Raw genomic sequence first — 460433 nt, forward strand, 5'->3', positions numbered from 1 at the left:
TCGTGCCCGTGCTCCTCGATCAGCGCGTGGGTCTTCGCCGCGGAGCGGTTGTGGACGGCGACCGTGTAGCCGTTGCGGGCGAAGTTGCGCGCGAGGTTGCTCCCCATGACCGCGAGGCCGGTGACGCCGATCTGGGCTGAAGTGCTCATACGGTTGGCTCCTATGGATCCTGATATCGGTGGTGCCGTTCCTGCACGCCAGTATTGTCCTTCCGGCCATCCTGACGTGCACCGGCCCCGTCCGCACTGCGCGGTCTGCCGGGCTTGAGTACGCAGGAAGGGCCCTACCTGCCTCAATGGGGCGCGCAACCCGGTGGTTTGCGCGCCGTCCCTGCTCACTCGTGCGCCGGACGAGGGCACTTACGCGCCGGAGCAGGTCGCTTACCCGCCACACGCGGGACCAGAGCGGCTGAATTTTCGTCTTGTCCTGGCCGGTTCGTCACGCTTACTTTTGCGGCTCATGGCATATGCGAGGGGGGCTTCTCCATGGCCGCAAGCGGTCGGCACCGCCGGTACCAGCCGAACAGAATCAACCGCGCCTCACTCACCGTCACGGCGGGCGGCGCGGGGATGGCGCTCCCGCTGATCGGCACCGGGGTCGCGGAAGCGGCCGATGTCGAGACCTGGGACAAGGTGGCGGCCTGCGAGTCCACCAACGACTGGAACATCAACAGCGGGAACGGGTACTACGGCGGACTCCAGTTCAGCCAGTCCACCTGGGAGGCCTTCGGGGGCACGGCCTACGCCGCCCGCGCGGACCTGGCCACCAAGGAACAGCAGATCGCGATCGCCGAGAAGGTCCTCGACGGGCAGGGCCCGGACGCCTGGCCGGTGTGCTCGGGCCGCGCCGGCCTCACGATCGGCGACGTGAAACCCCAGACCACGCCCCAGTCGCAGGCGGGCAGGGTCGAGAGATACACGGTCGTCCGGGGCGACACCCTCTCCCAGATCGCCGACACCCAGGACGTGCGCGGCGGCTGGCGCAAGCTCTACGAGGCCAACCGCAGGACCATCGGCTCCGACCCGGACGTGATCATCCCCGGCCAGCGCCTGAGCCTGAACACGGCCGGCCGGCAGAAGGAACAGCGCAAAGAGCAGCAGAAGGATCAGCACAAGGAGCAGAAGAAAGAACAGAAGAAGGCCCACAAGGAGCAGAAGGCCGACAAGCAGCAGACGTCCGAGAATCGGCAGCAGTCCGGTTCCGTCGTCGCGCCGGTCAGCGCCTCCCTCGGTACGCCCTACCGCGCCTCGGGTTCCTCCTGGTCGAAGGGGTACCACACGGGCGTCGACTTCCCCGTCGCGACCGGCAGCTCGGTGAAGTCCGTGGCCGCCGGGCAGGTCGTCACCTCGGGCTGGGGCGGGTCCTTCGGCTACCAGGTGGTCATCCGGCACGCCGACGGCCGCTACACGCAGTACGCCCACCTGTCGGCGATCTCCGTGAAATCCGGCCAGAGCGTGAGCGCCGGCCAGCGCATCGGCCGCTCCGGCTCCACCGGCAACAGCTCGGGCCCGCATCTGCACTTCGAGGTGCGCACGGGACCCGGCTTCGGCAGCGACATCGATCCCCTCGCGTACCTGCGGGCGCGAGGGGTCCGGATCTAGACGCGGCGCGGGCAAGGTCCGACATGGCGCGGGAGGCCCGGTCCGGGCCTCCCGCTCAGGTTCTCACGCGGTCGCGATGCCGGTCGAGGAGCGCTCGGGGCACGTACAGCTCGCCGTGGAACGGCTGCAGCAGCAGCCCGGGCGGCGTGTCGTTCTCGTCGGCCGCACTCCTGCCGAGGAACGGGGCGGGTACGACCACGCGCTTGTCCAGCCCGATCGCGTAGTCGGCGTCCGGGACCTCCGCGGTCCGCCGCGGCAGCCCCGCGAGCAGCTCCTCCAGGGCCAGGGACTCCCGGTCGGCGGTCGTGACCGTGACCTCCTCGTCCGTGCGCTCCGCCCCGGCCTCTTCGGCGAGGCGCTCGGTGGTCAGCAGGATCAGACCGCCCGCCGCGACCACACCGCAGCCCAGTGCGAGCAGAGTGCCCGTGGTGCCGTAGCGGAACGTCTCGCCGAACATCGTGATGCCGACCGCGGCCGCCACCACCGGGTTCACCACCGTGAGCGTGGCGAGCGGGGCCGCGAGGCCGCCGCCCCGGTAGGCGGCCTGGGAGAGCAGCAGACCGGCCGTCGCGAAGACGCCTATGACCGCGAGGGTCGGCAGGTCCGAGAGCGCGACGCCGTCCGTCCAGTCGACGGCGACCGTCTTGGTGAAGACCGAGGACATACCGAACGCGACACCGGAGGCGACCGCCAGCAGGATGCTGCGCACCGCCGGGTGCCGGTGTGCGGCGTGGCCCGCCACCATCAGCGCCGCCACCGCGCCACCGCTGACCACGGCCACCAGCACCCGCTGGGCCGTGTCGAGCGACTGCGCGTCGGCCGCGCCGACCAGGGAGAGCAGGCCCGCGAGACCCACCGTCGCCATGATCGCGCCACGCCAGGCCGTCGCTCCGGCCCTGCGTCCCACGAACAGCGCCGCCATGGGCAGGGCGAAGACGATGGTCAGCGCGCCCAGCGGCTGTACCAGGCTCAGCGGGCCGTAGGCCAGGGCCACCACGTGCAGCAGCCCGCCGAGGCCGTTCAGCCCGACGGCCGCCCACCAGACGGGCCGGCGCAGCGGTGCGTAGGACCGGCCGGGGGAGGACACCGCGACACGTTCCTGCACGATCGCCCCGCCCGCGTACGCCACGGCGGAGACGAACGACAACAGCACGGACAACGCGAGGGCATTCATGAGGTGCTCCTCGACGCGGCGCGGGGGCTCCGGGCCCGGCGCGGTGAACGCTCGGCTTTCATGGTGACCACGATGCCTCGTGAAACCGTTCACGTCGTCGTACCAGAGCACTCAATGCGTCCTACTGCCGATGGAGTACGACGGGCGCCACCTCATCCCCAGGAGGGGCGACACGCGGTGCAAGCCCCCAGGTGGGCGCCTCGGCGATGCCTGGTACTACTCGTCCTCGTGGACCACGACCCCGGCCTCAACGCCCTCTCGGCCCTCGGCGGCTTCTTCGTACTACACACGGGCCGACCGCCGCGCGGGCCGCTGCCCACGCTCGCGCGGGCCTACGCGGCACGGGATGCCGATGTGAAAAGGGAGGTTTACGAGAATCCGGTAATTTTCCGTGTCCGCAAGGTCGCGCGAAGTGTGCGGGCCCCCGAACCGCGCGTGGCCGCCTCCCTCGCCCACCTCGGCCTCGCCGCCCGACTGTGGTCGGTGGCCCTCGGCGCGGCCGCCGTGTACGGCACGCTTCCCGACCTCGACCCGCGCCTCCTGCACTGGGACGCGGACGCGAGCGCCCCGGACGAGCTGTGGCTGACCGAGGTGCGCGCTCTTCCCGCCGAGCGGATCGGCGAGGTCGTACGGGACGGTCACCTCGTGCCGCTGGCGGCGGCCCTGGGGGCTCAACTTCCCATATCTGAACGCCTGTTGTGGGGAAACGCGGCCTCCGCGCTCATGGGGGCGGTGCGCCAGATCGACCATTGGGCCGCCGCCAACGGCCGCAGGGAAGTGGCGGACCGGGCCCGTGCCCTCGCCGCCGGGCTGTTCGCCCACCCCACCCTGGCGGGCACCCTCGACGCGGTGACGTCCCGCCGCCGCAGCTGCTGTCTCTACTACCGCCTGCCCGGCGGCGGCCTGTGCGGCGACTGCTGCTTCGACCGGCCCCCCGGCCCCCGCCCCCTCGGCGGTCCCCGCCGCACCTGAACCCCGCGAACGCGGCCGCGCGACAATCGTGGTCTTCCCCAACTCACCCTTCTGGGTGACCATGTGGGAACCAGCCGCAGAGACAGGGGGTTCCGGGTGCGAGTCGGCCTGCTGACCCGGGAGTATCCGCCCGACGTCTACGGGGGCGCGGGAGTCCACGTCGAGTTCCTCGCCCACGAGTTGCGGTCCCTCGTCGACCTGGACGTGCACTGCTGGGGCGAGGGGGCGGGCGGCGGTGTCGTACGCCACCGGCCCTGGTCCGCGCTCGACGGGGCCAACGACGCGCTGCGCACCTTCTCCGTGGACCTCTCCATCGCCGCGGGCCTCGAAGGCCGCGAACTGGTCCACTCGCACACGTGGTACGCCAACCTCGCCGGCCACTTCGGCAAGCTGCTGCACGGCATCCCGCACGTGATGACCGCCCACTCGCTGGAGCCGCTGCGCCCCTGGAAAGCCGAGCAGCTGGGCGGCGGCTACGCCCTGTCCGGCTGGGCCGAACGCACCGCCGTGGAGTCCGCCGACGCGGTGATCGCCGTCTCCGGCGCCATGCGCGACGACATCCTCGGCTGCTATCCCGCCCTGGACCCGGCGAGGCTGCACGTCGTGCACAACGGCATCGACACCTCCCTCTACACCCCGGACCACGGCACGGACGTCCTCGACCGGATCGGCATCGACCCGGGCCGCCCCTACGTCCTGTTCGTCGGTCGCATCACGCGGCAGAAGGGCGTGCCCCACCTGCTGCGGGCCGTCCGGGACATCGACCCGGCCGCGCAGGTCGTGCTCTGCGCGGGCGCGCCCGACACCCCGGAGATCGACCAGGAGTTCCGCGACCTCTTCGAGGAGCTCGGCCGAGTGCGCGAGGGCCTGTTCTGGATCCCGCAGATGCTGCCGCGCCCGGATGTGATCCAGCTCCTCACGCACGCCGCCGTCTTCGTCTGCCCGTCGGTGTACGAGCCCCTCGGCATCGTCAACCTGGAGGCCATGGCCTGTGGAACGGCCGTCGTCGCCTCACGGGTCGGCGGCATACCGGAGGTCGTCGAGAACGGCGTCACGGGTCTCCTCGTGCCGAACGACGACGACTTCGAGGGGCGGCTGGCCCGCGCCCTCGACGAGGTGCTCGCCGACCCCGCGACGGCCGCCCGGATGGGTGAGGCCGGCAGGGAACGCGCGGTGCGGGAGTTCGGCTGGGACGCGGTCGCGCGGCGTACGGTGCAGCTTTACGAGGAAGTCCTCAAGCAGGCGTAGTTCAGGGAACAGGGTTCGGCACAACCGGGTGGGTGTAGAGGGGCGGCGGGATGCGGCGCGGTGGACCTTCGGTGCTGGGGATCGTACTGGCGGGCGGAGAGGGCAAGAGGCTGATGCCCTTGACGGCCGACCGTGCGAAACCGGCGGTGACTTTCGGCGGCACGTACCGCCTGGTGGATTTCGTCCTTTCCAATCTCGTCAACGCGGACATCCTGCGCATCTGCGTGCTGACGCAGTACAAATCGCATTCGCTGGACCGGCACATCACCACGACCTGGCGGATGTCGAGCCTGCTGGGCAACTACGTCACCCCGGTCCCGGCGCAGCAGCGGCTGGGCCCGCGCTGGTACCTGGGCAGCGCGGACGCACTGCTGCAGTCCCTGAACCTGGTCCACGACGAGCAGCCCGAGTACGTGGCGGTGTTCGGCGCCGACCACGTCTACCGCATGGACCCGCGCCAGATGCTGGCACAGCACATCGAGGGCGGCGCCGGTGTGACGGTGGCCGGCATCCGCGTGCCGCGCACGGAGTCGTCGTCCTTCGGTGTGATCACGCCCGGCTCCGACGGCCGGATCGTCGAACGCTTCCTGGAGAAGCCGTCCGACCCGCCGGGCCTGGCCGACGACCCCGAATGCGTGTTCGCCTCGATGGGCAACTACATCTTCACCACCAAGGCCCTGGTGGAGGCGCTCCAGCGGGACGCCGAGGACGAGGACTCCATCCACGACATGGGTGGCTCGATCCTGCCCCAGCTCACCGACCGGGGCGAGGCGCAGCTGTACGACTTCAGCGCCAACCACGTGCCCGGCGAGACCACCCGCGACCAGGGCTACTGGCGGGACGTCGGCACGCTCGACGCCTACTACGACGCCCATATGGACCTGATCGCCGAGCGGCCCGCCTTCAATCTCTTCAACCGCAGCTGGCCCATCTACACCAGCTCCGGCCAGCTCTCCCCGGCCCGGTTCAACGCGGGCGGGATGGCCAGCGAGTCGATCATCAGCGCGGGCTGCCTGATCCGCGGTCAGGTCACCAGATCGGTCCTCTCTCCGGGGGTCGTGGTGGACCCGGGCGCGGTCGTCCAGGGCTCGGTCCTGCACGACAACGTCCACATCGGGCGGGGCGCGGTCGTCCGGGGTGCCGTGCTCGACAAGAACGTCCAGGTGCCCCCGGGTGCGACCATCGGCGTCAACCCCGAGCGGGACGCCGAGCTGTACACGGTCTCCCGGGGCGGAGTGATCGCGCTGGGGAAGGGTCAGCAGGTCCCTTAGCCCGCGCCTCCGGCCCGGCCTCGGCTCCCGGCGCTCGTCCGGGTCCTTGGTCCGTCAGGGTGATCCCGGTGAACACAGATGTCCCATGCGTCCCACCTTCGCCAGGAGGTGGGACGTAATCTGTTGTTAACTGTGCGTAGCTTGATCGTACTTGACCGTAATCGGCCAACAGCGATTGACTGCCTACTCACCCGTCGTCGACGCGAGGCAAGCCATTGACTTCCGACCTGCTCGCCCCACTCGACCTGGCGTTCTGGAACATCGAGTCCGCCGAACACCCCATGCACCTGGCCGCCCTCGGCGTCTTCACGGCCGACTCGCCCACCGCGGGAGCCCACGCCGCCGAACTGCTCGCCACGCGGGCCGCCGCCGTGCCGGGACTGCGGATGCGGATCCGGGACGTGTGGGTCCCGGACGTCCGGCTGCCGCTGGCGTTCGGCGGCGCGACCCGGGAGCCCGTCACCGACTTCGAGCCCTTCGACCACGTACGGCTGCACGAGCCGACCCCCGACTTCCACGAGGTGGCCGGGCGGCTGATGGAGCGTCCGCTGGAGCGCGGCCGGCCGCCCTGGGAGGCTCATGTGCTGCCGGGGGCGGACGGCACCTCCTTCGCCGTGCTGTTCAAGTTCCACCACGCCCTGGCCGACGGACTGCGGGCGCTGACGCTCGCCGCCGCCGTCATGGACCCCATCGAGATGCCCGCGCCCCGGCCGCGCCCCGCGGAGCCGCCGCGCGGCCTCCTCGACGAGGTGCGCAAGCTGCCCGACCTGGTCCGGGGCACCTTCTCCGACCTCGGGCGCGCCCTGGACATCGGTGCGTCCGTCGCCCGCACCACGCTCGACGCGACCCTCGGCGCCCGCTCCTCCGCCGCGCTGACCTCCGACGCCAGCGGCACCCGCCGTACCGCCGGGGTGCTCGTGGACCTCGACGACGTGCACCGGATCCGCAAGACCGTCGGCGGCACCGTCAACGACGTCCTCATCGCCGTGGTGGCGGGGGCGCTGCGGCGGTGGCTGGACGAGCGCGGGGACGGCAGCGACGGGGTCGCGCCCCGGGCCCTGATCCCCGTCTCCAGGCGCCGTCCCCGCACGGCGCACCCGCAGGGCAACCGGCTCTCCGGGTATCTGATGAAACTGCCCGTGGACGACCCGGACCCGCTCGGGCGGCTGCGTACGGTGCGCACGGCGATGGACCGCAACAAGGACGCGGGGCCCAACCGGGGCGCCGGCGCGGTGGCGCTCCTCGCGGATCACGTGCTGCCGCTCGGCCACCGGCTCGGCGGGCCGCTGGTCAGCCAGGCGGCCCGCCTGTGGTTCGACATCCTCGTCACCAGCGTGCCGCTGCCCAGCCTCGGGCTCCGCCTCGGCGGCTGCCCCCTCGCCGAGATCTATCCCCTGGCCCCGCTCGCCCACGGCCAGTCCCTGGCCGTCGCCGTCTCGACGTATCGAGGGAGCGTCCACTACGGCCTCGTCGCCGACGCGGAGGCCGTCCCGGACCTGGAGCGGCTCTCCCGGGCGGTCACCCGGGAGGTGGAGGACCTCCTGGCGGCGTGTGAACCGTGACACCTGCGTGTCCGGTGGGGCTTTTCGCGCAGTTCCCCGCGCCCCTGAAAAGGGGCGCGGGGAACTGCGCGAACGGGGTCCGGGGCGGAGCCCCGAGTCTCGAACGGGGGTCGAAGGGGCACAGCCCCTGGCGACGGGACGGGAAGGGGCGGCGGGGGCGAGGGACCGGTTTTTGGTGAGCGGGGGCCGCGCTACGTAGAATTCCGCGTTCGGTGGCGGACGCGGTGGGCGAGCCGCGGGTGATCAGGGAAGCGGCAGCGCGATGACGGTGACAGAGGACGGCCCGGCGACCACGGACGAGGTCGCGTACGGCCCGGGCATCGACCCGGAGCGGCTCGCCGTGTGCCTCGGGGTGCTGGAGGAGCTGGACAAGCTGGAGGTCGACCACCCCGACGCGATCGCGGTGCGCCGGGCCACGGCCGGTGTCTACCGCATGGTCAAGCAGCGCCGCCGCCAGGAGCGCCGCGCCGCCAAGACCGCCCACGACAAGGCGGTCACCGAGTCCACGGCCACCGGCTCCGCCCAGCGGATCGACGACGAGACCGAGGGCATCCTGCCGTCGTCCGTGACCGAGGAGGGGAAGATCGCGGGGATACTCCAGCGCCCCCGCTCCTGCTACACCTGCAAGACCCGCTACGTCGAGGTCGACTACTTCTACCACCAGCTCTGCGCCGACTGCGCCCGCCTCAACCGCGGCAAGCGCGACGCCCGCGCCGACCTCACCGGCAAGCGCGCCCTGCTCACCGGCGGCCGCGCCAAGATCGGCATGTACATCGCCCTGCGGCTGCTGCGCGACGGCGCGCACACGACGATCACCACGCGCTTCCCCAAGGACGCCATCCGCCGCTTCACCGCCATGGACGACTCGGCGGACTGGATGCACCGCCTGGAGGTCGTCGGCATCGACCTGCGCGACCCGGCCCAGGCCGTGGCCCTCGCCGACCAGGTCGCCGCGGCGGGCCCGCTGGACATCCTCATCAACAACGCGACCCAGACCGTACGCCGGCTGCCCTCCGCCTACGCGGCCCTGGTCGAGGGGGAGAGCGCCCCGCTGCCCGCCGGTGAACTCCCCCCGCACCACGTCATCGGCGCCTTCAACTCCGGCGCCGTGGACGGCCTGACCGGGATGACCGCACTCCCCGCGGGCGTCAGCGGCCTCGACGCGCAGCAGGTCGCCGACCTCGCCCTGGTCGCCGGCAACGCCAGCGTCGCCCGGCACCTCGACGGCACCGCCATCGACGCGGGCGGCCTCGTCCCGGACGTGGTCGACAGCAACACCTGGGTGCAGACCATCGAGCAGATCTCCCCGGTGGAACTGCTGGAGACCCAGCTGTGCAACTACACGGCGCCCTTCATCCTGATCAGCAAGCTCCGCCCGGCCATGGCCGAGGCCGCGAGGAAGGCGGCCAGCGGACGGGCGTACGTCGTGAACGTCTCCGCGATGGAGGGTGTCTTCGGCCGCGGCTACAAGGGCGCGGGCCACCCGAACACGAACGCCGCCAAGGCCGCGATGAACATGGTCACGCGGACCAGCGCCCAGGAGATGTTCCAGACCGACGGCATCCTGATGACCTCGGTCGACACCGGCTGGATCACCGACGAACGCCCGCACTTCGACAAGCTGCGCCTCGCCGACGAGGGCTTCCACGCCCCCCTCGACCTCGTCGACGGCGCGGCCCGCGTCTACGACCCCGTCGTGCTCGGCGAGCAGGGCGAGGACGTGTACGGCGTCTTCCTGAAGGACTACGCGCCCGGCAAGTGGTGAGACGAGGCCCCGACCCGGCCGGCCCGCTCCGTCCGGGCCGCCCGGCCGGCCACCAGTTCCAGCACGGTGCGCCAGTCCTCCAGCACCCCGGCGTCCACCCCGGCCGACCGCCCCGCCTCACCCGCCTGGCGTAGCGTCAGCACGTCCTCGACGAGACCCGCGTCCACCCAGCCGCCCGCATGCAGTCGTACGAGGTGATCGGGGCCGAGGACGTGCAGGCGTACGAGCTGGGCGACCCGGTCGCCGAGCAGCGGCCGGACCGTGCCGGCGGCCAGGTCCGCGTGGCCGGTGTCGTCACCCGGTCGGAGCAACTGCCCCAGGGTGTGCACCAGGCCGGCCACCTGGAGTTCCTTGTCGGCGGGCCGGCCGCGGCGCAGCAGCGCGGCGGTCCGCAGCGCGTGTGCGTGCGGGTCCGCGGGGCTGCCCGGAGGGCGGTCCGGTCCGTCCCGGCGGTGGTCCGGTGCCCGGCCGCCGTCCCGGCGGGCGTGCAGCAGATCCATCAGCTCGTCCACGCCGCGCAGTTCCATCCGCCGGTCCTCCCGAGTCCGCCCGTGAGAAAAGCCGTTGCCGCACATGAGCAGATCATGGTCGGCTTGCGATGCGGCCAACAGGACCTGAACTACGCGCCGAGGCCGGTGATCCGATGGGTCGTCGGGCCGGTGCGGGGTGCGAGTGCTGAGCCGAACGGGTGATGAGAAAACCCACCAAATGGGTCAAATTGCCCTAGGGTAGGGCGTGCTGGGCGCTGAACGACTCAAGACAGTTACCTCTTGTTTTCAGCCCCATAGAGCGGCCGCCCGCTCATTTGGTTACTCTGTACCGGACGGACAGCCTGATTTGGGTCCCACCCACACCCACGGTCCGTCCCGGGACAAGCCGGTCACCACGGCCTGCTCTCACACCCAGACGATCCGGCGCCACCGCGTCCGAACTGACATCGACTCAGACCCGAGCGGACGCCAGACGCGCAGCGGCAAGCTGGGCCGACGTCCCGAGGGTGACCCGACACATAAGGAGTGCGCGGTGACACCAGAGAAGACGAATGGCGATCAACGCCCCAAGGAACGCACCGAGGGCGGCCGGTCGAAGAAGGAACTCGGCAGCCTGGACGTGTGGGCCAGGTCCGCCCCGATCCGACTGGCGGGCTACGAGGACGACCTCGCCGAGCCCCACATCCTGCCCAGCGTGGACTGACCGGCAGGATCGTGTGATCGCCGTCTGCATGGGCGTGCCAGACTCGCGCCCATGCAGATCAGAGAAGCCACCGCCGACGACTGGCCCGGCATCTGGCCGTTCTGGCACCGCGTCGTCGCCGCCGGGGACACCTACACCTGGGACCCGGACACCTCCGAGGAGGCCGCCCGCGCTCTGTGGATGGCCCCCGCCAAGCGCGTGTACGTCGTCCAGGACGAGACCGGGGCGCTGATCGGCTCCGCCTTCCTCACCCCCAACTACGGCGGTCCCGCCGCCCGCGTCGCCAACGCGGGCTTCATGGTCGACCCCGACCACGGGGGCCGCGGCATCGGCCGTGCCCTCGCCGTACACGTCCTCGCCGAGGCCGGAGCCCAGGGTTTCCGGGGCATGGTGTTCAACGCCGTGGTCGAGACCAACCCCGCCGTACGGCTCTGGACCTCGCTCGGCTTCACCGTCCTCGGCACCGTGCCGGACGCGTTCGAGCACCCGAAGGACGGCCGGGTGGGGCTGCACATCATGTACAAGGCGCTCTGACGCGAGGCGCCGCGCCGCAGACCGCCGCGCCGCGAGCCGCCGTGACAGGGCCACCGCGACACGGTCAGTCGAGCGGCGCCGTCCGCCGCCACGGGTTCAGCTCCTCCAACCGGCCCGCCACCGCCAGGAGTTCGGGCTCCGAGCCCGGTCGGCCCACCAGCTGCACCGCGCAGGGCGCGCCCGACGGCAGCGTGCCGAACGGCACGGACATCGCCGGCCAGCCCGTGAGGTTCCACGGCGGTGTCAGGGGCGAGTAGTTCGTGTTCACCAGCAGATTGCGCAGCCATCCCCGCTCGTGCCAGTTCGCGGCGGCGGGCCCGCGCCGGGCGAGCGCCGGGGTGAGCAGCACGTCGTGCTCGGCGAAGAACGGCTCCAGCCGCCGACGCAGCAGCTCCCGGCGGTCGCCCGCGCGCACCCCCTTCACGAAGCGGCGTCCCACGGCCGCGTGCACCCGCGTGCGCCGGGTGAGCAGCTTCGGATCCAGCCCCTCGGCATCCACCGCCGTGCCCGCCGTCCAGTGCGCCAGGGAGGTCGTGCCCAGCCAGAGGGGATACGGCGGATCGGACGGCCGGACCGTCAGCCCGGACCCGGCCAGCAGTTCGGCCGCCCGGCGCGCGGCGTCGGCGTACGGGCGGGTGACGCCCACGCCGACCAGGGGGCTGCGCACGGACAGGGCGATGCTCGGCACGGGCACGGGCGCGGCGGTGGCGGAGATCGGGCCGGTGTCGGTCCCCGCGAGTATCCGGAACATCAGCCGGATGTCCTCGACGGTCGTCGCCAGCGGGCCGTTCTCCGACATGCCGAACCAGTCGCCGTGCCCGATGTCCGCCGGGACGACGCCGAAGCCCGGCTTGAGGCCGAGCAGACCGCAGTTGGCCGCCGGTATCCGCAGCGAGCCCATCCCGTCGTTGCCGAGGGCCAGCGGTACCAGCCCGGCGGCGACGGCCGCCGCGCTGCCCCCCGACGAGCCGCCCGCCGTGCGCGAGATGTCCCAGGGGTTGCGGGCGGTGCCGTGCACGCCGTCCGTGGTCCCGAAGACACACAGCTCGGGCACGTTGGTGAGCCCCACGACCACCGCGCCCGCCGCCCGCAGCCGGGCCACGGTCACATGGTCGTCCGCGGCCGGCGTCCGCGGGGTCGCGTCGGACCCGTTCCGGGTGGACTCGCCCCGCACGGCGAGGTTGTCCTTGATCGCCACTGGCACGCCCGCCAGCGGCAGTTCGGCAAGATCGGCCCGGCCGGCCACCTCGTCCGCCTCGGCCGGCGCCGCCTCCGCCCGGACCGTGCGGAACGCCCCGACCCGTCCGTCCAGCGCCTCGATCCGCGCCAGGTGATCCGCCACCACCTGGCGCGGCGTGACGCGCTTGTCCCGTACGGCGGCGGCTATCTCGGCGGCGGTCCGGCCGGCCCAGCTGGTCACGGGCGCTCCCTGCGGTGTCGGGTGCGTCGGTGTCGTACGCGACGCAGATGCGTACCCGTGAGTAGGGGCCGGGTACGGGAGCACTGTGCCCTGCGGCGCGGCCCCGCGTCGAGGGTCCGCCGCGAAGAAGTCCGTGCGTGGCCCGCTACGGCGTCCGCGCGGGCGGTCCGGCCAGCCGCGTCGGCGGCATGAACTCCCGCACGTACGTCCGCTCCCAGCACGCGCCGGTCTCCCGCAGTTCCCGCCAGGTCGTGTAGCGGTAGCGGAAGAGGCGGGCACGGACGAACCGGGGCGGGGCGTCGGCGGGGAACGGGGAGCGGCGCAGCAGCCGCAGGGTGTCGCGGTCGTTCTCCAGGAGCCGCTCCATCAGCGCGCCGAACCAGGAGCCGGCGTACGCGGGGGAGAGCGCGGCGAACCACATCAGCCAGTCGAGCCGCAGATGGTAGGGGGCGAACTGGCGCGGCCAGCGTCGCGGATCGCCCGGCTTGCCCCGGAACTCGTACTCCCGCCACTCGGAGTCCTCGCGCGGCACGTCGTCCGCCGTGCCCTCGACCACCACCTCGTACCGCACCCGGCTGACGCTTCCGAACGCCCCGTAGGTGTTGACCAGGTGCAACGGGTCGAAGGAGCGGTTCATGACCTGACGGCGGGAGATCATGTTGCGGACGGGGTGGTAGCTGAGCCCGAGGAGCAGGGCGGCGACGGCGAGCACGAGGACCGTGTACCAGTGGGGCGTGCCGGGGGTGTCCGGCGCGGGGCTGCCGAAGTCGACCGCGGACAGGGCCAGCACGATCGTGATCCAGTTCAGCCAGGAGAAGTTGCCCGACAGCACCAGCCACAGCTGGGTCAGGATCATCAACGAGGCCGCGGCCGTCGCGATCGGCTGCGGGGTGAACAGCAGGAACGGCACCACGAGCTGGGTGACGTGGTTGGCGGCCACCTCGACCCGGTGGAACGGCTTCGGCAGGTGGTGGAAGAACCAGCTGAGCGGGCCGGGCATCGGCTGGGTCTCGTGGTGGTGGTCGAGGCAGGTCAGCTTGCGCCAGCACGCGTCGCCGCGCATCTTGATCAGTCCGGCGCCGAACTCGACCCGGAACAGCACCCAGCGCAGCAGGAACAGCACCACCACCGGGGGCGCCACCTCGTCGTTGCCGAGGAGGACGGCCAGGAAGCCGGTCTCCAGGAGCAGGGACTCCCAGCCGAACGCGTACCAGGTCTGGCCGACGTTCACGATCGACAGGTACATCGCCCACGGCACGGACCACAGCAGCATGGCCGCCCAGAGGGGCAGCAGCGCGTCCAGCCCCGCCACGAGCGCCGCCGAGACCACGCAGCCCGCCCAGGCCCACACCGCGAAGAAGCGGTCCGAATAGTGGCGGTGGAACACGCTCGGCGCCCGCCGGAACGGCACCCGCTCGACGAAGCGGGGCACCGGCAGCATCCCGCGCTCCCCGATCAGCGCGCGGAACTGCAGGGCCGCACCCAGGAACGCGACCAGATAGACGGCGGCCAGCGAACGCTGGAAGAGCAGTCTGCTCAGCCAGAGGTCGGGCGCGGTGAACCAGTCCACACCACTGACGATAGTGAGCGCGTCGACGATGCTCTCTCCACTCGAATAATCGGGAAAATACTGTCAAAGTGGCCCCATGGTTGATCGGGGAGCGAGCGCTTCTGACGTCCCGGACGACTGGCTCGCCCACCCGGACCCGGTCCTGGCGCTCAACCTCATGGGCACCTTCGACTGGGACCTCGACGCCGGTGCGTTCCACATGGACGCCACCGCCCACGAGATCTTCGACGTGCGCCCGGACGAATACGACGGCAACCCCGAGACCCTGTCGCTGCGGGTGCCCCCGATGGAGGGCCGCAGACTCGACACCCTCGTCTCCCAGGCGCTCAAGGACGGCAGCGAGAACTACGGCGCCTACTTCCGCCTCAGGCTGCGTGACGGCACCATGCGCTGGACCCACACCCAGGGCTACATCCGGCGCGACGCGACGGGCCGGCCGTACCGGGTCATCGGCATCGTCCGCGACGCCACCCGGGAACTGCGCGAGATCCGCTCCCGTACCGAGCGGGCCGCGCACGACGAGGCCCGCCGCAGACAGCCCAACGTCGTCCAGATCATCACCGCCGCCCTGGCCCACGCCCGGACCGTCCAGGACGTGATCGACGTCCTGGAGGACACCGACGGCCTCACCCACCTGGGCGCGACCAGCCTGGTCATGGGCCTGGTGGAGGCCGGACGGATCCGGATGGTCGCGGCCGGCCCCCAGGACAGCTACGTGCCCGGCACCCGCGTCACCCGCCTGGACGTGAAGTACCCGATGAACGAGGTCGTACGGCAGCTCGTACCGCACTTCATCGAGTCACCGGAGGAGTTCGCCGAATCCTACCCGTTGCTGTGGCCGCACATCACGGACCTCAAGATCACCTCGGCCGCCTATCTGCCGCTGATCGTGCAGGCCCGCCCCATCGGCGCGATGGGGCTGCTCTACAACGACCGGCGGGGCTTCAGCTCCGAGGAGCGCGACGTCCTCATCGCGCTCGGCAGCAGCATCGCCCAGAGCCTGCAGCGGGCCATGTTCTACGAGCAGGAGAAGGATCTCGCCGAGGGCCTCCAGCAGGCCATGCTGCCCCGGTCCATCCCCAGCTTCCCGGGCGCCGACATCGCCGTCCGCTACCGGGCCGCTTCCTTCGGCGGCTCCCTCGGCCGGGACATCGGCGGCGACTGGTACGACCTCATCCCGCTGCCCGGCGGGCGGGTCGGCGCGGTCATCGGCGACGTCCAGGGCCACGACACGCACGCGGCGGCCGTCATGGGCCAGCTGCGCATCGTCCTGAAGGCCTACGCCACCGAGGGCCACACCCCGGCCACCGTGATGGCCCGCGCCTCCGCCTTCCTCCACGAACTCGACACCGACCGCTTCGCCACCTGCCTGTACGCGGAGACCGATCTGGCCACCGGAGTGGTCCAGGTGGTCCGGGCCGGGCACATCGACCCCCTGATCCGGCACACCGACGGCAGCTGTCACCGGGTGACCGTGGACGGAGGGCTGCCGCTCGGGCTGTCCGCCGAGTTCGGGAGTCTGGAGTATCCGGTGACCGCCGTCGAGCTGGACCCCGGACAGACGCTCCTGCTGTGCACCGACGGCCTCATCGAGGAACCGGGCGCCGACCTCGACGACGGCATGCGGACGCTACGGGCGCTGATCGCCACCGGGCCCGAGGACGTCGACGATCTCGCCGACCGGCTCATCGACGTGGCGGAGGAGCGGGGCGGTGACGACGACGTGGCCCTGCTCCTGCTGCGCCGCCGCAGCCGCAGCGCCGAGCAGCCCGGCGGGCGGCTGCAGCAGCACGTGGGACCCGGCGATCCGGAGGCGCTCACGGAGGCGCGGCACATGATCGGCGCGGCCGTCCGTACGTGGGGGGCGCGGGAGCGGGCCGACGAGATCGAGCTCGTCGCCGACGAGCTGATCACCAACGCGCTCATGCACACGGAGGGGGCCGCGATCGTGACGCTGCGGGCGCTGGCGGGGTCGGACCGGCGGTTGCGGGTGGAGGTGGAGGACTCCTCCAGCGCGTTGCCGCGGCGACGGGAGGCGGGGGAGGCGGGGGTGTCGGGGCGGGGGTTGCTGCTCGTGGACCGGCTGACGGATGTGTGGGGGGTGGAGGCGCGGGGTGGGGGGAAGTGCGTGTGGTGCGAGTTTCTGCTGCCGGGTGGGGGTGGGGGTGCCTAGGGGGGTGCGGTGCGTCGGCGGGTGCGGGTCCGGTGGGGGCTGGTCGCGCAGTTCCCCGCGCCCCTGAGAAGCAGGGGCTGCGCCCCGTGCTTTTCCCCTCGCGTCCCCGTCGCCTTCAGGGCCGGCGGGGCTGTGGCTTCCCAGGCCCGGCGGGGCCTGGCTTTTCGGGGGCGCGGGGAACGGCGCGGGAAGCCCCACCGGACCCGCACCCGAAAACGCGCCCCCACGCACCCCGAAGCACCCCGTGGCACCCTTGACGTATGCCTGAACTGCCCGAAGTCGAAGCGCTCCGGGACTTCCTGGTGGGGAGCCTCGTCGGTCATCAGGTACGGCGCGTGCTCCCCGTGGCGATCAGCGTGCTGAAGACGTACGACCCCCCGGTCACCGCGTTCGAGGGGCGCGAGGTCACCGGCGTACGGCGCTACGGGAAGTTCCTCGGCGTCGAGGCGGACGGGGGAGAGCTGCACCTCGTGACCCATCTGGCGCGCGCGGGGTGGCTGCGGTGGAAGGACCGGCTGCCGGACGCCCCGCCGCGGCCGGGCGGCAAGAGCCCGCTGGCGCTGCGGGTCGCCCTGGAGACCGGCGAGGGTTTCGACCTCACCGAGGCCGGCACCCAGAAGCGGCTGGCGGTGTACGTCGTACGGGACCCGGCGCAGGTCCCGGGTGTCGCCCGGCTCGGTCCGGATCCCCTCGCCGACGAGTTCGACGTGACCCGGTTCGCCGGGCTGCTCGCGGGCGAGCGGCGGCAGATCAAGGGCGCGCTGCGCGACCAGAGCCTGATCGCGGGGATCGGGAACGCGTACAGCGACGAGATCCTGCACGCCGCGAGAATGTCGCCCTTCAAGCTGGCCTCGTCCCTGAGGCCGGAGGAGACCCGGCATCTCTACGAGGCGCTGCGCACCACGCTCACCGAGGCCGTGGAGCGCTCCCGGGGGCTGGCGGCCGGGCGGCTGAAGGCGGAGAAGAAGAGCGGGCTGCGCGTGCACGGCCGGGCCGGTGAGCCCTGCCCGGTGTGCGGTGACACCGTCCGGGAGGTCTCCTTCAGCGACTCCTCGCTGCAGTACTGCCCGACGTGTCAGACGGGCGGCAAACCGCTCGCCGACCGACGGCTGTCACGGTTGCTCAAGTAGGGCGCCGACGCGGCCCGGATGTCACCGGAAGTCCTCCGGATCCGAGGCCGACCATGATCCGCAACCATTGAAGGTACGGACCAATTCCGCGCAGGTTCGCAGGCGGTTCGACGGGCCGGTCAGCGCCAGGCGGGGGCCTTGAGGGTCACCAGAAGTTCACCCTCCTGGCTGCGCACCTCGAAGTGGCTGATGTCCTCGCGCCGCATGGCGGTGCCCCCCATCATCTCGGAGGCCTTGTCGGCGCCCTCGGGGGACTTCCAGTTGGCGGCCGTCTCCTCGGAGCCGTCCTTGCCGATCACGACGAGCCGGCAGGCGTGGGCGCCGTCGGCCTCCTTGACCTTCAGCTCGATGTCGCTGCCCCAGAGCCGCTCCTCGGCCTTGACCTCGGCCCATACGCCCGTCTTGGTGTCGGTGGCGGCGACGGTGTCCGGAGCATCGCCCGGACCTGCGAGAACGGCCACGGCAGGGCCGCCCACGGCGATGACCACGGAGGCCGCCAGCGCGAACAGCCAGCGCCTGCGCCTGGCCCGGTGCCGGGTGGCCACCTCGTCGAGCAGCCGTCCGAGCATCCGGGGGCCGGGGGCCGCGAAGGGGTGCACGGAGCGCGGTGTGGCGTTGCGGTAGAGCATCAGCTGCCGGGCAGCCGGACGGAACTCGGTGACCTGTAGCGCGCACTGGGGGCAGCCGCGGACATGGTCCTCGAAGTGGAACGAATCCACCTCGTCCAGCACGCCCAGCGCGTACGCGCCGACGTCGTGATGACGATCCTGGGACCACATGGCGATTCCTCGGGCCGGTGTGCGGTGGGGGTTGCTTCCTGCCCCCACCGGTACGGACCAGACCGGCGAATCATTCAAGCCTCGGCCAATGCCAACCAAAAGATTCGGAGCCCTCCGCCGCACGGATTGGTCCGAGAACGAAAAACTTGGTCCGCCCGGGCCGCGACATCCGGATGGCCGCCGTCCGAACGCGGGGTGCCGGCGCCGGAAGAGGTCCTAGAAGAGGTGGATCGCCAGGTGCCCCAGCGGCAGACCGAGCCGCCAGGCCGGCGTCCAGACCTTCGGACCGTCGTCCTCGCCGAGGACCGCGCCGCCCCCCGGCACCGCGTCCAGGTCGGGTGCGAGCAGCTCCGTCTCCTCCAGCCAGCGCCACGCGGCGGCGGCCAGCTCCAGGTCCGGTGACGGGCCGCCCGACTCCAGTGCCTCGGCGGTGAAGTCGGCCATGCGTTCGCACACCCAGTCCTGCCACGGCTGGTCGTACGCCGTCAGCGACAGCCAGGTCTCCAGCTGGGTGACGACCCGGATGCCGGACAGCTCGCCGCCCGCGTCCGAGAGGAAGATGGTCAGCGCCAGGGCGTCCCGCCCCGCTCGGAACTCGAAGGACGTCGGCGGCATCAGGTCGCCCGTCCGCAGCAGCTCCTCCGCGATGTACTCGGCGTAGAACCACGCCATCGGGACGGCCAGTTCGCCTCCGCCGGCGCCGTCCGTGCTCTCCTGCCCTTGGTGCAGCATCCCTTCCCTGCCTTCCTCCGGTGCGTGCGCGTCGCCCGACCCCGGGCCCGGAGAACGGGCCCGAGCCTCCATCCGGAACACGGATAGAAGACAGCTGATTGCTCAACCGGGGTATTCAGCAAGGCGCTTTACGGAGGTTTGACTCGGCCATGGGTTTCACCGCAGGTCGGCCGCGTATCCGGGAAGCACCCGGCGCAGGGCGCGCAGCGCGTAGTACGCGCGAGACTTCACCGTACCGGGCGGGATTCCGAGGGCCTCGGCGGCTTCCGCCACACTCGCACCCTGGAAGTACACCTGCACCAGTACTTCGCGGTGCTCGGGAGTGAGTGTCTTCACAGCTTCCCGTACATCGAGGGTCGCCACCGACCGTTCGGCGTGATCCGCCATCACACGCGCGTTCTCCAGCACCGCGTCCCCCACCTCGGCGGGGCGCGCCTGCCGGGCCCGCCGCGCGTCTATGGCGAGCCGCCGCCCGACGGTGAGCAGCCAGGGGCGTACGGAGTCGAAGTCGTCGGCGCGCAGCGCCTCGGGGTGTTGCCAGGCGCGCACGAAGGTCTCCTGGACCAGGTCCTCCGCGCGATGGCGGTCTCCGTCGGAGAGCCGCAGCAGCAGGGCGAAGAGGGGGCGGCCGTGTTCGCGCTGGAGCTCGGCCAGCTCGTGTTCGGCGGTCGTCCCGTAGGTGATCGTGGTTCCGGCCGTCATGGCCGTATGGGAACGCGGGGCGCCGCGGGAGGACAGGGGCCGGTCACGGGTGTGCGGCGGGCGGTCGAACCTGTCGGCGAACGGTGCGACGAACGGTATGCCGCCGAACGGGTCCTGCGTGCGCGGGTGCACCGATGTGCCTACTTGACGGGTGTGTGCCGTTGTATATGGATTCGTGACGACTGGTCAGTGGATGGGACAGGACTGAGGTGCTTGCCCATGTCCGCACACCGGGGTCCCGTCGGCGTCTCGCCCACCGTCCTCCTCCTCGCCGCGACCGCCGCCTGCCAGTGCCCGGGCTCGTCCCGGGGTGCGGCGCAGGACGGGCCGGTCACGGGGAGCCAGGGGAACACCCGGCCGCTCCCCGAGTCCTCGGCCCCGCCGTACCCAGGGCCCCGCCGTACCTACGGCACCACCGTCACCGGCCAGCGGCCCGCCTTCACCAGGCGCAGGGCCACCGAGCCGACGATGCGGTGGCCGGCCTGCTGGGAGGCGCCCACCACGACCGCGTCCGCCTTGAGCTGCTCCGCCGCCGTCACCAGGCCGTTGTACGGGTCGCCGCGGAAGGTGTGGAACTCCCAGCGCACCTCGAAGATGCCCTTCACCTGCTCGGCCGCCTCCCGGATCTCGGCGACGAGGTGCGCGGCGATCTCGTCCGTCGTCCCGGCCACCGGCACCCCGAGCGCCGCCCCGGCCGCCAGGAGGGGCTGGACGTACACGATCGCGAGCAGCGCGTGCTGGCGGCGGGCGAGGCCGGCGGCGTACGCCACGGCCCGCAGCGAGGTGTCGGAGCCGTCCAGTCCGACGAGGACGACCTTGGGCCCGTCGGTACCCCGTTCGAACCGGTGTGCTTGCTGATCGGTCACGGTCGCGAGGCTATCGGAGCACCCGGGCCCCGGCGTGCGCCGGGCGTGCGGCGAGGGCGCGGACGATTACTCCCATCGGGTGCTTCCATGCCACCGCACCGGTGTCGCGGTGGTGCGGCGTCCCCGCCTTGGTCGACTGATGAGTCATGACGAAGGATCAGATGTTCACGCGTCGCCACCTGTTGACGAGCGGAGCCGCCCTGCTGGGTTCGTCCGCCACGGCGGGCATCGCCGCTCTGCTCATCGACGACGGGGCCTCCGGCCCGGCACCGGCCGGCGCCTCCGCCCCGGCGGCGGGCCCGGGGGGCCGTACGGCGCTCAAGCCCTCCTCCTACCGTCTCGGACCCATCGCGGGATACGGGCCGCCACCCCGGCGCCGCACCCTCGTCCGGCCCTCCGTCCGGCACGAGCCGTTCCTGCGGGTGGACGGCCGCGGCCGCAGCATGGTGCTCACCTTCGACGACGGCCCCGACCCCCGCTACACCCCGGACATCCTGCGCATCCTGCGCGACCACGACGTCCGGGCGATGTTCTTCGTGTGCGGCGAGATGGCGGTCCGGCATACGGACCTGCTGCGGGAGATGGCCGACGACGGTCACGCGGTCGGCAACCACACCTGGTCCCATCCGCTGCTGACCACCCTCTCCCGGTCCCGGATCCACGCGGAGATGGCCCGCACCAGCGAGATCATCGAGAAGGCCTACGGCGAACCGCCGCTGTGGTTCCGCGCCCCCTACGGTGCCTGGAACCGGGCCGCGTTCCGGTTCGGCGCCGAACTCGGCATGGAGCCGCTGGCCTGGACCGTGGACACCCTCGACTGGCGGACCCCCGGTGCGCACACCATCGCCCGGCGGGTGGAGGACGGGGCCGCTCCCGGTGTCGTCGTCCTCTCCCACGACGCGGGCGGCGACCGCTCGCAGAGCGTCAGGGCCCTGCGCGACTATCTGCCCGAACTGCTGGATTCCGGCTATCGCATCACCGTGCCCCAGCGGAAATACGTCTAGCGCATTCCGGTGGATTCCCGCCCGCCCGGCCGGGGCACGGTCAGCGCACCTCGACCAGGCGGGCGAACACGACGACGTTCCCGTCGTAGCCGTTCTGCTTGGAGAAACCACCGCCGCAGGTGATCACCCGCAATTCGGGAATTCCGCTGTTCCCGTAGACCCGGTCGCCCGGAAAATCGTTCTTCGCGAACACCTCGATGCCGTAGATCTCGAACACGGCGGTCTTCCTGTCCGCGCGCAGGATCTCGATCCTGGCGCCCTTCTTCAGCGCCCCGAGGCCGTAGAACACGGCGGGGCCCTGGTTGTTGTCGACATGGCCGACGACGACGGACGTGCCCTTCTCGCCGGGGGAGACCGCGCCGGTGAACCATCCCGCGAGGTTCGGATCGCGGGCCGGAGGCGCGTCCACCCAGCCCTGCGCGTCCAGCCCCACGGGCATGGCCGGCGCGTCGACCCGGATCGAGGGGATCCGCACCCGGTCGACCATCGCGTACGGCAGCGGGTCGGGGACGTTGGTGAAGGTGCCGTGCGGGGTGCGGCGACTGTCCGCGGCCGCCGCCGACGCGGGCTGCGGCGGGCCCACGTCGAACTCGCCCGAGCCGTTGCGGATCAGGGCGAGACCGGTCAGCAGGACAAGCGCTATCACGCCCCAGGGAGCACGCTTCTTCCGCGGCTCCTCCCATTCGGCCTCGGCCGCTCCGGACGAATGCATGTCCCATCCCCTCTCGACCCGGCCGTCGCCGTGTCCCTCGCGCATACGGAAAAGCTAAGCCTGCCGCACGGCGAAGGCGACGGGGCAGGTGCGAACGGGTGGCGGGGCGGGGAGTTCTGCGCCATCCGGGTCCGTCACCCGGAGGAATTTTCTGACGGTCCGTGACCTGCGGCGATATCGAATCGCGCGGAGATATCCCGGCGTGTCCTCCTCCCGCTACTCACCGGGACGGACCAGTGCCGAAATGCGGGCCCGGGCACGGCATCTGAGGGTCTTTCTGGGAGACGTTTTCTCGCCGATCGACCGGGGACGGGACCCGGGGCGTCTTCCGCGGAGGATCACATGCGTACTACTCGTGTCCTGGCGGCCTCGGCCGCCGCGGTCGCCCTGGTCGGCCTCGCCGCGCCGACGGCCACCGCCTGGGACCAGCCGAGCGCGGTCACGGCCACCCCCAACGTCATCGCCCGCGGCGGGCAGCTCGTCCTCACCGTCAGCGGCGGCGACGCGTGCGCGATCGCCGGCAGCACCATCGGCTCCAACGCCCTCCCCACCACCAACCTCAGGTCCATGGGCGGCCCGACCGCCACGGCGACGGTGCGGGTCAACGCCGACGCCAGTCCCGGCTCGTACAGCGTCACCACCAACTGCGAGGGCAAGCGGAAGACGTTCACCGGCGTCTTCACCGTCATCGGCGGGGTCCGCGGCGGCCTCGGCGGCAGCAGCTCGACCGGTGCCACGTCGACCGACATCGCCATCGGCGGCGGGCTCGTGACCGCCGCGGTCGTCGGCGGCGGGGTGTTCTGGATGCGCCGGCGGGCGGAGAACAAGGCCTGAGTCCGGGAACGGATCCGAACCCCGGAACAGGATCCGCGTCCGCACCCGGGATCCGGCCCACCCCTTCGGAGCACGGATCGCACGCCGTTCAGCCCTTCGCCCCGGAAGCCCACGAGGGTCTCCGGGGCGAAGGGCTGAACGGCCGTGCCGCGCGGGGCACCGGTCAGGAGTGGCCGCCGCCGTCCTCGGGGCGACGGCGCGCCCGGTGCCAGGCCACGCCCAGCGCCCCGGCGACGAGCGCCGCGCCGAGGCCGATCTCGTGCGGGTCGAAGCCGGCCACGGTGCCGCCGGCCCCGGCGTGGGAGCCGCGGGTGGGGTAGTGGGTCGGGTGATGCGTCGGGTGGCCGGAGAGGATGGTGAGGTCCGTCCGGCCGCTCTCGTCGCCGCACTGGAACGACACCTCGTACACCGTGCCCGGTCTGGCGTCCCGGTCGACGGTCGCCGTGGCCGAGGACTGGCCCCGGGGGATGACGACGGAGTCGAAGACGCCCGAGGACACGGTCGTCCTGCGATGGCAGCCGTCGACACGCAGGAGCACCTGCCCGCCGGGGGCGACCGTCGAGGGCACGACACCGAAACCGAACGACGTGATGTCGCCGGCCCGTGCCGCGTGCGCGGCGGGAGCGGTGAGGGAGAGGGCGGCCACGCCCAGCAGAGCGGCCGAAGCGACGCGTATCGCGCGCATGATGAGCCTCCGGGTCCCCGAGGAGCCTGCCGCGGACCGTTTCCGCCTGCGTCTGAAATGCACCTCGATGACCGAAACGCTAGGAAGACACGCCCGGTGGCGCGATCGCAGTAGCGCGAATGGGGCACGCGTGTGCTCCGCACAGGGGACCGGCACGCCCGCGACCGGGGGGAGTGCGCTGCGCGGCGCACGCCCCCCGGTCGCGGGACCGGGCTCGACGTGCCGTCACCCGCCCGCGTTCGGGAACAGGCTCAGGAACGGATCGGCCGTGGCCGACAGACCTCGGCTGTAGGGCGCGTCGAAGTCCCAGACGAGGAACAGCAGGAACGCGATGAGGGCGGAGAACAGTCCGGCCAGGATGAGTTCGCGCGGCGTACGCCGGATCTGCAGGGCGAAGACCATGCCGACCGTCACCACGGCGCCGATGATCAGGCCGAACCACACCACGCCGGGCATGGTCTCGCCGGTGGAGTCGGCGCGGCTGCCGCGCGCGGCGTCGGCCGTCGCCACCTGGTCGAGCAGCGGCTGATAGGCCTGCGCCTCGAAGTCGCTGCGCGGCTCGTAGTCGGTGACGTCGTGCCGGACGGTCTCGAACAGCTCGGCGCCGCGGTCGGTCACCTCGCCCTTCTCCGCCATGACCTTCCACTCGGTGGACACGACATGGCCGACGTACGCGTCGATGTCGCCGCGGATGCGGTCGCGCACGTCCTGCGGATACACCCGCACCCGCTCACTGATCTCGTGCAGGGCCTGCGCCTCCGCCTGGACCTGGTCCTGGGCGGCGCTGCGGGCCTCCCACACACCGGCGATGGCCAGGCCCAGCACGATGGCGTACACCACGCCGATCATCATGGTGATGTACTCGATGACGTCCGGGGTCTCGGACGGGTCCTCGTCCGCCGGTGCGGCGTGATGCCGTACTACGGCCACGATGAGGACGACCAGACAGGCCGCCCCCATCGCGAGGGTGAGAACAAGCCATTCCGACAAGAGGTTCCTCCAGGGATCAGCGCGGACGCAGTGCGGCGGCGGCGAACACCGCGGGCACGGTGACGAGCAGGGCGAGCGAGACGAGGGACGGACCGGAGCGCTTGGCAGCGGAGTGGGCCGGGGCCCGGTACGGCGGATAGCTCACCGGGGTCGGCGAGACCTCGGGGCGGACGCTGGGCGCGGGGTCGGGCCGCGCCTTCGTCCTCGGCACGGGAGTCGGGGTGGGGGCGGGCCGGGGCGCCTCGGTGACGGGCGGCGGGGGAGGCGGTGGCGCGGGCCTCGGGGGCGGGGTGGGCTTCGGCTTCGGGGCGGGCGGGGGGTCCGGAGCGGGGTCCGGGGTGGGCGTCGGCGACGGCGGTCTCGGCCGCGGCGGAGGTGTCGGGGTGGGGGTCGGCTCCGGCGGGCACGACGGGGTCGGCGGCGGAGGGGGCGTGGGCGTGGGCGACGGGGGCGGCTCGCAGGAGTCGGTGCCCCCGATCGCCACGGCGACCGCGCCGGAGCTGTCCGGGCCGACGGTCGCGTACGCGCAGGCGTCGGCGACCGCCGTGCCGCTCGGTGCTCCGCCGAGGAGCCAGGTCAGTGCGAGCAGGGCCGACAGCCGTAGGGCGAGAGCGGATCGGGTCCGCTGGGGTCCTTGCACGTCGCAGATCATCCGGGCTCGCGCGCCCGCGTACGCGGGAGCACGGGCGGATTGCTCCGGATGGGGGAAGAACGGGCCCCGAAGGTTTGAGTGCGGATGCCCGACGCTGACCCTTCGTTCGAGGTCCTCGCGGGCTGACGGACGGCACCGCGCCACAGACTCCGGAAAGAAAATCCGGCCGCATTGAACACTTCGGCCACTCCCGCCCGTACCTAGGACCAGCAAGCGGCGCAACAGGGCGCTGCAACACCCACCGGATACACGGGGAGTTGGAATGAAGACCTCCTGGCGGAGCGCCTCACTCGTAGCGACAGCTGCGGCTGTACTGGTGCTGACGACGGCGTGCGGTCAGGAACAGGGGTCGACGTCCTCGCAGAACGTGGGCGCCGCTTCCTCCCCGACGCTCGGTGCCGGCACCATAGCGGGCACCGGTACCGGTACGGCCGGTGTCGGCGCGGCCGGTTCCGGTACCTCGGACCAGGCCCAGTCCACCACGGCGGCCTCCGCGGGCCAGCTGACGGTGTGGAACAGCGACGAGTACGGCAAGGTCCTCACCGACAGCGCCGGACGCACCCTGTACCGCTTCGACAAGGACTCGTTCGAGCCGCCGAAGACGACCTGTGAGGGCGAGTGCGCCACCACCTGGCCGCCGGTTCCCGCCTCGGGCGCCACCGCCGCCGAGGGCGTCGACAAGGCCCTGCTCGGTGAGGTCAGCCGTCCCGACGGCACCAAGCAGCTGACGGTCGGCGGCTGGCCGATGTACTACTTCGCCAAGGACACCAAGGCCGGCGACATCAAGGGCCAGGGCGTCAAGGGCTCCTGGTTCGCCTCGGCGCCCAACGGCAAGAAGGCCTCCACCAAGGCCGGCGGCACCGGCGGCGGCACGGGCGGCACCGGTGGCGGCGGGGGCGAGGCGGTCGAGCAGGCCGGCCTGACCACCCGCAACGACGCCAAGCTGGGCGAGATCGTCGTCGACAAGAACGGCATGACGGTCTACCGGTTTATGAAGGACACCCAGTGGCCGATGTCCACCAAGTGCACCGGCGCCTGCCTCGACAAGTGGCCCGTCGTCGCCCCGGTCGACAAGAACGACACCAAGGGCATCCTGCTGAAGGGCTACACGGTCTTCGACCGTCCTGACGGCTTCAAGCAGCAGACCATCAACTGCATCCCGCTCTACACCTTCGCCAACGACAAGTCGCCCGGCGACACCAACGGCCAGGGTGTCGGCGGTACCTGGTTCGCCATCAACGGCGACGGAGAGCCGATCGGCGCGCAGAAGTAAGGACACCTTCCCCAGGGTGGACCGCCTCGCCATTCACATCACCGCACGCGGAAGGGAGTGGACGAGAAGAGAGTGCCGGACGCACCACATCAGCGCGGCCGATCAGGTCCGCCCCCTCCGCACCGCACGGAGGGGGCGGACCGCTTCGTATGCCCGGACCCGCCCGAACCGGGCCGTCCGGGCCCGCTGTTCTCCGGCAGGGTTCTCCGGCAGGCGCAACCGCCACGGGCGAACGGGCATGGCAGGGGCGGTGGTTGGGCAGGTGGCATCGGCGGCGACGTTGAACGGACGGTCAATTTCCGTTTTTACTCGCCCCTTCGGCGGGCGATCAGTAGCCTCAGCTCGAACACCGGATCGCCCACACCACCCCCGAAGCGCTGGAGTACACAGATGGAGCGTCCCGCCTGGGCGCCGCGGAGCATCGACATCTCGATGCCGTCCGTGGCACGCATCTACGACTACTACCTGGGTGGTTCGCACAATTTCGAGGTCGACCGGGAAGCGGCCCGCAGGGCCATGGAGCACGTGCCGGGCCTGCCCAAGATCATGCAGGCGAACCGGGCGTTCATGCGCCGCGCCGTGCGGTACGCGGCCGACGCGGGCATCACCCAGTTCCTGGACATCGGATCCGGGATCCCCACCTTCGGAAACGTGCACGAGGTCGCCCAGGAGGCCAGCCCCGGCGCACGGGTCGTCTATGTCGACCACGACCCCGTCGCCGTAGCACACAGCCAGGAGGTTCTGAAGGGGAACGACGACGTGGACGTGGTCGCGGCCGACCTCCGCAAGCCCCGGCAAATCCTCGAAAGCCCCCATGTCCGCCGACTGATCGACCTGAACCGGCCGGTGGCGCTGCTCCTGGTTGCCATACTTCACTTCGTGGAGGACACGGACGACCCGTACGGAGCGGTGGCGGAGCTGCGCGACGCCCTCGCGCCCGGCAGCCTGATGATCGTCTCGCACGCCTGCCGTGAGGGAATCCCGTTGCCCGCGGAGCGGGCGGCGGGCGTGGTGGACGTGTACCGGAACATTCGCAATCCGCTGACCATGCGCACGTCCGACGAGGTCGCGCGGTTCTTCGAGGGGTACGACATGGTGGAACCCGGAGTGGTGCCGATGGCCGAGTGGCGGCCCGACACGGCTTCCGAGGACGAGGATCCGTACGCCTACGCGCAGTTCGCCGGCGTGGGGACCAAGGCGTGAGGGCGGAGCCGGACGGGCCGGAGGACAGACTCCGCCGGTTCGCGACCATCTGGAGCCGCGCGGTCTTCCCCGCCACCTCCACGTCGCTGACCCGGCCCGAGTTCGAGGAACGACTGCTGCCGCTCGCCCGCAGGCTGAGCGAGGCACTGCGGGCGAGGACGTACGACGCCGAGGCGGGCAGGGCCGTCGGCGCCGCCCTCGTCGAGGCGCACTGCACCGAACCCGAGGCGCTCAGCCAGACCCTGGACTGCGTCGGCGCCTATCTGGTGCTCTACTGCGGTGGAGACGGCCCCCAGGAGGACCTGCGGGCCCGTGCCGGGCGGCTGCAGTCCTCGATGGCCGCCGGATTCGCCGAGGCGCTCAGGCAGCGGACGCTGGCGGAGCAGGAGGCCATCGCCCGCGCCGCGCTGGAGGCCCAGGGCGCGGTCGCCCTCGCGCTGCACGCCACCGAGGCCCGGTTCCGCGCGGTGTTCGAGGGCGCCGCCATAGGCATCGGCATCGCCGACCTCGACGGCAACATCCTCCAGGTCAACGGGGCGCTGCTGCGCATGTTCGGGCTCACCGAGCAGGCGATGCGCGGGCGCCGGGTCCCCGAGTGGAAACACGCCGAGGACGCGCCCCAGGTGTGGCGGCTGTACGACGAACTGGTCGGCGGCGAACGCGAGCACTACCACACCGAAAAGGCGTTCCACCGGCCGGACGGGACGGTCCTGTGGACCAACCTGACGGTGTCCCTGCTGCGGGACGCGGACGGCCGGCCCCAGTACCAGCTGGCCCTCATGGAGGACACCACCGAGCGCCGGCTGCTCAACCTCCGCCTCCGCTACGAGGCCACGCACGACGCGCTCACCGGGCTGCCCAACCGCACCCTGTTCTTCGAGCGCCTGGAGAAGGCCCTCGCGGCGGGCGACGGTCAGCGCTTCGGCCTGTGCTACCTCGACCTCGACGGCTTCAAGACCATCAACGACAGCCTCGGACACGCGGCCGGCGACCGGCTGCTCGTCGAGGTCGCCGACCGGCTCCAGTCCTGCGCGACCGCGCCCGGTGAGATGGTCGCCCGGCTCGGCGGCGACGAGTTCGTGGCGCTGACCACCGGCACCGACACCGAGCACGAGGTCGACGAACTCGCCGACCGCATCATGAACGCGCTGGTCACCCCCGTGCGCATCGAGGGCCGGGAACTGCTGGTCCGCGGCAGCATCGGCATCGTCGAGGGTCCGGCGGGGGAGCGGGGCCCGGCGGAGGTGCTGCGCAGCGCCGACATCACGATGTACCGGGCCAAGTCGGCGGGCGGCAACCGCTACGAGGTCGCCGACGCGGAGGCCGACGCCCGCGCCATCACCCGGCACGGGCTCACGACGGCGCTGCCCGCGGCCCTGGACCGGGGCGAGTTCTTCATCGAGTACCAGCCCCTGGTCCACCTCGGCGACGGCACCGTGCGCGGCGCCGAGGCCCTGGTCCGCTGGCTGCATCCGCAGCACGGCGTCCTCGGCCCCGACCGCTTCATCCCGCTCGCCGAGCGCACCGGCCTGATCGTGCCGCTCGGCCGCTGGGTCCTGGAGCAGTCGGTCCGTCAGGCCCGCGCATGGCAGGAACGCAACGGCGGGAGCGGGGCGACCGAACCGCTGCGCGTCAACGTCAACCTCTCCCCGTGCCAGCTGACCCACCCCGGGCTGGTCCAGGACACCGTGGACATCCTGGAGCGCGCCGGACTCGAACCGGACGCCCTCTGCCTGGAGGTCACCGAGTCCGCCCTGATCGGCGCCGACGACGACCTGCTCAAACCGCTGCGCAGGCTCTCCGAGATGGGCGTCGACATCGCCCTCGACGACTTCGGCACCGGCTACTCCAACCTCGCCAACCTCCGCCGGCTGCCGGTCCGTGTCCTGAAGCTGGACCGGTCCTTCACCCAGAGCATGCAGCGTTTCCCGGCCGACCCCGTCGACCTGAAGATCGTCGAGGGGATCGTCTCCCTGGCCCACAGCCTCGATCTGGCGGTCACGGTCGAGGGTGTGGAGACGGGCGCCCAGGCCGAACAGCTGCGGATCCTCGGCTGCGACACGGCCCAGGGCTGGTACTACGCCCGCCCTGGGCCGCCGGAGCGGCTCCACGAACTGGCACTGGTGGACGCGACGGGGTAGGAGGTTCCTTCCCAGCCGCCGACGCGTGCAGCGCGCCCCTCCAGGGGCGCGGGGAACTGCGCGATCGACCACGACGAGCCCGCGGACCGCAACGACGCTCCCCACCGACGGCGCGACCGGGAACACCGGCGAACCCTCACCGCTCGACCAACATCCGCTGCAACTCCCGCGCGGCCCGAGGCGGAGCCACATCGCTGCGGTGAGCCAGCGCGATGGTCCGGTGCAGACCGGGGCGGGCCAAGGGGGTGACCCGTAGGCCACGCCCCGAGCGCGTCGCGACCATCCGCGGGACCACGGCCACACCCAGCCCCGCCCGGACGAACCCCAGGACCGCGTCCATCTCACCCCCCTCCACCGCGAAATCCGGCTCGAACCCCGCGGAGCGACACGCGGCGACGGTGAGTTCCCGCAGGTCGTAGCCGTGGCGGAACATGACCAGACGCTCGCCCTCCAGGTCGGACACACGGACGGTACGGCGACCGTCGCCGGGCCTCGGCGCGTCCGGCGAGGAGACCACGACCAGGTCCTCCCGCAGCAGCTCCACCGTGGTCAGGGCCGGGGAGGGCGTGGGGAGCGGCAGGACCACCAGAGCCAGGTCCAGGGCGCCGCGCGCGAGCTGGCGGACCAGGTCGTGGGAGCCGCCCTCCTCGATCAGCAGCCGGATGCCGGGGTAGCGGTCGTGGAAGGCGCGCAGCACGTCGGGCAGCAGCCCCGTGCACAGGCTCGGGGTCGCGCCGAGCCGGACCCGCCCCCGGCGCAGCTGGACCAGCTCCTGCACCTCGTGCCGGGCGGTGTCGGTGTCGGCGAGGATCCGCCGGGCCAGCGGCAACAGCGCCTCACCGGCGTCCGTCAGTGTGATGTTGCCTCGCGCCCGCCGGAAGAGCTCCGCCCCCAACTCCCTCTCCAGCGTCTTGATCTGTTGCGAGAGCGAGGGCTGCGCCACATGGACCAGCTCGGCGGCCCGGGTGAAATGCCGGGTCTCGGCCACCGCGACGAAGTACTGGAGCTGCTGGAACTGCATCCCTCCACGATACGGGACGATAGTCTCCGGCTATCGAATCGAGCTGTTCCATGTCTTGGACCGATGGGGTGTTGCCGCTCTAGCGTCGTGGGCATGGCTCTGGCAACGCGGACGGAACGGGCGAAAGGTCCGGGACCGGCGGAACGTTCGAAACGGACGGGACGGCCGGGACGGCCGGGACGGAAACCATCCCGGGTGCGCTCGGTGTGGGACAGCTCCCTCGGCAAGAAGACGGTGATGGCCGTCAGCGGACTGATCATGCTGGCGTACCTGGTCGTCCACATGCTCGGCAACCTCAAGATCTTCTTCGGCTCGGACGAGTTCAACGGCTACGCCCACTGGCTGCGCACCCTCGGTGAGCCCTTCCTGCACCACGAGTGGGCCCTGTGGATCGTCCGCGTGGTCCTCGTCACCGCGGTCGTCGCCCACGCCACCGCCGCCTACCAGCTCAGCCGCCGGGACCTCCGGGCCCGGCCGGACACGTACGTCCACAAGAAGCGCCGGGCGAGCTACGCGACCCGCACCATGCGCTGGGGCGGCGTCATCCTCGGCCTGTTCATCGTCTGGCACATCCTCGACCTGACGACCGGCACCGTCCACCCGGGCGGTTTCGAGGCCGGACACCCGTACCAGAACGTGATCGACACCTTCTCCACCTGGTACGGCAACGTCGTCTACATCGCCGCGGTGCTCGCACTCGGCCTGCACGTGCGGCACGGCTTCTGGAGCGCCGCCCAGACCCTCGGCGCCGGCAGCCGCACCCGCGACCGCGCCCTGAGGGCCACCGCGAACGTGCTCGCCCTGGTACTGACCCTGGGCTTCGTCTCCGTACCCCTCGCCGTCATGACCGGAGTGGTGAGCTGACCATGACCACGTCCTCCGCATTCACGGACTACACCGCCGGTGACCCGGTCGTCGACGGCAAGGCCCCCGGCGGCCCGATCGCCGAGCGCTGGGACAAGCGCCGTTTCGAGGCCAGGCTGGTCAACCCCGCCAACCGCCGCAAGCACACGGTGATCGTCGTCGGTACGGGGCTCGCGGGCGGCTCGGCGGGCGCCACGCTCGCCGAACAGGGCTACCACGTGGTCCAGTTCTGCTACCAGGACTCCCCCCGTCGTGCCCACTCGATCGCCGCCCAGGGCGGTATCAACGCCGCGAAGAACTACCGCAACGACGGTGACTCGGTCCACCGGCTGTTCTACGACACTGTCAAGGGCGGCGACTTCCGGGCGCGGGAGTCGAACGTCCACCGGCTCGCGCAGATCTCCGTCGAGATCATCGACCAGTGTGTGGCCCAGGGCGTGCCCTTCGCCCGCGAGTACGGCGGGCTGCTCGACACCCGCTCCTTCGGCGGTGTCCAGGTGTCGCGGACGTTCTACGCCCGGGGCCAGACGGGTCAGCAGCTGCTCCTGGGTGCCTATCAGGCGCTGAGCAGGCAGATCGCGGCCGGGAACGTGGAGATGCACCCGCGCACCGAGATGCTCGACCTGATCGTGGTCGACGGGCGGGCGCGCGGCATCGTGGCCCGGGACCTGATCACGGGGAAGATCGACACGTACTTCGCGGACGCCGTGGTGCTGGCGAGCGGCGGGTACGGCAACGTCTTCTACCTGTCGACCAACGCCATGAACTCCAACGCGACCGCCGTGTGGCGGGCGCACCGGCGGGGGGCGCTGTTCGCGAACCCGTGCTTCACCCAGATCCACCCGACGTGCATCCCCCGCACCGGCGATCACCAGTCCAAGCTGACGCTGATGAGCGAGTCGCTGCGCAACGACGGCCGCATCTGGGTGCCGAAGGCGCGCGGCGACCAACGGCCGGCGAACCGGATCCCCGAGGACGAGCGCGACTACTACCTGGAGCGGATCTACCCCTCCTTCGGCAACCTCGTCCCCCGGGACATCGCCTCCCGCGCCGCGAAGAACGTCTGCGACGAGGGGCGGGGCGTCGGGCCCGGCGGGCAGGGCGTCTACCTCGACTTCGCCGACGCCATCGCGCGGATGGGGCGCAAGGCCGTCGAGGCCAGGTACGGCAACCTCTTCGACATGTACCAGCGGATCACCGACGAGGATCCGTACGAGGTGCCGATGCGCATCTACCCGGCCGTGCACTACACGATGGGCGGGCTGTGGGTGGACTACGACCTGCAGACCACCGTCCCCGGGCTGTTCGCGATCGGCGAGGCCAACTTCTCCGACCACGGGGCCAACCGGCTCGGCGCGTCCGCGCTGATGCAGGGGCTCGCCGACGGGTACTTCGTGCTGCCGGCCACCATCAACGACTACCTCGCCCGGCACCCGGAGCAGGACGGCATCGGTCCCGAACACCCCGTCGTCCAGGAGGTACTGGCCGAGACCGAGGACCGGCTGAACCTGCTGCTCGCCGTCGACGGCGACCGTACGCCCGACTCCTTCCACCGCGAACTCGGCGAGCTGATGTGGGAGTTCTGCGGCATGGCCCGCACCGACAGCGGGCTGCGGAAGGCGCTGGAACGGATTCCGCAGATCCGGGAGGAGTTCTGGCGGCGGATCAAGGTGCCGGGGACGGGCGAGGAGTTCAACCAGTCCCTGGAGAAGGCCAACCGGATCGTCGACCACCTCGAACTCGCCGAGCTGATGTGCCTCGACGCGCTGCACCGCGCCGAGTCCTGCGGCGGTCACTTCCGCGAGGAGTCCCAGACGGCCGACGGCGAGGCGGAGCGCCGGGACGGGGAGTTCTCGTACGCCGCCGCCTGGGAGTTCACGGGGACCGGCACGGCTCCCGTCCTGCACAAGGAACACCTCGTCTTCGAGTACGTCCACCCCACCCAGCGGAGCTACGCATGAAGCTCACCCTGCGCGTATGGCGGCAGCGGGCCGCCGACGCCGACGGCGCCATGTCCACGTACGAGGTGGACGGCATCTCGCCCGACATGTCCTTCCTGGAGATGCTCGACACGCTCAACGAGGACCTCATCCTGCGCGGTGACGACCCGGTGGCCTTCGACCACGACTGCCGTGAGGGCATCTGCGGGGCGTGCTCGCTGGTCATCAACGGGGACGCGCACGGACCGGAGCGGACCACGACCTGCCAGCTGCACATGCGGTCCTTCGCGGACGGCGACACGATCGACGTGGAGCCCTGGCGGGCGTCGGCCTTCCCGGTGATCAAGGACCTGGTGGTGGACCGGACGGCGTTCGACCGGATCATCCAGGCCGGCGGATACATCACCGCGCCGACCGGCGCCGCGCCGGAGGCACACGCCACGGCCGTCCCGAAACCGGACGCCGACCTCGCGTTCGAACACGCGGAGTGCATCGGCTGCGGGGCCTGCGTGGCCGCGTGTCCGAACGGGGCGGCGATGCTGTTCACCTCCGCCAAGATCAACCATCTGAACGTCCTGCCGCAGGGGGCGCCCGAGCGGGAGACGCGGGTGCTGGACATGGTGGAGCGGATGGACGAGGAGGGATTCGGGGGGTGCACGCTGGCGGGCGAGTGCGCGACCGCCTGCCCCAAGGGGATCCCGCTGATGTCCATCACCAGCATGAACAAGGAATGGCTGCGGGCCACGCGGAAGGGCGGGAGGCGGTAGCAGCCCCGTGCGGGGCCGGTCGAACGGGGTACGGGCCGGAGCGGGCCCGGCCGCTCGGCTCCCCGCGCCCCTGTCGGGGCACAGGACGTTCGCCGAGAGGTGCGGACGGGCGGGGCCGGGTGTGGTGCTCGATCCCGGCCCCGCCAAGATCTCTCCGGTCGGCGCCGCGCCGATCACGGCGTCGGCCCGCTTCCCGGACGACCTACCGACCGCCGGTCGCCCGGACGACACCCCGCTCCCGGCCTCGGCCCGCTTCCCCGACACGCCGCCGGCGGCACGTGACACCGCACGGCGGGCGGACGTACCACGGCAAGCGCGGAACGGGACTCGTTCGGGAGCGTCGCCGGTCGTCGCCGTGCGCCGGTCACCGTCGCGACACCCGCCGGTCGACGGAGTCCGACACACCGGCCACCTGGTCCGAGCCGTTCAACCTCCCCACATCCGGGCTCTCGCGACCGGTCACGCCAGTGTCAGCCGGCGTCGGCAGAACTGGGGCGGCGGGCCGCACGTCCCCAGGTCCGCTCTGACGCCGCCGAGTCGGCCCGTGACCAGGAGATGCCATGACCGCCTCCACCCTCGACAGCCCGCCCCAGTCGACGGCCCCCACCCGTTACACCGTCACCCTGGCCCGCAGTGAGGAGGACGTCCGTGCCGCCCAGCGGCTGCGGCACGACGTGTTCGCCGGGGAGATGGGTGCCCTGCTGGCCGGCCCGTGGCCGGGGCTGGACGCCGACCCCTTCGACGCCTACTGCGACCACCTGCTCGTCCGGGACACACTCACCGGTGAGGTCGTCGGCACCTACCGGCTGCTGCCGCCCGAGCGGGCCGCGGTCGCCGGGCGGCTGTACTCGGAGAGCGAGTTCGACCTCGGCGCGCTCGACGCGCTCCGCCCCTCGCTGGTCGAGGTCGGCCGGTCCTGCGTGCACCCCGACCACCGCGACGGCACGGTGATCGCCCTGATCTGGGCCGGGATCGCCCGCTACATGGTCCAGGGCGGCCACGAGTGGCTGGCCGGCTGCTGCTCCATCCCGCTGGCCGACGGCGGCGCCCTCGCCACGGGCACCTGGGACCGGGTCCGGGGCAGGAACCTGGCGCCGGAGGAGTTCCGGGTACGTCCGCTGCTGCCCTGGGTGCCGAAGGAGGAGGCGGCGCGGGGCCGTACCGAGCTGCCGCCGCTGCTGCGCGGCTATCTGCGGCTCGGCGCCTGGGTGTGCGGCGAGCCCGCGCACGACCCGGACTTCGGGGTCGCGGACCTGTACGTGCTGCTGTCGATGCGCCGGGTCGACGCCCGGTACCTGCGCCACTTCCTCTCCCTCGTCCCGGCGGCCTGAACCGATGAGCGCGTGGCTGCCCAGCGCGCCCTGCAGCCCCCAGGCGTGCGTGGCGGCGGCCGGGCCGGCCGTCACCGTCCCCCGGGCCGCGGCCCGGTTCTCGGCGGTCGTGGCCCTGGTCGCGGTCGGGGTCCTGGTGAGTGTCGTCGGCCTGCGACTGCCCGCGGGCGTCGTGCGGCGCTGGTGCCGGTGGGTCGTACGGGCCTCGGGGGTCCGGGTACGGCTCGCCGGCACCGCCCCGCCCACCGGCGGACTGCTGCTCGTCGCCAACCACGTCTCCTGGCTGGACATACCGCTGCTCGGAGCGGTGCGTCCGGCGCGGATGCTGGCCAAGGCGGACATCCGGACGTGGCCGGTGGCGGGCGCGCTCGTCGCGCGGAGCGGCGTGCTGTTCATCGAACGGGACCGGATCCGCGCCCTGCCGGCGACGGTCGCCCGTATCGCCGGCGCCCTGCGGGGCGGTGCGGCCGTCGTGGCCTTCCCGGAGGGGAGCACCTGGTGCGGCCGGGCGCAGGGCCGCTTCCGGCGGGCCGTGTTCCAGGCCGCGCTCGACGCCGGCGTCCCCGTGCAGCCGGTGCGGGTCCGCTACCGCTGCGCCGGGGGCGGGGCGAGCACCGCGCCCGCGTACGTCGGGGACGATTCGCTGCTCGCGTCGGTGTGGCGGGTGGTGTCGGCGCGTGAAGTCGTCGCCGAGGTGGACGTGCGGCCCGTCATCGCCCCGGCCGGCCCCCTCGGCCGGCGGGCCCTGGCGCAGGCCGCGCAGACGGCGGTGATCGACGTGGCCGCCATGGTCGGGCACACGCCGCAGGAGCGCGGCGGCTGCCGGGGACTCGGGCCGGGACCCGCGACCGGGGACCCGCGGAAGCTGCTGCGCAGGGGTGGGGTCAGCCTTCGGTCGGGCGACCGCTGAGGCCCGCGATCCGGGACAGACGGCGGTACGAGTCGAACAGGGCCTCGCGGTCGTACGTGCTCGTCGTGACCAGGACCTCCTGAGCGCCCGTCTCCTTGATCACCGACTCCAGTTCGTGCGCGACCTGCTCCTCGGTGCCGTACACCTGGCCCATCAGCCCGGACTCGTACAGGCCCCGCTCCCTGGCCGTCATCGTCCGCCGCTCGACCTCCTCCGCCGGGGACAGCGGCGGGAACGTGCCGTGGGTGCGGGAGTACGCCATGGCCCAGGCCTCCGGGAGGAGGACGCGGTGCGCGTTCCGCGGGGTGTCACCGACGGCGATCGTGCCGGAGACGACGACGTACGGCTCCTCGGCCCACGCGGACGGGCGGAACCCGGCGCGGTAACGGTCGATGCCGCGCCGCATCCTGTCGCGGTCGCGGAGGTCGCCGATCACCATCGGCAGGCCCGCTCGCGCGGCGATCTCGGCGCCCTCGCCCATCGCGAGCACGAACGGGGGCACGGCCAGGCCCTCCGGAGGGCGCGCGTGCACCCCGGTCGGGGAGGTGCCCGCGAACCAGCCGAACAGTTCGTCGAGCTGCTCGGCGAAGTCCGCGGTGTCGGCGGCGTCCTTGTCCCGGCCCAGTGCCCTGCGTACGCCGTCCGTGAAGCCGACGGAACGGCCGAGCCCCATGTCGATCCGCCCCGGGAACAGCGACTCCAGCACGCCGAACTGCTCGGCCACGACCAGCGGGCGGTGGTTGGGCAGCATCACCCCGCCGGTGCCCACCCGGATGGTGTGCGTGGCCGCGGCGACGGCCGCGGCCAGGACGGTGGGGGCCGAACCGGCCACCCCGGGCACGCCGTGGTGCTCCGACACCCAGAAGCGGTGGAAACCGAGGTGCTCCGCGTGCCGGGCCAGGCGGACCGTGTCCCGCAGGGCTTCGGGGGCACTGTGGCCCTCGCGGGTGCGGGAGCGGTCGAGGACGGAGAAGCGGGTGGCGGAGAGTACGGGGTTCGCGGAGGTCACGGGGGTCTCGGAGGTCACATGGGGTTCAACGTTCTGGAGGTGGGGGGATTCCCTGGCGCCGCGGGCCGGGGGTTCGTCGTGGTCGCTCGCGCAGTTCCCCGCGCCCCCGAACACCACGGGGCTGCGCCCCTCGGTCTTCACCCTCCCCACCACCCGCGAATGCGCCGAACCGCGCCCGGATGCGTCCGGGCGCGGCTCGGTCCTGCTGGGGTGCTGCGGTGGTGTTACTTGCGGCCGATGGTGATGCCCTTCGTCGCGGCCGTCTTGTTCTCGTAGACGACCGTGCCGCCGGACTTCTTCCAGATCTTGATCTTGAAGGTGTCCGGGCCGTCGCCGGCCGTGACGCGGAAGAGGTAACCGCCCTTGCCGTTGACGGTGCCGTAGCCCTGGAGGACCGCCTCGGAGCCGCTGACCACGAGCCATTCGATGCTGGTGGAGCGGAACTTCAGCTTGGCCCCGGCGAAGTCGAACGCGACCTTCCCCGACGGCTTGGTGTCGCTCTTGCCGTACGCGGCGGTGAAGGAGAAGTCCGCCTTGCCGGTCAGCTTCGGGCCTGCCGGGTACGCCCCGGCGGGGGAGGTGAAGCCGCCGTCACCGGTCGCGGAACCGGCCTTGCGGTCGAAGACGACCAGCTCGTCGATCGTGCTGCTCGCCGTGGCGCCGTCGTCGTCGGTGACGGTGATCACCGGGGCGAAGACGCCGGCCGTGCGGTAGGTGTGCTCGGCCTTGCAGCTGCCTGCCGTGACCTTGCCGGCCGCCGGCCTGCCGCCGTCCTTCCAGTCGATGCTGCAGGTGTGCGTGTCCCGGGTGCCCGCGTCGGTGAACCTGGCCCGGACCCTGGTGACCTTGCCCGTCTCCGAGGTCTTCTTGCTGGTCACCGAGGTGATCTCCGGGGCCGCGTTGGTGACGGTGACGGTGGCCGTGTCCGAGCTGCGGCCGCCGGTGAGGGTGACCTCGAAGGTGCCGTTGTCGGCACAGGTGATCGTGGTCTTCGCGGAGCCCGCGTCGGCGAAGACGCAGGGCGCGCCCTTCTCTGCCGTCCACGTGGCGGTGCCCGCGCCGGAGACCGTGCCGTTCAGCTGGATCTGGGCGCCTTCCTTGCCGGAGACGTCCGCGCCGGCCCGGGCGATGGTGACCGGGTCGATGCTCTCCAGGGTGGGGACGACCTTCTTGATCAAGCCGTCGGCGTCGAACTCCAGCTTGTCGATGGTGGTTTCGCGGTGGGTGCCGTCTCCGCCGGGGATGGCGAAGCGGTGGTAGGCGATGTACCAGTCGTCGGTGCCGGGCACGTGGACCACGGAGTGGTGGCCGGGGCCCTTGATGCCGAGCGAGAGGTCCTTCTCCAGGATGACGCCCCGCTTGGTCCAGGGACCGGTGGGCGAGGAGCCGGTGGCGTAGGCGACCCGGTAGTTCTCGTCACGTGTGTCGTTCTCCGACCACATGAAGTAGTAGGTGCCCTTGCGCTTGCTGACGAAGGTGCCCTCGTTGTAGCCGCTGGGGGTGATGTCCGTGACCTTGGCCGCGTCGAACGACACCATGTCGTCCTTCAGCGGGACCACGTAGGCACGGCCGTTGCCCCAGTAGAGGTACGAGGTGCCGTCGTCGTCGGTGAAGACCGCCGGGTCGATCATCTGGCCCGGAAGGGTACCGGCCTTCAGCAGCGGCTTGCCGAGCGCGTCCTTGAACGGGCCGGTGGGCGAGTCGGAGACCGCGACACCGATGTTCGCGTCGGCGCAGAAGTAGAAGTAGTACTTGCCGTTCCGCTCCTCCATCGCCGGCGCCCAGGCCCTGCTGTCCGCCCAGGAGACGTCCGGACCGAGGTCCAGGATGACGCCGTGGTCCTTCCAGTGGACCAGGTCCTTGGAGGAGTACGCCTTGAACTGCGTACCGCTCCAGCCCTCGAAGCCGTCGGTGGTCGGGTAGATGTAGAAGGTGTCACCGAAGCGGACGATGTTCGGGTCCGCGTTCAGGCCGGGCAGCACGGGGCTCTTGAGCTCGCGTGCCGACACCGTCCAGGTGCGCTTCTTGCCGTCGGAACCGGTGACCTCGTACTTCACCGGCTTGCTGAAGTTCTGCACGCTGCCGGAGGCGGGGCTGATCGTCGCGCCGTGGGCGAGGGTGAACTGCGGTGCCAGCTTGGTGAGATCGGTGCCCGGCTTCATCGGCAGCGTCACACGGCTGTCGGCGTCGTCGATGACGGCGTCCGTCTTCTGCGCCGGGTGGGTCACCTTGGCGATGCCCGTGGTGTTGCCGCTGATCTCCAGGACCTCGGCGGGCGTCAGGGCCCGGTCGTAGATCCGGAAGTCGTCGACCTCACCGCCGAAGTACGGGTCGGGGGCGTACATGGACCGGCCGATGTAGCCGCTGTAGTCCTTGTTCGCGTCGTACAGGTCGGACGGCTTGACGGTGACGTCGGTGGCGCGGGAGACCTCGACGCCGTCCGCGTAGAGGATGGCCGTCTTGGCGCCGCCGTCGACGGTGACGGTGACGTGCTGCCACTTGCCGGGGGTGAGCCGGGCGCCGGACAGCTTCTTCTCCGCGCCCCAACTCGCCGCCGTGATGGCCGAGTAGAGGGACGAGGAGCCGTTGGAGGGGCTGGCGAACAGGTACTTGTTGCTGTCCGGGCCGAGGCCGAACAGCCACTGCCAGTTGTCGCCGCCCTTCCACTTCGCGTACGTGGAGACGGTGACGCTGTCGGCGCCCTTCAGCACGCCGTTCGGGATCTTGACGTACGGCGAGCTGGAGCCGCTGTCGCCGCCGGACATCTTGAACGAGCCGCCCTCGACGCCGGTGGCGAAGTCGGGGGTGCGGACGTAGGTGCCGTGGTAGCCGTGGCCGCTGGAGTCACGGGCGATGTTGCCGCCGCTCTCGTCGAAGCCGTAGTGCACGAGCAGGTCGGCCGGGACGTCCGGGCCCTCGGCGGAGACCGTGACCTCGGCGGTGACCTGGATCGCCGAGTCGCCGGGCAGGTCGCCCTTCACCGTGAAGGTGCCGGCCTGCGCGTACTTCGAGGCGTCCACGTCCTCCCAGGTGACGGCTACGGGCCGCTTGGCGCCGTCGGCGAACTCCGCGATGACGGTGGCCGGAAGGACCGGGGCGTCACCGATGCGCGTCTTGACCTTGACGTCCTCGACGCTCGTGACGATCCCGTCGGGCTGGTAGGTCTTCAGCAGCCGGTCGTACTCGGCCTGGGTGACAGGGAGCACGGTGCCGTGCCGGGGCTTGGACGGCAGGTCGTAGCCGGTGGACGGGGTCCAGACACCGGAGTCCAGGTCCTTCGTCTCGAAGGGGATGTAGCCGCGGCCGCCGAACTCGTCGAGGAACGCGTACCACTTCTCCTCGGTGTTCGACTTGAACACCAGCGGGCCCTCGGCGGCGTTCATCGCGCCCTTGCCGATGCCCTCGGCGACGGAGGTCCAGGAGAGGTTGCGGAGCGTGTCGCTCTTCTCCTCGAAGATGAACTTGCTGTTGGGGGTGGAGGAGCTGTTGTTCCGCTCGTCCTTGGAGAGGCGGTAGTACTCGCCGTCGTGCTGGATGACGGTGGAGTCGATGACGGAGTAGCCGCGGTCGACCCAGACCTTGGGCTCGCTGAACGTGTAGAAGTCACGGGTCGTCGCGTACATCATGCGGTTGTACGTGTCGCCGGAGTGGGCCTCGTTGTCGTACAGCTTCGACGCCCAGAACACGACGTACTCGCCGAGCTGGTCGTCGTAGTACGCCTCCGGCGCCCAGGTGTTGCCGGCCGAGTCGGGGGAGACCTTGACCAGGCGCTGGTTGGTCCAGTGCACCAGGTCGGTGGACTCCCAGACCATGATGGACTTGCTGCCGGTGCGCTGGGAGGCGTCCCAGTCGCCGTTGCCGTAGATCCTGAGGTCCGTGGCGATCTGGTAGAACTTGTCGCCCTCGGGGGAGCGGATGATGAACGGGTCGCGCAGGCCCTTCTCGCCGAGCGTGGAGGTCAGGACGGGCTTGCCGTCGTTCAGCTCCCGCCACTTCAGCGGGTCGTTGCCCTTGCTGAGCGCCGCGTACAGCTGCTCGCCGTCCGAGGTGCCCTCGCCGGTGAAGTAGCTGAACATGTAGCCCTTGAGGGCTTCCTTCTTAGGCAGTTCCGGCACCTTCGCGGTGAAGGCGCGGGTGGTCTTCGCGTCGCCCTTGGTGACCGTCGCGGTCAGCGCGACGGTCGTGGTGCCGTCGCCGTGCGCGGGACGGTGGACCTCGCCCTCGGCGGAGACGACGGCGGTGTTCGCCGACGCCCAGGTGACCTTGGTGCCGAAGTCGCCGCTGCCCGGGAGCGTCAGGTTGCCGCGGACGTCGTCGAGGTTGTGCACCGTCAGCGCCTCGGCGGCCTGCTTGACGGCGGTGGTGTCGTCGAAGGTCGGCAGGACCGTGACCTCGAAGGACTTGGTGGCGCTCGCGGGACCCTTCTTGAGGGTCGCCGTCAGCGTGGCGTGGCCGTTCGGCTGACCGGCGGCGGGACGGGTCACCGCGCCGGAGTTCGAGACCACGTCGGTGTTGTCGCTCTTCCAGGTGATGGAGGAGCCCCCGGCCGCACCGGTCTTCGGCAGGTCCAGGTCGGTGGTGACCGCGCTGGTGTCGCCCAGGGTGAGGGCGGCCTTGTCGGCGGCGAGGCCCTGCTCGGCGATGGGGAGCGAGAGCTGCTCGACCTCGGAGCCGGCGAGGGCGCGGTCGTAGACCCGGAAGTCACGGATCTTGCCCTTGAAGAGCTTGTCGCTCGTGTAGACCGACTTGCCTATGTAGTTGGCGGTCGTGGTGCCCGAACCGATGGAACCCGGAGTGGTGGTGACCGAGGTGTTGCGGCCGACCTCCACACCGTCCTCGTACAGCACGCCCGTGGTGCCGGTCTGGGTGTAGGTGAGCTGCTTCCACACCGAACGGCTGAGGTTGTGCGAGTCGCCGGGCCGGGTGTTCTGCTCGGTCGACCAGTTGCCCGAAGCGATGGCCGTGCGCAGCGAGTTGCCGGTGGCGAAGAGATAGCCGTTGCCCGTGCCGCTGCTGGTGTTGCCGAAGCCGTAGATGAAGTACGGGCCGACCTGCGACTCGTCCATCAGCACGTCCATGGAGACGCTGATGGAGTTCATGCCCTTCATGATGTCGTTCGGCACCTTGATGTAGGTGTCCGAACCGTTGAAGGAGAGGCCCTGGCCGTCACCCGTCCAGCCGGCCGTGCCGTTCACCGTGCCGTTGCGGCCGTGGCCGGAGGCGTCGACGGCCGTGGTGCCGGAGGTGGCGTCGAGCTTGTACCAGAGGGCCAGCCCGTCGGTGAGATCGGCGTCGTCCGCGGCGGCCGGGGCGACGGGCCCGGCCAGGCCCAGGAGGAGTGACGCGGCGGTCAGTCCGGCGAGCGGACCCGCCCAGCGTCTCGCGCGGCCGCGCAGACGTTCGATGTACGTCATATCGAGTTATCCCTGCTGAGAGCACGGCTGATGAAGGGGTGGCGAAGGCAAGGGGAAAGCAAGGGGAACGGGGTCGGGAAGGGGCGGGAGCCCTCGCCCCGGGCTTCCCGCTGTTTCGACCATGTGACGTCGTGTTGCGAGAGTGTCAATCGGAGTGTGGTGGGGCGTCAAGAGGTTTCGAACAACGTCCGACAGGTCGAACAGAAAGCCCCCGCTCTCCGGGGAGAACGGGGGCTGCGAGTACCGCGCCTACCTGACGGGGCGTATCAGTTCCCAGGTGTCGACCGCGAAGTCCAGCTTCATGCCGTGCCTTTCGTAGAGGGCGAGGGCACCGGTGCTGTTGTCGGTGTCGACGCCCAGGCCGATACGGTCGCGGCCCAGCGCCGCGAAGTGACCGAAGGCGTGGCCGAGCAGCAGACTGCCGAGCCCGCGGCCCCGGGCCTCCCGCAGGACGCCGAGACTGGTGATCCAGGCCATGGCGGAACGGTCGTTGCGGCACCGCACGGCCGCCATGTCACCGAGACCGTCGACGTGCGCGATCCAGACCAGGGACCAGTCGACGTGCTCGGCGTCGATGTCGTCCAGCCACTGTTCGTACGTACGCGGCTGGAAGTCGAAGTGGTCGGCGAAGGACGCCTGCAGCAGCTCGTGGGCCTTCCTGCGGTCCGGCTCGGTGGCACAGGCGCGCAGGGTGACGCCGGGCGGGGGTGTCGCCGGCGGCTCGGCGGGGGACAGCGGGCGGGCCATGACGTTGTAGCGGCGGACCGCGCGCCAGCCGCGCTCGCGCAGGGCGTCCAGGTCCATGGTGGGTGCGATGTTGAGGTGCATGTGCACGACGGCCCGGTCCGCGCCGTTGGCCGCCGCACGCTCCGCCGCGCGGGCCTCCATGAGGTCGAACAGGTGCAGCGCGCCGAGCGGTTGGTCCGGCAGTGTGTAGTGATCCATGTCGATGCGCTCGCCGCCGGACTCGTCCCACTGCAGCCCGTACGCCAGCAGTCGGTCGCCGTCGAACAGCAGCCAGGAGTCACGTGTCAGGTCCGCCTCGGGATGCTTCAGGTCGGCCCGTACCTCGCCGAGTTCGGTCTCGGCGCGGCCGATCTCCAGCACGTCGATCTCGTTGAGCAGCGCGCACACCGCCTCCGCGTCGTCGAGCGTCGCCGGGCGCACGGTCAGGCCGGGCGGCAGGGGGGTGGGGTGCGTCGTCGTCATGAGGTCACTGTCGGGGGGAGGGGGCATGGGCCGCAACGGGATTTCGGGGCGGCGGGGTGGGGTGGTGCGGCGGCGTGCGTTCGTCGGGTGCGGGTCCGGTGGGGCTTCTCGCGCAGTTCCCCGCGCCCCTGAAGAGCAGGGGCCCCCCGTGCTTTTCAGGCCCGCAAAACCGTCGCTTTGCAGGGCCGCTGGGCCTGATGCCCCTAGGGGCGCGGGGAACTGCGCGACCAGCCCCCACTCACCCGCACCCGACGAACGCACGCCGGGCGCGGCGGAGCGATCACCCGCGGTACGGGCGCCCCGGTACGGTCCGTCACGCCGCCACAGGCAACCCCGGCGTGCGAAAGACCCGTTGCTCGGCGTCGACCGCGAACACCTCGCACCCCTTCCGCGACGCGGCCCACTCGATGCCCTCCTTGCCCATCGCGAAGGCAGCCGTCGCGGTCGCGTCGGCCTCGGTGAGGGACGGGGCCACGACCGTGAGGCTCAGCAGGCCCGTCGCGGGGCGGCCGGTGCGGCCGTCGAGGATGTGGTCGCCGCGCTCGTAGCGGGCGGAGGTGGCGACCGCGCCGTCGGTGACGGACAGCACCGCGCAGAGGCGGTCGGCCCGCTCGGGGTGGCGTACGCCGACCCTCCACGGACCTCCGGTCGCCGCCACGTCACCACCGGCGTTGAGGCAGAGCCGCCGCGCGCCCAGGCCGGTCAGCAGCTCCGCCGCCCGCTGCACGGCCCACCCCTTCACCATCGCGCAGGGGTCGAGCCCGCGCCCCGGCAGCCGTACGTCGAACGCGCCGCCGGTCGCCACCCGGTACTCCTCGCAGAGGGCCAGCACCTCGGCCAGGTCCCGGCTGACCTCGTCCGGCGCCAGTTCGCCCCGGTCCAGCCGAGAGACCTCGCTGTCCTCGCGGAACGGGCTGAACCGGGCGTCGACCTCGCGCAGCCAGGCGAACGCCGGCTCCACGGACTCGGCGGTCATCGGCGCCTCGCGGCCGACGTTCCCGCCCGTGTCCGCTCCGCCGTTCCCGGCCCCGTGCTCGCCGTCCTCGACGAGCAGCGAGATCGGGAACCCCATGATGTGTTCGACGCGGCGCACCGGATCAGGCCTTCGCGTCGAGGGCGGCCTGGAGGGACTCCCGGTAGCCGTCACTGGTGATGGTGGCGCCGGAGACGGTGTCGATGTCGGCGTTCTGTGCCTCCAGCGTCTCCTTGATCAGTACCGGGACGGCCGCCTCGGTCTGCGGGTGGTTCGGCTGCTTCAGCATCTCCACCGAGGCGATCGCGTCGCCCTCGAAGGTCACCTGGACCTGGACGTCACCCTTGGAGGTCCCGACGGTCGGTCCGGCGACGGTCCGGCTCGTGCTCTCCCCGGACGCCTCCGAGTCCTCCGGAGCGGACCCCGCCGCGGAATCGGAGCCGGAGCCGGAGCCGGAGTCGGCCGAGGACGCCGACTTCCCGTTCTCGTCGATCGTCGCCTGGAGCGATTCCCGGTAGGCGTCGCTGGTGATGGTGGCGCCGGAGACGGTGTCGATGTCGGCGCTCTGTGCCTCCAGCGTCTCCTCGATCAGCACCGGGACCGCCGCTTCCGTCTGCGGGTGGTTCGGCTGCTGGAGCATGCTCACGGCCGTGATCTTCTCGCCCCGGAAGGTCGCCTGGACCTGCACGGGACCCTTCTCCGTGTCGACGGTCGGGCCCTTGACCACGGTGGAGCCCGCCGCGGCGGACGCGGACGGAGCGGGCTCGGCGGTCACCGTCGTGGTCGTCGCGGTCGAGGGGGAGTAACGCCAGACGGGCACCAGCGCGGCGGCGCTCAGGACTAGGGCGGGTATGACTCGTTTCACAGTGGGTTCCCGTCCCTCAGCCGGCCAGGCTGAAGCGTTCGAAGTGGATCTGCGGCTTGGGTACGTCCAGTTCGCGCAGGCTGCCCAGGACCGCGTTCATCATCGGCGGGGGCCCGCACAGGAACACGTCCCGGTCGGTGATGTCCGGCACCAGGCGCCGCAGCTCGCCCGGCGCCAGCAGGTCGGGGCTGACCGGCCCGGAGAGCAGGTGCAGTTCGGCGCCCTTGTCGAACGCGAGCTGCTGGAGCTCGCCGTAGAGGACCGCGTCCTGTTTCGCGCCCACCCGGTAGATGACCACGGCGTGGCCCTCGATCTCCTCCAGCAGGGCCCGGATGGGGGTGACACCGACGCCGCCGGCGATGAGGACGGACTCCGGCCGGGTGCGGTGCATCGCGGTGAAGGCGCCGTACGGGCCCTCGGCGAAGACACGGGTGCCGACCTTCACATGGCGCAGGGCGGCGGAGCCCTCGCCGGCCGCCTTCGCGGTCAGCCGCAGCTGCTTGCCGTCGGGCGCGGCCGACAGAGAGAAGGGGTTGGCCTGCCACCAGCGGTCCCGGGTCAGGAAGCGCCACAGGAAGAACTGGCCGGCCCGCGCGGGCATCCGGTCCAGGTCACGGCCGCTCATGTAGATCGACACGACGTTGTCCGCCTCCGGGACGACGGCGGTGACCCGGAGCTGGTGACGCCAGTTGCGCCACAGGGGCAGCACCAGCCGGCCCAGGAACACCGAGGCCAGGGCCACGCCCCACAGCACGTACCAGTAGGCCGTCGCGGTCTTCGACGAGGCGAAGGACGTACCCGCCGTGACCTGGTGCGTGAAGGCCAGCACCACCGCGACGTAGGTGTAGAGGTGGATGAAGTGCCAGGTCTCGTAGGCCAGCCTGCGGCGGGCGAAGCGGGCCGAGACGACACCGATCACCATGATGATGCCGAGCGCGACGATCGCGCGCAGTACGCCCTCGACGGTCTCGGCGAGGTCGACCAGCTGGCTGACCGGGTCCATGTCCGAGGACTGGGCGTACCCGAAGCTGATGAACGTGCCGTGCGCGACCAGCAGCCAGAGCACCGAGAACCCGGTCCAGCGGTGCCAGGAGGTCAGCCGGTCCATGCCGATGCGCCGGTCGAACCACGGCAGCCGAGCCACCAGCAGCAGCTGGAAGGCCATCAGCAGCGCGCCGTACAGCCCGGTGAGACGGCCCAGCACGATGAGGGCGTTCGAGGCGAAGCCCCCCTGGACGAAGAAGAAGGACACCAGGGCCACGTTCGCCGCCAGCACCGAGTACAGACCGGTGCGGGCGACCACTTTGGGGCGTGCTCCCGAGCGGCCTACCGCCGCGGGGGGTTGCTGGACAGTGGTCACGGGGACAGCTCCTTGATCAGGTGGGGATACGAGCTTCGCCGGTCCGCGCTGTCGTTTTCCTGTCGGACAACTTTCAAGTTTTTATCGATCGGCTTCCAAACCGTGAGCGGCTATGGCGGGAAGCGATCGGTGCCGCAGTATGAGGGCGTGGAAAAAGTGCGACTTCTCGTGGTGGACGACGACCCGCCGATCGCTGACCTGGTGGCGACCGTCGCCCGCTACGAGGGCTGGGACGCGGTCACGGCACACTCCGGTGAGGAGGCGCTCCGGCAGGCGGCCGCGTTCCGTCCCGACATCGTGGTCCTGGACCTGATGCTGCCGGGCGTGGACGGTTTCGGCGTGCTCGACCGGCTGCGCCAGTCCGGCACGATGGTGCCCGTGGTGTTCCTGACCGCCCGCGACGGCGTCGCCGACCGCGTCGCCGGCCTCACCCGGGGCGGCGACGACTACCTGGTCAAGCCCTTCGCCGTCGAGGAACTCATGGCCCGGCTGCGCACCGTGCTGCGCCGCAGCGCCGGGCCCGCATTCCAGCGGTCCGTGCTCCACGTCGCGGACCTGTCGATGGACGAGGACACCCGCGAGGTCCGGCGCGGCGACAGGCTGCTCACGCTCACCCCCACCGAGTACGAGGTCCTGCGCTACCTCATGCGCAAGTCCCCGACCGTCCTCACCAAGGCTCAGATCCTCGACCACGTCTGGGAGTACGGCTTCGGCGGCCGCTCCAACGTGGTGGAGCTGGTCGTCAGCCGGCTGCGCCGCAAGCTCGACGACACCGGGGAACCTCTCATCCACACCGTCCGGGGCTTCGGCTACGTACTGCGGCAGGCCACGGAGTGATCGCCCGGCTCCGGCAGAGCTACCGCTCCACGCGCCTCGGCACCCGGCTGGCTCTCGGCCTCGGTGCCCTGGCGCTCGTCGTGTTCGCCGTCGTCGGCAACGCGCTGACCATGTACATGCGCGACTACCTCTCCGCCCAGCTCACCGAACAGCTGAGGATCGCGCAGGTCGCCCAGGCCAAGAGCATCGCGGCCGACGGCACGCTCAAGGGCAAGAAGTACTGGGGCTGGTACTACGCGGTGTACGACACCTCCGGTGGCACCCCGGTGCTCCGCACGCCCGAGGACCCCGCCGACGTGCCCGAGGACATCGAGGAGTTCACCCTCGTGGCCAAGGCGCTGACCGCCGAGGGTACGGAGGTCACCCGCACCGAGTACCTCAAGGGCGCGGGCCAGTACCGGCTGCGGGGCTGCGAGGTCGAGCCCGGCCTGGTTCTGGTCAGCGCCGCGCCGATGGAGGACATCGACGACACCGTGACCCGGTTGATCACGGTCCAGGTCGTCACGTTCGCCCTCGCCCTGCTGGCGCTGGTGGTGTTCGGCCGGGCGATGCTGCGGCGCGGGCTGAAACCGCTGAGCGACATGGCGCACACCGCCCGCGGCATCACCTCGCACGACCTGACGGACTCCGCGCGGCTGCCGGTCCGCCACGACAACCGCGACGGCGGCTTCGAGGTGGAGGAGCTGCGCACCGCCTTCAACACCATGCTGGAACACATCGACGACGCGCTCGCGGTGCGCACCGAGGCCGAACAGCGCCTGCGCCGCTTCGTCGCCGACGCCTCCCACGAACTGCGCACCCCTCTGATGTCGGTACGCGGCTACGCCGACCTCTTCCAGTACGCCGCCGCCCACAGCCCCGAGGAACGCGACAAGCACCTGGCCCGGCTGCGCGCCGAGGCCGCCCGCATGGGGTATCTGCTGGACGACCTGCTGATGCTCGCCCGCCTCGACGCCGCCGACGTGGAGACCCCGCTGCGGCTGGAGGAGGCCGACCTGGTGCAGCTGGCGCTCCAGGCGGCGGACGCCTTCCGCGCGGGCCACCCCGGCCACCCGCTGACCGTGTCGACCGGCTCCGGACCCGTACGCCTGCGCCTGGACCCCCTGCGTCTGCGCCAGGTCCTCGACAACCTGCTCACCAACGCCGCCGTGCACACCCCGGGCGGCACGGAGGTCCGCCTGGAGGTGCGCGTCGGGTCCGGTACGGCAGAGGTGCGGGTCACCGACTTCGGGCCCGGTATCCCGGCCGACGACCAGGAGCGCGTCTTCGACCGCTTCTACCGCGTCGACAAGGCCCGCAGCCGGGACCGGGGCGGCAGCGGCCTCGGCCTCGCCGTGGCCCGCTCCCTGGTCCGCGCCCACGGCGGCACCATCACCCTGACCGGAGAACCGGGCACGACGACGTTCACGGTGAGCCTGCCCACGGCAGACGCAGACGCAGACGCAGACGCGGGCACGGCAGGCACGGGCGCAGCCGCAGCCGCAGTCGACAGCAGCGAGAGCGAGAGCGCGGGCGCGGGCAAGGGCAAGGGCAAGGGCAAGGCATAGGGGGCGACGACCGAGGAGAGCGGTCGGCTCGGGCCGCGCCTGCCCCGCCCCACCCCGTCGCCTACGCTGACCGGCATGGGCAAGACGGTGCGGCAGGCCGCGCGGGCCACGGTCCACCTGGTCGTCGCCGCCGCGATGGCCTTCGGCCTGTACCTCTTCGTCACGGTGCTGCTGATCACCGCGGTCGCCACGCTGGCCGTGGTGGGCGCCTGGATGCTGCCCGAGACCGTGACGCTGATCCGCCGGATCGCCGGCGCGAAACGCCATCAGACCGCCGCCCGGACCGGCCGGCCCGTCCCCGAGGCCTACCAGCCCATCGAGGGCACCCTCCGCGAACGCCTGCGCATCTCCGTCCGCGACCCCGGCACCCGCACCGACGCCCGCTGGATGCTCGCGTACTACGTCTACGGAGCCCTCCTCCTGCTCGCCGTACCCCTGTGGCCGGTGGGGCTGGTCGTCGACGGCGTGGGGTGCGGGCTGTTCCGCCGTGCTCCTCTCGTGCTGCCGTTGATCAGCCGTCTCGCCGACCTGGACGCCCACTGGTCCGAGGCGCTCCTCAGGCCTTCACTCAAGGCCCGCCTGGCGGAGAGGGTGGAGGAGCTGGCGGCGACCCGCGCCGACGCGATCGCCGCCCACGCTGCCGAACTCCGCCGGATCGAACGCGACCTGCACGACGGCGCCCAGGCTCGTCTCGTCTCGCTGTCCCTGCGGATCGGGCTGGCCCAGCGGGCGTACGACCGCGACCCGGAAGCCGCGCGTCGGCTCCTGCTCGACGCGCAGGAACAGGCCGAGACCGCGCTGACCGAGCTCCGGCACGTCGTGCGCGGCATCCACCCGCCGATCCTCACCGACCGGGGACTCGCCGGCGCCGTGCGCGCCCTGGCGGCGAGCAGCGTGCTCGACGTCACCGTGGACGTGCGCGGGCTGGAGGACGCCGACGGGCCGCGCCCGCCCGCCGCCGTGGAGGCCGCCGCCTACTTCGTCGTCGCCGAGGCCCTCACCAACGCGGCCAGGCACAGCGGCGGCGACCACGCCGAGGTCCGCCTCGCCCGCACGGCCCGGGGCGTCCGGGTCCTGGTGCGCGACGACGGCCGGGGCGGCGCCGAGACGGCTTCCCCTCCGGATCGCTCACAGGCGCCGTCCGAGGGGGTGCGGGCGGTGGGCGGATCCGGACTGCTCGGGATGCGGCGGCGGGTCGCCGCCCTCGACGGGCACACGTCCGTGACCAGCCCTGTCGGCGGTCCCACCGTGATCGAGGTCGAGCTGCCCTGCGTATGGTGAGCGAAACGGAATGATCGGCCTGCCCGACGACAGCGGTGGGGCGGCGGCCGGGGACAGAGGTGCAGACGCCGTGCGCGTGGTGATCGCCGAGGACAACGCCCTGCTGAGAGAGGGCCTGGTTCTACTCCTGACCTCGGCCGGGCACGAGGTGGCGGCCGTCGCGGGCAGCGGACCCGAGGTCCTGCCCGCACTGCTGGAACACCGCCCGGACGTCGCCGTCCTGGACGTCCGGATGCCGCCCGGCTTCCGTGACGAGGGACTGCGCGCCGCCCTGGAGGCCCGCCGGGCGCTCCCCGGTCTGCCGGTGCTGGTCCTCTCGCAGTACGTGGAGGAGTCGTACGCCGCCGAACTGCTCGGCGGGGGCGCGGGCGGGGTCGGCTATCTGCTCAAGGACCGGGTCGGCCGGGTGGACGAGTTCCTCGACGCCCTCGACCGGGTCGCGGCAGGCGGCACCGCGCTCGACCCCGAGGTGGTGACCGAACTGCTGACCCGCCGCCGGGACTCGCCTCTCGACTCGCTCACCCCGCGCGAGCGGGAGGTGCTGACGCTGATGGCCGAGGGGCACGACAACGCCACCATCGCCAGGACCCTGGTCGTCACCGAACGCGCCGTCAGCAAGCACATCGGCAACGTCTTCCTGAAGCTCGGCCTCCCGACCGGCGACACCGGTCATCGCAGGGTGCTGGCCGTGCTGGCGTACCTGAACCACAGGTAGCGGGCCCCCGAAGCGGGCGGGGGAGAGGGGGCGCCGGCCGGGCCCGGCCCCGGAGGGCCCCGGGAACGGCGACCCGGCCGGCGTCGGCCGACGGTCCCGGCCGGGGGACGGCTCGTCAGACGGCGGCCCAGGCGTCGTCCACCGGCAGCACCGCGCCGTTGACGAAGGCGGCCGCGTCGGAGGCCAGGAAGAGGATCGCGTCGGCCTGCTCCTCGGCCGTGCCGAGCCGGCCGATGTTCGCGCCGATCAGCCCGCCGATGACGGAGGGGCCGTGGGCCTGCTGGTCGGCGTCCACCTGGATGTTGGTCATCGTGGGGCCGGGGGCTATCGCGTTGGCCCGGATGCCCTGCTTGCGGTACATCACCGACAGGCTCTTCACCAGGCCGACGATCCCGTGCTTGGACGCGGTGTAGGCGGCACCGGCCGCGCCGCCGCGCAGTCCGGCCTCGGAGGCGGTGAAGACGATCGCTCCGCGCCCCGCCTCCAGCATGTGCGGCAGGGCGGCCCGGGTGAGCAGGAACGGCGCGGTCAGGTTGACCCGCACGACCCGCTCCCACTCGGCGTCGGTGACGTCCGCGAGGGCCGACATCCGGTCCATGATCCCGGCGTTGTTCACCAGGACGTCCAGCCCGCCGAAGGCCTCGACGGCCCGCGTGACGACCGCGTCCACGACCGCCTGCTCGCTGAGATCGCCGATCACCGGGAGGGCGGTGCCGCCGGCCGTCCCGATCGTCGCGACGGTCTCCTCGGCGGCCGCCTCGTCGAGGTCGGCGACCAGCACCTTCGCGCCCGCCGCGGCGAACTTCAGGGCCGCGGCCCGGCCGATGCCGGAACCGGCGCCCGTGACGACGACACTGCGGCCGTCCAGCCCGTTGTCACTCATGAACTGTTCCTCTTCCGTCGGGTGGGCCGCTTGCCGGGCGGGGGATGTCCGCCCCGCGAACGGCCCACGATCAGTGGTCCGATGGCGCCTCCGCGTCCCCCGAGCGCGTGCGGGACGCGGAGGCGCGAGCGAGCGTCCCCGGACCCGGCGCCGTTCGGAGGGTGGTGATCGGCGACCGGGCCCGGGGACGGCGCCGGGCCCCGTCCCCACGGGTGCGGCGCGCCGGGGCCTATCCCGCTCGAACGGGCCCGGCCCCAGGTCGCCCACGGCCGGGAAGCCTCGGGCGACGTCTTGCGCACGACGCCCGTCTTGGCGTCGTCTTGCTTGAGTTAGGCAAGCATATGTGGCTTACTTGAGTCAATCAATCGAGCCTGATGGGATTGCTTGAGTTAGGCAACGAGAGGGGTAGGGTGAGGTCCATGCCCTCATCACCGCCGACGGCCCGTTCCGCCTCCCCGGAAGTGATCGAGATCGAACGGGCTCTGACGCGGATCACCTATCTGAGCACCAGGGCCCGCCGGCACGAGCGACTGATGGCCCTCGCCGGAGTGCCGCTGGACCGGGCCGCCGTCGCCCTGCTGCGGCAGGTGGCCGACTCCGAACCGCTGCGCCCGGGGGAGCTGGCGGACCGGCTCGACGTCGAGGCCTCCCATGTCACCCGCCAGGTACAGCGGTTGGAAAGATCCGGCCACCTGACCCGTGTGGCCGATCCCGGCGACCGTCGCGCCCTGCGCGTCCGCCTGACCCCGGCCGGCCGGCAGGCCGTCGACCGCATTCGCGAGGCCGGCGCGATCGGCATGTGTCCGGCACTCGCCGACTGGCCCCCGGACCAGATCCGTCAACTCGCCGCACTCGTCAACCGCCTGATCGACGCGTTCCTGGCCCACCCCGTCGACGCGGGCCAGGGCCCCGGCGTGGGAGCACCGGCCCCCGCCACCGGTGATCCCCGGGCCGTGTCACGGTGACATGCCTCGCCCTCCGTGCCCCCAAGTGGCTGTGGGGGGCGCGCGAACGGCCGCGACGAACAGCCACGACGGACAACGCTCCGCCCGAACGATCACGACGAACAACGCGCCGCCCGCACAGCGACACCCTGACGACGAAGAGGCGAGCAGGCGGACGTCGAGCAGGCGGACGTCGAGCAGGCGGTCGCTCCCTTCCGAAGCGCCCTCTCCCGAAGCGCCCTCTCCCGAAACACCCCCTCCCCACGAAAGAGCCCGACACGGATGGTCTTGACCATGCACGGCAGTCCCGGTGGCAAACCGTCGCTCCCCCGAGGAGCCGGCCAGCACGTCCTCGTCGTCGCGCACGACCCGGACGCGGCCGAACTCCTCTCCACGACGCTGGAGTTGGCGGGCTACCGGATCCACACGGCGGACACCGGCACCGATGCCGTGCACCGGCTCAACGGCGGGCACTTCGACCTCGTCGTGCTCGACCTGGCGCTCCCGGACCTGGAGGGCCTCGGCAGGGAACGACGCCCCGTCGCCCACCGCCCGCCCGTGCTGTTCCTGACGCAGTACGACTCCCTCGGCAGACTTCTCCCCGAAGTCGGACTGGGGGAACAGGACTACGTCACCAAACCCTTCCGTATCGCCGAGGTGCTGGCCCGTGCCCAAGTCCTGTTGCGTGGCCGCGAACCCGTGCGCCGGGACGGCGAACTGTCGTACGGCAACCTGGTCCTGGACGATCCCGCCTGTCAGGCCCTGCGCGCGGGGCGGGCGTTGAACCTCACCCCGGCGGAGTACCGTCTGCTGCGCCACCTCCTGGTGAACGCCCACACCGTGCTGTCGAAGGAGCAGATCGGCCGCTATGTGTGGGGCGACTTCCACGGCGACAACGCCATCGAGCAGCTCGTCTCCCGCCTCCGCCGCAAGGTCGACGGGGCGGGCCCGCCCCTGATCCACACCCGCCGGGGCTTCGGTTACTGGCTGGGGGGCGCGCATGGCCAGGAGCGCTGAACGAAGCGTTCATGGTCATCCCAAGAAGCAAACGCACCCTCATCACGTCGGAAGATCCGACACTCCACCCATCGCCACAAGGGCGGCGCCGGACCTCTCCGGCGTCGCCCTTCCGTGTTCCCGGCGGGCGTGCCCAGCTCTCTGCGTGTACGTCAACTCGGCTATGAGACAAGCTGTTTGGGGCCAAGCCCTGGATCCGCACGGTCCGTCGGCGCGGCGCCGCGATGTGATCCGGGTCACGTCAGCTTCCTGTCAGGCAACTGGCGGCTAGCCGTCAGCCCACTCTGTTTGCATGTGCTCATCGAGGCCTCGAAGCATCCCCCGGCGCTCCGCCCCACCGGAGCCCCCACCACCGAGGAGAGACCATGGCCGACACACTGACCGACGCCGCGTCCGGCCCGCACGAGCGGCTCCCCGACCACCCGATGCCCAGGGCGTCGGCCTGCCCCCTCGCGCCGCCCCCGGCAGCGGCCGGGCTGCGCGGCGACCGGCCGATCACCCGGGTGCGGATCTGGAACGGCAGCACGCCGTGGCTGATCACCCGCCACGCCGACCAGCGGACCCTGCTCACGGACCCGCGTGTCAGCAACGACGATCACGAGCCCAGCTTCCCCCACGTCAACGCCCACCGGGCGGCGATCGCCCCGCACACCCCGAAGCTGATCACCAACACGGACGCGCCGGAACACACCCGACTGCGCCGCTCGGTCAACGCGCCCTTCCTGGTCAAGCGGATCGAGGCGATGCGCCCGGCCGTGCAGAAGATCGTCGACGACCGGATCGACGCCATGCTGGCCGGCCCCAACCCGGCCGACCTGCTCACCGCCCTGGCCCTGCCGGTGCCCTCACTGGTCATCGCCGAACTGCTCGGCGTGCCGTACGAGGACCACCACTTCTTCCAGGAGAACAGCAACCGCGTCCTCGACAACTCCCTCACCGCCGAGGAGGCTCAGGAGTCCAGCCGTGCCCTCGGCGGCTATCTGGACGCCCTGTTCCGCACCAAGCTCGAACAGCCGGGCGACGACGTGCTGTCCGAGATGGGCGCCCGCGTCACGGCGGGGGAGATGACCCATCAGGAGGCCGTCAGCATGGGCGTGGCCATGCTGATCGCCGGGCACGAGACCACGGCCACGATGATCAGCCTCGGCACGCTCGCCCTGTTCGAGCACCCGGACCAGCTGGCCGTGCTGCGGGACACCGAGGACCCGAAGGTCGTCGCGGGCGCCGTCGACGAACTGCTGCGCTATCTGTCCATCGTCCACTCGGGCCTGCGCCGGGTCGCCAAGGACGACATCGAGATCGGTGGCCAGGTCATCCGCAAGGGCGACGGCCTCCTCTTCGACCTCCAGACCGCCAACTGGGACCCGGCCGCCTTCCCCGAGGCCGACCGACTCGACCTCGCCCGCCCCGCCCGGCAGCACAACGCCTTCGGCTACGGCCCCCACCAGTGCCTCGGCCAGAACCTGGCCCGCCTCGAACTCCAGGTCGTCTACGGCACGCTCTACCGCCGGGTCCCCACCCTCCGCCCGGCCGCCCCGATCGAGCGGCTGGCCTTCCACCACACCGGCACCACGTACGGCGTGACGTGTCTGCCGGTCGCCTGGTGACACCCCCCATGCCCGCACCAGCACCGGAAACAGAGGAGCGACCCATGCGTGTGGAACTCGACGAGCCCAAGTGCGTGGCCTCCGGCCAGTGCGTGATGGCCTCCCCCGAGGTGTTCGACCAGCGGGACGACGACGGTGTCGCGATCCTGCTGGTGGAGCACCCCGCCGACGACCTCATGGACGGCGTGCGGGAGGCCGTCGCCCTCTGCCCCGCCGCCGCCCTCCGCCTGGTGGACCGGTGAGGCGGACGGTGGTCGTCGGCGCCTCGGCCGCCGGACTCGCGGCGGCCGAGACGCTGCGCCGCGAGGGCTACGACGGCACCCTCACCCTCGTCGGCGACGAACCCCATGCCCCCTACGACCGGCCCCCGTTGTCCAAACAGCTCCTCGCGGCGGAGTGGGACACCGACCGGCTGGCCCTGCGCACCCCGGCCCAGCTCGACGGGCTCGACCTGGACCTGCGCCTCGGGACCGCCGCGACGGGCCTGGACCTGGAGCGGCGCCGGGTACGGCTCGCCGACGGCGACGCGGTGCCGTACGACGGTCTGGTCATCGCCACCGGCGTACGGCCGCGGCGGCTGCCCGGTGCGGCCGCGCACGTGCTGCGCACCCTGGACGACGCGCTGACCCTGCGGGAGCGGCTGACACCGGGGACACGGCTGGTCGTGGTCGGCGCCGGGTTCCTCGGCGCGGAGGCCGCCGCCGTCGCCGGGCGGCTCGGCGCGAAGGTCACCCTGCTGGAACCGGCGCCGGTGCCGCTGGTGCACGCGGTCGGCGGGGAGGTCGGCGCGGTACTGTCCCGGGCCCACCTCGACCACGGCGTGGACCTGCGCACCGGGGTCACCGTCACCGAGGTGACCGAGGACGGGGTGCGGCTCGCGGACGGCGCGACGGTCGAGGCCGACGAGGTGCTGGTCGCGATCGGCTCGCTGCCGAACACCGAGTGGCTCGCGGACAGCGGCCTGGCCGTCGGCGACGGCGTGCTGTGCGACCGGTACTGCGAGGCCGCGCCGGACGTGTACGCGGCCGGTGACGTGGCCCGCTGGCACAACCCGCTGTTCGGCACCTCGATGCGCGTCGAACACCGTACGAACGCCGCCGAGCAGGGCATGGCGGTCGCCCGCAACCTGCTCCGGCCCGAGGAGCGCCGGCCGTTCGCGCCGGTGCCGTACTTCTGGTCCGACCAGTACGACATGAAGGTCCAGGCCTACGGCCGTCCGCGCGGCCACGACGAGGTCGCGGTCGTGGAAGGGGATCTGGCCGAACGGCGGTTCGTGGTCGTCTACCGCACCGGCGACCGGGTCACCGGCGCCCTCGCGGTCGGCATGCCGCCCAAGGCGATCCGGCGGTGGCGCCAGGCCGTCGCCTCCGGCGCGCCCTGGCACACGGCGCTGCCCGACGAGCGTCCGGCCGCGGCGGCTCCACCGAAGGCGTGACGTCGTCACCGGAGGCCGGCGGCCCCGGCCGTACCGGCGGAGACGGCCGGTGCCGCGGCATTGCCCGCCGGCCCCGAAGCGCGTTACCTCAACGGCACGGACCTTCTCGTCGACGGCGGACAGGCCGCCCGGCCCCGGCACCCCCGGCCGGCCCGACACCGCCGCCCGCCCGCCCCACCGCAGCGACGCGCACCGACACCAGACGTACCAGGACCGCAGAGAGGACACCGATGTCCACCCCCCACACCCCGTCCGACACCCTCTCCCTCGACCCGCGGGAGCTGGGCTTCGACCCCGAAGCCCTCCGCGCCCGCTACCGGGCCGAGCGCGAACGCCGCATCCGGCCCGACGGCGGCGCGCAGTACCAGCGGATCGCGGGCGAGTTCGTCTCCTACGACGACGACCCGTACGCCGACCAGGAGTTCACCCGTGAGCCGCTGCACGACCGGGTCGAGGCGGTCATCGTCGGCGGCGGCTTCGGCGGGCTGCTCGCCGGGGCCCGGCTGCGGCAGGCGGGCGTCGAGTCGATCCGGATCATCGAGAAGGGCGGCGACTTCGGCGGCACCTGGTACTGGAACCGCTACCCCGGCATCCACTGCGACATCGAGTCGTACATCTATCTGCCACTGCTCGAGGAGCTGGGTTACGTCCCGCGGTGGAAGTACGCGCCGGGCGAGGAGATCCGGCAGCACACCCGCGCCATCGGCCGCCGCTTCGACCTCTACCGCGACGCCTGCTTCCAGACGGTCGCCACCGAACTGCGCTGGGACGACACCGAGTTGGAGTGGATCGTCGCCACCGACCGCGGCGACCGCGTCCGGGCCCGCTATGTCGTCGTCTCCAGCGGCACGCTCAGCCAGCCGAAGCTGCCCGGCATCCCCGGCATCGAGACCTTCCAGGGCCACACCTTCCACACCAGCCGCTGGGACTACGACTACACCGGCGGTGACGCGAACGGCGGCCTGACCGGGCTCGCCGACAAGCGGGTGGCCGTCATCGGCACCGGCGCCACCGCCATCCAGGTCGTCCCCCACCTCGGGGCCGACGCGGCGCACGTGTACGTCTTCCAGCGCACCCCCTCCACCGTCGACGTACGCGGCAACGGTCCCACGGACCCGGAGTGGGCGAAGACGCTCACCCCCGGCTGGCAGGGGCGGCGCAGGGACAACTTCCTCAGGACCGTCACCGGCGTCCGGGCCGGGACGGACCTGGTGAACGACGGCTGGACCAGCAGCGCCCGCCTCCAGGAGAAGCTCATCCCGACCGACGCGTACGCGGACGTACCGGCGGACGAGCGTGAACGGGCGTACGAGATCGCCGACTTCCAGAAGATGAACGAGCTGCGCGACCGCGTGGCGGAGATCGTCGAGGACCCGGAGACCGCCGAGAGGCTGAAGCCCTGGTACCGCTACATGTGCAAGCGGCCCACCTTCAGCGACCAGTACCTGCAGACCTTCAACCGGCCCCACGTCACCCTCGTCGACACGGCCGACACCCACGGGGTCGAGCGGATCACCGAACGGGCCGTGGTGGTCGGCGGGGTCGAGTACGAGGTGGACTGCGTCATCTTCGCCACCGGTTTCGAGGTCGGTGTCTCGGGCCTGCTGTCCGGCCGGCTCCCGGCCTACGGCCGAGGAGGCGTCGGTCTGCTGGAGACCTGGGCGACGGCCGGGCCCAGGACCCTCCACGGCTTCTACAGCCACGGCTTCCCCAACCTCTTCCAGCTCGGCCCCCTGCAGAACGCCAGTGCCGTCAACTACGTCCACATCCTCGACCAGCAGGCGATCCACGTCGGCGAGGTCGTCGCCGAGGCCCGCAGGCGCGGAGCCCGGTACGTCGAACCGACCGCCGAGGCCGAGACCGCCTGGGTCGCCACCCTCCGCGAGAAGGCCGCCGACCTGTACCGGTTCCAGGCGGAGTGCACCCCCGGCTACTACAACAACGAGGGCCGGCCCCGGCAGCGCAGCGAGTCCTACGGCGACGGACCGGTCGCCTTCCACGAACTGCTCCGCCGCTGGCGCGCCGACGGCGGCATGGACGACGTGCTCGTGGGTGCCGAGTGACATGGGCGCCCGAGGACACGACGGCCCCGGGAACGGAACCGGGCGCGGGGCCCAACCGGTACGACGAGAGCGGCGCGCTGCGTACCACCGGCCCCCGGTGGCGGGCGCGGCGGCTCAACCCGCCCAACCCGCTGTGGGGTTCCAACGGCGTCGCCTTCGGTCCCGACGGGCGACTGTACGTCGCCCAGTTCCTCGCCGGACAGATCAGCGCCGTCGACCCGGCCACGGGGGACGTGGACGTCGTCGTCCCGATGGACGGTCCGGTGCAGTCGCCGGACGATCTCGCCTTCGGCGCCGACGGCTCGATGTACATAGCCGACCTGGTGCCGGGCCGGGTGTGGCGCCGAAGCCCGGCGGGGGAGTACCACCTCGTCTCCGACGACGTCACGAACCCCAACGGCATCACCTGCGTCGGCGACCGTCTCTTCGTCAACGAGATGAAGCCGGGCGGCCGGCTGGTGGAGCTGTTCCCGGACGGCGGCGACCCGGTCGTCCTCACGGACGGTCTGGCCCTGGGCAACGCGATGCAGCTCGGCCCGGACGGACACCTGTACTACCCGCACATGCTCACCGGTCAGGTCTGGCGGATCCCGCCGGACGGCGGGACGCCCGAGGTGGTAGCCGAGGACGTGCACGAGCCGGTCGCCGTCCGCTTCGACCGGGGCGGTGTCCTGCACGTCCTCTCCCGGGGCGTCGAGGGCATCGTCACCCGCGTCGACCTGCACGGCGGCGGCAGTCGCACGCGCGTCACCAGCGGGCTGAGGGGCCTCGACAACGCGGCCTTCGACGCCGAGAACCGCATGTTCGTCTCCAGCTACGCCAGCGGCGGCATCACGGAGCTGCACCCCGACGGCCGCACCCGGGAGATCGTGCGCCGCGGCTTCGACGGCCCCTACGGCGTGACGGTCGACCTCGGCGGTACGGTCCACGCCGCCGACCACTACCGCCTGGCGAGCCCGGCGACCACCGACGAGGGCGAGCCGCTCGGCCCGTCCCCGCAGGCGGGTCCCGGCGGAGTGCGGACCCACCTCCTGCTCCCCTTCGCCCACGGCATCACCGCCGACGGTGAACTGCTGCACCACACTTCGCAGTTCGGCACGGTGCGGACCTACGACACCACCACGGGGGAGGTCCGGGAACGGGCACGGGGGCTGAGTCGTCCCCTCGGCATCGCGGTCCGGCCCGACGGTGCGCTCGTGGTCGCGGAGACGGGCGCGGGCCGGGTCCTCGCCCTCGGGGACGAGGACGGCTCCGGCTCCGACTCGGTGACTGTCCTCGCGGAGGGTCTCGACCAGCCCACGGACGTGGTCTTCGACGCGGAGGGCCGGCTCTACGTCAGCGAGGAACGGCTCGGCGCGGTGCTCCGGATCGGGGTGGACGGGGGGACGGCCGTCGTGGTGGACGGGCTCGGCGCCCCGCAGGGCCTGACGGTTCTCGGCGCGGAACTGTTCGTGGTGGAGACCGGGCACCGCAGGCTGCGGTCGGTCCGTCTCACCACGGGGGAGTCGCGGATCGAGCTGGAGGAACTGCCCGTCGGACCGCCGCCGGGCGTCGTCCCCCGCACGGAACCGGCCCTGTTCGCGGACGTCATGCCCGGCATGGCCCGCCGCTTCGCGGGCCTCGCGACCGCCCCGGACGGCACCCTCCTGCTGTCGGCCGACGGCGAGGGCACGGTGTTGCGGTTGACATCGAGGCAGGAGGACCGGCCCGAGGGGTAGGCACCGCCGTCCCCACGCGCTCCCACCGCCCGCTGTCAGGGGAGCAATCAGGGGGATCAGGGGAAAATCAGGGGAAGAACGCCCGCCGCACCTGTTCCGCGATCAGTGGATACACCTCGCGGGCCCTGGCCTCGTCGCCGGTGTCGTAGCCGTGGTCGGCGCCGGTCACGTCGTGATGGCCCACCAGGGACCCGGCCGTGCGCAGCCGGTCCGCGTAGGCCACGCCCTCGCCCTTGAGGAGGTCGTACTCGGCGGTGACGACGAAGGCCGGCGCGATGCCCCGGAGGTCGGCGGTGTCCGAGGGGTGCGCGGGCGAGACCAGACGGTCGGCGCGCATCGTGGGGTCCGGGACGTACGAGCTGTCGAAGACGTCCGCCATCCACGGGCGAAGCAGGGGCCTGGCGATGGCGGCCCGCTTGTCGCGGGCGGCGGTCGCGAGGTCGAGCGGCGGATAGTGCAGGACCTGGAGGGCGATCGAGGGGCCGCCCTCCTCCAGCGCCTGGCGGGCCACCGCCGCCGCGAGGCCGCCGCCCGCGCTCTGGCCGCCCACGGAGAGCCGGCCGCCGTCCCAGCCGTGCTCGCCCCCGTGCCCGGCGGCCCACCGGACCACCTCGAACGCCTGCCGTGGCGGCGCCGGGAACGGGTGCTGGGGAGCGACCACGTAGTCCACGTTGAGCACGGCCACACCCGCCTCGGCGGCCAGACACCGGCACAGCGCGTCGTCCAGCTCGATCTGCGGCATGACGTAGCCGCCGCCGTGGAAGTTGACGTGGACCGGCGGGGGAGGGGCGCCCTCGGCGCCGGCGGGTACGTACAGCACGGCGCGGGCCGGGCCGTACGCGGTCGGTATCGTCACCTCGCGGGTGGCGCAGGTGTACTCGGGCAGTCGGGCGAGCCAGGCGGCCCGGGACCCGGGCCCGCCGGCCCGGCGGGCGGCCACGCCCGAGAGACGTTGCATCGCCTTGGCCGCGAGGGCGGCCACCGCCGGACGGGCGAGAAGGGACATGGGGACTCCGTTCGGAACACGGGGACTACCCGGGCGATGAACTTACTTGAGTTAGGCAACAAGATGGTAAAGTAGGGCTCATGTCCCCCTCACCGCCACCCTCCGACCCCGCTTCCCCCGAAGTGATCGAGATCGAGCGAGCCCTCACGCGCATCACCTACCTCAGCACCCGGGCCCGGGCGCACGAGCGTCTGATGAGCCTGGCCGGGGTGCCGCTCGACCGCGCCGCGGTGGCCCTGCTGCGGCAGATCGCCGATTCCGAGCCGTTGCGGCCGGGGGAGCTGGCCAACCGCCTCGGGGTCGAGGCCTCGCACGTCACCCGCCAGGTCCAGCAGTTGCTGAAGGCCGGTTACGTCACCCGCGTACCCGACCCGGACGACAGACGCGCCCAGCGCATCGAGCTGACGGCGGTCGGCAGGCAGGCGATCGGCCGAATCCGCGAGGCGGGTGTGCGCGGTATGCAGATGGCGTTGTCCGAGTGGTCGCCCGAGGAGCTTCGGCAGTTGGCGGGACTCTTCCACCGGATGGTGGACGACTTCCTCACCCACGCCAACGACCTGGTTCAGGGGGACTGACGGGGCGTTCGGGCGCGGGTCCGGGGGCTTCCGGTTCTCCGCGCCCGCACCCGGCACTCAGCCGGCGTAACCGAGCTGTTTCCTGATGTACGGCGTCATCAGCGTCTTCGCCTTCGCCAGCGTGGACGTACGGCCCCCGAGCACCGCCGTCTCACCCCCCGGCACCGGCAGGAGCGTGATTCCGTCGGCCGGCCCGAACGGCACGATCAGCGGAGTCCGCCGGATCGGCCGGTACAGCCGTGGCTCCTTGCGGTGCCGGCCCGAACTCTCCAGATACGCACGGATGTTGTGCGCGGCGATGTCCGCCTGGGCGAACGCGACGGGGGACACCTTCAGCTCGCTGACGTCGTTCACGTCACCGACCGCGAACACGTCCAGGCGCCCCTCGACGCGGAGCGTCCGGTCCACCTTGACCTGCCCCGCCGGGTTGAGCCAGTCCCCGTGCCCGGCCAGCCGCAGCCAGAGCGTGTTCGGCGTGGTTCCGTTGGCCCAGAACGACAGGTCGGCCTCGATGAGGTTGCCCCGCCCGTCCCGGTAGGTGCCGAAGTCGGGCCCGGGTGAGACGAACGAGTCGAGACGCACCTCCACGTCGCGCGCCTCCAGCCACGCCAGGGCCCGCCGTCCGGCCCACTTGCTGCCGGTGGAGCTGAGCAGCTCGGATCCGGCGTGCGCGAGGGTGACCCGCGCGTCCGGCCGGGCCAGCCGGATCTCGGCGGCGAGTTCCACGCCGCCCGGCCCGCCGCCGACGATCAGGACGTGCTCGGCGGCGGCCACGCTCTCCTGGTGCGCGGTGAACGTCTTGCCCGCCTCCTCGGTGGTGGTGCCCAGGAAGCGGGCCGGTTCCGGGTAGTCCGCGCCGGTCGCGATCACCACCACGTCGTACGGCAGCCGCTCACCCGTCGCGAGGGTCACCTGCCGCTCGCCGGTGTCGATGCCGACCGCCTTGCCCGTCACGACACGGCCGTTGCGCAGCAGTCTGTCGTACGGGATGAAGGGCGTCGTCGTCCATGCCTCGTGCACGCCCGCGCGCAGTGCGGCGATGCGGTGGAAGAAGACCTCCTTGCGGTCCACGAGGGTGACCCGTGCGACCTCGTCCAGCTGTTTGGCGAGGCGGATGCCCCCGTATCCGCCGCCGATCACGATGATTTCGCCGTCAGGCACGCCGATTCTCCTGTGCTGTGTGGGGGGAGAGGCGACGAGCGTAACGTTTGAAACCTCAAGTTACTGGCGGAGTTCGTGTTTGTTGTGTGAAGCGACAACGGACGACACGAGTCATCTGCTGCCTAGGCTGGGGCCGTGACCGACAACCACCGGCCCCTCGCCGTTTTCGACCTGGACAACACCCTCGCCGACACCGCGCACCGGCAGCGGTTCCTGGAGCGGAAGCCGCGCGACTGGGACGCGTTCTTCGCCGCGGCCCCGCAGGATCCGCCACTGGCCGAAGGGGTCGCGCTGGCCCGGGAGAGCGCACGGGAGTGCGAGGTGCTGTACCTGACGGGGCGGCCCGAGCGCTGCCGCCGCGACACCGTCGACTGGCTCGCCGCGCACGGCCTGCCCGAGGGGCGGATCCGGATGCGCCGCGACAACGACCGCAGGCCCGCCCGCCGCACCAAGCTGGAGATCCTCCGTGAGCTCGCCCGGACCCGCGAGATCCGCGTCCTCGTGGACGACGACGAACTCGTCTGCGAGGACGCGGAACGGGCGGGTTTCACGGTCGTACGGGCGCGCTGGGCCGCCGCCTCCGCCGCGCTGAAGGCGGCGCAGGAGCGGGAGGGGCGGACCTGAGCGCCCGCCCCGGCCCTCGCGTCGGCCGGTCGGTCAGCCGGTCTCGTCGTCCAGCCGGAAGCCGACCTTCAGGCCCACCTGGTAGTGCGCGATCTGGCCGTCCTCGATGTGCCCCCGGACCTGTGTCACCTCGAACCAGTCCAGGTTGCGCAGCGTCTGGGCGGCGCGGGCGACGCCGTTGCGGATGGCGTGGTCGACGCTCTCGTCCGAACTGCCGACGATCTCGGTGACCCGGTACACATGGTCGGTCATGCGGGTTCTCCTTGTCGCGAGCTCCATCGTGGCCGATGCGCCACACGTCCTTCCACGGTGCCTCAGGCTCCGCCGGTTCGCGAGGGGGCCGGGGTGGGCGTGGAGTGGGTTGTCGGGTGCGGGTGACTGGGAACTGCGCGAGAAGCCCCACTCACCCGCACCCGACGACGCGCCCCCCGGAACCGCTGCGCGCTACCCCACCCCGCTCAACGACAACGCGAACCGGCCCTGCTCATCCGTCCACCAGTGTGTCAACTCCAGCCCGGAAGCAGCCAGTTCGGTCCGCACCCCCTCCTTCCTGAACTTCGCGGACACCTCCGTCCGCACCTCCTCCCCGGCCGCGAAGTCCACCGCCAGATCGAGCGCGGGAACCTTCACGGTCTGAGCCGTACGGGACCGCAGCCGCATCTCGATCCACTCGCACTCGGCGTTCCAGAGGGCGACATGGTCGAAGGCGTCGGGGTCGAAGTCCGCCCCCAACTCCCGGTCCACCACGTTCAGCACGTTCTTGTTGAACTCGGCGGTCACCCCGGACGCGTCGTCGTACGCGGCGACCAGCACCGCCTCGTCCTTGACCAGGTCCGTGCCCAGCAGCAGCGCGTCACCGGGGGCCAGCAGCGCGCGGACGGCGGCCAGGAACGCCGCACGCTCCCCGGGCACCAGATTGCCGATCGTGCCGCCCAGGAACGCCACCAGACGAGGACCCGGGGTCTCGGGCGGCTCCAGCCCGGCGGTGAAGTCGGCGATCAGGGCGTGCACGTTCAGCCCCGGCCGCTCGGCGGCCAGCGCCTCGCCCGCCTGCCGCAGCGCGCTCTCGCTGACGTCGACCGGCACGTACGTGTGCAGGCCCGGCATCGCGTCCAGCAGGTGCCTGGTCTTGTCGGACGAGCCGGACCCCAGCTCGACCAGGGTGCGGGCGCCGCTCGCCGCGGCGATCTCGCCCGCCCGGTCCACCAGGATCTCGCGCTCGGCACGGGTCGGGTAGTACTCGGGCAACTCGGTGATCCGCTCGAACAGTTCGCTGCCGCGCGCGTCGTAGAACCACTTGGGCGGCAGCGTCTTCGGCATGCGGGTCAGACCGTCCAGGACGTCGGCGCGCAGCGCGGCGTCCGTGGCGTCCTCCGGCAGGGTGCGGGTGAGAAGGAACGGGCTCACGCGGGGGGCTCCTTCGACAGTGCGGGTGACGGGTCGTCGTCGTGCGGACGGGAGGCTTCGTCCGGCTCCTTGAGCGGGGTGAGCAGGACGTCCGTACGGCTCGCCGCGAGCAGGGTGCGGTCCGGGACCTCCACCCAGTGCGGGTCGTCGTCGTACGGCTCGGACGCCACGACCGTGCCGCGGCCGGGCTCGGTGAGATACCAGAGCGTGTCGCCCCAGGCCGTCGCGGCGATCGTCTCGCCGTCGGTGAGGAGCAGGTTGAGCCGCGACCCGGGGGCCGCCCGGGCGACCTCCAGGACCGTGTCGGCCAGCGCCTGGCCCTCCGTGTCGCCGGCCCGCAGCCGGTTCAGGACCAGGGCCCACACGAGCGCCGAGTCGTTGCGCGCCTCCATCGACAGCACCTCGACGGCGGGCAGTTCGGCGGCGAGCGGCGCCAGGGAGCCGGGCCATCCGGCGACCGCCCCGTTGTGGCTGAACAGCCAGGGGCCGGCCGAGAACGGCGCGGCCGCGGCCTCGTCGTCCGCGCCCGCCACCGTCGCGTCCCGTACGGCGGCCAGCAGCGCCCCGGTGCGGACCACCCGGGCGAGGTCCGCGAAGGACTGGTCGCCCCAGATCGGCCCGGCCCGCCGGTACCGCCCCGGCACCGGGTCGCCCTCGGCGTACCAACCGACCCCGAAACCATCGGCGTTGACCGTCCCGTACCGCTGCCGTCGGGGTGCCCACGACTGCCGGAACAGACTGTGCGGCGGGTCCACCAGGACCCTGCCCAGCGGCACATCGGTGCCGAGACAGGCGAGGTGACGACACATCAGACGACCTCCGGGGAGGCGTCGCGGGCCGTACGGAACCCGCTGAAGATCTGCCGCCGGATCGGATAGTCCCAGTTGCGGAACGTCCCCCGGCACGCCACCTGGTCCACGGCGAACGAACCGCCGCGCAGCACCTTGTGCTCGGGGCCGAAGAACACCTCCGAGTACTCCTTGTACGGGAACGCCGAGAACCCCGGATAGGGCAGGAAGTCGCTCGACGTCCACTCCCACACATCACCGATCAACTGCCGTACGCCCAGCGGGGATCGACCCTCCGGATAGCTACCGGCCGGTGCCGGGCGCAGATGCCGCTGCCCGAGGTTGGCGTGTTCGGGCGCCGGATCGGCGTCGCCCCACGGGTAGCGGGTCGAGCGGCCGGTGACCGGGTCGTGCCGGGCGGCCTTCTCCCACTCGGCCTCGGTGGGCAGCCGGCGCCCCGCCCAGCGGGCGTACGCGTCCGCCTCGTACCAGCACACGTGCAGCACCGGCTCCTCGGCCGGCACGACCTCGGTGACGCCGAAGCGCCGCCGCAGCCACTGCCGGCCGTCGCGTCGCCAGAACAGCGGCGCGTGGATGCCGTGCGCGCGGATGTGGTCCCATCCCTCGGCCGTCCACCAGCGCGCGTCGTCGTAGCCGCCGTCCGCGATGAACGCCTGGTACGCGCCGTTCGTCACCGGCGTGGTGTCGATGTGGAACGGCGGGACGGTCCGCCGGTGCGCGGGCCGCTCGTTGTCCAGCGCCCAGGGCTCGGTCGAGGTGCCCATCGTGAACTCACCGCCGGGCACCAGGACTTCGGAGGGGCCCGTGAACAGCGGGACGGGCTCGGGATCGGGCGCCGACAGCACGGCGGGGCCCTGCCGCAGCTGATGGGTGATCAGCATCGTCTCGTCGTGCTGCTGTTCGTGCTGGGCGATCATGCCGAAGGCGAAGCCCGCGTCGGTGAGCCGGGTGCCGTGGAAGTCGGCGCTCTCCAGCACGTCCAGGGCCCGGCCGCGCACCTCGCGCAGATACCGCCGGGCCTCCTCCGGCGCGAGCAGCGGCAGCGAGGGCCGCGCGGCACGCGGATGCTCGAAGGCGTCGTACAGGCCGTCGATCTCGGGCCGCATCGCCTCCCGCCCGGCGACGTTGCGCAGCAGCCACTGCTCCTCCTGGTTGCCGATGTGGGCGAGGTCCCAGACCAGCGGGGACATCAGCGGCGAGTGCTGCGCGGTGAGATCGGGTTCGTCGACGGCGGTCGTCAGGAGCGCGGTGCGGGCCCGGGCCGTGGTCAGCGCCGCCAGCGCGCGCTCCCGGAGTATGTCGGGGTCGGCGTCGGCCGTCGGGGCCGGCGTCCGGGGTGCGGTCATGCGGGGTTGTCCTTCCCGTGGAACACGTCGAGCAGATCGTCGGCGGGGCAGCGCCCCCGGGCCACATAGCGGTCGGTGTACGCCGCGACCGCGTCGAGCACCTCGGTGCTCGCGCCGAGCCGGGGCAGGGCCTCGGCCGCAGCGGCGAAGCAGACGGCAGCCGCCTCCCGCAGTTCGGGATCGGTCAGACCGTCGCGCACGGCCGTCTCCCACAGCGGATTGCGCGGTGGCGGTCGCGAACCCGCCCGCTCCGCGAGCGGCTTGACGGTCCGGTACGCGGTCTCCGCGGCCTCCGGGTCGTCGAACAGCGCCGTCGTCACGGCGAGCGGGACGATCCACCCGTCCTCGCCGGGCTGGGCGTCGATCATGCGCAGTTCCAGATGGCCGCGCGGACGCGCCGGCGGGAACAGGGTCGTCAGGTGGTAGTCGAGGTCGGCGCGGCTCGGCGGGGTGTCGGATCGCGTCCACTCCCGGAACGTCATCGCTCCGGGCACACCCCAGGGGCCCTCGTCGGCCCGGACGCACATCACCGGCGCGTCCAGCACCAGCCGCGCCCACTCCTCGCGCGGGTCGCCGTCGAGGGCCGGCGCGTTCGTCCGGCCCGGGTCCATCGCCGCCCACAGCGCCTGACGGGTCGAACGCAGGCCGGTCGCCCGGCCCCGCGCCAGCGGGGAGTGCGCGAACGAGGCCACCAGCACGGCACCGAGCTGGTGCGCCAGCCACCAGCGCCGCCGGTGACCGAGGGGGCCCGGCTCCTCGTACCCGGCGTCCAGGCACACCTGCACCGAGGCGGTGGAGCACATCATGTCCCGCCCCTCGGGTCCGAAGCGGTCGAGATAGACCTCCATGGCGTCGTACCGGGGCTCGTGGAGGTAGCGGGTCGGGGGGTTCCAGGGTTCGTGGCCGTAGCCGCTGATGCCGAGATCCGCCTCGCGCAGGGTGGCGCGTACGGCGGCGAGGTCGGCCGAGACGGACCCGACGCACTCCATCAGGGAGGCGGCCGGCGCCGAGCTGAGCTCCAGCTGGCCGCCGGGCTCGACGGTCAGCGGTGAGTCCAGGGTCAGGGTCCGCAGTGCGGCGTAGGCCGCTTCGAGTCGTGCGGGTGTTGCGGGGAGCCGCGGATCACGCAGCTCGTGGACGTGCCATTCCAGTTCGACACCTAGGGTCCGGGGTGGACCGGTCTTGAAGCAGATGCCCCGTACCAGGGCTTCCACCTCCGCCTCGGTGACCGGGGAGCGTCGCTCCGTACAGTCACTCAGCGAATCTGACATGTCGGGATCCTCCTGATATGCCAATCTCGTCGGCCGAGCCTTTGATCCGTACCCGATGGGGTGGGACCGGTGGCGCTCGTCCCACCCAAAACCCTCGTGCCGCTTTCGCACAAGGGGGCACATCGTGGCAATGCGGATCGGCGATCCCCGTTTCCGGGATCTTCAGGCACCCCTTCCCTTTCCGGTACCAGGCCATTCACACGAGGAAATTCCGTTGCGGCCCTTCCCCAGCATCGCCCAGGATGCGCCCATGAGCACGACGGGGGAGAAGTGGGCGTCCGCGCCGCACGCGGGGGTGGCGGCATGAGCGCGCGCCTGCGAGGAATCGCACGTGAGACCGAGGACATCGTCGCGGCCGGGCACTATCGCGCGCCCTCCGGCCGCCAGGTGTCCATCGCGGACGAGGTGGCGGCCGCACGGGCCGCGACCCGCCTGTACGGCCCCGACCCGGTGAGCACACCGCAGGCCGGCCCGGTGCGCGCGGCCGGCGAGGCCACCGTCGAGGTCACGGGCGAGAGCAGCCTGGAAGCCGCCCACCGGCTGACGAGGGCCGACCCCGCCCCGGTGGCCGTCCTCAACTTCTCCTCCGCCCGCAACCCCGGCGGCGGCTATCTGAACGGCGCCCAGGCCCAGGAGGAGGCCCTCTGCCGGGCCTCCGCGCTCTACGCCTGCGTCCGCGAGGCTCCCGCCTTCTACGCCCACCACCGCGCCCACCGCGACCCGTTCTACACGGACCGCGTCATCCACTCACCCGCCGTACCCGTCTTCCGGGACGACCGCGGCACCCTCCTCGACGCCCCGTACACCACCGGCTTCCTGACCTCCGCGGCCCCGAACGCCTCCGTCGTGCTGCGTACGGCCCCGGAGCGCGCCGCCGAGCTGCCCCGGGCCCTTGCCACCCGCGCGGAACGCGTCCTGGAGACGGCGGCGGCCCACGGCTACCGCCGACTGGTCCTGGGCGCCTGGGGCTGCGGGGTGTTCGGCAACGACCCGGCCCAGGTGGCGGGGGCGTTCCGGGCCCTGCTCATGGACGGCGGCAGGTTCGAGGGCACCTTCGCACACGTGGTGTTCGGGGTGCTGGACCGCACGAAGGGCGCGGTGGTCCGCGGCGCCTTCGAGCGGGAGTTCGCCACCGGCTCCTGAAGGGCCGCCTACCGCCACCCGTACCGCTCGCGCAGCCGGTGCACGACGGAGTTGAACCGCATCCGGTCCAGCGCGCAGGCCTCCCGCCGCATCCCCGTCTCGTGCAACCGCAGCACCCGGTCCACATCCACCCAGGAGTCCCGCCCCGACCGGTCCCACGGCCCGCTCCCGATCGGGACCCACTCCCGGTCCCCGTCGTGCCGCTTGCTGGACAACTGCACGGCGAGCAGCGTCCCCCGGGCCTCCCGGGCCACCACGAGCACGGGCCGGTCCTTCCCGCGCCCGTCGTTCTCCTCGAACGGGACCCACGTCCAGACGATCTCGCCGGGATCGGGATCCCCGTCGTGGGCGGGCGAGTACTCGGTCCGCACGCGCCCGACGTCACGGGGATCGGCCTCGGTGGTGGCGGTGGGCCCGTAGCGCCCGGGCACTTCTTGATCAGCGAAGGAAGTCACGGGGGTCACGCTAGCCCGCGCCCGTTTCCCGCCCCTCGAAAGGGGCGCGGGAAACGGGCGCGGGCGACCACGAACACACGACAGCCCCGGGGTTACGGTTCCCTGTCGACCCGCACCTTCTCCACGGCCGGCTTCTCCACGGGCACCCCGTTCACCCCGGCCCCGCCGCCGGCGGGCGCCCCGTTCTGGTTCATCGAGGACAGCAACTGCCGGGCCAGCCCCAGTCCGGTCCCGCCCATCGTGAGCGCCTTGGCGAACATGTCCGCCATGCCGTCGGCCCCGTTGAGCAGCACCATGTTGTCGACGTTGCCGAACGCGGAGGCGCCCGCCTGCACGATCTCCGGCCACTGCTCGGCCAGTTGCTGCGCGATCACCGCCTCCTGGTTCTCGGCCAGTGCGGCGGCCCGCGCCTTGATGCCCTCGGCCTCCGCGAGCCCCTTCGCGCGCGTGGCCTCGGCGGCGGCGATCCCCTTGGCCTGCCGGGCGGCGGCCTCGGCCTCACCGGTCAGCTGGGTCGCGGTCGCCTCGGCGGCGGCCGCCAGCTCGGTCTCCTTGGCCTTGGCCTGCGCGGCGGAGATACGGGCGTCGCGCTCGGCCTCGGCGAGCGTCCGTTTCTCGTAGGCCTTGGCGTCGGCCGGCTTGCGGACGTCGGCCTGGAGCTGCTGCTCGCGCCGGGCCGCCGCCAGCTCCGCGACGCGGGTCTCCTGGACGACGACCTCCTGCAGGGCGGCGGCCTCCGCGAGGGGGCCGGCCTGCTTGGCCTTCGCCGAGGCGTTGTCCCGCTCGGCCTGGTAGCCGGCCTGGAGGATCTCGCTGTCCCGGGTGGCCTCCGCCATGCGCGCCGCGGCCTGCTGCTCGGCCTCGGTGGCGAGCCGGTTGGCCTCGGCCTGCGCGATACGGGCGTCCCGCTGGACGGCCGCCGCGTGCGGCATGGCCATGTTCTTGATGTAGCCGGTCGGGTCCTCGATCTCGTGGATCTGCAGCGAGTCGACGATCAGACCCAGTTTCTCCATCTCCGTCCCGCACGCGGCCCGGGTCTGGCCGGTCAGTTTCTCGCGGTCCCGGATCATGTCCTCGACCGTCAACCCGCCCACGATGGACCGGAGATGACCGGCGAACACGTTGTGCACCCGCTCCGAGACCCGCTTCTGCTGGCCGAGGAAGCGGCGGGCCGCGTTGGCGATGGACACGAAGTCGTCGCCCACCTTGAAGATGACGACACCCCGGATCTTCAGCGGGATGCCCTGGAAGGTCACGCACTCCACGGCCAGCTCGGTCTGGTTCAGATCGAGCGAGAGCTTGCGCACCGCCTGCATACCGGGCAGCACGAGGGTGCCGCGCCCGGTGACGATACGGAAGTTCATGCCCTCCGTCAGGCCCTCCATCTTGTGCTTGGAGCCGGAGATGATCAGCGCCTCGTTCGGCTCGGCGACACGCCACATGAGCTTGAAGACACTGATCAGTACGACAACGACGGCTACGGCCGCCCCCGCGATGAGGCCGACGAACATCGGCCCACCCCCTTTGGCCAGGTGCCCTATCGGCACCGAACGTCGGGAGTGTCCCGCGTGGCCCGGCGGTGGTACAGGGAGGGAGGCACCGTTGTTGCAGTCCTGATGCGAACCGGTTCCCGAAGACCGACACACAGCCGTCGCGGGACCCGACGGGCCGTCAACTGTCGTACGCCGCCGACACGTACACCGTGCGCGGCGGCAGGTACTCCATCACCATCACGAGCGTCCCCGGCGCGATCCGGTCCTTCGCGGAGGCGGGGTACGCGAGAAAGTGCTCGGCGCCGCCCCGCACCCGGACGATCACCTCGCCGACGAGCCCGGGACCGACCGCACCGGTCACCCGTCCCATCAGCCCGACCATCGACGCTTCGTCCATGGTCACAGCGTACGGGTCGGAGCGCGGGCGCCGAACCCGCCCGCCCGAGCCCAACCCGCCTACACCACCGGGGAGTCCGCGGTGCTCCGCCGCGGCGGCCACTGCTCGTGCCAGCGCTGGTCCGCCTCCAACTGCGCGGCCAGCGACAGCAGAAGGGGCTCGCTGTTCGCCGGGCCGAGCAACTGCGCGCCCACCGGCAGCCCGTCGTCCACGAACCCCGCCGGTACGTTCACGCCGGGCCAGCCCAGCACGTTCCACGGCCAGGCGTACGGGCAGGCCGCGATCATCGCGCGGTCGGTGCCGAGCCCGCCGAGGTTCAGCATGGAGCCGATGCGCGGCGGCGGAGCGGCGGTCGTCGGCGCCAGCAGCACGTCGTACGACTGGAACAGCACGCCGATCCGCCGGTGCAGCGGGACCTCGGCGCGGCGTGCCAGCCGCAGGGGCGCACCGCCCAGCAGCCGGCCGAGGCGGGCGGCGTCGAGGGTGCGCCGGTCGAGGAGGCCCTGCTCGGCGACGGCGCCGACCCGTTCGGCGATGCCCGCGGTGGCGCGCGGGATGAAGGTCAGCCCGATCTGCCCGTACCGGGGTTCCGCCTCCTCCACCACGTGCCCGAGCGCGGCGAGCCGCTCCGCCACCGCCCGCACCCGTTCCCGCACCCGGGGGTCGAGGCGCGCGGGCAGCGCGGTGAACGGCGGCTTCAGGGACAGGGCGATCCGGAGCCGCCCCGGATCCCGGCCGACGGCCTCGGAGGCGTTGACGGCGGGCGGCCGGTGCAGGTCGCCCTCGTGGTTGCCGCTCGCCGCGTCCAGCAGGAGGGCGGCGTCGGCGACCGTGCGGGCGAGGGTGCCGTTGACGGTGATGCCCTGGAAGGACTCCGCGTGCGGCCAGGTCGAGATACGGCCGCGCTGGGGCTTGATGCCGATGAGATGCGTCCAGGAGGCGGGGATGCGCACCGATCCGGCGCCGTCCGAGCCCAGCGCGGCCGGGACGATCCCCGCGGCCACGGCCGCCGCGGAACCGCCGGAGGAGCCGCCCGGGGTGTGGTCCGGATGCCAGGGGTTGCGGGTGGCCCCGAACGCGGGCCCCTCCGTGAACGGCCACTGCCCCAGCTCGCACGTGTTGGTCTTGCCGACGACGATCGCCCCGGCCGCGCGCAGCCGGCGTACGGCCTCGCCGTCCTCCGGCAGCGAGGGGAACTCGCCCCGGCAGCCGAACGCGGTGGGTTCGCCCGCCACGTCCATGTCGTCCTTCACGGCCACCGGCACGCCGAGCAGCGGTCGCCGTCCGCCTTCCGCCAACTCCTTGTCCGCCGCGTCGGCCTCCATGAGCGCCGCCTCGGCCCGCACCCGCCGGAACGCGTTCACGGTCGTCTGGCTCGCCTCGATCCGGGCGAGCGTCCGCTCCACGAGCGCCCGCGACGTCACCTCCCCGGCGGCCAGCGCGCGAGCACATTCCACGAGACCCGGCGCACGGTCGACACCCATACGGAACACCTCCGGAAGCAGGATTTCTACCGAACGGTAACGTCCGCGCGGGCGCGACGGTACAGCGTGGACGACTTGCCTGACGAGGGCGGCGATTCGTGCACGCCTCCGCCCGCTCAGGCGCCGCCGCGGGCCAGGTGCCGCAGGGTGAGGGCCAGATGCAGCCGTAGCCGGCCCCGGGGTGTGCGGACGGGCCAGCCGAGGAGGGCCTCCGCGTGGGTCAGGCGGTCCTGGAGGGTGGAGTGGTGGACGTTGACGCCGATGGCCGCCGACCGCAGGCTCGCCGTCGTGGCGACCGCGTGGAGCGTGGCGAGCATCCAGGGCGAGTCGGCCGCGGCCCGCTCCAGATCCCGTACGTCCGGCGGAGGTTCCGCCCCCGGCGCGATCAGCTGGGCGAGGAGGGCGAGCGCGCCGAGGTCGTCGGCGTGGAACCACACGCTCACCGGGGTCCTGCGCGGTGCCCTCGGCGGTGAACCGCAACGCGGTCCGCGCGCCGGCCCAGGACTCGGGCAGCTCCGGCACGGACACCGCGGGCCCGACACCGACCCGTCCGGCGGGCAGGCCCTCCTCGCCGACCCGGGCCGCGCGCACGCGCAGGATGCGGGGCCGGCCGGTCAGCGGGGCGAGGGCCCGCGCCAGGGTGGTGGGATCGTCGGGGTCGAGGCCGAGGCGCCGGTCGGCCCGCAGACGGGCGCGCTCGGTTGCGGTGGGGTCGAGGACCGTCTCCACGAGTGCCGGGTCGTCGGCGGGGGAGAGGGGCGCCCGGCCCCGGGTCCGGTCCATCACCACCCGGAGCGCACCGGCGGCCCGCTCCTGGATGACGGCGTCCACCACGCTCGGCTCACCGCCCCCGGCCCGCTCCAGCCACAGCGCCGGCACACCGTCCGGCACGAGCGCGGCGGAGGGCCAGGCCGGGTCCGGCGGATCCTCGCTGTCGTGGCGCCGCCCGTCGGGCTCCACCCAGCGGCGCGTCCACACCGCCCCGGTTGTTGCCGACGATCATGCCGCCGCCGTGGACGTGGCAGATCACCGGCAGCGGACCCGGTGTCGCGGGCGCGGCCGGGCGGCAGACGAGCAGCGAGATCTCCGGCTCCCCTCGGGCCCCGGCACCAGCCGGTCCTCGACCTCGAAGCCGTCCACGGTGAGGTCCAGCTGGGCCATCAGCGCGATGCCGGGCCCCTGGCGCATCGCCGGGATGTCGTCCATGGTCAGCCCGCGCGGCACCAGGTCCTTGATCGCCTCCAGGGCCGCCGCGAGCTCCGGATCGAACGGGGGCGGGGTCATGGTCATGGCTTCTCCTCGTGCGGGTTCCGCATCCACGGTGCGCACCGCGACGCGTGGCCGACGGGGCGTACCGCGATGATGAGCGCCGCGGCAAGGGCGAGGACGCCGTCGTACGGCGGCGGTTGCCCGCCATCCGGCGGGTGGTCCGCGGGTCGCCCGGAGCGGCACGGCCGGCGGGCGCGGCGCCCGCGTACGCGCCCGCGTCCAGCACACAGTTCACGCCATAGCTTTCGCGTGTCGGCACCCCGTGCCGCGTCCTTCGCGGGCGGTCGCCGTACCGGCGGCGGGGAGCTGCGCGGGTTCCCCCGTGCCAGCCGGTCGCACGGCCTGGCCAGGCACGCGACCCCTCACCCGCCGTCGGCCCCGACCAGCGGATCGGCCCCCCGTCGTCGGCGGAACCCCGATGTGCCGTCTCGTCACGAGGCCGCCGGGGGCTCGACGTGGGCCGGTCGCCCGCACACCGGCCCGGTGCGGAAAGCAGGCCACACGTGCGTGCGGAGCCCTCGCGTACGTACTCATGTGGAGGTGGCGTGAAATAGCCGCCCGATGGAACAGATTTCGAACACATTCGCCAAACTGCCCAGCCACAAAGATCGGTGGCCCGACCCCGAGCCCCCGCACGGCCGACGGTCCCCCGGCCGGAACGACCTTCACCACTTCTGCAAGGATGCCCTCCTCATGGTGCAGATACCGAAAGAGCCCGCCCCGCCCTCGCCCCTGCAGCGATCCGTGCCCACGAGCGCCGACGTGGCACGTCTCGCGGGTGTCTCACGTGCGACGGTCAGCTACGTCCTGAACAACACCAGCGCCGTCCGCATCAGCGAGCCGACCCGCCGCCGGGTCCACGAGGCCGCCAAGGAACTCGGCTACGTACCGCACGCGGCGGCCCGCAGCCTGCGCGCCGGCCACAGCCGCCTGGTGCTGATGCCCACCCCGAACGTTCCGATCGGGCCGCTGTACAGCCAGTTCATCAACGAGATCCAGTGGGCCCTCAGCCGGCTCGACTACACCGTCGTGCAGCACGGCGGCCTGGGGCTGCGCGGCGACGACGCCGCCCGCGCCTGGGCCGAACTGCGCCCGGTCGCGGTCATCATGCCCGGCGTCGGTCTGGGCCCGCAGGGTGTGGCCGTGCTCAAGCGCTCCGGCGCCAAGGCCGTGGTCACCCTCACCCCCGAACCCGTCGAGGGCGCCCACGCGTTGATCCTGGACCACGCGGGCGTCGGCCACAGCGCCGGCCGGCACCTCGTCGAGAGCGGCCGCCGCCGCATCGGTGTCGTCGTGCCCGAGGAGCCCGGCTTCGGGGTCTTCTCCCAGCCCCGCCTGGCCGGCGTACGACGCGCGGTGCAGGGCACCGAGGCCACGGTCACCGAGCTGCCGCTCGCCTACGACGAGGCCGCCGCCGCCCGGCTCGCCCGCGACTGGCGCTCGCTCGGGCTGGACGCGGTGTTCGCGTACAACGACGAGTACGCGATGTTGGTGATGCGGGCCCTCCAGGACGAGGGCATCGGCGTCCCCGGGGAGACGGCCGTGGTCGGGGCCGACGACCTGATGCTCGGCCGGCTGTTGCGGCCCCGCCTGAGCACCGTCCACCTGGAGCTGCCCTCCGGACGTCACCTCGCGGAACTGGTCGACCGCGTGGTGCGCGACCCCGCCTCGGTCCCCACCACCCACGACGTCCTGGGCGCGAGGATCGTGCACCGCGAATCGAGCTGAACGCACAAGGCCGAACGCACACGGCCGAGCGGACACGGCGGTGGTGTCGTCGAAGGTCGGCAGGACCGTGACCGGCCGAACCGGCACGGTTGAACGAACACGGCCGAACCGGCACGGCTGGACGGGCGGGGCCGAACGGGCGAGGCTGGGCGGACAGGGCGGGACGGACCGCCCGCCTCGGGAGGCGCGTCATGCGCACGAAGGTCGGCATCATCGGAGCGGGTCCCGCCGGGCTCCTCCTCGCCCGGCTGCTGCACCGGGCGGACATCGACTGCGTGGTCCTGGAGAGCCGGACCCGCGCGCACGTGGAGCGTCGGCCGGGGATGCCGTCGGCCGGAGGCGTGCTGGAGCAGGGCACCGTCGACGCGCTGCGCGCGTGCGGGGCCGCCGCACGCCTGGAGACCGAGGGCGTGGTCCAGCACGGCATCGAACTGCGCTTCGACCGCGAACGGCACCGCCTCGACCTCCCGGCCCTCACCGGCGGCCGTACCGTCACGATCTATCCCCGGGCGGAGATCGTCAACGACCTCGTCGCCCTCCAACTCGCGGACGGGCCACCGCTGTTGTTCCAGGCGGAGGCGATCGGCGTCGAGAGCCCGCTCGGCGAGCGCCCGGTGGTGCACTTCGTCCACGACGGGTACCAGGAGGAACTGTCCTGCGAGTGGGTGGTCGGCTGCGACGGCTTCCACGGCATCTCCCGCCATGTGTTCCCGGCCGCCGCCCGCCGGGTGTACGAGCACGAGCACCCGTACTCCTGGCTCGGCGTCCTCGCCGAAGTCCCGCCGCCCCGCGAGGAGTCGATCTACGCACGCGGTGACCACGGCTTCGCCCTGCACGGCATGCGCTCAGCGTCGGTGTCCCGGTTCTGCCTCCAGGTCCCCAGCGGCACCGACCCCGCCGACTGGCCCGACGAACGTGTATGGGACGAACTGGCCGCGCGCTTCGCCATCGACGCCGACTGGACCCTGGAACGCGGACCGGTCACCGCCAAGTCCGTGACCCCGATGCGCAGTCACGTCCACGAGCCGATGCGGCACGGCCGACTGCTGCTCGCCGGGGGAGCCGCCCACACCGTGGCGCCGACCGGCACCGAGGGCCTCAACCTCGGGGTGTACGAGGTGTGCGTCCTCGCCCGCGCCCTCGTCGAGCTGTACACCCACGGAACGGCACAACTCCTGGACCGTTACTCGCAGGTGTGCCTCGACCGGGTCTGGCGGACGGCCCGCTTCTCGTACGACATGACCAGGATGCTGCACGCGCTGCCGGAGGGCGGCGCCTTCGACCACCGCCTCCAGCTCGCCGGGCTGCGCCGGATCACCGCCTCCCGCCAGGCGGCCGCCGAACTGGCAGCCCACTACACGGGGCTGCCGCCTGCCCGGTGAGACGGCCGGCTACCGGCCGTTCTCCTCCACCTGCGCCTGCTGCTCGGCGACGGCCTTGCGGACCTCGTCCATGTCCAGCTTCCGGGCCTGCCCGATGACGTCGGTCAGCGCGGCCTCGGGCAGCGCGCCCGGCTGCGCGAACACGGCCACCTGGTCACGGACGATCATCAGCGTCGGGATGGACTGGATGCCGAAGGCCTGCGCCAGCTCCGGCTGGGCCTCGGTGTCCACCTTGCCGAACACCAGGTCCGGGTTGTCGTCGGCGGCCTTCTCGTAGACCGGGGCGAACTGCCGGCAAGGCCCGCACCAGGACGCCCAGAAGTCGATCAGAACGAACTCGTTCTCGGTGACCGTCCGGTCGAAGTTCTCCTTGGTCAGCTCCACGGTGCTGCTCATGGCGTGCATCCCTCTTCCTGGTTTCGGTGCTCGGGGCGAGCCGCACTCGACAACGCCACCCCGTGGTGGCGTATTCCGCGCGCGTACCCGTTTGGCCACCGCGCACACCAGCAACCAGACTGACCCCATGACGGATACGGAAAACACCGAAGGCCCGGCGGGCGACGCGACACCGGACGAGTACGACGTCGTGGTGCTCGGTGCCGGACCCGTGGGGGAGAACGTCGCCGACCGCACCCGCGCGGCCGGCCTGTCCACCGCGATCGTGGAGAGCGAACTGGTCGGCGGCGAGTGCTCGTACTGGGCGTGCATGCCGAGCAAGGCCCTCCTGCGCCCCGCGATCGCCCGCGCCGACGCCCGCCGCGTACCGGGGCTGCGCCACCTGGTCGAGGGCCCGCTGGACACCGCCGAGGTGCTCGCCCACCGCGACTACGAGACCGCGCACTGGAAGGACGACGGCCAGGTCGGCTGGCTGGAGAGCGTCGGGGCGGCCCTGTACCGGGGCCACGCGCGCCTGGCCGGACCCCGCCGGGTCGTCGTGGACGCCCCCGACGGCGGGCGTCAGGTCCTCACCGCCCGGCACGCGGTGGTCCTCTCCACCGGCAGCCGCGCCCTCCTGCCCGACCTGCCGGGACTCGCGCAGGTCAAGCCCTGGACCAGTCGCGAGGCCACCAGCGCGCAGACGGTCCCCGGCCGGCTGATCGTCGTCGGCGGCGGTGTCGTGGCCGTCGAGATGGCCACCGCCTGGCGGTCCCTCGGCTCCGAGGTCACCGTCCTCGTGCGCGGCAAGGGCCTGCTGCCCCGCATGGAGCCCTTCGCCGGTGAACTGATCGCCGAGGCGCTCGCCGAGTCGGGCGTCGACGTGCGGACGGGTACGTCGGTGACGGCGGTGATCCGCGAGGACGGGACCGTGGTGGCCCGCACGGACACCGGCGACCGGCTGGAGGCCGACGAGATCCTCTTCGCCACCGGCCGCGCCCCGCGCACCGACGACCTCGGCCTCGACACCGTGGGTCTGGAGTCCGGATCGTGGCTGGAGGTGGACGACAGCCTCCGGGTGACGGGCAGCGACTGGCTGTACGCGGTCGGGGACGTCAACCACCGGGCGCTCCTCACCCACCAGGGCAAGTACCAGGCCCGGATCGCCGGGGCCGCCATCGCCGCCCGCGCGGCCGGGGTCCCGCTCCTGGAGAGCGACCGCTGGGGAGCCCACGCGGCCACCGCCGACCACGCCGCCGTCCCCCAGGTCGTCTTCACCGACCCCGAGGCCGCCGCCGTCGGCCTCTCCCTCGCCGAGGCCGAAAGGGCCGGGCACCGCGTCCGCGCGGTCGACGTCGAGTTCTCCTCCGTCGCGGGGGCGGGCCTGTACGCCGACGGCTACCGGGGCCGCGCCCGCATGGTCGTCGACCTGGACCGCGAGATCCTGCGCGGCGTCACCTTCGTCGGCCCCGCCGTCGGTGAGCTGATCCACTCCGCCACCGTCGCCGTCGTCGGGGAGGTCCCGGTCGACCGGCTCTGGCACGCGGTGCCCTCGTACCCGACGATCAGCGAGGTGTGGCTGCGGCTGCTGGAGGCGTACCGGGGCTGAACCGGCCGGTCCGGGCGCTCAGTCGGGCAGCAGGAAGCCCAGCGCCCGGGCGGCCCGGACCGGGGTCGGGTCGTTCCAGCGGTCGGCCATCGCCTGGCTGGAGGAGAGGGACCTCAGCTCGGCGTGGTCGAGGTAGAGCGTGCCGTTCAGATGGTCCGTCTCGTGCTGGACGATCCGGGCCGGCCACCCCGAGAACTCCTCGTCCACCGTCCGCCCCCGCTCGTCGAGCGCCCGGAGCCGCACCTTGGCGTGCCGCGCCACCACGGCCTGCCAGCCCGGCACGCTCAGACAGCCCTCGAAGAACGCGTCCCGGTACGGCCCCACGGCCTCGTACGCGGGATTGACCAGGACCCGGAACGGCTGCGGCACCCGGCCCCGGGCCAGCCGTACCTCCTCCGGGACCGGCGCGGGGTCCTCGATCACCGCGATCCGCAGGGACACCCCGACCTGGGGCGCGGCGAGACCGACGCCGGGCGCCGCGTGCATGGTGGCGCGCAGGGCGGCGACGAAGCGGGCGAGGAGACCCGGGTCGAGCTGGCCGTCGAAGGGCTCGGCGGTGCGGCGCAGCACCGGGTCGCCCGCGGCGACGATCGGCAGCGGCCCCTCATGGGCGAGGAGTTCCTCGACCCGGTCGCTCAGGAGACGGGAGTCGACGCGGTCACGTTCAGAAGCCATCGGGCCAGGATGCCAACCGGCGTCGCGCGACGCGAGGCGGCTCACGCGTAGGCCCGCCGGCTCACGCGAGGGCCGGCCGGCCCTCGCGCGTCCACGCGACAGCATCACCGCGTGTGACCCACATCACACAAAGTGCCGGGAACTCGAAGCCTCCACGATCCGACTACTGGACCGCCACGACGTCCCCGCATCCCGGAGCATCCGCCGATGACCATCGCCCCCTCGACCGAGACGGACGAGTCCCAGAAACCCGTCGCCAAGCCCGACGGCGCCACGAGGGGCTGGGCTTCGCTCCGGCCGCTCGTGCTGCGGCTGCACTTCTACGCGGGCGTCCTCGTCGCCCCGTTCCTGCTGGTCGCCGCCCTGACCGGCGGACTGTACGCCGCCTCGTTCTCGATCGAGAAGATCGTCTACGCGGACCGGACGACCGTCGCCGAGGTGGGTGACGCCAAGCTGCCGATCTCCGAGCAGGTGGCCGCCGCCCGCAAGGAGCACCCCGAGGGCACCCTCTCCGCCGTACGCCCCTCGCCGGAGGACGACGCGACGACCCGGGTGATGCTGACGGGCGTCGAGGGCATCGACGAGGGCAACACGCTCGCGGTGTTCGTCGACCCGTACACGGCGGAGGTGCGCGGCGCCCTGGAGCAGTACGGCTCGACCGGCGCACTGCCGGTGCGGACCTGGATCGACAAGTTCCACGCCAATCTCCAGCTCGGCGAGCCCGGCCGCCTGTACAGCGAACTCGCCGCCAGCTGGCTGTGGGTCATCTCCGGCGGCGGCCTCGTGCTCTGGTTCGCCCGCCGCCGCGCCCAGCGCAAGGTGCGCGGCACCAGCGGCCGCCGCCGCACGCTGGGCCTGCACGGCACGGTCGGTGTCTGGGCCGCCGCCGGGTTCTTCTTCCTCTCGGCGACCGGCCTGACCTGGTCGACCTACGCGGGCGCCAACATCGAGGTCCTGCGCACCGAACTCCACCAGGCCACCCCGGCGATCTCCGCCGCCGCGGGCGACCACGGGGATCACGGCGACGGCTCGGCGGAGGAAGGGGCCGCCCCCGAGGGCGACCTGGACAAGATCCTCGCCGCCGCGCGGGCCAAGGGCCTCGGCGACCCGGTGGAGATCGTGCCGCCCGCCGACGCGTCCTCCACGTACGTGGTCAAGCAGGTCCAGCGCAGCTGGCCCACCAAGCAGGACGCGGTGGCCGTGGACCCGGCGACCGCCGAGGTCACCGACACGCTCCGGTTCGCCGACTTCCCCGTCCTCGCCAAGCTCTCCCGCTGGGGCATCGACGGTCACACCGGCGTGCTGTTCGGGCTGGCGAACCAGCTCCTCCTCATGGCCCTGGCCGCCTCCCTGGTCGTGCTGATCCTCTGGGGCTACCGCATGTGGTGGCTGCGCGGCCGCGCCTCGTCGTTCGGCCGCCCGATCCCGCGCGGCGCCTGGCAGCACGTGCCGCCGCAGATCCTGGTCCCGGCCCTCGCCCTCATCGCCGTCCTCGGCTACTTCGTGCCCCTGCTCGGCATCCCGCTCGCCGTGTTCATCGCGGTGGACGTCGTCCTGGGCGAGATCGCTCACCGGCGCGGCAAGCGGTCGTACGGCGGCCGGGCGGAGGCGAAGTAGGACGGCCGGGCGGCAGTGACGCGGGCCTCCCGGGGGAGGCCGAGCGATGAGGGGGCGCGTCCGACCGGACGCGCCCCCTCACGGCGCTCGTACGACCCCTACGCCTCTGCTCCCCGACGCCCCTACGCCTCCTGCAGCCGCTCGAAGTCGCCCGCGAGCGCCGCGGCGATCCGCAGGTGGGACTCCGCCTCCTGGTGCCGGGCCTGCCGCTCCAGCGTGCGGCCCAGCATCAGCCGGGCGTACTGCTCCACCGGGTCCCGCTCGACGAGGACGCGCAACTCGGCCTCGGCGCGGCGCAGTTGGGCCGAGTGGTAGTAGGCGCGGGCCAGCAGCAGCCGGGGGCCGGTCTGCTCCGGGACCTCCTCGACCAGCGGGCCGAGGACACGTGCGGCGGCGGTGTAGTCCTTGGCGTCGAAGAACATCCGGGCGCGCTCCCAGCGCTCGGCGGCTGTTCCGTGGTCGTAGTACGTGGTGTCCACTGGTGCCTCCTTCGAGGCGCACAACCCCCGCTCCCCGGTGGCTATTCCACCGCCTCTCCTACGGCTTCCGCACCCGGCGTCGCGGCGGCGAGTTCCGCGTTGGCGCGCTCGGTGACGAGGGTCAGGACGCGACCGGCGGTCAGCAGGTCCTCGGTGGGGATGCCGGCGTAGATCCGGGCGGAGACGGGCGCGGTCTCGGCGGCCGACCTGGCGAACGCCTCCCGTCCGGCGTCGGTGACCCGGAGGTGCGACGGCCGCTGCGGGTCCGTCTCCACCAGACCGGCGGAGAGCAACTCCTCGACGACGGCCCGTATGCCGACCGGCTCGACCTTGAGAAAGCCGACGACCTGGTGCACGACTTCGTCCCGTTCCACGGGGCCGTCGGCGACCGCGAGGACCCGGAGGGCCACCGACTGCTGGAACGTCAGGCCGTGTCCGGCCAGCACGCGCTCCAGGACCGCGCGGCTCGCGTAGTGGGCGAGGGCGACGACCCGGCCGTCGACGGTGGCTGCGGTGGAGGTCATGACTGCTCCTTGTCGTGTGCGTGCTCGGTGGAAGGGGTGAGCGGTACGTCGAGCAGGGTGGTCAGTTCACGGGTGAACTGGTGGGTGCGGGCGGAGTCCGGGCCGCCGAGCGGTTCCAGCAGCTGTCGCAGCAGCCCCTGGACCACCTCGATCGCGCGCCGGGTCACCTCGCGCCCCTGCTCGGTGAGCGCCAACCGCACGGCACGGGGGTCGCGAGGGTCCCGGGCGCGTTCCAGCAGCCCGGCGGTCTCCAGGGCGCGGGCCAGTTTGGAGACGTACAGGGCCTCCAGGCCGGTGTGGTCAGCGAGTTCCCGCTGGCTGGGCCGCTGTCCGGTCCGGTGCATGCCGTACAACGACGCGACCAGCGCGTACTGGGCGTGCGTCAGCCCGAGCGGAGCGACCGCGCGGTCCACCGCGACCCGCCACTTCACCGACAGTCGCCAGACGAGGAAACCGGGCGTCGCGCCCTCGAAATCCGAACCCATGCGAATACTGTACATGGCTACTATAGCCATGGCTACTATTTGCCGGACTGCGCCGCGGTGCGTGCGCCGTGCTAGCCCCCTGCGATGCACCGTGCCAGCGCCGGTCGAGTCCCGGGACGGGCGGCGGGCGGCCGACGGGGTCTGGCGGACGGGGATGGCCGACGGGGTCTGGCGGACCGGGATGGCCGACGGGGGACGGCTGACGGCGGGAGCCGGAGAGGTCTAGGTTGTGCAGCATGAGCAATCTTGATCGCGAGGCGGTGCCCGCGGTGTGCGGTGGCCGGGGCTTCGTGGTGGCCGAGCCGGTACGTGAACTACTCAGCCCCCGCCGGGTGAAGCTCGGTGAGTCCACCGAGGTGCGGCGGCTGCTGCCCAATCTGGGCCGCCGCATGGTGGGCGCCTGGGCCTTCGTCGATCACTACGGCCCGGACGACATCGCCGACGAGCCCGGTATGCAGGTGCCGCCGCACCCGCACATGGGCCTGCAGACGGTCAGTTGGCTGCATCAGGGCGAAGTGCTGCACCGCGACTCCACGGGCAGCCTGCAGACGATCCGTCCGCGCGAACTGGGACTGATGACCTCAGGGCGGGCCATCAGCCACTCGGAGGAGAGCCCGAAGTCGCACGCCCGCTTCCTGCACGGTGCCCAGCTCTGGGTGGCTCTGCCGGACAGCCACCGCCACACCGATCCGCGCTTCGAGCACCACGCCGAACTGCCGGTCGTCACGGCCGCCGGCCTGAGCGCCACCCTCATCCTCGGCTCTCTGGACGGCGCGACCTCGCCCGGCACGACCTTCACGCCGATCGTCGGCGCGGACCTCACACTCGCCCCCGGCGCGGACGTCCGCCTCCCGCTCGAACCAGACTTCGAGTACGCCGTCCTCGCCATGGCCGGCGAGGCCCACGTCGACGGCGTCCCCGTCCTCCCCGGTTCGATGCTCTACCTCGGCTGCGGCCGCACCGAACTCCCCCTGCGCGCCGACTCGGACGCCTCCCTCATGCTCCTCGGCGGCGAACCCTTCGAGGAGGAGCTGATCATGTTCTGGAACTGGATCGGACGGTCGCAGGAAGAGATCGTACAGGCGCGTAGGGACTGGATGGAAGGGTCGAGATTCGGGGAGGTGAAGGGGTACGACGGGGATCCGCTGCCCGCGCCCGAGCTGCCGCCGACGCCTTTGAAGCCGCGGGGGAGGGCCCGCTGACCTGCGGAAACAACTGATCATTCGGTGCTGGGTGGGTGACGTGCTGTCGGTGCTGTCTCCCGCTCGGAGGCCGCTCGCGGGGTGGTCAGTCCCGAGACCTGTTCGGCGAACGTCACCGCCGTGCAGGCAGGGTTCTCGCAGCGGAAGCGGCGCACGCATAACTCGATCACGACACCGAGCCCGCCCACGGCGACATCACGCAGCCTGCGTACGTACTGGCCGTGCACTCGGGTCGAGCTCTGACCGCACCGACAGGAGCCAGTCGTCGCCCGCACCCGCGCGTTCTCAGCACCACCTGGTCCGGTCGCCGATCGACCCCCTCGATCAGCAACGCGGACAGGTACGGAAACAGCTCGAGGAGCACATCACGAGAGCACGCGATGCATGATCGTGAACAGGCGGAGCAACGTGCTCAGCCGTCCGGATCACAAGATCGTCGACAGAACCCGGATCTTCACGTGGATGGCATCGATGAAGACCACCGGATAGACGGCGTCGAGGGGACGACTCTGCCATTCGGCCATGCCCTCCAGCACCTTGTCGGTGATGGTGGAGATGGTCTGCCGGGAGACCTCGGCGCCATAGACCTCGGCCCGGTGCGCCTGCACCTCGCCGGTGGTCAGCCCCTTCGCGGCCGGCGAGATGACCATCTCGTCGACGCCGGTCAGGCGCTCGACAAGCCTCATCATCCCGGTTCAGGAGGCACTTTCGAGTTTCCGATCAAGGTCCGGACGTCACCGCAAGTGAAACGCGGAGGCTGGGTCGGTTGGACAGTGTCTCTACTCCGGCGGTGAACACCGCACCTTCTGGAAGCTGGGGAGACCGAGGCGGCACATGCTTCGCGGGAACGCTTCATCCCCACGCTTTCTGCGGAAAGTCCTCGCATATCACCTCCCGGGCCGCTCACCCAGCCGCCCAGGATGCGCGAAGCCCATCTGGCCGACTCCAGCACGGGAGTACGCTGCCGGGTCCGACGCTCTCACCCGACCGCCACTCAGTCGCGGATGACTTCGTGGGCCTCCGGCCACGTGCCCGGGCTGTCCGTCTTCGAGTACTCCCGCTGGACGGCGCTCGGGCCGAGCTCACCGCTGCGGCGCGCCTGGCCCGAGTCCGTACGGTTGTGCTGTCCGTCAGTTCGCCAGGCTGACCGAATGCGCCGAGGTGGCACCGATCTCTTGGGCGATCTCGGCAAGGACGTCAGCCGGGACGTGGCTGTCGACGTTCAGGACCACCAGAGCCTCGCCGCCAGGAGCAGCCCGGGAGACCTGCATTCCGGCGATGTTCAGGTCCGCCTCGCCGAGTACGTGACCGATGGTGCCGATGACACCGGGGAGGTCGGTGTAGCGCACGAGAACCAGGTGGTCGGACATCGTCAGGTCGGTGTCGTGATGACCCACCGACACGATTTTCTGCACGTGCTTGGGGCCGACTAGGGTGCCGGAGACCGAGACCTCCTCACCATCTGCGAGTGTTCCGCGGACGGTCATCATGTCGCGGTGGTCCGTGGACTTGGAGCTGGTGGTCACGCGGAGTCCGACGCCGCGCTCCTGCGCGAAGAGTGGGGCGTTCACGTAGGAGACCGTCTCGTCGACGACGTCCTGGAAGACACCCTTGAGCGCGGAGAGTTCGAGGACCTTGACGTCGTGCCGGATGATCTCGCCGTACACTTCGACGTCGAGTCGGATGGCAACCTCCCCCGCCAGGGCGGTGAAGATCCGGCCGAGTTTCTCAGCGAGTGGCAGCCAGGGCCGTACGTCTTCCGCGATGACGCCGCTCTGTACGTTGACCGCGTCGGGGACCGGCTCGCCCGCGAGCGCGAGCCGGACAGAACTGGCGACGGCGATGCCCGCCTTCTCCTGTGCCTCGTCCGTGGAGGCGCCGAGGTGCGGGGTGCACACGACCTGGTCGAACCGGAAGAGCGGCGAGTCCGTGCAGGGCTCGTGCGCGTACACGTCCAGGCCCGCGCCCGCGACCCGGCCCTCCTTCAGCGCGTTGAACAACGCCTGCTCGTCCACAATGCCGCCGCGCGCGGCGTTGACGATCCGGACGTGCGGCTGGACCTTGTGCAGCGCCTCCTCGCCGATCAGGCCCAGCGTCTCGGGGGTCTTGGGCAGGTGCACGGTGATGAAGTCCGAGACCCCGAGCAGCTCGTCCAGTGAGAGCAGCTTGACGCCCATGTGTGCCGCCGACGCCGGCCGTACGTACGGGTCGTAGGCGACGATCTTCATGCCGAAGGCGGACATGCGCTGGGCCACCAGGGCACCGATGCGGCCGAGCCCGACGACGCCGAGAGTCTTCTCGCTCAGCTCCACGCCCGTGTACGTGCCGCGCTTCCACTCGCCGTTCTTCAGGGCCGTGTTCGCCTGCGGGATGTTGCGGGCCGTGGCGATCAGAAGCCCGCAAGCGAGCTCGGCGGCCGTGACGATGTTGGACGTGGGGGCGTTGACCACCATCACGCCGGCCTTGGTCGCGGCGGAGACGTCCACGTTGTCCAGGCCGACACCGGCGCGGGCGACGACCTTCAGTTTCCTGGCCGCGGCGATGGCCGCGGCGTCCACCTTGGTCGCGCTGCGCACGAGGATCGCGTCGGCGTCGGCGATCGCCGGGATGAGTTCGGCTCGGTCAGCGCCGTTGCAGTGCCGGATCTCGAAGTCCGGACCGAGTGCGTCAACGGTGGCGGGCGACAGCTCTTCAGCGATCACTACGGTGGGTTTCGGGCTCACTTGGTCTTCAGTCCTTACCTATTGCTTCGCGGACGGCCGTCTCCGTGGCCGAAGGCGGTGGTGACGTGCGAGGTGGTTCTGCGGGTTCTGGAGGAGTGCGGCCGACAAGGAGATGCGATGCGTGCGTGCCTTGCGCACTGGCCGACTTTCGCGTGATGGCGCGGGTGCGTCCTGACGGCAGGTGAAGTGCGGGCCGGACGGTCGTGGCACGGGCGAGTGTCCGGCCGGTGCCGGTGTCCCCGTGGGCGCACACGCCCAGCCATCGACGTGGGCGTGACCGACCGGAGGGGACGGAAGTCGACTCGTCCGCCCCCTCCGGCACAGGGCGTCGTGTTACGCGTTCGCGGGCTCCGGCTGCGCCTCGCGCACTGGTGGTGCCAGCCGGCCCGTGCGGTGGAGCCCGTAGAGGGCGGCCGCGCACGTCAGGCCGAGTGCCGACAGCGCCACCCACGGCAGCGCGGACATCCCGGCGGCCCGGGCGGCGTCGAGCGCCGCACCTGTCAGCAGGTTTCCGAAGGTGATGCCGATGCCACAGATGGTGTTGTAAAGGCCGTAGTGGGTGGCGACGAGGCGGTTGCCGGAGAGGCGGACGATGGTGTCCATCTCGAAGGGGTACGCGATCATCGTGCCGATCGCGAGGAGCAGCGCGGAGAGTGCCGGCGGCACTGCCGCGAGCAGCCACAGCCCCACCCCGCCGTCCGGTACCGGGACCGCGGTGGCCACCAGCAGCGGAACAAACCCCAGCCCCATGGTCAGCAGCCCCCAGGTCAGTGCGCGGCCCGGTTCCATGCGGGCCTTGCACCAGGCGGTCACCTTGGTCTGGAAGAGGATGGTGCTCAGGCCCGAGACGGCGAACAGCACGGCCACCGCCCCCGTGCCGAAGGTCCCGTCGCCGCCCAGGCGGCGCACCTCAAGCGGCAGTGCGAGATAGACCTGGAACTGCATGACGTAGAAGCCGATCATGGCGACCGAGAACAGCAGGAACGGCCGGTTGGCCACGATGCCCCGCCACTGGGACAGCACGCCCTCCTGGTCCTGGCCGTGCTCGGCGTCGTCGCCCCGGCGGGCGGGCAGGGCCCTGATCTGGACGATGCTCAGCAGAGCGAAGATTCCCGCCGCGACCAGGCACGTGACGCGGAAGCTCACGCCGGTCAGCAGCATGCCCACCAGCGGGCCGAGCAGGATCCCGGCCTGGTAGAAGACGTTGAACAGCGCGAAGGCCTCGACCCGGCGTTCGCCCGCGTCCGCCGCGACATAGGCGCGTACGGCGGGATTGAACAGTGCTCCGGCCAGGCCCGTAGCCGCCGAAGCGGCCAGCAGGGCGGGCACGGACTCCACCAGCCCGAGAGTCGCGAAGCCGATGATGCGCAGCATCAGCCCGGCTATGATCATGGGCTTGTATCCGAGCCGGTCGGCCAGCGTTCCGCCGAGCAGGAACATGCCCTGCTGGCTGAAGTTGCGTACGCCGAGGATCAGCCCGACCAGCCAGCCGGCCAGCCCCACGGGACCTGCCAGATGCGCGGCCAGGTACGGCATCAGCATGTAGAACCCGAGGTTGATGGTGAACTGATTCACCATCAGCAGCTGGACGCTGCGTTCGTAGGAACGAACCTGGGCGATGGTCGTCCTCACCGGTTCCCCTCCGCGAGCACATCGCTGCCGTCAAGCCGTTCGGCGGCGTCGCTGTCCACGGACACGTCGGCTTGCGCGTCGTATGCGTCGAGTGGACCGGCCGTGCCGGACCGCGGTTCCGAGCCCGCCGGCGCGAGCGGGTCGACGACGTTCTCGCACCGCGTCCAGCGGGTGACCTCCTTCTCGTCCAGGCGGCCGATCACCTCCGGTTCGAGTGCGGGAGGGGCGTCGAGCAGTCCGTGAGCCGTGCAGTAGTCGTCGTCGTAGACCGTGCCGAGGTAGCGTTGCGGGCCGTCGGGGAAGATCGCCGCGATCCGGGTGTCCGCGGGCAGCGTGCGGGCCAGCCAGCCGGCGACCATCGCCACCGCGCCGACGCTCCAGCCGCCTGTGGCGTAGTGCGAGGCAGCCAGCTGACGGCAGTTCCACACTGCCTCCGCCGGGGCGACCCAGTGCACCTCGCTGAAGTTGTCGTAGGCGACATTGCGCGGGTAGATGCTGGAGCCCAGGCCCCGCATCAGGCGGGGACGGGCGGGCTGGCCGAAGATCGTCGACCCGATGGTGTCGACGCCGACCAGCTTGAGGTCCGGGTAGAGCTGTTGGAGTACGCGTGAGACTCCGGCGGAGTGTCCGCCTGTTCCCACGCTGCACACCAGCACGTCTATGGGGCCGAGCTCGGTGGCCAGTTCGAGGGCGAGCGGGGTGTAGGCGGTGGTGTTGTCGGGGTTGTTGTACTGGTCCGGGCACCACGAGCCGGGGTGCTGCTGCATCAGCTGGGTGACCCGGTCACGGCGGGCCTGCTGCCAGCCCCCGGTGGGGTGCGGTTCGGAGACGAGATTGACCTGAGCCCCGTACGCGGTCAGCAGCCGGGTCATGGACATCTCCAGACCCGGGTCGGTGACCAGCGTGACGGGGTGCCCGTAGACCATCCCGGCCAGGGCGAGCCCGAGGCCGAGGGTGCCGCTGGTGGACTCGATGATCCTTCCACCCGGCTGGAGCTCGCCGCGGGCGCGGGCGCGCTCGACCATGTGCAGGCCCGGACGGTCCTTGATGCCGCCGGGGTTGAAGCCTTCCAGCTTCGCCCAGAAGCCGCGGTCCGGCTCGGTGAAGGGCTGGGAGACATGGAGGAGCGGGGTGTTGCCGACAAGCCCCCGTAGGGCGGAGCCGGAGCCGGTGGGAGTGAGGTCACTCTTGGTCATGGAGTGCATGTTCTCTTCGCTCTCGAATCGGTAGGGATGCGTGCGGATGCTCATCTCGCGCGACGGGTTGAGCCGCGCGGCGGGGCGACGAAAGGCGGCCCGTGGGTGGCTCCTATATGCGCCACCTGCAGATGGCCGTGAGAGCGGTCCGACCGCCGCTCGGCAGCGGTCTTCGGACGGCGCCAGGGAGTGGGCGCACGGAAGCCGCTGTGTCGTCCGTCAGCGACAGCACGGCGAGTGCGCGCGGTGGGACCCGAGGAGACGACTGCGGGTGGAAGGCCTTCCCGTGGCAGGGGTCGAGGCATCGATCGGGGGGCTCGGACGGGTCAAGGGTCTCGCCGTCGGAGCTCTCCGCAGGCAGCGGGGCCTCAGTCGACGCAGCGGCTGAACGAGCGTACGACTCCAGTGCATCGCGGTGATCGCCTGGGCACGTCAGCAGTACGAACGGCAGTACGAACAGCAGAGCGTACAGCGTGCTCCGGGCGAGTCGGCTCCTCCGGAGTGGACGTACGCATGGGACATCGGCATGTAAAAGGGCAGGGGTGGGCGGCACAGTTCCTCCGCGCGGCGGTCACTGCCCGTGCGGGATTTATCCCGGTCTGGGCAGCAATCGGTGAGGGGTGGGGAAGAGAGCCGTCGACCGTCTCCGCGCCACGCTGTGGGGCGGTGCGCGCAGGAGGTCAGACGCCATGGACCGGTCGCCGGGCGGAGGCGTGACACGGCCTTGGGCCGAGTCCAGAAGTCCCGGGAAGGGGCGACCGGTTCGGAACGCGCTGACCTAGATGCGAAGAACCGCGGAGTCCGCCGCCTGCGTTCTTGGAGCCGCGGAATCGCGTGCCGCGGTGGCGAGCCGGGCGGGCGCGGAGCCGGGCGCCTCGTCGCCGCTCTCAGAACTCAGCGGAGACAGGCAGGGCACAGCCACAGCGGGGCCTTGGGAGGGCTGCCCGACCGCACAGGTTTCACCTGCGTGTGGCTGTCCGTGGCTGTCGTTATGGCCTTCCGGCCCCCCTGCCGACTGTCGCGACGTGGCACTCGCAACGATTTCGTGTTCGGCAGTTGGCTCGAAATGCTCGCCCGAGGCCACGACGCCCTTCTCGGAGGCGAGGTGACTCACCGTCGTGTCAGGGCTGACGGCATGCGTATACAGCAGGCCGAAGAGGAACAGACCCAGCCCCAGCACGCGCACCAGAGCCGCTGATGAGCGGCTCCTCCGCATGAGGGAAGGAGACCAGGTCGTAATCATGTCGTGATCCTAACCTGATCGCCGAGCCCCGGCGCGCCACCTCGGAAGAACAACGCGTGAACCCAGCCACATGACAGCATCGGAGGCACCAACTACTCCGAAAGGCCGAGGACTTCAGCGTTCGCGAACGCCTTGGTCCGCTCTGCACGACCGCCTCGAAGAACGGGGAACGGTGCGGCCGGGCTGCAGTCCTCACCGCCCGGCCGCACCACTTCGGTTGCCGGTCAGCTCTTGCCGAGCATCTCGTTCATCTGCTCGATCTCCGCCGTCTGGGCCGTGATGACGTCGTCCGCGAGCTTGGTCGCGGGGCCGTACTTGCCGTCGGCCTTCTCGGTCTTGGCCATCTCCTCCGGCTACCACGCACCGCGCCCACGCCTGCCGACGAACTACCAGTTGGCGCCCCCACGGCCCCCGACCCTGGCGGTGCGTCGGCGCACTGATGGACACAGCGGCCGGGCTGGGACCTCCACCGCGCAGAGCGCCCTCCAGCGCTTCGTGATGGTCCTGGGCTGCGTCCATGCTTAACGACTCGGACCTCCGCCGTCTGCTGTTCACGGACCTGACGACGAAGCCCTGTACACGATCAGCTTCTACGAACACGAGCCCCGGCTAGTGCGGCTCAATGCTCCCGGCGGTACCGAGCCGCAGGTTCCAGCGGCCGGACCGGCCGGAGAGCTGCAGGGCGGACAGCGGCGGAACGTCGACGCGCCAGAACGACTGCTCAGGCGCACCCATCGCCTGCAGCACTGCTGCACGCACCACTGCCTGTTCGACCACGGCCGATACCCGGCCCGAATCCGGGGGCAGCTCTTCCAGCCAGGCGGCGATCCGGCGGCACAGTTGCGCCACGGACTCGCCACCGTGCGGGGCCGCCTCCGGATCCGACATCCATACGGCGAGCCCGGCCCCATCACTGCACGCGACCTCGTCCAGGGTCCGGCCCTGCCAACTGCCCATGTCCATGTCCCGCAGGACCGGCTCCGCAGCGACGGCGTCCCATCCCAGAGCCTGCACCGTCTGACGGCACCGCTGCGAAGGCGCCATGAGACAGACGGTGGCCGCCGGAAGCGATCTGGCGACCCTTCGTGCCTCCCCAAGTGCCCGCTCGTCCAACGGCGTGTCCCCGCCGAAACGCACGTCACGCTCCGCAGGTGCTGCTGCGCACAGCAGCGTAAGCCGGATGGTCATGACGGGCCCTCTCCTCAAGGTCGGTTCATCGTAGGTGGCGTACGCCATGTTGGCCGAAGGCCCTCTTGCCCCTACCATCTGGGGCGACAAGGACGACGGCGAGAAGGAAGTCCGGTGCAAGCCCGGCACGGTCGCGCCACTGTGTGCCACCCCGCCAGCCAGGCGAGGGTGGTGAGTCAGACCCAACGCTGTCGTCGAGTGCTCCACACGATGCGGGACGCGTAGTTCCCGAGGAGGTCTCGCCATGGCGCAGTCCACTGCCGCCCCCACCCCCACCACCCAGACCCTCACGCCGCTTCCGCTGCGGGCGATCGCCCCCTGGGCCGTCTTCTTCGGCGTTCTGATGCTGGTCCTGCTGTACTTCGTCGGCGCCGAGCAGGGCGCTACGGCCGTGGTCTCCGGTGAGGGAGTGCACGAGTGGGTGCACGACGCCCGCCACCTCCTCGGCTTCCCCTGCCACTGACGGAGTCCTCCATCATGAACTCCGTCACCGTACGCACCTTGTTGGTGCGCGGCATGCTCGCCGGCCTCGCCGCCGGCGTGCTCGCCTTCGTCTTCGCCTTCCTGATCGGGGAAGGCCCGGTGGACGCGGCCATCGCGTTCGAACAGGCCAACTCCCATGAACACGGCGGCGAGGAACTCGTCAGCCGCACCCTGCAGTCAACCGCCGGTCTCGCCACCGGCGTCCTCGTCTTCGGCGTCGCCATCGGCGGCATCGCGGCACTCGCGTTCTGCTTCGCACTGGGCCGCATCGGCCGGTTCGGCGCCCGGGCGACGGCGGCACTCACCGCACTCGCCGGGTTCCTGCTCGTCTACCTGGTACCGATCCTGAAGTACCCGGCCAATCCGCCCGCCGTCGGCAACCCGGACACCATCGGCAAGCGCACCCTCCTGTTCGTGCTGATGATCGCGCTGAGTGTGCTGCTGGGCATAGCGGCGGTCCTCCTGGGCCGCAGGCTCGCCCCGGCGTGGGGCAACTGGAACGCCTCCATCACGGCCGGCGTCGCCTTCGTCGCGGTCATGGCGGTCGCGATGGCCGTCCTGCCGCACGGGGACAACACCCCGAAGGGCTTCCCGGCGACCGACCTGTGGGAGTTCCGTCTGGCCTCGATCGGCATCCAGGCCGTGCTGTGGGCCGGCTTCGGGCTGCTGTTCGGCTTCCTGGCCGAACGCGTCCTCGAGCCGCAGCCGGTCCGCGGCAAGCTCTCCGCGTCGGCCGCCTGACCAGGAAACCCTACGGCGGGGCCATCGGGGGCGCGCCCGGTGGCAACCGCCGTAGCTGTGTGCGTGCGGGTGCGAGTAGTTGCGGTACAGAAAGTGCCGCTGAGGTTGATCTTGCTGGAGCGTGCCCGGGTCGGGGGTGAGCTGGAAAGGCCCGCAGGTTCTTCAGGTCGTGTGCCAGGGCGCATCCGACCTGGTGGCCCGGGCGTTTAGGGCGAGGCGGAGGGCGTACGCCGGTCGTTCGCCGGGGACGGGGCCGAGGTAGTGGTGTCCGGTCATGTGGCACCAGGCGGACAGGTCGAGTGGGGCGGCCGGGTCGGTGGCGATGACGTGGACGAGCGTGCCGGCCTCGGCGCCCTGGACGGCTGCGCGGAGGTGGAGCAGGGCGACGCACAGCAGGCCGGTGCCGTCCACCGTGATGGCCGGATCGGGTATGGGGGCGGTCTTCATCGCGGCAGGGTCTGCGTGACGCGCCAGAGGCGGCGGGGCAGTTCCCCTTCTTCGAAGGCATGGACCTCGTCGAGGGTCCAGCCGTCGGCGAGGGTGTCGACCAGGTGTCGGGGGAAGAAGTGCACGGCGAAGCCGCCGTGTTCGTACGAGCGCCGACTACTCCTACATGGAACCCTGGACACGGCTCATCAGGCGTGTCACGGGTGAAGGGAAAACCGTCCGACGCGTCCGCGTCGTCACAGAGCCGCACACCCCCTACATCCAGTGGGAGCACACCACCACCGCCCTGGACGAGGAGGCCGGCGAGGAGATCCGCTGGCTGCCCCGGCACCGCCTGCCGGAGAGCATCACCTTCCCCGTGGGAGGCAACGACTGGTGGCTGTACGACGACCGCCTGCTCGCCGTGGGCCACTTCGGCCCCGACGGCAGGGTGCTCGGGTCGGAACTGATCGAGGACCCGGACACCGTGGCCGAGTGCGTACGCCTACGGGACCTGCTGTGGTCCGCCGCCATCCCGCACCCCGAGTACAAGCCCTGACCGACCCAAGAGCACCCAAGTAGAAGAGGCACTGCAAGCGCTCGGTGCCCGGCTGCGCGGCTTCCGCAAGGACGCCGGATTCGCCAGCGGCCGGGCATTCGCGCGCGCCACCTCGTGGCAGGAGTCGAAGGTCTCCCGCATCGAGAACGGCAAGCAGCGCCCCAGCGAGGACGACATCCGCGTCTGGTGCGAGACGACCGGCCAGGGCGATCAACTGGGCGACCTGGTCGCGATCGTCCGCCATGTCGACGAACTGTGGCTCGAATGGCGTCGGCAACTCCAGACCGGCGTCGAGAAACGACAGCGCCAAGCCATCCCGGTGTATGCCAAGACCAAGGTCTTCCGCATCTGGCACCCCACACTCATCTGGGGAACCCTCCAGACCGCGGACTACGCAGCCGAGGTCTTCCAACAGGGCGTCAGCTACTACGAGATACCCAACGACATCGATGCGGCCGTGGCGAAGCGCCTCGAACGCCAGCAGTACCTGTACCAGGGTGAACGCATCTTCAACGTCCTCCTCGGCGAACAGGCCCTCTACACCAACTTCGGCGGCCCAGAAGTGATGAAGGGACAGCTCGACCGCCTCCTGGCGGTGATGCGGCTTCCCCGCCTCAGCCTGGGCATCGTCCCCAAGTCCGCCCCGACCCTCATCTGGCCGGGCAACGCGTTCTCGATGTTCGACAGCCGACTCGTCCTCGTCGAGACCTACTCGGCGGAGTTCTCCGTCTCCCAGCCCCGAGAAATCGAGCTGTACACCAAGGCGTTCGCCCTCCTGAAGCAGTCAGCGGTCTACGGCACCGCCGTCCGAGAACTCATCTCCACGGCGATCCAGCACTACGACCAGATCCCGAACGACTAGGAGAGCGCACCGTGCAGCCGATGACCCCGAACTGGCGAACCAGCTCCTACACAGAAACGCAGAACTGCGTCGAAGTAGCAGACAACGACCCGACCACAGTGATGATCCGGGACACCAAGACACGCGGCCGGGGAATGATCGAAGTGCAACGGGCCACGTGGACGGCTTTCGTGGAGCACACCACCCGGGCGCACGCCGCTTCAGCGAGACGCTTCACGGATTGCCGCCTCGACGGAGATCGCCACGGGCCTCGAACCGGAACGCGGAGCTGATTCGCCCACGGCAGACGAGAATGAGCCCCAAGAGACTGGAACCTGCTCCGGGATCATGTCAACTTACAACATCCCGCAAAACACCAGTCAGTGGAGGGACGGGCTCTCGTCAGCAGGGAGGCCGACCGTGACGGCAGCCAGCCAGTGTCTCACTGGACCGGGATCTTGGACGTGGTCCGGCTGGGGCCCGCCGACCACGCGACCGCGGTCACCGCCGCCCAGCTGAGGGCCGTGGCGGAACGGTTCGTCGCGGTCGGCCAGTGGCAGCCCGGGGCGCCGGACATCACGATCGTCATGGACGCCGGCTACGACGTCACCCGCCTGGCCTGGATGCTGCGGAATCTTCCCGTCGAGTCGGTCGGCCGGATCCGCGGAGACCGGGTGATGCGTCTGCCGAAGCCGCCCCGCGTCTACGACCCCAAAGGCGGGCGCCCACCCAAGCACGGGCCGGAGTTCCGCTTCACCAAGCCCGAGACGTGGCGCGCCCCCTCCGTGACCACGGCTACCGGCACCACCAACTACGGCAAGGCCGAAGCCCAGGCGAGGGACCGGGTCCACCCAAGGCTGACCCGCCGCTCGGCCTGGCTGGAGCACGACGGTGAACTCCCCATCGTCGAGGGCACCTTGGTCGGCCTCACAGTCAGATCCTCGGCTTCGTGCCGTACGAGTCGATCGACCCGGTCCGGATCGGCGTCGGCTACTTCCTGGAGGCCGACGGCAAGGTCGCCGAGAAGCCGTACGTCCTACTGCGCCGGGCACTGGAGCGCAGCGGCAAGGCGGGCGTGGCCAAGTTCGCCTGGCACGGCCGGGAGCGGCTGGGGCTGCTGCGTACGGGCGGAGACCACTTGTTCCTTACGCGCGGTATTCCCTGTGTCCAAGGGTGACGAGAGGATCGGGTGGTTGCCTCATGGGGTGTGTTGTTGGTTGTCGTGTAGCAGGTGGTTGAGTGTTTCCGGGTTGAGCAGGAGTCCGCCGAGGACGAATGCGGCTCCTGCCGAGGCGAGTTCGTCGGGGTCGTCGCCGGTGTGTCCGGCGGCGTAGTCGATGTGGGAGAGGGTGACTCCGGCAACCATGGCCTGGCCGAGAGCGGGGCTGATGGGGCGGAACTCTCCGTTGCGGATTCCTTGTTCGATGATGCTGCGCAGGGCGGTGTAGAGGGCTTCGAGCTTGGCGTTCCAGGGGGCCAGGTCAGGGTCCTGGAGTACGTCGTGGGCGTAGATCCCGGACAGCGCGAAGGGCAGCCGGTGCAGGGTGGTGAGGTCCCAGAGGACGTAGTCGTACAGCCTCCGCGCCACCGGGCCCGGCGCGCTCGCCGCGTGCTGGGCCCGGGCGAGGGAGTCGTCGAGGCTGATCGCCAGCAGCTCTTCCAGGATGGCCTGCTTGTTCGGGAAGTGGTGGAACAGGGAGGGCTGCTTGACGCCCACCGCCTCGGCGATCTGGCGGGTGGAGGTGCCGCGGTAGCCGTGGCGGCGGAACAACGACGCGGCCTCCGCGAGGATGCGTCGGCGCGTGCTGTTGGTGATCTTGTCGGTGCGCGGCATCCAGTCAGCGTAGCCCGGTGTCCTGGACCGACCACCGGAGCAGGTCGGGCCGGTCGTAGTGGCCGGTGACATCGAGGTCGTGCTTGTAGGCGACGGTGTCGCTGAGGTCGATGTCCGCCACGATCATGGCCGGGCCGAGCACCGGCTCGGTGCGCCATTCACCGTCCGGACCCACCACTCCTGAGCCGCCGGGGAAGAACGCCTCGCTGTCGGCGTCCGCGCCGACCCCGCGGGCGTACGCTTCCCTGATCTCTTCCGGTACGTCGGTCACCGGCAGCCAGGTCGCGGCACTGACCACGAAACAGCGGCCCTCGAAGGCGTACGAGCGGGATGCCAGCCGGTGGGCCTCGGGCATGTCGGGCCACAGGGCCACATGGATCTGCTCGTCACTGTGATGCAGCGCGTGGCGGGCGATGGGGTGCCAGTGTTCCCAGCAGACCAGACTGCCGACCCGGCCGGCCGAGGTGTCGTACGCGCGTAGGCCGTGGGCGTCGCCCGGGGTCCATACCAGGCGTTCGGTGTGAGTGGGGAGCAGTTTGCGGTGCACGCCCAGGAGTTCGCCGTCGGCACCGATGGTGGCGGCGCTGTTGTACAGGGTGGCCGAGTGAGGTCTGGCGCGTTCGTTGAAGCCGATGACCACGTTGATGCCGTGGGTGGCCGCGGCCTGGCGCAGGGCACGCATGTGGTCGCCGTCGGCGGTGGCACTGGCCGTGACCAGCCGCTGGAACCAGTGGCGGGCCTCGGCGTCGTTCCAGCCCGCGAGCCCGAACACCCAGGCCGGGTAGCCGCCGAGCCAGGTTTCCGGGAAGACGGCCAGGTCCGCGTCGAGTGCCGCTGCTTCGGCGATGTGCCGTACGGCTGCCTCGGTGCCGGCGTCGAGGTCCAGAAGGTGCGGGGGCTGCTGGACGACACAGATACGAGTCATGGGAAGTGGCTCCTTACCAGCCGGCGATGGCGCGCACCGCTACCCAGGTCCAGGCGGCGGCGAAAGCGGTGAGACAACTGAGGTCGAGGTGGGAGACCCAGCGGTTGCGCTGGGGGAAGTCCGGCCACCAGGCGAGCGCGCCGGTGGAGAGCGCGGTGTAGTAGCCGGACACCAACAGCGCGGTGGAGGTGACGGGGCCGGCGGTGATCAGCGCGTCGGCGGCTATGAGCACGGCGCCGATGATCAGGGCGTCGACATGGCCCTGCCGCAGTCGCGGCCACTCCTTGATGCGGGCCCAGCCCTTGGGCTTGCCGAGCGAGACATACAGGAGGAGCCCCGACCAACCGCCGATGACGAGCAGGATCAGGCCGCCTGCGCCGAGGATGCCGATGTCTTTCACGACGTCTTTCCCGTCCCCGCGCCGAGGTGCGGGCGGGCGATCACCAGGTAGAGGCCGGCAAGGCCGGCGAGAGCCGCGAAGACCCAGACGACCGCCCAGACCTGCCAGACCGGTGCGCCGGGCGGGGCAAGGATGGTGCGGGGCCAGGCGATGTTGACGGTCTCGAACGCGAGCCAACAGAAGGCCAGCACGTTGACGACCATGCCCTTGCGGCCGAGCCGCAGGGTTCCGCCTGGCTGCCAGCGCCCGGTGAGCCGGGCGAACAGGGCCGCGGCGACCACGAGGAGGAAGGTGATGTACAGCCCGCCCGTGCCGAATGTGATCATGGTGCCGATCGCGCCGTCGTTCAGGCCGAGCGGAAGCCCGGCCGCGGCGGCCGCGCTGGTGACCGCCATCGCGACCAGCGGCACCCGGCCACGGCCGGTGACCGCGGCGAGTTTCTTCGACGCGGGCAACATGCCGTCCCGGGCCAGACCGAAGGTGACGCGGCCCAGATATGCCTGCATGGACACCAGGCAGGCGAGGAACGTCACCACGACGACGGCCAGGAACGGCTTCTGCGACCAGGAGCCGAACGAGCCGATGACCGTCGGTGTGACGGGGTCGACCACCTCACCGTGTACGACGGCCGCCAGATCCTTGGTGGCGAGCGTGACCGCGACGGCGACCAGCACGACCGCGCCGCCGACGACCGCGGTGGCCCTGACGATGGCGCGCGGTACGTTGGCGCTGGCGCCCTTGGTCTCCTCGGCGACCGAGGCACTGGAGTCGAAGCCGACGAACGCCCATCCGCAGACGGCGAGCGTGGCCAGCAGCGCCCCGCCGGTGGAATTCCCCGAGGACGCCGGGGCCCCGAGCGTCTCGAACAGCACGGAGAAGTCGTGCACCCGGAAGAAGAGCAGCAGGGCAAGCCCGACGACGATGGAACCGACGATCTCCGCCCCGAGGCCCGCGATCACGACGACACGCATGATCTTCACGCCTGACCCGTTGAGGGCCAGAGCGAGGACCAGCAGGCCGGCCGAGATGAGGCAGCGGGTCATTCCGTGCGGCTCGCTACCGGTGAAGAGCAGGCCCAGCCAGGGCGCCGCGAGATACGCCACCGTGGTGAGCGCGGCGGTCACCGCCGAGATGTAGACGATGCCGGTGAACCAGGCCGCACGCGGCCCGACCAGTCGCCGCACCCACTGGTACGGCCCGCCGGCCACCGGAAACTCCGAGGCCAGTTCCGCGTACACGACGGCCACGAGCAACTGTGCGACGAGGCTGGCGAGCAGCATCCACAGCCATGCGGGACCGCTCAGCACAGAGCCGAGCGAAAAGATCGCGTAGAGCCCGACGACGGGCGCGACGGTCGTCACGCCCACGGAGAAGGTGGACCAGATACCCAGTCCCCGACGCAACTGCTGCCGGTAACCGAGCTCCTCCAGTCGGGTGTCGTTCTGACCGTCTTGTCCTGTCATTGGCTAATCTCCCTATCGATCGATAGGGAGACTATGGGGGCGACAGGTCACCTTGTCAACGGCCCTGCTCCGCGCTCCCCGACGGCGCCGCCGGAGCCCCGGCCAGAAACGGGGAAACAGAGCACCGACAGGCACTGTCACGTCGGCTGACCGGTGGGATGATCTCCTGGTTGATCAGGCTGGGAGGGGCGTCCTTGGGGAGCGCGTCGCTGTCGTACGAGGGTCACCGGTACCCGGTCGAGGTCATCTCCCACTGCGTGTGGCTGTACCACCGCTTCCCGCTGTCCTTCCGCGAGGTCGAGGAACCCATGCTCGAGCGCGGCGTGACCGTCTCCTACGAGACACGGTGCGCCGCTGGTGCGCCAAGTATTGGATCGGGCGGTCCCAGGAGGAGATCGAACAAGCGCGCCGGGACTGGATGGAAGGGTCGCGGTTCGGGGAGGTGAAGGGGTACGACGGTGCTCCACTGCCCGCCCCGCAGCTGCCGGCGGTGCCCTTGAATCCGCGGGGAAGGGCCCGTTGACCTGCGAAATTGCTGACACGTCGGTGACGGGCGAGCGACCCGGCTCGGGGTGCCGCGGACAGCGTTTCGTCCGGTCTCGGGAGGGCGGCTCGGAGGTCCTGACAGAGGCGTTGGACGTGGCGGTGGGTGATCAGGCAGGCGGCGAGGCCGAGGAGCGCTTCGTGGATGTCGTCGCGTCGTTCCCAGCGGATGCGCAGTCGGCGGAAGCCGTGCAGCCAGTCGATCGTCCGCTCGACCACGTCACGGAAGATGCCCAGGCCAAAGCCGTGTGGCTGGCCTCGTTCGGCGATGACCGGGCGGATGCCGCGGGCCCGGAGCAGTCGGCGGTATGTGTCGTGGTCGTAGCCGCGGTCGGCCAGGAGCGCGTCGGGTCTGCGCCGGCGGCGGCCGACCAGACCGGACATGGCGGGGACTGTGTCGAGCAGGGGCAGGAGCTGGGTGATGCCGTTGCGGTTTCCGCCGGTCAGGGACACCGCGAGCGGGATGCCCTGTCCGTAGGTGAGGACGTGGTGCTTGCTGCCCGGCCGTGCGCGGTCGACCGGGCTGGGTCCGCTTTCGGGCCGCGCCGGGCCGCCCTGACGTAGGAGGAGTCGATCACTGCGCGTGACCGCCCCGCCTGACGGAGGGGGAGGCCCGGTGAACCTGGCACTCGCAACGCCCCGACACGGGGCAGGGGAAGACACGGTCACCCCTGGGCTCATGGGTGCCGTCCAGCCGGAGTTCCTGCGGCAGGCCCAAGAGCATGCGATCCGCCGTTGTGTGAAGACCGCGTGATGCGGCAGCCGCGCATCGCATACTTTGACCGCACTCTCGCCTTACAGCCAAAGCATTTTCCACTTCTGCCGACGCTGACGCGTCACTTCACGGGCACTTGCATTCCGAACAGTTTTTCCGCATTTCGGAACGCAATTTTTTCCTTGGCTTCGCGTGGCAGATCGACTCCCCGGAACCAGTCGGTTTGAGTTTTCATATTTGCAAACGGGTAGTCGGTTGCAAACATCACTCGATCCACGCTTATGTACTTCAGCAGGAGATCGAGCAGTTCAGTCTGAGGGAATGCGCTTGTTGTGAACCAGAAATTGTCATGGAAATACTGCTCGAACGGCTTGTCCAGACTCTTCTCGGTCACTTCGCTCATCTTCTCCACGATGCGTTTGTAGAAGAACGGAAGCCCCTCTCCCATATGACCGATGATAATCTGGAGCTTGGGATGCCTGTCGAATACTCCTGAGGTGATCATTCGGAGGCACTGAGTAACGACTTCCTGGTGCCATCCATATGCAGAGATGCTGAGAACCTGGTCCTGGAACTCCTTCTGATATTCCGGCCGCATATTGCTGTAGTAGATTCCGAAAACCTCGTCAGGCGGCAGGCCCGGATGGATGTATATCGGCACATCAAGGGTTTCGGCGCGCGCCAGCAGGGGCTCAAAGTCAGGATGGTCGAGGAATTTCTTCCCGATGATTCCATTGGTCAAACACCCCAGGAAGCCATCTTCTCGAACTGTGCGTTCCAGTTCGTCTGCCGAGGCCTCCGGATTCTGCAGAGGCAAGGTTGCAAATGCCTTGAACCGCCCCGGATAGGTGGCCATCGGTCCATCGACGAGCATCTTGTTGAGACGATACGCAAAATCGATGCCCTTCTGACCTTTGACATTCTGCACACCTGGCGTATGTGCGGAGAGGATCTGAACGTTGATCCCCGCCTCATCCATTGCACCGATGCGGCGCGGGCCGAGCTCGGCAAGACCAGTATTCTCGAGGAACAGCCTGTCGTTCAGCACCATCAACTCATGGGTGGAAAAGGTCTCTTCCGTGCCGATGAAGGGCAGGTCCTGGTCCCGCAGTGAAATGTCCGAAGTCTTGTCCGAAGTCTCGTTCTCGTTCGCTGCCGAGACAATGGCATGCGTGGACAAGCCGGCGCCAATGCCAAGTGCCGTGGCGGCGGTCAGGAATCCGCGGCGTCCCATGGGCTTCATGTCAGTCTCTCTTCAGGTGTCGGTGTGGTGCGGTATCCGTGCGGCATCCGTCTGCGAGATGCTTCAGATCGCCCCTTCGTGGTTACCGGACGCGCCCAGGTGTCCGCCCACGCCGCGTCCCCTGCTTCGACCTCGACCGCCGGTCACGCCGGTCCGCCGAAACACTGCCAGCCGAGACCAGGGGTCTTCGCGTCCTGCTCGCGCACCGCGGTAGTGCCGCCCGGCGGGCACCGCGTACGCGTCGGCGTGGTGCGCGATGGCGGCGTTCTCCGGTGCGAATTGGGTCCCGGTCAGGAACGCCGTCTTGGTCAGGCCCGGATCGATCATCTGGCACCGGTGCCCGTCCGAGCCGCCGCCCTCCGGCGGCGTGGGCGGGTGGGCTTCGGCTTTCCTCAGGTCGAGGAACCGCTCGCCGGCGCGCAGCGGCCGTGGTGGAGCTGACGACCCGCCCGCGTGCGCGCTGTGCGGGCCGGCTGTGGCGGGCCCCGCACTGTTGTCGGCGTGCGACCCGCGGGCGGCGACAGGGAACGCCGTCGCCAGCGCCCTGGTGGCCGCCCCGAGCCTCAACCGCCCGGACGGCGCATTCCCTGACGGCGCTGCGTCGACTGCCATCACTCGCCTCCTGCATGCGGGTTGCATCGCTTATCTGGATGCCTACTTCCTACCGAGCGAACCTGAGACGAACGTTAGAACCCGTCCTTGAACCGTCGCGGTGCAGAGGCCGGACGGATGCTCGACGGCCGACGCTGTCGCATATGGCTCTCGTCGCCCCGTGGATCCATGCTGTGTACCGGTGCGGGAATCCCTGAATGCGCTCGACCGATGCCACGATGCCGGTCACTATCTGGCCAGCGGACAGCGGACAGCGGACAGCGAACCGCCTCCCGTTATCCAACATTTGGCGCAGTTCTACCGTCATGACATGGAGGAGTGAGCTGCCCCGAGTTTGGTAGCGGCCGATCTTGTGTTTTTCAGGCGGCTTTGGGTGTGTCAACTCAACGGCTGATCCGGGTTGTTGAGGTTCGGTTGTTGGCCGGGGTGAGCCCGGCCTTCGAAGGCGATCTGGAAGGCGATCAGGGGGGCCTTCCAGAGTCACGGGTTTCGCTCGTGCCGGCTCCGTCGTCGTCGCGGCGGCCACCATCATGGTCTCCGTCTTCGCGGAATTCATCTTCAACGCGGAGCCCATGATCAAGCAGCCCGGCTTCGCGCTGGCCGCGGGCGTCCTCGTCGACCCCTTCGTCATCCGCATGACGCTCATCCCGGGCCATCGTGGCACTCGCGCAGGAGAAGGCCTGGTGGATCCCCGCCTGGCTGGACCGCCTGCTTCCCGACCTCGATGTCGAGGGCGACAAGCTCGCGCAGAAGATCCCGTTGCCCCACCCGGCGACCGCCCGGTCGCACGTCATGGCGCAGAAGGGCGGAATCCGTCAACTGACCGTAGTCGCGGTCTCTTCTCGCACCTCCTTGAGGTCACCTGCGCGGGAAGAGGCCGTGACGGGCGGGTCCGCCTGTCGACCTCCGGCCGGAACGGGCACACGCGTCGGTGTTCGGCCGGTGCGGCGCGGTCGGTCCGCACGCGGCGCCGTGGACGGTGCTCGGACCGGCTGTGCGGCATGGAGGCCCGTACTTCGACCGCGCGGCCGTGACCGGGGAGTGCCCGTCGGCGGCCCTGGGCATGGGCGAGGCGTGCACGGTACGTGCCGCTCGACCTGGCTGCCCGGCCGCCGAACTCGGCCCGCTGCGCCGCGAGTTGCGGCAACCGGATCAACTCTCCGGCAAGCACGTCGCCTTTCCGGTGCCCGGCTTGCCGAGGAAGCTCCATGCGCCGGCAGTCCAAGGATGCGGCCCCGCGCGGCATATGTCTGGTGGGGCGTGCGACGGCCTGTCGAACAGTCGCCCTCGCCCCCACCGGCCGGTGGGCCGCTCCGGGGCCGGTGAGGGGAGCCGCGCCGTATCTCGGAACCATCACGGGTCTTGTCACCTGTGCCGACGTCGTGCCAATCTCCGCCATGGTTACGTAAACATGGCCGGTTCGAATGGGTCCGAGTATCCGTACCGGACCCAGGTTCATCAGGTTCATCAGTGCCTCGGCTCAGGTGACGAACCCGCACTCCGCCCTCCGCGCTTTCCTGTCACTGGAGACGACATGACCAAGACCCCGACGAGGTCCAGAAGGCCGGCCACCATGCTCATGGCCGGCCTAGGTGCGACGCTCATGTTCCTGAGCGCTGCCCCTCCCGCCCTCGCCCGGTCGGCCGCCGACACGTCAGCCGCCTCGCACGTGTCGGAGAAGCCCAAGCCGAAGGGCGGTACCAGTGACTTCCGCGGAGTGAACTGGGCCGACCCGCGCGACAACTACGCCAGTGACGCCGTGGTGCCGAGCGGGCTGAAGGTGACCGACAACTACCGCACCGTGTACCGCACCACGGACAAGATGGTGCGCGGCTTCAAGAAGAACCTGGGCGCCAACACGTTGCGTCTGCCGATCAACCCGGCGACGGTGAACACCACCTGGTGGAAGTCGTACCGCGCGACGATCGACGCGGCCACGGCCTACGGTGACAAGGTCATCGTCAGCTACTGGGAGGCCGACACCAGCAAGGACGGGCTGGTCGACGACACGGCCGCCTGGAAGAAGATGTGGAAGACCGTGGTGCGGGAGTACAAGCACAACCCGCGGGTCTACTTCGAGCCGATGAACGAGCCGCACGGATACACCCTGAAGCAGTGGGTGTCCGTCACCAGCGGCTGGCTGGACCGGTACAAGGACGTTCCGCGCGGCCGCGTGGTGATCAGCGGCACCGGCTACAACGACAACGTCACCGGCGTCGGCGCGGCCCGCGAACTGCGCGGCACGCTGCTGTCCCTGCACTTCTACGGCTTCTGGAACAGCTACACCAAGCAGTCCGAATGGACCGCCGACCTCAAGACCCGGATCGGCAAGTACGCCGGCCGGACCATCATCGACGAGGCCGGCGCCCCGATGACCATCGGCCTGAACTACGGCGCGTGGAACGGCAACATCTACACGTCGTACCTCGCGGCCGTGGCCGACACCGCCCGCAGCAAGGGGATGGGACTGGTCTACTGGCCGGGGCTGCGGTTCGACGACGCCTACTCGATCCAGTCTCTGGATGCCAAGGGCAACCTCGTGAACAACAGCGAGACCGGAGTCGCGCTGCTGCGCTGGGGCTACGGCTTCGGCAAGACCCCGCCGGTCAACAACCTGCCGCCCGCGCCTCCCGGTGAGGTCCTGCGGGGCGTGGGCTCGGGCCGCTGCGTCGACGTGCCCGGCTTCAGCACGAAGAGCGGAACCCAGCTCGACCTCTGGGACTGCAACTCCGGAGGCAACCAGATCTGGAACTGGAACGCGGACAAACAGCTCACCGTCTACGGCAACAAGTGCATGACGGTGGGAGGTACCGGAGCCACTGCGGGCGACCCCGTGGTCATCGCCGACTGCACCGGCGCTGCGGCACAGCAGTGGAGCGTGAACGCGGACCTCTCCGTGACCAGCGTCGCGAACCCGGCGCTCTGCCTGGACGCGGCCGGAGCGGGCACCGGCAACGGCACCTCGGTCGACGTCTGGCTCTGCAACGGCAGCAGCAACCAGCAGTGGACCAGGAGCTGACGCCGACACCCTTCTGCCTCGGCCGCCGACTCGGAGCACCGAGTCGACGCCGACCGGAGCCGCCGGCGCCGCAGCGCTTCGCCCCAGGGAGAAGCGCGGCGGCGCCGGCGGTGTTCGCGGACCGAACGCGTCGTGCTCAGCCGAGTGCGAAGGCCACGAACTGGGTCACCTGGCGGGCGGCGAAGTTGTCGTCGGAGACCAGGACGACGGCGCGACGGCCGTCGGGGAGGCGTGGGCCGAGGGTGATGCCCTCGACGTTGTCCACCCGGGAGAGGCCGGGTACGTCGGACAGGTCGGTGACCAGCGTCTTGCGGACCGGCTTGACGGGTCGCACGGACGCGTCGGTGAGGGAGTCGCGGCCGAGGACGTCCGTCGCGCCGTGCAGGTCGACCAGATAGATCCGGGCCTTCCAGTTGTTGTCGGTGAAGATCGAGGCGCGCTCCAGGACGAGGAAGCGGTCGTGGCCGAGCGCCACGAGGTCGCTGACCCCGTTGGTGTCGGTGCTGCCCGCGGGGGTCGCGGCGAACAGTGGCTCCAGCGGGTAGGCGTACTGGGACAGCGGCTGTCCGGTGCGGGCGTCGTGGACGGTGATGCGGGTGAGCGCGCCGTGCTCGGGGGTGGGGTCGTCGCCGTCCTGGTGGAGAGGGTCCTCCATGGCGGTGACGATCCGCCGTCCGTCCGGGGTGAAGGTGACTCCTTCCAGGGTCTGGTTCTTGCGGGGGCCGAACTCCTGGGAGTTCATGTGCAGTTGAGGGGGCAGCGGGAGCTGTCCGGCGTAGGTACCGGTCGTGGTGGCGCGGCGGATCCAGGGGTCGCCGAGGAGGGCCGGGCCGTCGGACGGGACGATGCGTTCGCCCTCGCTCGTCCAGGCGAGACTGCCGTCGCGCGGGTCCACGGCGATGCCCTCCGGGTCGGGCGCGACGGTGGCGGTCGAGGTGGGCGGGAAAGCGCTGCCGTCCGGGCGGAGCCAGGGGTGGGTGCCGGTGAGCTCGACGCTCTTGAGGGCGTCGCCGGTGAGGTCCAGGCGGGCGGTGTAGAAGCGGGCGGGGCCGGTCTGCGACCGGTCGTCGCTGATCACGTAATACGTGCCGGACTTCACGTCGTAGGTGATGGCGGACAGCCCGCCGACGGTGGTGCCCTGGAAGGTCATCGCGTTCGGCAGCTCCCGCTCGCCGAGGAAGTCCAGCCGTACGCCGCTGCTGTGGGCGGCGGCCGGGGTGCCGGAGAGGGCGGGAAGCGCGGCGAGGACGACGGCGCCGGCGATGATCCGGGCGCGGGCGGCGCGGATGCTCATGGGGTCTCCGTGAGTTGTGGGGTGGGCAGGCCGGGCGGGGACGCGGGCGCGGTACGGGACGCGCGACGGCGTCGCCAGGCGAAGAAGGCGAGCGCGAGCAGGGTGAAGGCGTACGGGATCGCGGAGACCAGCTGCGACGGGATGTCCAGGTTGCCGAGCTGGACGGCGAGGGCCTCGGCGGTGCCGAAACCGAGGGCGGCGAGGAAGACGCCCCAGGGGCGCAGGGCGCCGAGGAAGACGGCGGCCAGGGCGATGTAGCCGCGGCCCGCGGTCATGCCGGTGACGAAGAAGGACACCGCGCCCATGCTCAGGAACACCCCGGCCACCCCGGCCAGCGCGCCGCTGAGCGCGAGGGCGCGGAACTGGACCCCGTGCACGTGGATGCCCACCGAGCGGGCCGCCTCGGGATGCTCGCCCACCGCGCGCAGATGGAAGCCGAACCGGGCCCGGTACAGCAGCCAGGCCACCGCCGGGGCGGCGGCGAGGGCGGCCCAGGTCAGCACGTTCTGCCCGCTGAGCACCGCGCCGAGACCGGGGACGTCCTCGATCAGGGGCAGCCGGACCGAGGGCAGCGCGCCGCTGTGCAGCCTGCTGGTCCCGCCCTTGTCGCCGAGGAGCGCGTACACGGTGTACGCGGTCGCGCCCGCAGCGAGCAGGTTGAGGCCGATGCCCGCGATGATGGCGTCCGCGCCGAGGTACAGGTGCAGCACGCCGAGCAGCAGCGCGAGCAGCGCGCCCCCGGCGATCCCGCAGACGGCGCCCGCCCACACCGAGCCGCTGTACCCGGCGACCAGCGCACCCGTACAGGCGGCGGTCAGCATCGAGCCCTCCAGCGCGATGTCGGGCACACCGGCCCGCTCGGCCAGCAGACCGCCGAGGGCGGCGAGGACGTACGGCGTGGACACCCCGAGGATCGCCGCGAGGAATCCGGTGCTGAGCACGACGTCGAGGACGGGGCCCATCAGCGGGCCTCCCTTCGGGCGAGGTACCGCTTGACGAGTTCGGGCAGCGCCCGGGCGGTCACGAGCAGCACGATGACCGCCTGGATGATGGTCACGGCCTCGGAGCCGACGTCGGTCTGCTGCTCCATCACATCGCCGCCGACGCGCAGATACGAGTAGAGGAGCGCGGCGGCGACCACACCGACCGGGTTGTTGCGGCCCAGCAGGGCGACGACGATGCCCTCGAAGGCCAGGCCGCCGGCCATGTCGGGCTGGAGCCCGCCGTAGACGCCGAGGGCGAGATGGGCCCCCGCGAGACCGGCGAGGGCGCCGCCGATGACGAAGCTCCACTCGATGGTGCGCGGTACGTCGAGGCCGCCGTACCGGGCGAAGTCCGGGTTGGAGCCGGTGATCCGGATGCGGTAGCCGAGCGGTGTCCTGGCCAGCAGGAACCACACGGCCGCGGCGACCGCGAGCATCCCGAACAGGCCGACGTTCGCCCGGTCCAGGGGACGCCGAAGAAGTCCGAGAGGAGGGGCAGCGCAGAGTCGGGCCGCACCGGCGCGGACTGCACCGCGCTGCTGTCGGGCGCCTTGATGTGGTCGGTGAGCAGATAGTCGAAGACGCGTACGACGACGGCGTTCAGCATCAGGGTGGCGACGATCTCGTTGGCGCCGAGACGGGCCTTCATCACCCCCGGGACCGCGCCCAGCGCACCCCCGGCGAGGGCGGCGACGGCGAGCGGCACCAGGACGGCGGCGACCGGCGGCAGGTGGAGATGGATCGCCACCAGGGCGCTGGCCAGGGCGCCGACGTACACCTGGCCCTCCGCGCCGAGGCTGATCTGCCGGGCCCGGAAGGGGATCGACACGGACAGGCCGAGCAGCGCCAGGGTGGTGGCGTCGGCGAGCCAGCGGCCGATCCGGGGCGTGCGCTCCAGCGGGCCGGTGAGCAGGGCGTTCAGCGCGCCGGTGGCGTCCTTGCCGGAGGCCAGGACGACCAGGAAGGCGATGAGGACGGCGACGGCGACGGTCAGCACGGTCATCGTCAGCTCGACGACGGCCGTACGGCGCCGCGTGGCCAGGAAATCCCGGCGTCCCCGCGCCTCGGGCCGCCCCTGCGCTTCCGCTGTTGTTCCGGGTTCCAGGGTCGAGGTCATCGGACACCTGCCGTGATCCGCTCGTCGGGATGCCGCTCCACGCCGAGCATGTACAGGCCGGTGGCCTCCTCGGTGAGCCCGGTCGGGTCGTCGAAGCGGGCGACCAGGCGGCCGTCCTTGATGACGAGCAACCGGTCGGAGAGCGCGAGCAGTTCACCGAGGTCGGCGGAGACAAGGAGCACGGCCGCGCCCGCGTCCCGGGCCTCGACGAGCCGCTCGTACATGAAGTGCATGGCGCCGATGTCGACGCCCCGGGTCAGTTGGGCGGCGAGCAACAGGCGTGGCCGGGCGGACAGTTCACGGGCGACGACGACCTTCTGCAGGTTGCCGCCGGACAGGGAACCGGCCGTCGCGTCGGGATGCGGTGCGCGGATCGCGTACCGGCCGATCAGGTCCTCTGCCAGTTCGCGGATGCGGCGGGTGCGCAGGATGCCGTGCCGGGCGACGGGGGGCCGGTCGTGGCGGTCGACGATCAGGTTGTCGGCGAGGGAGCGGTCCAGCGCCGCCCCGTTGGACAGCCGGTCCTCGGGCACGTGGGCGACACCGGCCCGGCGGTGGCCCGCCGCGTCGAGGTGGGTGACGTCGGTGCCGTCCACGGTGACCGATCCGGCGGTGGGGCGGCGCAGTCCGGCGAGGAGTTCGACGAGTTCGGTCTGGCCGTTGCCCTCGACGCCCGCGAGGCCGACGATCTCCCCGGCCGCGATGTCGAGGGACATGTCGTGCACCGAGGGGCCGGAGAGCCCCCGTACCCGCAGCACTCCCGCTCCGGGCCGGGCCGGAGGCTTCATCACGTCGAGGGACATCTCCCGGCCGACCATCATGGACGCCAGTTGCGCCGGGGTCGCCTCCTCGGTGCGCACGGTCGCGACCATCGACCCGGCGCGCATGACGGTCACGCGGTCGCTGATCTCCCGTACCTCCTTGAGCTTGTGCGAGATGAACAGCACGGTCATGCCGGCGTCGCGCAGCCTGCGGACCGCGCCGAACAGGTCGGTGGTCTCCTGGGGGGTGAGCACGGCGGTGGGCTCGTCGAGGATCAGGATGCGGGCGCCGCGGTGCAGGGCCTTGAGGATCTCGGCGCGCTGACGCATCCCCACCGACACCGCGTCGACCCTGGCCTCCGGGTCGACGGTGAGCCCCGCCTCCTCGGCCAGCGCGGCAGTGCGTTCGGCGGCGGCCGAGCGGTCGACGCGGCCGGCCCGGCCCGGTTCGACGCCGAGGACGACGTTCTCGGCGATGGTGAACGACGGCACCAGCATGAGGTTCTGGTGGACCATCCCCACTCCGAGGGCGATGGCGTCCTGCGGCCGGGAGAACCTGACCGGCCGGCCGTGCACGCTGAGTTGCCCGGCCGACGGCTGCTCCAGCCCGTACAGCAGCTTCATCAGCGTGGACTTGCCGGCGCCGTTCTGGCCGACGATCGCCCTGATCTCGCCGACGGGCACCGACAGGTCGACGTCGATCACGGCGCGGGTGCCGTTGGGGTAGGTCTTGCCCAGACCCGTGGCCGCCAGGGCGGGCGGGGCGGACGTGGCCTCTTCCGCGGGCCGGGGCACGGTCGCGTCGGTTTCCTCGATGGGTTCCACCAGTGTTCCTCGGAGGTCAGAAGGCCGAAGGGACCTTGACGGCACCGGACTTGACCTTCGCGGCCTGCGCCCCCAGTTCGGCGCGTACGGCGGCGGGGACGAGCTTGTCGAAGTTGGCGTTCTCGACGTAGCCCACGCCGTCCTCGGCGAGGCCCACGGCGGCGGGCTTGCCGTAGGCGAGGGTGCCGGCCTTGTTCGCCTTGGCAGCCAGGTAGAGGGCGTTGCCGGCGTTCTTGAGGATGGAGGTGACGACCGTCTGGCGCTGGTCGGCGTCGGTGAGGGTCTTGTACTGGTCGGAGTCGACGCCGAAGGCGTACCGCTTGGCGGCCACGGCCGACTCGAACACACCGAGCCCCGAGGATCCGGCGACGGGCCACACCAGTTCGGCGCCCTGCCCGTACATCGCCGAGGCGATCTGCTTGCCCTTGGCGGGGTCGCCGAACGGGTTGTCGCCGCCGACGTACTGCACGAGAACACCGGAGGACGAATTTCCGCCCGCCGCCTCGAAGCCCGCTTTGAAGCCGACGACGAAGTCCTCGATGACGGGAATCTTCACCCCACCGATCACGCCCACCTTCCCGTTTCCGGAGCTTCCGGGAAGGGACTTGCCGGCGACGAGTCTGTCGGCGAGGAATCCGGCGAGATAGGCGGCCTCGTTCTGCTTGAAGGTGACCGAGTAGACATTCGCGCACTTGTTGGAACAGCCGCTCTTGCCCGTGTAGTCGACGGAACCGTCGAAGAGCCAGAACTTCTTGTCGGGGTATTCCGGGGCCAGTTTGGAGACGAGGTCGACCGTGTCCACGGTGCCCGCCGCGAGCACGTCGTAGTCGTCGCCGGCTGCGGCGTCCTCGAAGCCGGAGGCCCACTTCGTGCGGTCGCTGCCCAGCTCGACGACCTTCAGGCTGTAACCGAGGTCCTTCTCCGTCTTCTTCAGGCCCGCGTACGCGGAGTCGAAGAAGGAACGGTCGCCGAGGTTTCCGTTGATGACGAACTTGATTCTCGGCTTACCGGAATTTCCGGACCCGGCGGAGTCGGTGTCCGTCGAGGCACCGCATGCGGCGAGGGTGAGGGAGAGCGCCGCGACGCCTCCCAGAATTCTGATCTTGTTCATCTTCCGGGATTGCCTTTCTCTACGAGGTTTGTTCCTGTCCATTGGCCGAAAGCTATGCAATGCAAAACGTTTTGGCTATGGGTCTTCGTGTTCTCTCGCGTGAGGAGATTGTTTCCGGGAGCAGCGCGGTGGCCGCGATGGTGACGGCCCTGTCGAAGTCGGTCTCCCGCTCGGCCGGGGTGAGCGCCTGCGCATGGCGCACGTGGTCGCTGACGGTCAGGACGGCGAGCGCCTGGCCGCCCTCGGCGGCGGCGGTCGCGTACAGGCCCGCGGCCTCCATCTCGACGGCCAGGGTCCCGTGTGCTTCCAGCCGCTCGAACAGCGCCGGACGCTGCAGATAGAAGTGGTCGGTGGTGAACACCGGCCCGACGTGAGTGCGCGGTCCGTCTCCGTCCTCGTCCCCGGCGGCCTGTGCAGCCGCCGCGGCCAGGTCGAAGGAGGCGGCGTGGCTGAGGTGCACTCCGTCGATACGGCTGCTGCCCATCGCCGAGTCGGTGTGGGCCGCCGTGGCCACGACGACGTCCCGCAGCCCCACCGAGGCGGGGAGGGCGCCCGCGGTGCCCACGCGCACGATGCGGCGCACGCCGTAGAAGCGGAACAGTTCGGTCGCGTAGATCGTGACGGACGGCATGCCCATGCCCGAGGCCAGCACGGACAGGGGAGCCCCTCGGTACGTTCCGGTGAAGCCTTCGATGCCGCGCACGTCGGTGACCAGCCGCGCGTCCTGAAGGATCGTTTCCGCGATACGGCGTGCCCGGCGCGGGTCGCCGGGCATCAGCACGTCCGGCGCGAAGTCACCGGGGGCGGCCGAGATGTGGGCGGTGACCATCAGGCCTCCTCCTCTGCCTCTGCCTCTGCCTCTGCCTCTGCCGGGGTGGCGGCCAGCCAGAGGACCAGCCGGTCCCACAGCCCGGGATAGCCCTCCCACTCCAGGAAGGCGGGCGGGGCCCAGTGCGGTGCCAGGTCGGACGTGAACGCCGCCGACCTGCCCGCGCCGTATTCGCCCACCGCCAGCAGCGGATGCCCCGCGCACTCGACGAGCAGGTCCGCGCTGTCCCGTACCGCCACCTCGTTGAGGCCGAGCAGGTCCGGCCACGTCGCGTCCAGGCCGTCGACCACCGGGTGCCGGGCGAGGACGCGTGGTGCCGCCCCGGCGGGCAGTTCCACCCGGTCGTCCCGGTCGTGCAGGGTGACCGGCAGTGCGGCGGCCAGCGGGGTGCGGCCCCAGCGGGCCTTGGCGTCGATGCCGGTGAAGGTGAGGTAGCCCCCGACCATCAGCAGGCCGCCCCCGCGTTCGACGTACGCCCGCAGCAGTTCCGTGCGGTCCGGGGCGGGGAGGGAGTGGGCGAAGGTCTGCGGGGTGAGCTGGAAGCTGTTGGCCCCGACGTCGCTGATCACGACGACGTCGTAGGCGTCCAGGCCCTCGGCGGTGGCGGGCACTCTGCTCGCTATCTCGTGCGCCGGGACGTAGGTCACCGTGTGGCCGCGGTCGCGCAGCGCGTCGAGGAAGACCTGGGCGCCCTCGACGTACTCGGAGGTGAAGAAGGAGTCGAACCCCTTCTGGTGGACGGAGTGGGTGAACCAGGACTCACCCACGACGAGGACATGGGGCATCGCTGCACGGCCTTTCACAAGAGGTGTGGGGTGTTGAGGTGGTGGTGGGGCGGCGGTGCCCCGGATCAGCGGGTCGGGCGCACGGGCGCCGTACTGGCGCGGACCTTCAGCCGGACCGGCAGGATGTGCCGGGAGGCGGGGGGCACCTCGTCACGGTGGACGTAGCTGAGGAGTTGGGCGCCGGCGGTGCGGCCGACGTCGTAGGCGGGCTGGTGGACGGTGGTGAGGCGGGGGTGGACCCGGGAGGCGAGCATGATGTCGTCGAAGCCCGCCACCGAGACGTCGTCAGGGACGCTCAGGCCCGCGTCCTCCAGGGCGGCGACCGCGCCGAGCGCCATCAGGTCGTTGGCGGCGAACACCGCGGTGAAGCGACGCGGGCCGCCGCCGTCCAGGGCCGCGGCGACCACGTCGTAACCGGACCGCTCGACGAACGCGCCCTCGACCTCGGTGACGCCCGCGTCGCCGAACGCCTCCCGGAAACCGGCGATCCGCTCCAGGCTGCTGACCAGGTCCACCGGCCCGCTGATCGCCAGCACCCGGCGGTGGCCCAGCTCCCGCAGGTGCTCTCCGATCAGCCGGCCGCCGGCGCGGTGGTCGGCGGTGACCAGGATGGTCTGCTCCAGCAGCCCGGGGACGACCTCGTCGGCCAGGGCGATGGGGAACCGCCCGAGCAGCGACGCCAGCCGGCCCCGGGAGGGCGGTGAGCCGGAGGCGTACACCATGCCGTCGATGAACCGGCCCCGGAGCATCTCCAGATAGCGGTCCTCGCGGTCGGGGTCGAACTCGGTGTTGCAGAGGATGACCCCGTAGCCCAGGTCGTGGGCGGCGTCGTCGACGCCCTTGGCGAGTTCGGCGAAGAACTGGTTGGTGATGTCGGGCACCAGCAGCCCTATGACGTTGGTCGAACCGGCCTGGAGGTTGCGCGCCGTGGAGGCCGGGACGTAGCCCAGCCTGCTGACGACCGAGCGGACCCGCTCGGCGGTCTCCTCCGCGACCGGCCGGTTGCCGCTGAGCACATGGGACACCGTGGTCGGACTGACCCGGGCGGCGGCCGCCACGTCCTTGATCGACGCGGGCCGCCGCAACCGGCGGCGGGCCGGGTCCTCGTCCCGTTCAGGGGTCATAGTGCTGCACCGCCCTGCCGTGCGAGGTGTCGAGGAGCGCGGGCACGCGCGCCTCGATCTCGGCCAGCAGCGCCGGCAGGTCCACCGTCAGCAGCCGGCCGTCCCGCACCACGACCCGCCCGTCCACCACGACCGTGCGCACATCGCTCGCCCGGGCGCTGTAGACCAGGGCCGCCACCGGGTCGTGCACCGGTCGGCAGTGCGCTCCGCCCAGGTCGACCAGCACGATGTCCGCGGCCCGGCCCGGTTCCAGCGAGCCGATCCGGTCCCCGAGCCCGAGCGCCCGGGCCCCGCCGCGCGTGGCCAGCAGGACCGTGTCGGACACCGTCATCCAGGTGGCGTCCCGTTCGGCCTGCTTCTGGGTGAGCGCGATCAGCCGCATCGCCTCCCACACGTCCAGCGTGTTGTGCCCGGCGGCCCCGTCCGTCCCGGCCCCGACGGCGACACCGGCGTCCAGCAGACTCCGTACCGGGGTGAGCGGATGCAGCGCGTGCTTCAGATACACCTTCGGACAGCAGGCCACGCCCGTACGGTCCCGGTGCGCCGCCAGCGTCGGCAGGTCCTCGGGGACGATCCCGCAGCCGTGCGCGATCAGCGCGCCCGCGTCCAGCACGCCGGTCCGCTCCAGCACCCCGATGGGGGTGATGCCGCGCCGGGCGAGACTCGACTCGGTCTGCTCCAGGTGCTCGGCGGCGTGGATGTGGATGCGCAGGCCCGCCGCCTTGGCCAACTCCGCGAGACGGACCAGGTCGGCGTCGTCGACGGTGTACGGCGCGTGCGGGCCCAGCGACGCCGTGACCCGTCCGCCGCCCGTGCCGTGCAGGGCTACGGCGGTCTCGGCGCTCTCCTCCAGTGCCGCGCGTCCCCGGCTGCTGAAGAAGGTCGGCGCGAGGTCGGCCCGGATCCCGGTCCGTACGACGGCGTCGGCGATCCGCTCGGCGTGGAAGTAGTGGTCGGCGAAGGTGGTCACGCCGCTGAGCAGCATCTCCGCGCAGGCCAGCTCCGCACCGAGGCCGATGTCGGCGGGGGTGAGATTGACCTCCATGGGCCACACCCGCTCGTTGAACCAGTCCTCCACGCTCACGTCCTCGGCGGCGCCGCGCATCAGCGTCATCGGGCCGTGCGTGTGGGCGTTCACCAGCCCGGGTACGGCGAGCAGTCCCGTGCCGTCGACGGTCTCAGCCCCCGCCGCCTCCGGTCCGGACCCCGCCGGACCCAGCCAGGCGATCACTCCGTCCTCGACCAGGATGTCCTGGTCCGTCTCCACTCGGCAGGGGCCCTGCTCAGGCACGACGAGCACCGAGCAGGACGTCACGATCAGTCGGTGCGTCATGTGGATCCTTCCGTTCGAACCGGACGTTAAGGATCCAAAACGTTTTGCACAAGCCCCTGCCAAGGGGCTGCCGTGGAGCTGTGACCCCGCGCTTCAGTCCGCGTCCGCGACCACGGAACCGACGCGGTCGGCGAGGGTCGGGTCGCGGCGGACCAGGAGGGCCGCGTAGCCGACGGCGGCGAACAGGGCGGCCAGTGCCGCGTAGGGGAACCAGTTGTACGGGGCGGGCTGGCCCGGCTTGGCGAGGTAGTAGAGCGGGACCAGGATGGCCAGGGTGCCGAGCGCGGGCAGGACGAGGTGCCGGACCACCCGGAACTCCTGCGGCCGGTATCTGCGGTAGTACAGCGGCAGGGCGATGTTGGAGGCGAGGTAGACCAGCAGGATCAGGATGGTGCCGAGCGTCGAGGACTCGGTGAAGAAGACCACCGGGTTCATCGGTCCGCCGCCGGATCCCACCAGATGGCCGAGGCCCCAGCCGCCGATGATCAGCAGGGCCGTGGCGGCGAAGGTGACGATCGCGTTGTTCGGTGTACGGCGGGTGGGGTGCACGTAGCCGAAGAAGGACGGGAGCAGCCCCTCGCGTCCGGCGTTGAACACCAGGCGGGCCTGGGAGTTGATGCCGGCGATCAGCACGCCGAGCGTGGAGGTCAGACCGCCCAGGTAGGTGAGGAACGCCAGTGCGCCGAGGGTGTGCTGGGCCACCTCGACGAAGGGGATCGGGGAGGCCCCGAGCCGGTCCACGTCGTATCCGAAGCCGGTGACGGTGGCGTAGGCGAAGACGACGTAGCTCACCGTCATGATGGCGACGGAGGAGAACACCGCGCGGCCGACGTTGCGTCGCGGGTTCTCCGTCTCCTCGGCGAGAGCGGCCGAGTTCTCCCAGCCGACGAACAGGTACACCGCCAGGGGGAAACCGGCCGCCAGGCCTCTGAAACCGTTGCTGATGTGGCTGGGCAGGAACGGATCGAGGGAAAGAGAGCCGCGGTGTTCCACGAGCGCCGCGATCGAGACCACGGCCAGGACCAGCATCTCCACGCCGAAGAAGTAGCCGGCCCACTTGGTGGAGACCACGATCCCGCGCAGCATCAGCCCCACGGCCAGTCCGGTGAGCAGCAGGGTCCAGAGGATCCACGGCAGGTCCACGCCGGTGTAGTGGTGCAGGGTGATCTGCACGAACCCGCCGGAGATGGCGATCACGGAGGCCATCGCGATGATGTAGCCCACTCCCGCCAGCAGCGCCGTGGTCACCGCGCTCACCGGACCGAAGGTCTTGCCCACGAAGGTGGTGAAACTGCCCGCCGACGGGTGCGCCCGGGAGAACTCGGCCAGCGTGTTGCCGAGCAGGGCGACCGCGATGCCCGCGGCGACGATGGTCAGGGGTGAGGCCACGCCCGCGGTGGTGGCCAGGAAGGCGAAACCGAAGAAGAAGCTCATCGCCGGGCCGACGTTGGCCATCGTGGCGGCGGCGATGTCCGCCATGCCGAGGACGCCGCCACGCAGCCGCTGCGGCGCGTCGCCGACGGGACCCGGCGGGAACGGCTTGCCTGCTCCGGGGTCGGGCATGACGGCAACTCCTTGTGCGGTGGTGGCCTGATGGGTGCCGCTCCGACTACCGGCGCGGGTTCTCGACGGTCGGACCGGCACGACCCGGCGTCAGCCGTGCCGGGAACGCTGGTGTCCTTTCACCGCCTGTACGGCCGGATCGGTCGCGCCCCGGCCCAGTTCGGTGAGCAGTTCGGCGTGGCACCGGTTCTGCGCCCGTACCACCGCGGGGTGCGGCAGGGGCAGCAGCAGGCAGAGCCGGCCGAGCAGATCGGCGGCGAACTCGCGCATTCCGGCACCGCCGAGCGTCTCCGCGAGGTCCAGGTGGAAACGCGTCTCCAACTCGGCCAGGTATGCCGGATCGTCGGTCACTTCCGTCTCCTCGACCAACGCCCGCAGCCCCTCCAGCCGTTCGCCCGGCACCTCTCCCGAACCGTGCGCCACGAGGCCGCATTCGAGCAGCAGATGGAAGGCGTCGAGTGCGGCCGCCTCCTCGGCGTCGTGCATCACGGCGACGACGGTGTCCCAGTCCTGCGCGACGAAGGTGCCGCCCGCACGTCCGCGTCGGCGGTCGAGCAGCCCGTCCTGGCACATGCCCTCCAGCGCGCGTCGGACGGTGATCTCACTGATCCCCAGTTCCTCGGCCAGGACCCCGGTGTCGGGGAGCCGGTCCCCGGGCCGTACGGAGCGCAGGCGGACTCGCAGGGCGATGCGCGACCGGACGAGATCGGATCCGTTCTGGCCCCCGCCGGGCAACGCGCGGGCGTGCCCCACGCCGGTGACCGACGTCGTCCGAGCCGGGCCCGGCTGGTTGTACGGCCCGAACTTGCCCGCTGCATTCACCACGACGCCACCCTAACGGCCTGCTGAACGCGGCCCCGGCCCGTGCGGCACGCGGCCCGGCGCGCCGGGCCGTGTCGGGGGCGGAGGTGGGGGCGGATGCGGGCGCGGTCGTACGGCGACCGGTGCGCGAGCGACTGGTGTCCGGGCGGCCGGTGTCCGGCCCGCAGGTGTCGCGGGTCGGCTTCTCGGCGTTCGCCCCACCGGGAAGCGGGCTCGCGCGGGTGTGGTGCACAGGACTCCCAGGGTGCGGGGAACGCCGGAGGGAACTCCCCCGAAGCGGTCCGCAACGGCCCGGGGACAGCCGGGCCACGGCGTGGCCCGGCTGTCGCGCCGGTACGGAGGAGCCGCGATGGAGGAAAAATTAGAGCAAGGTGAACAGTTAAACAAGACCTTCCCGCGCCCGGTTCGTGGGCGGGGGAGGGGGTGGGTCGGTGGCCGGGGCGTCACGCCCCTGAGCAGGGGATTCGTGCCTCGTCGCGCGGTCCGTGGGGTGAGGTGACGGCGGCGTCCGCGAGGCCTTGGTGCCCCGGAGCGCGGCGCGTGGGAGCCGTCGCCCGGGCGGCTGGACCCCTTGTCTTTTTTGATCGCCGTGAACTATTTTCCTGAGCGTCATCGGGCGGCCGACACGGCGGACGCCGACCGGCGGTCGTGATCCACCATGCCTTCCCCGCGACCGTGATCGCCCCCCGCGACCCCGCCGCTGACCCGGCACCCCGCATGTCGCGCCCGGCGCGTCCGGCGGGTCCAGACGGCCGACTCCGTCGGACGTCGCCGGAATCATCCACATTCCCCGCCAGTCCCCTGGATGTAGAAATGACAACACGTCCCCCTGCCCCCGCTCCCGATACGGTGACCACCACCGAAAGCACCCCAGCAGGATCCGGCCTGCAGGCCGGGCTGAAGAACCGGCACCTGTCGATGATCGCCATCGGCGGCGTGATCGGCGCGGGCCTGTTCGTCGGTTCCGGCTCGGGCATCGCCGCCGCGGGGCCCGGCATCCTCGTGTCGTACGCACTCGTGGGCGCCCTGGTCGTGCTCGTGATGCGCATGCTGGGTGAGATGGCCGCCGCGAACCCGACCTCCGGCTCCTTCTCCGCCTACGCCGACCGCGCGCTCGGCCGCTGGGCCGGGTTCTCCATCGGCTGGCTGTACTGGTTCTTCTGGGTCGTGGTGCTCGCCGTGGAGGCGACCGCCGGCGCGAAGATCCTGGAGAGCTGGATCCCGGGCGTGCCGCAGTGGGCCTGGGCCCTGATCGTCATGATCGTGCTGACCGTCTCCAACCTCGCCTCGGTCGCCTCCTACGGCGAGTTCGAGTTCTGGTTCGCCGGGATCAAGGTCGTCGCGATCGTCGCGTTCATCGGGGTCGGCCTCCTGGCCGTCTTCGGGATCCTGCCGGGCACGCACAGCGACACCGCGGGACTGTCCAACCTCACCGCGCACGGCGGCTTCCTGCCCAACGGACCCGGCAAGATCCTCACCGGCGTGCTGATGGTCGTCTTCTCCTTCATGGGCAGCGAGATCGTCACCCTGGCGGCCGGGGAGTCCGAGGACCCCCAGCGCGCGGTCACCAAGGCCACCAACAGCGTCATCTGGCGGATCGGCGTCTTCTACCTCGGCTCGATCTTCGTCGTGCTGACCCTGCTGCCCTGGAACTCCCCGGCCATCACCAAGGACGGCTCGTACGTCGCCGCCCTGGACTCGCTGGGTATCGCGCACGCCGGTCAGGTCATGAACTTCATCGTCCTCACCTCCGTGCTGTCCTGCCTCAACTCCGGCCTCTACACCGCCTCCCGCATGGCCTTCTCCCTCGGCCGCCGCGGCGACGCACCCGCCGCCTTCGGCCGGACCAAGCGCCGGGGTGTGCCGCAGACCGCGATTCTCGCCTCTGTCGTCTTCGGCTTCGTCGCGGTGTTCTTCAACTACGCCTGGCCCGACACCGTCTTCCTGTTCCTGCTCAACTCCTCCGGCGCCATCGCCCTGTTCGTCTGGCTGGTCATCTGCTTCTCGCAGCTGCGGATGCGCCGGATCATCCAGGCCGAGTCGCCCGAGAAGCTCGTCGTCCGCATGTGGCTGTTCCCGTACCTGACCTGGGCCACCATCGCCCTGATCGTGTTCGTGCTCGGCTACATGCTCACCGACACCGCCTCCGGTGGAGGCCGGGACCAGGTCGTCCTGTCCACCCTGGTGGCCGGGGGTGTGGTGGCCTTCGCGCTGATCCGCAAGCGGCTGTCACCGACTGCCCGGCAGAAGGAGGGCACCCCCTCGTAGCGGACCGGGCCCGCACGGGGCCGCCCCTGCCGCCGGTGACGCGACCCTCCCCCTCGCGTCACCGGCTGCACGGCTGCACGGCCGCACCCGTCACCGGGCGGGCGCTGGACCCGGCGGTTACGGTCCTGCCGCTGCCGCCCAGGGCGGACCGTCCGCCGTGGCCGTCGGCCGTCAGCTCTCGGACGGCTCTTCCCAGGTGACGGACAGTTCGTTGCGCTGGCCGAAGCGTTCGAGGTGGCTGCCCACGACCTCGCGGACGGAGGTGAGCGCGGACGCGTCGGGTGCGCTCACGCGGATCAGGAGGTGGTCCTCGGCGGGCTGGAGGAGGACATCGGTCTGCTCGAAGGTGAGGCGGTGGCCGCCTTCGGGAGTCTGCTCGGTGGGGATCTTCCGCCCGAAGTGCGAGGCGAGTTGCTTGGCGTAGCGGGGGGCGGCGTCGGTGGAGGCGCGACCGAGGGAGGTGGGCATGGGGAGACTCCAAGGGACGGGGGATCGAGGCGCTGCGACCGTTGCTTCAAATTTGAAGTGACTGTCGCGTCGACCATAGTCCCGCATGATTCAAATTTGAATCAAGGGTGATGTCGCGTGGATCACATTCCTGCGTACCGGGCGGCGAACGGCAGACTGCCCGTATGACCCTCCACTGCGCAGTGCTGGACGACTACCAGGGCGCCGCCCTCGCCCTGGCCGACTGGAGCACCCTCGCCGACCGGGTGGAGGTGCGCACGCTCCGCGAGCACATCACCGACCGGGACGGGCTCGTGGCCGAACTCGCCGACTGCGAGATCGTCGTGGCCATGCGGGAACGCACCCCCATCTCCGCCGACCTGCTGCGCCGACTGCCCCGGCTGCGCCTGCTGGTGACCACCGGTATGCGCAATGCCTCCATCGACCTCGCCGCGGCCCGGGCCCAGGGCGTGGTCGTGTGCGGGACGGCGAGCAGCCCCACCCCGCCCGTCGAACTGACCTGGGCGCTCCTCCTCGGCCTGGCCCGCCACCTCACCGTGGAGAGCCGGGTGCTGCGCGAGGGCGGCCCCTGGCAGTCCACCGTCGGGCAGGACCTGCACGGCCGCACCCTCGGTCTGCTCGGACTGGGCAGGATCGGCACCCGGGTGGCCCGCGTCGCCACCGCCTTCGGCATGGAGGTCCTCGCCTGGAGCCAGAACCTCACCGCCGAACGGGCGGCCGCGGCGGGAGCCGAACTCGCCGCCGGCAAGGCGGATCTGCTCGGCCGAAGCGACTTCGTGTCCGTCCACCTCGTCCTGTCCGACCGCACCCGCGGCCTGCTCGGCGAGCCGGAACTGCGTGCCATGCGCCCGCACGCCCACCTCGTCAACACCTCCCGCGCCGCCATCGTCGACCGGGCCGCCCTCGAACGTGCCCTGCGCGAGGGCTGGATCGCCGGCGCCGGTCTCGACGTCTTCGAGACCGAACCGCTCCCCGCCGACGACCCCCTGCGCTCCCTCCCGAACGTGCTCGCCACCCCGCACCTGGGCTATGTCACCGAGCGGAACTACCGCACCTTCTACACGGAGGCGGTGGAGGACATCACCGCCTTCCTCGCCGGCACCCCGGTCCGCACGCTGACACCCGGCTGAGCGGGTACGGACGCCCGCCGGCGAGGCCGCGTGCTCAGCGGTAGCAGGTGGCGACCCCCGGGCGCCACGGGCAGGCCAGGGCGGCGAAGCCACCGTTGGCGGTGACGTCGACGGTGAGCGGGTCGCCGCCGCGCAGGACCCGGCGGTCCTGGACGAGGCCGTCGGCGCCGTCCCGGACCGTCTCGACCAGCCAGCGGCCGGAGCCCAGGGACAGCGGCACCTCGGCGGTGCGGGCCGCGCCGGCGTACACCCCGCCGACGAACCAGCGGTCGCCGCTGCGGCGGGCGAGCACCGCCTCCTGACCGGGCTGTCCGGCCAGGAGCCGGGTGTCGTCCCAGGCGGCGGGGACCTGGTCGAAGTAGGCGCGGGCGAGCGGGCGGGCGTCGTACGACTCGGGAGTGCCCGCGAACATCTGCAGGCCCGACTCGTAGGCGACGGAGAGCCCCACCTCGGCCGCGTCGGAGTTGGGGCGCAGTCCGACGCGCTGGAAGGCGCCGGGGGTGAAGTCCATGGAGCCGATGACGTTACGGGTGAAGGGCAGGGTGGTGAGGTGGGCGGCGGTGTTGGTGCGCTTCTCCTCGCCCGCGACGCCTTCCAGGGTCATGACGTGCGGCCAGGTGCGCTGGATGCCCTTGGGGATCGTGGAGCCGTGGAAGTTGACCAGGAGGTGGTGGGCGGCGGTCTCCGGGAGGATCGCGTCGTACCAGCGGAGCGTGGCCTGCGCCTCGGAGTCCATGAAGTCGATCTTGACGCCCTTGACGCCCCAGCGTTCCAGGGTGGGCAGCCACCGGGCGCGTTCCTCGGCCGTGTCGAGGTCGCGCTGGTGGATCCAGACGATGATGCCGACCCCCTTGGCGCGCGCGTACTCGACGAGTTCGGGCATCCAGCTGGTGGTCTGCCAGTCCGGGTCGGTGGTGTCCCAGGCGTCGGACCTGAAGTACCAGCCCGCGTCGACGGCCTCGTAGGGCCAGCCGCGTTCGGCGGCGTAGTCGACGTACGCCTTCTGCGCCGCGAGGCTCTGGCCGGCAGGTCGGCCGCCGGCGAGCCAGGTCCACAGGGCGGTGCCGGGCCGGATCCAGGAGGGGTCGCGGATCTCGGAGGCGGGGGCCAGGTCATCGGTGAAGGTGGAGCGGGTCACGGTGGCGAGGTCGCCGGTGACCATGGCCCGCCAGGGGGTGGTGAGGGGGCCGTCGGTGACGACCCGGTCGTCGGCGAGCCTGATCCGGTAGGTGCCCGTGCCCTGCTCGTGGCTGAGCCGGGCGCCGGAGTAGGCGCCGGTGAGGTCGGACTCGGCGAGCAGGGTGTAGCCGCCGTCGGTCGCGAACAGCGCCTGGTCCGCGTACGCGCCGGTGGGCGCGCTCGCGGCGGTGTACTGGACGAACTGCCCCTCGTTGTCGGCCCGGTAGGTGCCGAGCCACGCCTTGGCGTCCGCCGGAAGGCTGAACGCGGAGGTCTCGCCGAGCACGTCGCCGTACCCGGCGGGCAGGACGTACCGGTAGGCGACGCCGTCGGCGGAGGCGCGGACGACGAGGTCGAGCCGGGCACCGGCGGTGGTCGCGAACGACAGCCGGCTCTCGTTCATCCGCACCCGGCGTTCCAGCCGCTTGCCGGCGCTCGTCCGGTACCGCTCGTCGATCACCCTGTCCTTGCGGTGTACGAAGCGCAGCCCCTGGGACAGGTCGGCCCGTTCGGTGACGATGCCGACGGGCGACGGCTCGATCACCGTACGGCCGCCGCGGGACACCGTCAGGCTCAGGGCGCCGGTGGTGGAGTCCAGGGACACCCGCGCGCGGGGTGCGTGCGCCGTCGCGGACACGGTCCAGGCGCGGTCGTGCGGTTCGGCCCGCGCGGGCACGGTCGTGAGCAGCGTGGCCACCAGCCCGGCGCAGAGCCCGGCGACCGCGGTCCTGATCGGAACCGCCATGAGAATCCTCCCTGTTGCTGTGTACGTGGCCCTCGGACGGTGGCTGCTACGGCAGTCCCCAGGCGGCACCCGGCTCGCTGACGGCGACCGGTTCGATGACGAGGTCGGGCCGGGAGCCGGAGTGGACGAGCACCTCGCGGCCCTGGGGCAGGTCGATGGCGAGGGTGCCGTCGCCCAGGTCGTCGGTGCGGGCCGGGGTGCCGTCGTCGAGGAGGACGGTGAGGCGGCCGGCGAGCCCGTGCCGCAGCTTCAGCGGTTCACCGGCCAGGCTCCTGATCCGGATGAACCGGGTCGTCCCCGCCCTGCGGACGGCGCTGACCAGGAAGGCCCCCTGGGTGCGGAAGTCGTGCAAGGTCACGTCCGCCCAGGCGGAGGGGACGGCGGGGAAGACACGGATCACGCCGCCCCAGCTCTGGCAGAACATGTCGTGCAGCGACTGCGAGGCGGACAGCGGTGTCTCGATCACCGGACCGGCCTCGGTGTAGTGGGTGTTGGGCCGGCAGGGGTAGCGGGTGGTGGGGTCGAAGAACTTCCGCAGGTAGGTGATCGCGGTGTCGCCGTCGCCGGCCATCGCGTACATCGACGCGGCCCCCGTGTAGCTGTAGCCCCGGTGGGCGCCGGGCAGCGCGTGCCAGCGGACGACCGACCTGGTGATCAGGTCACGGTTCTCGGGCTGCTCCCAGTTGACGAGGTACAGCGGATACACCATCAGCAGATGCGAGTAGTGCCGGTGGGACTGCGCGTACGGGGTGTCGGCTCCGATCATGAAGCCGTTGTCGTCGACCGGGTACGGGGTGAGCCGGGCCAGCACCTCCTGCCAGCGCGGGATCAACTCGTCGTCCACGCCGAGGAGTTCGGCGGAATCGATGAGCGTGCGGCAGCCCCAGCGGATGAGGGCCAGGTCGTAGTTGGTGTCCTGCGGCGGCACGACCGGATACTCGGGGGACAGCGTGCTCGGCAGATGCAGCCTGCCGTCGCTGCCCGGGGTGAGGAAGTGCAGGTAGTAGTTGATCGCCCGGCGCAGCACCGGGAAGACCGTGTCGCGCAGCAGGGCCTCGTCCATGGAGTGCCGGTAGGTCAGCCACACGTTGTGCAGCGCCCAGGTGAGGTCGCCCACCTCGGCGCCGGTGCCCGGTCGGCCCACGTTCCGGGTGGCGAACATGTCGGAGCTGCGGCCGACGCCGGAGCTGTCCGCGCGGTAGGCGGCCGGCACGTTGGCGATGAGCTGTTCCTGGTTCTGGCGCACGGTGGTGGCGAGCGAGTCGAGTTCCAGGTGGTTGGAGCCGTGCACGAGCCAGTACTCCAGCTGGACGTTGAGGTTCCACCACACCGCCGGCCACGGGGTCGGTTCCAGCCAGGGGCCGCAGGTGGCCATGACGGGGCCGCCCGCGCGGCTGGCGGAGGCGACCTTGTAGAGCTGGATCCAGTGGAAGCTCTGCAGCCGTTCGTCGGGGAACGAGACGAAGCTCTTGGGGTAGAAGGCGTGCCACCAGTCGCGATGCCGCCGGCGAAGGGTGTTGTACGACTTGGCGCGCCGGAGGTGCCGTAGCGAGTCGGCCTCGGCGGCGGTCGTGGAGGGGGCGCTGTGGCCGACGGCGAGCAGCAGTTCGTCGCCGTCGCGGCGGTAGGCGGTGGCCGTCTGGCCGCCGATGAGCGGCTGGAGCACCTGCTCGGTGCCCTCGGCGGTGGTCCGGGTCGTCCAGGGCGGGTGGGCGGTGTAGCCGGCGGGCGGGGCCTCGCTGATCCTCCGGGGGCTGACGGCCTCCTCGGGGTGGAAGGTCCAGACGACGCGTTCGCCGCCGGCCGCCGTCACGCGGGTGGCCAGTACCTCGTCGTGGACGAGGGCGGAGAGGGTGAGGGTGCCGGCGGTGGTGGTGACGGTGCCGGTCAGCTCGGCGTTCCACAGGCTCAGCCGCCAGTCGACGGCGGTGATGGTGCCGACCGGGTCGAGCGTGAGGTGGCCGACCGGCAGCCGGCAGGTGCCCCAGCCGCTGCCGAACTCGGGCCGGTGGTCCTGGACGCGGCCGTGCTGGACGGTGAACCGGATCCGGTTGGCGTCCGGTTCCTGGTAGATCATGCTGCCGAGCAGCCCGTCGCCGAGGAACGGGCCCTCGTACCAGCGGGTGGGCGGTCTGCTCCAGCGCAGGTCCTGCTCACGCAGGAACCGGTCCCAGGAGCGGTCGGTGGTCATCGTGTCGCGGAGTTGCCAGGGGCGTCCGCTCCCCGGGGCGGCCGGCGCATCGGTGCCGATGGCCGGTGCCGCCGTCGGTAAGGGGGGTCCGGCATGGGCCGTTCCGGGCAGGGCCGCCGCTGCCGCGCCGCCCAGCGCGGTGCCGATCACGGCACGGCGGGGCAGGGGGGAGTGCTTCCCCGACTGCGAGGTCATCATCGTCCTCCATACCTGACGGATCATCGATACATCGGGTGTATCGGCGAACCTAGGCAGGGTCGAGGGGCCTGTCAATGGGGCGGCCGGTGGCGAGATTCCGTGCAACATGGGCCTGAATTAGCCTGTCTCGCCGAGGAATTGGCCTCCATGCTCACTCTGGCACCTGGTCCAGACGTTTGCACTCCTCCGATGTTTCCTGCCGCGGAAGGACAAGGCTGATGAAGAGACGAACCGTCCTGCGGGCGGGAGCGGGTCTGCTGGCCGGCGGCACGGTCGCCGCTGCCCCCGCCGCCGACCCGACCGCCGTCCCGACCACGCCCCCCACTGCCGTCCGGGCCGCCGACCCGACCGACGGCTGGACCCGGACCGCGTTCACGTACAGCTGGCACAAGCCCTGGAACCTCGACCTGAGCGACCGCCACAGCCACACCGGGGGCGTCCACCGCGTGTGGGTGTACGCCACCGACGAGCCCTTCGAGCAGGGCAGCTCCACCGGCCCGCGCACGGAGATGCGCTGGAAGAACGACTACACCACCGGCGATCGCATGTGGGACGCCGACGTCTACCTCCCGGCCGGCACCGACCGCGCGTCCTTCGTCCAGATCCTGCGGACCCGACGCCCCTCGGGCACCCCGGCCACGGACATCATGCTCAACGTCCACGACACCGACGGCGGCACCGTGCGCCGCTACGACGGCACGGTCCTCAAAACCGGCGCCTACGACACCTGGTTCAACGTGAAGATCGCCCACGAGGCGAGCAGCGGAACCGGCACCGTCAAGGTCTATCTCGACAACTCCCTCGTGCTCACGGTCGCCGACCGCGGCCCCGCCACCCGCTACTTCAAGAACGGCGTCTACCACCACGGCTCCGGCCGCGCCGAGGCCCGCTTCCGCGACATCACCCACTGGACCCGCTGACCGGGCCCGGCGCGGGAGCGCGGCGGCCGCCTCCCGCGCACCCGGGCACGGGTGCGCAGGTCACCGCCCAGTAGAGTGCGCCTCTGTCGTTACCGAGAACCGCCCCCGATCCGCCCGAGGTACCGCGCAGTGACCCCCGCACGACCAGGACCGCCGTACGCCGTCACCGTCGTCGGGCTCGGCGCCGACGGCTGGCGCGGCCTCCCCGCCGCCTCCCGGGCGGCCCTGCGCGAGGCCGGGGTCCTGATCGGTGCCCCCCGGCAGCTCGACCTGCTGCCGCCGGAGTGCGCGGGCGAGCGGATCACCTGGCCCTCGCCCCTGCGGCCCGCGGTCCCCGCCCTGCTCGCCGCGCACTCCGACCGCCGGATCGCCGTACTGGCCAGCGGCGACCCCATGTTCTACGGCATCGGCCGCGCCCTCGCCGAGGAGGCCGGCGACCGGCTGCGCGTCCTGCCGCACCCCTCCTCCGTCTCCTACGCCGCCGCCCGCCTCGGCTGGCCGCTGGAGGACGTCGAGGTCGTCACGCTCGTCGGCCGGCCCGCCGCCCGCCTGGCCGCCGCCCTGCACGACGGCCGACGGCTCCTCGTGCTCAGCGCGGACGCCGGCACACCCGCCGAGGTCGCGGTCCTGCTGCGGGACCGGGGCTTCGGACCGAGCCGGATGCGGGTCCTGGAACAGCTCGGCGGCGAGAGGGAACGCACGGGCGAGGAGACCACCGCCGACGACTGGGAGCCCGCGCACCCGCCCGGCGACCCCCTCAACATCGTCGCCGTCGAGTGCCGACGGGCCCCGGACGCTCTCCGCCTCGGTGCCGGGCCCGGCCTCCCCGACGAGGCGTACGAGCACGACGGGCAGCTCACCAAGCGGTACGTGCGCGCCGCCACGCTGGCCGCGCTGGCCCCGGCACCCGGCGAACTCCTCTGGGACATCGGCGGCGGCTCGGGCTCGATCGCGATCGAGTGGATGCGCACGCACCCCTCGTGCCGGGCGCTGACCGTCGAACGCGACCCGGTCCGCGCCGCACGCATCACCCGCAACGCCGACCGGCTCGGCGTGCCCGGCCTGCGGGTCGTCACCGGGGCCGCGCCCGCCGCCCTGGCCGAACTGCCGCCGCCCGACGCCGTGTTCATCGGCGGCGGGCTCACCGCGCCCGGCCTCCTCGACGCCTGCCGGCAGGCCCTGCCGGTGGGCGGGCGGCTGGTCGCCAACACCGTGACGCTGGAGTCCGAGGCCGTCCTCGCCGCCGCCCACCGCCGCCACGGCGGGGAGCTGGTGCGGCTCTCCGTGGCGCACGCCGTGCCCGTGGGCGGCTTCACCGGGTGGCGGCAGGCGATGCCGGTGACCCAGTGGGCCGTACGCAGGACCAGCCTCGACACCGCCGACACCCCTTCGGGAGCAGACAGATGACCGTGTACTTCATCGGCGCCGGCCCCGGTGCCGCCGACCTGATCACGGTCCGGGGCGCCCGCAGGCTCGCCGCCTGCGGGGTCTGCCTGTACGCGGGCAGCCTCGTCCCGCGTGACCTGCTGGCCGAATGCCCGCCGGACGCGCGGCTGGTGGACACCGCCCAGCTGGACCTGGACCAGATCACCGCCGAGCTGGTGCGCGCGCACGAGGAGGGTCACGACGTGGCCCGGCTGCACTCGGGGGACCCGTCCGTGTTCAGCGCGGTCGCCGAGCAGATGCGGCGGCTGGACGCGGCGGGAGTGCCGTACGAGGTGGTGCCGGGGGTGCCCGCGTTCGCCGCGGCGGCGGCGGCGCTGAAGCGGGAGCTGACCGTGCCCACGGTCGGGCAGACCGTCATCCTCACGCGGATCGCGCAGCGGGCCACGGCCATGCCGGCGGGTGAGGATCTGGCCACGCTCGGCCGGAGCGGGGCGCTGATCGTGCTGCACCTGGCCGCGCGGTACGTGGACCGGGTCGTGGAGGAGCTTGTGCCGCACTACGGGGCGGACTGTCCTGCCGCGGTCGTCGCGTATGCCTCGCGGCCCGACGAGCTGATCCTCCGGGGGACGTTGGAGGAGATCGCCGGGCAGGTGAAGGCGGCGGGTGTGCTGCGTACGGCTGTGATCATGGTCGGGCGGACGCTGGGGGCGGAGCAGTTCCGGGACAGCCACCTGTACTCGCCGGAGCGGGACCGGCACGAGTGTTGAGGGGCGGGGTGGGTGCGTTGTCGGGTGCGGGTGAGTGGGGGCTTCTCGCGCAGTTCCCCGCGCCCCTAGAAGCCCAGGCCCCGCGGGCCTGAAAGACACATCCCTGCGGGCCTGAAGGACACGGCCCTGCGGGTCTGGGAGCGGCGGCCCTTCGGGCTCGAAAAGCATGGGGCGCAGCCCCTGCTTTTCAGGGGCGCGGGGAACTGCGCGAGAAGCCCCACCGGACCCGCACCCGACGACGCACCCAAGCCGGCCCCCGCACTCAGCGGACCTCGCTGCGGCCCACGATCGTCCCCGCGCGGTCGATGCAGATGACGTCGACCGCGACGGGCGCGCCCCGCAGCACGGACAGTGCCTCGTCGCGGGCCGCCACCGCGACCAGGTCGCCGAGCGGCACCCCGGCCGCCGCGCACAGCTGGAGCGCGGCGAGCCCGGTGTTGGCCCCGGCCACCTCGACGGCCAGCGCCTCGTCCGCGCCACCGCGCCGGGCGAGGTCCGCGAGGAAGCCCTTGTCGACCTGGGAGCGGGCGGAGTGCAGGTCGAGATGGCCGGCGGCGAGCTTGGAGAGCTTGGCGAAACCACCGCAGATCGTCAGCCGCTCCACGGGGTGGCGGCGCACGTACTTGAGGACCGCGCCCGCGAAGTCACCCATGTCCAGCAGGGCGTCCTCGGGCAGCGCGTACGCGGCGACGACCGTCTTCTCCGACGTCGACCCCGTGCACCCGGCGAGATGCGTACGTCCGGCCGCCCGCGCCACGTCGACGCCCCGCCGGATGGAGTCGATCCACGCCGAGCAGGAGTACGGGACGACGATCCCGGTCGTCCCCAGGATGGACAGCCCGCCGAGGATGCCCAGGCGCGGGTTCCAGGTGGAGCGGGCGATCTCCTCGCCGTGGTCGACGCCGACGGTGATCTCGACGTCGCCCGTGCCGCCGTGCCGGGCCGCGACCTCGGCGACGTGGTCCCGCATCATCTGCCGCGGGACCGGGTTCACGGCCGGTTCCCCGACGGGCAGGGGCAGACCCGGACGGGTGACCGTCCCGACCCCGGGACCGGCCCGGAAGACCACCCCCGCCCCGGCGGGCAGCCGCCGTACGGTGACCCGGACCAGCGCGCCGTGCGTGACGTCCGGGTCGTCGCCCGCGTCCTTCACGATCCCCGCCGTCGCGCTGTCGCCGGTCAGCTCCTCGACGGCCAGCGCGAACGACGGCGTCTGCCCCCTCGGCAGGGTGATGGTCACCGGGTCGGGGAACTCGCCGGTCAGCAGCGCGGTGTACGCGGCCGTCGTGGCGGCCGTCGCACAGGCGCCGGTGGTCCAGCCGGGCCGCAGACCGGTGTGCTTGAGTTGGGCCGCGCGACCGCCCTTCGCCGCACCCCCGCCCCCGTCGGCACCCTGCTTCTCGTCACTGCTCATGATCGGACCCGGACTTCCATGCACGTACTGATACTCGGCGGAACCACGGAGGCCCGCCGCCTGGCCGAACTGCTGCACGGCACCCCGGGCCTGCGGCTGACCAGCTCCCTCGCCGGACGGGTGGCGAACCCCCGGCTGCCCCCGGGCGAGGTCCGCGTCGGCGGCTTCGGCGGGGCCGAGGGGCTGGCCGCCTGGCTGCGCGAGCACCGGGTGGACGCGCTCATCGACGCCACCCATCCTTTCGCCGGGACCATGAGTTTCCACGCGGCACGGGCGGCCGCCACCACCCATGTTCCCCTGCTCGCGCTGCGCCGGCCCGGCTGGGTCCCGGCCACCGGCGACGACTGGCACGACGTCGGCTCACTGGCGGAGGCGGCGCGGCTGCTGCCCACGCTCGGGCGCCGCGTGTTCCTCACCACCGGGCGCATGGGCCTGGCCGTGTTCGCCGCCCTGGACGACCTGTGGTTCCTCGTCCGGTCCGTGGACCCGCCCGAGGCCCCGTACCCGGCCCGGACGGAGGTACTGCTCGACCGGGGCCCCTTCACCCTGGACGGGGAGCGGGACCTCCTGCGCCGCCACCGCGTCGACGTCGTCGTGACGAAGGACAGCGGAGGCGCCGCGACCGCACCGAAGCTGACCGCCGCCCGGGAGGCCGCGGTGCCCGTGGTCGTGGTGCGCAGGCCCCCCGCGCCCGAGGGCGTCACCGTGGTGCCGGACCCGCAGGCCGCGGCCCGCTGGGTGGGCGAGCGCCTCCACGCCCGCTGACCCCCGACCGCCGCACGGGCCTCCGCCCCGCTCACGCCCGCGCTTCCCCTCCGCTCACGCCTCCGGGTACCGGCGGGGTGTCCACACGATCTGCTCACCGTCCCCGCGCCGGACCACCCGCGTCTGCGAGGAGCCGACGAGCAGGATCGTCCGCATGTCGACCTCGGCCGGGTCCAGGTCGGCCAGCCGTACGATCCGTACGCGCTCACCGGAGCCGCCCACGTCCCGGGCGACCACCACCGGGGTGTCCGGAGCCCGGTGCTCCAGCAGCAGCTCACGCGCCTTGCCCACCTGCCAGGTACGGCTGCGCGAGCCCGGGTTGTACAGGGCCAGCACCAGGTCCGCCGAGGCCGCCGCCCGCAGCCGCTCGGCGATGACCTCCCAGGGCTTGAGCCGGTCGGAGAGGGAGAGCGTGGCGTAGTCGTGGCCGAGCGGGGCGCCCGCGCGGGCGGCGGCCGCGTTGGCGGCGGTCACCCCCGGCAGCACCCGCACCGGCACGTCCGCGTACTCCTCCTGCGCGGCGGCCTCCAGCACGGCCGTCGCCATGGCGAAGACCCCCGGGTCGCCCCCGGAGACGACCGCGACCCGACGCCCGCGCCGGGCCAGATCGAGGGCGAACTCGGCGCGCTCCGACTCGACCCGGTTGTCCGAGCCGTGCCGGACCTGACCCGCGCGCCGGGGCACCCGGTCCAGGTAGGTGGTGTAACCGACCAGGTCGTCGGCGGCGGCGAGCGCGCCCCGCGTCTCCGGCGTCAGCCACAGCGGCCCGGCGGGCCCGGTGCCGACCACGACGACCTCGCCCCGCTCCCGGGCCTCGGGCCGCTCGGTGTCGACCTGGCTGGGCAGCACGGCCACCGAGAAGTACGGCACCGACTCCGGGTCCACGTCCGCCAGTGCGCCGATGCGCTCCCCGGGCATGGTGGCCCGCTCGACATAGCGGGCCTCGCCGAGCCGGCCCGAACTCTCCAGCGCGCCGCGGACCTTGGTGAACGTCCGCCCCAGCTTCATCACCACGGCCACGTCGGTCGCGGCGAGCCGTGCGGTCAGCTCCTCCTCGGGCAGGGTGCCCGGCAGGATCGTCAGCACCTCCTCGCCCTCGACGAGCGGTGTGCCCAGCCGGGCTGCCGCGGCGGACACGGAGGTGACTCCGGGGACGACCTCGGTGTCGTAGCGGTCCACGAGCCGCTTGTGCATGTGCATGTAGGAGCCGTAGAAGAGCGGGTCGCCCTCCGCGAGGACCGCGACCGTGCGGCCCGCGTCGAGATGCGCGGCCAGTCGGGCCGACGCCTGCGCGTAGAACTCCTCCATCGCGCCCTTGTAGCCGCCCGGGTGGTCGGTGGTCTCCGTCGTCAGCGGGTAGACCAGCCGCTCCTCGATGTGGTCGGCGCGCAGGTGCTTCGCGGCGATCGAGCGCGCGATGGAACGGCCGTGCCGGGCGCTGTGATACGCGATCACATCCGCCGCGGAGATCACCTCCACGGCCCGGACGGTCATCAGGGACGGGTCACCGGGGCCGAGCCCGACCCCGTACAGCTTGCCGCTCACTCTTCCTCACTCGCGATCGCGTTCAGCGCGGCGGCGGCGATGGCGCTTCCGCCCCGCCGGCCGCGTACGACGATGTGCTCCAGGCCCGAGGGGTGCGCGGCGAGCGCGTCCTTGGACTCGGCGGCGCCCACGAACCCGACCGGCACGCCGATGACGGCGGCGGGCCGGGGCGCGCCCTCCTCGATCATCTCCAGCAGCCGGAACAGCGCGGTGGGCGCGTTCCCGACGGCCACGACCGCCCCCTCCAGCCGGTCCCGCCACAGCTCCAGCGCGGCGGCGCTGCGCGTGGTGCCGAGCCTCGCCGCCAGCTCGGGCACGCCCGGGGCGGAGAGCGTGCACAGCACGTCGTTGTCGGCGGGCAGCCGCTTGCGGGTGACCCCGCTGGCCACCATCTTGACGTCGGTGAAGATCGGTGCCCCGGCACGCAGGGCCTCGCGGGCGCGGGCCACCACGTCGGGGGTGTACGCCAGGTCCCGTACGAGGTCGACCATTCCGCAGGCGTGGATCATCCGTACCGCGACCTGGCTGACGTCGACGGGCAGGGCCGCGAGGTCCGCCTCCGCGCGGATGGTGGCGAAGGACTGCCGGTAGATCGCCGGGCCGTCCTTCTCGTAGTCGTACGTGGTCACGGTGGTCTTCTCGCTGCTCTCGGTCGTCGTACGGGTGTCGTCGGTGCGGGTCGTGCTCGTCTGCGGCCTACGAGGTGATCTCCTCCAGGGCGGTGGCGAGTCGGGAGGCGTCCTCCAGGGGCGCGGTCCGGGGGTCGTGTCCGGGGACCGCGCGGGAGAGCCGGTAGCCGCCGTCCGGCACGGCCACCACGTCGACGCGTTCGCCCCGGGGATGTCCGCAGCGGCGCTCGCAGCCGGACCAGTACAGGGGGAGGCCGCCGCCGTGCCGGGCCGCGTCGAGGTGCGCGGTCGCGTCCGCCCGTACGTCCGCCAGGGACTTGGCGCAGCCGGGCCGCCCGATGCAGGCGCCGACGCGGAGCCAGGGGGAGGCGGGATCGGTGACGAGTCCGGCCCCGGACAGCCGGGCGAGCGCGTCGGCCGCCCGCTCCTCGCCCAGGCCCGGAACCGGGACCACGACTCCGCGCCAGGGCGTCAGCCGCAGTTCACGGCGGGCGGTCGTGGACGCGAGAGCGGTCAACTCCCGCCACTGCGGGGCGGTGAGGCGGCCGAGGGGGGCGTGTACGGACAGGGCCTCGCCCACGGCTCCGGGGGGCGGACCCTCGGCCGGGGCCGGCCCCCTCGCCGTACGCGGCCGGCTCACCGCCTCGATCCCGGTGGCGGCCAGACGGTCACGGACCAGGGGGAACAGCCCGTCCGGGAGCGGGAGTTCGGTCACGCGCCAGACGCGGGACCCGCTCTCCCGCGCCGCCGCCAGGAAGGTCTCGGCGGCCGTCAGCGCGGCCCGGGGCGCGTCCTCGCCGGAGACCGACAGGGCCTCGGCGGCCGTGCCGAGGCTCAAGCGCGCGCCGCCGTCCGCCTCCGCCCGCAGGGTCACGTCGGCGTCGAGCCCGGCCACGTCCCCCCGCCCGTCGTCGAGCGCGAACAGGAACCGGCCGGACAACTCCCGCGCCGCCTCGCTCGCACACAGTGCCGCGTCGAGGCCCGACAGCCAGGGCCGTACGTCCCGCAGGCCCCGCCCGTCGAGGCCGGACAGCGGGGAGGCGACGATGTTGCGCACCCGTTCGTGTGCGGGGGAGGGGAGCAGCCCGGCCGCGTCCAGCGCCTCGGCCAGCGCGCCCCCGCAGCCGTCGGCGAGCCCCCGCAGTTGCACGTTGCCGCGTGAGGTGAGGTGAAGATCACCGTCGCCGAGCCGCCGGGCCGCCTCCGCGAGCGCCTCGGCCTGGCGGACGGTCAGTACCCCACCGGGCACCCGGACCCGCGCCAGCGCCCCGTCGTCCGCCGCGTGCAGCCGCAGCGTCCCCGGGCAGGCGTCACCACGGTCCCGTGTGACCGCCGTGGCCTGGGACGATGATCGGACGGGAGGCGTGGACATGGCCGCGAGCATACCCACCGGCATCGGGGACGTACTCTCCGCCCTTTTGAGGCGACCCTTACTATGCTGCTTGGCGGATCATCCGGTCCGCCGACGCCACCACGGCGCTAGGGTCTGTCGTCATATTCCCTAGGGGAGGAAGCCCGGTGTGAGTCCGGCGCGGTCCCGCCACTGTGAGTCCGTCCCAGGAGGGGCGGGCAAGTCAGGAACTCCCTTCCCCGTACCCCTCGGCCCGTCCGAGCAGGGGAGACTCCGATCCGACACCGCCCGGGGCGCGGACCCCGAGGAAGGCCAGCAGCCGCATGCAGCCATCGTCCGGGGAGCGCTCGACGCAGCCCCGCATCCTGCTCCTGTCGACCTCCGACACCGACCTGCTCAGCGCCCGCGCGGCCGCCGGCCCGGTCCCGTACCGCTTCGCCAACCCCTCCCGGCTCGCGCTGGAGGACCTCCCGGACCTCCTCGACGGCGCCGGTCTGGTCGTCGTCCGCCTCCTCGGCGGCATCCGCGCCTGGCAGGACGGCCTCGACCTGCTGCTCGCCGACGGCCGCCCGGTCGTCGTCCTCACCGGTGAACAGGCCCCCGACGCCCAGCTGATGGCCGCCTCCACGGTCCCGGTCGGCATCGCCGCCGAGGCCCACGCCTATCTCGCCCACGGCGGCCCCGCCAACCTGGAGCAGCTGGCCCGCTTCCTCTCCGACACCGTCCTGCTCACCGGCCACGGCTTCGACGCGCCCGCCCCCGCCCCGTCCTGGGGCCCGCTGCCCCGGGAGGCCGCGGACACCGACGGTCCGACCGTAGCCGTGCTCTACTACCGGGCCCACCACATGAGCGGCAACACCGCCTTCGTGGGCGCCCTGTGCGAGGCGATCGAGGACGCGGGCGCCCGCGCGCTCCCGCTGTACGTGGCGTCCCTGCGTGCCCCCGAGCCCGAGCTGATCGAGGAACTCCGCGCCGCCGACGCCATCGTGACCACGGTGCTCGCCGCGGGCGGCACCAAGCCCGCCGAGGCGTCGGCCGGCGGCGACGACGAGTCCTGGGACGCCGGCGCCCTCACCGGCCTCGACGTGCCGATCCTCCAGGCCCTGTGCCTGACCGGCTCGCGCTCCGCCTGGGAGGAGAGCGACGAGGGCGTCTCCCCGCTCGACGCGGCCAGCCAGATCGCCGTCCCCGAGTTCGACGGCCGCCTGATCACCGTCCCGTTCTCCTTCAAGGAGATCGACGAGGACGGCCTCCCGGCCTACGTCGCCGACCCCGAGCGCGCCGCCCGCGTCGCCGGGATCGCCGTACGCCACGCGCGACTTCGCCACATCGCCAACGCCGACAAGCGCCTCGCGCTCGTCCTGTCCGCCTACCCGACGAAGCACTCCCGCATCGGCAACGCGGTCGGCCTGGACACCCCCGCCAGCGCGGTCGCCCTGCTGCGCCGCCTGCGCGAGGAGGGCTACGACTTCGGGGGCGCCGACGTCCCCGGACTGGCCTCCGGCGACGGCGACGAGCTGATCCGCGCCCTCATCGAGGCCGGCGGCCACGACCAGGACTGGCTCACCGAGGAGCAGCTGGCCCGCAACCCGGTCCGTATCCCGGCGGCCGACTACCGCCGCTGGTACGCCACGCTCCCCGAGCAGCTGCGCACGGCCGTCGAGGAGCACTGGGGCCCGGCGCCCGGCGAGATGTTCGTCGACCGCAGCGCCAACCCGGAGGGCGACATCGTCCTCGCGGCCCTGCGCTTCGGCAACCTGCTGATCCTCATCCAGCCGCCGCGCGGCTTCGGCGAGAACCCGATCGCGATCTACCACGACCCCGATCTCCCGCCCTCGCACCACTACCTGGCCGCCTACCGCTGGATCGCGGCCCGCGCCGACGACGGCGGCTTCGGCGCCGACGCGATGATCCACCTGGGCAAGCACGGCAACCTGGAGTGGCTGCCCGGCAAGAACGCGGGCCTGTCCGCCGCCTGCGGCCCCGACGCCGCCCTCGGTGACCTGCCCCTGATCTACCCCTTCCTGGTCAACGACCCCGGCGAGGGCACCCAGGCCAAGCGCCGCGTCCACGCCACCCTCGTCGACCACCTGGTCCCGCCGATGGCCCGCGCGGACTCCTACGGCGACATCGCGCGCCTGGAGCAACTCCTCGACGAGTACGCCCAGATCTCCTCCATGGACCCGGCGAAGCTCCCCGCGATCCGCGCCCAGATCTGGACCCTCATCCAGGCCGCCCGCCTCGACCACGACCTCGGCCTCGACGACCGCCCGGAGGACGACGGCTTCGACGACTTCCTCCTGCACGTCGACGGCTGGCTCTGCGAGGTCAAGGACGCCCAGATCCGCGACGGTCTGCACGTCCTCGGCACGCCGCCGGCCGACGCCGACCGCGTCAACCTGGTCCTCGCCATCCTGCGCGCCCGCCAGATCTGGGGCGGCACCACCGCCCTGCCCGGACTGCGCGAGGCGCTCGGCCTCGACGAGTCCGCCGCCACCCGCACGACCGCCGACGAGGCGGAGGCCAAGGCCCGCGCCCTGGTCGAGCGGATGGAGGAGCTGGGCTGGGACCCGGACTCCGTGCCCGACGAGCACGGCGAACAGGTCACCGCCATCCTGGAGTTCGCCGCCCGCGAGGTCGTCCCGCGACTGAAGGCCACCACCGCCGAACTCCACCACGTCGTCCACGCCCTGAACGGCGGCTTCGTCCCGGCGGGCCCCTCGGGCTCCCCGCTGCGGGGCCTGGTCAACGTCCTGCCGACGGGCCGCAACTTCTACTCCGTCGACCCCAAGGCCGTCCCCTCCCGCCTCGCCTGGGAGACCGGCCAGGCGCTCGCGGACTCCCTGCTGGAGCGCTACCGCGCCGACAACGGCGAATGGCCCACCTCCGTGGGCCTGTCCCTGTGGGGAACCAGCGCCATGCGCACGTCCGGCGACGACGTGGCCGAGGCGCTCGCCCTGCTCGGCGTCCGCCCGGTCTGGGACGACGCCTCACGCCGCGTGACCGGCCTGGAGGCCATCCCCGCCGAGGAACTGGGCCGTCCGCGCGTCGACGTCACCCTGCGCATCTCGGGCTTCTTCCGCGACGCGTTCCCGCACACCATCGGGCTGCTCGACGACGCCGTACGCCTCGCCGCGTCCCTGGACGAGCCGGCCGAGGCCAACCACGTCCGCGCCCACGTCCAGGCCGACCTCGCCTCCCACGGCGACGAACGCCGGGCCACCACCCGTATCTTCGGCTCCCGGCCCGGCACGTACGGCGCCGGACTGCTCCAGCTCATCGACTCCCGCGACTGGCGCACCGACGCCGACCTCGCCGAGGTCTACACGGTGTGGGGCGGCTACGCCTACGGCCGGGAACTGGACGGCCGCCCGGCCCGCGAGGAGATGGAGACCGCGTACAAGCGGATCGAGGTGGCCGCGAAGAACACCGACACCCGCGAGCACGACATCGCCGACTCCGACGACTACTTCCAGTACCACGGCGGCATGGTGGCCACCGTCCGCGCCCTGCGCGGCACGGCACCCGAGGCGTACATCGGCGACTCCACCCGCCCCGAGACGGTCCGCACCCGCACCCTGGTCGAGGAGACGTCCCGGGTGTTCCGCGCCCGGGTGGTCAACCCCAAGTGGATCGAGGCGATGCGCCGCCACGGCTACAAGGGCGCCTTCGAACTCGCCGCCACCGTCGACTACCTGTTCGGCTACGACGCCACCACGGGCGTGATCGCCGACTGGATGTACGACAAGCTCACCGAGACCTACGTCCTCGACGAGACCAACCGCGAGTTCCTCCAGCAGGCCAACCCCTGGGCCCTGCACGGCATCGCCGAGCGGTTGCTGGAGGCGGAGTCGCGCGGCATGTGGGAGAAGCCCGACCCGGCGGTGCTGGAGGGGCTGCGTCAGGTCTACCTGGAGGCCGAGGGCGACCTGGAGGGCGGCGAGGACTGACGCCGGGCGTCGGCGGCCCGGACGAGGGCGTCGAAGAGGGCCTGCTGCACGGGGTCCTCTTCGGCGGTGTCCTCGGGGTGCCACTGCACGGCGGTGAACCAGCCGGTGGCGCCGGGGAGTTCGAGTCCTTCCGTCGTGCCGTCGGCGGCGCGGGCGGTGACCTCCAGCCCCTCGCCGAGCCGGTCCACCCGCTGGTGGTGGTAGCAGGACGCCTCCACCTTCTGTGCTCCGGTGGCCTGTTCCAGCAGGGTGCCGCGCCGGAGCGCCACCGGGTGCACGAGGTGACGGTGTTCGCGCCCGGGGCCGCCCATGTCCTGCTCCAGGGTGCCGCCGAGGGCGACGTTGACGACCTGGAGGCCCCGGCAGACCGCCAGCAGCGGGATGCCCGACTCCAGGGCGGCGTGGGCGACCCGGAGGTCGAAGGTGTCCTGGACGTCGTCCACGTCGTACACGCTGGCGTGGGTGTCCGTCGCGCCGTAGCGGTACGGGGCGAGGTCGCCGCCGCCGGGCAGGAGGACGCCGTCGAAGCGGGCCAGGCGGGCGGTCGTGTCGCCCTCGGCCGGGTGGATGCTCGCGGGTTCGCCGCCCGCCCGCCAGACGGCCTCGATCAGGGCGCGCGCGTTGACCTCGGCGGCGTACCGCAGCGCGGAGGTCGTGGCGGAGAAACGGGCGGGCAGGGCTATCAGGGGCCGGGTCACAGCTGGATCCAGGTGGTCTTCAGCTCGGTGTACTTCTCGATGGCGTGGACGGACTTGTCGCGGCCGTTGCCCGACTGCTTCATGCCGCCGAAGGGGACGGTCAGGTCCCCCTCCTCGTAGCAGTTGACCCAGACCGTGCCGGCCCGCAGCGCGCGCGAGACCTTGTGGGCGGTGGACAGGTCGGAGGTCCACAGGCCGGCGGCGAGGCCGTACTCGGTGTCGTTGGCGAGCGTCACGGCCTCGTCGAGGTCGTCGAAGGTGAGGACGGACAGGACGGGGCCGAAGATCTCCTCGCGGGCCAGCCGCATACCGGGGTCGACCCGGTCGAAGACGGTGGGCCGCAGATAGCTGCCGCCGGTGTCGGTCAGCGTGCGTGCGCCGCCGGCCCGCAGGCGGGCGCCGTCGTCGACACCCGCGCCGATGTGGCCGAGGACCCGTTCGAGGTGGGCCTCGCGGACCAGGGCGCCCATCTCGGTTGCCGGGTCCAGCGGGTCGCCGACGCGCAGCTCCCGGGCACGGGCCACGATCGCCTCGGTGACGCGTTCGGCGACGGAGGAGTGCACCAGGAGCCGGGAGGGGGCGGTGCACATCTCGCCCTGGTTGAAGAAGATGCCCCAGGCCGCAGTGGCGGCGGCCTTCTCCAGGTCGGGGGCGTCGGGAAGGATGATGTTCGGCGACTTGCCGCCCAGCTCCAGCCAGACCCGCTTGAGGTTGGAGTCGGCGGCGTAGTGCAGGAAGTGCCGGCCGACCGCGGTGGAGCCGGTGAAGGCCAGGACGTCCACGCCGGGGTGGAGCCCGAGGGCCCGGCCGGCGGTCGGCCCGTCACCGGTGACGACGTTGAGGACGCCCGGCGGCAGTCCGGCCTCGGTGGCGATCCGGCCCAGCAGCAGGGCGGACAGCGGGGAGTTCTCCGAGGGCTTCAGGACGACCGTACAGCCGGCCGCCAGCGCCGGGGCGACCTTCCAGCTCGCGAGGGTCAGGGGGAAGTTCCACGGCACCACGGCGCCCACGACGCCCGCGGGTTCACGGGTGACCAGGGCCAGGGCGTCGGGAGAGGTGTGGGGCGACTCGTCGGTGAGCTTGTCGGCCAGCTGCCCGTACCAGCGGAAGGTGGTGATCGCGGCGCGCAGTTCGATGTCGTGCGCCTCCGTGAACGGCTTGCCCATCTCCAGGGTGATGGTCAGGGCCAGCTTCTCCCGCTGTTCCTCCAGGAGTTCGGCGACGCGCAGCAGCATCCGGCCGCGGTCGGCGGGGGCCAGGCGGGGCCAGGGGCCGGAGTCGAAGGCGCGGCGGGCGGCGGCCACGGCCAGGTCGACCTCGGCGCTGTGCGCGTCGGCCACCTCGACGAGGGTCCGGCCGTCGCGGGGTGACACGACGGCGAAGGAGGCGCCCCCGCCCGGCTCGTCCACCCCGTCGATGTGGTGCCGGCTGGGGAGGTCCAGCTCCATGGCGCGACGGAGCAGGTCGTCGTGGGCGAGGGCGGCGGGCATCGGCTCTCCTCTTCCTGTTCTGTGTGCGGGTTCGAATCGGTGGAGTCGGGCGGAGGTCAGTCCGTGGCCGGCTGCCGGTTCCGGGTCACCCAGGCCGCGCCCAGACCCAGCGCCAGCACCGCGGGCACGGTCAGCTGCAGCCACACGGCGGTGGTCCGGTCGCCGCCGATGAGCGTGGTGAAGTTCTCGATGATCAGCCAGATCGCCCAGGCGATGCCGAGCGCGCCCAGGACGGGTGCGATGAGCGTGTTCCAGGGCCGGGTGTCGGCGCGGGAGCGGCGGAAGAAGACGACCACGGACACGGACGTCAGGAAGTACAGGAGCATCATCGCGAGGACGGCCACCCCGCTGAACCAGGAGAACAGCGTCAGCACCGGGTCCTTGCCCAGCAGCGCGAACGGGACGACGAGGGCCGCCGCGATCACGGTCTGGACGAGGCCGGCCGCCCAGGGGGAGTGACGCCGGTTGAGCGAGGTCAGCCCACGCGGCAGCAGCCCTTCGCGGCCCAGGGAGAACAGGTAGCGGTTGGCGGAGTTGTGGAACGCCAGGATGCCGGCGAACAGCGAGGTGGCCAGCAGGACGGGCAGCACGTCGCCGGTCCACGCGCCGAACTCCGCCGCGATGGGGGCGAAGACCCAGCCCGCCGCGTCGCCGCTCTCCAGGGCCTTGCCCGCCTCCGCCGTCGCCCGGGAGGCACCGTGCGCGGAGACCAGCATCCAGGAGGTGAAGGCGAAGAAGCCGGTGACGACCGCGACCGACAGGTAGGTGGCGCGCGGGACCGTCTTCCTCGGCTCCTTGGCCTCCTCGCCGTAGATGGCGGTCGCCTCGAAGCCGAACATCGACGCCACGGCGAACATCAGCGCCACCCCGGGAGCGCCCTGGAGCGCCGCGTCCGGCGAGAAGCTGTCGGCGAGGCCGAGCCCCTCGGGGCCGCCGCCCTTGAAGAAGGTCACGAGGGCGAAGGCGATCAGGATGCTGAACTCCGCCAGGACGAACACCGCCAGCAGCTTGGCGCCCATCTCGATCCCGGCGGCGCCGAGGACCTGGACCACCACCATGGTGACCAGCGCCCACACCCACCAGGCGATCCGTACGTCGGCGTACGTCTCCACGAGGCCGCTGACCGTGGCGCCGTAGAGGCCGTACATCGCGGCCTGGATGGCGCAGTAGGCGAAGAGCGCGACGCCGGCGCTGCCGGAGCCGGTCGAGCGGCCCAGGCCCTTGCCGATGTACGTGTAGAAGGCGCCGGCGTCCACGACGTGGCGGCCCATGGTGACGAAGCCGATGGAGAACAGCAGGATCACGACGCCGGCCGCGATGTACGCGGCGGGGACGCCGGCCCCGTTGCCGATGACGACGGCGATGGGCACGGCCCCGGCGATGCCGGTCAGCGGGGCCTGGGCGGAAAGGACGAAGAAGAGGATGCCCAGGACGCCGAGGGAATCGGGCTTGAGCCTGCCTGCCGGGGAGGGTTCGTGCGAGGTGTGCGGGGCGACCGCCGTCTGACTGTCCACTCGGATCACCTGTCGGGGACGGGGAGGGATGGGGTTCGTTTAGACCCAAACGAATTGCCTCATCGTGGGCTTGAACTATCCGTTTGGCAAGGGGTCTCGTGAAGATTTTCCGCAGGCTTCTCACGGCCCGTGCGGGCATGGCGAAAAGCCCCGGACGCGGCACGTCCGGGGCCATGACCGCTGAGGTCAGCGGCTATGCGCGGGCTTCGCCGGCGTCGTACGCGTCCTGGTCGTCGGAGGTGGCGGAGGCGTCGGAGGCCGCGCCGTCGTCGGAGGCGTCGCCGTCGGCGCGGAGCAGCCGCAGGAGGGTGCGCAGCTCCTCCACGGCCCGTTCCGTGACCTCCGGCTCGTCGAAGACGAGCTGGTGCAGGACGAGACCGTCGAGCGCGGCGAAGACCAGCCGGGCGAGCGCCTGGTCGGCGCCGGCCGGCAGTATCCGGCCCAGCTCGCGCCGGGCGGCGTCGAAGTACTCGTCGTACAGCTCGCGGATCTGGGGCAGCAGCTCCGGACGCCGCCGGGACTCCAGCAGCAGCTCGTACTGGAACGCCTGGGTGTCCGGGTCGGCCGTGACCATCTCCGACAGCCCGACGGAGAAGTCGGCGACCTTGCCGGTGCCCGGTTCCAGGGAGCTGGTGTCGAGCGAGGAGCGGATGGTGTGGGCGAGGGCCTCCTCGATCAGGGCGTCGCGCGAGCCGAAGTGGTGCACGACGAGCCCGTGGGTGACCCCCGCCTCCTCCGCGACGGCCCGGTAGGTGAGCCGGCGCAGCCCGCCCCGCGCCACCACGCGCACGGCGGCGTTCAGCAGGGCGTCCCGCCCCTCGCCGTAGTGGAGGCGCTTGCGTGGCCGTCGGCTCTCGGGGACGTAGGCGGAGTCGGTCATGCGCGTGACCCTACCCGCCCGCCCCCGGCCCGCCGCCTGCCCCTCTCACCGCCGGGATCACCGCCGGGGCGGGCGGACTCCACGGAACTCCCAGTCGCCGCCGAGCGCCGTGGACAGCACTTCCTCGGACTCGGTGGGCTGTGCGCCGACGTCGGCGCGGACCGCGGTGGGGCCGGTGACGACGTGGTTGGTGAGCCGGCCGAGGCCCTCCACCTCCACCTCGACGACGTCGCCGGGCCGGACGGGCCGGGAGTTGGCCGGGGTGCCGGAGAGCAGGACGTCACCCGGGTACAGCGTGATCGTGCGGGCGATGTCGGCGACGAGGTAGTGCATGTCCCACTTCATCTCGTCCGTCGTGCTGTCCTGGACGACCTCGCCGTTGACGTACGTCCGCAGCCGCTTGCCGTGGAAGTCCCAGTCGGTGACGAGCCCGGGGCCGAGCGGGCACAGGGTGTCGGAACCCTTCACCCGCAGCATCGAACCGGCGTCGGTGTCACGGAAGTCGTGCAGGCCGTAGTCGTTGGCGATCGTGTAGCCGGCGATGTACGCGCCCGCGTCCTCGGGCGCGATGTTCCGGGCGGTCCTGCCGATGACGATGGCGACCTCGCCCTCGTAGTTGAGCCACTTGCAGCCGTCGGGGCGGACGATCGCGCCCCGGTGGCTGTTGAGGGAGGAGGTCGGCTTGTGGAAGTAGGTGGGCGTCTCCGGCAGATCGATCCGGAACTCGTCCACGCGGCTGCGGTGGTTGAGGTGGACGGCGATCACCTTCGACGGCACGACCGGCGGGAGGTGGTGGGCCTCCTCGATCTTGACGCGGCGGCCGTCCCCGGCGACCAGTTCGTCGCCGTCGACGGTGACCTCGACGGTGGCCCCGTCGAGGAGGATGCGGCGGTACTCGGGCATGAGGGCTCCAGGGGTGGGGCTAGTCGCGGGTGTGAGGGTCGTGCGGGCCGGCGGCCGTGGACGTGCCGCCGCTGTCGTCGCCGGTCCAGCCGTGGGCCGGGCGGTCGAACCACAGGTGCACCTGTCCGGTGCCGATGGAGTTCTCGTACTCCCCGTACTGCCGGGCCCTGGCGACACAGGCCTGCTCGCCGAGCGCGCCCGCCATCATCAGGTAGTGGAAGAACCTGGCCTCGGGCTTGTACTTCCAGAACTCGTCCATGGTGTCGAGGACCTTGTCGTGCCGGCCCTCCTTGAACCAGGCGATCCGTTCGAGGTCCGCCGCACGGGCCTCGGGCGTACGGATGTGCACCGGATCGCTGGACTCGTGGTCGCGCAGCTCGCGCAGCGGCCAGAAGGTGTGGGAGAGGGCGCCGGAGGCGATGATCAGGACCCGTCGCCCGGGGGTGGCGGCGATGCCGTCGGCGAGCGCCCGTCCCAGCCGGAGATGGTCCTCCATGTCGCCGGTCTGGCAGACGCCGATGGTCACCCAGCGCTTGTCGGGCAGACCCTCGCCGAGGAACTTCCACAGGTTGATCGTGGCGTAGTAGATCGGCAGGTACTCGTCCTCGATCGCGGTGATCCAGGTGCCGTGCTCGTCCGCGAACCGCTCGATGTTCCGGGCCAGTTCGGGGTCGCCGGGGAAGTCGTACGGCATCCGGCACATCCCGCGCGGCAGCTCCTCGGAGGTGAAGAGGCCGGCCCGGCGCGTCTGCGCGGTGACCACGAACTCGACGGTCGTCGCCCAGTGCGAGTCGAGGACCACGACGGTGTCGTAGTCGTCGCGCGAGAAGACGTCCTCGCGCAGCTGCCGCAGACCGGTGACGAGGGTGATCTCCCTGCCCTCGTTCAGCTCCAGCCGGTCGGCCTCCGGCAGGACGATGGTGGGGACATGGGCGAGGAGCCCCGCCCCGACGATCTCACCCATGGTTGTTCCATCCGTTCGGCGCGGTGACGGTGTTCTTCACGTCGCAGTAGAAGTCGAAGCTCCAGGTGCCGCCCTCGCGGCCGACCCCGGAGTGCCGGGAGCCGCCGAAGGGGGCCCGGAGGTCGCGGACGAAGAAGCAGTTCACCCACACCGTGCCCGCCACCAGCCGCTCGGTCACCCGGGTGGCGCGCTCGGTGTCACCGGTGGCGAGGGTGGCGGCCAGTCCGAAGCGGGTGTCGTTGGCGAGCCGGACCGCCTCGTCCTCGTCGGTGAAGGTCTGCAGGGTCAGGACCGGCCCGAAGACCTCCTCCTGCACGATCTCCGAGTCCTGGGCGACGTCGGTGAGCAGGGTGGGCGCGTAGTACTGCCCCTCGCCGGGGTGCCCGCCGATGACCACCCGGGCCCCGTCGGCCACGGCCCGCCGCACGAAGCCGTCGATCTTCTCCAGCTGCCGGGGGTGGATGTTGGGCCCGACGTCGGTGGCCTCGTCGCGGGGGTCGCCCTGCTTCAGCGCCGACGCCTTCGCCACGAACCGCCGGGTGAACTCCTCGGCGACCGACTCCTCGACCAGGAACCGCGTGGCCGCGAGGCAGACCTGCCCGGCGTTGTCGTACTGCTCCACCGCGAGGTCCACGGCCAGGTCCAGATCGGCGTCCGCGAAGACCAGCAGCGGTGACTTGCCGCCCAGTTCGAGACTGAGCGGAGTGAGGTTCGGCGCCGCCGAGGCGGCGATCCGCTTGGCCGTGGGCACGGACCCGGTGAAGCTGATCCGCCGCACGTCCGGGTGCGAGGTGAGCGCGTCACCGATCTCCGAGCCGTACCCCTGCACGACGTTGAGCACTCCGGCGGGCAGTCCCGCCTCGGCGGCGATGTCCGCCAGCAGCGAGGCGGTCAGCGGGGTCCACTCGGCGGGCTTGAGGATCACCGTGTTGCCGGCGGCGAGGGCCGGGGCGACCTTCCAGGTGGCCAGCATCAGCGGCGCGTTCCACGGCGTGATCAGCACGGACGGGCCCGCCGGGTCCCAGCTCACCTTGTTGGTGTGCCCGCGCGTCTCGAAGTCCTCGTGCGCCAGCGTGAGCAGCCGGTCGGCGAAGAACCGGAAGTTGTGCGCCACGCGCGGCATCACACCCCGCCGGTGCGAGCGCAGCAGCGCCCCGTTGTCGTTGGTCTCGACGATCGCCAGCTCCTCGATCCGCTTCTCGACCCCGTCGGCGACGGCGTGCAGGACGCGGGCGCGTTCGGCGGGGGAGGTGGCGGCCCAGCCGGGGAACGCCGCACGGGCGGCGGCGACGGCGGCCTCGACCTCGGCGGTCCCGGCGCGGGCGATCTCGCCGAGGACCCGGCCGTCGATGGGAGAGACGTCGGTGAAGGTCTCGGCGGAGGCGACCCGCCGCCCGCCGATCCAGTGCCGGGTGTCGACGGAGACGCCGGCGACGGTGATTTTGTCAGACATGAAAGGACATTCCTTCTCGGGATAGGTGCGGACCCGCTTGGCTGGGGGCGCGGGGCTGTCGCGACGGGCGGTGGGCCGCGTGGGCGCGACCGGCCACGGACGGCCCGCGCCGACGGCGGCGGTACGCGACCCGCGCGCCGACCGGCGGCTCTACTCGGCGAGCGCGCCCGACAGCCCGGACTCCAGCAGCCGCCCGCCGTCCCAGACGACCCCGACCTGCCGGTAGTACGCGGCGATCGGCTCCTCGACCGACAGCCGGGCCAACTCCTCGGTCGGCGCCTCGAAAAGCTCCAGCTCGGCCTCGCCGACCCACGGCCGGCCGCCCTCGAAGGAGGCGGCGCCGGTCTCGATCAGCTCGTCCAGCGCCAGGCCCTTGCCCTTCTCGATCGACGGCAGCCAGCGGTGGTGCGCCATGGGGTGGGCGTTCACGAACCCGTTCGTCTCCGACGGTTCCCGCAGCGTCACCACGGTCTGCGCGAGCCGTCGGTCGGCGGCCGCGAGCGTCGCCCCGAAGCGCGCCCCCGCCTCGATGCGCGGGGCCGGTCCGAAGGGGTGCGGCCGCGTCTGGTGGATGGACCCCAGCTTCTTCGGATACCCCTGGTGCAGCCCGCGCGCGATCGCGAAGTCCTTGTCGACCCAGATGTAGACGCACCGCGAGTAGGTCCGCCCCTTGTACCGGCAGCGGACGACCGCGAAGGCCTCCTTGTACTGGGAGAGCACCGGGTCGAGCAGTTCCGTGGCCGAAGCCGAGCAGGACTGCCAGTCGGCCCAGATCAGCGCGACCGCGCCGGGGTCCTCCTCGGCCAGTTCCAGCGGCTCCGGCAGCAGTTCACGCACCCGCGCGGGATCCGTGCGGTACTCGACGGTGAGCAGGTCGCCCGAGTAGCGCCACGGCGGCGACGGGATCAGCGACGAGGCACCGCTCGCGGTCTTGGGGTGGAAGTATCCACGGACACTGGTCATGGTCAGGGGGATCCTTACGCGGTGAGGGCGGGCTGCTTGAGCAGTTCGGCGCGGTGGCGAGCGGCGGCGGACACGATGCCGGGGCCGCCGAGCGCGACGACCCCGACCAGCCGGCCGCCGTGGTGGTAGCCGGCCAGGACGTCCCCGGCGGGGTCGCCCTCCAGGACCCGTACGTCGTCCCGGCCGAGGACCGGTGCGCCGAAGGACTGCAGGCGGAAGTCGTGCTGGTCGCTCCAGAACGTCGGCAGCGGTGCGAAGGGGGGCGGCTCGGCGCCGGTGAGGACCTTCGCCGCGTGTTTGGCGGTGTCCGTGGGGATGGACCAGTGCTCGACGCGGCGGGGCACGCCGTCGTAGCGGGCGTTGGGGAAGCGGGCCACATCGCCGACGGCGACCACCTCGGGGCGTCCGCCGACCCTCAGCTGCTCGCAGGTGAGCACGCCGTCGGACAGGTCGAGGCCGTTGCCCTCCAGCCACTCGACGTTGGCGAGAGAGCCGACCGACTCCACCACCACGTCGGCGGGCAGGACGGTCCCGTCCCCGAGCACCACACCCGTGACCCGGTCCTCGCCCTCGAAACCGGCGACGCCCGTGCCGAGCGCGAACCGCACCCCGCGCTCCTCGTGCCGCCGCAGCAGCGCACGTCCGAGCAGGTCACCGAGCGGAGCGACCATGGGCAGCGGCAGCGGATCGACCACGGTCACCTCGGCGACCCCGAGACCCACGGCCGTGGCGGCGACCTCGCAGCCGATGAACCCGGCGCCGATCACGACCACCCGGGCACCGGGCCGGGTCAGCTCCTCGCGCAGGCCCTGCGCGTCGGCCAGCGTACGGACCGTGTGGCGCCCGGGGAGCGGGCCGGGGCAGGTAAGCCGGCGGGGCCGCATGCCGGTGGCGACGACCAGGGCGTCGTAGGACAGCGACGAGCCGTCGTCGAGTTCCACGCTCCGCTCGTCGAGGCGCGCGGCGACGACCTTGGTGCCGAGCCGCCACTCCACGTCTGCCACGCTCGCGCGGGGACGGAAGGCGAGCGACTCGAAGGGCGCCTTCCCGGCCAGCACCTCCTTGGAGAGCGGGGGCCGGTTGTAGGGCATGTGCGGCTCGTCGCCGACGACGGTGACCGGCCCCGTCCATCCCGCGGCCCGCAGCTGTTCGGCGGCGCGCAGACCGGCCATGGAGGCACCCGCGACGACCACGCGTCCTGTCATGGCGCTCAGCCCTCGATCCGGATGGCCTGGAGCGGACAGACGTCGGCGGCTTCCTCGACCTCGTCGAGGAGCGCGTCGTCGGGGTCGCTGACGTAGGCCAGGCGCCCGTTCTCGTCGAGCTGGAAGACGTCGGGGGCGGCGAAGACGCACTGTCCGTGGTCCTGGCACTTGTTCATGTCGACGACGACCTTCATGGCCGGGTCCTCCTGGGATTCAGGGCGTCGGGCGGGGTGGGGAAGCCGATGACGAAGTATCTCGTTTGGCTTCAAACAACATAGGAAGCCGCCACCCCCTGGTCAATACCTGTCCAGGTGGATAATTTTTTGTGGCCGACCCCTTGCGGGCCGAGGGAGACGTTCTTATCGTTTGGCATCAAACAATCGGCCCCAGTCGTCTAGGAGACAACGGTGAGCGCATCTGAAACGCCGGCCGTCGGGCATCACCAGGAGCGGCTGGCCGCAGAGGGCATCGACGTGGTCCGGGTGATCTACCCCGACCTCATCGGCACCGACCGGGCCCGCGACGTACTGCTCGACCAGCTGCCGACGGCGTGCGAGCACGGGCTCGCCTTCTGTCGGGCTGTCTACCACACCTCCCCCCAGGGCGATGTCGTCCCCGTCGCCGGGGGCCTGGACGCCGGCCTGCCCGACATCCATGTGCGTCCCGACCTCGACACCCTGATCGCCCTGCCGTGGGAGCCGGGCGTCGCCACCTGTCTCGGCGAGACCATCGACCCGGCCACCGGGGCACCCGCTCCCGAGTCCCCGCGCGACCTGCTGCGCTCGGTGCTGGCCCGCTCGGCCGAGCAGGGCCTGCGCCCGGTCGTCGGCCCCGAACTGGAGTACTTCCTCTGCGACGAGGACCCCGCGTCCCCGAGCGGCTTCAAGCGGTACTCGGGTGCCACCGGAGCCGTCTACACCGCCGGTCTGCGCGCCGACCCCGACAACCACCTGCTGCGCACCCTGCGGCACCTGCGCGACCTGCGTATCGGCGTCACCAACGGCAACCACGAGTTCGACGGCGGCCAGTTCGAGATCAACCTGACGCATTCGGAGGCCCTCTCGGCCGCCGACCGCTCCTTCCGCTTCAAGGCCGCCGTCAAGGAACTCGCGCGCAAGGAGGGCCGCCTCGCCACCTTCATGGCCAAGCCCTTCAACGACGCGGGCGGCTCCGGCTTCCACCTCCACCTGTCCTGCGACGACGACCGGGGCCACAATGTCTTCGACGACCCCGCGGGCCGGTACGGGCTCTCCGACACCGCCCGCCACGCCGTCGCCGGAGTCCTCGCCCACGCCCCGGCCCTCGCCGCCCTCGCCAACCCCACGATCAACTCCTACAAGCGGTTCGGCCCCGACACCCTCGCGCCCTGGCTGATCGACTGGGGCCTGGACAACCGCAGCGCCATGGTCCGCATCCCGCCCGAGCGCGGCTCCGGCGCCCGTCTCGAACTGCGGCTCGGCGACGCCGGCGCCAACCCGTACCTGCTCATCGCCGGCACGATCGCCGCCGCGCTGCTCGGCGTCCGCGCGGGCGAGGAACCCCCCGCCCCGCTGGAGGGCTACGGCTACGACACCGCCCGCTCGGCCGTGCTGCCGACCAGCCTGCCCGCCGCCCTGGACGCGCTGGAGGCGGACACCGCCCTCACCGAGATCCTCGGCAAGGACTTCACCACCTCGTATCTCACCTACAAGCGCGATGAGGTCGAACGCTTCCAACGGCACGTCACCGACTGGGAGTTCACCGAGTACGCCTACCACCTGTGAAGCCCGGGAGAACCACTGCCATGACCACATCCGCCCACCTTCCCTCCGCCCTCGTACGCGAGGCCGTCCAGGAACCCATGCCGCTGGACGACGTGGACCTCGCCGACCTCGACAAGTTCACCGACGGCGTCACCCCGTGGCGCATGTTCCACACCCTGCGCCACGAGGACCCGGTCCACTGGCAGCCGGAGGAGGCCCCCAACTCCGGTTTCTGGGCGGTGACCCGGCACGCCGACATCGCCCGCGTCGACCGGGACGCCGAGACCTTCACCTCCACCCGGTTCGTCAACCTGGAGGAGGTCGACGACGACCAGATCAAGATCCGCGCCTCCATCCTGGAGCTGGACGGCGTCCGCCACCGCGCGCTGCGCAGTGTGATCCAGCGGCAGTTCGGCGCGAACGTCATCAACAGCTACACCGACTTCCTGCGCGGCCTGACCGCCCGCACCCTCGACGCGGCCCTCGCCAAGGGCACCTTCGACTTCGTCGCCGACGTCTCCGCCGACTTCCCCATCAACGTCCTCGCCCGGCTCCTGGACGTGCCCCCGGAGGACAACCAGCGCCTCATCGACTGGGGCAACCGCATCATCGGCAACACCGACCCCGACTACGCGGACGTCCTGCTGCACAGCGCGGAGAGCGAGCGCTACCGCGACCTGCCCTTCCGATCGCCCGCCTCCCTCGAAGTCTTCGAGTACGGCCGTGAACTGGCCCGGCAGCGGCGCGGCGGCGACGGCACCGACCTGGTGTCCAAGCTGGTCAACACCACCCCGCGCGACGGGGTCCCGCTCTCCGCCCAGGACTTCGACAACTACTTCCTGCTCCTCGTCGTGGCCGGCAACGAGACCACCCGCCACACCATCACCCACTCCATGCTGGCCCTGCTCCAGCACCCGGAGCAACTGGCCCGCCTCCAGGAGGACCCGTCGCTGATCCCGGCGGCCACCGAGGAGTTCCTGCGCTGGGCGTCCCCCGTCTACCACTTCCGCCGCACCGCGACCCGTGACGTGGAACTCGGTGGCAAGCAGGTCAAGGAGGGCGACAAGGTCGTCATGTGGTACGCCTCCGGCAACCGTGACGAGGCGGTCTTCGGCAACCCGTACGACTTCGACGTCGCCCGCGCCGACAACGACCACGTGACCTTCGGCAAGGGCAGCCCGCACCTGTGCCTGGGCAATCTGCTGGCCCGCACGGAGATCCGCATCATGTTCGAGGAGCTGATCCCGCGCCTCGCCGACATCCGCCTCGTCGGTGAGGTGCCGCGCGTGCGCTCCAACTTCGTCAACGGCATCAAGAAGCTGCCGGTCGAGGTCACCCTCGCCTGACACACCCTCGGGTACCGGTGGGGGAGATGCCCGCCGGTGCCCGAGTCGCGCGCCCCTCGAAGAGGGCGGGGAGCCGGGAGGGACACGTGCCCTACAGCCCGCCCTCCCGCGCCCACGGCCGCAGCTTCTCGGGGTTGCGGACCGCCCAGATCCGCGTGACGTGTCCGTCGGAGACGTCGAACGCGGCCACGGTCGTCACGGCGCCGGCCCGCCGGGCCACCAGGCCCGGCACACCGTTGACCGACCGCTCCAGGAGTTCGAGTCCAGGGGCCATGTCGGCGATGGCGACCAGGTACCGGGCGATGCGCGCGCCGCCCTCGACCGGGCGCAGGACGGCGCCGACCGTGCCGCCTCCGTCGGCGGTCAGCACGGCCGACGGGTCGAGGAGGGCGACGAGGGTCGCGATGTCCTTCGCCTCCCACGCCTCCTTGACCCGCCGCACCACCTCCGCCCGGCCGGACGCCGTCACCGGGGCCGCCGGAGCGGACGCGGCCCCCACCCGCCGACGGGCGGAGGCGGCCAGTTGCTTGCACGCCGCGGGGGTCCGGCCGAGCACGTCGGCGATCTCGGCGAAGGGGTACCGGAAGACGTCGTGCAGGACGAACGCCACCCGCTCGGCGGGCGTCATCGACTCCAGGACGACGAGGAGGGCCATGTCCACCGACTCGTCCAGGACGATCAGGTCGGCGGGATCGGCGGGGTCCGCCGCACCGCCGGGGCCGGTGCCGCCCGCGCGGTCCCGGCCGGCGCGGCCGGGCAGCGGCTCGGGCAGCCACACGCCGACATAGCGCTCGCGGCGAACCCGCGCCGAGCCGAGCACGTCCAGGCAGACACGGCCGGTCACCGTGGTCAGCCAGGCGCCGGGGGAGCGGATCTCCTCCTGGCGGCTCCGTGACAGCCCGTACCAGCGTGCGTAGGCGTCCTGTACGGCGTCCTCGGCCTCGGTCACCGAACCGAGCAACCGGTAGGCGACGTTGACCAGTCGGCCTCGCTCGCCCTCCGCCGCGTCCGTGCCGGTCCCGACAGCCGCCATGCTTCCCGCCGCCCCCTCGCCTTACCTTTCACGGGCCCACGTCGTCGAACCGGTGAGACCTTATCGATCCACTGCCCACGGGCGGAAACGGGGACGACGACATGGCCACCCAGATGACGGCGAAGGCGACGGCGACGGTGAACGGACGGCGCGGCTCCTCGTTCCTGCGGATCGCGATCGCCCTGCAGACCCTGACCATCTTCCTCCAGGCGGTCTCCGCCGGACTGCTGCTGACCTCGTCCTACGGGGAGAGCCTGCACGGCGTCGGCGCCCGGGTGATGTACGGGGCGTCCATGCTGTACATGCTCGCGGCGGTGCTGGCGTGGAAGCCGGGCGGCGGCCCCGTGCGGCCGGTCCTGCACGCCTCCGGCTTCCTCGCACTCGCCTCGGTCCAGGTCGTGCTCGGCATCGCGCACGTCCCGTCGGTCCATCTCCCCCTGGGCGTGCTGATGTTCGGCCTGAGCCTGCTGGCCCTGGCCAGGCGCTGAGCCGTGAGCCGTCCCGCGGCTCCCGCCCACCGCCGCGCCCGACCGGAGCGGGCACAGGATGTCGGGTGCGGCAGGGTGGCTCCTTCCTAGCGTGGTGGGTGAAAGGAAGGAGGCCGGGGTGCTGGAACGGCTCAACCAGGCCATGGAGCACATCGAGGACCGTCTCGATCAGCCGATCGAGGTCGCCGACCTGGCACGGATCGCGGTGACGTCGGAGTACCACCTGCGGCGGATGTTCTCCGCGCTCGCGGGCATGCCGCTGTCGGAGTACGTCCGGCGCCGGCGGCTCACCGTCGCCGGCGCCGAGGTGCTGGCCGGCGAGCGGACCCTGCTGGAGATCGCGGTGCGCTACGGCTACGGCTCGGGGGAGGCGTTCGCGCGGGCGTTCCGCGCCCTGCACGGCGTCGGCCCCAGGGAGGCCCGGCGGACCGGGGCGGCTCTGCGGTCCCAGCCCCGGATGTCCTTCCGCCTCGTCGTCGAAGGGAGCGGAAGCATGCGATACCGAGTCGTGGAGAGGGAGGAGTTCCGGGTGGTCGGCAGGGGGACGAGGGTCCCGCTGGTGCACGAGGGGGTGAACCCGGCGATCGCCGACTTCATCCGGGGCATCGGCCAGGAGACACTGCGGCGCATCGAGAGCCTGTCGGACCAGGAACCGCGGGGCATCGTCTCCGTCAGCGACAACCTCGACGACAGCCGGGCCGAGGGCACCGAACTCGACTACTTCCACGGGGCGGTGACCCGCGTCGCCGCGCCCGAGGGCCTGGACGAGCTGACCGTCCCGGCCGGGACCTGGGCCGTGTTCGAGAACTCCGGACCGTTCCCGCAGGCGCTGCAGTATCTGTGGCGGGACGTCTTCACCCAGTGGTTCCCGTCCAATCCGTACCGCAGCCGGCCGGGCCCCGAGATCCTGCGGACCCGGCTGTCCGAGGACGCGGCGCGGGCGGACGCGGAGCTGTGGATCCCGGTGGAGCGGACCCCGCTCTGAGCGCCGGCGCGCGGCGACTTCCCGTCGTCGCGCGCCTGCCTCCCGTCCTCGCCCGCCGGTAGCGTGGGACGACGTCGACCTGAGGTGGGGGCATGCGGGCGATCGTCGTGGGTGCGGGCATCGGGGGACTGGCCGCGGCGCTGAGTCTGCGGCGCGCCGGGTGCGAGGTGACGCTCGTCGAGCAGGCGTCGCGGTTCACCGAGATCGGCGCGGGCATCCAGCTCGCGCCCAACGCCACCCGCGTCCTGCGCCGGCTCGGTCTGCTCGACGCGGTCGCCGCCCGCTCCCATCGGCCGTCCCGGCTGAGTTTTCGCACCTGGTCCGACGGCGGCGAGATCTGCGGCTACCCGCTGGGACGCGAGGTGGAGGACGCGTTCGGGGCGCCGTACCTGCAGACCCACCGGGCCGATCTGCACCGGACCCTGGCCGACGCCGTGCCGCCGGGGTCGGTGCGTCTGGGCACCGTGGCCGTCGGTGTCGAGCAGGACGACAGGTCCGTGTGGCTGACGACGGCCGACGGCGAACGCCTGTCCGCCGACCTGGTCGTCGCCGCGGACGGTGTACGTTCACGGGCCCGCCGGTGGCTGTTCGGCGCCGACGAGGCCCTGTACTCGGGGATGGCTGCCTACCGGGCGCTGCTGCCGGCCGCCGAGGTGGCCGGACTGGACCTCCCGGAGTACGCGCTCTGGCTCGGGCCCGGACGGCACTTCGTGCACTACTGGGTGCGGCGCGGTGAACTGCTCAACGTCGTCGGCGTCGTCGGGACCGGGGCTGCGCGGGAGTCGTGGACCGCCCGTGCCGAGCCGGGCGAGTACCTGCGCGCGTTCGACGGATGGGACCCCCGGGTGCGCGACGTCCTCGGACGAGCTGGGGAGGTGCTCCGGTACGGCATCCACACCCGCGCCCCGCTCGCCCGCTGGAACGTCGGGCGCGTCGCCCTGCTCGGGGACAGCGCCCACGCGATGGTGCCGTTCCACGCGCAGGGCGCGGCCCAGGCCCTGGTCGACGCGGCGGTGCTCGGCGACTGCCTCGCGGGCGCGGCACCGGCCGACGTTCCCGACGCGCTGGACCGGTACGTGCGCCGACGGCTCGCCACCGCCACCCGGGTGCAGGCCGGATCCGCGCGGGCCGGCGAGGACTACCACCTGCCCGACGGACCGGAGGCCCGTGCCCGCGACGCCCGACTGGCCGCGCAGGCGGGGCCGAACGGGTTCGGCCCCCACGCGGGTGCCTGGGCGCTCGACACCTTCGACGGGCCCATGGCGTAGGAGTCACGGGCCACGACGAGGGGTCAGTCGGCCGGTTTCCAGCCCGGGAGTGTCGGCAGGACCTTCTCGGCGATCCGGAACAGGGCCTGGTCGTCGGGCCGTTGGGAGTCCTGGCGCCAGATGACGATTTCGTAGGTGCTGCCGCTGTCCTTCGGGTCGGTCGCGACCAGCAGCCGGCGGGCGACGCCGCCGGGGCCGGACTCGGCGTCGCTGCCGTCGAGCCTGAAGGAGATGGCGATGGTCTGTCCCGAGTACAGGACCGCCCGGTGTCCCAGGACGGTCCTGCTCGTGGCGTCGGCGCCCAGGTAGCCGACCGACTCGGCGACCGGGAGGTCCTCGTAGGACGCCGAGACCTCCACGGCGTAGGTGTCCAGCTCGACCTTCGCCTCGGGGGTGACCGTTGTGGTGCCGTCGGCCCACTTCGACTCGCTCTCGCTGCCCGACGCGCTCACCGCCTGCTCGGTCGGGGTGCCGAGGAGCGCGGGCAGGTCGGCGCGGTTCAGGGCGGTGCACAGCCGTGCCCCGGAGACCTTGCCCCGCGGAGCGGGCGAGGCGTCGTCGGAGGACGAACACGCGGCCGGTCCCAGGGTCCGGGGCGTCTGGTCGAGGAAGTCTCCCAGTGCCCACAGGCCCCCCAGGAGCACTCCGACGGTCGCCACCGCCGATATCACCTGGGCCGCCGTGCTCATCTCCTTGCCGGAGCCCGCTCTCGCGCCCGCTCCCGCCCTCGGAACCGCTCCGACCTCCGGCCCCGGAACCGCTCCCACCCCCGGCCCCGGATCCGCTCCGCGACCCGCTCCCGCACCCGTTCCGGAATCCTCGACGTCGTCGGTCATGCCCCCGTGCCCCCAGCTTGATGTGCACACGCCCCCCGTGTGCCGGGGGAGCCTAACCTGTGAGCGGAGTGCGGCAAAACACGATTCCCCGTAGGGGTCCGTCCGGACACGAGAGGCAGGAACGTCATGTCCCCGCAGGACTCACCCGGTTCTCGGCAGGACTCACCCGGCGCGCGGTCCGCGTCGCTCGGCGTGGCCGTCATCGGCACCGGCCGGATGGGCGCCGACCATGTGCGCCGGCTCACCGAGGTGATCAGCGGCGCCCATGTGGCCGCCGTGGTCGACCTCGACGCCGAGCGCGCCGAGGCGGTCGCCGCCGGCGTCGAGGGCTGCGTCGCCTACGCCGACACCGAGCAGGCGCTGGCCGCACCGGGCGTCGACGCCGTCCTCGTCGCCTCCCCGGGCCCCGCCCACGAGGCGGCCCTGCTCACCGCGTTCGAGTACGACCTGCCCGTCCTGTGCGAGAAGCCCCTCACCCCGGACCCCGCCTCCGCACTGCGCCTGCTGGAGGCCGAGCGGCGGCTGGGGCACCGCCGGGTGCAGGTCGGGTTCATGCGCCGCTACGACCGCGAGTACGTCAGGCTCAAGTCCCTGCTGGACGGCGGCGAGCTGGGCCGGCCGCTGCTGCTGCACCACCGGCACCGCAACGCCGAGGCGCCGCCCGGGTTCACCGACGCGATGGCGATCAACGACTCCGTCGCCCACGAGATGGACGTCACCCGCTGGCTGCTCGGCCAGGAGATCACCGCCGTCACCGTGCTGCGGCCCCGGCCGTCGGCCCACGCCCCGCAGGGTCTGAGCGACCCGCAGTTCGTGGTGTTCGAGACCGACGGCGGCGTCGTCGCCGACGTCGAGATCTTCCTCACCGCCCGCTACGGCTACCAGGTCCAGGCCGAGGCGGTCTGCGAGAACGGCACGGCCCGCATCGGCGACGGACACGACATGCTCGTCACCACGGCCGGACGCTGGGGCGGCACGGTCACGCCGGGCTACCTCGAACGCTTCGAGGGCGCCTACGACCGTCAGGTGCAGGCCTGGGTGGACGCCACCCGCCGGGGCGAGGTCACCGGACCCGGCATCTGGGACGGATACGCCGTCGCCGCGATCTCCGAGGCGGGCGTCCGTGCCCAGCGGGAGGGCGTCCGCGTCGAGGTCGATCTCGTCGCGCGCCCCGCTCTCCCTCACTGACCTACGACGATGCCTAGGCACCGTAGGAGACACATACATGTGATGTCTCCATCGGCCCATGTGGCCGTACGTCCGGACAAAGGGGTTAATCACTCTTCACTCCAGCCGCATTCATCCCTGTACAGTCGTTGACAAGGGTGGCCCGCATGCCTGACGTTCGTACGTATGTCGCAATCGATCAGCAGGCGCGGGCTTCTGATGGGCGCCACAGCCGTCGTGGCGGCCACCGCCACCGACGTGTTCGCGGCCGGTGGTGCGTCGGCCGCCACGCCGAGAACCTACGAACCGACCTGGGAATCCGTGAACAGACACCCCGCCGCCCCCGAGTGGTTCCGGGACGCCAAGTTCGGCATCTACTTCCACTGGGGTGCCTTCAGCGTCCCGGCGTACGACAGCGAGTGGTATCCCCGCAACATGTACCTGCCTGGCCAGAAGGCCAACAGGCACCACATCGACACGTACGGCGACCCGGCCGACTGGCCGTACCACCGGTTCATCGACGGGGCCGACGATCTCGCGGGCCACCACACGCAGTTCGCGCCGAAGCTCAAGTCGGCCGGCGGGAGGTTCGACCCCGAGGAATGGGCCCAGCTGTTCGTCGACGCGGGGGCACGGTTCGCCGGGCCGGTCGCCGAGCACCACGACGGCTACTCGATGTGGGACAGCCGGGTCAACGAGTGGAACTCCGTCGACAAGGGCCCGGGGCTGGACCTGCTGGAGCTGTTCACCGACGCCATCCGGGCCAGGGACCTGAAGCTCCTGGTGGCGATGCACCACGCGTACAACTACACCGGCTTCTTCGAGGGCGTGCCCGCCCAGTCGGACCCCAGCCTCAAGAAGCTGTACGGGCAATTGAGTCCAGAGGCCGAGAACCAGCTCTGGTACGACAAACTCAAGGAGGTCGTCGACCGCTCCCGGCCCGACATTCTCTGGCAGGACTGGCGGCTCGACCACGTCGACGAGAAGCAGCGGCTGAACTTCCTGTCGTACTACTTCAACCAGGCCGGCACGTGGGGCAAGGAGGTCGTCGCCACCTACAAGGACGGTTTCGACAGCCACAGTTCGGTCTTCGACTACGAGCGCGGCGGCCCCGCCGATCTCACCGCGCCCTACTGGCTCACCGACGACAGCATCTCCAACACCAGTTGGTGCTACACCGAGGGCATCGGCTACTACTCCCTCGCGCAGATGCTGCACTCGTTCGTCGACCGGATCAGCAAGAACGGCAGCGTGCTGCTCAACATCGCGCCGAAGGCCGACGGCACCATTCCGCAGGGCCAGAAGGACATCCTGCTCGGCATCGGCGACTACCTGAAGCGCTTCGGCGAGTCGGTCTACGGCACCCGCGCCTGGACCGTGTACGGCGAAGGGCCGACGAAGATGGGCGGCGGATCCTTCACCCGGCCCACCGCCGGCACCGCCCGGGACATCCGGTTCACCCGCGACAAGGAGGGCACCGTCCTCTACGCGACCGTCCTCGGCTGGCCCGGCGACTCGCTGACCCTGAAGACGCTCGACTCCGCCCGGATCGACCTGGCCTCGCTCACCGCAGTGGAACTCCTCGGTTCCGAAGCCGGCACCTACCACGACCTCGGCACCCCGGAACAGAGCGCGACCGGGCTGAAGGTGACGCTCCCGGCGACGAAGCCGTTCGACGCTCCCGCGTACGTCCTCAGGTTCCGCTTCTCCGGCCGTATCCCCGTGCTCCGGCCCCACGCCGGGGCGCTGGCCTTCGCGGACCCGCGCTTCAGAGGCGACGGCACCGTACTCGCCCTCGGCGACCACGACGCCGAACAGCTCACCCTGGCCGGTCTGGAGCCGCGCAGGCTCTCCTCGCTGAAGCTCGCCCCGGCCCACCGGCTGATCGGCTTCTCCGGGGACGACCTCACCGGCACCGAGTGGACCTACACCGCCGACACTCCCCGGGTCCGGGACAGGATCGCCTCGCTGCGGGTCGTGTTCGATCCCACCGCGCGCTTCCGGATCACCAACGTCACCAACGGGCTCGCCCTGGACAACGGCGGAGACGTGCCGAGCGGCTCCCCCGTCAAGCAGTGGACGTGGGACGGCTCCACCCACCTGCAGTGGTACGCCGTCGCCCTCGGCAACGGCTACTACAGACTGGAGAGCCGGGCGAGCGGCCTGGTCGCCGACGGGTGGGGCGCCACCGGCGACGGCTCCGCCCTGCGGCAGGCGGCCTGGAACAACGGGACCGACCAGCACTGGCTGATCACCCACCGCGGCGACGGCCGCCACTCCCTCGCCAACCGCACCACGGGACTCGTCCTCGACGGCGGCGGCGACGTCCCCTCCGGCTCGCCCGCCAAACAGTGGACCTGGGGCAACAGCGCCAACCTGCTGTGGACCCTCACCGAGGTCTGACGCCCCTCACGCCTCCCCGGACAGCTCCAGCAGCACCTTGGAGGCGACCGTGCGGTCCTGAGCGGTGTCGAACGCGGCGACGGACCGCTCCAACGGGAAGGTGTGCGTGACGACCGCGTCGACCGGGAGGCCCTGGGCCAACAGGGACAGGGCCTCGTCGAACTCGGTGTCGAAGCGGAAGGACCCGCGCAGTTCCAGCTCACGGGTGACCGCGACATTGCCGAGCAGCCCGATCTCCCCGGGCGGCAGCAGCCCGAGCATGACCACGACGCCACCGCGCCGTACCCGCTCCACACAGCTGCGCAGCCCGGCCGGTGCCCCGGACGCCTCCACGGCGAGGTCGAAGACCCCGGCCCAGGCGGGATCGGCGGGCCGGTCCGCCCGCACGACGGCGGTGGCGCCGACCTCGCCGGCGATCCGCAGCGGCTCCTCGTGGAGGTCGCTGACGACGACCTCGGCGGCGCCCGCGTGCCGCAGCGCGGCCACGACCAGCAGACCGATCGGACCGGCCCCGGTGACCAGCACCCGCCTGCCGCCGACCGCACCCGCCCGGTGCACCGCGTGCAGCGCCACCGCCAGCGGCTCGGCGAGCACGGCACGCCGCAGACCGAGCCCCGGCGGCAGCTCCCGCACCTGGCCGGCCGGCACGGTGATCCGCTGCGCGAACCCGCCCTGCACATGCGGGGTGTGGGCCGCGCTGCCCAGATAGCGGGTGTGGGCGCAGACGTTGCGGGTGCCGCGCGCGCACTCGGGGCAGACCCCGCAGGGTGTGGCGGGGTGGATCGCGACGGCCGCGCCCACCGCCGGAGCGTCCGGTCCCTCGACGCCGGCCCCGAGCGCGGCGACCCGGCCCACCACCTCGTGGCCCAGCACCATGGGCTCGCTCACGGCGAAGTCGCCGACCCGGCCTCGGTGGTAGTAGTGCAGATCGGAACCGCAGATCCCGCCGAGGGCGACGGCGACCGCGATCTCACCGGGCGCGGGGCCGTCGTACGGCCGCTCCTCGACGCGGAGATCGCCGGCTCCGTGGACTACACACGCGTGCATGGGTGCTCCTTGAGGCGTCGGCCGGTTCACAGGACAGACAGCATGCCGCCGTCGACGTACAGCAGCTGCCCGTTCACGAAGTCCGAGGCGGGGGGGCGAGGGAGAGCAGGGTGGCACCGTCTTCGCCGCCCTCTCCACCGCCGCGCCCGCCTTCCGTCGCAGCATGGACGATCTCGTCGCCCTGGTCCCGCTGCTGGGGTCGGCGGCGGACGAGCTGGGGGTCCGGCTGCCGTCCCGTTGACCCGTGCTCCCGTTCGCGGTGAACTGCCCCGCAGTGAAGGCGAGTTCACGGCGGAGAGGGCTGACGACATGGACGACCCGGACGGGAAGCGCGCGAAACCGCTCGACGGGAAGACCGCACTGGTCACCGGGGCGGGCAGCGGAATCGGCCGGGAGACGGCCCTGATGCTCGCCGAGGCGGGCGCGACGGTGGTCCTCGTCGGACGACGGCGGCAGGTCCTCGACGAGGTCGCCGCCGCCGTCACGGACGCCGGAGGCGCGGCGTTCACCCACCCCGCGCACGTGGAGCACGCCGACGAGGTGCGGGAGCTGGCCGACCGGACCCGGGAGTTCGTCGGTCCCGTGGACATCCTCGTCCACAACGCGGGCGGCGCCGGCCCGGTCGGTGACGTCCGCGGGCTCGGCGAGGACGAGTGGAACGCCGTCCTGGGGGTCAACCTCACCGGGGTCTACCTCCTCACCCAGGCGCTCCTCCCGGACATGCTGGAGCGCGGCGGCGGCTCGGTCATCACGATCTCCTCGCTCGCCGCACTGCGCCCCACCCCGCTCGGCGGCGCCCCGTACGGCGCGGCGAAGGCGGGCGTGCGCAACTTCATGGCCTATCTGCGCAACTCGTTCCGCGACGAACACATCCGGGCGACCTGCATCCTGCCCGGCGCGGTCGACACCCCCGCCCACGACAGCCGCCCCGTCCCGCCGAGCGCGGAGCGGCGGGCCGCCATGGTGCGCCCCGAGGACGTGGCACGGGCCGTCCTGCTGTGCGCCACGCTCCCCGCGCGCACGGTCGTCGAGGAACTGGTCATCGCGCCCACCGTGAGTGCCCCGCCCCGGCCGGGTGGTCCGTGACCCCGGAGGCGACCGGGGCCACGGCACGACGAACGTCCGGGCCGGCCCCTCGCGAGGGGCCGGCCCGGACGCCGTGATGGGGAGGATCAGACCAGGTCGAAGCGGTCCAGGTCGGCGACCTTGGCCCACGCCGCGACGAAGTCCTTCACGAACTTCTCCTTGGCGTCGTCGCTCGCGTAGACCTCGGCGAGGGCGCGCAGCTCGGAGTTCGAGCCGAACACGAGGTCGGCACGGGTGCCGGTCCACTTGACCTCGCCGGTGTCCGCGTCACGGCCCTCGAAGAGGGTCTGGTCGGCGGAGGTGGACTTCCACGTCGTGCCCAGGTCGAGCAGGTTGACGAAGAAGTCGTTGGTGAGCACGCCCGGGGTGCCGGTGAAGACACCGTGCGTGGACCCGGCGTGGTTGGCGCCCAGGACCCGCAGACCACCGACGAGGACCGTCAGCTCGGGAGCGCTCAGCGAGAGCAGGTTCGCCCGGTCGATCAGCAGGTACTCGGCGGGGAGGCGGTTGCCCTTGCCCTGGTAGTTGCGGAAGCCGTCGGCCGCCGGCTCCAGCGCCGCGAACGACTCGGCGTCCGTGTGCTCCTCGGTCGCGTCCACGCGGCCCGGGGTGAAGGGCACCTCGACGTCGACGCCGGCGTCCTTGGCGGCCTTCTCGACCGCGGCGGCTCCGCCGAGGACGATCAGGTCGGCCAGGGAGACCTTCTTGGCACCGGCGTTGAAGTCCGCCTGCACGCCCTCCAGGACGCTCAGGACGTGACGCAGGTCGTCCGGGTTGTTGACCTCCCAGCCGCGCTGGGGCTCCAGGCGGATACGGGCGCCGTTGGCGCCGCCGCGCTTGTCGCTGGACCGGAAGGTGGAGGCCGACGCCCACGCGGTGGACACCAGCTGCGAGACGGTCAGACCCGAGGCGAGGAGCTTGGTCTTGAGCGCCGCGATGTCGGCGGCGTCGATGACCGGGCCCTCGGCCTGCGGCAGCGGGTCCTGCCACAGCAGGGTCTCCGCCGGGACCTCCGGGCCGAGGTACAGCGACTTCGGGCCCATGTCACGGTGGGTCAGCTTGAACCAGGCGCGGGCGAAGGCGTCCGCGAACTGGTCGGGGTGCTCGTAGAAGCGACGCGAGATCTCCGCGTAGATCGGGTCGAAGCGGAGCGACAGGTCGGTGGTGAGCATCGTCGGGAGGTGCTTCTTCGACGCGTCGTGGGCGTCCGGGATGATCGCCTCGGCGTCCTTGGCGACCCACTGCTTGGCACCGGCCGGGGACTCCGACAGCTCGTACTCGAACTCGAACAGGTTCTTGAAGAACCCGTTGCTCCACTGGGTCGGCGTGGCGGTCCAGGTGACCTCCAGGCCGGAGGTGATGGCGTCGCCGCCCTTGCCGGTGCCGTGGGTGGACTTCCAGCCCAGGCCCTGCTCCTCCATGGAGGCGGCCTCGGGGTCGTCGCCCACGTTGTCCGCGGGGCCGGCGCCGTGGGTCTTGCCGAAGGTGTGACCACCGGCGATGAGGGCGACGGTCTCCTCGTCGTCCATCGCCATGCGGCGGAAGGTCTCACGGATGTCGCGGGCCGCGGCGAGCGGGTCCGGGTTGCCGTTGGGGCCCTCGGGGTTGACGTAGATCAGACCCATCTGGACGGCGCCGAGCGGGTTCTCCAGCTCGCGGTCGCCGGTGTAGCGCTGGTCGTCCAGCCAGGTGGTCTCGGGACCCCAGTACACGTCCTCGTCGGCCTCCCAGACGTCGGCGCGGCCGCCGGCGAAGCCGAAGGTCTCGAAGCCCATCTGCTCCAGGGCGACGTTACCGGTGAGGATCATGAGGTCGGCCCAGGAGATCGACTGGCCGTACTTCTTCTTGACCGGCCACAGCAGACGGCGGGCCTTGTCCAGGTTGCCGTTGTCCGGCCAGCTGTTCAGCGGCGCGAAGCGCTGCTGACCGCGGCCGCCACCGCCGCGGCCGTCGCTGATGCGGTACGTACCGGCGCTGTGCCAGGCCATACGGATCATCAGCGGGCCGTAGTTGCCGAAGTCGGCCGGCCACCAGTCCTGCGAGGTGGTCAGCACCTCGGCGATGTCCTGCTTCACGGCGGCGAGGTCGAGGTTGTTGAACGCCTCGGCGTAGTCGAACTCCCCGCCGAGGGGGTTCGCCACCACGGGGTCCTTGGCGAGGATCTTCAGGTTGAGCCGCTCCGGCCACCACTGACGGTTCCCGCCGCCCTGGGTCGGGTGCGCGGCACGCCCGTGGGCGACCGGGCAGCCGCCCGTCTCCTCGGGCTTCGCGTCCGTGACGATCGCGTCGTGGTTCTCAGTCATGGGAGTCCTTCCGGAACTGGTGGATCACGGTGCTGAAGTACTGGCTGCGGAACAGGGGGGACACAGGCCCCAGTAGATGACCTCGGCCTCGTCGATCGCGAAGCCGCGGTCGTCGGAGGCGGTCAGGCACGGGGCGTGCCCGACCGCGCAGTCGACGTCGACCACGGCACCGCAACTGCGGCACACGAGGTGGTGGTGGTTGTCCCCGACACGGCCCTCGTACAGGGCGGGGCTGCCGGGTGGTTCGAGGCGGCGCACGAGCCCCGCGCCGGCCAGTGCGTTGAGCGCTTCGTACACGGCCTGGAGCGATATGTGGCCCACACGGTCGCGCACCCCTGCGGCGATCGCTTCGACGCCGAGGTGGTCGCCGTCCCGGACGGTCTCCAGCAGCGCCACGCGCGCGGCCGTCACCCGCAGGCCGGCACCGCGCAGTTCCACGGCGGTGTTCGGAGGCTGGGATGCGGTCATGGGGACCAACCTACCCTCATAAACACGAAGAGTTCAAGAAAACGAATGACCCAAGTTTATGATGCCGTTTCGGCCACCGTGCGTGACGGCCGGGGCCCGTCGGCCAAGGGTGAGCAGGACGACGGCCACGGCCGCGCCGACGAGGCCGATCGCCTGCCGCGAGGTCACCCGTTCGTGGAGCGGGGTCAGGCCGAGGACCGTGGGGAGGGCCGGGTACAGGGAGGCGAGGACGACCGCCGCCGCCCGCCCCGCGACCACCGGCCACACCCCCGCTCACCGCACCGGCCTGCGCCAGCCCGAGACCCTGCACCGCCACACCGAGGCCGGCCAGCATGTGCCATAGGTGCTGTGGGCGCCGTGTTCCCGTGCCCTCGTCGCGGTGCCGCGCCCTTCAGGGCTTGCGGGCCACGCCGCCGAAACAGTCCACCTCCGACGGCTCGTCCGAGCCGCCCGGCCCGGACCGCCACCGGGCCACGGAGACCAGCCCGGGTGCCAGCGGCTCCAGCCCGTCGAAGAAACGGGTGAGCTGCTCGGGGGAGCGGTTGACCCGCGGGTTGTCGCTCGCCGCGTTCCAGTGCGCGACCATCGCGCGCATCGCCTCCGGCCGGTGGACCTCCGTGCTGTCGGCGAGCACGAGGTGGCTGCCGGAGGGCAGGGCGTCCAGGAGCCGGGCGACGATGCCGTACACGCTCTCGTCGGGCACATGGGCGGTGATCCCGAGCAGCACCAGGCCCACCGGGCGGGTGAGGTCCAGGGTGTCGGCCGCGCGCTCCAGGATGGTGTCCGGGTCGCGCAGGTCGGCGGCGACGAAGGCGGTGGCGCCCTCGGGGGTGCTCGTGAGCAGGGCGTGGGCATGGACGAGGACGGTGGGGTCGTGGTCGGCGTAGACGATCCGCGCGTCCGGTGCCGAGCGCTGGGCCACCTCGTGGGTGTTGTCCGCGGTGGGCAGCCCGGTGCCGATGTCGAGGAACTGGCGTAAGCCGGCCTCCTCGGTCAGGTGGGTGACCGCGCGGCGCAGGAACGCCCGCTGGGCGCGGGCGATGTCGACGATCTGCGGGTTGACCGCGCGTATCTCGTCACCGACCTGCCGGTCGATCTCGTAGCAGTCCTTGCCGCCGAGCCAGTAGTTCCAGATCCGCGCCGAGTGCGGAACGCCGCTGTTGATCACCGGACGGTCAAGTGGCATGGATGCTCCCCGTGTTGGCGCCTGTAGCCGCCGACAACCTAGCAAGATCGCCATGTACGTGACCGGTGGACAGCCATCGGAACGACCGCCCACCGTCGAGATCCGGCCGAACACTCCCTCGGACCCTCGGAAGGGCTCGGGTCGTCCTACTCCTCGCTCCCGGTCACCAGCACCACCTCCAGCGTGCGAGGACCGTGCACGCCCTCCACCCGGTCCAGCTCGATGTCACTGGTGGCGGACGGGCCGGAGATCCAGGTCAACGGGCGGGCCGGGTCGAGGCGTTCGAGGGCCTGCGGCACCGACGACACGACCTGTTCCGGTACGCGGACGACGCAGATGTGGTGGTCGGGCACCAGGGTGATCCGGCGGCGGCCCTGGTCGGGAGAGCCGTCCAGGACGATCGTGCCGGTCTCGGCGATGGCCAGAGCGCAGGCGGTGACGACGCTGTCGACCCGGTCCAGCTCGTCCGCGGTGCTCTCGCCGCGGTCGGGCACCCGCGTCACCCCGGTCGCCGCCAGCCAGGGAGCGGGCAGCCCCGGGGGGGTCAGCACCGATGTCGAGCCGTGCTCGCGCAGCAGCCGGGCGAGGACTCCGGGAAGGCCGTCCGCGTCCGTCCGGTGCACGAGCGCCCGGTAGTCCGCCAGGTTCTCCGCCAGCAGCTCCACCGTCCGCCCGACGTCCAGCCCGCCGTGCTCCCGCAGATACCCCCGCTCGACCGCGCGCTCGTACGGCGTGTCGTCCCGGGGCACGTCGGCCAGCGCCCGTCGCACCCGGCCCAGGATCAGATCCCTGCTGCTCACTTGCCCGCGTCCTTTCCGCCGTTCGTACGCTGCCACCAGTCCCGGAAGGGCTCCGGCGGCAGCGCGGGAAGATCGCGACTGGCGCTCCACGCCCTGCCGGGGCCCGGCAGGGTCCGGGGATGGAAGCGGCGGGTGCGCGACGCCAGCCGCTGCCCCGTGCGCAGCGCGCCGGGGTGGCTGAACGCCCAGCGGGCCGCGCGCATCGCCGCCCGCTCGGCGGCGTGCCCCTTCGCGGGCTTGAGCACGACCTTGTTCCCCCGTTCCGTCACGATGGCGCCCTGCGCGACGCGCTCCCGCAGATGCACCAGCACCTCCGGGATGTCGATGGCGACCGGGCACACCTCGTAGCAGGCACCGCACAGCGAGGAGGCGTACGGCAGGGAGGCGTCGATCTCGCTGCGTGTGCCCCGGAGCTGGGGGCTGAGGATGGCGCCGATGGGGCCCGGGTAGACCGAGCCGTACGCGTGGCCGCCGGCCCGCTCGTAGACGGGACAGACGTTGAGGCAGGCCGAGCAGCGGATGCAGCGCAGGGCCTGGCGGCCGACCTCGTCGGCGAGCGTGTCGGTGCGGCCGTTGTCGACGAGGACCAGATGGAAGGTCCGCGGTCCGTCCTCGTCCGTCGTGCCGGTCCACGTGGAGGTGTACGGGTTCATGCGTTCGGCCGTCGAGGAGCGGGGGAGGGTCTGCAGGAACACCTCCAGGTCCTGCCAGGTCGGGACGATCTTCTCGATGCCGACGACGGAGATCAGCGTCTCGGGCAGGGTGAGGCACATCCGGCCGTTGCCCTCGGACTCCACGACCACCAGCGTGCCGGTCTCGGCGACCATGAAGTTGGCGCCGGAGACACCGACCTCGGCGCGCAGGAACTTCTCCCGCAGATGCAGCCGCGCGGCCTCCGCCAGCTCGGCCGGCGTGTCGGTGAGACCCTCCGGGGCCGGGCGGCCCCACTCGCTCATCTCGCGCGCGAAGATGTCCCGGATCTCGCCCCGGTTGCGGTGGATCGCCGGGACGAGGATGTGCGAGGGCCGGTCCTTGCCCAGCTGCACGATGAGTTCGGCGAGATCGGTCTCGTAGGCGTGGATCCCCTCGGCTTCGAGGGCCTCGTTCAGCCCGATCTCCTGCGTGGCCATCGACTTGACCTTGACGACCTCGCTCCGGCCGGTCGCCTTGACGAGATACGTGACGATCCGGTTGGCCTCGTCCGCGTCGGCGGCCCAGTGGACCGTGCCGCCGGCCGCCGTGACCGACTCCTCCAGCTGTACCAGGTACCGGTCCAGATGACGGAGCGTGTGGTCCTTGATCTGCTTGCCGGCCTCGCGCAGCGCGGCCCAGTCGGACACCTCCGCGACCGCGGCGGCGCGTTTGGCGCGGATGGTGTGCGTGGCGTGGCGCAGATTGCCGCGCAGCGTCGTGTTGTGGACGGCTTCGTGCGCGGCCTTCGGGAAGGCCGGCATACCGACGAACGTCCCACTCATGCGAGAGGCTCCTCTTCCGTGCTCGCCAAAATCTCCGCGATGTGCACGGGCCGGACGGCCGTGCGCAGCCGGGTCATCGTGCCGCCGAGGTGCATGAGACAGGAGTTGTCGGCCGCGCACAGCACCTCGGCGCCCGTCGACTCGGCGTTGCGCACCTTGTCCGCGCCCATGGCCGCCGAGACGTCGGAGTTCTTCATGGCGAAGGTGCCGCCGAAGCCGCAGCACTCGTCCGCGCCGGGCAGCTCCGCCAGCTCCAGCCCCTTCACGGCCTGGAGCAGCCGCCGGGGCCGCTCACCGAGACCGAGGCTGCGCAGCCCGTGGCAGGTGGGGTGGTACGTCACCTTGTGCGGGTAGTACGCGCCGACGTCGGTCACCCCCAGCACGTCCACCAGGAACTTGGTCAGCTCGTACGTCTTCGGCACCACGGGAGCCAGGGTCCGCGCCAGGGTGTCCCCGCGCCCCTCCGCCCGCGCCCGCTCGCCCATCCGCGGATACAGCTCGCGCACCATCGCCCCGCAGGAGCCGGACGGTGTCACGATCGCCTCGTAGTCCCTGAATACATCGGAGAACTTCTGGGCCAGCGGCTCGGCCTCGTGGCGGTACCCGGTGTTGTAGTGGGCCTGTCCGCAGCAGGTCTGCCCGCTCGGGAAGTCGACGTCGACGCCCAGCCTGGTCAGCAGTTTCACCACGGCGCGGCCGGTGTCCGGATAGAGCGTGTCGTTGACACAGGTCAGGAACAGGGCGACACGCATCGCGGCTCCTTGGGGGTCGGTCATCGGATGAGTGCAGAGTACGGCGTCAATACGCGCAGGGCGAGAGGCCCCCCGCACCGATCGGCGGACACGGGCGGATCCGTGGGCCGACCGGTGCCGGGAACGAACATGTGGGGCCGTCCGGCTCACCGTGCGGTGAGCCGGGCCTCCGCCGCGCGCCAGGCCGCCGGGTCGCCCTGCGGCTCGTAGCGCACCAGCGGCTGGGTGCGGGCGAGGAGGTGCCGCATCGAGGCCCGGTCGCCCACCAGACCGTGGGTGCGGGCCTGCACGAGGACGTTGCCCAGGGCCGCCGCCTCCGCCGGTCCCGCCACCACCGGCAGCCCGCAGGCGTCGGCGGTGAGCTGGCAGAGCAGGGCGTTGCGGGTGCCGCCGCCGACGATGTGGACGACGTCCACGGGGTGGTCGGCGAGCGCCTGCGCCTCGGTCACGGCCCGCCGGTGGGCGAGGGCCAGCGAGTCGAGGATGCAGCGGGTGATCTCGGCGGGCGTCCGCGGGACGGGCTGCCCCGACTCCCGGCACGCCTCGGCGATCCGCTCGGGCATCCGGCCGGGCGCGAGGAACGCCGCGTCACCGGCGTCCACGACCGACCGCAGCGCGGGCACGGTCGCGGCGGCCCGCAGCAGTTCGCCGAGGTCGGGGTCCCCCCACTCCCGTACGCACTCCTGGAGCAGCCACAGCCCCATGATGTTCCGCAGGTAGCGGACCGTGCCGTCGAGCCCCAGCTCATTGGTGAAGTTGGCCGCCCGGCTCGCCTCGGTCAGCACCGGGGCCCGAAGCTCCAGGCCGGCCAGCGACCAGGTGCCGGTGCAGATGTACGCGAACCGCTCCCCGGTCGCCGGGACGGCGGCCACCGCCGAGGCGGTGTCGTGCGACCCGACCGTCGTCACCGGGACCGGCCCGGTCAGCCCGGTCTCCTCCAGCACCCGCGCCCGCAGCAGCCCCGCCGGGTCCCCGGGCCGCCGCAGCGGCGCGAACAGCTTCAGGTCGACCCCGAGCCGCTCGGCCACGTCGTGGGACCAGTCGCGCGTCCGGGGGTCGATCAGCTGGGTCGTCGAGGCATTGGTCAGCTCGGTGCCCAGCTCACCCGTCAGCCAGTACGTCAGCAGATCCGGGATGAGCAACAACCGCTCGGCGTAGGCCAGTTGGGCGGAGGACCGGGCGGCGACCAGCTGGTAGAGGGTGTTGAAGGGGGCGTACTGCAGGCCGGTCGCCGCGTACAGCTCGGCGGCGGGCACGGTGGCCCACACCTTCTCCGCGACCCCCTCCGTACGGGCGTCCCGGTAGTGCACCGGGTTGCCCAGCAGCGCGCCGTCGGCGTCCAGCAGCCCGTAGTCGACGGCCCAGCTGTCGATGCCGACGGAGTCGACCTGCCCGGCCGCCCTCAGCCCGTCCAGGACCCCCGTGTAGAGCGCGAGGACGTCCCAGCGCAGGCCCTCGGGCGTACGCACCGGACGGTTGGGGAAGCGGTGGGCCTCGACCAGCTCCAGCGAGTCCCGCCCCGCGCGGCCGACCATCACCCGCCCGCTGGACGCGCCGAGGTCGACCGCCGCGTACGACTTCATGGACCCGCTCCCGTGCGCACTCATCGCAGGAAGGCGGCGGCCACGCCGGCGTCGACCGGGACGTGCAGACCGGTGGTGTGCGTCAGCTCCCCGCCCGTCAGCGCGAACACCGCGTTCGCCACATGCTCGGGGAGCACCTCGCGCTTGAGGATGGTCCGCTGCGCGTAGAACTCGCCCAGCTTCTCCTCCTCGATCCCGTAGGTTGCCGCGCGCTGGGCGCCCCAGCCGGCCGCGAAGATCCCGGAGCCGCGCACCACACCGTCGGGGTTGACCCCGTTGACGCGGATGCCGTGCTCGCCCAGCTCGGCGGCCAGCAGCCGCACCTGGTGGGCCTGGTCGGCCTTGGTGGCGGAGTAGGCGATGTTGTTGGGCCCGGCGAAGACGGCGTTCTTCGAGGCGATGTAGACGATGTCGCCGCCCAGCCCCTGCGCGATCATCACGCGGGCCGCCTCCCGCGACACCAGGAAGGACCCGCGCGCCATGATGTCGTGCTGGAGGTCCCAGTCCCTCGCGGAGGTCTCCAGGAGCGGCTTGGAGATCGAGATGCCCGCGTTGTTGACGACGAGGTCGACCCCGCCGAAGGCCAGCGCGGCGGCCTCGAAGGCCGCACCGATCTGCTCCTCGTCCGTCACGTCGACGGTCACGGCGACGGCCTTGTCGGCCCCGCCCAGCTCCTCGGCCACGGCGGCGGCGTTCTCGCCGTTCAGATCGGCGACGACGACACAGGCACCCTCCGCGACCAGCCGGTGCGCGATCGCCTTGCCGATCCCGCTGCCCGCACCCGTCACGAGCGCCACCCGCGTCGCGAGGGGCTTCGGCCTCGGCATCCGCTGGAGCTTGGCCTCCTCCAGCGCCCAGTACTCGATGCGGAACTTCTCCGACTCCTCGATCGGCGCGTACGTCGACACCGCCTCGGCGCCCCGCATCACGTTGATCGCGTTGACGTAGAACTCGCCGGCCACGCGCGCGGTCTGCTTGTCCTTGCCGAAGCTGAACATGCCCACGCCCGGGATCAGCACGATCGCCGGGTCGGCGCCGCGCATCGCGGGGGAGTCGGGCTCGGCGTGCCGCCGGTAGTAGGTGGCGTACTCGTCCCGGTACCCGGCGTGCAGTTCCTTCAGCCGGGCGATCGCTGAGTCGAGATCGGCGGTCGGCGGGAGGTCCAGCACGAGCGGGCGGACCTTCGTGCGCAGGAAGTGGTCCGGGCACGAGGTGCCCAGGGCGGCGAGCCGCGGGTGTTCGGCGCTCGCCAGGAAGTCGAGGACGACGTCCGCGTCGGTGAAGTGCCCGACCTGCGGCCTGTCCTGCGAGGCGATGGCCCGGATGTGCGGTGCCAGGGCGGCGGCGCGCTCCCGGCGCTCCGCGGCGGCGAGCGCCGTGTAGCCCTCCAGGACGGGCCCGAACGGCTCGGCCTTGCCCCGCTCGGCGAGGAACCGCTCGGCGGTACGGATGATGTGCAGCGAGTTCTTCTCGCACTCCCCGGCGGTGTCGCCCCAGGCCGTGATCCCGTGCCCGCCCAGCACGCACCCGATCGCCCCCGGGTTCTCCCGCTTGACCGCCGCGATGTCCAGCCCGAGCTGGAAGCCCGGCCGGCGCCACGGCACCCACACCACACTGTCCCCGAAACACTCGGCCGTCAGCTTCTCCCCGTCGGCCGCGCAGGCGAGCGCGATCCCGGAGTCGGGGTGCAGATGGTCGACGTGGGCGGCGTCCACCAGCCCGTGCATGGCGGTGTCGATGGACGGCGCCGCCCCGCCCTTGCCGTGCAGGCAGTAGTCGAACGCGGCGACCATCTCGTCCTCGCGCTCCACCCCCGGGTACACGTCGACGAGGGCGCGCATCCGGTCCAGCCGCAGCACGGCCAGCCCCGCCTCGGTGAGCGTCCCGAGGTCACCGCCGGACCCCTTCACCCACATCAGCTCCACCTCGCCCCCGGTGACGGGATCGGTGTCGCTCCCCTTGGCGGACGTGTTGCCGCCGGCGTAGTTGGTGTTCCGGGGATCGGCACCGAGCCGACGGGACCGGGCGAGCAGGGCTGCGGCTTCGGGATGGGTTGCCATGCGAGATCAATCCTTACGGTGAGACGGGTACGGGGTTCAGCTCGGGGGTCGGGGGTGCGTCGCCGGACGCGGGCCCGGTGGGGGTTCTCGCGCAGTTCCCCGCGCCTCTGAAAAGCAGGGCTGCGCCCCGTGCCTTTCAGGCCGCGGCCCCGTAGCCATTTCGGCCCGGGGGGCCGTTGCCATTCAGGCCCGGGGGGCCGTGGTCTTTCAGGCCCGCAGGGGCCTGGTCTTTCAGGGGCGCGGGGAACCGCGCGACCAGCCACGAACCGGCCCGCGGCCCGCAACGAACAAGAACAGGCAGACGGAACCCGGAGATCAGGCGCCCCACCCCGCCTGCTCTCCTCCCACCCGCTCCTCGACGATCTTCGAGGCCCAGCCGGAGCGGCGGTACGCCTGCAGCGGCTCGGGGTCCAGCCCCATCTCCTCCCGCACCTCGCGCAGCAACGGCCGCACGTCCGTGTTGTAGGCGTCCATCACGACCGCGTTCGCTTCGAGCACGTCCCCGTCCCGCTGCGCGGCGGCAAGGGCTTCCCGGTCCACCAGCAGTGCCTTCGCCGTGGCCTCCTGCACGTTCATCACCGACCGGATGATCGCCGGGATCTTCGCCTCGATGTTGTGGCACTGGTCGAGCATGAACGCGACCTCGGGGGTGAACCCGCCGCCGCGCACGACCTCGTACATGATCCGGAACAGCTGGAAGGGGTCCGCGGAGCCCACCATCAGGTCGTCGTCCGCGTAGAACCGGGAGTTGAAGTCGAACGCGCCGAGCTTCCCCTCGCGCAGCAGCGTCGCCACGATGAACTCGATGTTGGTGCCCGGCGCGTGGTGCCCGGTGTCGACCACGACCTGCGCCTTCGGGCCGAGCTTCAGACAGTGGGCGTAGGCGGTGCCCCAGTCCGGCACGTCGGTCGCGTAGAAGGCCGGCTCGAAGAACTTGTACTCCAGCAGCATCCGCTGGTCGTCGCCGAGCCGCCCGTAGACCTCGGCGAGGGCCTGCGCCAGCCGGTCCTGACGCTCACGGATGTCGTCCTGGCCGGGATAGTTCGTCCCGTCGGCGAACCACAGCTTCAGGTCCCGCGACCCGGTCGCGTCCATGATGTCGACGCACTCCAGCAGGTGATCGACGGCCTTGCGCCGCACCGACGCGTCCGGGTGGCAGACGCTGCCCAGCTTGTAGTCGTCGTCCTGGAAGGTGTTGGAGTTGATGGCGCCCAGCTTCACGCCACGCTCCTCGGCGTGCTTGGCGAGTGCCGCGTAGTCCTCGACCTTGTCCCAGGGGATGTGCAGGGCGACCGTCGGCGCCACGCCGGTGAACTCGTGGACCTTGCCGGCGTCGTCCAGCTTCTCCCAGGGATCGCGCGGGACACCCTGTTGGGCGAACACCTTGAAGCGCGTTCCGGAGTTTCCGTACGCCCACGACGGCGTCTCGACGGCCTGGGTCTTGAGGGCGGCCTTCACCGCGGCGAGCTCGGTCACGTCAGGGCTCCTACCGGCTTTGATGTCTGAAACGATTCAGCACCGGAAACTATGAGTGGCCCGCCGGGCTGTCAACCCCTCTGCTCCATACCGTTCTCCGTGACCCGGTTGTGACCACTTCTATCGAAAGAATTTCGACCGGAACCCATTGACGCGACATGCGACTGGTGCCTAACGTCCCGGCAATCCAGTTGAAACCTTTCACGACGCAGTGAGGCAGCTTCTCCGCTAGCCACCGGCCGTCGTCGAGGAGCCCCCATGACCCACCCGTCCGACACGGGTCCGGCCCCCGTTCTCGCGTTGAAGGGCGTCTCCAAGTCCTTCGGCGCCGTACGCGCCCTGCGGGACGTGTCCCTCGAACTGTTCCCGGGCGAGGTGCACGCACTCGCCGGGGAGAACGGTGCGGGCAAGTCGACCCTGATCAAGAGCCTCGCCGGGGTGCACCGACCGGACTCCGGTCAGGTGCTCCTCGACGGCGAGCCCACGGTCTTCCACGGCCCGGCCGACGCCCGGGACGCGGGCATCGCCGTCATCTACCAGGAGCCCACTCTCTTCCCCGATCTTTCGATCGCCGAGAACATCTTCATGGGCCGCCAGCCGCGGCGTGCCCTCGGCCGTATCGATCACAAGGCCACCCACGCGGCCACCCTCGCCCTGATGCGGCGGCTCGGAGTCGAACTCGACCCCGACCGCCCGGCGCGCGGCCTGTCCATCGCCGACCAGCAGATCGTGGAGATCGCCAAGGCGCTGTCCTTCGACGCCCGCGTCCTGATCATGGACGAGCCGACGGCGGCCCTCACCGGCAGCGAGGTGGCCCGCCTCTTCGGCGTCGTCCGCACCCTGCGCGACCAGGGCTCCGCCGTCCTGTTCATCTCCCACCGCCTGGAGGAGATCTTCCAGATCTGCCGGCGGGTCACCACCCTGCGCGACGGCGCCTGGATCTCCAGCGAGCCGGTCGAGGGCATGACCGAGGACGACCTGGTCCGCCGCATGGTCGGCCGCGACCTGGAGGAGCTGTACCCCAAGCAGGAGGTCGAGCCGGGCGAGGTCGCGCTGAGCGTGCGCCGGCTGACCCGCGAGGGCGTCTTCACCGACGTCTCCTTCGATGTCCGCCGCGGCGAGATCGTGGGCCTCGCCGGCCTCGTCGGCGCCGGGCGCACGGAGGTGGCGCGGGCCGTCTTCGGCATCGACCGCTGGGACGCGGGCGAGGTCGACCTCGACGGCCGCGCGCTCACCAACGGCGCCCCCTCCACCGCGATGGCCGCCGGGCTCGCCCTGGTCCCCGAGGACCGCCGCGCCCAGGGCCTGGTGATGGACATGTCCATCGAGCGGAACATCGGCCTCACCGGACTCCGCAGGACCGTGAGGGCCGGCCTCGTCGACCGCGGTGCCGAACGCGACCGCGCCCTCGACTGGGCCGTCAGGCTCCAGGTCAAGTACGCCCGGATCGCGGACACCGTGAACACGCTGTCCGGCGGCAACCAGCAGAAGGTCGTCCTCGCCAAGTGGCTGGCCACCGGGCCGAAGGTACTGATCGTCGACGAGCCCACCCGAGGCATCGACGTCGGTACGAAGGCCGAGGTGCACCGCCTCCTCAGTCAGCTCGCCGCCGACGGCGTGGCCGTACTGATGATCTCCTCCGACCTGCCCGAGATCCTCGGCATGGCCGACCGCGTGCTCGTGATGCACGAGGGCCGGCTCACCGCCGAGATCCCTCGCTCCGAAGCCACCGAGGAATCCGTGATGGCCGCAGCCACCGGGAGGGCCGCCGCATGACGGTGACCGCCCCCGAGAACACCCCCGTCGCCGAGGTGCCGAAGTCCAGCGGCACCCGGCTCGTGGACCGCGTCTTCAAGATGCGCGAACTCGCCATCCTGGCCGTCTTCCTGGTGATGATCGTCGTCACCCAGCTGGGCAACAGCGAGTTCCTCACCGAGCAGGGCATCAAGGACCTCCTGCTCAACGCGACCATCCTGGTGCTGGTCGCCGTCGGCCAGTCGCTGGTCGTCATCACCCGCAACGTCGACCTGTCGGTCGGCTCCATCCTCGGCATCAGCGCCTTCGCCGCCGGCACGTATCTCCAGGGCGGCGGCAACGCGGTCGTGGCCGTGGCGCTGGCGGTCCTGATGGGCATCGGCTTCGGCCTGCTGAACGGTCTGCTCGTCAGCCTCGGCCAGGTGCCCGCCCTCGTCGTCACCCTCGGCACGCTCTACATCATCCGGGGCATCGACTCGATCTGGGTCGGCTCCCGCCAGATCACCGCGTCCGCGCTGCCCGACGGGTTCGTCGACTTCGGCTCCGGCGGCATCTCCGCGGTGCCGTACCTGGCCCTGATCGCGGTCGCGGTCCTGGTCGTGACGGCGTACTACATGAAGCACTTCGGCAGCGGCCGTGAGCTGTACGCCCTCGGCTCCAACCCGGAGGCCGCCCGCCTCGCCGGTATCCCGGTCCGCAAGCGGATCCTGATCGCCTACACCTTCTGCGGCGCCCTCGCCGGCCTCGCCGGAGCCCTGTACCTGGCCCGCTTCGGCAACGTCGACTCCAGCACCGGCAACGGCTACGAACTCACCGTCGTCAGCGCGGTCGTGGTCGGCGGCGTGGTCTTCACCGGCGGCTCCGGCAGCGTCTACGGCGCGGCGCTCGGCGCCCTGCTGCTGACCTCCATCAACAGCGTGCTGCCCGCCCTCGGCGTCAGCTCGGTGTGGGTGCTGGCCATCAACGGCATCCTGCTCATCCTCGCCATCGCGGTCGACCGTGTGGTCGCGCTGCGGGTGGCGGCCGCCCTGAAGAAGAGGAACGCCCGCCATGGCTGACCCGTCCCTGTCGCGTGCGAGCGGCTGGTCCTCCTTGAAGCGGTGGGACTCGGCGGTCGGTGCCACGTTCGTCGTGGTGCTCCTGCTGTCCTTCTCCACCGTCGACGGCTTCGGCAACGCGCTCAACCTGTCCTTCCTCATCGGCAACACCCTGCCGATCGCGCTGGTCGCCCTGCCGATGACCCTCCTGGTGGTCTCCGGCGAGATCGACCTGTCGGTGGCCTCCACCGCCGGACTGTCCGGGGCGGTGATGGGCGCCCTGTGGAACCAGGGCCTGACCATCGAGGCGATCATCCCGATCTGCCTGCTCCTCGGTGTCGTCTGCGGACTGATCAACGGCCTGCTCGTGACCCGGCTCGGTCTGTCCTCCCTCGCCGTCACCATCGGTACGCTCGCCGCCTACCGGGGCATCGCGCAGATCGTGCTCGGCTCCGACGCGGTGACCGACTTCCCCACGCAGTACCTGGACTTCGCGGCCGGCCGGATCGGCGACAGCTTCGTCCCCCAGGCCTTCATCCCCTTCCTGGTGCTGCTCGTCATCGCCGTGATCGCCCTGCACGCCACCCCGTTCGGGCGCTCCCTGTTCGCGATCGGCGCCAGTGAGGAGGCCGCGCGCTTCACCGGCATCCGCGTCAAGCGCCAGAAGCTGATCCTCTTCACGGTGACCGGCCTCATGGCCTCCCTCACCGGCGTCTTCTGGGCGCTGCACTACGCCAGCGCCCGCTACGACAACGCCACCGGGCTCGAACTGTCCGTCATCGCCGCCGTGTTGCTCGGCGGCATCGACTTCGACGGAGGCAAGGGCACACTCGGCGGCGCGATCGCCGGTGTGTTCCTGCTCGGCACCCTGCAGAACGTGATGAGCCTGCAGGACGTCTCGGCACAGTCGCAGATCGTCGTCACCGGCGTCCTGCTCGTGCTGTCCGTGCTCGGCCCCCGGGTGGCGAGGCAGGTCGCTCTCGCCCGGGCCGGCCGACGATCCGCCGGCGGTTCCGCCGGCGAGGCCGTTCGCAAGACGGCCGTCTGACAGCTGCCGGCCGTGCGTGGCCGGTCGCGCACACGCGGCGGCAGCCGCACAGCGAAGACCTCACCGTGCCCTCTTCGGGGCGCGACACCATCCCTCGTCGTAAAGGATTCCACCGTCATGCGCAGAGCCACCCTCCGCCGTTCCTGTGCGGCCCTCGCCGCCGTCACCTCCTTCGCGCTCGCCGTCACCGCCTGCGGCGGCACCACCAAGAGCGACGTCAAGGACGACACCGCCTCCGCGGCGGCCACCGGCAAGGCCGACCCGAACGCCGCGCTGAAGAAGGGCCTGACCGTCGGCTTCCTGCCCAAGCAGGTCAACAACCCCTACTTCACCTCCGCCGACAAGGGCGGCGAGGCGGCCCTGAAGGAGCTGGGCTCCAGCTACAAGGAGGTCGGCCCGTCCAGCGCGACGGACACCTCCGGCCAGGTCAACTACGTCAACACGCTCACCCAGCAGCAGGTCGACGCCATGGCCGTCTCCGCCCAGGACCCGGGCGCCCTGTGCACCGCGCTCAAGCAGGCCATGAGCAACGACATCAAGGTCGTCACCTACGACTCCGACACCAAGCCGGAGTGCCGCAACGCCTTCGTCTCGCAGGCCAGCGCCGAGGACCTGGGCCGCACCGAGGTCCAGCTGCTCGCCGAACAGATCGGCTACAAGGGCGAGATCGCCGTCCTGTCGGCCGCGCAGACCGCGACGAACCAGAACGTCTGGATCGACTTCATGAAGAAGGAGCTGGAGGACCCCAAGTACAAGGACATCAAGCTGGTCAAGGTCGCCTACGGTGACGACGACGCCCAGAAGTCCTTCCAGCAGACCCAGGGCCTGCTCCAGGAGTACCCGAACCTGAAGGGGATCATCTCCCCGACCACGGTCGGCATCAAGGCCGCCGCCCAGTACCTGTCGGGCTCCAAGTACAAGGGCAAGGTCAAGCTGACCGGCCTCGGCACCCCCAACGACATGCGCAAGTACGTCAAGGACGGCACGGTCGAGGGCTTCGAGCTGTGGGACCCGGCGAAGCTCGGCGAGCTGGCCGCCCGTACCGCGGTGGCGCTGGTCTCCGGCCAGATCACCGGCAAGGAGGGCGAGACCTTCACCGCCGGTGACATGGGCGAGTACACCATCGGCAAGGACGGCGTGATCAGCCTCGGCAAGCCGACCGTCTTCACCAAGGACAACATCGACAAGTTCAACTTCTGATCCGCGAACCGGCGTCACCACCCCCCTCACCCCAGGAGCGGTTCTCATGCAGCGCGTCTGCTTCCTCCTCAAGGTCCGTGCGGACCGGATCGACGAGTACCGCGAGCGGCACGCCGCCGTGTGGCCGGAGATGCTTCAGGCTCTCTCGGCCACCGGCTGGCACAACTACTCCCTCTTCCTGCGCGACGACGGCCTGCTCGTCGGCTACCTGGAGACCGAGGACTTCCCGGCGGCACTCGCCGGCATGGAGGCCGCCGAGGTCAACGCCCGCTGGCAGAAGGAGATGGCGCCGTTCTTCGAGTCCCTCGACGGCGCCCGGCCCGACGAGGCCATGAAGCCCCTCACCGAGGTCTTCCACCTCGCCTGACCCCCCACGTCGCAGCACCCTCCCCCTCCCCATTTCGCTCGACAACGGAGTCCCCGAGATGAAGAGACGTACGCTGCTCGGCGCCGCACTCGCCGGTGCCGTGATGACCCCCGCCCTCGGCGCCGCCACCGCCCGCGCCGCCGACCCCGGCCCGTCCGTCAGCCAGACCGGCAACACCCTGCTGGACAGCCAGGCCATCTTCTTCGTGTCCTACGACGGCCTGGTCAACAACAACGCCTTCCAGAAGAACGCCCTGCTGACCTACAAGGGCTACCAGTACGCCGTCTGGTACACCGCCGACCGCAACGCCGTCGTCGGCCGCCGCGTCCTCGGGTCCGGCACCTGGTCCACCGTCAAGGTCGGCCACACCCTGCGCTACAACGACTCCCACAACGTCATCTCCATGGGCGTCTCCAAGGTCGACGGCCGCCTCCACCTCAACATGGACTCGCACAGCGACGGCTTCACCTACGTCAAGTCGGTCGCCGGGCTCATGGACAACCCCGCCGGCCTGAGCTGGACCGCGAGCCGCTTCGGCGCACCCCAGTCCACCCTCGACGGACTCGCGCTCACCTCGCAGTTCACCTACCCGCAGTTCGTCTCCCTGCCCGACGGAAAGCTCCAGCTGAGCTACCGCGCCGGCATCTCCGGCAACGGCCGCAACGCCCTCGCCGAGTACGACGGCACCTCCTGGACCCACCTCGGCGAGTGGACCAGCTCCACCGGCACGTACACCAGCGAGCACGGCTCCTCGACGGCCCGCAACATGTACCTGCACGGCATCGACTACGACCGCAACGGGCGCCTGCACGCGCTGTTCACCTGGCGCGAGCAGAACGGCGCCGTGATGTGCAACGGCGGCGGCATCACCAACCACGACACCGGCTACGTCTACTCCGACGACCGCGGTCGCACCTGGCGCAACAACGCGGGCACCGTCGTCGGGACCACCGGCGGCTCCGACAGGGTCTCCGTCACCGACGCGGGCCTGGTCGTGGACGCGCTGAACCCGGACCACTCCCTGATGAACCAGGAGAGCCAGTGGACCGACTCCGCCGGCCGCCCGCACGCCATCATCAGCTACGTCCCCGGCCGCTTCGGCCAGTGCACGACCAACTACGTCGCCGACCGCACCGCCAACGGCCGCGCCTTCCTCGTCCGCAAGAGCGCCTCCGGCGCCTGGGCGAAGACCGAGATACCGGTGCCGCTCAACTCCAGCCAGCGCACCAAGCTGGTCATGGACAAGTACAACAACGCCTACGCGATCTTCCCGTTCGGCCGGATCGCCGGTGCCTCGGCGGCCTCCGGTCACACCGACTGGAGGATCCTGTACGACGGCTCGGGCCTCAACGCATTCGGCGAGGTCGTGTTCGACGAGAGCCGGATCGCCCAGGACAATGTGCTGTCCGTGATGTACCAGGTGAAGTCGAGCGGGACGACCCCGTCGGCGCTGCGTGTCGTCGACTTCGCCCTGCCCGCCTGATCCCCCTGCCCGGGCGACGTTTCCGCGCCTGACCGGGCCGTTCCCGGGGCGGCTCCGACGGTAATGTGAACGTATGCCCGCCGCTCCGTATCTTCCTGGAGGTCCCCGTCCGATGTCGCAGCCGGTGGGTATCAAGGACGTCGCCGCAGCCGCCGGAGTCTCCGTCGGCACGGTCTCCAACGTCATCAACCGGCCGGACTCGGTGGCCTCCGGAACCCGGGCCCGCGTGCTGGCCGCGATCGACCGTCTCGGCTACGTCCGCAGCGAGTCGGCGCGCCAGCTGCGGGCGGGGCGGAGCCGGATCATGGGGCTGCTCGTGCTCGACATGGGCAACCCCTTCTTCGTCGACGTCGCGCGCGGTGCCGAGCGGGCCGCGCGCGACGCCGGACTCGGCGTGATGGTCTGCAACAGCGCGCAGAGCGCGAGCGAGGAGTCCGAGTACCTCTCGCTGTTCGCCGAACAACGGGTGCGCGGCGTGCTGCTCACCCCCGCCGACGCGACGGGCCGCAACATCGCCGCGTTCCGCCGTCACGGCATCCCCTTCGTCCTCGTCGACCGGGTCGCCGAGGGCACCACCGAGTGCTCGGTCTCCGTCGACGACGTCGCGGGCGGTGCCCTCGCCGTCCGGCATCTGATCGACGCGGGTCACCGCTCCCTCGCCTACGTCAGCGGACCGGCGGGTTTCAACCAGGTCCGCGACCGCCGCACGGGTGCCCTCAACGCCCTGCGCGAGGCGGGCCTCGGCGCCGACGCCCTGCGCGAGCTGCCCACCGAGCGCCTCGACGTGGCCGCCGGCCGGGACGCGGGCGCCCGTCTCCTCGGCCTGGTCGACCGTCCCACCGCCGTCTTCTGCGCCAACGACCTGCTCGCCCTCGGCGTGCTCCAGGCCATGTACGCGGCCGGAGTGAGCGTCCCGGACGACCTCGCCATCGTCGGTTACGACGACATCGAGTTCGCCGCCGCGGCGGCCGTCCCCCTCACCTCCGTACGGCAGCCCGCCGTCACCATGGGCGCCCTCGCCGCCGAACTCCTGCTGGAGGAGACCGAGGCCGAGACCGCGCCCGTGCGGCACGAGCACCGGCGGGTCGTCCTCCAGCCGGAACTGGTGGTGCGGCGCTCCAGCCTCTCGGCGCGCTGAGCGCCCGTTCAGCAGCCCCTGCCGAAGGCCGCCCCCGTACTGACCCATGGGTCAGCGAGAACTTCTTGATCCACGGGGTCGGCCGGGCGGAGAATCTGTGCTGGACTGGACCACGGCCTGGAATCCGTCCGCTCAGGGAGCCCCGTTGTCCGTCAGCTACCGGCAGCCCGGTGTCGTCCTCACCGACCGCCGCTTCACCGTCCCCCTCGACCACGACCGCCCGGCGGGGGAGCGGATCGAGCTCTACGCGCGCGAGGTCGTCGCGAGCGACAAGACGGCGGCCCAACTGCCCTGGCTGGTCTACCTGCAGGGCGGCCCCGGCTTCGGGGCGAACCGCTTCGTCGGCCGTGAGGCCTGGCTCGGCCGGGCCCTGGAGGAGTACCGGGTCCTGCTCCTGGACCAGCGCGGCACGGGCGCCTCCACCCCCGCCAACCGCCAGACCCTCCCGCTGCGCGGCGGCCCCGTCGAACAGGCCGACTACCTCGCCCACTTCCGCTCCGACTCCATCGTCCGCGACTGCGAGGCCATCCGCCCCGAGGTCACCGGCGGCGCCCCCTGGGCCGTCCTCGGCCAGAGCTTCGGCGGCTTCTGCGCGCTCACCTATCTCTCCGAGGCGCCCGAGGGACTGAGCACGGTCCTCGTCACCGGCGGGCTGCCCTCCCTCGACGGCACCGCCGACGACGTCTACGAGGCCGCCTTCCCGCGCATCGAGCGCAAGGTCGCCGCGCACTACGCCCGTTACCCGCAGGACGTCGAGCGGGCCCGGCGGATCGCCGAGCACCTGCTCCGGCACGACATCGTCCTCCCCGGCGGCTACCGGTTCACCGTCGAGGCGTTCCAGTCCCTCGGCATCCTCCTCGGCCGCGGCGACGGCAGCCACCGCCTGCACTTCCTGCTGGAGGACGCCTTCGTCACCACCCCCCGGGGCCCCGAACTCTCCGACGCCTTCCAGGAGGAGGTCCAGGGCCTGCTGTCCTACGCGGGCCACCCGCTGTACGCGCTCCTCCACGAGGCGATCTACGGCCAGGACGCGGGCCCCACCGACTGGGCGGCCGAACGGGTGCGCCGGCGCCTGCCGCAGTTCGACGCCGCCAAGGCGCTGACGGGCGACGGCCCGGTGCTCTTCACGGGCGAGTCCGTGCACCCCTGGATGTTCGACAACGACCCCGCCCTGCGCCCGCTGCGCGAGACCGCGCGGAGTCTGGCCGAGGACCGGGGCTGGCTGCCGCTCTACGATCCGGAGCGCCTCGCCCGCAACGAGGTCCCGGTCGCCGCCGCGGTCTACCACGACGACATGTACGTCGACACGGCCCACTCCCTGCGGACCGCCCGTGCCGTCCGGGGTCTGCGCACCTGGGTCACGGACGAGTTCGAACACGACGGCGTACGCGCCGGGGGACCGCGCGTGCTGGACCGGTTGCTGGCGCTGGCGCGGGACGAGGCGTGACCGACGCGGTTACGGTGCCTCCATGACCGACCCCGAGAAACATCAGCCGGAACAGCTCACTCCCATGCCCGACGACTGGCGGCGCGCCCTCGCCGTCGTGGCCCACCCGGACGACCTGGAGTACGGCTGCTCGGCGGCGATCGCCGCGTGGACCGACGAGGGCCGCGAGGTCGCCTATGTGCTCGCGACGCGCGGCGAGGCCGGCATCGACACCCTGGAGCCCGCCCGGTGCGGCCCGCTGCGGGAGAGGGAACAGCGCGCGAGCGCGGCCGTCGTGGGCGTGACGGAGGTCGAGTTCCTGGACCACGAGGACGGCGTCGTCCAGTACGGGCCCGCCCTGCGCCGGGACATCGCGGCGGCCATCCGGCGGCACCGCCCCGAACTGGTCATCACCCTCAACCACCGCGACACCTGGGGCGGGGTCGCCTGGAACACCCCCGACCACGTGGCGGTGGGCCGGGCCACCCTGGACGCCGCCGGGGACGCGGGGAACCGCTGGATCTTCCCCGAACTCGTCGCACAGGGGCTCCAGCCCTGGGACGGCGTCCGCTGGGTCGCCGTCGCCGGTTCGGCCACCCCCACCCACGCGGTGGACGCCGGCCCCGGCTCGACCGGGCCGTCGCCTCCCTGCTGGAACACCGCACCTACCTCGAGGTGCTCACGAAGGAGGACCCCGAGACGTACGTCCGCGACTTCCTCACGGGACATGCCCGGACCACGGGGGAGAGGTTCGGCGGCAGACCGGCCGTGGCCTTCGAGGTGTTCCCCCGCTGAGGGGTCGCCCGGTCCTGTCGGACCCTCGTTAGGGTGAACCGTATGGAACAAGGATCCGGCGAGGCCCTCGACCAGCACGATCAGCACGACCGGGGGGCCCTGCGCGCGCTGCGCGCGGACTGCGGCAGCTGCTTCGGCCTGTGCTGCGTCGCCCTGCCCTTCTCCGCCTCGGCCGACTTCGCCGTCGACAAGGCCGCGGGCACGGCGTGCGGCAACCTCGGGGACGACTTCCGGTGCGGGATCCACACCCGGCTGCGCACCGAGGGCTTCAACGGCTGCACGGTCTACGACTGCTTCGGCGCCGGACAGCGGGTCTCGCAGGTCACCTTCGGGGGCGAGAGCTGGCGTACGGGCGGCCCCGGGCACGCCCGGCGGATGTTCGACGTCTTCCCGGTGGTACGCCAACTCCACGAGCTGCTCTGGTACGTGACCGAGGCGCTGACCCTCCCCGCCGCCCGCCCGGTGCACGCCGCCCTCCGCCGGGTCCGCGCGGAGACCGAGCGGCTGGCCGGCGGAACGCCCGAGGAGCTGGGCGAGCTGGACGTCGCCGCGCACCGGCAGCGCGTCAACGTGCTGCTGCTGCGGGTCAGCGAACTCATGCGCGCGGGCGCCGGGGGACGCAAGCGGAACCGGCGCGGCGCCGACCTGATGGGCGCCCGCCTCAAGGGCGCCGACCTGCGCAAGGCCGACCTGCGCGGCGCCTATCTGATAGCGGCCGACCTCACCGGGGCCGACCTGCGGGGCGCGGATCTGATCGGCGCCGACCTTCGCGACGCCGACCTCACCGACGCGGACCTGACCGGCGCCTTCTTCCTGACCCAGCCCCAGCTCCAGGCGGCACGCGGCAGCACCGGGACCCGGCTGCCGGCGTCAGTCACCCGCCCCGGCCACTGGACAGCCTGACGGCGACGAGGGCGACGGGGGTGACGACGGCTCCTGCGGGGCGCCCGGCACCGCGCCCACCCGCCGCCGTACACGCAGCCGCAGCCCGTCCGGCATCAGCGTCAGCCGCTCCACCACCCGCAGCCGGTACGCGGGCTCCGCCACCAACTCGTACCGGCGCAGCAGCAGCCCCAGCACCAGGGTGGCCTCGTGCAGCGCGAACTGGCGGCCGATGCAGGCCCGCGCACCCGTCCCGAAGGGCTTGAACGTGTGCGGGGCCCGGCCGCGTACGGCAGCCGCGTCGAAGCGGTCCGGGTCGAACCGCTCGGCGTCCGCGCCCCAGACCTCCGGGTCCCGGTGCAGCATCGACGTCAGCACCAGTGCCCAGGCGCCCCGCCGCATGGGGTGGACCCCGCCCAGCACGGTGTCCTCGCGGGCCTCCCGCGAGAACGCGGGCGCCGTCGGCCACAGCCGCAGCGCCTCGTCGAGCACCCGGCGCACGTACCGCAGCTTGGCCACCTGCGCGTAGCCGGGCCGCGCTGCGTCGCCCCACACCCGGTCCACCTCGGCGCGGGCGCGGGCGGCCAGGTCCGGGTACCGGGCGAGGTAGTGCAGGGCGAAGGACAGGGCGCCCGAGGTGGTCTCGTGCCCGGCGACCAGGAAGGTGATGACCTGCCGCCGGACGTTCTCGGCGGACAGCCGCTCGCCGCTCTCCGGGTGCGAGGTCTCCAGCATCCGGTCGAGCAGGTCGCCGTGACCGCCACCCCGCCCGCCGCCGGAGGACCGCCGCGCCCGCACCACCGCGTCGACCGTCTCGTCGAGGTACGCCATGTCCGCCCCGTTCTGCCGGGCTGCACCGCGCAGCAGCAGCGGGACCAGCCGGTCGGGCACGACATTGCGGCGCTGGGCGTAGGTCAGGGTGCCGACCATGGCGGCGACGAAGGGGTGCGGGCGGGTGCGCTCGAAGGAGCCGAAGTCGTGGCCGAAGCCGGTGCGGGCGATCGTCTCCAGCGTCAGCTTGGTCATGTCGCCGGGCACGTCCACGGTGGAGCCCGCCGCCTCCGCCCGGTCCCAGTGCTCCGTCAGCTGCTCGGCGACGTCGAGCATCATCGGGTGGTAGCCGGCCATCGCCTCCCGGCCGAAGCCCGGGGCGAGGACGTCGTGCGCCAGCTGCCAGTTCGGCTCGTGGTTGTACGCGGTGAAGAGACCGTCCCCGGCCACCGGCCGCAGATTGGCGACTCCGACGCCCACGTGCTTGGCGAACCGGGACTCGTCCGCCATCTCGGCCGCGAGCCCCGCGCCCCCGACGAACACGATCTCCTTGCCGAACGCCTTGCGCCGGAAGATCGGCCCGAGCCGCTGCCCGAGCCGCACCGATTCCTGGACCGGCGTGCGCACGTTCGTGCCGAGCACGTCACCGACGAGAGGGATGCGGTACGGCGGGTGCGGTATCCGGTGCAGTTCGGGCCAGCCCAGCTCCGCGCTGCGGAAGCCCCTGACAGCCGTGGCCCCTGTCGTCGCCGTCATGACCACATCTCCCTCGCCCGCACGCCGTGGCGGGGCCCGGCGCGCCTGTTGTACTCGGGTTCAATAGCGCGTCCAGTCTCGTCCCGTTGTTGAACTCACGTCAAGTAAGGTGACCGGCATGGCAGCCAGGCAGCAGGAGCGCCCGCGGCGTCGGCTCAGCACCGGGGAACGGCGGGAGCAGCTCCTCGCGGTCGGCGCCCGGCTCTTCTCGGAGAGCCCGTACGACGACGTGTGGATCGAGCAGGTGGCCGAGATCGCCGGTGTCTCCCGCGGGCTGCTCTACCACTACTTCCCGAACAAGCGGGACTTCTTCGCGGCCGTCGTGGAGCGCGAGAGCGAGCGCATGCTGCGGATCATGACGCCCGCCCCGGGCGCGTCGGCGCGCGAGCGGCTCGGCAACGGACTCGACGTCTTCCTCGCCCATGTCGAGGAGCACGCCCACGGCTTCCGGGCCTTCCACCGTGCCGACGCCACCGGCGACCAGGCCGTGCGCAGGGTCTACCAGCGGGCGCTGGCCGTGCAGGAGGCGCAGATCCTGGCGGCGCTGGCGTCGGACGCCGAGTTCGCGGCGGCCCTGGAGGGGCGGCCGGAGATGCGGCTCGCCGTGCGCGGCTGGCTGTCGTTCACGACGGCCGTCTGTCTGGAATGGCTGCGGGGCGCGGAGCTGTCCCGCGAACAGGTGCGTGACCTGTGCGCGCGGGCCCTGTTCGGCGTGCTCACACCCTGAGCCGCACCTTCCTGCCGACCGCCTCCGGTACGCGGGGGCGGGGGGAAATTCCGTGGACCGGCCGCCGGTGGTTGGCGTGCGCCCCGATCTTCGATAAGTTAGGCAAGGCTTACCTAATGGAGGTTTGGGATGGGTGACCGTCACACCTGGACGGCCGCGCCCGCCGCGGCCGAGCGCGCCCGCTCGGTGCTCGCCGCGGCGTGGTCCTGCGCGGTGACCGCCGACGGCGGCCGCGAGGAGTTCGTCGGCGCGCACACCGTCACGGAGGACGGCCGGGTGATCCTGCGCGTCCCCGAGGACAGTACGCTCGTCGCCGCCGCGATCTGCGCGCCGCGGGGCGAGCCGTCCGCCGTGCTGGAGTTCGCCGACGTCGCGCCCGTCCCGGTGCGAGGCCGCATCCGGGCCCGGCTGTGGATCGCCGGCTGGTTCACGCCCGAGGACGGCGACCTGGAGTTCCGGCCCACCCGCATCGTGCTGCGCGAGCCGTCCGGCGCGGTCGTGGTCGACCTCGACGACTTCGCCGCAGCCGAGCCCGATCCGCTGGTCACCGCCGAGCCCCGGCTGCTGACCCACCTCGCCGACGCCCACCCCGACGCCGTCGAGCGTCTCACCCGGCTCGTCCCGCACGACAGCCTGCACGGCGCCGTACGCGTCCAGCCCCTCGCCGTCGACCGGCACGGCCTGACCCTGCGCATCGAGCGGGCCCGCGGCGACGGCGACGTACGCCTGACGTTCCACAAGCCGGCCGACGACATGGCGCAGCTCACCGAGCGCATGCACATGCTGCTCTCCCGGGCGAGCGCCGCGTCCTGCCCCCGGGCCCTACAGCGGCAGCGCACAGACGGCGACGGGTGACGCGAACGGACCGCTCGCGCGGCGCAGTTCGCCGTCGCTCCCGACCCGGAAGACGCTGACCGCGCTCGACCGCTGCAGCGCGGCGAACAGCAGACCCCCGTCCGGCGACAGCGCGATCTGGCGCGGGAAGTCCCCGCCGACCGGCACGGTGTCGAGCAGCCGCAGCCGTGCGCCGTCCGCCTCCACGGCGTAGCGGGTGAGGCTGTCGTGCCCCCGGTTGGCGAGATAGGCGTACGCGCCGTCCGGCGTCACGACCAGCTGCGCGGGATAGTTCGTGCCCGAGCCCGTGCCCGTGGGCTGCGGGTCACCCGGTGCGAGCCGCCCGCTGCCGGGATCGTAGGCGCAGACCACGACCGTGTTGTCGACCTCGTTCGCCAGATAGGCGTACCGGCCCCCGGGATGGAAGGTGAGGTGCCGGGGCCCGGCGCCCGGCCGGGTGCGCGCCCGGGAGACCTCGGTGAGCGTGCCCCGGGACTGGTCCAGACGGTAGGTGTAGACCGTGTCGGTGCCCAGGTCGACGGCGAGCACATGACCGCCGTCCGGGCTCGTGAGGACCTGGTGCGCGTGCGGCCCGTCCTGCCCGGGACCCGGCGCCGGACTGCTGTGCACCACCAGATCCGTGCGCTCGCCCAGCGCTCCCGAGTCCTCGACGGGGTGCACGGCGACACTGCCCGAGCCGTAGTTGGCGCTCAGCAGCCACCGCCCGCCCGGGTGCACCGACAGATGGCAGGGCGCCTCGCCGCCGCTGCTCCGGGTGCCGAGCACCCGGCGGTCGGACAGCCGTACGGCGGTCACCCCACCCCGCGTGCGCTCGTTCACGGCGTACAGCGTCCGGCCGTCCGGGTGCACGGCGAGATACGACGGGTCGGCGACACCGGTGATCGTCCCCCCGCCCGTGACCCGGCCGCTCGGGACGTCGTACGTCGCCACCCCGATGCCGGTGCCACCGCCCTCGGCCGAGGTGTACGTGCCGATGTAGAGCGGCCGGGGGCCGGTGCGGGTCGGGGAGGGCGAGGCGGTCGCGGAACCGGTGGCCGCCCCGGCCTCCGCCTCCCGCGAGGGAGCCGTCGGAGTGTCCCGCGCGGGGGAGGAGGACGTGGGTCCGGCCGTCCCGTCGGAGCCCGCGCACCCGGCCAGGGCGGCCGGTACGGCCGCTCCCGCCAGCAGCCCCAGGACATGGCGCCTGTTCCAGCCGTCCTGGTCCCCTGCCGCCCCACTCGTCATGCGTGCACCTCGGGTGTCGCTCGTCCGGTCCGTCACCACCTTGACGGGTACGAGCGCCTGCGCGCAAAAGCGACGGCCGCCGGCGCGTGGTGCGCGCCGCCCGCCGTCGCCCTCGCGTCGGCCGTCGGACCGGCTACCAGTCGCCGTCCTGGACCGGCTTGCCCGGTGCGTCACCGAGCGGGTGGACCTGGCCCGGGGCGGGCGCCTGCCACGGGTCGAGGTCGTCGCCGAGCCAGTCGCCGACGGGCTTCACCGTGCCGAGGGCGTCGGCCGCGTCGAGATCGTGCGCGTCCTCGTCGTAGTAGTCGAACCAGGGAAGCCCGGCCCGCGTGTACGCGGCCCGGTCCACGGGCGACGGCGGCGGGGCCTCCCCGGTGATCCGGCGCCACTCGGGCGGCGTGACCAGATGGACGAAGACCCGCCCGGCCGCCGTCTCGGCCCAGCTGCCGCGCGGCCAGGTGTCCCGGTAGACCTCCTGGCGCATCGAGCCGCCGACACCGAGCCCCATCGCCGCCTGCGCCCGGGGCGCTGCGGCGGGCGCGCCGCCCATGGGCGCCGCGGCGGGAGCGGGCGCCCCGTAGGGCGCGGGGGGAGGCAGCGGCGCGCCACCCGGCGCGGGCGCCGTGAACCCGGTGGACTGGGGCGGCAGCGGAGGCGCACCCGGGGGCGGCATCGGGACCGGGCCCGTGCCGGCGAAGAGGCCTCCGCCGCCCACCAGACCGATGGCCGTCTCGCGCTCGGCGCGACGCCGCTCCTCCTTCCGCCACAGGGCGAGCTGCTCGTCGTTCAGCGGGAACGACTGGAGCTGGACCCCGCCGAACACCTCCTCGCCGGTGACCTGGCCCTCGACCGTGGCCCCGAGCCCGAGCGGGACGGCCACGAACTGCCTGACCGTGCCCTTGCCGGAGTTGATGCCGTCGAGCCACGGCTGGCGCGGCAGCACCACGTAGTTCTGCGGGTCCCGCGCGAGCGTGCCGCTCCAGGGCTTCCCCGACACCGCGCACACCTTGCCCACGCCCACCTGGAGCGCGGCCGGTTCCGTGGAACCGCCGAAGTGCGTCCACATCGCCTCACGCAGATACACGGGAAGCATCACCCCGCCCCGCGCCCGCATCTCCTGCGAGGCGGTGTGCGGATAGTCCTCGACCCGCCGGATCGGGAAGTCGCCCAGACCGGGCGGGAGCTGGTGGGTGCCCGACTCCGGCAGCCGCAGGGTGCGCTGGAAGCGCACCCGCACACCCCCCGGCAGACACAGTGTGCTCCCGTCGATCCGTACGGTGCCTTCGGCCATTCCGTACGCTCCCCTCGATCTCGCCCGGTGCCTCGTCGCTCGGTACGACGTCACCCGGTACGTCCGGTAGTACGTCCGGCGAGGCCGGACCGGTTCCGCCGGAGGGGGCGCGGGATGCGCACGCGGTCGCGCAGGCGCGTGAGCCGGGGGGAGCGCTCGCGCTGTTCACGGGTGCAGCGGTCGAGTTCCTCCAGGAGCCTCTTGGAGCGGTGCTCGGTGTCCAGCTCGTCCAGGATGCGGTTGACCTCCGTCAGCACGGCACCGTGCAGCTGCCACTGGGCGGCGTCCCGCTGGACCTCTTCGAGAAGGAGCTGGGCCAGCTTGTCGCGGGTCGCGGCGGCCGCCGACAACTCGGCGGTGAGCCGGTCCTCCGCGGACTCGGCGCTGCGGCTGACATCGGTCGTCACCAGCACCGCGAAGCTGACCACGGCGTCGCCGATCTCGGCCAGCAGCCGCTCGACGGCCGCCCCCACCTGGGGGACGAACAGCGGATCGGGCTCCCGCTCCTTGGCGAGGTCGGTCAGGGTGCGGGCCAGCACCCGCAGGACCACCGTGCAGATCTCCAGCGTGTCCAGACCCGTGCGCAGCACGACCCGGTGCAGCAGGCCCTCCCGTACGCGCGGATTGAGCTTCAGGCTGTCCTCGGCCTGCTGGAGCGCCGCGTCGACCTCGACGATGTCGAAGTCGAGTTCCCGTGCCTCGTGGAGCCGGGCCGCCGCGGCCTCCGCCGGGGTGCGGCCCGCGGCCTCCTCGCCGACGCGGATCATCAGCTGCCGCATCCGCCGGGCCAGGTCCTCGATGGACTCTCCGGCCGCCTCCACCCACACCGGGGGAGCGAGCAGGAGGTTGAAGGCGAGTCCGACGACCGCGCCGATCAGCGTCTCCATGACCCGCGCCCACGCCGTGTCGCCGACCCTGGTCACCCCGAGCACCAGCATCGCGCTGATCGCCACCTCGGGGACGAACTCGCTGACCCGCACCAGATGCCCCACCGCGAGCGAGGCCAGGATGATCAGGGCGAGGCTCCACCAGGTGAGGCCCACCAGGATGCTGAAGCCGATGGCGATGACGACGCCGGCGACCACCGAGTTCACCCGCCGGATGCCCGTGGTGAGGGTGGAGTAGAGGGTCACCTGCACGACGAGGAGTGCGGTGAGCGGAGCCGTCAGGGGCGCCGGCTCCGAGGTGAGCTGCAAGGCCACCACATAGGCCACCGAGGCGGCCGCCGCCGACCGCACCGACTGCACGACCACCGGGTCCTGCCGCCATTTGGCGACCCTCGTGCCGATCAGGTCCCACACATCACGTACGTCTCGCATCCTTGCGCTGTTCCCACTCCGTCGCTCCACCGAACTCCTGACCGAGGACAGTAGTCACCTGGGTGATCGGCGGAAGGGCCGGGAGGCGGACGGCCAAGGAGGCGGACGGCCGGGAGACGGCTGTGGTGCGGGGCGCCTGTGGCCCGCCTCAGTCGTACAGCCTGTCCAGGAACGCCGACAGATTGCCCACCGTCCGGGCGATCTGCTCCTCCACGGTGAGGCTCTCCTCGAAGCGGCTCCCCGTGTCGAGCGCCTTCCTGCCCCGCACGTACAGCGAGCACGCCAGGTCGGCGCACATGTACAGCCCCACGGAGTTCCCCTCGCGCCCGGCCGCGCCGGCCTTCCGCGCCGTCATCAGCGAGACCCCGCCGCCCCGATGGGTCGTCAGACACAACGCACACATGCTCCGATGCAGGAAGCCGCGCTGCGCCGCCGGGAAACGCAGCGTGACACCCGTCGGCCGCCCCGCCCGCTCGGTCACGAGATAGCTCCGATCGGGCGCGCCCGGGTCCCGCCAGCCGAGGAAGTCCAGATCGTCCCAGGGCCTCCGCTCCAGATCGCGGGGGAGGGAGATCCGCTTCGCCTCGCCCTTGGAACAGTTCACGAACGAGCCGCGGATGTCCTGCTCGGTGAGGGGCTTCATGAGGGTTCCTCCAGGGGAGTGATCGCCGGTCCAACCTAGGGACACTAGGTTTTCGCCTAAGCTACTCGGCCCATGGGCGGGAGACCAATGGATTTTCGCGTACCCCTCCCGCCGGAGGGCTCGTCGTGGGCTTCAGTCGCGCGGACCCGCCTGACAGAGTGATCCCGCAGGGCTGTGCGCGGACGCGACGAGGCGGACGGCCGACCGGAGACAGGGGGACCGGAGTGGACGACGGGGAGCGGGCGCGGCTCGCCCTGGCGGCGGCGGGGCTGGCGCCCGGGGCTCTCGCCGAGCGGCTGCCGCTCGGCGGCGGCACGTACAACACGGTCGAGGAACTGCGCCTCACCGACGGCACCCGGCTGATCCTCAAGATCCCCCCGCCGTCCACCACCCCCGGCCTGACCTACGAGAGTGAACTCCTCGGCGCCGAGGCCGAGTTCTGCCGGGCCGCCGAGACCGTCGGCGTCCCCGCCCCACGGGTCGTCGCGGCCGCCCTCGACGCATCCGCCCCCACCGGCCGCCACCTCCTGCTCACCCACTGCCCGGGGGGTGGCTGGGAGGATCTGGAGCCCGCCGAAGAGGGGCCGGTGCGCCGGGAGTTGGGCGGTCTGGTCGCCCGCCTCCACCGGGTGACCGGCCCCGGCTTCGGCTACCCGTCCGGCGGGTTCGGACCCCTCACCGCCGACTGGCGCACCGCCTTCGCTGCTCTCTACGACGGCATCCTCGCCGACGCCCGCCGCTACGGGGCCTGGCTGCCCCTCCCCGTGGACGAGGTGGCCCGCACGGCGCGGGCCGCCTACGACGCCCTCGACGACGTGACCGTGCCGCGACTGGTCCACTTCGACCTGTGGCCGGGCAACATCCTGGTCGAGCGCGGGGGAACGCCGCGCGTCGGCGCTCTGATCGACGGTGAGCGCATGTTCTGGGGCGACCCGGTCGCGGACTTCGTCTCGCTCGCGCTGCTCGGCGACATCCGCCGGGACTCCGACTTCCTGACGGGCTATCAGGAGGCGGGCGGCGAGATCGAGTTCACGCCGTCGGCCCGCCGCCGTTACGCCCTGTACCGCAGCTACCTCTACCTGATCATGCTGGTCGAGGCGGTGCCGCGCGCCCTGGACGACGGGCACCTCGCATGGCGACGGGAGGCGGTGGCGCCGCAGCTGACGGGGGCCCTGGAGGAGCTGCGCGCCCTTTCCTGACGGCACGGCCATCGGAACTCCTGGTTTGTGCCGATCACATCGTGGTACCCGCGTGCGGCGCACCCCGGGGACAGGGAGGCGCACCACTCGGACAGGAAGGAGCACGCCGTGACCGATCACCGGCTGGAGGGTCCCGGCGAGCACCCGGACCCCGTACCGAGGGACATGCCCGATCAGCAGGCGAACGAGGGCGAGGACCCGTGGGAGGTGGCGCCGGCGCGCGCCACCGGCGACGCGCGGGACGAGGACGCGTCGCAGGACGACGCCGACGTGCCCGACACGGACGAGGCGGGTACCGGCCGCCAGGGCGCGGCCCGGTCGGGCGCCGTCGACCCCGAGCAGCCCGTGCCCGACGAGCCGTCCGGCTGACCGGCTCCCCGACGTCGCCGGCGACCCGGCAGGACTCGGCGCCTCCCCGGTGGGACCCGGGGAGGCGCCGTCATGCGCGGGAGTCCGGGACGTGGCCGGCGTGCTCAGCCGGCCTTGCGCCCCCGCAGCGGTTCGGTGTCCGCTCCGGCGCCCTGCCGCAGCCCCTCCAGGAACTCCTCCAGCACCTCCACCGCCGTGTGCTCCGGATGCCAGCGCAGCTCGTCACGGGCCTTGGAGCAGTCCATCAGCGGCAGCCGCAGCACGGCGTCGAAGAGATGCGGTGAGGCGGGCAGCAGCCGCAGGTTCCACGCGGCCGCGACCGCCGAGCGGACCGCCGCCCGGGGCAGCTTCACCGGACGGGACCCCAGCATCTCGCTGAGCAGCTCGGCGTCCACGGGGGACTCCGCCGCGAGGTTGAAGGCCCCGCGGGCGTCGCTGTGCAGCGCCAGCCGGTAGGCCCGGGCGGCGTCGTCGGTGTGCAGCGTCTGCACCTTCAGCCCGGGAATGTCGGGCAGGAACGGCAGCAGTTCCGGCCGGGCCAGCGACCCCGGCAGGAAACGACCGCCGAAGATACGGCGCTGCTCGCTCGCCGACTCCCGCTTGAAGAGGAACGCGGGCCTCATCCGCACCACCCGGACCCCGGGATGTTCGTGCTCGAAGGAGTCCAGGGCGCGCTCCAGATACGCCTTCTCCCGGCAGTACGCGGCGTCCGGCCAGCCGTGCGTGGGCCACGACTCGTCGACCGCGCGGCCCTTCGGCCCGGGCGAGTAGGCGCCCACGGACGAGGCGTGCACCAGAGTGGGGACCTCGGCCGCCGCCACCGCCTCGAAGACCCGCATACTGCCCAGCACATTGGTCCGCCAGGTCGAGGCCGGGTCGTGGGTCGGCTGGAACGCCCAGGCGAGATGGACGACCGCGTCCGCCCCCTCGAACTCCTTGACCAGATCGGCCTGCTCGGACCCCACGTCCACGGCCGACCAGTGCGTCTTCGCGGGTGTCCATGCGGGCACCCGACGGGCCAGCCCCCTTACCTCGTCGACCCGCTCGTCCTCCGCGAGCAGACGCACCAGACTCGTCCCCACATTGCCGGTGGCGCCAGTGACCACGATCCTGCCGCCGGATTCTCCGTTCACCGCTGACTCCTCTCGCGCGTTTCGTCACTCCGAGCCGCCCACGAGTACCCGGGCCCCACTCATGCACGCGGTCATAACCGGACACACCGCCCGCCACGGCTTCCGTCCGCTTTCCTGGCCGAATCCGGCGGCAGCCGCCCCGCCCCACGGGGTGACCGGGTCCATGACCGAGATCATCCTGATGTCCGACCCGAGGGTGGCGGCCGTACCCGTCCACGACCGCGACGAGCCGCTCGTCGACGTGCGCGGGACCGGCATCCTGCTGGTCGACGAGCGCAGGGCCGACGCCACGGGGCGCCTACGCCCTGCTGCGCGCGGGCGTGCTGGACCGGCCGGCCGAGGCACGGTCACTGGCTGGACGGGCTGCGCCTGCTGCTCGTCGAGGGATACCGGCTGCCGGCCCTGCAGCGGAAGTACTACGAGGAGTACGCGGCCGAGCAGCGTGCCCCCGCACCCCGACCGGCCCGCCGACACCGACGGCCGTGGACTCGACCTGAGACGCTCGGCGCCGTCCTCTCCGTGGCCGGCCCGAGGGAACCCGGCGCCTGAACGGGCCGGAGAAGAGGGAAGCCCCGACCGGGACGGGGGAATCGCGGTCGGGGCGGTCTGTGTGTGGGTGCGGATGGCGGTCGCCTCTCGGCGAAAGGCTCCACAGGGCTTCAGCCGAACGATCGTCCCTGTGGGCAAAAGGTGAGGCCCGGGGACACTGTCCCATCCACACCCACGGTTGGTTCAACGGGAAAGTACCAGGGGGTGTTCCTTACGTATCCGGACATTGCCGGTGATCTGCGTCACGTCCCCCACGGCCGCCCGCAGCGGTCGTCACCAGGTCATTCCTCCCGCCCGAGCGGACTCTCCTCCAGCGCGGCCAGCAGATGGGCGGGATCGCGGAACACCGCCTCCGCGCCGGCCGCCTCCAGCTCGACCCTCGGGATGCCGCCGCTGAGCACCGCCACACAGCGCACTCCCGCCCGGGCGCCCGCCCGCATGTCCCAGACGGTGTCCCCGACGAACACCGACCGCTCGGCCCGCGCGCCCGCCAGCTCCAGGGCCTGCTCGACCGGATCCGGCGCGGGCTTCCCCTCGGCCACGTCATCGGCGCTCGTGGTCGCGGTGATGGCGTCGCCGGCCCCGATCGCCCGCCGCAGCGCCGCCAGCTCCGTCCCGCCCGCCGAGGTCGCCAGCACCACGCTCCAGCCCGCCCCGTCGAGCCGCCGCAGCAGCCGCCCCGCGTCCGGCAGCGCGGGCAGGCGCTCGAAGTACGTCCCGTACAACGCCTTGTGCGCGGCGCTCAGCGTGTCCTTCTCCTGCGGATCGCGTTCCTCACCCAGCAGATGCGTGATCAGATCCCCGGACGGCAGCCCCACCGCCCGGTGCACGTCGTGCATGGACACCTGGTGCCCAGCCTGCCGAAACGCCTCCCACCAGGCGACGACATGCAGATGATTGGTGTCGACAAGAGTCCCGTCGACATCGAAAACAGCAGCCCTGCTCATCGGCTCACCTTCCTCGACAACTCCCGTGTCCGCGCCCGGACAGGCGCGGGGAACCGCGCTCCCGGCCGCGAGGGCCCCGTACCCGCCCGGCCGCCGAATTTCCGGCGTTCAGGCACCCGCCACCCCCACCCGGCCGGGAATCTCCCGGTCCCGGGCCCATCCCAGAACCTCTTCCACCCCCCAGGTGGTCACCACCCGTTCCGCGGGTACCCCGCACTCTTCCGCCCGAGCACATCCGTGCACCTGCCACGTCAACTGCCCGGGCGCGTGCGCGTCCGTGTCGACGGAGAACAGGGCCCCCGCCTCCACGGCGGTCCGCAGCAGGCGCCGGGGCGGATCCAGCCGCTCGGGCCGTGAGTTGATCTCCACCGCCGTCCCCGTCTCCGCGCACGCCGCGAACACCGCCTCCGCGTCGAACTCCGACTCGGGCCGCCCCCGCCCGGTGACCAGCCGCCCCGTGCAGTGCCCCAGCACGTCGGAGTGCGGGTCGCGGACGGCCGCCATCATTCGCCGGGTCATCGCGCGCGCGTCCATCCGCAGCTTGGAGTGCACGGACACCACCACCACGTCGAGCCGCTCCAGCAGCTCGGGCTCCTGGTCCAGCGAACCGTCGTCGAGGATGTCGCACTCGATACCGGTGAGCAGCCGGAACGGCGCCCAGGTCTCGTTCAGCGCGGCCACCACGTCGAGCTGCTCCCGCAGCCGCTCCGGGGACAGGCCCCGGGCGACGGTCAGCCGGGGGGAGTGGTCCGTGAGCACCGTCCACTCGTGGCCGAGGCGCGCGGCGGTCCGGCCCATCTCCTCGATCGGGCTGCCGCCGTCCGACCAGTCCGAGTGCACATGGCAGTCCCCCCGGATCAGCTCTCTCAGCTCCGCGCCCGCGCCACCCTCCGTGAGCGGGGCCTCGGCCCCCTGTTCCAGCTTGCGCAGGTAGGCGGGCACCTCCCCGGCCAGCGCCTCGCGCGCCACCTGCGCGGTCTTGGGCCCGACCCCCTTCAAGGACTCCAGCGAGCCCGCCGCCGCCCGTTCGGCCAGCTCGTCGGCCGACAGCGCCCCGAGCACGGCCGAGGCCGTACGGAACGCGCGTACGCGATAGGTGGGAGCCCGGTCCCGCTCCAGCAGGAAAGCGATCCGATCCAGGGCCTCGACGGGATCCATGCCACCTCCAGCCTTCCGCTTCCAGCGTCACCCCGTCCCCGGGTACCCGCACGGCGGCCGGCCCCGTCCCCGGCCACCCGCACGGCGGCCGGAACCGCTCTACGCTCTAGACATGACCGAAAGCGCGAGCCCCTACATTTCCCACCCCCGGGTCATGGTGCTCGGGGTACAGCCCGGTACACCGCCGTTCCGGATCGTGGAGATCGACGGCCAGGTGGTCGGCGAGGCGAAGACGTTGACGGACGTCCTCCAGGCCGCGGCGGCGTTCGGGGTCGTCGTCCACGATCTCGACGACCCCGACCAGGTCCGCTGGGTCGGCGGCGACAAACTCACTTGGAGGCCGCGCTAGCACTCCCGCGGCGGCGGCTCACCCGCAGGCGCTGTGCCCAGGCGGCGCCGCGCGGTGTCCTCCGCGCGGGTGTCTTGCGTGCGGGAGCCCTGCGCGGGGCCGGTGCGGTCCTCGGCTCGCGCGGGGCGCGGGCGTGCACGGCCCGGCCGAGCCGCCGGCCCAGCAGCAGATAGCCCAGCAGCGCACCCGTCGTGTTGAGGATGACGTCGTCGATGTCGAACGCGCGTCCGGTGACGAGGGCGCCCTGCACCAGCTCGACCAGCAGCATCACCACCGCCGTCAGCGCGGGTACGCGCAGCAGGCCGCGCGCCCCGGGCGCCAGCACCGGGAGCAGGAAGCCGAACGGCACGCCCAGCAGGATGTTCCCGCCGACCTGTTTCAGCGCGTCGCGCGGGTCGGGGTGATGCCAGTAGAGCTCCAGCGAGCTGCCCGGAGTGAGGTTGCTGTGGGTGAGCGCCTCCGACGCCGGGGAGGGCTGGAGGGTGAGCCCGGCCAGGACCGCGCCGAACGCCACCATGGCCAGGAAGGCCAGTGCCATCGCCAGCAGCCGCAGAGGCAGCGGGAGTGGCCGTCGATCGTGCGGGGACGCCGGGGGACGGCGGCCGGACGTCGTGGAACCGGAACGTGACGTGGTGCCGGCCATGCGACCCTCCCGATGTCAACTGCCCTCTGTCCCCAAGCTGTTACCCCTGAAGCGGTCCACGATTCCCACCCGGACGACCTGGGCGGGAAAGTCGTCCGCTGAACCTCGCAGGTTTCCCCTCGCCGGCCCTGGGCACTCCGGGACGGGTGTGACAGGGGCCCGCTCCCGTTCGAGGGGTGCTGGGGAGGCACCCGGGAGTGGGAGGGCGTGGGAGGGCGCGTTCGTGCGCGGGCGGTGGTCGAGCCGGCGTACGGCGCGCCCTCCCCGAACCAGGGGAGGGCGCGGACCCGCGGCGGCGGACGTCAGGACCCGTAGGTCACCTTCACCTCCTTGAAGCCGAGGGACGTCAGGAGCCCTTCGAGCATGTCGGTGGTGTTGGCCTCGGCGCGGTCCGTGAGCTTGCTGTCCTTCGCGGCGTCGCCGATGTGCTTGACGGCCAGGCGCTGTACGGCCTGTTCGCCGTTGGGGTTGTCGGAGAACATGTCGCCGAGCCGGTCGAGCAGTCCGCGCTGCTTGGAGACCGCGTAGGAGTGCTCGGTGTCGAGGGCGGGCTTGCCCAGTCGCGCGTGCGGGAGGTTGATGGTGGCCGACGTGCGGTCCTCGTCGACCTTCACGTCGTCGTCGCCGACCTTGCCGAGGTCGACGTAGGCGTCGACGGTGCCCGCGCCGACGTACAGCGTGCGGGTGCCGCGGATCGCGTCCGGCAGGTACTTGGCGTCCTTCTCCAGGTCGACGACCACCTGGAAGTTGCCCGAGGCGGCGTCGTAACGGCTCATGTCCTGGATGGACTTCAGGAGTGTGGGCCCCGAGCGGTCGTGCTCCTCGGTGCCGAACACGTCCTTCAGTCCCCCGAAGACCAGCATCCGCAGCGCGGCCAGCAGCACCACGATGAGGATGACCACGCCGATGAGCAGCTTGGCCCAGCCGGGCAGCCGCGTGCGCTTGATGGACGTCGTCATGTCGACGGTCCTCCTTCCTGCTTCAACGATTGCCCGCAAACACCCTGGGGGAACGCCGAGCCGCTGATTGTCCGCAATCGGCCGTAGGGGGTGGGGTGGGCCGCGTCCGGGCGGCCGCAATCGATCGGCGTACGCGGGGCGGCCAGTAGCATGAGCCGCGCCACCCGTAATGATCATGTTCATACGAGGAGCCGACCGTGCGTGACATCGCCGTCTTCACCGGCAGCGCCCACCCCGAGCTGGCGGACGAGGTGTGCGCGCACCTGGGGGTGCCGCTGAGCCCGTCCCGGGTGAGCCGTTTCGCCAACGACTGCCTGGAGGTGCAGCTCCAGGCCAACTGCCGGGAGAAGGACGTGTTCCTGGTGCAGCCGCTCGTCGCGCCCGTCCAGGAGCACCTGGTCGAGCTGCTGCTGATGTGCGACGCGGCACGCGGTGCCTCGGCCGGCCGCATCACCGTGGTCATGCCGCACTACTCCTACGCCCGCTCCGACAAGAAGGACGCGCCGCGGATCTCGCTCGGCGGCCGACTGGTGGCCGACCTGATGGTGTCGGCGGGCGCCGGCCGCGTCCTCGCCATGACCCTGCACTCACCGCAGGTGCACGGCTTCTTCTCGGTGCCGGTCGACCATCTGCACGCGTTGCGCGAACTGGCGGCGCACTTCCGGCAGTACGACCTGTCGCGTACGACGGTCGTCTCGCCGGACCTGGGCAACGCCAAGGAGGCGGCGGCGTTCGCGCGGATGATCGGGGCGCAGGTCGCGGCGGGTGCCAAGCAGCGGTTCGCGGACGACCGGGTGAGCATCAACTCGGTGATCGGCGAGGTCGCCGGGCGGGATGTGATCGTTCTCGACGACGAGATCGCCAAGGGCAGTACGGTTCTCGAACTACTGGAGCGGCTGCGGGAGTTGGGGCCGCGATCGATCCGGGTGGCGTGCACGCACGGGCTGTTCGCGGCGGGTGCCCTCAAGAGGCTGAGCGCGCAGCCCGACATCCTGGAGATCGTCTGCACCAACACCGTGCCCGTGCCGGTCGAGGAGCGTACCGAGAAGCTCAGGATCCTCTCCATCGCGCCGGCGCTCGCGGAGGCCGTGCGCCGCATCCACAACGGCGAGTCCGTCAGTGCTTTGTTCGACGCGCCGTCGAGGGAGTAGCGGGGGCAGCGAAGGGGGCGGGGGGAGGGGTGGGGTGGGGCTTGGAGGGGGCTTGGGGGAGGGGGCGACAAGGGCTGGGCGGCGGGGTCATAACGTGCCGGTCGCGGCCTCGGACTGTTCCAGGGCCGCCTCCAGCGAGGGGGCGGGCGGCAGCAGCCGGGCCAGTCCGGTGACCTTGAGGACGCGCAGGGTGAGCGGGTGGGTGCAGACCAGCCGCAGTTCGCCGTCGCGGTCGAGCACCCGCTGCCGGGCCCGGTAGAGCAGCCGCAGACCCGAGCAGTCGAAGAACTCGACATGCCGCAGGTCGATCACGATCCGGGCGCCGGGGCCGCTCGTCACCGCGTCGAGGTGCGGGATGATCTCCACGGCCGCCGCGATGTCGATCTCGCCGTGGAGTTCGAGCACGGTACGGCCGCGGTCCGTGCGGACGCGCAGGTACCCGGTCGTGGGCGGTGTGGGGTCGCTCGACACGACGGCATCGCCTCCAACCGGACTGAGTGAGGACGGGCATGAGGGCAGACAGGAGAGCAACACCCGTCCCTGCACTGCAAGTTACCCCCGTCAGGGTGAATTTCAGCATGTTCGATTGACATATGTCTTTGATTTCTCCGGCAATCCGTCCGGAGTTTTGCGCAGAGTGCCCTACGACAGGGCGTGCCAGGCCCTGGACAGTGCCTGCCGGAACTGGTCGGCCTGGTGTGGGGTGAGGCCGCTGAGCATGCGTTCCTCCAGGTCACGCATGGGTTCGGCGTAGCGCGCGAGCAGCTCGCGCCCCTCGTCGGTCAGCAGGATCAGCAGCTCGCGCCGGTTGCGCGGATTGCGCTCCCGGCGCACGAGTCCCCGGTTCTCCAGACTGCGCACGACGTCGGCGATGGACTGGGCCGTGACGAAGGAGTCGCGGGCGAGCTGGGCGGCCGAGAGCCCGTCGTGCCGCTCCAGCACGGTCAGGGACGTGTACTGCAGGGCCGTGATCCCGGCCGGCCTGACCAGCTCGTCCAGGTGCGAGCGGACAACCAGCTCGACCTGCTTGACCATGTAGAGGAGGGAGGGGGGTGCCTTGGTGCCGACCATGGGGTCAGCGTAGGGCATTGACAGGAAACCTGTGTGTAATGAGACTGCGAACCAACAGGATTCCTGTTGGTTGAAGATTTGGCGATCAATGCCGAAGCGAGCTTGATCAAGGCTGAGGAGTGGGCAATGACGACCACCTTCGAGAGCGGGCCCGGGCGGCTGTTCATCGGTGGACAGTGGCTCGACGCGACCGACGGAGCACGTGCCGACGTGATCGACCCGTCCACGGGCCAGGTGGTCACGACGGTCGCGGAGGCGGGCGCCGCCGATGTGGACGCCGCCGTGCGCGCCGCGCGCGAGGCGTTCGACAGCGGTACGTGGTCCGGGCTGAGCGGCCGTGAGCGCGGCCGGATCCTGCACCGCGTGGCCGAGTTGATCCGGGAGAACGCCGATGAGATCGCGGCCCTGGAGAGCCGTGACGTGGGCAAGCCCATCACCCTGGCCCACGCCGTCGACGTGACGAACGCGGCCAACGACTACGAGTACTACGCCTCCCTGGCCTGGTCCCTGGACGGCTCCGCCCGTGACGTCCCGAACAACCGCCTCGCGTACACCAGGCGCGGGCCGATCGGTGTGGTCGGCGCGATCACCCCGTTCAACTTCCCGCTGATCCTGGCCGGCAGCAAGATCGCCCCCGCCCTGGCGGCCGGCAACACGGTCGTGCACAAGCCCGCCGAGGAGACCCCGCTCAGCGCCCTCTACATGGCGGGCCTCCTGCAGAAGGCCGGCGTCCCGGACGGTGTCTACAACGTGGTCACCGGCACGGGCCCGGTCGCGGGCGAGGCGCTGCTGCGCAACCCCGGCGTCGACAAGATCGCCTTCACCGGCTCCACCGCCACCGGCCGGCACGCGGCGAGCGTCGCCGGGGAGGGCCTGAAGCAGGTCACCATGGAACTGGGCGGCAACGCCGCCCACCTCGTCTTCGAGGACGCCGACATCGAGAAGGCCATCGGCGCCATCATCAAGGGCTTCGTCTTCAACACCGGCCAGTTCTGCATGGGCGGCCCCCGCCTGCTGGTCGCCCGCTCGGTCCACGACACCGTCCTCGGCATCCTCGCCGAGGCCGTGCCCGGCGTGCCCATCGGCGACCCCCGCCGGCCCGAGACGGTCATCGGCCCGATGGCGGGCGAGCGGCACCTGAAGAAGGTCGAGGACTACGTCGAGCTGGCCCGCAAGGAGGGCGGCCGCATCGTCTGCGGCGGCGAGCGCCTCGACCTGGACGGCGGCTACTACTACAAGCCCACCGTCATCGCCGACCTCGCCAACGACTCCCGCGTCGTGCAGGAGGAGGTCTTCGGTCCGGTCCTCACCGTGCAGCCCTTCGACTCCGAGGACGAGGCCGTCGAGCTGGCCAACTCCACGCCGTACGGCCTCGCCTCCGGCATCCAGACCACGGACCTCACCCGTGCCCACCGCGTCGCCGACCGCCTCCAGGCCGGCATCGTCTGGGTCAACGACTGGCCGATGCTCGACCCCGCCGTGCCCTTCGGCGGCGTGAAGGCCTCCGGCTTCGGCCGCGAGTACGGTCCCGAGGCCCTGGAGTCCTACACCAAGGTCAAGTCCGTCGTCGTCTCGCTCGACTGAGCGCCTCCCCGGAATCCAAGGAGTTCATGAGCATGTCCACCACCACACGCGCCGCCGTGGTCGAGTCCGGGGGCGCGCCCTTCACCCTCTCCGAGGTCGTCCTCGACCAGCCGGCCCCGGGCGAGGTCCTGGTCCGCATGGTCGCCGCCGGGCTCTGCCACACCGACCTGGGGGTCGCGAGCGGCGGGCTGCCCTTCCCGCTGCCCGGCGTGCTGGGCCACGAGGGCGCCGGTGTCGTCGAGGCCGTCGGCCCGGGCGTCACCTCCGTCGTGCCCGGCGACCACGTCGTGCTGTCCTTCACCTCCTGCGGCACCTGCCCGAACTGCCGGGACGGGCACCCGGCGTACTGCGCCACCTGGCTGCCGCTGAACCTGCTCGGCGGACGCCGGGCCGACGGCACCAGCACCATCAGCCGCGACGGCCAGGACCTCGGCGGGCACTTCTTCGGCCAGTCCTCCTTCGCCGAGCGCGCCCTGGTCGACGAGCGCGGTCTCGTCAAGGTCGACCCGGACGTACCGCTGGACTCCATCGCCCCGCTCGGCTGCGGCGTCCAGACCGGTGTCGGCGCCGTCTGGAACGTGCTGGAGCCCCGCGCGGGCAGCACCCTCGTCGTCCTCGGCGCCGGAGCCGTCGGTCTGTCCGCCGTGATGGCGGCGGCCCTCACCCCCGCGACGACGGTCATCGCCGTCGACAAGGTCGGTGAGCGGCTGGACCTGGCCAAGGAGCTGGGCGCCACCCACACGGTGAACGCCGGCGAGGCCGCCGACATCACCGAGGCGGTCATGGAGATCACCGGCGGCCGGGGCGCCGACGGCGTCGTCGAGACCACCGGCAGCGTCTTCGTGCTCCGCAAGGGCGTCGACGCCCTCGCCGCGCGGGGCACGCTCGTCATCGTGGGCGCCCCGCCGTTCGGCACCGAGGTCTCCCTCGACGTCAACGGCATGCTCGGCGGGAAGCGCGTCGTCGGCCTCACCCTCGGCGACAACGAGATCCAGACCGCCATCCCGGTCCTGGTCCAGCTGGTGAAGGAGGGCAAGCTCCCGCTCGACCGGCTGATCAGCCGCTACAAGTTCGAGGACATCGGCCAGGCGGTCGCCGACATGAGCGGCGGCAGGAGCATCAAGCCCGTGCTGACGTTCTGACGGGTTCCGACGTCCCGAGGAGCCATCTCCCGCCGGGGCACGTACTCCCCGCGTGACCCCGGCCCTGGGGGTGACCCGTACACCGGGTCATCCACAGGGCCGTCGCACGTCCTGACCCGGGGCGGGGTGCGGTTCACCGGCTGCGGTGCAGGGCGACCAGCAGTTGCCAGGCCTGGTCGGCCATCTCCTGGGGGGTGCCGTCGAGGAGGCCGTGCAGCCAGTCGGCGAGGACTCCGGCGAAGGTGGCGGCCACGGCGGAGGCCACCAGCGGGGCGTCCGCGGCCCCCGCCAGCTCGCGTTCGCGGAGGCTGTAGGCGCGCAGGTCGCGGTGCAGGACCCGGCCGAGCGGCCCGCCGCCGCCGGGTGCCAGCAGCGCGCGGTACAGGGCCGCGTGCGGGGCGAGTCCGGCGAAGAACTCCGGCAGCGCCGCCGGGGCCCGCACCGGGTCGGGGCGGCCCCGCCAGGCGTGCAGCGCCTCCACGGCCTCCCGTACGACATCGGCGCAGGCGTCGACGGCCAGCGCCTCCAGGTCCGGGTAGTGCACGTAGAAGGTGGCCCGGCCCACCCCCGCCCGGCGGACCAGCGCGGCCACGCTGACCTCGTGCAGGGGCTGGGTGGCGCACTCGTCGAGGAGGGCCTGACGCAGCCTTGCCCGGGTGCGGGCGGCCCGGGGGTCCTCCGTGGCCCGGGGTTCCTCCGGGGTCATCCCGCGACGAGGACGGCGGCCAGGGCGAGCGCGCCGGGGAGCGCCTGGGCGACGAGGATGCGGCGGTTGGCGGTGGCGGCGCCGTACACACCGGCGACGATCACGCAGGCCAGGAAGAAGATCTGGACCCGGTATCCGGTCGGGTCACCGGCGATCAGGCCCCACACCAGGCCGGCGGCGAGGAAGCCGTTGTAGAGCCCCTGGTTGGCGGCCATCGCCGCCGTCCGCTTCGCCATCTCCGCGTCCAGGCCATGGAAGTTCATCCCCGGCTTCTTCTGCCACAGGAACATCTCCATCACCAGGATGTACGCGTGCAGCAAGGCCACCAGCGCGACCAGCACGTTCGCCAGGATCTCCATGGTCAACAGTCTCCGTCGTTCACTTCGAGCTTCCGGACTTCTTGGACAGGTGTCCACTATAGCTGGACGACTGTCCATGAAGTCCAGCGGAGGTCCCTGTGACCACGACCACGGCGCTGTCGGACCCTGCCGCTAGGTTCCGGTGCCGCTACGGCTCCGACGCGTCCTCTCTCGGGCTCGTTGTCCGGCCCCTGCGCCATGCGGCCCGTCACCTCGGCCGGCCTCATGGCGCTCTACGTCCGGCCCGAGCACCGGCGTGGGCGGGTCGGGGCGCGGATGGTCGGTGACTTTCTCGCGTGGGCGTGGGCGCGGGAGCGGGGCGCCGCGTACGTGGAGGTGACCGCCTCGGCGGGGAACGTGGACGGGATCCGGTTCTACGAACGGGAGTTGTTCCGGTGCCAGGCGCTCACGCTGCGGCTGAATCTGTGGCCGGCGGGTACCCGGGGAGCGTATGGGCGGCGGCGGACCGTCCCCCGCGCCCGGGATCCCGTACGGAGGAGACATGGCACTGGTACAGGCGGGCCTCGTGGTGCTGGACTGCGCCGAGCCGGAGAAACTCGCGGTGTTCTACAAGGAGCTGCTGGACGGGGAGGAGACCGACGCGACGGCCAACCGTGTCGAGATCAAGGGCGCCTGCGGCGTCCGGCTGGCCTTCCGCAGGGACGTCAACGCCACGCCGCCGAGCTGGCCCCGCCCCGAGAACTCCCTCCAGGCCCATCTGGACTTCTACGTCGACGACCTGGACGAGGCCGAGCGGCGCATCGTCTCGCTCGGCGGCCGCCCGGTGGACACCAAGGACGCGGCCGGGCCGTTCGAGGAGCGCGGCTACTCCGACCCGGCCGGTCACTCCTTCACCCTGCGCCGCGAAACGTCCACGGCCCCGAAACAGGGCTGACAGCGACAGGGCTGACGACAGGGCCGACGCCGAGAGGGCCGACGCGGCCGGGGCCGGTCCGGTGACCCGCGCCGCGGGTCACCGGACCGGCCCCGGACGTCAGTCCCGGCCGCCCTTCTCGGTGGCCGGCCACACCCCGGTGGACCGCTCGATGGCCTTCGCGCCCGCGCGGTCCACCGCGCTGCGCACGACCGCGAAGATCGCGCCCTGCACGGCCGCGGCGAACAGCACCTCGCCCCAGCCGCGGTCCCGGTCCAGCGCGTCGGGCGCGTCGTCCTCGTGCCGGATCAGCTTCCAGGTCTTCTGGAACGCCAGCGAGGCCAGCGCACCGCCTCCCCAGCCGAGGGCGAAGCCCAACGGCTGGTAGGCGAGCGGGAGCTTCTTCTTCTTGGACATGTGGTCCTCCTCCTACGTGTAGCGATGTCGACGGTCAGGGGCGACCCTGCGGGGCCACGGCCTCGGCGGCGGGCACCGGCCCCGGCGCCGTCCCGTCCCCGAACGGGCTGCCGCCCAGGTCCTCGCGGCCGTGCGGCGTGAGCCAGCCCGCCAGATCGGGCCCCAGCGGCACCACGGCGGTCGGGTTGATGCCCGTGTGCACCTGGTAGTAGTGCCGCTTGATGTGGTCGAAGTCGACGGTGTCGCCGAATCCGGGGGTCTGGAAGAGATCACGGGCGTAGGCCCACAGCACCCGGTCCTCCGTCAGCTTCCAGCGGTTGCACTTGAAGTGACCGTGGTAGACGGGGTCGAAACGCACCAAGGTCGTGAAGAGGCGGATGTCCGCCTCCGTGATCGTCTCCCCGACGAGGTAGCGCTGCCGTGCCAGCCGCTCCGACAGCGCCTCCAGTCGCCGGAACACACCGGCACAGGCCTCCTCGTACTCCTCCTGCCCGGTGGCGAAGCCCGCCCGGTACACCCCGTTGTTGACGTCCTCGTACACCTCGGCCATGACGGTGTCGATCTCGTCGCGCAGGGCCCGCGGGTACAGGTCGGGCGCGCCCTCGCGGTGCAGGGCCGTCCACTCGGTGGCGAGGTCGAGGGTGAGTCGCTGGTAGTCGTTGGTGACCAGCTCCCCGCTCGGCACGTCCACGAGCGCGGGGACGCTGACCCCGCCGGGGTAGTCGCTCTCCCGCGCGTCGTACGCCTCCTTCAGGAACCGGATGCCGAGGACCGGGTCGCGGCCGTCGGGGTCCAGCGTGAAGCGCCAGCTGCGGTCGTCCTGCACGGGGTCGGCGACGGCCATCGACAGGGCGTTCTCCAGGCCCAGCAGCCGCCGGGAGACCACCGCCCGGCTCGCCCAGGGGCAGGCCCGGCTGACCACCAGCCGGTAGCGGCCCGCCTCCACGGGCCAGCCGTCCCGGCCGTCGGCGGTGACCCGGTCCGCGAAGTGGCTGCCGGACCGCTTGAACGGCTTCCTCCCGTACGCCTCGTTGCCCTCGCCGACACTCATGCCGTCCGACCTCCCGGTCCGTCCGGATACGTATGCCCTGATGAGAGTTCCCCGATTTCGGCGACACCCACGGTGTGAGCGCGACGGGTCGGGGCAAGCGGCGAACGTGACGCGGACACCAGCAGACACGGAGACGACGGACGACCGGGGCGGGGCGGTGCTCGAAGGGCCGGGGACCCACGACGAGAGCAAGGCGCGGGAGGACCACAGGACGCGGATCACCGTCCTGGTCGCCCTCGGCGCCAACCTCGTGATCGCCGTGGCCAAGACCGTCGGCGGGCTCCTCGCCGGATCGCCGGCCCTGATGTCGGAGGCCGCGCACTCGGTCGCCGACAGCCTGAACGAGGTCTTCCTCCTCGCCGCGCTGCGCCGCAGCCGCCGCCCCGCCGACAGCCGGCACCCCTTCGGCTACGGCAAGGAGCGCTTCTTCTGGTCCCTGCTGGCCGCCGTCGGCATCTTCGTGATGGGCGGCTGCTTCTCCTTCTACCAGGCGTTCCACGCCCTGACGGCCGAGAGCGCCGAGTCCTACGACGGCTATGTGGCCGGCATCGCCGTCCTCGGTGTGGCCCTCCTCTCCGAGGGCGCCTCACTGCTCCGCGCCCTGCACCAGGTGCGGAGCCAGGGCGGTGTCGAGGGGCTCCGGGACCCGGCGCTGCGCACGGTCGTCGCCGAGGACGGCACGGCGGTCCTCGGCGTGACCCTCGCGATCGCCGGGATGGTCCTGCACATGATCACCGGCCAGGTCGTCTGGGAGGCCTCCGCCTCGTTCGCGATCGGGGCGCTGCTCGTGTACGTCGCCTACTGGCTCGGCCGGGACGCCCGCGAACAGCTCATCGGGGTCGCCGCCGACGCCGAACCCAGCCGGAAGATCCGCTCCCTGCTGGCGGCGCAGCCGGAGATCGACAGCGTCGAGGCTCTGCTGACCATGCAACTGGGCCTGGACTCCACCCTCGTGGCCGCCCGTGTCGACCTCGTCCCCGGCCTCGACAGCGAGGAGGTCGAGCAGGTCGCCGTCCGTATCAAGGGCTCCATCGCCCACATCGTCCCCGAGGCCGACCAGATCTTCCTCGACGTGACGGAGAAGACGGGTGCGGGGAAGCGGGCAGGGGAAAGCCCCGCCGCGACGGGGGAACGCGGCGGGGCCTGAGTCTCGGGTGCCCGGTGCGCGAGGGGTCATGCGGGGGTGTCGAAGGAATGTCCTCCGCGCTCCCCGGCACTCTCCCTCGCACCCCTTCTCACCGGCGGCAGGCCGGCGGGCGGGTCCTCATTCCGCCGCCGGCTCCAGCACGAAGACGGGAATCTCCCGGTCGGTCTTGGTCTGGTAGTCCGCGTACGGCGGGTACGCGGCGACCGCGCGCTCCCACCACTCGGCCTTCTCGTCCCCGGTGACCTCCCGCGCGGTCAGTTCCTGCCGCGTGGGTCCGTCCTGGAGTTCCACCAGCGGGTCGGACTTGAGGTTGTGGTACCAGACCGGGTGCTTGGGCGCGCCGCCCTGCGAGGCCACGACCGCGTACCGTCCGTCGTGCTCCACCCGCATCAGCGGTGTCTTGCGGAGCTTCCCGCTCTTCGCGCCGCGCGTGGTGAGCACGATGACCGGCAGCCCCGTGTCCCGCAACGTCGTCCCGCGCGTGCCGCCCGAGCTCTCGTACAACTCGACCTGCTCGCGCACCCACTGCGCCGGGCTGGGCTCGTACTCGCCCTCAAGTGGCATGGCAACCGTCCCTGGTAGTCGTGTTCGGCCGTTCCTCGCATTCAACACGCGCCCCTCCCCGTTTCATCCTCGCCCCGGCGATCGGGCACGGGACCTGCCCGCCTTTCGCACGTGCGTCACCCACCGTGCGACGGCACCAGCATCAGCACCGCCAGTACCGCGATCACGGCACTGGACAGCAGGCCCGTCACCAGGCGCCCCCGGTGTCCGGTCAGGGCCCGGCCGAGCAGTGCGCCGCCGCCCGCGAGCAGCAGTTGCCAGCTCGCGGAGGCGAGGAACGCGGCGAGGACGAACACCCCCTGCTCCAGCGGGCTGACGGCCTCGGTGGCGCGGCTGCCGAGCACCAGCGCGGCGAAGTAGACGACGGTGGTGGGGTTGAGGAGGGTGATGCCGAGGAGGGCGACGTAGGCGCGGGCCGGGCTCACCGGGTCCCGCTGCGCGCGGGTGGTGAGCCGTCCGGCGCGGTACTGGCGCAGGGCCGTGACCGCGCCGCGCACCGCCAGGGCGAGGAGCACCAGGGCGGAGACCCAGCGCAGGGGCGTGAGCACCGGCTGGAGGGCGGCCGCGAGGGCCGTACCGCAGAGTGCGGCGAGCAGCGCGTACAGTCCGTCGGCCGTCGCCACGCCGAGCGCGGCGCAGGCTCCGGTCCGCAGCGACGTACGGGCGGTGAGGGAGACGAGGTAGGTCGCGACCGCTCCGACCGGGATGGCGATGCCATAGCCGGCGAGGAGTCCCGCGACGAGCGCGGCCGTCATGACCGGGGCGGTGTCGGTCCCCACGGTCGGCCGGACTGCTGCTGCCCCCGCACCGGCGTGGCGGTGGCGGAGGTCAGGGGCAGGGAGGCGTCGATGATGAGCATGGGCAGATCCTGGGGTCGCGGGCCTCGTCCCCGCAATCGAATTACCGGGGACTCTTGACCGGGGTTCCCTGTCTGCCTAATTTGTTTGTATCCAAACGATTCAGGCGATGCGAGGGGGTGGCCGAGTGGACGCACGCGCGCGTCCGCCGCGCGGGCCTCAGGCCTTCGGACGGCGACCGCTGCGACGGGGCGCGGGCTCGGCGCCGTTCAGCAGCGTGCGGCGGCGCTCCTCGCCGTGCTCCTCGACCTGCAGCACGACACTGCGCAGTCCCTCCGCGAGGCTCCGGCACTCCGTGTCGCTGAGCTGCCCGGTGACGAAGGCCTCCTCCTCGTTGAAGGCCGGGAACACCCGGCGCATCAGCTCCTCGCCCTGGTCGGTGAGGGCCAGCAGCACCAGCCGCCCGTCCGTCGGGTGGGCCGTCCGCCGCACCAGCCCCCGGGACTCCAGCGTGCGGGCCACCCCCGTCAGTGTGCCCTTGGAGATGCCCGCCTCCTCGGCCACGTGCCGGGTCTCGGACTCGCCCCACACCCACACGACCCACAGCACCACGAAGGCCGTCCACGTCAGGTCGGAGCCGCGCAGCACGGAGTTCTCCAGGTGCTGCCGCACCGCGGAAGCGGCCCGGTAGATGTTCGCCACCGCCGCCATCTGGTCCCGGCGGATGGGGAAGTCCCCCAGTTTCGCCGCGGCGAGCTTCTCGGCTTCGGTGATGGATCGCTGGCCGGGCACGGGGGCTCCTCGAATCGGTGGTGCGGACGGGTCGATGGTTCGGTCATTCGGCATCAAATTGTACGGAGGAGAGGGAAACCGTCATGAGCACCACCCCCCGCATGCTGCTGGTCCTCAGCGAGAACTGGACCCTGACCGGCGGCCGGGCCGACCTGCCCGCCGCCGTACGGTGGGCCCGTGAGGCCGAGGACGCCGGGTTCGACTCCGTCATGGTCAGCGAACACATCGTGCTCGGACCCGACGCCGCCGCCGACGGGATCATGGGCAACCCCCGCGACTACGCCCTCCCCGGCAACCAGGACCCCTACACCCCCTGGCCCCACTCCCTTCTCCTCCTCGCCTCCATCGCCTCCGTCACCGAGCGCCTGCGCCTGGCCGCCGCGGCCGTCCTCGCCCCGCTGCGCCACCCCCTGCTGATGGCCCGGGAGCTGGGCACCCTCGATCTGCTCAGCGAGGGACGGCTGCTGGTGCAGCCCACGGTCAGCTGGAGCAAGGACGAGTACGACGCCCTCGGCGTGCCCTTCGGCAGGCGCGGCCGGCTGCTCGACGAGCACCTGGAGGTCTGGGCGAAGGCCTGGGGGCCGTCCCCGATCTCCCACGACAGCGAGCACTACCCCTTCCGGGACGTCTACTTCGAGCCCAAGGCGTACCGCCCCGAGGGCCCGAGGCTGTGGTTCGGCGGGCAGCGCCTGCACGGCCCCGTACTGCGCCGGCTCGTCCGGTACGGCCACGGCTTCCACCCCCTCGGACGGCCCACCCCGGACGACCTCACGGCGCTCGACGAGGCGATGACCGCCGCCGGACGGAACACCGCCGACCTGGAGATGATCGGCGGCACCCAGGCGGTCTTCCCCGACGACCACGCCCCGGCGGACCTCGGCGCGGCCCTCGCCTCGCTGCCGGAACAGCTGGAACAGGGCTTCACGACCTTCTGCGTCAAGCCGAACCAGTTCATCGACGACCCCGACGGCGTGGGCGCCTTCTGCAAGGAGGTCATGCGCCGGGTGGAGGCGCTGACGGGATGAGCACACGGCGCGGGGCCGGTGCCGCGCTCGCGACACCGGCCCCGGGCCCGCACCCCGCCGCTCAGCGCTCGAAGACGACCCCGCCGTCGAACACCGTCATGTCCACGCCGACCTCGGTGATCTCGTGCGGGTCGAGGTCCAGCAGCGGCCGGTCCAGGACGCACAGGTCGGCCACCTTGCCCACCTCCACGGACCCCTTCCACTCCTCGGCGAAGTCCTGCCGCGCCGGGTTGATGGTGTACGCCCGCAACGCCTCGGCGAGTTCCACGCGCTGCTCGGGACCGCTGACCCGGCCGCTGGCCTTCGACTCGCGCAGCAGCATCCCGGCGACGCCCTGGCGCCAGTCGGGCTCGGTGATCGGCGCGTCCGAGCTGGCGCACACCGCGAGGCCCGCGTCGAAGGCCGAACGCGCGGGCCACTGGTACGCCGAGCGCTCCGTGCCCACGACCTCCGCCATCAGGTCGGAGATCGTCCACTTGATGGCCGGGTTCATGTTCACCCCGTAACCGTGCGCGGCGAGCCGGGCGAGGCTGTCGGCGCCGATGAAGTCGCCGTGGATGACGTAGTGCCGGGCGTCGGCGCGCGGCACGGCCTCCTGGGCCGCCACGAACGCGTCCACCACCAGGTCGATGGCCCGGTCGCCGGTGACATGCACGCCCAGCTGGTAGCCGGCCTCGTGGGCGACCCGGATCATGTCGAACAGTTCGTCCACCTGCAGCTCGGGCGTGCGTCCGTGCACACACAGAGAGCCGTGGCCGCCGTCCGCGTAGGGCTCGTTCATCCAGGCCGTACGGTTCGGGGGCACCCCGTCGGCGAAGATCTTCACGCCGATGGCGTTCAGCAGCCGGGGGTCCGCGGACTCGGGGCGGTGGAGTTCGGCGAGGCCCTTGCGGACGTCGTCGGCGGAGCCGCCGATCGGCGCGGGCAGCAGCAGGACGCTGACCCGGGCGTGCAGACCGCCGCTCGCGGCCAGGTCGGCGTAGGCGGTCCAGTTGTCGGTGCTCAGCCCGCCGAACAGGGTCTCGGAGCCGCCGGGGCCGAGGCCCGGCTCGGTGTAGCTGGTGATGCCGCGCGCGTGGAGTTCGGCGACGACGTTCCTGATGGCCCGGCGGCGCTGGGCGACGGTGGGGGAGGGCAGAGCGGCCTGCAGCAGGACACCGGCCGCCTCGCGCAGGATGCCGGTGGGCGAGCCGTCGGCGTCCCGGTCGACGATCCCGCCGTCGGGTGCCCGCGTCTCGGCGTCGATGCCGCAGCGGCGCAGGGCCGCGCTGTTGGCCCACACCATGTGCTGCGAGAAGTCGGTCAGGCAGACGGGGTGGTCGGGCGCCACCGCGTCCAGGTCGGCCCGGTGCGGGAGACGGCCCGGATCGGCGAGGCACTCGGCGAGATAGCCGGGGTCCCAGCCCAGGCCGACGATCCACTCACCGGGCGCGGCGGCGCGCACCGCCGCGCCCACCGTCGCGGCGATGTCGGCGATCGAGCCGACCGCCGGGTGGCCGACGTCGAGGGCGAACGGCGGCTTGGACAGCCCGTACGCGGCGCCGTGCAGATGCGAGTCGTTGATGCCCGGCAGCACGGTCCGCCCGGCCAGTTCGACGATCCGCGTCGCCGGTCCGGCCAGGGCACGCATCGCGGTGTCCGTGCCGACCGCGACGATCTCCCGCCCGCGCACGGCCACACCCTCGGCGACCGTGAATCCGGCGTCGACGGTGATGACCTGACCGCCGGTCAGGACGAGGGTGGGGGACGTGTCGCTCACGAGGACCTCTCGGGGGTGTCTGGGTGTGCTTGCGGGTGTGGGGGAGAACCGGACGGCCGAGGGGCGCCGGGCGCGCCGGTCACCGGGTCGTCCGTGGGCCGAAGCAGGCGAGCGCGGCGCCCGCCACCAAAGCAACGCCCTGGGCCATCTGCTGCCAGAACGTCGGCACGCTCAGCAGTGTCAGCCCGTTCTGCAGGCAGCCCAGGAACAGCACGCCGAGCAGCACCCCGAGAACCGAACCGGACCCGCCGCTCAGCGCGACCCCGCCCAGCAGCACCGCCGTGAGCACGGTCAGTTCGAAGCCCGTGCCCGAGGTGCCGGCGACCACGCTGTCCAGCACGGACGCCTTGATCGCCCCGGCCAGCGCGGCGGCCGTACCCGTGACCACGAACAGCGCGAACGGCGTACGGCGGACGTCGATGCCGGAGAGGTACGCGGCCTCCCGGTTCACACCGATCGCGAACACATGGCGGCCGGTCGGTGTGTACGCCAGGAACAGGGCCCCGGCGACCAGGACGGCGGCGGCGACGACCACGGGCGCCGCGATCCCGGCGATCCGCGCCCCGCCCAGCCAGGCGAAACCGTCGCCGAAGCCGCTCAGCGGCAGCGGGAAGAGCTGTTGGGCGAGGCCTCGTACGGCCGCCAGCATGCCCAGCGTCACGATGAACGGCGACAGTCCGAGGTAGCAGCAGAGCACCCCGTTCACGGCGCCGACCGCCGCGCCGACGGCCAGTGCCCCGAGGACGGCGACCACGGGCGACTGGGCCCGCTCACCCGCGAGCCAGCCCGCCGTGAGGGCGCCGAGCGCCAGCGTCGAGCCGACCGACAGATCCAGGTAGCCGCTGATGACCAGCAGGGCCAGGGGCACGGCGACGATCGCGAGGGCGGCCGCGTCGGTGGCGATCCCGCGCAGGTTGCCGGGGTCGAGGAAGCTACCGGTGGACACCTGGAACCCCAGCACCAGCAGGGTCAGGACGACGATCAGGGGATGGCGCCGCAGGCTCGCGAGGCCCTGCGCGGCCAGCGCGCGCGGGCCGGGGGCGACGCGCTCGGCGGCGGTCACGGTGGTCATGCTGCTCCTTCGTGGGACGGTGCGGGGGGCGCGGACGGATCGCCGTCCGGCGGGTGGGACGGCCGCCGTGCCGCCGGTCCCGCGTCATGGACGGCGGCCAGCAGGGCCTCCTCGGTGAGGCCGGTTCCGGAGAGTTCGGCGACGATCCGGCCCCGGTCGACCACCAGACAGCGGTGGGCGAGAACGGCCGCCTCCTCCGGGTCGCTGGACGCGAACAGCACGGCCGTGCCGCGCTGTCCGGCGAGCGAGGACACGACGTCGTAGATCTCCTGCCGGGCGCCGACGTCGACGCCCTGGGTCGGTTCGTCGAGGAGCAGGACGTCGACGGCCCGTGCCTCGTTGATCCAGCGGCCGAGCAGCAGTTTCTGCTGGTTGCCGCCGGAGAACGCCGAGGCCGGCAGCCCCGGGCGCGCGGGCCGCAGCCCGACCGACTCGGCGAGCGAACCGAACACCCGCCGCTCGGCCCCGAGGGCCCGCACCCCGCGCCGGGCGAGCGTGCGCACACTCGGCAGCAGCACGTTGTCCTGCGCGCTCAGCCCCGCGAACAGCCCCTGCGCCCGCCGGTCGGCCGGTACGAGCGCGATTCCGGCGGCCAGCGCGTCGGCGGGTCGGGTCGCGGAGACGGCCCGCTCACCGACCTGGACCGACCCGCCGGACGCGCGGCGCCTGCCGAACAGGGTCTCCAGCACCCGCGTACGCCCGGACCCGATGAGCCCGTACAGCCCGACGATCTCGCCCTCGGCGACGGTCAGATCGACGGGCCCGAAGCCGGGGCCGCGCAGACCGCGCAGGGTGAGGCGGGCGGGGGACGTGGCGGGCGAGGGGCCCCCGGAACCGCTGTCGGGGACCTTCGCCGGTCCCCCCGCGTCCACAGCCGCACCGGCGCCCGCACGGGGCACCGGCCCGTCGTACGGTCCGCGGGCCGCGGCCGGCCCCTGTCCGCCGGCGCCCGCCCGCCCGGCCCCCCGCCCTCCCGTGATCGCCTCCACCAGGTCCCGGCGGTGGTGGCTCCCCGTCGCCGCGTGGTGGGCGACCCGGCCGTCGCGGAGCACGGTCACCGCGTCGGCCAGGCGTTCGACCTCCGCCAGGAGGTGGGTGACGTAGACGATCGCGAGGCCCTGGGTGCGCAGGTCCTCCACCCGGGTGGCGAGGGCGTCGCTCTCGGTGCCGGAGAGGGCGGCCGTGGGCTCGTCCAGGACCAGGACCGAGGCGCTGCGGCTGAGGGCCTTGGCGATCTCGACCACCTGCCTCTGGCCCATGGGCAGTTCACCCACCCGGTCGCGCGGCGAGCAGCTCGCGGCGACCCGGTCCAGGAGTTCGGCGGCCACCTTCTCCTGGGCCCGGCGGTCGATCCGGCCGTACCGGGTCCATTCCTGGCCGAGGAAGATGTTCTCGGCGACGGTCAGTGAGTCCACGACGCTGAGCGTCTGGAAGATGATCGCCACCCCGGCCGCGATCGACTCGCGCGGACTGAGCCGGGCGTGGGGCACACCGCCCACCTCGATCGTCCCGGCGTCCGGGGGGAACGCCCCGCCGAGACACTTGATCAGGGTGGACTTGCCGGCGCCGTTGTGCCCGAGCAGGGCGTGGACCTGCCCGGCGGGCACGGTCAGGTCCACCTCGTCCAGCGCCCGCACACCGCCGAAGGACTTGCTCAGGGAGGTGATCCGCAGATTCGGCGGGTTCGCCGCTCCGGTCACCCCGCGCGTGTCGTTCATGTCGGCCATCGCGCGGCCCTACCCGTTCTGGGCGAGCAGCGCGTCGATCTCCGCCGTGTCGCCGCGCTGGATCAGCTTGACCGGCACGTCGACGCTCGGGTCCGCCTTCCCGGCGGCGACCGCGAGGGGCACGTCGACGATGGCGTTGGCGATGTCCAGCGGGGCGAGGGCGGCGGAGGCCCGGTAGAACGTGCCCTGCTTGATGGCGAGGAGGGAGGGGGCCGAGCCGTCCTGGCCGCCGACGAACGTCCTCTTGTCGCCGTTCTTCCGCCCGGTCTGCTGCAGCGCCTTGAACCCGCCGTACGCCGCCGCGTCCGTGATGCCGAGGATGATGTTCAGATCGCGGTGCTTGGCGAGCAGGGCGGTGGACTTCGACAGACCCGTGTCGGGGTCGATGGCCTGCTCCTGCGCCACCACGTCGACACCGGGCGCGAGCTTGGTGAACGCGTCGATCATGCCCTTGGTGCGCTCCCGGCCCAGGTCGATCGTGTTGTCGACCAGGAAGGCGATCTTGCCCTTCCCGTTCAGCTCCTCGTTGGCCCACTTCGCGGCCGACTCGCCGAGCAGCGTGCCGCTCTCGCGGAAGCTGAACCGGATGTCGGCGCTCTGGCTCTCCAGCGTGCCGCCGTACGTCACCCAGATCAGGCCGGCGTCGAGCGCGGCCTTGGCGATCGCCTCGGTGGCCTCGAAGACCATCGGGAACGACACGATGGCCTGCGTCTTCTGCGTGACCCAGGCGTTGAGGTTGCTGGCCTGGGTGTCGGGGTTGCTCGCGTCGCTCGTCGTCAGCAGCTTGACGTCGTGCTTCTTCGCGGCGGCCGTCGAGAGCTTGACCAGGGTGCTGTAGAGCGGGATCTGGGTGAAGGGGTAGTCGAGGCCGATCTGCGTGAGCTTCCTGGCGGCGGGGGAGGCGTCCGCCGCCTTCGCCGCACCGGAGCCGCTCTCCGGTGCGCTGCAGCCCGTGGCGGCCAGTCCGGTCGCGGTGAGCGCTCCGGCGGACCACGCGAGGAACTGCCTGCGCGAGGCCGGGGTGACGGAAAGGGGGCGTCTGGTCATGGCGGGGATCTCCAAGGGGGCGGGGGCGCCGAGGGCGGGCGACGTGTTTGCCGAGGGCGAGTACGGTGCCGAAGCGGGTGCGGTGCCGAGGGCGAGTGCGGTGCCGAGGGCGAGTGCTGTGCCGAACAGGAAAGACCCCCGGCGCCCCGCCCCACCATCCGTACAAATACCGACTGCGAGCGGCGGGGGCTCACGGGCGCCCCGGCCCGGTGCGTGCCTTGTCCACCTAACTGCCGCCCCTTATCGTTAGGGCCCAAAAGACCTGACCCGGTCTCGGGGCGTCCCCGGGAGGCGCGCATGCTCACCCATCACCAGATCGCCGCCGCCGCCCGCATCGGCATGCTCACCCGCGAACGCGACACCGCCTCCGCCTGCGCCGAGGCCCTCCATCAGCTCGGCCGCGCCCTGCCCCTCGACGCCGCCACCCTCCTGGAGATCGACCCGGTCACCGGCACCCACGTCCAGGTCGCCGGCGTCGGCTACGACGCCGACGTCTCCGCGGCCCTCGCCGCCGAGTTCGTCTCGACCCCCTGGTACGCCAACGTCCTGCGCAGCGAGATCCCGCCCTCCATCTGCGAGGACGTCGAGGACCCGGGCCAGCGCTACCGCGACGGCTGGTTCTACGCCGAACGCATGCGCCCGGCGGGCGTCCGCGACGCGGTCACGGGCGCCCTGCGCCACCACGGCCGCCTCGTCGGTCTGATCACCCTGTCCACCGCGACCCCCGACGCCTACGACACCGGCACCCGCCGGCTGCTGGCCTCGCTGCTGCCCGCCCTCGGCGTCCTCGCCGACCCCACCGCGCACGCGGGCGCCCTCCCCGACCTCCCCGCGGAGGGCCGCGCGAACCTGGTCGTCGCCGACGACATCCTCGAACTCCCCGGCCGGGACCCCGCCCTGGTCCTGCGGGACACCGAGTTCCGCCGCCTGCTGCGTGCCTTCGCCGACTCGCACGGCACCCGGCTGCGCCTGCTCTGGCCGCTCGGGGCCGAGTGGTACCGGGTCACCGTCCGCCGCCACACGCTCGGTTCGGCCGTCGTACGCCCGGCGGTCCTCGTGCACGAGACGCCCGCCCCGCTGCCGTACGGGCTCAGTCCGCGGGAGCTGGAGGTGCTCACCCGCGCGGCCACCGGCCAGACGAACCAGGCCATCGCCCAGGCGCTGTTCCTGTCCCCGCGTACCGTGCACACCCACGTCGAGCATCTGCTGCGCAAGACCGGCGCCGCCTCCCGCGCCGAGGCCACGGCCCTCGCCGTCCGTGACGGAGTTCTCCGGCCGACCGCCGAGGACGTCGAACGCTTCGTCGAGAGACCGCCCGGCGGGTGAGCCGGGTTGAGTAGGGTCGACGGGTGACTGCCACCGCGAACACGGCCGAGGCCCGGTCCGGACAGGGCGGAAAACCCTTCCTCTACGTCGTCGTCTGCGCCGCCGGCATCGCGGTGGAGGTCAACAAGCTGATCACCGTCGCGCAGGAGCGCGACTGGGAGGTCGGGGTCATCGCGACACCCCTCGCCCTGGACGGTTTCTTCGACGCGGCGGCGGTCGAGGCGCGGACCGGCCGCCCGATCCGCTCCGCCTGGCGCCGGCCGGGCGATCCGCGCCCCTTCCCGCCGCCGGACGCCGTCGTCGTCGCGCCGGCCACCTTCAACACCGTCAACAAATGGGCCGCCGGTCTGGCCGACACCCTCGCGGTCGGCACCCTGTGCGAGGCGTCCGGCCTCGGGGTCCCGATCGCCGTCCTGCCCTGCGTGGCCGACGCGCTCGCGGCCCACCCGGCGTACCGCGCGAGCCTGGACCGGCTGCGCGGCATGGGCGTCCGGTTCGGCGATCCGTACGCGGGCGGGGCCGAGGAGGACGGCGGGCGCGGGGAGTTCCACTGGGAACGCGCACTGGACCTGCTGGAGGAGGACGGCGGGGGCGCGTCCCTCACACGCTGATGTCCGTCGCCGTCCCCGGCGGCAGCCAGCGGAAGGCGTCGCGCACCTCGGCCGGGGCCCCGGCCAGAGTCCGCTCGGCCGCCGCCCGGGGCTCGCGGAAGTGACTCCACCCTTCGTAGTGCACGGGCGCGACGGTACGGGGACGGAGCAGCCGGCAGACCTCGACGGCCCCGGCGGCGGTCATCGTGTAGCGGAGCGGCCCCGTGACGGGGAAGCCGACGCCGCCGAGGTGGAGCAGCGCGGTGCCCACGGTCAGGCGGCGGCCGACCTCCCGTACGCCCTCGAAGACGACCGTGTCGCCGGAGATCCACAGCACCCCGTGCCGCTGGCCCGGCCAGCCGAGGGCGAAGCCGGTGACCTCGCCGACGATCGGACGGGACAGTGGCGGGCCGTGCCGGGCGGGGGTGGCGGTCACCTCGACGGCCGTGCCGTCGGGGGCGGACAGCTGCCAGGTGTCCCAGGGGGCGAGCCCGCGTGCGTTGCCGCCGAGCCGCCGGGCCCCGGACGGGGTGGTGAGCACGGTCCCGGCGCCCGGCAGCAGGGCCCGGCCCGCGTCGTCGAGGTTGTCGCCGTGATGGTCGTGGGTGAGCAGCACCGCGTGCACCGGGGGCAGTTCGGCGGCCGGCAGCGCGGGCCCGGCGGTCTTGCGGGACGACGTGCCCCAGCCGAAGGCGTAGCGGCGGCCCGGCGGGTCGAACGTCGGGTCGGTGAGCAGGCGCAGCCCGCCGATCTCGATCAGGGTGGTCGGGCCGCCTATGTGCGTGACGCGGACGCCGGTCATCCGGAGTTCCCTTCCAGCGACTGGAACGAGGTGAACAGGGCCTGAGCGATGGTGAGTTGAGACCTCCGCTGGGGACGAGGAGCGGAGTCCCGCGCGGGGGACGCGGGGGAGCCGCCTCATTCAACCAGTGGGCCGCCCGTCGTACGAGGACATCGGGTCGGGGCGGTACGAGGGGATCGGCGTGGGGCGCGGGGACCGGGTGCGCGTCCTGCCCCGTGACCTGTTCAACCGAACGGTTGAACAGGGTCTCGGCTTCCGGGGGACGCGCGGCGGACGCCGTCGATCACAGACTTACGGTGCCGCCGCAGCGGCACCGCCGTCGAGTCACGCCCTGAAAGGACCTTCCCCCATGGCCAGCAGTTTCAGCAGGCGACGCATTCTCACCACCGGAGCGGGCGCCGCGCTCGGCGGCCTCGCCGCGACCGGCGCCGCCCAGGCCGCCACCGCGTCGGCGGCCGGCTCCCGTACGGCGGCGCCGGGCCCGGAGGAGACCCGCTCCCTCGACGAGCTGTACCGCGACGCCGTCGCCGAGGGCGGCAAGCTCGTGATCTACGCGGGCGGCGACACCGCCACCCAGCAGGACTTCACGGCCCAGGCGTTCCGCACGCGCTTCCCGGACATCGACCTGACGATGGTCGTGGACTACAGCAAGTACCACGACGTCCGGGTCGACAACCAGCTCGCGACCGACAGCCTGGTCCCGGACCTCGTCCAGCTCCAGACACTGCAGGACTTCACCCGCTGGAAGAGCCAGGGCAAGCTGCTGCCGTACAAGCCCGCCGGTTTCTCCCAGCTGTACAAGGACTTCCGCGACCCGCAGGGCGCGTGGACGGCCGTCGCCGTCATCGCCTTCAGCTACATGTACGGCGTCGACGCCGTCGCCGGGAACGCCCCCAAGTCGCCGCAGGAGCTGGTCGACCCGCGCTGGAAGGACGCCATCGCCTCCTCCTACCCGCACGACGACGACGCGGTGCTCTACCTCTACTCCCTCTACCAGGAGGCCTACGGCTGGGACTGGATCGCGAAGTTCGCCGCCCAGCAGCCGCAGTTCAACCGCGGTTCGCACACCCCGGGTGTCGCGGTCAACGGCAGGAAGAAGGCCATCGGCGTCGGCGGGTCCGGTTCGCTGACCGCCCCCTCCACCGCCGCGACCCGCTTCGCCGTGGCCGACGGACACCCCTTCATGGCCTGGGGCCAGCGCGCCGCGATCCTCAGTAAGGCCGCCCACCCCACCGCCGCCAAGCTGTACCTCAACTGGGCACTGTCCGCCGAACGTCAGCAGGGCGCCTTCAACGGCTGGTCCGTCCGCACCGACATCACGCCCGCCGGCGGTCTGAAGCCCGTCTGGACCTACCCGAACGCGCACCTCGACGGCTTCCCCCGGTTCATGGAGGACCGCGCCCAGGTCGAGCGGTGGAAGCAGACCTTCGCGCTCTACTTCGGCGAGGTCAAGGGCGATCCGACCCCGGGAGTCCTGGGTCTGCACCCCGGGCGGTGACCACCCCGCCGGACACGGCGGGTACGGCGCTTTCCTTTACTCCGGACACACGTGTCACTGTCTACACTCGGCTGGCCCCGCCAGCCCCGTGCCCGTCAGCCCCGTGCCCGTCCGGACCGTCGTAGAGGGAATCGCCGCCGCCGTGCCCGCCATCGCCGCCCCCGCCGTCCCGCACCGAGGTCCACTGCCGGTGCGCCGGCTGCCGGACCTGCTGTTCCTGACCGTCGTCGTCGGCGGAGTCGTCCGCCTCGTCGACCTGAACTCCGCGCTGTGCTGGGAACTGGTCCCGCTCATCGCGCTGTTGGCGGTCGGGTACGTGGCCGGGCTCGCCCTCCGGGACCGGCTCGGCCGGTGGGGCAGGCCTGTGTGGTTCGGCGCGCTGCTGGCGCTGTGGTGCCGGGTCTCCTGGGAGATGCCGACCCCGGCCGCCACCGCCTACACCTGGCTGGCGCTCCCGCTCGCGATCCTCGCCCTGCGCATGTTCACGGGCCGTACGGCACTCGCCGTCGTCGGCGTGATCACCGTGCCGCTCGTCCTGCTGATCGCCCGGACCACCGGGACCGTCCATCCCGAACAGCTCCTCCCGCCGACCGCCGCGCTGTGGGCCACGGTCGCCCTCTACCGGGCCCAGCAGCGACTCCTCGGCGAACTGCGGCGCACCCGCGCCGAGTTGGCACGGGGCCAGCGCGAGGCCGGCCGGCTCGCCGAGCGCGCCCGGATCGCCCGCGACCTGCACGACACCCTCGCCCAGGAACTCGCCGGCAGCCGTATGCTCCTCCAGGCCGCCGACCGCGACTGGGACCGCCGCCCCGACCTCGCCAGGGCCCAGGTCCGCACGGTCGTCGACGCACTGGACACCAACCTCGCCGAGACCCGCACCATCATCAGCGACCTCACCCCGCCCGCCCTGGAGCACGACGACCTCTCCACCGCGCTGCGCACCCTCTGCACCCGCACCACGGCCACGTCGTCACGGGTGGTGTTCCGCACCGAGGGCGAGCCGGGCGACCTGCCGCACGACCGGGCCGCCGCCCTGCTCCGCGTCGCCCAGGGCCTGCTCGCCAACGCCTGTGAGCACGCCCGCGCCCGGCACGTCTGGGTCACCCTCGACCACCGCGACGACACGACCGTCACCGTCGAGGTCCGGGACGACGGCGTGGGCTTCGACACGAGGGCGACGACGGCGACGCGGTGCGACCGGGGCCTCGGTCTGACCGGCGGCCGGGAGCGCCTGGGCGCCCTCGGCGGCTCGCTCACCGTCCGCAGCGCACCCGGCCGCGGCACCCTGGCCCGTGCCAGTCTCCCCGTGGGCTCCCTCGCCCTGGCCGGCCCGGCGGGCGACCGGTGACCGCCCCGGACGCCACCCCGCTGCGCGTGCTCATCGTGGACGACCACAGGGTCGTACGGGCTGGCCTGCGCGCCCTTCTCGGCGGTGAGCCCGGCTTCGACGTCGTCGGCGAGACCGGCGACGGCGAGGAGGGCGTACGGCTGGCCGTACGGCTCGGCCCCGACGTGGTGCTGATGGACCTCCGCCTGACCGGCGACACGGCCTCCGGCCGACGGCTCGACGGGCTGGACGCGACCCGGCGCATCATCGCCGAGGCTCCCGGCAGCAGGGTCGTCGTCCTCACCGGCTCCGGCACCCAGGGCGATGTCGTACGGGCCATGGAGGCCGGCGCCCGCGGCTACGTCCTCAAGGCGGGCCCGCCCGAGGAGCTGTTCCGGGCCGTGCGCGCCGCGGCGGCCGGCGGCATGGGACTCGCCCCCGAGGCCGCCGGACACCTCGCCGGGCACCTGGCCGATCCGGGCGCCGCCCTGAGCGACCGGGAGATCGAGGTCGTACGGCTGCTGGCGCTGGGCCGCAGCAACCGGGCCATCGCCGCCGCCCTCCACCTCACCGAGGCCACGATCAAGACCCATCTGGTCCGCGTCTACCGCAAGCTCGGCACCGAGAACCGGGCGAGCACGGTGTCCGAGGCGGTCCGGCGGGGGCTGCTCGAACTGGGCTGAGACGGGGCCCGGTTCAGTGGGCGCCCATCGGAGCGAACTCCGTGCCGCACGGGCCCGCTCCCTCGCTCTCCGCCAGCGGCACCGGGGCGCCGGTCATCGTCAGCACGTCGTAGTAGCGGCCGATGCGTTCGGTGGAACGGCCCACGTAGTGGCCGATGAAGGAGCGCCGGAAGCGGTCGGTGGTGCGGTTGGGCTGGGAGCCGTGGACGAGGCTTCCGTTGAAGAAGAGGACGTCGCCCGGGGCCATGTCGACCGGCACGGCGGACAGACCGGGCGGCGGCGGGACGTACTCGCGGACGAACGAGACCTCCGCGTCCGCCACTTCGGGGCAGAACAGATCCATGCGGTGCGTCCCCGGCACGACCTCCAGACCGCCGTTGGCGCGGTCGATCACATCGCAGGCGATCCAGGCCGCCACACAGGTCCCCGGCTCGACCCGCAGATAGAAGTTGTCCTGGTGCAGCGCCTGCCCCCGGGCCCCCGGCGGCTTGAAGTAGAACATGCTCTGCGCCGCCAGGACCTCTTCCCCCAGCAGCCCTTCGAGGACGACCCGCAGCCGTGCGTCCAGGAGCACCCGCAGCGACAGCTCGTCGATGCGGTGCGGTTGCATCACCCGGGGATGAGTGTCCAGCGGATCGGCCGGACCGTCCGCCGCGGGCGTCCTCGGCCGGAAGTGCCCCGGGATCGGCCCGCCCTCCCGCAGGGCCGTGAACCGGTCGCACAGTTTCGCGATCTCGGCGGACGTGAACAGCCCCCGCGCCACCAGAAAGCCGTTCTCCTCGAACTCCGCCCTGCCCGTGGCTGCCATCGGCGTGCCCCTTTCCCTGTCGTCGACCGTGCCCCACGCTAGGTCCGAGCGCCTTTCGGGAGGATGCCTGTGCGTGCTGAGGACCTGCCTGGAACTGCTGCGCCCGCCGACCCGTCACCTCCGCCGGGCCAGATGATCGTCGGCCGCTTCGACCAGCGGCCGCCGTACGCGGTGCACCGGCCGCGCGGCGCGGACAGCTGGCTGTTCACCTGGACCACGGGGGGCGCGGGACTGCTGCGGCAGGGCACCGCACGGACGCGCGCGACGCCGGGCGACCTGGTGGTCCTCGGCCCGGGAGTGCCCCAGCACTACGCGGTCGGGCCCGGTGCCGGACACTGGGCGTTCTGGTGGGTGCACTGCCAGCCGCGAGCGTCCTGGACGGCCTGGCTGCGGCCGTACGAGTCCGGCGACCGGCTGTACGCCGTGCCGTCGGCCCCCGGCGGCATCCGTGAACGCGTGGAGGCGGCCTTCCGCCGGATGCTCGCCGACGCCCGCTGGACCGGCGACGGCGCACCGCCCGCACCCGCACCACCGGGCGACGAGCACACCGATGTCGCGGTGGCACACGGCACGGCGGCCCGCGAACTGGCCCTGTGCTCCCTGGAGGAGGTGGTCCTGCTCACCGCCGCCCGGTCCGAGTCCCGCCCGTCGGGGGCGGACCCGCGGATCCGCCGGGCGGAGGACCTGATCGCCGCCGACCCCGGAGCCCCGCACACCGTCCGTTCCCTCGCCGAGAGCGTCGCCCTCTCCCCGTCCCGGTTCGCGCACCTGTTCACCGAGCAGCTGGGGCACTCCCCGATGCGCGCCCTGGGCCACGCCCGTCTGCGCCACGCCGCCCGTCTCCTGGAGGCCACCGAACTGACCGTCGAGCGCGTGGCCGCCGCCTCCGGGTTCGGCAGCCCGTTCCACTTCAGCAGGGTGTTCCGCCGGCGCTACGGGGTGCCGCCGGGGGAGTACCGGCAGCAGCTGCGCGACGGCCACTGACGACCACGCGCTTCGACGGCGTGCGCGCTCAGCCCCCGAAGGCGAGCAGCGACAGCCACAGCGCCACCACCGAGGAGAGCAGCGCCGCCGGGACGGTGAGCAGGCCGAGGCGGGTGAACTCGCCGAGGTCCACGTCGTGCTCGTGCTGGTGGACGATGCGACGCCACAGCAGGGTCGCCAGGGAACCGGCGTAGGTCAGGTTCGGGCCGATGTTGACGCCGAGAAGCACGGCGAGGACGGCGCCCGTGCCGAGCGGGGCGGCGAGGGGGACCAGGACCAGGACCGCCGGCAGGTTGTTGATGACGTTGGAGAGCAGGGCGGCGAGGGCGGCGACGCCGAGGAGGGCGAGCAGACCGCCGCCGGACGGCATCACGCGGCCGAGCGCGTCGGCGAGGCCGTTGTCGACCACCGCGCGCACCACGATGCCGAGCGCCAGCACGAACGCGAGGAAGGGCAGCGAGACGGACCGCAGCAGCGCGACGGGGCCGGTGGTGCGGCGCACGAGCGCGCGGACCGACAGCACCACGGCCCCGGCCAGCGCCGCCCACACGGGCTCGATCCCGAGCACGGACGTCAGCACGAACCCGGCGAGCGTGCACAGGACGGTGACCAGCGCGAACATCGGCAGCTCGGGCGCCTCGACCGGCTTCTCGGGCGCGGGCGCCACGACGTCCAGGTCGGCCGCGAAGAACCTGCGGAAGATCACGTACTCGGCGGCCACGGCCACCGCCCACGGCGCCGCCATCAGCAGCGCGAACCGGGTGAAGGTCAGCCCGCTCGCCGTGAACGCCAGCAGGTTGGTGAGGTTGGAGACGGGCAGCAGCAGCGAGGCCGTGTTCGACAGATGCGCGGTGGCGTACACATGGGGCTTGGGGCGGGCGCCGAGCCGGGCGACCGTCGCGAACACCACCGGGGTGAGCAGCACGACCGTGGCGTCCAGGCTGAGCACCGCCGTGATGCCGGAGGCCAGCACGAACGTCGAGCCCAGCAGCCGCCGGGGCCGGCCCGCCGAGGCGCGCGCCATCCACGCCCCGCACGCCTGGAAGAGTCCCTCGTCGTCGCAGAGCTTGGCGAGCACGAGCACGGCGGCCAGGAAGCCGAGCACCGGGCCCAGCAGTTCGGCCTCGGCGCGGGCGTGGTCGAGGGAGACGGCCCCCACGGCGACGACGAGACCGGCGGCCGGGACCGCGACCACGGCCTCCGGCAGCCCGAACGGGCGGGCGACCGCGCTGCCGAGGACGACGACGAGCAGGACGACGGACAGGACCTCGGCGAGGGCGGTGTTCACGGCAGGGCTTTCGGGCGGTAAGTGGCGCGGAGACCTGAGCACCCTACAGCCGCCCGGTCGGGCGGGGGCCCGTGCGCCCTTGTGATGAGGCCCTTCTCACGCGGCCCGGGGCACCTGTCTCACTCCTCGGACAGGGTCAGCTCCGCCCAGATCGTCTTGCCGTCCTCGGTGTGCCGGCTGCCCCAGCGCTGGGTCAGCTGGGCCACCAGCAGCAGCCCGCGCCCGCCCTCGTCGAAGGTCTTGGCGCGGCGCAGGTGCGGCGCGGTGCCGCTGCCGTCCGACACCTCGCAGATCAGGGTGGTGTCGTTGTGGATCAGGCGCAGCTGGATGGGCGGGGCGCCGTGCCGGATGGCGTTGGTGACCAGCTCGCTCACCACCAGTTCCGCCGTGAACGCCGACTCGCTGATGCCCCACAGCGCCATCTGTGTCAGCACGTACTGGCGGGTGCGGGCGACGAACGCGGGGTCGGCCGGTATCGACCAGGTCGCGACCTGTGCCGCCTGCAGTCCGCGCGTACGGGCCAGCAGCAGGGCCACGTCGTCGGGGGCGCCGTTCGCGGGCAGCAGGGAGTGCACGACACCCTGGCAGATGTCGTCCAGCGAGCCCGTGCGGCCGGAGAGTGCCTCGGCCAGCAGCTCCTGACCGGCGTCGATGTCCCGGTCGCGGGTCTCGATCAGCCCGTCGGTGTAGAGGGCGATGACGGTTCCCTCGGGCAGTTCGAGTTCGGCGGACTCGAAGGGCAGTCCGCCGAGGCCCAGGGGCTGTCCCGACGGCACTTCCACCTCCATCGGGCGGCCGTCCGGGTCCAGCACGACCGGCGGCGGGTGTCCGGCGCGGGCGAAGGTGCAGCGGCGGGTCACCGGGTCGTAGACGGCGTACAGGCAGGTGGCCCCCACCTCGCCGGTCACCCCCTCGCTGCCGGCCTCCGCGGAGAGCCGTACGACGAGGTCGTCGAGGTGGGTGAGGAGTTCGTCGGGGGCGAGGTCGACGTCGGCGAGGGTGCGGACGGCCGTTCGCAGGCGGCCCATGGTGGCGGAGGCCTGCACGCCGTGGCCGACGACGTCACCGACGACCATGGCGACCCGCATCCCGGACAGCGGGATGACGTCGAACCAGTCGCCGCCGACCCCGGCCTGGGCCGCCGGGAGGTAGCGGGAGGCCGCCTCCAGGGCGGGCATGCGGGGGAGCGTCTGGGGGAGGAGGCTGCGCTGGAGGGCGAGGGCGGTCTCGCGTTCGCGGGAGTAGCGGCGGGCGTTGTCGATGCAGACGGCGGCCCGGGCCGTCACCTCCTCGGCGAGCAGCTCGTCGTCGGCGGTGTAGGGGTCGAGTCGCTTGAAGCGGGTCAGGACGGCGACGCCGAGGGTCGTGCCGCGGGCCCGGATCGGCACCGACATGGTGGTCCGGACGCCCAGCTCCTTGACCCGCGCGCTGCGCAGGGGGTCCCAGGCGAGCCAGTCCGCCAGGGTGTTCGCCGCGTCGGCCGCCACGACGGTGTGGCCGACGGACAGGGAGGCCGCCTGCGGTGAGGTGGCCGGGTAGACGTCGGTGCGGCCCACTTCGACCACCGCCTCGGGGCAGCCCGGGGTGACCGACTGGTGGGCGGCGCGGCGCAGCGTGAAGGGTGCGGAGAGCGGGCCCTCGTGCGGTTCGTCGCCGTGGTCGAGGGACTGCATGAGGTCGACGCTCACGAAGTCGGCGAGGACCGGGACGCACACGTCGGCCAGCTCCTGGGCGGTGCGCGTCACGTCGAGGGTGGTGCCGATGCGGATGCTCGCCTCGTTCACCAGCTGCAGCCGCTGTCGTGCCAGGTACTGCTCGGTGATGTCGTGCCCGGTGACACAGACCCCGATGGGTGCGCCGGCGTCGTCCAGGAGCGGGGCGATGGCGGCCGACCAGGCGTGGGCGCGGTTCTCGTCGGCGGCCCGCAGGAAGGTCTGCACGTCCTTGCGCCGGCCGCCGGCGAGCACCTCGCGCAGGTGGCCCTCCAGTTTCTCGCCCTGGCGCCCGCCGATGATCTCGGACATGTGCAGGCCCCGGAGGTTGTCCTCGGGCATCCCCACCGCGTCCGCCATCACCTCGTTGATGCCGCGCAGCCTCAGCCGGTCGTCGAAGACGGCCATGGCGCACGGTGACTGGAACATGACGGCCGCCGCGAGCGGATCGTCCCGCCCCAGCGGGCCGGGATCGTCCAGCGGACACAGAACCAGCCAGTTGCCGTCGCCGTCGCCGTTCTTCGCGCGCTGTTGGTGGGCGAGCAGCCACGCGGTCACCGCACGGCCGTCACGGTGACGCAACGTGAGCGTTCCGCTCCAGCTGCGGCTGCCCGGCGGGGGTGGCAGGAGAGGGTCGCCCGGGGCCAGCAGCTCCTCGGCGGGGCGTCCCACGACCTCCGCCGCGGGCCAGCCCAACAGGCGTCTCGCGCCTTCGTTCCACTCGACGATCGTGCCATCGCCGTCCATGGCCGCCCGCGCCGTGGCGGCACCGTCCAGGGCATACGCAGGGGTGTCACCGTGCGCTACCTTGCGGCTCCTCATCGTCGCGAGTTCCATTTCGCCGGACCGAACGGGCTTACGGGTGAAATCCAGCCTATGCGCTCCGCCGGGAAAGCGGACCGGAAACCGCATGCCCGTGCGTCCTGCCGTACCGGTGTTCGCCGAGAGGAGGTACGGGACTTCTGTCGTCCCCGGAGGTGCCGCCGTCCGATTCCGTGATTCCGTGGGGTCACGCCCGCTGGTGACCGCGAAGGGGGCGCTGTGCAGGGGCGCTGCGCCGCGCGGCTCCGCACATCCTCCCCCCGTGCGACAAGGGCCCACCACGGACCGCCCGCCACCCGCAGGTCCTCGCTCGTCGCAGGCGCCTCCGCCGGCGGCGGGCACCCGGGCCGACGGCACGGCCGCGGTGCCCCGGGTGGACCTCCGCCGACGGGCCGGACCGGACCGGACGTCCCACTCCGCGAAGACCGGCGCCTCGCCCTCGCCGATCCGGGGCCCCGACCCGACCGGCGAGTACGCCGACGCCCGCGAGCCCCGGCTGCGACGACTCGGCCCGGCGCCGGGCCGCCGTCCCCCATGACCGGAGCCCCGCCGCACGGTAGCCGCATCCACCTCACGCTGACGAGTCGTCATCCGGGCGAGCCGCGCGGCTCGCTGCGATGCGGCGCGATGCGGCGCGATGCGGCGCGGATCGGCCGACCGAACGCTCCGGGCGGCCGGACGGTCCGACTGTCCGACCCCCTCGGGCGGCGACGCTCCGTCGGTACGGGAGGGCCGGAGGGAAACCAGTCCCGTCCTGACCGTTGACGGGCTGTCATGTCTCTAACAGCATGGCCAAGGTCCGCATCTGGGAGCGCTCCCACGCCCAAGTCGTCTCCTGCACCACCGTTCGCCCGTCACCGCTGTGCGCCCCCACCTCCCCCGAGGAGCCCAGACGTGAAACGACGCAGAACCAGCCTGCTCGCCCTGACGGCCCTCGTAGCGGCCGCGCTCACCGCGCTGCCCGCCGGGCCGGCCCAGGCCGAGGAGGTCGAACAGGTCAAGAACGGCACCTTCGACACCACCACCGCCCCCTGGTGGACGACCGGCAACGTCACCGCCGGTCTCACCGACGGCCGTCTGTGCGCCGACATCCCCGGCGGCACCACCAACCGCTGGGACGCCGCCGTCGGCCAGAACGACATCACCCTCGTCAAGGGCGAGTCGTACCGGTTCGCCTTCTCCGCGTCCGGCACACCCCAGGGCAACATCGCGCGGGCGATCGTCGGCCTGTCGGTGGCCCCGTACGACACGTACTTCGAGGTGAGCCCGCAGCTGAACGTCTCGGGCGACTCCTACACCTACACCTTCACCTCGCCCGTCGACACCACCCAGGCCCAGGTCGGCTTCCAGGTGGGCGGCAACGCGAACCCGTTCACCTTCTGCATGGACGACGTGTCGCTGCTCGGCGGAGTACCGCCGGAGGTGTACGAGCCCGACACCGGACCCCGGGTGCGCGTCAACCAGGTCGCCTATCTGCCGGCCGGGCCGAAGAACGCCACCCTGGTCACCGACGCCCCGGCGAAGCTGCCCTGGAAGCTGAAAAACGCCTCGGGCACCGTCGTCGCCCACGGGCGGACCACCCCGCGCGGGCTCGACGCCTCCTCCGGGCAGAACGTCCACTCGATCGACTTCGGCGCGTACAGGAAGCGCGGTACCGGCTTCACGCTGGTCGTCGACGGCGAGACCAGCCGCCCCTTCGACATCGACCCGCGCGCCTACGAACGCCTCCGCCTCGACTCGCTGAAGTACTACTACACCCAGCGCAGCGGCACCCCGATCAGCGACGCACTGCGCCCCGGCTACGGCCGCGCGGCCGGCCATGTCGACGTCGCGCCCAACCAGGGCGACGGGAACGTGCCCTGCCAGCCGGGTGTCTGCGACTACCGGCTCGACGTCACCGGCGGCTGGTACGACGCCGGCGACCACGGCAAGTACGTGGTCAACGGCGGCATCTCCACCTGGGAGGTGCTGAGCACCTACGAACGCGCGCTGCACGCCCGTACCGGCAAGGCGGGGAAGCTCGGCGACGGCTCGCTGGACATCCCGGAGAGCGGCAACAAGGTGCCCGACCTGCTGGACGAGGTCCGCTGGGAGCTGGACTTCATGCTCAGGATGCAGGTGCCGAAGGGGCAGCCGCTCGCCGGCATGGCCCACCACAAGATCCACGACGAGCAGTGGACCGGCCTGCCCCTGATGCCCGCCGCCGATCCGCAGAAGCGCGAACTGCACCCGCCGAGCACCGCCGCGACCCTGAACCTGGCCGCCACCGCAGCCCAGGCGGCCCGTCTCTACCGCCCCTACGACCGCGCCTTCGCCACCAAGGCGCTCGCGGCGGCCCGCACGGCCTGGGCGGCGGCCGTCGAGCACCCCGCGATGTACGCCTCCGAGAGCGACGGCATCGGCGGTGGCACCTACGCCGACAACAACGTCACCGACGAGTTCTACTGGGCGGCCGCACAGCTGTACCTGACCACCGGTGAGAAGGCGTTCCAGGACTACGTCCTCGCCTCGCCGGTGCACACCGCCGACATCTTCGGCCCCATCGGCTTCGACTGGGCCCGTACGGCCGCCGCAGGACGGCTCGACCTCGCGACCGTGCCGAGCAAGCTGCCCGGCCGCGACAAGGTCCGCAAGTCCGTGATCGAGGGCGCCGACCGCTATCTGGCCGCGCTGAAGTCCCAGCCGTACGGCATGCCGTACGCGCCGGCCGGAAACGTCTACGACTGGGGCTCCAACCACCAGATCCTCAACAACGCGGTCGTCGTGGCCACCGCCTACGACATCGGCGGAGCGTCCAAGTACCGCGAGGGCGCGCTGCAGAGCATGGACTACCTCTTCGGCCGCAACGCCCTCAACATCTCCTACGTCACCGGCTACGGCGAGGTCGACGCCCGCAACCAGCACAGCCGCTGGTACGCCCACCAGCTCGACCCGGACCAGCCCAACCCGCCGGCCGGCACCCTCGCGGGCGGCCCGAACTCGGGCATCCAGGACCCCTACGCACAGAGCAAACTCCAGGGCTGCGTCGGTCAGTTCTGCTACATCGACGACATCCAGTCCTGGTCGACCAACGAACACACGATCAACTGGAACGCGGCGCTGGCCCGTATGGCGTCGTTCGTGGCGGACCAGACCTGAGCACGCTGTTGACGGAGGCGGCCGGTGCCCCGTCGGGGCACCGGCCGCCTCCGTCGGTACCGCTGGTCATACCAGGTGACCTGCGACTATTTACGGGTAAGTACCCGCGCGGTACCGTGGGCGCATGCCAGCTCTGAATGTGGAGTTCAGCGACCGCGAGCTAGAGGACCTGCGGCAGATCGCCAAGGAACGCGGTACGTCGATGAAGGCGCTCGTGCGTGAGGCGGCCGCGGCCGACATAGTGCGACACCGGGCGCTCAAGGAGGGCGCGGAGGCCTTCCGCCGGTTCTTCACCGCGCACGCCGACGAATTCGCGGCCGCCTTCCCGGACGACGAGCCCGCCGCGCGGTTGCGAGGACGGGCCGTCTGACCGATGGCCTCCGTCATCCACATCGACGTGCCCTGGCTGCTCCAGCGGCACGAAGAGGTCATGCCCGAGCAGCCCAGCATCAACGACTTCTCCGCACTCGTCGCCGCCGTGGCCCGGCACCGCGTCGATCCCCCGCGGCTCGGTGTCGACTCCGACCCCGCCTGGCGGGCCGCCGCCCTGCTGCACACCCTCGCGGTGCTCAAGCCCCTGCCGGCCGCCAACGCCCGGTTCGCCTGCGCGACGGCCGTGTCGTACATGTTCGTCAGCGGTGTCGGCATCGACCCGCCGTACGGATCCCTCGTGGATCTGGCGCGCGATCTGCTCTCCGGGGCGACGGACGTCTACGGGGCGGCGGACCGGCTGCGGTCCTGGCAGATCTGAGCGCGAGACGGAGACGCCCCCCGGGGCCGCCGGCCGAGGGCGGGAGGATCAAGGCCGGCGGCCGTTTCGCGCGGGAGAGCCGCCGTTCCGCGCGGGGCCTTCCGAGGTGGCCGCCTCGATTGAACAACCAACCACCGGCTCGGGGGAACGTGCGCGTGCCGTCGGGGTGTGCGCACGGTTCACACGGGGTGCTCGCGTCCTTGAGTTCTCAAGAACCGGAAGGCTTCATTCTGCGAAGCGGAAGCTTTCGTACCGGTCATCTGACCTGCTTTTAGTGATGCAGATGTTGCTCTAGCGCCTTGTTAGCCATGAGTAACTTGTGCAAGGGTGAACTTCCTGCGCATGGGCAAGGGCCCGGCTGGAAAGGCTATTTGGCCTTTCCGGTCGTCGAAGGGCCCAAAAGGCTCTGAGGAGAAGGCCGTTGTGCGGCCCGGTCCCCGGCCGCTTTCCCGGCGCCCGCCAAAAAGGTACGCACCAATCCAGGGCCCTTTTCGGCGGCCACAACTCCGTGTGCCATCTTGTGCCTTGGAAGGAAACCCGCTCTGTGCACACCCCCCACCCTCCCCGCCCCACCTATGCGCCCGCTCCCGGCCCGGTGCCCGGAGAGTCCGACGAGACTCTCGCGGCCCGGCTGAGAGGCTGGCCGGAGGGCGGCACCGGCGACCCCGTCGCCCTGCTGATGGCACGGCACTGGCAGTCCACGTACGACTATGCGGCGATCTGTCTCGCCACGCAGTCCGGTGTCGCCTCGATGGTGACCGCCACCGCGTTCCACCGGGTGCTCGACGGGCTGATGCGGGGCGAGTCGGGCGTCGCGCTGCGGCCCCGGCTGCTGGTGGCCGCACGCGACACCGTCAAGGAGTGGTCCGCGGACGAGGGTGTCTCCCAGGTGCACTCGGACCTGCGGAAGCCCGCCGGCGGGCGCGGTATGCGGGCGGCGAAGTCCATGACGCCCGAAAACCGCAAGCTCATCGAGCGCTCTTTCCAGGCTCTTCCGGCGGTCTCCCAGTGCCTGTTGTGGCACACCGAAGTAGAAGCCGAAACGATAACCATACCCACTGGTCTGCTGGGGCTGGACGCCGACAGCGCGGTGGCCACGCTGGAACAGGCGCGCGACAAATTCAGGGAGGGCTGCGTCCGCGCCCACCGGGAACTCGCGCCGTCCAAGGACTGCCGCTTCTACAACCGGCTGCTGGACGTGCCCATTCGCCGCGGCGGAGCCCTGCTGCCGGATGTCCAGCAGCATCTGCTGGAGTGCCGTTACTGCCGTTACGCCGCCGAGCAACTCAGCCATTTCGAGGGCGGACTGGGCGGTGTCATCGCCGAGGCCGTACTCGGCTGGGGGGCCCGGCGCTATCTCGACTCCCGGCCCGGCCGCATGCCGCAGAAGGGTGCCTCCAGACGTCCGGGGAGCGGCGGCCGGCACCGCCTGCTCTCCCAGATCCCCGCGCAGCGCCGCAAGCTCACCTCCGGCGCGCGCAACCCCCGGGCCCTGATCACCGTCGGGGTCTCCTCCGGCGCGCTGCTCGCGGCCGTCCTCGGCGCAGCGTTCCTCTCGGACGACGGCGGCGCGGCCGATCCCGCCGCCTCCACCAGCGCCACCGGAGGCGTCGCCACGGCGCCGGACACCGGCAACGAGACCACCAACGACACGGCCTCGCCGACCCCTCCCGCCTCGGCCGGACGGCCCACGGGACCCCAGCAGACACGGCTGCGCAACCAGGCAGCCGACCTGTGCCTCGACATCAAGGGCGGCAAGGCCGTCAAGGGCGCCTCCACCGCACTCGCGGCGTGCGACTCCGACTGGACCCAGAAGTGGTCCTACGAGGAGGACGGTCTGCTGCGCAGTGTCGCCAACCCCGAACTGTGCCTGGACTCCCAGGTCGACGCCGGAGTCGTCGTCCTCGGCAAGTGCGCCGACGAGGACTCCGAGCGCGGTGACGACGTGCGCTACGACTTCACCGTGCAGGGCGAGTTGCTGCCCCGCTGGGGCGAGGGGCTCGCCGTCGCCCCCATCGGCAGCGACCCCAGGGCCGACATCGTCATCAAGGTGCGGGACAACTCCGGCCGTCAGCGCTGGCTCACCGACGGCGTGGCCGCCAGCCCCGACTCGCTGTCCGTCTCCGGCTCCGAGGCCCCCACGCCCGAGACCGAGCCGGTCACCCGCGAGCCCGAGACGGACGCCTCCCCGGCGCCGGGACCGGAGAGGTCCGGCTCCCCGGAGCCGGGCGCGCCCCCCGAGGCGGAGACCGAACAGGGCGGTTCGGTCCGGTCGGTGGCCGACGCCACGACGACGGAGACCGAGCCCGGCACCGGCTTCGGCTCGGGCACCGGTTTCGGCACCGGTTTCGGCACAGGCTTCGGCCCAGTGCCGGTACGTCCCCTGACGTCCCTCCACATTCCGCAACCCCTCACAGGGTTCAGCTGGTGAGGCGGAGCGGTTCTCGCGCGCGGGGGCGCGAGAACCGGCAGCGGAGTCAGGCGTCCGCGCCCACGAGGCTGTCGGGGCCGACCGAGGCCGGCGTACGGTGCCCGGACAACGCGAGCGTGAGGTCGAACTCGGCGAGCAGACACCGGATGACGTGTTCCACACCGGGCTGCCCGTCGAGGGCGAGGCCGTAGACGTAGGGGCGCCCGAGAAGCACGGCCCGCGCGCCCAGGGCCAGCGCCTTGAAGACGTCGTCACCGCCGCGGATCCCGCTGTCGAACAGCACGCTCACGCGGTCGCCGACCGCCCGGGCCACGCCCGGCAGCGCGTCGGCCGCCCCGACCCCGCCCGCCACCTGCCGGCCCCCGTGGTTGGACACCACCACCCCGTCCATCCCGGCGTCCGCGGCGAGCCCGGCGTCGTCGGGGTGCAGAACGCCCTTCAACACGATCGGCCCGTCCCAGTGTTCGCGCAGGAACGTCAGGTCGGGCCATGTCTTGGCGGGATCCCCGAACATGCCCGCGAAGTGCAGCACGGCCGCGTTCGGGTCCTCGTGGACCGGCTTGGCGAGGCCCGCCCGGAACGCCGGGTCGGAGAAGTAGTTGGCGGTGCCCACGCCGTGCAGGAACGGCAGGTACGCCCGCTCCAGGTCGCGGGGCCGCCAGCCGAGCAGCGGGGTGTCCAGGGTGACGACGAGCACGGAGTACCCCGAGGCCTTCGCCCGGTCCAGGAAGCTCCGGGTGACCTCACGGTCCTTCGCCCAGTACAGCTGGAACCAGCGCTCCGCGTCGCCCAGCACCTCCGCGACCTGCTCCATGGGCGTGCTGGAAGCCGAGGACAGGATGTAGGGCACGCCCTGCGCGGCGGCGGCCCGCGCGGCCGCCACCTCCGCCTCCGGGTGCACGATCGACAGCACGCCCACCGGGGCCAGGGCCAGGGGCGCGGGCAGCACACGGCCCAGCACCTCGACGGACAGATCGCGGTCGCTCACGTCCCGCAGCAGCCGTGGCACGATCCGCCGCCGGTCCAGCGCCGCCCGGTTGGCGCGGGCCGTGCCGCCGTCGCCCGCGCTGCCCGCCACGTATCCGACGGGACCCGCGCCGAGCCGGTGCTCGGCCAGCTCCTCCAGCCGGCGCAGATCGGTGGGCAGCCGCGGCACGGACCCGCCCATCCCGCCCAGGTAGATCTCGTACTGGAAGTCCGCCCAGTGCTTGGCCATCCGTCCGCCCTGCCCTTCGCCGTCGAGAACGCCCCGCGTCGCCGACGATCCTGACGAGCGGGGCGGGTGCCGTCCAGCGTCGCGCACGGGGGAGGGCGCTTCGTCTCTTCCGCGGCGCCGAAATGGATGAATCGTCCACCGTTCCCGGCCGTGCGGGAGCCGTGCGGGAGTCCGTGCGGTGGCAGTGCGGGGGCCGTTCGGGCGGTTGTCGCGAGCGGAAGCGGAATGTTTCAGGCCTATTGCACAGCCGTGCGGATCCGGCCATTCATGATCATGGGGCGATCGGGAGCCGCTCAGAATCGGGGTTCACATGGTCGGATTCCGTGACTTCGAGCCACTGATTCAATACTCAAAGTTACTGAAACGCATGGGGTCGATGTGTGTTCCGGTCCCGGACCCGGCAGACTCGCGCTCGCCGATCCGGCACCGGCCGGGCCGGCTTCGTACACACGACCGATGTGGCGAGGCCGCCCGGGAACTCCTGCAGAGCGGAAGGATGCACATCATGCGGAAGACCGCGCGTTGGGCAGCGACTCTCACCCTGACGGCCACCGCCGTCTGCGGTCCCCTCACGGGCTCCGCGCTCGCCGCCCCCGAGCCCGCCGCGGCCGGGCTCTACGCCCCCTCGGCCCTGGTGCTGACCACGGGTCACGGCGAGACCGCGGCGGCCGTCACCCCCGAGCGTGCGGTCACCCTGACCTGCGCGCCGAAAGCCTCCGGCACGCACCCGGCCCCCGTCGACGCCTGCGCCGAGATCCGCCGCAGCGGCGGCGACTTCGACGCCCTGGCGGGCCGCGCCCACGCGATGTGCAACAAGCAGTACGACCCGGTGGTCGTCACCGTGGACGGTGTCTGGCAGGGCAAGCGCGTCGCATACGAGCGCGTCTTCGCCAACCCGTGTCTGAAGGACGCCGCCGCGAGCGTCCTGTACGCCTTCTGAGCGTCCCCGACGACCAGGCCGCCCCGCGCGGCCGACAGACCGGGGTCGTGTGGTTCCGCGAGTGATGAGCGAGGGCCCGTGGCTGGGGAGCGCGAGCCCTGTCGCGGTGTGCCACGTGATCCCGCCCGGGGGCCGGCCGAAGCGGAGTGGGGCCGCGGCCGGCCCCCGGCATCATGTCTGCCGGGGAGTCTGCGGCCGGTCACTCGGGAGCGATGCTCCAGCGTCCGACCTCCTGGTGCCCGGAGTCGTACAGGGGCTGGCCGTCACCGGGTTTGATCTCGCAGTGCCGGAGGTTGCCGCCCCAGTAGCGCAGGATGCGCTCCAGTTCCCGCACGGTGGTGCCCTCGTCCCAGTCCGTGCCGTCCAGGTCGACTTCGAGAAGAAACTTCACTGCGCGTGTCCCCACTTCCGTGTCACTTCTGTGTCGCTCGGATTCCGTGCCGGCGTACGCCGGCACGGCGGGTGTGCCTGCCGCGGCCCTTCAATCGTTTCATTGAACTGCTACTTGAGACTTGGCCGCTCCGGCGGGGGCGGCGCGGGGGGAACGGGAGGCAGCTCCGCGAGCGGCGGGAAGCGGCCGAGCAGCCGGGCGGCGCGCAACAGCCGGTGCATCAGGGGCTGGTCGCAGACGAGCCGGAGCCGTCCGCCGCGTGCCGTGGCCGTGGCCTCGGCCCGGCACAGCACGCGCAGGCCCGAGCAGTCGAAGAAGGCGACCTCGCGCAGGTCGACGAGCACGTCCGGTTCGCCGGGACCCGTGGCGGCGGCCGACAGATGCGCGGCCACGAGATCCGCCGACGCCACGTCGATCTCGCCCGCGACCACGATCACGGTGTAGGGGCCGATCCGGCGGGTGCTCGCGTACGGGTTCGCGGGCGGGGCGGCAGGCAGGGAGCCGGCGGATTCCGCGGCCGGACCGGTTCCGGGCCCGGCGGCCGCGTTCTCGGGCCGAGGGACGGCGCGGTCGTGGGCATCCGGAGTCATGGCGGCTCCACCTTGTCAGGGGTAGGGCGCGGTAGATCCCGTTAGCTACCCCGGCGCGGAGCCGGTCATCCCTTCCGAGCCGCGCGCAAGACCTGCGGCACTCGAAAAGGTGAATTCCCCTTTTATGTATTGACGGTGGCAAAGTCAGCTGATCCGGAGAGCCTCCTCCCGGAGGCTGTCGTCCCGTCGGTGGCGGGGGCGTCAGTCGTGGTGGGACTCCTCCTGCGCCTGCTCGTCGGGCGTGATCGCGTCACCCGCCTCGCCCCGGCGTCGGCGCCGCTTCTCGGGGTCGGTGACGCGGGTCTGCGCCTCCTCCGCCTCGTGCAGGACCTCGTCCCAGGGCGGTGTCGGGCGTTTCGTCGGCGTTCCGCTCGTCGTGGTGGGTCGTCGTGTGTGCCTTTCGGTGGGGGAGGGGGTCAGCGGGCCGGCGCGGCGATGCGCAGGGGCACCGCGCCCGCTCTGCTCGACACGGTCGAACCGGTGTCCTCGACGTCCCGCGTCACCTCCGACCACCACGCCGGGCCGTCCTCGATGTGCCGCAGCAGTACGCCCTCACGGATCGCCCACGGGCAGATCGTCACGGACTTCAGGCCCGCGAGCTTCATCGTCGTGTGCCCGACCAGCGCCCCGGCGAGGCTCTGCTTCGCCCGGGGAGCCGAGATGCCCGGGAGCACCGACCGCTCGGCCGAGGGGAGGCGGGCGAGCCGCGCGATGGCGACCTCCAGGTCCGCGCACCGCAACTCCCTTTCCACGAAGGGCCCGTGGCGGCCCGGCGCCGACCCGCACAGCCGGGAGAGCTGCTGGAAGGTGCGCGAGGTGGCCACGGCGGTGCGCGGACCCTCCCAGCGGATGCGCGCGGAGACGTCCCGCAGCTGATGACGGACCTTGCGCCGCAGTGCCTTGACGCTCTCCGGCGACGGAGGGTCCTGATCGAGGAAGAACTCGTGGGTCAGCCGGTTCGCGCCCAGCGGCAGCGAGGCCACGAAGTCCGGCAGTCGGCCGCGTCCGAAGGCCACCTCCAGCGAGCCGCCGCCGATGTCCAGCAGGGCGAGCGGCCCCGACCGCCAGCCCATCCAGCGTCGCGCCCCGAGGAAGGTCAGTTCGGCCTCCACCTCGCCGGGCAGGGTGCAGATCGGTACCCCGGTCGCCGCACGCACGGCCCGCAGCACGTCCTGGCAGTTCGGCGCGGAGCGCACCACGGCGGTCGCGAAGGCGAGCGTCGTCGACGCCCCCCATCTCTCCGCCGTCTGTGCCGCGGCCGCGACCGCGACACACAACTGCCGTACGGCCTCGTCGGGCACCTCGCCCCCGGGGGGCACCTGTTCGGACAGCCGCAGGCGCCACTTCGCGGTGTGCACCGGCAACGGGACACCGCCCTCTGCGTCCGCCACGACCAGCCGTACGGTGTTCGACCCGACATCCACCACGCTCATCCGCATGACCGACGAAGTACCCGTAAGTCGTCCGCGCACGCGTCCCCCGTTCGGCGGGCGGTGGCACACGGTCGCATACCGGCCGCCCGAGCGCCGTCGCACACGCCCGGCGGAGGGCCGATCGAGCGGCGCCCGGGCCGCCCGGCCCGTCACGCCGGCCGGAGGGTGGACGTTCGCACTCCTGATCGGAATGATCAGCATTACTGCATATGATGCGCAGGTGCATAACTACGACATCAGAGTGGCGGGACCGGACGACCTCGACAGCGCCCGAACGGTGATGCTCGACACCGTCTACCGCGACTTCGGCACCGGCTACGTGCCGCGCTGGCACGGGGACATCATCGATCCGCTCGGCGCGTACGTCGCTCCCGACCGGCATGTGCTGCTGGTGGCGGTCGACGAGCGGGACGGCGCGGTCGTCGCCACCGGGGCGCTGGACTCCCGGGGGCCCGCCCATCCGCCCAACCCCCGCTGGCTGGCCGAGCGTTACCCGTCCGGCGAGACCGCCCAGCTGAGGCGTGTGTACGTGCGCGCCGAGCACCGGCGGCGCGGCCTGGCCCGGCGCCTGGTCGCCGCGCTGCTGGACTTCGCGGCGGCCGACGGCGGTTACCGCTCGGTCTATCTGCACACCGACCCCGGGGTGCCCGGCGCCGAGGCCTTCTGGCGGTCGCAGGGCGTGGCCGTGTGCGACGAGCGCGAGGTGACGGGCGAGCGGGTCGTGCACTTCGAGATCCCGGTGCCCGAGACGGCCTGCCCCCTCATGGCGGGATGAAAATCATTCTCATGTAGGCTGCCTCGCGCACCACCGCCACCCCCGCTGTCCTCACAGAGAACCAAGGACCATGCGTACTCCCCGTCGCCGTCGCGTCGTCGCCGGCCTGCTCCTCACCCCCGTGCTGACCGGCTGCTTCGCCTCGGGCGGCGACACCGCCGACGACGCCTCCGCCGACGGCTCCCGGCTGCGGGTGGCCCTGGCCTTCCCGCCCGCCGAGAACTTCTCCCCGTACGGCGCCGACGCCACCCTCCTCAGCCGGCTCGGGGTCACCGAGGGCCTCACCAAGCTCGACGCCAACGGCGCCCCCGCCCCCGCGCTCGCCGAGTCCTGGACCCGTGAGAACGACCGGAACTGGCTTTTCACCCTGCGGGAGGCCACCTTCCAGGACGGCACCGAGGTCACCCCGGCCGGCGTCGCCGCCGCCCTCGTCCACGCCACCGAGGCCGAGCCGGTCACCGCCGCGCTCTCCGGCGTCACCCTCACCGCCGAGGCCGACGGCGACCGGCAGGTGCGTGTCACCACCGCGGACCCGGACCCCGCCCTGCCGCTCAGGCTCACCAGCCCCGGCCTCGCGATCCTGTCCGCCGAGGCCTACGGCGCGAAGCGCGTGAACCCGGTCGGCACGGCCACCGGCCCCTTCGAGCTGACCAAGGTCACCGGCACCACCGCCGCCACCCTGGACCGCTACGACGCCTACTGGGGCGGCCGTGCCCAGGCGATCGGCATCGACGCCCGCTTCATAGCCGACGGCTCCGCCCGCACCAACGCCCTGCGCACCGGGCAGGTCGACGTGGCCGAGTCCGTCCCCGTGTCCCAGGCATCCACCCTGGACAAGGGCACCCGGCGCGAGACGGCCACCACCCGCACCACCAGCCTCCTCCTCAACACCGAGTCCGGCGCTTTCAAGGACCCGAAGCTCCGGGCCGCCGCCCGCGAGGCCGTCGACGGCTCCGTCCTCGCCAAGGACGTCTACGAGGGCTACGCCGACGCCGGCGTCGGCATCTTCGGACCCGCCGTGACCTGGGCCGCCGGCAAGCGCGTCGCACCGGCCGGCCGCGCGAAGGCCGCCTCCCCGGACGGCACGTCCGTGACCATCGCCACCTACGACAACCGGCCCGAACTGCCCGAGGTCGCCCAGGTGCTGCAACAGCAGCTCCAGAAGGCCGGGTTCAAGGTGAAGCTGGAGGTCCGCGAGTACTCCCGGCTGGAGAGCGACGCCCTCGCGGGCAAGTTCGACGCCCTCGTCGGCGCCCGCAACTCCCTGCTCGACACCGGCGATCCCGTCTCCATCCTCGCCAGCGACTTCACCTGCGACGGCAGCTACAACCTCGCCCTGCTCTGCGACAAGAAGGTCGACCGGGCCGTCGCCGCCGCAGGGAAGGAGTCCGACACCGCGAAGCGGCAGCAGGCGGCGATGAACGCCGAGGCCGCGATCCTCGCGACGGACGCCACCGTCCCGCTCGTCCACCAGAAGATCATCACCGGCGTCGGCACCTCGGTCCGGGGCGTGGTCCTCGACCCGTACGAGCGCACCCTGGTCGGAACGGGGACCCGGCGCTGAGACGGGCACTCTGGCGGGCCCTGCTCGCCGTCACGCTGCTGTGCGGCATCGGTCTGCTGCCGTGGCTGTCGCGCACGGACCCGGCGCTCACGGTCCTCAAGGCGCGCTCGGCCGAACGCGACCCGACGCCGGAGGTCCTGGCGGCCGTACGCGACGAGATCGGCCTCGACGCGGGCCCGTTGAAGCTGCTGGGGGAGTGGTTCGGCGGGCTGGCGCGCGGTGACGCGGGCCGCTCGTGGATCTCCGGCGCGGAGGTCACCCCCGCCGTCGTCCAGGCCCTCGGCGCCTCCCTGCTGCTGATGGCCGCCGCGCTCCTCGTCGCGGCGGCCACGGCCGCGGCGGTCTGCGCCCGCACCCTCCGGCTCGGCGCGCACCGCCGCCTCGACGACCGACGCGGCGGCGGCAGCGCGGCCGCGATGCTCGCCGCGCTGCCCGAGTTCCTCACCGGCTCCGTGCTCGCCGTCGCCGTCGGGGTGCACCTCGGCTGGCTGCCCGCGCTCGGCTGGTACGGGCCGCGGTGGACGGTGCTGCCCGCCCTCGCCCTCGGCCTGCCCGCCGGCGCGCTGCTCGGCCGGATGCTCGACGACCTGCTCCCCGGCGCCTTCGCCGAACCCTGGGCGCTGGCCGCCGCCGCCCGCGGCATACCCGGGCGGGCCACCGCCCGCCAGGCCGTACGCCGCTGCATACCCGGACTCCTGCCCAACATCGGCCTGTTCGTGGTCGGGCTCACCGGCGGTGCCGTCACCGTCGAGCAGATCTTCGACATACCCGGCCTCGGCCGCACCACCCTCCAGGCCGCCATCGCCCAGGACCTCCCCGTCCTCCAGGCCGGCACCCTCGCCCTCGTCCTGCTGGCCGCCCTCGCCGGAGCCCTCGCCCGCCTCGCCGCCCGCCTCCTCATCGGCCCGGCCCTCCGCGACGGCGCGCTGCACTCCCTGCACCGCCCGAGCCCGCCGGCGCCACGCCGCTCCCCCCTCGTCCACGGCACCGTCCTGCTCACGGTCGTCGGGCTCGGCCTGACCCGCGACCCGCTCGCCCTCGACACCGGCGCCCGGCTCCGACCGCCGTCCTGGGCACACCCGTTGGGTACCGACGCACTCGGCCGGGACCTGCTCGCCCGTATCGGCCACGGGGCGTTCACCACCCTCGCTCTGGCGGTCACGATCAGCGCGGCCGCACTGCTGACGGGCCTTCTGCTCGGGCTGCTGCCCCGGCTCTCCGGGCCCCTCGTCGACACCGTCAACGCGATACCGGCGGTCCTCGCGGGGCTGCTCGTCGCCGGTGTCGCCGGCAGCGGAGCGACGACGCCCGCGCTGGCCGTCGCCGCCGTCGCCTGGGTACCGCTGGCCGCGCACACCACGGCCCTGCTCGAACAGGAACGGGCCACGACGCACATCACGGCCACGAAGGGGCTCGGCGCGGGGGCCGGCTATCTGCTCCGCCGCGAACTGCTGCCCGCCGTCCTGCCGCCCGTCGCCCGCCACGCCCTCCTCCGGCTGCCCGGCGTGGCCCTCGCCCTGACCTCTCTCGGCTTCCTCGGCCTCGGCGCACAGCCGCCCGACCCGGAATGGGGCCTCCTCCTCGCCGAGAACCAGCCCTACGCCGAACGCGCCCCCTGGGCCGTGCTCGCCCCCGCCACCGCCCTCGCCCTCCTCGGCGCGCTCGCGGTCACGGCGGCGGGCGGGGTGCGCCTGCCGCGCCGTCCGCTCGCCCGGGCGGCGCGGCAACCGCGTCCGGCCGCCGCCACGACCGCCACGACCGCCGGCGAGACCGGATGACCGGGCCCGAGGAGCAGCGAACGGTGACCGAAGTCCCCACCTCCCGGACGACCGGCGAGACGTCCTTGGACACGGCCAAGCCCTCCCGGCGCGGCACCTGGGCGAAGCTCGACCCCCTGCTGAGGCTGCTGATCCTCACCCAGCTCGCCTTCAACGTCGGTTTCTACGCCGTGCTGCCGTTCCTCGCCGAGCACCTCGGCACGGCGATCGGCATGGCCGGCTGGATGGTCGGCTTCGTGCTCGGGCTGCGGACCTTCAGTCAGCAGGGGCTGTTCGTGGTGGGCGGTGCGCTGACCGACCGGTACGGGGTACGGCCCGTGGTGCTGGCCGGATGTCTGCTGCGGATCGCCGGGTTCGCGTGGCTCGGCTACGCGGACGAGACCTGGTCGGTCGTCGGCGCGGTCCTGCTCATCGGGTTCGCCGCCGCGTTGTTCTCCCCGGCCGTGGAGTCCGAGGTCGCCCGGCAGGCGGTGGTCTGGGAGAAGTCGGGCGGCGGTCCCCGGACGAGCGTGCTCGCGCTGTTCACGGTGGCGGGGCAGGCGGGGGCGTTCGTCGGGCCGCTCATCGGCGCGTTGCTGCTGGCGGTGGACTACCGGGTGGTGTGCCTCGCGGGCGCCGGGGTCTTCGTGCTCGTCCTCGCCGGGCACGTCCGGCTGCTGCCGCAGCACATTCCGGGGCGGGAACGGGTCGCGGTGAAGGGCGGGCTCGGGGGGCTGCTGCGCAACCGGCGGTTCCTGGCGTTGTGCTGCGCGTACGGGGCGTATCTGCTGGCCTACAACCAGCTGTACCTGCTGCTGCCCGAGGAGGTGGAGCGGGCCACCGGGTCGCAGGCGGCGTTGGCCTGGCTGTTCGGGCTGTCCTCGTTGCTCGTCGTGACCGCGCAGCTGCCGGTCACGCGGTGGGTGGCGGAGCGGCTGGATCTGCGGCGGTCGATGACGGTGGGGTTGTTGCTGATCGCCGTCGGGTTCGGGGTGGTGGGCGGGGCGCTGCCCGCGGGGTGGACGGGGGGTGCGGGGTTGCTGCCGGCCGCCGGGTTCGTGGTGTTGCTGACGGTGGGGCAGATGCTGGTGGCGCCTGCCGCGCGGGCGTGGGTGCCGGATCTTGCGGCGGAGGGGCGGTTGGGGCTCTACACGGGGGCGATGTCGTCCGTGTCGGGGTTGATCGTGTTGGTGGGGAGTGCGGGGGTCGGGGCGTTGATGGACGCGGGGGTGTCGGGGGTGGTGCCGTGGGTGGTGCTGGCGGTGGTCCCGGTGGCCTCGGTGCTGCTGCTGCCGCGCGGGGTTCGTTGTCGGGTGCGGGTCCGGTGGGGCTTCTCGCGCAGTTCCCCGCGCCCCTGAGAAGCAGGGGCTGCGCCCACTGCTTCTCAGGCCCACGGGCCCCCGGTCTCAGGCCCGCAGACCCTCGGGCTTGCAGGATCGTCGGCCCGCGGTCTTGCAGGCCCGCGGGGCATGGTCCTCAAGGCCCGCGGGGCCTGGGTTTTCAGGGGCGCGGGGAACTGCGCGATCAGCCCCCACCGGACCCGCACCCGACAACGAACCGCCAGGGCCGAGGGGGACCTAGGCCAGTTGTCGGCGGACCAGTTCGTGCAGGTGGCCCATGGGGTTGGCCAGGAGTTCCGCCGGGGCGCCCACCTCCGCCACCTTTCCCTCCTCCATCACGACGACCCGGTCCGCGTCCATGACCGTGGACAGCCGATGCGCGATCACGACCCGCGTCGCGTTCAACGCCCGCGTGCTCTCGATGACCGTTCGCTGCGTCTCGTTGTCGAGCGCGCTCGTCGCCTCGTCGAAGAAGAGGATGCGCGGTCGGCGGATCAACGCCTGGGCGATCATCAGGCGTTGGCGCTGGCCCCCGGAGATCGCGCCGTTGCCCTGGACGATGGTGTGCAGCCCCATCGGCATCAGCTGGATGTCCTCCGCCAGCCCCGCCATCGCGGCAGCCGCCATCGCCTCCTCCGGAGTGAACGGCTCGGTGCCGCAGATGACGTCCAGGATGGAGCCCGTGAACGGCTGCGCGTGCTGGAGGACGACACCGCACTGCCGTCGTACGGCGGAGGGGTCGAGGGCGCCCAGGTCCTGGCCGTCGTACAGGACGCTCCCCGACACCGGCTTGTCGAAGCCGATGAGCAGGCGCAGCAGGGTCGACTTCCCGCAGCCGCTCGGACCGACGATCGCCACGAACTCCCCGGGAGCGACGGCGAGGGACACGTCGTCCAGCACCAGGGGGCCGTCGTCGGCGTAGCGGAAGGAGAGCCGCCGGGCCTCCAGCGCGCCCGACAGCACCCCTGGCCGGGTGCTCGCCGTACGGACCTCCGGGGCCGCCTCCAGCACGGGCTTCAGCTCCTCGAACAGCGGCAACACGGCCACCGCCGACACGAACGCCCCCGTCAGCTGGGTGACCGACGTCAGCAGCATCGTCACCGAGGTGTTGAAGGTGAGGAACTCCGCCGCCGACATCGAACCCCGGGCCGGGCCCGCCAGCAGCATGAACATCAGCAGGGTGCACAGCGGCAGATACACCGCGCCCAGCACGGTGTTGAGGTTCTTGATCCCGCCGACCTTCTGCTGCAGCTCCCGGCTGCGCGCGAACTCGCCCGCCCAGGCCGCGTACGCGTAGTTCTCGGCGGCGGCCACCCGCAGCTTCGGCAGGCCCCGCAGGGTCTGGTACGCCTGGTTGTTCAGCTTGTTGCCCAGCACCACCAGATGGCGCTGCCAGCGGACCTGCCACAGGCCGAGGCCCAGGAACACGGCGGCCACGATCACCAGCATGCCGATCGCCGCCAGGGCCATCGGCACGCTGAACCAGAGCAGCAGACCGAGGTTCACGGCACCGATCGTCACCGACTGCGCGACCACCGGGCCGACCCCGGCCAGGGTGCGGCGGATCGCGCTGATGCCCATGGCCGCGCCGGCCAGCTCACCGGTCGAACGCGAGGCGAAGAACGTCGTGGGGAGCCGCAACAGGCGGTCCCAGACGGCGGGTTGGAGCGTCGCCTCGATCCGGCCCTCCATCCGGAGGATCGTCAGGTTCTGGAGCAGCAGGAACGCGGCCGACACCACACTCGCGAGCATGATCGCCAGACAGACCCGCACGATCAGGTCCTCCTGCGCCTTCGGCACGTACTCGCCCAGGATCGTGCCGGTCGCGACCGGCACGAGCGAGCCGAGCACGACCGTCACCAGGCCGCTCAGCAGCAGGCCCGTCAGATCGCCACCGGTGCCGTGGAGGCTGAACCGCATCAGCCGCAGCGGGGTCAGCGCCCGTTCGGGCAGAGGCCGGTAGAACATCACGGCACGCGGCTCGAACTCCGCCGCGTTCGCCTTCTCGACCGGCGTCTCCCGGCCGGACGACGGCTGCACGGCCACATAGCCCCCGCGCCGCCACAGCAGCGCCACCGGCGCGCCGGACAGGGCGCGATGCCCGACCAGCGGGCCCACGTTCTCCCGCCACCAGTTCCCGGCGAGACGGACGGCACGGACCCGGACCCGGGAAGCGAGCGCGATACGTTCCACCGGGTCGAGCCGGTCGCTCTCGGTGCCGCTCTGCGCCGGCTCCGAGAGCGTGATGCCGGCCGTCCGCGCGACGAGCACACAGGCCGCGTACGTGGCGTCGGCGTCGGCGGCCGTGGCGGGCCGCTTCGCGGAGGACCTGCCGATGGAGGCGAGCAGCGTGCGGTCGGCCTGGGCGCGCACCGCCTCACCGGCCTTGATCCCGGCGGCCGTACGGTCCTCGTGGGTGCGCTCCAGCTGCTCGATCCAGCGGTCCAGCGTGGCCAGCAGCCGGAACTGCTGGTCGACCATGCTCTGCCAGACCCCCGGGTCCATCAGCAGGTCGGCCGCCGCCTGCGCGCCGTACAACGATCCGTACTGGACGCTGCCGGGCGGCACCCGCATCCAGAACACGTCGTCGTCGGTGGGCGCCGCGGCCTGCTCGGTGGCCATCGGCGCCTGGAAGAGGATGGACAGGCCCCGGCCGACGCCCAGGGCGAGGGCGTGTTCGAGGGGGCTCGTCCGGGGAGGCACGAGCTGCGGATTGCCCCACGCGTCGTACGACCAGGTCTCGGTGCCCCCTTGGGGGTACAGCTCACGCAGGCCGATGCGCCGTACCACGCAGTCGCGCGACGGCCGGGCCACCAGGGTGTGCTGGGGCCCGGCGACCGGACCGAGCAGCAGCGCGCCCGCTTCGAGACGGCCCAGGTGGTGCCAGTGGCCCTGCCGGCCGGCGTCGACCGCGAACAGGTCCAGCGCGCCGGACGCCACCAGCCACAGGGTCTGCGGGCCTTCGAGGTCGAGCCGGGTGTGGCCGGCGCAGTCGAGGGGCGTGCCCAGCGCGCCGAGCGCGCCGAGGACGAGGTCGCCCTCCTGGGGTACGGCGGTCATCTCATCGCTCCCTGACCAGTTGGGCGTACGCGCCGCCGCGTGCCAGCAGTTCCTCGTGCCGGCCCCGCTCCACGATCGTGCCGTGCCGCAGGACGACGATCTCGTCGCTGTCGCGGACCGTGCTGAGCCGGTGGGCGATCACCACACAGGCGCAGCCGCGCTTGCGCAGACTGTCCATGACGGTCAGCTCGGTCTCCGCGTCCAGCGCGCTGGTCACCTCGTCGAGGATGAGGATGCTGGGTCTGCGGACCAACGCCCGCGCGATCTCCAGCCGTTGGCGCTGACCGCCGGAGAAGTTCCGTCCGTCCTGCTCGACCCTGCTGTGGATGCCGCCCGGACGGCGGGTCACCACGTCGTACAGGGCCGCGTCCCGCAGCGCCTCCACGACGGCCTCGTCCGGGATCGAGGGGTCCCACAGGGCCACGTTGTCGCGGACCGTGCCCTCGAAGAGGAAGACCTCCTGGTCGACGAAGGAGACCGAGGCGGCCAGTGCTCCCCTCGGGATGTCCTCCAGACGCCGGCCGTCGATCCGGATCACCCCCTCCCAGGGGGTGTACAGGCCGGAGAGCAGCCGGGACACCGTCGACTTGCCGCTGCCCGAGCCGCCGACCAGCGCCACCTGCTGACCGGGGCCGACGGTGAGGTCGAAGCCGGTGAGCAGGGGCTTGTCGAGGGGGCTGTAGCCGAAGGAGATGTTCTCCAGCTCCACATGCCCCTGCAGCCTGCGGGTGGACCCGGCGGCGTCCGGGCGGGCGTACAGCGGGTCGGCCCGGAAGTTCTCGACGTCCTTGAGGCGGGCCACGTCCGCCGCGAAGTCCTGGATGCGGCCCGCGACGCCGTTGAGACGGGTGATCGGCGCGGTGAACCGGGTGACCAGGGCCTGGAAGGCCACCAGCAGGCCCACGGAGATATGGCCCTCGACCGCCCGCATGCCGCCGATCCAGAGGATGAGCGCGCTGTTGAGCGTGGCGAGGGTCGGGGCGACGACCCCCAGCCAGGCGCTCGGCACACCGAGCCGCTGCTGTTCCTCCAGCGTGGTGGCGTGCTGCCCGGCCCACTTGCGGAAGTAGCCCTCCTCGCCGCCGGTCGCCTTCATCGTCTCGATCAGCTGCAGACCGGTGTACGCCGTGTTGGTCAGCCGGGCGTTGTCGGCGCGCAGCTTCGCCGTACGGGTCGCGCGCAGCCGGATCACCACCCGCATCGCCACCACGTTCAGCAGCGCCACCGCGATGCCGACGAAGGTGAGCTGCGGGTCGTAGGTATAGAGGAGTACGGCGTAGAGGACGACGACGACCGCGTCCACGCCGGCGGCGGCGAGGTCGCGGGCCAGGGTCTCGGCGACCGCGTCGTTGGACTGCAGCCGCTGGACGAGGTCGGCGGGGCTGCGCTGGGAGAAGAAGGTGACGGGCAGTCGCAGCAGGTGACGCAGGAAGCGGGCGCTGGACAGGGTGGAGGAGATCAGACGGCCGCGCAGCAGGTTGGCCTGTTGCAGCCAGGTCAGCAGGACCGTCAGCAGCACGCACGCGCCCATCGACCCGAACAGCACACCCAGCAGGGAGGTCTGGCCGCCGATCAGGAACATGTCGATGTAGGTGCGGCTCAGCGCGGGCACCGCGGCGCCGACCGCCACCAGCAGCAGGCTGGCGAGGACGGCGGCGGGCAGGGTGCCGGCCGTGCCGCGCATCCGGGCGGGCATGGCGCCGAGGACACCGGGTCTGCGGCCGCCCTCGGCGAAGTCGTCGCCGGGCTCCATCACCAGGACGACCCCGGTGAAGGAGGCGTCGAACTCCTCCATGGGCACGAACCGGCGCCCCTTGCCGGGGTCGTTGATGTGCACACCGCGTCGGCCGAGGCGGCGCCCCATGCCGTCGTAGACGACGTAGTGGTTGAACTCCCAGAAGAGGATCGCCGGCGCCCGCACCTCGGCGAGGGCGGCCACGTCCATCTGCATGCCCTTGGCCGTCAGCCCGTGACTGCGGGCCGCCTTCAGGACGTTGCTGGCACGGGAGCCGTCCCGGGAGACACCGCAGGCGATGCGCAGTTCCTCCAGCGGTACGTGCCGTCCGTAATGGCCGAGGACCATGGCGAGGGAGGCGGCGCCGCACTCCACGGCCTCCATCTGCAGGACGGTCGGGGTGCGCACGGCCCGCTGCCCGCCCCTGGGTGTCGGGGGCTTGCGCGGGGCGGCCTTGCGTCTGCCGCGCGTCGGCGGCCGGGCGGTGTCCTCGGTCGCGGTCACGGGAGCAGCCAATCGATCGGACGCTCGTCGGCCAGCCGGATCGAACCCGTGGCCATGGTCATGGAGGCCAGCTCGAACGGCGGCCCGTCCTGCGAGGACCACCTGTAGCCCGACTCCGTCGAGGCCTTCCGGTCCAGCCGTACGGTGACGGCCACCGGCCGGCCCTTCGCGGTGAACTGCTCGCCCAGCCGGCTGTCCCCGAGGAACGCGCCGATCGACTGCGGGGTCTGCGCGGCGCGGTCCACCTTCGTCACATGGCCGCGCAGCACGCCGTACCGGCGGGTGGGCGCCGACTGCACGGTCAGGTCCACGGGGGCGTCCTCGGGGATCGAGGCGGCGTTCTCGGCGGGGACGTACACCGTCGCCCAGAGCGGGTCGTCGGCGTGGGCGACCTTCTCGATCGCCGCGACGTCGTCGCCGGTGCGGATGATCCGGCCGATCGTCGCGGCGAGCGCGGAGACCCGGCCGGCCGCGACGGACCGTACGACGGTCTCGCCGCCGGCGGTGGCGACCTTGACGACGGGGGCCCTGGCGGGCAGCCGCTCGCCCTGTCGCGCGAGCACGGCGGTGACCTGGCCGGCCACCGGGCTCTGCAGGATGTAGCTGCCCTGCCCGTGGGTGAGGACGGCGGGAGCGCCGACCGTGGAGGCGACGGAACCCGTGACGGCCCACACGGACGCGGCGGCCATGGCGACCACCGTCACGGACAGCACCAGCCAGCCCTGCGGGCGGGCGAAACGCACCGGCAGGTCGAGTTCCTCCGGTGACTGGAGCTTGGCGAGGGCCTGTTGGCGGAACTGCACGGGACTTCCCTCACCTGCGCGACTCGGGAGGAGGACGTTCGAGCACCGGAGAGTCCCGGAACCTGTCAGGTGGTTCCGGGACTCAGCGGCACAGGGGCTCGATCAGAGACCGGCGACCAGGCTCGTGACCGGGGCGGTGTTCAGACCGGTGACACCCTCGACGGTGCCGACGGCCGTGTTCACCAGGCCGGAGACCGGAGCGACGCCGTCCACCAGGCCGGTGACGGTGCCGACGGCGTTGACGGACAGGCCACCGGAAACGGCGTCGAGGGCGGCGTCCGAGATCTCGGCGGTCTCGACCTGGGGGGTGGAGTTCATGGGGGAACTTCCCTTCGTATAGCTCTTCATAGGGGGGAGCGGCCCCCTTCTGGGGACAGAACGACGGCCGCGCACGGGGATGCCCGCTCTCGTCTCCGAGAGTCCGGCGGCCCCCGCGGTGCGATGGACTAAAGCAGATCGCCGCCGCGCATCTCCAATCAACATGGCCCCCCACCAGCGCACTTGGTGACCATGGCGGTTTATCCGTGCAGGGCCGCGCACGTGTTGGGGCCAGCTTCTTCACACCGATCCCGGCATCGTCATAGGTCGTTCATGGCCCGCCGGAAAGCGAAAGGGACAGTCCCGCCCCAAAGGCACGGCACCCGCGCCGGCCCTGTGCAGAACCGTCGTCGACCGTGACCCCGCCGAGTATTCGGTGTGGAGATTCGCCGAAGCCGGTTTCCGGTCCGACATCGACGACGGAGGGCCACCGGCCGGTCGCCGAATGTGCGGGGCCGGGCAGTCGGCCGCCCCGCCCGCGACGGATCGCGAAAGTGCGTCCGAGGAGGGCCGGAGGGGTCCGGAGGAGGGCTGCAGCCGTCGCCGCGGAGGGGCTCCGCGGCCTCGACGGGCCCGTGCGTGCGGGAAGTCGTGACATGGCGGGCGAACTGGGGGCGTAGCGCGCTTTGCGAAATGGAAGACCGGAATCTTTTTGCGGAGCGTTGAACACCCCACCGGAACCATCCGTACCAACTGGCAACCAGGCGCCCCCAGTTCACCCGCACGACGGCGGTACGGACCCCGTCCCCAGGAGGTCAAGAGTTGAGTCACAAACGAGCCACCAAGCGTAAGGCGTTCATAGCCGCAGGCGGCGTGGCGGCGCTCGGCGCGGCAGCCCTCATCCTGCCCAACGCGATGGCGTCCCAGACGGAGTCGAAGGACGCCGCCCCGAAGACGCTCGCCGCGAGTGACGCCTCGGACCTCGCCTCCCAGCTCCGGGAGGCACTCGGTGACGCGTTCGCAGGCGCGTACTACGACTCGGCCGAGAAGCAGCTCATCATCAACGTCATCGACGGCCTCCAGATCGACGGCGACGACAACGACGTGATCGTCCAGGCCCAGTCGGCCGGTGCGGAGGTCCGTGAGGTCGAGAACAGCTGGTCCGAGCTGCAGAAGGGCGCGGCGACGCTGAAGGCGAAGGCCAGCGTCCCCGGCACCGCCTGGGCGATCGACCCCCGCACCAACAAGATCCAGGTCACCGCCGACTCCACGGTCACGGGCGAGAACTGGGACACCATCGAGTCGGCCACCAAGTCGCTCGGCACGGGCATGGCGACCATCAAGAAGTCCGCCGGCACCTTCAAGACGTTCCTGGAGGGCGGCGACGCCATCTTCGGCGGCGGCGCGCGCTGCTCGGCCGGCTTCAACGTCGTCAACGCCGAAGGCGCCCCGGCCTTCCTGACCGCCGGTCACTGCGGAGTCGTCGAGGCCGAGTGGTCCGAGGAGGAGGGCGGCGCCCCGATCGCCACGGTGGACGCCGCGACCGCCACCTTCCCCGGCGCCGGTGACTTCGCCCTGGTCAACTACGACGACCCGGCGACCCAGGCGGCCAGCACGGTCGACCTCGGCAACGGCCAGACGGTCGACATCAAGGCGGCCGGCGAGGCCGAGGTCGGCCTCCAGGTCTTCCGCATGGGCAGCACCACCGGTCTCGCCGACGGCCAGGTGACCGGTCTCGAAGCCACGGTGAACTACCCCGAGGGCACGGTCACCGGTCTCATCCAGACCGACGTCTGCGCCGAGCCCGGCGACAGCGGCGGCTCGCTGTTCACCGAGGACGGCCAGGCCATCGGCCTGACCTCCGGCGGCAGCGGCGACTGCACGGTCGGCGGCGAGACCTTCTTCCAGCCGGTCACCACCGCCCTCGCGGCGGTCGGCGCGACCCTCGGCGACGCGGGCGCGGGCGCCGGTGAGGAGGCCGCCGGCGGTGCCGGTGACGCCGCGGGTGCCGGCGAGCAGGCCGACGGCGGTGCCGCCGCCGGTGCCGGTCAGGAAGAGGGCGCGGCCGCCGCGGGCGCAGGCGAGGAAGAGGGCGCGGCCGCGGCCGGTGCGGGCGAGGAGCAGGGCGTCGTGGGCGGTGCCGGTGACGCCGGCGCCGCGGCCGGTGCCGGTGACGACGCCGGAGCGGACCAGCAGCACGACCAGGGTGTCGGCGACCAGGGCGCCGAGCAGCAGGGTGCCGAGCAGCAGGGCGTCCGGCAGTAGGCGGACACCCCCCGCACGTGGACGACGGCCCGGGCTCAGCGGCCACTGACCCCCGGCCCGTCACCCCACGACCCGCCTGCCGGCCCCACCCCAGCGGTGCGGCCGGCAGGTGGAACGGTCCGGCCCTCCGGCGGGAGGGCCGGACCGCTTTCGTCCGTCCGCCGCGCTTTCGTCCGTACGGCGAAGACCCCCGACCCGCGGCACGCGGGCGGTCACCCGGCGGCGCCCGTGGCCCGCAGCAACAGCAGGGCCACGTCGTCCGCTCGCTCCTCCGCCGCCTCCGTCTCCCGTACGAGACGGTCGGCGAGCCATTCCAGGGGCCGCTCCCCGGCCGTCGACAGCCGCTCCCCGAGAGCAGCCAGCGCGTCCTCGATGTCCACCCCGGGCGACTCGATCAGCCCGTCGGTGTACAGGACCAGCACCGACCCCGGTGTCAGCGCCACCTCGGTCGTCGGATACGTCGCCGACGCGTCGATGCCGAGCAGCGGACCACCGGCGAGGTCCAGCACCCGCACCTTCCCGTCCGGCCGGCGCAGCAACGGCGGCGGATGCCCCGCCCGCGCCATGACGGCCGTCCCGTGCGCCGGGTCGAGCCGCAGATACAGACAGCTCGCGAACAGCTCCGAACCCAGGTCGATCAGCAGCCGGTTGGTGCTGCTCATCACCTCCCCCGGTGAGTGCCCGACGGTCGTGTACGCGCGGACCGCCGTACGGATCTGCCCCATCAGGCCCGCCGCCGTCACGTTGTGCCCCTGCACGTCCCCGATCACGGCGGAGGCCCGCCCGTGCGAGAGGACCAGGTCGAAGAAGTCGCCGCCGATGTCCATGCCCCGGGTGGCGGGCAGATAGCGGGAGGCGGCCTCGATTCCCGGGATCGACGGCAGCGAGTGCGGCAGCAGGGCCTGCTGCAGACCGTGCGCGAGCTGGTGCTTGGCGTCGTACAGCAGCGCCCGCTCCAGGGCCTGGGCGATCAGCCCGCTGAGGCTGGTCAGCACCGCGCGCTCGTCGGCGGGGAAGGGATGCGGCTCCGCGTACCCGAGCACCCAGGTACCCACCGGCCGCCCCGAGGCGATCAGCGGGATGTACGCCCAGGCGCTGAGCCCGTCCGGGGTGTCCTGCCGCACCGGGTACAGGTGCTCCAGCTGCTGCCGGGACTCGAAGAAGGCCGGCACCCCGGTGGTCAGGGCGTGCGCCCCGGGCATCGGCGCGGTGAGCGGGGTGCCGTCGAAGCGTTCCACGAGGTGCGGGTCGGCGTAGCCGCGATGGCCGAGCACATGCAGCCGCCCGGCACGCGAGCCGTACATCACGAGGGCCTGCCCGCCGATGGCCGGGACGATCTCGTCGGCGACCAGTTCCACCACGTCCTGCACGCCCACCGCCTCGGTGAGCGCGCTCGCCAGCGCCAGTACGTGGTGGATGGTCACCAGGCGGCCCGGCCCGTCGCCCTCCACCCGCGCGGCGTGCTCGGCCTCGGCGACCGCGCGGGCCCGCGAGATCCGTACGCTCAGCCCGTTCGACCCCGGGTACAGCCGGAACGACAGCCAGTCGCTCGGTGGCCGGAGCGCCACGAACGACGTCACGTGCTGACTCATCAGCGCCGCCCGGTACCGGTCCTCGTACGCCGGATCGTTGAGCCACGGCACCGACACCCACAGCTGGGTGCCCAGCAGACCGCTCACCGGGATGCCGAGCAGTTCGGCCGTGGACGCGTTGGCGAAGGTGATCCGCCCGTGCAGGTCGAGCGCGCACATGCCGTACGGCAGCCGCGCCACCATCCGCGCCGCCTCCACCGTGCCGAGCGTCCCCGCGACCATGGTCGCCGACGGCGCCGACAGGTCCGGCTCCGGCAGCACCGGGCGGCCCTCCTCCTCCGCGCGCCGCAGCCGCTTGGCGAGCCGGTCGCAGGCCGAGGTCAGCTGGTCCCGCTCGCGTTCGCTCAGCTCCGGCGGGTGGGAGCCGGGCCAGGTGAGGAAGACGGCGCCGTAGGTGGTGTCGCGGGTCGCCACCGGCAGCGCGGCCAGGGCGAACGGATAGGGCAGGACCACGGCGATCCGGGGATAGCGGCGGGCCATCTGCTCCTCGCCGCTGACCCACACCAGACGCTGTCCCCGCACCGCCTCGGAGACGGGGACGGGGGCGCTCAGCCCCACCCGCTCCCACGGCGCGGCGAACGACCTCGGCAGTCCCGCCATGACCGCCATCTCCAGGACCGGCTCGTCCGGCGCCAGCAGATACACCGCCCCGGAGTGGGCCCCGACGTCGTCCATCATCGAGGCCAGCGCCAGGGAGAGCAGCGGATGGCCGACACGGCCCGTCTCCACGGTCGTCCGCCCCGCGGACGCATGGACGTCGGACATGCCCACCACCTCCTCGCACGGCCGCGCGACGGTTCCAGGGTCCAGGCTCCTCCTAGGGGGCCGCCCACGCACGGCGAGCGCCCGCCCGGACGAACCGCCGTACCCCCTCCCGCCCGGCCCATGCCCCCTCGCCTGATGCGCGCGCTCGCGCACGGGCGCCGCGAGTGCGCCCCCGCGCCCCCCAATGGCTGGTTCTCCGTGCCCTGGCGTGTGGTCGGGGACGCCGACAATGGGCACGCGCTTGGGGCGGAGGACATCGGTGGGCCGGGAGGCGGAGGGCGAACGTGATCGGGGTACTGCTCGTGCACGACGAATGTCTGGTCAGGTCGGTCCTCGCGGAGTGGCTGCGCCAGGAACCCGACCTGATGGTGCACGACGCGTCCTGGCGCGCGGCGCCGGGCCGTGTCCGGTCCCTGCGGCCGGACGTCTGCGCGGCGGACCTGGACTGCGCCGACGCGGTCGGCATCCCGCCCCTCGGCGACCTGCGCGGCGCGGGCGGCCCCGCCCCCGGGCTGCTGGTCCTGGCCCACGCGGGCAGACCCGGCCTGCTGAAGCGCGCGGCGGAGGCCGGGGCCCTCGGGTACGTGGACAAGAAGGGCTCGCCCCGGCGGCTGGTGTCGGCGATACGCGAGGTCGCCCGGGGGCAACGCTTCGTCGACGACTCCCTCGGCTTCGGATTCCTCAAGGCCGCCGAGATGCCGTTCACGCGCCGCGAGCTGAGCGTGTTATCCCTGGCCGCCGAGGGTGCCTCGGTGGCCGAGATCGCCGGCAGCCTGCACCTTTCCCACGGGACCGTGCGCAACTACATGGCCGCCATCACCCGTAAGACGGGGGCGCGCAACAGGATCGACGCCATCCGGATCTCGCAGGGGGAGGGCTGGCTCTGAACAGCGCCCGCCGCGCGGGTGCGGCGGGGCCGGTACGGGGGACCAGGCGCCGACCAGGTCCCGGTAGAGCGCCGAGCGGGCCAGCAGCTCACCGTGCTCCCCGTGGGCGACGGACCGCCCGTCCATGACCAGCACCCGGTCGGCGCGGCGGGCCGAGCTGACGCGATGGGCGACCACCACGAGGGTCGTGCCCGGCCGCCGGGCGAAGGCCCGTTCCGCGCGCTCCTCCGCCTCCGGGTCCAGGTGACAGGTCGCCTCGTCGAGGATCACGACCGGCGCCGGCGACAGGTACGCCCGACCGAGCGCGATGAGCTGCCGCTCCCCGGCGGACAGCGCGCGCGGGTCGACCTCGGCGGCCGGACCGCCCAGCCGGACCATCACCTGGGTGAGCCCCACGGCCTCCGCGGCGCCCCACAGCTCCTCCTCGGGCACGGGTTTCGGCCGCAGTTCGGCGAGATTTTCGGCGAGGGATCCCCCGAAGACGTACGCCTCCTGCGGAATGAGCACCCGGTGTGCACGCGCTGTGGCGCCGGGTACCGGCTCCCCGCACAAGCGGACGGTGCCGCGCCGGGGGAGCAGCAGACCCGCGGCGAGCCCCGTGAGGGTGGACTTGCCGATGCCGCTGGGGCCGACGACGGCCAGGTGCGTGCCCTGGGCGATATGGAGGCTGAGGTCGTCGATGACGGGGGTGGCGGAGGAGCCGTAGGCGAAGGTGACCGAGGAGAGGGAGAGGGCGGGAGCGCCGGCGGGAGCGGACGGGGCGCACGGGGTGGGGAGGGGCGAGGTGTGCGGCGGGCCGGGAGGGTGGGGCGGGTGGCCCGGCGGAAGCAGGCGGCGCAGTACCACCGCGAGCCGGGAGCCGCTGGTGCCGAGGCCGTGGACCAGGTTCTGGAGGGCGGGCAGGAGCGACTGGGTGACGTAGGCGAGGGCGCCGATCAGGGCGCCCGCGGTGACGCCCCGGGCCAGGAGCCAGGGTGTGGCGGCCAGCAGCAGGACGACGGGCAGGTGGCCGCCGATCGCGAGGGCGGCGACGCGTACGACGCCCCAGCGGGCCAGCGCGCGGGCGGCCCGGTGCTCGGCGTCGACGCGACGGCCGGTGTCGGCGGCGACGATGTCCTCCGCGCCGGCCGCCGTGATGTCGCGCAGCCCGGGGCAGACGTCGCCGAGCCGGTCGGCGAGCGCCTCGTCGGCGACGAGGAAGGTCTCCTGCCGGCGGGCCAGCGGCCTGAGCGTCGCCAGGAAGAGGGCCACGCCGGCGATCAGCGGGGGCGCCACCACGAGCAGCAGCGGCGGCGCCAGTGAGAAGAGTCCGACGAGCGCCCCGGCGGCGGTGAACAGGAACGAGCGCGAGACCATCACCAGCCCGGCGAAGGTGTCCCGGGCGATCTCCACCTGCTGGGTGAGCCCGGACAGGGCACCGCCGTCCGCCTCCCGCACCCCCCGCCCGACCACCCCGCGCACCAGCCGGTCCCGCAACGGCTCCACCAGCCCCGCCACACACCCGTACACCCGCCCGGTGCCGAACGCCCCGACGACCACCGCCCCCGCCCCGACCCCGAGCCACCCCAGCCCGACGCCCGCCCGCCCGGCCAGGAACCCCTCGTCGAGGGCCCGCGCCAGCGCGTACCCCGTCAGAAACGTCTGCACCGCCTCCAGCACGGACCACAGCACCAGCGTGACGACGACCCGCGCCCGGCGCCGGAGAAAGCGGAGGCCGCGACGGGGGAGGCCGGGTGGGGGGAAGGACTGTCCCGGCAGGCCGGCTCCGGTGGCCGGCCGGTCGGTCCTACGACGTTCGTCCCGGTCGCCCATCACGAACCGCCGTACGGAGGCGTGTCGTCCTCGGCGGCCTTCGCCCCGCCCGCGCCGGGCGAGGCGGAGACGCCCTCCTCGCCCCCCTCTCCGAACAGCTCCCGGTACGCCGCCGTCCGCCACAACTCGGCGTGGGGCCCCACCGCCCGGACCCTCCCCCCGTCCAGCCAGGCCACCGCGTCCGCGCGGGCGGCCGTGGCGGCGCGGTGGGCGACGATCAGGCGGCTGCCGCCGGTGGGGCGCAGCAGCGCGGCGGTGATGTGGCGTTCGGTGACGGTGTCGAGGCTGGAGAGCGCGTCGTCGAGCACGAGGAGACGGCTGTCGCGGGCGAACGCCCGGGCGAGACCGAGGCGTTGGACCTCCCCGCCCGACAGGGGGGCGTCGGCGCACGGGGTGGCGTAGCCGTCGGGGAGGCGCCGGAGGAAGGCGTCGGCGTGCGCGGCGCGGGCGGCTTCCCGGACGCGGGCGGGGGAGGGCCGGGGGACACCGAAGGCGATGGTGTCCTCCACGGACTCGCCCAGCAGGGCCGGGCGTTCGAAGGCGTGGGTGACCGCCCGGCGCAGCTCCCGGCGGTCCAGTTCGGGCAGGGGCACCCCGTCGAGCCGTACCTCTCCCTCGTCCGGGTCCGTGAGCCGCCCCGCGACGGCCGCGAGCAGCGACTTGCCCGCCCCGGACCGGCCCACGACGGCCAGGGTGGTCCCGCCCGGTACGACGAGATCGACCCCGTCCAGCACGGCGCGCCCCCCGCGCCGGACGGTCACGGAGCGCAGTTCCAGCCGCCCCTCGGGGGCGCCCTGCCCCGGCGGCGGGAGCAGCCGTTCGCCGTACGCGGTCGGAGCCTCGGCCAGGATCTCGGCGAGCCGGTCCGACCCCGCCCGGCCGCGGACGAGGCCCGAGACAAGGCCGACCAGGACGCCGATGCCCGCGGCCAGCACCGCGTAGCGGGACGCGGCGAGCAACTCGCCCACGGACAGACGGTCCCGGGTCACCAGGACGCCCGCCGTGGCGACGACGGAGAGCTGCAGCAGGGGTGCCACGGCGGCCGCCCGCGCGGCGGCCCGGCCCTGGACCCGCCACATCCGGTGCCCCTCACGGGAGAGTTCGGGCAGGGGGCCGAGGACGCGGGCGACGGTCCGGTCGGCGATGCCCGCGGCGGCGATCGTGCGGTGTCCGGCGACGGCCTCGGCCAGACCGCCCGCGATACGCCCCTGGGCCCGCTGATAACGCGCGACGCAGTCGGAGGAGTCCCGGGCGAGCGCGCGCAGCAGCAGCGCGAGCAGCGGCGCTCCGACCAGGAACACCACCGCGAGGAACGGGTCGATCAGGCCCAGGGCCACCACAGCGCCCAACGGCCCCGCGAGCGCCGCGAGAAGCGCGGCGACGGTGGCGGGCGCCGTTCCCGCCTGGGCCGCGTTCCCGACGAGCCGGGCCACCAGGTCCCCCGGCCCGAACCGGCCGACGGCCCGCGGCCCCACCGCCAGGACGTGTCCGACCGTGCGGTGGCGCAGCCAGGCGGTGGACCGGGCGCTCGTGGTCCCGGCGAGGACGGTCTCGACCGCGTCCAGGGCGGCGACGGCGAGAACCAGCCCGGCGCACCACACCACCCGGCGCGAGGCGCCCGGGTCGCCGGCCAGCAGCAGATCCAGGGCCCGCCCGAGGGCGAGCGGCAGCGACAGGTTCGCCCCCGTCGCGGCCATGGCCACGAGTGCCAGGACCGCACAACGGGGGCCGGAGTGCCGGAGGGTGGAGCGCGGCAGGGAGAGGGACGCGGCGGCCGGGCCGGGGGCGCCGGCTTCGGAGAGGGTCGTCATACCCGTCCTGACGTGGGATGACCGGGTGACCGGGTGACCGGGATGACCGGACGAAGGGGCGGAGGCGGAGGCGTGGACGGAGGTCGCGCGACCGCCGTGTGGCAGTGGCGCGGAGGTGAGTGAGCCCCGGACGGCCCCTCCCCAGGCAGGGGAGAGGAACCGTCCGGAGCCGTCGGCGCGGCTCAGCCGCCGTGCCGGTCCGACGGACGCCCGGGATCACCCGGACGCCCCGGCCGGGTCAGAGGCAGAGCGTGATGCTGGCCGCGCTCACACAGGACAGAACGCTCAGGGAGCTGGGCCCGCCGGTGCCGGTCGTCTCGTCGGCTTCCATCGTCTGCAGGTCGAGGAGTGCCATGTCGATTCCTTTCGGTCGTGGCCCGTTCAGGGGCCTTGGGGACGGGGGTGTTGCGTCACGACTCCGCCGGGTGGCGGAACCGCGTCATTGGGGCCGCCGTCGGAGCGGCGGCAGGAACGGAAGGTGTGCCGTGGCGTCGTCGGCGTCAGCGTGTGCCGCGCCGAGCGCCAGCAGGCAACCCGCCGTCCCGGTACCGAGGTCCATGGAGAGCCGCATCAAGTGGTTGCCGGGGAAGGCCAGTTGCCCCTCGTACGGCATCGAGTGCCAGCCGAGCGCCGCGATCTGTTCCGTCAGCGTCTCGCGGGGGGCGCCCGTCCGGGCGAGGTGCAGGATCATCCCGGCGCGGCCCTCGAACAGCCCCGGCTGCGCGTAGAAGCGGTAGGTCGCGGCGGTCAGGACGCCCGCACGGATCCGGGCGAAGCCCTCCGCGAAGCTCTCCACACCGAGGGTTCCCTCGGCCGTGGTGTCCTCCGCTCCGGAGACGGCCGCCGCGGAGGCGCCCGCCCGGGGGTCGGCAGTCCACGAGCCGTCGGTCCTGGAGCCGTCCGTCGCGGTGGCGGCCGCGGCCGTGTAGTCGTCGAGCACCATGCCGACGCCCACGCTCCCGTCGCCGAGATACGGCATCGTCCGCCATCCCTCGTCGACGGCCAGACCGCCGTTCGTCTGCTCGACCAGGCACTCCAGGTCCTGCCGCAGCGCCTCACCGGCCGAGGCGAGCAGCGCGGGATCGCCCGTCGCCTCGTACCGGCGCAGCAGGAACAGGGCGGGCCCGCTCGCGCCGCGCAGCAGGCCGGCGCGGCGGCGGGGCGGAGCCGGGCGGGGCTCGGCGAGACGGTCGACGAGGAGGCGCGCGGCCTCGGCCGCCCGCTCGCGCAGCCCCGACTCACCGGTGGTCCGCGCCAGCTCGTCGAGCACCAGGCCGAGCCCTGCCAGACCCCCGCGCAGGTCGGACGACAGCCGGTGCCACTTCTCGGCGAGGATCCGCTCGACCAGGTCCAGGGCCCGCTGCCGGTGGCCCAGCCGGTCCAGGGTCAGGGCCACGCCCGCGAGCCCGTCGTACAGGCCGAGCGGGGTCCCGATCGGCACCGGGGCGGTGTGGTCGAGCAGCCAGCGCTCGCCCTCCTCGTAACGCTCCGCGCCGACCTCCGCGAGCGTGTACAGGACGCCCGCCGCTCCGTGCGCGAGGCCGAGTCCGCCGCCGTCGGAGAACTGGGCGACGTCCCCGGGGAAGAGCCGGTCGTCGCGCTCCGGCGTGGCCGAGGCCAGGATCGCCTTGACCATCGAGTCACGGCTGTACGGCCAGTCCCCGGGCCCGGCGAGGGGCCAGTCGCCCGCCGGGGCGCGTGTCCCGGCCAGCCGGGGGCCGGCGTCGCCGCCCGCGCGGGTGATCTCCGCGACCGCCTCGTCGAGGAACGCGCTCGGCACCTCCGGGAACTGCTCGGCGATCACCGTGGCCAGATGGGCGGCCTTCTCCCGCTCCACCACGAACAGGGACGTGACCGGCAGGAACAGCGCGAGGCGCAGACACGCCAGGGCGTAGCGGTCGACGTCCGGGCCGGTGCGGTCCGGGGGCGCGAGGAAGCCGGGGTGGGCGACGGTCTGGCGGCCGTCGTCCTCGGCGGGCGCCGCCGCCTCGAAGTCGAGGAGGGAGACCGACCGATCGTCGGGCGCGACCATGATGTTGAAGACGTGCAGGTCGTTGAAGACGATCCCGCGCGAGTGCACCGCCGCCACCGCCTCCTCCACGGCCCGGTGCACGTGCAGCGCCCAGGCCGTGTACGCGGTGACCGCGTCCGGTTGCGGGTCCGGGGCCAGCAGGGGGTGCCGTTCGGCGACGCAGGAGTTCAGCGGGCGGCCCTCGACGAAGTCCATGACGAGGAAGCGGTGGTCGCCGAGCGTGAACCAGTCGCGCACCTCGGGCACCACACCCAGCCCGGCCAGCCGCTCCAGCGCGTCCTTCTCCCGCTCCAGCCGGGTCACCGCGTCGGCCCCGTCGGCGGCCAGCCCGGCGTGCGGGCGTCCCTCCTTGAGGACGACCCGGCGGCCGTCACGGGTGTCCGTGCCGACGTACACCCCGCCGCCGTTGGAGAAGTGCAGGGCCTTGTCGATGCGGTACGGCAGATCGCCGACGGTGGTCGTGTTGCGCGCCGCCAGCTGTGGCTCCAGGAACGCGGGCAGGGTCACCCACTCGGGCACATGGAAGGTCGGCTTCCGCTGGTCCGGCACCAGGGTGCCCGCGCCGTCGCGGACGGCCGGGACGAGCGTGCCGCGCTCGTCGACGACGAAGGAGCGGGCGAAGGCGCCGTAGCGGACGTACAGCGGTCCCTCGTTCCAGCGCAGGTCCGTGAGGATGTACGGCCCGTCGTGGCCCTTGAGGAGGTCGCCCAGCTCGCGCAGGACGAGGTGCAGCTGCTCCTCGTCGCCCGGGTAGACCGTGACGAACTTGCCGCTGCTGTCGCGGGCCGCGTACTTGGCGTTGCGCAGATGCAGCAGATGCGGGCCCGGCACGAACTTGAACGGGATGCCGCGGGGCACGCAGTAGTCCCACACGATCGCCGCGATCCGGTCCGCGTTCCCCCGAGTGGCGGAGGCGTGCACCTTCCATCCCTGGGTGGGTCCGGGACGGGGCCGCCCGCCGTCGTCGACCGGTGTCAGCGTCAGCCAGTCCCCGATCCGGGCGGCCCGCCAGCCCTCGGGAACCGCGCGCCCGGCGGTCGCGTAACCGGGAGCCGCCGCGCCGGCGCGGTCGCCGGCCGAGAGCCGGTCCGGTGTCTCGTAGAAGTGTCTGTCGGCGAGCGCGTACGCCTCGTACCGCTTGTCCATGCCGGTTCCCCCGGGTCGTGTGCCGTCGCTCCCTGGGCCAAGTGACGACGAGCCTTCCAGCCCGCCGGGGCGCCCGACAGTCACGGCTGTCACCAGAAACCCGTCACGGCTGTCACGCGCTCACCGTGCGGAACGCACGCGTAAAGATGTGTTCGACGTTCTTCGAAACGGGCAGCCCGCGGCGGGCCCCCGGCCCGGCGGAACGGTCCCAGGGGCTGCGCGACCGTGCCGGAAGCGCTGTAATTGCGGACGTGGTCAGTGCAGGCGCTGCGGAACGCGGAACGAGGACGCTGCGTGCCGAACTCGCGCTCAAGTCGCTCGGCGGCCATCTCGATCCGCACGAGCGGCTGCACGCCATCCTCGAACAGGTGCTCGTGTTCACGAGTGCGAGCGTCGCCGCCGTGTACCTCCCGGACGGCGAGGGCCAGGCGCTGCTGCTGGCCGGCTCCGCCGGCGTCCCGAGGAACCTGTACGGGCTCCGAGACAGCTATCCGGCGGCGGGGACCACCCCGGTCGCCGAGGTGTGCCGTTCGGGCCGGCGGCGCTGGCTCCCCTCCGCCGACCTCCAGCACGACGCCGACGTCCGCCGGGCCCACGCCGAGGAATTCTCACTGGGCGTGCTGCCGCTGCGTGAACGTGGCTGCCTCGTCGCCGTCGGCGACGGCGCGGACGCCTTCGGGCCCGAGGACCGGCAGTGCCTCGACCTGCTCGCCGAGGCGGTCACCAGCTCCGCACCCGCGCCGCCCGCCGGACCCGGCGCCTCGTTCGACCTGGCCATGGACAGCGGGCGGGTGGAGGTCGACGAGGGGCTGCTGGAGCTGTTCGGCATGGGTCCGGACGACTTCGACGGCCGGGTGGAGACCCTGATCGCGCTCACCGTGCCCGAGGACCTGCCCGCGCTGATGTCCGTCGTGGAGGCGGACCACATGTCGATCGGCGACCGGGAGCTGGAGTTCCGCATCCTGCAGCCCTCCGGGGAGCAGAAGTGGCTCCGGCTGCGCGGCCGGATCCTGCCCGGCGGCGAGGACCGGCCCGCCCGTCTCGTCGGCACCGTCGCCGACGCCTCCACCCTGCGCACCGGCCGCGGCGACGTGGCCCGCATCCAGCGCCTCGCCGCCTCCCTGGCCACCGCCGGCACGGTCCGTGACGTCAGCCAGGCCGTGGTGACCGCCCTGCGCAAGCCGCTGCGGGCCGACCGGATCGCCCTCGCCGAGCTGGAGGGCGACCGCCTGGTCGTCACCGTCCTCGATCCGCCGCAGCCGGAGGTCTGGCCCGAGGTGTGGCGCTCCGAATGGCGCTCCGAGTGGCCCGACGCGCCCGTGCGCACCATGCCGACCCTCGCCACCGCGCTGCGCGAGGGACGGGCCGGGATCTGGCCCGCCGGCGCCGATCTGGAGCCCGCCCTCGCCGAGGTCGGCCCCGGCGGCCTGGCCGTCCTCCCCCTGCCCGCCGGGGGCCGGATGGCCGGGGCCTGTCTGATCGGCTGGGACAACCCCCACGACTTCGGCCCCGAGGAGCGCGCCCTGCTCACCGCCGCCTCGGGCCTCGCCGGGCAGGCCCTGATGCGGGCCCACGCCTTCGACGCCGAACACGAACTCGTCGGCATGCTCCAGCGCACCCTCCTGCCGCGCCGGCTGCCCCAGCTGCCGGGCGCGGTCGCCGTCGCCCGCTATCTGCCCACCACCGCCGGTCTGGAGGTCGGCGGCGACTGGTACGACGTCATCCCGCTCCCGGACAACCACGTCGCCCTCGTCATCGGCGACGTCCAGGGCCACAACGCGGGCGCCGCCACCCTCATGGGCCAGATGCGCACCGCCCTGCGCGCCTACGCCGTCGAGGGGCACCCCCCGGACGTCGTGGTCTCGCACGCCAACCGGCTCCTCATGGACATGGAGACCGACCTCTTCGCCACCTGCTGCTACGTCGACATCGACATGGAGGAGGGGTCCGCCTGGTACGTGCGCGCCGGACACATCCCGCCGGTGGTGCGTCACCCGGACGGCTCCACCGAGATCAGCGAGTCGGAGGGCGGACCGCCGCTCGGCGTCGTCATGCGCGCCGACTTCCCGATGAGCCCCCTGCGGCTGGCCCCCGGCTCACTGCTGGCCCTCACCACGGACGGCCTCGTGGAGTCCGCCGACGTCGACGTGGAGGACGGCCTCGACCATCTCGCCGCCGAACTGGCCGCCGCCGACCCCGCCCACCTCGGCGTGGTCGCCGACACCCTGCTCGGCGGCGCCAACCGCGACGACGACGTGGCCCTGCTCCTCGTGCGCTACGACGGCATGGCCCTGCGCCCCCAGCGCGAGAACTGGAGCGTCTGGCGAGTCCCCCAGGCGGTCGGCCAGGCCCGCCGCTACACCCGGCGCGTCCTGCGCCGCTGGGGCGTGGAGTCCACGGCCGACACCGTGCTCCTCGTCGTCTCCGAACTCGTCACCAACGCCCTCGTCCACACCGACGGCCGTGTACGCCTCGACCTCACCCTTCTGGCCGACCGTCTGCGCGTCGCGGTCGCCGACTCCTCCCCGCGTACGCCGGCGAAGCCCACGGTCATCGGCTGGGAGGCCACCGGCGGTCGCGGCATTCTCCTCGTCGAGGCCGTGTCCGCGGCCTGGGGCACCGTCCCCGTCAGCGGCGGGAAGCAGGTGTGGGCGGAGATCCCCCTCGACTGAGGCGGGTACCGCCCGGACCGGCCGGCGGGTCGGTGTGCGGGCCGATACGCGGCCGGGGCCGGGTGCCGGTGCCGGTGCGGGTGCCGTCGCGTGACGCGCGCTCGGCCGGTAGCTCCGGCGCCGCCGACGGCGTACCGCCCACGCCGGATGCGACCCTGTCTCCGTGCGCCTCCTGCTGACGACCGACACCCACCTGCCCCAGCGCGCCAAGGCGCTGCCCGAGCGGCTTCTCGCCGAGATCGCGGAGGCCGACGTGGTCGTCCACGCCGGCGACTGGGTCGACGAGGACACCCTCGACCTCCTGGAGACCCGCGCACGCCGGCTGATCGCCGTGTACGGCAACAACGACGGCCCCGCCCTGCGCGCCCGCCTCCCCGAGGTCGCCCACGCCGAACTGGCCGGTCTGCGCCTCGCCGTCGTCCACGAGACGGGCCCCGCCCAGGGCCGCGAGCCGCGCTGCGCCGCCCGCTTCCCCGGGACCGACGTCCTCGTCTTCGGCCACAGTCACATCCCCTGGGACACGACCACGGCCACCGGTCTGCGCCTGCTCAACCCCGGCTCCCCGACCGACCGCCGCCGCCAGCCCCACTGCACCTACATGACGGCGACGGCGCAGGACGGCGGACTGACGGACGTCCGGCTGCACCGACTGCCGCCCCGGACCCGACCGAGCAGCTGACCGAGGCGCTCGCTCCCGGGCTCACCGGGACGGGTCCGGCGGGGGATGGATCACCCCGGTCGTCGCCGTCAGGGGCACCCCGCTGCCGCCCCACCTCAGCGCGACGATCTCCGCCGCCACGGACACGGCCACCTCCTCCGGCGTACGGGCGCCGAGGTCCAGGCCGACCGGGGAGCGCAGCCGGGACAACTCGGCCGCGCCGAGCCCCGCCTCCCGCAGCCGCCGTGCCCGGTCGTCGTGCGTACGGCGGCTGCCCATCGCCCCGACGTACGCGGCCGGCCGGCGCAACGCCTCCTGCAGAAGCGGCCCGTCGAACTTGGGGTCATGGGTGAGGACGCAGATCACCGTGCGGTCGTCGGTCGCGGTGCCCCGCAGATAGCGGTGGGGCCAGTCGACGACCACCTCGACGGCGGCGGGGAAGCGCTTCGGGGTGGCGAACACCGGGCGGGCGTCGCACACCGTGACGCGGTAGCCCAGGAAGTCGCCGATACGGGCGACGGCCGCCGCGTAGTCGATCGCGCCGAACACCAGCATGCGGGGCTGTGGCGCGAAGGAGTGCAGGAAGACGGTGACCGAGTCCTCGCGCCGCTCGCCGTGCGGCCCGTAGTGCCGCTGACCGGTGACACCCTGGGCCAGCTCACCCCGCGCGTCGGCGGCGACGGCCACGTCCAGCCCCGCCGAACCGAGGGTGCCGACGGTGCCGTGCGCGGGGGACCCGTCGGGCGCGGCGTCCGGCCACACGGCGAGGGTGGCGCCGCGCGGGGCCGGACCGTCGACCACGGTGGCCACGGTCACCGGGTGCCCGGTGCCCACGGACTCCGCGACCCGCCCGAACGCCGGGTCCTCGGCCACCGTCACCCGCCGCACCAGCAGCGTGATCTCCCCACCACACGTCAGCCCCACCGCGAACGCGTCCTCGTCGCTGTAACCGAAGGTCTCCAGCCGCGCCTCCCCGGACGCCACGACCTCCCGGGCCAGCTCGAACACCGCGCCCTCCACACATCCTCCGGAGACACCGCCCACGACCTCGTCACCGGGCCCGACCGCCATGGCGGCCCCCGGCCCGCGCGGCGTGCTCCGGCTGACCGCGACCACCGTGGCCAGTCCGAAGGGGGAACCCGCCGCGTACCAGGCGCCGAGCGCCGGAAGAACCTCACGCACGGACCCGCTCCTCTCGCCGCCGCCCCGTGCCTCCAGCGTCCGCCGACTCGGCCCGCACCGCCCGCCGGACCAACGCCCCGGGGCCGAGGAAACCGTTTGCGACCGCGCAAACCGCTCTGCTTCACTGCGAAGGAACCCCCAGCGATCAAGGAGAGCCCCCGATGCGCGCAGCGTCCATGTCCCACCAGGAAGGAATGCACCCCATTTCGAAGGACATGACGCTTGTCACGCACGCTCAACCTCGGCATCCTCGCGCACGTCGACGCAGGTAAGACCAGCCTGACCGAACGCCTGCTGCACACCGTCGGAGTCATCGACGAGATCGGCAGCGTCGACGAGGGCAGCACCCGCACGGACACCCTCGCCCTGGAACGGCGACGCGGCATCACCATCAAGTCCGCCGTCGTCTCGTTCGCGATCGACGATCTCACCGTCAACCTCATCGACACCCCCGGCCACCCCGACTTCATCGCCGAGGTGGAACGCGTGCTCGACGTCCTCGACGGCGCGGTCCTCGTCGTCTCGGCCGTCGAAGGGGTCCAGGCGCAGACCCGGGTCCTGATGCGCACCCTGCGACGCCTGCGCATCCCCACGCTGATCTTCGTCAACAAGATCGACCGCCGGGGCGCGCGCCACCAGGACCTGCTGGAGAGCATCGCGGCACGCCTCACCCCGGGGATCGTCCCCATGGGCGAGGTCGCCGGACTCGGCACACCCGAGGCCCACTTCCTTCCCTACGACCCCCTCCCGCCCCGGCTCCTCGAACTCCTCGCCGAGTACGACGACGACCTGCTCGCCGCCTACGTCGACGACGGGACGGCCGTCCCCGAGACCCGGCTGCGCGCGGCCCTCGCCGCCCGGACCGGCGGGTCCCTGGTCCACCCGGTGTTCCACGGCTCGGCGATCACAGGATCGGGGATCGCCGAACTCGTCGACGGCATCCGGGAGTTGCTGCCCTCGACCGACGCGGACCACGGGGGCGACACGGCGGGCGGCGGAGACGGAGAAGCGGCCGCCCCACCCTCCGGCACCGTCTTCAAGGTCGAGCGCGGCCCGGCGGGCGAGAAGATCGCCTATGTGCGGATGTTCGACGGAACCGTACGCGTCCGCGACCGACTGGCCTTCCGTGACGGCGCCCGCGAAGGCAAGGTCACCGCGATCAGCGTCTTCGAAGGCGGCGCGGACGTGCGCGCGACAGCCGTGTCGGCGGGCCGGATCGCACGGCTGTGGGGCCTCGCCGACATCCGGATCGGCGACACCGTCGGCGTGCCCCGGGAGCGGGCGGCGGCGGCCCACGGGCACCACTTCGCCCCGCCCACCCTCGAAACGGTCGTCCTCCCCGCCCGCGCCGAGGACGGCGCCGCCCTGCACCTCGCCCTCACCCAACTCGCCGAGCAGGACCCGCTGATCGGTCTGCGCCACGACGAACTCCGGCGGGAGATCTCGGTGTCGCTGTACGGGGAGGTGCAGAAGGAGGTGGTGCAGGCGACGCTCGCCGACGAGTACGGCCTCGACGTCACCTTCCGCGAGACGACGACCATCTGCGTCGAGCGTCTCGCCGGGGTCGGCGCGGCCGTCGAGTTCAACAAGAAGGACGGCAACCCGTTCCTCGCGACGGTCGGGCTGCGGGTGGAACCGGCGCCGGCCGGCTCCGGGGTCGCCTTCCGGCTTGAGGTGGAGCTGGGGTCCATGCCGTACGCCTTCTTCAAGGCCGTCGAGGACACCGTCCGGGAGACGCTGGAGCAGGGGCTGCACGGCTGGCGGGTCCCCGACTGCACGGTCACGATGACGCACTCCGGCTACTCGCCCCGGCAGAGCCACGCCCACCAGGGCTTCGACAAGAGCATGTCGAGCACGGGCGCGGACTTCCGCGGGCTGACCCCGCTGGTGCTGACGGACGCCCTGCGGCGGGCCGGCACCCGTGTCCACGAGCCGATGCACCGCTTCCGGATCGACGCCCCGGCGGACACCCTGGGCGCGGTGCTGCCGGTGCTCGCCGCGCTGCGTGCCGTACCCCGGGAGACCCGGACGAGCGGGGCGGCCGTACGGCTGGAGGGGCTGGTGCCCGCTGCCGGGGTGCACGCGCTGGAGCAGCGGCTGCCCGGACCGACCAACGGGGAGGGTGAGCTGGAGACGGCGTTCGACCACTACGCGCCCGTCGGCCGCGCGGCCGTCCCCTCCCGGCCGCGTACCGACCTCAATCCCCTCGACCGCAAGGAGTACCTGCTGCACCTGACCCGCCGGACGGGTGTCTGAGCGGCGGCGCGGGAGGGGCGTGGGGGAGTCCCGGGACAGGAGCGGCTAGGGGTCTCTATCGGGTCCCCGCGCGGGCGCACAAGGGCCCTCCGGGTCGTACAGGGCAAAGAATCGGTCGGGGAAGGTGAACTGTCCTGCGAAAACGGGTACTTACTCGTGCGTCAGTTGCTATTGACGGCCCGCCTGACCATTGGGACGGTAGTGCACATGTCGAATGTGGCGGACATGTCAAGATTGCGCACTCGTCTGCTCGGTGTCCTGGTACTCGTCACCGGCTTCCTGACCACGGCAGGCCCCACCCAGCCCGCCTCCGCTCTCACTGATGATCTCTGGTTCGACTCGCAGGCCGCGGCCACCCTCACCGTCGAGGGCGGCCGCTTCAAGGACGGACTCGGCCGCGAGGTCGTCCTGCGCGGCTACAACGTCTCGGGTGAGACGAAACTCAAGGAGAACAACGGGCTGCCCTTCGCCTCCGTCGCCGACGCGAGGAAGTCGGCGACCGCGCTCCGGGCACTGGGTGGCGGCAACTCCGTCCGCTTCCTGCTCTCCTGGGCGTACGCGGAGCCGGTGCGCGGGCAGGTGAGCACCTCCTACCTCGCGGCGGCCACCGCGCAGATGGGCGCGTTCCTGGACGCGGGGATCAGGGTCTATCCCGACTTCCACCAGGACCTGTACTCCCGCTGGCTGTTCGACTCCGACAGCTGGTACACCGGCGACGGCGCCCCCAAATGGGCCGTGGACCTCGGCAACTACCCCGACGAGTACTGCGGGATCTGCCCGTTCTGGGGCCAGAACATCACCTCCAACGCGGCGGTGACGAAGTCGACGTACGACTTCTGGCACAACACCTACGGTGTCCAGGACTCCTTCCTGGACACCGCGCAGAAGACGATGGCGTACGTGAAGTCCAACCTCACGTCCGCCCAGTTCCAGGGCGTCGTCGGCTTCGACCCGTGGAACGAGCCGCATCCCGGCGTCCTCGACTCGGGGCAGACCAGCAGGACGTGGGAGAAGGACGTCCTGTGGCCGTTCTACGTCAAGTTCCGCTCCCGGATGGACGCGGCGGGCTGGCAGGCCAAGCCGGCCTTCGTCGAGCCGAACCTCTTCTGGAACGCCAACATCGACTTCCAGAAGCAGGAGGGCGGACTGCTCGACGCGGGCACCATCGGACCGCGCTACGTCTTCAACACCCACTTCTACGACCAGAAGGCGATCTCCGGCGTCTTCATGTGGGGCAAGGCGGAGAACGGCCAGTACGTGAACGACTTCGGGACCGTGCGCGACCGGGCCGCCGCCGGGGGCACCACGGCCGTCGTCAGCGAGTTCGGACACCCGCTCAGCGGCTCGGTCTCCGACAAGGCGCCCACGGTCTACAAGGCCATGTACCAGGCGCTGGACTCCCGGGTGAAGGGCGTCGACTGGTGGACGAAGCCGGCCTCCTCCGGCCCGGTCCTCTCCGGCTCCCAGTGGCAGTGGGACATCTACTGGGGCCGCCACCACGAGCTGATGAACGACAACCCCGACAAGGTGCAGGCCGAGGCCGACGGCTGGAACGGTGAGGACCTCTCCGCCGTACGTGTCGACGACTCCGGTACGGCCGTGCTCCGCCAGGACGCCCGGATGCTGGACCGGATCTACCCGAGCGCCACGGCGGGCAGCACGGTCGCCTTCACCTACGAGGACCGCTCGCGGGACGGTTCCACGACCCTGACGTGGAACCCGGTGCCCAGCTCGCTGCCGAACGTCTCCTCGCTCGTCGGCTCCGGCCAGTACTCCCTGCTGGTCTGGCGCTCGGACGGCAGTACGGAGCCGACCGAGCTGCACCTGCCGGCGTCCTTCCCCACCGCGTCCACCACGGTGGTGTCCGACCTCGGGGTGACGGCGGCGCCGCCGGCGTACACCACGTCCACACCGATCGCCGCCGCGAAGGAGCCGGGCGGCACCGGCAGCCGCCGTCTGCTGCTGACCGCCGCCGACACGGGCAAGCTCCACTACGCCCTGGTCACCAACGGCGCGACAGCCCCGTCCGCCGCGCAACTGGGCGCGGCACGGACGGAGCTGTCGAACTGGCTGACCGCCAGGTTCAGTTAGCCGAGGGTCCGGTCCAGTCGGCGGGCACCTGTGCCACGCGCACCCGCTGGGGGTGGTCGCCGACTGCGACGGACACGGTCTTCTTCCCGGTGGCGAAGTCGATCGCCGTGACCTGGTCGGCGCCGCTCTCGGAGACCACACAGGACTTGCCGTCACCGCTGACGGTCGACCAGTACGGCTTGGAGACGGGGACGAGCGGGCCCTCCTGGAAGGTCGCGCGGTCCACGACGACCGCGTAGTCGTCCATCGTGCCGGCGATGCACAGCTTCGTGCCGTCCGGCTTCATGGTGAGGCCGTGGTGGCGCGAGTCGTTGACGAAGGTGGTGCGGTCGTCGCTGACGCCCGGGGACTTCGGCAGGGTCTTGGTGCGGGTGATCTTGTCGGTGGCGATGTCGTACTCGAAGAAGCCGTTGAAGAACGACACCTGGAAGTACAGCTTCGTCTCGTCGGGCGAGAAGGCGGCGGGACGGACGGCGTCCGAGTAGTCGCTCAGCCCGATGGCGTCGAGCCGCGCGCGCATGTCGATCACCTTGACCTGCTGGAAGGTGTTCGCGTCGGCGACCGTGATCTTGCGGTCGCCCTTCGTCCAGTCCAGCCAGGGCGCGTCGCTCTGGGTGTTGACGTCCCCGATCGCCATGTTCCAGATGTACTTGCCGTCCTTGGTGAAGATGTTCTCGTGCGGCTTGTCGCCGGTCTTGAACGACCCGAGCTGCTTGCCGGTGACGATGTCCAGCACGTGCACGGTGTTGCCGGTCGACGCCGACACCGCCACGCGCTTGCCGTCGGGGGAGACCGCCATGTGGTCGGAGCGGTAACCCGACACCGGGAAGCGCCAGTTGATGGCGCCGGTCCTGACGTTGATGGAGACCACGTCGGCGAAGCTCGGGCGGGAGACGACCATGGAGGAGCCGTCGGGCGTGGAGTACATGTCGTCGACGTACTGGTCGTGGCCCTCGCCCACGCTGTTGCGGATCGTCATGTAGGCGATCCACCGGATCGGGTCGGCGTTGATCTCCGCCATCCGGGCGGCTTGTCGGGGATGACGTTGATCCGGCCGATCTTGGCGAAGTCGCCGGAGGCCTTGATGACGTCCGCGGTGCCCTCCCAGTTGTTGCCCACGAACATCACCTCCCGCAGGTCGGCCGCGGCACTCGCGGGTCCGGCGGTCGCCACGGCTGTGGCGGTCAGCGCGAGCGCGGCTACGGCGGCACCGACATGCCGGGTCCTACGGCGGCGGGGGGTGGGGGAGACGGACATATCGGTTCCTCCTGCTTGCTCAGGGCATGACAAGGCGACTCGGGGACCGTGAAGGTCGGAAGCGGCTACGGGAAGTCTGAATACGGCAGCGTTCAAATGGACTTACTGGAAAGTAAGGAACGGTCCCGCTTCACCACAAGACCAGAGACACGACAAAATCAGGCGACGGCCGAACCCGGCCGTCGCAGCGAGTGGCGTTCTGTCGGGAGGAGCAGCGTGGCGGGCAGGCTCAAACAGCCCACCGGCCGGTACGGGGGCAGGTCCGCGGCGGAGCGCCGGGCCGAGCGCCGGGACCGGTTCCTCGACGCGGGTCTGCAGATGTTCGGCGACACCCCCGGCTTCCGTGCGACCACGATCGCGGGTCTGAGCGAGGCCGCCGGTCTGTCGACCCGCCAGTTCTACGAGGAGTTCCACACCCTGGAGGATGTGCTGGCCGCCCTCCACCTCCGGGTCAACGACTGGGCCGAGGAGGCCGCGCTCACTGGTCTCGCGGCGGCGCAGGGCGAGTCGATCGCCGAGCGCGCCACCGCCGCGTTCCGCGCCTACGCCGCGAACGTCACCGGTGACCCGCGCCGGCTGAGGATCACCTTCACCGAGATCATCGGCGTCAGCCCCCGCCTGGAGCGCCAGCGCCTCGAACGCCGCTCCCGCTGGGTCGACTTCATCTGCGCCGAGGCCACCGCGGCCGCCGAACGCGGCGAGGCCGCACCCCGCGACTACCGCATCGCCGCCACGGCCTTCATCGGCAGCGTCAACGGCCTCCTCCACGACTGGCAGGCCGGCTTCGTCGACGCCCCGCTCGACGAGGTGGTCGACGAACTGGTCGGCCTGCTGCTCGGCATCCTGCGTCCGACGGGATGGAGCCCGGAGACGGACTGAACCGGAGCCGGGGCGGAGGCTGCGGCCGGGCGCGGGGGAGGAGCCGCACCGCACGGGCGGCGCCCGAGGGCGTGGTGAGCCGGGGCGGTCGGCCCGAGACTTGCCGACTGCCAACCCGAGTGCGGGACCGGCGAGGGCGCACCGGACGCCGGTGGGCGGGAGGCCCGAGCGGAGAACCGGGGATGGCTGGTCCGGGGGCCGGGGCCGGGGCCGGGGCCGGTGGGCGGGGTCGGCGAGGAAGGAATGCGCCGGCCGGGAGGGTGGAGCCGGCCCGACGGGGCGCTGAGGGCCGTTGACCGAGGGAGGAGCCGGCCCGACGGGTGGTGACTGCGAACCCGCGCACAACCGGGGGACGGCTTAAGCGGAGGCCGGCGAATGGGGGGAGGCTGAGCCCGGAGTGGCCCGGAAGACCCGGCCGAGCGATCGGGGAGCCGAAACCGTGGCGGCCGGGCGAGGCTGGGCCGGAGGTCGACGACCGGGAGCTGAATCAGTCGGAGGTCGGCGATCGGGGAGGTGAACCAGCCGGAGGTCGGCGACCAGGAGGTGGCCGACGGCCGAGCCCGAGGCCCGCGTGCGGGAGAGGGGCAGGCGAAGGCCGGCGTCAGGAGAGGCGGTCCAGGGCCGTCAGGACCGGTTGCACCCCGTCCTCCCCGCGCAGTTCCCCGGCCAGTGTCCGGGCGCGGTGGCCGTACGACGGGTCGGTGGTCGCGCGGCGCAGGGCGGACGCCAGTGCGGCGGGGGTGAAACCGCGCAGGGGTACGGCCGTGGGGGACACGCCGAGGGCGACGAGGCGGGCGGCCCAGAAGGCCTCGTCGAACTGGACGGGCACCGGCACCGCCGGGACCCCGGCGCGCAGGCCCGCCGCCGTGGTGCCCGCGCCCGCGTGGTGGACGACGGCGGCCATCCTCGGGAAGAGCAGGGAGTGCGGCACCTCGCCCACCGTGAACATGTCCTCGCCCTCGCCCCGCAGCTCACCCCAGCCCCGCTGGATCACCCCGCGCAGCCCGGCCGCCCGCAGGGCCCGTACGACCTCGCCGCTCATCCGCTCCGGATCCGGCACGGTCGCGCTGCCCAGGCCCACGAAGACCGGGGGCGGCCCGGCGTCGAGGAAGTCCAGCAACGGCGCCGGCAGTCGGTTCTCGCGGTCGTACGGCCACCAGTAGCCGGTGACGTCGTGCCCGGCCCGCCAGTCGCCAGGGCGGGGCACCACCCGGGGGCTGAAGCCGTGGAAGACCGGTCGGCCCAGCCGTTCCCGGGCCCGGCGCGAGGCCACCGTACCGGTGCGCGGGAGCCCGTACTCGGTACGCAGCCGCCGCACCTCCTCCGTGAAGATCCACTCGACGGCCGCGTTCACCGCGTGCCCGGCCACCCGGTTGCCGACCGGGCCCCAGGACCGGACCCCGGTCATCGGCGGGGCGAACTCCCGTGTCGGCGCGAGGGGTTGCAGATTGACGCCCAGGCTCGGGACCGACAGTCCCCGGGCGATGGCGTGGCCGAGCGGCGCGACCGTGCCGGCCAGCAGCAGGACGTCACTGGCGCGGGCGGCGGTCTCCAGGTCACCGGCCATCCGCCCCACCAGCCTCCGGGCCATCTCCGCCGCCCGGTACAGCTTCCCGGCCCCGGTGGAACTCCGGTGCAGTCCCCGTCCGCGCTCCGACTCCAGCTCCGCCCGGGGATCCACGGGAAGGGCGTGGAAGGCGACCCCCGAGCCCGCCACCAGCGGCTCGAACCGGGCGTGCGTCACCAGCGTGACCTCGTGCCCGGCCCGGACCAGCCCGTGCCCCAGCCCGGTGTACGGGGCCACGTCACCCCGGGAACCCGCCGTCATGATCGCAACACGCACGCCCGACAGTATGGCGTCGCCGCCGGACGGCGGCAGCGGGACCGCACCGCGATGACCCGAAAAGGCCGCTGTCCGAAACGAAGCCGCTGTCCGAAACAGCCCGCACGGCCCGGGCTACTCGTCCCAGGCCTGAAGCAGGGTGTGGTCGATGATCTTGCCGTCGCGCAGGGAGATCATCGAACTGGCCCAGACCCGCACCCCGTCGGGGTACTCGCAGGACTCGGTGACGGCGACCTGATCACCCTGGACGAGGCACTGCTCGATCTTGTGCGTCATCTCCCGGCTGCAGACGTCGTCGTACATCGCGGCGATCTCGTCCCGGCCGTGCAGCACCTTGGGATGGCTCGGCTGGGTGTTGCGGTCCACGACGCGCATCTCGGCGTCGTCCGCGTAGAGCGACGTCAGCGTCGCCGCGTCCGCTTCCTCCGTGCCCCGGCGCAGCGCTTCGGCATCGAAGGCGGGGCTCGTCGAGGTGCCCATGGCTGACCTCCTTAGAAGGCCGGGCCCGGCAGGGGGCAGCGGGCCGCTCAAGGCCTCTCCTGTCAGGCTCCTCCGCCGGGCGGCGCCCGGCAAGTGCGGAGGCGGACGTGCGCCTCACGGGTGAGCGGCCGTGACCGACCGGGGCCGGAGCGCGTTGCTGAGGGCATGATCTCAACTCGACGCATCGTCGCCGCCGTGGGTCTCGCCGTGGGTGTCACGGGCCTGGCCGCACCGATGGCGAACGCGGACGCGACGGCGGACGCGACCCGCTTCAGCCCGATCTCCACGCTGGACTCGCTCGCCGTCAGCGACCTCCCCGAGGAGCAGAAGCGGAGCCTTCCGCGTCCCTCGCAGCAGCTCGCCGGCCTGAACCAGGTCCACGAGCTGAACCGGCTGAACGAGCTGCACCAGGTCACCGACCTCGCCGCGCCCGCCCTCGGCCTGCTGGGCGCCGTCCAGTAGCGCAGCCGTTCGAACACAGCGAGAGCCCCGCCGCGGTCAGCGTGGTGGGGCTCTTGACATTCCCCGGGAACCGGGCAGAGCATCACGGAACAGTAACGTAATTGAATTTCGCACTACGATCGTTCGCGAGCGATCATGCTCGATCACGTACCGTCGTCGATACGTACCCCGAGGAAGCCGCATCATGGCCTTGACCCGTGACCTTCTGATCGGCGGCAAGGACGTGCCCGCCACGTCCGGCCGCACCGCCGAAGACCTCGACCCGTACACGGGGGAGGTGTACGCGACGGTCGCGGCGGCCGGGCCGGAGGACGTGACCCGGGCCGTGGACGCCGCCGACGCCGCGTTCGAGGAGTGGGCCGCGCTCGCTCCCTTCGCCCGGCGGGCGATCTTCCTCAAGGCCGCCGACCTGCTGGAGGGCCGGGGCGACCAGGTCGCCGACGTCATGGCGCGCGAGGCCGGCGGCACCCGCCCCTGGGCCTACTTCAACGTGGCGCTCGCGGCGAACATCCTGCGCGAGGCGGCGGCCGCGATCACCGCTCCGCGCGGCGAGGTGCTCGCCACCCAGAAGGAGGGCGCGCTGAGTCTCGCGGTGCGCGAACCCCTGGGCGTGGTGGCCGCGTTCGCGCCGTGGAACGCGCCGGTCATCCTCGGCGTACGGGCCGTGGCGGCACCGCTGGCCGCAGGCAACACCGTCGTCGTCAAGCCCAGCGAGGACGCGCCCATCGCCTGCGGGCTGCTGGTCGCGGACGTGCTCCGGGAGGCCGGGCTGCCCGACGGCGTGCTCAACGTCGTCACCAACGCGCCCGAGGACGCCGCGGAGATCGCCGAGGCGCTGATCTCCGACGAGCGGGTGCGCGCGGTGAACTTCACCGGCTCCACCGGCGTCGGCCGCATCATCGGCACCCACGCGGCGAAGCACCTCAAGCCCGCCGTACTGGAGCTGGGCGGCAAGAACGCCGTCATCGTCCTGGACGACGCGGACGTCGACTACGCCGTCGACGCCGTCACCTTCAGCGTCTTCATGAACGCCGGACAGATCTGCATGTCCGGCGACCGCATCCTCGTCCACGAGTCGCTGGCCGAGGAGTTCGCGCGGAAGTTCACCGCCAAGGTCGCCACCCTCCAGGCCGGAGACCCGAACCACCCGCACACCGTGGTCGGCCCGCTCGTCAGCGCCGACGCCGCCCGGCGGATCGCCGCCCTGGTCGAGGACGCCGTCGCCAAGGGCGCCACGGTGCTCACCGGAGGCGGGCAGCCGGAGGGCGCGGTGCACCCGGCGACCGTGCTCACCGACGTCCCCCAGGACGCCGACCTCTACTACCAGGAGTCCTTCGGCCCGGTCTGCGTGCTGCAGACGTTCGCCGCCGACGCGGAGGCCGTGGCCATCGCCAACGACACGGACAACGGCCTGAGCTGCGGCGTCATCACCGAGAGCGCCACGCACGGCCTGACCGTCGCCCGCCGGATCCGCACCGGCATCGTCCACGTCAACGACCAGTCGGTGGCCGACGAGCCGATGGTTCCCTTCGGGGGTGTGAAGGCCTCCGGCTACGGGCGCTTCGGCGGCCGCTGGGGCATCGAGGCCTTCTCCAACACCCGCTGGGTGACCATCGCCACCCAGCAGGCGCACTTCCCCTTCTGACCGGCCCCCGGTCGTTCAGCCGGCCGTCGCGAGGAACTGCGTGGCCGCCAGCTCCGCGTACAGCGGGTCGGCGGCCACCAGTTCGCGATGGGTGCCGACCGCGCGGACCCGGCCCGCGTCCATCACCACGATGCGGTCGGCCATCGTCACCGTCGACAGCCGGTGGGCCACGACCAGCACCGTCGTCGTACGGGCCACGTCGGCGACCGTGTCCCGCAGCGCCGCCTCGTTCACCGCGTCCAGCTGGCTCGTCGCCTCGTCGAGCAGCAGCAGACGGGGGTGGCGCAGCAGGGCGCGGGCGATGGCGACCCGCTGGCGTTCACCGCCGGACAGCTTGGTGCCCCGGTGGCCGACCAGGGTCTCCAGGCCCTGCGGCAGCTTGGCCACCAGACCGTCCAGCCGGGTCGTCTTCAGCACGCGCGTGAGGTCGCTCTCGTCGGCGCGGGGGTTGCCCAGGAGCAGGTTGTCGCGCAGGCTCCCGGACAGCACGGGCGCGTCCTGCTCGACGTAACCGATCGCGGACCGCAGCCGGGACAGCTCCCACTCGGCGACGTCGCGGCCGTCGACGGTGATCAGCCCGGCCTCGGGGTCGTAGAACCGCTCGATGAGCGAGAAGACCGTCGTCTTGCCCGCGCCCGAGGGCCCCACGAACGCCGTCATGCCCCGCGCCGGGACCTCGAAGGTCACCCCGTGGTGGACGTACGGCAGATCGTCGGCGTACCGGAAGCGGACCTCGTCGAAGGCGAGGGCGGCCGGTGCGGCGTCGGGGGAGGGCAGGGGAGCGGGCTCGGAGGCCGGTTCGGCGGGCAGCCGCAGCGCCTCCTGGATGCGGGAGAGTGCGGCGGCACCGGTCTGGTACTGGGTGATCGCGCCCACGACCTGCTGTATCGGCGACATCAGATAGAAGACGTACAGCAGGAACGCCACCAGCGTGCCCACGTCGATCGCGCCGGTCGCGACCCGGGCGCCGCCCACCGCCAGCACCGTGATGAAGGCGATCTGCATGGCGAGCCCGGCCGTGTTCCCGGCGGCGGCCGACCACTTGGCGGCCCGCACGCTCTGGCGCCACGACTCCTCGGCCGCCGCGTGGATCGTCTCCTCCTCGCGGTGCTCGGCGCCGGACGCCTTCACCGTGCGCAGCGCGCCGAGGATCCGCTCCAGGGAGGCGCCCATCGCGCCGACCGCGTCCTGCGCCGCCCGGCTCGCCCGGTTGATACGGGGCACGATCACCCCGAACACCACACCCGCGCCCACGATCACGCCCAGGGTGACGCCCAGCAGCACCGGGTCCACCAGCCCCATCAGCACCACCGTCGCCACCAGCGTCAGCCCGCCGGTGCCGAGGCCCACCAGGGTGTCGGTGGTGACCTCGCGCAGCAGCGTGGTGTCGGAGGTGATCCGCGCCATCAGGTCGCCCGGCTCGCTGCGGTCCACCGCCGTGATCCGCAGCCGCAGCAGATACGAGGACAGGGCGCGCCGCGCGCCGAGCACCACCGACTCGGCGGTGCGCCGCAGCACGTACGAACCCACCGCGCCCACCGCCGCGTTGGTGACGACCAGCGCGGACATCAGGACCAGCGCCCAGGTGATGGTCCGGTCGTGCGAGAGGTCGTCGATCAGTTCCCGGGCCACCAGCGGCAGCGCGAGGCCGGTGGCGCCGGTGACGAGGGACAGCAGCGCGCCCAGCAGCAGTGCCCAGCGGTGGGGCCGTACATAACCGAGCAACAGCCGCCAGGTGGGCGGCTGTCGCTCGATCGTGGTCTCAGGGATGCTCACGAGGCTCCTCGGCAGGTCGGTCGGGGAGTGGGGACCGGGGCGCGGAGCTTCAGCCTACGTCGGGGGCGCGGGCCGGCGGACCGCACGCCCCGGACGGGAGCGCTGCCGAACCGACCGGAGCCCTCCGCCCGACGAGTACGAGCGCACCGGCGGTGACGAGCATGACGACGCTCCCCGGCCCCGGGTGGCGCGCACCGGTCCGGCGCGACGCACGACGCACCCCTCCGGAGGCCGTACCGGCTGGTCACTCCGTAGGGTGACCATGGGCGGGCGACCGCCCGATCTGGGATCGACGGAAGGGTTCACCATGGCGCAGGAAGTACGCGGCGTGATCGCACCGGGCAGGAACGAGCCGGTGCGGATCGAGACGATCGTCGTGCCCGACCCGGGGCCGGGGGAGGCCGTGGTGAAGGTGCAGGCGTGCGGCGTGTGCCACACCGACCTGCACTACAAGCAGGGCGGCATCAACGACGACTTCCCCTTCCTGCTCGGCCATGAGGCCGCCGGTGTGGTGGAGTCGGTCGGCGCGGGCGTCACGGACGTCGCCCCCGGCGACTTCGTGATCCTCAACTGGCGTGCCGTGTGCGGCCATTGCCGGGCCTGTCGACGCGGGCGCCCCTGGTACTGCTTCAGCACCCACAACGCCACGCAGAAGATGACCCTCGCCTCGACCGGCCAGGAGCTGTCCCCGGCGCTCGGTATCGGTGCCTTCGCGGACAAGACCCTCGTCGCCGCCGGCCAGTGCACCAAGGTCGACCCGGCCGCCGCCCCGGCCGTCGCCGGACTGCTGGGCTGCGGCGTCATGGCGGGCATCGGCGCCGCCATCAACACCGGCAACGTCGGCCGGGGCGACAGCGTCGCCGTCATCGGCTGCGGCGGTGTCGGGGACGCGGCCATCGTCGGGTCCCGGCTGGCCGGCGCCGAGAAGATCATCGCCGTCGACATCGACGACCGGAAGCTGACCACCGCCAAGAGCATCGGCGCCACCCACACGGTCAACTCCAAGGACACCGACGCCGTCGAGGCGATCCGCGAGCTGACCGGCGGCTTCGGCGCCGACGTCGTCATCGAGGCGGTCGGCCGCCCGGAGACGTACAAGCAGGCGTTCTACGCCCGCGACCTGGCCGGTACGGTCGTCCTGGTCGGCGTCCCCACCCCGGAGATGAAGCTCGAACTCCCCCTCCTCGACGTCTTCGGCCGCGGTGGTGCCCTGAAGTCCTCCTGGTACGGCGACTGCCTGCCCGACCGTGACTTCCCCATGCTGATCAACCTGTATCTGCAGGGCCGCCTGGACCTGGAGGCGTTCGTCACCGAGACCATCGGGCTCGACGACGTGGAGAAGGCCTTCGAGCGGATGCACGGCGGCGACGTCCTGCGCTCGGTGGTGACGCTCTGATGGCCGCCCGCATCGAACACCTCGTCACCTCGGGGACGTTCAGCCTCGACGGCGGCACGTGGGACGTCGACAACAACGTCTGGCTCGTCGGCGACGACCACGAGGTCGTCGTCATCGACGCCGCCCACGACGCCGACGCCATCGCCGAGGCCGTGGGCGAGCGCCGGCTGGCGGCCATCATCTGCACCCACGCCCACAACGACCACATCGACGCGGCCCCCGCCCTCGCCGAGCGCACCGGCGCGCCGATCTGGCTCCATCCGGACGACCTGCCGCTGTGGAAGCAGACCCACCCCGACCGGCTGCCCGACCACTGGCTGGCCGACGGGCAGGTCATCGAGGCCGCCGGCGCCGACCTGACCGTCCTGCACACCCCCGGCCACGCGCCCGGCGCCGTCTGCCTGTACGACCCGGGCCTCGGCACGGTCTTCAGCGGCGACACCCTCTTCTCCGGCGGCCCCGGCGCCACCGGCCGCTCGTACTCCCACTTCCCGACGATCATCGACTCCATCCGCGACCGTCTGCTCGCCCTTCCGCCCGAGACGGTCGTCCGTACGGGCCACGGCGACAGCACGACGATCGGGGCCGAGGCCCCGCAGTTGCAGGAATGGATCGACCGGGGTCACTGATTCAGAAGAGTCCCGCATCCCGCGCCCCGAAAGGGGCGCGGGGAACTGCGCGACAAGCCACAGCGAACCCGCGGCCGCCGATCACCCCATCGACCGAGTCATTGGGCGCCTGACAGAAAACCCGACAGAAGATGTCCGGCTTCCACGACACCCTCGTGTCGAGGACGCCGGAACACCCCCGACGTCCGCCAAGGTGACACCCGTACACCCAGGAGGCCGGACATGTCGAAGCCGCTGAACAACAAGATCGCCCTCGTCGCCGGAGCCACCCGCGGAGCGGGCCGCGGCATCGCCGTGGAACTGGGCGCGGCCGGCGCGACGGTCTACGTCACCGGCCGCTCCACCCGGGAGCGGCGATCCGAGTACGACCGCCCCGAAACCCTGGAGGACACCGCCGACCTGGTCACCGAGGCGGGCGGCCACGGCATCGCCGTACCCACCGACCATCTCGAACCGGCACAGGTCCGGACCCTCGTCGACCGGATCACCGAGGAGCAGGGCCGACTGGACGTCCTCGTCAACGACGTCTGGGGCGGCGAGAAGCTCTTCGCATGGGAGAGCCCGGTCTGGGAGCACGATCTCGACAACGGGCTGCGGCTGCTGCGCCTCGCCGTCGAGACCCACGCCATCACCAGCCACTTCGCCCTGCCGCTGCTGCTGCGCAACCCCGGCGGCCTGGTCGTGGAGATGACCGACGGCACGGCCGAGTACAACGGCGCCAACTACCGCGCCTCCTTCTTCTACGACCTCGCCAAGTCCTCCGTCCTACGCATGGCGTTCGCCCTCGGTCACGAACTGGGGCCGCGCGGTGCCACCGCCGTGGCCCTCACCCCCGGCTGGCTGCGCTCGGAGATGATGCTCGACGTGTACGGGGTCACCGAGGAGAACTGGCGGGACGCCCTCGAACGCGTCCCCCACTTCGCCATCTCCGAGACGCCCCGCTTCGTCGGCCGGGCCGTCGCCGCGCTCGCCGCCGACCCGGAGGTCGCCCGCTTCAACGGGCAGTCCCACTCCAGCGGTTCCCTCGCCCGGACCTACGGCTTCACCGACCTCGACGGCAGCCGGCCGGACGCCTGGCGCTACATCGTCGAGGTCCAGGACGCGGGCAAGCCGGCGGACACCACCGGCTACCGCTGAACCGTGCTCAGGTGCGCGGTGCCGGCGCCGACGGTGGGGCGGACGGACGCGTGGTCCCGGTGAGCCCCGCCGTCGACGCGGGCCGCAGTTGCCACCGCGCGGAGTGGCCGGGCGGCAGCGCCAAGTCCTCGCGTACGGCGGCGTAGTAGGCGTCCCGCCCGGCGCGCTGCCTCTCCAGCAGCGTCTGCCAGGCACCCGGGTCCCGCGTCCCGGCGCGCAGGAACTCCTCCATTCCCATCACCGTGACGACCCAGGCGCGGGCCCTCTCCACCACCTCCGGGCTGCCGAGGAGCAGCAGCGCCTCACCGGCGGGGTCCCGGGCGGTCGTCGCCTGCGCCATGAGGGGCGCGGCCTCCTCCGGCGACAGGGGGTGGGGGTGCGGGTCGTTGCCGAGATGCGCGGCGACCCGGTAGGTGAGCGTCACCGACTGCTTCACGGCCTGTGCCCAGTCGGCGTACACCGCGAGCCGCCGCTCCTCCCAGCGGGTCTCCCGCTCCCGCCGGAACCGCACCTGCTCGCCCCGCATCACCACCAGATACGAGCCGAACGCGCCTATCACGACACCGAGCAGGGCGGGGAGTTGCTGCACGAAGGTCGACATGGGCAGACGGTATCCGGATCCGGGACGGAGATCGCGTCGCGCCTGTCCCGGTGATCGGCGGCGCAGTACGTTCGCCGCATGCATACGACGGAACGCTTCGAGGGGTACGGGGTTCTGATCACGGGCGCGGCACGGGGGATCGGCGCGGCGACGGCCCGGCGGCTGGCCGAGGAAGGGGCCCGGGTGCTGGTCACCGACGTGGACCTGCCGGCGGCCGAGCGGAGCGTGACGGAGCTGCGGGGGCAGGGGTTGGCCGTCGAGGCGTACCGGTGCGACGTGGGGGACCGGGAGTCCGTCGAGGCGGCGGTCGCGCACGCGGTGTCGGTCCTCGGTTCCCTCGACGTCCTGGTCAACAACGCCTTCGGTTGCACCCCGGACGAGCCGCTCTTCGAGAACACCCCGGACGAGACCTGGGCCCGCGACCTCGACCTCACCCTGACCAGCGCGTTCCGCTGCTCGCGCGCGGCACTGCCGCACCTGGTGGCGTCCGGCCGCGGGGCGATCGTCAACATCGGCTCCGTCAACGGGCTCCAGGACTTCGGCAACCACGCCTACAGCGCCGGCAAGGCGGGCCTGGTCTCGCTCACCCGCACCCTCGCCGGGGACGCCGCGCCGCGCGGGGTCCGCGTCAACCTGGTGGCCCCCGGCACGATCCGCACCCCCGGCTGGGCGGGCCGGGAGTCCCATCTCGACGACCTCGCCGGGATCTATCCCCTGGGCCGGGTCGGGGAGCCGTCGGACATCGCGGCGGCCGTGGCCTTTCTCGCCTCGCGGGACGCGGCCTGGATCACCGGTACGACCCTGCGCGTGGACGGGGGCCTGCTGGCCGTCAACACGTCGTTCGAGCGCGTGGCCCGGGCATGGCGGGAGGCGGAGAACGAGGCATAGGGGCGGCGCCGTCCGAAAACCCCCGGCCGCGTTCGTGCCGTCCGAAGATGCCCGGCCGTGCTCGACTGTTCCGAGAGTCCCCGGCCGCGTTCGTGCCGTCCGAATGTCCCCGACCGTGCTCGGCGGCCTCACCCCATCGCCGCGACGATCCCGTCCCAGAACCGTGCGCGTGCCTCCAGCGCCGCCGTCGCCGTCTCCACCGCCTCCTCCCAACGCCGGTCCTCCCCTGCGCACAGCTCCGCCACCATGGCCATCGCCATCGGCGTGTGCTCCTCCCCGTCCACCTCGATGTGCCGCGCGAGATAGTCGCGGAACAGCGGGAACCGCTCGGTGCCCTCCTTCTTGATCACCTGGTCGAACATGTCCGGGATCAGGTCCTCGCGGGAGAACGCGAAGGCGGCGGCCCGGCAGTGCAGCGGCCCTTCCCGGATGATCTCGAAGGTCGTGCGGACGAACTCGGCCGCGGGGCCGGGCACGCGGGCGACCCGCAGTGCCGCGGGCACGTCGTGGCCCTCGCCGACGAGCCCGAGGAACGTGTCGAGGCGGGAGGTGTCCGCGCCCGCCTCGCCCATGCCCGCCCGGTACAGCTCGAAGTGGCTGGTGAACCCGCCGTTCAGCTCGTCGCTCTCCTCCACCAGCACGATGTCGTTGACGAGCCGTCGGCCGACCGCGGACCCGCGCGGCACCCAGGGGACGTCCACACAGGTCAGGTCCCGCTGGAGGGATTTCAGCAGGGACATGAAGTCCCAGACCGCGAAGACATGGTGCTCCATGAACACCGCCATATCGGCGCGGGTGTCGATGCGCCGATAGACCGGATGTGCGGTGACTTCTTTCCGTACGGGTTCGATCGCGGTGCGCGCCCGGTCGATTCCGTCGTGGTTCATATCCCAGTCGTACCTGGACATCGGCTCTCCTTCGTCTCCAGCAATTCCCCCCGAGCCTGTGGGTGATGGTGCTCCTTTTCCGGCCGGTCGGGCAACCGCTTCCTGGATTTGCCGGAAGTTACCCAGGCGTACTTCTCGACAGAAGACGTCAAGGCGTCTGAAACGCCGTCATAAACGCACGTTCCGGACACCTTGAAAATGTTCGTTGAAGATTTGAACGGGGTCTTGGTTCCTCTCGTATTCGACGTCGTGAGCAGGAATCCCGTTACCGTCACCGTCGCGTACCAGGTGGTGCCGGGGCGCGAGGCCGACTTCCACTCCTGGGGGTGGGCCGCGCTGCGTACGAGTGCGCAGCAGCCGGGTTTTCTGGGGGGTGGCGTACTCGTCGACGGAGAGGCGGATTGGCATGTGGTCTACCGCTTCGACAGCGAGGATACGGCCCGGACCTGGGAGAACTCCGTGGTCTGGGCTCAGTGGTCGGCCCGTGTCGACGCGCTGGCGCAGGAGACCGGGCGCCGGAGCATCGCAGGGTCCAGGGCCTGGTTCGACTCCCAGACCTCCCGGGCCCCGGCGTCTGCCGGCCCCCCCGGGCCGCCCCCGAAATGGAAACTGTGGCTAGTGAACATGAGTGCGGTCTTCCCGCCCGTGCTCTTATTCAACCTGCTGATACTTCCCTATCTCAACGACCTGAATCCGCTTTTTCGTACACTTCTGCTGTGTCTGGCCGTGACCGCCATTGTCACCTGGATTCTCATGCCGAGACTCCAGCGTTTCCTGAAGAAATGGCTGTATCCGCCGCTGCAGGCGCTGCGCGGCCGGCACAAACGACGGACCGCCTAGGTCCGCGAACGATCAGAGGGGGGTGGGCGGGTGAAGACCCTGCTCATCGACAATTATGATTCGTACACGTACAACCTGTTCCAGCTGATCGCCGAGGTCAACGGCGAGGAACCGGTGGTCGTGCTGAACGACGCCGCGGTCGAAGACATCCCGGAGCTGCGGGAATTCGACAACGTGGTGGTGTCGCCGGGGCCCGGGCACCCCTCGGAACCGCGCGACTTCGGCATCGCCGCCCGGGTGATCGCCGAGGCCGGGATCCCGGTGCTGGGCGTGTGCCTGGGCCATCAGGGCATCGCGGTGGGCGAGCGGGCCGATGTGGAGCCCGCCCCGTGGCCCCGCCACGGGCACCTGTCCACGGTCCGGCACGACGGACGCGATCTGTTCCGGGGGCTGCCCCAGAACTTCACGGTCGTCCGCTACCACTCGCTGTCCGTGCGCGAGCCGCTGCCGCCGACCCTGGAGGCCACCGCCTGGTCGGAGGACGGCGTCCTGATGGGGCTGCGTCACCGCGAACGACCGCTGTGGGGCGTGCAGTTCCACCCCGAGTCGATCCTGACCGACCACGGCCACCGTCTGCTCGTCAACTTCCGTGACCTCACGGAGGAACGGGCCGGCAGCCCGCGTACGAACACCACCGCGGTCATCTCCCTCAGCGGAGCGATCCCCCGCCCCCGGCGGGCCCAGGGACCCGCCTACCGGCTGCACACCCGCCGTATCGCGGGCGCGATCGACGCCGAGGCCGCCTTCACCCGCATGCACGCCGACGCGCCGCACGCGTTCTGGCTGGACAGCTCCCGCGTGGAGCAGGGCCTGTCGCGGTTCTCGTTCTTCGGCGACGGCAGCGGCCCGCTCGCCGAGGTCGTCCGCTACGACGTCGACAGCGGCCTGTGCGAGATCGAGCGGGAGGGGCGCCCGACCCGCAGGGTCAAGGCGAGCGTCTTCGACTACCTGAAGCGCCAGCTGGCGAGCCGCAAGGTCGACGCGACGGGCCTGCCCTTCGACTTCACCGGCGGATACGTCGGCTACTTCGGTTACGAACTCAAGGCCGACACCGGCTCCCCGAACCGGCACCGGGCCCGGACCCCGGACGCCTCCTGGCTGTTCGCGGACCGGCTGATCGCGGTGGACCACCAGGAGGGCCACACCTACGCGGTCTGCCTGGCCGAGGACACCCCGGCGGCGTCCCGCGAGGCCGGCGACTGGCTCGATTCCGCGCTGGCCCAGCTGACCTTCATCGGCTCGGACACCACGGTCCCCCTGCGGTCGGCCACACCGCCCTACCCGCGCGCCGCCGAACCCTGGCTCGTCCGTGACCGCGCCACCTACCTCGCCGACATCGACGCCTGCAAGGCCGAGCTGAACGCGGGCACGAGCTACGAGATCTGTCTGACCAACGCGGCCCGGTTACCCGCCCCGTACGACCCGTACGACTTCTACCGGGTGCTGCGCCGCATCAACCCGGCCCCGTACGCCGCCTTCCTCAGGTTCGGTGACCTCGACATCGCGGGCTCGTCGCCCGAGCGCTTCCTGCGGATCACCCGTGACGGCATCGCCGAGGCCAAGCCCATCAAGGGCACCGCACCCCGGGGCGCCACCCCGGCGGAGGACGAGCGGCTGCGCGAGGAACTGGCGGCGGACGCCAAGACCCGCGCCGAGAACCTGATGATCGTCGACCTGCTCCGCAACGACCTGGGCCGGGTCTCCCGGACCGGCTCCGTGAAGGTGACACGTCTCATGGCCACCGAGACGTACGCGACCGTGCACCAGCTGGTCTCCACCGTCGAGGGCAGACTGCGCGAGGGCACCGACGCCGTCGACTGCGTCCGCGCCTGCTTCCCCGGCGGCTCGATGACCGGGGCCCCCAAGCTCCGCACGCTGGAGATCATCGACGCGCTGGAGACCGAGGCGCGGGGCGTGTACTCCGGAGCCCTCGGCTACCTCGGGTGCAGCGGCGGCGCCGACCTCAACATCGTCATCCGTACCGCCGTGTTCCAGGGCGGCCGTATGCATCTGGGAGCGGGCGGCGCGATCGTCCTCGACTCCGATCCGGCCGCCGAGTACGACGAGATGCTGCTGAAGACCGCGGCGCTGATGCGCGCCCACCGGGAGCACGCCTCCGCCCCCGCCGTCACCCGGGAGCACGCCTCCGCCCCCGCCGTCACCGAGGAGCCGACGCGATGACGATCACGACCACAGCGAAGCCCACCCGGCTCCCCGCCGACGCGGGCGCCCCCGGCAACCTCGCGGCGCACCTCGCGGCCCTCGCCGACCGCCGCGGCTGGAGAGCCCGCCCCGCCTTCCACCAGGGCCACCGGGCCTACTCCCACGGCGAGGTGCACGACCGCGCGGCCCGCACCGCCACGGTCCTCACCGAGCACGGCGTCCGCCCCGGCGACCGTGTCCTGCTCGCCCTCCCCGACTCCGTCACCTGGGTCACCACGTTCCTCGCCCTGGCCCGCCTGGGCGCGGTCGCGGTCCTGGTCAACCCCGAACTCACCCCGCCGGAACTGCAGTTCATGGCGGAGGACACACAGGCGGTGCTCTGGGTGACGGGACCGGCGCTGGACACCTACATCCCGGCGCCCCGGACGGGGCGCGACCGGCCCCACCCGGCCCGCGGGGCCACCACCTCGCCGCCCCGCCTCGGGTCCGACCAGCTGACCGCCCTGAGCGCCACGGCCGCCCCCGCCCGGCACGCCCACCCCGTCGACGCCCACACCCCCCTGTACATCCAGTACACCTCCGGTACCACCGGCCGCCCCAAGGGCGTCGTCCACGTCCACGGCGACCCCAGGACCTACCACGACCTCATCGGCCGCCGGCTTCTGCGCATCACCCCGGACGACGTCACCCTGTCCGTCTCCCGGCTGTACTTCGCCTACGGCTTCGGCAACGCCCTCGTCTTCCCTCTTTTCTCCGGCTCCTCCGCCGTCCTCGCCGACCGCCGTCCCACCCCCGCGGCGGTCGACGAACTCGTGGCCCGGCACCGCGTGACCCTCCTGTACTCGGTGCCCTCGGCGTACGCCGCCCTGGTCGCCGACCGCGCGGACGGCCACGAGGAATGCTTCGCCTCGGTGCGCGCGGCGGTGTCGGCCGGCGAAGGCATGCCCGCCGGACTCGGCAAGCAGGTCACCGAACTGCTCGGCGCCCCCGTCCTCGAACAGATCGGCTCCACCGAGGCCGGACACGCCTTCTGCGCCAACGGCTTCGACCACAACCACCCCGGCACGGTCGGCCGGCCCGTCCCCGGCTTCGAGGTCGAACTCCGCGACCGGGCGGGCGCCCAGGTCGCGGACGGCGAGGCCGGCGAACTGTGGGTCCGGGGCCCGACGGTGACCCCCGGCTACCTCAACCGGCCCGAGGAGACCGAACGCACCCTCGTCGGCGGCTGGCTCAACACCCGGGACCGGGCCGTGCGTGAACCCGACGGCACCTACCGGCACCTGGGCCGGGCCGACGACATGGAGATGGTCGGCGGCATCACCGTCTCCCCGCTGGAGGTGGAGGCCCTGCTGCGCACCCACCCCGGGGTCCGGGACATCGCCGTGGCCGCGGTCACCGACGAGCGCGGCGCCAGCAGGCTGCGGGCCTTCGTCGTCCCCGTCCCGCCCATCGGGGTGGGCCTGGAGGCCGAGCTGATCTGCATGGCCCGCGACAGGCTCGCCGCCTTCAAGGTCCCCCGCAGCGTCAGCTTCGTGCCCACGCTGCCCCGCACCGCGACCGGCAAGCTCCGCCGCCACCTCGTCCGCCAAGGGGCGTGGTGACGCCATGGCCGACACCCGCACCCCCGCAGAAAGGCCCGGTCCCATGCGCGACCAGCTCCAGGCCGACCGGCAGCCCGCACTCGCCCTCACCGGCCGCGGCTTCTACCTGGGCTCCATGTTCCGCGAGGCCGCCGACCGCCACGGCCCTGTCTTCGTCACCCTGGACCGGCCCCTCGACGTCCGCCCCGACCTCGGGACCGACCTCGCCTACACGACGCTGGCCGACGTGGTCGACGAACTGTCCGGCCGTCTCTGGGAAGCGGGCGTGCGCCCCTCCGAGGAGGTGGTCGTCCACAAGACGGACAACGTCGACATCGTGCTGCTGACCTGTGCGGTCTCCCGTATCGGTGCCGTCCCCGTCCTGTTGTCGCCCGGCCTCGCGGGCCCCGTGGTCGGACAGCTCCTCGAACGCCTCCACCGGCCCTGGCTGATCACGGACAGGGCCAAGCTCGAAGGCCCCCTGGCGGACGTCGGTCTCACCGGCCTGGTGCGGCGCGCGCTGTCCGTCGACGACGCCCCCGGCGCCGAGTCCCTCCAGAAGTACGCGGGCGCCCCGACCCCGGCCGCCGTCCGCCTCCACCCCCGCGACCCCTCCCTCATCACCCACAGCTCGGGCACCACCGGTCTGCCCAAGCTGGCCGTGCACTGCCCGAACACCATGTGGAACCGGCTCGTCCCGCAGAAGGCCATGGGCTGGCCCACGCGCGGCGAGACCGCCGCCCTGCACATGTCGTTCGTGCACTCGCGCTTCTACCACCTGCTCGGCGTCCTGCTGCACTTCGGCAGCCCGCTGGTCCTGATCATCGACCCGGAACCCTCGAACGTCGGGCCGCTGCTCGCCCGCCACCGCCCCGGCATCGTCGAGACCCACCCCAACACCTTCGTCCTGTGGGAGGAGCTGGCCGACGCGCCCGGGGCACCCCTGTCCCGCGTCCGCTCCTACGGCTCCACCTTCGACGCCATCCACCCGCGCACCGTGCAGCGGCTGTTGGACGCCTCCCGGCGGCGCTCGCCGTGGCTGATCCAGCTGTACGGGCAGAGCGAGACGGGTCCGGTCGCCTTCCAGTGGTTCACCCGCCGCAGCGCCGCCCGCGCCGACGGCCGCCGGGTCGGCATCGGCATCCCGGGCTTCACCCGGGTCCGGGTCGCCGACGACGCCGGCCGACGGGTCGCCCCCGGCACCGCCGGCCGGATCGAGGCCCGCACCCGGGGCCGCATCCTCACCTACCTCGGCGCCCGGGAGCGCTACCTCCGCCAACTCGACAGCGGCTGGTGGCAGATGGGCGACATGGGCTACCAGAGCCGCTGGGGCGGCCTCTACCTCATCGACCGCGAGATCGACCAGATCGACTCCGTGCACAGCAACCTGGAGGTCGAGGACACCCTGATGTCCCGCCTGGAGGAGCTGCGCGAGGTCGTCATCGTCCCCGGCGTCGACCGTGAACCCGTCCCCGTGGTGTGCGTGCGCGGCGAACGCCCGCTGGACCTGCGGCGCTGGCACGAGGCCACGGCCGACCTGCCCACCATGGCCGAGCCCCGGCAGTGGCGGTTCGAGGAACTGCCGATGACGTCCACCTGGAAGGTCAAGCGGGTCGAGATCACCCGCATGCTCACCGAGAGCGCCCGCGCATGACGCCCCCCGTCCCCGTCCTCGTCGTGGGCGCAGGCCCCGTGGGCCTCTCCGCCGCCCTCGCCCTGCGCGCCCACGACCTCCCCGTCACGCTCCTGGAAGCCGACCCCGAGGGCCGCGAACGCCCCGGCAGCCGCGCCCTGTTCGTGCACCGCGAGACCCTGGAGCTCCTGGAGGGCATCCACCCCGGACTCGCGGGCAAGATCGCCTCGTACGGCCGGACCTGGCACACCAGACGCACCCTGTACCGGGGCCGCGAGGTCTACGCCCGCACCTTCCCGCCGCCCACCGGCACCCCGCCCTTCACCAGCCTCCGCCAGGTCGACACCGAGCGCTTCCTGCTCGCCGCCTGCCGGGACGCGGGCGTGGAGTTCGTGTGGGACGCGCGGATCACCACCGTGACGACCGATCCGGGCGGGGTGACCCTCACCGGCGAGGACGGCCGCACCTGGACCGGCGTCCACGCGGTGGCCGCCGACGGCGCCCGCTCGGCCGTCCGGCGTGAACTGGGCATCCCGATGGAGGGCACCCACGGCGAGGGTTTCCACGTCGTCGCGGACATCGCCGACATTCCCGGCGCCGAACTGGCCCTGGAGCGGGTCTTCCACTACGAGCACCCGGCGCTCGGCGGCCGCAGCGTGATGCGGGTGCCGTTCACCGGCGGCTTCCAGCTCGACCTGCAGTGCCGCGACGACGACACGACACAGGAGTTCGGCACCGAGGAGGCCGTACGGCGCTGGCTGCCGGAGGTCGTCGGCGACGGGTACGACGAGCGAGTCCTGTGGGTGTCCACCTACCGCTTCCTGCGCAAGGTCGCCGCCGACTTCACCGACCCGCACCGCCGGGTGCTGCTGGCCGGCGAGGCCGCCCATCTCTTCCCGCCGTTCGGCGCGCGCGGGATGAACAGCGGCATCGCGGACGCGGTCGCCGCCGCCCGCGCCATCGCCGACGGCACACCCGCGGCGGTCGACTCCTTCGCCGAGGTCCGGCGCTCGGCGGGGCTGTTCAACAGCGCCGCCGCCGGCACGGCCCTGGACCACCTACGGCCCCGGCGCCGTATCGTCCGCGTCAAACAGCGGGCGGCGGCCGCGCTCGCCCCCGTGGTGCCCCGCTGCGGCGCCTGGCTGGAGCACGCCCCCTACGGACCCCGGCACGGCTCCCCGGCCGTCGCGGGCCGCAAGTACTGACCCGGAAGACCGACAGGAGCACCGAGTGACACAACCCGCCATCGCGGAAGGTCTGCTGACCTGGTCTCCCGAACACGGCCTCGTCCCCGGCCAGGCACACGGCGGCCGCCTCCTCGTGGCGGACTCGTGGCTGCTGCGCGACGGACGGGTGCGGGGCTTCGACCGGCACCGCGAACGGTTCCTGCGATCCTGCGGCGAGTGCGGCGCACCGGCCCCGGCCCGGGTCGTCGACTTCTGGCGGGACATGACCCGGGCCCTGCCGCGCACGGGGGAGTGGTTCCCCCGGGTCGAACTCGCCGCCGGATCACTGGAGTTGCGGCTCCTGCTGCGCCCCGCGCCGGCCCTCACGGCCGAGGTGCGGGTATGGGCGGCCGGTCAGCCCGACCCGCGGACCGTGCCCCGCCGCAAGGGGCCGGACCTGGACGCCCTGGCCCGTGTGCGCGGACGGGCGGCGGGCGCCGACGCCGACGACGCCGTGCTCATCGCGCCCTCCGGCCTGGTGCTGGAGGCGGCCAGTTCCAGTGTCCTGTGGTGGGAGGACGACACCCTCTGCCTGCCGCCGCCCCGCCTGCCCCTGCTCCCCGGTGTCACCCAGGCCCTCGTCCAGGAACGGGCCGCCCGCACCGGTGTCCGGGTCGCCCACCGCGAACGCTTCCTGCCCGAGCTGGACGGCCGCGAGGTGTGGCTCGTCAACGCCCTCCACGGCATCCGGCCGGTGGCCGCCTGGACCGGGCGCCCGATGACCGCGGGCCCGGCCGTCCACGCCCCGCAGTGGCGGACCTGGCTGGACAGCCTCATGGAGCCGTTGCCGGATCACTGAATCGACAGCGACACAGGGGCGCCGAAAGCGCCGGGCCGAAAGGAATTCGGCCCGGCGCTGAAAGTCGTTCAGAAATGGTTGCGGAAAGGCCTCGGCGCTTCGGGGTTATTTCTGGACGGGCTGATAGGCCCCGGGAGCCATACGCGTGGCAATCGCGATCCGGTTGTACGCGTTGATCACGGTGGCTGCCCAGATCAGTGCCGCGACCTGCTCCTCGTCGAACACCTCGGCGGCGGCCGCGTAGACGTCGTCGGGCACCTGGCCGTCGGCGACGAGGGTCACGGCCTCGGTCAACGCCAGGGCGGCGCGCTCGCGTTGGGTGAAGAAGGGGGTCTCGCGCCAGGCGCTGAGCGCGTAGATCCGCTGCTCGGTCTCGCCCTGGGCGCGGGCGTCCTTGGTGTGCATGTCCAGGCAGAACGCACAGCCGTTGATCTGCGACGCGCGAATTCTGATCAGTTCGAGTATCTCGGGCTCGACCTTCGCGTCCTGGGCCGCGGAAACGGCGGCACCGTGCAAGGAGCCCATCGCCTTGGACACGTCGGGAGTTATTTTCTTGAGGGCCACACGAGAAGGGGAATGACTGTCGCTCATGGGGGAACTCTATATCCGAATTCCAGGCTGTGTAACTGTTTCGTCTCGACGTGGGCCGAACCACAACCGCGGGCGTCGACCGCGTGTCTAGGCAGGCAGAAGCAGCGAAAACGCACGAAGGGGGAGGGCCCGGCATGGGGGACATAGGCAGAAGAGGCGCAGTCGCGCTCACGATCACCGGCCTGCTGACACCGCTCACGCTCGCGATGGGCACCGCGCCCGCGCAGGCGGCGAGTTGTACGGCGACGAAGGGTCCGTACCAGAAGCAGGTGGAGAAGTTCCTCGGCCGGCCGGTCGACGGCAAGCAGTCCACCGCCGACTGCGAGGCCATCAGGGCCTTCCAGACCAAGCACGGCATCTCGCCGAACCTCGGCTACGCGGGCTCCGTCACCTGGGGTGTGATGGACCTGATGAACAAGCAGAAGGCCGTGGGCAAGAACCCCAACGCGGCGGGCAAGTGCCCGACGAACAAGGGCCGTATCGCCTGTGTGAACCTGACCCTCCAGCTGAGCTGGATCCAGGACGGCGGCAAGCTCGTCTACGGGCCCGTCCCGGTCCGCACGGGCCGCGACGGCTACGAGACCCGCACCGGTCTGAAGAAGATCTACTGGCGGAACATCGACCACGTCTCGTCCATCTACCACGTGCCCATGCCCTACGCCCAGTTCTTCGACGGCGGTCAGGCCTTCCACTCCGTCGGCGTCAGCATGTGGAACCCGCCGGGCTCCCACGGCTGCACCAACATGACCAAGACGGACGCCAAGAAGTACTGGTCGCTGCTGAAGAAGGGCGACGACGTCTACGTGTACGGCCGCAAGCCGGGCACCTGACAAGGAAGCAGGAGCCCGGCCCGTCGGCCGGGGTGGGACGTCACGCCCCGGGGGCGTCCCCGAAGTCCGGGATCTCCAGCCTGACCCCGCCCTGCCGCGCGGACTCGTGCGCGACGATGCCCGGCAGGGTGTAGCGGGCCGCCACCCAGGCGTTGACCGACGGCAGGGTCCGGGTGTTGACGGCGGTCACGAAGTCGTCCACCAGGAAGTGGTGGCTGCCCTCGTGCCCGTTGTGCAGCTCGTCGAACTCCCGCGGCAGCCGCGACCGGTCGTGCACCGGCGCCGAGCCGGAGGTGAAGGCGGCCCGCAGGTCCGGCGCGATGTGCTGGAGGGAGGGATCGTCGGGAGACAGTGTCTGCTTGGGCTCCAGCAGCTCGCTGATGTCCGTCACCCCCTTCTTGTCCTGCCAGAACGCCACCGTGGCGAGCTGCTCCATGCTGGCCTCCGTGCCGAAGAACCGGAACCGCGACTCCCGGATCTGCGAGGGGTAACCGACCCGCCGGAACTCGTTGGTCCGGAACGAACCTCCGCCCGCCACCTCGAACAGGGCGGTCGCGTTGGAGAAGTCGTTGCCGAACTGGCTGACCTCCTTGTCGAACACCCCGTCCCCGCGCCCGTCCACGACCCCGATCGCCGACACGCTCACCGCGTGCGTCTGCCAGGCGCCCAGCACGCCGCCCACCGAGTGCGTCGGGTAGAGCAGCGGGGGATAGCTGGCGGTCCGCTTCCAGTCCTCGCCGCCGCTGTACCGGTAGGCCTCGTAGAACCCCAGGTCCATGTCGTGGACGTAGTCGCCCTCGGCGTAGAAGATCCGCCCGAACGCCCCTTCCGCGATCTGGTTGCGGGCGTGCACGGTCGCCGGGTTGTACTGGCTCGTCTCGCCCATCATGTACGTCAGCCCGGTCTCCCGGACCGCGTCGATGATCGCCGCGATCTCGTCGGTGGTGATCGCCATGGGGACGGCCGAGTAGACGTGCTTGCCCGCCGCCAGCCCCTGGAGGACCAGCGGCCCGTGCGTCCAGCGCTGGGTGAAGACGGCGACCGCGTCGACCGCGGGCGACTCCAGCATCGCCTCGTACGAGGGGAAGGTGCCGGCCAGGCCCTGCGCGGCAACGAGTTCCTCGGCCCGTTCGGGCAGCAGGTCCGTGACGTAGACGTCGCCGACGCCGGGGTGGGCCTGGAACAGCGTGGCGAACTGGCCGGAGAACTGGCCGGCGCCGACGATGCCGAGGGAGAACGTCATGGGAGGAATGTCCTTCTCTGCTGGAGAGTCACTGCCTACTTACTTTCGCCACGAAAGAATTGTGGCGTCAAGAGGGAGGTAGGCACCTTTTGGTGAGGGTCTGGGTGGGCTGCTTCGGATAGATTGCTTCCGCGACGGAAGAAACCTGATGTGGGAGTCTGACCCTCATGACCGCACTCGCCGCCAGTTGGCTGCCGCTCAGTCCCGGGGAACGCGCGGTGGCGATCGAGGTGCTCGTACACGGTCCGCTCTCGCGCACGGAACTGGCCCGACGGCTCGGCCTCTCCGCCGGAAGCCTCACCCGGCTGACCAAGCCGCTGATCGAATCGGGCCTGTTGGTGGAGTGCGCCGAGGGTGCCGCGCTCCCCGAGGTCCGTCAGGGACGCCCCTCGCGGCCGCTGGACATCGTCGCCGAGTCCAGCGCCTTCCTGGGCTTCAAGATCACCGACGACATGGTGTACGGCGTGGTCACCACGCTCCGCAGCGAGATCGTCACCCGTCTCGACCGCCCCCTCACCACCCATGACCCGGAGCGGGTCGCCGATCTCCTCGCCGGCATGGCCGCCGAACTCGCCCGTACCCATCCCGCGCTCGCCGGCATCGGCATCGGGGTCGGCGGCTTCGTCCGGCGCCGCGCGGTGGTCGGGGAGTCGCCCTTTCTGTCGTGGCGTGACGTCCCGCTGGCCGAACTCGTCGAGGAGCGCACCGGGTTGCCGGTCGTCGTCGAGAACGACGTCGCCGCCCTCGTCGAGGCCGAGACCTGGTTCGGCGCGGGGCGCGGCCTCGACCGTTTCGTCGTCCTCACCATCGGCGCGGGCATCGGCTACGGCCTCGTCCTGGGCGGCAGACGGGTGGCGCACGCCGAGGAGGACCGGGGATTCGGCCGCCACTGGATCGTCGACCCCGCGGGACCCCTCACCCCCGACGGCAGGCGCGGCAGCGCCGTCTCCCTGCTGGGCATCCCCAGCATCCGCTACCAGGTGCGGGCGGCCACGGGGCGCGAGGTGACGTACGAGGACATCCTGGCCGGCGCGGCCGACGGTGAGCCGATGTGTGCGCGGGTCGTCGGGGAGGCGGGGCGGGCGCTGGGCACGCTGCTGGCCCAGATCGCCAACTTCGTGATGCCGCAGAAGATCCTGCTCGCGGGGGAGGGGGTGGGGCTGATGGAGGTGGCGGGAGAGGCGGTGGACGAGGCCGTCCGCGCGCACCGGCATCCGCTGGCCGCGCCCGTCCCGCTGGAGACGAAGGTGTCCGACTTCCACGACTGGGCCCGGGGGGCCGCCGTGCTGGCCATTCAGGTCCTCGTACTCGGGACGGTGGAGCCGTAAACGCAGAGTGATCAGCTTCACGGTCCGTAATGTCTGAAGTGGGACCTTTACTCACATCGGCTTCACGTTCGAGGACATATGGTTTACACCATGTCCACTACCCCTGATGTCGTCCTGGAAAGAGCGGAAGTACCGGCGCGAACGGCCGCCGAGGTCAACGAGGAGATCCGGGCGCTCTGGTTCCGGAGCGGCGGGACGTTGAACAGGGAGCAGCGGAGCGAGTACGAGCGTCTTGTCCTCGAATGGGCCGCCGCTTCGTAGTCCGTCGGCCGCGCCCCTCGCGGGGGCGCGGATCACCGGGGGGCGTCGGCTTCTGGGCCCTACCTCCAACTCCCCGAGTACTGGCGGCGGTACGCCTGCCGGTCCTGTTCCGTGCGGATGAAGCGGGTGGCCGCCAGGGCGACCATGCTGCCGGCGACGACCAGCAGGCCGGGCCCGACGTTGCGCGGGTCGACGAGGCGGTCCAGGAGGTCGGAGGCCGCGCCGATGGAGTCGACGGGCTCCACGGACCCCGGCTCGGCCCCACCGGGAGCGGCGGCACCCTGAGGGTCGTCGCCGGAGGAGCCGTCGGCCGCCGCGGTCGGCTGGGCGGCGGACTGGGGCAGACCGGTCAGCCGCACGCCGAGGTCGTCGAGCGCGTCGGACAGCGGCTGGAAGAACGTCGTACCGCCCTCCTTGCAGTCGCCGTTGCCGCCCGAGGTCACCCCCAGGGCCACCCCCTCCGAGAACAGCGGGCCACCGCTGTCGCCCGGCTCGGCGCAGACCGTGGTCTCGATGAGACCGCTGACGGTGCCCTCGGGGTAGTTGACCGTGGCGTCGAGGCCGGTCACCTCGCCGTTGCGGAAGCCGCTGGTGCTGCCGCTGCGGAAGACCCGCTGGCCGACCGCCGCCTCACCGACGGAGGTGATGCGCACCCCGCGCCCGTCACCGACCGAGACGATGTTGGTCTTGTTGCTCGGCGCGTCCTGGAGGTACTGGACGAGGGAGTAGTCGGACCCGGGGAAGTTGGTCTCGGTCGTCCGGCCGATCTCCTGCCGGCCCTCGTTGTCCGAGAACCAGACCGAACCGGCCGGACCGCAGTGCCCGGCGGTGAGCATGAAGTCCCTGTCGCCGTCGGTCACGTTGAAGCCGATCGAGCAGCGCCCGCCCGTGCCGAAGATGGGCTGGGCACCGTTCAGGCGCATCGTGTACGTGCCCTCGACGCGCTCCATCCGCACGGACCCGCCGATGGTCTCGGCGAGATCGGTCAGGCTCGACCAGTCCTTCTTGGACACGGTGCTGTCGGCGCGCACCACGACCTCGTTGGAGGCGGGGTCGACGGCCCAGGAGGTGCCCGCCACCCGGGGCGCGGAGCGCAGCGTCCTCGCGGCGGACCGCAGGTCCTCGCCGCTGAACTCGACCATCTTGGGACGGGCGCCCGCCCGCTCGACCTCGGCGGCGGCCTTGTCGTCGGTGACCGCGACGACCGGCTTGCCGTCGTCGGCGATCCAGGTGCCGGCCGTGCGCTCGGAGCCCAGCTCGCGCACCAGGCCGTTCCCGGTGCCAGAGGCGGCCAGCACCGCACTTCGGGTCGCTGGCGGGGAGGTGGTGGGTTCGGTCGCCATCGCCGCCTGCGTGACCATCAGGGCTCCGCAGATCAGTCCACCGGCGGCCGTCAGCCGCGCCACCCGCTTCACGACTCGTCGTCGTGCGTGCCTCATCGCCTGGCTCTCCCGAACCCCGTCCGACACGGTGTCAACACCGCCAGGGCGTCCGGTCCTTGAGCGCCCTCCTCTTCTACGTGCGGGGGTCGGCACATGTTCACCGGTCCGCGTCGACGTATCCCAGCGTCCGGTTCATGGCGATCGCGCGCGCGTTGGCCGGGTGGTGCACCGTACGGACGGTGCTCACACCGCAGATCCCGGCGAAGCCGATGCCGAAGGTCTTCATGGCCACGGAGATGCCCCGGCCCCGGTGGGGGGCGCGCACCCCGGTCATCTCGTTGAACACGAACCCGGACCGTCGTCGGTCCGAGGTGGCCGCCATGCCGATCCACCGGTCGCCGTCGAGGGAGTCGAGGGCGAGGACGACCCCGCGCGGATCGTAGGCGGGCACCTCGAAGCGGAGCCGGTGGTACTCGTCGTACGCGAAGAAGGGGCCGCGCCCCGGGATGTCCGCCGAGCACTCCTTGTTGAGTTCATACAGCGCCCGGCGGTGCCGTGGAGTGTCGCCGAGTTCGGAGAGGGTCGTCAGCCGGATGCCGGAGGTGCGGCACCTGTCGACGTACGGCTGGAAACGTGCCAGGTCGAAGCCGGTGACGTCCAGTTGGAGCCGGACCATGTCCGTCCCCGTCACGGCTTGCCTCCCACGCCGCAGTACATGGGCACGACCGCGGGTTCCCCACAACCGGGATCGCCGGGGGCCTCCGGTCGCCAGCGTGTGCACGAGACGATGCCGGGCTCCAGCAGGTCGAGTCCGTCGAAGAACCGGGCGATCTTCTCCGGGGTGCGCTGGGTCAGCGGCGGGATGCCGTGCTCGTTCCACCAGGCGGCCGCGATGTCCACGTCGGGCCACTCCGGGCTGGTGATGGTGTGGGAGAGCACCAGGTGACTGCCGGAAGGCAGGGCCTGCAGCAGGTGACGCACGATGCCGTACGGGTCCTCGTCGTCGCGGATGAAGGCCAGCACGTCGAGCAGCAGCAGCGCGACCGGCCGGGTCAGGTCCAGGGTGCGGGCCGCGTGGGCGAGGACCGAGTCGACGTTGCGCAGGTCCTCGTCGACGTGGTCCGTGCGGCCTTCGGGAGCGCTCGTCAGCAGGGCGCGCGCGTGCACCAGGACCAGCGGGTCGTTGTCGACGTAGACGATCCGGGAGTCCGGCGCGATGTGCTGGGCGACCTCGTGGGTGTTCTCCGCGGTCGGCAGCCCGGCGCCGATGTCCAGGAACTGCCGGATGCCCACCTCGGCGGCCAGATGACGGACCGCCCGCCCCAGGAACTGCCGGTCCGCGCGGGCGTAGTCGCCGATGCTCGGATACAGCCGGCGTATCTCGTCCCCGGCCTTGCGGTCGACCTCGTAGTAGTCGCCGCCGCCGAGCCAGTAGTTCCAGATCCGTGCCGCGGCGGGCCGCGTGGTGACGATGCGGCGGTTCAGCGAGGAAGAGGGGAAGTCCGGGGCTGCCGGGTTGTCCGTCACGGAGTCGACTCCTGGATCTTCTGTGAAGGTGCTTCTCCAACCGGCAATGTAGACCTGTCGGTTGGCCTTTGCCGAGACTTCGGCGATCTTCTCGGCGGCCGGACCGGACGGGTTCCGCCCGGCGCCGCCCGGCCTCGCGCGAGGGCCGCGGAACAAGGGTCGTCGCGACCCCTCTACTTATCAGTAACTCTTAGGTAGTCTCCCGGCCACCAATGGGCATGACCATGACCAGCGCGGCGGGGGTTTTCATCGACCTCGCCGCTCTGACATGAGAAAAAGGGGACGAAGATGACAGGAAGCGGTGTGGGACGCCGCATCACCACGGTCGCCGCGGTGGCCGTACTGGGTCTGGGCGGTTCGGTGGCGGCGGCGGTGCCGGCGGTCGCGGCGCAGAGCGGGACCGAGGCCGGCGCGGCGACGGCCGCCGAGGTGCCCTACGCGACCTGGCAGACGGACGTGAAGGCCGTCGTCGACACGGCCACGCCCTACGTACAGCAGCGCACCGCCAACTCCTCGGGGCAGAAGCTCGCCATCGTCTTCGACATCGACAACACGACGCTGGAGACGCACTACACGCCCTGGTACCAGCTGCCGACCCCGGCGCTGAAGCCCTCCCTGGCACTGGCCACGTACGCCAAGTCCCGCGGGGTCGCCGTCTTCTTCGTCACCGCCCGGCCCGGCATCATCGAGAGCGTCACCAAGTGGAACCTGAAGAACGTCGGTTACCCGGTCGACGGTCTCTACGTCCGTGACCTGCCCGATCTGTTCGCCGAGGTCTCCGCGTACAAGACCGCCTCGCGCGCGGACATCGAGTCCGACGGCTACACGATCATCGCCAACGTCGGCAACAACACCACCGACCTCGTCGGCGGCCACGCGGAGCGGACGTACAAGCTGCCCGACTACGACGGGCTGCTCGACTGACCCCGCCCCGCCGTTCGTTCCTGGGCACGGCCGCCGCCGGTTCCCGCCGGCGGCCGTACGCCTGTGCCCCTCAGGAGGGCTCTAGACTCGCGCCATGGCCGACGACACCTCGCTCGACGCGCTAGGCGCGGGCAAGTACCTGCTGCTCACCACCTACCGCAAGAACGGCACCACCGTCCCCACACCGGTGTGGGTGGTGCGGGACGGGGACGCGCTCGGTGTCTGGACGGTCGCGGACTCCTGGAAGGTCAAGCGCGTCCGCAACCGCGCCGACGTCCTGGTCGGCCCCTGCGACGTGCGCGGCAACCCCACCGGCGGCACCGTGCCCGCGCGCGCCGAGATCCTGGACGCGGCCGGCTCCGCCGCCTACCGCGGGCTCATCGCCCGCAAGTACGGCGTACTCGGCCGCCTCACCCTGCTGGGCAGCCGGCTCCGCCGGGGTGCCGAGGGCACGGTCGGCATCCGCGTCACCCTCACCACGTAGGTCTCCTGGGCCGCTGCGAACTCATCGAGGGCCCGGGCGGACGTCACCCACGGTCGCCCGCGTGCCCCGTCCGCCACGCCCACGCCGCGATCTCCACCCGGTTCCGGGCGGCGAGCTTCAGCTGGATGCTGCCGAGGTGGGTCTTGACCGTGGAGAGGGAGACGAACATCGAGGCGGCGATCTCGGCGTTGGTGTGCCCCAGCGCGACCAGGCGCACGACGTCCAGCTCCCGGTCGGTCAACGGCTCCCGCGCGGGCGGGGTCCCGGGGCCGGGCGCGGCGCCCTGCTCCGCTGTCGCCGTCCTCTCCGTCGTGACGTGCTCGAGCAGCCGGACCGTCACTGACGGCGACACCAGCGCGTCACCCACCGCCGCCGCCCGGACGGCCTCGGCCAGCAGGGTCGGCCCGGAGTCCTTCAGCAGGAAGCCGCAGGCGCCGCCGCGCAACGCCCCGTAGACGTACTCGTCGAGGTCGAACGTCGTCACCACGACCACCCGCAGCGGATCGGCGACACCCGGACCGGCCAGCAGCCGGGTCGCCTCCAGCCCGTCCAGCCTCGGCATACGGATGTCCAGCAGACACACGTCGGGCCGCAGCTCACGGGCCAGCCGCACGGCCGTCTCCCCGTCGGCGGCCTCGGCGACCACGGTGATGTCCGGCTGCGCGTCGAGGAAGAAGCGGAAGCCGGTGCGGACCATGTCCTGGTCGTCGGCGATCAGGACCCGGATCGGGCTGCGGTCGTTCATGGGCGCATCATGCCTGAGCGGTGAAGGAGACCTGGCGGGGGGAGCGGGGAGCGGGACGGCCCGATGGGGTGACGCGGGGTGTCAGTCGGGGTCCTGGGCCCGTTCCGCCGTGACCTTCCGCAGCAGCGGCCTGCTCCCGGCGAGTGCCGCGAACATGGTGAGCGTGCCGAGGGCGACACAGAGGGCGAGACGCACGGCTCCCGACGCGTCCGGCTCCATGTGGAACATCTCGTCGACCTTCAGTCCGGCGTAGATCCCGGTCGCCGTCGTACCACCGGCGAGGACCACCAGGGGCAGCGCGGTCTCGCGCGTCCGGGCCCGGTCCAGGACCTTCAGCGGCGCACCGGCCAGCCGCAGCAGGCCGTAGACCCGGCGCCGGTCGAGCACCGTGGCCGCCGCGGTGAGTCCGGCGGAGGCGGCGGCCACCAGGAACCCCAGGGCCAGGACCGCGAGCCCCACCCGGCCGATGAGCCGGGTCGCCGTGTCCCCCTCGGCGTTGACGTAGTCCTGGGTGAACGGAAGGTTCCCGGGGGAGAGGGCGGACAGCGCGGTCGAGGCGGTGTCCCGTTGCTCCTGACCGCCGCGCACGTGGACCACGACGCCCTTGTCGCCTCCCAGCAGCCCGTCCCACGTGTCCGGGGCCGGCGTCTCCACCCGCGCCCGCACCTTGGCGTCCGCGAGCAACTCCCGTGCCCGTACGGCGAGTTCGCGCGGGTTCCCGTGCTCCGCGCGGACGGCCACCTGCCCCGGAAAGTCGTACCCCACGAGACCGACCTGACCGACGGTGAAGAACCCGGCGACGAGACCCGCCAGGACCAGACCGCTGACCGTGCGCCAGGCACCGCGGGGATCGTCACTGAGCCGGCGCGCGGCCAGCAGCGTGGCCGGGCGGCGCGCGAAGCGGCTCATCAGCCGCCCCAGCATGTCGACGACCCAGGGGCCGAGGGTCCAGAAGGCCCCGTACACCAGGACCACCAGCGCCAGCGTCCGGCCGGTGCTCAGCCCGCCGCCGTGGGCGCTCACCGCCACGTACAGCCCGACGGCGACGAACAGCACCAGCCGGATCAGCTTCGTCCGGCGCGGATCGGCCTGCTGGGCGACGCCCAGCGGGGAGCGGGCCACCCCGCGCAGCGTCGTCATGGCGCTGACGGCCGTGAGCACGGCCACGAGCCCCACCACCGCGAGCAGCAGGGGCAGGCCGACCCACAGCTGTCCGGTGTACCAGGTGCCGATGCCGTACGGCACCCGCGCGAGGACCGGCAGCAGCAGGGTGTACGCGAGAGCGCCGAGGACACCGCCGGCCAGGCCCACCGCCGCCGACTCGGCGCCGGTCATCGCCAGGATCTGCCGAGGCGTCGCGCCGGCCAGGCGCAGCGCCGCGAGCCGCTGCTCCCGGCGGGCGGCGCCGAGACGTCCGGCGGCCGAGGCCAGCACGATCACGGGGACGACGAGAAGGGCGCCGCCGAGCACGGAGGCCTGCTGGTCGAAGGCGGTGAACAGGCTGGGCCGGGTGCCGTCGAAGCCGTCCACGCGGGCGCGGGAGGAGAGGGTGTCGAAGTCGCCGCCCTCCGCTGCCCGGGTGATCGCGGGGTCGGTGGGAGCGCGGCCCACGACCACGACGAGTTCCTCGGGGGAGGCGAGTCCGGCCTCGCCGATGGTGCCGTGGCCCGCCCCTGTGGGGAAGCGGTCCGCGAGTTGCCCGGCGGGCAGCTCGCGCATCAGCTTCGCCAGGGCGGGGGACAGGTAGGTGCGGCCGACGGCGGGGAACCGGTCCAGGCCGGGCGGTGCGGGGGTCCGGGGCCGGTGCGGGAGCTGGGCCAGGGAGACGAAAGTGACGGGCTGGTGGCCGACGTAGGTCGTGCCCAGTGTCTGGACGGCGGTGGCCTGGCGCGCCGGTACGGCGTCCGGGGTGCGCCAGGCCGTGCGGTCGGCCCGGGCGCCGGCGCCCAGGTAGGCGGCGAGGAGGGTCAGCAGGACGAGCGCTCCGGTCGCCGCCGCGGCGGCGGAGAGGAGGTGGCTCTGCAGACCGCGCCTGCCGGAGGAGCGGGTCAGGTGCCAGGTGAGGGGCAGGACGGGGGAGCGCATGTTCTGTTCTCCGGTGAGTGGTGTGCCCGCGAGCTGGGCGGGATCGATCGGAGGGTGGACGTGGCGCGTGCGCGGCCGGTCGCGCGGTTTTCCGCGTCCCCGTGTGTTCCGGTGGCGCTCACGCCACCGTGTACTGGCTGTAGCCGCACACCCGGCCGTCCCGCACCTGCAGGACACGGTCGCAGTGGGCGGCCACCTCCGCGTCGTGGGTGACCATGACCAGACAGGCGCCCTGTTCGCGGGTGACCGAGGTGAGGAGGCGGATGACCTCCTCGCCGGTGGACTGGTCGAGGGCGCCGGTGGGCTCGTCGGCGAAGACCACGTCGGGTTCCGCGGCGAGGGCGCGGGCGATGGCGACCCGCTGGGCCTGACCGCCGGAGAGCTGGCCGGGGCGGCGGTGCTCCAGGCCCGCGAGGCCCAGCGGGGCGAACCACCTGCGGGCCTGCCGCACGGCCTGGCGGCGGGGTACGCCCTCCAGCATCAGGGGCAGGGCGACGTTCTCCTCGGCGGGCAGTTCGGGCAGCAACTGGCCGAACTGGAAGACGAATCCGAACCGCTTGCGGCGCAGCGCGCTGAGCTTGTTCTCCCCCCAGTGGTCGATGCGTTCACCGCGCAGCAGCACCTGGCCGTCGTCGGGACGGACGATCCCGGCGAGAGTGTGCAGGAGGGTCGACTTGCCGGAGCCGGACGGGCCCATGATGGCGAGGGACTGGCGCTCGGCGACCGCCACGTCCACCCCGGCCAGGGCGGTGGTGGGGCCGTACTTCTTGATGAGGCCGTTGCCGGCCAGGACGGTGTTCATGAGGTGCGGTACGGCCCTTCTCTGCTTGCGCTTGTCTACTTGCGCTCGAACTTCCAGGTGACGCTGGAGGCGTCGGCCTTGACGACGGTGACCGGGATGGCGAGGTCCTTGCCGTCGCCGTCCTTCGCGGTGCAGGTCACCCGGGTGCCGGCCACCGCCTTCAGGTCGGGGCACTCCAGGCCGGAGGTCTCGCCCCCGATCCAGGGCAGCGGGCTGTACTTGGACTCGGTGCGCCCGGCGACGATGTCTCCCTTGAGCGCCTTGTGCCCGTCCACGGTCACACTGGTGAACCGGTCGAGTCCGGTGGTGGACTGCGTACCGCTCATCGCGTAGGTGAGGGCTCCGCCGCCGACGGCCACCGCCGCCACGGCGGCGCCGGTGACGGCGAGGGGATTGCGTGTCATGAGGTGCTCCCGGTGGGAAGGGGTGGGGTTGCGGCACCCAACCTCTCCCGGCGGCGGTGGTGTCCGCCTCGGCCGAACGGCCAGGCTTCCCGGCCCGCCGACCAACGCCCGCTCAGCCGTTCGGCCGATCCGGCTGCCGCCCGGGCTGCCTACTGTGATGGGCGTGAACCTCCTCCTCGACACCAAGGAAGCCATGGGCGACGGCACCGGACGCCCGGCCCGGCCCGGCCGGCCGGGCTGTGTCACCGTCGGCGGCGTCGTGGCCCTGCTCCTGGCCTGTGTCTCGGACTTCCTCATCCTGTCGCTGGAGGACACCGACTGTCTGTGGCCGCACCTGTCCGCCGTGGCCGTGGGCCTCGCCGCGCTGCTGTGGCCCGCGCGCCGCCGGCCCGCCTGGCTGACCCCGCAGGTGCGCACCGGCGTACCCGCCCTCGCCGCCGCGGCGAACGTGGTGACCCTCCTCGTGGCGCAACGCACCGGCGCCTTCGGCCCGGGACAGGCCGCCGTGCTGCTGTGTCTGATGGTGATCGCCATCCGCACCTGCCCGCCCGGCTGGGCGCTCGCCTGCGGACTCCTCGACGGTCTCGTCCTGCTCGTGCTTCCGCTGCCGTACTACGTCGTCGAGCCGGACGCCGGCCTCATCGGCGTCGCCATGGTCCTGTTGCTCATCGGCGGGAGCGCGGCCGCCGTGGCCGCCTACCTGCGCACCCTGGACAACCGCCGGGCCCGTGTCGTCACCGAGACCCGCCGGGCGGAGCGCCTCGCCATGGCCACCGACCTGCACGACTTCGTCGCCCACCACGTCACCGGGATCCTGGTGCAGACACAGGTCGCGCGGATGATGGCCGACACCGAACCCGAGCGCCTGGACCCCGTCCTCGCCGGTATCGAGCGGGCCGCGACCGAGGCGCTGGCCTCGATGCGCCGCACGGTCGGCGTCCTGCGCGACCACGAGGAGGAGAGAGGCACCGCCGACCGGCGCCCGGTCGGGGATCTGGCCGGTATCGACGAGCTGGTGCGCGGCTTCGACGGCGTCGGCGGGGCCGACGGACGCGCGGCCCTGCGTCACGACCCCGCCGTCCCCGCCGACCTGCCGCACGAGGTGCAGGCCGCCGCCTTCCGCGTGGTGCAGGAGGCCCTGACGAACGTCCGCCGTCATGCCGCCGACGCCACCGAGGTCACCGTCGACCTCCGTTACGCCCACGGTGACCTGGAGGTCGCGGTGCGCGACGACGGGCGCGGCGGTGCCCGGCTGCCGGAGGCGGCCCGGGGCGGCGGCTTCGGTCTCGTCGGTCTCACCGAACGGGTGACCGCGCTCGGCGGCCGGATCACGGCCCGGCCGCGCGAGGACGGGCCCGGCTGGGAGACCGTCGCCGTGCTCCCGGCCGCCCCGGTGACGGCCGGGTGAGCTGAACCTCCCGGCCCGGCTTCCCGTATCTCCTCTCGGGGATGGCGGGAGACCGCGTGCACGGAAGGAGAACAGCGTGTCGAAACCGCCCGAACCGGGCCGGACGACGAAGCGTCCCACGATCGAGCCGACCTATGTCATGCGCCGACGCCGGACCGAGGCCCTGGCCGAGTTGCTGCGGGAGTTCGAGCAGTACAAGGGGGCGGCCCCCGCGCCCGACGAGTACGAGACCGTCGCCGTACCGCCGGCCCCCGAGCCGACGCCCGCTCCGGCGCCACCGCCCGAGCCCGCACCGCGGGCGCGGCCCGCCGCCGAGCGGATCCTGCCCCGGGTGGAGTACGAGACCGAGGAACTGCCCCCCGTCATGGTCGGCGAGGACTTCGGCTCCGGCACGGTCCCGCCGCGCGCCGAGCGGCGGCAGCGGCGGCGCGCGGCAGCGGCCGGCGGATCGGGTCTGAAGCGCGCGGCGGTGGTCGTCGGCGTCGGCGCGGCGGCCCTCCTCGGCTTCGGCGCCGCGCTCCTGCTGCCCGGCGGCGACACCGGGAAGGAGGCGCGCACCGTCACCCCGAAACCGACCCCCACGGCCCCCGCCGCCCCGGCACCCGCGACCTCGGCACCCGCCCCGGACGGCGACGTCGACCCGGACGGCGCCGGCACCCTCCGCGAGGGCGACAGCGGCCCCCAGGTCTCCGAACTCCAGCAGCGGCTGCTCCGTATCCCCGACGTGTACGCCAACGGCTCCACCTCGGGCCGGTACGACGACGCACTGACCGAGGCGGTGGCGCGCTTCCAGCTCTGGTACGGCATCCGGGGCGACGAAACGGGCGTCTACGGCAACGACACCCGCCGGGACCTGGAGTCCCGTACCGCTCTCTAGCCCCGTGCGACCCCGTGGCGGGGCCGCACACCCGGTACGTCGCGGGCGGATCCGGGTTGTTGCCCCGCCTCGGACGGACCATCCTGGCCATATGGTGACGAAGGGGTCCGGCGCGTCGCGGGCTGCCACGGCCGGTGAGGCGATGGCGGTGGTCGACGCGCACGGCCTCGTCGTGGGCTGGAGCGAAGGGGCCCGGCGGCTCACGGGGTACACCGCCGGGGACGTGACCGGGAAGCCGGCGGCGGACCTCGTCGACGGGGACGCGGCGGCGGTCCGGCGGACGCTGCTGGCACACCGCGACGCGGTGGTGGACCTGCGCTACCGGGACGGGCGGCTGCAGAAGGTGGCGCTGCGGATCTGCCCCCTGTGGGGCGGGGAGGGCGAGCAGCGGCGGTTCGTCATCCAGGCCGCGCCCGAGCGGACCGAGCGCGGACTCGGCGAGCTGGCCTTCGCCCAGGCCTCGATGTCCATGTCCGTCTTCGACACCGGGCAGCGCTATCTGCGGATGAACGACTGGGCGTGCCAGGTCATGGGCCAGCCGGAGGAGGAGTTCCGGCACCAGTACTTCCCCGACACCGTGGAGGACGCCGAGCACAGCCAGGGCTTCCTGCGCCACCTGGAGATCGTGGTGGAGACCGGGCGGCCGGTCCGCTACGAGAGCTGGACCCGTTCGCCCTCCGGCCGGCGCATGCACGCCTGGACCTCCGAGATGTGGCCGGTCCGGGACGACTCCGGCCGGCTGATCGGCACCGCGCTCGCCGCGTTCGACAGCAGCGAGCAGTTCGCGGCCCGCCAGCGCCTCGCCCTGCTCAACGAGGCCGCCGGGTCCATCGGCACCAGGCTCGACGTCGTCCAGACCGCCCGCGAACTCGCCGAGCTGGTCGTGCCCCGGCTCGCCGACTTCGCCAGCGTCGACCTCCTGGAGTCCGTGCTGCGGGGCGAGGAACCCGAGATGAACCCCCTGGACGGCGATGTCCGACTGAGCCGGGCCGCGCACCAATCACCCACGCCCGGTGTCCCGGAGGCGGCGATCCCCCTGGGCTCGGCCGACGTCTATCCCCCCTCCTCGCCGCCCGCCCGCGCCCTGCTCACCGGTGAGCCCGTGCTCACCGGCACCGGTGACGGCTCGCTCGACGAGTGGTTCGCCCGGCACGGCGCCCGCTCCAGCAAGCTCCGGGAGGCCGAGGACAACGTCCTGTCGCTGATGGCCGTGCCGCTGGTCGCGCGGGGCACCACGCTCGGGGTGGCCGTCTTCGTGCGGCTCCTGACCCCCGAACACCCCGACGCCTTCGACATGGAGGACGTTTCGCTCGCACAGGAGCTGTGCAGCCGGGCGGCGGTCTGCGTCGACAACGCCCGCCGCTACACCAAGGAGCGGACGACCGCGCTGGCGCTGCAGCGCAGCCTGCTGCCGAAGACGGTCGCCGGACAGGCGGCCGTGGAGTTCGCCTCCCGTTATCTGCCCGCGCTGTCGCAGGCCGGGGTGGGCGGCGACTGGTTCGACGTGATCCCGCTGTCCGGGACGCGGGTGGCGCTGGTCGTCGGGGACGTCGTCGGGCACGGCATCCACGCCTCCGTCACCATGGGCCGGCTGCGTACCGCCGTGTGGGCGCTCGCCGACGTCGACCTGCCGCCCGACGAACTGCTCACCCACCTCGACGACCTCGTGGAGCACCTGGCCGCCGGTGACGGCACGGGCGAGGGGGAGATCGGCGCGACCTGTCTGTACGCGGTGTACGACCCGGTGGACCGCAGCTGCACGATCGCCTCGGCCGGGCATGTGCCGCCCGTGGTGGTGCGGCCCGACGGCGGCGTGGAGGTCGTGGAGGTGGTGGCGGGACCGATGCTCGGCGTCGGCGGACTCCCGTTCGAGGCGACGGAAATGGCGCTGCCCGAGGGGTCCGTCCTCGCCCTCTACACCGACGGACTGGTCGAGGCCCGCGACCGCGACGTCGACACGGGCACCGCCGCCCTGTGCGCCGCGCTGCAGGGGCCGGTGGGCAGTCTGGAGAGCGCCTGCGACACCGTACTGAAGGCGCTGCTGCCCGAGACCCCGGGCGACGACGTGGCCCTGCTGCTCGCCCGCACCCGCGCACTCGACGCGGAACAGGTGGCCGTGTGGAACCTGACCGACGATCCGGCGCTGGTCGCCAACGCGCGCAAGCTGGCCACCGACCAGCTCACCCGCTGGGGGCTGGAGGAGGCCGTCTTCGTCACCGAACTCGTGGTCAGCGAACTGGTCACCAACGCCATCCGCTACGGCGGCGCCCCCATCCAGCTGCGCCTCATCCGCGACCGCGCCCTCATCTGCGAGGTCTCCGACGCCAGCAGCACCTCGCCCCATCTGCGCCGGGCCCGCAGCTTCGACGAGGGGGGCCGCGGCCTGCTCCTCGTCGCCCAGCTCACCGACCGCTGGGGCAGCCGCCCGAGCGGCGCGGGCAAGACCATCTGGGCCGAGCAGGCCCTGCCGCCGAGCCCGTGAACGGCTGTCGGGGGCGGCTCGCGCCACCCCCGACAGCCGTTCACGGTGGGGTTACTTCTTCCGCAGGTGGACCGACACGCCGTGCGCCGTGAAGACCTGCTCGGCCGTCCAGCCCTCGACGGCCACGGAGACCTCGGCGAACCGGCCCTGCACGGACCGCGCCCCGATGACCGCCACCGTGTCGCCGGAACGCGGCGCCTGCGCGGCGTCGAAGCGGACCACCAGCCTGCTGCCCCGCTCCAGGACCGCGCGCCGGTCCACGTCGAGGGCCGGGCCGGTGCCCCGGTCCAGCGTCACGTCGAGGACACCGGCCTGCGTGTAGTCGCCGCGAACGCGCACCGAGTGCCCGCCGGTGGCCAGCGTGCCGCCCTTCACCCGGACATCACCGCGGCCGAGGGCCTCCTCGGAGCCGGCCGCGAGCACACCGGCCTCCACGACGGTGTCACCCTTGTACCGGTTGGTGCCGGTCAGCGTCAGCGTGCCGCTGCCCCGCTTGACGAGACCGCCCTTGCCGTCGATGTCGTTGCGCCAGGCGTCGGCCGCGGCGAAACCGCCGAGCGCGGCGTCCAGCGTGACGGTGACGTCCGTGTCGAAGGCGCCGTAGCCGTCCGCCGCCGCGAACAGGTTGAGCCGGCCCCACTGCTCCCAGCCGTCCAGCAGGACGTACCCGGAGGGCAGCGCGGTCGTGCGCAGCACCTCGCGCCGCTGCGCCGCGTCGAGGTACGGCAGACGCGTCTCCAGCAGGACCTCGGCGCCCTTCGGCACGGTCATGCCGACGGAGTCACCGCGCCGGCGCAGCACGTACGTCAGCTTCGGCTCGACCAGAGACGCGTTGGCCCCGCGGTCGGCGTACCGGTCGCCCGCGTCGGAGTGCGCGTAGGCGAACAGCGTGTCGGCGGTGGTGCCGGTCCTCGCCTGGAAGTACTCGGCGGCCTGCTTGCGCGCGGCGGCCTTGAGCGCGGTGTTCTCCGGCTTGTGCAGCACGGCGGCGGCCAGCGCGGTGGCCATGATCCGGCCGCCCATGACGTCGACCGTGGAGTGCATGCCGGACATGATCCGGGTGTGGCTCAGCTCGAAGGCACGGGTGATGATCTCCTGGAAGCGCTCCGGGACCGCGTAGGCGTACGCCAGGGCCGCCAGGTGGAAGGCGTTGGTGTGGCCGCTGGGGAAACCGCCGTCCTCGGCCGGGACCTCACTGCGCTGCCGCAGCAGCTGCGTCACGACGACGACGTCGGAGTCGTAGACCGGGAACCCGAGGGCGTCCTTCTCGCCGGTGTCGACGACCTCGCTGTCCTCGTTCATCCGCCACGGCCGCGGGTACTGGAAGGTGAACTTGGCCGGGTTGCTGGAGGTGAAGTCGCCGCGCACGGTGTCGACGAGCTTGGCCACCAGGCCGAGGTCCGAGTCGTACGAGCCGGCGCCCAGCGCGGAGCCGGCGGGCGCGCCGGCGGGGATCGCGTCGTTGATCTTGGTCGCGGGGATGCCGTCGGGGGCGGCGGTGATCGAGGTGACCGCCTTGGCGCCGGTGCGGTACAGGTCGGCCAGCGGGCCGAGTCCGCCGATCATGGCGTAGCTCTGGTGCTGCCGGTCGTAGACGAACGCCTCGCGGGCCTGGGCCTCGGTGCGGCGGCCGGTCAGACGCGCGCAGTAGCGCATGTTGTCGCGCAGGATCTCCGGCAGCAGCGGGGTGCCCGTGTTCCAGGCGCCGCCCGTCTTCCATATCTCGGCGAAGCCGCCGAGCGCGCGGACCACGGCGTTGGTCTCGGCGCTCTGGTTCGCCGTGGTGTTGGTGGAGTAGTCGTCGACGAACGCGGCGAACGCGGTGGCGGCCTTGGCCTCGGGGGCCTGCCACAGGCTCGTGAGGGTCGGAGCGGCGATCAGGCCGGCCGACACGCCGAGGGAGTTCCTGAGGAAGACACGGCGGTCGAGCGAGTGGTGCCCGGCGGATGACGGCATGGAGCGCCGCTCCTTTCGCGAGGTGGTGATCGGGTGCGGGCTGAGCGTGAGGTTGACGCATGACCGGTCGGTGTCCGGTCGGCGACCGGACGGTGATCAGCGCATGACCGGTCGGAGGAAAGTGCGTGAGAGTGTCAACGCCCCTACGACCGGCGGCACTTGGAGCACGTGCGGTCGCGCGGACGGTACAACGTCGAGCAGTGCTTCGGCGAATGCGGAGTACAGGGCGGGCCTGGCGAGGATCGTCCCGCCGGCCACCACCACGTCGTCCACGGCGACCCCTCGGGCGTCGAGCCGTGCCACGAGCGAGGCGAGTGCGCGGCCCCCGTCGGCGATCACCCGGCGGGCGAGGAGAGAGCCCTCCTCGGCGGCCTCGAACACCACGGGCGCGTGCCGGCCCCAGTCGGCGGACACGTCCGTGGCCGCTTCCAGTGCCCCGCCGAGAGCCGGGACCTCGCTGACCGCGAAGGCGGCCACGAGCCGCTCGGCGAGCGCGTCGGGCGCCTCGCCCCGGTCGTGCGCCGCCCAGACGGCACGGGCGGCCTCCCGGACGAGACCGGCGGCGCCGCCCTCGTCGCCGAGGACGGCCCCCCAGCCGCCGACCTGCACGGGCCTGCCGTCGGCGGCCCGGCCGACGGCCACCGACCCGGTGCCCGCGACCAGCCCCACCCCGCGCTCGAAACCGGCGGCGGGGGCCAGCAGCTCGGCGTCGCCCACCACCAGGCACGGCACCTGAAGCCGTTCCTGGAGGGCGAGACGTATCCCTTCGCACTGCCGGGGCGTCTCGCAGGCGTGCGCGCCGACGGCCACGGCGGACGGGAGGGTGCGCGCGGGCAGCGCCTCCTCGACCAGCGTGGCCAGCCAAGCGGTCGCGGCCGCCGGGTCGTGCGGCCGCCAGCCGCGGCTCGTACGGACGTGGTCGGCGACGGTGTCCGTCCCCGTGACAGCACGGAGATGGGTCTTGGTGCCGCCCACGTCGATACCGACCGCGACCGGCCCGGAGTCCTGCACGGAGGCTCCTCCTTCGTCGTTGCGTTGCGATGGCGCAGCGACGGCTGGGCGAAACCGTGCCTGGACACACAGGGGCTGTGGGGTGCTGTGGGGTGCTAGGGAAGCCCCGGGACGGGCCTCTGGCGGCGCGGCAGGCGAGTACCGCTTGACTTCGTTAGGAAATTAACTAACGAATAAGGGTGCGTCAAGGGTTCGGACCCGGATACCGCACGACCGTGCGGCCGGAAGATCGCGGCACGACTGGCACGACTGGGGAGAGCATGCAACTGAGCGAGAGCGCCCGCGCTGTCTTCGCCGTACTGGCCGCGTCGAGCGCCGCCACCCGCCCCCAACTGGCGACCGGGGCGCGGCTTTCCAAGCCGACCGTCTCCACCGCCGTCGCGGAGCTGGAGGCCGCCGGTCTCGTCGCCCGGTCTGGCACGCTCTCCGGCGGAACCGGCAGGTCGGCGGCCGTCTACGATCTCGGCGCGGCCGCCGGCGCCGTACTGGCCGTCGACCTCGGCCCGAGCCTCACCCGGGCACGGGTCTGCGCCCTGGACGGCACCCTGCTCGCCGAGGGCACCGGCTCCCGCGAGCAGGCCGCCGACGCGGTGCGCGAAGCGCTGTGCGCGCTCCCCGCCGGAGCTCCGCTGCGCACCATCGTCGTGGCCGTCGGTGATGTCACCGCGCGGGCCGAGGAGGGCACCGAGCGTCCGGCGACCGCCAAGGCGGGGCCCGCCTTCGACGCGGTGGCGGTGGCACTGCCGCCCGGGGTGCCCGTCCATCTGGAGAACAACGTCAACTGCGCCGCGCTGGCCGAACTCCACGAGGGGGCGGCGCGCGGCCGGAACACCTTCGGCTATCTGCGGATCGGTGTCGGTGTCGGTCTGGGCATCGTGGTGGGAGGCCAGGTGCTGGCCGGGGCGAACGGGGCGGCCGGAGAGCTCGCCCGGCTGCCCTACCCCTGGAACGACGACCTGGAGCCCCGCCACGAGGCCCTGGAGGAGTACATCGGCGCCCGCTCGCTGCTGCGCCGGGCCGCCGAGGCCTGGCCGGAAACCGGCGATTCATGCCCTCGTACCGTAGATCGGCTTTTTTCGCTGGCCGGACAGGGCTGCGCCCCGGCCCGCGCGATCGTCGACCGGCACGCGGTGGACGTGGGCCGGCTGGCCGCCGCGGTGACCGCCGTACTGGACCCGGGGCTGCTCGTCCTCGGCGGCAGTACCGGCGCGTTTCCGCAGCTCCTGCCCGGTGTGCGGGCCGAGCTGGAGCGGCTGAGCTGGCCCACCGAAGTGGTCAGCAGCCAGGTCGGCGAGCTCGGTACCGTGGTGGGCGCGGCGAGGCTCGCGGTCGCCAGAGGAGTCCAAACCGTGACCGAGGTGGCGCGGACGAAGGATTGACGGTTTCGGACTCGGTCTGCCAATGTCCGGACAAGCGCTTTCTAAGTCGGCCGGGACGCCGACTTGGGGTGAGCATCCCGCCTGTACGCGACGTACGGCGATCGCACGAGGGCGTGCCCGTGCGGTGACGGCCAGAACGGCCGGGGATCCCGCCCCGCGTGGACGACGCGGCCGGGCGAGGCTGCGCCCGGAAAGCGACGTTTCCTGCAAACTGCACCCGTGCCGCCTCGGTCGGCCCCGTGCTCTGTCCCCTATCGACGAAAAAAGGGATCGAAGATGACCACTGTGGGTGTGCGGCGCTCCCGCCGACTCGGCCGCGGCGGTATGCGCCGCCTGGTTCCCCTCACCGCCGTTGCCGCGGCAGGGACCCTGCTGCTCTCCGCCTGCGGAGGGGAATCCGACTCGGGCGGTACCTCCAAGTCGCTGACGTTCTGGATCTCCACGGTTCCGGGGCAGGACGCGGGCTGGAAGAAGATGGTGGCGCAGTACGAGAAGGAAACCGGCGTCAAGGTCAAGCTCGTCAACATCCCCTACGACGGCTACACGACGAAGCTGCACAACGCCGCGCAGGCGAACTCCCTGCCCGACGTGGCCGCCGTGCCGGCGCTGGACCCGATCTGGTCGAACAAGCTGATCGACCTCAAGTCCATCGCCGACAAGAAGAGCAACAACATCAACCAGAACTTCCTGGCGAAGGACTCGTCCGGGAAGGTGCTGTCCATCCCCTCGGACGTCACCGCGTCCGGCATGTTCATCAACAAGTCGCTCTTCGAGAAGGCCGGCGTCGACTTCCCGACCTCGCCCGACAAGACCTGGACCTGGACCGACTTCATCAAGGCGGCGGACAAGGTCCGCGAGAAGACCAAGGCCAAGTACTCGCTGACCTTCGACCAGTCGCCGTCCCGGCTGCGCGCCATGGTCTACGAGATGGGCGGCAAGTACGTCCACGCGGACGACGCCGGCAAGTTCTCGGTGGACGACGCGACCAAGAAGGCCGTGAACACCTTCGTCGGGTGGAACGACGACAAGACCATGCCGAAGTCGGTGTGGACCAGCGGCGCCGACCCGTCCGCGATGTTCCAGAGCGGTGACGTCGTCGCCTACTGGTCCGGTGTGTGGCAGGTCCCCGCCTTCGCGGAGAGCATCAAGAAGTTCGAGTGGGCGAGCGTCCCGACCCCCGCCCAGCCGGTGCAGGCCAGTGACGTCAACAGCGGCGGCATGACGGTGGGCTTCAACAACAACGCCGACGCGGCCGCCGCCGCGAAGAAGTTCCTGTCCTGGCTGTACGAGCCCGACCACTACCGGACGCTGTGCGAGACCTCCGGCTTCCTGCCGGTCGAGAGCGGTCTGGACCCGAAGTACCCGTTCAAGTCCGAGGCGGCGCAGGCGGCGTACAAGCTCTACAACGAGTCGATCCCGCTGTACGACCCGATCTCCGGCTACTTCAACAGCGCGCAGACCAACTGGGTGCTGAAGGGCAAGAGCCTCACCGAGGACCCGACCAAGACGGAACTCGGCAAGGCGATCAACGGCCAGCAGTCGGCCGACAAGGCCCTGGAGAACATCGTGGCCGGCTACAACCAGCAGGTCGGCGGCTGAGCGTAGGCCCAGGGGCCGGGCGGCGGGGTCCAGACACCGCCGCCCGGCCCGGGCGCCCACGCAGTGCCGGGCTCATGGTGTGAGCCCACGGGGCTCACGCCGGTGAGCCCGCAGCAATCCATTCCACCAGCACGGAGTCAGGAAGATGACAAAACACGCCTCGGCCGTGTCCGCGAGCCCACCCAGGAGACGGAGCAAGTACACCCTTGCGCCGCTGGTCCTCATCGCGGCCAATGTCGTGCTCTTCTCGCTGTTCTTCGTCTGGCCGGCGGTGATCGGGCTCATCTACAGCTTCACGAACTACACGGGAGTGGGGGCGTTCCAGTACATCGGGCTGGACAACTACCACAACCTGTTCGGGGACTCCACCTTCTACGCCGCGCTGACCCGGACCCTGCTGTACGCCGTGCTCTTCGTACCGCTGAACTTCGCGGTCTCGCTGCTCACCGCCAACCTGCTGGTGAGCAAGCACGCCAAGGGAGCCTCGGTCGCCCGCGTCATCTTCTTCATCCCCTGGCTCCTGTCGCCCATCGTCGTCGGTGTCCTGTGGCGCTGGCTGTTCGGTGAGAACTTCGGACTGGTCAACTACATCATCGAGCAGTTCGGCGGCAGCGCCGTTCCGTGGCAGTCCAACGCGGACCTGTCGCTGATCGTGGTGGTGATGGCCGCGTCCTGGGCCTGGACCGGTTTCTCGATGCTGCTGTTCATCGCGGCGATCAAGAACGTGCCGGTGTCCTACTACGAGGCCGCCTCGCTCGACGGCGCCGGCCCCTGGCGCCAGTTCTTCAGCATCACGCTGCCGAGCATCGCCCCCACCTCGTTCATCGTCATCCTGCTCAACACGATCAACGCGATGAAGGAATACCCGGTGTTCGTCGCCCTCAACAACGGCGGACCCGGCACGTCGAACAACCTGCTCGTGCAGTACATCTACGAGACCGGCTTCAAACGGGGCCAGATCGGCTACGCGAGCGCCGCGTCGTTCGTGCTCATGCTCATCCTGATGGCCGTCGCGATCGTCCAGCTGATCGTCAACCGGCGGGTGGAGAACCGATGACAACCACAGACATCCCCCGCCCGGTCGACGCCGGGTCCGCACGACCCGTCTCCAAGAAGCGGCCCCGCCGTGCCGCCACCGGCGGCCTCCGGCAGGCCGTGTCCGCGACGACACTGCTGTGGATCCTGGCGTGCCTGTACGGGCTGCCGGTGCTGTGGTTCATCCTCAGCTCCTTCAAGCCGGCCAGCGACCTGTTCTCGTATCCGCTGACGCTGGTTCCGCACAATCCCACCCTGTCGGGCTTCGAGGCGGCGTGGGACAGCGCCAACTTCTCCCAGTACTTCATCAACACGGCCATCGTGTGCGTGATCACGACGATCCTCACGGTGGGCGTCAGTTGCTGCACCGGGTACGCGCTGGCCAAGTACGACAACAGATGGCTCAAGGGCTTCTTCATCTGCATCCTGGCCACCACGATGCTGCCGGGCGAGGTCATGCTCGCCCCCTCGTTCCTCGTGGTCCGCGACCTCGGCCTCTACAACTCGTTCGGCGGCATCATCCTGCCGGCCGTGCTGACCGCGACCGGATGCTTCATGTTCCGCCAGTTCTTCCTGACGGTTCCCGACGAACTCGTGGAAGCCGCGCGCATCGACGGCGCGCGTGAGCTGTCGATCTTCATGCGGATCATGGTGCCGATCTCCCGGCCCATCATGCTGACCCTCGCCATCCTCTCCTTCCAGTGGCGGTGGAACGACTACATCTGGCCGCTGCTGATGCTCAACGACCCCAACAAGTTCACCGTGCAGATCGGCATCCAGAGCATCGTCGGCGCGCAGAACATCAACTGGTCGGTCCTGCTCGGCGCGTCGGTCATCTCCATGATCCCGCTGATCCTGGTCTTCCTGGTCTTCCAGCGCTACGTCATGGGCGCCGACATCAACGCCGGACTGAAGGACTGATCTTGCCCACCCCGCTCGACCACGAGTTCGTCCGGTCGGTGGCCCGCGCCGCCGACCGGCAGGCCGCCCCGCTCGCGGCCCGCCCCGACGAGGAACCCGCCGGTGTGCCCCACCGCGGTCTGGCGCGGCGGGTGAAGACCCTGGTCGCGGCATACCGGTCCCCCGACTCCGCCCTGCACGGCAGCGGGCGGGCGGTCGCCGCCGCGATGACACACCTGCGGGCCCTGCGGGCCACGCAGACCACCACCGGCCTCTTCGCCGGCGGCGACAACGTGCAGTCCCCGCCGGACTCCGCGTTCACCGTCAACGACGTGTGCGACGCGCACCTCCTCGCCGCCGGCGCGGGGCCCGAGCTGAGCGAGGTCACGGCGGCCCTCGCCGAGATCGCCGGCGCCGCCTCCGACAGCCTACGGACGGGCGGGGTGCACACCCCGAACCACCGCTGGGAGCTGTGCGCGGCGCTGGCCCGGCTGCACCGGTCGTTCCCCGACGGCCGGCTGCTCGACCGCGTCGAGGAGTGGCTCGGCGAGGGCGTCGACATCGACGCGGACGGCCTGTACTCGGAACGGAGCGCCAACTACGCGGCCCACGTGTCCAACCCGTCCCTGCTGCTCCTGGCCGAGGTGCTCGGCCGCGCCGACCTGCTGGACGCCGTCGAACGCAATCTCGCCACCACCCTGGACCTCATCCGACCGGACGGCACGGTGGAGACCGTCCACTCGCGGCGGCAGGACCAGTACGCCCCCTTCCCGCTGGCGCCCTACCTGCCGCACTACCGGCTGCTGGCGATCCGCACCGGCCGGGGCGACCTCGCCCGGGCGGCACGGCTGGCGGCCGCCGACGGTGTCGAGGACCCCGACCTGCTCGCCCAGACCCTCCTCACCCCGGACCTGTGCCGCGCCCTGCCCGCCCCGGCCGCGGAGACGCTTCCGCGCGAGCGGTACCTCACCACCGCACGCCTCGCCGCCCGCGCCTCGGCCGCCGCGCACACGGTGGTCTACGGCGGCTCCGACGTGCCCGAGCAGCGGCGCATCCGCTCGGGTCTCGCCTGCAACCCCACCTTCCTGCGCCTGTTCGCCGGCGAGGCCGTGCTCGACGCGGTCCGTCTCTCGCGGGGGTTCTTCGACCTGGGCCCGTTCCGCGCCGCCGACATGGAACAGCTCGCCGAGAACCGGTACCGGCTCACCGAGACCCTCACCGCCGCCTACTACCAGCCGCTCCCGAAGGACCGGAGGCGGGACGACGGCGGCTACCGGCTGGGGGACGAGGGCCGCTTCTCGGCCGCGATGGCCTTCCCGGACCGGCCCCGCGACGAGGTCTCCCACACGACCCGCGTCGAGGTCGACCTGCGGGAGGACGGCGCCGACCTGCGGATCGACCTCAGCGGGCCCCGGGTGCCCTGGGCCCTGGAACTGACCTTCCGGCCGGGCGGCGTGCCGCAGGGCGCCGTACCGCTGGGCGACGGTCGCTGGTGCCTGACGGACGGGCCGATGACCTACCGGGCCGGTGACGACGAGATCCGCGTCGAGGTCGCCGTCGAGGCGGGCGAACCGCTCGCCGGGCCGGACCGGAGCGAGGTACTGCGCTACGACCCGGGTCAGGACCACACCGTCGTGGGCGGCACCGACGCCACGACCGGAAACCGTGTCCACCTCGGTGGAATGGGCCCGCACACCCTCACCGTCGCCCTGCGCGCCCGCCGGTCCGCCCCCGTCGCGTGACCGGGACGCACCACACACCCGCATGGGCGGTGCCGTACCTCGCCGACGACGGTGACACGTCATCGGCGACCCGGCGGGCGACGACCGGGGGGAACCGACCCTGACGCTCCACGCCTGATCACAGGCCCCGATACCAGCAGCCCGGCGTTCCTGACGACGCCGGGCTGCTGCCCGCCCGCAGCCGGCACCCCACCCGGCCCCGCCCCCTACGCCCCCACCACCGGCCTCGCCGACGCCGGCACCACCAGGTCGGCGTGACGCCTGCTCGCCGCCACCGACTCCGCGTTGCGCCGATCCGTACCGTCGACCCAGGCGACCGCCTCCGCGTGCCCCTTGCCGAACTCCTCGTGCCGGGCGACGAGCCGGCGTACCCGCTCGGTCTCGTCGAGGTCGCAGAACCAGACCTCGTCGAGCCGGGACCGGACCCGCGCCCAGGGCCCCTCGTCCATCAGGAGGTAGTTCCCCTCGGTGACGATCAGACGGGCCGACGGCGGCACCGGGATCGCACCCGCGACGGGCTGCTCCAGGGTGCGCTCGAAGCCCGGCGCGTACACGACGTCGTCCTCGTCCCGGCGCAGCCTCTCCAGCAGGGCGGCGTACCCCACCGCGTCGAAGGTGTCCGGCGCGCCCTTGCGGTCCCGGCGGCCGAGGCGGTCGAGTTCCACGTCGGCGAGGTGGAAGCCGTCCATGGGGACATGGGCGACCCAGGGCTCCCCGTCGCCGTTGAGCGCCCGGGTCAGCCGCTCGGCCAGGGTCGTCTTCCCCGCGCCGGGGCAGCCGGCGATACCGAGCAGCGCGCGGCGGCCGGGGCGGGACAGAGCGGCGGCCCGGTGCAGCAGGTCGTCGAAGGTCACAGGCATGCCGTCGACGGTAGACCCGATCCGGCGTACGCGGACAGGGAGCGGGCAGACGAGCACTGCTGCTGCCGAACGAGAACAGCGGAAGGTGCGGGATGCGAGCGAGTCCCTGGTCGGAGCCCGACGGCGAGGACGAGGAGGTCCGGGAGGAACTGGCGCGGCTGCGCGCCGAGGTGCGGCAGCTGCGCACCCGGATGGAAGGCCGTCCCCTGATCGCCGAGGCCCAGGGCATGCTCCGGGAGCGCTATGCCCTGCCGGACGCCGAGTCCGCCTTCGCGCTGCTCCAGCGGGCCTCGCAGCAGTACAACGTCAAGCTGCGCACCCTGGCCGAGGCGGCGCTGGGCGCGCCCCGTCCGGAGGGTCGCGGCACCCCCTGGTTCCCCGGCCGGATCCGGCGCGCGGAGCCGGCCCTCGGCTTCGAAGCGGCGCGTGACCGCCGCGGCAACCGCGGCGGGGTCCTGGCCGCCGTACTCAGCCAGACCCTCGCCGTCGTCGGCACCGACATGGGCAACGTCCAGATCGCCGACCGCGCGGAGGGCGGACTGCGCATCGAGCGGCACACGGGACTCACGGCGGACTTCGTCGACTTCTTCGCCCACGTCGGCGACGACGGCACCGCCTGCGCCAAGGCCGCGCGGGACGTGTCCCAGGTCACCGTCCATGACGTGGCGACGGACCCGGTGTTCACCGAGGACGCCCGCGAGGCGATCCTGCGCGCGGGCAGCCGCGCCTGCCACAGCGTGCCGCTGACCACCTCGTCCGGGCTGGTGGTCGGCATGGTCTCCGCCCATCTCGACCGTCCGCTGCGCGGCCTGACCCGCGCCCAGACCAAGGAGTTGTCCGTCGTGGGCGCCGAGGCCGGCGAGTGGCTCGCCTGGTACGACCGGACCGTCGTCCTCGACGCCCTGGAACACCTCCACGCCCTCGGCCGCGCCCACGGCGGCGGCAGCCTCAGCCGCCGATGACCGTTTTCTCACCCGCCCCGGCCACTGACCCCCGCCGCGGGGGGAACCCCCCTTCCATGACACAGACGACCCGACCGACCGAACTGGGCCTGCCGAAGAGGATCCGCGCCTGCCTCTTCGACCTCGACGGGGTCATCACCAGGACCGCCGTCGTGCACGCCGCGGCGTGGCGGCGTGCGTTCGACGAGTTCCTGCGCCGGCGTGACGGCGACGCCTTCCGGCCCTTCGACCCGTCCGCCGACTACGACCGGTACGTGGACGGCCGCCCCCGCGCCGACGGCGTGCGCACCTTCCTCGCCTCCCGGGACATCCACCTCCCCGAGGGCACCCCCGACGACCCGCCCGACGCCCCCACCGTGCACGGCCTCGGCAACCGCAAGAACGAGATCCTGCTGGACCTCATCCGCACCGACGGCGTCGAGGCCTACGACGGCACCCTGCGCTACGTCGAGCGGGTCCGCGACCACGGGCTGCGCACCGCCGTCGTCTCCTCCAGCGCCAACTGCCGGGACGTGCTGCGCTCGATCGGCGCCGAGCACCTCTTCGACGTACGCGTCGACGGAGTGGTGGCCGCCGAGCGGGGGCTGCCGGGCAAACCGCGTCCGGACACCTTCCTCGCCGCCGCCCACGACCTCGGAGTCGAACCCGCCGACGCCGCCGTCTTCGAGGACGCCCTCGCCGGCATGGATGCCGGACGCGCGGGCCGCTTCGGCCAGGTCGTCGGACTCGACCGCGTCGGCCAGGCCGACGCCCTGCGCGCCCACGGCGCCGACATCGTCGTGGCGGACCTGACGGAACTGGGGGACTGGGCGTGATCACCCACCGGTCGTACGCCGTCGAACCCTGGTCCCTGCGCGAACAGGGCCTCCATCTCGACGTCCTGCCCCAGAGCGAATCCGTGTTCGCGCTGTCCAACGGGCACATCGGCTGGCGCGGAAACCTCGACGAGGGCGAGCCGCACGGCCTGCCCGGCAGCTACCTCAACGGCGTCCACGAACTCCACCCGCTGCCGTACGCGGAGGCCGGCTACGGCTACCCCGAATCCGGGGAGACGGTCATCGACGTCACCAACGGCAAGATCCTGCGACTGCTCGTCGACGACGAACCCTTCGACCTGCGCTACGGCCGGCTGCGCTCCCACGAACGCGTCCTCGACCTGCGCGCCGGCTTCCTGCGCCGCAGCTGCGAGTGGACCTCCCCGGCAGGCACGACCGTCCGGATCCGCACCACCCGTCTGGTGTCGTTCACCCAGCGGGCCATCGCCGCCGTCGCCTACGAGGTCGAGGCCGTCGACGGCGAGGCACGTGTCGTCGTGCAGTCGGAGCTGGTGGCCAACGAACAACTGCCCGAACGGAAGGGCGACCCACGGGCCGCCGTCGCCCTGAGGACACCGCTGGAGGCGGAGGAACACTTCGCGGACGGGACACGGCTGCGGCTCGTGCACCGCACCCGGCGCAGCGGCCTGCGCGTCGCCGCCGCCGCCGACCATGTCGTCACCGGCCCCGGTGACATCACCACCGGCGCGGAGAGCAGGGACGACGTCGCCCGCCTCACCGCCACCACCGTCCTGCGCCCCGGCGAGCGGCTGCGGGTGGAGAAGACCGTCGCCCACGGCTGGTCCGGCACCCGGTCGCTGCCCGCCGTCGGCGACCAGGTCGACGCCGCCCTCTCCGCCGCCGCGTACGGCGGCTGGCAGGGTCTCGTCGACGAACAACGGTCCTACCTCGACGACTTCTGGGCCCGCGCCGACGTCGAGGTGGACGGCGACGAGGAGATCCAGCAGGCCGTACGGTTCGCCCTGTTCCACGTCCTGCAGGCGGGCGCCCGCGCCGAACAGCGCGCCATCCCCGCCAAGGGCCTCACCGGTTCCGGCTACGACGGCCACGCCTTCTGGGACACCGAGACCTTCGTCCTGCCGCTGCTCACCCACACCGCGCCCGGCGCGGTCGCCGAAGCCCTGCGCTGGCGCCAGAACACCCTGCCCGCCGCCCGCGACCGCGCGGCCCAACTCGGCCTCAATGGCGCCGCGTTCCCCTGGCGCACCATCAACGGTCGGGAACGGTCCGCCTACTGGCCCGCCGGCACGGCCGCCTTCCACGTGAACGCCGCCGTCGCCGACGCCGTGGTCCGGCACACCGCCGCCACCGGCGACACCGCCTTCGAACGCGACACCGGCGTCGAACTCCTGGTGGAGACCGCCCGGCTCTGGCGGTCCCTCGGCCACCACGACCACCACGGCGCCTTCCACATCGACGGCGTCACCGGCCCCGACGAGTACAGCGCCGTCGTCGACGACAACACGTACACCAACCTCATGGCCCGCGGGAACCTCCTGGCCGCCGCCGACGCCGTCGAACGCCACCCCGACCGCGCCGCGCGCCTCGGCGTCGACGACGAGGAGAGCGCCGCGTGGCGCGACGCCGCCCACGCCATGCACGTCCCCTACGACCACGAGCGAGGGGTGCACGAACAGCACGCCGGGTTCACCCGCCACCAGCGCTGGGACTTCGAGAACACCGGGCCCGACCGGTACCCGCTGATGCTGCACTTCCCCTACTTCGACCTGTACCGCAAACAGGTCGTCAAACAGGCGGACCTGGTCCTCGCGATGTACAAGTGCGGCGACCGTTTCGACGACGACCAGGTGGCCCGCAACTTCGCCTACTACGAGCCGCTCACCGTCCGAGACTCCTCCCTCTCCGCCTGCTGCCAGGCCGTCGTCGCCGCCCAGGTCGGCCACCTCGATCTCGCCTACGACTATCTGACCGAGTCGGCGATGATGGATCTGGCGGATCTGGAGGACAACACCCGCGACGGCCTCCACCTCGCCTCCCTCGCCGGCACCTGGACCGCGCTCGTCGCCGGCTTCGGCGGAATGCGGCAGCACGGCACGACCGTGAGCTTCGCGCCCCGCCTCCCCGAGCGCCTGAGCGGGCTCGCCTTCCACGTCGGCCTGCTCGACACCTGTCTGCGGGTACGGATCGAACCCCGGCACGCCACCTACGAGCTGCTCTCCGGCGACACCCTGACGATCCGCCACCACGGCGAGCCGGTCACCCTCGACGGCGACAAACCCCGGCGCATGGACATCCCGGCACCGAAACCCTCCGGTCCGGTGCCGCGGCAGCCCCCGCACCGGCGTCCCGGCCGCCGCCGGAGGCGGGCGGACTGAGACGCCGGTGGCCCCGACCGACCCTCAGCCGCAGAACGTGGACTCCAGCGTGCTGTTCACCGTCGCGTACACCGGGCCGTTGTTGGACGTGTTGGCGAACGAGGTCACACTGCGCTTGCCGCTCTTGGAGGTGAACGCCCAGGTGTAGTAGCCCTGCACGGTTCCCGTGTGCCCGTACACCGAGACCCCGCACGACAGATCACGCCGACGCAGCCCCAGCCCGTACGCCTGGGTGCTGTTGACCGGTGTCCACTTCAGCATCTGCTTCAGCTGCGCGGCCGAGGTGAGCTTGCCCTGCACCAGCGCGGACATGAACTTGTTCAGGTCCTTGGCACTGGACACCAGGGCGCCCGCGCTCTGCGCCCAGGACGTGGTCTGCTGGGTCGAGTCGATCTTCCGGCCGGTGGAGTCGGCGGTCATGTAGCCGCGGGAGTACTTGCCGGGGATCGTGTTCTTCGGGTGGACGTAGAAGGTGTCGGCCAGCTTCAGCGGCTTGATGATCCGGTCCTGGTAGGCCGTCGCCACCGGCTTCTTGGTGATCTTCTCGACGAGCATGCCCGCGACCACGAAGTTGGCGTTCGAGTACGCGTAGGCCGCGCCGGGCTTGTTGGTACGCGGCTCGGCGAGCGACATGTCCATCAGCTGGCGGTAGGTGAACACCTTGTTGCGGACCTTCTCGAAGCCCGCCACGCTGGGGGAGAAGAGGGTGTTGGCGTAGTCGTACAGCCCGCTGCGGTGGCTGAGCACATGGCGCACGGTGATCTTCTTGTCGGGCAGCAGCCCCGGCAGGTAGGTGTCGACCGAGGAGTCGAGCTTGACCTTTCCCTCGTCGACCAGCTGCAGCAGGACCACCGCCGTGAACGTCTTGGTGACGCTGCCCACGCGGATGCGGTCCCCGGTTCCGAGGGCCCGCTTGGTGCTCCGGTCCGCGACACCTTCCGCCAGGTGGTGCACCGTGCCGTTGTCGTCGATCCTCGCGAACGCGCCCGGCGCCCCCTGCGACAGCGCCGTGCGCAGCAGTTTTCGCAGCCCCGCCGTGTCGGGCCCGGCCTGGGGGGCCGCGTGGGCGGGGACCGCCACGAGGGACAGGACGATCGCGCCGAGCGTCGCCACACCCGTGCCCACCGTTCTCGAAACCATCTGATTCGTCTCCTGTTGCTCTCCGTCATCGACAGGGTGCATTGGAGTCCAGCGATCACGGAGAGTCAAGTAGCCGGAGGCGGGGGTGAGTTGAGCGACTCGAAAGAGGGACAGCCGCGGCGGGTCGGTTTCAGCCGCCGAAGAGCTGGGTCCAGTACGTGCCGGCCGCGCCGCCGCCGACGAATCCGACACCGATATGGGTGAAGCCGGGTTTGAGGATGTTCGCGCGGTGCCCGGGGCTGTTCATCCAGCCGGTCACGACCTCGGCGGCGGAGCGCTGGCCGCACGCGATGTTCTCCCCGACGGACCGGTGGGTGGATCCGGCCGCCGCCGCGCGGTGCCACGGCTCGCCCCCGTCCGGCGAGGTGTGCGCGTAGAACGCCCGCGCCACCATGTCGGCGCTGTGGGCCTGGGCGGCGTGCGTGAGGAGGGGGTCGGGGGAGAGCGGGGGGAGACCGGCGCCGGCCCGTTCGGCGTTGGTGAGGGTGATGACGTCCGCGGCCGTCCGGCGCAGGCCCGCGGGGGAGAAGGGCTCGGCCCACAGCGCCGTCCAGTACACCGTCCCCGACCGGGGGTCGGTGGCCCGGCCGAGGCCGGTCTCGGTGCAGGCGCGTTCGCGGAGGATCTGCCCGGCTCGCCGGTCGGAGCGGCAGTGGTCCACGAACTCGGCGGGGGTACGGGGACCGGAGACCAGGTGTTCGCCGATGGCCAGATAGGTGTATCCGGTGGCGGTGAGGCGTTGGTGGAGAAAGACACCGTCCTCGCCCTCGGAGGTCAGTCGGCCCTGTGCGGCCATCGAGGTGGCGTGCGCCCGGGCCGCGGCCGTGAGCCGGGAGTCCAGCACCACGGGTGGGGAACCCGCGGCGGTCCGGACGGAGTTGACCAGGTCGAGGAAGCCGTCCGTGTGGGGGTCCGGCGGAGCCGTTCGCGCGGTGCGCGGGGACGGGGGTCCGGACGGCGCGGCGGGTGCCTCCTCGACCACGTCCACCCCGAAGTCCCTCGCGACCCCCGCCAGTCCGTCGGCGTAGCCCTGGCCCAGGGCCCGCAGCTTCCAGTCCGCACCCCTGCGGTACAGCTCCGCCAGGAGGAGTACGGTCTCGTGCCGGGGCCGGGGCGGGGTGAAGCGGGCGATCGCGCGGCCGGCGGCCCCGGTGACGAGCAGGGTCGGGGCGGGCAGGTGGCCCAACGGCGTGTCGGGGGCGGCCGGGCTGATCGCGACGGTGAGGCGGGTCGCGCCGGGACGCAGGGCGCCCGGGTCCACCGTCAGCGTCTGGCCGGTCAGCCGGGCGCCCGGTGCCGCCGGCTGGTTGTAGAAGACGAGGTCGGCGTCGCCGCGGACCTTGCCGGTGTCGTCGGTGACGAGGGCGGACACGTCGAAGGGGCCCGGCACCCTGATCGTCAGGGTGCCGCTCGGCAGGGGGAGATTGCCCCCGGGGACCAGCTCGCTCATCGGTGCCGTCCGTCGCAGTGACCGTCAGCCCGACAACGTCTCACCCCCGCAGGGCGGTTCCCGTGCCCTCCTGTCCTTCGCCGGCCGGCGCGTCCTGGCGGCCGGAGCGCATCGTCCGCAGGGCGAGCAGGAGGACGCCGATGTCGTCCAGGTACACCGGGTCCGGTACGAGGTCGGTCGGCAGGACGAGATAGAGGACGGCGCCCCAGAAGACCCACTTGGGGCCGGTGGGGAGCCCGGCCCGGTTCAGTTCGCGCCGGGTGCGCACCAGCCTCAGCAGCAGCCAGACGGCCACGCCGAGGACGGCGGCCGCGACCAGGGCGATCGCGGCGATCACACCCCATGTCCAGGAATCCATCGGTCCGCCCCTCAGTCGGGCCGGGCGGTGCGCCCGGCCTGTGCCTGCCCATCGTCTTCCCCCGCAGGGCGCCCGGTATCGCGGCGCGCGGGGAGCGGGGCGGGGTCAGTTCGAGGCGCGGGCGAGGTTGTGGTCCACGAGGGCCTGGCTGACGGCCCGGATGGAGCGGGCCATGTGGTTCAGCTGCATGACCTCGGCGGCGTACATCTTGATGGTGTGCTCGATGACCGACTCGGACATGCCGAGGCTGGGCAGCTCGGAGCGGGCGGTCTGCAGGGCGGTACGGGCCACCCGGATCTCGTGCTGGACCTGGATCTGGGCGTGGCGTGCGAGCAGTACGGGGTGCCGCATCATCGCCGGGTAGCTGCCGTACCGGGCCGGCACCAGCTCGCGCAGCCACTTGGCCGCGGACCTCTCCCAGTCGTAACTGCCGGGTGTCTTGACCTGACACGGCCAGTCCGTGCGGAGGGGCGAGGTGGTCAGGGCCATGTTCAACACTCCGGTCTTGCATCGACGCCATGGGGTTGCAGCGGGTGGTGGAGTCTGGGCGGCCCCGGCATAGGGGATGGCCGGGGCCGCCTCACCCGGGGCGCCGTGGCGGGTAGGAGCGGACGGACCCGGGTGGACGACGTGACCCGGCGTCCCACCGGGTCACGATCCGGGGAGCAGTATTTATATATACCCCCGAGTATGCAAGGGCATGGAAAAATTCATGCAGGGGGTGGGGTGAAGAATCCCCTGCGCCCCGGCCCGGTGCGGCCCGGCCCGGCGGGCGGGGCGGGATCAGTCCCGGAGGAAGAAGTGGTGCTGCTCCGAGACCTGCTCGTACGCCTCCAGCCGGGCCTGGGTGCGCTCGGGGTCGGCGTCCGTCATGGCCTGGAGCAGGGCGGAGGACATCATCACGGGGGCGGCGTAGGAGTCGAAGACCAGGCGTGAGCCGGTGCCGATGGCGAAGACGGCGTCGGCCTCGTCCGCGAGCGGGCCGAGCGCCAGGTCGGTGACCAGGGCCACCCTCAGACCGGCGCCGTGGGCGACGCGCAGCGCGGTCAGCGTCTCCTGCGCGTGCCGGGGCATGGAGAACGCCAGCACCCAGGTGCCGCCCGCCTCCCGGGACTGCAGCAGGGCGTCGTAGGCGACCGTGCCGCCCTTCGTCACCAGCCGGACGTCGGGGTGGATACGGCGGGCGGCGTACGCGAAGTACTCGGCGAGCGCACCGGAGATCCTGAGCCCGAGGACGGTCAGCGGAGCCGAGCGGGACAGGGCGCGGCCGACCTGGATCACCTGGTCGGGGTCGGCGAAGTCGCGCCGCAGGTTCTCCAGGTTCTCGATCTCGGCGTCCACGGCGGCCTGCAGCTCGTTGCTGCGGTCCGCGGCGACGACGCCCGGGGCGCTGCCGAGAGTGGCGAGCGCGATGGCCTGGAGGCGCTCGCGCAGCGCGGGGTAGCCGCTGAATCCGACGGCAGCGGCGAACCGGGTCACCGAGGGCTGGCTCACGCCTACCCGTTCCGCCAGATCCGTGATCGACAGGAACGCGGCCTCGGTGATGTGCTCGATCAGGTACTGGGCGATCCGCCGCTGTCCTGGGGAGAGCCGGGGGCCGTCGAACAGTTCCCTGAGCCGGGACGTGGGCGACTGCTCGGTCTCCGGGGCGGTCCGCCCGGACGTGATCGCTGATGCCTGCGCACGTGCCTGCTGCGGCGATGGCACGCGCGCGCCTCCTTCGTCTGCCACGAGCACTCAACATAGCCCACGGCCCGCCAGCCCCCGGCGCCTCGCGCGCGACCTGCGAGAACCTCGTTTGGGGCACACCATGGGGGTACTCGGGGTACCCGCATCCTGTCGCCCACACGAGGGAGAAGGCTCGTGACCCTGCCCAGCCTGCCGGTGTCCCAGGTCGAGGTCGTGCTCTGCGACTGCTCGGCCGACGACGCCGAACGCGTCTTCGCCTGTCTGCGCACCCATTTCGAGACGGACCGGCGCGCCGACGATCCGCCGCACGAGACCGGCACCGGCCGGCCGACGATGTGGACCGGCATGTACGACACCGCCGCCGCGGTCGCCTCCGGTGCGGGCGCACCCCCCGAGCCGCCGTCCGCACCCGTCACGGTCGAGGTGCAGGGCAGTCCGCCCGCCGTACGGCTGCTGCGCGAGGCGCTGGAGGAGGCGTACAGCGTCCGCCAGGTCGGTGTGGACGCCGGGGACCAGGAAGTGCAACTGCAACTGCGGGTCGAGGGGCGGGAGGGGCGCGGCTGATGACCACTCTGGGGGTGGGGCGCGGGCGTGCCGCGCGAGGTTCGGTGACGGAGGGCGCGGCGCGTGCGGGGCTGACCGCACGCGGCGTCATCTATCTGCTCGTCGGGGCACTGGCCCTGCAGATCGCCTTCGGCGGAAGCTCGGAACAGGCCGACAGACAGGGCGCGTTGGAGGAGATCGCCGAGAAACCACTGGGTTCCGTGCTGCTGTGGGCCCTGGGCATCGGCCTGGTGGGCATGGCGCTGTGGCGGCTGTCGGAGGCCGTGTTCGGCGCGGCGGGGCCGGACGGCCGCAAGGTGACCAAGCGGCTGGCGTCCGCCGCGCGCTTCGTCTTCTACGCCTTCGTCGCCTACTCGGTGCTGACCTTCGCCGCCGGTGAGGGCAGCGGGGGCGGTTCCAGCGACCAGCAGTCCCGCGACGTGACGGCGCGGGCCCTCGAACTGCCCGGCGGCCAGTGGCTGGTGGGCGCGGCGGGGGTCGGGGTGATCGCCGCCGGTGTGTGGATCGGCGTCCGGGCCGTGATGCGTTCGTACCACAAGCATCTGCGGCTCGGGGAGATGTCCCGGCGGATCCGTCGGCTCGTCGACGTGACCGGCGTGGGCGGCGGGGTGGCGCGCGGCCTGGTGTTCGCCACGGCGGGTGGCTTCGCGGTGCGCGCCGCGATCCAGTACGAACCGGACGAGGCCAAGGGCCTCGACGACACCATCCGCTCCTTCGCCGAGACCCCCGCCGGCCCGGTGCTCCTCGCCTGTGTCGCGGCCGGGCTCGTGCTGTTCGGGATCTTCTCCTTCGCCATGGCGCGCTGGCGCAAGGTGTGAGCGAGCCGGGCCCGGACAGGAGGGCTCACGAGTCGCTGCGACCGGGGCGGTCTGCGTCGGCCGGATTCGCTCGTGCGACTGAAACGGCGAGGCAGGTGCTTGGTGGTCGAGGAACGGCGCCATGCAGGAAAGGGAACATCGACATGAACAGGGAGGGTGCGTGACCGAGGTGAGAGGCGAGCGGGGCCGAGGGCGTGACGAGACCGAGGACGAGCGGGCCGACCGCCGCTGGAGCGAACTCATCCAGGAGGTGAGGGTCGCCCAGACCGGTGTGCAGATCCTGTTCGGCTTCCTGCTCACCGTCGTGTTCACTCCGCGCTACGACGAGCTGGCGCAGACCGAGAAGACGATCTACATCGTGACCGTCGTCCTCGGCGCCGCCGCCACCGGCGCCCTCATCGGGCCCGTCTCCTTCCACCGGATCGTCGCCGGACGCCGTATCAAGCCCGCCGCCGTGCGGTGGGCCGCACGGCTGACCGTCGTCGGCCTGGTCCTGCTGCTCGCCACGATGACGGCCGCGCTGCTGCTGATCCTGCGCGTGGCCACGCACGACGAGTTCGTGCCCTGGCTGGTGGGCTGCGTGCTCCTCTGGTACCTGCTGTGCTGGTTCGTGCTGCCGACCTGGATACGCCGCCGCCACGCCGACGACTGACCACCGCGCCGTTGCGCCGCCGCCCGATCCCGGCATCGCCGCCGCCGCCGTCGCCGCCGACCGGGCCCGGGTCGTCGTGGCGCCGACGACCGGCCTCGGGCGCCGTCGTTCCGGTGACGACCGGGCCCGGGCGCCGTCGTGCCGACGTGTGCCACCGGCCGCCGTCACACCCGCGGGTGACATCCCCGATGGCGTGAATGGCGGTGTTGCCGGTGGGCCGTGAGGTGCGCGAGCGTGCGGTGTCATGGACCGTGACCAGAGTCACCGCACCCCGCCCCTGACCCGCCGCCGACTCCTCGCCGCCACCGGGGCCACCGGGGCGGCCGTGGTCCTCGGCACCACCGGCGCGGCGGCGTCCGGGACCGCCCGGCCGGGCACCTCCGGCCTCGCCCTCACCTTCACCCGGGCCACCAACGGCTCGGCGACCCTCGCCCCCACCGGTGACACCCTGATCGCCGAGATCCAGAGCGGCCTGTGGTCCCTGCCGCGCGGCGGCGGCAGAGCGGTCCCCCTCACCCCGGCCGGTCTCGAACCCAACCGGCCCGCCTACTCCCCGGACGGCGACCTCGTCGCGTTCTGCGCCTACCAGGGCGGCGGCTTCCACCTCTGGACCATGCGCCCCGACGGCTCCGAGCTCCGGCGGCGCACCGACGGCCCCTGGGACGACCGGGCCCCGGCCTGGTCACCCGACGGCACCCGCATCGCCTTCTGCTCCGAACGCGGCGGCGACCCCGACGCGCCCGCCGGCGGATGCCCCTACCGCGTCCACGTCCTGGACCTCGGCACCGGCGACATCACCCGCGTCACCGGCCTCCCCGGCCAGGACGGCCCCCTCCAGGACGGCGGCTGGGAGGACTTCGACCCCACCTGGTCACCGGACGGCACCCGGCTGCTGTTCGTACGCGGCAAGGTCGTCACCACCGGCACGACCCCGGCCGTCGAGTCCCGCACCGTCGCCGCCGTGGCCGCCGACGGCACCGGTCCCGTGACCGTCGAGCACACCGAAACCGCGGCCGCGCAGGTCATGACCCCCGCCCTCGCCCCGGACGGCCGCCTCGCGTACCTGCGCACCACCGCCTCCCCCCACGGCTCCTGCACCCTCGTCGTCGGCGGGGAACCCGTCCCGGTCGACGGCGACCTCGCGCCCGTGCCGCCCTGCTGGACGGCCGACGGCGAACTGCTGCTCACGGTGGACGGCCGGTTCACCCTCCTACGGCCCGAAGCGCCCGCACGACCGCGGGAGATCCCCTTCGAGGGGACCCTCCCCGTGGACCGGCCGCGCCGCCGCGTCAAGGAGTACGACCTCGGAGAGGCACGCGTGCGGCCCGCACGAGGCATCCACCTGCCCGCACTCTCCCCGGACGGGCGGAGCGTCGCGTTCGCCGCCCTCAACGCGCTCTGGCTGGCGGGCACGTCGGGCGGTCGCCCGCCGAAGCGGCTGCGGCAGTCCCCGCCCACCCGCTGGCTCCTCGCACCCTCCTGGGCCCCCGACGGGCGGTCCCTCGTCCACGCCGACGACCGCGACGGCCTCCTCGGCGTGTACCGGCATGATCTGGCCACCGGCGAGGAGACCGCCCTCGCCACCGGCGGCCGGGTGATGCCCGCCCTCGCGCCCGACGGGCAGCGGCTCGCGTGCCTCGACATGGCCGGACGCCTCGTCGTGCGGGACCTGGCGAGCGGCGAGGAACGCGTCCTCGTCGCCCCGCTCGGCGGAGGCGGCATCCCCGGCAGGCCGAGCTGGTCGCCCGACGGCCGGTACCTCGCGCTGTGCGACCGCAACCGGCTCGGCGCCCGCTTCCGCGAGGGCTACAACCTGATCCGGGTCGTGGACGCCACGACCGGCGCCGACCGGCTGCACACGGTCGCACCGCACACCTCGATCGCCGACCGGTACGACTCCGGGCCCGTCTGGTCGCCCGACGGCCGCTGGATGGCCGTGATCGTCGAGTCCGCGCTCTGCCTGCTGCCCGTGACCCCCGACGGCACCCCGCGCGGCAGGCTCCGCACCCTCACCACCGAACCCGCCGACCACCCCAGCTGGTCCGGCGACTCCACCACGCTCCTGTACCAGTCGGGCATCCGCCTGCGCCTCGTCGACGTCTCCGGCGACCGCCCGCGCACCGTCCGCGTACCGCTCGACCGCACCCGGCCCGCCCCCGCCGACACCGTCGTCCACGCGGGCCGCCTGTGGGACGGCACCGGCGAGACGGTCCGCGACGACGTCGACATCGTCGTACGCGACGGCCGGATCACCGCCGTCGAACACCACCGGCGCAGTCGCACGGCCGCCCTCCGCCGCGTCGACGCCTCCGCGCACACCGTGCTCCCCGGCCTGTGGGACACCCACACCCACCCCTGGCAGAGCACCTACGGCAGCCGCCAGGCCGCCGGTCAGCTCACCTACGGCGTCACCACCGCCGTCTCCCTCGGCGGCTTCGCCCATGAACAGGCCCGCATCCGCGAGGAGGTGCACGCCGGCCGGCTCGCCGGGCCCCGGCTGCTCACCACCGGGGAACTCCTCGACGGCGGACGGGTCGCGTACAGCATGGGACGCGCCCACCGGACGAGGGCGGGCCTGCGCCGCTCACTGGAACGGGCCGCCGCGCTCGACTGGGACTTCGTCAAGACGTACGTGCGGGCGCCCGGTTGGGTGATGGGCGAGGCGGCCCGCTTCGCCCACGAACGCCTCGGTGTCCGCACGGGCGGTCATCTGCTCTCCCCGGGCGTCCAGCTCGGCCAGGATCTGACGACCCATCTGCAGGCCACCCAGCGGGCCGAGTTCGGCCACGCCACGACCGCCGCCGGGCGGTCCTACCAGGACGTCGTGGAGATCTACACCCGACAGGGCGTGGACTTCTCCCTGATCGCCACCCCCTTCACGGCCGCGCCCCTCATGGGAGCGGACCCGTCCCTGGCCGACGACCCCCGGGTCACGGTCGTGATGCCACCGTGGGACGCCGCCCTCGTCCGGCAGGGGGCGGGGATTCCGCCGACACCCGACCAACTCGCCGCGCTGCGCACCGAGACCGACATCTACCGGCGGATCCTCGCGGCCGGCGGGGCAGTCGCCCTCGGCACCGACCAGCCGCTGGTCGCCGTCGGTCTCTCCCTCCACCTCGCCCTGCGTGCCCTGCACGCCGGTGGACTCACCCCGGCCGAGACCCTGCGCACCGCGACCGCGCTCCCGGCCCGGCTGTTCGGCCTGGACGACCACCTCGGGACGGTCGCCACGGGCAGGCTCGCCGACCTGACCGTCGTCGACGGCGACCCGTTCACGGACTTCGCCGACCTCGTCCGCACGGTGTCGGTCCTGCGGGGCGGACACCTCCACACCACCGAGGAGTTGGTGGCCGCGTACCGCCCCACGGCCCGGCGCGCGAAGGCCGCGGGGACCGAGGAGGACTGGCTGGAGGTGGGCCGGCTGATGCGCCAGGACGGCTGCTGCCACGACGACCGCTGAGGGCGTCCGTTCCGTGCCTGGTGGTCGGTGCCTGGTGATCGGTGTCCTTGCCGATGAACAGCTCCGCGAAGCCCGGCGGGTCCGGCACCGGCGACGACCACGGGGACGTGCTCGGTGGGAGAGGTCATCCGAGCATGATGCCGGTCCCGGACGGCCCGTCACCGCAGTCCGAACCGCTCTGCCCAGTCCGTGATGTCGGCCGTGGTCGCGTTGCCGCCGCAGACCACGAGGCCCAGCCGAGCGCCGTCGCCGACCCGCTCCAGCACCTGCCGGGCCGCGGGCAGCAGACATCCGGCGGCGGGTTCCGTCCACACCTTGGCGTGCTCGGCGAACTCCAGGACGCCCCGCACCGCCTCCGCGTCGGGGACCACGAGGACGTCCTCGACGAGGGCGGTCGCATGGTCGTAGGTCAGCCGGGAGACGGAGGGTGCGCTGAGCGTGGTGACGACGGAGGAGAGGGGGACCGTGACGGGGCCGCCGGCCGCGAGGGCCTCGGTCATGGCCGTCGCACCGACGGTCTCCACGCCCCAGACGCGGACGCCGGGGCGCAGGGCCTCGAAGGCCGCCGCGACACCGGCGATCAGGCCGCCGCCGCCGATGCTCACGAGTACGTCGGTGAGCGCGCCGGGGCCGTCCGTCCCCTCGGTGTCCGCGGCGAACTCCAGGCCGACGGTGCCCTGGCCGGCGATCACCAGCGGGTCGTCGAAGGGGTGGACGAGGGTGAGGCCCTCCGAGCGCAGCCGCTCGGTCAGCGCGAACGCCTCCGCCATGCCGTCCGTGAGCCGCAGCGAGGCGCCGGCCGCCTCGACGCGGTCGACGGCGCGCCGGGGTGCGGACCGGGACATCACGACCGTGGCCTTGGTGTGCAGCGCGGCGGCCATGTGCGCCAGCGCGATGCCGTGGTTGCCGCCGCTGACCGCGACGACGCCGGCCGCCCGCTCGGCGGGCGTCAGCGCCAGCAGCTTCGCCGTGGCGCCGCGCGCCTTGAACGAGCCGGTCCGCTGCAGCAGTTCCAGCTTCGTGGTCACGGGGACACCGAGCAGCTCGGACAGCCCCGGGCTCGGGACGGTCGGCGTCCGCACGACATGGCCGGCGATGGTGGCGGCGGCTTCCCTGATCTCGTCGATCCCGATCAACACGGTGGCACTCCGTTCGGTGGTGCGGTCATCTGCGGCCCGGTGGGGGCTGCTCGCGCAGTTCCCCGCGCCCCGGAAAGCAGGCCCCGCGGGCCTGAAAGGCCACGGTCCTGCGGGCCTGGAGCTGCGGTCCTGCGGCCTGAAAAGCGCGGGGTGCAGCCCCGGTTCTTCAGGGGCGCGGGGAACTGCGCGAGAAGCCCCACCGGGTCCGCACCCGCCGGACAGCCTCAGCCACCTCCCACCCCCCGCGTCACGTCACCGCAGCCGATCCGTCCAGTCGTCCGGCACCCGCCCGGCAGGGCCCGGCACCGGCTGTTCCACAGGGTGGCTGAGCGGCGGGGCGAGGTCGGGTCCCGACTCGTACATCTCGGAGGTCTCGTAGTTCCAGAACCAGGACTCCCCGGGCTCGAAGCTCCGCACGAAGGGATGCCCGGCGCCACTCGCGTGCGCCGTCGCGTGCTGCGAGGGCGAGGAGTCGCAGCAGCCGACGTGCCCGCACTGCGCGCAGCGCCGAAGGTGGAACCACCAGCCCCCGGCCGCCTCGCACTCCACGCAGCCCTCGCCGCTCGGCGGCACGGCGGGGTCGATTCCGGCGGGCGGCGTCATCGGGTCTCCTCGGAAAGGTCGGGGTCGTGGGGCGGGTCGTCGGCGGGGTCGTCGGCGAGCGTGAGGTCCAGGTCCGCCGCCGGCGCCGTCAGTGGCAGGAACACCTGGAAGCGGGTCTCGCCCGGCCGGGACCGGACCTCGATGTGGCCGTGGTGCTTGTTGACCACGATGCGCCAGGAGATGTCGAGGCCGAGCCCGGTCCCCTGCCCGACCGGCTTGGTGGTGAAGAACGGGTCGAAGATACGGCCCTTGATCTCCGCCGGGATACCGGGGCCGGTGTCACGGAACTCGACCAGCACCTGGTCCCGGTGGTCGAGCGCCGTGCGTACCGTCAGCGTGCCCGCGCCGCCCGTCTCGTTGATCGCGGAGACCGCGTTGTCGATCAGGTTCGTCCACACCTGGTTCAACTCGCCCGGATAGGCCGGGATGCGCGGCAGCGAGCGGTCGTACTCCTTCACCACCTCGATCCGCTCGCCGATCTTCCCGGACAGCATCAGCAGGGTGCTGTCGAGGAGTTCGTGGACGTCGGCGTTCTGGTAGGGCGCCCGGTCGAGCTGCGAGTACTGCTTCGCCGCGTCGACGAGCTGGGTGATACGGGTCGTGGAGTCCTCGATCTCGTTCATCAACAGCTCGGTCTCGACCGTGTAGTTGAGCCAGCGGACCGCGCCTTCGAGGGTGTGCTCGTCGACGGCGGCCGCGACCCGGTCCAGCCAGGCGGTGTCGAGTCCGGCCTGGACGAAGTTCGGAGCGAGCTGCCAGCCGCCCGCGATGCCGTGGTCGTCGAACCAGTCCGACAGCTCGTCCTCCCGGTCGGAGGCCTCCAGCGGACTGAGCGGGGTCGCCTTGGCGACCTGCTCGGCCGTCCGCTCCTGGAGATCGACCAGCGACTCCAGCATGGCCCTCTTGTACGGCCCGGCGGCGATGACCCCGAGCTTGTGCCGCATCCCGGCCACCCGCTCCCGCAGCGCGGAGGTGGCCCGCACCGCCGCGGCGGCAGGGTTGTTCAGCTCATGGGTGAGCCCGGCAGACAGCGAGCCGAGCGCCAGCAGGCGTTCGCGCTGGTTGATGGTCCGCTGGGTGTTCTGCTGACCGAAGAACAGGCCCTCCAGCAGGTGGACGGCCATCGGGAACCAGTCGCGCATGATCCGGGCGAACGAGTCCGCGGGCAGGACGAAGAACCGGGAGGGCACTGTCACCCGCATCGAGCCCTTGTAGCGGGCCTGGTCCGCCTGGTCGCCGAGATACGCCTGGAAGGCGCCCGCGTACACGCCGACCTGGGAGCTGCGGCTGATCTCCACGTCGTCCTCGCCGACCTGCCGGGACATCACCACCGTGCCCTCCAGGAGCACGAAGAAGCAGGTGGCCGGCTCGCCCTCCCGGTAGACGGGGCCGGGCTCGAACCGCTCCACCCGGCCCTCGCCGCACAGCCGGTCCAACTGCCCGTCGTCCAGCTTCTCGAAGAGGAACAGCCTGCCCAGCTCGGCCCGGTCGCACGGCGACGGCTGCCCGCTCACGACGACGTCCGTCCGGCTGTCATGACTGCTCCAGATACCTGTGCACCAGCATCACGGCCATCGCTCCCTCTCCCACGGCGGACGCGACCCGCTTCGCGGACTCCGACCGCGCGTCCCCGGCGACGAACACGCCGGGCACATTGGTCTCCAGGTGGTACGGCGGCCGGTCCAGCTCCCAGCCCGGCGGCGGGCCCCCGTCGGCGGTCATGTCGGGCCCGGCCACGATGAACCCGCGCTCGTCGCGGAGTACGGTTCCCTCCAGCCAGTCGGTGTGCGGCTCGGCGCCGATGAACACGAACAGCCACTGCGCGTCGACGAGTTCCTCACGCCCGCTCGCCAGGTCCCTGAGCGTCAGCTGCTCCAGCTGGTTGGTACCGTGCGCGGCCTCGACGACCGTGCCGGGGCGCACGAAGACGTTCGGCGCCTCCCCGAGCTGCTGGATCAGATAGTGCGACATGGACGCGGTGAGCGACTCGCCGCGTACGAGCAGGGTGACGGACTTGGCGCCGCGCGCCAGGTACATCGCGGCCTGCCCGGCCGAGTTGGCGCCGCCCACGATGTACACGTCGTGCCCCTGGCAGCCGGCCGCCTCGGTGAGCGCGGACCCGTAGAACACTCCGCAGCCGGTGAGGTCCGCACAGCCCGGCGCGGCGAGCTGGCGGTACGACACGCCGGTCGCCAGGATCACGCTGTGCGCGGCGACCGTCGAACCGTCGGAGAACCGGACGGTCCGGGCCGCCCCGTTCACCTCCAGGCCGCTCACCTCGCGGGCGGTGAGGATCTCCGCCCCGAACTTGGTGGCCTGGCGCCGGGCGCGGCCGGTGAGCTGCCCGCCGGACACCCCGTCGGGGAAGCCCAGGTAGTTCTCGATGCGTGAACTCTGCCCGGCCTGCCCGCCCGTGGCCGATCGCTCGACGAGCAGGGTCCGCAGCCCCTCCGAGGCCCCGTACACGGCCGCGCCGAGCCCTGCGGGCCCGCCGCCGATGACGACCAGGTCGTAGAACTCCTGGGCCGGTGTGGTGGCCAGCCCCACCTTCTCCGCCAGCTCCGGGTCCTCCGGCGCCACCAGCGGTGTGCCGTCCGGGGTGACGACCAGCGGCAGCCGCGCGCCGTCCGCGCCGGCCGCCGCGAGCAGGCGCCGCCCCTCCGGCTCGTCCGAGGAGTACCAGCGGTACGGCACCTGGTTGCGCGCCAGGAACTCGCGTACGCCGGACGACCGCGCCGACCACCGGTGCCCGACGACCTTCGTGGTGCCCACACAGGTGCGGTCGGCGGCCCGCCAGGCCTGCAGCAGGTCGTCCAGGACGGGGTAGAGCTTCTCCTCCGGCGGGTCCCACGGCTTCAGCAGATAGTGGTCGAGGTCGATGACGTTGATCGCGTCGATCGCCGCGCCGGTGTCGGCGTAGGCGGTCAGCAGGACGCGCCGGGCGCCCGGATAGACGTCCAGCGCCTGTTCCAGGAACTCGATGCCGTTCATCTCCGGCATCCGGTAGTCGGCCAGGACCACCGCCACCTGGTCCCCGCGCAGCTTCAGCTCCCGCAGGGCCTCCAGCGCCGACTGCCCGGACTCCGCCCGCACGATCCGGTACGACTCGCCGTACCTGCGCCGCAGGTCCCGTGCCACCGCACGGGACACCCCGGGATCGTCATCCACCGTGAGGATCACGTTCCGCGCCGGACCGACCGCCTGAGTCATACGCCTCCACCCCGAGCCAATGCGCCCATCGTATGTTCGACCGTCCGGGTTCGCTCGGTTTCCGCTCGGCCGCAGGCCGGAGCCGTTCGCCGGGGATTCAGCTCCCGCGCGGGGCCAGTACGCAGAACTCGTTGCCCTCCGGGTCCGCGAGTACCACCCACGCCTCGTCACCGCTCTGCCCGACGTCCGCGTGCCGGGCCCCGAGGGCGAGGAGGCGGGCGACCTCCGCCGCCTGGTCGTCGGGGCGGAAGTCGAGGTGCAACCGGTTCTTGCCGGTCTTGCTCCCTCGGTCGAGCCCGAACAGGAGGCCGGGAAGGCGGTCCGGGGCCGGACGGATCTCGTACTCCTCGGGGGACTCGTCGACGACGACCCAGCCGAGCGCCTGCGCCCACCAGCGTCCGAGGGCCGCCGGATCGGCCGCGTCCACCACCAACTGCTCCCACTCCAAGGCCATACGGCGAGCGTAGTGAAGACTGGGCCCGTCAGCGATGTGAGGACAGAGAGGTGGCCGATGACGACGCGCCCGATCACCGCCGCAGTGGACGGCACGCCCGAGAGCCTGGCCGCACTGGCCTGGGCCGGCCGGGAGGCCGTACGCCGGGGCCTGGCGCTGCGGGTGGTGCACGCGTGGCAGTGGGAGCCGCACGAGGCGGTCGCCGTGGACCGGGACGGGCAGGCACAGTGGGCCGGGGAGGCGCTCACGCAGGCGGCGCGAAGCGTCTCCGAGCGGCACCCGGAGCTGGCGGTGACGACGGACCTGCTGGAGGGCCCGCCGGTCGAGACCCTGGTCGGTGCCGCCGGGCAGGCCGAGACGCTGGTGCTCGGCTCGCGCGGGCACGGCGCGGTGATCGGTTTCCTGCTGGGCTCCGTCGGGCAGCAGGTGATCGTCGAGTCGCCGCGTCCCGTGGTGCTCGTCCGCGCCGCGGACAGCCCGGCGGGCGAGGCCGCCGGGCGTGAGGTCGTGGTGGGCCAGCAGGGCACGGCCGAGGACAGCGCCGACGTGCTGCGGTTCGCCTTCGAGACGGCGGCGGCCCGCGGGGCGTCCCTGCGCGCGGTCCGGGCGTGGGCGCTGCCGCCGCTGTACGCGTACAGCCCCAGCTCGCTGAGGCTCCTCGACGAGGCCGGCGGTCTGGAGCCGTACGAGAAGAAGGCGCTGGCCGCCGCGCTGGAGCCGTGGCGGGAGAGGTTCCCCGAGGTGCCCGTCACCGAGCACGTCGAGATCGGCAGCGCCGGGCAGGTGCTGCTGTCCGTGGCGCAGCGGGCCCAGCTGATGGTGGTCGGGCGCCGCGCCCGCCGTACGGCCGTCGGCGCCCGGATCGGTTCGGTCACGCACGGTGTCCTGCACCACGCGCACTGCCCGGTGGCCGTGGTCCCGCACCGGTGAGGGCGGCCGGCGGCCCGGGCCACCCGGCGGTTCACATGGGGGAGACGTCCTCCGCCGGTGGCGGCAGCAGCGCAAGGGTCCTCGGCAGGACGTTGTCGATGTAGTCCTTCACCGCCGTGTCCAGGCCGATGTCGTGCTGGGCCCGCTCGGACAGGTACCAGCGGTGTTCGAGGAGCTGGTGGTAGATCTCCGCCGCGTCCATCGAGCCGCGCAGTTCGAGCGGGACGGCCCGCACGGTCGGGCGGAACACCTCCCGCACCCAGCGGTGGGCCAACACCTCCGGGCGGGCGCCGAGGGGGTCGCCCGGGGCGTAGTCGTCCTGGGTGGCCATCCAGCTCTCCAGGTCGTTCAGGAGCCGCCGGGCCTGGTTCTCCTCGGTGTCGAGGCCCGTGAGCCGCAGGAGCTGACGCTGGTGGTGGCCCGCGTCGACGACCTTGGGCACGAAGGTCACCGTGTCCCCGTTGTCGGCGTGCTCGATCTGCATCTCGGCGACGTCGAAACCGAGTTCGTTGAGACGGCGGATCCGGCGCTCGATGTAGTGGTACTTCCCGGCCGGGTACACCGAGCGGCGCGTCAGCTCCTCCCACAGCCCGTGGTAGCGGGAGCAGATCTCGTTGCCGAACTCGATGGGGTCCACCGAGGGGTGCAGCGCCCCGGACGCCTCCAGGTCCAGCAGTTCGCCGCTGATGTTCACCCGGGCGAGATCGAGGTCGTACTCGCGCTGCCCGGAGCTGAGCCGCGTGTGCAGGTCGCCCGTCTCGGCGTCCACCAGATAGGCGGCGTACGCGCCCGCGTCCCGCCGGAACAGCGTGTTGGACAGCGAGCAGTCGCCCCACGCGAACCCGGCGAGGTGCAGTCGCACCAGCAGGACCGCGAGGGCGTCCATCAGACGGTGCATGGTGGCCGGACGCATGGTCGTCTCGAACATCGAGCGGTACGGCATCGAGCCGCCCAGGTGCCGGGTGATCAGCACGGACTCCAGGGGATCGCCCGCGTCGTCGAGCCGGCCGGTGACCACGCCGAGGGCGTCCACGGCCGGGATGCCGAGCCGGTCCAGGTCACGCAGCAGCTCGTACTCGCGCAGGGCGGGCCGCTCGGCGAGTTCCTTCACGGCGACGACCTCGTCGCCGGCCCGGGCGTAGCGCACGACGTGCCGGGAGATACCGCGGGGGAGCGGCACGAGATGGTGCTCGGGCCACTCCTCCAGCGGCACGTGCCACGGCAGTTCGAGCAGCAGCGCGGGGTGTTCCGGATTGGTGGCGCTGATCTGCAGTGCCATGGGTCCTGGTCCTCAGCCTTCGTCTCACGGTGGTGCGGAGTGCTCGCGGGGAAGCGGTTTCCCGCTGTCGCCCGGAGCATCTCCGCATCCCGAGGACCGTTTCGTCAACAGCCGCCCGAACCGTGGTCGGGCGGTCTTGAGGTCAGGCGGTCAGGCGGGAGCCGGAGCCACCGGCTCCTCCCTCGGCCGCCTGAGCGCGGACCGGACGTTCCAGCCGCCCACGGCCAGGCACGCCAGCCCGGTGGCGCCCGGATACAGCCAGACGCCGTTGTCCCGCTCGACGGCCGTGGTCGAGGACGCGTCGTCCACGTAGACCGGCACCGGGCCGGTGGGCCTGGTGGCGAACGTGGTGTCCACCTCGACCTCGGGGATGCGGAACGCGTCGTCGTCGGCCCGGAAGGAGCCCCTGCACTGCCACTCGTCGTCGCCGCGCGACTCGGACACCTCGCACCCGGAGACCACGAACTGCCCCGCGACACCGTTCAGTTGCGTCTCCAGCCGGAGCACCGCCGCGCCGAACAGAAACGCCCCTCCGCCCAGCGCCACCACCGTGGTCAGCAGCTTTCTCGGACCCATACGCGCCATCGATGATCCCCCTGTGTGTTCTGTACGGCTTCTCGGCCGTTCTTGTCGCGCGTCCCGCGCGGTCGTGTCGCTTCGTCAGTGCCGCATGCGGCGGAAGACGTCGTCGGAGTCCGAGTCGTCCCAGCCCCCGGTCTCCTCCGGCACGCTGCGGCGGACGGCTCGCGCCGAGGTCGCGTACATCGCCTCGATCTCCGCCTCGTACCGCCGCACGATGGCGTCCCGGCGCAGCTTCATCGACGGGGTGAGCAGGCCGTTGGCGAGGTCGAAGGGCTCGGGCAGGATGCGGTACACACGGATCGACTCCGCGCGCGAGACCGTGCTGTTGGCCGCCGCGATCGCCCGCAGGACCTCCTGGCGCAGCGCGTTCTCCTCCCGCGCCTCCCGGCCCAGCAGTTCACCGGGCGCGGACAGCGAGCCCCGCCAGTGCGCGAGGAACTCCGGGTCCAGCGTGAGCAGGGCGCCCACGCAGGGCCGGTCGTCGCCCACGACCACCGCCTGGTGGATCAACGGATGCGTCCGCAGCTGCTCCTCCAGCGGCGCCGGGGCCACGCCCTTGCCCCCGCTGGTGATGATGATCTCCTTCTTGCGGCCCGTGATCGACAGGTACCCCTCGTTGTCCAGCCGCCCGATGTCCCCCGTGGCCAGCCAGCCGTCCTGCAGCGCGGCCCGCGTGCCCGCCTCGTCGTTGACGTAACCCTGGAACACGGAAGGGCCGTTGACCAGGATCTCCCCGTCCCGGGCCACCCGGATCTCCGTGCCCGGCAGCGGACGGCCCACGGTGCCGAACTTCTCCCGGCCCACCGGCTGGGCCGTGATGCCGCCGGCGGTCTCGGTGAGGCCGTACCCGTCGTGGACGAGGATGCCGATACCGGCGTAGAACAGCGTGAGGTCGCGGTTGAGGGGGGAGCCGCCGGAACAGCCGCCGCGCACCCGGCCGCCGAGGGCCCCGCGCAGCTTGCGGTACACCGTCTTCTCGTAGAACGCGTGTTGCAGCTTCAGGTCCATGGCGGGACCGGCGCCCGTGCCCAGCCGCTGCCGCTCCGCGGCGAGGGCGTAGTCCTGGGCCGTGCGCACCGCGCGCTCGAACAGGGGCCCCCGGCCGGCCTGTTGGGCCTTGCGCAGGAAGTTCTTGTAGATCTTCTCGAAGAGATAGGGCACACCGAAGAGGAACGTGGGCCGGAAGGACCGCAGCGCGTCGGACAGCGCCTCCTCGGTCGGCTCCGGTTCGTGCGCGAGGAGCAGCCCGCCGCGCAGACACATCCCCTGGATCATCAGGCCGTAGACGTGCGAGAACGGCAGGAACGCCAGGATCGCCGGCTGTTCGCCCGGCAGGGCGGCCGTCTGCCGCCAGCCGGCGAGCAGTGTGTCGCAGGGGCTGGCCAGGCTGCGGTGGGAGAGCGCGCAGCCCCGGGGGCGGCCGGTCGTGCCGGACGTGTACGCGATCACCGCCGTGGAGTCCGGCATGACGATGCGGCGCAACGAGTCCACCGTCGCGTCCGGTACGTCCCGGCCGGCCTCGACGAGCCGCGGCAGACAGTCGGTGTCCAACTGCCAGACGTAGCGCAGCAGAGGGAGCTTGGCACACACCGAGCCGACCGTCATCACGCCCAGCTCGTCCTCGACGACCACGCCCACACAGGTCGCGTCCCGCAGGATCCACTCGATCTGGTCGCGCGACGACGTCGGACAGACCGGCACGATCTCGGCGCCCACGGCCCACAGCGCGACGGCGAGCAGCGTCCACTCGTAGCGGGTGCGGGCCATCACGGCGATCCGGTTGCCCGGCCGGATCCCGGACGCGATCAACCCCTTGGCCAGGTCGGCCACTTCGTCCCGGGTCTCGGCCGCGCTGACCCGGGTCCAGGTGCCCGGGAAGGCGGGATCGCGGCGCGCGATCTGCGGCAGAGCGGGATCACGGTACGCCGTCTCGAACAGCGGATCGGCCAGCCCTCCGGTCATGACCGGTCCCGTCGGTGGAGCAAAACCGAAGGTGCCCATGCGACGCTCAGAACCTTCCCTGCACGCGACCTCGCCGAGCGGTGCGCCAACCGGCGGTGATCGAACGTAGCGTACGGCGTCGGCCTCGCGCGCGGGGAATCGGCAACTCGGCGTCCGTCCATCCGCACGGTGGACCGTGGACGTGATGTGCGGCACGTACGGAACCTGCCTGTCGGCGCCCTCCCGGCAATCGTCGCTGCACACGGCTTGATCACCTCTGACCGGCGGTGATGCCCCGCGACGGGACGCCGGACGGGTGTGGCACTGTGGTGCGCGCGAACGCGGGAGATGTCCCGCCGATGTGGAGAGGTGGACGGTGCGCGAGCCCAATGTGATCGGGGACTGGCAGGAGTACGAGGGCGACCTGGCCGGCCTGCGCGTGCGCGTCCACCAGGCGGAGTGCGCCGAACCCCCACGGGGGCGCGACGACGCCGCCGAGGGCCTGGCGTACTTCCGCTTCCGGGTCACGGTGGAGAACCGGGGCGCCGAACACGTCGGCCTCCACCTGGAGGACGGCCAGCTCGACATCCGCACCGGCCCCGACGGCGAGAGCGCCTTCCTCGACTGGCGCAACTCCCGGTTCATCGAGGGCTTCGACCTCTACCCGCTGCGCCGCGCCACCTCCGTGCTGTACGCGGCGGCTCCCGAGGGCCACCTCACCCAGTTCGACATCCAGGTCCAGCTGCGGGTCGACGAGGAGTGGACCGAGCGGTACCTGTGGTCCGGCGGTATCGGCGTCGACGAGGACCTCCTCGACCCGGCCGCCGGTGCGGGCCGGGAGGGCATCGCCGGGCAGATCAGCGCGTTCCTGCACGAGGAGGCGGAACGGGGCGCTGCGGGCTGAGCCCCGCCCCGGGTCAGCCGGTCCGGAGGTCACCCGGTCCCGGCGGGCGTGCGGTCCCGCTCCCGGTCCCGGACGACGGTGAACAGCCGCTTCAGCAGCGGCCAGGCCAGCAGTACCGCGATGATCGCGTACACCGTGACCGAGAACGGCGTGTTCACCAGGCCGGTGACGCTGCCGTCGCTGATCTGCAGGGCCCGCCGCAGCTGCTGCTCGGCGCCCGGGCCGAGGATGACACCGATGACGGCGGGCAGCACCGGCAGGCCGTAGCGGCGCATGCCGAAGCCGATCAGGCCGATGACCAGCAGGATCACCAGGTCGATCACCTCACCCCCGACCGCGTACGCGCCGACCGCCGCGAAGAACAGGATGCCCGCGTAGAGATACGGGCGCGGGATGCGCAGCAGCTTCGCCCACAGCGGGGCGAGCGGCAGGTTGAGCGCGAGCAGCAGCACCATGCCGACGAACAGCGAGGCGATCAGACCCCACACGAGGTCCGGCTCGCGTTCGAAGAGCAGGGGGCCGGCTGGATGCCGTACTGCTGGAAGGCGGCCAGCATGACCGCCGCGACCGCCGTGGTGGGCAGGCCCAGGGTCAGCATGGACACGAGGGTGCCCGCCGCCGAGGCCGAGGCGGCCGACTCCGGCCCCGCCACCCCCTCGATGGCGCCCTTGCCCCACTCGTCCGGGTGTTTCGAGAGCCGCTTCTCGGTGACGTACGACAGGAAGGTGGGTATCTCCGCGCCGCCCGCCGGGATCGCGCCGAACGGGAAGCCGATGAACGGACCCCGCAGCCACGACCTCCAGGTCCGCCGCACATCGGAGCGGCCGAGCCACGGGCGGCCCACCGGGATCGGCTCGGGCGGCCTGCGCCGCAGGTGGGCGGCGACCCACAGCGCCTCTCCGATGGCGAACAGACCGACCGCGACGATCACCACGTCGATGCCGTCGGCGAGCTGGAGGAAGCCGAAGGTCAGCCGCTGCCGGCCCGTCATCTGGTCCAGCCCCACCAGGCCGATCGTCAGGCCGATCAGCAGGGAGGCGAGTCCTCGGACGCGGGAGGAGCCGAGGACGGACGTCACGGCGATGAACGCCAGCACCATGATCGCGAAGTAGTCCGGGGCGCCGATGTCCACGGCCAGCTCCGCGACCGTCGGCGCGAGGGCCACCAGCAGGACCGTACCGACCATGCCGCCGGTGAAGTGCCCGATGGCGGCGGCCGCCAGCGCCTGCGCGCCGCGCCCCGCCCGGGCCATCGGGTTGCCCTCCATGGCCGCGACCACGGCCGCGCTCTCCCCGGGGGTGTTGAGGAGGATCGAGGTCGTCGAGCCGCCGAACATCGCGCCGTAGTAGATGCCCGCGAACATGATGAACGCGCCCACCGGGTTCAGCCCGTAGGTCACCGGCAGCAGCAGCGCGACCGCCATGGCGGGCCCGATCCCGGGCAGCACCCCGATCGCCGTGCCCAGCAGCACACCGATCGCGGCCCACAGGATGTTGACCGGCGTCAGGGCCGTGCCGAAGCCGTCGAGGAGGGAGGTGAGGGCGTCCATGTCAGAGAACTCCCATCAGCGGGCCGCCCGGCAGCGGCACCCCGAGCAGCTTGTCGAACACGGCGTACGTGACCAGGGAGACGACAGCCGCGATCAGCGGGTCGCGGTCCGGGTGACGGCTGCCGAGCGCGTAGGCCGCGCCCCAGAAGAGCAGGGCGCCCGCCACGGGGAAACCCAGCGGTTCCATGAGGACGGCCGCGCCGAGGAACACTCCGGCGAGCAGCAGCACCGTGCGCCAGTCGGCGGGCTCGGACAGGTCGACGTCCTCGCCGCCCTCCGCCCGGCCCCGGCCGCCGCGCAGCACGTCCACGGCGAGCAGCGCGGCGATCAGCAGCAGCCCGGCGCCGACCACGATCGGCACGGTCCTCGGGCCCACGGGGCCGCGCTGCGTGAGGTCGACGTCCATGGTCAGCGCGTCGGTCAGGACCAGGAGGCCGAGGGCCAGCAGCAGGACGCAGACGCCCAGCTCGGAGTGGTCACGCAGCCAGGCACGGCGCTCGGCGGCGGGGGGCCGGGGAGTGCCGGTGGTGTCCGTGTCCGTGGTCACAGCCCCAACTCCTTCAGCACCGACACCACGCGCTTGTCCTGGGTCTCCAGGAACGCGCCGAACGCGTCGCCGGTCAGGAACGCGTCGTCCCAGCCGTGTCGCTTCAGCGACTTTCGCCACTGCGGTGAGTCGTGCAGCTCCTCGATCAGCCGGGTGAGTTTGTCGCGCTGGGCCTCGGTGAGGCCGGGCGGGGCGACGATGCCGCGCCAGTTGGTGAAGTTCACGTCGTAGCCCGCCTCCTGGAGGGTCGGGGCGTCCAGCCCGGCCACCCGCTTCGGCCCCGTCACCGCGAGCAGCCGCAGCTCGCCCGCCTTGATCTGGTCCAGGTACTCGCCGACGCCGGACACGCCGAAGGCGACCTTGCTGCCGAGGATCGAGGCGAGCAGTTCGCCGCCGCCGTCGAAGGGGATGTAGTTGACGTCCTTCGGGGCGATCCCGGCGGCCCGCGCCATCAGCATCGGCGCCAGATGGTCCGGCCCGCCCGGCGCCGACCCGCCGCCCACCGGCAGCTTCCCGGGGTCCTCCTTCCACGCCCCGATCAGCTCGTCGATCGTCTTGTACGGCGAGTCCTTCGCGACCACCACGACGTCCTGCTCCTCGGTGAGGCGGGCGATCGGCGTGGTGTCGGCGAGGGTCCTGGGAGCGTCGTTGGAGCGGACGGCGCCCACGACGCCGAGGCCCATCGACATCGCCAGCCTGCCGTTGCCGTGCTCGCCGACCAGTCGGCTCAGACCGACCGTGCCGCCGGCTCCGGGCAGGTTGAACACCTCGATGTTGTGGGTGAGCCCGGCGTCCTCGGCGTTCTTCGCGGCGGTGCGGGCCGTGATGTCGTAGCCGCCGCCGGGTGTGTTCGGGACCATGAAGCGCAGGCCGGGGATCTGGGTGCCTGTCTCGCCGCCGCTGCCGGTCGTCAGCAGCGGTGGTCCCACGAGCACGAGAGCGGCCGCCCCGAGCAGGGCGAGGGGGGTGCGCAGCCGCACGAGAGCCACCACCTGTCGGTCGGGTCGAGGGGGGAAGGTGATCCGGGCCACATCGTGCCCGCGTGGGGCGGTGCCGACTCCGTTGCGCACACAACGGAGGTTGTGGTCGTAGTGGTCACGGCCCCTGTCACCGTATGAGCACGTCCCGCACACCTCTCTTTCCCGGATCGGGACCGGGCGCCATGATTGTGCGACCCACCGCACAGCCGGCGCCAGAGCCGCCTGACATCGTGTCGGCACGAGAGAAGAGTCCGTCGTGGTGTTCCGCCGCCATAGCCTCGCAGGCGAGATGCTGGTCCTCCAGCTCGCCATCGTCGTGGTGGTGCTGCTGGCGGTCGCCGGGGTCTCGCTCACGCAGTCGGCGGCCACCTTCAACCGGGTCGAGGGCCGTCGTGTCACCGCGCTCGCGGAGCAGCTCGCCGCCAACCCCCTGGTCCGCGACCGGCTCGCCCGGCCCGTCGCGCACGAGGCGCTGGCGCCCCTGGTGAGCTCCGTCCAGACCCAGTCGGGGGTCACCTCCGTCACCGTCGCGGACGCCGACGGCAGGATCGTCAGCTCCACCGACCCGACCGTGATCGGCCGGGCGATGCCCGTCGGCGAGGGCGCTGTCGCCGGCCGCGGCTGGTCCGGCCCGCTGACCTTCGACGGCAGCCGCGAACTGGTCGCCCAGGTCCCCGTGCTCGGCGCGACGGTCGACGACGACCTGGGCCGGCTGCTGGGCACGGTGATGATCGGCGAGGCCGCCCCGACCGTGTGGCAGCGCCTCGGCGGCGCCTCCTCCTACCTCCTCGCCTACCTCGGCATCGCCAGCGGCCTCGGTCTCGCCGGCTCCTGGCTGCTGGCCCGGCGCGTCAAACGGCAGACCCTCGGCCTGGAGCCCCAGGAGATCGCCGGCCTCGCCGAACACCGCGAGGCCATGCTCTACGGCATCGCCGAGGGAGTGATCGCCCTCGACCCCCAGCACCGGCTCACCCTCGCCAACGACATGGGCCGGCGCCTGCTCGACCTGCCCGAGGACTGCGTGGGCAAGAGCCTGGCCGACCTGGGTGTGGAGGGCCGCCTGCGGGACGTCCTCGTGGGAGCGCAGGAGGCGGGGGCCGGCGTCCGCGAGGGAGGGACGAGCGCCGGTGGTAGCGAGCCCGGGGCTCGTGAGGGGGGTGCGGCGGGCCGTGGCGATGGTGACGCCCCGGCCGACCGGCGTGACGAGGTCGTCGTGCGCCGGGGCCGGGTGCTCGTGATGAACCGGATGACCGTCACCAAGGACGGGCGCCACCTCGGCTCCGTCACCACACTGCGGGACCGCACCGAGCTGGCCCGGCTCGAACGCGAGATCGGGTCCTTCCGCAGCTCCGCCGAACTGCTGCGGGCCCAGGCCCATGAGTTCGCCAACCAGCTGCACACCATCTCCGGACTCATCCAGATCGGCGAGCAGGACGAGGTCGTCCACTACATCCGCGCGCTGAGCCGCCACCGCCACTCCCTCGACGTCACTCTCAGCCGCCGCGTCCGTGACACCGCCGTGGCCGCGCTGCTCATGGCGAAGACCTCCCTCGCCGCCGAACGCCGGGTGATCCTGCGCGTCTCGGAGAGCACCGCGCTCGACCGGCTCGCCCCCGAGGACGCCGCCGACGTGGCGACCGTCGTCGGCAACCTCGTCGACAACGCCGTGGACGCGGCCGCCACCACCACCGTGCCCGACGGCCACGAGGCCTGGGTCGAGGTGGAACTGCGCCAGGACGCCTCCAGCGTGGAGATCGTCGTCCGCGACTCGGGCCCCGGAGTGGCCCCCGAACTCGCCCGTGAGGTCTTCTCCCACGGCTTCACCACCAAGGCCGCGCGGGAGGGCGAACGCGGCATCGGCCTGGCCCTCACCCGCCTGGTCTGCGAACGCCACGGCGGGGAGATCTCGGTGACCAACACCCCCGACGGGGCCATGTTCACCGCCCGCATGACCGTCAGCCACCTCGCCGACGCGGTGGCGGAAGGAGCGACACCATGAACGGCACGAGCAGCCCGCCCGGCCCGATCGACGTGCTCGTCGTCGACGACGACTTCATGGTGGCCCGGGTCCACCGCACCTTCGTCGAGCGCGTCGAGCCGTTCCGCGTCGTCGGCGTCGCCAGCACCGGCGAACAGGCCGTCCTGGCCGTCGACGAACTCCGCCCCGACCTGGTCCTGCTCGACCTCTACCTCCCCGACGGCTTCGGCCTCGACGTCATACCCCGGCTGCGCACCGCGGGCCACGACTGCGACGTGATGGTCATCAGCGCCGCCCGGGAGGCCGACAGCGTACGCGGCGCGGTCCGCCACGGCGTCGTCGACTACCTCCTCAAACCCTTCGAGTTCGAGGAACTGCGCTCCCGGCTCCAGCGGTACGCCGCCCAGCGCGGCCGCCTCCTCACCACCGTCGTCCGCGGCCAGGCCGACGTCGACCGTGTCCTCGCCGGAGCCGCCACGCCCGCCTCGGCGGCCGGCGCCCTGCCCAAGGGCATGAGCGTCGAGACCGCCGAACTCATCGAAGGCACCCTGCGCGGCACCGACGGCAGCCTCTCCGCCACCGAGTGCGCGACCCTCACCGGCATCTCCCGCGTCAGCGCCCGCCGCTACCTGGAGTACTTCCACGGCACCGGCAGCGCGGACGTGTCCCTGCGCTACGGGGTGGCCGGACGGCCGGAGCGCCGGTACAGCTGGCGGGTGTGACGGACACGCGCCGCCGGACACCCGCCGGCCGGCGCTCCGGCCGCACACCACCGGCCCGCGCCGCCGTCCCCGTACTACAGCCCCAGGTGCCGTCGCACGACGTCGAAGACCTCCCCCGGCCGGTCGTCGAGGTAGAAGTGGCCGCCGGGGAACACGCACACCTCCGTCGGCCCGTCGGTGTGGTCCGCCCAGGCACGCGCGTCCGCCACCGGGGTCACGGGATCGGCGTCGCCGGTGAGGACGGTGACCGGGCAGCCCAGCCGGTCGCCGGGGCGCGGCTCGTACGTCTCCAGGGCCCGGTAGTCACCGCGCAGGGCCGGCAGGACCAGCTGGAGCAGCTCCTCGTCCTCGAAGACCTGGCCGTCGGTGCCGTTCAGCGCGCGTACGGCCGCGAGAAGTTCGGCATCGCTCGCCGTGTGCAGGTTCCTGCGGTCCCGGATCGTGGAGGGAGCGCGTCGCCCCGACACGAACAGCCGGACCGGGGCCCGGCCGGCCGCCTCCAGCCGCAGCGCCGCCTCGTGGGCGACCACCGCCCCCATGCTGTGGCCGAAGAGGGCGAGCGGACGGCCGTCGTCCCCGCCGACGGCCTCGACGACCCGCTCGGCCAGCTCCCGGATGCTCCGCGACGGCGGTTCGGCATAGCGGTCCTGACGCCCGGGATACTGCGCGGCCAGCACATCGGCCGCCGGGGCGAGGGCGCGCGCCATGGGGAGGCAGGAACTCGCCGAACCGCCCGCGTGCGGGAGGCACAGCAGCCGGACCGCCGCCTCGGGGGCGGGACGGAACCGGCGGATCCACGCGCCGCTGTCGACCGCCGAGGTCATGAACCCACCCGCTTTCCGATCACCTGTCGCGCCTCCACCGTCGGTACGCGTTCCAGGACGCCGCCCGCGAAGACGTCGTACAGGGGCAGTGTCTCCAGATGGACGTAGCCGATGTGGCAGTCGCAGACGGACAGCGGGCACGGGCGGGGCGCGAGGGCCGCGCGGAAGGAACCGTCGTAGAGGTTGCCGAGTTCCGCCTTGACGAAGTGGCAGCGCCGCACCGTGCCCTCGCCGTCCACCGACACGACCGTGGAGCCCGTACGGCAGGCCCGGCCCGCCGAGCGGTGCGGATGACGGCTGAAGGGGAAGAGAGGGTCCAGCCCGCTCCACACCGCCGCCTCCTCGTCGGTGTAGGTGTGCCCCTCGGCGGCGTTCACCCACAGGTACACCTCCTGCGGCAGCTCCCCGCGCAGCCGGCGCGCGTGCTCCAGATGCTCGGGCAGCCCGACGATCCCCACGCTGAACCGGATGCCCATCCCGGCCAGCCGCCGCGTCTTGTCGAGGAACCGCTCGTACGGTGTCTGCCCCGGGTGGTACGTGCACCACAGGGCCACCGTGTCCCGGTCGGCCCGCGCCAGCCACTCCGTACGGCAGCTGAGGTTCGTCTGGATCGCCACCCGGTCGATGTGCGGCTCGTGGGAGAGGCCCACCAGCGCCTCGCGGTACCAGGAGCGCACCAGCCCCTCGCCCCACGGCGTGAACAGGACCGAGAGCCGGTCACCGGTCTGCTCCCGGGCCCAGGTGGTGAAGCGGTCGAGGGCCGCGCGGTCGGCCCGCAGCCGGTCCGTGGAGTCACGGCGCTTGGCGAACGGGCAGTACGGGCAGTCGTAGTCGCAGGAGGCGAGGGGGCCCCGGTACAGGATCGTCAGGTCCATGGGCTCCGTCACCGCAGCTCGTACTCGGTCATCGCGGCCCGGACGGCGGGCGAGAAGAAGCCCGGCCCGATCGCGTCGGAGTGGGCCAGTCCCTCGGCGGACAGGCGCAGCGTCCCCTCGCCCGCCTCCGCCAGCCAGCCGCGCCCGGCCAGCAGCTCCAGCTCCGCGGGGAAGTCCGCGTACGGGTCCGATCCGAACCGCCGCCGGTAGTCCGCCACCGGCAGCCCCCGGGCCTGGAGCAGCGACTGCAGCAGATGACGACGCCGTGCCTCGTCCTCGTCGACCGCGCGGCCGTGCACGGCGCGGCCGAAGTCCTCGGTGGCCGTGTACTCGTCGATGATCGTGCGGATCCGGCTCATGCCGACCGCGTAGTCGAAGGAGTAGTGCAGCCTCGACGTGTACGACCGGGCGCCGCAGCCCAGGCCGATCATGCCGTCGGTCTGGCAGGCGTAGTCGTCCGGGCCCTGCGGCGGCGCGTCCGTGCGGCGGAACATGCGCATGGAGACCTGCTCGTAGCCGTGCGCGAGCAGATGGTCGCGGCCCTCGCGGTAGCGCCGCAGCCGGGTCTCGTCCCAGTCGCGGTCCGCGACCGCCGGGTCCGCGTGGCGGCCGAGTCCGGTCAGCGGCCGGACGTACAGCGGATAAAGGTAGATCTCCTCCGGCCGCCAGGCGAGGGCGGCGTCCAGGGACAGCCGCCAACTGGCCGCCGTCTGCCCGTCGATGCCGTAGATCAGGTCGATGTTGAGGACCGGCAGGGCGGCGTCGCGGATCCGGGCCAGCGCCGCCTCCACGTCGGACCGCCGCTGTGGGCGTACGGCCGCGCGGGCCTCCTCCGCCACGAAGCTCTGCACACCGAGGCTCAGCCGTGTCGTGCCTCGCTCGGCCAGTACCGCCAGCCGGTCGGCCGTCGCCGTGGCGGGGGAGGCCTCCACCGACAGCGGGATAGCCCGCAGGTCCGCGCCCAGATGCCGCTCGGCGATGTCGCACAGCCGCTCCAGCTCGGCGGCCTCCAGATAGGTCGGCGTGCCACCGCCGAACGCGGCGTTCGCGAACCGCACCGGCTCCGCGTCCCCGAGGGCCTCCCGCACCGCGATCGCCTGCCGTTCGAGGGCGTCGAGATAGCGGCCGGTCAGCCCGTCCGGCGCGCCGATGCGTGTGAAGAGGTTGCAGAAGCCGCAGCGCACCTCGCAGAACGGGATGTGCGCGTACAGCGACAGCGCCTGCCGGGACTCCCCGGCCCACAGCTCCGCGAGCCGCGGCCGGCCGGGCAGCTCCCGGTACGCCGTCTTGTGCGGGTAGGCGTACACGTAGTGCTGGTAGGGACGCCCCGATGTGTCGGTGTCGGTGGCGGTCGCGGTGGCGGTCATGCGGACGGCTCCAGGAAGAAGTGGCTGTAGGGGACGGTCCACACGGCCTCGTGGCCGAGCCGGTGTCCGGTGTAGCCGTCCTCGCCGTAGGTGGTCCCGTGGTCGGAGCAGACGACGGCGAAGCAGCGGCGCCGCGAACTCATCGCCGCGAAGAGGCGTCCGATGTGCCGGTCGATGTACTCCAGGGCCGCCGCGTGCGTGACCCGGCTGTCGCCCGCCTCGCGGGTGGCGCCCGGCAGATGGAACCAGTTCGGCTGGTGCAGCGCCGAGGCGTTGAGGAACAGGAACAGCCGCTGCCCGGCGGGCAGTTCGGCCACGATCCGCTCGGCGCGGGCCACCTGGGACTCGAAGGACGTCGGGGACGCCACGGAGAACTCCGGCTCCCAGTGGCTCTCCTGGAACAGGCCCGGCAGGACGCTGCCGAGGGCCCCCTGCTTGTTGAAGAAGCCGACACCGCCGACGCACACCGTGCGATAGCCGCGCTCGGCGAGCGCCGACACCAGGTCGGGGCTGTCGAAGACGAAGGTGCCCCCCGCGGTCGTCTCGCTGCCGGCGAACCGGCCGGCGAAGAGACGCGGATGCGGCCCCGGTGCGGCCGGGGTCGGCAGGAAACCCGCGAACATCGCCTGGTGCGAGGCGTAGGTGAAGCTGCCGGGCGCGTGCCGCCTCTCCCAGGTGCCGCCCGGCAGATGCCCGGCCAGGTTCGGCAGCCGGCCCGCCGCGGCCAGCTCCACCGCCACGTCGTACCGCAGGGTGTCGAGGGTGAGCAGCAGCAGGTCGTCGCGGCCCACGACCTCGTTCATGTCGGGTGCCGGAGCCGCCTCGGACGGCCGGTGGGCTGTCCTTGCCGGACCCCCGGTGTCGGCCGGGTCAGAAGGGTGCATGATCTTTCCTTGCGTGGGGGAGGTGCGAGGGGGCCGGGGACAGGGCGTCGCGCACCGCCGCGAGCTGTGCCGCGTAGGTGTCCAGGCCCTCCGCCGGACCGCCCGGCAGCCCCGTCAGCCGGGGCAGCAGATCGCCGAAGGCGTTGACCTCGCCCACGGCGAACCGGCGCCAGCCGATCGCCGGCAGGAGGTCCACGCCGACGCTCAGCGTGCCGGGGAAGCAGGCGGCGGCCCGCTCACAGATGTCGAGCGCCTGCCGCCAGCGGTCTCCCGCCGCGTCCACGACCGACGCGAGATCGCCCCGGGCCCCGCCCAGATGGAGATTGGTCATCGGGAAGCGGCTGGTGCGCACGACGGCGTGCGTGGCCCGGCCCGCCACGACCAGCACCCGCAGATCGGCGGACCTCCCGTGCGCGGACGCCTTCGGCAGCCACCGCTCGATGTGCAGACCGTCGGCCGCGAGGGCGTCGACGATGCCGGCGATCTCCCGCTCGTCCGCGTAGCGCCGCACCCGCAGGGAGTTGTGCAGCCGGAGCGGGGCGCGCAGTCGGCCGTCGGCGGCGACCTCCACCGAGGTGGTGGCCCTGATCCGCCCGCTCGCCGACGACTCCACGGCCAGCACCCCGGACGCGGAGGACCCGTGGGCCGGCTTCACGAAGACACGCGGCATGCCGTGCTCCCGCATCGCCGCCCGTACGTCGTCCCAGCCGCGCACCGGCCGTGCGCCGCCCGAGGTGGGCGACGGGGGCACCGGGACGCCCGCCGCGTCGAGCCGGGCGTGGCACAGCCGCTTGTCGAACAGCACCGGCAGATCCGCCGGATCGTCCAGCCGCAGCCCGCCCCTCAACGACTCCACCGCGGTCAGGAAACGGCCGTACCAGGTGGCCGAGCCCTCCACCCGCGTGGGATCGTCGACGCCCCGCAGCAGCCGGTCCACCTCGGCGTTCTCGCCGGGTGAGTCCAGCCGTACGACCTCGTCGTCGGCGAACGCGTGGCCGCCGTCGCGCAGCACGTCCCGCCACTGCACCACCCGCGGCGTGCCGACGCCGGCCGCCTCGGCCGCCGCGACGAACAGCCCGACCCGCCGGTTCTCCCCGTTCCCGACCACCACCCACCGGTACGGGCCGGGACCCGCCCCCGCCGCACTGCTCCATCCGGACATGTGCCGCCCCCCTCTCGCCCGCGAACGCCTACGCGCTCACTCGCCCACCGCGACGAACCGCCAGACCGTGCCGTCCTCCTCCTCGTCCGACTCGGCGTCGTCGGCGTCGACGTCGACCTGGACCCCCTCGGCCTCCAGGGAGTCCCGCAGGCGGTCGCGCAGCGCCGGGCTCAGGTAGTTGTGGTGCAGGTCCATCGTGGTGAGGTGGGTCAGCGGCTGGCCCGTGAGAAGCGCGGTCGCGCCGTCGTCGGTGAGGACGCCCATGGACACGTCGAGGACGTCGAGGCGGGCCACCACGGGGGCCGAGGCCAGAGCGGCGCAGACGTCGTCCTGCATCTCGCTGTTGCGCAGGGCCAGGTGCTTGAGGGCCGGCAGGCGGGTGCCCGCGAGGATCGGCGCCAGGTCGGCCACCTCGCAGTCGCCCCCGTACTCGGGCGTCCCCAGCCACAGGTCCAGCTCGACGAGAGCGGGCAGGTCGCTGCCCGCGACACCCCGCACGACGTCGACGGGCAGGCCGCCCGTCTCGATCGTCAGGGTCCGCAGCCGCTCGTGCCGCAGCGCCGGGAAGCCGAGCCCCTGGCCGCCGCGCACCCCGAACTCCTCCAGCTCCGGGAAGGCGTCCAGCAGCGGGCTCACGTCCCCCTGGTTGATCCAGGAGATCTCGCACTCCTCCCCCACGATGTCGCCGAGGAACAGGGCGCGCAGCGACGGCAGCCGGTCCTTCGCCGCGACCAGGGCCGCGACGATCTCCTCGGGACCGTGGTCGTAGGCGTCGCTCCAGGCGCCCACGACCAGCGCCCGCACCTTCTCGGTGCCGACCGAGGCCAGGAACCGGGCGAACGCCTCCTCCCACGACTCGTCGCTGTCGTAGGACTCCACGGCGATGCTCCAGGCCACCGACTCGGGAGCGGGCAGGTGCCCGGCGCCCTGCGGGCTCTTCACCGACTTCGGGAAGCGGTGGACCGGCAGGCCGTGGAACTCCTCCAGATGGCTCCCGATGGTCATGTGCGCCCCGCCCCTTCGTTCCATGTCCGTGGGCGGCGCCGAATCCCTGCCCGGTCCGCCCGTCGCGCACCCGGAGCGCGCTGCGCCACCGGGTAGGGGAGTTCTACCAAGTCCGACTGACAACGTGTGCGGCGGACCCCTGTCCTGTGGACAGACAGCGAGCCCCTGTCCTGTGGACAACAGGTGGCGCGCACCGGCGGACAGCCGTGCGCGGACGGATTGTCAGTGGCTGCCCCTACGGTCCTGTCGTGGCACAGCGAGTGCCCGACGGGAGGGAGACCCATGTACCGGCAAGGAGACGTCCTCATCGCGCCGTTGACCGAGAGCGCCGTCCCCGGCGGGGCGCTCGACGCCGCCTCGGAGCCGCGCGACGGCCGTGGGCGGCTCGTCCTCGCCCTCGGCGAGGTCACCGGCCACGCCCACGCCGTGGTCGGCCCCGGCCGTCTCGTCCGCGAGGCGGGCGCGTTCGGGCCGATGCTGCTGCACGTGCCGCAGGGCGCCCGCGTCGTCCACGAGGAGCACGCGGCCATCTCCCTGCCCAAGGGCTGGTACCGCGTCGTGCGGCAGCGCGAGTACGTACCGGGGTCGGTGCGGATCGTCGCCGACTGAACCGGTGGCAGGAGGGCGGCCGTGGCCCACGGCGGCCCGCGGGGGACGGACTTGAGAATCCAGGAGGAACGGCGTGACGGAACGGACGAGTTGGCGGGCGGTGGCGGCGGCCACGGGGGCGGGCGACCGGGCACGGGCGGAGGCGGGCGTGCGCCTGGCCTACCGACGGGCGGGGCTGCGGGAGCCCGAACGGATCGTGTGGGCCCGCTCGCCCCTGGAGGCGGTACGCCTGCTGTCGGAGGCACCGGGCGGTGAGGTACCGCCGGCGACCGGGGCGAGCGTCCGTGACGCGGTCCGCAACAGGACGGTCGCCGCCGAGCGGGCCCGGCTGCACACCCGGCTGGGCCCCACCGGCTGGAGCGAGCACTGGCGGGCGACGGGCGCCGACCTGTGGGAGACCACCCGGCCGCTGATCGACCGCGTCCGCACCGGAGTCGTCGAGGCGCTGGCACCCGCCGACCGCAAGGAGGAGACCGGCATCCGGCTGCTCCTCCTGGACGCCGTCCTCGGCCAGCACGACGCGGCCTGGCTGTCCGCGTTCGACGCGGCCCCCGGCCTCGACGGACTGGCCGAGGTGGCCCGCACGGCCGGCTGGTGGTGGCCGTACGAGAACCTCGCGGTCGTCGCCGAGCGGCCCGTGGAGCTGCACCGCGACGAGGCGGGCCGGCTGGACCGGGGCGACGGGCCCGCGCTCGCCTACGCCGACGGATTCGCCCTGCACGCCTGGCGCGGGCTGCCCGTCCCCGGCGCGTTCCTCGACCGGCTGGGCTCGTTGACCCCGGCGGAGATCCGGGCGGAGGAGAACGCGGAGCTGCGCCGCGTGATGCTGGAGTTCTACGGCTACGACCGCTACCTGGAGGAGTCCGGGGCGAAGCCGGTGCACCGCGACGAGACGGGTGTGCTGTGGCGCATAGCCCTGCCCGGCGACGAGGACGTGGTGATGGTGGAGGTCGTCAACTCCACGCCGGAGCCGGACGGCACGAGCCGTACCTACTGGCTGCGGGTGCCGCCCGCGACCACCACGGCCCGCGCAGGGGTGGCCTGGACGTTCGGGCTGAGCGCCGAGGCCTACGAGCCGCTGCGGCAGACCTGATCCCGGCCGCCGCTCGTGGGATCACTCGAACCGTGACGTGTCGCCCGCGCCCTTGCGGATGATCTCCGCCTCGCCGCTGGAGAAGTCGATGACGGTCGTCGGCTCCGTGCCGCAGTCACCCGAGTCCACCACCGCGTCGACCAGGTAGTCCAGGCGCTCCTTGATCTCCCAGCCCTGGGTCAGCGGCTCCTCCTCGTCGGGCAGCAGCAGGGTGCTGGAGACGAGCGGTTCGCCCAGCTCGGCGAGCAGGGCCTGGACCACGCGGTGGTCGGGGATGCGCACCCCGACGGTCTTCTTCTTCGGGTGGAGGAGTTTGCGGGGCACCTCCCGCGTCGCGGGGAGGATGAAGGTGTAACTGCCGGGCGTCGACGCCTTCACGGCGCGGAACACGTCGTTGTCGACGTGGACGAACTGACCCAGCTGCGCGAAGTTCTCGCACACCAGGGTGAAGTGGTGCCGGTCGTCGAGCTGCCGGATCGTGCGGATCCGCTCGATGCCGTCACGACTGCCCAGCTGGCACCCCAGCGCGAAGCAGGAGTCCGTCGGATAGGCGATCAGCCCGCCCTGACGAATGCTGTCGGCGACCTGGGAGATGGCACGCGGCTGGGGGTTGTCGGGATGCACGTCGTAGTACTTGGCCATTGGACGAGCTTATGCCCCTGGGGCCGCAGGCCCCTGAAAGGGGCGCGGGGAACCGCGCGGCCGGCCACGGACGACCCGCGGCTCGACCACGGTCCGCAGTTCCCCTGCCCGTCGTCGGAGCGCCTACGCGCCACTCTCCCGCAGCATGTCCTCACGCTCGACGATCTTCACGCGCTCCCGGCCCTGCGGCTCGCCCAGCGCCTTCTCGGCGGCGTCGAGCCTGTACCAGCCCTCCCACGTCGTGAAGCGCACCTCACGCTCCGCGAGGAAGGCGTCCACGGCCTCCGGGGCGGGCGCGGACGGCTCGTGCAGCCGCCCGTTCGCGAAGTCGTCCAGCAGGTTGGCGACCGTCTCGTTGGCGTCGCCCTTGGTGTGCCCGATCAGGCCCACCGGACCGCGCCGGATCCAGCCGGTGACGTACGTCGACTGCAGGTGCGCGCCGGTCTCCTCGATGACCCGGCCGCCCGCGTCCGGGACGGTGCCCGACTCGACGTCCCAGGGCAGCTTGGGCAGCTTGTCCGAGAGGTAGCCGACCGCGCGGTACACGCCGGTGACGTCCCAGTCCTTGAACTCGCCTGTGCCCTTGACGTTGCCGGTGCCGTCCAGGGCGGTGCGTTCGGTGCGCAGGCCGACGACCTTGCCGTCCTCGCCGAGGATCTCGGTGGGCGACTCGAAGAAGTGCAGGAACAGCTTGTGCGGGCGGTCGCCGGTGTCGCGGATCGCCCAGTTCTCCAGGGTCTTGGCGACCATGTCGGCCTGCTTGTTGCCGCGCCGGGTCGCGATGGAACCCTCGTCGTAGTCGATGTCCTCGGGGTCGACGATGACCTCGATGTTGGGGGAGTGGTCCAGCTCCCGCAGCTCCATCGGGGAGAACTTCGCCTGCGCCGGGCCCCGGCGGCCGAAGACGTGGACCTCCAGCGCCTTGTTGGCCTTCAGGCCCTCGTACACGTTGGCCGGGATCTCGGTCGGCAGCAGCTCGTCGGCGGTCTTGGCGAGGACTCGTGCCACGTCCAGCGCGACGTTGCCGACACCGAGGACGGCGACCTTCTCGGCCTCCAGGGGCCAGGTGCGCGGGACGTCCGGGTGGCCGTCGTACCAGGAGACGAAGTCGGCCGCGCCGTAGGAGCCGTCGAGGTCGATGCCGGGGATGTCGAGCGCGCGGTCGGCCGTCGCGCCCGTGGAGAAGATCACGGCGTCGTAGAACGCGCGCAGATCGTCCAGGTTGATGTCCCCCGGGTAGTCGACGTTGCCGAAAAGACGGATCTGCGGCTTGTCGAGCACCTGGTGCAGGGCGGTGATGATGCCCTTGATGCGGGGGTGGTCGGGGGCCACGCCGTAACGGATCAGTCCGAACGGGGCGGGCATCCGCTCGTAGAGGTCGATGGACACACCGGGCTCGGTGGCCACGTCGGACTTCAGCAGCGCGTCGGCGGCGTAGATCCCGGCGGGTCCGGCTCCGACGATGGCCACCCGCAGAGGGCGGGGCATGTTCAGGTTCCCTTCGAGCGGAGAAAAGCGACTCGACGGCAACCCTAAACTAAGGCAACCCTTACCAGGTACGCGGGTCGGGTCTATGACCTCATAAAGCGATCTTATGTCATGCGGGGGAATGGACGGACGGCGGGAGGGGCCCGGAGACCCTCGGCGGACACCGTCGTCGACAGCGTGTTTGCCGCGGCGTTGAACGGCAACGCGGTCTCCATGAATCAGCCGAACAAGGAACCGAACGAGAACGCCGCGTCCGCCGGGACGACCGCCGCCAAGGCCCGCCGGACCGCCACCAAGGCGACGGCTCCGGCCACCGAGTCCGCGAAGACGGCCGCGGACAAGACCGAGGGCGCAGCCTCGTCCGTCAAGGCCGGTGCCGGGCACGCGGCCGAGGTGACCAAGCGCGCCGCCGACAGCACGAGCGCGGCCGTGCACAGCGCGGCCAAGGGCGTCGAGGCCGGCCGCCAGGCGGTCGTCCAGGCATCCGGCCAGGTGGCGGCCACCGCGAAGACGGCCGTGACCGTCATCGCCCAGCGCAAGCTGGTCGCCGCCGGTGTGGGCGCGGGCCTGACGGCCCTGACCGCCGCCTCCTACGCCGTCGGACGCCGCTCCGGACGCCAGGTGCAGGGCCCGCTCACCCGGCTCACGGGCGGCCGCATCTGACGCGCCGGCCGCGAGGCGTGAGCCCACGTGCGGGAAGCGGCCGACCGGCCGCCTCCCGCACGGCGCCGTCTCGCGCCCCGCGCGCTACCAGCGGCCCTCGACCTGCTCCTTGACACGCCGGTCGTACAGGTCCCGGATCGCCGCGAGCGTCTGCCCGGACAGCTCCGGCAGTGCGGCCGCCGCCGCGTTGGCGCGGGCCTGGTCCGGCGTGCGGGCGCCCGGGATCACCGTCGTGACGCCCGGCAGCTGGATGATCCAGCGCAGCGCCAGCTGGGCGGGCGTGTAACCGTCGGGGGTCAGCCCGGCGAACTCGACCGCCGCCTCGACGCCCGTGGCGTAGTCGACGCCGGAGAAGGTCTCGCCCTGGTCGAAGGCCTCGCCGTGCCGGTTGTACGTACGGTGGTCGTTCTCCGCGAAGACCGTGTCCTTCGTGTACTTGCCGGACAGCAGCCCCGAGGCCAGCGGCACCCGCGCGATGATCGCGACCCCCGCCTTCTCGGCCGCCGGGAGGACGTCGAGGAGCGGCTTCATCCGGAACGGGTTGAGGATGATCTGCACGCTCGCCACGTTCGGGCGGGCGATCGCCGTCAGCGCCTCCGCGCAGGTCTCCACGCTGACGCCGTACGCGGCGACGCGCTCCTCCGCGACCAGGGTGTCCAGTGCGTCGAACACCTCGTCCGAGGAGTAGACGGGTGTGGGCGGGCAGTGCAGCTGGACCAGGTCGACGCGGTCCACGCCGAGGTTGCGGCGGGAGCGGTCGTTCCAGGCCCGGAAGTTGTCGAGGACGTAGTTCTCGGGGATCTGGTCCACGCGACGGCCCATCTTCGTCGCGACGAACACATGGAGGTCGGGCCTGCTGCGCAGGAACGTGGCGATGGTCTGTTCGCTGCGGCCGTCGCCGTAGACGTCGGCCGTGTCGAAGAAGGTCACCCCCGACTCGGCGGCCGCCTCCAGCACCGCCAGGGCCTCCGTGTCGTCGACGTCTCCCCAGTCGGCGCCCAGCTGCCATGTGCCGAGACCGACGACGGACGCGTGCTGACCCGACCTACCGAATGCGCGTTCTTCCATGCCGTCAGTCTGTCATCCGTCCCGTGCTCCGCTCCGCAGGGCCGGTGACGGGGCGCGTGGCGGGATCAGTGCGGGAAGGCGCGTGGCTGGCGCTGCCGGGGCAGCCCGTCCCGGAACTCCTCGACGACCGAGCTGATCTGCCGGGTGAGTTCGGTCTTCTCCAGCCGGTCGAGGTAGAGGTTGCGGCGGGCGAGTCCCACCGCGTCCACGCAGAAGTACAGCGCCATCAACGGGTTGATGAACAGTTCGCTGTTCCGGGTGCGGTCGGTGAAGCGGACGTCGCCGAACTCGCCCCGTACGGCGGCCGCGACCGAGCCGTTGACGATGCTCGGGTGGGTCGGCGTGCACCGCTGGGCGTGGGCCACCGCGTCCAGGTACAGGGCGCCTTCCCGGCTGTCGCGCGGCAGCGAGAACGCGCCCAGGTAGGCGCCCTCGCGCTCCAGCGCGGCCAGGTTCTCCAGCACCAGCGAGTGGTTGACCCCGTGGTAGGCGTCCACGCCGAAGCCCAGGCAGGCCACCAGGCGCTGGGGGATCTCGTCGAGTCCGGCGACGGCGCCCAGGCTCGCCATGTCCTCCTCCGGTGTGCCGAGCCCGTGCTCGTCGCCGCGCATCAGGATGTCGGTGCCGCCGTCGACGAGGACGACGGCGTCCACCCCGCCCAGATGGTCGACGAGCGCGCGGTAGGCGGCCCGCAGGGGCGCCACACCCGTACGGGACAGCGCGTACACGGTGCTGGGCAGCCGGTGCAGGGACAGCCACTGGGCGAGGGCGCGCTCGGGGAAGTAGTCGCCCCGGAAGTCGGTCTCCGGGCCGATCGCCGCGACATCGGGCTCCAGCCACACGTCGGTGCTCAGGCCGTAGAGATCGGCGAACGACAGGTTCGCGAGATGGACCTCCTTGCCCTCGGCGCGCAGGGCGAGGGCCAACGGCAGCCCCGCGTACACGTCGAACCCACCGCCGGCACCGGCGACGAGCACGCGCCGCGCGTCGCGCAGCCGGGTGAAGAACGGAGGTTGCCGGAGGGAGAACACCGGGGGAAGTTAACAGGGCGGCGCGGCGGGCGCGCGTGATTTCCCGCCCGTGGTGCTGTGGGGTGGGGCATCGGGGCGGGCGTCCGCCCGGTGGCGCGCGGGCCGGCCGGGAGCGGCGGCCTCGGGTCGTCGTCCGTCGTACCGTCGTCCCCGCCACCAGCCCGGTCGTCCGTGCCGCCGCGCAGATTCCTCGGCCGGCGGCGGTGACGTGGGGCCGGGGAGGCCGCTACCGTACCGGTCAGTAACCGGACCGCACCGCAGGAGGCCCCCATGCCGCAGCTCGAAGTCGACGGCGCCGTGCTGACGTACGACGACGAGGGTCCCCGGAACGGCGACGGCGTGCCCCTGGTGTTCGTGCACGGATGGACCGCGAACCGGCACCGCTGGGACCACCAGGTCGCGCACTTCTCCGGGAAGCGGCGCGTGATCCGGCTGGACCTGCGCGGGCACGGCGAGAGTCGTGGCCCGGGGGTGCGCACGATCGAGGAACTGGCCGGGGACGTGCTCGCCCTCCTCGATCACCTGGAGGTCGAGCGGTTCGTCCTCGTCGGCCACTCCATGGGCGGCATGATCTCCCAGACCATCACCCTCGCCCACCCCGAGCGGGTCGAGCGCCTGGTCCTGGTCAACTCCATCGGCCGGATGGCCTACAGCCGCGGCCGCGGCCTGCTGATGGCGGTCTCCACCCGCGTCCCGTTCAAGCTGTTCGTCGCCGCCAACATCCAGCGGGCCTTCGCCCCCGGCTACCCCCGCGAGGAGATCCGCTCGTACATCCGCGCCTCGTCGGCCACCCCGCGCGAGGTCGTCATGACCCTGTACGGCGCCATGCGGGCCTTCGACGTCCTCGACCGTCTCGGGGAGATCAGCACGCCCACCCTCCTCGTCCACGGCTATCACGACATCCAGCTCCCGGTCTCCCAGATGCTGAGGATGGCCAAGGCCTGCCAGGACGCCGAGGTGCGCATCCTGGACGCCGGCCACGAACTCCCCGTCGAGAAGCCGGCGGAACTCACCGCCACCCTCGACCGCTTCCTCACCGGCGCCCGTCCCTGAACCCCGCCCCCCGAGCGGGGAGCGGTCACACGGCCGGGCGCGAGCGGGTCCGCCCCCGGCCGAGGAGGCCGCCGAGCGAGCGGAGCCGGCCGAGGACTGCGCCCACGACCGCGCGGGTGCGGGTCAGCCGGTCGATGTCCGCGGCCAGGGACAGGGCCGCGCCCGTCCAGGCGAAGCCGAAGGACCAGACGGAGAGCCATTCGCACAGGTACAGGGGCGTGATCAGCCAGTCGTCGCCCACCTCCGTGGCCGCCGCGGCGGCGGCTAGCGCCATGAAGACGAGGATCAGCACACCGGCCACGAGGTAGGGACGGCGCACGTAGGAGCGTTCCTTGATGCCCGGGGCCCCGTACATGAAGAGGCAGAAGGCCGCCATCGCCGTCAACAGGGCGACGGCGAAGACCTGGTGGAACACGGAGGCCGTCTGCTGCCCCGCGTCGCCCCCCGACCCCGGCGCGGTGGGGAAGAGGGCGACGCCGAGGGCGCAGAGTCCGGCGACGGTGCCCAGGACGTCGTGGAACCGGTTGAAGCGGTAGACGACCAGGAAGATCCCGAGGGCACAGAGCCCGCCGACGAAGAGGTCCCGGGTGCCGGTGTAGTACGAGCCGCTCATGGAACCGGGCCAGGCGTCCGCCCCGGTCCCGCCGTCCAGCCGCGCCGCGATCCAGTTGCCGGCCGGCAGCGCCAGGGGCAGCAGGACCCCGATGACCCCCACCCCCAGGCGCAGCCGCATCACCGTCCGCGCGTCCTGGTCCTTCTTCCCGGCCGCCAGCCCGCGTCGCAGGTTCTGGGCGGCGCTCCCGTCCGTAGCGCTCACGGGTACCTCCTCACGCTCACGAAACGCGCGAGGCGAAGGCGTGCCCGCCATCGGACGATGTCCGATATAAAGCAGACATAAACTCGAACGCGGGCTCGGGAGTCCCGCGTGTCAGCCGGTCAACCGTTCTTCCGCGGCGACGAGCAGCTCCGTCACGCGCAGCGCGAAGGCCGCGTCGCACGGATGCGGGCGTCCACTACGGGCGGCCGCCAGCAGCGCGTCCCCCGCCCGTACGAGAGCCGGTACGGCACCTTCGTCGGACTCGGGCAGGACGGCCGTCCCGGTCCGGCCGCGCAGCTCGACCGTGGCGCCGGAGGCCGCGGGCGGGGCCGTGAGGCTGAGGGTGAGCGTGCTGGACGCCCCGCCGGTGTGCAGAAGGATCAGATGCACCGTGTCCCCGGGGCCGCGCACGGCGGCGGCGACCTGCTCCACGTCCCCGAGGACCGGCAGCAGCACGGACAGGGCGTGCGGGCCCACGTCCCACAGGCCGCCCTTCTCGCGCCGCCACGGCGAACGCGCGAAGGGGCTGTCGCTCTCCTCGTCGAACAGCGACCCGAACCACTCCGCGCGGGCGGTGAACCAGCCCCCGTCGGCGGCCCGTTCGGTGATCCACGCGTCGATCGCGGTCTGGAAACGGGCGGTGAAGAAGACGACCGAGGCCACCCCGGCCTCCTCGACCGCCTCGACGACGGTCCGCCCCTGCTCCACATCCGTCGCCAGGGGCTTGTCGAGCAGCAGATGGCAGCCGACCCGGGCGGCCCGCGCCGCGAGCGGTGCCTGGACGGAGGGCGGCAGGGCCACGGCGACCGCGTCCACGTCGGCGAACAGGGCGTCGACGTCCTCGTACACCGGCACCCCACCGTGCCGTGCGGCCAGCTCCTTGGCCGCCTCCGGGCGCCTGCCCCACACTCCCGCGAAGTCCAGCTCCTGGTGCGCGCTCAGCGCGGGGGCGTAGGCCATCTCGGCCCACGGGCCGGTTCCGAGCAGTCCGATACGCATGCTCCGGTCTCTCCTTGCGCTTGGGGGCCCCGCCCCTGCGGGCAGGGCCTGTCGAGGACCGTCAGGGCAGCGCCTGTTCGGTCCAGATGGTCTTGCCCGTGGGGGAGTAGCGGGTGCCCCAGCGCTGGGTGAGCTGGGCGATGAGGTACAGCCCTCGGCCGCCCTCGTCGGTCGTGGCGGCGTACCGCAGATGGGGCGAGGTGTGGCTGCTGTCGCTGACCTCGCAGATCAGCTGACGGTCGTGGATGAGACGGACCCGGATGGGTCCGCCGCCGTACCGGATGGCGTTGGTGACCAGCTCGCTGAGGATCAGCTCGGTGGTGAACTCCAGCTCCTCCAGGCCCCATGCGGCCAGCTGCCGGGTGGCGTCGGAGCGGGCCCGGCGGACGGCCGCCGGGTCGTCGGGCACCTCCCACTCCACGACGCGGCTGCCGTCCAGCGCGCGGGTGCGGGCGACGATCAGCGCGATGTCGTCGCTCGCCCGGCTCGGCGGCAGCGCGTCGAGCACGGCCTCACAGGTGCCCTGCGGGGACGTGTCGGCCCCGGTCAGCGCGGTGCGCAGCAGTTCGAGGCCGTCGTCGATGTCCCGCTCCCGGTGCTCGACGAGGCCGTCGGTGTAGAGCACCAGCCGACTGCCCTCCTCCAGCTCCAGCCCGGCCGTCTCGAAGGGCAGCCCGCCCAGGCCGAGCGGCGGACCGGCGGGCACGTCGGGGAACTCGACGGTGCCGTCGGGGCGGGCCACCGCGAGCGGCGGATGGCCGGCCCGGGCGACGTCGCAGCGCCGCGAGACCGGGTCGTAGATCGCGTACAGACAGGTCGCCCCGGTGATCGGGGCGGTGCCGTCCAGGACCGCCTCGTCCTGGTCGATCCGGCTGACCATCTCGTCCAGCAGCCCGAGGATCTCGTCCGGCGGCAGGTCCAGCGCGGTGAAGTTGTGCACGGCGGTGCGCAGCCGCCCCATCGTGGCCGCGGCGTGCAGGCCGTGACCCACGACATCGCCCACGACGACCGCGACCCGGGTGCCGGACAGCGGGAGGACGTCGAACCAGTCCCCGCCCACCCCGGCCTGCGCCGGCAGATAGCGGTAGGCGACGTCCAGGGCGCTCTGTTCGGGGAGGTTGCGCGGCAGCAGGCTGCGCTGCAGGGTCTCGGCCATCGTGTGCTCGCGTGTGTACCGGCGCGCGTTGTCGATGGAGACCGCCGCCCGCGCGACGAGTTCCTCGGCGAGCGCCAGTTCCTCCTGGTCGAACGGCTCGGGCTTCTCCGAGCGCCAGAAGGTCGCGACGCCCATCACCAGCTGGCCCACCCGCAACGGCACGGTGATCAGGGAGTGGATGCCGTACTCGACGACCTGCGCGGACCGTTCGAGATCCTGCGCCTGCCAGCCGGTGGCCCGGCTGAGGTCGGTCACCAGGGTCGACGTGCCGCTGTCGATGCTGCGGGCCTGCGGCGAGGAGGCGACGAGGTCGATCCGCTCGCCCACCTTGTACAGGGGTGCGTCCTTGCGGATGCCGCTGCACGCCGTACGGCGCAGGGTGGTGACCGTGTCGGGCTCGTCGCCGTTGAGCGCCGCCGGGGCGAGGTCCACGGTGACGAAGTCCGCGAACCGGGGGACGGCCACCTCCGCCAGTTCCTCGGCGGTGCGGGTCACGTCCAGACCGGTGCCGACGCCCACTCCGGCGTCGTAGAGCAGCCGCAGACGCTCCCGGGCCGCCTCCGCGCGGCCGGACAGGGCACGCAGCTCGGTGGAGTCGCGGAGGGTGGCGACGCTGCCGGAGGGTTCGCCCTGCAGATCGGTGGCCCGCTGGTTGACGGCGAGCAGCCGGTCGCCGACCAGGTGCACCTCGTCGTTGGCGACGCGGCCCGAGGCCAGCAGGTCGGCCATGGGGGATTCCAGGCCCAGGGCGTGGACGTCCTGTCCCTCGGCGTCCGCGGGGAGGTCGAGCAGACGGTGCGCCTCGTCGTTGGCGAGCAGCAGTCTGCCTCCGCCGCCGACGATGATCACGCCCTCCCGCACGGCGTGCAGCACCGCGTCGTGGTGCTCGTACATGCGAGTCATCTCGGACGGGCCGAGGCCGTGGGTCTGGCGCAGGAGCCGCTTGCTGACGAGCGCCGTGCCCGCCGTGGCCAGCGCGAGGGCCGCGGCGGCGGCGATCAGCACCAGGGGCAGCTGCTGTTCCGCGACCCCGCCCACGTTCTCGGTGGTGATCCCGGCCGAGACCAGGCCCACGACCTTGCCGTCGGGGTCCTTGACCGGCACCACGGCCTGGACGAGGGGGCCGAGGGTGCCGTTGACCTCCTCGGTGAAGGACTCGCCCTCCAGCGCCGGCCCGAGGGTGCCGACGAACTGCTTGCCGATGCGGTCCGGCTTGGGGTGGGTGTAGCGGATCCCGTCGGTGTTCATCACGACGATGAAGTCGACCTTGGACTGCATCCGGGCGGCCTCGGCCCTCGGCTGGAGGATCGCCGTCGGATCGTCGGCGGCCAGCGCCTCCCGGGTTCCCGGCGCGTTGGCGAAGGTCTCCGCCACGGCGAGCGAACGGTTGTGCGCTTCCTCGCTGCTGTCGTGCCGCACCTGAAGGACCAGCGCCACCACGGCCGACACGACCAGGACCAGCACGATCACGACCTGGAGCAGGAAGACCTGCCCGGCGACGCTGCGCCCGCCCACCGCCGACCGCAGCCTCGCGAGCGGGCCCCCGCGGTGTTCCGGATCCCGGTCCGCGCCGCCGTCGGATCCGTGCCGTACCCGCCGGGCGCGGTCGTCCGGGCCCTGCGCGGGCCGACCCTGGGGGCGGCGGGTCGACTGAGAGCGAGATCGACCCAGGAGACGCACCATGTGCCCATGTCTACACTGCCCCGCGCCCGGAGGCGAGAGGGGGTCACGCGCGGTCACGGCCGGTGCCGTCGGCGAAACGGCGGGGAGAGCGCTTGCTGCCGCTTTGACCACGTGTGACTTACCGCTACCTGTCATCTTCCTGTGAATTCGCGAGGCGTTTGAACACTTCGGCGTCCGGCTCCGTATTGGGCTGGGGTTTTTCATGCCCGGACCCGATCCGACGTTGTAGGAGCTATCCGTGGGACGCACCACCAGGCGCAGACGCCCATCAGGAGCACGGCGCGCGACCTCAGCCGCGATCGCGCTGATCTTGGGCGGAGGCGGCCTCGTGGCCGTCAATGTCTACGCGTCGGCCACCGAGGAGGACGCGGCCGACGACTCCGTCCAGCAGGTCAACTCCGCCGCCGGCACGATCGACTGCCCGGACGTCGGCGACGCGTTGACGGAGGTGCCCGACGGGGCACGGGCCGAGGTCGACAAGGAACTCGCCGCCCTGGACCAGCAGATAGCCGAGGCCTACCAGCGGCTGCAGAACTCCGCCCAGGCCCAGCAGCAGGACGGCGGCTTCGCCGACAACGCGATCATGAACCCGCTCAAGGAGAAGCGGGCGGCGACGATCGAGCGGATCGCGATCGCCATCGACCGTGTCGGCGACCGCCCCGACGGCCTCGACTCCCTGGCCGCCTGCGAACTGCGCCCCGCCGAGAACCAGAACGGCGGCGACGGCGGAGACCAGAACGGTGACGACCAGAACGGTGACGACCAGAACGGCGGCGGCGAGAACGGCGGCGGCGAGAACGGCGGCGGTGACGGCCAGGACCAGGGCGATCAGGGCCAGGGCAACGGCGGTCAGGCCGGCAACGGTCCGGTGGCCGCGGACTACGTCGACATCGCGACCGTCCAGCCGAACGCGGGCGACGGGGGCCGCCGACAGGACGGCTCCACCGGCTCCTTCAGCACCGACTGCGGCGTGAACGCGGGCGGACTGTTCAACTCGGACAACGTCATCGTCGCCCCCGGCGTCTCCAACGGCGCCCACCACTTCCACGACTACGTCGGCAACCAGGGCAACAGCGCGTTCGCCAGCGACGAGGACCTCGCGGCCGCCGACACGAGTTGCGAGAACCAGGGCGACCGGTCCTCGTACTTCTGGCCGGTGATCCGACTGCAGAACGGCGCCGCCGAGCAGGACGCCAACTCTCCCGGCGGCGGCATCGAGGGCAACGTCGGTGAGATCGTGACGCCCAAGCAGGTCACCATGACGTTCGAGGGCAGCCCGCGCGGCGACGTCACGGAGATGCCGCGCCTGCTGCGCATCATCACCGGCGACGCCAAGGCCTTCGTCAACGGCACGGCCAACGCCAACGCGTCCTGGAGCTGCACCGGCTTCGAGGACCGGCAGGTGAAGGACAAGTACCCGCTCTGCCCCGCCGGCAGCGACGTGGTGCGTACGTTCAAGTTCCAGAGCTGCTGGGACGGTCGCAACATCGACAGCGCCAACCACCGCACCCACGTGGCCTTCGCCGCGGCGGACGGCAGCTGCGGCGCCGGCTTCAAGGCCATCCCGCAGCTCGTCCAGCGCATCGTCTACGACGTCGACGCCCCGAGTCTTCAGGACGGCGGGCGTACGGCACCGCTGTTCGCGGTGGACGCCTTCCCCGAGCAGCTCCACAAGCCCGTCACCGACCACGGCGACTTCATCAACGTCTTCGACGAGGACCTGATGCGGGAGATGGTGGACTGCATCAACGACGGTCGCGAGTGCGACGCGGCCGACATCGGCGGTGACCAGGGCGACGGCGGCGACCAGGGTGGCAACGGTGGCGGCCAGGGCGGCGATGGCGGCGACCAGGGTGGCAACGGTGGCGGCCAGGGCGGCGATGGCGGCGACCAGGGTGGCAACGGTGGCGACCAAGGTGGCGATGGCGGCGACCAGGGCGACGACGGTGGCCAGGACAACGGTGGAGACAACGGCCAGGGCGGTGACGACGGCCAGGGTGAAGACCAGGGTCAGGACCAGCCGGGCGACGGCCAGGACCAGAACGACGGCCAGGACCAGAACCAGAACGACAACCCGGCCGAACCCACCGAGACCGCCCAGGCCCCCGGCAACGGGGACGACAAGGCGAACCAGGGCGACGACAAGGAGCCCCAGGTCCTCGGTTCGGTGAAGGCGACCCAGCGCGGCAACCCCGGCGGGGGCAAGGACGTCGACAAGGGCGCAGACGGCGCCGACGACGGCGGCGCGGTCGTGGCTCCCCAGCAGACGACGCCCGCCGCCAACATCCCTTCGCCCGCCGGTCAGTCCGGATCGCAGGGGTCGCAGTCGGCGGCCGGCGACCTCGCCGAGACCGGGGCACAGTTGTGGCCGGCGATGATCGGCGGCGTGGCGGTGCTCGCCGGCATCGTCCTGCTGCGCCGGGTCAGGCGCGGGACCTACTGATCCGGGAGGACCCGCCGGACGGGATCCCATGCTCCGCCAACCTTGTTGATTTGGACGGGAATCGATCCTGTACCGAACGACTCGGGGCGGAGCACGGCGGAGGTCAGGGCCCGGTGGCTGCCACCGCCGGGTGGTGTCGCGTCGGCCGCCGTCGTGCTCGTGGCGATGGTGGCCGACGGGCTGGGCGCCGGAAGCGACACCGACGCCTGTCCGGCCGTGACGGTCGCGCTCGGCGCGGTCATCGCCGGCAGCCCGGCCGTTCAGGCGCCGTGCCCCGCTGGCCGGGTTCGTGGTCGGCCACCGCCTACGCCGGCCGCCCCCCGTACGATCCGGCCGTCCCTCTCGGGATCCTGCTCGCGGCCGGCGTCCTGACCACGGGCACGGCGGCGGCCGTCGTCCTTGCGCAGGCGTCCCCCGCCCGCCGCACTCCGGATCGTGCGCCGGAGGAGGGGAAAAACCCCGCTCCCCGAGCGAACCGGCCGGTGACCTCCGTGCGTCAACAGGCTGTGGGGTCCACGCCTCCGCCCCTCGCCGGGCGCGGCGCACGACCCTTCCGGATCATCGCGCACGCGGTGGTCACGAATGGAAATCGATCTTTGCCGGTGCCCGGGAAACGCCTGTCGCGGCATCGACTTTCGGCCGTACACTGACAATTCGTAACCATGCGGGTGGAGTTGACGGGGGGATCCGAGATGTCCGGGGATCAGTACGGGGTAAGAGACCAGGACGGCTGGAGCCACAGCTACGTCGTGCCGCCCGTGCCGCCCATGCCGCCGGGTCCGCCGCCCGGGCCGGCGGACGCCTGGCGGGCCGTCGGCGTGGGCCTGCTGAACCTCAGCGGTCTCGGACTCGGCTACGCCCTGATCCGCCGCCCCCTCCTGACGCTGGTGTGCTGGGTGGCCACCGGCCTGCTGGTCTTCACGGTGCTGCCGGCCGACCCCGACGGCGTCTCGGGCACCACCCTCACCGTCTATGGCCTGTTCCTCCTCCTCACCGCCGTCCACGGCGCCTTCCTGGGCCTGCGCACCCGCCTGGTGTGGCCCGCGCGGTCGCCGCTCGCCATCGTGCTCGGGGTCCTCCTCCTCGCCGTACCGGTCGCGGGCGGTCTGCTCTACGAGACCGCGCGGAAGGAAGCCGTCGAGGAGATGCTCCTGGACCGGCTGGAGAAGGCCGACGACCTCGTGGACAAGGCCTCCGGCGAGTCCTTCTCCACGACCCAGTCCGAGTTCCGCAGGGCGCTGACCGCCTACGACGACCTCAGCACCGACCACCCCGACTCCCGGGCGGCCGAGAAGGTCCCGGACCGGCTGAAGACCTTCTACACGACGGTCGGCGCCCCGTACGAGAAGCAGGAGTACTGCGACGCCGTCGCTCCCCTCGAATACCTGCGCACGGTCCCGCAGACCGTGAGCAAGCGTGACCTCGGCTCGCTGGCCGACTGGCCCGACGACCGGCTCGCCACCTCGCTGTACGAGTGCGCCTCCGCCGGCCTGGAGGGCGACACCGCGGGCTGGCAGGACCAGTTCAGCGACCTCCTCACCACGTTCCCCGACTCCGACCAGGCGGCGAAGGTCGAGCCCGACGTGAAGGCGGCCGTCGACAAGGCGGTCAAGGCCGTGGGCGGCGACGACCCGTGCACCGCCGTGGACCAGCTGGAGACGCTCGGCTCCCAGGTCAAGGCGCTGCCGGGGGACAAGGCCGGGGTGGCCGACGCCCTCGCCGCCGACGCCGGACGGGCCGAGGACTCCGCGTCCACGGGTGTCTACACCTGCGGCGTCGACCAGTACCGCGACGGCGACTTCGCCGAGGCGGTGACCTCGATGAACGACTTCGTCGGCGCGCACAAGAAGCACAAGAACGCGCCGCGGGCGAAGAAGATCGCGATCGCCGCCGAGATCGCGCAGGAGGTCCCGGCGGCGGGCAAGAAGCTGCCTACGACGCGCTCCGGCGGCAGCATCTCCGTCACCGTCAAGAACGACAGCCCCGACGAGATCCAGGTCATGTACACCGGCCCGGTGACCGGCACCTTCACGCTCAAGGGCTGCGGCACCTGCTCCAGCTACAGCTGGAGCAGCACCCTCGTCAGCGGCTTCAAGCCGTGCAGCGGCAACGACAAGTACCCGCAGCGCACGATCAGCCTGCCCGTCGGCACCACGTACTTCCTGCACAAGCCGAAGGGCGGCAGCGCCTCCAGCGCCGCCTCCGACACCGCCAAGCTGGAGCCGGGCTACATCTACACGGAATGCGCCTACGTGACCTCCGGCTACGGTCTGGACTCCTGACGCGCGCCCGGTCACGGTGACCGTGCGGGGCCGCGGGAGCGATCAGCTCCTGCGGCCCTCGACCCACCGGGCGACGTCGTCGAGATCCCTCGCGATCGCCCTGCGCACGGCGCGAGCACCGACGGCACCCATGACCTTGGCGAGCAGACCCGCGACGCCTCCGGTCGGCTCGGCCGAGAACGTCATCAGGATCGTCGTCGACTCCGGCCCGTCGGCGCGCAGCCGCCACGCGGAGACATAGCGGGAGCCGTGCGACGCGGCCTCCACCACATAGCGTTCCGGCGGCTCGCTGACGGTCACCCACATCTCCTCGGTGGCGTCCTTGCCGAACATGCGCCGGGTCTCCCGCCAGCGCGTGCCCACCCCGAAGACCCCGTCCGTGAGGACCTCGATCCTGGTGACGCCGCCGAGCATCCGGTCCATCCGGCCGAGGTCCGTCAGGGCCTCCCACACCCGCCCCTGAGAAGCGGTGACCCGTCGCTCGACCACGACACCTCTGCTGGTCATGGGATCCATGAAAGCACCGGGCGGCGACCCCCGCCCCACGACGGGTCCGTTCCGGCCGGCCCGCCGGGTTGCGTAGACGGGGTGCGTAGTTTCACGGACGACCGCACGGGAGGCGTTCTGCGAGGCTTGGATCTTCAGGTGCGGCCGAGGCTCCGGGGGCCGCATGGAAGGGATCGGGCCGCGGGTATTTCTCCTCCACACGTTCGCGCACGGCACCCCGCCGGGCGGGCTCCACAGCCGCACCCCATCCACCACGACACCAGGAGAAGCCGATGACCGACCGCCCCGAGGGTGCGCCGGCACAGCCCCAGCCGCAGGATCAGCCGTCCGCGTCCCCGGCCTGGCCGCCCCCGGGGCAGCCCGACCCGCGGGCCCAGCCGCCGGGGCCGGCTCAGGCCCCGACACCGACCCAGGCGGAGATACCGGTCCCGGCGCAGACGCCCGGCCAGGCGGCGGCCCCGAGCGCCTACTCGTACCCGAACCCCCAGTCAGCGCCCGGCTACGGCCCGCCGGTGCCGGCCCAGGCCTCCGCGTACGGCTATCCGCCGGGCGGCTACCCGCCCCTCGGGGCGCCGCCCGCGACCGGCGCCGGCGGGCGCGCCGTGCTGTGGGTGCTGGTGGGCGCGGTCGTGACGTCGGCGGCATGGGCCGGCGGTGTCTTCCTGCTGGGCGTCGGCAAGGGCGACACGGAGGCGGACCTGCGCGGGTACAAGGCCGAGTCCAACCTCTGCTCCTCGGTGGACTACTCGTCGTTCAAGAACGAGTACCCGCAGGAGGACACCGAGCCGGTGCACAACTCCCTGGAGCACGAGGCCCTCGACGAGAGCTACTGCAGCATCTCCCTCAAGGAGTCCTCGACCTCCTCCCTCTCCGACGCCTACTTCTCGGTCCAGGTGGACCTCCACAAGAAGACCGACCCCGGCCCCGAGTTCACCGCCCAGTGGTCCGAGTACGACCAGCGGTACGAGGACTACGACGTGGACAAGGTCTCCGGCTTCGGCGACGAGGCGTATCTCGTCACCGAGGACACCACGTCCGGGGACGACAACAGCGGCAGCCGGGCGGCGACCCTCGCGGTGCGCGACGGCTGGATGACGTACGAGATGCGGTGGAGCGCCTACGGCTCCACCTACGACGACGGCGCGACCATGCCGGAGGTGAGCGACGTGGTGGAGTGGCTCAAGAGCGACACCAACGCGACGCTGGACAACCTGCGGGAAGCCGACGGGGTGTAGGTCCCTCGGGTGCTGGCCCCCGGCAGCACACCGACGGAGGCGGGGCGCTCGCGCCACCGCCTCCGTCCCCTTCCGCACCCGGGTCGGCTCAGTCGTCCTTCGCCTTCGCGTAGTCCTGGGCCATCTGACCGGCGAAGTCGTACACCAGGCACTGCTCGTCGCCCACGACCCACGCGTCGTGCCCCGGCGCGCACACGAAGGCGTCGCCCGGTCCGACCTCGCCCTCACCGCCGTCGTCCATACGAATGTGCATACGGCCACGGACCACGAAGCCGTTGTGGTGGACCTGGCAGCTGTCCGTGCCCGCGATGGGGCCGACGGACTCCGACCAGCGCCAGCCCGGCTCGAAGGTGGCCACGGCGAAGTCGAGCCCGGTCAGGTGCACCGCTTCGAGGTGACCCCGGGGGAAATCGCGCCGCTCGTCCGGCTTCTCGACCGTCTTGATCTCCAGCATGACGGCTCCCTTCCGCTAGGCCGTCCCCACCCCCCATCGTCCGCCTGTCAAGCCGGGGCCGCCAACCGGGGGACCGGCGCCCGCCGGAGGTGCCAGGGCCCCGACGGCGTCGTGTAATGGCATGCGGGAGATCGCTCCCGAGGGAGAGACGATGCGCTCAAGGCGTTCCGGTGAGGGTGAGGGCAAGCGGACGGGCGGGACCGACGCCGCGCCGGGCAGGCTGCGGCGGCTCGGCGAGTGGTGCGCCCGGCACTTCGTGGTCGTCATCGTCGCCTGGCTGGTCGCCCTCGCGGCCGTGCAGGTGCTGAACCGGGCCTACGGCGGTGACTACTCGGACAACTTCTCCCTGCCCGGCGTGCAGTCCCAGAAGGGCCTGGACGTGCTGAAGGAGCACGATCCGGCGGCCGGCGGCTACGGCAGCCAGATCGTCCTGCACGACAAGGACAAGGCCCTCACCTCGCTCGGCACCCAGATGTCCGAGACGGTCGACGACCTGCAGAAACTGCCGCACGTGCTGTCGGTGCAGAACCCGCTCACCGCGCCCGCCGGTCAGACCTCGCAGTCGTCGTCCCAGTCGCAGCAGCCGAACGTCGGCCCCCTGTCCTCCGACCAGAAGACGGCGTACATCACCATCCGCTTCGACGTGCAGCCCTCCACGCTCGGCGACGGGTACCTCGACGGGGTGGACGACTCCGTCCAGCCGCTGCGGTCGGCGGGCGCCGAGGTCGAGTACGGCGGTCCGCTCGGTGAACTGGCCCGGCCCGACGCCGACGACCGGATCAGCGAGCTGATCGGCTTCGCGGTCGCGATCGTCGTCCTGGTGATCGGCTTCGGCAGTGTCGTCGCCGCCGGGCTGCCGCTGGTGACCGCCCTGCTCAGCGTGATCGGCGGCCTCGCGTGTCTCGGTCTGCTGGCCGCCGCGTTCACCTTCGCGACCGTCTCCCCGACCCTGGCGACGATGATCGGCATCGGTGTCGGCATCGACTACGCCCTCTTCCTGATCACCCGGCACCGACAGAACCTCATGGACGGCGACGATCCGGTGCGGGCGGCCGGCCGCGCAGCCTCGACCAGCGGCCACGCCGTCCTCGTCTCCGGCTGCACGGTCATCGTCGCCCTCGCGGGTCTGTACGCGTCCGGCGTGAGCTTCATCGGCAAACTCGGACTCGCCGCCGCCGTGACCGTCGTCTCCGCGATCATCGGCGCCCTCACGCTGGTCCCGGCCCTGCTCGGCCTCATCGGCACACGCATCGACCGCTACCACGTCCGCAAGCCGATCGCCGAGACCGGCGCCGAGGCGGGCGAGGAGATCACCGGCACCTGGCACCGCTACGCCCAGCGCGTCGAACACCACCCGTGGCGGTTCCTGACAGCCGGACTCGCGACCGTGGCGATCCTCGCGATCCCCCTCTTCTCCATCCAGCTGGGCCACATCGGTGACGGTGCCGACCCCACCTCCTTCACCGACCGCCGTGCCTACGACCTGATGACGGACGCCTTCGGCCCGGGCTCCAACGGGCCGCTCACGGTCGTCATCGACCAGACCTCGGTGCCGTCGTCCGACCGCCAGAGCCTGCAGAGCACCGCCCAGAAGAAGCTCGACGCGGTCCAGGGCGCCCACGCGGTCACCCCGCTGACCCCCACCCAGGACGGGGACGTCCTGGTGGGCACGGTCTACTCCGCGCAGTCCCCGCAGAGCGCCGACACCACGGACCTCACCAACCGCCTCGTCGACGACACCCTGCCCGCCTCGGTCGCCGGTACGAAGGCCGAGGGGTACGTCACCGGCACCACGGCCTCCCAGGTCGACTTCCGCGACATCGTGGCGAGCCGGCTGCCCGTCATCATCGCCGTGGTCGTCGCCCTCGCCTTCCTGATCATCCTCGCCGTCTTCCGCGGCCTCCTGGTCGCGGTGAAGGCGGCCGTCCTGAACGTCCTGTCCATCGCCGCCTCGTACGGCGTCGTCGTCGCCGTCTTCCAGTGGGGCTGGGGCGGGCCCGCCCTGGGCGTCCACGGCAAGGTGCCCATCGAGAGCTACGTCCCGATGATGATGTTCGCCATCATCTTCGGCCTCAGCATGGACTACGAGATCTTCCTGCTCTCCCGCGTCCACGAGGCCTGGCTGCGCACCGGTGACGCCCGCGCCTCCGTGGCCCATGCCCTGGAGATCACCGCCCGTGTCATCACCTGCGCGGCCCTGATCATGGTCAGCGTCTTCGCCGCGTTCGTCGTCAGCGACAACATCGTGGTCAAGATGCTGGGTCTGGGGCTCGCCGTCAGCGTCCTCATCGACGCCACGGTCGTACGCCTGCTGATGGTCCCCGCCGTGATGACCCTCCTGGGCGGCCGTGCCTGGTGGACCCCGCGCTGGCTGGACCGGGTGATGCCGCACATCGACGCGGAGGGGGACACGGCGAAGCGGCCGGTCCCGCAGGCGCAGGACCGGCCGTTCGGCAGCTGAGGTGCTTCAGCGCACCGGGGGTCGACGGTTCGTCAGAACGTCAGCTTCCAGCTGTTGATGTAACCGGTGTCGAGGCTGGCCACGTCCTGCACCCGCAGCTTCCAGGTGCCCGCGGCGGTCTCCGAGGAGGCGTCCACCGTGTACGTCGCGACCACGTCGTCGGCCGAGTCGGACGACGAGGAGTTCTTCAGCCGGTAGGCCGTCCCGTCCGGGGCCACGAGGTCGACGACCAGGTCACCGCGCCAGGTGTGGACGATGTTCACGTCCACGGTGAGCGTGCTGGGCGCCGCTCCGGCCCGGTTGACGTTGATCGGGGACTCGACGGTGGAGTTGTCGGGGATCTGGTAGTCGGCGGTGTTCTCGAACACCGACTGGTTCCCCTCCTCGTCCACGCGCCAGGCGAAGCTCGCCTTCCCGGTCTTGTCCGCCGCGTCCGTCACGGTGACGGTCGGCGTCCAGTTCCCGGCCGTGGTCGGGGTGCCCGAGATGCGTCCCGTGGCGGCGTCGATGGACAGCCCGTCCGGCAGGCCGGTGGCCGCGTACGACAGGGCGCCGGCGTTGGTGGACGACGCCTGGACGTCCAGGGTGACCGCCTGCCCGGTCAGGGTGTACTGGGCGGCCGGGGGAACGACCGTCACACCGTCGAGGATCCGGGAGCCGACGTTGATCGCGGCCCAGGCGTTGGCGGTGTTGTTGTAGGTGACCGAACCGAGCCCGTACAGGTCGGCGGCGGCCCGCAGGGTCTGGGTACGGGCGGCGGCGTAGTTGGTCGTGGACGTCATGTACGTGGTGAGCGCCCGGAACCAGATCTTCTCGGCGGCCTCCCGGCCGATCGGCGTCACCGGCAGCCCGTCGAAGGTCGGCGAGTCGTAGGAGACGCCGTTGACGACCTTCGCGCCGCTGCCCTCGGAGGCCAGGTAGAACCAGTGGTTGGCCGGGCCCGAGGAGTAGTGGACGTCGTTGTTGCCGAGCGTGGAGGACCAGTAGTCGCGCGAGGAGCCGTCCTTGCTGGGCTTGTCCATGTAACGCAGCGGCGTGCCGTCGCCGTTGATGTCGATCTTCTCGCCGACCAGGTAGTCCCCGACGTCCTCGGAGTTGCCGGCGGCGAACTCCACGGCGGCGGCGAAGATGTCGGAGGTCGCCTCGTTCAGTCCGCCGGACTCACCGCTGTAGACGAGGTTGGCGGTGACCGACGTCAGACCGTGCGTCATCTCGTGCGCGGCCACGTCGATGGAGGTGAGCGGGTTGGCGTTGCCCGACCCGTCGCCGTACGTCATGCAGAAGCAGGTGTCCTGCCAGAACGCGTTGACGTAGTTGTTGCCGTAGTGGACCCGGCTGTACGGGGCGACCCCGTCGTTGCGCAGTCCGTTGCGGCCGTGGACGTTCTTGTAGTAGTCCCAGGTCAGCGCGGCCCCGTAGTGCGCGTCCGCGCCGGCCGTCTCCAGGTTGGCGGCGGTCCCGTCGCCCCAGACGTCGTCGCTCCCGCTGAACAGCGTGCCCGTCCCGGAGGAGCCGCGGTTCAGGTTGTAGGTGCGGTGGCTGCCCCGGTCCGCGTCGGTCAGCGTGTACGACGAACCCGACTGGCTGGTGCCGAGCGACACCGTGCCGCTGTAGCGGGTGTTGCCCGTGCCGGTGTGCACGGCCTCGTACTCGAACAGCTTCTTGCCGGACTGCGCGTCGGTGATGACGTGCAGCTCGCTGGGCGTGTCGTCGTGCTGGAAGCCGCTGACGACCGTCTCGTAGGCGAGGGTCGGCGTGCCCTTGGCGGCCCAGACGACCTTGCGGCTGCTGTCCGGAGCGGCCTTGGTGGACCCCTCCTTCTTCGCCGCCGCGAGTGCCTGCTTCTCGGCGGTGCCCTTGCTGACCTCGGGGCTGAGGTCCGTCACCTTCAGCGCGGGCTTGTAGGAGCGGGTGACGCTCTCGATCGCGCCGGACTTCGCGGCGTGGACGACCAGGTCGCCGCCGAGCACGGGGAGTCCGGCGTAGGTGCGCTCGTAGCGGGTGTGCACGGTGCCGTCGGCGTCCTTGACGACGTCGCGGACCTTCAACTCCTCCTTGCCGCCCAGGTCCAGGCGGTCGGAGGTGGTGTCCACGGCCTTCTCGGCCTGGCGTATGAGGGACTTGCGCTGGCTGGGAGTCAGCTTCGCGGGCAGGGACCCGCGGTCCGGCTTCGCCGCCGCGGGACGGGCGGTGCCTTCTGTCCCGTCACCGCGTGCCATCGCCGGGGCGCCCGGGACGGCGACGGCGAGCATCGCCGCCGCGACGACGAGGGCGGCCGTGGCCGTGGTGCGTCTGTGGGGGGTGGATCTCACGCGAACTCCTTAGCTGCGGCCGACGTTGGACGAGCGGCCGTACGAAGGACCCGGTGCACGGGTCGAGGCACCGGGTGGAGCAGGGAGTGCTGCGATGCGGGTGCGCGTGCGCCGTCGTGAGACGGGGTGGGCACAGAGTGACAGATGTGTGGGTGTCGTGTCAGGAGCACGCCAAGTGTTTGGCCGGAAAGTGATCGATCAACGACCGCCGGAGGTCAGGGAGTTGCCGGGTGTCGTCGGCGCATCCCGGGCAGGGGCATCGTGCGCACGAGGCCGGGGGCCGGCCGGAGCGATGGCTCCGGCCGGCCCCCGGCCCGGGTGAGGTGTGCGGGGCTACGCGCGCGGCCCCACGGCGTGCGGCGTCACGGCTTGCGGGCGAGACCGCCGTGCTCGGCGATGACTTCCGGGGCGGGACCGGTGGCGTCCGGGCGCCACAGGGGGACCGAGACCACACCGGGGTCGAGCAGTTCCAGGCCGTCGAAGAACGAGGTGATCTCGTCGACCGTGCGCAGGTTGTACGGCACGGCGCCGCTCTCGTTGTAGCCGTCCTGGGCGCGCTCGAAGACCGGGTCGATGCCCCGGGAGCCGTCGTTGATGGAGAGGTAACTGCCGGACGGCAGTGCCCCCAGCAGCCGGTCGATGATGGAACGTGCCTGGTCGTGGTCGGCGACATGGCCCAGGATGTTGCTGAGGATCAGCGCGGTGGGCCGGCCGAGGTCGAGGGTGTCGGCGGCCGCCGCGAGAATGCGGTCCGGGTCGAGCACGTTCGATTCGACGTAGTCGGTGGCCCCCTCCGGCGTGGACTGGAGCAGGGCGCGGGCGTGGGCCAGGACCAGCGGATCGTTGTCCACGTAGACGATGCGTGCCTCGGGGGCGATGCGCTGGGCGACCTCGTGGGTGTTGTCCGCGGTCGGCAGGCCCGTCCCGACGTCCAGGAACTGCCGTATGCCCGCCTCGGCGACCAGATACGTGATGTTGCGGCGCAGGAACGCGCGGCTGCTGCGGGCGATGGTCACGATGCCCGGGAACACGGCGGTGTACGCGTCGCCGGCCTGTTCGTCGACGGGGTAGTTGTCCTTCCCGCCCAGCCAGTAGTTCCAGATACGGGCCGAGTGCGGCACCGAGGTGTCGATCTTCTGATGCGCCGCCGGTCCGGGGGAGGTCGCGTGGTCGGTCATGTCTACCGTCCGTCTTTCAGCCGAAGCGAGGAGTTCCGGACACAACTTACGTCCCGACAGCCTTTCTCCGTACGTCAGTTCACGTTTCTGATGGTCCCGGGCGGGAGGACGCCGGGTCCGGGGGAGTGGGCGGGGCGCCGCTTCACCCCGGACGGGAACTTCCTGGTTCGAACGGACGTCCCTACTGGTGAGGCTGGACCGCACGCGGTGCGCGACGGAAGTGGGTTGCCATGACGACGATCGACCCGACCAGGATCGAGACCACGCTGGCCGACGGCCGCCGTATGACCCTGTCGCTGCCCGCGACGGACGCGGGATGGGCCGCCGAAGGCATCAGCACCCTCCGCCCCGTCCCGCCCACGCACACCGGCCGCGGCCAGGACCCTCCCGCCCTGCCCGAGCGCCCCGCGCTCCCCCTCGAAGTGGCCCTGCTGGGCTTCGCGTTCTAGCCCGGCGGCATGCCTGACGGGTGGCAGTGGGACCCCACGCTCTTCAAGGGCAGCGCGGCCCACTACGCGCGAGGCCGGCTCCCGTACGCCCCGGGCCTCCCCGAGGTGCTCGCCGGGGCACTCGGTCTGGACGGCCGGGGCCGGCTGCTCGATGTCGGCTGTGGCCCGGGGACCGTAGTGCTGCCGATGGCACGGTTCTTCGCGGAGGCGGTCGGTGTCGATCCGGACGAGGACATGCTGGCCGAGGCCGAAAGGCGGGCCGGACGGCGAGGGGTGACCCACACGCGCTGGGTGGCCGCCCGCGCCGAGGACCTGCCCGCGGGACTGGGGGAGTTCCGGGTCGTGGTGTTCGCGCAGTCCTTCCACTGGACGGATCGCGACCGTGTCGCGGCCGTCGTGCGGGACATGCTGGAACCGGGCGGCGCGCTCGTCCACGTGAGCGAGTTGAAGGACCCGCTCCCCGCGCCTCCGCCGCCGCCGTCCACCGCGCCGCCCTACGCAGGCATCGGGGAGCTGGTGCGCCGGTACCTGGGCCCGGTGCGCCGGGCGGGGCAGGGCGTTCTGGTCGACGGCACGCCGGGCGGGGAGGAACTCGTCATCGCCCGCGCGGGGTTCGCGGACTTCACGCGCCATGTGGTGCCCGGCGGGCAGGTCGTCACCCGCACCACTGACGACCTCGTCGCCTGGACGTTCTCCCGGTCCGACTCGGCGCCGCACCTGTTCGGCGAAGGGGTGGCCGACTTCGAACGGGACCTGCGGGCGCTGCTGGAGCGGGCGGCCCCGGGGAAGCACCCGTTCGCGGAGCGCCTTCCGGCCACCGAGATCAGGATCTGGCACAAGCCCCCGGGGTAGGGGAGGGCGTCAGCGGTGGTCCACCGGCGCAGTCGATGGCGTGGAACGGGCATCGATGAGGGTCTCGGTCAGGGTCTCGGTGAGCAGGGTGAGGACCTGGGGAGCCTGGTCGAACAGGTAGAAGTGGCCGCCGGGGCAGGTCCGCAGGGTGAAGAGGCCTCTCGTGTGCTCCCGCCACGCCCGTACGTCGTCCAGGGGGGCCTTCGGCTCCGTGGTGCCCACCGACGCCGTGACGGGGCAGGTGACCTGGTGGGAGCGGGTGGGGCGGTACAGCTCGGCGGCGCGGTAGTCGTTGCGGAGGGCCGGGAGGATCATGCGGAGCACCTCGTCGTCGCCGAGGATGCGGGTGTCGGTGCCGGCCAGTCGCCTGATCTCGGCGAGGAGGGCCTCGTCGCCCCGGAGGTGCACGTCGCCCTCCGGACGGAAGCGGGAGGGCGCGCGCCGGCCGGAGCGAACTGCATCGCCGGTGCCACGCCGGCCCGTTGCTCCGGCAGGCCCGCGAGTGCGAAGGCGAGGGAGACTGCTCCGCCCCCGCCCGCCGCCGCCCGACCGATCCGGGGGACCGCGGCCGTACGGACCCCTAGGCGCGAGCGCCCGGCAGGGGTGCCCGGGAAGGGGTCGGGTACGCTCGACTGGCCCGGGGGAGGGCGTCGACGACCGAAAGGAACCGGCCAGATCATGCGCGTCAGCGTGACCCGACGTCCGACGGCGGGGGTCCGCCGATGAGCGGCGGCGCGGAGGAGCCCGTCCTCCTGCGCACCACCGGCCGGGCCGCCCACCTCACCCTCAACCGCCCGAGGGCCCTCAACGCCCTCGACCACGCCATGGTGCGGCGCATCGACGAGGCACTGACCGCCTGGGAGCACGACCCGGCCGTGGAGAGCGTCGTCATCACGGGCGCGGGGGAGCGGGGCCTGTGCGCGGGCGGCGACATCCGGGTCGTCCACGACGACGCCCGCGACGGGGACGGCACCGCCTCGGCCGCGTTCTGGCGCGACGAGTACCGGCTCAACGCCCGGATCGCCAACTACCCCAAGCCGTACGTCGCCGTCATGGACGGGATCGTGATGGGCGGCGGCGTCGGCGTCTCCGCCCACGGCAGCGTCCGTGTCGTCACCGAGCGGTCCCGGATCGCCATGCCCGAGACCGGCATCGGCTTCGTCCCGGACGTCGGCGGCACCCGGCTCCTGGCCCTCGCGCCGGGCGAACTCGGCACCCTCCTCGCCCTGACCGGCGCGCAGATCGGCGCCGGGGACGCCCTGGTGTGCGGCCTCGCCGACCACTACGTGCCGTCCGCGTCGCTCGGGCACCTCCTCGCCGACCTCGCCGACCTGCCCGTCCGGGAAGCGGTCGCCCGCCACGTGCGGCAGCCACCGCCCGGCGAACTGGCCGCCCGCCGCGAGTGGATCGACTCCTGCTTCGCCGCCGACACCGCCGAGGAGATCGTCCGGAGGCTCCTCGCCCACGGCGACCCGGCGGCGAAGGAGACCGCCGAGACGCTGCTCGCCAAGTCACCCACCGCCGTCAAGGTCACCCTCACCGCCGTGCGCCGCGCCCGGCGGCTGGACTCGCTGGAACGCGCGCTGGAGCAGGAGTACCGCGTCTCCTGCGCGGCCCTGGCCACCGCCGACCTGGTCGAGGGCATCCGCGCCCAGGTCATCGACAAGGACCGCGCTCCGCGCTGGTCCCCGGCCACCCTCGCCGACGTCACCGACGCCGCCGTGGAGCGCTTCTTCGAGCCGCTCGGCGACCGCGAACTCCGCCTCCCGCCCCACGACGCCCCGACCGGGCCGCCGACGTGACCGACACCCCGCACGGCATGACCGTCAGACCCGGCGGCCCGGCCGACGCTCCGGCCGTCCTCGCCATGCTCGACGCGGCGGTGACCTGGATGAACGAGCGCGGCAACACCGAGCAGTGGGGCACGATCCCGTACTCGCGGCGACCCGACGGGGCGGCCCGGGTCGAGCGGTACACGACCGAGAACACCCCGTACATCGCGGAGCTGGCCGGCGCACCCGTGGGAGCCCTGGTCCTGGACACCGGCCCCAGCCCGCAGCTTCCGATCGCCCCGGCGGCAGAACCCGAGCGGTACGTCCGCCTGCTGGTCTCCGACCGACGGCACGCCGGCCTCGGCATCGGCGCGGCTCTCCTGGCCCATGCCGCCGAGCAGACCCGCCGGGCGGGCGTCCGGCTCCTGCGGGTCGACTGCTGGGCGGGCGGCGACGGCCGGCTCGTCGCGTTCTACGAACGCAACGGCTTCACCGCCACCGATCGCTTCCTCGACGGCGCCTGGCCGGGCCGGGTACTGGCCCGGTACGTCGACTGAACCGTGCCGGCCGGGGCCGGCCGGCCCCGGCTCAGTGGGCGATGCCGTCGATGAGGTCGCGGGCGCCCTGGCGGAGCAGGGCGACGGCCACGGAGGTGCCGAGCGTGGCCGGGTCGAGGCGGCCGGCCCATTCGTGGGCGTTGATGACCGTCTTGCCGTCGGGGGTGAACACGGAGGCGCGCAGGGAGAGTTCGCCGCCGCGGTCCGTGCGGGCGAAGCCGGCGATGGGGCTGTTGCAGTGCCCTTGCAGGACGTGCAGGAACATCCGCTCGGCGAGGGTCTCGCGGTGGGTGTCCGGGTCGCCGAGTCCGCTGACGGTGTCGATGGTGAGGGCGTCGCCCTCACGGCACTGCAGCGCCAGGACACCCGCGCCGATCGGCGGCATCATCGTCTCCACGGACAGGACCTCGCTGATCACGTCCGCGCGGCCGATCCGCTCCAGCCCGGAGACGGCCAGCAGCAGCGCGTCCGCCTCGCCCGCGGCGAGCTTCTCCAGCCTGCGGTTGGCGTTGCCCCGGAACGGCACACACTCCAGGTGCGGGTGCGAGGCGGCGAGTTGCGCGGTGCGCCGTACGGAGGAGGTGCCGATGCGGGTGCCCGCGGGAAGCTCGTCCAGGGTGCGGCCGGCGGGGTCCACGAGCGCGTCGCGGATGTCGTCCCGCTTCAGGAACGCGGCGAACATGGTGCCCGCCGGGAGGGGCCGGTCGGCGGGGATGTCCTTCACGCAGTGCACGGCGAGATCCGCCTCGCCCGCGACGAGCGCGGCGTCGACCTCCTTGGTGAACGCCCCCTTGCCCTCGACCTGGGAGAGATCACCCATCCACTTGTCCCCGGTCGTCTTCACGGGGACCACTTCGGTGCGCAGCGCCGGGTGCAGCACGGCGAGTTCGGCGCGTACACGCTCCACCTGGGCCAGAGCCATGGGCGAGTCTCGGGAGACGATACGAATCAGATCCTGCGACATGAAGGCACGATAGCCCCTCGGGCCCGGGGCCGTTGACCATCCTCGACCCCGGTCCTGACCCCAGTTCCGCCCCCGTCCGCGCCTCCACCCGCGACGACCAGCCGTGACGACCGGCTCGAACGACCGGTCTCACACGTCCGCCTGCTGGTACTGCCCGAGAAAGTCGAACTCCCGGCCGACCGCGCGGAACAGGAACAGCGCGTCGTGGTTGTACCCCAGGTCCGGGGTGTACGCGACGGTCCGGCTGACACCCTTGTACGTCACCTCACGCATCCGGCGTACGACCGCGCCGCGCTCCCTCAGGACCGAGTCCCCGCTGACGCATGCCTTCGCCAGGAACAGCACCGCGTCGTACGCCTCCGCCGCGTACCGGCCGGGCCGCTCCCCGTACCGCGCCTCGTACGCCTCGGCGAACGCGCGGGCCGCCGGGACGGCCGTCGCATCGATGAACGCGGTGGCGAACACCCAGCCGTCCGCCGCCGCGCCCGCGCGGTCCAGGAACCCTGTGCCCAGGGCCCGTTGGGTCGCCAGCCGGGCCCCGGTGAACCCGGCCCCGCGCAGTGCCGCCGCGAAGGCACCCGCCCGCTTCTGACCCCCGCTGAACACGACCGCGTCCGCGCCGTCCGCGACGGCCTTCCGGGCGAGCGCGGTGGCGTCCAGCGCCCCGGCGCCGACACTCGTGACGCTCGTGTCCCTCCCGTCCCGGCCCAGCGCGCGCTCGACGAGGTTGCAGAGCGTCCAGGCGAAGTCGCCCTCGGCCCGGTCGTCGACCAGGAACACCCTGCGGGCGTCGGCCTTGCCCGAGAGGTAGGTGGTGCACGGGGCGGCGAGCAACTGATCGGTCGGCGACAGTTGCGCATGCGAGGCAAGAGTGGACTGCCCCGTCTCCCTGGCCTGCGCCGCCACCCCCACCGACACGGTGACGACGGGCAGTACGGCCTTGGCGTAGGTGTTCTCCACGGCGAGGAAACAGTCGTCCGTGGTCGGGCCCAGCACCGCGAGGACCCGCTCGTCCGCCACCAGCCGCCGGCCCCGGGTCAGCGTCCGCTCGGGCTCACCCTCGTCGTCGTACGCCCGCAGCCTCAGCCGCAGCGGCCGGCCGGCGTCGGCGTTGACGCGGGCGACGGCCAGCCGGGCGCCGTTGAGCTGGGCCCGCCCGATCCCGCCGTTCGCGCCGGAGAGATCGCCCTGGAAGGCCACGGTGAGTTCGGTGCGCGGAGCGGACGAAGCGGAGGCGCCCGTGCCGGCCTTCTTCCGCCCCTCGTCACGGTCGCTCCACCACCAGGCGCCGCCGCCGGCCGCCAGCACCCCGGCCGCCCCCGCGGAACCGAGCGCCAGGAACCCGCGGCGGCTCACACGCGGGGGAGCGGCGTCCGGAGTCTGCAGGGAGGTCACCGTCGCCGCGTCCGAGCCCATCGGACCCTTCGCGGCCGCGACCGCGTCCCCGCGCGCCGTTGAGGACGGGGCCGATATCCGTGTCGGCTCGATCGCGCCCATGGCGAGCACCGCCGCGGACCGGTCCGCGATCAGCCGGCTCAGCGGCTCCGGCAGCCACCGCTCCCGGTCGGCGGGCACGGCCGCGTCGAGCGCCGCCCCGACCTCCACGGCGGTCGGCCGGCGCGCCGGGTCCTTGTCCAGGCACGCCCGTACGACCGGCTCCAACGCGGCCGGGATGCCGGGCAGTTCGGGCTCGTCGTAGACCGTGCGCAACAGCATTCCGGCCGCCGCCCCACCGCCGAACGGACGTACGCCGGTCGCGGCGAAGGCCAGGACGCAGCCCAGCGAGAAGACGTCGCTGGGCGGACCGACCCCGGCGCCGCCGGCCCGGGCCTGTTCGGGCGACAGGAAGCCGGGCGAGCCCACGACGACACCGGTGGACGTGAGCGCCGTACCCTCCGGCGTGCGCGCGATGCCGAAGTCGATCAGCCGTGGCCCGTCCGGGGCCAGCAACAGGTTGCCCGGCTTCACGTCGCGGTGCACCAGCCCCGCCCGGTGGACGGCGTCCAGCGCCTCGGCGAGGCGCAGCCCCAGCACGCAGACGGACGCGGGCGACCACGGCCCGTGGTCCTCCAGCGCCTCCGAGAGCGAGGGACCCGGTACGAAGGCGGTCGCCAGCCACGGATCCTCCGCGTCGGCGTCCGCCCCCAGCAACGGGACCACCCAGGGGCTGTCCACCTGCCGGGCCACCTCGATCTCCCGGCGGAACCGGGCCCGGAACCCGGCGTCGTCCGCGTAGGACGCCCGGACCACCTTGACCGCGGCGAACGCCCCGCCCGGCGCGCGGGCCAGGAAGACCACGCCCATACCGCCGGCGCCGAGCCGCCGCAGCAGGCGGTAGTCGCCCAGCCGCGACGGATCGGCGCTGCGCAGTGGCTCCATCAGGCGGTCAGCGGCGCGGGGCCGCCGTACACGAACGCCCCGCCCTCGACACGCCAGAGATAGCCGCCGGAGCCGTCGATGACCGGCAGGCCGTTCTCCTGGAACGCGTAGGTCCGGATGACGCCCCGGTACTTGGCGGCCCGCAGCGCGGCGAGCAGTTCCTCACGGGTGCGGCTCTTGGACGGAAGGTCCCCGAGCGATGTGAGCACCATCGAGGTCACGTCGTAGGCCTCCGCCGCGTACCGGGGCGGAGCCTGCTTCCACCGCTTCCGGTAGGCGCCCACGAACGCCTTGGCCTCGGGGATGTCCGCCGGTTCGACGACCGGCGCGACGATCGTCCACCCGTCGGCGGCCTCCTTCGCCTGTGTGAGGAAGCGAGGGTCGAGCAGGGCCGGTCCGGAGGCACGGGCGCCGGTGTAGCCGCGCTCGCTCAGCGTCCGGGCGAACGACGCGGCCCGGTCGGGCAGTCCGGCGAAGGCGAACGAGTCGATGTCCGCGGCCAGCAGGTCGTCCACCGTGTCCCCGAATCCGGACCGCATGGTGCCGACGACCCGGGGCACGAACGGTTGCCCGGCCGTATGGAACTGCCTGCTCAGGCTGCTGCTGACCTCGTAGCCGTAGTTGTCGGCGGCCCGGTCGACGACGAGACCGATCCTGCGCGGATGGGCACCGCGCAGGACCGCGTCGAGGAACACGGGGAGCACCGAGTCGGGCAGCCGTGCCTGCAGATACGAGCGGAAGCCCTGCACGACCAGGGCGATGGCGCCGGGGGAGATCCCCAGGACGGGCAGCAGGGCGGCGTCGTAGGCCGCCAGTGCGGACAGGGCGGTCGCGTCCGTGGTCGGGCCGACGACGGCCAGCACGGAGGGGTCGTCGGCGAGTCGCTTGGCGAGCCGGGCCGCTTCGGCCGGGTCACCGCCGTCGTCCTCGGCCCGCACGCCCACCCGGAAGGGGGCGCCGCGCCGGGCGTTGAACTCCTCGACGGCCAGCCGCAGTCCGCGTTCCTGGGCCCGGCCGGTGCCACGCTGCTCTCCGCTGAGGTCGCCGTGCAGCGCGAGGGTGTACGCGGGGCGCCGGGGCGCGGCGGCCGGCTTCTTGCCGCCCGACCCTTCCTCCCGGCCGACGGCCCACCAGGCCGTGGCGCCCCCCACGGCGAGGAGCGCGCCCGCGCCGACGAGGAGAGCACGACGCCGCGCGGGGGCTCCGGGGGTGTCGGTGCCCGCCGTGGGCCGGGTGTCGTCGTCGCCGGAAGCCGGGGAGGCGGTGTCGTGGTCGGAGGCGGATCGTCGCGGGGCGGACACGTCCGGGGACCCGCCGTCCGGGACGGTGCCCGCGCGGGCGGCGTCGGCCGATATCTCGGTGTGCTCGATGTCCGGCAGCGCGAGCGCCTCGGTGGAACGCCGGGCGATCAGCCTGATGACCTCGTCCGGCAGCCAGGAGGCGGGGGCGTCGCCGGGTGCGTCGGCGGGGGTGCCGCCTCGCGTGTGGGCGGGCGATGCGGCGGCGGCCTCCCCGGCCCCAGCGTCCGGGCCGACCTCGACGGTCTCCGAGCCGACCTCGACGGCGTCCGAGCCGTCCCCCGCCCTACCCGGGGCCGCACCTTCCACCGTCCCGTCCGGCAGCAGCTCCCGTACGACATCCGTCACTTCGGGCCGCCGGGCCGGGTCCTTGTCCAAGCAGCGGGACAGCAGGTCGGCCAGCGCTGCCGGGACACCGTCGAGGTCGGCCGGGTCGTGCACGGCCCGGAACAGCAGGGCGTCGAGGGTCCCCTCGCCGAACGGCGGACGGCCCGTCGCCGCGAACGCCAGGACACAGCCGAGGGAGAACACGTCGCTGGGCGCGCCGATGGTCCCGCCGCCACGCCCGTCGGCCTGCTCCGGCGAGAGGTAGCCGGGCGTGCCGACCACGAACCCCGTGGCGGTGAGCGAGTGGTCCTCGGGCGCCCTGGCGATCCCGAAGTCGATGAGCCGGGGCCCGTCCGAGGCGAGCAGGACGTTGCCCGGCTTGAGGTCCCGGTGAACCAGCCCCGCCCGGTGGACCTCGCCCAGCGCCAGAGCCAGCCGACCGCCGAGGATCCGCAGCCCGTGCTCGCCGAGGGGGCCGTACGCGGTCACCGCCTCGGCCAGGGAGGGACCGGGCACGTACGCCGTCGCCAGCCACGGCGCCTCCGCGTCCGCGTCGGCGTCCACCAGCGGTACCGCCCACGGGCTGTCGATGCGCCGGGCGACCTCGACCTCCCGCCGGAACCGTCCCCGGAAACCGGCGTCCTCGGCGTACTCCGCCGCCAGCACCTTCAGTGCCACCAGCGAACCGGTGGGTGTGCGGGCGAGGTACACCACGCCCATGCCGCCGGCGCCGAGCCGGCCGAGCAGACGGTGGCCGGCGATCCGCGCCGGGTCGGACGAACGCAGTCGCTCCATCACTTCTCGCCTCCGCCCAGCTCGTACGCCACGCGGTCGAGCATGGTCGTGGTGCCACGCGTCACGTACTGATCCAGATCGTCGACGGTGTAGCCCTCGGCGCCCTTGAACGACACCGTGACGGTGACCGGGCCGAGTCGTGTGACCATCCACCGGTACAGGGCCTTGCCGCCGCCGGTCAGATAGACGCCCGTCTCCACGATCGAGTCGTCGGCGTAGTTGTTGCCGCGCATGCCGCGGGGGGTGCCCACGGACATCAGCTCGGCGATCTTCTCGTCGGCGCGCACCTGCTGCTCCGGGCAGCGCAGCGCCTCCTCCAGCATCTCGGACAGATGGTCGTCGGCGCCGAGGACCGTGGAGTGCACCGTCACCGTCGCCGTCACCTTGATCGTGCCGCGCTTTCCGCTGCCCGGCAGTTCGCTGTAGAGGGACAGGGCGGAGAGCACGCCGTCCGGCTGTGGCCGGCGCTGCCACCGGCAGTCCTCGTCGAGGACGGCGACCGTGCCCTCGGCGCTCCGGGCGAGCGGCTGTGCCCGGAAGCCCGTGCCCCAGTCCCGCGGCTTCATCGCGATCTTCTCCGCCAGCGCGGCGCCCTGCCGTTTCGAACGGGGCACGCGATCCGGGTCCGCCTCGAAGAGCGTCACGGACGGTGCCGGCGACGGCTTCCCACTCGCCACCGACACCTTCCCGGACGCGGAAGCGGAAGGTGTCGGCGACCCGGAAGCCTGGCCGGCGGGCGTGGCCGCCGGCTCCGTCGCCCCCGCGCCGCACCCGCCCAGCAGCACCGCTGCGGCGGCCCCCGACGCGACGGCCCTCAGCCGCCAACCACCTCTTCGCCCAGCCGACTTGTCGTCCATCGCCGCCCCCTTCACCCCAAATCCCCGTGTGTGACCGGTGATCGTACAGAGGTACGCAATCCCGGAGGGAGTGGTTCCGAGGAGTCTCTTCGCACATACCCGAGGCATTGACGCGAGGGACCGACTGCCCCATTCTGAACAGATGTTCAGAACGAATGTTCAGAACGTGGGCCGCAACGAGCCCAGTTGTGACGGGGAACAACCAGGACGACGCGTCGGTACGGCGACCGGCCGGACGGACGCATCCACCGGCGGGTGCGCCGACGTGGCCGTGATCGGCGGCGGAATGGCCGGTATGGCGACGGCGCTGCGCCTCCAGGCGGCGGGCCTCGCCACGGTCGTTCTGGAGGCGCACGGTCACGCGGGCGGCTGTGCCGGCTACTACCGCAAGCGCGGCTTCTCCTTCGACGTGGGCGCCACCACCCTGGTCGACTTCGGCCCCGGCGGCGTCGGCGGCGAACTCCTGGACGGCGTCGGGATTCCCCCACTCGACGCGTGGGAACTGCCGGGCTATCAGGCCCATCTGCCGGACCGTCGGGTCGTACTGCACCGCGACCAGGACGCCTGGCACGCCGAGCGGCTGCGCACGCTCGGCGACAGCGCGCGGCATCGCGCGTTCTGGGACCTGCTCGACCGGCTCGCGCACACCTTCTGGCGGGCCAGCAGGGCGGGTGTACGGCTGCCGGTCCGCAGCCCCGCCGACGCGCTCCACGACCTGCGGGCGGTCGGATGGTCCGGGCTTTCCCACGTCCGCCACCTGAACCGGACGCTGGGAGACGCGCTGCGCGACCACGGCCTGCGCGCGGACGCGCCGCTGGTCGGACTGCTCGCCATGCTGGTCGAGGACACCGTCCACTCCGGTGTCGACGACGCACCCCTCATCAACGCCGCGCTCGGGGTGACCATCCGGGGCGCCGGCCTCAGTCGACACCACGGCGGCATGCACGGCTTCTGGCGCGTGCTGGTCGGGCGCTACCGGGAGCTGGGCGGTTCACTCCGCACGGCCTGTCGCGTCGCGCACGTCCAGGGAGGCCCCGGTGCCTACCGGTTGACGACCCGGCAGGGAATCCTCCACGCCCGCCGGATCGTCTGCGCGGTCCCCGCCGCCACCACGGCCGAGATCTGTGCCGGCCTCCCCGTCGGCCGCGCACTCCACGGATACCTGCGACGCGACGCGGACACCCTCGGCGGCGCGACCGTCGTATGTCTCGGCGTCCCCGAATCCGAGGTCGAGGGACATGACATGACACATCATCAGCTCCTGCGGTCCTACGACCGACCCTTGGGCGACGGCAACAACATGTTCGTCTCCGTCTCCACGCCCGGCGACACACTCAGCGCGCCGCCCGGCCACCGTGCCGTGATGATCTCCACCCACACCGACCTCGCCGACTGGCGCGACCTCGACCAGGCGGAGTACGAGCAACGCAAGAAGGAGGCGGGGGAGCGGCTCCTGTCCTGTGCGCGACGGGTGTACCCCCGCCTCGGGGAGCGCGCCGTGATCGCCCAGACGGGTACGCCCCGCAGCTACGAACGGTTCGCCTTCAGGCCGCAGGGCGCGGTCGGCGGCGTACGCCAGCGCCTGGCCAACACCAACCAGCACGCGATACCGCACGACCTCGGCGGCCCCGGCCTGTGGCTGGTCGGCGACTCCACCTGGCCGGGCCTCGGCACGGTCGCCTGTGTGCTGGGCAGCCGCATCGTCGCCGAAGGCCTGCTGAAGGAGAGGAGACGCGCACGATGACCGCTATCGACGAGCCCGGTGCTCCCGGGCCCCCGAACCCCCCGGTCCCGGGTCTGCCGACCCTGGCCGAACTCGGCGAGGATCTGCTCGTCACCACGCGCCGGCAGCGGATCGTGGCGCTGATACGGCCCGGGGCGGGCGTGCTGCTCTTCGCCGGCGCGGTGTGGCTCGGCTGGTGGTGGCTGACGCCCGTGATCGTGTTCGGGATCTTCGTGGCCGTCGTGACCGTCACCCACGACGTGGTGCACCGCACGATCGGTCTGTCGCAGCGGGCCACCGACTGGGCGCTGTTCGCGATGGGACTGGCCCTGCTGGAGAGCGGCCACGCCTATCGCGCCACCCACACCCAGCATCACCGTCTCTTCCCGCACCCCGACGACCCCGAGGGCCGTCCCGCCGAACTGTCCCTGCTGGGCGCGGTCTGCCACGGCCCGGTCTTCCTCGTACGCCTCTGGCTCTGGTCCTACCGGCGCGGACGGGACCGCCGGTGGCTGCTGGCGGAGGCGGTGGCCCCCTTCGCCGCGCTCGCCGGGGGCGTGCTGCTCCTGCCGTACTCGCCGGGGCCGCTGGTCTATACGGTGATGGCGATCGTCGGGAGCTGGGTGTATCCCCTTCTGACGGTGTATCTGCCGCACCACGACTACGGAGACACCCCGTTGACGCAGACCCGCACCCTGCGCGGGAGGATCATCCCCGCCGTCTTCCTGGAACTGACCTACCACCTGGAGCACCACCTCTACCCGCGCGTGCCCAGCCACCACCTGCCGGAACTGGCACGCAGACTCGAAGGCCACTTCACCGCCCACGGAGTGAGGCCGGTGCGCGTTGTCTGACACCCCCGCCGCCTCCGGCACCCGCGACTCCCGCACTTCCCGCCACACCCGTGACCGGGTCCTGGAAGCCGCCCTCGACTGCCTGGTCCGCAACGGCTACGGCGGAACCACCGCGCGGGCGATAGCCCAGGCCGGCGGCTTCGCGCCCGGAGTGATCTACTACCACTTCGCGGACCTGGACGACCTGCTGGTGGCGGCGCTGGAACGGACCAGCGGCGCCCGGATCGACCGCTACCGGGCCGAGCTGTCCGGTATCGACCGCGCAGTGCCCGCGATCGACCGCCTGCGCGAGCTGTACGACGAGGACACCGAGACCGGGCACATCGCCGCCGTCCAGGAGCTGTACGCCGGCGCGCGACCGGGAACACGCCTGGCCGCTCAACTGGCCCTCGAAACAAGGAAATGGGAGGACCTGGCCGAGGCGCGGCTCACGGCACTGCTGCGCGGCAAGCCCCTGGGGTCCGTCGTCCGGGCCCGCGTGCTCGCCGGCGCGGCGGTCGCCTTCTACCTGGGCATGGAGACCCTCACCCACCTCGACGGCGACCGCTCCCGCCCGGCCACCTTCTTCACCCAGGCGGCCCGCCTCGCCGCGATCTTCGACCGCGTACCCCGCCTCAAGCGGCGGGCGCGCAGGGTGAGATGAACGAAGCGGATGATCCGCACGATCCGGGCGAGCCGCGTACGAGGGAGAATCCGTGACCCCGCGCCACCAACCGCCGCCCCCCACCCCGCGACTCGCCTTCCGGCAGATGACGGAGGACGACCTCGACGACACCGGGGCGCCCGGCCGGGCCACCCCGAAGGCGCGAACACGCCCCGAGCACACCGAACGTCACCCATATGCGGACCATACGCCTCCCCCGCGACGGCAGCATGCCGATGCGGATCCCCTGCCGGACGCGGTGCAGGTCCACCGCCGTGCCGGGCCGCGCCACTCCGCCGCGCGCGCCCGCGCCCACATCCCGCTGCCCGCGCCCGCCTCCCCATCCCGCGCCCGCCCCGTCAGGCCGGTCCCGCGGGCGGCTGCTCGTCCTGCCCGGCGCTCCGCCCCCGGACGGCCAGCAGCGCCGCGCCGATGTGCGCCACCGCCCGCGGATCGGTGAGGGACCGGCCGGTCAGTTCCTCGACACGGCGCAGCCGGTAGCGGACGGTGTTGGGATGCACGAACAGGCTCCGGCCCGCCTCGGTGGCCGAGCCCGCGGCGGCGAACCAGTGCTCCAGGGTCTGCAGCAGACGGGCCCGCTCCACGACCGGTAGCTCGACCACCGGCCGGAGCACCGTCCCCACCAGGTGCGCCGCCTCCGCGGGGGCCGCGGCGACCACCATGGCCAGCGGGTCGTCGTCGAACCGCGCCACGCCCGGACCGGTGCCCCGCAGCCCGGCCAGCGCCAGCCGGGCGAAGCGCAGCGCCTGCGGGGTATCCCGCAACGAGGGGAAGCACGGGCTGACCCCGACGCGTGCCCGGTCCCGCCGCAGAACGCGCAGCAGGGCCTGCTCCGCCGCCCCCGTCGGCAGGGCGATGAGACCGATCTGCTGATCGGGCAACAACCGCCACGCCGAGGGGAGCCGCTCCTGACGCAGCGCGGCCTCGACCCCCGCCAGCGGCTCCTCACCCGGGGCGCCGGCCGCCGCCGCGACGACCGCGTAGGGCCCGCGCTCGGGCAGGCCCAGCTCGCGGGCGGCCTCCCACAGCGTGGTGCGGTCGGCGATGACCCCGGTGAACAGGGCCTCCACCAGCGCCGAGCGCCGGGCCTGCCCCCGCGCGGTCAGCTCCGCCGCCGTCTCCCGGTAGGCCGCGGCGACCGCCTCCGCGTACAGGCCGAACAACGCCCAGATCGCGGCCGACTCGGACACCAGCCGGTCACCGGAGACCTCGGGGTGCGTGCGGGCCTCCATGAGGATCTCCGTCCACAGGAGTTCGAAGCCGACCCGGTACGCGTGCAGGGTGTCCGCCAGCGGCACGCCCTGCTCGGCACGGATGCGGCCGGTCTCGCGGGCCGGGCTCGGGTCCGGGGCGCCACCCGTGCCGAGGTGGCTCAGGATCAGGTCCGCGTTGGCGGTGCACGAGCGGCGCAGCGAGTCGAAGGGGAGCAACGCCTCGTCCTCGTAGGCGTCGACGTCCGTGCGGATGCGCCGGGCGATCCGCTCCCCCAGTTCCGGCAGCCTGGAATGCAGTGCCGCAGCCACGACCGAGATGTCCATCGCCGCAGCTTAACGCCACTGTTTTGTTCCCCGGAACAGCCTCGGGAGGCTCGTCCTGTCGTGCGGCCCATAGGCCGTCACCGTGTGCGGCAGCACGATGTCGTCGAAGTGAACGGCGGATTTCGACGGCGACTTTCGTGGAGGCGGGCATGGCCAATCTGGCGCAGTTCCTGGTGGAGACGGCACAGCGGGAGCAGGGGCGTCCCGCGCTGCGCCTGGGAGACCAGGTCATCGGCTACACGGAGCTGGAGGAGCGCAGCGCCCGCGCCGCCGCCCTGCTGCGCGCCGAGGGCGTACGTCCCGGCGACCGGGTCGCCCTGATGCTGCCCAACGTCCCCGAGTTCGTCGCCCTCTACTACGGCGTGCTGCGGGCCGGTGCCGTCGTCGTGCCCATGAACCCGCTGCTCAAGACACGGGAGACCGAGTACCACCTGCGCGACTCCGGGGCAGTGCTGCTCCTGGAATGGCACCAGGCACCGGGCGAGGGCGCGCCGGGCGCGGCCGCCGCCGGGGTGCGGCGTCTGGCCGTCGAACCCCGGGACTTCGCGGCGCGGCTGGCCGGACACGAACCGCTGCCCGGCGTGGCGGAGACGGCGGACGACGACGTGGCCGTGCTCCTGTACACCTCCGGTACCACCGGCCGCCCCAAGGGCGCCACACTCACCCACGGCGGACTGCGGCACAACACCGAGGTCAACACGGTCCACGTCCAGCGGATGACACCCGAGGACGTGGTGGTGGGCTGTCTGCCGCTGTTCCACATCTTCGGCCAGATCTGCACCATGAGCGTGGCCGTGCGCGCCGGCGCCTCGCTCACCCTGATCCCCCGCTTCGAGCCGCAGGCCGTGCTGGACGCCGTCGCCCGCGACCGGGCCACGGTCTTCGAGGGGGTGCCGACGATGTACGCGGCCCTGCTGCAGCACCCTTCGGAAGCGGACGTCTCCACCCTGCGCATGTGCGTCTCCGGCGGGGCGTCGCTGCCGGTGGAGATCCTGCACGGCTTCGAGCGGCGCTTCGGCTGCGCGGTGCTGGAGGGCTTCGGTATGTCCGAGACCAGCCCGGTGGTCACGTTCAACCACCCCGACCGGCCGCGCAAGGCCGGCTCCATCGGCACACCGATCCAGGACGTGGAGGTGCGGCTGCTGGACGACAAGGGCCAGGACGTCGCCCCGGGCGAGGTCGGCGAACTGGCCGTACGGGGGCCGAACGTGATGAAGGGGTACTGGAACCGGCCCGAGGAGACCGCTGCCGCGATCCCCGACGGCTGGCTGCGCAGCGGCGACCTCGCACGACGGGACGAGGACGGCTACCTCTACATCGTCGACCGCAAGAAGGACATGATCATCCGCGGTGGCTACAACGTGTACCCGCGTGAGATCGAGGAGGTCCTGCACGAGCACCCGGCCGTCGCCCTGGCCGCGGTGGTCGGTGTGCCGCACGCCCACCTGGGCGAGGAGATCGCGGCCGCCGTCGTCCTCCGGCCGGGCACGCAGGCGGACCCCGACGAACTGCGGGAGTTCGTCAGGGACCGGGTCGCCGCGTACAAGTACCCGCGCGAGGTGTGGCTCGTCGACACCCTGCCGACCGGCCCCAGCGGCAAGATCCTCAAGCGGGAGATCACCGCCCCGGCCGGCTGACCCCGAGGGGCGGAGCCGGGACACTCCCCGTGTCCCCTCGCCCCTCCCGTTACCCGGCACGGTCAGCCCGGACCGCCGCCGAAGCCGATCTCGTTCCCGTCCGGATCCTCGTACGTGACCTTGCGTACGCCGTTCGCGTACGTCTCGCGGGTCCGGGGCTCCAGACCCCGGCCCGAGATCCCGGCGACGCGGGCGTCCAGGTCGTCGACGAAGACGGTCTGCAGGGCGTGGCCGCCGCGCCCCGGGCGGTGCTCGATGTACACGTAGCGGTGCTCGGCCAGCTCCCAGACGGCCTCCTCGTCGTTCGGGAAGAACGTCGGCGGCGAACCGAACAGCCGCTCGTACCAGGAGAGCGCCGCTGAGTAGTCGTTCACCGGGATACCTGCGAAGAGGACGACGGGCATGACCCCATCGTAGGTCCGGGGACGGTCTCAGGTGCCGAGCGTGCGGGGGTCGGCCTCAGCCCGCAGCGCTCCTGAGCAGCTCGGCGATCCGGGCCTCGGTCGCGGCGGTCAGTTCCGTGAGGGCATAGGTGGTGGGCCACAGCGTGCCCTCGTCGAGCCGTGCCTGGTCGCTGAAGCCGAGCGTGGCGTAGCGGGACTTGAACTTCTGCGCGCTCTGGAAGAAGCAGACGACCTTGCCGTCCCTGGCGTACGCGGGCATGCCGTACCAGAGCTTCGGCGCGAGATCCGGCGCGGCGGCCCGTACGATCTCGTGCACCCGTTCGGCGAGAACGCGGTCCGCGTCCGCCATCCCGGCGATCTTGGCGAGCACATCGGCCTCCCCGTCCGCCTTGGCCGAGCGCGTGCCGCGCCGCGCGGTGGCCCTCAGCTCCTGGGCGTGCTCCTTCATCGCGTCGCGTTCCTCGGCCGAGAAGCCCTCGAACTTCGTGCCGGCCCTTTCACTGTTCCGGGTGGACTCGCGTGTGGTCGTCATGACGGGTTCCCTCTCTCGTACTGTCCGGTCGTCGATCTCGCTCTGCGGGGGCGCGTCCGAGGGCGCGCCCCGGTGGTGTCTCAGTGGAGCCAGCCGCCGTCGCGCATCAGCTCACGCCCCGTCAGCTCGTCCGCCTCGCGCCACGCCTGGACGCGGCGCGGGGTGACACGGAACCAGCGGTACGGCGTGGCCGACACCCGGGGGTCGAAGCCCGTGCGCGCGGCGAACCGGTCCCCGCGCTCCCGGGGCAGCGCGTCGACCGGGAGCACCTCGACCCGGCCCTCGATCATGGACACGTCCCGGGTCGGGCCCAGTCCCAGCCGGGCGGCCCCGGTCGCGGCCAGGTTCCGGCCGGTCGGGCTGTCGGCCGGGGTGGCCACCAGCAGCGTCTCGCCGTCCCAGTCGAAGGACAGCGGCACCAGATACGGCACACCGTCCTTCGAGGCACTGGCCACCCAGACGTCGACGTCATGGGCGAGCCGGTGCTCGGTGTCACTGCGCCGCCGCGTACGCGGGCGCGGGCCGGCGGACGACTCGGTCGTGGTCACTGAATGCTCCTCGGTTCCCTGGGGGCGGGCCGCGACCCTCCCGGGCTGTCCGCCCGGTGCGATCGCCGTGGTCACAGCTTGTCGCCAGAGGCCCGCGGCCCGCCTCCGTGGTGAGCACGGAATCCACCACGGAGACGCCACGGAGCAGCGGACAATGGGGCGGTGTCCAGTCCAGCGGTCTCGACCCGTGAAGCCGAAGTCCTCGCGCTGCTCGGTGAACACCTCAGCAACGCGGAGATCTCCGCGCGGCTGTTCATCTCCGTGCGCACGGTCGAGTCACACGTCTCCGCCCTGCTGCGCAAGCTCGACGAGCCGGACCGACGGGCGCTCTCCCGTCGCGCGGCCGACCTCGCCCGCGTCGAGCGGGCCCGCCCGGCGCCCGCCCTCCCCACGCCGCTGACCGCGTTCGTCGGCCGGACACGCGAGCGTGCCGAGCTGGCGGAGGCGGTGAAGACGCGCCGGCAGGTGACCGCGGTCGGCCCCGGCGGAGTGGGCAAGACCCGCCTCGCGCTGGCGGTGGCGGCCGACACGGCCGACGACTTCGCCGACGGGGTCCGGTTCGTCGACCTGGCCCCGGTCACCGACCCCGCGCGGGTGGGGGCCGCGATCGCGGCGGCCGTCGGAGTGGGGGAACAACCCGGGCGCGATGTCGACGAGTCGGTGCTGACCGCCCTGGCCGACCGCCGGGCCCTGTTGGTGCTGGACAACTGTGAACAGATACGTGACGGAGTCGCGCCGTTCCTGGAACGGCTGCTGGTCGCCTGCCCGAACCTACGGGTCCTCGCGACGAGCCGCGCCCGGATGCTGGTGCCGTTCGAGTGGGTGTTCCCGGTGCCGCCACTGTCCTCGGACGGCGGCGCCGACTCGGACGCCGTGACCCTGTTCCTGGAACGGGCCGCGGCGGCCGGCCGACCACCGGAACCGGCCGTACGCGACCGGATCGCGGCCATCTGCGAACGGCTCGACGGCATGGCACTCGCCATCGAACTCGCGGCCGCACGCTGGCCCACCCTCGGCCTGGACGGTCTCACGGCCGGCCTCTCCGACCAGCTGCGGATCCTCGCCGGCGGCCCTCGCGCGGAGGACCGGCACCGGTCGGTGCGGGCGGCGCTGGACTGGAGCCACGACCTGCTGGAGCCGCCGGACCGGGCGTTGCTGCGCCGGATCTCGGTGTTCGTCGTGCCGTTCACCGCCGAGGCGGCCAGGGCCGTGGCCGGGTTCGCCCCGCTGGACGCGGCCGAGGTCGCCGACGGGCTGGGCCGGCTCGCCGAACAGAGCCTGCTCACCGCGACGCCGTCGGCCACCGGCACCCGCTACCAGGCGCTGGAGACCATCCGCCAGTACGGCGCCGAGCGGCTCGCCGACGCCGCCGAACCGGCGGACGTCCGGTCGCGTCACCTGGACTGGTGCCTGGCCGGCGCGACCGCCCTCGGCGACACCGGGGGCGCGGACTGGCGTGCCCGCTTCGACGCCCTGGCCGACGACCTGCGCGCCGCCCTCACCTGGGCCGAGGGCCGCCCGGAGCGACGCCCGCAGGCCCACCGCCTGGCCCTCCTCCTGGCCGGGCTGGCCTTCACCCGCAACCTGCCCGGCGAGTCCCAGCAGCGGTACGAGCAGGCGGCGGCGCTGGCCGAGGACACCGGCGGGGAAGGCGCGGCGGGCTCGGCCGGTGACGCGACCGGTGCCGCCGCAGCCGCCGGGGCGCTGCGGGAGGCCGCCGCGGTCGCCGGGTGCCGCAGGCTCGGCGACGACATGTTCCGCCTCCACCGTGCCGCCGCCGAGGCCGCCCGGCGGGCCGGTGACACCGTCGGCGCGGCCTGCGACCTGGCGGCCGCCGCCACCGTCGCCTACCGCTTCTCCAGCGAGTTCGCCCGGCTCCCGGCCGTGGACGAGGTGACCGCCCTGCTCACGGAGGCCAGAGGGCATCTGTCCGATGCCGGGGCCCTGCCGTCGGACGCGCAGGCCGGCCTGCCGCCCGTAGCACCGGCCCAGGTGCCGCGCGGCGCGCCCGCGCGCCGGACGCCCCCGCATCTGCCGCTCGCGCTTCTGCCGCCCGCGCGCCTGTCGTCCGCCTCGCCCGCCGCCGCCCTCGCCCTCGCCGAGGCGGCGGTCGTCGCGGACGCCTTCGGTGCGGTCCAGGGAGACGCGGACAACACGGCGCAGGAGACGGTCGGTCACGCGGAACGCGCCGTCGAACTCGCCCGGCGGGCGGGTGACCCGGTGGCCGAGTCCGCCGCCCTCGACGCGCTCTCCGGTGCCCTGACCTGGGCCGGTGACTCCTTCGGGGCGGCTGCCGCCGCCGGGCGCCGGATCGAGATCCTCGCTCCGGTGCCGCCCACCCCCGCCTGCACGCACGAGCGGATGGACGCCCTCGCCATGGCCGCCGGGACGGCTCTCGGCGTGGGCCGCCTGCCGCAGGCCCGCGACTGGGCCAGGCAGCTCGCCGACCAACTCCTCTTCGCCGAGGTGCAGCACCACGCCTTGTCCTGGCTCCTGGTCGCGGACGCGTTCGCGGGCGACGCCGCCGACGTTCTCACCGGCAGCGAGCGGTTTCTCGACGCCTGGCGGCGCAGCGACCGGCAGCGGTCCTTCTCGCTCGGCCCGGCCGCCGCCTCCGTCGCCATGATCCACGGCCTGCGCGGCGACCACGACGCCCATGCCGCCTGGCTGGCGATCGTCACCGAGGCGGGCACCGCGGCGGAGCACCACCACGGCTACGGCGCGGTCTTCGACGCCATGGTCCACCTCCACCACGGCGACGCGGAGGCGGCCCTGGAACGACTCGCACCGGAACCGGAGCAGGTGTGGAAGTGGGTCTCCTGGATCTGGCTGCACTGGTACGTGGGCCTCCGGGCCGAGGCGTCGGTCCTCGCCGGCCACCCCGCGGCCCGCGAACGGGTCGCCGAGAGCCGGGCCCTGGTCGCCGGAAACCCCGTCGTCACGGCCCAACTGGACCGCGCCCAGGCCCTCCTGGACGGCGACCTGCCCGGCCGCCTCACCCTAGCGACGGCGTTCGACGCGGCGGGCTGCCCCTACCAGTCGGCCCGCACGCTGCTCCTCGCCGGGAACGGCCACACCGCCGCCGGCACGACGGCACTCGCCGCCCTCGGCCTCGCCCCCGGCTCCTGAGCCCGGACCGCCCGGGTCAGCGGCCCTTGCGCACCCGGACCGCCCGGGTCAGCGGTCCGTGCGCACCCGGACCGCCCGGATCAGCGGCCTTTGCGCACCCGGGCCGCCGCACGGGCCTCCGCGGCCTTGCGGGCCTCGGCCGCCTTGCGGGACTCCTTCGCGGGACGGCCGGGACGGGTGCCCATGCCGCGGAAGGGGGCGTTGCCGCCGGCGGCCTTCGGCGGGGCCGGCGGGCGTTTCGCGCCGGTGATGGCGGTCAACTGCGCCTCGCCGGACCGCACTTGGGTGACCGTCGGGCGGATCCCGGCGTCGGACATCATGCGGTTCACCTCGCGCCGCTGGTTGGGCGTGACCAGCGTGACCACCTTCCCGGACTCGCCGGCGCGCGCCGTGCGCCCGCCCCGGTGCAGATAGTCCTTGGCGTCGGCGGGCGGGTCGACGTTGACCACGAGGTCGAGCGCGTCGATGTGGATGCCCCGCGCGGCGACGTTGGTCGCCACCAGCACGGTGATCCCGCCGTCCTTGAACTGGCCGAGCGTGTGCGTGCGCTGGGGCTGCGACTTCCCGCTGTGCAGGGCGCCGGCCCGGACGCCACTGGCCCGCAGATGGCGGGTGAACTGGTCGACACCGGCCTTGGTGTCCAGGAACATCAGCACCCGGCCGTCCCGCGCGGCGATCTCGGTCGCGGTCGCGTACTTGTCGGCGCCGTGGATGTTCAGCACATGGTGCTCCATCGTGGTGACCGAGCCCGCGACCCGGTCGACCGAGGCGAGCACCGGGTCGTGCAGATGGCTCCGCACCAGCTGGTCGACGTCACGGTCCAGGGTCGCGGAGAACAGCAGCCGCTGCCCGTCGGCGGGGATCTGCTCCAGGATCTCCGAGACCTGCGGCAGGAAACCCAGGTCGCACATCTGGTCGGCCTCGTCCAGCACCGTGATCCGTACCTGGTTCAGCAGACAGTCCCGGCGCGACACCAGGTCGGTCAGCCGCCCCGGTGTCGCCACGACCACCTCGGCGCCCGCCCGCAGCGCCGCCTGCTGCTTGTTGATCGACAGCCCGCCGACCACCGTCGTCAGCCGCACCTTCAGCGTCTGCGCGTACGGCGTCAGCGCGTCGCTCACCTGCTGCGCGAGTTCCCGGGTCGGCACCAGGACCAGGGCGAGCGGACGCTTCGACTCCGCCCGCAGCCCCGCCGTGCGGACGAGCAGCGCGAGCCCGAACGCCAGCGTCTTGCCCGACCCGGTCCGCGCGCGGCCGAGGACGTCGCGGCCGGCCAGCGCGTTCGGCAGCGTCGCCGCCTGGATCGGGAAGGGGTCCGTCACGCCGAGGTCGGTCATGGTCCTCAGCAGCTCCGGCGGCAGCCCGAGCGCGTCGAAGGACCCGGCCGGCGGCAGCTCCCCGGCGGCCGCTTCCGGCACCGGGGACTCGCCCCGCGGCCCCGCGTCACGTCCGGGCGCGTCGGGGGAGGAGGGCCCGGAGGCGGGCGGCTTCGCGTTCATGGGGAACCTTTCCTGGTCTGGCGCCCGGAACGCGCCGGGGCCCGTACCCCTCGGTACGGGCCCCAACGCTGTCGAAGCGTGCCCCCATTTTACCAGCGGGCCCACCGGCTAGAAGCTGCCGTAGTTGACCTGCCAGGTCGGCAGTCCCATCCGGCGCCACACGGCGACCACCCGGTCACGGTCGTCGAGGGAGACCCGCACGGCGAAGCGGTGGCGTACATGCCGGTCGAACAGCTCCGCCTTGACCACGTCGTCGCGGCGTTGGTCGCCCGCGGCGCGCATCCACAGCTCGTCGTACGGCACCTCGTGCGCCCGCAGCCACGCCTCCGTCCGGCCCCGGTGCTCCTCACCGCGGCCCGAGAGCAGGACGACGACATCGCCGTCCGCGCCGCGGAAGGAGCGCAGCGCCCCGCGCACCGACACGTTCAGCAGGTCCTCCTCGCAGCGCGTGAAGTCGTAGGCGCCCCGGTCGCCCCGGAGGGCGAGCGTGCCGTCGATGTCGCACAGCACCGCCGAGGGGAGCGCCGGGTCGGCGATGTACGGCTCCACGGGGGCCTGGTCGTTCAGCCACTCCGCGGTGAGCCGCCAGCCACCCCGGCGGGACTTCTCGTGCTTGTCGGCGAGGATCCGGATGATCTCCTCGCCGACCGGCCGCTCCCGCTCGGCGTCACGGCGCAGGCACTCCTCCACCGGTACGTCGGTGAAGTCGTGCACGACGAAGGTGGCCAGCCCCGCCACGGCCGCCTTGAGCCGCTTCGGGATGTGCGGCGTCATGTGCGTGTTGTCCACCACGACGTCGAAACCGTCGTCCACGGCCGCCCGGACCGCCGCGTCCTGGATCGCCAGCACGGTCTGCTCGTGTGCGTACGACCGACGCCCGGCACCCTCCGGCAGCGGCACGTCGAGCATCGCCCGCAGATCGTCGAGGTTGACGCGGCGCAGCCGCCCCTCGGACTCCGCCTGCAGCTTGCGCGCGGCGGTCGTCTTCCCCGAAGCGGGCAGGCCCGTCATGACATGTACCACGGGCACGGTCAGTTCTCCTCGTCGTTCTTGAAGGGGTCGGACGCCTCCGGCCGGGTGGAACGGTACGTCACGAGTGCGGTGGGCCGGCCGTCCAGCCGCAGGAACATGGCGGGGCGCACGGCCGCGTCGGGCAGCTCCCGCACCGCGCGGGCGAAGGCGCCCCGGTCGCCGGTGAGCGGGGCGAGGGAGCGGAACGCCTCGTCGATCGCCCGCTCGCGGTCCTCCACCTGCTTCTCGATGCCCGCGACGACCGCGCGCACCCAGGCGTCGAACTCGTCGGGCACCTGCTCCAGCAGCGCGTCCAGGGGCCGGCCACCGGAGGCGACGACGTCCGCGGCCGAGCAGTTCAGCGCCTGCGCCACCTGCTGGGCGGGCAGACCCGCGAACCGCTGGATGCCGTGACCGCGCCAGATGTCCCGCTCGGTCACGCCGGTGAGCACCTTGTGGAGCCGAACGTACTCGGCGAACTTGGCCTTCGCCCGGACACCCGAGGCGAAGCGCAGCACGAAGCCCTCCGCGTCGGTGCCGGTGGCGTCCGTCCCGCCCGGCAGCCGGTTGCCCTCCGTCATGGCCAGCAGTTCGGTGAGCGGCACGGCGGGCCGGACGGTGACGACCGAGCCGATGCCGCGCCAGCCGGTCGCGGCCTCCGCCAGGGGGACCTCGGTGCCGTCCTTGGCGAACGCGGCCAGCAGCACCACGTCACGCCGGTCGCCGTAGTCCACGACGATCCGGTTCTCCGGGTACAGGATCTCGGCGAGGTAGGTCACCCCCGGTACGAGACCGGAGGTGTCCTTGCCGTCGAGCAGCCGCTGCGCCCAGGTCGCCTGCACACTGACGAACGAGCCCTTGGACGCGACCCGCCACCGGCCGGCGTAGTGGAACACCACCGCCAGACTGCCGTCGACCTTGTCGTACACCTCGAACGGCTCGTCGGGGAGACCGGGGGCGTACGGCTGACCGGACTCGTGTTCACCGACGTTGAAGAACTTCGGCAGCGGCAGCGCGACGATCTCACCGGTGACGTCGTCGGCCACGAGACCGCGGCAGCGCGTGGTCACCCGGTTCCACACCCGCTCGTACTGGCACGTCCGCGTGTACGTGTAGAGGGACAGCGGCAGTTCCGGGTGCGACTTGCGCGTGACGTGCCCCGCGTCGAGCGCCGCGGCCAACTCCTGCGGCGGCAGCAGCTCATGAAGAGTCAGGTGGTCCTGGCTCATGTGTTCCTCCCCTTGCTGGTCCCTGATTGTCAGGTGGGGGAGGCCCGTGCGGAAACCGGATTTCAGCGGTCGCTCGGCGCCTCCCGGTGTGGCGCCCCCTGCGGGGACAGCGTCAGGCGCGGCCAGGTGCGGATGTCGCGGCGCAGTTGACGGTCGTGCGTGGCAACGACGACGGCCGCGTCGGTGGCGTGCGGGGCGTCGGTGAGTTCGTCGACGAGGGCGATCGAGAGGTGACTGATCGGCTCGTACGTAGTCCTCCGCGGCCGGGGTGCCGGCGCACCGCCACGGCCGCCAACACCGTGCACATGGACGCCGTGCGCCCCTCCCGTCTGCGGGTGTGGCTGGAGGGCGGAGCCGCCGCGCTCGGATAGCCGGACCCGCCGGGCGGAACGCCCGTCCCGTCCGGTCCTCACGCGGCGAGCGCGGCCGGTTCGCCGAGGTGGGCGGCCGCCGTGCGCCAGGCGGCCGTCACCGCGGCATGAGCCTGCCGCGTGTCACCGGCGTGGCCACCGGTGAGGGTGAACGGTGTTCCGACGTGGACGTGCAGACCGGGGCGGCGCAGAGGGGCGGTGACCAGCCCCGCGAGCTGTTTGGCCGGGCTTCCCGAGGTGACCCGGCGGGCGCCGGCCTGGCCGACCGGGACGACGGGCGCGCCGGTGCGTGCGGCCAGCCGGGCCAGGCCGCTGCGGAACGTACCGGGCGCGGCCTCGGCGGAGTCGGTGCGCGTCGGGATCCCGCCCTCGGCGTAGATGAGGATCGTCCGGCCCCGCTCCAGCGCGGCGGCGGCGAGGTCGAGCGCGTCGGCGGCGCGCGGGCCGCCCCGGTGCACGGGCACGTAGCCCTCGCGGGAGAGCGCGCGGCCGAGCAGCGGGATCCGCCACAGGCCCGCGGCACCCAGGGCGACCGGCTGGACGCCGAGCCGGTGCAGTGCCGCGAGCACCACGGCGGGATCGGCGAGCGAGGTGTGGTTGGCGACGACGATGCTGCCCGGCGCCACGGCGGTCCCGGCTTCGACGGTCACCGTGAGACGTCCGACGGCGGGGACCAGGACATCGGCGAGGCGGCTGAACATGGCATCTCCTGTACGTGACGAGGCAGACCCCCATCGTCGGCGCGCCCGCCGCACGGATCCTGAGTGCGCGTACTCAATCGCGGGTGCGGCCGTACCCAGACGGCACCGGCCTGCGTCCCCAGGCCGAGATCATCGGGGAGGTCGCCAGGTCCAGGTCGCCCGCCGTGATGTTGGCGAGATGGGTGTCGATCTCCGACGGCGTCGCGTGGCCCCCCGCCACCAGCCGGTCCCGGACCTGGCGCACGGTGGCCGCCTCCAGCGCCGCGCAGGCGGGGCCCGTGACGGGGAAGTAGGCGTCCGCCCGGACGTCGGTCAGCCCCGTCTCACGCAGCAGGCGGGGGAGGCGGCGGCCGTAGGACAGCTCCGCGCCGCGCTCGGCGAGGAGCCGGCGGAAGCCGTGGCGGAGCTTGTTGGCCAGCCGCTGTCGCGGGCCGGATTCGTCCGGGCAGATCAGGGGCTGGAGCGCGGGGTCGGCGTCCTCCAGCAGCAGCCACCCGCCGGGCCGCAGGGCATCGGCCATCACACGCAGGGCCCGTTCGCGGTCGGCGACGTGGACGAGGACCAGCCGGGCGTGGACCAGGTCGAAGGGGCCCTGCGGGGGCTCGTCCACGGCGACGTCGTGACGGCGCGGCTCGACCTGCGGCGCGGCCGCGGCGGCCAGCCAGGAGGTGTCGATGTCGGTCGCCAGGACGTGCCCCGTGGGCCCCACCCGCTCGGCGAGGCCCCGCACCACCGAGGGACCGCCGGCGCCCACCTCCCAGCAGCGCCAGCCGGGCGCGATCCCGAGGTCGTCGATGTGCCGGAAGGTGGAGGCGTCGAACAGGGCCGCGAGGGCGTCGAACCGCTCGCCCGCCTCGGCCTGGCGGTTGTCGAGGAGGTAGCCGTCGTCGGCGCTCTGGCTCATCCCCCGATCATGACACCGCCCCGCCGCGCCGGGTGCCCGCACGAGAACCAGCAGTCGTACGCGCTCTGGCTCGGACATCGGCCCCTGTGTCAGCGCCCCGCCCACCCGGCCGTGCCCGCATCCGACCAGCCTCCCCGACACGCCGATCCTGCCGGGGAGGAGCAGCCCTGCCCTTGCCTGATCTATCGATTGTCGATAGTTTTCTATCGCTGATCGAGTGAAGGAGGGTGTCGTGGGGAAGCTGACGGTGCTGGCGCTGCGTGCCGTGATCGTGGGGTTGTTCGTCGGTTCGCTGTTCGTGCAGGGGGTGATGGTGCCGTTGCTGGCCGCCGATCTCGACGGTCTCGACGCGGACGCGGCGCATGTGCGCACGCCGGTCCTCGTGATCGTGGTGCTGGGCGTGGTGACGGTCCAGGTCGTGCTGGTCTGTGTGTGGCGCCTGGTGACGATGGTCCGGCGGGACACCGTCTTCTCCCACGCCGCCTTCCGGTACGTGCACGGGGTGATCGGCGCGATGGTGGCGGCGGCGCTCCTGGTGTTCGCGCTCGGTGTGGTCCTGGCGCCCGGCGAGGCCGTGGCCCCCGGCGTCGTGCTCCTGCTGGGCGGTGTCGGCCTCGCGGTGCTGGGGATGGCGCTCATCGTCCTCGTCCTGCGGCTGCTGCTCGCCAAGGCCGTCACCCGCGACATCGAGGCGACGCACCTGCGGGCCGAGCTGGCCGAGGTCATCTGATGCCGATCGCCGTCGACATCGACGTGATGCCGGCGAAGCGGAAGACGTCCGTGGGCGAACCGGCGCTCGAATGCCGGCCAGGGACCTGCTGAAGTGGGAGACATGACCGGCCCCGCAGGACGCCCGCTGCTCTTCCTCGACGTCGACGGCACGCTCCTGCCCTATGGCGGCGGGCGGCACCCGTCGGCGGCCCAGGAGTGGGGCCCCTGGCAGCACACGTCGAATCCCCAGCCGGCGAGGATCGACCTCACCCATGGACCGCGCCTGCTGCGGCTGCCCTGCGAGCTGATGTGGGCCACCGCGTGGATGCACGACGCCAACGAGGTGATCGCCCCGCTGCTCGGACTGCCGGCGCTCCCCGTCGTTGACCTGCCGGAGTGCCCGGAGGAGGACCACGCCGATCTGCTGCACTGGAAGACGCGCGCCCTGGTCCGGGAGGCGGCCGGGCGCCCGTTCGTCTGGGTCGACGACGAGATCACCGGCCTCGACCGCGCCTGGGTGTCACGGCATCACCCGGGGCGGGCCCTCCTCCACCGCGTCACGTCCGAGGTGGGGATGACACCAGCCGATTTCACGGTGCTCCAGGCGTGGTCGGCCGCTGTGTAGCGGCCGGCCCCTCGGAGGGTTCGAGCCGTCGGGCGCGGGCTCCTGTCCTACGGAGCCCGCGCCCTCGGCACGGATGCACGGCCCGCTAGGGGACGAGCTTCCAGTCCTGTGAGCCGTCCGTGATGGCGCTCTGCAGGGTGAGGGGTGCGTCGGCGGACGCGCCGGTCAGGTAGAGGTCCTTGTTCTTGACCGACTGCAACTTGACGTGACCGTTCGCGGACGGGACGACGCTCCACGTGCCCGTGGCGCTGTCGTCGACCCACTGGCCGATGCGCTGGCCGGCCGTCGCACTGCCCGTCCAGATCGACGCCGCCCGGCCGCCCGACTTGTTGAGCAGGGTCACCCCGCCTCCGGACTTCGTGACGACGTGCCAGTACTGGGTGGCCGGGTCGGCCGCCGTTCCGGCGTCCTCCAGGACGACGTCGGGGACGTCGCCGTTGCCGATGTTCGCGTCGGTGCTGTTGTTGCCCGTGCCGATCACCTGGCCGGTCTTCCGGTTCACCAACTGCCGGTAGGCGCCGGCGGAGTGACCGAGGTCGACCTCGGCGTGCGCGATGACCGACGTGCCCTGGTTGTTGAGGATCACGACGCGGCCGGTGCCGTCCACGTACTGCAGGTTGCGGCTGTAGCCGGCCCGCGAGGTCGTCTGGTACTCCTTCCACACCCCGTCGGAGCGTCCGCTGTCGTTCATCCAGACGCTGCCGCTTCCGGCCGCGTTGTAGACCAGGCGCCCGTCGGGGAGCCGGATGAGGACCGGACTGCCGCCTCCCGCCAGGGGACGCGAGCCGGCGACGACCGGCAGGGCGTCGACGCCCATTCCGGTGGGGGAGCCCTGGAAGAACTTCAGCGGGTCGTTCGCGATCCGGTACCGGGTGTTGGCACCGCCGCCCCAGTACTCGTAGGTGAGCAGCCACTTCTCGTCGGCCGTCGGGACGAGGTTCGTCATGCCGGGCCGGCCGCCGCCGATCTCCGTCTTGCCACCGCCCATGTCCTCGGTCAGACCGGCGATGTCGACGACCGGCTCGCTCCACTTCCTGCTCCTGCCGTTCCAGGTCCTGTGGACCAGGATCTGGCCGTGCGAGTCCTTGGCGGTGTCGTTCGCCGGGTCGAGCTTCGGGACGCCGGTGACCGGATCGAAGCCGATGTAGTCGTTCTCGTCGGAGTAGTAGCAGACGAGCTTGTTCTTGCGGACCGTCAGGTACGGCTCCCACAGGGGATCGACCTGCTTGTACGTGTTCGCCTTCGCGATGTTCTGCCCGACCGCCCCCGCGCTGCCGCCCTGCCGGCCGCCGGTCGCGACGACGTTGACCACCTGCCAGGTCGTGCCGCCGTCGGTGCTGGAGTACAGGGCGATCGCCATGTCCTCGCGGTCCCCGTCGTTGGACGGCGTCCAGTTCGGGTCGGCGGCCTTGTGCTCCTTGTAGTACTGGTCGTCGCCCGACACGACACTCGCCAGCAGCAGCGTGCCCGCCTTCAGGTCGCCGACGCGGTCCGGAAGCACGTACAGGAACGGGTTCGTCCAGTTGCTGGTGTACTTCGCGAACGCGGGATCGTCGGACAGGTACGCCGGGGCCTTGACCTCGGACAGCGGCTGCCAGGTCGTACCGTCGTCGTCGCTCGTGTAGACCGGCAGGGTCTGCCGGTCGGCGCTCTTCGTCGCCGTCACGACGGTGGACTTCTCGAACGACGCGACCAGACGACCGCCGGGCAGCTGCGCCGACTTGGGGTAGACCGCGCAGTTCCCGCGCCCCTTGAGGCAGGGTTCGCCGCCGAGCTGGTACACGGTCCCGCCCGTCGGGGCGTAGGCCTGGGCGGTCATGGGAATCGTGAGCATCGCCGATGCTCCGACGACGCCGCCCAGCGCTCTGCCGAGTCTTCTTCTGTGCACAACCACTCCTTCGGGGATGGAACAGGACGGACGATGGGGTCGGGACCGGTGTCAGGGGCCCGTAGCGGCCTCAGGCCTCAGGCCTCAGGCCTCGGTGTGGGTGTCGGTGTCGGTTTCGGTGGTGACGAGTACCCGCACGTCCCACGGCCCCAGTTCCAGCGGAGCTCCCGCCGGGAGGGACGTGCCGGTCAGCGCGTCGGACAGGGGCATCGGGGCGGGAACGCTCGCGGGCTCCCAGGCCCAGTTGTGGACGATGTGGACGCGGCGCCCGTCGGGCGAGGTGCCGGTCGTCGCGGTCACGGAGGCCGGGAGGTCGCCCCAGGTGTGCCGGGCGGCCGGCGTCAGCCACTCGGCGAGCGCCCGGCCGAGGTCACGGCCGGGGACCGTGCCGACGTACGTGACCTGGCCCGCGCCGTGGCGGCGGGTGGTGACCGCCGGCCAGCGCCCGAAGTGCGGGTGGTCGTAGGTGACCAGCACCTCGGCGTCGGTTGCGGTGAGGCCGTCGGCCCAGCGGGTCGCCTTCGCGCCCTCGGGGAGCCGGAGCGGTCCGCCGGGCGCCGGCCGCAGCGGCACCTCCCGCGTGAGGTTGCTGAACTCGTCGTAGCCGACGCCCGCGGCCACCGTGAGGCGTCCGGGGGCCCGCTCGGCGCGGGCGCGGGCCTCGTGGTCGGCGTAGCCGGTGCGCGGGCCGAGCACGAGATGGCCGCCCGCGTCGGCGTAGGCGGCGAGCCAGTCGAGCATCGCGTCGGCGGCCAGGTACAGCGCCGGGACGACGAGGACCGGGTGCCGGCGCACGGCCTCCTCGGGCGACAGGCCCTCACGCTCACCGCTCGGGTCGTGCAGCTGCCGGGCGTGCACGATACGGACCTGGCGGCCCGCGTCGAAGGCGCCCCGGTAGAACGGGTCGAAGATACGGTGGTAGGCGGCCGCGTCCGGCTCGCCGTCCGGGGTGGCGAGCGGCGGGTACTTCTGCATCAGCCACTTGCTGGGCGTCGAGTACACCATCGTGATGTCGGCGTCCGGTTCGAGTCCGGCGACGAGCGGGCCGGCCGCCTCGAACTCCGCGCCGAGCCGGGCGAGTTCGGCGTACGTGCGGCCGGGCTGCCCGGTGTGGGGGAGGATGCCGCCCCAGTAGGTCTCGGCGCCGAAGTGCAGGGTGTGCCAGTGCCAGTACTCGATCATCCGGGCGCCGCGCGAGACGAGTGCCCAGGCGGCCTGGCGCCACTGGCCGTCGTAGCCGGGGCGGTTGTCCCAGGCCATGCCGATCGAGCCGGCGTTGGTCTCGGTGACCAGGAACGGCTCCTGGCGGGAGGAGAACATCCAGTCGGCGGTCTGGTACAGCGACCACACGCCGGTGGTCTTCCACTTCTGCTCGTGGCCGTCCGGGGTGGGGTCCGGCAGGAGCAGGCCGTCCTGCATGTCGTAATACGGGTTGCCGGAGGCGATGTCGAGGCGGTCGGACAGCTCGTCGTCCTCCACGCCCTGGCGGGTGTAGGAGATGCAGGTGGTGACGAACTGCTCGGCCGAGGCGTACTCGCGGACGAGGTCGGCCTGCCAGCCGATGAACTCGGTGACCTGCCGGGCCTGGAACTCCCGCCAGGCGACGTCGTACTGGGGCTGCTCGTTGCCGTCCGGCGTCCACAGGTCGGCCCAGGTGGAGAGCCGGTGGGACCAGTAGACCAGGCCCCACTCACGGTTGAGGGTCTCCACGTCGCCGTACTTCTCGCGCAAGTGGTCCACGAAGCGCTGGAAGACACCGTGGTTGTGGAAGAGGTGCAGACCGGGTTCGTTGTCGACCTGGAAGCCGATGACGGCGGGGTGACCGGCGTACCGGGCGACGATCTTGCGGATGACCCGCTCGGCGTGGAAGCGGAAGGCCGGGTGGGTGAAGTCGATCTCCTGCCGGGCGCCCCAGCCCATGCGCTCACCGGTGCGCCGCTCGGCCGTGATCTCCGGGTACTGGCGGGCCAGCCACGGCGGGGCCGCGTAGGTCGGGGTGCCGAGGACCACGGAGATGCCGCGCTCGTGGGCGCCGTCCAGGACGGGCTGGAGCCAGTCGAGGTCGAACGTGCCGTTCTCCGGCTCCCAGGTGGACCACACCGACTCACCGACCCGGATGACGGAGATGTGCGCGTCGGCCATCAGGTCCAGGTCGGTCTGGAGGCGTTCGGCTGGCCGTTCGTAGGGCTGGTACTCGTGGTAGTACGCGGCACCGAACAGGACGCGGTCGGGCAGAGCCGCCATGAAGAAGAACCTCCGAGAGAAGGAGTGGGGGGAGTGGTACGAGGGCGGTGGGCCCTACTGCTTGACGCCGCCGGCGGCCAGACCGCTCTGCCAGTACCGCTGGAGCATGAGGAAGGCCACGACGAGCGGGACGATCGAGATCAGTGAGCCGGTCACGACCAGGGCGAGCATGTCGCTGCTGGCGCCGGCCCCGCCGTTCTGCGCCTGCGCGGCCCAGGAGGCCAGGCCGACCGTGATCGGGTACAGATCGGGGTCGTTGAGCATGATCAGCGGCAGGAAGTAGTTGTTCCAGGTCGCCACCAGCGTGAACAGCAGGACCGTCACCACCCCCGGGGCCATCAGCCGCAGGGCGATCCGGAAGAAGATCCGGGCCTCCCCGGCACCGTCGATCCGGGCGGCCTCCAGGATGCTGTCGGGGACGGAGTCCGCGGCGTAGACGCGCATCAGGTAGAGGCCGAAGGGGTTGACGAGTGAGGGCAGGATGACCGCCCAGGGGGTGTTGGCCAGACCCGCCTGCGCGAACAGCAGATAGGTCGGGATGGCCAGCGCGGTCGTGGGCACCATGACCGCGCCGAGGACCAGGTTGAAGGCCAGACGGTCGCCGCGGAAACGGTACTTGGCGAAGCCGTATCCCGCGGCGGCCGCCAGCAGCGCGGCCCCGACCGCGCTGACGCCGGCGTACAGGACCGTGTTCAGCAGCCAGCGCACGAAGACCCCGTCGTTCTGGGTGAGGGTCTCCTTGATGTTCGTCAGCAGCTGCGGGGCGCCCGAGAGCCACAGGCCGAAGCTGTTGAACAGGTCCTGCGTGCTCTTGGTCGAGGCGATGAGCAACCAGAAGAGCGGAAGCAGGAAGTACGCCAGGGCGGCCAGCATGGCGATCGTCAGCGGGGTGCTGCGACGGCCCGGGCGGCTCCTGCGGTACGCGAGGCGCGCCGGCTTGCTCGGTGCCGCGGCGACCGTGGGCGCGGGGGTGGTCGTCGTCACGGGGTCCTCCTGCGGTTGGCGGTGAGCAGGACGCCGTAGGAGGCGATCACGATGACGAGACCGAGGAGGAAGGACACCGTGGCCGCGTAGTTGACCTGCTGGCCGGTGAAGGCGAGCGTGTAGGCGTAGAGGTTGGCGGTGTAGGAGCTGCTGATCACGTCCGGGGCGAGGTCCTTGAGCAGTTTCGGCTCGTTGAACAGCTGGAAGCTGCCGATCACGGAGAACAGCAGGGTGAGCAGCAACGCCGGGCGGAGCGCCGGGAGTTTGATCGACCAGGCGATGCGCCAGGCCCCGGCGCCGTCCATCGCGGCCGCCTCGTACAGCTCGTGCGGGACCGTGCGCAGGGCGGCGTACAGGATGATCATGTTGTAGCCGACGAACTCCCAGGTCACGATGTTCGCGAGGCTGCCGAGCATCAGGCTCTCGCCGAGGAAGTTCGGGACCGGCAGGTCCAGGTTCCGGCCCAGCTGGGCGAACGGTCCGAAGTCGGGGCCGTACAGATAGCCCCACATGAGCGCGGCGACCACGCTGGGAACGGCGTACGGGACGAAGATGCCCAGCCGGATCACCCGGGACAGGCGCAGCAGGCCGCTGTCGAGCGCGAGCGCGAACAGCAGGGCCAGCAGCAGCATCACGGGGACCTGGACCACGAAGAACAGCGCGACGCGGCCGACGCCGTGCAGGAACTGGGAGTCGCCGAAGGCCTGGGCGTAGTTGTCGAGGCCGACGAAGACCGTCCCGCCGATCAGCCGGGTCTGGAAGAGGCTGAGATAGGCGGCGTACACGAGCGGCGCGAGGAAGAGCAGCAGGAACAGCACCAGGAACGGGGCGACGAAGAGGGGTCCCGCCGAGCGGCGGCGCCGGGTGCCCCCGGGCCGCGAGCGGCCCGGGGCGGTGGCGGGGGTCGTGGCGGCCATCTCAGGATCCCTTGACGGTGAAGCCCTGGCCCTTGGCGTACGTGGTCAGCCGTGACTGCCACTGGCCGAGGGCGGCGACCGTGTCCTTCTTGTCGGCGAGGGACTTGCCGACGGTCTCGGTCCAGTCGGTCGCCGCCTGGTCGAGGAACGGCGGCCACTGGAAGGCCGGGTCCACGGTGGCGCTGACGTCGGCGAAGACCTGGTTGACCTTCTGGCCGCCGTAGAAGGCCGGCGCGTCCGACACGAACCCGGCGTCGGTGAGCAGGGCCTTGGTCGCCGGGAAGAAGAACTGCTCGGTGGCGAACATCCTGGCGGTGGTGGGGTCGCTGTTGAGGAACTGCGCGAACACGGCCGCGGCGACGGGGTTCTTGCTGGAACGGATGACCGCGGTGGTCGAGCCGCCCCAGTTGCCCGCGCTGGGCTCGGCCGCGTCCCACTGGGGCAGCGGGGCCGCGCGCCACTTGCCGGCGGTGGCCTTGGCGGAGCCGGAGAGGAAGGCCGGGCCCCAGGCGGCGGTGATCCAGGTGGCGTACTTGCCCTTGTTCAGCCCGGCGTACCAGCCGTCGGTGAAGTCCGGGTCGGTGCTGATCACGCCCTCCTTCGCCAGTCCGCCCCAGTAGGCGCCGAGCTTCTTGGAGACCGTGTCGTCGACGCTGATGGTGATGTCGCCCTTGCCGGAGGTCGCGTACGGCTTGGCGCCGGCCTGCCACAGCAGTCCGTGCCAGGCGGCGGGCTGGCTGGCCGCGAGGTTGGTGAGGTACACGTCCGGGTCGGCCTTGTGGAGTTTGCGGGCGGCCTCGGCGAACTCGTCCCAGGTGCCCGGCACGTCGATGCCGTGCCTGTCGAAGATGTCCTTGCGGTACAGCAGACCCATCGGGCCGGTGTCCTGCGGGATCGCCCACACCTCGCCCTTGGCGCCGCTGACCTGGCTCCAGGTCCAGTCGACGAACCTGTCCTTCAGCTTGGCGGCGCCGTACGGCCGCAGGTCCAGCAGGCTGTCGGTGATGGTGAACGTCGGGATGGCCTGGTACTCGATCTGCACCATGTCCGGGGCGCCGCTGCCCGCCTTCAGCGCCGTACGCAGCTTGGTGTACTGCGGGGTGCCCTGCCCGGCGTTGACGACCTTGATCCTGACGGCCGGGTACTTCTTCTCGAAGAGCTCGATCTCCTTGGCGATGTTCGGGACCCAGGTCCAGAACGTCAGCTCGGTCGGCGTCTTCATCGCCTTGTCGATGTCGGCCTGGCTGATCGGCTCGGCGGAGCCGGAGGAGCCGCCGGAGTCACCGCCGCCGCAGGCGGTGAGGGCCGCCCCGAGCGACAGGGCACCGGTCGTGGTGAGGAACCACCGACGGCTCATGGCGGACGAGGCGAAGGTGGGCGCGTTTCTGGGCATGGTGAACTCCCGCCGGTGGCGATGGTGGCGGCACGCCTGGTGACGGCGTGCGGAGACAAGGGAAAGGCGAAGTGGCTGACGCGGGGGCTGACGCGAGGACCGGGTGAGAAGGCCCGTGGGCCGGTCTCGCGGCTGCGTGGCCGCGGCCGGGGCGCGTACCGGATGCCGCGGGTACGTGCGGGTACGGCGTCGGGTCGCGGCCGGGTCGAGCGGGGCGAGGTGCCCGGGCGGATGCGCGAAAGACGGCTCGGGTGCACTTGCCCGGTGCGGGGCGGCCCCGTGTGCGGGCGCGCCGAGGTGGCGGGGGCGTGACGGGTACAGCGGCTCTATCAGGTCAGGTGGTCACGCGCCGGCCGTGCGTGGTGACGTCCGGGTGGGCGGGCGGTGTCAGTGCTGTGGGGCGGCGCCTCCGGTCGGCTGCGAGGCGGGCGTGCCCACATGGACGCGGGGGGCGGGGCGCCGGCCGCGGGCCGCGGTCCTCCGGTTCGGCGGTGGCGCGGTCGAGGCGCGGACGACGAGGTCGACCGGTGGGTCGCTCGGCGGCAAGGGGTCCGCGTCCGGGTTCTCGATGGCGTGGACGAGACGCTTGAGCCCCTCCTGCGCCACGGCGTCGAAAGGCTGCCGCACCGTGGTCAGAGGAGGAGTCACGTAGGCGGCGACCGGAATGTCGTCGAAGCCGACGACACTGACGTCCTGCGGAACCCGTCGCCCGGCCTCCGTCAGCGCGCGGATCAGACCGATCGCCATGTCGTCGTTGGCGGCGAAGACCGCGGTGACGTCACGGTTCCTGGCCAGCTCCCGTCCGGCCGCGTACCCGGACGCGGCCGACCAGTCGCCCTGGACGACCTCGGGGATGTCCCTGCCCCGGGCCGCCAGTGTCGCCTGCCATGCCTCCAGACGGTCCCGGGCGGCGTACCAGCGCTGCGGGCCCGCCAGGTGATGGACCGTGGTGTGGCCCAGCTCCAGCAGGTGCTCGGTGGCGGTACGCGCCATCAGGTCGGCGCCGTCGCCCGCGTTCAGCACCGCGGGTGCGGTGACGAACGGCGGGGCGCCGATGACCAGCGTGGGCACGGCGACCCGCAGCGCCCGGTCGGCGCCCTCCACCGCCTCGTCGATCGGCTCCGAGATGACGATGCCGTCCACGCCCTGGTCGAGCAGCGAGTCCACGGCTCCGGCGATACCCGCCGGATCGCCCTCCACGGTGTTGACCACGCGCAGCGCGTAGCCCGTGTCGCGGACGACCCGCTCGACCCCCATCAGCAGGGAGGCGGGACCGTACAGAGCCGTGCCCAGCGTCACCACGCCGATGGAGCGGGTGCGCCCCGAGGCCAGTGCCCGGGCGGCGTTGTTACGCCGGTAACCGAGCTGCTCGGCGGCCTCCGTGACACGTCTGCGCACGTCGGCGGAGACGTACGGCTCGTCGTTGAAGACCCTGGACACGGTCTTCTGTGAAACTCCGGCCAGCCTGGCGACATCCGTGCTGCTCGGCGCGGCGTGGCTGCCGCCCCGCCCTTGCCCTCGCGTCATGGTGCCCTCCCCGGTGACCGTCACGAACAGCCCAATGATGTCAGACAGCATTTCTGACTGCGCTGTCATGTCTGCGTAGTCATGTCTACGCAGTCACATGGCTGTCGTCAAGACTCGGTACCGAACCGTGATGCCGGGGTCACGGCTCCCCGGGCCGGGGCGCCGGGGAGCCGCGAACCTCAGGCTCCGCAGCCGCGTGCCCGCGCCGGTCGTCCACGAAGGTCTGCAGGACCCGGGTGGCGGCGATGTCCCCGGGCGGCCCCGCGAACGGGTCGAGGTCGAGGACGACCAGGTCGGCCCGCCTTGCCGACGGTGATGCTGCCGGTGAGGGCGTCGAGATGGTTCACGTGGGCGCTGCCGGCGGTGTGGGCGGCGAGGGCGGTGCCGAGGTCGAGACGCTGACCGGGCAGGAACTCCCGGGGTGCCCTCGGGGGAGCGCCGGTTGACCGCGACGTGCACGGCCTGGAGCGGGTCGGGGCTGCTGACCGGCCAGTCGCTGCCCGCCGCCAGGGTCGTCGCCCCGGCGCGCAGCAGGTCGCCGAACGGGCTTCGTCGAACCGGGCGAGCTGAGGAAGTACGTCACCGAACTGGACGCGCTCGGTTTCCAGGTGCACTTCCACGCGCTCGGCGACCGCGCGGTGCGCGAGGCACTCGACGCCGTCGAGGCCGCCCGCACCGCGAGCGGCCACCGCGACACCCGTCACCACCTGGCACATCTCCAGGTCGTCCACCCCCACGACGTACCGCGCTGCCGGGCGCTCGGCGCCACCGCCAACCCGCAGATGCTGTGGGCCGCCCACGAACCGCAGATGGACGAACTCACCCCGCCCTTCCTCGGGCCCGAACGCGGCGCCCGGCAGGAGGGGCCGGGCGCCGACCCGGCTTCCCGGGCCGCGCGCGGATCGGGCGCCGACCCGGTCTCCGGCCCCGGCGCGGATACGGTTTCCCGGCCGCCGCGGGGGCCGGACGCGGACCTGGCCTCGCGTCTCCCGTACGGGCCGGACGCGGACCCGGCTTCCCAGGTCACGCGTGGACCGGGCGTCGACCCGGCTTCCCCTCCGGCGCGGGCCGGCGCGGTCCGGCGCGCACGGGGACCGGACCCGGTCCGCCGGATGAAAGCGCTGTCCGGGACGCGTTTCTGATTGGCCGCGCCGCCCTCTACGGTGGGATCCGATGCCGACGAGGCGGTGGGGGAGGGCGACGGGCGTGCGTAGGGTTCCACCCGAGATGTTCCGGTTCACGACGGTGGAGCGGTCCGATCTGTACGGGGCGGTGCTGGAGGCCTTCGGCGCGGCCGGCGAGCAGCTGGAGACGGCGCTCGGCCCCGAAGCGGTCCGGGAGCGGCTGCGCGGGGTGGGCTGGGCGGCGGCCGTGGAGGACGACGACCTGCACGAGACGCTCAGCGGACTCGTGCGGTGGGAGCTGCTGGACGTGGTCCACCACCACGCCGAGACTGACTACCGCACGACCGAGGAGTATGAGCGCCGCAACCTGCGGTACTCGCTGACCCGCCGGGGCGAGGCCGCCCTCGCAGGGGTCCGGCACGCGCTGGAGGTGCTCGCCTCCACGGGGGCGCTGCAGACGGCCGTGCTGGAGGCGATCGCCGACCGGCTCGACGAACTGGGCCTGCTGTCCGGCGAACCCGCCTCGGCCGATCGCCGGATCTTCACCACCCTGCGTGAGCTGGAGGGGCACCTGGAGGCCCTGGTGGAGAACACCAAGGCCTTCAACGGCGAACTCCAGCGGCTGCTGCGCGCCGAGAGCGCCGACCCGGAGGTGTTCCACGAGGTCAAGGCCGCCACCGTCACCTATCTCCAGGAGTTCCTGGTCGGCCTCGACCGGCGCGGCCGGACGGTCGCCGCCGCCGTGGTCCGGGTGGAGGAGGCGGGCATCGCCGGCCTGCACGAGCGTGCGCTGCGCGGGGCCGAACTGTCGCCGGTGGCCGGTGAGGACCCCGCAGCCGGGTGGCTGGAGAGCCGCCGTGCCCGCTGGGCGGGACTGCGGTCGTGGTTCCTGCCGGACGACGGGGCACGCCCCCGTGTCGAGCAGCTGCACGACATCGCCCGCCGGGCCGTCGTCTCGCTCCTGCAGGCGCTGGAGCGGATCAACGAGTCACGGCGCCGCCCCTCCAGCGCCGTGCGGGACTTTCGGGAACTGGCGCGCTGGTTCGCCGCCGCCCCGGCGGAGGAGGACCTGCACCGGCTGTGGTCGGCGGCCTTCGGGCTCGGCCCGGCGCGCCACGCCCACCTCGCCCACCCCGACCCGGAGCTGATCCCCTCGTCCCGGTCCTGGGCCGAGACCCCGCCCGTGGAGGTGTCGGCGCTCCTGCGGACCAGCGGACGGACGGAACGCTTCACCCGCACGGCCAGGGTCCGCGACGTCGCGGCGGTCCGGGCGGAACGCGCCGCGCGGGCCCGCGTCGAACGGGCCGAACTCGCCCTCGCCTGGCGGATGTTGGAGACCCGCGGACCCGTGCGGCTGTCCGCCTTCGGCGAGCTGGAACCCGCCGTCCTCGACCGCCTGCTGGACCTGCTCGGCCGCGCCCTGTCCGCCCGGCCGGACGCGGGCGGACTGCGGCGCGCCACGACGGGCGACGGCCGGATGGAGATCGCGCTGGCCCCGCCTCCCGACGGCCGCACCGCACTGCTGCGCACGGCGAAGGGCACGCTGGCCGCACCGGACTACCTCGTCCACATCACGGAGGCGGGCGGTGCCGCCACGCTCCCGGCCCCACCCGCCGCGCGCCGGGAGGCGACCGGATGAGCACCTTCGCCAACCAGCTGGCCGCCGCCGAACGCGAGGAGGTCGCCCGCGCCGTACGCCTCCTGCTGGCCCGCCCCCTGCTCACCGAGACCTCCGACCCGGCCGGCTTCGAGCTGGTACGACGCCGTCGCGAGCCGCTGGCCCAGTGGTTCGACTACACCTGCGGCTGGAGCCTGGTGGTGGAGCCCCGCCGCGGATACGCCCGCCTCGCCAAGGTCCGCGTGGACCCGGACGGCTCCCGCCCGGCCCGCACGGCGCGTTCGGGCCGGGCCCCCTTCGACCGCCGGCGTTATGTGCTGCTGTGCGTGACGGCGGCAGAGCTGCTGTCGATGCCGATGACCACCATCGGCCTGCTCGCCGACCGTGTCGTCCGGGCCACCACCACCGATCCGGCGCTGCCCGGGTTCGACCCGGTCCACCGCGCGGAGCGGACGGCCTTCGTCGACGTGCTGAAGCTGCTGGAGTCGTACGGGGTGCTGCGCGCGGTGGACGGCTCGACCGCGGCGTACGTCGCCTCCGTGGACGCCGAGGTCCTCTACCGCGTGGACACCGCCCTGTTGACGCGCCTGCCCACGGCCCCCGTCGGCGCCTCCCGCCTCGCCGTACCCCCCGACGAGGTGCCCGCCCGGTTCGAGGACCTCCTCGCGGGACTGGTGCGCGAACGCCGCTACGGCGCCGTCTCCGGCGACGGCCCGGCGGACGACGAACACGGGGGGACGGCCGCCACGGACGCCCAGCGCAACCTGCGGCTGCGGCACTCGGTGCTGCGCCGCCTCTTCGACGACCCCGTCCTGTACCGCTCGGACCTCACCGACGACGAACTGGCCTACGTCACCTCCCTCCACGGCCGCCAGATCCTGCGCCGCTCGGTCGAACAGGCCGGCTTCCTCCTGGAGGACCGCGCCGAGGGCTTCCTGCTCGTCGACCCGGACGCGCTGGCCACCGACGTCCGCTTCCCCGACGACACCTCCATCGCCCGGGTCGCCGCGCTGCTCCTGCTGGAACCCCTCTGCGCCGCGCCCGCCGGACTCCTGCCCGAGCAGCTCGCCGAGGCCGGCACCGGCCTGCTGCGCCGCTTCCCGCGCTGGGCCAAGGCGTACCGGTCCGAGGACGGCGCGGCCCGCCTGGCCGAGGACGCCTTCGGCGTCCTGCGTGACATGGGTCTGGCCCACCGTGCCGGGGGCCGTGTCGTCGCGCGCCCGGCCGCCCACCGCTACCGCCTGACGGGGACGACGAGTTCGGCACCGGAGGCACTCGCAACAGAGGACACAGAGGAAGACAGGCAGTGAGCGTGACAGAGCTTCCCGTTCCCCGGCGGCCCGAGTCCCCCGAGCCCGCGCGCACACCGGCGCGAGCGGCCGAGGCGCCCCGCGGCCGCTGGCAGCCGTACCGCGCGGGCATCCTCAACGTCTGGCGCTACTACGACGAGACGTTCACCTTCCACCAGGGCCGCCTGCTGCTGCGCGGTCAGAACGGCTCGGGCAAGTCCAAGGCGCTGGAACTGCTGCTGCCCTTCCTCTTCGACGCCAGCCTCCGCCCCAACCGCCTCTCCACGTTCGGCGGTTCGGAGCGCACCATGCACTGGAACCTGCTCGGCGAGGGCGCCACCGGCAAGACCCGCGTCGGGTACGTGTGGATGGAGTTCCGCCGCGTCGACGACGACGGCACCGAGCGCTGGTTCGGCTGCGGGGCACGTCTGCAGGCGAGCGTGCACACCACCGGGGTGCACGCCGACTACTTCACCACCGGCGCCCGGATCGCCCACCCCGACGGCGTGCTCCTGGTCAACGAGGCAGGACAGCCCCTGACCCGTGCCGCCCTCGCCGAGGCCCTGGGCGACCGGGGCGACGTACACGCCTCGGCCGCGGACCACCGCACGGCCGTACGACGCGCGCTCTTCGCCGGAATGGGGGAGCAGCGCTACGAGTCACTGCTGTCCGCCCTGCTCCAGCTGCGCCAGCCCAAACTGTCCGAACGCCTCGACCCGTCCCTGCTCTCCACCCTGCTGTCCCGGGCGCTGCCGCCGCTGGGCGAGGGCGAGATCGCCGAACTCGCCGAGGGCTTCGAACAGCTGGACCGCCGGCGGGAGCATCTGAGACGGCTCGACGACGAGGTGGCGGCGGCCGAGACCGTCGCCGCGCGGCAGCGCGGCTACGCGCGACGGGTCCTGCGCGCCGGTGCCGCCGCGCTGATCGCCGCCGCGACCGAGACTGACGACCTCGCCCGCGCCGCCCGGACCAGCGCCGCGGAGTTCGAACAGGCCCTCGCGCAACGCGAGTCGGCCCGCACCCTGCGCGAGGAACAGGAGCTGCGCGCACACGCCCTGGAGGAGACCGTCGAGGGCCTGCGGGAGAGCGACGCCTACCAGCGGGGCCAGGAGCTGGACCGGCTCCGCCGCCGTGCCGGGGACGGGGCGGCGGCCGCCGCCCGGGAGCGCGCCCTCGCCCGGACCGCCGGGGAGACGGCGCGGAAGGACCGGAGGCACGCCGACGAGACGGCGGACCGGGCCCGCGCGCTGGACGAGCACGCGCGCGAGGCCGCCGAGGAAGCACGCCGGTCGGCCCGGTCGCTGGGCCTGGAATCTCTCCACCACGAGGCGAACACCGTCCTGGGCGCCGCTCCGGACGGTCCCGGGCGGGCGGCGCACGGCGGAGCGGGGCGGGAGGACTCCGGCGCCGCGTCCCCGGCGGGCGACGGCGGGGCCCGGCTGGCCCGCCGACTGCTGCGGGGCGCGGTCACCGCCCGGCGGCAGCAGCTCACCGTCGTCACCGAGGCCCTGGACGAGCACGACCGCGCGGTACGTGACCGGGGCGCCGCCGAGGACCTGCTGGACGGGGCCCGGGCCCGCTTCGCGGAGGCGGTCGCCCGGCGGGACGCGGCGTCCAAGGCCTGGGACGACGCCGTTGCCGCCCAGGCGGAGCGGCTGCTCGTCTGGGCCGGGGACCGTGCGGAACTGCGCATCGCCGACCCTCAGGAACTCGCCGCGAGAGCGGCGAGCGAGGCGGAGGTGACGGCTCTCGTCGACGCGGCCGTCCGCCCGCTGGAACGGGAGATCGCCACGGCGGAGGCCACCGCCCGGGCAGCGCGTCCGGGCCTGTGGGACGAGCGGGGCCGGCTCGTGGAGGAGGTGCAGCGGCTCGGAGCCGAGACCGATCGGCCGCCGCCGACCCCGGCCACCCGTACCACCGTCCGCACGGCGACGGCGGGAGCACCCCTGTGGCGGCTGATCGCCTTCCGCGAGGGTGTACCGCTCCCGGTCCAGGCCGCGGTCGAGGCCGCGCTGGAGGCGTCGGGCCTCCTGGACGCCTGGGTCGGCCCCTATGGCGGGATCACCCTGCCGGGCCACGACACGCGCGCCGAGGCCGCCCTCGCCGTGGCCGCCCCGGGCCACAGCCTGCTGGCGGTGCTGCGGCCCGAGGAGGGCATCCCGGTCCCGGTCGACACCGTCACCCGGATCCTCGCCGGGGTCGCGTTCGGGTCGGGCCTGCCCGACGGCCACGCCGCGGCCGTGTCCGCCGCCGGCGCCTGGCGCCTCGCCCTCGCCACCGGGTCCTGGAGCAAGCCGGAACCGGTCTACATCGGCGCCCCTGCCCGGCAGCGGGCCCGGCAGCGCGCGGTCGGCGAACTGACCGACCGCATCGCCGGGGCCAACGCCTCCCTCGTCGCGCTCGACGACCGCTCGCGCGACCTCGCCGCCCGCCGCGCCCGGCTGGAGGCCGACCTCGCCGCCCGCCCCGGCCACCGGGAACTCGACGCACGGCGACGCGACCTGGACCGCGCCGAGGAGACGGTGGCCGCCCGGGACGACGCCGTACGTGATGCCGCCGGGCGGCTGGCACGGTGCGAGGCCGAGGTGGCGGGCGCCCTGCGCGCGCTCGGCCGCCGGGCCGCGGAACACGCGCTGCCCACCGACCGCGGCCGGTTGCGCGCGCTCGCCGACGACCTCGACGGCTTCCGGGACACCGCCGACGGCTGGGTGGACGCCCGCCTCTGCGCGAACGCCGCGGCGGACACGGCCCGGCAGTCGGCCGCGCGGGCGGACCGCTCGCGCCGGGCGGCCGAGGAGCGGACCGGGGACGCGGCCGCCGCCGAGGGGGAGGCGGCGGGTCTGCGGGCGCGCGTGGAGGCCGCGGGGGCCACCGTCGGCGCCGACCACCGGCAGATCGTCGCGCGGGTCGCCGAGGTGCGCGAGGAACTGCGCCGCTGCCGGGACGCGGCGGCTCGGGCGGCCGATCTCCTGCTCCGGCTGGAGGGACGTGTCGGCGGGCTGCGGGCCGTCAGCGGACAGGACGCGGCACGACGGGAACAGGCCGTCCTGGCGCGGGACCGCGCGGCGCACCGGCTCCGGCATCTGTGCCAGGTCGGGCTGGCCGAGGACGCGGGCCTCGCGCCGGAACCGGAGGCCGCGGACGGGAGCAGGGCCGTACTGGAGACCGCCCGCGCCATCGTGGCGCACTGGCCCGGGATCCCGCACGCCCCTCATGACCTCGGCGACGCCGCGACCCGGCTGTCGGAAGCGGTCCACGAGGCCCGCCGGCACCTGGGCGCCCGGGCCGACCTGGACCTGGAACCCGACGACGACGTGCAGGTGTTCAGCGCCACCCTGGACGGCGTACGCCTGGGGGCGACGGGCCTGCTCGGCGCGCTCGCCCGGCAACGCGACGGCAGCCGCGACGACATCACCGGCGGCGAGCGGCGCCTCTTCGACCAGATCCTCACCGGCGACATCCGCCGCCACCTCGCGGTCCGCATCCGGCGGGCCGGCGAACTCGTCGACCGGATGAACGGGCACCTGGAACGGGTGCGTACCGCCTCCGACGTCGCCGTCCAGCTGGCCTGGGACGTCCGGCCGGATCTCCCGGACAGCACCCGCACCGCCCGGCAGCTGCTGCTGAGGGAACCCGACCGGGTCACCGAGTCCGACCGGGAGACGCTGCACGCCTTCCTGCGCGCCCGTATCGCGGAGGCCGAGGGCAGCGACACGGCCGCGACCTGGGAGGAACAGCTCGGCGAGGTGCTCGACTACACCGCCTGGCACCGTTTCACCGTCCGCCTCGACCGGGCCGGAGGCACCGGATGGCAGCCCCTGACGAAGAAGCTGCACGGCGCGCTCTCCGGCGGGGAGAAGGCCATCGCCCTGCACCTGCCGCTGTTCGCCGCCGTCGCCGCGCACTACGAGGCGGTGCCCCTGGCACCCCGGCCGATCCTGCTGGACGAGGTCTTCGTCGGCGTCGACACCGTCAACCGCGGACAGGTCTTCGCGCTGCTCACCGCACTCGACCTGGACCTCATGGTCACCTCCGACCACGAGTGGTGCACCTACGGCGAGCTGCCCGGCATCGCCGTGCACCAACTCCTCACCGACGAACACGACGACGCGGTCACCAGCGCCCGCTTCGTCTGGAACGGCACCGACCTGGAGACGGGATGACCTCACCGCGCCCATACGGGTGTGAGCGGCGCGCGTAGGGGTGTGAGCGCCGCGCGCGTACGGGCGCACGCCTGCCGGGGAGGCGTCAGCCGGAGGTGCCGAGCATCCTGCCCATCGCGGCCACCACCGACGGCTCCACCCGGTAGTAGACCCAGGTGCCACGCCGCTCGGAGGTGAGCAGGCCGGCGTCCTTCAGCTTCTTCAGGTGGTGGGAGACCGTCGGCTGGGAGACGCCGACGTCGGAGATGTCGCACACGCACGCCTCACCGCCCGCGTGGGAGGCGACCAGCGAGAACAACCGCAGCCGCACCGGGTCGCCGAGCGCCTTGAACATCGCGGCGGTCCGCTCGGCCTCCCCGGCCGTCAGCGGCCGCTCGGTGAGCGGCGGGCAGCACGGCACGGCGGAACCCCCGGCGACTTCGGCGCCCTCGGTGTCCGGCGGCGACAGCGGCAGCGTCTCGGTGGTCGACATACGTCCATGTTGGCATTCGCGGCAAGAAATAGATAGGTGTCTATATTGATAACCGTCGATGTTGATGCCATGCTGGCCGCGTAAGACATCGACGAACATCGAAACAAAGGAGAATCCGGTGGCTCCGTCCCTCACGAACATGACCTCCGGCCGACTGCCCGTCGTGATCATCGGCGCGGGTCCCATCGGTCTCGCCGCCGCCGCCCACCTCGTCGAGCGGGACCTGGAACCCCTCGTACTGGAGGCCGGGCCGGCCGCGGGCAGCGCCGTACGCGAGTGGTCCCACGTCCGGCTGTTCTCGACCTGGGGCGAACTCGTCGACCCGGCCGCCGAGAAGCTGCTCGCCCCGACCGGATGGGTCCGCCCCGACGCCTCCACCTACCCGACCGGCGGAGACTGGGCCGAGCGCTACCTCGGGCCCCTCGCCGCCGTCCTCGGCGACAGGGTCCGCACCGGCGCGACGGTGACCGGAGTCGCCCGGGCGGGCCGTGACCGGATCGTGGACGCGGGCCGCGACGGACAGCCCTTCACCGTGCACGTCCGTTCCGCCGACGGCCACGAGGAGCGGATCACCGCCCGCGCCGTCATCGACGCGTCCGGCACCTGGCACGTCCCGGGCCCGATGGGCGCCGACGGTCTGCCCGCCCTCGGGGAGAGGGCGGCCGCCGACCGCATCACCTATCGCGTCCCCGACCTCGACGACCCGGCCGTACGCGCCCGCTACCGGGGCAGGCGCACCGCCGTCGTCGGTTCGGGCGCCTCCGCCTTCACGGCCCTCGCCCTCCTCGCCGACCTGGCCGCGAGCGAACGCGACGGCACGCACGCCGTCTGGGTCCTGCGGCGCGGCATCGGCGCACACACCTACGGGGGTGGCGAGGCCGACCAGCTCCCGGCCCGGGGCGCGCTGGGCCTGCGGGCCAGGGCCGCCGTCGAGGCCGGCCACGCGAGCGCCGTCACCGGCTTCCGCACCCGGGCCGTGGAACACGACCGCGACGACCGGCTGGTCCTGGTCGGCGAGGACGGCCGCCGGATGGACCCGGTGGACGAGGTCATCGTCCTCACCGGCCTGCGCCCCGACCTCTCCTTCCTCTCCGAACTCCGCCTCGGCCTCGACGAACGCCTCCAGGCCCCGACCGCGCTGGCCTCGCTGATCGACCCCAACGTCCACTCCTGCGGCACCGTCCACCCGCACGGCGTGAACGAGCTGTCCCACCCCGAGCAGGGCGTCTACCTGGTCGGTATGAAGTCCTACGGACGGGCCCCGACCTTCCTCGCCATGACCGGCTACGAGCAGGTCCGCTCGGTCGCCGCCGCGCTCGCCGGAGACCGGGAGGCCGCCGAGCGCGTCGAACTCACCCTCCCCGAGACCGGAGTCTGCGGGGGCGCGGGCCTCTTCGAGGAGCCGGAGAACGCCGAGCCGTCCAGCGGCGGTTGCTGCGCGGCCCCCGCCGTCCTCCGGATCGGGGGCAACGCCCCCGGCGGCTGCTGAACTCCTCAGGCCACCCCGCGATGTTGTCCATCTCACCCTTCTCGCAGCGGAGTTCGAGGCGGGCGGGGCCCGGCGGCCGGTAACGTCTGGGCGTCGGAGGAAGCAAGACGGCCGGGGGTCCCGTGGTGGTGCGGCGAGTGGCGGCGGCCGTGGTGCTGCTGGCCGCGGCCCTGATGCTGCACCTGGCCACCCCGCACCACCCGGCCGAGTCGCCGGGCGCGCTCGACTCGCTCGCCGCGTTCTCCGCGCCGGCGTCCCTCGTCGCGACGGACTCCAGTACGGCCCAGGAGAGGGCGGTGGCCCATCACGAGGCGTCCGCCGACACCCTCGTCCGTCCTCCCCGCGCGGCCCAGCCCCAGGCGGAACCGACGACCGCCGTCGCCGACCTGGGCGACGGTCCGGCCGACGCCCGCACCGCCTCCGGGACGACCCGGCCCCGTACGGCGAGAGAAGCCCGGACGCCGGCCGCCGGAGAAGCACCCACACCGAGCGCCCTGCAGACCTTCCGTCACTGATCGGCCGCGTGCCGCCCGCCCCCGACACGCGGTGGGCCGGCACGCCCTCTTCGCGCCCCTACCCGTATCCGAAGAGCACGAGGCCGACCATGAAGCCACTCGACGAGCACCCCCGCACCTCCACCCGGCCGCCCCGCGCCGGTCTCCGCCCCCTCCGGCCGGTGCGCGGCGCCCTGCTGGCCGCGAGCCTGGCCCTGCTGGTCACGGCCTGCGGAGGAGGTGGAGGAGAAGCGGCCGACGGTGCGACGGCCGACGGCGGCCCCTCGAAGCCCACCGCGATGTCCGGGGCGCCCGCGGCCGGTGTCGTGGCCCCCGCCAGGGTCGAGGTGATCGCCGAACTGACGGGCTGCGAGCCCAAGATCCGCATCGACGCGGACGAACTGCGCCAGGGGGTGTGCCACACGACCGCGGTCGACTACCTCGTGACGACCTTCCCGGAGGAGAGGTACAAGGAGACGTGGCTGGAGTCCGCCGCGATCTACGGCGGCACGTACCTCGTCGGCCCACGCTGGGTCGTCAGCGCGAAGCCGGAGCTGCTGGAGGGACTGCGGGACAAGCTCGGCGGAACCGTACGCGAACTGAGCGGCCTGGGCCCCGCACCGGCCCCGAGCACCTCGTGAGGCCTGCTTCGGGAGATGACATGGCTGACGATCGCGTCGTCGCCGTCGACCAGGCGCACCCCGTGGGCCGTCCTCGGCGTCCTCATTTCGGCGGCGCCGCATTCCCAAGGGGATCGGAGCGGCACGTGCTCGGCTCCGGAAAAAGTCAGTGGCCTGCCCGTCGACCCTTCCATAGGGTGCGTGGGTTGTCGTGGCGGAGGGGCGGGTAGGGGCGTGGCACCCAGGGCACGGATGCGGGAGCGGTTGGCGGGTGCGGCGCGGGCCGCGTTGGGTGGCGGGCGGCGACTGGAGGCGGTCGAGCGGGTCACGGGCGGCAGTAAGAAGGGCGTGTACCGCCTGGTGATGGACGATGCGACGATGGCGATCGCCTACCTGTGGGACGACACCGAGAACTACTGGCCGGCTGCCGAGGGTGACGACGACCTCACTGACCCGTTCTCACCCGGCCTCGGACTCGATCTGTTCGTGGCGGCCCACGCGCGGTTGGAGGCGTTGGGGGTCCGCGTTCCGAAGATCCGTCTCATCGACCGCGAGGGCGCCCACGCCCCGGCCGACCTCGCGATCGTCGAAGACCTACCTGGGGCGAATCTGGAGGAGTTGCTCGCACGCGACCCGGGTGCCGCTGCTCCGGTCATGGCCCGGCTCGCAGAGTCGCTGGAGGCGATGCGGGGCCATCGGGCCCCCTCCTACGGCAAGGTGGCCGTGGTCGACAGCGGAGGGACATCGCGCGGTACGTCGTGTGAGGGGGTGGTGGTCGACCGCGCTCTGCGGGACCTCGCCGAGGCGGCTTCGCGCGATCCGCGGGTCGCGGGTGCCCGCGACCGGCTGGAGGAGCGGTTGCTCGGCCTGGCGGCGGCGGTGCGGCCCCGCGCGGAGTACGCCGTCGTGCACGGCGAACTGGGGCCCGACCATGTGCTGGTGGACGCGGACGGGAAGCCTGTGGTGATCGACATCGAGGGATTGATGTACTTCGACGTCGAGTGGGAGCACGTGTTTCTGCGGATCCGCCTGCACGACGCCTACCGGCCGTTGGGAACGGCCGGGTTGGACGAGGACCGGCTCGCGCTCTACATGCTTGCCCAGCGGCTCTCGCTGACGGCGGGCCCGCTCCGGCTGCTCGAAGGGGACTTCCCCGACCGGGCGTTCATGGCGGGCATCGCCGAGTACAACCTGCAGCAGGCACTGGAACTGGTCCTCGACTCGAAGTCTTGAAGGGGACCTCGTTGCGGCCGACCACGCTGTGCGCCGGCACCGGATGCCAGGTGCACCGCACACGCGTCAGCCGACATGAACCCGAGGGCGTCGGGCCCGGTCGGGTTCCGCCTCGCGCAGGACCTCCCGGGTGACCGGGGCGACCTCGCCCTGGCCGAAGAGGAAGAAGCGGAGGAAGTTGGCGAAGGGGCCGCCCTCCGTCCACTCGAAGTAGATGTGCGGCAGGGCGCCCGTCGAGTCGCGGACGTGCAGGAGCAGGGCGGCCAGGGCGTTGGGGATCGAGGACGACTCCAGGGTCAGGACGCGGTAGCGGCCGTGCATCACCTCGCCCCGGACCGTCAGGCCGGCCTCGAACTCCGAGGGGTCCGTCACCGTCACCTCGACGAACACGAAGTCCTCGGCGGTGGGGAGGTCGTTGTCGTGGCGGATCTGTTCGATCTTCTCGCGGTACTCGGTACGGTCCCGGTTGTCGGGCTCGTTGGCGATGAAGCGGATCTTGCGGTGGGCGATGTCCCGGACGAAACGTTCCGCCATGTCGTCCAATCGCACACTCGTCACGCGCAGTTCGAAGGCACGGGCCAGACGGGACAGGAGCGAGACGAGGATGATGCCGGCGATGAAGCAGGCGCCGATCTTCACACCGTCGGGGCGTTCGACGACGTTCAGGACGGTGGTGTAGAGGAAGACGGCCGAGATGACGCCGAAGGCGATGGTCCAGTTGCGCTGGCCGGCCTTGCGGGCGGCGACGGTCACCGCGATCGCCGCCGAGCTGATCAGGACCAGGACACCCGTGGCGTAGGCGCCGCCCTGGGCGTCGACGTCCGCGTCGAAGATCCAGGTGACCAGGAAGCCGACCAGGGTGAAGACGATGACCATGGGCCGGACGGCGCGGGCCCAGTGCGGGGCCATGCCGTAGCGGGGGAGGTAGCGCGGCATCAGGTTCAGCAGGCCGGCCATGGCGGATGCGCCCGCGAACCAGAGGATGGCGATCGTGGAGACGTCGTAGACCGTGCCGAAGGCACTCCCCAGGTAGTCGTGCGCCAGATAGGCCAGGGCGCGTCCGTTGGCGTCGCCGCCCGGCTCGAACTCCCTCTCCGGAATGAGGAGGGTGGTGATGAAGCTCGTGCAGACCAGGAAGACGCTCATGATCACGGCCGCCGCGGTCAGGAGCTTCTTCGTGTCGCGGATACGGCCCCCCGGATTCTCCTCGGTGTCGCCGGGGTCCCCCTGCACGTGCGGCATGACCGCGACACCGGTCTCGAAGCCGGAGAGGCCGAGCGCGAGCTTGGGGAAGACGATCAGAGCCACGCCGATCATGACGAAGACGTTGCCGTGTTCGGCGGTCAGGGCGGTCGACCAGTCGGTGACGACATGGCCCTCGGTGACGACGTGCCACAGGCCGACGACCACGACCACGACGTTCAGCCCGAGGTAGACACCCACCAGGACCACCGCGACGCCGATGGCCTCCAGGAAGCCCTTCAGGAACACCGCGCCCAGCAGGGCGATGAGGACGAGCGTGATCAGGAGCTGCTTGTCGTGGAGGGCACTGGTGAGGTGGGGGTTCTCGATCAGGTGGGTGGAGGCGTCCGCGGCCGAGAGGGTGATCGTGATCAGGAAGTCGGTCGCCGCGAAGCCCAGCAGGGTGAGGACGAACAGCTTGCCCTTCCAGAAGGTCAGCAGGCGCTCCAGCATGGCGATCGACCCCTCGCCACGGGGGCTCTCCTCGGCCACACGGCGGTAGACGGGAAGCGCTCCGGCGAGCGTGACGATCACGAGGACGACGGTCGCCACGGGGGAGAGGAGACCGGCGGCGAGGGCGGCGATGCCCGGCTGGTAGCCGAGGGTGGAGAAGTAGTCGACGCCCGTCAGGCACATCACCCGCCACCAGGGCCGTCCGGTGTGTTCGGGCCGGGGCGCGGCGTGCGGTCCGGTGTGGCCGCCGCCCTTGCCCATGTCGGACAGCCCCTCCAGCATCCAGGCCCGCAGGCGGCTGGTGCGGGTGTCCTCCAGGGTGGCCATGGACGCTCCTGACGTGCGGTGATACGAACGTTTCCGGCCATCGGAAGGCCGCCGCATCAGCGTAGGCAACGAGAGATGCCCAGGCCATGGGAAAGGGCGCCGGGCGGCGTCAAGACCGCGTTAAGGTCCGCGCCGACGGTGTCCGGGGTGCGGGCGGCCCGCTGCCTTCCGCGCCGCGTCACGCAGGAGGAGCGCGCAGCAGGAGCGCGCAGGAGGAGGGCGCAGACGGAGCGTGCGATGAAGGCTCAGCCCGGCGCGTAAGAGGTCTGTCAAAGCCGACGCCATCCCCGTCTCCGGCATCCACGAGGTCGGACAGTTCATGGGCGGCTCCCAGCAGTGGAACGGCGGCGCCGTCGCCTCCACCGAGGCCGTCAAGGAGATCGGGACCAACGGCGGCGGCGTCTTCAACGCCACCTCCGCGTCTTCAACGCCACCTCCGCCCACCCGTTCGAGAACCCGACGCCCTTCACCAACCTCTTCGAGATCTTCCTGATGCTCGTCGTCCCGTTCGCCCTGACGCGCACCTTCGGGACCATGGTCGGCAGCGTGAAGCAGGGCTACGCGATCCTCGCCACCATGGCCACCATCTGGGTCGGGTTCGTGGCCCTGATGATGTGGACCGAGTTCGCCCATCACGGCCCGGCAGCGCAGTTCGCCGGTGGCGCCATGGAGGGGCAAGGAGGTCAGGTTCGGGGTCGGCGGTTCGTCGATCTTCGCCGTGTCGACCACCCTCACCTCCACGGGCGCGGTGGACGCTTCCCACTCCTCCCTCACCGGTCTCGGCGGCGGCATCACCATGCTCGGCATGATGCTGGGCGAGATCGCCCCCGGCGGCGTCGGCTCCGGTCTCTACGGCATGCTCGTCATGGCGATCATCGCCGTGTTCATCGCCGGGCTGATGGCCGGCCGCACCCCCGAGTACCTGGGCAGGAAGATCGGCACCCGCGAGATCAAGCTCGCCGCCTGCTACATCCTGGTCACGCCCGCGCTGGTGCTCGTCCTCACCGCGGCGGCCATGGCGCTGCCGACGCCCGGCCACTCCATGACCAACTCGGGCGCACACGGATTCTCCGAGATCCTCTACGCCTATACCTCCGCGTCGAACAACAACGGCTCGGCCTTCGCCGGGCTGAACGCCGACACCCAGTGGTTCAACAGCACGCTCGGCGTCGCGATGCTGCTCGGCCGGTTCCTGCCGATGGTCTTCGTGCTCGCCCTCGCCGGTTCGCTCGCCGAACAGAAACCCGTACCGGTCACGGCCGGCACGCTCCGTACCGAAAAGCCCCTGTTCGCCGGGTTGTTGGTGGGCGCGATCCTGATCATCACCGGGCTGACCTACTTCCCGGCCCTGGCACTGGGCCCGCTCGCCGAAGGGCTGGCGTCATGACCACCGACGTGAACGAGCACGAGGACACGATGGCCACCGCCTCCCCCGCCCGGCCGCCGCACGGCGCCGCGCCCACCCGGCACGGGGTGAACGAGGGCCGGGTCGGCGCCGGGATGTTCGACCCCCGGCAACTGCTCACCTCGCTGCCGGACGCCCTGCGCAAGCTCGACCCGCGGCTGATGGTCAAGTCGCCCGTCATGTTCGTGGTGCTGGTCGGGTCCGTGCTGACCACGCTGTTCTCCTTCAAGGACCCGGGCGACTGGTTCGGCTGGACCATCAGCGCCTGGCTCTGGCTGACCGTGATCTTCGCCAACCTCGCCGAGGCGGTCGCCGAGGGCCGCGGCAAGGCACAGGCCGACACCCTGCGCAGGGCCAGGACGGACACCGTCGCCCGCCGGCTCTCGCCGGACGGAACAGCCGAGGAACGCGTCCCCGGCACAGGTCTGCGGGTCGGCGACCGGGTCGTCTGCGAGGCCGGCGACGTCATTCCCGGCGACGGTGACGTCGTCGAGGGTGTCGCGTCGGTCGACGAGTCGGCGATCACCGGCGAGTCGGCCCCGGTCATCCGGGAGTCCGGCGGCGACCGGTGCGCCGTGACCGGCGGGACGAAGGTCCTCTCCGACCGGATCGTCGTCAAGATCACCACCAGGCCCGGCGAGACCTTCGTCGACCGGATGATCAGCCTGGTCGAGGGTGCCGCCCGGCAGAAGACACCCAACGAGATCGCCCTCAACATCCTGCTGGTCTCGCTGACGATCGTGTTCCTGCTGGCGGTGGCGACGCTGCCCCCGTTCGCCGACTACGCCGGCACCCACCTCACCATGGTCGTCCTGGTGGCGCTGCTGGTCTGCCTCATCCCGACCACCATCGGCGCGCTCCTGTCGGCCATCGGCATCGCGGGCATGGACCGGCTGGTCCAGCGCAACGTCCTGGCGATGTCCGGCCGCGCGGTCGAGGCCGCCGGGGGCGTCTCGACGCTCCTGCTCGACAAGACGGGCACGATCACCCTCGGCAACAGGCAGGCGGCCGAGTTCGTGCCGGTGAACGGCACCTCCGAGTCGGAGGTCGCGGACGCCGCCCAGCTCTCCTCGCTGGCCGACGAGACACCGGAGGGCCGCTCCGTGGTCGTCCTCGCGACGACGAGGTACGGGTTGCCCGAGCGGCATCAGGGAGAGCTGACCGGCGCCGCGTGGATCGCCTTCGCCGCCCAGACCCGGATGTCCGGTGTGGACGTCGACGGGCGCAAGGTCCGCAAGGGCGCCGCCGGTTCGGTCACCGCCTGGGTGCGGGAGCGGGGCGGGACGGTCGCCGGGGACGCCGACGGGATCGCCGAACGTATCGCCGGCGCGGGCGGCACACCCCTGCTCGTGGCGGTCGGGGACGCCGACGGGGCGCGAATGCTGGGGGTCATCCACCTCAAGGACGTGGTCAAGGACGGCATGCGCGAGCGGTTCGGTGAACTGCGGCGCATGGGCATCAGAACCGTCATGATCACGGGCGACAACCCGCTGACCGCCAAGGCGATCGCGGAGGAGGCGGGCGTCGACGGCTACCTCGCCGAGGCCACCCCCGAGGACAAGATGGCCCTCATCAAACGGGAGCAGGCCGGCGGCAAACTCGTCGCGATGACCGGTGACGGCACCAACGACGCGCCCGCGCTGGCCCAGGCGGACGTGGGAGTGGCCATGAACACCGGAACCTCGGCCGCCAAGGAGGCCGGCAACATGGTCGACCTCGACTCCGACCCGACCAAGCTCATCGAGATCGTCGAGATCGGCAAGCAACTCCTCATCACCCGGGGCGCGCTCACGACGTTCTCCATCGCCAACGACGTCGCGAAGTACTTCGCGATCATCCCCGCGCTGTTCGCCGCCGTCCACCCGGGCCTCGACCGGCTCAACATCATGCGGCTGTCCTCGCCGGACTCCGCGATCCTCTCGGCGGTCGTCTTCAACGCGCTGATCATCATCGCCCTGGTGCCGCTCGCCCTGCGGGGCGTGCGGCACCGGCCGATGAGCGCCGGCAGGCTGCTCCGCCGCAACCTTCGGCATCTACGGTCTCGGCGGCCTGATCGCCCCGTTCATCGGCATCAAGGTCATCGACGTACTCGTCTCGCTCATTCCCGGAATCGGGTGAAGGACTTGAACATCTCCCTGACGAACACCGCCCGCCTGCTGGGGGCGGGCCTGCGGGCCCTGCTCGCGCTGACGCTCGTCACCGGGGTCCTGTACCCGCTGGCCGGCACCGGCTTCGCCCAGGCCCTCTTCCACGGCACGGCCGACGGCTCCGAGATCAAGGACCACACGGGCCGGGTCGTCGGCTCCTCGCTCATCGGACAGTCGTACGAACTGCCGCTGAAGAAGGGCCAGAAGACCCCGGAGCCCGACCTGAGGTGGTTCCAGGGCCGCCCCGAGGGCGGCCTCGGCGTCAACACCGTCAACACGCGGTACAGGCTCATTCTCTCCGGCGCGACCAACCGCTCCGCCGACAACCGCCGGCTCGTCCAAGCGGTGAAGGAGGCCAAGGCCGCCGTGGTCAACGACAACTCGGTGCCCGGCCACCCGGTCCGGCCGTCCGAGGTGCCCCCGGACGCGGTCACCTCCTCCGGCTTCGGACGGACCCGGACATCTCCCCGCGGTACGCCGACCTCCAGGTGCGCCGGGTCGCGGCGAGGAACGGACTCCCCGTCGTACAGGTACGCGACCTCGTCGAGGAGCACACCGACGGCCGCACCCTCGGCTTCATCGGTGAGCCCCGGGTGAACGTCCTCGAACTCAACATCGCCCTCAGGACACTCGCGGCCGGGAACTGACGGGCTCCCCCTCGATACGGTCTCCGGCAGCAGCCCGCCCGGATCACTCCGTGCGGCGTGAACCGCTCGGGGTGTCCCGTCCGATGAGGGGGTGTGAGCGAGATGAAGCGGGGGAGTCCGGGCGACGCCGAGCTGATGCGGGCGGTCGCGGACGGGGACCGGCGGGCGTTCGAGGAGCTGTACCGGCGGTACGCGCCGTGGCTCGTGCTGCGGTTGCGCGGACGGTGCGCCGACCCGGTGCTGGTCGACGACGTCGTGCAGGAGACGTTCCTCGACGTGTGGCGGGGAGCCGCCCGCTACCGGCGCGAGGGTGACGTGGCGGGCTGGCTGTGGCGGATCGGATCGCGCCGCCTGGTGGACGCGCTGCGGGGCGACGGGGCCCGGGGCCGACTGCGCCAGGCGCTCGCCCGGCTGCGGCAGCGCGAGGAGGTGTCGGCCGAGGAGCAGGTGCTGGCCCGGGTGCAGCACGGCGACCTGGCCGGGTCCCTGGCCGGGCTCTCGCCGGAGCTGCGAGCGGTGCTGCAGGCCACGGTGATCGACGGCCTGACGACCCGTGAGGCGGCGGTCCTGCTCGGCATTCCCCCGGGCACGGTCAAGACCCGGGCCATGCGTGCCCGGAAGCAACTGCGGGAGGGCCTGACATGAGCTGGCACGCCGATGACGGGGACCTGCGGGAGTACGCCCGGGGAACGCTCGCAGCCCCCCGGCTGTGGTCCGTCGAGACGCACCTCGCGGCCTGCGCCGACTGCCGGGCCGCGCTCGCGGCCCATGTTCCGCCCGCCGAGATCAGCGCGGGCTGGGCCCGGCTGGACGCCGAACTCGACGCCCCGAGGCCGGGCTTCGCCGAGTCGCTCCTGATCCGGCTGGGGGTCGCCGACCACACCGCCCGACTGCTCGCGGCGACCCCCGTGCTGCGCCGTTCCTGGCTCGGCGCGGTGGTGCTCACCCTGCTGCTCGCGGTCGGCGTGGGACTGGCCGCGTCACCGCTGATGCTGCTGGCCACGGCACCGCTGCTGCCGCTGGCGGGGGTGGCGCTGTCGTTCGGGCCGGGGCTCGACCCGACGCACGAGACGGCCGTGGTCGCGCCGATGCACACCTTCCGTCTGCTGATGGTGCGGACGGTCGCGGTGCTGTCGACGACGACCCTGCTCAGCGGACTGGCGAGCCTGGCGCTGCCGTCCCTCGGCCTGGCCGCGCTCGGCTGGCTGCTGCCGGCGCTCGCGCTGACCGCGACGGGCGTGGCGCTGACCGCCCGGCTGGGGCCCGTCCTCGCGCCGGCGCTGGTCGCGGCCGCCTGGACCGCCCTGGTGCTGCTGAGCCGTCTGCTGGCGTCGGGCACCCCGCTGCCCTTCACCGCCGAGGGCCAGGGCACGGCGGCGGCGGTCGCGGCCGTGTCGACCGTCCTGCTGGTCGCGGCCCGGGACCGCTTCGACAGCGGCCGACCCCTCGGCCCCTCCCGCCGATCCCTTCCCTTCGCAGCCAGGAGGCTGTCATGACACGACCCACGGTCTCGGCCGCCGGACTGACCCTGAGCTATCGAGGTACCAGGGCGGTGGACGACGTGACCCTGCGGCTCTCCGAGGGTGTCACGGGCCTGCTCGGCCCCAACGGCGCGGGCAAGACGACCCTGCTGCGCATCCTGGCGACGGCCACACCCCCGGACAACGGCGCCTTCACCGTCCTCGGACACGACCCGAGCGCGGTCCACGGCCGGCAGGACGTACGACGCGTCCTCGGCTATCTGCCGCAGAGCCCCGGGTTCCATCCGGACTTCACCGCCTTCGAGTTCGTCGACTACGTCGCGATCCTGAAGGAGCTGACGGACCGGCGGGCCCGGCACGCCGAGGCCCGCCGGGTCCTCGACGCGGTCGGTCTCACGCAGGAGCGGGGCAAGCGGATACGGCGGCTCTCCGGCGGTATGCGGCAGCGCGTGGCGCTGGCGGCGGCCCTGGTCGGCGACCCCGGCTTCCTGGTCCTCGACGAGCCCACCGTCGGGCTCGACCCCGAACAGCGCATGCGCTTCCGGGAGTTGATCGCGGAGGCCGGCGAGGGCCGGACGGTCCTGCTGTCCACCCACCAGACCGAGGACGTGGCGATGCTGTGTCACCGGGTGGTGGTGATGGACAGGGGCCGGGTGCGGTTCGACGGCACGGCCGCGGACCTGACGGCCGTGGCGGACGGCCGGGTGTGGCACAGCTCGGAGCGGCAGCCGGGCGCCAGAGCCGGATGGCGCACCGGGACGGGCGAGTTCCGCAACGTCGGGGACCCGCCCGCGGGCGCGCGGCTGGTCGAACCGACGCTGGAGGACGGCTATCTCCTGTCGCTCGGCGGCGACCCGGTGGCGGAGGTGGCGACGTGACGACCCTGACGGGCACACCGGTCACCGCGCCGCGGCCGGAGCCGATACGGGTCCGGGGCGGCCGGCGGGCGCTGCTCGCGCTGGCCCGGGTGGAGGCGCGGCGCCTGCTGCTGCACCCCCTGGTGCTGATCGCCGTGGCGGTGTACGTGACGCTGCTCCTCGGGTCGAGCGACGAGTCGGAGGACACCTTCCCGGTGCTCCAGGACATCGACCGCGAGACACAGATCGGGCAGCTGTTGCTGGGGCTGGCGGTGATGGTCGCCGTGAACCTGGCCGTGCTGCGCTCGCACCGGCGGGGCACGGAGCCGTACTTCGGGGCGCTGGTGCTGCCGTCGTGGCGGCGCACGGTCGCCCATCTGCTGTCGGTGTTGCCGACGGTGCTGGTGGGGGCGCTGATCGTGGCCGGTCAGTTCACGGCCGCGGCGCTGAAGCCGGGCGCGGTGGGCCACGGCTCGGTGTCCGAGCTGGCGACCGGGCCGCTGCTGGTCCTCCTGCCCGGCGCCCTGGGGGTGCTGCTCGGCCGGGTCGTCCGGTCGGCCTTCGTGGCACCCCTCGCGGTGGTCGCCGTCCTGGCGGTCACCATGGTCTTCGTCGCCGACGCGGGCAGCTCGGCGTGGCTGCGCGGGCTGGCCCCCGTGCTGTTCGACGAGGGCGCGCGGCCGCTGCCGTCCGACCTGGTGGGCCGCCCCGCTGCCTGGCACGCGCTGTATCTGCTGGCGCTCGCGGTGCTCGTGGCGGCCGGCGCGGTGCTGCTGAGCGGCGGTCGGACAAGGGCCGTACGGGCCACGGCGCTGATGGCGCTCGGCGCGGTCGTGACCACCGTGGTCCTCCAGGGCACCGCGCCGACGGACGCGGTGCGCGCGGCACGGGAGACGGCGACCCGCACCCCGGCGACGGTGCAGGACTGCGAGCGGCGCGGGACGACGACGTACTGCGCGTTCCCCGAGTTCACCCCCTGGATCGACGAGTGGGCCCGCGTGACGGACGAGGTCCGGTCGCTGGCCGGCGCACCGGGCGCGACACGGGCGCTGACCGTACGGCAGAGGGTCGCCGCGCTCGACGGGCCGTCGGGTCAGAGGGACCTCTCGCCCGCCGCGCCGGGCGAGGCGACGGCGTCCACCGCGTGGGGCGGTGAGCGGGAGCTGGAGTTCGCCGCGAGCGTCGCCCGGGGGCTGGTCGTGGACCAGGAGCGCTACGAGGGCGTGTACTGCGACGCCCGGGGTGTGCTGATGGTCTGGCTGGCGGTCCGCGCGACCCGGGACGGCGAGGCGATGTTCGAGAGGCTGGGGCAGGGGCCCTACAGCCCGGGGGTGATCCAGGCGCCGGTGGCCGCGGTGGTCCTGCGCGGTCGTGAACTGGCCGTACTCCAGGCAGTGTTGGACGAGCCCGCGCAGGAGGTGGACCGCAGGGTGAAGGCGGCCTGGGCGGAGCTGTCCGCCCCCGGTACCTCCACCGACCGCGCGGCCGCCCTGCTGGGCGTCACCGCCCCGGCCGAGACCGCCGACGACCGGGAGTACCAGTGCGCGTGAGGCGACGGCTGCCGGTGGTGGCGGCCCTGGTACGGCCCACGGCACGGTCGCTGCCGTGGACCGTGTTCGCCGCCGGCTGGGCACTGGGGCTCGCCGTGGCCGCCGTACCGGTGCTGTTCTCGGTGGACCTCCCGGCGGAGGCGGTGGTCGACCTGCTGCGGACGTCCGCGTCGTGCGGGGCGGTGGGGCTGGCGTTCGTCCTGGACGATCCGGCCCGGCACACCACGGGCGTTCCTCCGGTGCCCCGTCCGCTGCGGCAGGCCGTGCGCGTGGCCGTCGTCCTGCCGGCGGTCGCGGTCTGGTGGGCGGGGGTGCTCGGTGTGCAGCGGGCGGGCGCCGACGCCGAGGAATGGGCCGCGTTGCCGTCGGGAGCGGTGACGGTCGAGGCCGGCGCCCTGTGCGCGCTGGCGCTCGCCCTGGCCGCGACGACGGTGCGGTTCAGCGCGCTCAGCGTGCCGGGGCCGGCCGTGGCGGGTGCCGTACTGGCCGTGCCGGTGACGGCCGGTCTGCTTCTCCCGGCCCGCTTCGCGCTCTTCGTCCCGCCGAGTGCCCCGCGCTGGGACGACGCCCACGTGCTGTGGGCCGGCGCCCTGGCCGCCGTACTCGCCCTCTGGCTGGCGTGCGCCCCGGAGCCGCGCCGTCGCTTCGGAGGCGTCCGAGAGCGGCGGGGCGGGGCCGGCTGACCGGCGCTGCCGATGAGGGCTGATCAGTCGAGGGGCGGAGGGCTGATCAGCGGCGGGGGAGGATCGAGGGGTCCGGCAGGTCCGGCCGCCATCTGGCGGAGCCCGCACGTTCCCCGGCCAGCCCCCTCCCGCCGCGCGGCGCCGCTCCGGAACGCCGTGGCGGGGCGGCTGGGCGCGGCAGCGGGCCCCGGGCCGGCCCGGGGCGCGGGCCCCCTCCGCGGCCGTGCGGGTGCGGGGCATCACCGGACGGGAGAGCCTTGGCCGCACCGTCCGGAGGAGAGCGACCATGACCCGACCGGTCCACGAAACCTCGCGCGGGGTGCGCCGGATCACCCTGGACGCGACGGGGGTGCCCCTGTCCGCCCTGCTCGTCGAGCCGCCCGGAGGCCCCACGCGTGCCGTCGTGGTCGCCGTGCACGGCGGTGGCATGAACGCGGGCTACTTCGACTGCCGGGCCCATCCGCGGCAGTCGCTGCTGACGTTGGGAGCGGGCCTCGGCTACACCGTCCTGGCCGTGGACCGGCCGGGCTACCGGCACTCCGCCGCCAGGTTCCCCGAGGGGCAGAACCTGACCGAACAGGCCGTCGCGCTGCGCGCGGCCCTGCGTGACTTCGCCTCCCGCCACGACACGGGCGCGGGCCTGTTCCTGCTGGCCCACTCCTACGGCGGCAAGGTGGCGCTCACCGCCGCCGCGGATCCCGGTACGCCGCACCTGCTCGGCGTGGACATCTCCGGCTGCGGCCACCGGTACGCCGTCGAGCCGCACGAGCTGCCCACCACCCACGAGGACGGAGACCGGCTGCGCCGCAGCTGGGGGCCGCTGCGGCTCTATCCGTCCGGCACCTTCAGGGAGAGCGGCTCGATCGTCGAGCCCGTCCCCGCCCGGGAACGGGCCGAGCTGGTCCGCTGGCCGCTGCTGTTCCGCACCACGGCACCCCGCGTCCGCGTGCCCGTACGGCTCACCTTCGCAGAACACGAGGCCTGGTGGCGCCACGACGACGAGGCGCTCACCGAACTGGCCGCGCACTTCACCGGGGCTCCGCACGTCAGGGTCGACCGCCAGCCGGCGGCCGGGCACAACATCAGCCTCGGCTGGGCCGCCCGCTCCTACCACTTGCGCGCCCTCGCCTTCCTGGAGGACTGCCTGACCGCCCGCGAGACGACCCTCACGCCCGGCGTGGACCGGAGCGATGCCGTCGACTCACCGCTTGGTTCACATTCATGAACATTGCTCACATGGATGTACTTTGACGCGGTCGCTGTGTCACGCTCGGTCAACCCCTTGCTCCTACTGCACAGTTGGAGGCGTGGACCATGAGTGTGTCCCGACGCAGCGTCCTGACCACGGCCGCCGGTGCCGCGATGGTGGGTACCGCACCGGCATCGTCACCGGCATCGGCGTCGTCACCGGCATCGGCGTCGTCACCGGCATCGGCATCCGCGGTGGCGGTCGCGGTCGCCGACCGGAGTCCGCAGTCCTCCCGGCGCACACTCCGCGCGGCCGCCGACTTCGCGGTCGAGCGCATCCGCGCCGTCGCGCCCCAGGTGACGGCCTTCCCGGTCGGGACCAGGTTCGAGAAGTGGGTCTACTCGCAGAACGGTGACTGGGTCGGCGGGTTCTGGCCCGGAACCCTGTGGATGGCGTGGCTTCACACCGAGGACGACGCCTTCCGGACCTGGGCACTGGAGTCGGCGCAGAAACTCGCCCCCCGCCAGTACGACACGAGCACCCACGACCTCGGCTTCCTCTTCTCCCCCTCATGGGTCACCGCCTGGCGGCTGACCGGCGACGACGCGTGGCGGACGGGTGCCGTACGGGCCGCCGACTCCCTGATCCGGCGGTACAACCCGCGCGGCCGCTTCATCCGCGCCTGGGGAGCGCTGACCGATCCGCGCAACGCCGGCCGGGTCATCATCGACACGATGATGAACCTCGACCTGCTCGCGTTCGCGGCCCGGCAGACCGGTGACCCGAAGTACCTGGACATCGCGGTCGAGCACGCGCGGACCACACAGCGGGTGTTCCCGCGCCCGGACGGATCGACCCCGCACGTGTACGACTTCGACCCCGACAGCGGCGCGCCGATCGGCCCGAACACCGTGCAGGGCTACAGCCCCACGTCGTGCTGGGCGCGTGGACAGGCGTGGGGGCTGTACGGATTCACCACCATGTACCGGCGCACGGGGCACGAGGAGTTCCTGGCCACCGCGCGCCGGCTCGCGGACTACGCGGTGCGGGCCCTCACCCCCGACCACGTCCCGGTGTGGGACTACCGCGCACCCCAGCAACCCCACGACATCAAGGACGCGTCGGCCGGCGCGATCACGGCCTGCGGACTGCTCGACCTGTCCGCGGCCACCGGACGGCGCGTCTACCGCGAGGTCGCGCTGCGGCTGCTCACCGCGCTGGCGGAGACCTGCCTGACGAGGAACTCCGCCCGCGCGGAGGCGGTCGTGGCCCGCTGCACCCGCAACCGGCCCAACGAGGACGGGATCGAGATCTCCCTCCCGTACGCCGACTACTACCTGCTCGAAGGCATCCTGCGCGTGCTGCGACCGCACGAGGTGGACCGGGCGATCGACCTCTCCACCGTCTGAGACCCCCGGGGCCGGGGCCCCGCGCCCTGGGACCGAGGCCCCCCGGGACGGCGCCGGTCAGCCCGCGATGGAGTCCAGCTGCTCCGCCGCCGGACGCAGGTCCCACAGGTCACCGCCGGGCGGCGCCTCCAGCGCCGCGACGGCCTCCCGTGCTCGCGCGCTCCCGGCGTCGGCCGCCGCGTGGACGACGTCGGTCGCGGCGTAGCGGCGGAAGTCAAGCTCCGGGTGCGGCCAGACGGCGGCGGCCGTGGCGGCGGGCAGCAGGTAGTCCACCGCCTTGGACAGGCTCTGACCTCGCGGGCCCCGGTACGCCCACAGATCCACCCCGACCTGTCGGCCGATGGCCGCGAGCCGGGTGTACGCGACCAGGGAGAAGGCCGAGTAGTGCCAGCTCCGGGTGCGGGCGAGCTCCTGGGGCTGGCCGCCGTCGGCCCCGATCTGCGGGGCGACGCGCCTGCTCCCTGCCTCCAGGACCGTGGCGCGGGCCAGCGCCCTGTCCCCGGTCGTGTACGCGAGACCGGCGAGCAGCAGGTCGTAGAAGGTGCCGTGGTTGTTGGCGGCGGCCGCCTCCTGCAGGCCGAAGTCGCTGTTCCTGAGCCAGCCGAGGAAGTCGCTGTTCCACCGCGCCATGCGGGTGCGGTCCTTCCGGGACCAGCCCGGGGCGCCGGTGTCCAGCAGGGCGAGCGCGTCGAGGACGCTCGTGTACGACTGCGAGAAGTCGATGATGCCGATGGCCCGGCCGTCGAACTTGCAGGGGATGAACTGGGCGTGGTCCAGGTTCGGGTTCATCCTCGTGGCCGGGTCGAGGAACCAGGTGCGCAGCACCTGCCCGGCCTTCTCGGCGTACCGCTTCCGGCCGGTGTAGTACCAGGCGAGGGAGAGGTCGTACGCGGAGTCGAAGGTCTTCTCCACGTCCTGGCGGTCGGTTCCCGAGTCGACCTCCGGGTTGCGTTCGCCGTCGCGTTGCATGTACGGGCAGCCCCAGGGGTTGTCCGCGGTCGGGGGCTGGGAGGGCCACCAGTAGGGCGCCTGGCTGAGGTAGTCGTGGAGGTCGCCGCCGGGAGCGGGCCGGGGCTTGTCGACGACCGTCCAGGGGCCCTGGCCGAGCCATCTGTCGGCCCGGAGCGTCAACGCCCGTACAGTGCGGCGCAGTCGGGGGTCGCCGTGCTCCAGGCGGAGCCTGGTCCGATGGAGGCGGGCGCCGTCCAGGACGGCGGTGTGCGGGACCTCGGCCGTGGCCCCCTCCGTCACCCGCGCCGAGGCGGTGGGCGGGGAGGGGGTCAGGGCGAGCAGGGTGAGGGCCGTCAGAAGGACGCCCAGGCGTGACACGGTCGGGAGTGCGCTCATCGATCCACTCCGTTCATGAGGGTGAACGTGCGGTGGGGTGACGCGAGTGCTACAGCGCGCGCTGTGCCGCGTACAGATTCCGCGGCCGTACGGCGTGGGGGCTGCCGTACAGCTCCAGGCGGGTGTGCAGGTCGCCGGTGAAGTCGGGGACGTCGATCTGGTCGAACTCCCTGACCTCGTCGATACCGACGGTGGCGGAGTACGGTGCCAGCCCGTCGATCCTGACCAGTCCCGCGCGGGCGTTGGTGACCCGGATGTTCCAGTGGGCGAAGCGGGCCCCGAACAGGGGTCCGGCGCTCGCGTCGCCGCCGTGACGGCCGTTGTTGTTCAGGGTGATGTCGGTGCGGACGTTGGCGAAGGGGAGTCCGCGATGACTGTCGAAGGTGCCCATCCGCATGTCGCCGCGGGACCAGACGTTGTACGAGGACAGTCCCTCGACGTTGATGCCGTGCAGCTGGGTGTCCGCGGGAGCGGGGCCGGTGCGTTCCTCGATGGTGAAGTCCTCGACGAGGTTGTCGTGGGAGCCCTCGCGGCAGAAGTAGGGGTGGTGGGAGCCGCGGCCGGTGACACGTGTCCGTCGTAGGGTGCACGCGGAGGCGGACACGAGCCCGAAGCCGTTGTCGACGTGGCGGACCGTCACGTCGTCCACCCAGCAGTCGTACGCGCACTGCAGGACGACCCCGTTGTGCCCCTTGTCCAGCAGGTGCGGCTGCTGCGGGGTCTCCACGGCCTCAAGGGTCAGGCCCTCGACCCCGGAGCCGGTCAACTCGGCCACGTGCGTGGTCAGTCGAGGGTTCCATTCCGGGCGTAGGTCGAGCGGGAGCGGGCGTTCGAGGGTGACCTCGCGGCCTCGCACCCGCGCGACGCGGACGGGCCACTCGTAGGGGACGTACGACGTCAGCTTCGTCTTGTCGTCCCAGAAGTAGGCCGCCGGACCGGGCCCGCCGCCGCACATGTGCTCCAGGAGGGTGTGGTCCGCGTCGTCGGCCAGCCGGAGGAGGACCAGGACGCCGGGGAGCAGCGCCGACGGGTCCGTCACCGTGATCCTCCAGGCGCCCCGCCGGGCCGGAGCGACCGCCGTGAGGGGCCGCCACTCGTCGCGCCGGTTGCCGGTCCACCCCTCGAACGGCCACGCCTTCGCCCTGATCGCGGCCACGAGAGAGGACCAGCGGGCGCGGGGTGCCAGCCAGATCAGGCCCCCCGCCCAGGACCAGCCCGACTTGTCGCCGCCGTAGCGGGAGCCGTACGCCCCGATCAGTTCGGTGAGGTTCTTCGTCGCGTACAGGGTGGTACGGCCGCTGCCCGCGCCCCTGAGGGTCACGTGCGACCGGTCCAGGCGGATCACGTCGTCGATCCGGAACGTGCCGGGCGGGAGGGTGACCGTGCCACCGCCGGCCCTTCCGGCGGCGGCGATGGCACGGTTGATCGCGGGGGCGGAGTCGGTCGTGCCGTCCGCCACGGCGCCGAAATCGCGTACGTCGGCTACCGCCGGGCGGCGGGGGAGGCGGACCGCCCCGCCGTGGCAGCCCGCCCGTCCGACGTAGGGGATCTGGGGGTGGGTGAAGGGGGTGCGGGTGAACTCCCGCCACAGCTGCGGGGTGCCGGCCGGCCGGGCGCCCGAGTCGGCCGCCGCCGCGGCGCCGGAACCGGCCGCCACGGCGACGGCGGTGCCGAGGACGGCGCGCCTGGTCATGCCGCTCAGTCTGCTGTTAGACATGCTCATGTCATTCGGGTCGCCGGTGGCGGCCCCGTGTGTGTCTCCCATGTCCGTTCGCCCTTCCCATGGTCTTTCATGGATGTGAACGACGTTCAGATGTGCGCTGAGCGGTGAGCATGCCATGGCGCACTGGAGGGCGAAAGGGCTCGTGCGACCTTTATTGGTGTGGACCTATGCGAGAAAGGGCTTCCTCGTCGGATCAGATGAGTGAACCGACGAGGAAGCCCTTTCCCGGGCTGCCCGGCTAGCCGGGCAGCCCCCAACGGGGTGCGTCAGCGTTCGGGCGTACGGGCCTGACCGTCAGATCGGGCCGGTCGCCCCTGGCGGTGATCAGCACCGACTCGCCCTTGCCCAGCGGTACGTGGAGCACGCCGTCACCGACGACGGTGTGCCGCAGAGGGCGGCCCCGCCCGTCCCGCACATCGATCGGTCCGGCGATCCCGTGCCGTACCCGGCAGGGGGCACCCGCCTCGCCGGTCAGCCGCACCCAGCGGGTGGTGCCGCCCTCGCGGCGCGCGCTGAGCAGGAAGGCGCCCTGCGTTCGGAAGTCGTGCACCGCCAAATCGGTCCAGGCGGCGGGCAGGGCGGGAAACACCCGGACGACACCGCCCCAGGACTGGCACACCATGTCGTGCAGCGACTGTGCGGCGGACAGGGGCGTCTCGATGACCGGCCCCGACTCCTGGTACATGGTGTTGGGCTTGATGAAGCGGGTCATGAGTTCCCCGAGGTACCGCAGGGCGTCCTCGCCCTTGCCGAGCAGCGCGGAGATCGATGCGGCACCCGTGAAGGTGTAGCCCTGCAGCGCACCCTCGAAGCCCACCCAGTGGGCCAACGACTTCTCGATCAGGGCGCGTTCCTCGGGGGTGTCGCCCGTCAGCTCGTACAGCGGGTAGACCGCGAGCAGATGGGAGTAGTGGCGATGGGACTTCGCGAAGGGTATGTCCGCGCCGATCATGAACCCGTTCGCGTCCGTCGGGTACGGCGCCCGCTTCCTCAGCACCTCACGCCAGCGGGGTGCCAGCGCGTCGTCGATCCCCAGCAGCTGGGCGGATTCCAGCAGGGTGCGGCAGCCCCAGGTCAGCAGCATCAGGTCGTAGGCGCAGTCGCGCGAGTTGCCGCCGTACTCGGGGGAGAAGGTGGCGGGCAGATGCAGCTTGCCGTCCGGGCCGGGCTCCAGGAAGTGCAGGTAGTAGTTGACCGCCCCGCGCAGCAAGGGGAACAGGACGTCCCGCAGGACCGACTCGTCCATGGTGTGCCGGTAGGTGAGCCAGACATTGTGCAACGCCCAGGTCAGGTTGCCGACTTCGGGCGTCGGCGGGTCCTGGCCGGGAATGCCGACGCCGTAACCCACCAGGGGGCCGGTCGCGCCGTTGACGAGCTGGGGATCGGTGGTGCGGGGGATACCGAACGAGTCGGCGCGGTACGGGGCCGGAACCTCCTTGGCGAGGCTGTCCCGGTGTTCGCTCAACGCCCGCGTGATGGCGTCGAGTTCGAGATGGTTGGAGCCGTGGACGAGCCAGTACTCCAGCTGCGCGTTGAGGTTCCACCAGGTGTTGGGCCACGGCGTGGGTTCCAGCCAGGGGCCGCACGTGGCCATCACCGGGGCGTCGCGTCGGGCGGCGGAGGCCGTCTTGTAGAGCTGGATCCAGTAGAAGCGCTGGATGCGGGCGTCGGGGACGGACAGGAAGCTCTTGCGGTAGTACGCGTGCCACCACGCGCGGTGCGGCACGGCCAGTGCGGAGTAGGACAGCCGTGCCGCCGCGCGGACCGCCGCGAGGGCCCGGCCGAGGGCGGTGGTCCGGGGATACGAGTGCGCGACGTGCGCGTACAGGGTCCGTGTCCGGCCCCGGCTCCGCTCCCGCCACGCGGTGACGTGCTGTCCGCCGGCCAGCAGCGGCTGGACGGCGGCGCTCACGCCCGCGTGGTCCGCGACCTCGGCGGGCGGGTTGCCGCGGTAGCCGTCCGGCAGCGGTTTGAAGGCGGCCCGCGGACTGATCGCGTCCGCCGGGTGGAACACCCAGCGGAAACCGCGTTCACCCTCGCTCGGGGTCACTTCCACGGCGAGGACCGAACGGTCGTTGTGGACGAGGGCCCGCAGGGACAGGGTCCCCCGGTCCGTGGTGAGCGTTCCGGTCACCTCGGCGTCCCGCAGCGACAGCCGCCAGTCGAGGCCGGTGATCGCGCCCACCGGCTCCAGGGTGAAGTGCCCGATCGGCAGCCGGGCCAGGCCGAACAGTGACCCGAACTCCGGCCGGTGGTCCTGCACTTCGGAGTGCTGGACGTTGAAGCGCACGGCCCTCGGCGCGGCGCCCGGTCCGGCGCCCGGCTCCGCGTAGATCCCGGAGCCGAGGAAGCCGTTGCCGAGGAACGGGCCTTCGTACCAGGTCGCCGGCATCCGCCGCCAGACCAGGTCCGCGTCGTCGAGGACCGTGCGCCAGGGGTCCAGGGGAGGCGCGGCGGCCCCGGCCCGCGTACGGCCGGCCGCCGCGGCGTGTGCGGGCGTCCCCGGGGCCAGGAGGGCGCCGGTCAGGGCGGAACCGGTGGCGAGGACGGTACGCCGGGACGGATCGTGCGCGGAGCGAGAGGTCATGGTGCCTCCAAGACGGACTCACGCGAATCATCGGATCTATGTCGCGATGAAACATAGGGATGTGAGCGAGTGTGCGTCAATGAAGTGGTATTGATGGGGCAATAGCGGGGTGGCGATACGGATGTGATCGGATCCATCGTGGCACTCAAAGCCAATAGCTCCGATGTATCGACCGGCGTCGGTCTATGTGTCCCGCATCCAGGCCCGAGTCCCGAACGAGGCGCACGCCCGCGAGGCCACCACGGCCGCCGCCCGCAGGGCCTCGGCGAAGCCCCGCGCGGTCAGGTCGTCCAGCGGTGCGAGGCGATGGGCGAGCGCCCCGTGCAGGACGTCTCCCGCGCCCAGCGTGTCCGCGACCCGTACGGCGGGAACGTCCACCGTGCCACCGCTGCCGGGCCCCGCCCACACGAGGGGTTGCCCGCCCCGGCTGACCGCCGACCAGGTCACGCCGTGGTCCCGTAGGAACCGCAGGGTGTCCGCCGCCGTGCCGGCCGCAGCGCCCGCCGGTCCGTGTGTTTCCGCCGGCCCGTGCGCTCCCGCCGGCCCGTGCGCGCCGGGCGGACGGAAGTCGTCCGAGCAGACGGCCACGTCGATCGACGGCAGCAGCCTCTCCGTACCCGCCTTCCAGCTGCCCCCGTCGAGAACGGTCCGGCGCCCGGCGGCACGCGCCGCGCGCGCGGCGGCCACGGCCAACTCCAGGTGGTGGCCGTCGAACTCGACGACATCGTGGTCCGCCACCAGCGCGTCGAGACCCTCGGGAGGAGCGAGCCGGTACGCCGTCGCGTTGGTCGACGCGACGGCGCGGTCTCCGGTGGACGCGGTCACCAGAACGGACGACACGGCGGGCGGCGCGGCCGAGCCGTCCGCCAGGTCCACCACCCTCACGCCCATCCGGTGCAGGTCCGCCGTGACGACGGCCCCCAGCGGGTGGCCGCCGATCGCGGTGAGCAGGGTGGCCGCGCCGCCCAGGTGGGCGAACGTGACAGCCGCGTTGGCCGCCGGGCCGCCCGCGGTCACGAGCTGCGCACGAGCCGTCAGCTTCTCGTTCGCCCCCGGGACATGGTCGACGAGCTGCACCACGTCCAGCACGCACAACCCGACGAACAGACCACGAGGCCGTTCCCGGACACCCGCCACCGCCCCGTCCCCTGATTCCACCGGCACTCCTGACTCCATCGGCTCCCCGGACTCCACCGGCACTCCTGCCTCCACCAAGGTCTCCCCACTCTCCTGGGGCCCCGCGGCCTTCGCCGCCCGTCGTCTCCACCGGCGCACAGGCGCTCGCGAAAGCGGGCGCCCGCGGGGGCGTGGCGTGGCAGGGTAGGGGCTCGGGCGTTCCGGGTGGTCGCGCGCCATGCGTGGCGTGCCCGGCGCACAATGAACCCTGGAAGCAGTGCCCTGTCGTCGGTCTGTGGGCCCACGGACGACGGCTCCGGTCGTACGGAGAGAAGGAACGATGGGCGAGCACGGTGTCGCCTCGGCCGCGGTCGACGCCAGGGGGCTGGTCACCGCGTGGAGTGCGGGCGCCCGACGGGTCCTCGGATACGAGCACGGGGAGGTGGTGGGCCGCCGGGCGGCCGACCTGCTGGCCGACCCCCTTCCTGCCTCGGCCCGCGCCACTCTCGCCGAGCCGGCCGACTGGCAGGGCTCCGTGCACGCGCGGCACCGGGACGGTCACGGGGTGGAGCTGGAGCTGGCGGCCCACCCGCTCCTGGACGCGGCGGGTGAGGCCCAGTGGTTTCTGACGGCCACGGTGCCGGAGCCGGCCGTGCGGTTGCGGCGATGGGCCCTGGACCAGCTGCCCGTGCCCATCGCGCTCTTCGACCAGGACGGGCTCGCGGTGTCCGCCAACTCCGCGATGGAAGGGGTCATGGGCAAGTCGCAGCAGGATCTGCTCGGCCGGCGGGTGGGGGAGTCGGTCGACGGACGGCGACGGCTCCCGGGCTTCGAGGGCCTCGACGAGGCGGTGCGCGGCGTCCTGCGCACGGGTGAGCCGATGCCGTTCGAGGCCTGGCTGCGCGC

Annotated in this window: 383 protein-coding genes, 22 pseudogenes and 1 riboswitch (2 of these 406 cut by a window edge); of the genes and pseudogenes, 187 read left to right on the plus strand and 218 right to left on the minus strand. The window is 72.4% G+C overall.

All coding sequences use genetic code 11. The features are described from left to right. Positions 1–149, minus strand: partial view of an NADP-dependent phosphogluconate dehydrogenase gene (gene gndA, locus H4687_RS39770; protein WP_046917807.1) — the start only. The gene continues 1291 nt to the left of window position 1, outside the view; the window shows 149 of its 1440 coding nt (coding positions 1–149); the start codon lies at positions 147–149; its stop codon lies beyond the left edge, outside the window. A 336-nt stretch (positions 150–485) separates the two neighbouring features. Here gndA and H4687_RS39775 point away from each other — a divergent pair, with 336 nt between their 5' ends. After that, positions 486–1601: a transglycosylase family protein gene (locus H4687_RS39775; RefSeq protein ID WP_046917808.1), complete on the plus strand. Its 1116-nt coding sequence runs from the start codon at positions 486–488 to the stop codon at positions 1599–1601. Positions 1602–1656: 55 nt separating this feature from the next. Here H4687_RS39775 and H4687_RS39780 read toward each other — a convergent pair whose 3' ends face one another. After that, complete coding sequence (locus H4687_RS39780) at positions 1657–2775, minus strand: DMT family transporter (protein WP_192781774.1); 1119 nt, start codon at positions 2773–2775, stop codon at positions 1657–1659. A 228-nt stretch (positions 2776–3003) separates the two neighbouring features. Between H4687_RS39780 and H4687_RS39785 the strand changes: the two genes are divergently transcribed. The 5 genes from H4687_RS39785 to H4687_RS39805 all read left to right on the plus strand — a co-directional run bounded on the left by H4687_RS39785 (position 3004) and on the right by H4687_RS39805 (position 9593). Beyond that, positions 3004–3747, plus strand: a complete 744-nt coding sequence (locus H4687_RS39785; protein WP_050398606.1) for a (2Fe-2S)-binding protein — start codon at positions 3004–3006, stop codon at positions 3745–3747. A 96-nt stretch (positions 3748–3843) separates the two neighbouring features. After that, entirely contained in the window at positions 3844–4995 is a 1152-nt protein-coding gene (gene glgA, locus H4687_RS39790; protein WP_046920290.1) for a glycogen synthase, read from the plus strand. 50 nt (positions 4996–5045) lie between these two features. Further along, positions 5046–6266, plus strand: a complete 1221-nt coding sequence (gene glgC / locus H4687_RS39795) for a glucose-1-phosphate adenylyltransferase (RefSeq protein ID WP_046920291.1) — start codon at positions 5046–5048, stop codon at positions 6264–6266. 215 nt (positions 6267–6481) lie between these two features. Continuing rightward, complete coding sequence (locus tag H4687_RS39800; RefSeq protein ID WP_046920292.1) at positions 6482–7828, plus strand: wax ester/triacylglycerol synthase family O-acyltransferase; 1347 nt, start codon at positions 6482–6484, stop codon at positions 7826–7828. A 262-nt stretch (positions 7829–8090) separates the two neighbouring features. Continuing rightward, positions 8091–9593: an SDR family NAD(P)-dependent oxidoreductase gene (locus H4687_RS39805; RefSeq protein ID WP_050398607.1), complete on the plus strand. Its 1503-nt coding sequence runs from the start codon at positions 8091–8093 to the stop codon at positions 9591–9593. Here the strand turns inward: H4687_RS39805 and H4687_RS39810 are convergent. After that, complete coding sequence (locus H4687_RS39810) at positions 9572–10120, minus strand: hypothetical protein (protein WP_046916026.1); 549 nt, start codon at positions 10118–10120, stop codon at positions 9572–9574. The two genes, H4687_RS39805 and H4687_RS39810, sit on opposite strands and share 22 nt — an antisense overlap. A gap of 496 nt (positions 10121–10616) precedes the next feature. Between H4687_RS39810 and H4687_RS39815 the strand changes: the two genes are divergently transcribed. Together H4687_RS39815 and H4687_RS39820 are read left to right on the plus strand one after the other, a co-directional pair. Further along, positions 10617–10787 (plus strand): hypothetical protein, encoded by a 171-nt coding sequence (locus H4687_RS39815; protein ID WP_005484384.1) that lies wholly within the window; start codon positions 10617–10619, stop codon positions 10785–10787. A 51-nt stretch (positions 10788–10838) separates the two neighbouring features. Continuing rightward, a complete protein-coding gene (locus tag H4687_RS39820; RefSeq protein ID WP_046916027.1) occupies positions 10839–11321 on the plus strand; it encodes a GNAT family N-acetyltransferase in 483 nt (160 codons plus the stop codon). A 64-nt stretch (positions 11322–11385) separates the two neighbouring features. On the opposite strand, the gene H4687_RS39825 is transcribed toward H4687_RS39820, so the two are convergent. Further along, the gene (locus H4687_RS39825; RefSeq protein ID WP_046916028.1) at positions 11386–12741 is read right to left on the minus strand and encodes an amidase; all 1356 of its coding nucleotides are present in this window, start codon (positions 12739–12741) and stop codon (positions 11386–11388) included. 145 nt (positions 12742–12886) lie between these two features. Continuing rightward, positions 12887–14311 carry a lipase maturation factor family protein gene (locus H4687_RS39830; RefSeq protein ID WP_046916029.1) on the minus strand — a complete coding sequence of 475 codons (1425 nt, stop codon included), beginning with the start codon at positions 14309–14311 and terminating at the stop codon, positions 12887–12889. Positions 14312–14387: 76 nt separating this feature from the next. Between H4687_RS39830 and H4687_RS39835 the strand changes: the two genes are divergently transcribed. Continuing rightward, positions 14388–16484, plus strand: a complete 2097-nt coding sequence (locus tag H4687_RS39835; RefSeq protein ID WP_192781775.1) for a SpoIIE family protein phosphatase — start codon at positions 14388–14390, stop codon at positions 16482–16484. A gap of 260 nt (positions 16485–16744) precedes the next feature. Further along, a complete protein-coding gene (locus H4687_RS39840; RefSeq protein ID WP_046917514.1) occupies positions 16745–17614 on the plus strand; it encodes an Fpg/Nei family DNA glycosylase in 870 nt (289 codons plus the stop codon). Between the two features lie 119 nt (positions 17615–17733). Here the strand turns inward: H4687_RS39840 and H4687_RS39845 are convergent, their stop codons facing one another. The 4 genes from H4687_RS39845 to H4687_RS39860 all read right to left on the minus strand — a co-directional run bounded on the left by H4687_RS39845 (position 17734) and on the right by H4687_RS39860 (position 20693). Further along, positions 17734–18393, minus strand: coding sequence for a hypothetical protein (locus H4687_RS39845; RefSeq protein ID WP_046917515.1), 660 nt, complete (start codon positions 18391–18393; stop codon positions 17734–17736). Positions 18394–18609: 216 nt separating this feature from the next. Next, positions 18610–19125 carry a hypothetical protein gene (locus H4687_RS39850; RefSeq protein WP_046917516.1) on the minus strand — a complete coding sequence of 172 codons (516 nt, stop codon included), beginning with the start codon at positions 19123–19125 and terminating at the stop codon, positions 18610–18612. 156 nt (positions 19126–19281) lie between these two features. Continuing rightward, a complete protein-coding gene (locus tag H4687_RS39855) occupies positions 19282–19827 on the minus strand; it encodes a sigma-70 family RNA polymerase sigma factor (RefSeq protein ID WP_020115161.1) in 546 nt (181 codons plus the stop codon). 404 nt (positions 19828–20231) lie between these two features. Beyond that, the gene (locus H4687_RS39860; protein ID WP_046917517.1) at positions 20232–20693 is read right to left on the minus strand and encodes a universal stress protein; all 462 of its coding nucleotides are present in this window, start codon (positions 20691–20693) and stop codon (positions 20232–20234) included. 146 nt (positions 20694–20839) lie between these two features. Here H4687_RS39860 and H4687_RS39865 point away from each other — a divergent pair, with 146 nt between their 5' ends. After that, positions 20840–21697: a polysaccharide deacetylase family protein gene (locus tag H4687_RS39865; RefSeq protein ID WP_046917518.1), complete on the plus strand. Its 858-nt coding sequence runs from the start codon at positions 20840–20842 to the stop codon at positions 21695–21697. A 40-nt stretch (positions 21698–21737) separates the two neighbouring features. Here H4687_RS39865 and H4687_RS39870 read toward each other — a convergent pair whose 3' ends face one another. Then, positions 21738–22409, minus strand: coding sequence for a class F sortase (locus tag H4687_RS39870; RefSeq protein WP_046917519.1), 672 nt, complete (start codon positions 22407–22409; stop codon positions 21738–21740). Between the two features lie 342 nt (positions 22410–22751). On the opposite strand from H4687_RS39870, the gene H4687_RS39875 reads away from it, so the two are divergent. Beyond that, entirely contained in the window at positions 22752–23243 is a 492-nt protein-coding gene (locus H4687_RS39875) for a hypothetical protein (protein WP_046917520.1), read from the plus strand. Between the two features lie 163 nt (positions 23244–23406). Here H4687_RS39875 and H4687_RS39880 read toward each other — a convergent pair whose 3' ends face one another. The 3 genes from H4687_RS39880 to H4687_RS39890 form a co-directional block, all read right to left on the minus strand. Then, positions 23407–23928 (minus strand): hypothetical protein, encoded by a 522-nt coding sequence (locus H4687_RS39880; RefSeq protein WP_046917521.1) that lies wholly within the window; start codon positions 23926–23928, stop codon positions 23407–23409. Positions 23929–24153: 225 nt separating this feature from the next. Further along, a complete protein-coding gene (locus H4687_RS39885; RefSeq protein ID WP_050398609.1) occupies positions 24154–24918 on the minus strand; it encodes a bestrophin-like domain in 765 nt (254 codons plus the stop codon). A gap of 16 nt (positions 24919–24934) precedes the next feature. Further along, positions 24935–25558: a hypothetical protein gene (locus H4687_RS39890; protein ID WP_318787725.1), complete on the minus strand. Its 624-nt coding sequence runs from the start codon at positions 25556–25558 to the stop codon at positions 24935–24937. Between the two features lie 274 nt (positions 25559–25832). Here H4687_RS39890 and H4687_RS39895 point away from each other — a divergent pair, with 274 nt between their 5' ends. The 3 genes from H4687_RS39895 to H4687_RS39905 all read left to right on the plus strand — a co-directional run bounded on the left by H4687_RS39895 (position 25833) and on the right by H4687_RS39905 (position 30187). After that, positions 25833–26843, plus strand: coding sequence for an SCO0930 family lipoprotein (locus tag H4687_RS39895; protein ID WP_046917174.1), 1011 nt, complete (start codon positions 25833–25835; stop codon positions 26841–26843). Positions 26844–27233: 390 nt separating this feature from the next. After that, entirely contained in the window at positions 27234–28046 is an 813-nt protein-coding gene (locus H4687_RS39900; protein WP_046917175.1) for an SAM-dependent methyltransferase, read from the plus strand. Further along, positions 28043–30187: a putative bifunctional diguanylate cyclase/phosphodiesterase gene (locus H4687_RS39905; RefSeq protein WP_046917176.1), complete on the plus strand. Its 2145-nt coding sequence runs from the start codon at positions 28043–28045 to the stop codon at positions 30185–30187. Before H4687_RS39900 ends, H4687_RS39905 begins: the two co-directional genes overlap by 4 nt. 136 nt (positions 30188–30323) lie before the next feature. On the opposite strand, the gene H4687_RS39910 is transcribed toward H4687_RS39905, so the two are convergent. Further along, positions 30324–31208: a LysR family transcriptional regulator gene (locus tag H4687_RS39910; protein ID WP_046917177.1), complete on the minus strand. Its 885-nt coding sequence runs from the start codon at positions 31206–31208 to the stop codon at positions 30324–30326. Positions 31209–31445: 237 nt separating this feature from the next. Here H4687_RS39910 and H4687_RS39915 point away from each other — a divergent pair, with 237 nt between their 5' ends. The 5 genes from H4687_RS39915 (at position 31446) to H4687_RS39935 (ending at position 37020) form a co-directional block, all read left to right on the plus strand. After that, positions 31446–32072 (plus strand): succinate dehydrogenase, encoded by a 627-nt coding sequence (locus tag H4687_RS39915; protein WP_046917184.1) that lies wholly within the window; start codon positions 31446–31448, stop codon positions 32070–32072. A gap of 2 nt (positions 32073–32074) precedes the next feature. Next, positions 32075–34033: a fumarate reductase/succinate dehydrogenase flavoprotein subunit gene (locus tag H4687_RS39920; RefSeq protein ID WP_046917178.1), complete on the plus strand. Its 1959-nt coding sequence runs from the start codon at positions 32075–32077 to the stop codon at positions 34031–34033. Next, positions 34030–34779, plus strand: coding sequence for a succinate dehydrogenase/fumarate reductase iron-sulfur subunit (locus H4687_RS39925; protein WP_046917179.1), 750 nt, complete (start codon positions 34030–34032; stop codon positions 34777–34779). Before H4687_RS39920 ends, H4687_RS39925 begins: the two co-directional genes overlap by 4 nt. Before the next feature lie 560 nt (positions 34780–35339). Continuing rightward, on the plus strand, positions 35340–36110 hold the full coding sequence (locus H4687_RS39930; RefSeq protein ID WP_046917180.1) for a GNAT family N-acetyltransferase: 771 nt from the start codon (positions 35340–35342) through the stop codon (positions 36108–36110). A 4-nt stretch (positions 36111–36114) separates the two neighbouring features. Continuing rightward, positions 36115–37020, plus strand: coding sequence for a lysophospholipid acyltransferase family protein (locus tag H4687_RS39935; RefSeq protein ID WP_192781777.1), 906 nt, complete (start codon positions 36115–36117; stop codon positions 37018–37020). Here H4687_RS39935 and H4687_RS39940 read toward each other — a convergent pair. The 6 genes from H4687_RS39940 to H4687_RS39965 all read right to left on the minus strand — a co-directional run bounded on the left by H4687_RS39940 (position 36995) and on the right by H4687_RS39965 (position 47850). Beyond that, positions 36995–38047, minus strand: a complete 1053-nt coding sequence (locus tag H4687_RS39940) for an LLM class flavin-dependent oxidoreductase (protein WP_046917186.1) — start codon at positions 38045–38047, stop codon at positions 36995–36997. The two genes, H4687_RS39935 and H4687_RS39940, sit on opposite strands and share 26 nt — an antisense overlap. Positions 38048–38253: 206 nt before the next feature. Next, entirely contained in the window at positions 38254–43443 is a 5190-nt protein-coding gene (locus tag H4687_RS39945) for a family 43 glycosylhydrolase (protein WP_046917181.1), read from the minus strand. A 249-nt stretch (positions 43444–43692) separates the two neighbouring features. Beyond that, entirely contained in the window at positions 43693–44652 is a 960-nt protein-coding gene (locus H4687_RS39950; protein ID WP_225966956.1) for a GNAT family N-acetyltransferase, read from the minus strand. A 313-nt stretch (positions 44653–44965) separates the two neighbouring features. Then, on the minus strand, positions 44966–45745 hold the full coding sequence (locus H4687_RS39955; protein ID WP_046912882.1) for an FAD:protein FMN transferase: 780 nt from the start codon (positions 45743–45745) through the stop codon (positions 44966–44968). A 4-nt stretch (positions 45746–45749) separates the two neighbouring features. Next, positions 45750–46490 carry an FMN-binding protein gene (locus H4687_RS39960; RefSeq protein WP_046912883.1) on the minus strand — a complete coding sequence of 247 codons (741 nt, stop codon included), beginning with the start codon at positions 46488–46490 and terminating at the stop codon, positions 45750–45752. A gap of 16 nt (positions 46491–46506) precedes the next feature. Next, entirely contained in the window at positions 46507–47850 is a 1344-nt protein-coding gene (locus tag H4687_RS39965; protein ID WP_179859959.1) for a ferredoxin reductase family protein, read from the minus strand. A 147-nt stretch (positions 47851–47997) separates the two neighbouring features. On the opposite strand from H4687_RS39965, the gene H4687_RS39970 reads away from it, so the two are divergent. The 4 genes from H4687_RS39970 (at position 47998) to H4687_RS39985 (ending at position 52230) form a co-directional block, all read left to right on the plus strand. After that, on the plus strand, positions 47998–48687 hold the full coding sequence (locus H4687_RS39970) for a response regulator transcription factor (RefSeq protein WP_078907355.1): 690 nt from the start codon (positions 47998–48000) through the stop codon (positions 48685–48687). Then, positions 48684–50234, plus strand: coding sequence for a sensor histidine kinase (locus H4687_RS39975; RefSeq protein WP_046912885.1), 1551 nt, complete (start codon positions 48684–48686; stop codon positions 50232–50234). Before H4687_RS39970 ends, H4687_RS39975 begins: the two co-directional genes overlap by 4 nt. A gap of 75 nt (positions 50235–50309) precedes the next feature. Continuing rightward, positions 50310–51515, plus strand: a complete 1206-nt coding sequence (locus H4687_RS39980) for a sensor histidine kinase (protein ID WP_046912886.1) — start codon at positions 50310–50312, stop codon at positions 51513–51515. 70 nt (positions 51516–51585) lie between these two features. Beyond that, the gene (locus H4687_RS39985; protein WP_046912891.1) at positions 51586–52230 is read left to right on the plus strand and encodes a response regulator transcription factor; all 645 of its coding nucleotides are present in this window, start codon (positions 51586–51588) and stop codon (positions 52228–52230) included. A gap of 115 nt (positions 52231–52345) precedes the next feature. Here the strand turns inward: H4687_RS39985 and H4687_RS39990 are convergent, their stop codons facing one another. Further along, positions 52346–53113, minus strand: coding sequence for an SDR family NAD(P)-dependent oxidoreductase (locus H4687_RS39990; protein WP_046912887.1), 768 nt, complete (start codon positions 53111–53113; stop codon positions 52346–52348). A gap of 419 nt (positions 53114–53532) precedes the next feature. On the opposite strand from H4687_RS39990, the gene H4687_RS39995 reads away from it, so the two are divergent. The 7 genes from H4687_RS39995 to H4687_RS40025 all read left to right on the plus strand — a co-directional run bounded on the left by H4687_RS39995 (position 53533) and on the right by H4687_RS40025 (position 61897). Further along, complete coding sequence (locus tag H4687_RS39995) at positions 53533–54078, plus strand: MarR family winged helix-turn-helix transcriptional regulator (protein WP_046912888.1); 546 nt, start codon at positions 53533–53535, stop codon at positions 54076–54078. Between the two features lie 273 nt (positions 54079–54351). Further along, positions 54352–55074 carry a response regulator transcription factor gene (locus tag H4687_RS40000; RefSeq protein ID WP_046912892.1) on the plus strand — a complete coding sequence of 241 codons (723 nt, stop codon included), beginning with the start codon at positions 54352–54354 and terminating at the stop codon, positions 55072–55074. Positions 55075–55439: 365 nt separating this feature from the next. Beyond that, positions 55440–56681 (plus strand): cytochrome P450, encoded by a 1242-nt coding sequence (locus H4687_RS40005; RefSeq protein ID WP_046912889.1) that lies wholly within the window; start codon positions 55440–55442, stop codon positions 56679–56681. Positions 56682–56725: 44 nt separating this feature from the next. Beyond that, a complete protein-coding gene (locus tag H4687_RS40010) occupies positions 56726–56923 on the plus strand; it encodes a ferredoxin (RefSeq protein WP_050398610.1) in 198 nt (65 codons plus the stop codon). Beyond that, positions 56920–58116 (plus strand): NAD(P)/FAD-dependent oxidoreductase, encoded by a 1197-nt coding sequence (locus H4687_RS40015; protein ID WP_192781778.1) that lies wholly within the window; start codon positions 56920–56922, stop codon positions 58114–58116. The genes H4687_RS40010 and H4687_RS40015 overlap by 4 nt, the downstream gene beginning before the upstream one ends. A gap of 230 nt (positions 58117–58346) precedes the next feature. Continuing rightward, on the plus strand, positions 58347–60179 hold the full coding sequence (locus H4687_RS40020) for a flavin-containing monooxygenase (protein WP_046919927.1): 1833 nt from the start codon (positions 58347–58349) through the stop codon (positions 60177–60179). After that, entirely contained in the window at positions 60176–61897 is a 1722-nt protein-coding gene (locus H4687_RS40025) for an NHL repeat protein (RefSeq protein ID WP_046919928.1), read from the plus strand. The genes H4687_RS40020 and H4687_RS40025 overlap by 4 nt, the downstream gene beginning before the upstream one ends. A gap of 67 nt (positions 61898–61964) precedes the next feature. Here the strand turns inward: H4687_RS40025 and H4687_RS40030 are convergent, their stop codons facing one another. Beyond that, positions 61965–62903: an alpha/beta hydrolase fold domain-containing protein gene (locus H4687_RS40030; protein WP_046919929.1), complete on the minus strand. Its 939-nt coding sequence runs from the start codon at positions 62901–62903 to the stop codon at positions 61965–61967. Between the two features lie 80 nt (positions 62904–62983). Here H4687_RS40030 and H4687_RS40035 point away from each other — a divergent pair, with 80 nt between their 5' ends. Continuing rightward, positions 62984–63478: a MarR family winged helix-turn-helix transcriptional regulator gene (locus H4687_RS40035; protein ID WP_179859956.1), complete on the plus strand. Its 495-nt coding sequence runs from the start codon at positions 62984–62986 to the stop codon at positions 63476–63478. Between the two features lie 57 nt (positions 63479–63535). Here H4687_RS40035 and H4687_RS40040 read toward each other — a convergent pair whose 3' ends face one another. Continuing rightward, the gene (locus H4687_RS40040) at positions 63536–64639 is read right to left on the minus strand and encodes an NAD(P)/FAD-dependent oxidoreductase (protein ID WP_046919931.1); all 1104 of its coding nucleotides are present in this window, start codon (positions 64637–64639) and stop codon (positions 63536–63538) included. Positions 64640–64774: 135 nt separating this feature from the next. On the opposite strand from H4687_RS40040, the gene H4687_RS40045 reads away from it, so the two are divergent. Next, entirely contained in the window at positions 64775–65263 is a 489-nt protein-coding gene (locus H4687_RS40045; RefSeq protein ID WP_005484314.1) for a phosphatase domain-containing protein, read from the plus strand. Positions 65264–65296: 33 nt separating this feature from the next. Here the strand turns inward: H4687_RS40045 and H4687_RS40050 are convergent, their stop codons facing one another. From H4687_RS40050 to egtA, 5 genes are all read right to left on the minus strand, one after another. Beyond that, on the minus strand, positions 65297–65515 hold the full coding sequence (locus H4687_RS40050; protein ID WP_012999023.1) for a dodecin: 219 nt from the start codon (positions 65513–65515) through the stop codon (positions 65297–65299). 192 nt (positions 65516–65707) lie between these two features. Next, the gene (gene egtD / locus H4687_RS40055; RefSeq protein WP_046916537.1) at positions 65708–66670 is read right to left on the minus strand and encodes an L-histidine N(alpha)-methyltransferase; all 963 of its coding nucleotides are present in this window, start codon (positions 66668–66670) and stop codon (positions 65708–65710) included. Continuing rightward, complete coding sequence (egtC, locus tag H4687_RS40060) at positions 66667–67479, minus strand: ergothioneine biosynthesis protein EgtC (protein ID WP_046916538.1); 813 nt, start codon at positions 67477–67479, stop codon at positions 66667–66669. Before egtC ends, egtD begins: the two co-directional genes overlap by 4 nt. Beyond that, positions 67479–68825, minus strand: coding sequence for an ergothioneine biosynthesis protein EgtB (egtB, locus tag H4687_RS40065; RefSeq protein ID WP_046916539.1), 1347 nt, complete (start codon positions 68823–68825; stop codon positions 67479–67481). Before egtB ends, egtC begins: the two co-directional genes overlap by 1 nt. Further along, positions 68822–70096 (minus strand): ergothioneine biosynthesis glutamate--cysteine ligase EgtA, encoded by a 1275-nt coding sequence (gene egtA / locus H4687_RS40070; protein ID WP_046916540.1) that lies wholly within the window; start codon positions 70094–70096, stop codon positions 68822–68824. The genes egtB and egtA overlap by 4 nt, the downstream gene beginning before the upstream one ends. 303 nt (positions 70097–70399) lie before the next feature. Here egtA and H4687_RS40075 point away from each other — a divergent pair, with 303 nt between their 5' ends. Further along, on the plus strand, positions 70400–71239 hold the full coding sequence (locus H4687_RS40075) for a TIGR02452 family protein (protein ID WP_046916567.1): 840 nt from the start codon (positions 70400–70402) through the stop codon (positions 71237–71239). A gap of 8 nt (positions 71240–71247) precedes the next feature. On the opposite strand, the gene H4687_RS40080 is transcribed toward H4687_RS40075, so the two are convergent. The 6 genes and pseudogenes from H4687_RS40080 to H4687_RS40105 all read right to left on the minus strand — a co-directional run. Beyond that, positions 71248–71694 (minus strand): type II toxin-antitoxin system PemK/MazF family toxin, encoded by a 447-nt coding sequence (locus H4687_RS40080; protein WP_046916568.1) that lies wholly within the window; start codon positions 71692–71694, stop codon positions 71248–71250. 92 nt (positions 71695–71786) lie between these two features. After that, positions 71787–73205 (minus strand): flotillin family protein, encoded by a 1419-nt coding sequence (locus H4687_RS40085; protein WP_046916541.1) that lies wholly within the window; start codon positions 73203–73205, stop codon positions 71787–71789. A 160-nt stretch (positions 73206–73365) separates the two neighbouring features. Continuing rightward, entirely contained in the window at positions 73366–73590 is a 225-nt protein-coding gene (locus H4687_RS40090) for a hypothetical protein (RefSeq protein ID WP_012999015.1), read from the minus strand. 53 nt (positions 73591–73643) lie between these two features. Then, positions 73644–75068 (minus strand): amidase, encoded by a 1425-nt coding sequence (locus tag H4687_RS40095; protein WP_046916542.1) that lies wholly within the window; start codon positions 75066–75068, stop codon positions 73644–73646. Positions 75069–75184: 116 nt separating this feature from the next. Then, positions 75185–76028, minus strand: a pseudogene (locus tag H4687_RS40100) (helix-turn-helix domain-containing protein); the annotation flags it as partial. Beyond that, a pseudogene (locus H4687_RS40105) lies at positions 76018–76358 on the minus strand (alpha/beta hydrolase); the annotation flags it as partial. The pseudogenes H4687_RS40105 and H4687_RS40100, both read right to left, overlap by 11 nt. A 672-nt stretch (positions 76359–77030) precedes the next feature. Between H4687_RS40105 and H4687_RS40110 the strand changes: the two are divergent. Together H4687_RS40110 and H4687_RS40115 are read left to right on the plus strand one after the other, a co-directional pair. After that, entirely contained in the window at positions 77031–78065 is a 1035-nt protein-coding gene (locus tag H4687_RS40110) for a LacI family DNA-binding transcriptional regulator (RefSeq protein ID WP_046916543.1), read from the plus strand. Between the two features lie 191 nt (positions 78066–78256). Continuing rightward, positions 78257–79447, plus strand: coding sequence for a 4-hydroxybenzoate 3-monooxygenase (locus tag H4687_RS40115; RefSeq protein ID WP_046916544.1), 1191 nt, complete (start codon positions 78257–78259; stop codon positions 79445–79447). 9 nt (positions 79448–79456) lie between these two features. Here the strand turns inward: H4687_RS40115 and trxA are convergent, their stop codons facing one another. Further along, positions 79457–79843, minus strand: coding sequence for a thioredoxin (gene trxA / locus H4687_RS40120; RefSeq protein WP_179859955.1), 387 nt, complete (start codon positions 79841–79843; stop codon positions 79457–79459). A 127-nt stretch (positions 79844–79970) separates the two neighbouring features. Here trxA and H4687_RS40125 point away from each other — a divergent pair, with 127 nt between their 5' ends. After that, positions 79971–81431 carry a dihydrolipoyl dehydrogenase family protein gene (locus H4687_RS40125; protein ID WP_046916546.1) on the plus strand — a complete coding sequence of 487 codons (1461 nt, stop codon included), beginning with the start codon at positions 79971–79973 and terminating at the stop codon, positions 81429–81431. 18 nt (positions 81432–81449) lie between these two features. Here the strand turns inward: H4687_RS40125 and H4687_RS40130 are convergent, their stop codons facing one another. Beyond that, positions 81450–82106 carry a peptide deformylase gene (locus H4687_RS40130; RefSeq protein ID WP_046916547.1) on the minus strand — a complete coding sequence of 219 codons (657 nt, stop codon included), beginning with the start codon at positions 82104–82106 and terminating at the stop codon, positions 81450–81452. A 207-nt stretch (positions 82107–82313) separates the two neighbouring features. On the opposite strand from H4687_RS40130, the gene H4687_RS40135 reads away from it, so the two are divergent. Beyond that, a complete protein-coding gene (locus H4687_RS40135; RefSeq protein WP_046916548.1) occupies positions 82314–83723 on the plus strand; it encodes a PepSY-associated TM helix domain-containing protein in 1410 nt (469 codons plus the stop codon). Between the two features lie 122 nt (positions 83724–83845). Here the strand turns inward: H4687_RS40135 and H4687_RS40140 are convergent, their stop codons facing one another. Genes H4687_RS40140 through H4687_RS40150 form a run of 3 tightly spaced genes read right to left on the minus strand, consistent with a single transcriptional unit; the run spans position 83846 to position 85211 of the window. Further along, positions 83846–84202 carry a tetratricopeptide repeat protein gene (locus H4687_RS40140; protein ID WP_046916549.1) on the minus strand — a complete coding sequence of 119 codons (357 nt, stop codon included), beginning with the start codon at positions 84200–84202 and terminating at the stop codon, positions 83846–83848. 41 nt (positions 84203–84243) lie between these two features. Next, a complete protein-coding gene (locus H4687_RS40145; protein ID WP_046916550.1) occupies positions 84244–84726 on the minus strand; it encodes a MarR family winged helix-turn-helix transcriptional regulator in 483 nt (160 codons plus the stop codon). After that, a complete protein-coding gene (locus H4687_RS40150) occupies positions 84723–85211 on the minus strand; it encodes a MarR family winged helix-turn-helix transcriptional regulator (protein ID WP_046916551.1) in 489 nt (162 codons plus the stop codon). Before H4687_RS40150 ends, H4687_RS40145 begins: the two co-directional genes overlap by 4 nt. Before the next feature lie 236 nt (positions 85212–85447). Between H4687_RS40150 and H4687_RS40155 the strand changes: the two genes are divergently transcribed. Beyond that, entirely contained in the window at positions 85448–86413 is a 966-nt protein-coding gene (locus tag H4687_RS40155) for a pirin family protein (protein WP_046916552.1), read from the plus strand. Between the two features lie 17 nt (positions 86414–86430). On the opposite strand, the gene H4687_RS40160 is transcribed toward H4687_RS40155, so the two are convergent. The 8 genes and pseudogenes from H4687_RS40160 to H4687_RS40190 all read right to left on the minus strand — a co-directional run bounded on the left by H4687_RS40160 (position 86431) and on the right by H4687_RS40190 (position 94641). Next, a complete protein-coding gene (locus H4687_RS40160; protein ID WP_107082357.1) occupies positions 86431–86688 on the minus strand; it encodes a transposase family protein in 258 nt (85 codons plus the stop codon). Between the two features lie 171 nt (positions 86689–86859). Further along, a pseudogene (locus tag H4687_RS40165) lies at positions 86860–87084 on the minus strand (transposase); the annotation flags it as partial. A gap of 459 nt (positions 87085–87543) precedes the next feature. Next, the gene (gene serA, locus H4687_RS40170) at positions 87544–89136 is read right to left on the minus strand and encodes a phosphoglycerate dehydrogenase (RefSeq protein WP_046916553.1); all 1593 of its coding nucleotides are present in this window, start codon (positions 89134–89136) and stop codon (positions 87544–87546) included. A 333-nt stretch (positions 89137–89469) separates the two neighbouring features. Further along, the gene (locus H4687_RS40175; protein ID WP_046916554.1) at positions 89470–90768 is read right to left on the minus strand and encodes an MDR family MFS transporter; all 1299 of its coding nucleotides are present in this window, start codon (positions 90766–90768) and stop codon (positions 89470–89472) included. Further along, complete coding sequence (locus H4687_RS40180; RefSeq protein WP_046916571.1) at positions 90765–91973, minus strand: PLP-dependent cysteine synthase family protein; 1209 nt, start codon at positions 91971–91973, stop codon at positions 90765–90767. Before H4687_RS40180 ends, H4687_RS40175 begins: the two co-directional genes overlap by 4 nt. 769 nt (positions 91974–92742) lie before the next feature. Continuing rightward, positions 92743–93207, minus strand: coding sequence for a DUF6153 family protein (locus H4687_RS48570; protein ID WP_404819301.1), 465 nt, complete (start codon positions 93205–93207; stop codon positions 92743–92745). 224 nt (positions 93208–93431) lie between these two features. Next, positions 93432–93554 (minus strand): annotated as a pseudogene (locus tag H4687_RS40185) (DUF305 domain-containing protein); the annotation flags it as partial. A gap of 262 nt (positions 93555–93816) precedes the next feature. Further along, entirely contained in the window at positions 93817–94641 is an 825-nt protein-coding gene (locus H4687_RS40190) for a histidine phosphatase family protein (RefSeq protein WP_318787726.1), read from the minus strand. On the opposite strand from H4687_RS40190, the gene H4687_RS40195 reads away from it, so the two are divergent. Then, positions 94640–94858, plus strand: coding sequence for a CbtB domain-containing protein (locus H4687_RS40195; RefSeq protein WP_046916555.1), 219 nt, complete (start codon positions 94640–94642; stop codon positions 94856–94858). The two genes, H4687_RS40190 and H4687_RS40195, sit on opposite strands and share 2 nt — an antisense overlap. 14 nt (positions 94859–94872) lie before the next feature. After that, positions 94873–95619 carry a CbtA family protein gene (locus H4687_RS40200; RefSeq protein ID WP_046916556.1) on the plus strand — a complete coding sequence of 249 codons (747 nt, stop codon included), beginning with the start codon at positions 94873–94875 and terminating at the stop codon, positions 95617–95619. 162 nt (positions 95620–95781) lie between these two features. On the opposite strand, the gene H4687_RS40205 is transcribed toward H4687_RS40200, so the two are convergent. Further along, positions 95782–96066: a sulfurtransferase TusA family protein gene (locus H4687_RS40205; RefSeq protein WP_046916557.1), complete on the minus strand. Its 285-nt coding sequence runs from the start codon at positions 96064–96066 to the stop codon at positions 95782–95784. After that, positions 96063–96191 carry a hypothetical protein gene (locus H4687_RS47735; protein WP_257034304.1) on the minus strand — a complete coding sequence of 43 codons (129 nt, stop codon included), beginning with the start codon at positions 96189–96191 and terminating at the stop codon, positions 96063–96065. Before H4687_RS47735 ends, H4687_RS40205 begins: the two co-directional genes overlap by 4 nt. A gap of 41 nt (positions 96192–96232) precedes the next feature. Here H4687_RS47735 and H4687_RS40215 point away from each other — a divergent pair, with 41 nt between their 5' ends. From H4687_RS40215 to H4687_RS40235, 6 genes and pseudogenes are all read left to right on the plus strand, one after another. Continuing rightward, positions 96233–96604 (plus strand): DUF6879 family protein, encoded by a 372-nt coding sequence (locus H4687_RS40215; protein WP_225966959.1) that lies wholly within the window; start codon positions 96233–96235, stop codon positions 96602–96604. A gap of 31 nt (positions 96605–96635) precedes the next feature. Then, a pseudogene (locus tag H4687_RS48275) lies at positions 96636–96803 on the plus strand (helix-turn-helix domain-containing protein); the annotation flags it as partial. A 120-nt stretch (positions 96804–96923) separates the two neighbouring features. After that, complete coding sequence (locus tag H4687_RS40220; RefSeq protein WP_233443481.1) at positions 96924–97466, plus strand: DUF5753 domain-containing protein; 543 nt, start codon at positions 96924–96926, stop codon at positions 97464–97466. A 20-nt stretch (positions 97467–97486) separates the two neighbouring features. Continuing rightward, positions 97487–97738: a DUF397 domain-containing protein gene (locus tag H4687_RS40225; RefSeq protein ID WP_225966960.1), complete on the plus strand. Its 252-nt coding sequence runs from the start codon at positions 97487–97489 to the stop codon at positions 97736–97738. A gap of 171 nt (positions 97739–97909) precedes the next feature. Beyond that, positions 97910–98239, plus strand: a pseudogene (locus tag H4687_RS47740) (transposase); the annotation flags it as partial. Positions 98240–98379: 140 nt separating this feature from the next. Next, positions 98380–98568, plus strand: a pseudogene (locus tag H4687_RS40235) (Ku protein); the annotation flags it as partial. A 75-nt stretch (positions 98569–98643) separates the two neighbouring features. Here the strand turns inward: H4687_RS40235 and H4687_RS40240 are convergent. From H4687_RS40240 to H4687_RS40255, 4 genes are read right to left on the minus strand one after another with little or no spacing between them, the layout of a single operon-like run. Beyond that, positions 98644–99279 (minus strand): TetR/AcrR family transcriptional regulator, encoded by a 636-nt coding sequence (locus H4687_RS40240; RefSeq protein ID WP_050398612.1) that lies wholly within the window; start codon positions 99277–99279, stop codon positions 98644–98646. A gap of 4 nt (positions 99280–99283) precedes the next feature. Then, positions 99284–100204, minus strand: coding sequence for a carbon-nitrogen hydrolase family protein (locus H4687_RS40245; protein WP_046916560.1), 921 nt, complete (start codon positions 100202–100204; stop codon positions 99284–99286). 13 nt (positions 100205–100217) lie between these two features. Further along, positions 100218–100604, minus strand: a complete 387-nt coding sequence (locus H4687_RS40250) for a hypothetical protein (protein WP_046916561.1) — start codon at positions 100602–100604, stop codon at positions 100218–100220. Further along, positions 100601–102067 carry an APC family permease gene (locus tag H4687_RS40255; RefSeq protein WP_046916562.1) on the minus strand — a complete coding sequence of 489 codons (1467 nt, stop codon included), beginning with the start codon at positions 102065–102067 and terminating at the stop codon, positions 100601–100603. Before H4687_RS40255 ends, H4687_RS40250 begins: the two co-directional genes overlap by 4 nt. A gap of 158 nt (positions 102068–102225) precedes the next feature. Between H4687_RS40255 and H4687_RS46990 the strand changes: the two are divergent. Further along, positions 102226–102437, plus strand: a pseudogene (locus H4687_RS46990) (hypothetical protein); the annotation flags it as partial. Then, positions 102438–102590 (plus strand): annotated as a pseudogene (locus H4687_RS46995) (pirin family protein); the annotation flags it as partial. It lies immediately after the preceding pseudogene. Positions 102591–102700: 110 nt separating this feature from the next. Here the strand turns inward: H4687_RS46995 and H4687_RS40260 are convergent. The 3 genes and pseudogenes from H4687_RS40260 to H4687_RS40270 all read right to left on the minus strand — a co-directional run. Continuing rightward, a pseudogene (locus tag H4687_RS40260) lies at positions 102701–103215 on the minus strand (IS5 family transposase); the annotation flags it as partial. Between the two features lie 231 nt (positions 103216–103446). After that, the gene (locus H4687_RS40265) at positions 103447–104568 is read right to left on the minus strand and encodes an amidohydrolase family protein (RefSeq protein WP_050398613.1); all 1122 of its coding nucleotides are present in this window, start codon (positions 104566–104568) and stop codon (positions 103447–103449) included. 63 nt (positions 104569–104631) lie between these two features. Next, positions 104632–105180 carry a hypothetical protein gene (locus tag H4687_RS40270; protein WP_159026189.1) on the minus strand — a complete coding sequence of 183 codons (549 nt, stop codon included), beginning with the start codon at positions 105178–105180 and terminating at the stop codon, positions 104632–104634. 530 nt (positions 105181–105710) lie between these two features. Between H4687_RS40270 and H4687_RS48575 the strand changes: the two genes are divergently transcribed. Both H4687_RS48575 and H4687_RS40280 read left to right on the plus strand, forming a co-directional pair. Further along, entirely contained in the window at positions 105711–106214 is a 504-nt protein-coding gene (locus H4687_RS48575; protein WP_404819302.1) for a hypothetical protein, read from the plus strand. 500 nt (positions 106215–106714) lie between these two features. After that, on the plus strand, positions 106715–108199 hold the full coding sequence (locus H4687_RS40280; RefSeq protein WP_046916565.1) for a ricin-type beta-trefoil lectin domain protein: 1485 nt from the start codon (positions 106715–106717) through the stop codon (positions 108197–108199). 136 nt (positions 108200–108335) lie between these two features. On the opposite strand, the gene H4687_RS40285 is transcribed toward H4687_RS40280, so the two are convergent. The 12 genes and pseudogenes from H4687_RS40285 to H4687_RS40335 all read right to left on the minus strand — a co-directional run bounded on the left by H4687_RS40285 (position 108336) and on the right by H4687_RS40335 (position 120749). After that, positions 108336–109493, minus strand: a complete 1158-nt coding sequence (locus H4687_RS40285) for an esterase-like activity of phytase family protein (RefSeq protein ID WP_050398615.1) — start codon at positions 109491–109493, stop codon at positions 108336–108338. Then, entirely contained in the window at positions 109490–110455 is a 966-nt protein-coding gene (locus H4687_RS40290) for an ABC transporter permease (RefSeq protein WP_046919210.1), read from the minus strand. Before H4687_RS40290 ends, H4687_RS40285 begins: the two co-directional genes overlap by 4 nt. Next, complete coding sequence (locus H4687_RS47745) at positions 110455–110913, minus strand: ABC transporter permease (RefSeq protein WP_264086510.1); 459 nt, start codon at positions 110911–110913, stop codon at positions 110455–110457. Before H4687_RS47745 ends, H4687_RS40290 begins: the two co-directional genes overlap by 1 nt. A 125-nt stretch (positions 110914–111038) precedes the next feature. Then, a pseudogene (locus H4687_RS47750) lies at positions 111039–111593 on the minus strand (ABC transporter permease subunit); the annotation flags it as partial. Next, complete coding sequence (locus H4687_RS40300; RefSeq protein WP_078907330.1) at positions 111590–113179, minus strand: ABC transporter ATP-binding protein; 1590 nt, start codon at positions 113177–113179, stop codon at positions 111590–111592. The gene H4687_RS40300 and the pseudogene H4687_RS47750, both read right to left, overlap by 4 nt. A 16-nt stretch (positions 113180–113195) precedes the next feature. Beyond that, positions 113196–114290 (minus strand): BMP family lipoprotein, encoded by a 1095-nt coding sequence (locus tag H4687_RS40305; protein WP_046919211.1) that lies wholly within the window; start codon positions 114288–114290, stop codon positions 113196–113198. A gap of 52 nt (positions 114291–114342) precedes the next feature. Further along, on the minus strand, positions 114343–115119 hold the full coding sequence (deoD, locus tag H4687_RS40310; RefSeq protein ID WP_046919212.1) for a purine-nucleoside phosphorylase: 777 nt from the start codon (positions 115117–115119) through the stop codon (positions 114343–114345). Continuing rightward, positions 115119–115904: a glutamine amidotransferase gene (locus H4687_RS40315; protein WP_046919213.1), complete on the minus strand. Its 786-nt coding sequence runs from the start codon at positions 115902–115904 to the stop codon at positions 115119–115121. Before H4687_RS40315 ends, deoD begins: the two co-directional genes overlap by 1 nt. A gap of 65 nt (positions 115905–115969) precedes the next feature. Further along, complete coding sequence (locus tag H4687_RS40320; RefSeq protein ID WP_046919214.1) at positions 115970–117028, minus strand: LacI family DNA-binding transcriptional regulator; 1059 nt, start codon at positions 117026–117028, stop codon at positions 115970–115972. After that, complete coding sequence (locus H4687_RS40325) at positions 117018–118361, minus strand: amidohydrolase family protein (protein ID WP_046919215.1); 1344 nt, start codon at positions 118359–118361, stop codon at positions 117018–117020. The genes H4687_RS40320 and H4687_RS40325 overlap by 11 nt, the downstream gene beginning before the upstream one ends. A 93-nt stretch (positions 118362–118454) precedes the next feature. Continuing rightward, positions 118455–119924: an APC family permease gene (locus H4687_RS40330; protein WP_046919216.1), complete on the minus strand. Its 1470-nt coding sequence runs from the start codon at positions 119922–119924 to the stop codon at positions 118455–118457. A gap of 90 nt (positions 119925–120014) precedes the next feature. Further along, positions 120015–120749, minus strand: coding sequence for a FadR/GntR family transcriptional regulator (locus H4687_RS40335; RefSeq protein WP_046919217.1), 735 nt, complete (start codon positions 120747–120749; stop codon positions 120015–120017). 810 nt (positions 120750–121559) lie between these two features. On the opposite strand from H4687_RS40335, the gene H4687_RS40340 reads away from it, so the two are divergent. Further along, positions 121560–123014, plus strand: a complete 1455-nt coding sequence (locus tag H4687_RS40340; protein WP_179859953.1) for an amino acid permease — start codon at positions 121560–121562, stop codon at positions 123012–123014. Between the two features lie 171 nt (positions 123015–123185). Here the strand turns inward: H4687_RS40340 and H4687_RS40345 are convergent, their stop codons facing one another. Then, a complete protein-coding gene (locus tag H4687_RS40345) occupies positions 123186–123482 on the minus strand; it encodes a DUF2218 domain-containing protein (protein WP_046913005.1) in 297 nt (98 codons plus the stop codon). A 164-nt stretch (positions 123483–123646) separates the two neighbouring features. Here H4687_RS40345 and H4687_RS40350 point away from each other — a divergent pair, with 164 nt between their 5' ends. Then, positions 123647–124612: a D-2-hydroxyacid dehydrogenase family protein gene (locus tag H4687_RS40350; protein WP_179859952.1), complete on the plus strand. Its 966-nt coding sequence runs from the start codon at positions 123647–123649 to the stop codon at positions 124610–124612. 34 nt (positions 124613–124646) lie between these two features. On the opposite strand, the gene H4687_RS40355 is transcribed toward H4687_RS40350, so the two are convergent. Beyond that, positions 124647–126536, minus strand: coding sequence for a glycoside hydrolase family 97 protein (locus H4687_RS40355; RefSeq protein WP_046913004.1), 1890 nt, complete (start codon positions 126534–126536; stop codon positions 124647–124649). A gap of 46 nt (positions 126537–126582) precedes the next feature. Further along, positions 126583–128922 (minus strand): glycosyl hydrolase family 95 catalytic domain-containing protein, encoded by a 2340-nt coding sequence (locus H4687_RS40360; RefSeq protein WP_179859951.1) that lies wholly within the window; start codon positions 128920–128922, stop codon positions 126583–126585. A gap of 221 nt (positions 128923–129143) precedes the next feature. On the opposite strand from H4687_RS40360, the gene H4687_RS40365 reads away from it, so the two are divergent. The 3 genes from H4687_RS40365 (at position 129144) to cobM (ending at position 131998) form a co-directional block, all read left to right on the plus strand. Continuing rightward, positions 129144–129845, plus strand: a complete 702-nt coding sequence (locus H4687_RS40365) for a cinnamyl-alcohol dehydrogenase (RefSeq protein WP_046913003.1) — start codon at positions 129144–129146, stop codon at positions 129843–129845. Between the two features lie 129 nt (positions 129846–129974). After that, entirely contained in the window at positions 129975–131252 is a 1278-nt protein-coding gene (locus tag H4687_RS40370) for a bifunctional cobalt-precorrin-7 (C(5))-methyltransferase/cobalt-precorrin-6B (C(15))-methyltransferase (RefSeq protein ID WP_046913002.1), read from the plus strand. After that, positions 131249–131998, plus strand: coding sequence for a precorrin-4 C(11)-methyltransferase (gene cobM, locus H4687_RS40375; protein ID WP_046913001.1), 750 nt, complete (start codon positions 131249–131251; stop codon positions 131996–131998). The genes H4687_RS40370 and cobM overlap by 4 nt, the downstream gene beginning before the upstream one ends. A gap of 262 nt (positions 131999–132260) precedes the next feature. Here the strand turns inward: cobM and H4687_RS40380 are convergent, their stop codons facing one another. Further along, entirely contained in the window at positions 132261–133412 is a 1152-nt protein-coding gene (locus H4687_RS40380; RefSeq protein WP_046913000.1) for a cobalt-precorrin-5B (C(1))-methyltransferase, read from the minus strand. 18 nt (positions 133413–133430) lie between these two features. Here H4687_RS40380 and H4687_RS40385 point away from each other — a divergent pair, with 18 nt between their 5' ends. Next, the gene (locus H4687_RS40385; protein WP_046912999.1) at positions 133431–134177 is read left to right on the plus strand and encodes a cobalt-precorrin-6A reductase; all 747 of its coding nucleotides are present in this window, start codon (positions 133431–133433) and stop codon (positions 134175–134177) included. Between the two features lie 54 nt (positions 134178–134231). Here H4687_RS40385 and H4687_RS40390 read toward each other — a convergent pair whose 3' ends face one another. From H4687_RS40390 to cobG, 3 genes are all read right to left on the minus strand, one after another. After that, positions 134232–135722: a precorrin-2 C(20)-methyltransferase gene (locus H4687_RS40390; RefSeq protein WP_046912998.1), complete on the minus strand. Its 1491-nt coding sequence runs from the start codon at positions 135720–135722 to the stop codon at positions 134232–134234. After that, positions 135719–136351 carry a precorrin-8X methylmutase gene (locus H4687_RS40395; protein ID WP_046912997.1) on the minus strand — a complete coding sequence of 211 codons (633 nt, stop codon included), beginning with the start codon at positions 136349–136351 and terminating at the stop codon, positions 135719–135721. The genes H4687_RS40390 and H4687_RS40395 overlap by 4 nt, the downstream gene beginning before the upstream one ends. 67 nt (positions 136352–136418) lie before the next feature. Further along, entirely contained in the window at positions 136419–137747 is a 1329-nt protein-coding gene (gene cobG, locus H4687_RS40400) for a precorrin-3B synthase (protein WP_046912996.1), read from the minus strand. 111 nt (positions 137748–137858) lie between these two features. Beyond that, positions 137859–137935: riboswitch (cobalamin riboswitch) on the plus strand. Between the two features lie 90 nt (positions 137936–138025). On the opposite strand from cobG, the gene cobN reads away from it, so the two are divergent. Next, a complete protein-coding gene (cobN, locus tag H4687_RS40405; RefSeq protein WP_046912995.1) occupies positions 138026–141652 on the plus strand; it encodes a cobaltochelatase subunit CobN in 3627 nt (1208 codons plus the stop codon). Here cobN and H4687_RS40410 read toward each other — a convergent pair. The 10 genes from H4687_RS40410 to H4687_RS40455 form a co-directional block, all read right to left on the minus strand. Further along, a complete protein-coding gene (locus H4687_RS40410) occupies positions 141610–142350 on the minus strand; it encodes a gamma-glutamyl-gamma-aminobutyrate hydrolase family protein (RefSeq protein WP_046912994.1) in 741 nt (246 codons plus the stop codon). The two genes, cobN and H4687_RS40410, sit on opposite strands and share 43 nt — an antisense overlap. Continuing rightward, positions 142347–143840, minus strand: a complete 1494-nt coding sequence (locus H4687_RS40415) for an aldehyde dehydrogenase (protein ID WP_046912993.1) — start codon at positions 143838–143840, stop codon at positions 142347–142349. Before H4687_RS40415 ends, H4687_RS40410 begins: the two co-directional genes overlap by 4 nt. A 56-nt stretch (positions 143841–143896) precedes the next feature. Beyond that, positions 143897–145354 (minus strand): APC family permease, encoded by a 1458-nt coding sequence (locus H4687_RS40420; RefSeq protein WP_050398618.1) that lies wholly within the window; start codon positions 145352–145354, stop codon positions 143897–143899. Positions 145355–145547: 193 nt separating this feature from the next. Further along, entirely contained in the window at positions 145548–146234 is a 687-nt protein-coding gene (locus H4687_RS40425; RefSeq protein ID WP_050398619.1) for a TetR/AcrR family transcriptional regulator, read from the minus strand. Positions 146235–146291: 57 nt separating this feature from the next. Next, a complete protein-coding gene (locus H4687_RS40430; RefSeq protein WP_050398620.1) occupies positions 146292–147137 on the minus strand; it encodes a fumarylacetoacetate hydrolase family protein in 846 nt (281 codons plus the stop codon). A gap of 19 nt (positions 147138–147156) precedes the next feature. Next, positions 147157–148101, minus strand: a complete 945-nt coding sequence (locus H4687_RS40435) for a 3,4-dihydroxyphenylacetate 2,3-dioxygenase (RefSeq protein WP_046915184.1) — start codon at positions 148099–148101, stop codon at positions 147157–147159. Then, complete coding sequence (locus H4687_RS40440) at positions 148094–149554, minus strand: aldehyde dehydrogenase (protein ID WP_046915185.1); 1461 nt, start codon at positions 149552–149554, stop codon at positions 148094–148096. Before H4687_RS40440 ends, H4687_RS40435 begins: the two co-directional genes overlap by 8 nt. Before the next feature lie 150 nt (positions 149555–149704). Further along, a complete protein-coding gene (locus H4687_RS40445; RefSeq protein WP_046915186.1) occupies positions 149705–150517 on the minus strand; it encodes an acetoacetate decarboxylase family protein in 813 nt (270 codons plus the stop codon). A gap of 14 nt (positions 150518–150531) precedes the next feature. Beyond that, positions 150532–151722 carry an NAD(P)/FAD-dependent oxidoreductase gene (locus H4687_RS40450; RefSeq protein WP_046915187.1) on the minus strand — a complete coding sequence of 397 codons (1191 nt, stop codon included), beginning with the start codon at positions 151720–151722 and terminating at the stop codon, positions 150532–150534. A gap of 5 nt (positions 151723–151727) precedes the next feature. Next, positions 151728–151916 (minus strand): ferredoxin, encoded by a 189-nt coding sequence (locus H4687_RS40455; protein WP_005484148.1) that lies wholly within the window; start codon positions 151914–151916, stop codon positions 151728–151730. A gap of 213 nt (positions 151917–152129) precedes the next feature. On the opposite strand from H4687_RS40455, the gene H4687_RS40460 reads away from it, so the two are divergent. Then, a complete protein-coding gene (locus H4687_RS40460) occupies positions 152130–153485 on the plus strand; it encodes a glutamine synthetase family protein (protein ID WP_046915188.1) in 1356 nt (451 codons plus the stop codon). A gap of 20 nt (positions 153486–153505) precedes the next feature. After that, positions 153506–154810 carry a cytochrome P450 gene (locus tag H4687_RS40465; RefSeq protein WP_046915189.1) on the plus strand — a complete coding sequence of 435 codons (1305 nt, stop codon included), beginning with the start codon at positions 153506–153508 and terminating at the stop codon, positions 154808–154810. 91 nt (positions 154811–154901) lie between these two features. Here the strand turns inward: H4687_RS40465 and sigJ are convergent, their stop codons facing one another. Next, positions 154902–155843 (minus strand): RNA polymerase sigma factor SigJ, encoded by a 942-nt coding sequence (gene sigJ, locus H4687_RS40470; RefSeq protein WP_046915190.1) that lies wholly within the window; start codon positions 155841–155843, stop codon positions 154902–154904. A 101-nt stretch (positions 155844–155944) separates the two neighbouring features. On the opposite strand from sigJ, the gene H4687_RS40475 reads away from it, so the two are divergent. From H4687_RS40475 to H4687_RS40485, 3 genes are all read left to right on the plus strand, one after another. Further along, positions 155945–156331 (plus strand): hypothetical protein, encoded by a 387-nt coding sequence (locus H4687_RS40475; protein ID WP_046915191.1) that lies wholly within the window; start codon positions 155945–155947, stop codon positions 156329–156331. A 118-nt stretch (positions 156332–156449) separates the two neighbouring features. Then, entirely contained in the window at positions 156450–157316 is an 867-nt protein-coding gene (locus tag H4687_RS40480) for an AraC family transcriptional regulator (protein ID WP_046915192.1), read from the plus strand. A gap of 92 nt (positions 157317–157408) precedes the next feature. Then, a complete protein-coding gene (locus H4687_RS40485) occupies positions 157409–158584 on the plus strand; it encodes an FAD-dependent monooxygenase (RefSeq protein ID WP_046915193.1) in 1176 nt (391 codons plus the stop codon). Positions 158585–158607: 23 nt separating this feature from the next. On the opposite strand, the gene H4687_RS40490 is transcribed toward H4687_RS40485, so the two are convergent. Beyond that, the gene (locus H4687_RS40490; RefSeq protein WP_046915194.1) at positions 158608–159273 is read right to left on the minus strand and encodes a DUF6215 domain-containing protein; all 666 of its coding nucleotides are present in this window, start codon (positions 159271–159273) and stop codon (positions 158608–158610) included. A gap of 273 nt (positions 159274–159546) precedes the next feature. Here H4687_RS40490 and H4687_RS40495 point away from each other — a divergent pair, with 273 nt between their 5' ends. Further along, positions 159547–160608: a Gfo/Idh/MocA family protein gene (locus H4687_RS40495; protein WP_046915195.1), complete on the plus strand. Its 1062-nt coding sequence runs from the start codon at positions 159547–159549 to the stop codon at positions 160606–160608. A gap of 165 nt (positions 160609–160773) precedes the next feature. After that, positions 160774–162990, plus strand: a complete 2217-nt coding sequence (locus tag H4687_RS40500) for an alpha-L-fucosidase (RefSeq protein ID WP_046915196.1) — start codon at positions 160774–160776, stop codon at positions 162988–162990. A gap of 6 nt (positions 162991–162996) precedes the next feature. Here the strand turns inward: H4687_RS40500 and H4687_RS40505 are convergent, their stop codons facing one another. After that, positions 162997–164037: an L-idonate 5-dehydrogenase gene (locus H4687_RS40505; RefSeq protein ID WP_046915197.1), complete on the minus strand. Its 1041-nt coding sequence runs from the start codon at positions 164035–164037 to the stop codon at positions 162997–162999. A 309-nt stretch (positions 164038–164346) separates the two neighbouring features. On the opposite strand from H4687_RS40505, the gene H4687_RS40510 reads away from it, so the two are divergent. Then, positions 164347–165123, plus strand: a complete 777-nt coding sequence (locus H4687_RS40510; RefSeq protein ID WP_046915198.1) for an SDR family oxidoreductase — start codon at positions 164347–164349, stop codon at positions 165121–165123. Positions 165124–165209: 86 nt separating this feature from the next. Here H4687_RS40510 and katG read toward each other — a convergent pair whose 3' ends face one another. From katG to rhaI, 9 genes are all read right to left on the minus strand, one after another. After that, positions 165210–167426, minus strand: a complete 2217-nt coding sequence (gene katG, locus H4687_RS40515; protein WP_046915199.1) for a catalase/peroxidase HPI — start codon at positions 167424–167426, stop codon at positions 165210–165212. Positions 167427–167450: 24 nt separating this feature from the next. Next, positions 167451–167894: a Fur family transcriptional regulator gene (locus H4687_RS40520; protein WP_005484126.1), complete on the minus strand. Its 444-nt coding sequence runs from the start codon at positions 167892–167894 to the stop codon at positions 167451–167453. A gap of 391 nt (positions 167895–168285) precedes the next feature. Further along, positions 168286–169080, minus strand: a complete 795-nt coding sequence (locus H4687_RS40525; RefSeq protein WP_046915201.1) for an SAM-dependent methyltransferase — start codon at positions 169078–169080, stop codon at positions 168286–168288. A gap of 146 nt (positions 169081–169226) precedes the next feature. Then, the gene (locus tag H4687_RS40530; RefSeq protein ID WP_046915202.1) at positions 169227–169880 is read right to left on the minus strand and encodes a LutC/YkgG family protein; all 654 of its coding nucleotides are present in this window, start codon (positions 169878–169880) and stop codon (positions 169227–169229) included. Then, positions 169877–171355, minus strand: a complete 1479-nt coding sequence (locus tag H4687_RS40535; protein WP_179859948.1) for a LutB/LldF family L-lactate oxidation iron-sulfur protein — start codon at positions 171353–171355, stop codon at positions 169877–169879. Before H4687_RS40535 ends, H4687_RS40530 begins: the two co-directional genes overlap by 4 nt. Beyond that, positions 171352–172107: a (Fe-S)-binding protein gene (locus H4687_RS40540; RefSeq protein WP_046915203.1), complete on the minus strand. Its 756-nt coding sequence runs from the start codon at positions 172105–172107 to the stop codon at positions 171352–171354. Before H4687_RS40540 ends, H4687_RS40535 begins: the two co-directional genes overlap by 4 nt. 146 nt (positions 172108–172253) lie before the next feature. Beyond that, positions 172254–173690: a rhamnulokinase gene (locus H4687_RS40545; RefSeq protein ID WP_046915204.1), complete on the minus strand. Its 1437-nt coding sequence runs from the start codon at positions 173688–173690 to the stop codon at positions 172254–172256. Between the two features lie 20 nt (positions 173691–173710). Then, on the minus strand, positions 173711–175750 hold the full coding sequence (locus tag H4687_RS40550) for a bifunctional rhamnulose-1-phosphate aldolase/short-chain dehydrogenase (RefSeq protein ID WP_046915205.1): 2040 nt from the start codon (positions 175748–175750) through the stop codon (positions 173711–173713). A gap of 315 nt (positions 175751–176065) precedes the next feature. Continuing rightward, positions 176066–177226, minus strand: coding sequence for an L-rhamnose isomerase (gene rhaI, locus H4687_RS40555; protein WP_046915206.1), 1161 nt, complete (start codon positions 177224–177226; stop codon positions 176066–176068). Positions 177227–177484: 258 nt separating this feature from the next. Between rhaI and H4687_RS40560 the strand changes: the two genes are divergently transcribed. The 10 genes and pseudogenes from H4687_RS40560 (at position 177485) to H4687_RS40605 (ending at position 188378) form a co-directional block, all read left to right on the plus strand. After that, a complete protein-coding gene (locus H4687_RS40560; RefSeq protein ID WP_046915207.1) occupies positions 177485–179002 on the plus strand; it encodes a sugar ABC transporter ATP-binding protein in 1518 nt (505 codons plus the stop codon). After that, complete coding sequence (locus tag H4687_RS40565) at positions 178999–180039, plus strand: ABC transporter permease (protein ID WP_046915208.1); 1041 nt, start codon at positions 178999–179001, stop codon at positions 180037–180039. The genes H4687_RS40560 and H4687_RS40565 overlap by 4 nt, the downstream gene beginning before the upstream one ends. Further along, on the plus strand, positions 180032–181066 hold the full coding sequence (locus tag H4687_RS40570) for an ABC transporter permease (RefSeq protein WP_046915209.1): 1035 nt from the start codon (positions 180032–180034) through the stop codon (positions 181064–181066). Before H4687_RS40565 ends, H4687_RS40570 begins: the two co-directional genes overlap by 8 nt. Before the next feature lie 117 nt (positions 181067–181183). After that, positions 181184–182266, plus strand: coding sequence for a rhamnose ABC transporter substrate-binding protein (rhaS, locus tag H4687_RS40575; protein ID WP_046915210.1), 1083 nt, complete (start codon positions 181184–181186; stop codon positions 182264–182266). A gap of 46 nt (positions 182267–182312) precedes the next feature. Continuing rightward, positions 182313–182633: an L-rhamnose mutarotase gene (locus H4687_RS40580; protein WP_046915211.1), complete on the plus strand. Its 321-nt coding sequence runs from the start codon at positions 182313–182315 to the stop codon at positions 182631–182633. A gap of 58 nt (positions 182634–182691) precedes the next feature. Beyond that, positions 182692–184116 (plus strand): BNR repeat-containing protein, encoded by a 1425-nt coding sequence (locus H4687_RS40585; protein ID WP_046915212.1) that lies wholly within the window; start codon positions 182692–182694, stop codon positions 184114–184116. 112 nt (positions 184117–184228) lie between these two features. Further along, positions 184229–185254, plus strand: a complete 1026-nt coding sequence (locus tag H4687_RS40590) for a LacI family DNA-binding transcriptional regulator (protein ID WP_046915213.1) — start codon at positions 184229–184231, stop codon at positions 185252–185254. A gap of 145 nt (positions 185255–185399) precedes the next feature. After that, positions 185400–186701, plus strand: a complete 1302-nt coding sequence (locus tag H4687_RS40595; protein ID WP_046915214.1) for an alpha/beta fold hydrolase — start codon at positions 185400–185402, stop codon at positions 186699–186701. A gap of 22 nt (positions 186702–186723) precedes the next feature. Next, positions 186724–187475, plus strand: a pseudogene (locus H4687_RS40600) (PIG-L deacetylase family protein). A gap of 42 nt (positions 187476–187517) precedes the next feature. Continuing rightward, positions 187518–188378, plus strand: coding sequence for a pentapeptide repeat-containing protein (locus H4687_RS40605; RefSeq protein WP_046915215.1), 861 nt, complete (start codon positions 187518–187520; stop codon positions 188376–188378). Here the strand turns inward: H4687_RS40605 and H4687_RS40610 are convergent. Next, entirely contained in the window at positions 188346–189884 is a 1539-nt protein-coding gene (locus tag H4687_RS40610; RefSeq protein ID WP_046915216.1) for a cytochrome P450, read from the minus strand. The genes H4687_RS40605 and H4687_RS40610 overlap by 33 nt on opposite strands. A 118-nt stretch (positions 189885–190002) precedes the next feature. On the opposite strand from H4687_RS40610, the gene H4687_RS40615 reads away from it, so the two are divergent. Both H4687_RS40615 and H4687_RS40620 read left to right on the plus strand, forming a co-directional pair. Beyond that, positions 190003–190611: a TetR/AcrR family transcriptional regulator gene (locus tag H4687_RS40615; RefSeq protein ID WP_046915217.1), complete on the plus strand. Its 609-nt coding sequence runs from the start codon at positions 190003–190005 to the stop codon at positions 190609–190611. A gap of 129 nt (positions 190612–190740) precedes the next feature. Continuing rightward, positions 190741–191466: a DUF2470 domain-containing protein gene (locus tag H4687_RS40620; RefSeq protein ID WP_046915218.1), complete on the plus strand. Its 726-nt coding sequence runs from the start codon at positions 190741–190743 to the stop codon at positions 191464–191466. Here the strand turns inward: H4687_RS40620 and H4687_RS40625 are convergent. The 4 genes from H4687_RS40625 to H4687_RS40640 all read right to left on the minus strand — a co-directional run bounded on the left by H4687_RS40625 (position 191434) and on the right by H4687_RS40640 (position 195943). Then, positions 191434–192690 (minus strand): lactonase family protein, encoded by a 1257-nt coding sequence (locus H4687_RS40625; RefSeq protein WP_046915219.1) that lies wholly within the window; start codon positions 192688–192690, stop codon positions 191434–191436. The two genes, H4687_RS40620 and H4687_RS40625, sit on opposite strands and share 33 nt — an antisense overlap. Before the next feature lie 133 nt (positions 192691–192823). Continuing rightward, positions 192824–193981, minus strand: a complete 1158-nt coding sequence (locus H4687_RS40630) for a hypothetical protein (RefSeq protein WP_046915220.1) — start codon at positions 193979–193981, stop codon at positions 192824–192826. A 50-nt stretch (positions 193982–194031) separates the two neighbouring features. After that, on the minus strand, positions 194032–195300 hold the full coding sequence (locus tag H4687_RS40635; RefSeq protein ID WP_046915221.1) for an FUSC family protein: 1269 nt from the start codon (positions 195298–195300) through the stop codon (positions 194032–194034). 148 nt (positions 195301–195448) lie between these two features. Beyond that, the gene (locus H4687_RS40640) at positions 195449–195943 is read right to left on the minus strand and encodes an FBP domain-containing protein (protein WP_046915222.1); all 495 of its coding nucleotides are present in this window, start codon (positions 195941–195943) and stop codon (positions 195449–195451) included. 224 nt (positions 195944–196167) lie between these two features. Between H4687_RS40640 and H4687_RS40645 the strand changes: the two genes are divergently transcribed. Together H4687_RS40645 and H4687_RS40650 are read left to right on the plus strand one after the other, a co-directional pair. Continuing rightward, the gene (locus H4687_RS40645) at positions 196168–197142 is read left to right on the plus strand and encodes a phosphotransferase family protein (protein WP_046915223.1); all 975 of its coding nucleotides are present in this window, start codon (positions 196168–196170) and stop codon (positions 197140–197142) included. Between the two features lie 108 nt (positions 197143–197250). Continuing rightward, a complete protein-coding gene (locus H4687_RS40650) occupies positions 197251–197511 on the plus strand; it encodes a hypothetical protein (protein ID WP_046915224.1) in 261 nt (86 codons plus the stop codon). A gap of 104 nt (positions 197512–197615) precedes the next feature. On the opposite strand, the gene H4687_RS40655 is transcribed toward H4687_RS40650, so the two are convergent. The 3 genes from H4687_RS40655 to H4687_RS40665 form a co-directional block, all read right to left on the minus strand. Further along, the gene (locus H4687_RS40655; protein WP_046915225.1) at positions 197616–198644 is read right to left on the minus strand and encodes an SDR family oxidoreductase; all 1029 of its coding nucleotides are present in this window, start codon (positions 198642–198644) and stop codon (positions 197616–197618) included. An 830-nt stretch (positions 198645–199474) separates the two neighbouring features. Beyond that, on the minus strand, positions 199475–200140 hold the full coding sequence (locus H4687_RS40660) for an HAD family hydrolase (RefSeq protein WP_046915227.1): 666 nt from the start codon (positions 200138–200140) through the stop codon (positions 199475–199477). A 108-nt stretch (positions 200141–200248) separates the two neighbouring features. Continuing rightward, entirely contained in the window at positions 200249–201298 is a 1050-nt protein-coding gene (locus H4687_RS40665) for a PHP domain-containing protein (RefSeq protein ID WP_046915228.1), read from the minus strand. 112 nt (positions 201299–201410) lie between these two features. On the opposite strand from H4687_RS40665, the gene H4687_RS40670 reads away from it, so the two are divergent. Beyond that, positions 201411–201647, plus strand: a complete 237-nt coding sequence (locus tag H4687_RS40670) for a hypothetical protein (RefSeq protein ID WP_046915229.1) — start codon at positions 201411–201413, stop codon at positions 201645–201647. Here H4687_RS40670 and H4687_RS40675 read toward each other — a convergent pair. Next, positions 201628–202290, minus strand: a complete 663-nt coding sequence (locus H4687_RS40675) for a VanZ family protein (protein ID WP_046915230.1) — start codon at positions 202288–202290, stop codon at positions 201628–201630. The two genes, H4687_RS40670 and H4687_RS40675, sit on opposite strands and share 20 nt — an antisense overlap. Positions 202291–202592: 302 nt before the next feature. Next, a complete protein-coding gene (locus H4687_RS40680) occupies positions 202593–203249 on the minus strand; it encodes a DUF4230 domain-containing protein (protein ID WP_046915231.1) in 657 nt (218 codons plus the stop codon). Positions 203250–203446: 197 nt separating this feature from the next. On the opposite strand from H4687_RS40680, the gene H4687_RS40685 reads away from it, so the two are divergent. Further along, positions 203447–204400, plus strand: a complete 954-nt coding sequence (locus tag H4687_RS40685) for a ribose-phosphate diphosphokinase (RefSeq protein ID WP_046915232.1) — start codon at positions 203447–203449, stop codon at positions 204398–204400. 87 nt (positions 204401–204487) lie between these two features. Here H4687_RS40685 and H4687_RS40690 read toward each other — a convergent pair whose 3' ends face one another. Further along, complete coding sequence (locus H4687_RS40690; RefSeq protein WP_046917679.1) at positions 204488–204871, minus strand: anti-sigma factor antagonist; 384 nt, start codon at positions 204869–204871, stop codon at positions 204488–204490. A 171-nt stretch (positions 204872–205042) separates the two neighbouring features. Then, the gene (locus H4687_RS40695; protein ID WP_046917678.1) at positions 205043–205471 is read right to left on the minus strand and encodes a MarR family winged helix-turn-helix transcriptional regulator; all 429 of its coding nucleotides are present in this window, start codon (positions 205469–205471) and stop codon (positions 205043–205045) included. 126 nt (positions 205472–205597) lie between these two features. On the opposite strand from H4687_RS40695, the gene H4687_RS40700 reads away from it, so the two are divergent. Together H4687_RS40700 and H4687_RS40705 are read left to right on the plus strand one after the other, a co-directional pair. Then, a complete protein-coding gene (locus H4687_RS40700) occupies positions 205598–207055 on the plus strand; it encodes an aldehyde dehydrogenase family protein (protein ID WP_046917677.1) in 1458 nt (485 codons plus the stop codon). A gap of 32 nt (positions 207056–207087) precedes the next feature. Next, complete coding sequence (locus H4687_RS40705; RefSeq protein ID WP_046917676.1) at positions 207088–208197, plus strand: NAD(P)-dependent alcohol dehydrogenase; 1110 nt, start codon at positions 207088–207090, stop codon at positions 208195–208197. A 133-nt stretch (positions 208198–208330) separates the two neighbouring features. On the opposite strand, the gene H4687_RS40710 is transcribed toward H4687_RS40705, so the two are convergent. After that, positions 208331–208903, minus strand: coding sequence for a TetR/AcrR family transcriptional regulator (locus H4687_RS40710; protein ID WP_046917675.1), 573 nt, complete (start codon positions 208901–208903; stop codon positions 208331–208333). Next, positions 208900–209262 (minus strand): DUF1304 domain-containing protein, encoded by a 363-nt coding sequence (locus H4687_RS40715; protein ID WP_046917674.1) that lies wholly within the window; start codon positions 209260–209262, stop codon positions 208900–208902. Before H4687_RS40715 ends, H4687_RS40710 begins: the two co-directional genes overlap by 4 nt. A gap of 276 nt (positions 209263–209538) precedes the next feature. Here H4687_RS40715 and H4687_RS48580 point away from each other — a divergent pair. Next, a pseudogene (locus H4687_RS48580) lies at positions 209539–209586 on the plus strand (hypothetical protein); the annotation flags it as partial. 178 nt (positions 209587–209764) lie between these two features. Further along, positions 209765–210157, plus strand: a complete 393-nt coding sequence (locus H4687_RS40725) for a VOC family protein (protein WP_046917673.1) — start codon at positions 209765–209767, stop codon at positions 210155–210157. 99 nt (positions 210158–210256) lie between these two features. Here the strand turns inward: H4687_RS40725 and H4687_RS40730 are convergent, their stop codons facing one another. Together H4687_RS40730 and H4687_RS40735 are read right to left on the minus strand one after the other, a co-directional pair. Next, a complete protein-coding gene (locus H4687_RS40730; RefSeq protein ID WP_005484063.1) occupies positions 210257–210553 on the minus strand; it encodes a DUF4235 domain-containing protein in 297 nt (98 codons plus the stop codon). Between the two features lie 34 nt (positions 210554–210587). Further along, a complete protein-coding gene (locus H4687_RS40735) occupies positions 210588–211604 on the minus strand; it encodes a glutathione S-transferase family protein (protein WP_046917672.1) in 1017 nt (338 codons plus the stop codon). 106 nt (positions 211605–211710) lie between these two features. On the opposite strand from H4687_RS40735, the gene H4687_RS40740 reads away from it, so the two are divergent. Next, a complete protein-coding gene (locus H4687_RS40740) occupies positions 211711–212751 on the plus strand; it encodes a cation diffusion facilitator family transporter (protein WP_046917671.1) in 1041 nt (346 codons plus the stop codon). Positions 212752–212868: 117 nt separating this feature from the next. Here H4687_RS40740 and H4687_RS40745 read toward each other — a convergent pair whose 3' ends face one another. The 3 genes from H4687_RS40745 to H4687_RS40755 form a co-directional block, all read right to left on the minus strand. Next, positions 212869–213315, minus strand: a complete 447-nt coding sequence (locus tag H4687_RS40745) for a nitroreductase family deazaflavin-dependent oxidoreductase (protein WP_046917670.1) — start codon at positions 213313–213315, stop codon at positions 212869–212871. Between the two features lie 116 nt (positions 213316–213431). After that, on the minus strand, positions 213432–214070 hold the full coding sequence (locus tag H4687_RS40750; protein WP_046917680.1) for a LysE family transporter: 639 nt from the start codon (positions 214068–214070) through the stop codon (positions 213432–213434). A 261-nt stretch (positions 214071–214331) separates the two neighbouring features. Continuing rightward, entirely contained in the window at positions 214332–214904 is a 573-nt protein-coding gene (locus tag H4687_RS40755) for a MarR family winged helix-turn-helix transcriptional regulator (protein WP_046917669.1), read from the minus strand. Positions 214905–214987: 83 nt separating this feature from the next. Between H4687_RS40755 and H4687_RS40760 the strand changes: the two genes are divergently transcribed. Further along, positions 214988–215929: an LLM class flavin-dependent oxidoreductase gene (locus tag H4687_RS40760; RefSeq protein WP_046917668.1), complete on the plus strand. Its 942-nt coding sequence runs from the start codon at positions 214988–214990 to the stop codon at positions 215927–215929. A gap of 61 nt (positions 215930–215990) precedes the next feature. On the opposite strand, the gene H4687_RS40765 is transcribed toward H4687_RS40760, so the two are convergent. The 4 genes from H4687_RS40765 to H4687_RS40780 form a co-directional block, all read right to left on the minus strand. Then, entirely contained in the window at positions 215991–217688 is a 1698-nt protein-coding gene (locus H4687_RS40765; protein ID WP_046917667.1) for an amidohydrolase, read from the minus strand. 79 nt (positions 217689–217767) lie between these two features. After that, entirely contained in the window at positions 217768–218760 is a 993-nt protein-coding gene (locus tag H4687_RS40770) for an ABC transporter permease (RefSeq protein ID WP_046917666.1), read from the minus strand. After that, on the minus strand, positions 218757–220478 hold the full coding sequence (locus H4687_RS40775; protein ID WP_167358647.1) for a sugar ABC transporter ATP-binding protein: 1722 nt from the start codon (positions 220476–220478) through the stop codon (positions 218757–218759). The genes H4687_RS40770 and H4687_RS40775 overlap by 4 nt, the downstream gene beginning before the upstream one ends. An 18-nt stretch (positions 220479–220496) precedes the next feature. Further along, the gene (locus H4687_RS40780; protein WP_046916514.1) at positions 220497–221534 is read right to left on the minus strand and encodes a sugar ABC transporter substrate-binding protein; all 1038 of its coding nucleotides are present in this window, start codon (positions 221532–221534) and stop codon (positions 220497–220499) included. Between the two features lie 297 nt (positions 221535–221831). Between H4687_RS40780 and H4687_RS40785 the strand changes: the two genes are divergently transcribed. Together H4687_RS40785 and H4687_RS40790 are read left to right on the plus strand one after the other, a co-directional pair. After that, a complete protein-coding gene (locus tag H4687_RS40785) occupies positions 221832–222860 on the plus strand; it encodes a helix-turn-helix transcriptional regulator (protein ID WP_046916513.1) in 1029 nt (342 codons plus the stop codon). A gap of 23 nt (positions 222861–222883) precedes the next feature. After that, positions 222884–223471 (plus strand): flavoprotein, encoded by a 588-nt coding sequence (locus H4687_RS40790; RefSeq protein WP_046916512.1) that lies wholly within the window; start codon positions 222884–222886, stop codon positions 223469–223471. On the opposite strand, the gene H4687_RS40795 is transcribed toward H4687_RS40790, so the two are convergent. Then, positions 223461–224252, minus strand: coding sequence for an MBL fold metallo-hydrolase (locus tag H4687_RS40795; protein WP_046916511.1), 792 nt, complete (start codon positions 224250–224252; stop codon positions 223461–223463). The two genes, H4687_RS40790 and H4687_RS40795, sit on opposite strands and share 11 nt — an antisense overlap. A 349-nt stretch (positions 224253–224601) precedes the next feature. Here H4687_RS40795 and H4687_RS40800 point away from each other — a divergent pair, with 349 nt between their 5' ends. From H4687_RS40800 to H4687_RS40810, 3 genes are all read left to right on the plus strand, one after another. After that, positions 224602–225750 (plus strand): ABC transporter substrate-binding protein, encoded by a 1149-nt coding sequence (locus H4687_RS40800; protein ID WP_046916510.1) that lies wholly within the window; start codon positions 224602–224604, stop codon positions 225748–225750. Between the two features lie 103 nt (positions 225751–225853). Continuing rightward, positions 225854–227098 (plus strand): sensor histidine kinase, encoded by a 1245-nt coding sequence (locus H4687_RS40805; protein WP_078907358.1) that lies wholly within the window; start codon positions 225854–225856, stop codon positions 227096–227098. Continuing rightward, complete coding sequence (locus H4687_RS40810) at positions 227095–227760, plus strand: response regulator transcription factor (RefSeq protein WP_046916508.1); 666 nt, start codon at positions 227095–227097, stop codon at positions 227758–227760. Before H4687_RS40805 ends, H4687_RS40810 begins: the two co-directional genes overlap by 4 nt. A gap of 13 nt (positions 227761–227773) precedes the next feature. Here the strand turns inward: H4687_RS40810 and H4687_RS40815 are convergent, their stop codons facing one another. Continuing rightward, on the minus strand, positions 227774–228568 hold the full coding sequence (locus H4687_RS40815) for a phytanoyl-CoA dioxygenase family protein (RefSeq protein ID WP_046916507.1): 795 nt from the start codon (positions 228566–228568) through the stop codon (positions 227774–227776). A gap of 63 nt (positions 228569–228631) precedes the next feature. Between H4687_RS40815 and H4687_RS40820 the strand changes: the two genes are divergently transcribed. Then, on the plus strand, positions 228632–229552 hold the full coding sequence (locus H4687_RS40820) for a helix-turn-helix domain-containing protein (protein ID WP_046916506.1): 921 nt from the start codon (positions 228632–228634) through the stop codon (positions 229550–229552). A gap of 28 nt (positions 229553–229580) precedes the next feature. On the opposite strand, the gene H4687_RS40825 is transcribed toward H4687_RS40820, so the two are convergent. Further along, positions 229581–230840: an SLC13 family permease gene (locus tag H4687_RS40825; RefSeq protein WP_046916505.1), complete on the minus strand. Its 1260-nt coding sequence runs from the start codon at positions 230838–230840 to the stop codon at positions 229581–229583. A 119-nt stretch (positions 230841–230959) separates the two neighbouring features. Beyond that, positions 230960–233374, minus strand: coding sequence for a SpoIIE family protein phosphatase (locus H4687_RS40830; protein WP_078907359.1), 2415 nt, complete (start codon positions 233372–233374; stop codon positions 230960–230962). A gap of 262 nt (positions 233375–233636) precedes the next feature. Here H4687_RS40830 and H4687_RS40835 point away from each other — a divergent pair, with 262 nt between their 5' ends. From H4687_RS40835 to H4687_RS40855, 5 genes are all read left to right on the plus strand, one after another. Beyond that, complete coding sequence (locus H4687_RS40835) at positions 233637–233912, plus strand: hypothetical protein (RefSeq protein WP_143685359.1); 276 nt, start codon at positions 233637–233639, stop codon at positions 233910–233912. A gap of 356 nt (positions 233913–234268) precedes the next feature. Continuing rightward, entirely contained in the window at positions 234269–236512 is a 2244-nt protein-coding gene (locus H4687_RS40840) for a glycoside hydrolase family 9 protein (protein WP_046918120.1), read from the plus strand. Between the two features lie 124 nt (positions 236513–236636). Beyond that, entirely contained in the window at positions 236637–236882 is a 246-nt protein-coding gene (locus H4687_RS40845) for a hypothetical protein (protein WP_028796856.1), read from the plus strand. Positions 236883–236885: 3 nt separating this feature from the next. Continuing rightward, on the plus strand, positions 236886–237263 hold the full coding sequence (locus H4687_RS40850; RefSeq protein ID WP_046918121.1) for a toxin Doc: 378 nt from the start codon (positions 236886–236888) through the stop codon (positions 237261–237263). A gap of 544 nt (positions 237264–237807) precedes the next feature. Beyond that, complete coding sequence (locus tag H4687_RS40855; protein ID WP_050398622.1) at positions 237808–239694, plus strand: ricin-type beta-trefoil lectin domain protein; 1887 nt, start codon at positions 237808–237810, stop codon at positions 239692–239694. Between the two features lie 46 nt (positions 239695–239740). Here H4687_RS40855 and H4687_RS40860 read toward each other — a convergent pair whose 3' ends face one another. Beyond that, positions 239741–240910: a lactate 2-monooxygenase gene (locus H4687_RS40860; RefSeq protein ID WP_050398624.1), complete on the minus strand. Its 1170-nt coding sequence runs from the start codon at positions 240908–240910 to the stop codon at positions 239741–239743. A 505-nt stretch (positions 240911–241415) separates the two neighbouring features. Between H4687_RS40860 and H4687_RS40865 the strand changes: the two genes are divergently transcribed. Then, on the plus strand, positions 241416–241850 hold the full coding sequence (locus H4687_RS40865) for a protease inhibitor (protein WP_179859944.1): 435 nt from the start codon (positions 241416–241418) through the stop codon (positions 241848–241850). Between the two features lie 199 nt (positions 241851–242049). On the opposite strand, the gene H4687_RS40870 is transcribed toward H4687_RS40865, so the two are convergent. The 3 genes from H4687_RS40870 to H4687_RS40880 form a co-directional block, all read right to left on the minus strand. Continuing rightward, the gene (locus tag H4687_RS40870; protein WP_046920301.1) at positions 242050–242241 is read right to left on the minus strand and encodes a hypothetical protein; all 192 of its coding nucleotides are present in this window, start codon (positions 242239–242241) and stop codon (positions 242050–242052) included. Positions 242242–242351: 110 nt separating this feature from the next. Next, a complete protein-coding gene (locus H4687_RS40875; protein ID WP_046915037.1) occupies positions 242352–242831 on the minus strand; it encodes an anti-sigma factor antagonist in 480 nt (159 codons plus the stop codon). Positions 242832–243247: 416 nt separating this feature from the next. Continuing rightward, positions 243248–244270 (minus strand): Ppx/GppA phosphatase family protein, encoded by a 1023-nt coding sequence (locus H4687_RS40880; RefSeq protein ID WP_046915038.1) that lies wholly within the window; start codon positions 244268–244270, stop codon positions 243248–243250. Between the two features lie 214 nt (positions 244271–244484). Between H4687_RS40880 and H4687_RS40885 the strand changes: the two genes are divergently transcribed. The 4 genes from H4687_RS40885 to H4687_RS40900 all read left to right on the plus strand — a co-directional run bounded on the left by H4687_RS40885 (position 244485) and on the right by H4687_RS40900 (position 249718). Continuing rightward, positions 244485–245039 (plus strand): GNAT family N-acetyltransferase, encoded by a 555-nt coding sequence (locus H4687_RS40885; protein ID WP_046915039.1) that lies wholly within the window; start codon positions 244485–244487, stop codon positions 245037–245039. A 70-nt stretch (positions 245040–245109) separates the two neighbouring features. Beyond that, positions 245110–246603 carry an ABC transporter substrate-binding protein gene (locus tag H4687_RS40890; protein WP_046915040.1) on the plus strand — a complete coding sequence of 498 codons (1494 nt, stop codon included), beginning with the start codon at positions 245110–245112 and terminating at the stop codon, positions 246601–246603. Positions 246604–246902: 299 nt separating this feature from the next. Continuing rightward, entirely contained in the window at positions 246903–248381 is a 1479-nt protein-coding gene (locus tag H4687_RS40895; RefSeq protein ID WP_046915042.1) for an ABC transporter permease subunit, read from the plus strand. Further along, entirely contained in the window at positions 248378–249718 is a 1341-nt protein-coding gene (locus H4687_RS40900; RefSeq protein WP_050398627.1) for an MDR family MFS transporter, read from the plus strand. Before H4687_RS40895 ends, H4687_RS40900 begins: the two co-directional genes overlap by 4 nt. A gap of 219 nt (positions 249719–249937) precedes the next feature. On the opposite strand, the gene H4687_RS40905 is transcribed toward H4687_RS40900, so the two are convergent. From H4687_RS40905 to H4687_RS40920, 4 genes are all read right to left on the minus strand, one after another. Beyond that, positions 249938–252760, minus strand: coding sequence for an NHLP bacteriocin export ABC transporter permease/ATPase subunit (locus tag H4687_RS40905; RefSeq protein WP_046912814.1), 2823 nt, complete (start codon positions 252758–252760; stop codon positions 249938–249940). A 1-nt stretch (position 252761) separates the two neighbouring features. Next, positions 252762–254999 (minus strand): NHLP family bacteriocin export ABC transporter peptidase/permease/ATPase subunit, encoded by a 2238-nt coding sequence (locus H4687_RS40910; RefSeq protein WP_046912813.1) that lies wholly within the window; start codon positions 254997–254999, stop codon positions 252762–252764. Then, positions 254996–255802 (minus strand): HlyD family efflux transporter periplasmic adaptor subunit, encoded by an 807-nt coding sequence (locus tag H4687_RS40915; protein WP_046912812.1) that lies wholly within the window; start codon positions 255800–255802, stop codon positions 254996–254998. The genes H4687_RS40910 and H4687_RS40915 overlap by 4 nt, the downstream gene beginning before the upstream one ends. A gap of 102 nt (positions 255803–255904) precedes the next feature. Beyond that, entirely contained in the window at positions 255905–256120 is a 216-nt protein-coding gene (locus H4687_RS40920) for a hypothetical protein (RefSeq protein WP_005484006.1), read from the minus strand. Positions 256121–256882: 762 nt separating this feature from the next. On the opposite strand from H4687_RS40920, the gene H4687_RS40925 reads away from it, so the two are divergent. Further along, positions 256883–258325, plus strand: a complete 1443-nt coding sequence (locus H4687_RS40925; protein WP_225966967.1) for a S1 family peptidase — start codon at positions 256883–256885, stop codon at positions 258323–258325. Between the two features lie 212 nt (positions 258326–258537). Here the strand turns inward: H4687_RS40925 and H4687_RS40930 are convergent, their stop codons facing one another. Then, positions 258538–260682 carry a SpoIIE family protein phosphatase gene (locus H4687_RS40930; protein ID WP_046912811.1) on the minus strand — a complete coding sequence of 715 codons (2145 nt, stop codon included), beginning with the start codon at positions 260680–260682 and terminating at the stop codon, positions 258538–258540. A 302-nt stretch (positions 260683–260984) separates the two neighbouring features. Between H4687_RS40930 and H4687_RS40935 the strand changes: the two are divergent. Next, positions 260985–261485: pseudogene (locus H4687_RS40935) on the plus strand (LuxR C-terminal-related transcriptional regulator); the annotation flags it as partial. On the opposite strand, the gene H4687_RS48280 reads toward H4687_RS40935, so the two are convergent. The 4 genes from H4687_RS48280 to lanKC form a co-directional block, all read right to left on the minus strand. Then, entirely contained in the window at positions 261408–263381 is a 1974-nt protein-coding gene (locus tag H4687_RS48280) for an ATP-binding cassette domain-containing protein (RefSeq protein ID WP_318787727.1), read from the minus strand. The pseudogene H4687_RS40935 and the gene H4687_RS48280 overlap by 78 nt on opposite strands. Further along, positions 263381–265192 carry an ATP-binding cassette domain-containing protein gene (locus tag H4687_RS40945; protein ID WP_050398629.1) on the minus strand — a complete coding sequence of 604 codons (1812 nt, stop codon included), beginning with the start codon at positions 265190–265192 and terminating at the stop codon, positions 263381–263383. Before H4687_RS40945 ends, H4687_RS48280 begins: the two co-directional genes overlap by 1 nt. 238 nt (positions 265193–265430) lie before the next feature. Continuing rightward, positions 265431–265547, minus strand: a complete 117-nt coding sequence (locus H4687_RS40950) for a SapB/AmfS family lanthipeptide (protein ID WP_005483995.1) — start codon at positions 265545–265547, stop codon at positions 265431–265433. Positions 265548–265631: 84 nt separating this feature from the next. Then, positions 265632–268370, minus strand: coding sequence for a class III lanthionine synthetase LanKC (gene lanKC, locus H4687_RS40955; protein WP_046915801.1), 2739 nt, complete (start codon positions 268368–268370; stop codon positions 265632–265634). A gap of 251 nt (positions 268371–268621) precedes the next feature. Between lanKC and H4687_RS40960 the strand changes: the two genes are divergently transcribed. Continuing rightward, positions 268622–271042: a SpoIIE family protein phosphatase gene (locus H4687_RS40960; protein WP_046915800.1), complete on the plus strand. Its 2421-nt coding sequence runs from the start codon at positions 268622–268624 to the stop codon at positions 271040–271042. A gap of 163 nt (positions 271043–271205) precedes the next feature. Further along, positions 271206–271721 carry a metallophosphoesterase family protein gene (locus H4687_RS40965; protein WP_046915799.1) on the plus strand — a complete coding sequence of 172 codons (516 nt, stop codon included), beginning with the start codon at positions 271206–271208 and terminating at the stop codon, positions 271719–271721. 21 nt (positions 271722–271742) lie between these two features. Here H4687_RS40965 and H4687_RS40970 read toward each other — a convergent pair whose 3' ends face one another. After that, entirely contained in the window at positions 271743–272882 is a 1140-nt protein-coding gene (locus tag H4687_RS40970) for an XdhC family protein (protein ID WP_046915798.1), read from the minus strand. 222 nt (positions 272883–273104) lie between these two features. Between H4687_RS40970 and H4687_RS40975 the strand changes: the two genes are divergently transcribed. Together H4687_RS40975 and H4687_RS40980 are read left to right on the plus strand one after the other, a co-directional pair. Continuing rightward, positions 273105–275138 carry an elongation factor G gene (locus tag H4687_RS40975; protein WP_046915797.1) on the plus strand — a complete coding sequence of 678 codons (2034 nt, stop codon included), beginning with the start codon at positions 273105–273107 and terminating at the stop codon, positions 275136–275138. Positions 275139–275363: 225 nt separating this feature from the next. Further along, positions 275364–277229, plus strand: coding sequence for an endoglycosylceramidase (locus H4687_RS40980; protein WP_225966968.1), 1866 nt, complete (start codon positions 275364–275366; stop codon positions 277227–277229). Here H4687_RS40980 and H4687_RS40985 read toward each other — a convergent pair. Further along, positions 277222–278486 (minus strand): annotated as a pseudogene (locus tag H4687_RS40985) (YncE family protein). The gene H4687_RS40980 and the pseudogene H4687_RS40985 sit on opposite strands and share 8 nt — an antisense overlap. Before the next feature lie 216 nt (positions 278487–278702). Between H4687_RS40985 and H4687_RS40990 the strand changes: the two are divergent. Continuing rightward, a complete protein-coding gene (locus tag H4687_RS40990; RefSeq protein ID WP_046915794.1) occupies positions 278703–279365 on the plus strand; it encodes a TetR/AcrR family transcriptional regulator in 663 nt (220 codons plus the stop codon). Positions 279366–279966: 601 nt separating this feature from the next. On the opposite strand, the gene H4687_RS40995 is transcribed toward H4687_RS40990, so the two are convergent. Beyond that, a complete protein-coding gene (locus H4687_RS40995) occupies positions 279967–281193 on the minus strand; it encodes a glycosyltransferase (protein ID WP_046915411.1) in 1227 nt (408 codons plus the stop codon). A gap of 129 nt (positions 281194–281322) precedes the next feature. Then, entirely contained in the window at positions 281323–281688 is a 366-nt protein-coding gene (locus H4687_RS41000) for a nuclear transport factor 2 family protein (RefSeq protein ID WP_046915410.1), read from the minus strand. A 165-nt stretch (positions 281689–281853) separates the two neighbouring features. Between H4687_RS41000 and H4687_RS41005 the strand changes: the two genes are divergently transcribed. Together H4687_RS41005 and H4687_RS41010 are read left to right on the plus strand one after the other, a co-directional pair. After that, positions 281854–282150: a hypothetical protein gene (locus tag H4687_RS41005; RefSeq protein ID WP_046915409.1), complete on the plus strand. Its 297-nt coding sequence runs from the start codon at positions 281854–281856 to the stop codon at positions 282148–282150. Positions 282151–282334: 184 nt separating this feature from the next. Beyond that, positions 282335–283795: an aldehyde dehydrogenase family protein gene (locus H4687_RS41010; protein WP_046915408.1), complete on the plus strand. Its 1461-nt coding sequence runs from the start codon at positions 282335–282337 to the stop codon at positions 283793–283795. Positions 283796–283810: 15 nt separating this feature from the next. Here the strand turns inward: H4687_RS41010 and H4687_RS41015 are convergent, their stop codons facing one another. Further along, positions 283811–285571: an ABC transporter ATP-binding protein gene (locus H4687_RS41015; protein WP_046915407.1), complete on the minus strand. Its 1761-nt coding sequence runs from the start codon at positions 285569–285571 to the stop codon at positions 283811–283813. Positions 285572–285878: 307 nt separating this feature from the next. Here H4687_RS41015 and H4687_RS41020 point away from each other — a divergent pair, with 307 nt between their 5' ends. From H4687_RS41020 to H4687_RS41030, 3 genes are all read left to right on the plus strand, one after another. Further along, positions 285879–286967: an S-(hydroxymethyl)mycothiol dehydrogenase gene (locus H4687_RS41020; RefSeq protein WP_046915406.1), complete on the plus strand. Its 1089-nt coding sequence runs from the start codon at positions 285879–285881 to the stop codon at positions 286965–286967. Beyond that, positions 286967–287596, plus strand: a complete 630-nt coding sequence (locus H4687_RS41025) for an MBL fold metallo-hydrolase (RefSeq protein ID WP_046915405.1) — start codon at positions 286967–286969, stop codon at positions 287594–287596. Before H4687_RS41020 ends, H4687_RS41025 begins: the two co-directional genes overlap by 1 nt. Before the next feature lie 222 nt (positions 287597–287818). Then, positions 287819–288733, plus strand: a complete 915-nt coding sequence (locus H4687_RS41030; RefSeq protein WP_046915404.1) for an SDR family oxidoreductase — start codon at positions 287819–287821, stop codon at positions 288731–288733. Between the two features lie 7 nt (positions 288734–288740). Here the strand turns inward: H4687_RS41030 and H4687_RS41035 are convergent, their stop codons facing one another. After that, positions 288741–289334 (minus strand): hypothetical protein, encoded by a 594-nt coding sequence (locus tag H4687_RS41035; protein WP_046915403.1) that lies wholly within the window; start codon positions 289332–289334, stop codon positions 288741–288743. 78 nt (positions 289335–289412) lie between these two features. Between H4687_RS41035 and H4687_RS41040 the strand changes: the two genes are divergently transcribed. Continuing rightward, the gene (locus H4687_RS41040) at positions 289413–290222 is read left to right on the plus strand and encodes an SDR family NAD(P)-dependent oxidoreductase (protein ID WP_046915402.1); all 810 of its coding nucleotides are present in this window, start codon (positions 289413–289415) and stop codon (positions 290220–290222) included. A 128-nt stretch (positions 290223–290350) separates the two neighbouring features. On the opposite strand, the gene H4687_RS41045 is transcribed toward H4687_RS41040, so the two are convergent. Beyond that, positions 290351–291130, minus strand: coding sequence for a DUF3050 domain-containing protein (locus H4687_RS41045; protein ID WP_063778525.1), 780 nt, complete (start codon positions 291128–291130; stop codon positions 290351–290353). Positions 291131–291307: 177 nt separating this feature from the next. Between H4687_RS41045 and H4687_RS41050 the strand changes: the two genes are divergently transcribed. Genes H4687_RS41050 through H4687_RS41075 form a run of 6 tightly spaced genes read left to right on the plus strand, consistent with a single transcriptional unit; the run spans position 291308 to position 299350 of the window. Further along, positions 291308–291949 carry an antibiotic biosynthesis monooxygenase gene (locus tag H4687_RS41050; protein WP_046915400.1) on the plus strand — a complete coding sequence of 214 codons (642 nt, stop codon included), beginning with the start codon at positions 291308–291310 and terminating at the stop codon, positions 291947–291949. A gap of 30 nt (positions 291950–291979) precedes the next feature. Continuing rightward, entirely contained in the window at positions 291980–294130 is a 2151-nt protein-coding gene (gene pabB, locus H4687_RS41055) for an aminodeoxychorismate synthase component I (RefSeq protein WP_192781779.1), read from the plus strand. After that, positions 294127–295713, plus strand: a complete 1587-nt coding sequence (locus tag H4687_RS41060; protein ID WP_050398634.1) for a benzoate-CoA ligase family protein — start codon at positions 294127–294129, stop codon at positions 295711–295713. The genes pabB and H4687_RS41060 overlap by 4 nt, the downstream gene beginning before the upstream one ends. 4 nt (positions 295714–295717) lie before the next feature. Next, positions 295718–297346, plus strand: a complete 1629-nt coding sequence (locus tag H4687_RS41065; RefSeq protein WP_078907335.1) for a class I adenylate-forming enzyme family protein — start codon at positions 295718–295720, stop codon at positions 297344–297346. Next, complete coding sequence (locus H4687_RS41070) at positions 297343–298530, plus strand: FAD-dependent monooxygenase (RefSeq protein ID WP_046919652.1); 1188 nt, start codon at positions 297343–297345, stop codon at positions 298528–298530. Before H4687_RS41065 ends, H4687_RS41070 begins: the two co-directional genes overlap by 4 nt. Positions 298531–298555: 25 nt before the next feature. Next, on the plus strand, positions 298556–299350 hold the full coding sequence (locus tag H4687_RS41075; protein ID WP_046919651.1) for an aminotransferase class IV: 795 nt from the start codon (positions 298556–298558) through the stop codon (positions 299348–299350). A 105-nt stretch (positions 299351–299455) separates the two neighbouring features. Here the strand turns inward: H4687_RS41075 and H4687_RS41080 are convergent, their stop codons facing one another. Further along, complete coding sequence (locus H4687_RS41080; protein ID WP_046919650.1) at positions 299456–299941, minus strand: carboxymuconolactone decarboxylase family protein; 486 nt, start codon at positions 299939–299941, stop codon at positions 299456–299458. A 134-nt stretch (positions 299942–300075) separates the two neighbouring features. On the opposite strand from H4687_RS41080, the gene H4687_RS41085 reads away from it, so the two are divergent. Further along, positions 300076–300771, plus strand: a complete 696-nt coding sequence (locus tag H4687_RS41085; RefSeq protein WP_005483955.1) for a L,D-transpeptidase family protein — start codon at positions 300076–300078, stop codon at positions 300769–300771. Between the two features lie 40 nt (positions 300772–300811). On the opposite strand, the gene H4687_RS41090 is transcribed toward H4687_RS41085, so the two are convergent. Beyond that, on the minus strand, positions 300812–302014 hold the full coding sequence (locus tag H4687_RS41090; protein WP_046919649.1) for a Gfo/Idh/MocA family protein: 1203 nt from the start codon (positions 302012–302014) through the stop codon (positions 300812–300814). Positions 302015–302181: 167 nt separating this feature from the next. Here H4687_RS41090 and H4687_RS41095 point away from each other — a divergent pair, with 167 nt between their 5' ends. Next, positions 302182–303342 (plus strand): ROK family transcriptional regulator, encoded by a 1161-nt coding sequence (locus H4687_RS41095; RefSeq protein ID WP_046919648.1) that lies wholly within the window; start codon positions 302182–302184, stop codon positions 303340–303342. Between the two features lie 78 nt (positions 303343–303420). After that, on the plus strand, positions 303421–303603 hold the full coding sequence (locus H4687_RS41100) for a hypothetical protein (protein ID WP_020115084.1): 183 nt from the start codon (positions 303421–303423) through the stop codon (positions 303601–303603). Positions 303604–303662: 59 nt separating this feature from the next. On the opposite strand, the gene H4687_RS41105 is transcribed toward H4687_RS41100, so the two are convergent. The 3 genes from H4687_RS41105 to H4687_RS41115 form a co-directional block, all read right to left on the minus strand. After that, complete coding sequence (locus tag H4687_RS41105; protein ID WP_046918684.1) at positions 303663–305042, minus strand: S1 family peptidase; 1380 nt, start codon at positions 305040–305042, stop codon at positions 303663–303665. A gap of 100 nt (positions 305043–305142) precedes the next feature. Further along, the gene (locus H4687_RS47010) at positions 305143–305676 is read right to left on the minus strand and encodes a GNAT family N-acetyltransferase (RefSeq protein WP_233443488.1); all 534 of its coding nucleotides are present in this window, start codon (positions 305674–305676) and stop codon (positions 305143–305145) included. Next, positions 305673–306512 (minus strand): SAM-dependent methyltransferase, encoded by an 840-nt coding sequence (locus H4687_RS41115; protein ID WP_046918685.1) that lies wholly within the window; start codon positions 306510–306512, stop codon positions 305673–305675. Before H4687_RS41115 ends, H4687_RS47010 begins: the two co-directional genes overlap by 4 nt. 288 nt (positions 306513–306800) lie before the next feature. On the opposite strand from H4687_RS41115, the gene H4687_RS41120 reads away from it, so the two are divergent. Together H4687_RS41120 and H4687_RS41125 are read left to right on the plus strand one after the other, a co-directional pair. Beyond that, a complete protein-coding gene (locus H4687_RS41120) occupies positions 306801–307436 on the plus strand; it encodes an HAD family acid phosphatase (RefSeq protein WP_046918686.1) in 636 nt (211 codons plus the stop codon). Positions 307437–307530: 94 nt separating this feature from the next. Next, positions 307531–307920, plus strand: coding sequence for a PPOX class F420-dependent oxidoreductase (locus H4687_RS41125; protein ID WP_046918687.1), 390 nt, complete (start codon positions 307531–307533; stop codon positions 307918–307920). A gap of 43 nt (positions 307921–307963) precedes the next feature. Here H4687_RS41125 and H4687_RS41130 read toward each other — a convergent pair whose 3' ends face one another. From H4687_RS41130 to H4687_RS41145, 4 genes are all read right to left on the minus strand, one after another. Further along, on the minus strand, positions 307964–308665 hold the full coding sequence (locus H4687_RS41130; RefSeq protein ID WP_046918688.1) for a response regulator: 702 nt from the start codon (positions 308663–308665) through the stop codon (positions 307964–307966). Between the two features lie 81 nt (positions 308666–308746). Continuing rightward, on the minus strand, positions 308747–310750 hold the full coding sequence (locus tag H4687_RS41135; RefSeq protein WP_046918689.1) for an FtsX-like permease family protein: 2004 nt from the start codon (positions 310748–310750) through the stop codon (positions 308747–308749). A gap of 118 nt (positions 310751–310868) precedes the next feature. Next, positions 310869–311552, minus strand: a complete 684-nt coding sequence (locus H4687_RS41140) for an ABC transporter ATP-binding protein (protein ID WP_046918690.1) — start codon at positions 311550–311552, stop codon at positions 310869–310871. 35 nt (positions 311553–311587) lie between these two features. Beyond that, the gene (locus H4687_RS41145) at positions 311588–311956 is read right to left on the minus strand and encodes a hypothetical protein (protein WP_046918691.1); all 369 of its coding nucleotides are present in this window, start codon (positions 311954–311956) and stop codon (positions 311588–311590) included. Positions 311957–312119: 163 nt separating this feature from the next. On the opposite strand from H4687_RS41145, the gene H4687_RS41150 reads away from it, so the two are divergent. The 3 genes from H4687_RS41150 (at position 312120) to H4687_RS41160 (ending at position 316723) form a co-directional block, all read left to right on the plus strand. After that, positions 312120–313364 carry a sensor histidine kinase gene (locus H4687_RS41150; protein ID WP_050398735.1) on the plus strand — a complete coding sequence of 415 codons (1245 nt, stop codon included), beginning with the start codon at positions 312120–312122 and terminating at the stop codon, positions 313362–313364. A gap of 76 nt (positions 313365–313440) precedes the next feature. Continuing rightward, positions 313441–314241: a peptidoglycan-binding protein gene (locus H4687_RS41155; RefSeq protein WP_050398638.1), complete on the plus strand. Its 801-nt coding sequence runs from the start codon at positions 313441–313443 to the stop codon at positions 314239–314241. A gap of 91 nt (positions 314242–314332) precedes the next feature. Beyond that, positions 314333–316723 (plus strand): SpoIIE family protein phosphatase, encoded by a 2391-nt coding sequence (locus H4687_RS41160; protein ID WP_046918584.1) that lies wholly within the window; start codon positions 314333–314335, stop codon positions 316721–316723. A 51-nt stretch (positions 316724–316774) separates the two neighbouring features. On the opposite strand, the gene H4687_RS41165 is transcribed toward H4687_RS41160, so the two are convergent. Further along, positions 316775–318679, minus strand: coding sequence for a phosphatase PAP2 family protein (locus H4687_RS41165; RefSeq protein ID WP_046918583.1), 1905 nt, complete (start codon positions 318677–318679; stop codon positions 316775–316777). A 96-nt stretch (positions 318680–318775) separates the two neighbouring features. Continuing rightward, positions 318776–319690 (minus strand): BadF/BadG/BcrA/BcrD ATPase family protein, encoded by a 915-nt coding sequence (locus H4687_RS41170; RefSeq protein ID WP_046918582.1) that lies wholly within the window; start codon positions 319688–319690, stop codon positions 318776–318778. Between the two features lie 260 nt (positions 319691–319950). Between H4687_RS41170 and H4687_RS41175 the strand changes: the two genes are divergently transcribed. The 5 genes from H4687_RS41175 to H4687_RS41195 all read left to right on the plus strand — a co-directional run bounded on the left by H4687_RS41175 (position 319951) and on the right by H4687_RS41195 (position 326345). Beyond that, positions 319951–321069, plus strand: coding sequence for an ROK family transcriptional regulator (locus tag H4687_RS41175; RefSeq protein WP_046918581.1), 1119 nt, complete (start codon positions 319951–319953; stop codon positions 321067–321069). Between the two features lie 276 nt (positions 321070–321345). After that, a complete protein-coding gene (locus H4687_RS41180) occupies positions 321346–322668 on the plus strand; it encodes an ABC transporter substrate-binding protein (RefSeq protein ID WP_046918580.1) in 1323 nt (440 codons plus the stop codon). 145 nt (positions 322669–322813) lie between these two features. Next, positions 322814–323725, plus strand: a complete 912-nt coding sequence (locus H4687_RS41185; RefSeq protein ID WP_046918579.1) for a carbohydrate ABC transporter permease — start codon at positions 322814–322816, stop codon at positions 323723–323725. Beyond that, a complete protein-coding gene (locus tag H4687_RS41190; protein WP_046918578.1) occupies positions 323722–324624 on the plus strand; it encodes a carbohydrate ABC transporter permease in 903 nt (300 codons plus the stop codon). Before H4687_RS41185 ends, H4687_RS41190 begins: the two co-directional genes overlap by 4 nt. Positions 324625–324626: 2 nt before the next feature. Beyond that, a complete protein-coding gene (locus H4687_RS41195) occupies positions 324627–326345 on the plus strand; it encodes a hypothetical protein (protein ID WP_097248826.1) in 1719 nt (572 codons plus the stop codon). Positions 326346–326551: 206 nt separating this feature from the next. On the opposite strand, the gene H4687_RS41200 is transcribed toward H4687_RS41195, so the two are convergent. Continuing rightward, a complete protein-coding gene (locus H4687_RS41200; protein WP_050398641.1) occupies positions 326552–327205 on the minus strand; it encodes a nucleoside/nucleotide kinase family protein in 654 nt (217 codons plus the stop codon). A gap of 92 nt (positions 327206–327297) precedes the next feature. Between H4687_RS41200 and H4687_RS41205 the strand changes: the two genes are divergently transcribed. From H4687_RS41205 to H4687_RS41215, 3 genes are read left to right on the plus strand one after another with little or no spacing between them, the layout of a single operon-like run. Continuing rightward, a complete protein-coding gene (locus tag H4687_RS41205; protein ID WP_050398643.1) occupies positions 327298–328167 on the plus strand; it encodes an ANTAR domain-containing protein in 870 nt (289 codons plus the stop codon). A gap of 56 nt (positions 328168–328223) precedes the next feature. Further along, the gene (locus tag H4687_RS41210) at positions 328224–328982 is read left to right on the plus strand and encodes an HAD family hydrolase (protein ID WP_046919594.1); all 759 of its coding nucleotides are present in this window, start codon (positions 328224–328226) and stop codon (positions 328980–328982) included. Further along, positions 328979–331339 (plus strand): glycoside hydrolase family 65 protein, encoded by a 2361-nt coding sequence (locus H4687_RS41215; protein ID WP_046919595.1) that lies wholly within the window; start codon positions 328979–328981, stop codon positions 331337–331339. The genes H4687_RS41210 and H4687_RS41215 overlap by 4 nt, the downstream gene beginning before the upstream one ends. Positions 331340–331363: 24 nt before the next feature. Here the strand turns inward: H4687_RS41215 and H4687_RS41220 are convergent, their stop codons facing one another. The 5 genes from H4687_RS41220 to H4687_RS41240 all read right to left on the minus strand — a co-directional run bounded on the left by H4687_RS41220 (position 331364) and on the right by H4687_RS41240 (position 335994). Continuing rightward, complete coding sequence (locus tag H4687_RS41220) at positions 331364–332479, minus strand: serine hydrolase domain-containing protein (RefSeq protein WP_046919596.1); 1116 nt, start codon at positions 332477–332479, stop codon at positions 331364–331366. Positions 332480–332609: 130 nt separating this feature from the next. Further along, positions 332610–333929, minus strand: coding sequence for a CAP domain-containing protein (locus H4687_RS41225; RefSeq protein WP_050398644.1), 1320 nt, complete (start codon positions 333927–333929; stop codon positions 332610–332612). 40 nt (positions 333930–333969) lie between these two features. Beyond that, a complete protein-coding gene (locus H4687_RS41230) occupies positions 333970–334287 on the minus strand; it encodes a YkvA family protein (protein WP_046918680.1) in 318 nt (105 codons plus the stop codon). A 105-nt stretch (positions 334288–334392) separates the two neighbouring features. Next, positions 334393–334776, minus strand: a complete 384-nt coding sequence (locus H4687_RS41235; RefSeq protein ID WP_020115075.1) for a hypothetical protein — start codon at positions 334774–334776, stop codon at positions 334393–334395. Between the two features lie 294 nt (positions 334777–335070). Continuing rightward, a complete protein-coding gene (locus tag H4687_RS41240; protein ID WP_005483905.1) occupies positions 335071–335994 on the minus strand; it encodes a MurR/RpiR family transcriptional regulator in 924 nt (307 codons plus the stop codon). A 156-nt stretch (positions 335995–336150) separates the two neighbouring features. Between H4687_RS41240 and H4687_RS41245 the strand changes: the two genes are divergently transcribed. The 4 genes from H4687_RS41245 to H4687_RS41260 all read left to right on the plus strand — a co-directional run bounded on the left by H4687_RS41245 (position 336151) and on the right by H4687_RS41260 (position 341470). After that, complete coding sequence (locus tag H4687_RS41245; RefSeq protein WP_050398646.1) at positions 336151–336540, plus strand: hypothetical protein; 390 nt, start codon at positions 336151–336153, stop codon at positions 336538–336540. Continuing rightward, on the plus strand, positions 336540–337358 hold the full coding sequence (locus tag H4687_RS41250) for a DUF1206 domain-containing protein (RefSeq protein ID WP_050398648.1): 819 nt from the start codon (positions 336540–336542) through the stop codon (positions 337356–337358). Before H4687_RS41245 ends, H4687_RS41250 begins: the two co-directional genes overlap by 1 nt. Positions 337359–337479: 121 nt before the next feature. Then, positions 337480–338010: a DUF6328 family protein gene (locus H4687_RS41255; RefSeq protein WP_225966970.1), complete on the plus strand. Its 531-nt coding sequence runs from the start codon at positions 337480–337482 to the stop codon at positions 338008–338010. A gap of 244 nt (positions 338011–338254) precedes the next feature. Continuing rightward, positions 338255–341470, plus strand: a complete 3216-nt coding sequence (locus H4687_RS41260) for an amidohydrolase family protein (protein WP_046914140.1) — start codon at positions 338255–338257, stop codon at positions 341468–341470. 158 nt (positions 341471–341628) lie between these two features. Here the strand turns inward: H4687_RS41260 and H4687_RS41265 are convergent, their stop codons facing one another. From H4687_RS41265 to H4687_RS41285, 5 genes are all read right to left on the minus strand, one after another. After that, positions 341629–342606, minus strand: coding sequence for a threonine/serine dehydratase (locus tag H4687_RS41265; RefSeq protein ID WP_046914158.1), 978 nt, complete (start codon positions 342604–342606; stop codon positions 341629–341631). A 255-nt stretch (positions 342607–342861) separates the two neighbouring features. Beyond that, a complete protein-coding gene (locus H4687_RS41270) occupies positions 342862–343212 on the minus strand; it encodes a UBP-type zinc finger domain-containing protein (protein WP_046914141.1) in 351 nt (116 codons plus the stop codon). Continuing rightward, entirely contained in the window at positions 343209–344726 is a 1518-nt protein-coding gene (locus H4687_RS41275) for an ATP-binding protein (RefSeq protein WP_046914142.1), read from the minus strand. The genes H4687_RS41270 and H4687_RS41275 overlap by 4 nt, the downstream gene beginning before the upstream one ends. 19 nt (positions 344727–344745) lie before the next feature. Then, a complete protein-coding gene (locus H4687_RS41280; protein ID WP_046914143.1) occupies positions 344746–346422 on the minus strand; it encodes an FAD-dependent oxidoreductase in 1677 nt (558 codons plus the stop codon). A 97-nt stretch (positions 346423–346519) separates the two neighbouring features. Then, on the minus strand, positions 346520–346876 hold the full coding sequence (locus H4687_RS41285) for a VOC family protein (protein WP_046914144.1): 357 nt from the start codon (positions 346874–346876) through the stop codon (positions 346520–346522). 57 nt (positions 346877–346933) lie between these two features. On the opposite strand from H4687_RS41285, the gene H4687_RS41290 reads away from it, so the two are divergent. Next, positions 346934–347806 carry a universal stress protein gene (locus H4687_RS41290; RefSeq protein WP_046914145.1) on the plus strand — a complete coding sequence of 291 codons (873 nt, stop codon included), beginning with the start codon at positions 346934–346936 and terminating at the stop codon, positions 347804–347806. Between the two features lie 31 nt (positions 347807–347837). Here H4687_RS41290 and H4687_RS41295 read toward each other — a convergent pair whose 3' ends face one another. The 3 genes from H4687_RS41295 to H4687_RS41305 form a co-directional block, all read right to left on the minus strand. Then, positions 347838–349085: a DUF4032 domain-containing protein gene (locus H4687_RS41295; protein WP_046914146.1), complete on the minus strand. Its 1248-nt coding sequence runs from the start codon at positions 349083–349085 to the stop codon at positions 347838–347840. 150 nt (positions 349086–349235) lie between these two features. Next, positions 349236–349670, minus strand: a complete 435-nt coding sequence (locus H4687_RS41300) for a hypothetical protein (RefSeq protein ID WP_225966971.1) — start codon at positions 349668–349670, stop codon at positions 349236–349238. 75 nt (positions 349671–349745) lie between these two features. Then, entirely contained in the window at positions 349746–351668 is a 1923-nt protein-coding gene (locus tag H4687_RS41305; RefSeq protein ID WP_046914148.1) for an AMP-dependent synthetase/ligase, read from the minus strand. Between the two features lie 316 nt (positions 351669–351984). Between H4687_RS41305 and H4687_RS41310 the strand changes: the two genes are divergently transcribed. Then, the gene (locus tag H4687_RS41310) at positions 351985–352512 is read left to right on the plus strand and encodes a hypothetical protein (protein ID WP_020115068.1); all 528 of its coding nucleotides are present in this window, start codon (positions 351985–351987) and stop codon (positions 352510–352512) included. Positions 352513–352541: 29 nt separating this feature from the next. Here H4687_RS41310 and H4687_RS41315 read toward each other — a convergent pair. The 3 genes and pseudogenes from H4687_RS41315 to H4687_RS41325 form a co-directional block, all read right to left on the minus strand. Further along, positions 352542–354061 (minus strand): annotated as a pseudogene (locus tag H4687_RS41315) (tripartite tricarboxylate transporter permease). A 1-nt stretch (position 354062) separates the two neighbouring features. Continuing rightward, entirely contained in the window at positions 354063–354608 is a 546-nt protein-coding gene (locus H4687_RS41320) for a tripartite tricarboxylate transporter TctB family protein (RefSeq protein ID WP_046914149.1), read from the minus strand. Further along, positions 354605–355588, minus strand: a complete 984-nt coding sequence (locus H4687_RS41325) for a Bug family tripartite tricarboxylate transporter substrate binding protein (RefSeq protein ID WP_046914159.1) — start codon at positions 355586–355588, stop codon at positions 354605–354607. The genes H4687_RS41320 and H4687_RS41325 overlap by 4 nt, the downstream gene beginning before the upstream one ends. A 289-nt stretch (positions 355589–355877) precedes the next feature. Between H4687_RS41325 and H4687_RS41330 the strand changes: the two genes are divergently transcribed. Together H4687_RS41330 and H4687_RS41335 are read left to right on the plus strand one after the other, a co-directional pair. Next, the gene (locus tag H4687_RS41330; RefSeq protein ID WP_046914160.1) at positions 355878–357587 is read left to right on the plus strand and encodes a sensor histidine kinase; all 1710 of its coding nucleotides are present in this window, start codon (positions 355878–355880) and stop codon (positions 357585–357587) included. Continuing rightward, complete coding sequence (locus H4687_RS41335; RefSeq protein ID WP_046914150.1) at positions 357584–358288, plus strand: response regulator; 705 nt, start codon at positions 357584–357586, stop codon at positions 358286–358288. Before H4687_RS41330 ends, H4687_RS41335 begins: the two co-directional genes overlap by 4 nt. 74 nt (positions 358289–358362) lie before the next feature. Here the strand turns inward: H4687_RS41335 and H4687_RS41340 are convergent, their stop codons facing one another. From H4687_RS41340 to H4687_RS41365, 6 genes are all read right to left on the minus strand, one after another. Next, positions 358363–359112: a thioesterase II family protein gene (locus H4687_RS41340; protein WP_046914151.1), complete on the minus strand. Its 750-nt coding sequence runs from the start codon at positions 359110–359112 to the stop codon at positions 358363–358365. Further along, positions 359109–359987 carry an STM4011 family radical SAM protein gene (locus tag H4687_RS41345; protein WP_046914152.1) on the minus strand — a complete coding sequence of 293 codons (879 nt, stop codon included), beginning with the start codon at positions 359985–359987 and terminating at the stop codon, positions 359109–359111. Before H4687_RS41345 ends, H4687_RS41340 begins: the two co-directional genes overlap by 4 nt. 8 nt (positions 359988–359995) lie before the next feature. Further along, on the minus strand, positions 359996–361354 hold the full coding sequence (locus H4687_RS41350) for an STM4012 family radical SAM protein (protein WP_046914153.1): 1359 nt from the start codon (positions 361352–361354) through the stop codon (positions 359996–359998). Further along, a complete protein-coding gene (locus H4687_RS41355) occupies positions 361351–362157 on the minus strand; it encodes an STM4013/SEN3800 family hydrolase (protein ID WP_046914154.1) in 807 nt (268 codons plus the stop codon). The genes H4687_RS41350 and H4687_RS41355 overlap by 4 nt, the downstream gene beginning before the upstream one ends. A gap of 67 nt (positions 362158–362224) precedes the next feature. Next, complete coding sequence (locus H4687_RS41360; protein WP_046914155.1) at positions 362225–363400, minus strand: STM4014 family protein; 1176 nt, start codon at positions 363398–363400, stop codon at positions 362225–362227. A gap of 36 nt (positions 363401–363436) precedes the next feature. After that, on the minus strand, positions 363437–364405 hold the full coding sequence (locus tag H4687_RS41365) for an STM4015 family protein (protein ID WP_046914156.1): 969 nt from the start codon (positions 364403–364405) through the stop codon (positions 363437–363439). 282 nt (positions 364406–364687) lie between these two features. Here H4687_RS41365 and H4687_RS41370 point away from each other — a divergent pair, with 282 nt between their 5' ends. Together H4687_RS41370 and H4687_RS41375 are read left to right on the plus strand one after the other, a co-directional pair. Further along, positions 364688–365014, plus strand: a complete 327-nt coding sequence (locus H4687_RS41370) for a hypothetical protein (protein WP_046914157.1) — start codon at positions 364688–364690, stop codon at positions 365012–365014. A 73-nt stretch (positions 365015–365087) separates the two neighbouring features. Continuing rightward, positions 365088–366107 (plus strand): DUF6745 domain-containing protein, encoded by a 1020-nt coding sequence (locus H4687_RS41375; protein WP_050398653.1) that lies wholly within the window; start codon positions 365088–365090, stop codon positions 366105–366107. 21 nt (positions 366108–366128) lie between these two features. Here H4687_RS41375 and H4687_RS41380 read toward each other — a convergent pair whose 3' ends face one another. Together H4687_RS41380 and H4687_RS41385 are read right to left on the minus strand one after the other, a co-directional pair. After that, entirely contained in the window at positions 366129–366749 is a 621-nt protein-coding gene (locus H4687_RS41380) for an L-threonylcarbamoyladenylate synthase (protein WP_005483867.1), read from the minus strand. Between the two features lie 123 nt (positions 366750–366872). Continuing rightward, a complete protein-coding gene (locus H4687_RS41385; protein WP_046913041.1) occupies positions 366873–368237 on the minus strand; it encodes an FAD-dependent oxidoreductase in 1365 nt (454 codons plus the stop codon). 177 nt (positions 368238–368414) lie between these two features. On the opposite strand from H4687_RS41385, the gene H4687_RS41390 reads away from it, so the two are divergent. Beyond that, positions 368415–368900, plus strand: coding sequence for a hypothetical protein (locus tag H4687_RS41390; RefSeq protein ID WP_046913040.1), 486 nt, complete (start codon positions 368415–368417; stop codon positions 368898–368900). Between the two features lie 84 nt (positions 368901–368984). Here H4687_RS41390 and H4687_RS41395 read toward each other — a convergent pair whose 3' ends face one another. Together H4687_RS41395 and H4687_RS41400 are read right to left on the minus strand one after the other, a co-directional pair. Next, positions 368985–369968 (minus strand): aldo/keto reductase, encoded by a 984-nt coding sequence (locus tag H4687_RS41395; protein WP_046913039.1) that lies wholly within the window; start codon positions 369966–369968, stop codon positions 368985–368987. A 65-nt stretch (positions 369969–370033) separates the two neighbouring features. Further along, on the minus strand, positions 370034–370999 hold the full coding sequence (locus H4687_RS41400; protein WP_046913038.1) for a DUF1152 domain-containing protein: 966 nt from the start codon (positions 370997–370999) through the stop codon (positions 370034–370036). A gap of 270 nt (positions 371000–371269) precedes the next feature. Between H4687_RS41400 and H4687_RS41405 the strand changes: the two genes are divergently transcribed. Beyond that, positions 371270–372052 carry an alpha/beta fold hydrolase gene (locus tag H4687_RS41405; protein ID WP_046913037.1) on the plus strand — a complete coding sequence of 261 codons (783 nt, stop codon included), beginning with the start codon at positions 371270–371272 and terminating at the stop codon, positions 372050–372052. 25 nt (positions 372053–372077) lie between these two features. Here H4687_RS41405 and H4687_RS41410 read toward each other — a convergent pair whose 3' ends face one another. The 3 genes from H4687_RS41410 to H4687_RS41420 all read right to left on the minus strand — a co-directional run bounded on the left by H4687_RS41410 (position 372078) and on the right by H4687_RS41420 (position 376707). Continuing rightward, positions 372078–372869, minus strand: a complete 792-nt coding sequence (locus H4687_RS41410) for a hypothetical protein (RefSeq protein ID WP_046913036.1) — start codon at positions 372867–372869, stop codon at positions 372078–372080. 111 nt (positions 372870–372980) lie between these two features. Beyond that, complete coding sequence (locus H4687_RS41415; protein ID WP_046913035.1) at positions 372981–373868, minus strand: Gfo/Idh/MocA family protein; 888 nt, start codon at positions 373866–373868, stop codon at positions 372981–372983. Between the two features lie 61 nt (positions 373869–373929). Then, positions 373930–376707, minus strand: a complete 2778-nt coding sequence (locus tag H4687_RS41420) for a SpoIIE family protein phosphatase (RefSeq protein WP_192781780.1) — start codon at positions 376705–376707, stop codon at positions 373930–373932. Positions 376708–377035: 328 nt separating this feature from the next. Between H4687_RS41420 and H4687_RS41425 the strand changes: the two genes are divergently transcribed. Beyond that, positions 377036–379150 (plus strand): DUF1996 domain-containing protein, encoded by a 2115-nt coding sequence (locus tag H4687_RS41425; protein WP_046913033.1) that lies wholly within the window; start codon positions 377036–377038, stop codon positions 379148–379150. Between the two features lie 692 nt (positions 379151–379842). Next, positions 379843–381432, plus strand: coding sequence for a hypothetical protein (locus H4687_RS41430; protein WP_225966973.1), 1590 nt, complete (start codon positions 379843–379845; stop codon positions 381430–381432). Between the two features lie 42 nt (positions 381433–381474). Here the strand turns inward: H4687_RS41430 and H4687_RS41435 are convergent, their stop codons facing one another. Next, on the minus strand, positions 381475–381939 hold the full coding sequence (locus H4687_RS41435) for an SRPBCC family protein (protein ID WP_046913031.1): 465 nt from the start codon (positions 381937–381939) through the stop codon (positions 381475–381477). A gap of 272 nt (positions 381940–382211) precedes the next feature. On the opposite strand from H4687_RS41435, the gene H4687_RS41440 reads away from it, so the two are divergent. Further along, positions 382212–383174, plus strand: coding sequence for a hypothetical protein (locus tag H4687_RS41440; protein WP_046913030.1), 963 nt, complete (start codon positions 382212–382214; stop codon positions 383172–383174). A gap of 88 nt (positions 383175–383262) precedes the next feature. Here H4687_RS41440 and H4687_RS41445 read toward each other — a convergent pair whose 3' ends face one another. After that, complete coding sequence (locus tag H4687_RS41445) at positions 383263–383628, minus strand: cupin domain-containing protein (RefSeq protein ID WP_005483838.1); 366 nt, start codon at positions 383626–383628, stop codon at positions 383263–383265. Between the two features lie 151 nt (positions 383629–383779). On the opposite strand from H4687_RS41445, the gene H4687_RS41450 reads away from it, so the two are divergent. Further along, positions 383780–386089, plus strand: coding sequence for an MMPL family transporter (locus H4687_RS41450; RefSeq protein WP_179859941.1), 2310 nt, complete (start codon positions 383780–383782; stop codon positions 386087–386089). A gap of 32 nt (positions 386090–386121) precedes the next feature. Here the strand turns inward: H4687_RS41450 and H4687_RS41455 are convergent, their stop codons facing one another. Both H4687_RS41455 and H4687_RS41460 read right to left on the minus strand, forming a co-directional pair. Then, positions 386122–388401, minus strand: a complete 2280-nt coding sequence (locus H4687_RS41455; RefSeq protein WP_046913028.1) for a M4 family metallopeptidase — start codon at positions 388399–388401, stop codon at positions 386122–386124. A 362-nt stretch (positions 388402–388763) separates the two neighbouring features. Beyond that, entirely contained in the window at positions 388764–389579 is an 816-nt protein-coding gene (locus tag H4687_RS41460) for an SAM-dependent methyltransferase (protein WP_097248806.1), read from the minus strand. 230 nt (positions 389580–389809) lie between these two features. Between H4687_RS41460 and H4687_RS41465 the strand changes: the two genes are divergently transcribed. Together H4687_RS41465 and H4687_RS41470 are read left to right on the plus strand one after the other, a co-directional pair. Beyond that, complete coding sequence (locus H4687_RS41465; RefSeq protein ID WP_050398656.1) at positions 389810–390028, plus strand: hypothetical protein; 219 nt, start codon at positions 389810–389812, stop codon at positions 390026–390028. Between the two features lie 9 nt (positions 390029–390037). Then, the gene (locus tag H4687_RS41470) at positions 390038–390880 is read left to right on the plus strand and encodes a class I SAM-dependent methyltransferase (RefSeq protein ID WP_046914161.1); all 843 of its coding nucleotides are present in this window, start codon (positions 390038–390040) and stop codon (positions 390878–390880) included. A 9-nt stretch (positions 390881–390889) separates the two neighbouring features. Here the strand turns inward: H4687_RS41470 and H4687_RS48285 are convergent, their stop codons facing one another. Next, on the minus strand, positions 390890–391288 hold the full coding sequence (locus tag H4687_RS48285; protein ID WP_233443493.1) for a thioesterase II family protein: 399 nt from the start codon (positions 391286–391288) through the stop codon (positions 390890–390892). Between the two features lie 314 nt (positions 391289–391602). Here H4687_RS48285 and H4687_RS41480 point away from each other — a divergent pair, with 314 nt between their 5' ends. Both H4687_RS41480 and H4687_RS41485 read left to right on the plus strand, forming a co-directional pair. Next, positions 391603–392682 (plus strand): enoyl-CoA hydratase/isomerase family protein, encoded by a 1080-nt coding sequence (locus tag H4687_RS41480; RefSeq protein ID WP_046914162.1) that lies wholly within the window; start codon positions 391603–391605, stop codon positions 392680–392682. A 17-nt stretch (positions 392683–392699) separates the two neighbouring features. Then, positions 392700–393209 carry a GNAT family N-acetyltransferase gene (locus H4687_RS41485; RefSeq protein ID WP_179859940.1) on the plus strand — a complete coding sequence of 170 codons (510 nt, stop codon included), beginning with the start codon at positions 392700–392702 and terminating at the stop codon, positions 393207–393209. A 31-nt stretch (positions 393210–393240) separates the two neighbouring features. Here the strand turns inward: H4687_RS41485 and hemC are convergent, their stop codons facing one another. The 4 genes from hemC to H4687_RS41510 form a co-directional block, all read right to left on the minus strand. Beyond that, a complete protein-coding gene (gene hemC, locus H4687_RS41490; RefSeq protein WP_046914164.1) occupies positions 393241–394173 on the minus strand; it encodes a hydroxymethylbilane synthase in 933 nt (310 codons plus the stop codon). Between the two features lie 129 nt (positions 394174–394302). Continuing rightward, a complete protein-coding gene (locus H4687_RS41495; protein ID WP_046914165.1) occupies positions 394303–396552 on the minus strand; it encodes a bifunctional serine/threonine-protein kinase/ABC transporter substrate-binding protein in 2250 nt (749 codons plus the stop codon). Continuing rightward, a complete protein-coding gene (locus tag H4687_RS41500; RefSeq protein WP_050398658.1) occupies positions 396552–398972 on the minus strand; it encodes a bifunctional serine/threonine-protein kinase/ABC transporter substrate-binding protein in 2421 nt (806 codons plus the stop codon). Before H4687_RS41500 ends, H4687_RS41495 begins: the two co-directional genes overlap by 1 nt. Further along, positions 398972–399586 carry a hypothetical protein gene (locus H4687_RS41510; protein WP_046914178.1) on the minus strand — a complete coding sequence of 205 codons (615 nt, stop codon included), beginning with the start codon at positions 399584–399586 and terminating at the stop codon, positions 398972–398974. Before H4687_RS41510 ends, H4687_RS41500 begins: the two co-directional genes overlap by 1 nt. 385 nt (positions 399587–399971) lie before the next feature. On the opposite strand from H4687_RS41510, the gene H4687_RS41515 reads away from it, so the two are divergent. Genes H4687_RS41515 through H4687_RS41525 form a run of 3 tightly spaced genes read left to right on the plus strand, consistent with a single transcriptional unit; the run spans position 399972 to position 403049 of the window. Next, positions 399972–401573: a phytoene desaturase family protein gene (locus tag H4687_RS41515; RefSeq protein ID WP_078907340.1), complete on the plus strand. Its 1602-nt coding sequence runs from the start codon at positions 399972–399974 to the stop codon at positions 401571–401573. Then, entirely contained in the window at positions 401570–402406 is an 837-nt protein-coding gene (locus H4687_RS41520) for a fatty acid desaturase (RefSeq protein ID WP_050398662.1), read from the plus strand. The genes H4687_RS41515 and H4687_RS41520 overlap by 4 nt, the downstream gene beginning before the upstream one ends. Then, complete coding sequence (locus H4687_RS41525) at positions 402399–403049, plus strand: TetR/AcrR family transcriptional regulator (protein WP_046914167.1); 651 nt, start codon at positions 402399–402401, stop codon at positions 403047–403049. Before H4687_RS41520 ends, H4687_RS41525 begins: the two co-directional genes overlap by 8 nt. Before the next feature lie 359 nt (positions 403050–403408). Here H4687_RS41525 and H4687_RS41530 read toward each other — a convergent pair whose 3' ends face one another. Further along, positions 403409–404608 (minus strand): PucR family transcriptional regulator, encoded by a 1200-nt coding sequence (locus H4687_RS41530; RefSeq protein WP_225966974.1) that lies wholly within the window; start codon positions 404606–404608, stop codon positions 403409–403411. Positions 404609–404757: 149 nt separating this feature from the next. Between H4687_RS41530 and H4687_RS41535 the strand changes: the two genes are divergently transcribed. Further along, on the plus strand, positions 404758–406245 hold the full coding sequence (locus H4687_RS41535) for a long-chain-fatty-acid--CoA ligase (protein WP_046914168.1): 1488 nt from the start codon (positions 404758–404760) through the stop codon (positions 406243–406245). 62 nt (positions 406246–406307) lie between these two features. On the opposite strand, the gene H4687_RS41540 is transcribed toward H4687_RS41535, so the two are convergent. From H4687_RS41540 to H4687_RS41550, 3 genes are all read right to left on the minus strand, one after another. Then, positions 406308–406649, minus strand: a complete 342-nt coding sequence (locus H4687_RS41540; RefSeq protein WP_046914169.1) for a VOC family protein — start codon at positions 406647–406649, stop codon at positions 406308–406310. Between the two features lie 55 nt (positions 406650–406704). Beyond that, a complete protein-coding gene (locus H4687_RS41545) occupies positions 406705–407181 on the minus strand; it encodes an iron chaperone (RefSeq protein ID WP_046914170.1) in 477 nt (158 codons plus the stop codon). Positions 407182–407261: 80 nt separating this feature from the next. Beyond that, positions 407262–407729, minus strand: a complete 468-nt coding sequence (locus H4687_RS41550) for a pyridoxamine 5'-phosphate oxidase family protein (protein ID WP_046914171.1) — start codon at positions 407727–407729, stop codon at positions 407262–407264. 162 nt (positions 407730–407891) lie between these two features. Between H4687_RS41550 and H4687_RS41555 the strand changes: the two genes are divergently transcribed. Continuing rightward, complete coding sequence (locus H4687_RS41555) at positions 407892–410858, plus strand: ATP-binding protein (protein WP_046914172.1); 2967 nt, start codon at positions 407892–407894, stop codon at positions 410856–410858. Between the two features lie 80 nt (positions 410859–410938). Here the strand turns inward: H4687_RS41555 and H4687_RS41560 are convergent, their stop codons facing one another. From H4687_RS41560 to H4687_RS41585, 6 genes are all read right to left on the minus strand, one after another. Further along, complete coding sequence (locus H4687_RS41560; RefSeq protein WP_046914173.1) at positions 410939–412357, minus strand: DEAD/DEAH box helicase; 1419 nt, start codon at positions 412355–412357, stop codon at positions 410939–410941. A 108-nt stretch (positions 412358–412465) separates the two neighbouring features. Next, positions 412466–413386, minus strand: coding sequence for a phosphatase domain-containing protein (locus H4687_RS41565; RefSeq protein WP_233443494.1), 921 nt, complete (start codon positions 413384–413386; stop codon positions 412466–412468). Between the two features lie 2 nt (positions 413387–413388). Then, positions 413389–414597 carry an RNA ligase gene (locus H4687_RS41570; RefSeq protein WP_046914174.1) on the minus strand — a complete coding sequence of 403 codons (1209 nt, stop codon included), beginning with the start codon at positions 414595–414597 and terminating at the stop codon, positions 413389–413391. A 62-nt stretch (positions 414598–414659) separates the two neighbouring features. Continuing rightward, on the minus strand, positions 414660–415010 hold the full coding sequence (locus tag H4687_RS47015; protein WP_225966975.1) for a hypothetical protein: 351 nt from the start codon (positions 415008–415010) through the stop codon (positions 414660–414662). Beyond that, on the minus strand, positions 415007–415669 hold the full coding sequence (locus H4687_RS41580) for a lysophospholipid acyltransferase family protein (protein ID WP_046914176.1): 663 nt from the start codon (positions 415667–415669) through the stop codon (positions 415007–415009). Before H4687_RS41580 ends, H4687_RS47015 begins: the two co-directional genes overlap by 4 nt. Positions 415670–415742: 73 nt before the next feature. Continuing rightward, positions 415743–416573, minus strand: coding sequence for a class I SAM-dependent methyltransferase (locus H4687_RS41585; protein ID WP_050398665.1), 831 nt, complete (start codon positions 416571–416573; stop codon positions 415743–415745). Between the two features lie 232 nt (positions 416574–416805). Between H4687_RS41585 and H4687_RS41590 the strand changes: the two genes are divergently transcribed. Both H4687_RS41590 and H4687_RS41595 read left to right on the plus strand, forming a co-directional pair. Beyond that, complete coding sequence (locus tag H4687_RS41590; protein WP_046919296.1) at positions 416806–417303, plus strand: DUF2975 domain-containing protein; 498 nt, start codon at positions 416806–416808, stop codon at positions 417301–417303. Between the two features lie 102 nt (positions 417304–417405). Continuing rightward, a complete protein-coding gene (locus tag H4687_RS41595; protein WP_046919300.1) occupies positions 417406–417909 on the plus strand; it encodes an HAD domain-containing protein in 504 nt (167 codons plus the stop codon). An 85-nt stretch (positions 417910–417994) separates the two neighbouring features. Here H4687_RS41595 and H4687_RS41600 read toward each other — a convergent pair whose 3' ends face one another. From H4687_RS41600 to H4687_RS47020, 7 genes and pseudogenes are all read right to left on the minus strand, one after another. Beyond that, positions 417995–419743, minus strand: a complete 1749-nt coding sequence (locus tag H4687_RS41600) for an RICIN domain-containing protein (protein WP_046919295.1) — start codon at positions 419741–419743, stop codon at positions 417995–417997. Between the two features lie 138 nt (positions 419744–419881). Continuing rightward, a complete protein-coding gene (locus tag H4687_RS41605) occupies positions 419882–422041 on the minus strand; it encodes a beta-galactosidase (RefSeq protein ID WP_046919294.1) in 2160 nt (719 codons plus the stop codon). Between the two features lie 54 nt (positions 422042–422095). Then, positions 422096–423025: a carbohydrate ABC transporter permease gene (locus H4687_RS41610; RefSeq protein WP_046919293.1), complete on the minus strand. Its 930-nt coding sequence runs from the start codon at positions 423023–423025 to the stop codon at positions 422096–422098. Beyond that, entirely contained in the window at positions 423022–423942 is a 921-nt protein-coding gene (locus tag H4687_RS41615; protein WP_046919292.1) for a carbohydrate ABC transporter permease, read from the minus strand. The genes H4687_RS41610 and H4687_RS41615 overlap by 4 nt, the downstream gene beginning before the upstream one ends. 1 nt (position 423943) lies before the next feature. Then, entirely contained in the window at positions 423944–425335 is a 1392-nt protein-coding gene (locus tag H4687_RS41620; protein ID WP_046919291.1) for an ABC transporter substrate-binding protein, read from the minus strand. A 387-nt stretch (positions 425336–425722) separates the two neighbouring features. Further along, positions 425723–426862 (minus strand): LacI family DNA-binding transcriptional regulator, encoded by a 1140-nt coding sequence (locus tag H4687_RS41625; RefSeq protein ID WP_046919299.1) that lies wholly within the window; start codon positions 426860–426862, stop codon positions 425723–425725. 139 nt (positions 426863–427001) lie between these two features. After that, positions 427002–427408, minus strand: a pseudogene (locus tag H4687_RS47020) (amidohydrolase family protein); the annotation flags it as partial. Positions 427409–427410: 2 nt separating this feature from the next. Between H4687_RS47020 and H4687_RS41630 the strand changes: the two are divergent. The 4 genes and pseudogenes from H4687_RS41630 to H4687_RS41645 all read left to right on the plus strand — a co-directional run. Beyond that, positions 427411–427791 (plus strand): annotated as a pseudogene (locus H4687_RS41630) (amidohydrolase family protein); the annotation flags it as partial. Positions 427792–428089: 298 nt separating this feature from the next. After that, complete coding sequence (locus H4687_RS41635; protein WP_192781781.1) at positions 428090–429625, plus strand: TIGR02677 family protein; 1536 nt, start codon at positions 428090–428092, stop codon at positions 429623–429625. Next, entirely contained in the window at positions 429622–430914 is a 1293-nt protein-coding gene (locus H4687_RS41640; RefSeq protein ID WP_046919919.1) for a TIGR02678 family protein, read from the plus strand. The genes H4687_RS41635 and H4687_RS41640 overlap by 4 nt, the downstream gene beginning before the upstream one ends. After that, positions 430911–435056 carry a TIGR02680 family protein gene (locus H4687_RS41645; RefSeq protein ID WP_046919918.1) on the plus strand — a complete coding sequence of 1382 codons (4146 nt, stop codon included), beginning with the start codon at positions 430911–430913 and terminating at the stop codon, positions 435054–435056. Before H4687_RS41640 ends, H4687_RS41645 begins: the two co-directional genes overlap by 4 nt. A gap of 85 nt (positions 435057–435141) precedes the next feature. Here H4687_RS41645 and H4687_RS41650 read toward each other — a convergent pair whose 3' ends face one another. After that, on the minus strand, positions 435142–435528 hold the full coding sequence (locus H4687_RS41650; protein ID WP_046919917.1) for an ArsR/SmtB family transcription factor: 387 nt from the start codon (positions 435526–435528) through the stop codon (positions 435142–435144). A 139-nt stretch (positions 435529–435667) separates the two neighbouring features. Between H4687_RS41650 and H4687_RS41655 the strand changes: the two genes are divergently transcribed. From H4687_RS41655 to H4687_RS41670, 4 genes are all read left to right on the plus strand, one after another. Further along, entirely contained in the window at positions 435668–437017 is a 1350-nt protein-coding gene (locus H4687_RS41655; RefSeq protein ID WP_050398738.1) for an NAD(P)-binding domain-containing protein, read from the plus strand. 122 nt (positions 437018–437139) lie between these two features. Next, positions 437140–437532: a hypothetical protein gene (locus H4687_RS41660; RefSeq protein ID WP_050398669.1), complete on the plus strand. Its 393-nt coding sequence runs from the start codon at positions 437140–437142 to the stop codon at positions 437530–437532. 89 nt (positions 437533–437621) lie between these two features. Continuing rightward, positions 437622–438152 carry a hypothetical protein gene (locus H4687_RS41665; RefSeq protein ID WP_225966976.1) on the plus strand — a complete coding sequence of 177 codons (531 nt, stop codon included), beginning with the start codon at positions 437622–437624 and terminating at the stop codon, positions 438150–438152. 231 nt (positions 438153–438383) lie between these two features. Then, positions 438384–439364 (plus strand): phosphotransferase family protein, encoded by a 981-nt coding sequence (locus H4687_RS41670; RefSeq protein WP_046914021.1) that lies wholly within the window; start codon positions 438384–438386, stop codon positions 439362–439364. Between the two features lie 66 nt (positions 439365–439430). Here the strand turns inward: H4687_RS41670 and H4687_RS41675 are convergent, their stop codons facing one another. Then, entirely contained in the window at positions 439431–441386 is a 1956-nt protein-coding gene (locus H4687_RS41675; protein ID WP_046914022.1) for an APC family permease, read from the minus strand. Between the two features lie 298 nt (positions 441387–441684). Between H4687_RS41675 and H4687_RS48290 the strand changes: the two are divergent. After that, positions 441685–441777: pseudogene (locus H4687_RS48290) on the plus strand (hypothetical protein); the annotation flags it as partial. 13 nt (positions 441778–441790) lie between these two features. Here H4687_RS48290 and H4687_RS48295 read toward each other — a convergent pair. Beyond that, on the minus strand, positions 441791–441922 hold the full coding sequence (locus tag H4687_RS48295; protein ID WP_267886881.1) for a hypothetical protein: 132 nt from the start codon (positions 441920–441922) through the stop codon (positions 441791–441793). On the opposite strand from H4687_RS48295, the pseudogene H4687_RS47765 reads away from it, so the two are divergent. The 11 genes and pseudogenes from H4687_RS47765 to H4687_RS41725 all read left to right on the plus strand — a co-directional run. Then, positions 441870–441980, plus strand: a pseudogene (locus tag H4687_RS47765) (potassium-transporting ATPase subunit KdpA); the annotation flags it as partial. The gene H4687_RS48295 and the pseudogene H4687_RS47765 sit on opposite strands and share 53 nt — an antisense overlap. A gap of 64 nt (positions 441981–442044) precedes the next feature. Next, entirely contained in the window at positions 442045–442773 is a 729-nt protein-coding gene (locus H4687_RS41680) for a potassium-transporting ATPase subunit KdpA (protein ID WP_267886880.1), read from the plus strand. Between the two features lie 29 nt (positions 442774–442802). Next, positions 442803–444909: pseudogene (kdpB, locus tag H4687_RS41685) on the plus strand (potassium-transporting ATPase subunit KdpB). Between the two features lie 5 nt (positions 444910–444914). Beyond that, positions 444915–445585 (plus strand): annotated as a pseudogene (locus H4687_RS41690) (potassium-transporting ATPase subunit C). A 102-nt stretch (positions 445586–445687) separates the two neighbouring features. Beyond that, a complete protein-coding gene (locus H4687_RS41695) occupies positions 445688–446230 on the plus strand; it encodes an RNA polymerase sigma factor (protein ID WP_097251280.1) in 543 nt (180 codons plus the stop codon). Next, the gene (locus H4687_RS41700) at positions 446227–447081 is read left to right on the plus strand and encodes a cupin domain-containing protein (RefSeq protein WP_046914025.1); all 855 of its coding nucleotides are present in this window, start codon (positions 446227–446229) and stop codon (positions 447079–447081) included. Before H4687_RS41695 ends, H4687_RS41700 begins: the two co-directional genes overlap by 4 nt. After that, complete coding sequence (locus H4687_RS41705; RefSeq protein WP_046914026.1) at positions 447078–447944, plus strand: ABC transporter ATP-binding protein; 867 nt, start codon at positions 447078–447080, stop codon at positions 447942–447944. Before H4687_RS41700 ends, H4687_RS41705 begins: the two co-directional genes overlap by 4 nt. Further along, positions 447941–449473, plus strand: a complete 1533-nt coding sequence (locus H4687_RS47770; protein ID WP_050398671.1) for a hypothetical protein — start codon at positions 447941–447943, stop codon at positions 449471–449473. The genes H4687_RS41705 and H4687_RS47770 overlap by 4 nt, the downstream gene beginning before the upstream one ends. After that, positions 449470–450156 (plus strand): ABC transporter, encoded by a 687-nt coding sequence (locus H4687_RS41715; RefSeq protein WP_233443495.1) that lies wholly within the window; start codon positions 449470–449472, stop codon positions 450154–450156. Before H4687_RS47770 ends, H4687_RS41715 begins: the two co-directional genes overlap by 4 nt. 286 nt (positions 450157–450442) lie before the next feature. Further along, positions 450443–451381: an alpha/beta hydrolase gene (locus H4687_RS41720; protein WP_046919636.1), complete on the plus strand. Its 939-nt coding sequence runs from the start codon at positions 450443–450445 to the stop codon at positions 451379–451381. Positions 451382–451470: 89 nt separating this feature from the next. Beyond that, the gene (locus tag H4687_RS41725; protein ID WP_046919635.1) at positions 451471–452754 is read left to right on the plus strand and encodes a glycoside hydrolase family 88 protein; all 1284 of its coding nucleotides are present in this window, start codon (positions 451471–451473) and stop codon (positions 452752–452754) included. Positions 452755–452811: 57 nt separating this feature from the next. Here the strand turns inward: H4687_RS41725 and H4687_RS41730 are convergent, their stop codons facing one another. The 4 genes from H4687_RS41730 to H4687_RS41745 all read right to left on the minus strand — a co-directional run bounded on the left by H4687_RS41730 (position 452812) and on the right by H4687_RS41745 (position 459587). Continuing rightward, positions 452812–454101 (minus strand): alginate lyase family protein, encoded by a 1290-nt coding sequence (locus tag H4687_RS41730; protein ID WP_046919634.1) that lies wholly within the window; start codon positions 454099–454101, stop codon positions 452812–452814. 49 nt (positions 454102–454150) lie between these two features. After that, positions 454151–455824 carry a glycosyl hydrolase family 28-related protein gene (locus H4687_RS41735; protein WP_404819303.1) on the minus strand — a complete coding sequence of 558 codons (1674 nt, stop codon included), beginning with the start codon at positions 455822–455824 and terminating at the stop codon, positions 454151–454153. 238 nt (positions 455825–456062) lie between these two features. Beyond that, positions 456063–458411, minus strand: a complete 2349-nt coding sequence (locus H4687_RS41740; protein ID WP_046919053.1) for a glycosyl hydrolase family 95 catalytic domain-containing protein — start codon at positions 458409–458411, stop codon at positions 456063–456065. A 183-nt stretch (positions 458412–458594) separates the two neighbouring features. Next, positions 458595–459587 (minus strand): PfkB family carbohydrate kinase, encoded by a 993-nt coding sequence (locus tag H4687_RS41745; protein ID WP_046919054.1) that lies wholly within the window; start codon positions 459585–459587, stop codon positions 458595–458597. A gap of 280 nt (positions 459588–459867) precedes the next feature. Here H4687_RS41745 and H4687_RS41750 point away from each other — a divergent pair, with 280 nt between their 5' ends. Beyond that, on the plus strand, positions 459868–460433 hold the start of the coding sequence (locus tag H4687_RS41750; protein WP_050398673.1) for a SpoIIE family protein phosphatase. Its footprint extends 1822 nt past the window's final position; 566 of the gene's 2388 nt are visible here — the first part of the coding sequence; it begins with the start codon at positions 459868–459870; its stop codon lies beyond the right edge, outside the window.

Source organism: Streptomyces stelliscabiei (assembly GCF_014873495.1).
In the GTDB taxonomy this organism is placed as follows: Bacteria; Actinomycetota; Actinomycetes; order Streptomycetales; family Streptomycetaceae; genus Streptomyces; species Streptomyces bottropensis.

What these genes read in the sequence shown, in the direction of transcription:
- H4687_RS39775 (WP_046917808.1), top strand. Translation starts at nt 486, where the DNA reads ATGGCCGCAAGCGGTCGGCACCGCCGGTACCAGCCGAACAGAATCAAC.
- H4687_RS39780 (WP_192781774.1), bottom strand. Translation starts at nt 2,775, where the DNA reads ATGAATGCCCTCGCGTTGTCCGTGCTGTTGTCGTTCGTCTCCGCCGTG.
- glgC (WP_046920291.1), top strand. Translation starts at nt 5,046, where the DNA reads ATGCGGCGCGGTGGACCTTCGGTGCTGGGGATCGTACTGGCGGGCGGA.
- H4687_RS39805 (WP_050398607.1), top strand. Translation starts at nt 8,091, where the DNA reads ATGACGGTGACAGAGGACGGCCCGGCGACCACGGACGAGGTCGCGTAC.
- H4687_RS39810 (WP_046916026.1), bottom strand. Translation starts at nt 10,120, where the DNA reads ATGGAACTGCGCGGCGTGGACGAGCTGATGGATCTGCTGCACGCCCGC.
- H4687_RS39820 (WP_046916027.1), top strand. Translation starts at nt 10,839, where the DNA reads ATGCAGATCAGAGAAGCCACCGCCGACGACTGGCCCGGCATCTGGCCG.
- H4687_RS39835 (WP_192781775.1), top strand. Translation starts at nt 14,388, where the DNA reads ATGGTTGATCGGGGAGCGAGCGCTTCTGACGTCCCGGACGACTGGCTC.
- H4687_RS39840 (WP_046917514.1), top strand. Translation starts at nt 16,745, where the DNA reads ATGCCTGAACTGCCCGAAGTCGAAGCGCTCCGGGACTTCCTGGTGGGG.
- H4687_RS39845 (WP_046917515.1), bottom strand. Translation starts at nt 18,393, where the DNA reads ATGTGGTCCCAGGATCGTCATCACGACGTCGGCGCGTACGCGCTGGGC.
- H4687_RS39850 (WP_046917516.1), bottom strand. Translation starts at nt 19,125, where the DNA reads ATGCTGCACCAAGGGCAGGAGAGCACGGACGGCGCCGGCGGAGGCGAA.
- H4687_RS39855 (WP_020115161.1), bottom strand. Translation starts at nt 19,827, where the DNA reads ATGACGGCCGGAACCACGATCACCTACGGGACGACCGCCGAACACGAG.
- H4687_RS39865 (WP_046917518.1), top strand. Translation starts at nt 20,840, where the DNA reads ATGACGAAGGATCAGATGTTCACGCGTCGCCACCTGTTGACGAGCGGA.
- H4687_RS39870 (WP_046917519.1), bottom strand. Translation starts at nt 22,409, where the DNA reads ATGCATTCGTCCGGAGCGGCCGAGGCCGAATGGGAGGAGCCGCGGAAG.
- H4687_RS39875 (WP_046917520.1), top strand. Translation starts at nt 22,752, where the DNA reads ATGCGTACTACTCGTGTCCTGGCGGCCTCGGCCGCCGCGGTCGCCCTG.
- H4687_RS39880 (WP_046917521.1), bottom strand. Translation starts at nt 23,928, where the DNA reads ATGCGCGCGATACGCGTCGCTTCGGCCGCTCTGCTGGGCGTGGCCGCC.
- H4687_RS39895 (WP_046917174.1), top strand. Translation starts at nt 25,833, where the DNA reads ATGAAGACCTCCTGGCGGAGCGCCTCACTCGTAGCGACAGCTGCGGCT.
- H4687_RS39900 (WP_046917175.1), top strand. Translation starts at nt 27,234, where the DNA reads ATGGAGCGTCCCGCCTGGGCGCCGCGGAGCATCGACATCTCGATGCCG.
- H4687_RS39910 (WP_046917177.1), bottom strand. Translation starts at nt 31,208, where the DNA reads ATGCAGTTCCAGCAGCTCCAGTACTTCGTCGCGGTGGCCGAGACCCGG.
- H4687_RS39915 (WP_046917184.1), top strand. Translation starts at nt 31,446, where the DNA reads ATGGCCGTCAGCGGACTGATCATGCTGGCGTACCTGGTCGTCCACATG.
- H4687_RS39920 (WP_046917178.1), top strand. Translation starts at nt 32,075, where the DNA reads ATGACCACGTCCTCCGCATTCACGGACTACACCGCCGGTGACCCGGTC.
- H4687_RS39925 (WP_046917179.1), top strand. Translation starts at nt 34,030, where the DNA reads ATGAAGCTCACCCTGCGCGTATGGCGGCAGCGGGCCGCCGACGCCGAC.
- H4687_RS39930 (WP_046917180.1), top strand. Translation starts at nt 35,340, where the DNA reads ATGACCGCCTCCACCCTCGACAGCCCGCCCCAGTCGACGGCCCCCACC.
- H4687_RS39935 (WP_192781777.1), top strand. Translation starts at nt 36,115, where the DNA reads ATGAGCGCGTGGCTGCCCAGCGCGCCCTGCAGCCCCCAGGCGTGCGTG.
- H4687_RS39945 (WP_046917181.1), bottom strand. Translation starts at nt 43,443, where the DNA reads ATGACGTACATCGAACGTCTGCGCGGCCGCGCGAGACGCTGGGCGGGT.
- H4687_RS39950 (WP_225966956.1), bottom strand. Translation starts at nt 44,652, where the DNA reads ATGACGACGACGCACCCCACCCCCCTGCCGCCCGGCCTGACCGTGCGC.
- H4687_RS39980 (WP_046912886.1), top strand. Translation starts at nt 50,310, where the DNA reads ATGGGCAAGACGGTGCGGCAGGCCGCGCGGGCCACGGTCCACCTGGTC.
- H4687_RS39990 (WP_046912887.1), bottom strand. Translation starts at nt 53,113, where the DNA reads ATGAGTGACAACGGGCTGGACGGCCGCAGTGTCGTCGTCACGGGCGCC.
- H4687_RS39995 (WP_046912888.1), top strand. Translation starts at nt 53,533, where the DNA reads ATGCCCTCATCACCGCCGACGGCCCGTTCCGCCTCCCCGGAAGTGATC.
- H4687_RS40000 (WP_046912892.1), top strand. Translation starts at nt 54,352, where the DNA reads ATGCACGGCAGTCCCGGTGGCAAACCGTCGCTCCCCCGAGGAGCCGGC.
- H4687_RS40005 (WP_046912889.1), top strand. Translation starts at nt 55,440, where the DNA reads ATGGCCGACACACTGACCGACGCCGCGTCCGGCCCGCACGAGCGGCTC.
- H4687_RS40010 (WP_050398610.1), top strand. Translation starts at nt 56,726, where the DNA reads ATGCGTGTGGAACTCGACGAGCCCAAGTGCGTGGCCTCCGGCCAGTGC.
- H4687_RS40020 (WP_046919927.1), top strand. Translation starts at nt 58,347, where the DNA reads ATGTCCACCCCCCACACCCCGTCCGACACCCTCTCCCTCGACCCGCGG.
- H4687_RS40030 (WP_046919929.1), bottom strand. Translation starts at nt 62,903, where the DNA reads ATGTCCCTTCTCGCCCGTCCGGCGGTGGCCGCCCTCGCGGCCAAGGCG.
- H4687_RS40035 (WP_179859956.1), top strand. Translation starts at nt 62,984, where the DNA reads ATGTCCCCCTCACCGCCACCCTCCGACCCCGCTTCCCCCGAAGTGATC.
- H4687_RS40050 (WP_012999023.1), bottom strand. Translation starts at nt 65,515, where the DNA reads ATGACCGACCATGTGTACCGGGTCACCGAGATCGTCGGCAGTTCGGAC.
- egtC (WP_046916538.1), bottom strand. Translation starts at nt 67,479, where the DNA reads ATGTGTCGTCACCTCGCCTGTCTCGGCACCGATGTGCCGCTGGGCAGG.
- egtB (WP_046916539.1), bottom strand. Translation starts at nt 68,825, where the DNA reads ATGACCGCACCCCGGACGCCGGCCCCGACGGCCGACGCCGACCCCGAC.
- egtA (WP_046916540.1), bottom strand. Translation starts at nt 70,096, where the DNA reads ATGTCAGATTCGCTGAGTGACTGTACGGAGCGACGCTCCCCGGTCACC.
- H4687_RS40075 (WP_046916567.1), top strand. Translation starts at nt 70,400, where the DNA reads ATGAGCGCGCGCCTGCGAGGAATCGCACGTGAGACCGAGGACATCGTC.
- H4687_RS40085 (WP_046916541.1), bottom strand. Translation starts at nt 73,205, where the DNA reads ATGTTCGTCGGCCTCATCGCGGGGGCGGCCGTAGCCGTCGTTGTCGTA.
- H4687_RS40095 (WP_046916542.1), bottom strand. Translation starts at nt 75,068, where the DNA reads ATGGGTGTCGACCGTGCGCCGGGTCTCGTGGAATGTGCTCGCGCGCTG.
- H4687_RS40110 (WP_046916543.1), top strand. Translation starts at nt 77,031, where the DNA reads ATGGTGCAGATACCGAAAGAGCCCGCCCCGCCCTCGCCCCTGCAGCGA.
- H4687_RS40115 (WP_046916544.1), top strand. Translation starts at nt 78,257, where the DNA reads ATGCGCACGAAGGTCGGCATCATCGGAGCGGGTCCCGCCGGGCTCCTC.
- trxA (WP_179859955.1), bottom strand. Translation starts at nt 79,843, where the DNA reads ATGAGCAGCACCGTGGAGCTGACCAAGGAGAACTTCGACCGGACGGTC.
- H4687_RS40125 (WP_046916546.1), top strand. Translation starts at nt 79,971, where the DNA reads ATGACGGATACGGAAAACACCGAAGGCCCGGCGGGCGACGCGACACCG.
- H4687_RS40130 (WP_046916547.1), bottom strand. Translation starts at nt 82,106, where the DNA reads ATGGCTTCTGAACGTGACCGCGTCGACTCCCGTCTCCTGAGCGACCGG.
- H4687_RS40135 (WP_046916548.1), top strand. Translation starts at nt 82,314, where the DNA reads ATGACCATCGCCCCCTCGACCGAGACGGACGAGTCCCAGAAACCCGTC.
- H4687_RS40145 (WP_046916550.1), bottom strand. Translation starts at nt 84,726, where the DNA reads ATGACCTCCACCGCAGCCACCGTCGACGGCCGGGTCGTCGCCCTCGCC.
- H4687_RS40150 (WP_046916551.1), bottom strand. Translation starts at nt 85,211, where the DNA reads ATGGGTTCGGATTTCGAGGGCGCGACGCCCGGTTTCCTCGTCTGGCGA.
- H4687_RS40155 (WP_046916552.1), top strand. Translation starts at nt 85,448, where the DNA reads ATGAGCAATCTTGATCGCGAGGCGGTGCCCGCGGTGTGCGGTGGCCGG.
- H4687_RS40180 (WP_046916571.1), bottom strand. Translation starts at nt 91,973, where the DNA reads ATGCACTCCATGACCAAGAGTGACCTCACTCCCACCGGCTCCGGCTCC.
- H4687_RS48570 (WP_404819301.1), bottom strand. Translation starts at nt 93,207, where the DNA reads ATGATTACGACCTGGTCTCCTTCCCTCATGCGGAGGAGCCGCTCATCA.
- H4687_RS40195 (WP_046916555.1), top strand. Translation starts at nt 94,640, where the DNA reads ATGGCGCAGTCCACTGCCGCCCCCACCCCCACCACCCAGACCCTCACG.
- H4687_RS40190 (WP_318787726.1), bottom strand. Translation starts at nt 94,641, where the DNA reads ATGGCGAGACCTCCTCGGGAACTACGCGTCCCGCATCGTGTGGAGCAC.
- H4687_RS40200 (WP_046916556.1), top strand. Translation starts at nt 94,873, where the DNA reads ATGAACTCCGTCACCGTACGCACCTTGTTGGTGCGCGGCATGCTCGCC.
- H4687_RS40205 (WP_046916557.1), bottom strand. Translation starts at nt 96,066, where the DNA reads ATGAAGACCGCCCCCATACCCGATCCGGCCATCACGGTGGACGGCACC.
- H4687_RS40215 (WP_225966959.1), top strand. Translation starts at nt 96,233, where the DNA reads ATGGAACCCTGGACACGGCTCATCAGGCGTGTCACGGGTGAAGGGAAA.
- H4687_RS40225 (WP_225966960.1), top strand. Translation starts at nt 97,487, where the DNA reads ATGACCCCGAACTGGCGAACCAGCTCCTACACAGAAACGCAGAACTGC.
- H4687_RS40240 (WP_050398612.1), bottom strand. Translation starts at nt 99,279, where the DNA reads ATGCCGCGCACCGACAAGATCACCAACAGCACGCGCCGACGCATCCTC.
- H4687_RS40245 (WP_046916560.1), bottom strand. Translation starts at nt 100,204, where the DNA reads ATGACTCGTATCTGTGTCGTCCAGCAGCCCCCGCACCTTCTGGACCTC.
- H4687_RS40255 (WP_046916562.1), bottom strand. Translation starts at nt 102,067, where the DNA reads ATGACAGGACAAGACGGTCAGAACGACACCCGACTGGAGGAGCTCGGT.
- H4687_RS40265 (WP_050398613.1), bottom strand. Translation starts at nt 104,568, where the DNA reads ATGAAGCCCATGGGACGCCGCGGATTCCTGACCGCCGCCACGGCACTT.
- H4687_RS40270 (WP_159026189.1), bottom strand. Translation starts at nt 105,180, where the DNA reads ATGGCAGTCGACGCAGCGCCGTCAGGGAATGCGCCGTCCGGGCGGTTG.
- H4687_RS48575 (WP_404819302.1), top strand. Translation starts at nt 105,711, where the DNA reads ATGGTCTCCGTCTTCGCGGAATTCATCTTCAACGCGGAGCCCATGATC.
- H4687_RS40280 (WP_046916565.1), top strand. Translation starts at nt 106,715, where the DNA reads ATGACCAAGACCCCGACGAGGTCCAGAAGGCCGGCCACCATGCTCATG.
- H4687_RS40285 (WP_050398615.1), bottom strand. Translation starts at nt 109,493, where the DNA reads ATGAGCATCCGCGCCGCCCGCGCCCGGATCATCGCCGGCGCCGTCGTC.
- H4687_RS40290 (WP_046919210.1), bottom strand. Translation starts at nt 110,455, where the DNA reads ATGGGCCCCGTCCTCGACGTCGTGCTCAGCACCGGATTCCTCGCGGCG.
- H4687_RS47745 (WP_264086510.1), bottom strand. Translation starts at nt 110,913, where the DNA reads ATGCTCGCGGTCGCCGCGGCCGTGTGGTTCCTGCTGGCCAGGACACCG.
- H4687_RS40305 (WP_046919211.1), bottom strand. Translation starts at nt 114,290, where the DNA reads ATGAACAAGATCAGAATTCTGGGAGGCGTCGCGGCGCTCTCCCTCACC.
- deoD (WP_046919212.1), bottom strand. Translation starts at nt 115,119, where the DNA reads ATGGTCACCGCCCACATCTCGGCCGCCCCCGGTGACTTCGCGCCGGAC.
- H4687_RS40315 (WP_046919213.1), bottom strand. Translation starts at nt 115,904, where the DNA reads ATGCCCCATGTCCTCGTCGTGGGTGAGTCCTGGTTCACCCACTCCGTC.
- H4687_RS40320 (WP_046919214.1), bottom strand. Translation starts at nt 117,028, where the DNA reads ATGACCCCTGAACGGGACGAGGACCCGGCCCGCCGCCGGTTGCGGCGG.
- H4687_RS40325 (WP_046919215.1), bottom strand. Translation starts at nt 118,361, where the DNA reads ATGACGCACCGACTGATCGTGACGTCCTGCTCGGTGCTCGTCGTGCCT.
- H4687_RS40330 (WP_046919216.1), bottom strand. Translation starts at nt 119,924, where the DNA reads ATGCCCGACCCCGGAGCAGGCAAGCCGTTCCCGCCGGGTCCCGTCGGC.
- H4687_RS40340 (WP_179859953.1), top strand. Translation starts at nt 121,560, where the DNA reads ATGACAACACGTCCCCCTGCCCCCGCTCCCGATACGGTGACCACCACC.
- H4687_RS40345 (WP_046913005.1), bottom strand. Translation starts at nt 123,482, where the DNA reads ATGCCCACCTCCCTCGGTCGCGCCTCCACCGACGCCGCCCCCCGCTAC.
- H4687_RS40350 (WP_179859952.1), top strand. Translation starts at nt 123,647, where the DNA reads ATGACCCTCCACTGCGCAGTGCTGGACGACTACCAGGGCGCCGCCCTC.
- H4687_RS40355 (WP_046913004.1), bottom strand. Translation starts at nt 126,536, where the DNA reads ATGGCGGTTCCGATCAGGACCGCGGTCGCCGGGCTCTGCGCCGGGCTG.
- H4687_RS40360 (WP_179859951.1), bottom strand. Translation starts at nt 128,922, where the DNA reads ATGACCTCGCAGTCGGGGAAGCACTCCCCCCTGCCCCGCCGTGCCGTG.
- H4687_RS40365 (WP_046913003.1), top strand. Translation starts at nt 129,144, where the DNA reads ATGAAGAGACGAACCGTCCTGCGGGCGGGAGCGGGTCTGCTGGCCGGC.
- cobM (WP_046913001.1), top strand. Translation starts at nt 131,249, where the DNA reads ATGACCGTGTACTTCATCGGCGCCGGCCCCGGTGCCGCCGACCTGATC.
- H4687_RS40380 (WP_046913000.1), bottom strand. Translation starts at nt 133,412, where the DNA reads ATGAGCAGTGACGAGAAGCAGGGTGCCGACGGGGGCGGGGGTGCGGCG.
- H4687_RS40385 (WP_046912999.1), top strand. Translation starts at nt 133,431, where the DNA reads ATGCACGTACTGATACTCGGCGGAACCACGGAGGCCCGCCGCCTGGCC.
- cobG (WP_046912996.1), bottom strand. Translation starts at nt 137,747, where the DNA reads ATGCCGGTGGGTATGCTCGCGGCCATGTCCACGCCTCCCGTCCGATCA.
- cobN (WP_046912995.1), top strand. Translation starts at nt 138,026, where the DNA reads ATGCAGCCATCGTCCGGGGAGCGCTCGACGCAGCCCCGCATCCTGCTC.
- H4687_RS40415 (WP_046912993.1), bottom strand. Translation starts at nt 143,840, where the DNA reads ATGCCCGCCGCCCTCGCCCACGACGACCTGCTCCGTCGCGCCATGGAG.
- H4687_RS40425 (WP_050398619.1), bottom strand. Translation starts at nt 146,234, where the DNA reads ATGACCGACTCCGCCTACGTCCCCGAGAGCCGACGGCCACGCAAGCGC.
- H4687_RS40430 (WP_050398620.1), bottom strand. Translation starts at nt 147,137, where the DNA reads ATGCCCGAGTACCGCCGCATCCTCCTCGACGGGGCCACCGTCGAGGTC.
- H4687_RS40435 (WP_046915184.1), bottom strand. Translation starts at nt 148,101, where the DNA reads ATGGGTGAGATCGTCGGGGCGGGGCTCCTCGCCCATGTCCCCACCATC.
- H4687_RS40440 (WP_046915185.1), bottom strand. Translation starts at nt 149,554, where the DNA reads ATGTCTGACAAAATCACCGTCGCCGGCGTCTCCGTCGACACCCGGCAC.
- H4687_RS40445 (WP_046915186.1), bottom strand. Translation starts at nt 150,517, where the DNA reads ATGACCAGTGTCCGTGGATACTTCCACCCCAAGACCGCGAGCGGTGCC.
- H4687_RS40450 (WP_046915187.1), bottom strand. Translation starts at nt 151,722, where the DNA reads ATGACAGGACGCGTGGTCGTCGCGGGTGCCTCCATGGCCGGTCTGCGC.
- H4687_RS40455 (WP_005484148.1), bottom strand. Translation starts at nt 151,916, where the DNA reads ATGAAGGTCGTCGTCGACATGAACAAGTGCCAGGACCACGGACAGTGC.
- H4687_RS40465 (WP_046915189.1), top strand. Translation starts at nt 153,506, where the DNA reads ATGACCACATCCGCCCACCTTCCCTCCGCCCTCGTACGCGAGGCCGTC.
- sigJ (WP_046915190.1), bottom strand. Translation starts at nt 155,843, where the DNA reads ATGGCGGCTGTCGGGACCGGCACGGACGCGGCGGAGGGCGAGCGAGGC.
- H4687_RS40475 (WP_046915191.1), top strand. Translation starts at nt 155,945, where the DNA reads ATGGCCACCCAGATGACGGCGAAGGCGACGGCGACGGTGAACGGACGG.
- H4687_RS40485 (WP_046915193.1), top strand. Translation starts at nt 157,409, where the DNA reads ATGCGGGCGATCGTCGTGGGTGCGGGCATCGGGGGACTGGCCGCGGCG.
- H4687_RS40490 (WP_046915194.1), bottom strand. Translation starts at nt 159,273, where the DNA reads ATGAGCACGGCGGCCCAGGTGATATCGGCGGTGGCGACCGTCGGAGTG.
- H4687_RS40495 (WP_046915195.1), top strand. Translation starts at nt 159,547, where the DNA reads ATGTCCCCGCAGGACTCACCCGGTTCTCGGCAGGACTCACCCGGCGCG.
- H4687_RS40500 (WP_046915196.1), top strand. Translation starts at nt 160,774, where the DNA reads ATGTCGCAATCGATCAGCAGGCGCGGGCTTCTGATGGGCGCCACAGCC.
- H4687_RS40505 (WP_046915197.1), bottom strand. Translation starts at nt 164,037, where the DNA reads ATGCACGCGTGTGTAGTCCACGGAGCCGGCGATCTCCGCGTCGAGGAG.
- H4687_RS40510 (WP_046915198.1), top strand. Translation starts at nt 164,347, where the DNA reads ATGGACGACCCGGACGGGAAGCGCGCGAAACCGCTCGACGGGAAGACC.
- katG (WP_046915199.1), bottom strand. Translation starts at nt 167,426, where the DNA reads ATGACTGAGAACCACGACGCGATCGTCACGGACGCGAAGCCCGAGGAG.
- H4687_RS40520 (WP_005484126.1), bottom strand. Translation starts at nt 167,894, where the DNA reads ATGACCGCATCCCAGCCTCCGAACACCGCCGTGGAACTGCGCGGTGCC.
- H4687_RS40525 (WP_046915201.1), bottom strand. Translation starts at nt 169,080, where the DNA reads ATGCCACTTGACCGTCCGGTGATCAACAGCGGCGTTCCGCACTCGGCG.
- H4687_RS40535 (WP_179859948.1), bottom strand. Translation starts at nt 171,355, where the DNA reads ATGAGTGGGACGTTCGTCGGTATGCCGGCCTTCCCGAAGGCCGCGCAC.
- H4687_RS40540 (WP_046915203.1), bottom strand. Translation starts at nt 172,107, where the DNA reads ATGCGTGTCGCCCTGTTCCTGACCTGTGTCAACGACACGCTCTATCCG.
- H4687_RS40545 (WP_046915204.1), bottom strand. Translation starts at nt 173,690, where the DNA reads ATGAAGTCGTACGCGGCGGTCGACCTCGGCGCGTCCAGCGGGCGGGTG.
- H4687_RS40550 (WP_046915205.1), bottom strand. Translation starts at nt 175,750, where the DNA reads ATGGCAACCCATCCCGAAGCCGCAGCCCTGCTCGCCCGGTCCCGTCGG.
- H4687_RS40560 (WP_046915207.1), top strand. Translation starts at nt 177,485, where the DNA reads ATGACCCACCCGTCCGACACGGGTCCGGCCCCCGTTCTCGCGTTGAAG.
- H4687_RS40565 (WP_046915208.1), top strand. Translation starts at nt 178,999, where the DNA reads ATGACGGTGACCGCCCCCGAGAACACCCCCGTCGCCGAGGTGCCGAAG.
- H4687_RS40570 (WP_046915209.1), top strand. Translation starts at nt 180,032, where the DNA reads ATGGCTGACCCGTCCCTGTCGCGTGCGAGCGGCTGGTCCTCCTTGAAG.
- rhaS (WP_046915210.1), top strand. Translation starts at nt 181,184, where the DNA reads ATGCGCAGAGCCACCCTCCGCCGTTCCTGTGCGGCCCTCGCCGCCGTC.
- H4687_RS40580 (WP_046915211.1), top strand. Translation starts at nt 182,313, where the DNA reads ATGCAGCGCGTCTGCTTCCTCCTCAAGGTCCGTGCGGACCGGATCGAC.
- H4687_RS40585 (WP_046915212.1), top strand. Translation starts at nt 182,692, where the DNA reads ATGAAGAGACGTACGCTGCTCGGCGCCGCACTCGCCGGTGCCGTGATG.
- H4687_RS40590 (WP_046915213.1), top strand. Translation starts at nt 184,229, where the DNA reads ATGTCGCAGCCGGTGGGTATCAAGGACGTCGCCGCAGCCGCCGGAGTC.
- H4687_RS40605 (WP_046915215.1), top strand. Translation starts at nt 187,518, where the DNA reads ATGGAACAAGGATCCGGCGAGGCCCTCGACCAGCACGATCAGCACGAC.
- H4687_RS40610 (WP_046915216.1), bottom strand. Translation starts at nt 189,884, where the DNA reads ATGACGGCGACGACAGGGGCCACGGCTGTCAGGGGCTTCCGCAGCGCG.
- H4687_RS40615 (WP_046915217.1), top strand. Translation starts at nt 190,003, where the DNA reads ATGGCAGCCAGGCAGCAGGAGCGCCCGCGGCGTCGGCTCAGCACCGGG.
- H4687_RS40620 (WP_046915218.1), top strand. Translation starts at nt 190,741, where the DNA reads ATGGGTGACCGTCACACCTGGACGGCCGCGCCCGCCGCGGCCGAGCGC.
- H4687_RS40625 (WP_046915219.1), bottom strand. Translation starts at nt 192,690, where the DNA reads ATGACGAGTGGGGCGGCAGGGGACCAGGACGGCTGGAACAGGCGCCAT.
- H4687_RS40630 (WP_046915220.1), bottom strand. Translation starts at nt 193,981, where the DNA reads ATGGCCGAAGGCACCGTACGGATCGACGGGAGCACACTGTGTCTGCCG.
- H4687_RS40635 (WP_046915221.1), bottom strand. Translation starts at nt 195,300, where the DNA reads ATGCGAGACGTACGTGATGTGTGGGACCTGATCGGCACGAGGGTCGCC.
- H4687_RS40640 (WP_046915222.1), bottom strand. Translation starts at nt 195,943, where the DNA reads ATGAAGCCCCTCACCGAGCAGGACATCCGCGGCTCGTTCGTGAACTGT.
- H4687_RS40660 (WP_046915227.1), bottom strand. Translation starts at nt 200,140, where the DNA reads ATGAGCAGGGCTGCTGTTTTCGATGTCGACGGGACTCTTGTCGACACC.
- H4687_RS40665 (WP_046915228.1), bottom strand. Translation starts at nt 201,298, where the DNA reads ATGGATCCCGTCGAGGCCCTGGATCGGATCGCTTTCCTGCTGGAGCGG.
- H4687_RS40670 (WP_046915229.1), top strand. Translation starts at nt 201,411, where the DNA reads ATGACCGAAAGCGCGAGCCCCTACATTTCCCACCCCCGGGTCATGGTG.
- H4687_RS40675 (WP_046915230.1), bottom strand. Translation starts at nt 202,290, where the DNA reads ATGGCCGGCACCACGTCACGTTCCGGTTCCACGACGTCCGGCCGCCGT.
- H4687_RS40680 (WP_046915231.1), bottom strand. Translation starts at nt 203,249, where the DNA reads ATGACGACGTCCATCAAGCGCACGCGGCTGCCCGGCTGGGCCAAGCTG.
- H4687_RS40695 (WP_046917678.1), bottom strand. Translation starts at nt 205,471, where the DNA reads ATGGTCGGCACCAAGGCACCCCCCTCCCTCCTCTACATGGTCAAGCAG.
- H4687_RS40700 (WP_046917677.1), top strand. Translation starts at nt 205,598, where the DNA reads ATGACGACCACCTTCGAGAGCGGGCCCGGGCGGCTGTTCATCGGTGGA.
- H4687_RS40705 (WP_046917676.1), top strand. Translation starts at nt 207,088, where the DNA reads ATGTCCACCACCACACGCGCCGCCGTGGTCGAGTCCGGGGGCGCGCCC.
- H4687_RS40710 (WP_046917675.1), bottom strand. Translation starts at nt 208,903, where the DNA reads ATGACCCCGGAGGAACCCCGGGCCACGGAGGACCCCCGGGCCGCCCGC.
- H4687_RS40715 (WP_046917674.1), bottom strand. Translation starts at nt 209,262, where the DNA reads ATGGAGATCCTGGCGAACGTGCTGGTCGCGCTGGTGGCCTTGCTGCAC.
- H4687_RS40725 (WP_046917673.1), top strand. Translation starts at nt 209,765, where the DNA reads ATGGCACTGGTACAGGCGGGCCTCGTGGTGCTGGACTGCGCCGAGCCG.
- H4687_RS40730 (WP_005484063.1), bottom strand. Translation starts at nt 210,553, where the DNA reads ATGTCCAAGAAGAAGAAGCTCCCGCTCGCCTACCAGCCGTTGGGCTTC.
- H4687_RS40735 (WP_046917672.1), bottom strand. Translation starts at nt 211,604, where the DNA reads ATGAGTGTCGGCGAGGGCAACGAGGCGTACGGGAGGAAGCCGTTCAAG.
- H4687_RS40745 (WP_046917670.1), bottom strand. Translation starts at nt 213,315, where the DNA reads ATGCCACTTGAGGGCGAGTACGAGCCCAGCCCGGCGCAGTGGGTGCGC.
- H4687_RS40750 (WP_046917680.1), bottom strand. Translation starts at nt 214,070, where the DNA reads ATGACGGCCGCGCTCGTCGCGGGACTCCTCGCCGGCTATGGCATCGCC.
- H4687_RS40760 (WP_046917668.1), top strand. Translation starts at nt 214,988, where the DNA reads ATGAGCACCACCCCCCGCATGCTGCTGGTCCTCAGCGAGAACTGGACC.
- H4687_RS40770 (WP_046917666.1), bottom strand. Translation starts at nt 218,760, where the DNA reads ATGACCACCGTGACCGCCGCCGAGCGCGTCGCCCCCGGCCCGCGCGCG.
- H4687_RS40775 (WP_167358647.1), bottom strand. Translation starts at nt 220,478, where the DNA reads ATGAACGACACGCGCGGGGTGACCGGAGCGGCGAACCCGCCGAATCTG.
- H4687_RS40780 (WP_046916514.1), bottom strand. Translation starts at nt 221,534, where the DNA reads ATGACCAGACGCCCCCTTTCCGTCACCCCGGCCTCGCGCAGGCAGTTC.
- H4687_RS40785 (WP_046916513.1), top strand. Translation starts at nt 221,832, where the DNA reads ATGCTCACCCATCACCAGATCGCCGCCGCCGCCCGCATCGGCATGCTC.
- H4687_RS40795 (WP_046916511.1), bottom strand. Translation starts at nt 224,252, where the DNA reads ATGACCGGCGTCCGCGTCACGCACATAGGCGGCCCGACCACCCTGATC.
- H4687_RS40800 (WP_046916510.1), top strand. Translation starts at nt 224,602, where the DNA reads ATGGCCAGCAGTTTCAGCAGGCGACGCATTCTCACCACCGGAGCGGGC.
- H4687_RS40815 (WP_046916507.1), bottom strand. Translation starts at nt 228,568, where the DNA reads ATGGCAGCCACGGGCAGGGCGGAGTTCGAGGAGAACGGCTTTCTGGTG.
- H4687_RS40820 (WP_046916506.1), top strand. Translation starts at nt 228,632, where the DNA reads ATGCCTGTGCGTGCTGAGGACCTGCCTGGAACTGCTGCGCCCGCCGAC.
- H4687_RS40830 (WP_078907359.1), bottom strand. Translation starts at nt 233,374, where the DNA reads ATGAGGAGCCGCAAGGTAGCGCACGGTGACACCCCTGCGTATGCCCTG.
- H4687_RS40845 (WP_028796856.1), top strand. Translation starts at nt 236,637, where the DNA reads ATGCCAGCTCTGAATGTGGAGTTCAGCGACCGCGAGCTAGAGGACCTG.
- H4687_RS40850 (WP_046918121.1), top strand. Translation starts at nt 236,886, where the DNA reads ATGGCCTCCGTCATCCACATCGACGTGCCCTGGCTGCTCCAGCGGCAC.
- H4687_RS40860 (WP_050398624.1), bottom strand. Translation starts at nt 240,910, where the DNA reads ATGGCCAAGCACTGGGCGGACTTCCAGTACGAGATCTACCTGGGCGGG.
- H4687_RS40865 (WP_179859944.1), top strand. Translation starts at nt 241,416, where the DNA reads ATGCGGAAGACCGCGCGTTGGGCAGCGACTCTCACCCTGACGGCCACC.
- H4687_RS40875 (WP_046915037.1), bottom strand. Translation starts at nt 242,831, where the DNA reads ATGACTCCGGATGCCCACGACCGCGCCGTCCCTCGGCCCGAGAACGCG.
- H4687_RS40880 (WP_046915038.1), bottom strand. Translation starts at nt 244,270, where the DNA reads ATGCGGATGAGCGTGGTGGATGTCGGGTCGAACACCGTACGGCTGGTC.
- H4687_RS40890 (WP_046915040.1), top strand. Translation starts at nt 245,110, where the DNA reads ATGCGTACTCCCCGTCGCCGTCGCGTCGTCGCCGGCCTGCTCCTCACC.
- H4687_RS40895 (WP_046915042.1), top strand. Translation starts at nt 246,903, where the DNA reads ATGGCCGCCGCGCTCCTCGTCGCGGCGGCCACGGCCGCGGCGGTCTGC.
- H4687_RS40900 (WP_050398627.1), top strand. Translation starts at nt 248,378, where the DNA reads ATGACCGGGCCCGAGGAGCAGCGAACGGTGACCGAAGTCCCCACCTCC.
- H4687_RS40905 (WP_046912814.1), bottom strand. Translation starts at nt 252,760, where the DNA reads ATGACCGCCGTACCCCAGGAGGGCGACCTCGTCCTCGGCGCGCTCGGC.
- H4687_RS40920 (WP_005484006.1), bottom strand. Translation starts at nt 256,120, where the DNA reads ATGAACTCCACCCCCCAGGTCGAGACCGCCGAGATCTCGGACGCCGCC.
- H4687_RS40930 (WP_046912811.1), bottom strand. Translation starts at nt 260,682, where the DNA reads ATGTCCGACGTCCATGCGTCCGCGGGGCGGACGACCGTGGAGACGGGC.
- H4687_RS48280 (WP_318787727.1), bottom strand. Translation starts at nt 263,381, where the DNA reads ATGGGCGACCGGGACGAACGTCGTAGGACCGACCGGCCGGCCACCGGA.
- H4687_RS40945 (WP_050398629.1), bottom strand. Translation starts at nt 265,192, where the DNA reads ATGACGACCCTCTCCGAAGCCGGCGCCCCCGGCCCGGCCGCCGCGTCC.
- H4687_RS40950 (WP_005483995.1), bottom strand. Translation starts at nt 265,547, where the DNA reads ATGGCACTCCTCGACCTGCAGACGATGGAAGCCGACGAGACGACCGGC.
- lanKC (WP_046915801.1), bottom strand. Translation starts at nt 268,370, where the DNA reads ATGGACAAGCGGTACGAGGCGTACGCGCTCGCCGACAGACACTTCTAC.
- H4687_RS40980 (WP_225966968.1), top strand. Translation starts at nt 275,364, where the DNA reads ATGTCAAGATTGCGCACTCGTCTGCTCGGTGTCCTGGTACTCGTCACC.
- H4687_RS40995 (WP_046915411.1), bottom strand. Translation starts at nt 281,193, where the DNA reads ATGACGGCGGGTTCCCGGGGTGACGTGGCCCCGTACACCGGGCTGGGG.
- H4687_RS41000 (WP_046915410.1), bottom strand. Translation starts at nt 281,688, where the DNA reads ATGGGCACCTCGACGAGCCCCGCCTTCGATGCCGAAGCGCTGCGCCGG.
- H4687_RS41005 (WP_046915409.1), top strand. Translation starts at nt 281,854, where the DNA reads ATGATCTCAACTCGACGCATCGTCGCCGCCGTGGGTCTCGCCGTGGGT.
- H4687_RS41010 (WP_046915408.1), top strand. Translation starts at nt 282,335, where the DNA reads ATGGCCTTGACCCGTGACCTTCTGATCGGCGGCAAGGACGTGCCCGCC.
- H4687_RS41020 (WP_046915406.1), top strand. Translation starts at nt 285,879, where the DNA reads ATGGCGCAGGAAGTACGCGGCGTGATCGCACCGGGCAGGAACGAGCCG.
- H4687_RS41025 (WP_046915405.1), top strand. Translation starts at nt 286,967, where the DNA reads ATGGCCGCCCGCATCGAACACCTCGTCACCTCGGGGACGTTCAGCCTC.
- H4687_RS41030 (WP_046915404.1), top strand. Translation starts at nt 287,819, where the DNA reads ATGTCGAAGCCGCTGAACAACAAGATCGCCCTCGTCGCCGGAGCCACC.
- H4687_RS41035 (WP_046915403.1), bottom strand. Translation starts at nt 289,334, where the DNA reads ATGTCGACCTTCGTGCAGCAACTCCCCGCCCTGCTCGGTGTCGTGATA.
- H4687_RS41040 (WP_046915402.1), top strand. Translation starts at nt 289,413, where the DNA reads ATGCATACGACGGAACGCTTCGAGGGGTACGGGGTTCTGATCACGGGC.
- H4687_RS41045 (WP_063778525.1), bottom strand. Translation starts at nt 291,130, where the DNA reads ATGTCCAGGTACGACTGGGATATGAACCACGACGGAATCGACCGGGCG.
- H4687_RS41050 (WP_046915400.1), top strand. Translation starts at nt 291,308, where the DNA reads ATGTTCGTTGAAGATTTGAACGGGGTCTTGGTTCCTCTCGTATTCGAC.
- H4687_RS41060 (WP_050398634.1), top strand. Translation starts at nt 294,127, where the DNA reads ATGACGATCACGACCACAGCGAAGCCCACCCGGCTCCCCGCCGACGCG.
- H4687_RS41065 (WP_078907335.1), top strand. Translation starts at nt 295,718, where the DNA reads ATGGCCGACACCCGCACCCCCGCAGAAAGGCCCGGTCCCATGCGCGAC.
- H4687_RS41070 (WP_046919652.1), top strand. Translation starts at nt 297,343, where the DNA reads ATGACGCCCCCCGTCCCCGTCCTCGTCGTGGGCGCAGGCCCCGTGGGC.
- H4687_RS41080 (WP_046919650.1), bottom strand. Translation starts at nt 299,941, where the DNA reads ATGAGCGACAGTCATTCCCCTTCTCGTGTGGCCCTCAAGAAAATAACT.
- H4687_RS41085 (WP_005483955.1), top strand. Translation starts at nt 300,076, where the DNA reads ATGGGGGACATAGGCAGAAGAGGCGCAGTCGCGCTCACGATCACCGGC.
- H4687_RS41090 (WP_046919649.1), bottom strand. Translation starts at nt 302,014, where the DNA reads ATGACGTTCTCCCTCGGCATCGTCGGCGCCGGCCAGTTCTCCGGCCAG.
- H4687_RS41095 (WP_046919648.1), top strand. Translation starts at nt 302,182, where the DNA reads ATGACCGCACTCGCCGCCAGTTGGCTGCCGCTCAGTCCCGGGGAACGC.
- H4687_RS41100 (WP_020115084.1), top strand. Translation starts at nt 303,421, where the DNA reads ATGGTTTACACCATGTCCACTACCCCTGATGTCGTCCTGGAAAGAGCG.
- H4687_RS41105 (WP_046918684.1), bottom strand. Translation starts at nt 305,042, where the DNA reads ATGAGGCACGCACGACGACGAGTCGTGAAGCGGGTGGCGCGGCTGACG.
- H4687_RS41120 (WP_046918686.1), top strand. Translation starts at nt 306,801, where the DNA reads ATGACAGGAAGCGGTGTGGGACGCCGCATCACCACGGTCGCCGCGGTG.
- H4687_RS41125 (WP_046918687.1), top strand. Translation starts at nt 307,531, where the DNA reads ATGGCCGACGACACCTCGCTCGACGCGCTAGGCGCGGGCAAGTACCTG.
- H4687_RS41130 (WP_046918688.1), bottom strand. Translation starts at nt 308,665, where the DNA reads ATGAACGACCGCAGCCCGATCCGGGTCCTGATCGCCGACGACCAGGAC.
- H4687_RS41135 (WP_046918689.1), bottom strand. Translation starts at nt 310,750, where the DNA reads ATGCGCTCCCCCGTCCTGCCCCTCACCTGGCACCTGACCCGCTCCTCC.
- H4687_RS41140 (WP_046918690.1), bottom strand. Translation starts at nt 311,552, where the DNA reads ATGAACACCGTCCTGGCCGGCAACGGCCTCATCAAGAAGTACGGCCCC.
- H4687_RS41145 (WP_046918691.1), bottom strand. Translation starts at nt 311,956, where the DNA reads ATGACACGCAATCCCCTCGCCGTCACCGGCGCCGCCGTGGCGGCGGTG.
- H4687_RS41160 (WP_046918584.1), top strand. Translation starts at nt 314,333, where the DNA reads ATGGTGACGAAGGGGTCCGGCGCGTCGCGGGCTGCCACGGCCGGTGAG.
- H4687_RS41165 (WP_046918583.1), bottom strand. Translation starts at nt 318,679, where the DNA reads ATGCCGTCATCCGCCGGGCACCACTCGCTCGACCGCCGTGTCTTCCTC.
- H4687_RS41175 (WP_046918581.1), top strand. Translation starts at nt 319,951, where the DNA reads ATGCAACTGAGCGAGAGCGCCCGCGCTGTCTTCGCCGTACTGGCCGCG.
- H4687_RS41180 (WP_046918580.1), top strand. Translation starts at nt 321,346, where the DNA reads ATGACCACTGTGGGTGTGCGGCGCTCCCGCCGACTCGGCCGCGGCGGT.
- H4687_RS41185 (WP_046918579.1), top strand. Translation starts at nt 322,814, where the DNA reads ATGACAAAACACGCCTCGGCCGTGTCCGCGAGCCCACCCAGGAGACGG.
- H4687_RS41190 (WP_046918578.1), top strand. Translation starts at nt 323,722, where the DNA reads ATGACAACCACAGACATCCCCCGCCCGGTCGACGCCGGGTCCGCACGA.
- H4687_RS41200 (WP_050398641.1), bottom strand. Translation starts at nt 327,205, where the DNA reads ATGCCTGTGACCTTCGACGACCTGCTGCACCGGGCCGCCGCTCTGTCC.
- H4687_RS41205 (WP_050398643.1), top strand. Translation starts at nt 327,298, where the DNA reads ATGCGAGCGAGTCCCTGGTCGGAGCCCGACGGCGAGGACGAGGAGGTC.
- H4687_RS41210 (WP_046919594.1), top strand. Translation starts at nt 328,224, where the DNA reads ATGACACAGACGACCCGACCGACCGAACTGGGCCTGCCGAAGAGGATC.
- H4687_RS41220 (WP_046919596.1), bottom strand. Translation starts at nt 332,479, where the DNA reads ATGGTTTCGAGAACGGTGGGCACGGGTGTGGCGACGCTCGGCGCGATC.
- H4687_RS41225 (WP_050398644.1), bottom strand. Translation starts at nt 333,929, where the DNA reads ATGAGCGAGCTGGTCCCCGGGGGCAATCTCCCCCTGCCGAGCGGCACC.
- H4687_RS41230 (WP_046918680.1), bottom strand. Translation starts at nt 334,287, where the DNA reads ATGGATTCCTGGACATGGGGTGTGATCGCCGCGATCGCCCTGGTCGCG.
- H4687_RS41235 (WP_020115075.1), bottom strand. Translation starts at nt 334,776, where the DNA reads ATGGCCCTGACCACCTCGCCCCTCCGCACGGACTGGCCGTGTCAGGTC.
- H4687_RS41250 (WP_050398648.1), top strand. Translation starts at nt 336,540, where the DNA reads ATGACCACTCTGGGGGTGGGGCGCGGGCGTGCCGCGCGAGGTTCGGTG.
- H4687_RS41255 (WP_225966970.1), top strand. Translation starts at nt 337,480, where the DNA reads ATGCAGGAAAGGGAACATCGACATGAACAGGGAGGGTGCGTGACCGAG.
- H4687_RS41260 (WP_046914140.1), top strand. Translation starts at nt 338,255, where the DNA reads ATGGACCGTGACCAGAGTCACCGCACCCCGCCCCTGACCCGCCGCCGA.
- H4687_RS41270 (WP_046914141.1), bottom strand. Translation starts at nt 343,212, where the DNA reads ATGACGCCGCCCGCCGGAATCGACCCCGCCGTGCCGCCGAGCGGCGAG.
- H4687_RS41280 (WP_046914143.1), bottom strand. Translation starts at nt 346,422, where the DNA reads ATGACTCAGGCGGTCGGTCCGGCGCGGAACGTGATCCTCACGGTGGAT.
- H4687_RS41285 (WP_046914144.1), bottom strand. Translation starts at nt 346,876, where the DNA reads ATGGCCTTGGAGTGGGAGCAGTTGGTGGTGGACGCGGCCGATCCGGCG.
- H4687_RS41290 (WP_046914145.1), top strand. Translation starts at nt 346,934, where the DNA reads ATGACGACGCGCCCGATCACCGCCGCAGTGGACGGCACGCCCGAGAGC.
- H4687_RS41295 (WP_046914146.1), bottom strand. Translation starts at nt 349,085, where the DNA reads ATGGCACTGCAGATCAGCGCCACCAATCCGGAACACCCCGCGCTGCTG.
- H4687_RS41300 (WP_225966971.1), bottom strand. Translation starts at nt 349,670, where the DNA reads ATGGCGCGTATGGGTCCGAGAAAGCTGCTGACCACGGTGGTGGCGCTG.
- H4687_RS41305 (WP_046914148.1), bottom strand. Translation starts at nt 351,668, where the DNA reads ATGGGCACCTTCGGTTTTGCTCCACCGACGGGACCGGTCATGACCGGA.
- H4687_RS41330 (WP_046914160.1), top strand. Translation starts at nt 355,878, where the DNA reads ATGCTGGTCCTCCAGCTCGCCATCGTCGTGGTGGTGCTGCTGGCGGTC.
- H4687_RS41335 (WP_046914150.1), top strand. Translation starts at nt 357,584, where the DNA reads ATGAACGGCACGAGCAGCCCGCCCGGCCCGATCGACGTGCTCGTCGTC.
- H4687_RS41340 (WP_046914151.1), bottom strand. Translation starts at nt 359,112, where the DNA reads ATGACCTCGGCGGTCGACAGCGGCGCGTGGATCCGCCGGTTCCGTCCC.
- H4687_RS41345 (WP_046914152.1), bottom strand. Translation starts at nt 359,987, where the DNA reads ATGGACCTGACGATCCTGTACCGGGGCCCCCTCGCCTCCTGCGACTAC.
- H4687_RS41350 (WP_046914153.1), bottom strand. Translation starts at nt 361,354, where the DNA reads ATGACCGCCACCGCGACCGCCACCGACACCGACACATCGGGGCGTCCC.
- H4687_RS41355 (WP_046914154.1), bottom strand. Translation starts at nt 362,157, where the DNA reads ATGAACGAGGTCGTGGGCCGCGACGACCTGCTGCTGCTCACCCTCGAC.
- H4687_RS41360 (WP_046914155.1), bottom strand. Translation starts at nt 363,400, where the DNA reads ATGTCCGGATGGAGCAGTGCGGCGGGGGCGGGTCCCGGCCCGTACCGG.
- H4687_RS41365 (WP_046914156.1), bottom strand. Translation starts at nt 364,405, where the DNA reads ATGACCATCGGGAGCCATCTGGAGGAGTTCCACGGCCTGCCGGTCCAC.
- H4687_RS41370 (WP_046914157.1), top strand. Translation starts at nt 364,688, where the DNA reads ATGTACCGGCAAGGAGACGTCCTCATCGCGCCGTTGACCGAGAGCGCC.
- H4687_RS41380 (WP_005483867.1), bottom strand. Translation starts at nt 366,749, where the DNA reads ATGGCCAAGTACTACGACGTGCATCCCGACAACCCCCAGCCGCGTGCC.
- H4687_RS41385 (WP_046913041.1), bottom strand. Translation starts at nt 368,237, where the DNA reads ATGCCCCGCCCTCTGCGGGTGGCCATCGTCGGAGCCGGACCCGCCGGG.
- H4687_RS41395 (WP_046913039.1), bottom strand. Translation starts at nt 369,968, where the DNA reads ATGGAAGAACGCGCATTCGGTAGGTCGGGTCAGCACGCGTCCGTCGTC.
- H4687_RS41405 (WP_046913037.1), top strand. Translation starts at nt 371,270, where the DNA reads ATGCCGCAGCTCGAAGTCGACGGCGCCGTGCTGACGTACGACGACGAG.
- H4687_RS41415 (WP_046913035.1), bottom strand. Translation starts at nt 373,868, where the DNA reads ATGCGTATCGGACTGCTCGGAACCGGCCCGTGGGCCGAGATGGCCTAC.
- H4687_RS41420 (WP_192781780.1), bottom strand. Translation starts at nt 376,707, where the DNA reads ATGGTGCGTCTCCTGGGTCGATCTCGCTCTCAGTCGACCCGCCGCCCC.
- H4687_RS41430 (WP_225966973.1), top strand. Translation starts at nt 379,843, where the DNA reads ATGTCCGGGGATCAGTACGGGGTAAGAGACCAGGACGGCTGGAGCCAC.
- H4687_RS41435 (WP_046913031.1), bottom strand. Translation starts at nt 381,939, where the DNA reads ATGACCAGCAGAGGTGTCGTGGTCGAGCGACGGGTCACCGCTTCTCAG.
- H4687_RS41440 (WP_046913030.1), top strand. Translation starts at nt 382,212, where the DNA reads ATGACCGACCGCCCCGAGGGTGCGCCGGCACAGCCCCAGCCGCAGGAT.
- H4687_RS41445 (WP_005483838.1), bottom strand. Translation starts at nt 383,628, where the DNA reads ATGCTGGAGATCAAGACGGTCGAGAAGCCGGACGAGCGGCGCGATTTC.
- H4687_RS41450 (WP_179859941.1), top strand. Translation starts at nt 383,780, where the DNA reads ATGCGCTCAAGGCGTTCCGGTGAGGGTGAGGGCAAGCGGACGGGCGGG.
- H4687_RS41460 (WP_097248806.1), bottom strand. Translation starts at nt 389,579, where the DNA reads ATGACCGACCACGCGACCTCCCCCGGACCGGCGGCGCATCAGAAGATC.
- H4687_RS41465 (WP_050398656.1), top strand. Translation starts at nt 389,810, where the DNA reads ATGACGACGATCGACCCGACCAGGATCGAGACCACGCTGGCCGACGGC.
- H4687_RS41470 (WP_046914161.1), top strand. Translation starts at nt 390,038, where the DNA reads ATGCCTGACGGGTGGCAGTGGGACCCCACGCTCTTCAAGGGCAGCGCG.
- H4687_RS41480 (WP_046914162.1), top strand. Translation starts at nt 391,603, where the DNA reads ATGAGCGGCGGCGCGGAGGAGCCCGTCCTCCTGCGCACCACCGGCCGG.
- H4687_RS41485 (WP_179859940.1), top strand. Translation starts at nt 392,700, where the DNA reads ATGACCGTCAGACCCGGCGGCCCGGCCGACGCTCCGGCCGTCCTCGCC.
- hemC (WP_046914164.1), bottom strand. Translation starts at nt 394,173, where the DNA reads ATGTCGCAGGATCTGATTCGTATCGTCTCCCGAGACTCGCCCATGGCT.
- H4687_RS41495 (WP_046914165.1), bottom strand. Translation starts at nt 396,552, where the DNA reads ATGGAGCCACTGCGCAGCGCCGATCCGTCGCGGCTGGGCGACTACCGC.
- H4687_RS41500 (WP_050398658.1), bottom strand. Translation starts at nt 398,972, where the DNA reads ATGGAGCGACTGCGTTCGTCCGACCCGGCGCGGATCGCCGGCCACCGT.
- H4687_RS41515 (WP_078907340.1), top strand. Translation starts at nt 399,972, where the DNA reads ATGTTCAGAACGAATGTTCAGAACGTGGGCCGCAACGAGCCCAGTTGT.
- H4687_RS41520 (WP_050398662.1), top strand. Translation starts at nt 401,570, where the DNA reads ATGACCGCTATCGACGAGCCCGGTGCTCCCGGGCCCCCGAACCCCCCG.
- H4687_RS41530 (WP_225966974.1), bottom strand. Translation starts at nt 404,608, where the DNA reads ATGGACATCTCGGTCGTGGCTGCGGCACTGCATTCCAGGCTGCCGGAA.
- H4687_RS41535 (WP_046914168.1), top strand. Translation starts at nt 404,758, where the DNA reads ATGGCCAATCTGGCGCAGTTCCTGGTGGAGACGGCACAGCGGGAGCAG.
- H4687_RS41540 (WP_046914169.1), bottom strand. Translation starts at nt 406,649, where the DNA reads ATGCCCGTCGTCCTCTTCGCAGGTATCCCGGTGAACGACTACTCAGCG.
- H4687_RS41545 (WP_046914170.1), bottom strand. Translation starts at nt 407,181, where the DNA reads ATGACGACCACACGCGAGTCCACCCGGAACAGTGAAAGGGCCGGCACG.
- H4687_RS41560 (WP_046914173.1), bottom strand. Translation starts at nt 412,357, where the DNA reads ATGAACGCGAAGCCGCCCGCCTCCGGGCCCTCCTCCCCCGACGCGCCC.
- H4687_RS41570 (WP_046914174.1), bottom strand. Translation starts at nt 414,597, where the DNA reads ATGAGCCAGGACCACCTGACTCTTCATGAGCTGCTGCCGCCGCAGGAG.
- H4687_RS41580 (WP_046914176.1), bottom strand. Translation starts at nt 415,669, where the DNA reads ATGTTCAGCCGCCTCGCCGATGTCCTGGTCCCCGCCGTCGGACGTCTC.
- H4687_RS41585 (WP_050398665.1), bottom strand. Translation starts at nt 416,573, where the DNA reads ATGAGCCAGAGCGCCGACGACGGCTACCTCCTCGACAACCGCCAGGCC.
- H4687_RS41595 (WP_046919300.1), top strand. Translation starts at nt 417,406, where the DNA reads ATGACCGGCCCCGCAGGACGCCCGCTGCTCTTCCTCGACGTCGACGGC.
- H4687_RS41600 (WP_046919295.1), bottom strand. Translation starts at nt 419,743, where the DNA reads ATGCTCACGATTCCCATGACCGCCCAGGCCTACGCCCCGACGGGCGGG.
- H4687_RS41605 (WP_046919294.1), bottom strand. Translation starts at nt 422,041, where the DNA reads ATGGCGGCTCTGCCCGACCGCGTCCTGTTCGGTGCCGCGTACTACCAC.
- H4687_RS41615 (WP_046919292.1), bottom strand. Translation starts at nt 423,942, where the DNA reads ATGGCCGCCACGACCCCCGCCACCGCCCCGGGCCGCTCGCGGCCCGGG.
- H4687_RS41620 (WP_046919291.1), bottom strand. Translation starts at nt 425,335, where the DNA reads ATGCCCAGAAACGCGCCCACCTTCGCCTCGTCCGCCATGAGCCGTCGG.
- H4687_RS41625 (WP_046919299.1), bottom strand. Translation starts at nt 426,862, where the DNA reads ATGACGCGAGGGCAAGGGCGGGGCGGCAGCCACGCCGCGCCGAGCAGC.
- H4687_RS41635 (WP_192781781.1), top strand. Translation starts at nt 428,090, where the DNA reads ATGTTCCGGTTCACGACGGTGGAGCGGTCCGATCTGTACGGGGCGGTG.
- H4687_RS41640 (WP_046919919.1), top strand. Translation starts at nt 429,622, where the DNA reads ATGAGCACCTTCGCCAACCAGCTGGCCGCCGCCGAACGCGAGGAGGTC.
- H4687_RS41650 (WP_046919917.1), bottom strand. Translation starts at nt 435,528, where the DNA reads ATGTCGACCACCGAGACGCTGCCGCTGTCGCCGCCGGACACCGAGGGC.
- H4687_RS41655 (WP_050398738.1), top strand. Translation starts at nt 435,668, where the DNA reads ATGACCTCCGGCCGACTGCCCGTCGTGATCATCGGCGCGGGTCCCATC.
- H4687_RS41665 (WP_225966976.1), top strand. Translation starts at nt 437,622, where the DNA reads ATGAAGCCACTCGACGAGCACCCCCGCACCTCCACCCGGCCGCCCCGC.
- H4687_RS41670 (WP_046914021.1), top strand. Translation starts at nt 438,384, where the DNA reads ATGCGGGAGCGGTTGGCGGGTGCGGCGCGGGCCGCGTTGGGTGGCGGG.
- H4687_RS41675 (WP_046914022.1), bottom strand. Translation starts at nt 441,386, where the DNA reads ATGGCCACCCTGGAGGACACCCGCACCAGCCGCCTGCGGGCCTGGATG.
- H4687_RS48295 (WP_267886881.1), bottom strand. Translation starts at nt 441,922, where the DNA reads ATGGTCCCGAAGGTGCGCGTCAGGGCGAACGGGACGACGAGCATCAGG.
- H4687_RS41695 (WP_097251280.1), top strand. Translation starts at nt 445,688, where the DNA reads ATGAAGCGGGGGAGTCCGGGCGACGCCGAGCTGATGCGGGCGGTCGCG.
- H4687_RS41700 (WP_046914025.1), top strand. Translation starts at nt 446,227, where the DNA reads ATGAGCTGGCACGCCGATGACGGGGACCTGCGGGAGTACGCCCGGGGA.
- H4687_RS41705 (WP_046914026.1), top strand. Translation starts at nt 447,078, where the DNA reads ATGACACGACCCACGGTCTCGGCCGCCGGACTGACCCTGAGCTATCGA.
- H4687_RS41720 (WP_046919636.1), top strand. Translation starts at nt 450,443, where the DNA reads ATGACCCGACCGGTCCACGAAACCTCGCGCGGGGTGCGCCGGATCACC.
- H4687_RS41725 (WP_046919635.1), top strand. Translation starts at nt 451,471, where the DNA reads ATGAGTGTGTCCCGACGCAGCGTCCTGACCACGGCCGCCGGTGCCGCG.
- H4687_RS41730 (WP_046919634.1), bottom strand. Translation starts at nt 454,101, where the DNA reads ATGAGCGCACTCCCGACCGTGTCACGCCTGGGCGTCCTTCTGACGGCC.
- H4687_RS41735 (WP_404819303.1), bottom strand. Translation starts at nt 455,824, where the DNA reads ATGAGCATGTCTAACAGCAGACTGAGCGGCATGACCAGGCGCGCCGTC.
- H4687_RS41740 (WP_046919053.1), bottom strand. Translation starts at nt 458,411, where the DNA reads ATGACCTCTCGCTCCGCGCACGATCCGTCCCGGCGTACCGTCCTCGCC.
- H4687_RS41745 (WP_046919054.1), bottom strand. Translation starts at nt 459,587, where the DNA reads ATGGAGTCAGGAGTGCCGGTGGAATCAGGGGACGGGGCGGTGGCGGGT.